Annotated in this window: 387 protein-coding genes and 3 pseudogenes (2 of these 390 only partly in view); 174 read left to right on the top strand and 216 right to left on the bottom strand. The window is 71.3% G+C overall.

Going from position 1 to position 461373, the window contains the following annotated elements:
* On the bottom strand, nucleotides 1-350 hold the 5' end (the start) of the coding sequence (mptB, locus tag ACZ7CF_RS23240; RefSeq protein ID WP_470370555.1) for a polyprenol phosphomannose-dependent alpha 1,6 mannosyltransferase MptB. Its footprint begins 1069 nt before the window's first position; 350 of the gene's 1419 nt are visible here — the first part of the coding sequence; it begins with the start codon at nucleotides 348-350; its stop codon lies beyond the left edge, outside the window.
* A gap of 409 nt (nucleotides 351-759) precedes the next feature.
* Between mptB and ACZ7CF_RS23235 the strand changes: the two genes are divergently transcribed.
* From ACZ7CF_RS23235 to ACZ7CF_RS23195, 9 genes are all read left to right on the top strand, one after another.
* Nucleotides 760-1572, top strand: a complete 813-nt coding sequence (locus ACZ7CF_RS23235; protein WP_470370554.1) for a glycoside hydrolase family 20 zincin-like fold domain-containing protein — start codon at nucleotides 760-762, stop codon at nucleotides 1570-1572.
* 65 nt (nucleotides 1573-1637) lie between these two features.
* Nucleotides 1638-2039, top strand: coding sequence for a hypothetical protein (locus ACZ7CF_RS23230; RefSeq protein ID WP_360388884.1), 402 nt, complete (start codon nucleotides 1638-1640; stop codon nucleotides 2037-2039).
* A 76-nt stretch (nucleotides 2040-2115) separates the two neighbouring features.
* Nucleotides 2116-3951: a HEAT repeat domain-containing protein gene (locus tag ACZ7CF_RS23225; RefSeq protein WP_470370553.1), complete on the top strand. Its 1836-nt coding sequence runs from the start codon at nucleotides 2116-2118 to the stop codon at nucleotides 3949-3951.
* Nucleotides 3952-3968: 17 nt separating this feature from the next.
* Entirely contained in the window at nucleotides 3969-4502 is a 534-nt protein-coding gene (locus ACZ7CF_RS23220) for an SMI1/KNR4 family protein (protein ID WP_360388891.1), read from the top strand.
* Nucleotides 4503-4651: 149 nt separating this feature from the next.
* Complete coding sequence (locus tag ACZ7CF_RS23215; protein ID WP_360388893.1) at nucleotides 4652-5143, top strand: hypothetical protein; 492 nt, start codon at nucleotides 4652-4654, stop codon at nucleotides 5141-5143.
* Nucleotides 5143-6525 (top strand): hypothetical protein, encoded by a 1383-nt coding sequence (locus ACZ7CF_RS23210; protein WP_360388895.1) that lies wholly within the window; start codon nucleotides 5143-5145, stop codon nucleotides 6523-6525. Before ACZ7CF_RS23215 ends, ACZ7CF_RS23210 begins: the two co-directional genes overlap by 1 nt.
* Entirely contained in the window at nucleotides 6522-7892 is a 1371-nt protein-coding gene (locus ACZ7CF_RS23205) for a VWA domain-containing protein (RefSeq protein ID WP_360388897.1), read from the top strand. The genes ACZ7CF_RS23210 and ACZ7CF_RS23205 overlap by 4 nt, the downstream gene beginning before the upstream one ends.
* Before the next feature lie 16 nt (nucleotides 7893-7908).
* A complete protein-coding gene (locus ACZ7CF_RS23200) occupies nucleotides 7909-9030 on the top strand; it encodes an ATP-binding protein (protein ID WP_458431955.1) in 1122 nt (373 codons plus the stop codon).
* Nucleotides 9027-12224 (top strand): DUF5682 family protein, encoded by a 3198-nt coding sequence (locus ACZ7CF_RS23195; RefSeq protein WP_470370552.1) that lies wholly within the window; start codon nucleotides 9027-9029, stop codon nucleotides 12222-12224. The genes ACZ7CF_RS23200 and ACZ7CF_RS23195 overlap by 4 nt, the downstream gene beginning before the upstream one ends.
* Before the next feature lie 59 nt (nucleotides 12225-12283).
* Here ACZ7CF_RS23195 and ACZ7CF_RS23190 read toward each other — a convergent pair whose 3' ends face one another.
* The 9 genes from ACZ7CF_RS23190 to ACZ7CF_RS23150 form a co-directional block, all read right to left on the bottom strand.
* A complete protein-coding gene (locus tag ACZ7CF_RS23190) occupies nucleotides 12284-14056 on the bottom strand; it encodes a CocE/NonD family hydrolase (RefSeq protein ID WP_470370551.1) in 1773 nt (590 codons plus the stop codon).
* Nucleotides 14057-14312: 256 nt separating this feature from the next.
* Nucleotides 14313-15878 carry a sigma-70 family RNA polymerase sigma factor gene (locus tag ACZ7CF_RS23185; RefSeq protein WP_470370550.1) on the bottom strand — a complete coding sequence of 522 codons (1566 nt, stop codon included), beginning with the start codon at nucleotides 15876-15878 and terminating at the stop codon, nucleotides 14313-14315.
* 108 nt (nucleotides 15879-15986) lie between these two features.
* The gene (locus tag ACZ7CF_RS23180) at nucleotides 15987-20081 is read right to left on the bottom strand and encodes a CHAT domain-containing protein (RefSeq protein ID WP_470370549.1); all 4095 of its coding nucleotides are present in this window, start codon (nucleotides 20079-20081) and stop codon (nucleotides 15987-15989) included.
* Complete coding sequence (locus tag ACZ7CF_RS23175) at nucleotides 20081-22744, bottom strand: protein kinase domain-containing protein (RefSeq protein WP_470370548.1); 2664 nt, start codon at nucleotides 22742-22744, stop codon at nucleotides 20081-20083. Before ACZ7CF_RS23175 ends, ACZ7CF_RS23180 begins: the two co-directional genes overlap by 1 nt.
* The gene (locus ACZ7CF_RS23170) at nucleotides 22737-23474 is read right to left on the bottom strand and encodes a PP2C family protein-serine/threonine phosphatase (protein WP_470370547.1); all 738 of its coding nucleotides are present in this window, start codon (nucleotides 23472-23474) and stop codon (nucleotides 22737-22739) included. Before ACZ7CF_RS23170 ends, ACZ7CF_RS23175 begins: the two co-directional genes overlap by 8 nt.
* A complete protein-coding gene (locus ACZ7CF_RS23165; protein WP_470370546.1) occupies nucleotides 23471-23980 on the bottom strand; it encodes an FHA domain-containing protein in 510 nt (169 codons plus the stop codon). The genes ACZ7CF_RS23170 and ACZ7CF_RS23165 overlap by 4 nt, the downstream gene beginning before the upstream one ends.
* A complete protein-coding gene (locus ACZ7CF_RS23160) occupies nucleotides 23968-24630 on the bottom strand; it encodes a 4Fe-4S single cluster domain-containing protein (protein WP_360388921.1) in 663 nt (220 codons plus the stop codon). The genes ACZ7CF_RS23165 and ACZ7CF_RS23160 overlap by 13 nt, the downstream gene beginning before the upstream one ends.
* Nucleotides 24624-26507, bottom strand: a complete 1884-nt coding sequence (locus ACZ7CF_RS23155) for an AAA family ATPase (RefSeq protein WP_470370545.1) — start codon at nucleotides 26505-26507, stop codon at nucleotides 24624-24626. Before ACZ7CF_RS23155 ends, ACZ7CF_RS23160 begins: the two co-directional genes overlap by 7 nt.
* Nucleotides 26497-27687 (bottom strand): hypothetical protein, encoded by a 1191-nt coding sequence (locus ACZ7CF_RS23150; protein WP_360388927.1) that lies wholly within the window; start codon nucleotides 27685-27687, stop codon nucleotides 26497-26499. The genes ACZ7CF_RS23155 and ACZ7CF_RS23150 overlap by 11 nt, the downstream gene beginning before the upstream one ends.
* A gap of 156 nt (nucleotides 27688-27843) precedes the next feature.
* On the opposite strand from ACZ7CF_RS23150, the gene ACZ7CF_RS23145 reads away from it, so the two are divergent.
* Nucleotides 27844-28476 carry a hypothetical protein gene (locus ACZ7CF_RS23145; protein ID WP_360388930.1) on the top strand — a complete coding sequence of 211 codons (633 nt, stop codon included), beginning with the start codon at nucleotides 27844-27846 and terminating at the stop codon, nucleotides 28474-28476.
* Nucleotides 28477-28479: 3 nt separating this feature from the next.
* Nucleotides 28480-29583: an RES family NAD+ phosphorylase gene (locus ACZ7CF_RS23140; RefSeq protein ID WP_470370544.1), complete on the top strand. Its 1104-nt coding sequence runs from the start codon at nucleotides 28480-28482 to the stop codon at nucleotides 29581-29583.
* Between the two features lie 37 nt (nucleotides 29584-29620).
* Here ACZ7CF_RS23140 and ACZ7CF_RS23135 read toward each other — a convergent pair whose 3' ends face one another.
* Both ACZ7CF_RS23135 and ACZ7CF_RS23130 read right to left on the bottom strand, forming a co-directional pair.
* Nucleotides 29621-30292 (bottom strand): response regulator, encoded by a 672-nt coding sequence (locus ACZ7CF_RS23135; protein ID WP_458431945.1) that lies wholly within the window; start codon nucleotides 30290-30292, stop codon nucleotides 29621-29623.
* Nucleotides 30289-31860 (bottom strand): sensor histidine kinase, encoded by a 1572-nt coding sequence (locus ACZ7CF_RS23130; RefSeq protein WP_360388938.1) that lies wholly within the window; start codon nucleotides 31858-31860, stop codon nucleotides 30289-30291. Before ACZ7CF_RS23130 ends, ACZ7CF_RS23135 begins: the two co-directional genes overlap by 4 nt.
* A gap of 143 nt (nucleotides 31861-32003) precedes the next feature.
* Here ACZ7CF_RS23130 and ACZ7CF_RS23125 point away from each other — a divergent pair, with 143 nt between their 5' ends.
* Genes ACZ7CF_RS23125 through ACZ7CF_RS23115 form a run of 3 tightly spaced genes read left to right on the top strand, consistent with a single transcriptional unit; the run spans nucleotide 32004 to nucleotide 34964 of the window.
* Nucleotides 32004-32978: a Bug family tripartite tricarboxylate transporter substrate binding protein gene (locus ACZ7CF_RS23125; RefSeq protein ID WP_470370543.1), complete on the top strand. Its 975-nt coding sequence runs from the start codon at nucleotides 32004-32006 to the stop codon at nucleotides 32976-32978.
* Nucleotides 32975-33469, top strand: coding sequence for a tripartite tricarboxylate transporter TctB family protein (locus ACZ7CF_RS23120; RefSeq protein ID WP_360388943.1), 495 nt, complete (start codon nucleotides 32975-32977; stop codon nucleotides 33467-33469). Before ACZ7CF_RS23125 ends, ACZ7CF_RS23120 begins: the two co-directional genes overlap by 4 nt.
* Nucleotides 33462-34964 carry a tripartite tricarboxylate transporter permease gene (locus tag ACZ7CF_RS23115; protein ID WP_470370542.1) on the top strand — a complete coding sequence of 501 codons (1503 nt, stop codon included), beginning with the start codon at nucleotides 33462-33464 and terminating at the stop codon, nucleotides 34962-34964. Before ACZ7CF_RS23120 ends, ACZ7CF_RS23115 begins: the two co-directional genes overlap by 8 nt.
* Nucleotides 34965-34976: 12 nt before the next feature.
* Here the strand turns inward: ACZ7CF_RS23115 and ACZ7CF_RS23110 are convergent, their stop codons facing one another.
* From ACZ7CF_RS23110 to ACZ7CF_RS23100, 3 genes are read right to left on the bottom strand one after another with little or no spacing between them, the layout of a single operon-like run.
* Entirely contained in the window at nucleotides 34977-35741 is a 765-nt protein-coding gene (locus tag ACZ7CF_RS23110; RefSeq protein WP_360388948.1) for an HTD2 family dehydratase, read from the bottom strand.
* Nucleotides 35738-36883, bottom strand: a complete 1146-nt coding sequence (locus tag ACZ7CF_RS23105; RefSeq protein WP_360388950.1) for an acyl-CoA dehydrogenase family protein — start codon at nucleotides 36881-36883, stop codon at nucleotides 35738-35740. Before ACZ7CF_RS23105 ends, ACZ7CF_RS23110 begins: the two co-directional genes overlap by 4 nt.
* Before the next feature lie 10 nt (nucleotides 36884-36893).
* A complete protein-coding gene (locus ACZ7CF_RS23100) occupies nucleotides 36894-38123 on the bottom strand; it encodes an aspartate aminotransferase family protein (protein WP_360388953.1) in 1230 nt (409 codons plus the stop codon).
* 78 nt (nucleotides 38124-38201) lie between these two features.
* Between ACZ7CF_RS23100 and ACZ7CF_RS23095 the strand changes: the two genes are divergently transcribed.
* From ACZ7CF_RS23095 to ACZ7CF_RS23060, 8 genes are all read left to right on the top strand, one after another.
* Nucleotides 38202-39059, top strand: a complete 858-nt coding sequence (locus ACZ7CF_RS23095; RefSeq protein ID WP_360388956.1) for a LysR family transcriptional regulator — start codon at nucleotides 38202-38204, stop codon at nucleotides 39057-39059.
* Nucleotides 39060-39082: 23 nt separating this feature from the next.
* On the top strand, nucleotides 39083-40000 hold the full coding sequence (locus tag ACZ7CF_RS23090; RefSeq protein ID WP_470370541.1) for a DUF6891 domain-containing protein: 918 nt from the start codon (nucleotides 39083-39085) through the stop codon (nucleotides 39998-40000).
* A 23-nt stretch (nucleotides 40001-40023) separates the two neighbouring features.
* A complete protein-coding gene (locus ACZ7CF_RS23085; protein ID WP_470370540.1) occupies nucleotides 40024-40227 on the top strand; it encodes a LacI family DNA-binding transcriptional regulator in 204 nt (67 codons plus the stop codon).
* Entirely contained in the window at nucleotides 40193-40579 is a 387-nt protein-coding gene (locus ACZ7CF_RS23080) for a substrate-binding domain-containing protein (RefSeq protein WP_470370539.1), read from the top strand. The genes ACZ7CF_RS23085 and ACZ7CF_RS23080 overlap by 35 nt, the downstream gene beginning before the upstream one ends.
* A gap of 150 nt (nucleotides 40580-40729) precedes the next feature.
* Nucleotides 40730-43564, top strand: a complete 2835-nt coding sequence (locus ACZ7CF_RS23075; RefSeq protein WP_470370538.1) for a glycoside hydrolase family 2 TIM barrel-domain containing protein — start codon at nucleotides 40730-40732, stop codon at nucleotides 43562-43564.
* Nucleotides 43565-43670: 106 nt separating this feature from the next.
* Nucleotides 43671-44924: an SLC13 family permease gene (locus ACZ7CF_RS23070; protein WP_470370615.1), complete on the top strand. Its 1254-nt coding sequence runs from the start codon at nucleotides 43671-43673 to the stop codon at nucleotides 44922-44924.
* Entirely contained in the window at nucleotides 44925-45356 is a 432-nt protein-coding gene (locus ACZ7CF_RS23065) for a universal stress protein (RefSeq protein WP_470370537.1), read from the top strand.
* A gap of 750 nt (nucleotides 45357-46106) precedes the next feature.
* Entirely contained in the window at nucleotides 46107-47810 is a 1704-nt protein-coding gene (locus ACZ7CF_RS23060; RefSeq protein ID WP_470370536.1) for a cation:proton antiporter, read from the top strand.
* A gap of 178 nt (nucleotides 47811-47988) precedes the next feature.
* Here the strand turns inward: ACZ7CF_RS23060 and ACZ7CF_RS23055 are convergent, their stop codons facing one another.
* The 5 genes from ACZ7CF_RS23055 to ACZ7CF_RS23035 form a co-directional block, all read right to left on the bottom strand.
* Nucleotides 47989-48735: a glucose 1-dehydrogenase gene (locus ACZ7CF_RS23055; protein ID WP_360388980.1), complete on the bottom strand. Its 747-nt coding sequence runs from the start codon at nucleotides 48733-48735 to the stop codon at nucleotides 47989-47991.
* A complete protein-coding gene (locus tag ACZ7CF_RS23050) occupies nucleotides 48735-50240 on the bottom strand; it encodes an aldehyde dehydrogenase family protein (protein ID WP_458431933.1) in 1506 nt (501 codons plus the stop codon). The genes ACZ7CF_RS23055 and ACZ7CF_RS23050 overlap by 1 nt, the downstream gene beginning before the upstream one ends.
* 8 nt (nucleotides 50241-50248) lie before the next feature.
* Entirely contained in the window at nucleotides 50249-51094 is an 846-nt protein-coding gene (locus tag ACZ7CF_RS23045; RefSeq protein WP_470370535.1) for an SDR family NAD(P)-dependent oxidoreductase, read from the bottom strand.
* 9 nt (nucleotides 51095-51103) lie between these two features.
* Entirely contained in the window at nucleotides 51104-52189 is a 1086-nt protein-coding gene (locus ACZ7CF_RS23040; RefSeq protein WP_360388988.1) for a Zn-dependent alcohol dehydrogenase, read from the bottom strand.
* A 78-nt stretch (nucleotides 52190-52267) separates the two neighbouring features.
* A complete protein-coding gene (locus tag ACZ7CF_RS23035; protein ID WP_458431930.1) occupies nucleotides 52268-52459 on the bottom strand; it encodes a ferredoxin in 192 nt (63 codons plus the stop codon).
* A gap of 45 nt (nucleotides 52460-52504) precedes the next feature.
* Between ACZ7CF_RS23035 and ACZ7CF_RS23030 the strand changes: the two genes are divergently transcribed.
* Nucleotides 52505-53665, top strand: coding sequence for an acyl-CoA dehydrogenase family protein (locus tag ACZ7CF_RS23030; protein ID WP_470370534.1), 1161 nt, complete (start codon nucleotides 52505-52507; stop codon nucleotides 53663-53665).
* An 8-nt stretch (nucleotides 53666-53673) separates the two neighbouring features.
* Nucleotides 53674-54573 carry an acyl-CoA dehydrogenase family protein gene (locus ACZ7CF_RS23025; protein WP_458431929.1) on the top strand — a complete coding sequence of 300 codons (900 nt, stop codon included), beginning with the start codon at nucleotides 53674-53676 and terminating at the stop codon, nucleotides 54571-54573.
* A gap of 19 nt (nucleotides 54574-54592) precedes the next feature.
* On the opposite strand, the gene ACZ7CF_RS23020 is transcribed toward ACZ7CF_RS23025, so the two are convergent.
* Both ACZ7CF_RS23020 and ACZ7CF_RS23015 read right to left on the bottom strand, forming a co-directional pair.
* Nucleotides 54593-55684, bottom strand: coding sequence for an NAD(P)H-dependent flavin oxidoreductase (locus tag ACZ7CF_RS23020; protein ID WP_470370533.1), 1092 nt, complete (start codon nucleotides 55682-55684; stop codon nucleotides 54593-54595).
* On the bottom strand, nucleotides 55665-57251 hold the full coding sequence (locus tag ACZ7CF_RS23015; protein WP_470370532.1) for an acyl-CoA synthetase: 1587 nt from the start codon (nucleotides 57249-57251) through the stop codon (nucleotides 55665-55667). Before ACZ7CF_RS23015 ends, ACZ7CF_RS23020 begins: the two co-directional genes overlap by 20 nt.
* A 75-nt stretch (nucleotides 57252-57326) precedes the next feature.
* Between ACZ7CF_RS23015 and ACZ7CF_RS23010 the strand changes: the two genes are divergently transcribed.
* On the top strand, nucleotides 57327-58115 hold the full coding sequence (locus tag ACZ7CF_RS23010) for a crotonase/enoyl-CoA hydratase family protein (RefSeq protein WP_470370531.1): 789 nt from the start codon (nucleotides 57327-57329) through the stop codon (nucleotides 58113-58115).
* 83 nt (nucleotides 58116-58198) lie between these two features.
* Here the strand turns inward: ACZ7CF_RS23010 and kstD are convergent, their stop codons facing one another.
* The 4 genes from kstD to ACZ7CF_RS22990 are packed head-to-tail and all read right to left on the bottom strand — an operon-like array spanning nucleotide 58199 to nucleotide 62912.
* The gene (gene kstD, locus ACZ7CF_RS23005; protein WP_470370530.1) at nucleotides 58199-59905 is read right to left on the bottom strand and encodes a 3-oxosteroid 1-dehydrogenase; all 1707 of its coding nucleotides are present in this window, start codon (nucleotides 59903-59905) and stop codon (nucleotides 58199-58201) included.
* Nucleotides 59902-60357, bottom strand: a complete 456-nt coding sequence (locus ACZ7CF_RS23000) for a pyridoxamine 5'-phosphate oxidase family protein (protein ID WP_470370529.1) — start codon at nucleotides 60355-60357, stop codon at nucleotides 59902-59904. The genes kstD and ACZ7CF_RS23000 overlap by 4 nt, the downstream gene beginning before the upstream one ends.
* On the bottom strand, nucleotides 60350-61858 hold the full coding sequence (locus ACZ7CF_RS22995; RefSeq protein ID WP_360389012.1) for an acyl-CoA synthetase: 1509 nt from the start codon (nucleotides 61856-61858) through the stop codon (nucleotides 60350-60352). The genes ACZ7CF_RS23000 and ACZ7CF_RS22995 overlap by 8 nt, the downstream gene beginning before the upstream one ends.
* A gap of 25 nt (nucleotides 61859-61883) precedes the next feature.
* Complete coding sequence (locus tag ACZ7CF_RS22990) at nucleotides 61884-62912, bottom strand: LLM class F420-dependent oxidoreductase (protein ID WP_470370528.1); 1029 nt, start codon at nucleotides 62910-62912, stop codon at nucleotides 61884-61886.
* A gap of 45 nt (nucleotides 62913-62957) precedes the next feature.
* Here ACZ7CF_RS22990 and ACZ7CF_RS22985 point away from each other — a divergent pair, with 45 nt between their 5' ends.
* From ACZ7CF_RS22985 to ACZ7CF_RS22965, 5 genes are read left to right on the top strand one after another with little or no spacing between them, the layout of a single operon-like run.
* Nucleotides 62958-63902 (top strand): Zn-ribbon domain-containing OB-fold protein, encoded by a 945-nt coding sequence (locus ACZ7CF_RS22985; RefSeq protein ID WP_470370527.1) that lies wholly within the window; start codon nucleotides 62958-62960, stop codon nucleotides 63900-63902.
* A 9-nt stretch (nucleotides 63903-63911) separates the two neighbouring features.
* Nucleotides 63912-64964, top strand: coding sequence for a thiolase domain-containing protein (locus tag ACZ7CF_RS22980; protein ID WP_458431920.1), 1053 nt, complete (start codon nucleotides 63912-63914; stop codon nucleotides 64962-64964).
* A complete protein-coding gene (locus ACZ7CF_RS22975) occupies nucleotides 64965-66110 on the top strand; it encodes a thiolase domain-containing protein (RefSeq protein WP_360389024.1) in 1146 nt (381 codons plus the stop codon).
* Nucleotides 66107-66967 carry a TIGR03619 family F420-dependent LLM class oxidoreductase gene (locus ACZ7CF_RS22970; RefSeq protein ID WP_470370526.1) on the top strand — a complete coding sequence of 287 codons (861 nt, stop codon included), beginning with the start codon at nucleotides 66107-66109 and terminating at the stop codon, nucleotides 66965-66967. Before ACZ7CF_RS22975 ends, ACZ7CF_RS22970 begins: the two co-directional genes overlap by 4 nt.
* On the top strand, nucleotides 66964-67410 hold the full coding sequence (locus tag ACZ7CF_RS22965) for a nuclear transport factor 2 family protein (RefSeq protein ID WP_458431918.1): 447 nt from the start codon (nucleotides 66964-66966) through the stop codon (nucleotides 67408-67410). Before ACZ7CF_RS22970 ends, ACZ7CF_RS22965 begins: the two co-directional genes overlap by 4 nt.
* Here the strand turns inward: ACZ7CF_RS22965 and ACZ7CF_RS22960 are convergent.
* From ACZ7CF_RS22960 to ACZ7CF_RS22950, 3 genes are read right to left on the bottom strand one after another with little or no spacing between them, the layout of a single operon-like run.
* Nucleotides 67388-68260, bottom strand: coding sequence for a fructosamine kinase family protein (locus tag ACZ7CF_RS22960; RefSeq protein ID WP_458431917.1), 873 nt, complete (start codon nucleotides 68258-68260; stop codon nucleotides 67388-67390). The genes ACZ7CF_RS22965 and ACZ7CF_RS22960 overlap by 23 nt on opposite strands.
* A complete protein-coding gene (locus tag ACZ7CF_RS22955; RefSeq protein ID WP_470370525.1) occupies nucleotides 68257-69078 on the bottom strand; it encodes an SCO6745 family protein in 822 nt (273 codons plus the stop codon). The genes ACZ7CF_RS22960 and ACZ7CF_RS22955 overlap by 4 nt, the downstream gene beginning before the upstream one ends.
* A gap of 10 nt (nucleotides 69079-69088) precedes the next feature.
* Nucleotides 69089-70216 carry a steroid 3-ketoacyl-CoA thiolase gene (locus ACZ7CF_RS22950; RefSeq protein ID WP_470370524.1) on the bottom strand — a complete coding sequence of 376 codons (1128 nt, stop codon included), beginning with the start codon at nucleotides 70214-70216 and terminating at the stop codon, nucleotides 69089-69091.
* 128 nt (nucleotides 70217-70344) lie between these two features.
* On the opposite strand from ACZ7CF_RS22950, the gene ACZ7CF_RS22945 reads away from it, so the two are divergent.
* Entirely contained in the window at nucleotides 70345-71571 is a 1227-nt protein-coding gene (locus ACZ7CF_RS22945; RefSeq protein ID WP_470370523.1) for a cytochrome P450, read from the top strand.
* A 15-nt stretch (nucleotides 71572-71586) separates the two neighbouring features.
* Here the strand turns inward: ACZ7CF_RS22945 and ACZ7CF_RS22940 are convergent, their stop codons facing one another.
* The 5 genes from ACZ7CF_RS22940 to ACZ7CF_RS22920 are packed head-to-tail and all read right to left on the bottom strand — an operon-like array spanning nucleotide 71587 to nucleotide 74420.
* Nucleotides 71587-72072: an Imm1 family immunity protein gene (locus tag ACZ7CF_RS22940; RefSeq protein ID WP_470370522.1), complete on the bottom strand. Its 486-nt coding sequence runs from the start codon at nucleotides 72070-72072 to the stop codon at nucleotides 71587-71589.
* Nucleotides 72069-72272, bottom strand: a complete 204-nt coding sequence (locus tag ACZ7CF_RS22935; RefSeq protein ID WP_470370521.1) for a DddA-like double-stranded DNA deaminase toxin — start codon at nucleotides 72270-72272, stop codon at nucleotides 72069-72071. Before ACZ7CF_RS22935 ends, ACZ7CF_RS22940 begins: the two co-directional genes overlap by 4 nt.
* A complete protein-coding gene (locus ACZ7CF_RS22930) occupies nucleotides 72251-72754 on the bottom strand; it encodes a hypothetical protein (protein WP_470370520.1) in 504 nt (167 codons plus the stop codon). Before ACZ7CF_RS22930 ends, ACZ7CF_RS22935 begins: the two co-directional genes overlap by 22 nt.
* 44 nt (nucleotides 72755-72798) lie before the next feature.
* Complete coding sequence (locus ACZ7CF_RS22925; protein ID WP_470370519.1) at nucleotides 72799-73662, bottom strand: SDR family oxidoreductase; 864 nt, start codon at nucleotides 73660-73662, stop codon at nucleotides 72799-72801.
* The gene (locus ACZ7CF_RS22920; RefSeq protein ID WP_470370518.1) at nucleotides 73659-74420 is read right to left on the bottom strand and encodes an SDR family oxidoreductase; all 762 of its coding nucleotides are present in this window, start codon (nucleotides 74418-74420) and stop codon (nucleotides 73659-73661) included. The genes ACZ7CF_RS22925 and ACZ7CF_RS22920 overlap by 4 nt, the downstream gene beginning before the upstream one ends.
* Nucleotides 74421-74490: 70 nt before the next feature.
* On the opposite strand from ACZ7CF_RS22920, the gene ACZ7CF_RS22915 reads away from it, so the two are divergent.
* The 4 genes from ACZ7CF_RS22915 to ACZ7CF_RS22900 are packed head-to-tail and all read left to right on the top strand — an operon-like array spanning nucleotide 74491 to nucleotide 77786.
* Nucleotides 74491-75258, top strand: a complete 768-nt coding sequence (locus ACZ7CF_RS22915; protein WP_360389050.1) for an enoyl-CoA hydratase family protein — start codon at nucleotides 74491-74493, stop codon at nucleotides 75256-75258.
* The gene (locus tag ACZ7CF_RS22910) at nucleotides 75233-76030 is read left to right on the top strand and encodes a CoA transferase subunit A (protein ID WP_470370517.1); all 798 of its coding nucleotides are present in this window, start codon (nucleotides 75233-75235) and stop codon (nucleotides 76028-76030) included. The genes ACZ7CF_RS22915 and ACZ7CF_RS22910 overlap by 26 nt, the downstream gene beginning before the upstream one ends.
* Complete coding sequence (locus ACZ7CF_RS22905; RefSeq protein WP_470370516.1) at nucleotides 76027-76737, top strand: CoA-transferase subunit beta; 711 nt, start codon at nucleotides 76027-76029, stop codon at nucleotides 76735-76737. The genes ACZ7CF_RS22910 and ACZ7CF_RS22905 overlap by 4 nt, the downstream gene beginning before the upstream one ends.
* The gene (locus tag ACZ7CF_RS22900; RefSeq protein ID WP_470370515.1) at nucleotides 76734-77786 is read left to right on the top strand and encodes an NAD(P)H-dependent flavin oxidoreductase; all 1053 of its coding nucleotides are present in this window, start codon (nucleotides 76734-76736) and stop codon (nucleotides 77784-77786) included. The genes ACZ7CF_RS22905 and ACZ7CF_RS22900 overlap by 4 nt, the downstream gene beginning before the upstream one ends.
* Here ACZ7CF_RS22900 and ACZ7CF_RS22895 read toward each other — a convergent pair.
* Genes ACZ7CF_RS22895 through ACZ7CF_RS22880 form a run of 4 tightly spaced genes read right to left on the bottom strand, consistent with a single transcriptional unit; the run spans nucleotide 77767 to nucleotide 81346 of the window.
* Complete coding sequence (locus ACZ7CF_RS22895) at nucleotides 77767-78900, bottom strand: acetyl-CoA C-acetyltransferase (protein WP_470370514.1); 1134 nt, start codon at nucleotides 78898-78900, stop codon at nucleotides 77767-77769. The two genes, ACZ7CF_RS22900 and ACZ7CF_RS22895, sit on opposite strands and share 20 nt — an antisense overlap.
* A 12-nt stretch (nucleotides 78901-78912) precedes the next feature.
* On the bottom strand, nucleotides 78913-79506 hold the full coding sequence (locus tag ACZ7CF_RS22890) for a TetR/AcrR family transcriptional regulator (protein WP_470370513.1): 594 nt from the start codon (nucleotides 79504-79506) through the stop codon (nucleotides 78913-78915).
* A 14-nt stretch (nucleotides 79507-79520) separates the two neighbouring features.
* Nucleotides 79521-80264 (bottom strand): SDR family oxidoreductase, encoded by a 744-nt coding sequence (locus ACZ7CF_RS22885; protein ID WP_360389067.1) that lies wholly within the window; start codon nucleotides 80262-80264, stop codon nucleotides 79521-79523.
* Nucleotides 80261-81346, bottom strand: coding sequence for an acyl-CoA dehydrogenase family protein (locus ACZ7CF_RS22880; RefSeq protein WP_360389070.1), 1086 nt, complete (start codon nucleotides 81344-81346; stop codon nucleotides 80261-80263). Before ACZ7CF_RS22880 ends, ACZ7CF_RS22885 begins: the two co-directional genes overlap by 4 nt.
* A 42-nt stretch (nucleotides 81347-81388) precedes the next feature.
* On the opposite strand from ACZ7CF_RS22880, the gene ACZ7CF_RS22875 reads away from it, so the two are divergent.
* Genes ACZ7CF_RS22875 through ACZ7CF_RS22855 form a run of 5 tightly spaced genes read left to right on the top strand, consistent with a single transcriptional unit; the run spans nucleotide 81389 to nucleotide 86640 of the window.
* The gene (locus ACZ7CF_RS22875) at nucleotides 81389-82858 is read left to right on the top strand and encodes a FadD3 family acyl-CoA ligase (RefSeq protein ID WP_470370512.1); all 1470 of its coding nucleotides are present in this window, start codon (nucleotides 81389-81391) and stop codon (nucleotides 82856-82858) included.
* On the top strand, nucleotides 82855-83685 hold the full coding sequence (locus ACZ7CF_RS22870) for an enoyl-CoA hydratase (protein WP_458431902.1): 831 nt from the start codon (nucleotides 82855-82857) through the stop codon (nucleotides 83683-83685). The genes ACZ7CF_RS22875 and ACZ7CF_RS22870 overlap by 4 nt, the downstream gene beginning before the upstream one ends.
* Nucleotides 83685-84776: an acyl-CoA dehydrogenase family protein gene (locus ACZ7CF_RS22865; RefSeq protein ID WP_470370511.1), complete on the top strand. Its 1092-nt coding sequence runs from the start codon at nucleotides 83685-83687 to the stop codon at nucleotides 84774-84776. The genes ACZ7CF_RS22870 and ACZ7CF_RS22865 overlap by 1 nt, the downstream gene beginning before the upstream one ends.
* Nucleotides 84773-85573, top strand: coding sequence for an acyl-CoA dehydrogenase family protein (locus ACZ7CF_RS22860; protein WP_470370510.1), 801 nt, complete (start codon nucleotides 84773-84775; stop codon nucleotides 85571-85573). The genes ACZ7CF_RS22865 and ACZ7CF_RS22860 overlap by 4 nt, the downstream gene beginning before the upstream one ends.
* Complete coding sequence (locus tag ACZ7CF_RS22855; protein WP_470370509.1) at nucleotides 85570-86640, top strand: acyl-CoA dehydrogenase family protein; 1071 nt, start codon at nucleotides 85570-85572, stop codon at nucleotides 86638-86640. Before ACZ7CF_RS22860 ends, ACZ7CF_RS22855 begins: the two co-directional genes overlap by 4 nt.
* On the opposite strand, the gene ACZ7CF_RS22850 is transcribed toward ACZ7CF_RS22855, so the two are convergent.
* Nucleotides 86522-86914: a helix-turn-helix domain-containing protein gene (locus ACZ7CF_RS22850; RefSeq protein ID WP_360389086.1), complete on the bottom strand. Its 393-nt coding sequence runs from the start codon at nucleotides 86912-86914 to the stop codon at nucleotides 86522-86524. The genes ACZ7CF_RS22855 and ACZ7CF_RS22850 overlap by 119 nt on opposite strands.
* Nucleotides 86915-86956: 42 nt before the next feature.
* Between ACZ7CF_RS22850 and ACZ7CF_RS22845 the strand changes: the two genes are divergently transcribed.
* On the top strand, nucleotides 86957-87763 hold the full coding sequence (locus tag ACZ7CF_RS22845; protein WP_470370508.1) for a class I SAM-dependent methyltransferase: 807 nt from the start codon (nucleotides 86957-86959) through the stop codon (nucleotides 87761-87763).
* Here the strand turns inward: ACZ7CF_RS22845 and hsaB are convergent.
* The 8 genes and pseudogenes from hsaB to ACZ7CF_RS22805 all read right to left on the bottom strand — a co-directional run bounded on the left by hsaB (nucleotide 87749) and on the right by ACZ7CF_RS22805 (nucleotide 95288).
* Nucleotides 87749-88318, bottom strand: coding sequence for a 3-hydroxy-9,10-secoandrosta-1,3,5(10)-triene-9,17-dione monooxygenase reductase subunit (gene hsaB, locus ACZ7CF_RS22840; protein WP_458431897.1), 570 nt, complete (start codon nucleotides 88316-88318; stop codon nucleotides 87749-87751). The two genes, ACZ7CF_RS22845 and hsaB, sit on opposite strands and share 15 nt — an antisense overlap.
* Nucleotides 88282-89184, bottom strand: a complete 903-nt coding sequence (hsaC, locus tag ACZ7CF_RS22835) for an iron-dependent extradiol dioxygenase HsaC (protein WP_470370507.1) — start codon at nucleotides 89182-89184, stop codon at nucleotides 88282-88284. Before hsaC ends, hsaB begins: the two co-directional genes overlap by 37 nt.
* Nucleotides 89184-90017 (bottom strand): annotated as a pseudogene (hsaD, locus tag ACZ7CF_RS22830) (4,5:9,10-diseco-3-hydroxy-5,9,17-trioxoandrosta-1(10),2-diene-4-oate hydrolase); the annotation flags it as partial. The pseudogene hsaD and the gene hsaC, both read right to left, overlap by 1 nt.
* Nucleotide 90018: 1 nt before the next feature.
* Nucleotides 90019-91185: a 3-hydroxy-9,10-secoandrosta-1,3,5(10)-triene-9,17-dione monooxygenase oxygenase subunit gene (gene hsaA, locus ACZ7CF_RS22825; RefSeq protein WP_470370506.1), complete on the bottom strand. Its 1167-nt coding sequence runs from the start codon at nucleotides 91183-91185 to the stop codon at nucleotides 90019-90021.
* Nucleotides 91182-92192 carry a 4-hydroxy-2-oxovalerate aldolase gene (dmpG, locus tag ACZ7CF_RS22820; protein WP_458431895.1) on the bottom strand — a complete coding sequence of 337 codons (1011 nt, stop codon included), beginning with the start codon at nucleotides 92190-92192 and terminating at the stop codon, nucleotides 91182-91184. The genes hsaA and dmpG overlap by 4 nt, the downstream gene beginning before the upstream one ends.
* Complete coding sequence (locus tag ACZ7CF_RS22815) at nucleotides 92158-93036, bottom strand: acetaldehyde dehydrogenase (acetylating) (RefSeq protein ID WP_470370505.1); 879 nt, start codon at nucleotides 93034-93036, stop codon at nucleotides 92158-92160. The genes dmpG and ACZ7CF_RS22815 overlap by 35 nt, the downstream gene beginning before the upstream one ends.
* A 9-nt stretch (nucleotides 93037-93045) precedes the next feature.
* Nucleotides 93046-93807 carry a 2-keto-4-pentenoate hydratase gene (locus ACZ7CF_RS22810; protein WP_458434386.1) on the bottom strand — a complete coding sequence of 254 codons (762 nt, stop codon included), beginning with the start codon at nucleotides 93805-93807 and terminating at the stop codon, nucleotides 93046-93048.
* Between the two features lie 2 nt (nucleotides 93808-93809).
* On the bottom strand, nucleotides 93810-95288 hold the full coding sequence (locus ACZ7CF_RS22805; RefSeq protein ID WP_470370504.1) for an FAD-binding protein: 1479 nt from the start codon (nucleotides 95286-95288) through the stop codon (nucleotides 93810-93812).
* Between the two features lie 113 nt (nucleotides 95289-95401).
* Between ACZ7CF_RS22805 and ACZ7CF_RS22800 the strand changes: the two genes are divergently transcribed.
* From ACZ7CF_RS22800 to ACZ7CF_RS22780, 5 genes are read left to right on the top strand one after another with little or no spacing between them, the layout of a single operon-like run.
* A complete protein-coding gene (locus ACZ7CF_RS22800; protein WP_470370503.1) occupies nucleotides 95402-96979 on the top strand; it encodes an FAD-dependent oxidoreductase in 1578 nt (525 codons plus the stop codon).
* A complete protein-coding gene (locus ACZ7CF_RS22795; protein WP_470370502.1) occupies nucleotides 96979-98109 on the top strand; it encodes a Rieske 2Fe-2S domain-containing protein in 1131 nt (376 codons plus the stop codon). Before ACZ7CF_RS22800 ends, ACZ7CF_RS22795 begins: the two co-directional genes overlap by 1 nt.
* Complete coding sequence (locus ACZ7CF_RS22790; protein ID WP_470370501.1) at nucleotides 98106-98342, top strand: hypothetical protein; 237 nt, start codon at nucleotides 98106-98108, stop codon at nucleotides 98340-98342. The genes ACZ7CF_RS22795 and ACZ7CF_RS22790 overlap by 4 nt, the downstream gene beginning before the upstream one ends.
* The gene (locus tag ACZ7CF_RS22785) at nucleotides 98335-99297 is read left to right on the top strand and encodes a 2Fe-2S iron-sulfur cluster-binding protein (RefSeq protein WP_470370500.1); all 963 of its coding nucleotides are present in this window, start codon (nucleotides 98335-98337) and stop codon (nucleotides 99295-99297) included. Before ACZ7CF_RS22790 ends, ACZ7CF_RS22785 begins: the two co-directional genes overlap by 8 nt.
* A 10-nt stretch (nucleotides 99298-99307) precedes the next feature.
* The gene (locus ACZ7CF_RS22780; protein WP_470370499.1) at nucleotides 99308-100135 is read left to right on the top strand and encodes a MaoC/PaaZ C-terminal domain-containing protein; all 828 of its coding nucleotides are present in this window, start codon (nucleotides 99308-99310) and stop codon (nucleotides 100133-100135) included.
* Nucleotides 100136-100154: 19 nt separating this feature from the next.
* Here the strand turns inward: ACZ7CF_RS22780 and ACZ7CF_RS22775 are convergent, their stop codons facing one another.
* The 6 genes from ACZ7CF_RS22775 to ACZ7CF_RS22750 are packed head-to-tail and all read right to left on the bottom strand — an operon-like array spanning nucleotide 100155 to nucleotide 106543.
* Nucleotides 100155-101294: a lipid-transfer protein gene (locus ACZ7CF_RS22775; RefSeq protein WP_470370498.1), complete on the bottom strand. Its 1140-nt coding sequence runs from the start codon at nucleotides 101292-101294 to the stop codon at nucleotides 100155-100157.
* Nucleotides 101291-101674: a MaoC family dehydratase gene (locus ACZ7CF_RS22770; protein ID WP_470370497.1), complete on the bottom strand. Its 384-nt coding sequence runs from the start codon at nucleotides 101672-101674 to the stop codon at nucleotides 101291-101293. The genes ACZ7CF_RS22775 and ACZ7CF_RS22770 overlap by 4 nt, the downstream gene beginning before the upstream one ends.
* Nucleotides 101661-102548, bottom strand: a complete 888-nt coding sequence (locus ACZ7CF_RS22765) for a bifunctional MaoC family dehydratase N-terminal/OB-fold nucleic acid binding domain-containing protein (protein ID WP_470370496.1) — start codon at nucleotides 102546-102548, stop codon at nucleotides 101661-101663. The genes ACZ7CF_RS22770 and ACZ7CF_RS22765 overlap by 14 nt, the downstream gene beginning before the upstream one ends.
* Nucleotides 102545-103687 carry an acyl-CoA dehydrogenase family protein gene (locus ACZ7CF_RS22760; RefSeq protein ID WP_360389129.1) on the bottom strand — a complete coding sequence of 381 codons (1143 nt, stop codon included), beginning with the start codon at nucleotides 103685-103687 and terminating at the stop codon, nucleotides 102545-102547. Before ACZ7CF_RS22760 ends, ACZ7CF_RS22765 begins: the two co-directional genes overlap by 4 nt.
* Nucleotides 103677-104648, bottom strand: a complete 972-nt coding sequence (locus ACZ7CF_RS22755; protein WP_360389132.1) for an acyl-CoA dehydrogenase family protein — start codon at nucleotides 104646-104648, stop codon at nucleotides 103677-103679. Before ACZ7CF_RS22755 ends, ACZ7CF_RS22760 begins: the two co-directional genes overlap by 11 nt.
* Nucleotides 104648-106543, bottom strand: a complete 1896-nt coding sequence (locus ACZ7CF_RS22750; RefSeq protein ID WP_360389135.1) for an acyl-CoA dehydrogenase family protein — start codon at nucleotides 106541-106543, stop codon at nucleotides 104648-104650. Before ACZ7CF_RS22750 ends, ACZ7CF_RS22755 begins: the two co-directional genes overlap by 1 nt.
* A 160-nt stretch (nucleotides 106544-106703) precedes the next feature.
* Between ACZ7CF_RS22750 and kstR the strand changes: the two genes are divergently transcribed.
* Nucleotides 106704-107279 carry a cholesterol catabolism transcriptional regulator KstR gene (gene kstR, locus ACZ7CF_RS22745; RefSeq protein ID WP_360389854.1) on the top strand — a complete coding sequence of 192 codons (576 nt, stop codon included), beginning with the start codon at nucleotides 106704-106706 and terminating at the stop codon, nucleotides 107277-107279.
* A gap of 66 nt (nucleotides 107280-107345) precedes the next feature.
* A complete protein-coding gene (locus ACZ7CF_RS22740; RefSeq protein ID WP_470370495.1) occupies nucleotides 107346-107786 on the top strand; it encodes a hypothetical protein in 441 nt (146 codons plus the stop codon).
* On the opposite strand, the gene ACZ7CF_RS22735 is transcribed toward ACZ7CF_RS22740, so the two are convergent.
* Entirely contained in the window at nucleotides 107776-108774 is a 999-nt protein-coding gene (locus ACZ7CF_RS22735) for a LacI family DNA-binding transcriptional regulator (RefSeq protein ID WP_470370494.1), read from the bottom strand. The two genes, ACZ7CF_RS22740 and ACZ7CF_RS22735, sit on opposite strands and share 11 nt — an antisense overlap.
* A 110-nt stretch (nucleotides 108775-108884) precedes the next feature.
* On the opposite strand from ACZ7CF_RS22735, the gene ACZ7CF_RS22730 reads away from it, so the two are divergent.
* From ACZ7CF_RS22730 to ACZ7CF_RS22710, 5 genes are all read left to right on the top strand, one after another.
* Complete coding sequence (locus ACZ7CF_RS22730; RefSeq protein WP_470370493.1) at nucleotides 108885-110756, top strand: discoidin domain-containing protein; 1872 nt, start codon at nucleotides 108885-108887, stop codon at nucleotides 110754-110756.
* A 36-nt stretch (nucleotides 110757-110792) separates the two neighbouring features.
* Nucleotides 110793-112610 (top strand): lectin, encoded by a 1818-nt coding sequence (locus ACZ7CF_RS22725; RefSeq protein WP_470370492.1) that lies wholly within the window; start codon nucleotides 110793-110795, stop codon nucleotides 112608-112610.
* A 103-nt stretch (nucleotides 112611-112713) separates the two neighbouring features.
* Nucleotides 112714-113106 (top strand): MmpS family transport accessory protein, encoded by a 393-nt coding sequence (locus tag ACZ7CF_RS22720; RefSeq protein ID WP_360389149.1) that lies wholly within the window; start codon nucleotides 112714-112716, stop codon nucleotides 113104-113106.
* 4 nt (nucleotides 113107-113110) lie between these two features.
* A complete protein-coding gene (locus ACZ7CF_RS22715; protein WP_360389151.1) occupies nucleotides 113111-113980 on the top strand; it encodes a phosphotransferase family protein in 870 nt (289 codons plus the stop codon).
* 61 nt (nucleotides 113981-114041) lie between these two features.
* Nucleotides 114042-117068, top strand: a complete 3027-nt coding sequence (locus ACZ7CF_RS22710; protein WP_360389154.1) for an AfsR/SARP family transcriptional regulator — start codon at nucleotides 114042-114044, stop codon at nucleotides 117066-117068.
* Between the two features lie 20 nt (nucleotides 117069-117088).
* On the opposite strand, the gene ACZ7CF_RS22705 is transcribed toward ACZ7CF_RS22710, so the two are convergent.
* From ACZ7CF_RS22705 to ACZ7CF_RS22680, 6 genes are all read right to left on the bottom strand, one after another.
* The gene (locus ACZ7CF_RS22705) at nucleotides 117089-117862 is read right to left on the bottom strand and encodes an ABC transporter permease (RefSeq protein WP_360389157.1); all 774 of its coding nucleotides are present in this window, start codon (nucleotides 117860-117862) and stop codon (nucleotides 117089-117091) included.
* Complete coding sequence (locus ACZ7CF_RS22700) at nucleotides 117859-118833, bottom strand: ATP-binding cassette domain-containing protein (RefSeq protein ID WP_360389160.1); 975 nt, start codon at nucleotides 118831-118833, stop codon at nucleotides 117859-117861. Before ACZ7CF_RS22700 ends, ACZ7CF_RS22705 begins: the two co-directional genes overlap by 4 nt.
* Before the next feature lie 78 nt (nucleotides 118834-118911).
* Nucleotides 118912-120186: a lanthionine synthetase LanC family protein gene (locus ACZ7CF_RS22695; RefSeq protein WP_470370491.1), complete on the bottom strand. Its 1275-nt coding sequence runs from the start codon at nucleotides 120184-120186 to the stop codon at nucleotides 118912-118914.
* A gap of 27 nt (nucleotides 120187-120213) precedes the next feature.
* A complete protein-coding gene (locus tag ACZ7CF_RS22690) occupies nucleotides 120214-120975 on the bottom strand; it encodes a putative protein N(5)-glutamine methyltransferase (RefSeq protein ID WP_470370490.1) in 762 nt (253 codons plus the stop codon).
* Between the two features lie 102 nt (nucleotides 120976-121077).
* Nucleotides 121078-122076 carry a type I glyceraldehyde-3-phosphate dehydrogenase gene (gene gap, locus ACZ7CF_RS22685; protein WP_360389169.1) on the bottom strand — a complete coding sequence of 333 codons (999 nt, stop codon included), beginning with the start codon at nucleotides 122074-122076 and terminating at the stop codon, nucleotides 121078-121080.
* Between the two features lie 38 nt (nucleotides 122077-122114).
* Nucleotides 122115-123542 carry an MFS transporter gene (locus ACZ7CF_RS22680; RefSeq protein WP_360389172.1) on the bottom strand — a complete coding sequence of 476 codons (1428 nt, stop codon included), beginning with the start codon at nucleotides 123540-123542 and terminating at the stop codon, nucleotides 122115-122117.
* Nucleotides 123543-123606: 64 nt separating this feature from the next.
* Here ACZ7CF_RS22680 and ACZ7CF_RS22675 point away from each other — a divergent pair, with 64 nt between their 5' ends.
* Both ACZ7CF_RS22675 and ACZ7CF_RS22670 read left to right on the top strand, forming a co-directional pair.
* On the top strand, nucleotides 123607-124422 hold the full coding sequence (locus ACZ7CF_RS22675; RefSeq protein ID WP_470370489.1) for an ArsR/SmtB family transcription factor: 816 nt from the start codon (nucleotides 123607-123609) through the stop codon (nucleotides 124420-124422).
* 101 nt (nucleotides 124423-124523) lie between these two features.
* Nucleotides 124524-125228, top strand: coding sequence for a response regulator transcription factor (locus ACZ7CF_RS22670; protein WP_470370488.1), 705 nt, complete (start codon nucleotides 124524-124526; stop codon nucleotides 125226-125228).
* 25 nt (nucleotides 125229-125253) lie between these two features.
* Here the strand turns inward: ACZ7CF_RS22670 and leuA are convergent, their stop codons facing one another.
* The 3 genes from leuA to ACZ7CF_RS22655 form a co-directional block, all read right to left on the bottom strand.
* On the bottom strand, nucleotides 125254-126915 hold the full coding sequence (gene leuA, locus ACZ7CF_RS22665) for a 2-isopropylmalate synthase (protein ID WP_360389181.1): 1662 nt from the start codon (nucleotides 126913-126915) through the stop codon (nucleotides 125254-125256).
* A complete protein-coding gene (locus tag ACZ7CF_RS22660; protein ID WP_470370487.1) occupies nucleotides 126912-128090 on the bottom strand; it encodes a pyridoxal phosphate-dependent aminotransferase in 1179 nt (392 codons plus the stop codon). Before ACZ7CF_RS22660 ends, leuA begins: the two co-directional genes overlap by 4 nt.
* A gap of 208 nt (nucleotides 128091-128298) precedes the next feature.
* A complete protein-coding gene (locus tag ACZ7CF_RS22655; protein ID WP_360389186.1) occupies nucleotides 128299-129303 on the bottom strand; it encodes a TauD/TfdA family dioxygenase in 1005 nt (334 codons plus the stop codon).
* Nucleotides 129304-129559: 256 nt separating this feature from the next.
* Here ACZ7CF_RS22655 and leuC point away from each other — a divergent pair, with 256 nt between their 5' ends.
* Genes leuC through ACZ7CF_RS22640 form a run of 3 tightly spaced genes read left to right on the top strand, consistent with a single transcriptional unit; the run spans nucleotide 129560 to nucleotide 132468 of the window.
* Nucleotides 129560-130954: a 3-isopropylmalate dehydratase large subunit gene (gene leuC, locus ACZ7CF_RS22650; protein ID WP_470370486.1), complete on the top strand. Its 1395-nt coding sequence runs from the start codon at nucleotides 129560-129562 to the stop codon at nucleotides 130952-130954.
* A 30-nt stretch (nucleotides 130955-130984) separates the two neighbouring features.
* Nucleotides 130985-131581, top strand: coding sequence for a 3-isopropylmalate dehydratase small subunit (leuD, locus tag ACZ7CF_RS22645; protein ID WP_360389191.1), 597 nt, complete (start codon nucleotides 130985-130987; stop codon nucleotides 131579-131581).
* Complete coding sequence (locus ACZ7CF_RS22640) at nucleotides 131578-132468, top strand: LysR family transcriptional regulator (protein WP_360389193.1); 891 nt, start codon at nucleotides 131578-131580, stop codon at nucleotides 132466-132468. The genes leuD and ACZ7CF_RS22640 overlap by 4 nt, the downstream gene beginning before the upstream one ends.
* Before the next feature lie 32 nt (nucleotides 132469-132500).
* Here the strand turns inward: ACZ7CF_RS22640 and ACZ7CF_RS22635 are convergent, their stop codons facing one another.
* Both ACZ7CF_RS22635 and ACZ7CF_RS22630 read right to left on the bottom strand, forming a co-directional pair.
* A complete protein-coding gene (locus ACZ7CF_RS22635; RefSeq protein WP_470370485.1) occupies nucleotides 132501-132878 on the bottom strand; it encodes a cupin domain-containing protein in 378 nt (125 codons plus the stop codon).
* Between the two features lie 14 nt (nucleotides 132879-132892).
* A complete protein-coding gene (locus ACZ7CF_RS22630; RefSeq protein WP_470370484.1) occupies nucleotides 132893-134770 on the bottom strand; it encodes an FAD/NAD(P)-binding protein in 1878 nt (625 codons plus the stop codon).
* Nucleotides 134771-134928: 158 nt separating this feature from the next.
* Here ACZ7CF_RS22630 and ACZ7CF_RS22625 point away from each other — a divergent pair, with 158 nt between their 5' ends.
* The 3 genes from ACZ7CF_RS22625 (at nucleotide 134929) to ACZ7CF_RS22615 (ending at nucleotide 137590) form a co-directional block, all read left to right on the top strand.
* On the top strand, nucleotides 134929-135516 hold the full coding sequence (locus ACZ7CF_RS22625; RefSeq protein WP_360389200.1) for a cysteine hydrolase family protein: 588 nt from the start codon (nucleotides 134929-134931) through the stop codon (nucleotides 135514-135516).
* A 336-nt stretch (nucleotides 135517-135852) separates the two neighbouring features.
* Nucleotides 135853-136686 carry a peptidoglycan-binding protein gene (locus tag ACZ7CF_RS22620; RefSeq protein ID WP_360389203.1) on the top strand — a complete coding sequence of 278 codons (834 nt, stop codon included), beginning with the start codon at nucleotides 135853-135855 and terminating at the stop codon, nucleotides 136684-136686.
* Nucleotides 136687-136747: 61 nt separating this feature from the next.
* Nucleotides 136748-137590 (top strand): peptidoglycan DD-metalloendopeptidase family protein, encoded by an 843-nt coding sequence (locus ACZ7CF_RS22615; protein WP_360389206.1) that lies wholly within the window; start codon nucleotides 136748-136750, stop codon nucleotides 137588-137590.
* A gap of 66 nt (nucleotides 137591-137656) precedes the next feature.
* On the opposite strand, the gene ACZ7CF_RS22610 is transcribed toward ACZ7CF_RS22615, so the two are convergent.
* Together ACZ7CF_RS22610 and mmuM are read right to left on the bottom strand one after the other, a co-directional pair.
* Nucleotides 137657-138769 (bottom strand): hypothetical protein, encoded by a 1113-nt coding sequence (locus tag ACZ7CF_RS22610; protein WP_360389209.1) that lies wholly within the window; start codon nucleotides 138767-138769, stop codon nucleotides 137657-137659.
* A gap of 198 nt (nucleotides 138770-138967) precedes the next feature.
* Nucleotides 138968-139849, bottom strand: coding sequence for a homocysteine S-methyltransferase (gene mmuM, locus ACZ7CF_RS22605; protein ID WP_470370483.1), 882 nt, complete (start codon nucleotides 139847-139849; stop codon nucleotides 138968-138970).
* Between the two features lie 69 nt (nucleotides 139850-139918).
* Here mmuM and ACZ7CF_RS22600 point away from each other — a divergent pair, with 69 nt between their 5' ends.
* On the top strand, nucleotides 139919-140923 hold the full coding sequence (locus ACZ7CF_RS22600; protein WP_360389214.1) for a TerC family protein: 1005 nt from the start codon (nucleotides 139919-139921) through the stop codon (nucleotides 140921-140923).
* Between the two features lie 202 nt (nucleotides 140924-141125).
* Here ACZ7CF_RS22600 and ACZ7CF_RS22595 read toward each other — a convergent pair whose 3' ends face one another.
* Nucleotides 141126-141581, bottom strand: a complete 456-nt coding sequence (locus tag ACZ7CF_RS22595) for a VOC family protein (protein ID WP_360389217.1) — start codon at nucleotides 141579-141581, stop codon at nucleotides 141126-141128.
* Nucleotides 141582-141689: 108 nt separating this feature from the next.
* On the opposite strand from ACZ7CF_RS22595, the gene ACZ7CF_RS22590 reads away from it, so the two are divergent.
* A complete protein-coding gene (locus ACZ7CF_RS22590) occupies nucleotides 141690-142676 on the top strand; it encodes a helix-turn-helix transcriptional regulator (protein ID WP_470370482.1) in 987 nt (328 codons plus the stop codon).
* On the opposite strand, the gene ACZ7CF_RS22585 is transcribed toward ACZ7CF_RS22590, so the two are convergent.
* Complete coding sequence (locus tag ACZ7CF_RS22585; RefSeq protein ID WP_470370481.1) at nucleotides 142657-144738, bottom strand: cellulase family glycosylhydrolase; 2082 nt, start codon at nucleotides 144736-144738, stop codon at nucleotides 142657-142659. The genes ACZ7CF_RS22590 and ACZ7CF_RS22585 overlap by 20 nt on opposite strands.
* A 554-nt stretch (nucleotides 144739-145292) precedes the next feature.
* Between ACZ7CF_RS22585 and ACZ7CF_RS22580 the strand changes: the two genes are divergently transcribed.
* The 9 genes from ACZ7CF_RS22580 (at nucleotide 145293) to ACZ7CF_RS22540 (ending at nucleotide 159062) form a co-directional block, all read left to right on the top strand.
* Nucleotides 145293-147938: a glycoside hydrolase family 9 protein gene (locus tag ACZ7CF_RS22580; RefSeq protein ID WP_470370480.1), complete on the top strand. Its 2646-nt coding sequence runs from the start codon at nucleotides 145293-145295 to the stop codon at nucleotides 147936-147938.
* Nucleotides 147939-148109: 171 nt separating this feature from the next.
* Complete coding sequence (locus ACZ7CF_RS22575; protein WP_458431861.1) at nucleotides 148110-149132, top strand: LacI family DNA-binding transcriptional regulator; 1023 nt, start codon at nucleotides 148110-148112, stop codon at nucleotides 149130-149132.
* A 485-nt stretch (nucleotides 149133-149617) separates the two neighbouring features.
* Nucleotides 149618-150898: an ABC transporter substrate-binding protein gene (locus ACZ7CF_RS22570; RefSeq protein WP_360389232.1), complete on the top strand. Its 1281-nt coding sequence runs from the start codon at nucleotides 149618-149620 to the stop codon at nucleotides 150896-150898.
* Nucleotides 150899-150918: 20 nt separating this feature from the next.
* Nucleotides 150919-151857: a carbohydrate ABC transporter permease gene (locus tag ACZ7CF_RS22565; RefSeq protein WP_360389235.1), complete on the top strand. Its 939-nt coding sequence runs from the start codon at nucleotides 150919-150921 to the stop codon at nucleotides 151855-151857.
* The gene (locus tag ACZ7CF_RS22560) at nucleotides 151854-152669 is read left to right on the top strand and encodes a carbohydrate ABC transporter permease (RefSeq protein ID WP_360389238.1); all 816 of its coding nucleotides are present in this window, start codon (nucleotides 151854-151856) and stop codon (nucleotides 152667-152669) included. The genes ACZ7CF_RS22565 and ACZ7CF_RS22560 overlap by 4 nt, the downstream gene beginning before the upstream one ends.
* Before the next feature lie 2 nt (nucleotides 152670-152671).
* Nucleotides 152672-154051: a GH1 family beta-glucosidase gene (locus ACZ7CF_RS22555; protein ID WP_360389241.1), complete on the top strand. Its 1380-nt coding sequence runs from the start codon at nucleotides 152672-152674 to the stop codon at nucleotides 154049-154051.
* Entirely contained in the window at nucleotides 154048-155064 is a 1017-nt protein-coding gene (locus tag ACZ7CF_RS22550) for a LacI family DNA-binding transcriptional regulator (RefSeq protein ID WP_360389244.1), read from the top strand. The genes ACZ7CF_RS22555 and ACZ7CF_RS22550 overlap by 4 nt, the downstream gene beginning before the upstream one ends.
* Before the next feature lie 348 nt (nucleotides 155065-155412).
* Nucleotides 155413-157446 carry a cellulose binding domain-containing protein gene (locus ACZ7CF_RS22545; protein WP_360389247.1) on the top strand — a complete coding sequence of 678 codons (2034 nt, stop codon included), beginning with the start codon at nucleotides 155413-155415 and terminating at the stop codon, nucleotides 157444-157446.
* A gap of 29 nt (nucleotides 157447-157475) precedes the next feature.
* A complete protein-coding gene (locus ACZ7CF_RS22540; RefSeq protein WP_458431859.1) occupies nucleotides 157476-159062 on the top strand; it encodes a cellulase family glycosylhydrolase in 1587 nt (528 codons plus the stop codon).
* 52 nt (nucleotides 159063-159114) lie between these two features.
* On the opposite strand, the gene ACZ7CF_RS22535 is transcribed toward ACZ7CF_RS22540, so the two are convergent.
* Entirely contained in the window at nucleotides 159115-159672 is a 558-nt protein-coding gene (locus ACZ7CF_RS22535; protein ID WP_360389253.1) for an NADPH-dependent FMN reductase, read from the bottom strand.
* A gap of 85 nt (nucleotides 159673-159757) precedes the next feature.
* On the opposite strand from ACZ7CF_RS22535, the gene ACZ7CF_RS22530 reads away from it, so the two are divergent.
* Nucleotides 159758-160363 carry a TetR family transcriptional regulator gene (locus ACZ7CF_RS22530; RefSeq protein ID WP_360389256.1) on the top strand — a complete coding sequence of 202 codons (606 nt, stop codon included), beginning with the start codon at nucleotides 159758-159760 and terminating at the stop codon, nucleotides 160361-160363.
* On the opposite strand, the gene larE is transcribed toward ACZ7CF_RS22530, so the two are convergent.
* The 7 genes from larE to ACZ7CF_RS22495 form a co-directional block, all read right to left on the bottom strand.
* Complete coding sequence (gene larE, locus ACZ7CF_RS22525) at nucleotides 160350-161159, bottom strand: ATP-dependent sacrificial sulfur transferase LarE (RefSeq protein ID WP_458431858.1); 810 nt, start codon at nucleotides 161157-161159, stop codon at nucleotides 160350-160352. The two genes, ACZ7CF_RS22530 and larE, sit on opposite strands and share 14 nt — an antisense overlap.
* 111 nt (nucleotides 161160-161270) lie before the next feature.
* Nucleotides 161271-162416, bottom strand: coding sequence for a nickel pincer cofactor biosynthesis protein LarC (gene larC, locus ACZ7CF_RS22520; protein WP_360389261.1), 1146 nt, complete (start codon nucleotides 162414-162416; stop codon nucleotides 161271-161273).
* Complete coding sequence (gene larB, locus ACZ7CF_RS22515; protein ID WP_360389264.1) at nucleotides 162413-163159, bottom strand: nickel pincer cofactor biosynthesis protein LarB; 747 nt, start codon at nucleotides 163157-163159, stop codon at nucleotides 162413-162415. Before larB ends, larC begins: the two co-directional genes overlap by 4 nt.
* Nucleotides 163156-164286 carry a glycerate kinase gene (locus ACZ7CF_RS22510; RefSeq protein ID WP_360389266.1) on the bottom strand — a complete coding sequence of 377 codons (1131 nt, stop codon included), beginning with the start codon at nucleotides 164284-164286 and terminating at the stop codon, nucleotides 163156-163158. The genes larB and ACZ7CF_RS22510 overlap by 4 nt, the downstream gene beginning before the upstream one ends.
* Entirely contained in the window at nucleotides 164283-165566 is a 1284-nt protein-coding gene (gene larA / locus ACZ7CF_RS22505; RefSeq protein ID WP_360389269.1) for a nickel-dependent lactate racemase, read from the bottom strand. Before larA ends, ACZ7CF_RS22510 begins: the two co-directional genes overlap by 4 nt.
* Entirely contained in the window at nucleotides 165566-166474 is a 909-nt protein-coding gene (locus ACZ7CF_RS22500) for an amidohydrolase family protein (RefSeq protein ID WP_360389272.1), read from the bottom strand. The genes larA and ACZ7CF_RS22500 overlap by 1 nt, the downstream gene beginning before the upstream one ends.
* An 88-nt stretch (nucleotides 166475-166562) precedes the next feature.
* Entirely contained in the window at nucleotides 166563-167342 is a 780-nt protein-coding gene (locus ACZ7CF_RS22495; protein WP_470370479.1) for a FadR/GntR family transcriptional regulator, read from the bottom strand.
* A gap of 153 nt (nucleotides 167343-167495) precedes the next feature.
* Between ACZ7CF_RS22495 and ACZ7CF_RS22490 the strand changes: the two genes are divergently transcribed.
* The 7 genes from ACZ7CF_RS22490 (at nucleotide 167496) to ACZ7CF_RS22460 (ending at nucleotide 173628) form a co-directional block, all read left to right on the top strand.
* Nucleotides 167496-168767 carry an ABC transporter substrate-binding protein gene (locus tag ACZ7CF_RS22490; RefSeq protein ID WP_470370478.1) on the top strand — a complete coding sequence of 424 codons (1272 nt, stop codon included), beginning with the start codon at nucleotides 167496-167498 and terminating at the stop codon, nucleotides 168765-168767.
* Nucleotides 168768-168771: 4 nt separating this feature from the next.
* Entirely contained in the window at nucleotides 168772-169722 is a 951-nt protein-coding gene (locus ACZ7CF_RS22485) for a carbohydrate ABC transporter permease (RefSeq protein ID WP_360389282.1), read from the top strand.
* Nucleotides 169722-170549, top strand: a complete 828-nt coding sequence (locus tag ACZ7CF_RS22480; protein WP_360389285.1) for a carbohydrate ABC transporter permease — start codon at nucleotides 169722-169724, stop codon at nucleotides 170547-170549. Before ACZ7CF_RS22485 ends, ACZ7CF_RS22480 begins: the two co-directional genes overlap by 1 nt.
* 1 nt (nucleotide 170550) lies before the next feature.
* Nucleotides 170551-171732: a mandelate racemase/muconate lactonizing enzyme family protein gene (locus ACZ7CF_RS22475; RefSeq protein ID WP_458431852.1), complete on the top strand. Its 1182-nt coding sequence runs from the start codon at nucleotides 170551-170553 to the stop codon at nucleotides 171730-171732.
* Nucleotides 171733-171771: 39 nt separating this feature from the next.
* Complete coding sequence (locus ACZ7CF_RS22470; RefSeq protein ID WP_360389291.1) at nucleotides 171772-172131, top strand: L-rhamnose mutarotase; 360 nt, start codon at nucleotides 171772-171774, stop codon at nucleotides 172129-172131.
* 74 nt (nucleotides 172132-172205) lie between these two features.
* Nucleotides 172206-173156, top strand: a complete 951-nt coding sequence (locus tag ACZ7CF_RS22465) for a hypothetical protein (RefSeq protein ID WP_470370477.1) — start codon at nucleotides 172206-172208, stop codon at nucleotides 173154-173156.
* A gap of 61 nt (nucleotides 173157-173217) precedes the next feature.
* Nucleotides 173218-173628 carry a Calx-beta domain-containing protein gene (locus ACZ7CF_RS22460; protein ID WP_360389296.1) on the top strand — a complete coding sequence of 137 codons (411 nt, stop codon included), beginning with the start codon at nucleotides 173218-173220 and terminating at the stop codon, nucleotides 173626-173628.
* Here the strand turns inward: ACZ7CF_RS22460 and ACZ7CF_RS22455 are convergent.
* Nucleotides 173606-176407 carry an AfsR/SARP family transcriptional regulator gene (locus ACZ7CF_RS22455; RefSeq protein ID WP_360389299.1) on the bottom strand — a complete coding sequence of 934 codons (2802 nt, stop codon included), beginning with the start codon at nucleotides 176405-176407 and terminating at the stop codon, nucleotides 173606-173608. The two genes, ACZ7CF_RS22460 and ACZ7CF_RS22455, sit on opposite strands and share 23 nt — an antisense overlap.
* A gap of 190 nt (nucleotides 176408-176597) precedes the next feature.
* Between ACZ7CF_RS22455 and ACZ7CF_RS22450 the strand changes: the two genes are divergently transcribed.
* Entirely contained in the window at nucleotides 176598-177359 is a 762-nt protein-coding gene (locus tag ACZ7CF_RS22450) for a hypothetical protein (RefSeq protein WP_470370476.1), read from the top strand.
* On the opposite strand, the gene ACZ7CF_RS22445 is transcribed toward ACZ7CF_RS22450, so the two are convergent.
* From ACZ7CF_RS22445 to ACZ7CF_RS22430, 4 genes are read right to left on the bottom strand one after another with little or no spacing between them, the layout of a single operon-like run.
* Complete coding sequence (locus tag ACZ7CF_RS22445) at nucleotides 177305-179026, bottom strand: amylo-alpha-1,6-glucosidase (protein ID WP_470370475.1); 1722 nt, start codon at nucleotides 179024-179026, stop codon at nucleotides 177305-177307. The genes ACZ7CF_RS22450 and ACZ7CF_RS22445 overlap by 55 nt on opposite strands.
* Nucleotides 179027-179050: 24 nt before the next feature.
* Nucleotides 179051-179863 (bottom strand): carbohydrate ABC transporter permease, encoded by an 813-nt coding sequence (locus ACZ7CF_RS22440; protein ID WP_470370474.1) that lies wholly within the window; start codon nucleotides 179861-179863, stop codon nucleotides 179051-179053.
* Complete coding sequence (locus ACZ7CF_RS22435; RefSeq protein ID WP_470370473.1) at nucleotides 179860-180729, bottom strand: carbohydrate ABC transporter permease; 870 nt, start codon at nucleotides 180727-180729, stop codon at nucleotides 179860-179862. Before ACZ7CF_RS22435 ends, ACZ7CF_RS22440 begins: the two co-directional genes overlap by 4 nt.
* A 2-nt stretch (nucleotides 180730-180731) precedes the next feature.
* The gene (locus ACZ7CF_RS22430; RefSeq protein WP_458431845.1) at nucleotides 180732-181946 is read right to left on the bottom strand and encodes a sugar ABC transporter substrate-binding protein; all 1215 of its coding nucleotides are present in this window, start codon (nucleotides 181944-181946) and stop codon (nucleotides 180732-180734) included.
* A gap of 158 nt (nucleotides 181947-182104) precedes the next feature.
* Here ACZ7CF_RS22430 and ACZ7CF_RS22425 point away from each other — a divergent pair, with 158 nt between their 5' ends.
* The 8 genes from ACZ7CF_RS22425 (at nucleotide 182105) to ACZ7CF_RS22390 (ending at nucleotide 194774) form a co-directional block, all read left to right on the top strand.
* A complete protein-coding gene (locus ACZ7CF_RS22425; RefSeq protein ID WP_470370472.1) occupies nucleotides 182105-183118 on the top strand; it encodes a LacI family DNA-binding transcriptional regulator in 1014 nt (337 codons plus the stop codon).
* A 243-nt stretch (nucleotides 183119-183361) separates the two neighbouring features.
* Complete coding sequence (locus tag ACZ7CF_RS22420; RefSeq protein WP_470370471.1) at nucleotides 183362-185113, top strand: RICIN domain-containing protein; 1752 nt, start codon at nucleotides 183362-183364, stop codon at nucleotides 185111-185113.
* A 46-nt stretch (nucleotides 185114-185159) separates the two neighbouring features.
* Nucleotides 185160-186665 (top strand): arabinofuranosidase catalytic domain-containing protein, encoded by a 1506-nt coding sequence (locus tag ACZ7CF_RS22415; protein WP_470370470.1) that lies wholly within the window; start codon nucleotides 185160-185162, stop codon nucleotides 186663-186665.
* Nucleotides 186666-186821: 156 nt separating this feature from the next.
* Nucleotides 186822-189401 (top strand): glycoside hydrolase family 9 protein, encoded by a 2580-nt coding sequence (locus ACZ7CF_RS22410; protein ID WP_470370469.1) that lies wholly within the window; start codon nucleotides 186822-186824, stop codon nucleotides 189399-189401.
* A gap of 247 nt (nucleotides 189402-189648) precedes the next feature.
* Nucleotides 189649-190734 carry a multiple monosaccharide ABC transporter substrate-binding protein gene (gene chvE, locus ACZ7CF_RS22405; protein ID WP_360389333.1) on the top strand — a complete coding sequence of 362 codons (1086 nt, stop codon included), beginning with the start codon at nucleotides 189649-189651 and terminating at the stop codon, nucleotides 190732-190734.
* Nucleotides 190735-190761: 27 nt separating this feature from the next.
* The gene (gene mmsA / locus ACZ7CF_RS22400; protein WP_360389857.1) at nucleotides 190762-192267 is read left to right on the top strand and encodes a multiple monosaccharide ABC transporter ATP-binding protein; all 1506 of its coding nucleotides are present in this window, start codon (nucleotides 190762-190764) and stop codon (nucleotides 192265-192267) included.
* Entirely contained in the window at nucleotides 192264-193484 is a 1221-nt protein-coding gene (gene mmsB, locus ACZ7CF_RS22395; RefSeq protein WP_360389336.1) for a multiple monosaccharide ABC transporter permease, read from the top strand. Before mmsA ends, mmsB begins: the two co-directional genes overlap by 4 nt.
* 192 nt (nucleotides 193485-193676) lie before the next feature.
* Complete coding sequence (locus ACZ7CF_RS22390) at nucleotides 193677-194774, top strand: aldose epimerase family protein (protein ID WP_360389338.1); 1098 nt, start codon at nucleotides 193677-193679, stop codon at nucleotides 194772-194774.
* Between the two features lie 69 nt (nucleotides 194775-194843).
* Here ACZ7CF_RS22390 and ACZ7CF_RS22385 read toward each other — a convergent pair whose 3' ends face one another.
* A complete protein-coding gene (locus ACZ7CF_RS22385; protein WP_470370468.1) occupies nucleotides 194844-195602 on the bottom strand; it encodes a helix-turn-helix domain-containing protein in 759 nt (252 codons plus the stop codon).
* A 74-nt stretch (nucleotides 195603-195676) separates the two neighbouring features.
* On the opposite strand from ACZ7CF_RS22385, the gene ACZ7CF_RS22380 reads away from it, so the two are divergent.
* Nucleotides 195677-196489, top strand: a complete 813-nt coding sequence (locus ACZ7CF_RS22380) for a phytanoyl-CoA dioxygenase family protein (protein ID WP_470370467.1) — start codon at nucleotides 195677-195679, stop codon at nucleotides 196487-196489.
* On the top strand, nucleotides 196486-196752 hold the full coding sequence (locus ACZ7CF_RS22375; RefSeq protein ID WP_470370466.1) for a hypothetical protein: 267 nt from the start codon (nucleotides 196486-196488) through the stop codon (nucleotides 196750-196752). The genes ACZ7CF_RS22380 and ACZ7CF_RS22375 overlap by 4 nt, the downstream gene beginning before the upstream one ends.
* 189 nt (nucleotides 196753-196941) lie before the next feature.
* Here the strand turns inward: ACZ7CF_RS22375 and ACZ7CF_RS22370 are convergent, their stop codons facing one another.
* The 6 genes from ACZ7CF_RS22370 to ACZ7CF_RS22345 all read right to left on the bottom strand — a co-directional run bounded on the left by ACZ7CF_RS22370 (nucleotide 196942) and on the right by ACZ7CF_RS22345 (nucleotide 205367).
* The gene (locus ACZ7CF_RS22370; RefSeq protein ID WP_470370465.1) at nucleotides 196942-198900 is read right to left on the bottom strand and encodes a family 43 glycosylhydrolase; all 1959 of its coding nucleotides are present in this window, start codon (nucleotides 198898-198900) and stop codon (nucleotides 196942-196944) included.
* Nucleotides 198897-200543, bottom strand: a complete 1647-nt coding sequence (locus ACZ7CF_RS22365; RefSeq protein ID WP_458431836.1) for a glycoside hydrolase family 27 protein — start codon at nucleotides 200541-200543, stop codon at nucleotides 198897-198899. The genes ACZ7CF_RS22370 and ACZ7CF_RS22365 overlap by 4 nt, the downstream gene beginning before the upstream one ends.
* Nucleotides 200544-200641: 98 nt before the next feature.
* Nucleotides 200642-202102 (bottom strand): glycoside hydrolase family 62 protein, encoded by a 1461-nt coding sequence (locus tag ACZ7CF_RS22360; protein ID WP_470370464.1) that lies wholly within the window; start codon nucleotides 202100-202102, stop codon nucleotides 200642-200644.
* A 37-nt stretch (nucleotides 202103-202139) separates the two neighbouring features.
* Nucleotides 202140-203162: a cellulose binding domain-containing protein gene (locus ACZ7CF_RS22355; protein ID WP_470370463.1), complete on the bottom strand. Its 1023-nt coding sequence runs from the start codon at nucleotides 203160-203162 to the stop codon at nucleotides 202140-202142.
* Nucleotides 203163-203392: 230 nt separating this feature from the next.
* Nucleotides 203393-204436 carry a LacI family DNA-binding transcriptional regulator gene (locus tag ACZ7CF_RS22350; RefSeq protein WP_360389352.1) on the bottom strand — a complete coding sequence of 348 codons (1044 nt, stop codon included), beginning with the start codon at nucleotides 204434-204436 and terminating at the stop codon, nucleotides 203393-203395.
* 157 nt (nucleotides 204437-204593) lie between these two features.
* Complete coding sequence (locus ACZ7CF_RS22345) at nucleotides 204594-205367, bottom strand: FadR/GntR family transcriptional regulator (protein WP_360389354.1); 774 nt, start codon at nucleotides 205365-205367, stop codon at nucleotides 204594-204596.
* Between the two features lie 272 nt (nucleotides 205368-205639).
* On the opposite strand from ACZ7CF_RS22345, the gene ACZ7CF_RS22340 reads away from it, so the two are divergent.
* A complete protein-coding gene (locus ACZ7CF_RS22340; RefSeq protein WP_360389357.1) occupies nucleotides 205640-208009 on the top strand; it encodes an RICIN domain-containing protein in 2370 nt (789 codons plus the stop codon).
* Nucleotides 208010-208187: 178 nt separating this feature from the next.
* Here the strand turns inward: ACZ7CF_RS22340 and ACZ7CF_RS22335 are convergent, their stop codons facing one another.
* On the bottom strand, nucleotides 208188-209585 hold the full coding sequence (locus ACZ7CF_RS22335) for a glycoside hydrolase family 6 protein (protein ID WP_470370462.1): 1398 nt from the start codon (nucleotides 209583-209585) through the stop codon (nucleotides 208188-208190).
* Nucleotides 209586-210046: 461 nt separating this feature from the next.
* On the opposite strand from ACZ7CF_RS22335, the gene ACZ7CF_RS22330 reads away from it, so the two are divergent.
* The 6 genes from ACZ7CF_RS22330 to ACZ7CF_RS22305 all read left to right on the top strand — a co-directional run bounded on the left by ACZ7CF_RS22330 (nucleotide 210047) and on the right by ACZ7CF_RS22305 (nucleotide 219955).
* Nucleotides 210047-211402 (top strand): glycoside hydrolase family 10 protein, encoded by a 1356-nt coding sequence (locus ACZ7CF_RS22330; RefSeq protein WP_360389362.1) that lies wholly within the window; start codon nucleotides 210047-210049, stop codon nucleotides 211400-211402.
* Nucleotides 211403-211490: 88 nt separating this feature from the next.
* Nucleotides 211491-212960, top strand: coding sequence for a glycoside hydrolase family 43 protein (locus tag ACZ7CF_RS22325; RefSeq protein ID WP_470370461.1), 1470 nt, complete (start codon nucleotides 211491-211493; stop codon nucleotides 212958-212960).
* A complete protein-coding gene (locus ACZ7CF_RS22320) occupies nucleotides 212957-214306 on the top strand; it encodes an extracellular catalytic domain type 1 short-chain-length polyhydroxyalkanoate depolymerase (RefSeq protein ID WP_470370460.1) in 1350 nt (449 codons plus the stop codon). The genes ACZ7CF_RS22325 and ACZ7CF_RS22320 overlap by 4 nt, the downstream gene beginning before the upstream one ends.
* Before the next feature lie 133 nt (nucleotides 214307-214439).
* Entirely contained in the window at nucleotides 214440-217283 is a 2844-nt protein-coding gene (locus ACZ7CF_RS22315) for a glycosyl hydrolase family 95 catalytic domain-containing protein (protein ID WP_458431830.1), read from the top strand.
* A gap of 45 nt (nucleotides 217284-217328) precedes the next feature.
* Nucleotides 217329-218636, top strand: coding sequence for a CE1 family esterase (locus ACZ7CF_RS22310; protein ID WP_458431829.1), 1308 nt, complete (start codon nucleotides 217329-217331; stop codon nucleotides 218634-218636).
* Nucleotides 218633-219955 carry a ricin-type beta-trefoil lectin domain protein gene (locus ACZ7CF_RS22305; protein ID WP_470370459.1) on the top strand — a complete coding sequence of 441 codons (1323 nt, stop codon included), beginning with the start codon at nucleotides 218633-218635 and terminating at the stop codon, nucleotides 219953-219955. Before ACZ7CF_RS22310 ends, ACZ7CF_RS22305 begins: the two co-directional genes overlap by 4 nt.
* Before the next feature lie 182 nt (nucleotides 219956-220137).
* Here the strand turns inward: ACZ7CF_RS22305 and ACZ7CF_RS22300 are convergent, their stop codons facing one another.
* The 6 genes from ACZ7CF_RS22300 to ACZ7CF_RS22275 all read right to left on the bottom strand — a co-directional run bounded on the left by ACZ7CF_RS22300 (nucleotide 220138) and on the right by ACZ7CF_RS22275 (nucleotide 230316).
* Nucleotides 220138-221178, bottom strand: coding sequence for a LacI family DNA-binding transcriptional regulator (locus tag ACZ7CF_RS22300; protein ID WP_458431828.1), 1041 nt, complete (start codon nucleotides 221176-221178; stop codon nucleotides 220138-220140).
* Nucleotides 221179-221343: 165 nt separating this feature from the next.
* Nucleotides 221344-223782, bottom strand: coding sequence for a glycoside hydrolase family 127 protein (locus ACZ7CF_RS22295; protein WP_470370458.1), 2439 nt, complete (start codon nucleotides 223780-223782; stop codon nucleotides 221344-221346).
* 245 nt (nucleotides 223783-224027) lie between these two features.
* Entirely contained in the window at nucleotides 224028-225767 is a 1740-nt protein-coding gene (locus ACZ7CF_RS22290) for a glycoside hydrolase family 6 protein (protein WP_360389384.1), read from the bottom strand.
* 22 nt (nucleotides 225768-225789) lie between these two features.
* Nucleotides 225790-226257, bottom strand: a complete 468-nt coding sequence (locus ACZ7CF_RS22285) for a hypothetical protein (protein ID WP_360389387.1) — start codon at nucleotides 226255-226257, stop codon at nucleotides 225790-225792.
* On the bottom strand, nucleotides 226242-227507 hold the full coding sequence (locus ACZ7CF_RS22280; protein ID WP_458431826.1) for a lytic polysaccharide monooxygenase: 1266 nt from the start codon (nucleotides 227505-227507) through the stop codon (nucleotides 226242-226244). Before ACZ7CF_RS22280 ends, ACZ7CF_RS22285 begins: the two co-directional genes overlap by 16 nt.
* Nucleotides 227508-227532: 25 nt before the next feature.
* Nucleotides 227533-230316, bottom strand: a complete 2784-nt coding sequence (locus ACZ7CF_RS22275; protein WP_360389393.1) for a glycoside hydrolase family 48 protein — start codon at nucleotides 230314-230316, stop codon at nucleotides 227533-227535.
* A 742-nt stretch (nucleotides 230317-231058) separates the two neighbouring features.
* On the opposite strand from ACZ7CF_RS22275, the gene ACZ7CF_RS22270 reads away from it, so the two are divergent.
* The 5 genes from ACZ7CF_RS22270 (at nucleotide 231059) to ACZ7CF_RS22250 (ending at nucleotide 236527) form a co-directional block, all read left to right on the top strand.
* Entirely contained in the window at nucleotides 231059-232345 is a 1287-nt protein-coding gene (locus tag ACZ7CF_RS22270; protein ID WP_470370457.1) for a cytochrome P450, read from the top strand.
* Nucleotides 232346-232414: 69 nt separating this feature from the next.
* Nucleotides 232415-234058, top strand: a complete 1644-nt coding sequence (locus ACZ7CF_RS22265; RefSeq protein WP_470370456.1) for an AMP-binding protein — start codon at nucleotides 232415-232417, stop codon at nucleotides 234056-234058.
* Nucleotides 234059-234105: 47 nt separating this feature from the next.
* Complete coding sequence (locus ACZ7CF_RS22260; protein WP_360389405.1) at nucleotides 234106-234381, top strand: hypothetical protein; 276 nt, start codon at nucleotides 234106-234108, stop codon at nucleotides 234379-234381.
* Nucleotides 234378-235574, top strand: a complete 1197-nt coding sequence (locus tag ACZ7CF_RS22255) for a cytochrome P450 family protein (RefSeq protein ID WP_360389408.1) — start codon at nucleotides 234378-234380, stop codon at nucleotides 235572-235574. The genes ACZ7CF_RS22260 and ACZ7CF_RS22255 overlap by 4 nt, the downstream gene beginning before the upstream one ends.
* On the top strand, nucleotides 235571-236527 hold the full coding sequence (locus ACZ7CF_RS22250) for a ketoacyl-ACP synthase III family protein (RefSeq protein ID WP_360389411.1): 957 nt from the start codon (nucleotides 235571-235573) through the stop codon (nucleotides 236525-236527). Before ACZ7CF_RS22255 ends, ACZ7CF_RS22250 begins: the two co-directional genes overlap by 4 nt.
* Nucleotides 236528-236621: 94 nt before the next feature.
* Here the strand turns inward: ACZ7CF_RS22250 and ACZ7CF_RS22245 are convergent, their stop codons facing one another.
* Together ACZ7CF_RS22245 and ACZ7CF_RS22240 are read right to left on the bottom strand one after the other, a co-directional pair.
* The gene (locus ACZ7CF_RS22245) at nucleotides 236622-237896 is read right to left on the bottom strand and encodes a PrnB family protein (protein ID WP_470370455.1); all 1275 of its coding nucleotides are present in this window, start codon (nucleotides 237894-237896) and stop codon (nucleotides 236622-236624) included.
* The gene (locus ACZ7CF_RS22240) at nucleotides 237889-238599 is read right to left on the bottom strand and encodes a cytochrome b5-like heme/steroid binding domain-containing protein (protein ID WP_470370454.1); all 711 of its coding nucleotides are present in this window, start codon (nucleotides 238597-238599) and stop codon (nucleotides 237889-237891) included. Before ACZ7CF_RS22240 ends, ACZ7CF_RS22245 begins: the two co-directional genes overlap by 8 nt.
* A gap of 371 nt (nucleotides 238600-238970) precedes the next feature.
* Between ACZ7CF_RS22240 and ACZ7CF_RS22235 the strand changes: the two genes are divergently transcribed.
* Nucleotides 238971-239735: a pectate lyase gene (locus ACZ7CF_RS22235; RefSeq protein ID WP_360389420.1), complete on the top strand. Its 765-nt coding sequence runs from the start codon at nucleotides 238971-238973 to the stop codon at nucleotides 239733-239735.
* Between the two features lie 39 nt (nucleotides 239736-239774).
* Here ACZ7CF_RS22235 and ACZ7CF_RS22230 read toward each other — a convergent pair whose 3' ends face one another.
* From ACZ7CF_RS22230 to ACZ7CF_RS22205, 6 genes are all read right to left on the bottom strand, one after another.
* Nucleotides 239775-240920, bottom strand: a complete 1146-nt coding sequence (locus ACZ7CF_RS22230) for an enolase C-terminal domain-like protein (RefSeq protein ID WP_360389423.1) — start codon at nucleotides 240918-240920, stop codon at nucleotides 239775-239777.
* Nucleotides 240917-242185, bottom strand: coding sequence for an ABC transporter substrate-binding protein (locus tag ACZ7CF_RS22225; protein ID WP_470370453.1), 1269 nt, complete (start codon nucleotides 242183-242185; stop codon nucleotides 240917-240919). The genes ACZ7CF_RS22230 and ACZ7CF_RS22225 overlap by 4 nt, the downstream gene beginning before the upstream one ends.
* 9 nt (nucleotides 242186-242194) lie before the next feature.
* Nucleotides 242195-243076 (bottom strand): carbohydrate ABC transporter permease, encoded by an 882-nt coding sequence (locus ACZ7CF_RS22220; RefSeq protein ID WP_360389429.1) that lies wholly within the window; start codon nucleotides 243074-243076, stop codon nucleotides 242195-242197.
* Nucleotides 243073-243948 (bottom strand): carbohydrate ABC transporter permease, encoded by an 876-nt coding sequence (locus ACZ7CF_RS22215; RefSeq protein WP_470370452.1) that lies wholly within the window; start codon nucleotides 243946-243948, stop codon nucleotides 243073-243075. Before ACZ7CF_RS22215 ends, ACZ7CF_RS22220 begins: the two co-directional genes overlap by 4 nt.
* Nucleotides 243945-246128, bottom strand: coding sequence for a pectinesterase family protein (locus ACZ7CF_RS22210; RefSeq protein ID WP_470370451.1), 2184 nt, complete (start codon nucleotides 246126-246128; stop codon nucleotides 243945-243947). The genes ACZ7CF_RS22215 and ACZ7CF_RS22210 overlap by 4 nt, the downstream gene beginning before the upstream one ends.
* Nucleotides 246129-246484: 356 nt before the next feature.
* Nucleotides 246485-247681 (bottom strand): MFS transporter, encoded by a 1197-nt coding sequence (locus ACZ7CF_RS22205; RefSeq protein WP_470370450.1) that lies wholly within the window; start codon nucleotides 247679-247681, stop codon nucleotides 246485-246487.
* A 71-nt stretch (nucleotides 247682-247752) separates the two neighbouring features.
* Between ACZ7CF_RS22205 and ACZ7CF_RS22200 the strand changes: the two genes are divergently transcribed.
* Nucleotides 247753-248736 carry a LacI family DNA-binding transcriptional regulator gene (locus tag ACZ7CF_RS22200; RefSeq protein ID WP_470370449.1) on the top strand — a complete coding sequence of 328 codons (984 nt, stop codon included), beginning with the start codon at nucleotides 247753-247755 and terminating at the stop codon, nucleotides 248734-248736.
* Between the two features lie 4 nt (nucleotides 248737-248740).
* Here ACZ7CF_RS22200 and ACZ7CF_RS22195 read toward each other — a convergent pair whose 3' ends face one another.
* Both ACZ7CF_RS22195 and ACZ7CF_RS22190 read right to left on the bottom strand, forming a co-directional pair.
* A complete protein-coding gene (locus tag ACZ7CF_RS22195) occupies nucleotides 248741-249382 on the bottom strand; it encodes a cellulose-binding domain-containing protein (protein ID WP_470370448.1) in 642 nt (213 codons plus the stop codon).
* A gap of 564 nt (nucleotides 249383-249946) precedes the next feature.
* The gene (locus ACZ7CF_RS22190; protein WP_470370447.1) at nucleotides 249947-250759 is read right to left on the bottom strand and encodes a hypothetical protein; all 813 of its coding nucleotides are present in this window, start codon (nucleotides 250757-250759) and stop codon (nucleotides 249947-249949) included.
* A 157-nt stretch (nucleotides 250760-250916) separates the two neighbouring features.
* On the opposite strand from ACZ7CF_RS22190, the gene ACZ7CF_RS22185 reads away from it, so the two are divergent.
* Complete coding sequence (locus tag ACZ7CF_RS22185) at nucleotides 250917-251744, top strand: alpha/beta fold hydrolase (RefSeq protein WP_470370446.1); 828 nt, start codon at nucleotides 250917-250919, stop codon at nucleotides 251742-251744.
* On the opposite strand, the gene araA is transcribed toward ACZ7CF_RS22185, so the two are convergent.
* The 6 genes from araA to ACZ7CF_RS22155 all read right to left on the bottom strand — a co-directional run bounded on the left by araA (nucleotide 251714) and on the right by ACZ7CF_RS22155 (nucleotide 260818).
* A complete protein-coding gene (gene araA, locus ACZ7CF_RS22180) occupies nucleotides 251714-253216 on the bottom strand; it encodes an L-arabinose isomerase (protein ID WP_360389452.1) in 1503 nt (500 codons plus the stop codon). The genes ACZ7CF_RS22185 and araA overlap by 31 nt on opposite strands.
* Nucleotides 253217-253233: 17 nt before the next feature.
* On the bottom strand, nucleotides 253234-253887 hold the full coding sequence (locus ACZ7CF_RS22175) for an L-ribulose-5-phosphate 4-epimerase (RefSeq protein WP_360389454.1): 654 nt from the start codon (nucleotides 253885-253887) through the stop codon (nucleotides 253234-253236).
* A complete protein-coding gene (gene araB, locus ACZ7CF_RS22170) occupies nucleotides 253887-255560 on the bottom strand; it encodes a ribulokinase (protein ID WP_470370614.1) in 1674 nt (557 codons plus the stop codon). The genes ACZ7CF_RS22175 and araB overlap by 1 nt, the downstream gene beginning before the upstream one ends.
* 238 nt (nucleotides 255561-255798) lie before the next feature.
* Nucleotides 255799-256782, bottom strand: a complete 984-nt coding sequence (locus ACZ7CF_RS22165; protein WP_458434383.1) for a LacI family DNA-binding transcriptional regulator — start codon at nucleotides 256780-256782, stop codon at nucleotides 255799-255801.
* 113 nt (nucleotides 256783-256895) lie between these two features.
* A complete protein-coding gene (locus tag ACZ7CF_RS22160; protein WP_360389460.1) occupies nucleotides 256896-258338 on the bottom strand; it encodes a family 43 glycosylhydrolase in 1443 nt (480 codons plus the stop codon).
* Entirely contained in the window at nucleotides 258335-260818 is a 2484-nt protein-coding gene (locus ACZ7CF_RS22155; protein WP_360389463.1) for an alpha-L-arabinofuranosidase C-terminal domain-containing protein, read from the bottom strand. Before ACZ7CF_RS22155 ends, ACZ7CF_RS22160 begins: the two co-directional genes overlap by 4 nt.
* A gap of 163 nt (nucleotides 260819-260981) precedes the next feature.
* Here ACZ7CF_RS22155 and ACZ7CF_RS22150 point away from each other — a divergent pair, with 163 nt between their 5' ends.
* The 6 genes from ACZ7CF_RS22150 (at nucleotide 260982) to ACZ7CF_RS22125 (ending at nucleotide 266311) form a co-directional block, all read left to right on the top strand.
* Nucleotides 260982-261956 (top strand): ABC transporter substrate-binding protein, encoded by a 975-nt coding sequence (locus tag ACZ7CF_RS22150; RefSeq protein WP_360389466.1) that lies wholly within the window; start codon nucleotides 260982-260984, stop codon nucleotides 261954-261956.
* A 139-nt stretch (nucleotides 261957-262095) separates the two neighbouring features.
* Nucleotides 262096-263628 (top strand): sugar ABC transporter ATP-binding protein, encoded by a 1533-nt coding sequence (locus ACZ7CF_RS22145; RefSeq protein WP_470370445.1) that lies wholly within the window; start codon nucleotides 262096-262098, stop codon nucleotides 263626-263628.
* Nucleotides 263625-264605 (top strand): ABC transporter permease, encoded by a 981-nt coding sequence (locus ACZ7CF_RS22140; protein ID WP_458431811.1) that lies wholly within the window; start codon nucleotides 263625-263627, stop codon nucleotides 264603-264605. Before ACZ7CF_RS22145 ends, ACZ7CF_RS22140 begins: the two co-directional genes overlap by 4 nt.
* On the top strand, nucleotides 264602-265573 hold the full coding sequence (gene yjfF / locus ACZ7CF_RS22135; RefSeq protein WP_360389474.1) for a galactofuranose ABC transporter, permease protein YjfF: 972 nt from the start codon (nucleotides 264602-264604) through the stop codon (nucleotides 265571-265573). The genes ACZ7CF_RS22140 and yjfF overlap by 4 nt, the downstream gene beginning before the upstream one ends.
* Nucleotides 265570-265998: a hypothetical protein gene (locus tag ACZ7CF_RS22130; RefSeq protein ID WP_470370444.1), complete on the top strand. Its 429-nt coding sequence runs from the start codon at nucleotides 265570-265572 to the stop codon at nucleotides 265996-265998. Before yjfF ends, ACZ7CF_RS22130 begins: the two co-directional genes overlap by 4 nt.
* Nucleotides 265999-266059: 61 nt before the next feature.
* Nucleotides 266060-266311, top strand: a complete 252-nt coding sequence (locus ACZ7CF_RS22125; RefSeq protein ID WP_470370443.1) for a nitroreductase/quinone reductase family protein — start codon at nucleotides 266060-266062, stop codon at nucleotides 266309-266311.
* 1140 nt (nucleotides 266312-267451) lie between these two features.
* Here the strand turns inward: ACZ7CF_RS22125 and ACZ7CF_RS22120 are convergent.
* Nucleotides 267452-268651 carry a serine hydrolase domain-containing protein gene (locus ACZ7CF_RS22120; protein ID WP_470370442.1) on the bottom strand — a complete coding sequence of 400 codons (1200 nt, stop codon included), beginning with the start codon at nucleotides 268649-268651 and terminating at the stop codon, nucleotides 267452-267454.
* 124 nt (nucleotides 268652-268775) lie between these two features.
* Between ACZ7CF_RS22120 and ACZ7CF_RS22115 the strand changes: the two genes are divergently transcribed.
* Nucleotides 268776-269891 carry a sensor histidine kinase gene (locus tag ACZ7CF_RS22115; protein WP_470370441.1) on the top strand — a complete coding sequence of 372 codons (1116 nt, stop codon included), beginning with the start codon at nucleotides 268776-268778 and terminating at the stop codon, nucleotides 269889-269891.
* A 39-nt stretch (nucleotides 269892-269930) separates the two neighbouring features.
* Nucleotides 269931-270605: a response regulator gene (locus tag ACZ7CF_RS22110; RefSeq protein WP_458431805.1), complete on the top strand. Its 675-nt coding sequence runs from the start codon at nucleotides 269931-269933 to the stop codon at nucleotides 270603-270605.
* 84 nt (nucleotides 270606-270689) lie between these two features.
* Here ACZ7CF_RS22110 and ACZ7CF_RS22105 read toward each other — a convergent pair whose 3' ends face one another.
* Nucleotides 270690-270917: a hypothetical protein gene (locus ACZ7CF_RS22105; RefSeq protein ID WP_470370440.1), complete on the bottom strand. Its 228-nt coding sequence runs from the start codon at nucleotides 270915-270917 to the stop codon at nucleotides 270690-270692.
* Between the two features lie 29 nt (nucleotides 270918-270946).
* Here ACZ7CF_RS22105 and ACZ7CF_RS22100 point away from each other — a divergent pair, with 29 nt between their 5' ends.
* Nucleotides 270947-271138, top strand: coding sequence for a hypothetical protein (locus ACZ7CF_RS22100; RefSeq protein ID WP_470370439.1), 192 nt, complete (start codon nucleotides 270947-270949; stop codon nucleotides 271136-271138).
* Here the strand turns inward: ACZ7CF_RS22100 and ACZ7CF_RS22095 are convergent.
* The 6 genes from ACZ7CF_RS22095 to ACZ7CF_RS22070 all read right to left on the bottom strand — a co-directional run bounded on the left by ACZ7CF_RS22095 (nucleotide 271128) and on the right by ACZ7CF_RS22070 (nucleotide 276817).
* Entirely contained in the window at nucleotides 271128-271583 is a 456-nt protein-coding gene (locus tag ACZ7CF_RS22095; RefSeq protein WP_470370438.1) for a hypothetical protein, read from the bottom strand. The genes ACZ7CF_RS22100 and ACZ7CF_RS22095 overlap by 11 nt on opposite strands.
* Before the next feature lie 12 nt (nucleotides 271584-271595).
* Nucleotides 271596-271718 (bottom strand): hypothetical protein, encoded by a 123-nt coding sequence (locus tag ACZ7CF_RS22090; protein WP_470370437.1) that lies wholly within the window; start codon nucleotides 271716-271718, stop codon nucleotides 271596-271598.
* A 159-nt stretch (nucleotides 271719-271877) separates the two neighbouring features.
* Complete coding sequence (locus ACZ7CF_RS22085) at nucleotides 271878-272033, bottom strand: hypothetical protein (RefSeq protein ID WP_458431801.1); 156 nt, start codon at nucleotides 272031-272033, stop codon at nucleotides 271878-271880.
* Nucleotides 272034-272306: 273 nt separating this feature from the next.
* Nucleotides 272307-272525: a hypothetical protein gene (locus ACZ7CF_RS22080; protein ID WP_458431800.1), complete on the bottom strand. Its 219-nt coding sequence runs from the start codon at nucleotides 272523-272525 to the stop codon at nucleotides 272307-272309.
* Nucleotides 272526-272555: 30 nt separating this feature from the next.
* Nucleotides 272556-272930 (bottom strand): hypothetical protein, encoded by a 375-nt coding sequence (locus tag ACZ7CF_RS22075; RefSeq protein ID WP_458431799.1) that lies wholly within the window; start codon nucleotides 272928-272930, stop codon nucleotides 272556-272558.
* Nucleotides 272931-272941: 11 nt separating this feature from the next.
* The gene (locus ACZ7CF_RS22070) at nucleotides 272942-276817 is read right to left on the bottom strand and encodes a GDSL-type esterase/lipase family protein (protein ID WP_470370436.1); all 3876 of its coding nucleotides are present in this window, start codon (nucleotides 276815-276817) and stop codon (nucleotides 272942-272944) included.
* A gap of 431 nt (nucleotides 276818-277248) precedes the next feature.
* On the opposite strand from ACZ7CF_RS22070, the gene ACZ7CF_RS22065 reads away from it, so the two are divergent.
* A complete protein-coding gene (locus ACZ7CF_RS22065; protein ID WP_470370435.1) occupies nucleotides 277249-279870 on the top strand; it encodes an AfsR/SARP family transcriptional regulator in 2622 nt (873 codons plus the stop codon).
* A gap of 172 nt (nucleotides 279871-280042) precedes the next feature.
* A complete protein-coding gene (locus tag ACZ7CF_RS22060; protein ID WP_470370434.1) occupies nucleotides 280043-280237 on the top strand; it encodes a hypothetical protein in 195 nt (64 codons plus the stop codon).
* A gap of 253 nt (nucleotides 280238-280490) precedes the next feature.
* Here the strand turns inward: ACZ7CF_RS22060 and ACZ7CF_RS22055 are convergent, their stop codons facing one another.
* Complete coding sequence (locus ACZ7CF_RS22055) at nucleotides 280491-281912, bottom strand: amidase (RefSeq protein WP_470370433.1); 1422 nt, start codon at nucleotides 281910-281912, stop codon at nucleotides 280491-280493.
* A gap of 52 nt (nucleotides 281913-281964) precedes the next feature.
* Here ACZ7CF_RS22055 and ACZ7CF_RS22050 point away from each other — a divergent pair, with 52 nt between their 5' ends.
* Nucleotides 281965-282507 carry a TetR/AcrR family transcriptional regulator gene (locus ACZ7CF_RS22050; protein WP_470370432.1) on the top strand — a complete coding sequence of 181 codons (543 nt, stop codon included), beginning with the start codon at nucleotides 281965-281967 and terminating at the stop codon, nucleotides 282505-282507.
* Between the two features lie 317 nt (nucleotides 282508-282824).
* Here ACZ7CF_RS22050 and ACZ7CF_RS22045 read toward each other — a convergent pair.
* Nucleotides 282825-283702 (bottom strand): annotated as a pseudogene (locus tag ACZ7CF_RS22045) (IS5 family transposase).
* A 95-nt stretch (nucleotides 283703-283797) separates the two neighbouring features.
* Between ACZ7CF_RS22045 and ACZ7CF_RS22040 the strand changes: the two are divergent.
* The 5 genes and pseudogenes from ACZ7CF_RS22040 to cmdF form a co-directional block, all read left to right on the top strand.
* Nucleotides 283798-284790 (top strand): annotated as a pseudogene (locus tag ACZ7CF_RS22040) (IS701 family transposase); the annotation flags it as partial.
* A gap of 411 nt (nucleotides 284791-285201) precedes the next feature.
* Entirely contained in the window at nucleotides 285202-285741 is a 540-nt protein-coding gene (locus tag ACZ7CF_RS22035; RefSeq protein ID WP_470370431.1) for a hypothetical protein, read from the top strand.
* A gap of 92 nt (nucleotides 285742-285833) precedes the next feature.
* Complete coding sequence (locus ACZ7CF_RS22030; RefSeq protein ID WP_470370430.1) at nucleotides 285834-286355, top strand: hypothetical protein; 522 nt, start codon at nucleotides 285834-285836, stop codon at nucleotides 286353-286355.
* Nucleotides 286356-286607: 252 nt separating this feature from the next.
* The gene (locus ACZ7CF_RS22025) at nucleotides 286608-287855 is read left to right on the top strand and encodes an APC family permease (RefSeq protein WP_470370429.1); all 1248 of its coding nucleotides are present in this window, start codon (nucleotides 286608-286610) and stop codon (nucleotides 287853-287855) included.
* The gene (gene cmdF / locus ACZ7CF_RS22020) at nucleotides 287852-289429 is read left to right on the top strand and encodes a tyrosine 2,3-aminomutase (protein WP_458431791.1); all 1578 of its coding nucleotides are present in this window, start codon (nucleotides 287852-287854) and stop codon (nucleotides 289427-289429) included. Before ACZ7CF_RS22025 ends, cmdF begins: the two co-directional genes overlap by 4 nt.
* Nucleotides 289430-289850: 421 nt before the next feature.
* Here the strand turns inward: cmdF and ACZ7CF_RS22015 are convergent, their stop codons facing one another.
* On the bottom strand, nucleotides 289851-290720 hold the full coding sequence (locus ACZ7CF_RS22015) for a dioxygenase family protein (RefSeq protein WP_470370428.1): 870 nt from the start codon (nucleotides 290718-290720) through the stop codon (nucleotides 289851-289853).
* Nucleotides 290721-291227: 507 nt separating this feature from the next.
* Between ACZ7CF_RS22015 and ACZ7CF_RS22010 the strand changes: the two genes are divergently transcribed.
* The 4 genes from ACZ7CF_RS22010 to ACZ7CF_RS21995 all read left to right on the top strand — a co-directional run bounded on the left by ACZ7CF_RS22010 (nucleotide 291228) and on the right by ACZ7CF_RS21995 (nucleotide 294125).
* Nucleotides 291228-291674 (top strand): NucA/NucB deoxyribonuclease domain-containing protein, encoded by a 447-nt coding sequence (locus ACZ7CF_RS22010; RefSeq protein ID WP_470370427.1) that lies wholly within the window; start codon nucleotides 291228-291230, stop codon nucleotides 291672-291674.
* 9 nt (nucleotides 291675-291683) lie between these two features.
* Nucleotides 291684-292313: a hypothetical protein gene (locus ACZ7CF_RS22005; RefSeq protein ID WP_470370426.1), complete on the top strand. Its 630-nt coding sequence runs from the start codon at nucleotides 291684-291686 to the stop codon at nucleotides 292311-292313.
* A 149-nt stretch (nucleotides 292314-292462) separates the two neighbouring features.
* Nucleotides 292463-292957, top strand: a complete 495-nt coding sequence (locus ACZ7CF_RS22000; protein WP_470370425.1) for a hypothetical protein — start codon at nucleotides 292463-292465, stop codon at nucleotides 292955-292957.
* An 841-nt stretch (nucleotides 292958-293798) separates the two neighbouring features.
* Complete coding sequence (locus tag ACZ7CF_RS21995; RefSeq protein ID WP_470370424.1) at nucleotides 293799-294125, top strand: hypothetical protein; 327 nt, start codon at nucleotides 293799-293801, stop codon at nucleotides 294123-294125.
* A gap of 47 nt (nucleotides 294126-294172) precedes the next feature.
* On the opposite strand, the gene ACZ7CF_RS21990 is transcribed toward ACZ7CF_RS21995, so the two are convergent.
* The 9 genes from ACZ7CF_RS21990 to ACZ7CF_RS21950 all read right to left on the bottom strand — a co-directional run bounded on the left by ACZ7CF_RS21990 (nucleotide 294173) and on the right by ACZ7CF_RS21950 (nucleotide 301581).
* Nucleotides 294173-294748: an NADPH-dependent FMN reductase gene (locus ACZ7CF_RS21990; protein ID WP_458431786.1), complete on the bottom strand. Its 576-nt coding sequence runs from the start codon at nucleotides 294746-294748 to the stop codon at nucleotides 294173-294175.
* 16 nt (nucleotides 294749-294764) lie between these two features.
* A complete protein-coding gene (locus tag ACZ7CF_RS21985) occupies nucleotides 294765-295289 on the bottom strand; it encodes an NUDIX domain-containing protein (RefSeq protein ID WP_458431785.1) in 525 nt (174 codons plus the stop codon).
* Nucleotides 295290-295379: 90 nt separating this feature from the next.
* Nucleotides 295380-296693 (bottom strand): NtaA/DmoA family FMN-dependent monooxygenase, encoded by a 1314-nt coding sequence (locus ACZ7CF_RS21980; RefSeq protein WP_458431784.1) that lies wholly within the window; start codon nucleotides 296691-296693, stop codon nucleotides 295380-295382.
* A 2-nt stretch (nucleotides 296694-296695) separates the two neighbouring features.
* Nucleotides 296696-297478 (bottom strand): creatininase family protein, encoded by a 783-nt coding sequence (locus ACZ7CF_RS21975; RefSeq protein WP_458431783.1) that lies wholly within the window; start codon nucleotides 297476-297478, stop codon nucleotides 296696-296698.
* Nucleotides 297475-298341: a beta/alpha barrel domain-containing protein gene (locus tag ACZ7CF_RS21970; protein WP_458431782.1), complete on the bottom strand. Its 867-nt coding sequence runs from the start codon at nucleotides 298339-298341 to the stop codon at nucleotides 297475-297477. Before ACZ7CF_RS21970 ends, ACZ7CF_RS21975 begins: the two co-directional genes overlap by 4 nt.
* Entirely contained in the window at nucleotides 298338-298907 is a 570-nt protein-coding gene (locus tag ACZ7CF_RS21965; RefSeq protein WP_458431781.1) for a nucleoside 2-deoxyribosyltransferase, read from the bottom strand. Before ACZ7CF_RS21965 ends, ACZ7CF_RS21970 begins: the two co-directional genes overlap by 4 nt.
* Nucleotides 298908-299133: 226 nt before the next feature.
* Nucleotides 299134-300678: an MFS transporter gene (locus tag ACZ7CF_RS21960; protein WP_470370423.1), complete on the bottom strand. Its 1545-nt coding sequence runs from the start codon at nucleotides 300676-300678 to the stop codon at nucleotides 299134-299136.
* A gap of 114 nt (nucleotides 300679-300792) precedes the next feature.
* Nucleotides 300793-301170 (bottom strand): winged helix-turn-helix transcriptional regulator, encoded by a 378-nt coding sequence (locus ACZ7CF_RS21955; protein ID WP_470370422.1) that lies wholly within the window; start codon nucleotides 301168-301170, stop codon nucleotides 300793-300795.
* Between the two features lie 111 nt (nucleotides 301171-301281).
* Nucleotides 301282-301581 (bottom strand): hypothetical protein, encoded by a 300-nt coding sequence (locus tag ACZ7CF_RS21950; protein WP_458431778.1) that lies wholly within the window; start codon nucleotides 301579-301581, stop codon nucleotides 301282-301284.
* A gap of 291 nt (nucleotides 301582-301872) precedes the next feature.
* On the opposite strand from ACZ7CF_RS21950, the gene ACZ7CF_RS21945 reads away from it, so the two are divergent.
* Both ACZ7CF_RS21945 and ACZ7CF_RS21940 read left to right on the top strand, forming a co-directional pair.
* A complete protein-coding gene (locus ACZ7CF_RS21945) occupies nucleotides 301873-302733 on the top strand; it encodes an SDR family oxidoreductase (protein WP_470370421.1) in 861 nt (286 codons plus the stop codon).
* Between the two features lie 28 nt (nucleotides 302734-302761).
* Complete coding sequence (locus tag ACZ7CF_RS21940) at nucleotides 302762-303268, top strand: LLM class flavin-dependent oxidoreductase (RefSeq protein ID WP_470370420.1); 507 nt, start codon at nucleotides 302762-302764, stop codon at nucleotides 303266-303268.
* A gap of 393 nt (nucleotides 303269-303661) precedes the next feature.
* Here the strand turns inward: ACZ7CF_RS21940 and ACZ7CF_RS21935 are convergent, their stop codons facing one another.
* A complete protein-coding gene (locus ACZ7CF_RS21935) occupies nucleotides 303662-304036 on the bottom strand; it encodes a DUF6927 domain-containing protein (protein ID WP_470370419.1) in 375 nt (124 codons plus the stop codon).
* Between the two features lie 69 nt (nucleotides 304037-304105).
* On the opposite strand from ACZ7CF_RS21935, the gene ACZ7CF_RS21930 reads away from it, so the two are divergent.
* On the top strand, nucleotides 304106-304531 hold the full coding sequence (locus ACZ7CF_RS21930) for a nitroreductase family deazaflavin-dependent oxidoreductase (RefSeq protein WP_458434381.1): 426 nt from the start codon (nucleotides 304106-304108) through the stop codon (nucleotides 304529-304531).
* Nucleotides 304532-304571: 40 nt separating this feature from the next.
* On the opposite strand, the gene ACZ7CF_RS21925 is transcribed toward ACZ7CF_RS21930, so the two are convergent.
* From ACZ7CF_RS21925 to ACZ7CF_RS21870, 12 genes are all read right to left on the bottom strand, one after another.
* Nucleotides 304572-305993 carry a cellulose binding domain-containing protein gene (locus tag ACZ7CF_RS21925; protein WP_470370418.1) on the bottom strand — a complete coding sequence of 474 codons (1422 nt, stop codon included), beginning with the start codon at nucleotides 305991-305993 and terminating at the stop codon, nucleotides 304572-304574.
* Between the two features lie 162 nt (nucleotides 305994-306155).
* On the bottom strand, nucleotides 306156-307463 hold the full coding sequence (locus ACZ7CF_RS21920) for a jacalin-like lectin (RefSeq protein ID WP_360389485.1): 1308 nt from the start codon (nucleotides 307461-307463) through the stop codon (nucleotides 306156-306158).
* A gap of 161 nt (nucleotides 307464-307624) precedes the next feature.
* Nucleotides 307625-308287 carry an NADPH-dependent F420 reductase gene (locus ACZ7CF_RS21915; protein ID WP_360389488.1) on the bottom strand — a complete coding sequence of 221 codons (663 nt, stop codon included), beginning with the start codon at nucleotides 308285-308287 and terminating at the stop codon, nucleotides 307625-307627.
* Between the two features lie 297 nt (nucleotides 308288-308584).
* Entirely contained in the window at nucleotides 308585-310597 is a 2013-nt protein-coding gene (locus ACZ7CF_RS21910; RefSeq protein ID WP_470370417.1) for a cellulase family glycosylhydrolase, read from the bottom strand.
* 24 nt (nucleotides 310598-310621) lie between these two features.
* Complete coding sequence (locus ACZ7CF_RS21905; RefSeq protein WP_470370416.1) at nucleotides 310622-312103, bottom strand: glycoside hydrolase family 43 protein; 1482 nt, start codon at nucleotides 312101-312103, stop codon at nucleotides 310622-310624.
* Between the two features lie 3 nt (nucleotides 312104-312106).
* Nucleotides 312107-314146 carry an alpha-galactosidase gene (locus ACZ7CF_RS21900; protein WP_470370415.1) on the bottom strand — a complete coding sequence of 680 codons (2040 nt, stop codon included), beginning with the start codon at nucleotides 314144-314146 and terminating at the stop codon, nucleotides 312107-312109.
* On the bottom strand, nucleotides 314143-316131 hold the full coding sequence (locus tag ACZ7CF_RS21895) for a beta-galactosidase (protein WP_470370414.1): 1989 nt from the start codon (nucleotides 316129-316131) through the stop codon (nucleotides 314143-314145). The genes ACZ7CF_RS21900 and ACZ7CF_RS21895 overlap by 4 nt, the downstream gene beginning before the upstream one ends.
* Complete coding sequence (locus ACZ7CF_RS21890) at nucleotides 316128-318167, bottom strand: glycoside hydrolase family 31 protein (protein WP_470370413.1); 2040 nt, start codon at nucleotides 318165-318167, stop codon at nucleotides 316128-316130. The genes ACZ7CF_RS21895 and ACZ7CF_RS21890 overlap by 4 nt, the downstream gene beginning before the upstream one ends.
* A 62-nt stretch (nucleotides 318168-318229) precedes the next feature.
* Nucleotides 318230-319258 carry a LacI family DNA-binding transcriptional regulator gene (locus ACZ7CF_RS21885; RefSeq protein WP_360389504.1) on the bottom strand — a complete coding sequence of 343 codons (1029 nt, stop codon included), beginning with the start codon at nucleotides 319256-319258 and terminating at the stop codon, nucleotides 318230-318232.
* A 6-nt stretch (nucleotides 319259-319264) separates the two neighbouring features.
* The gene (locus tag ACZ7CF_RS21880; RefSeq protein WP_360389506.1) at nucleotides 319265-320242 is read right to left on the bottom strand and encodes a carbohydrate ABC transporter permease; all 978 of its coding nucleotides are present in this window, start codon (nucleotides 320240-320242) and stop codon (nucleotides 319265-319267) included.
* Nucleotides 320239-321186: an ABC transporter permease gene (locus tag ACZ7CF_RS21875; RefSeq protein WP_458431765.1), complete on the bottom strand. Its 948-nt coding sequence runs from the start codon at nucleotides 321184-321186 to the stop codon at nucleotides 320239-320241. Before ACZ7CF_RS21875 ends, ACZ7CF_RS21880 begins: the two co-directional genes overlap by 4 nt.
* A complete protein-coding gene (locus ACZ7CF_RS21870; protein ID WP_458431764.1) occupies nucleotides 321183-322862 on the bottom strand; it encodes a type 2 periplasmic-binding domain-containing protein in 1680 nt (559 codons plus the stop codon). The genes ACZ7CF_RS21875 and ACZ7CF_RS21870 overlap by 4 nt, the downstream gene beginning before the upstream one ends.
* 161 nt (nucleotides 322863-323023) lie before the next feature.
* Here ACZ7CF_RS21870 and ACZ7CF_RS21865 point away from each other — a divergent pair, with 161 nt between their 5' ends.
* On the top strand, nucleotides 323024-325858 hold the full coding sequence (locus tag ACZ7CF_RS21865; RefSeq protein WP_470370412.1) for a glycoside hydrolase family 3 C-terminal domain-containing protein: 2835 nt from the start codon (nucleotides 323024-323026) through the stop codon (nucleotides 325856-325858).
* Nucleotides 325859-325982: 124 nt separating this feature from the next.
* Complete coding sequence (locus ACZ7CF_RS21860) at nucleotides 325983-326969, top strand: acetylxylan esterase (protein WP_360389516.1); 987 nt, start codon at nucleotides 325983-325985, stop codon at nucleotides 326967-326969.
* 67 nt (nucleotides 326970-327036) lie between these two features.
* Here ACZ7CF_RS21860 and ACZ7CF_RS21855 read toward each other — a convergent pair whose 3' ends face one another.
* Both ACZ7CF_RS21855 and ACZ7CF_RS21850 read right to left on the bottom strand, forming a co-directional pair.
* Entirely contained in the window at nucleotides 327037-327729 is a 693-nt protein-coding gene (locus ACZ7CF_RS21855; protein ID WP_360389519.1) for a GH12 family glycosyl hydrolase domain-containing protein, read from the bottom strand.
* A 138-nt stretch (nucleotides 327730-327867) separates the two neighbouring features.
* Nucleotides 327868-328866, bottom strand: a complete 999-nt coding sequence (locus ACZ7CF_RS21850; RefSeq protein WP_470370411.1) for a LacI family DNA-binding transcriptional regulator — start codon at nucleotides 328864-328866, stop codon at nucleotides 327868-327870.
* Nucleotides 328867-329099: 233 nt separating this feature from the next.
* On the opposite strand from ACZ7CF_RS21850, the gene ACZ7CF_RS21845 reads away from it, so the two are divergent.
* Both ACZ7CF_RS21845 and ACZ7CF_RS21840 read left to right on the top strand, forming a co-directional pair.
* Nucleotides 329100-330101 carry a LacI family DNA-binding transcriptional regulator gene (locus tag ACZ7CF_RS21845; RefSeq protein ID WP_360389525.1) on the top strand — a complete coding sequence of 334 codons (1002 nt, stop codon included), beginning with the start codon at nucleotides 329100-329102 and terminating at the stop codon, nucleotides 330099-330101.
* A gap of 238 nt (nucleotides 330102-330339) precedes the next feature.
* Nucleotides 330340-331185, top strand: coding sequence for a cellulose binding domain-containing protein (locus ACZ7CF_RS21840; protein ID WP_470370410.1), 846 nt, complete (start codon nucleotides 330340-330342; stop codon nucleotides 331183-331185).
* Here the strand turns inward: ACZ7CF_RS21840 and ACZ7CF_RS21835 are convergent, their stop codons facing one another.
* Complete coding sequence (locus ACZ7CF_RS21835; RefSeq protein WP_470370409.1) at nucleotides 331186-333414, bottom strand: glycosyl hydrolase family 95 catalytic domain-containing protein; 2229 nt, start codon at nucleotides 333412-333414, stop codon at nucleotides 331186-331188. It lies immediately after the preceding gene.
* A 72-nt stretch (nucleotides 333415-333486) separates the two neighbouring features.
* A complete protein-coding gene (locus ACZ7CF_RS21830; protein ID WP_470370408.1) occupies nucleotides 333487-334890 on the bottom strand; it encodes an RICIN domain-containing protein in 1404 nt (467 codons plus the stop codon).
* Nucleotides 334891-335233: 343 nt separating this feature from the next.
* Between ACZ7CF_RS21830 and ACZ7CF_RS21825 the strand changes: the two genes are divergently transcribed.
* Together ACZ7CF_RS21825 and ACZ7CF_RS21820 are read left to right on the top strand one after the other, a co-directional pair.
* Nucleotides 335234-335608: a hypothetical protein gene (locus ACZ7CF_RS21825; protein ID WP_360389536.1), complete on the top strand. Its 375-nt coding sequence runs from the start codon at nucleotides 335234-335236 to the stop codon at nucleotides 335606-335608.
* 5 nt (nucleotides 335609-335613) lie between these two features.
* Entirely contained in the window at nucleotides 335614-336090 is a 477-nt protein-coding gene (locus tag ACZ7CF_RS21820; protein ID WP_470370613.1) for a roadblock/LC7 domain-containing protein, read from the top strand.
* A 95-nt stretch (nucleotides 336091-336185) separates the two neighbouring features.
* On the opposite strand, the gene ACZ7CF_RS21815 is transcribed toward ACZ7CF_RS21820, so the two are convergent.
* From ACZ7CF_RS21815 to ACZ7CF_RS21770, 10 genes are all read right to left on the bottom strand, one after another.
* Entirely contained in the window at nucleotides 336186-336503 is a 318-nt protein-coding gene (locus ACZ7CF_RS21815) for a helix-turn-helix domain-containing protein (protein WP_470370407.1), read from the bottom strand.
* Nucleotides 336500-337888: an alkaline phosphatase family protein gene (locus ACZ7CF_RS21810; protein WP_470370406.1), complete on the bottom strand. Its 1389-nt coding sequence runs from the start codon at nucleotides 337886-337888 to the stop codon at nucleotides 336500-336502. The genes ACZ7CF_RS21815 and ACZ7CF_RS21810 overlap by 4 nt, the downstream gene beginning before the upstream one ends.
* Nucleotides 337885-338967 carry a metabolite traffic protein EboE gene (gene eboE, locus ACZ7CF_RS21805; protein WP_470370405.1) on the bottom strand — a complete coding sequence of 361 codons (1083 nt, stop codon included), beginning with the start codon at nucleotides 338965-338967 and terminating at the stop codon, nucleotides 337885-337887. Before eboE ends, ACZ7CF_RS21810 begins: the two co-directional genes overlap by 4 nt.
* Nucleotides 338964-339818, bottom strand: a complete 855-nt coding sequence (locus tag ACZ7CF_RS21800; protein ID WP_458431755.1) for a TatD family hydrolase — start codon at nucleotides 339816-339818, stop codon at nucleotides 338964-338966. Before ACZ7CF_RS21800 ends, eboE begins: the two co-directional genes overlap by 4 nt.
* Nucleotides 339818-341146 (bottom strand): EboA domain-containing protein, encoded by a 1329-nt coding sequence (locus tag ACZ7CF_RS21795; RefSeq protein ID WP_470370404.1) that lies wholly within the window; start codon nucleotides 341144-341146, stop codon nucleotides 339818-339820. Before ACZ7CF_RS21795 ends, ACZ7CF_RS21800 begins: the two co-directional genes overlap by 1 nt.
* Complete coding sequence (locus ACZ7CF_RS21790) at nucleotides 341143-341922, bottom strand: SCO3242 family prenyltransferase (RefSeq protein WP_470370403.1); 780 nt, start codon at nucleotides 341920-341922, stop codon at nucleotides 341143-341145. The genes ACZ7CF_RS21795 and ACZ7CF_RS21790 overlap by 4 nt, the downstream gene beginning before the upstream one ends.
* Nucleotides 341923-341929: 7 nt before the next feature.
* Nucleotides 341930-343123 carry a substrate-binding domain-containing protein gene (locus ACZ7CF_RS21785; RefSeq protein ID WP_360389554.1) on the bottom strand — a complete coding sequence of 398 codons (1194 nt, stop codon included), beginning with the start codon at nucleotides 343121-343123 and terminating at the stop codon, nucleotides 341930-341932.
* 70 nt (nucleotides 343124-343193) lie between these two features.
* Nucleotides 343194-344180, bottom strand: a complete 987-nt coding sequence (locus ACZ7CF_RS21780) for an ABC transporter permease (RefSeq protein WP_458431751.1) — start codon at nucleotides 344178-344180, stop codon at nucleotides 343194-343196.
* On the bottom strand, nucleotides 344177-345169 hold the full coding sequence (locus ACZ7CF_RS21775) for an ABC transporter permease (protein ID WP_470370612.1): 993 nt from the start codon (nucleotides 345167-345169) through the stop codon (nucleotides 344177-344179). The genes ACZ7CF_RS21780 and ACZ7CF_RS21775 overlap by 4 nt, the downstream gene beginning before the upstream one ends.
* A gap of 5 nt (nucleotides 345170-345174) precedes the next feature.
* Nucleotides 345175-346659 carry a sugar ABC transporter ATP-binding protein gene (locus tag ACZ7CF_RS21770; RefSeq protein ID WP_470370402.1) on the bottom strand — a complete coding sequence of 495 codons (1485 nt, stop codon included), beginning with the start codon at nucleotides 346657-346659 and terminating at the stop codon, nucleotides 345175-345177.
* A 156-nt stretch (nucleotides 346660-346815) separates the two neighbouring features.
* On the opposite strand from ACZ7CF_RS21770, the gene ACZ7CF_RS21765 reads away from it, so the two are divergent.
* Nucleotides 346816-347991 carry an ROK family transcriptional regulator gene (locus tag ACZ7CF_RS21765; RefSeq protein WP_360389565.1) on the top strand — a complete coding sequence of 392 codons (1176 nt, stop codon included), beginning with the start codon at nucleotides 346816-346818 and terminating at the stop codon, nucleotides 347989-347991.
* Nucleotides 347992-348009: 18 nt separating this feature from the next.
* Here ACZ7CF_RS21765 and ACZ7CF_RS21760 read toward each other — a convergent pair whose 3' ends face one another.
* The 16 genes from ACZ7CF_RS21760 to ACZ7CF_RS21685 form a co-directional block, all read right to left on the bottom strand.
* The gene (locus tag ACZ7CF_RS21760) at nucleotides 348010-348984 is read right to left on the bottom strand and encodes a polyprenyl synthetase family protein (RefSeq protein WP_470370401.1); all 975 of its coding nucleotides are present in this window, start codon (nucleotides 348982-348984) and stop codon (nucleotides 348010-348012) included.
* Nucleotides 348981-349625 (bottom strand): hypothetical protein, encoded by a 645-nt coding sequence (locus ACZ7CF_RS21755; protein ID WP_470370400.1) that lies wholly within the window; start codon nucleotides 349623-349625, stop codon nucleotides 348981-348983. The genes ACZ7CF_RS21760 and ACZ7CF_RS21755 overlap by 4 nt, the downstream gene beginning before the upstream one ends.
* 56 nt (nucleotides 349626-349681) lie before the next feature.
* Nucleotides 349682-353119, bottom strand: coding sequence for a ThuA domain-containing protein (locus ACZ7CF_RS21750; protein WP_470370399.1), 3438 nt, complete (start codon nucleotides 353117-353119; stop codon nucleotides 349682-349684).
* A gap of 88 nt (nucleotides 353120-353207) precedes the next feature.
* Nucleotides 353208-354056, bottom strand: coding sequence for a sugar phosphate isomerase/epimerase family protein (locus ACZ7CF_RS21745; protein WP_470370398.1), 849 nt, complete (start codon nucleotides 354054-354056; stop codon nucleotides 353208-353210).
* Nucleotides 354057-354130: 74 nt separating this feature from the next.
* Nucleotides 354131-355360, bottom strand: coding sequence for an ROK family transcriptional regulator (locus ACZ7CF_RS21740; protein WP_360389579.1), 1230 nt, complete (start codon nucleotides 355358-355360; stop codon nucleotides 354131-354133).
* A gap of 42 nt (nucleotides 355361-355402) precedes the next feature.
* Nucleotides 355403-356134, bottom strand: a complete 732-nt coding sequence (locus tag ACZ7CF_RS21735; protein ID WP_470370397.1) for a glycoside hydrolase N-terminal domain-containing protein — start codon at nucleotides 356132-356134, stop codon at nucleotides 355403-355405.
* Between the two features lie 126 nt (nucleotides 356135-356260).
* The gene (locus ACZ7CF_RS21730) at nucleotides 356261-357577 is read right to left on the bottom strand and encodes an RICIN domain-containing protein (protein ID WP_360389585.1); all 1317 of its coding nucleotides are present in this window, start codon (nucleotides 357575-357577) and stop codon (nucleotides 356261-356263) included.
* Nucleotides 357578-357582: 5 nt separating this feature from the next.
* Nucleotides 357583-359277, bottom strand: coding sequence for a ThuA domain-containing protein (locus ACZ7CF_RS21725; RefSeq protein ID WP_470370396.1), 1695 nt, complete (start codon nucleotides 359275-359277; stop codon nucleotides 357583-357585).
* 37 nt (nucleotides 359278-359314) lie between these two features.
* Complete coding sequence (locus ACZ7CF_RS21720; protein ID WP_470370395.1) at nucleotides 359315-362155, bottom strand: PQQ-dependent sugar dehydrogenase; 2841 nt, start codon at nucleotides 362153-362155, stop codon at nucleotides 359315-359317.
* A gap of 332 nt (nucleotides 362156-362487) precedes the next feature.
* Nucleotides 362488-363651 (bottom strand): inositol-3-phosphate synthase, encoded by a 1164-nt coding sequence (locus tag ACZ7CF_RS21715; RefSeq protein ID WP_470370394.1) that lies wholly within the window; start codon nucleotides 363649-363651, stop codon nucleotides 362488-362490.
* A gap of 37 nt (nucleotides 363652-363688) precedes the next feature.
* Entirely contained in the window at nucleotides 363689-364696 is a 1008-nt protein-coding gene (locus ACZ7CF_RS21710; RefSeq protein WP_360389594.1) for a sugar phosphate isomerase/epimerase family protein, read from the bottom strand.
* A gap of 13 nt (nucleotides 364697-364709) precedes the next feature.
* Complete coding sequence (locus ACZ7CF_RS21705; RefSeq protein ID WP_360389868.1) at nucleotides 364710-365849, bottom strand: Gfo/Idh/MocA family protein; 1140 nt, start codon at nucleotides 365847-365849, stop codon at nucleotides 364710-364712.
* 34 nt (nucleotides 365850-365883) lie between these two features.
* On the bottom strand, nucleotides 365884-366927 hold the full coding sequence (locus ACZ7CF_RS21700; RefSeq protein ID WP_470370393.1) for a substrate-binding domain-containing protein: 1044 nt from the start codon (nucleotides 366925-366927) through the stop codon (nucleotides 365884-365886).
* A gap of 44 nt (nucleotides 366928-366971) precedes the next feature.
* Nucleotides 366972-368000 (bottom strand): ABC transporter permease, encoded by a 1029-nt coding sequence (locus ACZ7CF_RS21695; RefSeq protein ID WP_360389599.1) that lies wholly within the window; start codon nucleotides 367998-368000, stop codon nucleotides 366972-366974.
* A complete protein-coding gene (locus ACZ7CF_RS21690; protein WP_360389602.1) occupies nucleotides 367997-369511 on the bottom strand; it encodes a sugar ABC transporter ATP-binding protein in 1515 nt (504 codons plus the stop codon). The genes ACZ7CF_RS21695 and ACZ7CF_RS21690 overlap by 4 nt, the downstream gene beginning before the upstream one ends.
* 274 nt (nucleotides 369512-369785) lie before the next feature.
* On the bottom strand, nucleotides 369786-370346 hold the full coding sequence (locus ACZ7CF_RS21685; protein WP_360389605.1) for a DJ-1/PfpI family protein: 561 nt from the start codon (nucleotides 370344-370346) through the stop codon (nucleotides 369786-369788).
* 327 nt (nucleotides 370347-370673) lie between these two features.
* Between ACZ7CF_RS21685 and ACZ7CF_RS21680 the strand changes: the two genes are divergently transcribed.
* Entirely contained in the window at nucleotides 370674-371942 is a 1269-nt protein-coding gene (locus ACZ7CF_RS21680; RefSeq protein WP_470370392.1) for an SGNH/GDSL hydrolase family protein, read from the top strand.
* A gap of 38 nt (nucleotides 371943-371980) precedes the next feature.
* Here ACZ7CF_RS21680 and ACZ7CF_RS21675 read toward each other — a convergent pair whose 3' ends face one another.
* The 7 genes from ACZ7CF_RS21675 to ACZ7CF_RS21645 form a co-directional block, all read right to left on the bottom strand.
* Complete coding sequence (locus ACZ7CF_RS21675) at nucleotides 371981-373522, bottom strand: glycoside hydrolase family 43 protein (protein WP_360389610.1); 1542 nt, start codon at nucleotides 373520-373522, stop codon at nucleotides 371981-371983.
* Nucleotides 373523-373535: 13 nt separating this feature from the next.
* Entirely contained in the window at nucleotides 373536-374546 is a 1011-nt protein-coding gene (locus ACZ7CF_RS21670; protein WP_470370391.1) for an endo-1,4-beta-xylanase, read from the bottom strand.
* Nucleotides 374547-374644: 98 nt separating this feature from the next.
* Entirely contained in the window at nucleotides 374645-375664 is a 1020-nt protein-coding gene (locus ACZ7CF_RS21665) for an endo-1,4-beta-xylanase (RefSeq protein ID WP_360389615.1), read from the bottom strand.
* 19 nt (nucleotides 375665-375683) lie between these two features.
* Nucleotides 375684-378746: a glycosyl hydrolase 115 family protein gene (locus tag ACZ7CF_RS21660; protein ID WP_470370390.1), complete on the bottom strand. Its 3063-nt coding sequence runs from the start codon at nucleotides 378744-378746 to the stop codon at nucleotides 375684-375686.
* A 20-nt stretch (nucleotides 378747-378766) separates the two neighbouring features.
* Nucleotides 378767-379582, bottom strand: coding sequence for a carbohydrate ABC transporter permease (locus tag ACZ7CF_RS21655; RefSeq protein WP_458431735.1), 816 nt, complete (start codon nucleotides 379580-379582; stop codon nucleotides 378767-378769).
* 1 nt (nucleotide 379583) lies between these two features.
* The gene (locus ACZ7CF_RS21650; protein ID WP_360389622.1) at nucleotides 379584-380561 is read right to left on the bottom strand and encodes a carbohydrate ABC transporter permease; all 978 of its coding nucleotides are present in this window, start codon (nucleotides 380559-380561) and stop codon (nucleotides 379584-379586) included.
* Nucleotides 380561-381847 carry an ABC transporter substrate-binding protein gene (locus ACZ7CF_RS21645; RefSeq protein ID WP_360389625.1) on the bottom strand — a complete coding sequence of 429 codons (1287 nt, stop codon included), beginning with the start codon at nucleotides 381845-381847 and terminating at the stop codon, nucleotides 380561-380563. The genes ACZ7CF_RS21650 and ACZ7CF_RS21645 overlap by 1 nt, the downstream gene beginning before the upstream one ends.
* Before the next feature lie 141 nt (nucleotides 381848-381988).
* On the opposite strand from ACZ7CF_RS21645, the gene ACZ7CF_RS21640 reads away from it, so the two are divergent.
* Entirely contained in the window at nucleotides 381989-383002 is a 1014-nt protein-coding gene (locus ACZ7CF_RS21640) for a LacI family DNA-binding transcriptional regulator (protein ID WP_360389627.1), read from the top strand.
* Nucleotides 383003-383016: 14 nt separating this feature from the next.
* Nucleotides 383017-385326 (top strand): beta-xylosidase/alpha-l-arabinosidase, encoded by a 2310-nt coding sequence (locus ACZ7CF_RS21635; RefSeq protein WP_470370389.1) that lies wholly within the window; start codon nucleotides 383017-383019, stop codon nucleotides 385324-385326.
* A gap of 189 nt (nucleotides 385327-385515) precedes the next feature.
* Here the strand turns inward: ACZ7CF_RS21635 and ACZ7CF_RS21630 are convergent, their stop codons facing one another.
* Genes ACZ7CF_RS21630 through ACZ7CF_RS21610 form a run of 5 tightly spaced genes read right to left on the bottom strand, consistent with a single transcriptional unit; the run spans nucleotide 385516 to nucleotide 390159 of the window.
* On the bottom strand, nucleotides 385516-386562 hold the full coding sequence (locus tag ACZ7CF_RS21630) for a pyridoxal-phosphate dependent enzyme (protein ID WP_458431732.1): 1047 nt from the start codon (nucleotides 386560-386562) through the stop codon (nucleotides 385516-385518).
* Entirely contained in the window at nucleotides 386559-387359 is an 801-nt protein-coding gene (locus ACZ7CF_RS21625) for a Rossmann-like domain-containing protein (protein WP_360389633.1), read from the bottom strand. Before ACZ7CF_RS21625 ends, ACZ7CF_RS21630 begins: the two co-directional genes overlap by 4 nt.
* A 10-nt stretch (nucleotides 387360-387369) precedes the next feature.
* Nucleotides 387370-388137: an ABC transporter ATP-binding protein gene (locus ACZ7CF_RS21620; protein ID WP_470370388.1), complete on the bottom strand. Its 768-nt coding sequence runs from the start codon at nucleotides 388135-388137 to the stop codon at nucleotides 387370-387372.
* Nucleotides 388134-389183, bottom strand: a complete 1050-nt coding sequence (locus ACZ7CF_RS21615; RefSeq protein WP_360389638.1) for a FecCD family ABC transporter permease — start codon at nucleotides 389181-389183, stop codon at nucleotides 388134-388136. The genes ACZ7CF_RS21620 and ACZ7CF_RS21615 overlap by 4 nt, the downstream gene beginning before the upstream one ends.
* A complete protein-coding gene (locus ACZ7CF_RS21610; RefSeq protein WP_470370387.1) occupies nucleotides 389176-390159 on the bottom strand; it encodes an ABC transporter substrate-binding protein in 984 nt (327 codons plus the stop codon). The genes ACZ7CF_RS21615 and ACZ7CF_RS21610 overlap by 8 nt, the downstream gene beginning before the upstream one ends.
* An 88-nt stretch (nucleotides 390160-390247) precedes the next feature.
* On the opposite strand from ACZ7CF_RS21610, the gene ACZ7CF_RS21605 reads away from it, so the two are divergent.
* From ACZ7CF_RS21605 to ACZ7CF_RS21590, 4 genes are all read left to right on the top strand, one after another.
* Nucleotides 390248-391459, top strand: coding sequence for an MFS transporter (locus ACZ7CF_RS21605; RefSeq protein WP_470370386.1), 1212 nt, complete (start codon nucleotides 390248-390250; stop codon nucleotides 391457-391459).
* On the top strand, nucleotides 391456-392181 hold the full coding sequence (locus ACZ7CF_RS21600; RefSeq protein WP_470370385.1) for a TauD/TfdA family dioxygenase: 726 nt from the start codon (nucleotides 391456-391458) through the stop codon (nucleotides 392179-392181). Before ACZ7CF_RS21605 ends, ACZ7CF_RS21600 begins: the two co-directional genes overlap by 4 nt.
* A 136-nt stretch (nucleotides 392182-392317) precedes the next feature.
* Entirely contained in the window at nucleotides 392318-393730 is a 1413-nt protein-coding gene (gene rox, locus ACZ7CF_RS21595) for a rifampin monooxygenase (protein ID WP_470370384.1), read from the top strand.
* 199 nt (nucleotides 393731-393929) lie between these two features.
* A complete protein-coding gene (locus ACZ7CF_RS21590; RefSeq protein ID WP_470370383.1) occupies nucleotides 393930-394841 on the top strand; it encodes an ArsR/SmtB family transcription factor in 912 nt (303 codons plus the stop codon).
* Between the two features lie 32 nt (nucleotides 394842-394873).
* Here ACZ7CF_RS21590 and ACZ7CF_RS21585 read toward each other — a convergent pair whose 3' ends face one another.
* Genes ACZ7CF_RS21585 through ACZ7CF_RS21570 form a run of 4 tightly spaced genes read right to left on the bottom strand, consistent with a single transcriptional unit; the run spans nucleotide 394874 to nucleotide 397855 of the window.
* The gene (locus ACZ7CF_RS21585) at nucleotides 394874-395920 is read right to left on the bottom strand and encodes an ABC transporter ATP-binding protein (protein ID WP_360389653.1); all 1047 of its coding nucleotides are present in this window, start codon (nucleotides 395918-395920) and stop codon (nucleotides 394874-394876) included.
* Nucleotides 395917-396705: a molybdate ABC transporter permease subunit gene (modB, locus tag ACZ7CF_RS21580; protein WP_360389656.1), complete on the bottom strand. Its 789-nt coding sequence runs from the start codon at nucleotides 396703-396705 to the stop codon at nucleotides 395917-395919. Before modB ends, ACZ7CF_RS21585 begins: the two co-directional genes overlap by 4 nt.
* A complete protein-coding gene (gene modA / locus ACZ7CF_RS21575; protein WP_470370382.1) occupies nucleotides 396702-397439 on the bottom strand; it encodes a molybdate ABC transporter substrate-binding protein in 738 nt (245 codons plus the stop codon). The genes modB and modA overlap by 4 nt, the downstream gene beginning before the upstream one ends.
* A 17-nt stretch (nucleotides 397440-397456) precedes the next feature.
* Nucleotides 397457-397855 (bottom strand): TOBE domain-containing protein, encoded by a 399-nt coding sequence (locus tag ACZ7CF_RS21570; protein WP_470370381.1) that lies wholly within the window; start codon nucleotides 397853-397855, stop codon nucleotides 397457-397459.
* A 465-nt stretch (nucleotides 397856-398320) separates the two neighbouring features.
* Here ACZ7CF_RS21570 and ACZ7CF_RS21565 point away from each other — a divergent pair, with 465 nt between their 5' ends.
* Both ACZ7CF_RS21565 and ACZ7CF_RS21560 read left to right on the top strand, forming a co-directional pair.
* Complete coding sequence (locus ACZ7CF_RS21565; protein WP_470370380.1) at nucleotides 398321-399337, top strand: gamma-glutamylcyclotransferase; 1017 nt, start codon at nucleotides 398321-398323, stop codon at nucleotides 399335-399337.
* Nucleotides 399338-399348: 11 nt separating this feature from the next.
* Nucleotides 399349-399981 (top strand): VOC family protein, encoded by a 633-nt coding sequence (locus ACZ7CF_RS21560; protein ID WP_470370379.1) that lies wholly within the window; start codon nucleotides 399349-399351, stop codon nucleotides 399979-399981.
* Here ACZ7CF_RS21560 and ACZ7CF_RS21555 read toward each other — a convergent pair.
* The 5 genes from ACZ7CF_RS21555 to ACZ7CF_RS21535 are packed head-to-tail and all read right to left on the bottom strand — an operon-like array spanning nucleotide 399942 to nucleotide 405757.
* Entirely contained in the window at nucleotides 399942-401318 is a 1377-nt protein-coding gene (locus ACZ7CF_RS21555; RefSeq protein WP_470370378.1) for a cellulose binding domain-containing protein, read from the bottom strand. The genes ACZ7CF_RS21560 and ACZ7CF_RS21555 overlap by 40 nt on opposite strands.
* Complete coding sequence (locus ACZ7CF_RS21550; protein ID WP_360389667.1) at nucleotides 401315-402754, bottom strand: beta-N-acetylhexosaminidase; 1440 nt, start codon at nucleotides 402752-402754, stop codon at nucleotides 401315-401317. The genes ACZ7CF_RS21555 and ACZ7CF_RS21550 overlap by 4 nt, the downstream gene beginning before the upstream one ends.
* Nucleotides 402751-403572, bottom strand: a complete 822-nt coding sequence (locus tag ACZ7CF_RS21545; protein WP_360389670.1) for a carbohydrate ABC transporter permease — start codon at nucleotides 403570-403572, stop codon at nucleotides 402751-402753. Before ACZ7CF_RS21545 ends, ACZ7CF_RS21550 begins: the two co-directional genes overlap by 4 nt.
* On the bottom strand, nucleotides 403569-404513 hold the full coding sequence (locus ACZ7CF_RS21540; RefSeq protein WP_470370377.1) for a carbohydrate ABC transporter permease: 945 nt from the start codon (nucleotides 404511-404513) through the stop codon (nucleotides 403569-403571). The genes ACZ7CF_RS21545 and ACZ7CF_RS21540 overlap by 4 nt, the downstream gene beginning before the upstream one ends.
* Before the next feature lie 2 nt (nucleotides 404514-404515).
* Nucleotides 404516-405757 carry an extracellular solute-binding protein gene (locus ACZ7CF_RS21535; protein WP_470370376.1) on the bottom strand — a complete coding sequence of 414 codons (1242 nt, stop codon included), beginning with the start codon at nucleotides 405755-405757 and terminating at the stop codon, nucleotides 404516-404518.
* A gap of 180 nt (nucleotides 405758-405937) precedes the next feature.
* Here ACZ7CF_RS21535 and ACZ7CF_RS21530 point away from each other — a divergent pair, with 180 nt between their 5' ends.
* Nucleotides 405938-406642, top strand: a complete 705-nt coding sequence (locus tag ACZ7CF_RS21530; protein WP_360389679.1) for a GntR family transcriptional regulator — start codon at nucleotides 405938-405940, stop codon at nucleotides 406640-406642.
* A 28-nt stretch (nucleotides 406643-406670) separates the two neighbouring features.
* Here ACZ7CF_RS21530 and ACZ7CF_RS21525 read toward each other — a convergent pair whose 3' ends face one another.
* Complete coding sequence (locus ACZ7CF_RS21525) at nucleotides 406671-407411, bottom strand: class I SAM-dependent DNA methyltransferase (protein WP_470370375.1); 741 nt, start codon at nucleotides 407409-407411, stop codon at nucleotides 406671-406673.
* 75 nt (nucleotides 407412-407486) lie between these two features.
* Nucleotides 407487-408266 (bottom strand): bestrophin-like domain, encoded by a 780-nt coding sequence (locus ACZ7CF_RS21520; protein ID WP_470370374.1) that lies wholly within the window; start codon nucleotides 408264-408266, stop codon nucleotides 407487-407489.
* A gap of 297 nt (nucleotides 408267-408563) precedes the next feature.
* Between ACZ7CF_RS21520 and ACZ7CF_RS21515 the strand changes: the two genes are divergently transcribed.
* Nucleotides 408564-410693 (top strand): hypothetical protein, encoded by a 2130-nt coding sequence (locus tag ACZ7CF_RS21515; RefSeq protein WP_470370373.1) that lies wholly within the window; start codon nucleotides 408564-408566, stop codon nucleotides 410691-410693.
* Between the two features lie 31 nt (nucleotides 410694-410724).
* Here ACZ7CF_RS21515 and ACZ7CF_RS21510 read toward each other — a convergent pair whose 3' ends face one another.
* Both ACZ7CF_RS21510 and ACZ7CF_RS21505 read right to left on the bottom strand, forming a co-directional pair.
* A complete protein-coding gene (locus tag ACZ7CF_RS21510; RefSeq protein WP_470370372.1) occupies nucleotides 410725-411492 on the bottom strand; it encodes an amino acid ABC transporter ATP-binding protein in 768 nt (255 codons plus the stop codon).
* Nucleotides 411489-412955, bottom strand: a complete 1467-nt coding sequence (locus ACZ7CF_RS21505) for an ABC transporter substrate-binding protein/permease (protein ID WP_458431717.1) — start codon at nucleotides 412953-412955, stop codon at nucleotides 411489-411491. The genes ACZ7CF_RS21510 and ACZ7CF_RS21505 overlap by 4 nt, the downstream gene beginning before the upstream one ends.
* Before the next feature lie 82 nt (nucleotides 412956-413037).
* Here ACZ7CF_RS21505 and ACZ7CF_RS21500 point away from each other — a divergent pair, with 82 nt between their 5' ends.
* Nucleotides 413038-414531, top strand: a complete 1494-nt coding sequence (locus ACZ7CF_RS21500; protein ID WP_470370371.1) for a PIN-like domain-containing protein — start codon at nucleotides 413038-413040, stop codon at nucleotides 414529-414531.
* On the opposite strand, the gene ACZ7CF_RS21495 is transcribed toward ACZ7CF_RS21500, so the two are convergent.
* Nucleotides 414503-415054 (bottom strand): CGNR zinc finger domain-containing protein, encoded by a 552-nt coding sequence (locus tag ACZ7CF_RS21495; protein ID WP_470370370.1) that lies wholly within the window; start codon nucleotides 415052-415054, stop codon nucleotides 414503-414505. The genes ACZ7CF_RS21500 and ACZ7CF_RS21495 overlap by 29 nt on opposite strands.
* Nucleotides 415055-415095: 41 nt before the next feature.
* Here ACZ7CF_RS21495 and ACZ7CF_RS21490 point away from each other — a divergent pair, with 41 nt between their 5' ends.
* From ACZ7CF_RS21490 to ACZ7CF_RS21465, 6 genes are all read left to right on the top strand, one after another.
* A complete protein-coding gene (locus ACZ7CF_RS21490) occupies nucleotides 415096-415758 on the top strand; it encodes an AzlC family ABC transporter permease (RefSeq protein ID WP_360389702.1) in 663 nt (220 codons plus the stop codon).
* Complete coding sequence (locus ACZ7CF_RS21485) at nucleotides 415755-416063, top strand: AzlD domain-containing protein (protein ID WP_360389705.1); 309 nt, start codon at nucleotides 415755-415757, stop codon at nucleotides 416061-416063. Before ACZ7CF_RS21490 ends, ACZ7CF_RS21485 begins: the two co-directional genes overlap by 4 nt.
* A gap of 150 nt (nucleotides 416064-416213) precedes the next feature.
* On the top strand, nucleotides 416214-417956 hold the full coding sequence (locus ACZ7CF_RS21480; RefSeq protein WP_470370369.1) for a non-ribosomal peptide synthetase: 1743 nt from the start codon (nucleotides 416214-416216) through the stop codon (nucleotides 417954-417956).
* Entirely contained in the window at nucleotides 417953-419167 is a 1215-nt protein-coding gene (locus tag ACZ7CF_RS21475; RefSeq protein ID WP_470370368.1) for a cytochrome P450, read from the top strand. The genes ACZ7CF_RS21480 and ACZ7CF_RS21475 overlap by 4 nt, the downstream gene beginning before the upstream one ends.
* Nucleotides 419164-419889, top strand: a complete 726-nt coding sequence (locus ACZ7CF_RS21470; protein ID WP_360389713.1) for a thioesterase II family protein — start codon at nucleotides 419164-419166, stop codon at nucleotides 419887-419889. Before ACZ7CF_RS21475 ends, ACZ7CF_RS21470 begins: the two co-directional genes overlap by 4 nt.
* A gap of 14 nt (nucleotides 419890-419903) precedes the next feature.
* Entirely contained in the window at nucleotides 419904-420071 is a 168-nt protein-coding gene (locus ACZ7CF_RS21465; RefSeq protein WP_063798670.1) for an MbtH family protein, read from the top strand.
* A gap of 6 nt (nucleotides 420072-420077) precedes the next feature.
* Here the strand turns inward: ACZ7CF_RS21465 and ACZ7CF_RS21460 are convergent, their stop codons facing one another.
* Nucleotides 420078-421103, bottom strand: coding sequence for a PucR family transcriptional regulator (locus ACZ7CF_RS21460; protein WP_470370367.1), 1026 nt, complete (start codon nucleotides 421101-421103; stop codon nucleotides 420078-420080).
* A gap of 340 nt (nucleotides 421104-421443) precedes the next feature.
* Here ACZ7CF_RS21460 and ACZ7CF_RS21455 point away from each other — a divergent pair, with 340 nt between their 5' ends.
* A complete protein-coding gene (locus ACZ7CF_RS21455; protein ID WP_470370366.1) occupies nucleotides 421444-421926 on the top strand; it encodes a GtrA family protein in 483 nt (160 codons plus the stop codon).
* Nucleotides 421927-422291: 365 nt separating this feature from the next.
* Here the strand turns inward: ACZ7CF_RS21455 and ACZ7CF_RS21450 are convergent, their stop codons facing one another.
* The 3 genes from ACZ7CF_RS21450 to ACZ7CF_RS21440 form a co-directional block, all read right to left on the bottom strand.
* Nucleotides 422292-422726: a hypothetical protein gene (locus tag ACZ7CF_RS21450; protein WP_470370365.1), complete on the bottom strand. Its 435-nt coding sequence runs from the start codon at nucleotides 422724-422726 to the stop codon at nucleotides 422292-422294.
* A gap of 44 nt (nucleotides 422727-422770) precedes the next feature.
* Nucleotides 422771-425461: an ATP-binding protein gene (locus ACZ7CF_RS21445; RefSeq protein WP_470370364.1), complete on the bottom strand. Its 2691-nt coding sequence runs from the start codon at nucleotides 425459-425461 to the stop codon at nucleotides 422771-422773.
* A gap of 117 nt (nucleotides 425462-425578) precedes the next feature.
* On the bottom strand, nucleotides 425579-425824 hold the full coding sequence (locus ACZ7CF_RS21440) for a DUF2630 family protein (protein ID WP_360389728.1): 246 nt from the start codon (nucleotides 425822-425824) through the stop codon (nucleotides 425579-425581).
* Between the two features lie 58 nt (nucleotides 425825-425882).
* Here ACZ7CF_RS21440 and ACZ7CF_RS21435 point away from each other — a divergent pair, with 58 nt between their 5' ends.
* A complete protein-coding gene (locus ACZ7CF_RS21435; RefSeq protein WP_360389731.1) occupies nucleotides 425883-426287 on the top strand; it encodes a PRC-barrel domain containing protein in 405 nt (134 codons plus the stop codon).
* Nucleotides 426288-426349: 62 nt separating this feature from the next.
* Here ACZ7CF_RS21435 and ACZ7CF_RS21430 read toward each other — a convergent pair whose 3' ends face one another.
* Nucleotides 426350-426718 (bottom strand): STAS domain-containing protein, encoded by a 369-nt coding sequence (locus ACZ7CF_RS21430; protein ID WP_360389734.1) that lies wholly within the window; start codon nucleotides 426716-426718, stop codon nucleotides 426350-426352.
* A 151-nt stretch (nucleotides 426719-426869) separates the two neighbouring features.
* On the opposite strand from ACZ7CF_RS21430, the gene ACZ7CF_RS21425 reads away from it, so the two are divergent.
* From ACZ7CF_RS21425 to ACZ7CF_RS21410, 4 genes are read left to right on the top strand one after another with little or no spacing between them, the layout of a single operon-like run.
* A complete protein-coding gene (locus ACZ7CF_RS21425) occupies nucleotides 426870-427703 on the top strand; it encodes an MEDS domain-containing protein (RefSeq protein ID WP_470370363.1) in 834 nt (277 codons plus the stop codon).
* Nucleotides 427700-428602 carry a sensor histidine kinase gene (locus tag ACZ7CF_RS21420; protein ID WP_360389740.1) on the top strand — a complete coding sequence of 301 codons (903 nt, stop codon included), beginning with the start codon at nucleotides 427700-427702 and terminating at the stop codon, nucleotides 428600-428602. Before ACZ7CF_RS21425 ends, ACZ7CF_RS21420 begins: the two co-directional genes overlap by 4 nt.
* Nucleotides 428603-428642: 40 nt before the next feature.
* Nucleotides 428643-429404, top strand: coding sequence for an IclR family transcriptional regulator (locus ACZ7CF_RS21415; RefSeq protein ID WP_360389743.1), 762 nt, complete (start codon nucleotides 428643-428645; stop codon nucleotides 429402-429404).
* Nucleotides 429405-429433: 29 nt separating this feature from the next.
* Nucleotides 429434-430876 (top strand): aldehyde dehydrogenase family protein, encoded by a 1443-nt coding sequence (locus ACZ7CF_RS21410; RefSeq protein ID WP_470370362.1) that lies wholly within the window; start codon nucleotides 429434-429436, stop codon nucleotides 430874-430876.
* 195 nt (nucleotides 430877-431071) lie between these two features.
* Here ACZ7CF_RS21410 and ACZ7CF_RS21405 read toward each other — a convergent pair whose 3' ends face one another.
* The 6 genes from ACZ7CF_RS21405 to ACZ7CF_RS21380 form a co-directional block, all read right to left on the bottom strand.
* Complete coding sequence (locus ACZ7CF_RS21405) at nucleotides 431072-431713, bottom strand: response regulator (RefSeq protein WP_470370361.1); 642 nt, start codon at nucleotides 431711-431713, stop codon at nucleotides 431072-431074.
* Nucleotides 431710-432582: a sensor histidine kinase gene (locus ACZ7CF_RS21400; RefSeq protein ID WP_470370360.1), complete on the bottom strand. Its 873-nt coding sequence runs from the start codon at nucleotides 432580-432582 to the stop codon at nucleotides 431710-431712. Before ACZ7CF_RS21400 ends, ACZ7CF_RS21405 begins: the two co-directional genes overlap by 4 nt.
* The gene (locus tag ACZ7CF_RS21395) at nucleotides 432570-433856 is read right to left on the bottom strand and encodes a serine hydrolase domain-containing protein (RefSeq protein WP_470370359.1); all 1287 of its coding nucleotides are present in this window, start codon (nucleotides 433854-433856) and stop codon (nucleotides 432570-432572) included. Before ACZ7CF_RS21395 ends, ACZ7CF_RS21400 begins: the two co-directional genes overlap by 13 nt.
* A gap of 102 nt (nucleotides 433857-433958) precedes the next feature.
* Nucleotides 433959-435452, bottom strand: coding sequence for an MDR family MFS transporter (locus ACZ7CF_RS21390; protein ID WP_470370358.1), 1494 nt, complete (start codon nucleotides 435450-435452; stop codon nucleotides 433959-433961).
* A gap of 56 nt (nucleotides 435453-435508) precedes the next feature.
* A complete protein-coding gene (locus ACZ7CF_RS21385; RefSeq protein ID WP_360389760.1) occupies nucleotides 435509-436132 on the bottom strand; it encodes an acyl-CoA-like ligand-binding transcription factor in 624 nt (207 codons plus the stop codon).
* 75 nt (nucleotides 436133-436207) lie between these two features.
* On the bottom strand, nucleotides 436208-436960 hold the full coding sequence (locus tag ACZ7CF_RS21380) for a DUF427 domain-containing protein (RefSeq protein ID WP_470370357.1): 753 nt from the start codon (nucleotides 436958-436960) through the stop codon (nucleotides 436208-436210).
* 334 nt (nucleotides 436961-437294) lie between these two features.
* On the opposite strand from ACZ7CF_RS21380, the gene ACZ7CF_RS21375 reads away from it, so the two are divergent.
* Nucleotides 437295-438803, top strand: a complete 1509-nt coding sequence (locus tag ACZ7CF_RS21375; RefSeq protein ID WP_470370356.1) for an alpha/beta hydrolase — start codon at nucleotides 437295-437297, stop codon at nucleotides 438801-438803.
* Between the two features lie 36 nt (nucleotides 438804-438839).
* Nucleotides 438840-440321 (top strand): alpha/beta hydrolase, encoded by a 1482-nt coding sequence (locus ACZ7CF_RS21370; protein WP_470370355.1) that lies wholly within the window; start codon nucleotides 438840-438842, stop codon nucleotides 440319-440321.
* A gap of 120 nt (nucleotides 440322-440441) precedes the next feature.
* Here the strand turns inward: ACZ7CF_RS21370 and ACZ7CF_RS21365 are convergent, their stop codons facing one another.
* Nucleotides 440442-441380 carry a sigma-70 family RNA polymerase sigma factor gene (locus tag ACZ7CF_RS21365; RefSeq protein ID WP_360389772.1) on the bottom strand — a complete coding sequence of 313 codons (939 nt, stop codon included), beginning with the start codon at nucleotides 441378-441380 and terminating at the stop codon, nucleotides 440442-440444.
* Nucleotides 441381-441444: 64 nt separating this feature from the next.
* On the bottom strand, nucleotides 441445-442728 hold the full coding sequence (locus ACZ7CF_RS21360) for a hemolysin family protein (protein ID WP_360389775.1): 1284 nt from the start codon (nucleotides 442726-442728) through the stop codon (nucleotides 441445-441447).
* 91 nt (nucleotides 442729-442819) lie between these two features.
* On the opposite strand from ACZ7CF_RS21360, the gene ACZ7CF_RS21355 reads away from it, so the two are divergent.
* The 4 genes from ACZ7CF_RS21355 (at nucleotide 442820) to ACZ7CF_RS21340 (ending at nucleotide 445756) form a co-directional block, all read left to right on the top strand.
* The gene (locus ACZ7CF_RS21355; protein ID WP_360389778.1) at nucleotides 442820-443209 is read left to right on the top strand and encodes an ATP-binding protein; all 390 of its coding nucleotides are present in this window, start codon (nucleotides 442820-442822) and stop codon (nucleotides 443207-443209) included.
* A 93-nt stretch (nucleotides 443210-443302) separates the two neighbouring features.
* On the top strand, nucleotides 443303-444043 hold the full coding sequence (locus ACZ7CF_RS21350; RefSeq protein ID WP_470370354.1) for a hypothetical protein: 741 nt from the start codon (nucleotides 443303-443305) through the stop codon (nucleotides 444041-444043).
* A gap of 10 nt (nucleotides 444044-444053) precedes the next feature.
* Nucleotides 444054-445154, top strand: coding sequence for a sensor histidine kinase (locus ACZ7CF_RS21345; RefSeq protein ID WP_470370353.1), 1101 nt, complete (start codon nucleotides 444054-444056; stop codon nucleotides 445152-445154).
* Nucleotides 445151-445756: a response regulator transcription factor gene (locus tag ACZ7CF_RS21340; protein ID WP_360389786.1), complete on the top strand. Its 606-nt coding sequence runs from the start codon at nucleotides 445151-445153 to the stop codon at nucleotides 445754-445756. The genes ACZ7CF_RS21345 and ACZ7CF_RS21340 overlap by 4 nt, the downstream gene beginning before the upstream one ends.
* On the opposite strand, the gene ACZ7CF_RS21335 is transcribed toward ACZ7CF_RS21340, so the two are convergent.
* The gene (locus ACZ7CF_RS21335; RefSeq protein WP_470370352.1) at nucleotides 445753-446394 is read right to left on the bottom strand and encodes a GntR family transcriptional regulator; all 642 of its coding nucleotides are present in this window, start codon (nucleotides 446392-446394) and stop codon (nucleotides 445753-445755) included. The two genes, ACZ7CF_RS21340 and ACZ7CF_RS21335, sit on opposite strands and share 4 nt — an antisense overlap.
* 82 nt (nucleotides 446395-446476) lie before the next feature.
* On the opposite strand from ACZ7CF_RS21335, the gene ACZ7CF_RS21330 reads away from it, so the two are divergent.
* Complete coding sequence (locus ACZ7CF_RS21330; RefSeq protein ID WP_470370351.1) at nucleotides 446477-446890, top strand: VOC family protein; 414 nt, start codon at nucleotides 446477-446479, stop codon at nucleotides 446888-446890.
* Between the two features lie 100 nt (nucleotides 446891-446990).
* The gene (locus tag ACZ7CF_RS21325) at nucleotides 446991-448238 is read left to right on the top strand and encodes a cytochrome P450 (RefSeq protein WP_360389795.1); all 1248 of its coding nucleotides are present in this window, start codon (nucleotides 446991-446993) and stop codon (nucleotides 448236-448238) included.
* Here the strand turns inward: ACZ7CF_RS21325 and ACZ7CF_RS21320 are convergent.
* Entirely contained in the window at nucleotides 448222-448818 is a 597-nt protein-coding gene (locus tag ACZ7CF_RS21320) for a TetR/AcrR family transcriptional regulator (RefSeq protein ID WP_360389798.1), read from the bottom strand. The two genes, ACZ7CF_RS21325 and ACZ7CF_RS21320, sit on opposite strands and share 17 nt — an antisense overlap.
* Before the next feature lie 196 nt (nucleotides 448819-449014).
* On the opposite strand from ACZ7CF_RS21320, the gene ACZ7CF_RS21315 reads away from it, so the two are divergent.
* The 5 genes from ACZ7CF_RS21315 to ACZ7CF_RS21295 form a co-directional block, all read left to right on the top strand.
* A complete protein-coding gene (locus ACZ7CF_RS21315; RefSeq protein WP_470370350.1) occupies nucleotides 449015-452113 on the top strand; it encodes a S8 family peptidase in 3099 nt (1032 codons plus the stop codon).
* Nucleotides 452114-452256: 143 nt separating this feature from the next.
* Nucleotides 452257-453684, top strand: a complete 1428-nt coding sequence (locus tag ACZ7CF_RS21310; RefSeq protein ID WP_360389803.1) for an alpha/beta hydrolase family protein — start codon at nucleotides 452257-452259, stop codon at nucleotides 453682-453684.
* Between the two features lie 284 nt (nucleotides 453685-453968).
* Nucleotides 453969-457673, top strand: a complete 3705-nt coding sequence (locus ACZ7CF_RS21305) for a discoidin domain-containing protein (protein WP_470370349.1) — start codon at nucleotides 453969-453971, stop codon at nucleotides 457671-457673.
* Nucleotides 457674-457698: 25 nt separating this feature from the next.
* Complete coding sequence (locus ACZ7CF_RS21300; RefSeq protein WP_470370348.1) at nucleotides 457699-461031, top strand: CARDB domain-containing protein; 3333 nt, start codon at nucleotides 457699-457701, stop codon at nucleotides 461029-461031.
* A gap of 55 nt (nucleotides 461032-461086) precedes the next feature.
* Nucleotides 461087-461373: the start of a universal stress protein gene (locus ACZ7CF_RS21295; RefSeq protein WP_470370347.1), read on the top strand. It continues 565 nt past the right edge of the window; the window shows 287 of its 852 coding nt (coding positions 1-287); the start codon lies at nucleotides 461087-461089; its stop codon lies off the right edge, out of view.

Here is a 461373-nt window from a genome sequence, read left to right as displayed (position 1 = left end):
CTGACGACGTTCGGGTCGAACCCGCGGGCGGCCACCTCCCCCTGCGCGAGGTAGCTGTACACATCAAGGCTGAACAGCGGCGGTGCCGGCACCAACGGGGCACACCACCACGCGAGCGTGCGGCGCAGCCACGTGGCCGGGCGCTTCGTGCGGCCGAGCAGCACCCACGCCAGCACGACCAGCCCCGCGCCCGCGATGGCGGCGGCCAGCCCGGCGGCGCCCGCTCCCGCCGTGACCGCCCACGCCCCGCCGGTCAGGAGCACCGCACCGCCGGTGCCGGTCCAGCGCAGCACCTCCGCCTCGGGAGCGGGTGCCAGTGAGCGGGGAAGGGCCGCCGTTGCCGTCTGCACGGAACAGACAGTGCTTTCCGGACAGATCGTCCCGCGTCACCCCGCGGTCGCTGCCGGGCGTACGACCTGAGGATGACGTTGATCATCCGGTGGTCGCGCAACCTCCTGCCGGGCCGCCGCCACCAGTGCCGACACCGGTTCACCCGGCGGCGCCTCGACGTCGACCCCGGAGATCAGTCAGCCCCCGCCGCTCAGGGGGCCGCCGAGCGGGTGATCTCGATCACCGACACCACCGTGGGCATCGCCGCGAGGGCCTGCCGTGCGCACACTGGAAGAGGTGCACCGCGGTTCCGTCGACGTGACCGCCGCACCTGGTCGAGGCACCACCGTGCGGCTGCCGGGTCACGTGGAACTCACCTGAGCCGTGCCGCGTTGAGCGGGTGCAGGCAGTCCGCCGGAGAGGAACGCGGTGATCGTCCCCATGCCCTCGAACGCACCCCGTCGCACGGGTGCGTTCGCACTGACCGAGGACGTCACGATCAGGGTGACCGGTCAGGCCCGCACGGCGGCCGCGATGCTGCGCGAGCACATCTTCCGCCACACCGGCCACACGCTGGCCGAGTCGCCCGACGGCAGGCTCATGGTGACGCTCGACCCGGCACTGCGCGGACTCGGCCCCGAGGGCTACGCGCTGCTGGTCAGCCCGAGCGCCGTGATGCTGCGGGCGCGGGCCCAGGCCGGTCTGCGGCACGGCGTGCAGTCGTTCCGCCAGCTGATGACCCCGGACGGCACCGTGCGCGCCGCCGACGTGCAGGACTCCCCCGCGTTCGCGTGGCGCGGCGTGACCAGCCCGCTGCTGCCGGCCGCCGAGATGCGCGCGACCATCGACCGGATGGCCGCCTACAAGCTCAACGTCCTGCACCTGCGCCCGGACGGCAACCAGCACGAGCTGCGCGAGCTCGTGGAGTACGCGCTGGCCAACGGCGTGACGATCGTGCCCGAGATCGGCAGGTCGCTCGCCGAGGTGCTCGACGTGTTCCCCAGCCGCTGGGTGCACATCGGCCGGGCCAAGCTGACCAGCGGTCTCGCTGGTCTGCTGCAGAGCCACGACCGGGTGCCGGTGCGCTGGCACGAGGGTGACGCGCCCGCCGACGTCCTCGGCCCGCACGGCCAGCTCAGCGAGGGCGACGCAGGGCTGCGCGCCGTCGCGGTGGCCGGCTGGGTGGGCGGCCACGGGGTGCTGCAGCGGTCCGCCGCACTGGCCTCACCCGCACTGGGCTGACCGAACCAGGTTTAACCGGCCTTCTCCGGGGTACAGACGCGTCCCCGGGAAAGGAAGTTCCGACCATGCCCTCGTCCAGGCCCCTGCGCCGGATGGCCGCGCTGCCACTGGTCCTGCTCGTGGTGGCGGCCTGCCTCGACCTGCTGCACGTCCTGAGCGGCAGCACCACCGCGGCCGCGCTCGCGTGGCACCTGATCACCGCCGGTCTGCTGCTCGGCATCGCCGTCGCCGCCGCCCAGTGGCTCGACCGGATCTTCGCCGAGCCGGCCGAGCACACGTCCGCGCGCGACGTCGGGATCGCCTTCGTGCTCCTGCTCTTCGGCACCAGCTGGGCGTTGCGGCTCGGCGAGGTCGGCTGGCAGCCGAGCTGGGGCGCGACCCTCGCGGCGTGGGCGGGCGCGCTCGGGGTGCTCGCCGTGACCTACCGCGGCCCGCTCCGGCGGAACGCGGCTGTCAGCACGTCCTGAACACCTGCGCGGCGTACTGGCGATGACGTAGGGTTCGGGCACCTCGTCGGTTCTGATCCGAAAAGAAGTCGCCTGGATGTCCCAGGACCTCGTTCCCGCCGTCGCGTGGGACCGGCTGCACCACCACTACGGCACCGCGGAGGACGTTCCCGCCCTGCTGCGCGCCGCCGCCACCGACGCCCGCGCGTTCGGCGAGCTGGACAACAGGATCTCCCACCAGGGCGGCTGCGTCCTGTCCGCCGCGCCCCCGGTGCTGCCGGCACTTCTGCGCTGTGCCGCCGATCCGGCGGTCGGGCACCGTGCCGCCGTGGTCGACCTCGTCGGCCGGTTGGCGGAGGCCGGGCGGACGGCGGAACCCCGGTACGTCACACCGACCTGGCCGGCGGCGTGGGCGGCGGCCGTCCCGCGGTTGCTCGACCTGGTCACCGACCCCGACCCGGTGGTCCGCCGGCGGGTCGCGTTCCCCCTCGCCCAGGCGCACGAGCACGCCTGCCTGGTGCTGCCCGCGCTGGTGAACGGCTGGCACCGCGACACCGACGAGGCCGCTCGGGTCGGGTTCGTGTGCGCGACAGCGGAGTTGTTGCGCGACATGGCCACCGAGTGGCCGGCGCCGGTCGTCGACTGGCTCTCGGACCTCCGCTCGCACCCCGACGCGGTGCACCGCTTCGCCGGTGCGATGGCCCACCGCAGGTCCGGTCTCGGCGGACGCGACCCACGGCACGTCGATGAGGCCATCGCCTACCTGCCGACGGCCGATCCCTTGCTGTGGCACCACGTTTGGGCCGCGCGCCGACCGATCGCCCGGCTGGTGCGGTGGACCGCCGACGTGCTCGACGACGACCGGGACGGCCGGACCCGTCTGGCCGCGGCACTGCTGCGCCTCGGCCACGAGCAGGCTTTGACCGCGGCCTGGGACGTGCTGAGCCGCTGGCGCTCCCCGGCCGCCACCCTGCTGCCGCTCGTCGCGGAACGGCTGTCCGATCCGGACCCGGCTCGACGCGAGCAGGCAGCCGAGGTGCTCGGCGCCACCGGCCGCGCCGCCGAACCGTGGCATCCAGACCTCGTCGCCGCGGCCCGGGACGAGGTGCCCGCGGTGCGCAAGGCGGCCGTGCTGGCGCTGGCCGGAGCGCCGGAATCCGTTGCCCTGGTGGCAGATCTGCTCGACCACGGCCCGGTGGACCACGACCTCCGCCGGTTGTTGCGCCCGCTGCGGCCCTTCGCCGCGACGCTGCTGCCGCTGCTGCGCCGCCGCCTTGCCGAGGCAGACGACTTCGCGGAACGGCGCGACTACCTCCTCGTGCTCGCACACTGGGGCCCCGACGCCGTGGAGGCGGCACCGGAGGTCACCGCCCAAATCGGCACGGACGTCGAGGAGTGGGCTCTCGACGCGCTGGTCTCGTTCGGGCTGAGCGACATCTGCGAACGGCCCGAACCAGACGCGCCGGTCAGGTCGGCCGTGCGGTACTGGCGCGCGACCGGCGACACCGAGCTCCTCCTCGACCGCCTCCGCGCCGACGACCCCACACTCGTCCGGCACCTCGACGTCCTGGCGGAGCTCGGCCCCGCGGCAGCCGATCTGGCCGCCGTGCTGCGCACCACCCGCACCTCCGGATGGGACGACGCACGCCGGCTGCGCACCCTGTGGCGCATCACCGGCGACCCGGCCGACGCCACCGGCGCGGCCATGGCGGTGTGGCGGGCGCTCACCACCGGCGGACCGTTCGGCCGGTACTTGATCGAGTGCATCGGCCGGCTGGCCGAACTCGGTCCGCTCGCGGAGCCCGCGGTGCCGGTGCTGCGCGAGCTGCTGGAGCAGGACACCCGGCCGGGACGGCCCGACCGGCGGTGCGGCATCCGCGACGACGACCTGCTGTGCGACGCGATCAGGGCCGTGCTGGCCGGTGCGGCCTGAAGAAGTACCGTGCGCGCGTGGAGATCACCGACAGAACGTTCCCGCCCGCCCTCGTCGCCCTGTCGGGAATCGAGTTCCCCTGGAGCCACGACGAGGAGCCGGCGCCGACGAACATCGACTACGAGCCCTACGACGAGTTCGACCCCGCCGACGAGACCACCGACTGGATCCGCGCCTGGACGGGCAACGACGAGCTCGACGGCGCCGCATTCCGGGTGTTCGCGCAGGACGGCACCGGCGGCCTGGTCACCAGCTGGCTCGTGCGACCCGGCCGACCGCTGACCGAGCAACCGGTGGCGTTCTTCGGTTCCGAGGGCGAGGTCGGCGTGGTCGCCACGGACCTGGGCTCGTTCCTGTGGCTGCTGGCCGGCGGCGTCGGACCGCAGGAGGCGGTCGAGTTCGGCACGGACACCGGCGTGCCGCACCCGGAGCTGCGCGCGGTGGCCGAACAGCACTCCGGCACCGCACCGCGCACGCCCGCCGAGGTGCTGGCGGCGGCGCGGGCGGAGTTCCCGGACTTCGCCGAAACCGTCCAGTCCTGGTGCCGCTGAGCCCCTCCCCGACCGCCCACCCAGCGTGGTGATGTGCTCACCACCTGCAAGGTTGTGGTGATCGTCAGAAATTGTCAGTGGTCGTCGCTAACGTCTCCCCTGTCGGGCCGGACCGGTCGGATCGGGCCCCGGGGTGAGGAGATGACGCGTTGTCAGGTTGGGAAAGTTCGAGCACGGCGCGGGTGCTGTGGCCCGCGCGGCCGCGCAAGCTGGCCAAGGTCCCGTTCGTCGAACTGGCGGACGGGCGGCTGCAGGGCGTGGTCTCCAGCGGCTCGGACGTCGAGCGGGTGTACGTGTCGTCGGTCGCGGCCGGCTCGTACGACTTCTCCTGCAGCACCAACAACAATCGGCCGTGTGGTGGGGCGCGGGGCGGGTTCTGCAACCACGTCCTCGGGCTGATCGGCGAGGCCGTGCTGCAGTACGGAGCCGAGCGGGTCGCGCGGTACCTGCGCGTCGAGGGCGAGGACGGCCACCAGATCGCCGCGAACATGCGGGCGGCCGGACCGTCCCAGGGGGACAGTGCCGCGGCGGCCCAGGTGTTCAGCCGGTTCCTGCGTCATCTGGCCTATTTGGAGCTGTCGCCGACGACGGCGCCGTTGCCGGAGATGCAGTGGTTCCCGCCGACCAGGGCGGTGGTGTGATGCGTGCCGACCTGTTGGCGGACGAGGTCGAGGGCCTCGACGAGGCGCTGGCGGCCGTGGCCGGTGCCGACCAGGCGCTGGCGGCGGGGTTGCTGCGCCCGCAGGCCGCCCAGGTGGCCGGGGTGACCGCGCTGGCCGAGGCCGTGGCGGGATCGCCGCTGGCGGAGCGGGTGGCGGAGGCGGCCGAGAAGGTCGCGGCCGGTGCGGCGGGCGAGGACCACTTCGTGTCCCTTGCCGCGGCACGGGTCGCGCTGCTCGGCTCGGTGCACGACGCGGTGGTGCACCGGCTCGACCAGGCGACCGGGCGGGCTCGTGCGGAGGAGTTGGTTCCCGCGGGCACCGCCGAGGTGCCGGTGAACCTGTTGCTGGCGGCGCGGTCCTGGCTGTCCGACCTCGCGCGGGCCGGGTGGCAGGGCATCGACCACGACCTCGTCGCCGGTGCCGCGCCGGTGGTGTCGGCGTTGCTGCCGGTGCCGGAGCTGCGCAGGCTGGCCGCGCTGCTGGACGGGTTCGCGGCGGAGCTGGCGGCGTCCTGCCCCGGCTCGGCGCTGGAGCGGGTTCCCGCGCGGCGCTGGGGAGACCTGTGGTCGCGGGCGATGCTGCTGACGTTGCCCGGCGCGCTGCGGACGGGGACGACGACGGTGAGCGGCCGCCTGCTGCCGCTCGGGGTGGACCTGCAGGAGCACGCCACGGCCGCGCAGGCGCAGGTGCACGCGGTGCTGGAGCCCGCGGACGGCGGAGTGCCGGTGCTGGTGCGGGCCAGCGTGTCCGCGCCGAAGCCGGACACCGTGGTGGGCGCGGGGATCTGGCAGCTGCTGCGGCCGCACCTGAGCCTGCTGACCGCGGTGAGCGAGGGCAGGGCGGTGGAGCTGACCGACATGCCGATGACCGGTGAGGGCGACCTGCTGTGGGTCGAGTCGTGCGCACGGCCGGCCGAGGCCGCAGACCCGTTCACGACCGCGCGGGTGGTCCTGCCGACCGCGGCCGCGCTGCCGACGGCGGCGCTGGACCGGCACCCGGCCCGCATCGCCGCGCCGGTGTTCCTGGAGGGGTACGGCGTGGAGCCCGACCCGTTGGCGTTCGTCGTGTCCGGGCAGCAGGTCGCGGTGGACGCCGACCGCATCCCGGCGGCCGGGCCGCTGACGCCGGAGGCGGTGGCCGCCTCCGCTGAGTGCATCGGCCTGGTGCGCTGGGACGACGGGGCGTTCCGCGTGCAGCCGCTGGCCGTGCTCACGGTGGCGCGCAAGAAGTCCGTGGCGCTGCACGCGGGTGCGTGGGCCGGTGGCGCGGGCACCGACAAGGCCGGGGTCAAGGCGGAGAAGGCCGCCACGGACGCCGTGGCCGTGTTGCGCGAGCGCGCTGGAAGGCTGCTGCGCAAATGACCGACGAGACCACGTCGGCGAACGACGAGAACCGCAGGCAGGTCCTGTACTGGCGGTTGCTGTCGCGCCTGTTCGACCACGAGGAGCAGTCCTCGCTGGAGGCCGCGAGCCTCGCCGTGCTGCAGGACGTCGGCCTGCCGCCCGCACTGCTGGACCCGCACACCGGTGTCGACAACGTGGTGCAGCGCCACCCCGGCCTGGAGGCGGAGTTCGACGGGCTGATGGCCCGCTCCCCCGACGAGGAAAGGGACTCCGCGGCCGAGGTGCGCCGCGCGGCCCTGGTGTCGAAGGTGCTGCTGAACGTCTTCGGCACCGGCTCCGGCACGGTCACGGCCGGGCAGCTGGCCCGCTGGCAGTCCGACGCCGGCTGGCTGGAACGCGCTCTGGGCTGCCGGCCTGGTGAGCTGCGCGGTGGCCGCAGCGGCCACGGCACCAGCGGCGGCGCGCCGACACCGGACCTGAGCACGCTGCTGCCCGGCATCGGGCCCGAGCTGGGTGCGCTCGAAGCGGACCTGGTGAAGCGCATGCACCTGCGCGAGGTGCTCGCCGACCCGGCGCTGGCCGCCCAGCTGACGCCGAGCATGTCGCTGATCGAGCAGCTGCTGCGGGACAAGAACAACCTGTCCGGGGTCGCGCTGGCCAACGCCAAGTCGCTGATCCGCCGGTACGTCGACGAGGTCGCCGAGGTGCTGCGCACCGAGGTCGAGAAGGCCTCGGTCGGCAGGATCGACCGGTCGGTGCCGCCCAAGCGGGTGTTCCGCAACCTCGACCTCGACCGCACCATCTGGAAGAACCTGACGAACTGGAGCCCGGAGGAGGAACGGCTCTACGTCGACCGCCTCTACTACCGGCAGACGGCGCGCAAGACCACGCCGCAGCGGTTGATCGCGGTGGTCGACCAGTCCGGTTCGATGGTCGACTCCATGGTCAACTGCGCGATCCTGGCGTCGATCTTCGCCGGGCTGCCCAAGGTGGACGTGCACCTCATCGCGTACGACACCCAGGCGCTGGACCTCACGCCGTGGGTGGGTGACCCGTTCGAGACGCTGCTGCGCACGAACCTGGGCGGCGGCAACGACGGCATGGTCGCCATGGCGCTGGCGCAGGCGAAGATCGCCGAGCCGGCGAACACCGTGGTGGTCTGGATCTCCGACTTCTACGAGACCCGCATCGAGCAGCTCTTCGACAACATGGCGGCCATCCACCGCTCCGGCGCGAAGTTCATCCCGGTCGGCTCCGTCACGAGCTCCGGGCGCGGCAGCGTGAACCCGTGGTTCCGCGAACGCTTCAAGGACCTCGGCACCCCGGTGATCTCGGGCCACGTCCGCAAGCTCGTCCACGAACTCAAGACCTTCCTGACCTTCTGAAAGGCACCACATCACCATGTCCGACCTGTTGCGCGCTCCCGCCGAGATCAAGTACGCCGAGGAGCTCGACTGGCTCGAGTCGATCGACGCGAACCCCAAGCCGTTCGCGTGGCGGTTGTCGCCCAAGATGATCCGGCTGTTCGTGCTCGGTGCCGAGCGGTCCGACGGCCTCGACCGCGAGGTGGCCCAGAAGTGGTTCGGCGACCGCAGCATCGTGGAGCGGGCCATCGTCACGCTCGCCTCCGACCGCGGTCTGCTGCTGATCGGCGACCCCGGCACCGGCAAGAGCTGGCTGGCCGAGCTGCTGGCCGCCGCGATCTCGCGCAACTCCACCCAGGTCGTGCAGGGCACGGCGGGCACGACCGAGGACCACATCAAGTACTCGTGGAACGTGTCGATGGTGATCGCGAAGGGGCAGTCGCGGCAGTCGATGATCCCGTCGCCGATCATGACGGCGATGGAGACCGGCACGATCGGCCGGTTCGAGGAGCTCACCCGCTCGACCAGCGACGTGCAGGACGCCCTCATCTCGATCCTGTCGGAGAAGTACATCTCGGTGCCGGAGCTCGACAGCGCCGGCGGCGAGAACATCGTGTTCGCCAAGCCCGGCTTCTCGATCATCGCCACCGCGAACAGCCGCGACCGGGGCGTCAACGACCTGTCGTCGGCGTTGAAGCGCCGGTTCAACTTCGTGCGCATCCCGGTGGTGACGAACAAGAAGAGCGAGACCGAGATCGTCCGCTTCCGCACCGAGGAGCTGCTGCGCCGCCACCAGATCGAGCTGGACGTGCCGCCCACGCTGCTCGACGTGCTGCTGCGCAGCTTCGCCGACCTGCGCGCCGCCTCCGCCTCGGCCGCCAGCGAGGACGAGAAGCTCGAGTCCGCCCTGTCCACCGCCGAGCAGATCGGTGTGCTGGAGGACGCGATCCTGCACAGCAACTTCTTCGGCGAGCGCGCGCTCACCGCGCACACGCTGGGGGCGTCGCTGGTCGGCTCGCTCTCCCGGCGGGCACCGGAGGACCTGGCGATCATGAACAAGTACCTGCACGGTGTCGTCGAGCCGCGCAGCAAGGACGAGGGCGGGCACTGGCCCGAGTTCCTGACCGGCGGCCGCGACACGATCGCCACGCTCTCGTGAGCGGCGCCCCCACGCCCGCGCCGGACACTCCGCCCGCGGGCCTTGCAACGGACAGCGCGCCCACTGGTTCCGCCACGGCCAGCGCTCTCCCCCGCCCCGCACCGGCGAGCGGCAGCCCGGACCACGCGCCCGTCAGCGCTACCGCGGAGCGCACGCTCACCAGCCCCACCGCGGATAACGCGCGGGCCACCGCCGGAGCGGCCCGCACGTCCGCCAGCCCCGCCGGGGACAACGCGCCAGCGACCGTCAGGGCGGCCCGCACGTCCTCCAGCCCCACCCCGGCCAACGCCCCGGCCACCGCCGGAGCGGCCCACACGTCCGCCAGCCCCACCGCACACAACGCGCCAGCGACCGTCAGGGCGGAGCGCACGCTCACCAGCCCAACTGCAGACAACGCCCCGACCACCGCCAGAGCGGCCCACACGTCCACCAGCCCCTCCACGACCAGCGCGCCCGCAAAGGGCACCACCGCCGGGGTCTTCGAGGCGCTGCGCACGCAGCTGCACGAGGCGGCGACGGAGTTCGCCGACGGGCCCGGCGCGCTGGAGGGCATCCTGCGCGGCATGGTCGACGACGTCGACCGCGCCGTGCGGGAGCCGCTGGAGATCTTCCCGGTGTGCCACCACTCCCCCGCCTCGGCCGTGGCGATGGCGCGGCGGCTGCGGGAGAAGCAGCCGAAGGTCGTGTACCTGGAGCTGTGCGAGGACATGGCGCCGTTGCTGACGGAGCTGCGCAACTGCCGCCTGCCCGTCGCGGTGCAGGCGTTCGCGAGCGAGGTCGAGGGCTTCCCGGCGGAGTGGGCACCGCTGTCGGTGGTCGCGCCGATCACCGAGGCGTCCGCGGAGTACCAGGCGATCTCGTACGCGCTCGACACCCCCGGCGTCGAGCTGGTGCTGGTCGACCGGTCGTCCGACCACGTGTTCCAGTGGCAGGCACCGGAAGCGGGGCCGGCTGACGAGGAGGCGCTGCACGGCGACGCCGTGGGCGTGGAGATCGGCGACCTGCGCCCGCGGTTCGCCGAGCTGGAGGAGCACCTGCTGCACCACGGCAAGGTGCGGCACTGGTCGGAGTGGTGGCACCAGTACGTCGAGCAGCCGCTGGGCGGCAGCGACCACGACACCTACCGCCAGGTGATGTTCCTGATCGGCAGCCTCTTCCGGCGACTCGCACCCGGCGACCCGCACCGGGTCACCGTGGACGAGGACCGCGAGCGCTACATGTGGACCCGGATGCGCGAGCACCTGGCCGCCAGCGGCGCGGACCCGGCGGACTGCCTGTACGTCTGCGGTGCCTTCCACGCGGCGAGCCACGTCGCGGAGTTCGGCGTCGAGGGCTCCGGCGACTTCGAGATCAGCCCGCGCAGCGCGAGCAGGTGGCAGTACGGCCTGATCCCGTCCAGCCACGCCGCGATCGAGGCGCAGTTCGGCCTCGCGTCGGGCTCGGTGTCGATCGCGGCCACCGAGTGGGCGAAGAACCTCAAGCGCACCAAGGTGAAGCCGTTCGCGCTGGAGGGTCAGGCCGGCGCGAAGAAGCCGAGGAAACCGCTGCCGGAGCCGGTGGCCGAGCTGGCGGCGGCCGACCAGCTCTCCGGCTTCCTGCAGCGCCCGCCGGTCCTCGACCGGCTGGACGAGGCCGAGCTGCTGGGCTGGTCGGTGGAGGTGGTCCGCGCGGCCCGCCGCAACGGCTACCTGTCCTCCACCGCCGACGCGATCGCCGTGTTCGAGACGTCGATCCTGCTGGCCGGGATGCGCGACCGGGCCCGGCCCACGCCGTACGACTTCCAGGACGCGGCGGTCACGTGCATCGAGAAGGACGTCGTGCCCGGCCGCCGCGACGTGCGCCGCATCGTCGAGATCATGATGGGCGGCGACCGGATCGGCCAGGTCGGCTACGACGCGCTGCCGCCGCTGGCCCGCGACGTGCACGACCGGCTCGCGCCGCTCGACCTCAAGCTGGGTCAGCGCGGCGTGCAGCGGGCCCTGCTCGACATCGCCGGCCGGCCGGAGCTCGAAGCGTGCTCCGATCTGCTGTGGATGCTGCGTTACCTGATGCCGCACGGCGCCGCCCGCCCGATCATGGGCGAGCGCAGCCTCGGTGAACGCCCGATCCAGGAGTCCTGGGACCTCGCCCTCGGCACCCACCAGCGCTCGCTGATCGAGCTCGGCTACGAGGGCGTGAGCGTCGAACAGGTGGTGGAGCAACGCCTGCGCCGCGCCGCCCACGACCCGCAGGCCACGACGGCCCGCGTCCTCGAAGCCGTCGAGGACGCCATCCGCTACCTGCACAGCCCGCGCCTGGCCGCCGAGCTGGGCACCCGCGCCCTGGAGGTCCTGGCCGGCGAGCGCACGGTCGACAGCGCCCCCGAGGTCCTGCGCCGCGCCCGCCGCCTGCTCGCCTACTACCGCACCAACGACCCGGCCCTGCCGCCGTGGATCGAGTCGTTCGTCCGCACCGGCTACGCCCACTACTGCACGCTGCTGCCGACCGCGTTCACCGAGGAGGACGCCACCGTCGACCAGGTCGCCGCCACCCTGGGCTTCCTGTTCAGCATGGAGTCGCTGGCGCTGTCGCTGGGCTGCGACCGCACCCAGCTGGAGCTGGCCGTCGCCCAGTCCCACCCGGAGGAACCCGCCAAGGTCGCACTGCTGTGGGCCGCCCAGGTCCAGCTGGGCCGCCTGACCCGCGCCGACCTCCGCACCCGGTGCCACGACCTGCTCACCAACCCGCTGACCCTGCCGAGCTACCCCCGCTACCTCAGCGGCTTCGTCCACGCCCTGGAACCGGCCCCGTCGCTGGTGGACTTCGTGGTGGAAACCATCTCCACCGCCTTCGCCCACCTCCCCGACCACCTGCTCCTGCCGTGGCTGCCCAGCCTCATCACCACCCTGCGCACCAAGGGCGCGCAGCACGTCCCGACCCTGATCCGCGAGGCCGCCCGCCTCTTCCCGGCCCGCCTCCCGGCCCTCGACGCCTGGACCCCGCCCTGGCTCGCCGAGCCGCCCTCCACCGCACCCCGGCGCACGTCCGCACCCCAGGGCGTGGCGCTGCTGGCCGCCCACCCGGCGACCTGCGACGCGGTGGCGGACCTGCTGGGCTGCACGGGCTCCTGGCAGGCGGCCGCCCCGTCCGGCGTGGCCCTGCTGGCCAAGCACCCGGACACGGCGTTGGCACTGGAGGCGCTGTTGGTGCCCTGAAACGAGCGTTGCCCGTCCCCACCGCTCAGGGCGGCCGGGACGGGCAACGGTTCAGCCGGTCAGGTGCTGATCGTGCCGCCCACCACGGGCAGCACGACCTTGCTGACACCGAGCGACACGGCGATCGAGATGCCGCTCGACCCGGTGTCCGTGCCGATGTAGCCGCTGTGGTTGGTCACGAGCACGATCCCGATCCGGTGCCCGGCCGGGATGACCGCGTCGCGGGCGTGCAGCTTCCACGTCACGTCGACGGCGGTGCCGGTCGGCAACGGGGTCGCGGTCTCCAGCGAGTTGCGGTTCTTCGTGTCGATGGCGCCCTTGGTGAGCATGGTCGCGGACACCATCTGGGTCGACACGGCCGGCGGCTGGGCGCAGCCGGTGCGGTTGCGCAGGTCGTCGCGGGAGCACTTCTCGGTCGACAGCTGCAGCGGGGTGCGTTCGGTGAGGACGGCCTGGGTGGCCGGGCCGTAGTCGACGAGCAGTGCCGTGAGCGGGGTGGAGGTGCGGTTGGCCGCGATGCGGGCGGTCACCTGGACCTCGCCGGAGAGCCGGGCCTCGCGGGTCAGGGGTGCGGTGACGTAGGCGAGGCGGCGGGTGTCGGCGACCTCGGGGTTGGCCATCATGGCGGACTCGCTGAGGTTGGTGTTGTCCGCGAGGCGCTGGGTCTGGCCGGTGCCGGTCGGCGACGCGGTCAGCGAGCCGGTGAAGCCGCCGGCCGCGGGGCCGAGGTGGAGGGTGGTGGTCGCCGTGCCGGGCTGAGGCCAGGACGCGTGCTGCTCCCAGGAGCCGTCGGGGCGCTGGATGTCGGCCATCGGCTCGCTCATGATGCCGTTGTCGATCCCCTTGAGCCAGTGGTCCATCCACAGGCCCATGACCCGCTGCCACTCGGCCTGGCGGAACGAGATCGGGTCGAGGTGGCCGCCGCGGTGCAGCCACAGCTTGCGGGGCACGCCCTGTGCGGCGAGCGCGTCCCACCAGCGGCCGAACTGGGAGGGCTTGACGTTCCAGTCTGCCTGGCCGTGCACGACGAACACGGACGCGCTCACGTTGCCGGCCGAGGGCCGGTAGTCGCGGGTGCGCCAGAACGAGGTGTAGTCGTAGGACTCGTCGCCGTCGTTGCGGGCCATGGCGTCGAGCACCGCGCGGCACTTCGACTTCTGCGCGGAGCTGATCACGTAGTTGGCGAGCACGGTCGGGTAGTCGCTGGTGTAACCGCGGTAGCCGATGCCCTGGTCACGCGCGTACTCGTACCAGCTGGAGATCGCGGCGATGGGCACGACCGTCTTGACTCCGGGGATGTTCGCGGCCGCGGCGGCGTTGGGCAGCGTGCCGTTGTAGGAGACGCCGAGCATGCCGACGTTGCCGGTGCTCCACGACGCGACGGCGGCACGGCCGTCGGCGTACCGCGCGGTGGCGCGGCCGTTCAGCCAGTCGACGACGGCGCGCACGCTGGCGGTGTCCTCCGGCCCGCCGGTGGTCGGGCAGCCGGTCGAGCGCGAGGTGCCTTGCATCTCCACCTCGACCACGGCGTAACCGCGCGGCACGAAGTACTCGTCGTACCACCGCCCGAAACCGCGCGGCACGCCGGCCGCGGCGGTCGCGCCGAGCCCGTAGTAGGGGCTGGCCTCCATGACCACCGGGACCTTGCCCGCCTGGCCGGGGCGCTTGACGTCGGCGGCGATGCGGTCGCGCACACCGTCGCCATCACTGTCCACTAACGACTCGACGTAGACGGTCTCGGTGATGTCGGCCGCGACAGGGGCGGCGGCAACGCTCACGGGTACGCCGGCCGACAGCAGTGCTGCCAGCACGGCGGGGACAAGGGTTCGCATGGGTTCCTCCGGTGCGAGCCCGGCCGAGCAGGGGTGACCGGGCACACCGGAATCTCACCGATGCGGGAACGTGCGGCGGTACCGTCGAAGGATCTTGACGGTTGCCGGAACTCGGCCCACCGGCCCAGCCCAGAACCGCGGGTCTTCGGGCGCCGACGGCTTCGCCACCGCCTCCACGGGGCTACCGGCGTGCACCCCGGTCGTGCCTGGCGGCGAGGCGGTGGCCCGGCGAACGTGAGCCCGGCGGCCCGGGACCTCAGCCGGCGAAGTCCTGGGTCATCCACACCGTCCCCTTGGCGTCGCGGGTGACCACGATGCCGACGCGGGTGAACGAGCGGCTCAGGATGTTCTTGCGGTGGCCGTCGTTCGGCGGCTTCTCGTCGATCATGCCCTGGTTGAGCTTGATGGCCATGGCCGCGATCGGGTCGGCGGCGTTCGCGACCGGGCCGCCCATGCCGACGTTCTCGCCGACCGAGCTCCACCGCGCGCCCGCCGCGGTGATGCGGTCGCCCAGGTCGGCCTCGCCGGAGCAGCGGTGTGAGAGCCCGCAGCCCGCGATCATCGCCTGGTTGTGCCGTTCGCCTGCCGTGACCAGCGCGGGGTCCATGGTCAACGGCGGCAGGCCCTCCTCCGCCCGTGCGGCGTTGAGGTGGGCGAGCACGCGTTCGGCCGGGGTTGCGGGAGGCGGGGGTGGTGGAGGTGGGGCGGCGGACGTCGTGGTCGGGGCGGCGGAGCTGGTCGGCATGGCGGAGCCGCTGGGAGCCGCAGAGGTGCTGGGAGCCGCTGAAGTGCCGAGAGGGACCTCGGACGTCGTCACCGCAGGCGTCAGCGCGGCCGGGGCCTGTGCCGCCGGTGGCGCGGGTGGGTTGCCGGGTGTGAAGACCCAGGCGCCCGTGACGCCGGCCGCGGCGCAGACCACCACGGCGGCCGCGACGGTGAGGGCGGGTTTGGCCGAGAGGAAACCACCGATCCGTTGCAGCACGGTCATCTCCAGCAGGTGCGCCGCGGGCTCGACGGCCGGTCGGCTGAGGTTGTCCAGCAGCAGCGGCAGATAGCCCGCCGGAACCACCAGCAGGGCCGCGCCCGTCAGGATCCGCTCGACCGGCATGGCGTCGGCAACTCCGCGCCGGCACCGGCCGCACTCGTCGACGTGCCGCAGCAACCTCTTGCGCCACAACGGGTTCGGCTGCCCGTTCCACTCCTCGGCCGCCCGCGCGAGGCCCGCGCAGCGCGGGTCGTGCTGCACCGCCCGCACCAGCAGCCGGATCGTCTCCAGCCGGCCCTTCAACCGGCTCACCCGCACCGTCACGGCGTGCGCGTTGAGGTCCAGCGCGTCGGCGACCTCGGCGCGGCTGAGCTGCCCCGACCGCTCCAGCGCCCACACCGCCAGCAGCTCGCGGTCGGCCGGGTCCAGCCACCGCGCCGCCTCGTCGACCTCCCGCCGCTGCTCCAGCAGGTGCAGCCGGGACAACGCCACCTCGACGAACTCCGCCTCCGGGTCCGCCCGGTCGTACTCCTCCAGCGGCGCGGGTGCCGTCTCCCGGCGCCGGTAGTGCTCGCGGAGCTGGTTGACCGTCACCGCCACCAGCCACGACCGCAGCCGCTCCGGCTCACGCAGGCCGCCGATGCCGCGGATGACCCGCACCATCGTCTCCTGCACCACGTCGTCGACGTCGGCGTCCGAGGACAGCGCGCGACCAGCGATGTTGTAGACCAGCGGCAGGTAGGCCTCGACCACCGCGTCCAGCGCCGCGCGGTCTCCCTCCCGCGCAGCCACCACCAGTTCCGGGGACACCTGCCCCAGCCACTCCCGCACCGTCACGACCAACACCCTCACTTCGCCGACGTCACCCGTTCGGAAACGGAGACCGGCGCATCTCACCCCAAGTCACACAAAGCACGAAACAAAGTGACCCATGTCATAACTGGTTCACCAGCCGTGGTGAGCGAACGCGGCCCACTTGACCGGGTCGGCGAGCGCGCGGTCACGGGCCCGCCCGCGCAGCAGGGTGTCGACCCCCTCCGGTGCCTCCCGGTCCTCGTCCAACGCCCAGAGCTGGGCCGACCTGAGCGCGTCCCGCGGGCGGGCACCCGATCGGAGGAAGTCGTAGAACACGCACATGAGCAGCGCGGACTCGATGTCGTCGACCTTCCACCTCGTACCGACCACGCCGGCCGCGCCGATCGCCACGTACGCGGCTGCCAGGGTCAGCGCCTCGTCGTGCAGGCCCGCGGTCAGGTCGCTCTCGCACGCCGCCAGCACCACCAGTCCGCCCGCGCGGTCGTCGTCACGGCCGGCCGCGTGCCGCAGCACGCGTTCGACCGACAGCTCGGCGCGGGCGAGCACGAGCGCGGACCGGGCGGGAGTCGTCCCTGCGCGGGCGTGGCAGCCCAGGTGCAGCAACGACACGCCGCCGTCCCAGGCCTTGAGCACCTCGTCGGGTGTGCCCGGACCGCTCACCGGCACGCCCGGTCCCGGCTGGCCGTAGAACCGGCCTCCGGGGTGCAGCCGGTGCAGGAACTGGGCCTCGTACTGGCCCGCGACCAGCGTGCCGTCCGGGTTGCTCACGACCACCGGGTCCGCGTCGAACGGCAGGCGCCGCCGTGCCGCCAGGTCGCACAGCTGCCGCGCCGAGGTGGCGTAGGTGAAGCCGGCCTCCCGGACCGCGGTCCGGCCTGATCCCGCTGCCGCGTGCCACGGGACGACGCCGAGCACGCCCGTCGGCACGAGCACGATCCAGGGCTGGTGCCGGCCGATCTCCCGCAGCAGCGGCTCGACGACCGCACGCCAGGCCCACGCGCACAACGACGGCAGTGCCGCCCGCCGCGCCTGGTCGTCCATCGCGAGATAACGTCCCACCTCGCCGTCCTCGTCGGCGCGCAGCAGCGGCAGCAGCACCTCCCGCACGATGCCCTCCGACGTCGTCACCAGGGCACGACCGTCGTGCTTGTCCAGTCCCGGCACGAGGTGCACGAGCACGTCGGCCTCCAGCGCCCGCAACGCCTTCGCGACATCGGCCACCGGTGGCGGCCGGAGCAGCTCCAGCTCGCCGCCCAGCGCCGCCACCGCCCGCCTGCGCAGGTCGCTGGGCTGCAGCTCCATCGACGCGATCGGCACCGGCGGCTGCGGCTTGGCGAGGTCCGCGGCGAGGTCGTCGTGCCCGAGCGCGCGCAGCCGGGGGCCGATGCCGGAGAACGCCGTCGTGCTGTGCAGCACCAGACCGCGACCCCACTCGACCGCTTCGACGGCCCGCTCCCAGTCGCCGGAGTCCGCACAGCGCAACGCGACCCGTCGGGCACGGGCGGCGGCGTCCGCGGCGCGTTCCACGGCGTGCCCGCTGTCGCTCTGCAGCAGGACGTCGCTCGCCCGCCGCCGCAGGGAGTCGAACCCGATCGCGATGGCGTCGTCCCCGTAGCCCAGCAGGGCGAGCTTCCAGCAGCTGTCCGCGAAACCGTCGAGCACCCCGGTGACGTCCCTGCCACCGATCGGGGCGAGCTCCACGTGCGCGTAACGGCGCAGCGCCTCGTCGAGGTCCGCGCTGGTCCTCGTCGTCAGGTGGCGGCCGTGCCAGAACATCGCCAGGCCGAACACGGCGGCGGCGCGGTGGACGTCGAGGACGTCCGCGTCGTCCCTGAGCGCCTCGAGCTCGGCGATGGCGGCGTCGAACAGGGCCCAGTCGCGGCGCAGCAGTGCCACCCCCATGCGCCCGTGCGCGGAGGTCAGGGCGAGCGGGGCGAACATGGCCGAGCTGCGGTCGATCCCCTCCACCGCGTCGACGAGCAACTGCAGGGCCTCGTCCAGCACGGCCTGGTCGATCTTCCCCGCGCCGAGGTTGAGCAGTCGCTGGGCGAGCACGGCTCTCTCCCCCGCCAGCGCCACCGCGTCCACGTGCTCGTCAGCTCGGGCGAGCCGGTCGAGCTGCGCCCGGATGGCGGCGAGGTCGTCGGTCCCGTCGGTTCCGCCGGTCAGGACGTTCATCCGGTCTCGCATGTCGTCGATCTCGGACACGCCGGCGCCCCTCGCGACGCGTGCGGCGCGCAGCGCCTCCAGGTGGCTCAGCCCGGCCTGCCGGTCGCGCAGGTCCCCGGTCTGCTGGAACCGGGTCAGCAGCACGGCGGCGAACGCCTGCCAGGCCAGGTCGTGCTCCTCGGTGCCCGGTTCGACCAGGTTCATGGCCTGCCGGCAGTGCCCGGCGGCGGACTCGTACAGGTCCACCCGCTCCTGCGTGCTCTGCAGGATCTCGGCCTGGGACAGCATCACCAGGAACCTGGCCCTGATGTCCGGGTCCTGGTCCTCGTCCGCCACGGCCGCGGTCAGGGCGGCGACGGCGTGACGGCTCGGTGTCGCCTCACAGCCGACCAGGTGGGCGTGCGACAGCGTCGTGCCGTACAGCCCGAGCGCGGTCGACCGCAGCGGGTGCGGCTCCCCCGCGACCGCGAAGAACTCGTCCAGGAGCCCGACCACGGCCTCCACCCGCCGCTGGTCGTTGGAGTCCAGGGCCAGGTTGCACGCCGCCACCGCCTGCTGGAACAGCAGCACCACCGCCACGTCGTCCGTGCGGTCCAGCTCCCGGCGCACGGCGTCCAGCGCGGTCAACGCCGTCAACTGCTCGCTCGACCCCTGTGCCAGCAGCCTCCGCAGCAACGCGATCGCGCACCGCTGGTCCACACCGCCCGTCCCGTGCTCGACGAGCCACGTCAGCAGCGTCGTCGCCGCGTCCTGGCCGAACCCGTCGGACATCCCGATGTCGGCGATGTCGCCCAGCACCGCACCGGGATTCACACGGACCACCTCGACCACCGCGAGGAGCCCGATGACCAGGTGCTTCGTCCAGCCGGAGACGGTGGGTTCGCCGGCAGCGGCCCTGAGCACGCGCTCGGCCTCCACCAGGTCGTCCCGCCCGCGCAGAGCCCTGGTCGCGAGGGCGAGCGCCCGGTACGGCAGCAGCAGCACGGGGTCCGGCGCGTCCTCACCGGCGGCGGCCAGCTGCTCGACGGCGCGGAGCATGCCGTCGACGTCGTCGTGCAGGTAGTAGGCCTCCAGCAGCTCGGAGGCCAGCTGTGCGTTCCCCGGTGCGGCGGCGACGGCCCCGGTCAGGTAGCCGATCAGCGCCGGCAGCTCGTCGCGCGCCTTCCTGGCCCGGTCGAGCAGGAGGTCCCCGCGCAGCGCCGCGACCTCCGCCGGGTCCTGCTCCAGCCGCGGGTCGCCTTCGATCCTGGTCAGCCAGCGCAGGGCGCCGTTGCGTTCCCGCAGGTCACCGGAGGCAGCGAACCGGGAGATCATCATCTCCGCGAGCTCGAACGCCGCGTTCGGGTCGTTGGGCGCCACCTGCTCGTAGAGCGGGATCGCCTCTTCCTCCTCGGCGGCGGCGTCCAGCACGTAGGGCGTGCCGCCCATGACCGACCGGAACGACCGCAGGCGGGCCAGTTCCAGCATCGTCTCGACGCGCAGGCCGTCGTCCATGCCGGGCAGGTCGAGGCTGTTGTCGAGGTAGCGCTGGGCCTCGTCGAGCAGTTCCGGCGGCGGTTCCTCGGCATCGGCGCGGGCCCGGCGGAACTGCTCCCGCAGGGACATCCCCATGACCGCCTCGGCCAGGGCGCGGTCCTCCTCGTCGAGCTCCATGGCGACCAGCAGGCGGAGCTCGTGGACGGAGGCTTCGAGCAGCTCCCGGTCACCGACGTCGGTCGAGGCGTACCGCAGCTGGATGAGGTCGACCAGCTCGATGCGGAAGCCGGGTGTGGCGTCGAGCCGGTCGACGACGATCCGCATCGCCTCGATCGCCTCGTCCAGCCGCGACGGGTCGGCGAGCGCCCTGCCCTGGCAGCGGAACCACGCTGCGCTCAGGTACTGCGCCCACACCCAGTCGAACGACGACCGGTCCGCGACCGCGAGCACCCAGTCGAGGTAGTAGCGGATGTCCTCGACCACGGCCACGTCGACCGGCGCCGCGTCGTCCAGGCCGGCCTCGAACTGGGCCAGCAGGACCTCGGCCGCCTCCAGGCGGTCGCGGAACTCACCCTCCATCAGGCGTCAACGAGACGGCGCATCGTGCGCAGGCACACCACGGCGAGCGGCACGTGCACGAGCAGGGCGGCCCAGAACGCGGCGGCGCCCCAGAGACCGGCTGCCCAGAGCAGCGGGTCCTGCAGGAACGGCAGCCACAGCGCCTTCGTCTGCGGCACGACCTGGGCGAAGCCGCCCGCCACGAGGACCGCGAGCATCCCGATCGTGACGACGCCGAAGGTGTTCGCCCGCCACATCGCCGCGATGGCCGCGACGACGCCGAGGAGCAGGAGGTAGCCGCTCAGCAGCGCGGCCGCCCGCAGGCCGAACTCCGGTGCCGTGACGAACAGGTCCTCGGAGTGGACCGTCAGCCGCAGCACCGTCGCGGCCCAGTACACGAGTCCCAGTGCGGCCCAGGCCAGGCCGAACACGGCGACGCGGCGCAGCGGGGTGGGCGGCAGTGCGCGCCGGGTGCTCCTCTGCGCGGTCTGCGGCAGCCAGGACCGCGCCCACAGGCACAGGCCGAGGCTGGCCAGTGCCGTGACGACGAGTCCGACGACCAGGCCGTCGGCCCACTTGCCCGCCAGCGAGAACACCAGGTCGGCGACGAGGTCCGGTGACGTCACCGCGGTGAAGAGCGGCAGGTCGGACGCGAAGAACGCCAGCACGACGGCGAGCAGCACGCCGCCGGCCACGGCGCCCTTGGTGCGCACCAGGAGCACCAGCTCGGTCGCGAGCAGGGCGAACGGGGGCAGCAGGCCCAGCTGCGCTGCGGCCGCCAGGGTGACCGCCGCACGCGCGCCGTCCGGTCCGCCCTCGAACGCCACCGCACCGTTCTGCAGCACCACCACGACCCACGCGACTCCGGTCATGGCGAGGGTCAACAGCACGATCGTGCCGGCGGTCGTGCCCACGGCCCGCAACGACACCGGTGCGCGCTTCGGCCGGCGTTCGCGGACCACCCGTTCCTGCAACACCCCCTGCGCCAGCAGGAGAACGCGGCCTTCGCGGGTGTCGACGTTCGCGAGCTGCTTGGCCAGCGGACGCCACCACGGCACGTCGGCGAGCCGCAGCCGGACCGGGGGTTGCAGGGCGCGCGCCGCCTGCCGCCGGTTGAGCACCAGCAGCAACGCCATGCCGTGCAGCCGTTGCCGTTCGCCCGCGGTCAACCCGCCGGAGCCGGTCGAGTGCACGAGCTGTTCGGCGTTCTGCACCAGCACCGGCAGCTCGGCCGCCGCTTGGTCGAGCACCCCGCACCGCGGCCCGCAGCCGCCGTGGCCGCAGCGGTAGCCGGCGGCGGTGCCGAGCAGGTCGCCCTGCACGACCTCGCCCGCGAACTCGAAGCCGTCCGGCTGGGCGAGCGCGGCGACGAGCCCGTCGGTGTCGACCGGGCGGCCGCGGTACCGGGGTGTCACGTCGGGCGCGAAGGCCTGGCCGAACGCGAGGACGGCGCTGTGCAGTCGTGCCGAGCTGCCGTGCAGGCCGGTCAGCCGCATCGTGTCGAACCGGTTGTGCAGCTTCTCCTTGCGGATCCACGTGCTCAGCGCGTCCGCGCCGGTGCCGGTCAGCCAGCGTTCGGCGGCGTGCGGGTCGTCGAGCATCGCCACGGCCAGCTCGGCGGGGTCGGTGAACGACCGGCCGTTGACGAACGTGATCGGCGAGTGCTCCGGCTGCGCCGCCTGCGCGGGAGCGTGCGCCGCCACGGGCGGGCTGCCGCCGCCGAGCCAGCTCTCGACCTGCGGCCACCCCCACCGGTCGCGCGGGTCCTTCGTGAGCAGGCCGCTGACCAGCAGCCGCCAGCGCTCGTCGGTGATCTCGGTCAGGTCCAGCTCGTCGAGCGTGCGCATCCGCCGGATCGCCTGGTCGGACAGCATCTCGCCGGTGCGCCGCTGGAACCGGCCGTGGCCGGTGACGAGCAGGTAGGCGATCTCACCGAGGCTCCACCACGGCCACGGCCAGCCCTTCTCCTCCCAGTGCTGCTCCGGCGGGGTGTAGGCGACGGCGGCCATGATCGTGCCGCCGATCTGCTTGCTCGCGGTGAGCCCGGTGACACCGCCGAAGTCCGCGATGACGAACTCGCCGTTGGCCCGGTACATCAGGTTGTCCGGCTTGAAGTCGATGGGGTTGCGGCCGACCACCTGCTGCCAGAAGTTCAACCCGCCTGCCAGCTCCCGCAGCACCTCCTCCGCCTTGCGCACGGAGGCCGGCCTGCGGGCGACGACCTGGTCGAGCGTGGCCTCCAGCAGCTCCATCGCCACCCAGCCGACCCGGCCGTGCGGGCCGATGAACGAGTCGTAGCCGAACAACCGCGGCACGTGCCGGTGGAAGCGCTCGTCGTCGAGGTGCCGCAACAGGTCCACGTCGATCGGGTGCCCCGCCCAGTGCACCTTGACCGCGACCTCGTCGCCCTCGGCCGTGCGGCGGCAGCACCACACGACGCCCTCGGTGCCGGTGCCCAGCACCCGCAGCGGCTCGAAGCGGTTCCGCAGCTGGTCGGGGAACACCGGCCCGCCGTCGTCCGCCGCCGGTGGTGGCGCCTCGCCCTGCTGCACGGTGGGGTTCGACCCCTGCTGCCTGGTCGGCACGGACTCGCGGCGGGCGCCCTGCTGCACCGTCGGCGCCGACTTGCGCGTGGCGCCCTGCTGCACCGTCGGGGTGTTCGGCCGTCGCACGGGTTCAGTCATCGTTCTCTCCCTCGCGCCACACGTCCACGACGCACAACGACACGTTGTCGGGCGCACCGGCCGCTATCGCCGCGGCGAGCAGGGCCTCGGCGGCGTCGTGCGCCGAGTCCAGCACCACGGCGTCCTTCAGCACGTCCTCGTCCACATAGGAGTGCAGGCCGTCGGTGCACAGCAGGAACCGTTGCCGCGCAGCCGGTTCGACCACCCGCACGTGCGGATCGACACGGCGGCCCTGCACCCCGCCGAGCACCTGGGTCAGCGCGCCCGCGGCGTCCTCGTCGACGTCGTCGACGGTCAGCGGCATGACCAGCCCTGGTTCGGCGTAGTAGGCGCGGCTGTCGCCCACGTGGCACAGGTAGCTCCGGTCGGGGCGCACGAGCAGCGCGGTCGCGGTCGTCGCGGTCCCCTCCAGCTCCGGGTTCCGCCGTCCGAGCTCCAGCAGCTCCTCGTGGGCGTCCACGAACGCATGGGCGAGCGACTCGCCGTCCGTCGGCTCGGGCAGCGCAGTCGTCAGCCGGGTGACGACGTGCCGGCTCGCGACCTCACCCGCCCGGTGCCCGCCGAGCCCGTCGGCCACCACGACCAGTGCGGCCGCGGGGTCCTTGCACGCCAGCACGACCGGTGCGGGCATCTCCACCGGCGCCAGCCAGCCGAGGACGCCCACCCTGTCCTCGTTGTGCTCGCGGACCAGCCCCCTGCACGTCACCGCCGCGACGTGGACCCGCGTCACAGCGGCAACCCGAACTCGTCGAACCCGGCCGCCTCCACCCGCAGCTCGACGTCCTGGCCCAGCCGCAGCACCTGGCCCGCCCGCAGGCGTTGCGGCGTCACCACCATCCGGCCGTCCACGTAGGTGTGGTTCGTCGAGTCGTCGTCCCGGACGTACAGGTGGCCGTTCAGCGGGTACAGCGTGGCGTGCTGCCGCGAGACCTGGGTCAGCTCGGCCATGCCCGGCAGGTCCGACAGCGGGCCGCACTCCCGGCCCAGCCGCATGCCCAGCGCGGGGATGGGCACGACCCGGTCGAGGAAGCGCAGGTGCAGCTGTTCCTGCGGGAGGGGCATCTCCACCGTCACCGACGGGCGCCCCGCCTCCGGCCGGTCGGCGGGCGCGTCCGCGAACGCCGTGGCGCGCACCGCTTCCAGCTCGGCCGCGGGGTGGACGGCGCAGAAACCGGGCGACGTGGTCCGCGGGCAGCCGTCCGGGTCGTCGGGGCACTGGTAGGTCACGGTCGCCATGCGGCCTCCTCGAAGACGATCCCCTGGTCGCGCAGGTTCCGCTCGACCTTGGGCAACGTGCCGGCCGGCGGTACCCCGACGACCCACAGCACCCCGTCGTCCACCCGCACCTGCACCGGTGCCCGCACGGGTGCGAGGTCGACGAAGTGCCGGTAGCGCTGCTCGCCGAGCGGGGTGAGCGGGACCAGCCGCTGGTTGGCCGAGCCACGCCAGATCAACCTGGTCGGCTCGCCAGCCGAGTACCGCCCGGTGACCACCGCGTCGACCCGGTGCAGGACGTCGGCCTGCTGCCCGTTCAGCTCGTCGAGCTCGTAGCCGGTGTAGAGCAGGACGTCGCGGTCCGCGACGGAGGCGGCGTCGAGGAACTCCGCCAGCACCGCGGCCTGCTGCAGGGGCTCCCCGCCGCTGATCGTCAGCCCTTCCGCACCCGCGCGCACCGCCCCGTGCCACGTGCGCAGCAGGTCGTCGACGGTGACCTCGGTGCCGCCGGCGGCGTCCCAGGTGTCCCGCGACATGCAGCCCCGGCAGGCCAGCGTGCAGCCCTGCAACCAGATCCCGAGCCGCCGGCCCGGTCCCAGCGCGGTGATCGGGTAGAGGACCCTGCTGGTCCTCAGCACCCCGTCCGTCCTCGGCCCGCGGTCGCTCAGCACCGGGTCACCTCGGCCCGCCAGCCGTCCGGTTCGGCGACGACCTGGTCGACCCGCCACGTCTCGCCCTGGCGCGGCGGGTCGCGCAGCAGCATCTCGGACAACGGGTTGATCAGCGCCGACTCCACGGCGTTGTTCACGCCGCGACCGCCGTGGTCGAGGTTCTCGACGGCCCGGTCGTACAACGTCCGGCGTGCGGCCTGCGCGACCTCCAGCCGGACCCGGTGCACCACGTCCATCCGGCGGGCCACCGACCGCAGCGCCTTGTCCAGCAGCTCCGGCACGACCTCCGGCTGGATGAAGTCCATGGCGATGAACGCGTCACCGAGCCGGTTGCGCAGCTCCGGCCGGCCGATCCGGTGGTCGAAGAAGTGCTCGAACGACTGCTGCAGCACCTTGCGCACCTCGGCGACGTCGGTGCGGTAGCTGAGCCGCGGTGCGGTGCCGGCGGGGGCGTCCGGGTCGACGACGCCGAGGTTCGAGGTGAAGATCAGCACGCACTCGGTGAAGTAGACGGTCGAGCCGCGGCCGTCGGTGAGCCGGCCGTCCTCCAGCACCTGCAGGAAGAAGTCGAACACCAGCCGGTGTGCCTTGTCGATCTCGTCGAACAGCAGCACGCTCATCGGGTTGGACCGCACCGCGTTGGTCAGCTCACCGCCGGCGTCGAAGCCGATGTAGCCCGGTGGCGCGCCGATGAGCCGTTCCCGCGCGTGCTCCTGGGCGAACTCGCTCATGTCGAACCGGATCGGCTCCGCGTCCCGCCCGAAGATCATCCGGGCGATGCCCTTGGCCAGCTCGGTCTTGCCCACGCCCGTCGGCCCTGCCAGGAACAGCACGCCCCGCGGGCGGTTCGGGGAGCTCGACGACTGCGCGCCGGTCAGCCCCGCGGCCGACCGCATGAAGATCTCGACCGCCTTGCGGACGGCGTGGTCCTGCCCGAACACCCCGATCGACGCCGGACCCGCCGACGCGATCGTGTCCCGCAGGGACGCGACCGCCCACGGGTTGTCGCGCACGCCGACGCGGTACAGCCGGGCCGCCTCGTCGAGGCGGTTCACCGGGATGGCGCGGTCGACCGCCACGCTGCCGACGGCGAGCACCTCGCCGTTGCTCATCCCGTGCGTGACCGAGACGAGGTTCTGCGCCGCGGCCTCGCGGGCGTTGTCGTCGACGGCGGTGTCGGGGCGTTTGCTGGTGACCACCCGCACGGCGTGGCGGGCGGCGGCGAGCCGCTGGTCGGCGGACGCGGGCGGCACGGTGATCACCTTGACCGTGCGCGGGGACATCGCGAACTCGACCGGCAGCTGCTCCTGCTTCTCCACCACCCAGAACACCGTGTTGAACGGCATCACCGGCGCCGTTCCGGGCACCGGGCGGGCCTCGTGGCCGAGCACCTCCGCCGTCGCCATCAGCAGCTTGCCCTCACCGGTGAGCTCCGAGCGCGGCGAGCCCAGCCGTGCCGCGAACGGGATCAGCAGGCCGATGGGGGCGCCGCGCGACATCACGATCTCCCGCAGCGCCCGGCGGGCCCTGCGCAGCACCAGGTCGTCGGGCGCGCTGCCGTCGTCGCGCTCCGGCCTCGACAACGCGTCGTCGGCGACGAACTCCCGCAACGCCTGCGGTATCGCCGAGCCGTCCTCGCTCAACGGCCACACCTCGAGGCGGTCGCGGGCGATGTCGAGCACCGCCAGCGCCCCGAACCCGCGGGCCCGGCACGCGCGTTCGACCACCTGCGGCAGTCCCAGCGGCACCAGCACGTCGCTCCCCGCGCCCGCGGGCAGGAAGTAGCGGTCGCGGACGTTGCCCACGAACAGCAGCTGCGGGTGGGTGACGAGGGAAAGGTCGAGCTCGCGGACCCACGCAGGCTCCTCAGCGCTCACGCTGCCTCACCCCCGGCACCTCGGTCGCCCGGCGGCGGACGGCGGGTCTGGTCTTGCGCCGCGACGGCGGCAACGGGGCCGGTGCCGCCGGCACCGGACGGCCCGGCTCAAGCCGCAGGAACGGTGCCGGGTCGAGCTCGACGCCGCGCTCGCGCAGCGCGGAGTCGAGCTGGGGCAACGTCTCGTCGCAGTAGTGCGACTGCACGGCCTTCGCGTGCTCGCCCTCCGCGTCCTGGTCTGCGGCGCGGACCACGGCGGTGAGCAGGGCGGTCCCGTCGCCCGGCAGGCGCACCAGCAGCCCGTACCCCCGCTGTGCGCCGTCGAAGGCGACCACGGCCTGCGTCTCCTCGACCAGCAGCGACTCGAACTCCTCCCCCACGACGCAGTCGAGCTCGCTCAGCGCCTCCGCCGCCGCGGCGGCGACCCGCCTGCGGTGCCGGGCGAGGTCGGCGCGTTCGACGGCGCGGTGCACGGCGTCCTCGGCCTCGTCCGGATCGGCCGCACCGGCCACGAGCGCCAGCAGCGCCGGCTGCTCCTCCTCCAGCACGTCGGCGAGCAGCTGGCGCAGCCTGGCGCGCTGTTCCTCCTGCGCCACCAGCCGCTTGCGGCGCTCGATCGACTCGCGGACGAGCACGGCGACCTCCAGCGAGTACGTCCTGGCCCGCTGCAGCGACGTCACCGCCTTCATCTCCTCGTACACGGCCTGCGCCGCCGCGAGGCCGTCCGCGTCGCAGCGGTGGCCGTTGCCCGCCAGCAGCGTCTCGGCGTCGGCCAGCGCGGCGGCCACCGCGTCGCCCTCCCGCCGGGCCGGCGTGTGCTGGGCCGGTACCCGGCGGGCAGCCAGCTCCTGGGCGGCCGACGCGGTGGTCGCGGCGGTCCCGCCGGTGGCCTTGCCGATGGTCGCGCGCCACCGCTGCGACCACCCCGCGTCGACCGCCTCGGTCGCGTCGGCCACCGCGGCGGAGGCCCGCGCCCGCAGCTCTTCGAGCTCGGTGAGGTCGGTGACGCCGTCCGCCCGGTGCTCGCCGGCGACGGCCGGGACCTTCACCCCGACCGCACGGGCGTGTGCGCGCATTTCCGCCAGCCGCGCCAGCGTGCCCGCGATGTCGGCGCGCAATTGGCGCCGGCGTTGGGCCTCCAAGTCAGCGGGCGAGAGGTAGTACCCGACGGAGGAGCTCATCAGACCTCACGGCTGTCTACTGTCATCGGACCGTGCAGGAAAAATACGTGCGCGACCGGCAATTCAGAGCGATGAACAGGAATTGACCTCTTTTTGTCCACTTCCGCAGCGACTTTTACGGCAAGAATTGTCGGCCTACGGATTCGGAGTGGTCGCGTGGCGGTGCAGCACCTCATCTACGCGCTCGTCGAGGACTGGGCTCGGGTCAACGACCTGCTCGGGCACGACGGGCGCACGCGGTTGCGCTCACTGGTCGACAAGATGCGCGGCGCGGTCACCCCGGTGGAACGGGCGGCGGCCGCGCACGAGGTGACGAAGCTGCTCGGCGACCTGCTGCCGCACGACGACCGGATCTTCGCCGACGCCGGCGTCCGGTACGCGAGCAGCGCCGAGCTGGCCGACCTCGACCTCGCGCTGGTCCACCTCTCCGACGACGTCAGGCTCGGCGGACGGCCGCGCAGCGCCAGGGAGCGAATTCTGACCAACGAGTGGGAGTCGGCGGCCGACCTGCGCGAACGCGGTCACAACCCGGACGTGGCGGGGGTGATCAAGCTGCACCGCGACGACGGCAGCGCCTCCGTGCCGACGTTCCAGTTCGACGCCGCGGGTGAACCGCTCGACGTGGTGCTGCGGATCAACCTGCTGCTGCAGGCCCAGCAGGACCCCTGGGGTGCCGCCGACTGGTGGTTCAGCGCGAACGCCTGGCTGCGCGACCGGCCGGTCCGGTTGCTCGGCCGCACCCCCGACGACCGGCTCGTGGCCGCCGCCGCGGCCGTGGTGGAGGGCTGAACCGTGATCCACCACGCGCCTCCCGCGACCCTCACCGGCACGCCGTCACGCGCGACCGTTCCCGCCGGCACGGTGCTGCACCGGGTGCACGCCGCTGCCCACGACCCGCTGCTGTTCGACCGGCCGCAGACCAGCCTGTTCGCCGGTGGCGGCCGGTTCGACGCGACCGCTGCCTGCGGCTACCGCACGCTGTGCCTGTCGGCCGCGCCGGAGACGACCGTCGCGGAGCGGTTCCTGCGCGAGTTCGCGCTGACGCCGGGCACCGAACGGGTGCTGCCGCGGGCCGCGCTGGCCGGTCAGGTGCTGACCGAGGTGCGCACCGCCCGAGACCTGGCCCTGGTCCGGCTGTACAGCGCCCACGACCTCGCCGAGGTGCACCAGGACAGCCGGCTCGTCACCGGTCCTCCGGAGCACTTCCCGTTCACCAGGGAGTGGGCGACGTGGCTGCACGACCAGGTCCCGTGGGCGGACGGCATCCTCTGGCAGTCCATCGCGGACATGCCCCGCGACACCCTGGTGCTCTTCGACGACCGCTGCGCCGCGCCCGTGCCGACCGGTGTCCGGCACGTCCTCGACGACGACGCCGAGCTCCCCTGGCTGCGCGACCTGCTGAGCCCCTACCGGGTGCAGGTGGAGGAGCCGGCGCCCTGGCCGCGGTTCTTCATCAACTACCGCACCGGCGACGGCCAGGAGGCGCCGGAGCTGCTGCACCGGGAGCTCAGCCGCCGGCTCGGTGAGAAGGCGGTCTTCCGGGACGTGCGCTCGATCCGGCCCGGCACACCGGACTTCGCCACCGCCCTGGAGGACAACGTGCGCCACTGCGAGACGGTCCTCGCGGTGATCGGGCGCCGCTGGGAGAACGAGGCCGACGAGAACGGCGTGCCGTTGCTGGAGAACCCCGCCGACTGGGTGCGCAGAGAGCTCGTCCTGGCGCACGAGAGCGGTGTACCGGTGGTTCCGGTGCTGCTCGGCGCCCGGTTGAAGCTCACAGCCGCGACACTTCCGCCCGAGCTGGAGCACCTCGCCGCGGCGCAGTACGTGCAACTCCCGCGCGGTTTCGGCGAACCCGACGTGAAGCTGCTGGTCGACCGGTTGCTGCACGATTAGCGGAATCATCCGGCTTCGCCGCGGCACCGCAATTTCCTCAGGTCAGGCGGTAACCGTGCGAAGGCCGGTTCGCCATTCCGTACCGCGGCTGCACCTCGGCCTTGCCGATGCTCACCAGGTGTTCCAGGTACCGCCGCGCGCTCACCCGCGACAACCCGGCCCGTTCGCCGACCTCCTGCGCCGACAGGTCGCTCTCGCAGTCGCGCAACGCGGCGATGACCAGCTTCAGGGTCAGTGCGGACAGGCCCTTCGGCACACCGGCCGAGCGCGGGCGGTGTTGCAGCAGCTGGTCGACCTCGTCCTGGTCGAGCCACTGGCCGAGGCGCTGCACCTCGGTGCGGCGCACCGCGTACTGCTGCATGCGGTCGAGGAACGCCGTGCGGGTGAACGGCTTCACGAGGTAGTGGTCGACGCCGCGGGACATCGCCTGGCGCACGGTCTCCAGCTCGCGGGCGGCCGTCACCGCGATGACGTCCACCGGCGGGCCGGAACGGGCGCGCAGGCGGGCCAGCACCTCCAGGCCGGAGATGTCGGGGAGGTGGATGTCGAGCAGCACCAGGTCCGGGCGCAGCACCTCGACCGCGCGCAGGGCCTCGCCGCCGCCGTGGGCCTCGCCGACCACCTCGAACTCGGGCAGGGCCGTGAGGAACTCGCGGTGGATGGCGGCGACGGCGAAGTCGTCGTCGACCACGAGCGTGCGGACGGTCATCTGTTCCCCGTTTCCGGTAGCCACACGTCGAACGACGCGCCGCCGAGCGAAGAGTCCGTGACGTCGACCCTGCCGTTGCGGCGGGTGACCACGCGGGAGACCAGTGCGAGGCCGATGCCCCTGCCGTGCGCGCCGGCCACCGCCTTGGAGCTGACACCGAGGTCGAAGACGCGGTTGCGGTCGGGTTCGGCGATGCCGGGGCCGTCGTCGTCGACCACGACCCGCACACCGGCGTCGGACGACCGGACCAGCACCCGGACGGTGCCGCCGGTGTCCACGGCGTCGACGGCGTTGTCGAGGAGGTTGCCGAGCACGGTCAGCGCGTCGTCGCCGGCCCGGACGTCGACCGACGAGGTGGCGTCCAGGCGCAGGGCCACGCCGCGTTCGTGGGCCGTGGAGGACTTCGCGAGCAGCAACGCCGCCAGCGCGGGGTCTGCGCCCGCGCCGGTGACGATGTCGGAGGTGAGCGAGCCGGCGCCGCCGACGCGTTCGATGTAGGCGACGGCGTCGTCGCGGCGGTCGAGCTCCACGAGTCCGCCGATGACGTGCAGGTGGTTGGAGAACTCGTGGGCCTGCGCGCGGAGCACCTCGGTGACGGTGCGCTGGCCGTCGAGCTGGCGCAGGGCGTCGTGCAGCTCGGTGCGGTCGCGCAGGGTGAGGACCACGCCGACGGCACGGCCCGCGGTCTTCGCGGTCATCCGGTTGGCGACCAGGACCCGTTCGCCCGCGAGCACGAGGCGGTCGGAGACGTCGTCGCCGCGGGCGAGGTCGAGGACGCCGGAGTCGAGCACCTCGTCGGCGGGGCGGCCGGTGGGGTCGGCGCCCAGGCCGAGCAGGCGCATGGCCTCGTCGTTGACCAGCGCGAGGCGGCCGTGTTCGTCGACGGCCACGACGCCCTCGCGTATGCCGTGCAGCATCGCGTCGCGGGTCTCCAGCAGCTGGGCGATCTCGGCGGGTTCGAGCCGGAACGTGCGGCGGCGCACCAGCTGGGTGACCAGGGCGGCGCCCAGCACGCCGACCAGGGCGGCCAGTGCGAGCCAGCCGATCAGCTCGGGCAGGTCCTCCGCGAGGTCGGCGGACAGCTGGCTCTCCAGGATGCCGACCGAGGCCATGCCGATGATCCTGCCGTCCTCGGAGCGGATCGGGACCTTCGCCCGCAGCGAGGTGCCCAGGGTGCCGGTCTCGGTGCCGACGAAGACGTTGCCCGACAGGGCCGTGGACGGGTCGGTGGAGACGCGTTCGCCGATGCGGCGCGGGTCGGGGTGCGCGTAGCGGACGCCCCTGTCGTTCGTGACCACCACGTACGTCACGCCGGAGGCGGTGCGGATCAGCTCGGCCAGCGGCTGGATGGTCGCCGCCGGATCGGGGCTGCCGAACGCGCCGACCACGGTCGGCAGCCGGGCGACGCTCTCGGCGACGGCCAGCATCCGGTCCTGGTAGGAGTCGCGGATGCGGTCGCTCTGCAGCTTGGCCGCGAGCAGGCCGGCGGCGCACGTGGTCACCAGGACGATGACCACCTGCAGTACCAGCAGGGAGACGCCCAGTGAGACGCGGCGACGGCTGCGCATGGCTGACGTTTCTAACGCAGAAGCTGTGGTCGGCGCCACAAACTAAACGACCAATACGAGTCTTACGACCGTTTGCTTACGTGTGAACGCACCCCTCCTTAGCGTTCCCGCCCAACGTCGCCGAGGGAACGGGTGTGTGGACGATGAGCAGGAAATGGGTCGCGGTGGTGGCCGCAGCGGGATTGTTGGTCACCGGGTGCGGCCAGAAGGGGCAGAGCGGCTCCGACGCGCTCGCCAAGCTGGAGATCATGGCGCCCGCCGACCCCGGCGGTGGCTGGGACCAGACGGCGCGCGCGATGCAGACGGCCATGAACGGCGCGAACCTGGTGAGATCGATCCAGGTCAGCAACGTCGGCGGCGCGGGCGGCACGGTCGGGCTGAAGAAGCTCGCGAATGAGCGCTCCGAGCAGTACCTGATGGTCACCGGTCTGGTGATGGTCGGCGCGGTGGAGACCAACAACGTCGACACCCGCTTGGAGGACACCACCCCGATCGCGCGGCTCACCGCGGAGGACGAGGTCGTCGTCGTGCCGGCCGACTCGCCGCACAAGACGATCGACGACCTGCTCAACGCCGTGAACGAGAAGGGCAAGGGCGTCTCGATCACCGGCGGTTCGGCGGGCGGCACCGACCACCTGCTCGCGGCCATGCTGCTGGCCGCCAAGGAGATCGAGCCGCTCAAGCTCAACTACATCCCGTACTCCGGCGGTGGTGAGTCGCTGGCCGCGCTGCTGGGCAAGAAGGTCGACGCGGGCATCTCCGGCATCGGCGAGTACCGCGAGCAGATCAAGGCGGGCAAGCTGCGCGCGCTCGGCACGTCCGGTCCGAAGGAGCACACGGACCTCGGCGGCAGCGTGCCCACGCTCAAGGGCGTCGGCAAGGGCGTCGAGCTGATCAACTGGCGCGGTGTGGTGGCGCCCGGCTCGATCTCGCCCGCGGCCAAGGAGCGGCTGATCACGCTGGTCACCGACATGCGCAACAGCCCGCAGTGGCAGGAGGAGCTCAAGAAGAAGGGCTGGACGGACACGTTCCTCACCGGTCACGAGTTCTCGACGTTCCTCACCAAGGAGATCGGCCGGATCAAGCCCGCGCTCGAGGAGATGGGCCTCGCGAAGTGAGTGCGGAGAAGGCCGAGGAGTACGGCTTCGGCGGGCTGGTCGTGGCGATCGGGGCGTTCGTCCTGGTCGACGCGACCACGATCGCCTCGCGCGGCACCGACACCTCCGTCGGGCCGCGTGCCTTCCCCTACGCCGTGGGTGCGTTGCTGGTCGTCACCGGCATCGCGGCGATCATCGCCACCGCACGCGGCAAGCTCGGCCAGGCCGAGGACGGTGAGGACGTCGACACCGGCGTCCGCACCGACTGGGCGACGGTGGCCAAGCTGGTGGTCGTGCTGGTGGCGCACCTGGCGCTGATCGACATCGCCGGGTGGCCGGTGGCCGCGACCGTGCTGTTCTTCGGCGCCGCCTGGGCGCTGGGTGCCGTGTGGTGGCGCGCGCTGATCGTCGCCGTGGTGCTGGCACTGGTGGTGCAGGTCGTGTTCGCGTCCGGGCTGGGCCTGTCGCTGCCCGCCGGGATCTTCGAGGGGGTGCCCCTCCTCGATGGGTGACATCACCGCGCTGATCGACGGTTTCGCGACCGCCGCGCAGCCCCTCTACCTGCTCTACGCGCTGCTGGGCGTCACGCTCGGCACCGCGGTCGGCGTGCTGCCGGGCATCGGGCCCGCGATGACGGTGGCGTTGCTGCTGCCGCTGACCTACACGCTCGAACCGACGGCCGCGCTGATCATCTTCGCGGGCATCTACTACGGCGGCATGTACGGCGGGTCGACCACGTCGATCCTGCTGAACACGCCCGGCGAGTCCGCGTCGATCGTGACCGCGCTGGAGGGCAACAAGATGGCCCGCGCGGGCAGGGGCGCGGCGGCACTCGCGACGGCGGCGATCGGGTCGTTCGTGGCGGGCACCATCGCCACCGTCCTGCTGACCGCGCTGGCCCCCACGATCGCGGACGTCGCGGTCACCCTCGGCCCTGCCGACTACTTCGCGCTGATGGTCGTGGCGTTCACGACGGTCGCCGCGCTGCTCGGGTCCTCCCCCGTGCGCGGTCTCGCGTCGCTGGCGCTCGGGTTGTTCATCGGCCTGATCGGCACGGACACGCTGTCCGGGCAGTCCCGGTTCACGCTGGGCATCCCGACGCTGGCCGACGGCGTCGACGTGGTCGTGGTGGCGGTCGGCGTGTTCGCGGTGGGCGAGGCGTTCTACGTCGCCTCCCGGCTGCGGCACGGCCCGATCGAGGTCATCCCGGTCGGCGGCAAGTGGTTCACCCGCGAGTTCTGGTCGCGGTCGTGGAAGCCGTGGCTGCGCGGCACGGTGATCGGCTTCCCGATCGGCACCGTGCCCGCCGGTGGCGCGGACGTGTCGACGTTCCTGTCGTACGCGGCGGAGAAGAAGCTCTCCACGCGGCCGGAGGAGTTCGGCAAGGGCGCGATCGAGGGCGTGGCGGGTCCGGAGGCGGCGAACAACGCGGCCGCGGCGGGCGTGCTGGTGCCGTTGCTGACGCTGGGCCTGCCGACGACGGCGACGGCCGCGGTGATCGTGGCGGCGTTCCAGAGCTACGGCATCCAGCCGGGACCGCTGCTGTTCACGAACAACAGCGAGATGGTGTGGGCGCTGATCGCGTCGCTGTACATCGGCAACGTGATGCTGCTCGTGCTGAACCTGCCGCTGGTCAGGATCTGGGTGAAGGTGCTGCAGATCCCCCGCCCGTACCTGTACGCGGGCATCCTGCTGTTCGCCGCGCTGGGCACCTACGCGGTGAACTTCGTGGTGGACGACCTGGTCGTGCTGCTGGTGATCGGTGTGATCGGCTTCTTCATGCGCCGCCACGGCTACCCGGTGGCACCGCTGGTGGTCGGCATGATCCTCGGTCCGCTGGCGGAGGAGCAGCTGCGCCGGACCCTCCAGATCAGCGAGGGCGACCTGACCGCGCTGGTGGCGAGCCCGTTCGCGGCCGTCTGCTACGCGGTGCTGGCCGTCCTGCTCGCGGTGGCGGTGGTGTTGCGGCTGCGGCGCCGCAGGACCGCGGAGCTCACCGCCGTCTGAGGACCGGCGGGTTCACCGGGGCGCTCCGGTGAACCCGCCGGTCGCGGTGCGCCGGCCGTACCGGTCGCGCACCGACGTCGGCGTCACCACCATCCCCTGGTGGTCGAACAACGGGGCCACGAGCCGGTACTCGAAGTCACCGGCCAGCCCCGCCCTCCTCCCCGCCTCGGCCATCGCGAGCGCCTGCAACGGCCCGTGCGTCAGCAGGCCCGGATACCCCTCCACGTCCCGCGCGTAGTCGCGGTCGTAGTGGATGCGGTGGGCGTTGTAGGTCAGCGCGGAGAACCGGAACAGCAGCGTCGGGGTCACGTCGACGGCCCACTCGTGCTCCGCGGCGGGCACCTCCGGTGTCTCCGGGAAGTCCGGGGTCGTTCCGGGTTCGCGGTAGACGAGGTCCTGCTCCTCCTCGACCACGACCTCCCCGCGTTGCCAGATCTGGTGCCGCACCACGACGAACGTCAACGGCCCCGACCGGCCCTGCTTGTCCTCGGTGGACAGCACGGTCGTCTCCCGCGTGGCCGTCTCGCCGCAGCGCAGCGGCCCCGAGCGGCGCACGCGGCCGCCCGCCCACATCCGGCGCCGTCCGGGTGGCGGGACCGGGACGGTGTTGCGGAACGGGTGCCCGTCCGGCCCGAGGTCGGCCTGCGCCGGGCGGTCGAGCAGGTAGAGCCAGTGCCACAGCAGCGGCAGGCCCTCCTCGGCGAGGTCGGGCACCGGCACGTCGAGCAGCGCGCCCAGTGCGTGCGCGGGGTCGGGGAGCAGCAGGTCGGTGGTCACTTCGCCCTCTTCACCAGCTGGCGGGCGATGACGGTCCGCTGGATCTCGTTGGTGCCCTCACCGACGATCATCAGCGGTGCGTCGCGGAAGTAGCGCTCGACGTCGAACTCCGTGGAGTAGCCGTAGCCGCCGTGGATGCGCACGGCGGTCAACGCCACCTCCATCGCGGTCTCCGAGGCGAACAGCTTCGCCATGCCGGCCTCCAGGTCCGCGCGTTCCCCCGAGTCGTACCGGCGGGCGGCGTGCAGGGTGAGCTGGCGGGCGGCTTCGAGCTTCGTGGCCATGTCCGCGAGGTAGTTGCCGATGGACTGGTGCTGCCAGATGGGTTTGCCGAAGCTCTCGCGCTCCTGGGCGTACCTGAGCGAGTCGTCCAGCGCCGCCTGCGCGACGCCGAGGGCCCGGCACGCGACCTGGATGCGCCCGATCTCAAGGCCGCGCATCATCTGCGCGAACCCCTGGCCCTCCACGCCGCCGAGGACCGCGGTCGCGGGCACGCGGAAGTCGTCGAAGGACAGCTCGCAGCTCTCCACGCCCTTGTAGCCGAGCTTGGGCAGGTCGCGCGACACCGTGAGCCCCGGCCCCTTCTCGACCAGCAGCACGGACACGCCCTTGTGCGGCGGCGACGCCGACGGGTCCGTCTTGCACAGCAACGCGATCAGCCCCGACCTGCGCGCGTTGGTGATCCACGTCTTGGAACCGTTGACCACGTAGTCCGCGCCGTCCCTGCGCGCCGTGGTGCGGATGGCCTGGAGGTCGGAGCCGCCGCCGGGTTCGGTCAGCGCCATCGTCGCCCGCAGCTCACCGGTGGCCATCCGCGGCAGGTAGGCGTCCTGCTGCTCGCGGGTGCCGAACGCCACCAGCAGCTTGGCGACGACCGTGTGCCCGCCCATCGCACCGGCCAGCGACATCCACCCGCGGGCCAGCTCCGAGGTCACCATCGCGTAGCACTCGGCCGACACCGCCACCGACCCCCACGGCTCCGGCACCGCCAGCCCGAAGACGCCCATCTCCTTCATCTGGTCGATGAGCGCCTCGGGGTAGGTGTCGGTGTGGTCGAGCTCCCGTGCCACCGGCCGCACCTCGCGGTCGACGAACTCGCCGGCCAGTGCGACGATCGCGGTCTCGTCCTCGGTGAGCGCCATGCCCTCCAACCTAGGCCGTCGTCGATCCGATCGCCTCGTCGAGGATGCTCAAGCCGAGGTCCAGCTCCTCCTCCGTCGTGGTCAACGCCGGTGCGATCCGGAACACCCCGCCCATCCCGGGCGTCTGCACGATGTTCATGTGCAGCCCCAGCTCCAGGCACCTCCGCGTGATCGGCGCGTGCAGCGACTCGTCCCCGATCTCCACCCCGACCAGCAACCCGCGTCCGCGCACGTCGGTCACCAGGTCGTGCCGCGCGGCGATGTCGTCCAGCCCGGTGCGCAGGTGCGCCCCGAGCTTCACCACCCGCTCGTCCAGCTGTTCCTCGACCAGCACGTCCAGCACCGTGTTGCCGACGGCGGCGACCAGCGGGTCGGAGACGTGGGTGGTGAAGAACAGGTAGCCGCGGGCGTGCGCCTCCTCCTCGATCTCGGCGGAGGTGATCACGGCGGCCAGCGGCAGGCCGGCGCCCAGGGTCTTGGACAGCGTCAGGATGTCGGGCACCACGCCGTCGCGTTCGAACGCGTACCAGGTGCCGGTGCGGCACAGGCCGGTCTGCGCCTCGTCGAAGATCAGCAGCATGCCGCGCTCGCGGCACTTGGCCTGCAAGGCCGCGAAGTAGCCCAGTGGCGGTTCGATGATGCCGCCGGAGCTCAGGACCGGCTCGACGATGCACGCGGCCAGCGAGCCCACCGACTGGGCGTCGATCAGGTCGAACGCCAGGTCGAGCTGCGCCTGCCAGTCGGCGGTCGGCACCGGGATCGCGAAGTTGCCGCCCACCGGCCCGTAGCCCTTGCGGCCCGCGCTGTAGGTGGCGGCCGCGGCACCGGCGGTCATGCCGTGCCAGGACCGGGCGAAGGCCACGACCTCGTGCTTGCCGGTGACCAGCTTGGCCATGCGCAGCGCGGCCTCGTTCGACTCGGCACCGGTGGTGAGCAGCTGCACCTTCCGCAACGGGTCCGGCAGCGTCCCGGCGAGCCGGCGGGCCAGGTCGACGACCGGGCGGCTGAGCATGCCGCTGAAGAGGTGGTCGAGGTTCGCGATCTGGCGCTGCACGGTCGCGACGATCCGCGGGTGCGAGTGGCCGAGGATCGCGCTCATCTGACCGGAGGTGAAGTCCAGGATGCGGCGGCCGTCCTCGGTGAACAGGAAGCTGCCCGCGGCGCTGTCGATGATCTCTCGCGTGAAGGTGCCGCCGTAGCGCACGAGGTGGCGGTCCACGTCCTCCCAGAAGGTCTCCATGGACCGGGACGCTACGAGCGCGCGAGCATCAGGTCCATCTCACAATCCCACGCTCGCTGTTCGGAAATACTGCACAGCATGACGTTGAACCCGTGGCGGCTGAAGCTGCTGAGCCAGCTGGACGCGCTGGGCACCGTGCGCGCGGTGGCGCAGGCCGCGAACATGAGTGCGTCGAGCGTGTCGCAGCAGCTGGCGGTGCTGGAGGCGGAGACGCGCACGCAGCTGCTGGAACGCACCGGGCGGCGGGTGCGGCTCACGTCGGCCGGGTTGATCCTGGCGCGGCGGGCGCGGGCGGTCCTCGACCACATGGACGCCGTCGAGGCCGAGCTGCGCGGGCTCAACGCCGAACCGTCCGGGCGGGTGCGGCTCGGGGCGTTCCAGAGCTCGATCCACACGCTGGCCGTGCCCGCGATCGGGCAGCTGGACCACCCGCACCTGGACGTGCAGCTGGTCGAGCTGGAACCGCACGCGAGCATGCCCGCGCTGCTGGCCGGCGAGGTCGACGTGATCATCACGACCACCGACTTCGTGGAGCTGCCGGTGCCGCCGGACGTCGACGTCGTGCCGCTCGGCGAGGACCCGGTGGTGCTGCTGACCCCGCCCGGTCACCCGGCGACGGACCTGAAGGCGTGCAAGGACGAGCGGTGGGTGTTCGACGTGCCCGGCTCGTACATGGCGAACCTGGCCACGCGGCTGTGCCGGCAGGCCGGGTTCGAGCCGCGGGTGGTGGCCCGCTTCAGCAACTACGTGCTGACGTTGCAGCACGTCGAGGCCGGGCTGGCGGTCGCGCTGCTGCCCGCGCTGGCCGTTCACCCGCGCTTCGACGTGGTGGCGCGCGAGCTGCCGGTGACCCGCCGGATCACGGCGGCCGTGCGGCGGGGTTCGCGCGCCCCGATCACGACCGTGCTCGACGCGCTGGCCTCCGCGGCGGGCTGAGGGGCGTGTGCCAGAGTCTGCGCATGCTGGAGATCACGGTGCAGGTGGAGAACGGTGAACGGCACGTCCGCGTGTCCGAGCAGGAGCTGGCCGGGCTGGTCCACCGGATCGGCGGCGCCGGTGACCGGTTCCTCGTCGTGCAGCGGGTGCCCGACCTGCCCGGGGTGTTCGCCCAGGTCTGGCACCAGAACGGCGGCGACTACTCCGTGGAGCACCGCGACGGCGCCGCGGACCGGCACTTCACGGCGACCGCCGGCGAGCCGGACGCCGTGGCCGCGACCCTCGTCGGCTGGGCCCGCCGGGAGAGCGGCTGGGACCGCGGCCTGGCCTGGTCGCCGCTGGACCTGCCGCCCGCGGCGCAGGTGCCGTCGCTCGACCTCACCGAGGAGGAGCGCACGTCGCTGGAGCAGCGCGTCCGCGAGGTGCTGGCCGGCGGCTACGCCTCCCGCGCGGACCTGGCCGAGCTCGCTGAGGACCACCTGGCCACGAAGGACCGCAGGCCCGTCTCACCCGAGCAGGCGCGGGCACTGGCCGACCGGCTGTGGCAGGAACGGGTCGAGGAACAGGCGACCTGGGAGGGCGAGACCGACCCGGAACGGCTCACCCGCGCGTTCGCCGCGCTCGACGAGGCGGGCATCACCGCCCGCGAGAACTTCACCTGCTGCCGCACCTGCGGCAACGCCGAGATCGGCGACGAGGCCGCTCCGGGCGCCCGCGGGTTCGTCTACTTCCACGCCCAGTCCACGGACGCCGCCGCGACCGGCCACGGGCTGGCGCTGTACTACGGCGGCTTCGACGGCACGGCCGAGACCACCGCCGCGGTCGGCGCCGAGATCGTCGCCGCGGTCGAGGCGGCCGGTCTGCGCACCGAGTGGAACGGCGACCCCGGCCGGGCCATCTCCGTCACCGCGCTGGACTGGCGCCGCCGCCTGGTCGGCTAGGACGGGCGGCACACTCGGTCGTCATGAAGCGCGCAACGATCAACGACGTCGCGAGCGCCGCGGGCGTGTCGCGGCAGACCGTGTCGCGCGCGCTCAACGACAAGGGCGAGATCGACAGCGCCACCAAACGGCGCGTCCTCGACGCGACGCCGCTGTCGACCACCTCGTCGCGGCCGGCACCGGCACATCGGCATGCTCGACCACGCCAACCGCGCCGACCCCGGTGACCGGCACGCGTGGTTCTGCGCGGCGATGGCCGCGCACGGGCTCGACTCGCGTGCCGTCACGGGCGCACACCAGTCCGTCGACGGCGGCGCCGAGGCCCTCACCGCGCTGCTGGACCGGTACCCCGGTGTCACCGCGGTGTTCGCGTTCAACGACACCATCGCGGTCGGCGCGCTGCGGTCCGCCCGCAGGCGCGGTCTGAAGGTGCCGGAGGACCTGGCCGTGGTCGGGTTCGACGGGTTGCAGCTCGGCACCGTCGTCGAGCAGGCCGCCCTGCTGCTGGCCGGCGGGCAACCGCTGTCGGGTGCCGAGCTGGTCGTGACGGCGGCGCTCATCCTTCGCACCAATCCGTGAACGCTCACGGGAGCGCTCACGGATATTCGTCACGACGTGGAACACCCGTCCTCCAGTGGCGGTCGTGCCGCTGGTGGTCATGTTCCTCGATCAGCGCACGTGATCTCATCCGCAACATCGCCGCAGGCGCTGTCGAGGGCTAAGGAACACATGTCTCAGCCGACCTACCTCGAAGACCCCCGTCCCGGCCACGGCGCGCTGCCCTCGCGCGCGCACTTCTCCTCCGACGCGGCCGCGCTGCCGCTCGACGGGGCGTGGCGGTTCCGCCTGTCCCCCACCGCCGTGCTGTCCGACGACGTGGCCGCGGAGGACTTCGACGACAGCTCCTGGGACACGATCACCGTTCCCGGCCACTGGCAGCTGCAGGGGCACGGGTCGCCCGCGTACACGAACGTCCGGTACCCGTTCCCCGTCGACCCGCCGCGCGTGCCGTCGGAGAACCCGACCGGCGACCACCGGCTCGTGTTCGACCTGCCGGTGTTCTGGCCGGACGAGCCGGCGGTGCTGCGGTTCGACGGCGTCGACTCGTGCGGGCGGGTGTGGCTCAACGGCGTCGAGCTGGGCGTGACGCGCGGCAGCCGGCTGCCGGCGGAGTTCGACGTGAGCGCGGTGCTCCGCCCGCACCGCAACGTCCTCGTCGTGCGGGTGCACCAGTGGTCCTCCGGCAGCTACCTGGAGGACCAGGACATGTGGTGGCTGTCCGGGATCTTCCGCGGCGTCGCGCTGCTGTCCCGTCCGCGCGGCGGCGTCGCGGACTACCGGCTCAACGCCTCCTACGACCACCTCACGGGACTGGGCACGCTGTCGGTGGAGGGTGACGGGCTGCTGGTCACCGTGCCGGAGCTGGACGTGCACGACCTGCCCGCCGGTGAGAGCGCGGCGGTCGCGGTGGAACCGTGGAGCGCCGAGCAGCCGCGGTTGTACGACGGTGTCGTGCACACCGCCGCGGAACGGGTGCCGGTGCGGATCGGGTTCCGCACGGTCGCGATCGTCGACGGGGTGCTGACGGTCAACGGGTCGCGGATCGAGTTCCGCGGCGTGAACCGGCACGAGCACCACCCGGCGCTGGGCCGTGCGGTGCCGCGTGCGTTCTCGGTGGCGGATGTCGAGCTGATGAAGCGCCACAACGTCAACGCCGTCCGCACGAGCCACTACCCGCCCGACCCGTTCTTCCTGTCGCTGTGCGACGAGTACGGGCTGTGGGTGGTCGACGAGTGCGACCTGGAGACGCACGGGTTCACCGAGCTCGGCTGGTCCGGGAACCCGAGCGCCGACCCGGTGTGGCTCGAGTCCTGCCTGGACCGGATGCGGCGGATGGTCGAGCGGGACAAGAACCACCCGTCGATCGTGCTGTGGTCGCTCGGCAACGAGTCGCACACGGGCCAGAACCTGGCGGCGATGGCGGCCTGGACCCGTGACCGCGACCCGTCCCGGCCGGTGCACTACGAGGGCGACCTCGACTGCGAGTACGTGGACGTCCACAGCCGCATGTACGCCTCGCACGCCGAGGTCGAGCAGATCGGGCGGCGCGAGGACGCGAACGAACGCCGCCGGGCGCTGCCGTTCGTGCTGTGCGAGTTCGCGCACGCCATGGGCAACGGGCCGGGCGGGATGCTGGAGTACCGGGAGCTGTTCGAGCGGTACCCGCACGTGCAGGGCGGGTTCGTCTGGGAGTGGATCGACCACGGGATCGCCGGTGACGGGCGGTTCTCCTACGGCGGCGACTTCGGCGAACCGCTGCACGACGGGAACTTCGTCATCGACGGGCTCGTGTTCCCCGACCGGGTGCCCTCGCCGGGGCTGGTGGAGTTCGCTGCGGTGTTCGCGCCGGTGCGGATCTCGGCCGGTGCCGGCGGCGGTGTGCGGGTGGTGAACCGCTACGACCTCGTGTCGCTGGAGCACCTGCGGTTCGAGTGGGTGTACGAGGACGACGGGGTCGCGGTGGCGTCCGGGGTGCTGGCGGTGCCGGCGACCGGGCCGGGGCAGGACGCCGAGGTGCTGCTGCCGGAGCTGCCGGACGTCGGCGGCGAGGGGTGGCTGACCGTGCGGGCCGTGCTGGCGGCGGGCACGCGGTGGGCGGTGGCCGGGCACGTGGTGGCGGTGGGGCAGGTCGCGGTCACCGGTGCGCGCGGTCGAGAGGTGGCCGGTGGCGCCGTGCCTGCCGCGGTCGTGCGGAGCGGTGGGGTCCTGCGGCTCGGTCCCGGCGTGTTCTCCCCGGTCACCGGCCTGCTGACCCGGCTCGGCCCGCTGCAGCTGGACGGCCCCCGCCTCGACCTGTGGCGGGCGCCGACCGACAACGACCGCGGCGGCGACCAGGCCTCCGACGAGCGGGCGTGGCGCGCGGCCGGGTTGCACCGGGTGCAGCACCGGGTGGCCGCCGTGGAGGTGGTGGAGCACTCGATCACCGTGCGGACGCGGGTGGCGCCGCCCGCGTGGGGGTTCGGGATGCGCGCCGACTACCGGTGGACCGCCGAGGGCGACCGGCTGCGGCTGCGGGTGGACGTGGAACCGGACGGCGAGTGGCCGTGCACGCTGCCCCGGCTCGGGCTGCGGCTGGCGCTGCCGGGGGCGCTGGACGCCGTGTCGTGGTTCGGCCGCGGGCCCGGCGAGGCCTACGCCGACAGCCGGCAGGCGGTGCGGGTCGGGCGGTTCGCGTCCACCGTGGACGGTCTGCAGACGCCGTACGTGTTCCCGCAGGAGAACGGCAACCGCGCCGACGCCCGGTGGCTGGAGCTGAGCGACGGCGTGCGCCGGGTGCGGGTGGAGGGCGAGCCGGTGTTCGACTTCGCCGCGCGCCGGTGGACGTCCGAGGACCTCGACGCGGCCACGCACACCACCGACCTGCGGGCACGGGACCGGGTGCACCTGAACCTCGACGTGGCGCAGCACGGCCTGGGAACGGCGTCGTGCGGGCCCGGCGTCCTCCCCCGGCACCGGCTGCACGCGGAGAAGACGAGCTTCACGCTGACGTTCACGGCCTCCTGACCCGGTCCTCGCGCCCGTGGTCAAGGCCACGGGCGCTCGTCCGGCGGCGTCCCGTTCGCGCGTGGTTCGATTGCGGCGAACGGGTGCGAGACGGGAGTGCCGGGTGTTGAGCGGGTGGCTGGCGGAGGGCGTGTCGGTCGTCCTGCTCGTGCTGGTGCTGGTGTGCGCGGTGGTGCGCCCCCGTGGACTGCCCGAGGCGGTGGTGGCGGTGCCCGCGGCGGCGGTCGCGGTGCTGACCGGGGCGATCGGGCTGCCGCACGCGTGGGACGAGGTGGTGCGGCTGGCGCCGGTCGTGTGGTTCCTGGCGGCGGTGCTGGTGCTGGCGCAGCTGTGCGCGGACGAGGGTCTGTTCCGGGCCTGCGGTGCCTGGCTGGGGCGGTGGGCGGCGGGACGGCCGCAGCGGTTGCTGGCCGGGGTGTTCGGGCTCGCGTCGGTGATCACGGCGGTGCTGAGTCTCGATGCGACGGTCGTGCTGCTGACCCCGGTGGTGTTCGCGACGGCGGCACGGGCCGGGGTGCGGCCCAAGGCGCCGGTCTACGCGTGCACGCACCTGTCGAACACGGCCTCGACGTTGCTGCCGGTGTCGAACCTGACGAACCTGCTGGCGTTCACGGCGAGCGGGCTGTCGTTCACGCGGTTCGCCGGGCTGATGGCGGGCCCGTGGGTGGTGGCGGTGCTGGCCGAGTACCTGGTGTTCCGGCGGTTCTTCGCGCACGAGCTCGCCACCAGCGCCGAACCGCGGCACGAGGAGGCGCCCGAGATGCCGGTGTTCGCGCTGGCGACGGTCGTGGCCACGCTCGCCGGTTTCGTGGTGACCTCGGCGGTCGGCGTGGACCCGGCCTGGGCGGCGACGGCGGGCGCCGCGGTGCTGGCGGTCCGGGCGCTGGCACGGCGGCGGACGACGGTCCGCAAGGTCGTGGCCTCGGTGTCGCTGCCGTTCCTGGCGTTCGTGCTGGCGCTCGGGATCATCGTGAAGGCGGTCGTGGACAACGGTTTCGGCGCCGCGCTGGCCCGCGTCATCCCCGACGGGAACGGCCTGGTGGCCCTGCTCGCGATCGCGGCGCTGGCGGCGGTGCTGGCAAACCTGATCAACAACCTGCCCGCGGTCCTGGTGCTGCTGCCGCTGGTGGCCGCCACCGGCCCCGGCGGTGTGCTGGCGGTGCTGCTCGGGGTGAACATCGGCCCGAACCTGACATACGCGGGCTCGCTGGCGACGCTGCTGTGGCGGCGGATCGTCCACCAGCACGACCACGACGTGGACCTCGGCGAGTTCACCAGGCTCGGCCTGCTGACCGTACCGGCGAGCCTGGTCGCCGCGGTGGTGGCACTGTGGGGTTCCCTGCTGCTGATCGGAGGCTGAGTGGCCGTCCTGGTCTGGGTCGTCGAGGGCACCTGGCCCGCGTGCGTCGACGCGGCGAAGGCCTACCCGAACGCCGACATCACCCTCCTGCACGTCAGCGGTCACGACGTGCCGCACGCGGCCCACGGCGCGTTCGCCGGCCTCCTCGGCCGCCGCGGCCTCGACCCCGGCACGACCCTGGAGTCGCTCGCATCGACCTCAGGCTCGGACCTGCTCGCCGCGGCTGCTTCGCGACTTGGTCGGCCGTGCACCCGGCTGGAGCGGTCGGGCCGGGTCGAGCGGGAGGTCGTCGCGGCGGCGGAGGGGGCGGAGCTGCTGGTCGTGGCGCGGGACGGGGACCACGGGCATCCGGGGCCGAAGAGCCTCGGGCCGGCGAGCCGGTACGTCGTGGACCACGCACCCTGCCCGGTGCTGCTGGTGTGGGCGGGGTGAGAGCGGGCACGGCGGCTGGGGTGAGCGGGGCGTGGCGACGGGTGCCGGGCGGGGGTGGACGCCACGGTTGCGAACGGGTCAGCGGCCCGACGCGGTGAGGCGAGCGGCGCGGCGGCGGACGCCGGGCCTGAGTGGACGTTGCGGCTGCGGACCGGGCAGCGGTCCGTCGGGCGCGTTGAGGTGCGGGCGGTCGTGTCGGCGGACAGCGGGCGGGGGTGGACGCCGCGGTTGCGAACGGGCCAGCGACCCGTCAGGACGCGGTGGGGTGCGAGTGGACGTGCCGACGGGCGCTGGGCCGGAGTGGACGCCGCGGTTGCGAACGGGCCATCGGCCCGGCCTGACTCGGTGAGGCGAGCGCGGCGGCTGGGGTGAGCGGGTCGTGGCGGCGGACGCCGGATGGGGGGAGGCTGCGGTTGCGGACCGGCCAGCAGCCCGTCAGGGCGCGATGGGGCACGAGCGGATGTGCCGGCAGACGCCGGGCTGGGAGGGACGCTGCGGTCGTGAACCGGCCGACGCCCACCAGGGCTCGGTGGGACGCGGGCGCGCGTGCCGGCGGACGCCAGGCCAGAGTGGACGCTTGGGCTGCGAACCGGCCGGCGGCCCGTCAGAGCGCGGGGCGCGAGCGGGCGTGGCGGCCGCGAATCGGCCGACGCCCCGCCGGGCGCAGTGGAGCGGGCGTGCCAGTTGCCGAGTTGCGCCGCGGCGTGGCTCGCATGGCCGGACGCGGCGTGGGCGGCCAGACTGACGATCATGCAGGAGCTGGCGTTGCTCGCCGTCGTCGCGGTGCTGATCATCGTCGTGGTGTCGTACGTCGCGCCGCGGGTCGGGGTGGCGGCGCCGGTGCTGCTCGTCGTGGTCGGGATGGTGTGCAGCCAGGTGCCCGGTGCGCCGCACGTGGTCGTGGAGCCCGAGTGGATCCTCGTGGTGGTGCTGCCGCCGATCCTCTACTCGGCGGCGGTGAACGTGCCGGTGATGGACTTCCGGCGCAACTTCCGCACGATCGGCGCGTTGTCGGTGTTGCTGGTCGTCGGGTCGGCGTTCGGCACCGGGTTGCTGATCTGGTGGTTGTTGCCCGAGATCGGGTTTCCGGCCGCGGTCGCGCTCGGTGCGGTGATCAGCCCGCCGGACGCGGTGGCGGCCACGTCGATCGGCAAGCGGCTGGGGTTGCCGCCGCGGCTCGTCACCATCCTGGAGGGTGAGGGGCTGGTCAACGACGCGACGGCGCTCGTGCTGTTGCGCACGGCCGTGGCGGCGATCGCGGGCACGGTCAGCTTCTGGGGAGCGCTCGGCGACTTCGGGCGAGCGGTCCTCATCGGCGTGGTCGTGGGTGCTGTGGTCGGGGTGGTGTCGGTCTGGGCCCGGTCGCGGATCCAGGGGCAGCCGGTGCTGACGACCGCGATCTCGTTCGTCGTACCGTTCCTCGCCTTCATCCCGGCAGAGGAGCTGCACGCGTCCGGCGTGATCGCCGTCGTGACGGCGGGGCTGATCACCGGTCATCAGAGCGCGAAGCGGTTCACCGCGCACGACCGGATCTCCGAGCGCACCAACTGGCGCACCATTCAGTTGTTGCTGGAGAACGGTGTCTTCCTCCTGATGGGGTTCGAGATCACGGCGGTCGTCAGCGACGTGCGGGCATCGGGTGAGAGCGTGTGGGCCGCGTTCACCCTCGGCCTGCTGGCGACGGCGCTGCTGATCGTCCTGCGGGTGGTGTTCGTGGTGCCGCTGATCGCGTTGCTGCGCCGCCAGCAGCGCCGTGCCGACCGGCTCACCGGGCGGATCGAGGCGGTGCTCGACCGGATCTCCGAGCACGGCCCGCAACCCGGCAGGCGCTACGAGCGCGCCACCAGGGCGTTGCAGCGCAAGCACGCGGACGCCACGTTCTTCGCCAGCGAAGGGCTCGGCTGGCGTGGCGGTGCGGTGCTCGCGTGGTCGGGCATGCGCGGCGTCGTCACGCTCGCCGCCGCCCAGTCGCTGCCCACCGACGTGCCCCACCGCGCGGAGCTCGTGCTGATCGCGTTCACCGTCGCGATCGTCACGCTGCTCCTGCAGGGCGGCACCCTGCCCGCGCTCATCCGGCTGCTCGGCATCCGCGGCAACGACGAGGAGCACGAGCGCCGCGAGTACGCCCGCCTCGCCGCCGAGTTGATGACCGCGACCCAGGCCGTGCTGGAGAACACCGCGCTCGAACGCCAGAACGGCACGCCGTTCGACGAGGCGGTGCTGGAGCAGGCTCGGGCACGAGGTCTCGCCCTGGCGGAGATCCTCGACAAGATGCTGACCGCGGACCGCGATCCGGACAGCCCCCTGCACCAGCAGGGGGAACTTCAACGCCTCCTCCTGGACGCCCAGCAGAACGCCCTGCTCGATGCCCGCGCAGGAGGGACGTACAGCTCGCACACCCTCGAACGCGCGCAGAACTTCATCGACGGCCAAGCCGCTCGCTTCACCGCCTGACGCCGCCCGGCAGCGGCGCGGACCGGATCAGCACCGGGGCCCGGCCGCGACGAGCACGACCGGGGCATCCACCCCCGACGACGAGGACACGACCAGCGCTCGGGGACTGACGCACCCCTCGTTCCGACCGTGCACCGACAACGGTAGCGACGAGGTCTGACAATTTCGGAAGCCCAGGTCAGCGGCCCAGGGCGTGCGTCGCCGTCGCTCCACCGTCCACCGCGAACTCCCCGCCGGTGCAGTACGCGCTCTCGTCGCTGGCCAGGAACAGCACGACGTTCGCCACGTCCTCCGGCTGCCCGATCCGCCGCAGCGCCAGCCGCCTGCCGATCGGCGACACGTCGATCTCCCGGCCCAGCGCCGTGCTGACCATGGGCGTGTCGATCGCGCCGGGGTGCACCGAGTTCACCCGGATCCCGTGCTCCCCCAGCTCCAGCGCCGCCACCTTCGTCATGCCGCGGATCGCGAACTTCGACGCCGTGTACGCGGTCAGCATCGGCATTCCGGCGAGCCCCTCGACCGACGACACGTTCACGATCGACCCGCCGCCTGCCCGCTTCATCGACGGCACGACGGCGCGCATCCCGAGGAACGTCCCGACCTGGTTGATCGAGACGACCCGCTGGTAGTCGGCCAGGGTGGTGTCCGCGAGCGGCGAGAAGTGCAGCACGCCCGCGTTGTTCACCAGCACGGAGATCTCCCCCAGCTCGCCCGCCGCCGACACCGCCGCCGCCCAGTCGTCCTCCGACGACACGTCCAGGTGGAAGTAGGGCGCGCCGAGCGACGCGGCCAGCTCCTTGCCCGGTTCGTCGAGCACGTCGGTCAGCAGCACCGACGCGCCCTCGGCGACGAACCGGCTGGCCGCTGCCGCACCCTGGCCGCGGGCCGCGCCGGTGATCAGGGCGACCTTGCCGGACAGCCGCATCACATCAGCTCGTCGGTCAGCGGCATCATCACGGTCTTGAGCTCGGTGTAGGCCTCGTAGGCGCTCTGCCCGCCCTCACGGCCGAGCCCGGACTGCTTGTACCCGCCGAACGGCACGTGCGGCTCCAGCTGGAACCCGTTGACGCCGATCATCCCGGCGCGCAACGACTTCGCGACCCGGAACGCCCGCTTCACGTCGTTGGTGTAGATGCCGGCACCGAGCCCGTAGTCGGTGTCGTTGGCCAGCCGGACCGCCTCGTCCTCGTCGTCGAACGGCACCACGGTCAGCACCGGCCCGAAGATCTCGTCGCGCGCCACCGCCATGTCGTTGGAGACGTCCGCGAAGATCGTCGGCGCCACGAAGTTGCCGGACGCGAACTCGCCGTCCAGCCGGGTGCCGCCGGTGACCAGCCGGGCGCCTTCCTCCTGGCCGCGGTCGATGTAGCCGAGCACGCGCTCCAGCTGCCGCTCGTTGATCAACGGGCTCGCCAGCACCGCCGGGTCGAACGGGTCGCCGAACGTCACGGCCCCGGCCATCATCGTGGCCATCGTGACGAACTCCTCCTGCACCTCGCGCGCGACCAGCGCACGGGTGTGGGCCACGCACGCCTGCCCCGACAACCCCATGGTGACCATGCCCATGCACGTCATCGCGGCGAGGCCCACGTTCGGCGCGTCGGCGAACACCAGTGCCGGGCTCTTGCCGCCCAGCTCCAGCGACACCCGCTTCATCGTCCCCGCCGACGCCTCGACGATCTTGCGGCCGACCGCCCGCGACCCGGTGAAGCTGATCTTGTCCACCAGCGGGTGCGCGATCAGCGCCTGCCCGGTCGGCTCGCCCGGTCCGGTGACCAGGTTGACCACTCCGTCGGGCAGCCCGGCCTCGGTCAGCAGCTCCACCATCCGGATCACGCAGAACGACGCGAACTCCGACGGCTTCACCACGACCGTGCAGCCGGCGGCCAGCGCGGGCGCGAGCTTCTGCGCGAAGAGCACGAACGGCGCGTTCCACGGCAGGATCGCCGCGACCACGCCGACCGGCTCGCGGAACGTCATCGCCAGGTGGTCACCGCCCTGGTACGGCGGCAGGGTCTGGCCGCCGGCCTTGTCGATCCAGCCCGCGTGGTGCTCGAAGATGTCCGCCGCGATCCCCACCGAGGTCGCGTAGATCTGCCCGAACGACAGCGGCACCCCGTTGTCCAGCGCCTGCAGTCCACGCAGCTCGTCGGCGTTCTCCCGCAACAGGTTCGCGTACCGCAGCAGCACCCGGACGCGTTCCTGCACCCGAGCGCGCGACCACACGCCGTCGTCGAACGCCTTGCGCGCGGCCAGCACCGCGTCGTCGACGTCCCCCGGCGTGGCGACGGCGAACCGGCCGATCTCCTCGCCGGTCGCGGGGTGGCGGTGCGTCCAGGTCTCCTCCGCGTCGCGGAACTGACCTCCCACGAAGAGCCGGCCGTCCTTCAACCCCAGCGTCTCGCGGTGCGGTTGCACGGTGAGCGTCACAGCTCCTCCTACAGGGCGAGCGTTTCGGTACAGGAGAAAGTCCTCTGCGGATCGCGCGCGGCGAAGTACCCCGCGACGTCCTCCAGCGCGTCGAAGCGCTGTTCCACGGCCGGGGGCGCCATCAGGGCGACCATCCCGCCGTGCACCACGAACACCTGCCCGCTGATCTCCGCGGCCACGGGCGAGGCCAGGTACGCCACGAACCGCGCGACGTGCACGGGGTCCAGCGGGTCGGCGCCGCTGGGCGCGTCACCGAAGACGTGCGCGGTCATGCCGGTGCGCGCACGGGGGCAGATCGCGTTGGCGCGCACGCCGTACCGGCCGGTGCCGCGGGCGGTCGCGACGGTCAGCGCGGTGATCCCCGCCTTGGCCGCCGCGTAGTTCGCCTGGCCCTCCGACCCGAGCAGGAACGCCTCGGAGGAGGTGTTGACGATCCGCGCGTACACCGGTCCGCCCGAAGCCTTCGACTGCTGCCGCCACAGTGCGACCGCGTTGCGCGACAACAGGAAGTGGCCGCGCAGGTGCACGCGGACCACGAGGTCCCAGTCCTCGTCGGACATGTTGACGAGCATCCGGTCGCGCAGCACGCCCGCGTTGTTCACCACGACGTGCAGCCCGCCGAGCTCCACCGCCGCGGCCACCAGGGCGTCGGCGGTGTCGCGCTCCCCCACGTCGCCCTCGACCACCGCGCACTTCGCGCCGCGCTCCTCGACCTCGGCCACGACCGCGTCGGCCACTCCCGGCAGGTCGTTCAGCACCACCGACGCGCCGGCCCCGGCCAACGCAAGCGCTTCTGCCCTGCCCAGCCCGGCACCGGCGCCCGTGACGACGGCGACCTTCCCCGCAAGGTCCACAAGAGACTCCTAGTCGAACAGCACTACCTGCCGGATCAGCGATCCGCCGCCGCGCAACGCCTGCAGGCCCTCGTTGAGGTCCTCGAACCGGATCCGCTTGCTGATCATGCCCTCCAGGTCGAGCCGCCCCTGCCGCCACAGCGCCAGCATGCGCGGCACGTCCCGCCGGAAGTTGGCCGTCCCGTAGAACGACCCGTGCAGCGTCTTGTCGTGCAGGAACAGCTCCTGCGCGCTGAACGACACCATCGCGTCGGCCTTGCCCGCGCCCACGACCACCGTGTGGCCGCCACGCCGGGTCAGGTCCCACGCCTGGCGGATCGTCGCCGGCAGCCCCACCACGTCGAAGACGTAGTCGAAGCCCATGCCCGTGTTCAGCTGGTTGTTCAGCTCGGCGATGCCGTCCGGTGTCGTCGCGTGCGTCGCACCGAAGTGTTGTGCCACCTCGTGCTTCTCCGTCACCGGGTCGACGGCGACGATCTTGGCGGCTGCGGCGAGCCGCGCGCCCTGGATCACCGCGATGCCGACGCCACCGCAGCCGATCACCGCGACGCTCGCGCCCGGTTCGACCCTCGCGGTGTTGAGCACCGCGCCGACGCCGGTCAGGATGCCGCACGACAGCAGCGCGGCGACGTCGAACGGGATGTCGTCGTCGATCTTCAGCGCCGCGTCCGCCGGCACCACCATCTCCTCGGCGAACGCACCGAGCCCCGCGTACCCGAACGCCGGGTTCCCACCCACCACGAACCGCGGTGACGTGAACGCGGAGAGCGTGTGGACGAGGCACAGATGTGGTTGGGAGCTCACGCATTGCGCGCACTTCCCGCACGGCGGCACGAACGTGATCACGACGTGGTCGCCCACCGCGAGCGACGTCACGGCGCTGCCGATCTCGACGACCTCCCCCGCGCCCTCGTGCCCGACCACCCCCGGCACGAGGGCCGGCAGCGTTCCGTCCATGGCGGACAGGTCGCTGTGGCACACCCCGCACGCCTTGATCCTGATGCGGACTTCCTGCGGCCCCGGCGCGGTGGTGGTCACGTCGTCGCGGAGCTCGAGCTTGTCGTCGCCGACCTGGTTGAGCACGGCAGCCTTCACCGGTATCACTCCTCGCTGAGCTCACGGCCGAGGTACCCGTCGCACACTAGAATCTGTTCCTGTTCGTGACAAGGTCCATCAGCGTGAGAGCCGGAGCGCACTCTTGGGGCACGACGCCACCGCCCGCTCGGCCACCGGCTCCTCCGCCGACGTCACGACACCGGGCCGGATCTGCAGAACTTCGTCATCGTCGAGATCGAATACCTCGGGCAGGATTGTCGTGCACACGCCGTGCGCCTCGCACAGCGACGGGTCGACGTCGACCTTCATCGCGGCCTCCTGACAGAAAATAGAACTTGTTCTAGAGTAGCGGGCATGCGCATCGGTTTCACGCCCGAGCAGGAGAGCCTGCGCGACGAGCTGCGGGCGTACTTCGCGGCGCTCATGACACCGGAGCGCAGGGCCGCGCTGAGCTCCGGCGGTGACTACGGCGACGCCGAGGTGTACAAGGACACCGTCCGCCAGATGGGGAAGGACGGCTGGCTCACCATCGGCTGGCCGCGGGAGTACGGCGGCCGCGACCGCCCCATGATCGAGCAGCTGGTCTTCCTCGACGAGGCCTCCGCGGCGGGCGCGCCGGTGCCGTTCCTGACGCTGAACTCCATCGGACCGACGATCATGGCGTACGGCACCGAGGAGCAGAAGGCGTTCTACCTGCCGAGGATCGCCGGCGGTGAGATCCACTTCGCGATCGGCTACAGCGAGCCGGAGGCGGGCACCGACCTGGCGGCACTGCGCACGCGGGCCGTCCGCGACGGCGACGACTACGTGGTCACCGGCCAGAAGATGTGGACCAGCCTCGTCCAGTACGCCGACTACGTGTGGCTCGCGTGCCGCACCGACCAGGGGTCCGAACGGCACCGGGGCCTGAGCATCATCATCGTGCCGACGGCGTCCGAGGGCTTCTCCTGGACACCGGTGCCCACGATGTCCGGCCCCACCACCAGCGCGACCTTCTACGACGACGTGCGCGTGCCCGCCGCGAACCTCATCGGCACCGAGCACCAGGGCTGGAAGCTCATCACCAACCAGCTCAACCACGAACGCGTCGCGCTCTGCTCGGCCGCTCCGTTGCAGACCGCGCTGCGCGAGGTCCGCCAGTGGGCGCGGGAAACCGGTGCCGACCGGCAGGAGTGGGTCCGGCTGCACCTCGCGCGCGTGCACGCCAAGACCGAGTACCTCAAGCTCATCAACTGGAAGCTCGCGTCCGGCGGCGATGAGGCGCCCTCACCCGCGGAGGCCTCCGCCACCAAGGTGTTCGGCACCGAGTTCGCGACCGAGGGCTACCGGTTGCTGATGGAGGTGCTGGGGGCCGGCGGCATCGTCCGTGCGGGCTCCCCCGGCGCCCTGCTGCACGGCCGGGTCGAGCGCATGCACCGCTCCGCGCTGATCCTGACGTTCGGCGGCGGCACCAACGAGATCCAGCGCGACATCATCGCGCGGGCCGGCCTCGGGCTGCCCGCCGTACCTCGGTAGGAGGAGACGTGGACTTCACGCTGACCGAGGCGCAACGGGAGCTGGCCGCGCTGACCCGCGAGATCGTCGAGTCCTCCGGCGCACCGTGGGCCGACCTCGTGAAGGCGGGCGTGGTGCCGGAGGACCCGGCCGAGCTCGGCGTGCTGGAGCACTGCGCGGTGCTGGTCGAGCTGGGGCGCGCGGTCGCCGCCGTCCCGTACCTGCCGACGACGCTGGCGCAGACCGCCCTGGCCCTGTCCGGCCGGCGCGTCGACCCCGCGACCGTGCTGTCGGTGGCGCTCGCCGAGGACCCCGCGGGCGCGAAGACCGCGGTGCCGTTCGCGACGTCGGCCGAGGCGTTCCTGGTGGCGTCGGGCGACGAGGTGTTCCTCGTGCAGGCCGCGGACCTCGACATCGCACCGCAGGTGCTCCTCGACGGGTCGGAGGCGGGCACGTTCGCGTTCACCGGCGGCGGCGAGCCGGTCGAGGGCGTCACCCCCGGCTGGCTCACCACCCGCTACGCGCTCGGGTTGTGCGCCTACCAGCTCGGCGTCACCGAACGCGCGCTGGAGCTCACCGCCGAGCACGCCCGCACGCGGGTGCAGTTCGGGCGGCCGATCGGGGCCTTCCAGGCGGTGGCCCAACGCCTGGCCGACGCCTACGTCGACGTCTCCGCGATCCGGCTGACGTTGTGGCAGGCTGCCTGGCGGCTGGCGGAGGGCTTGCCCGCCGAGGCCGAGGTGGCGACCGCCAAGTTCTGGGCCGCGGACGCCGGTCACCGGGTGGCGCACACCGCCGTGCACGTCCACGGCGGGACGGGCATCGACATGGGCCACGGGGTGCACCGGTACTTCACGGCGGCCAAGCGCGCCGAGTTCGAGCTGGGCGGGGCGACCGCCCAGCTCCTCAGGCTCAGCGCGGCCATGTGACCGGCAGGCCCCGACCCGCTCACCGCGCGAGCTCGCCCAGCCGCTTCACCGTGTCCTCGAACTCGGCGAGCAGGTCGGCGATCACCTCGGCGACCGGCCGCACCTCGTTCATCCGCCCCACGACCTGCCCGACCGGCATCGACACCACCGACGGGTCCGAGGACCGCGCGATCCGCTGGTGCGCCTCGCTGACCAGGATGTTCTGCAACGGCATGGGCAACGGGTCGGGTGCGTGGGCCGACGCCCACGCCTCGGTCCAGCGCGTCCTGAGCAGCCGCGCGGGTTTGCCGGTGTAGATCCGGGTCCGCACGGTGTCACCGGACCCGGCCGCCAGCAACGCCTCCTGCGTGGAGGAGTTGCCCAGCGCGTACTCGGCGGTCGTGAGCCAGCAGGAGCCCATCCACACGCCGGAAGCGCCCAGTGCCAGCGCGGCGGCGGCTTGCCGGCCGGAGCCGATGCCTCCCGCGGCCAGCACCGGGACGTCCACGCCGTCCACGACCTCCGGCACGAGCACCATCGTGGCGACCTCGCCGGTGTGCCCGCCGGCCTCGTAGCCTTGCGCCACCACGACGTCCACGCCGTTCTCGACGTGCCTGCGGGCGTGTTCGGCCTTGCCCGCGAGGGCGGCGACCGGGACACCGGCGGCGTGCACGCGTTCGATCACGTCCACCGGCGGGGAGCCCAGCGCGTTGGCGACGAGCCGGACGGGGTGCTCCAGCGCCACGTCCACGTGCGACCGGGCCACCGAGTGCAGCCAGCCGAGCACGCCCTCGCCGCCGGCGCCCTCGGGGAGCGGTGGCACGCCGAGGGAGAGCAGGGTGCGGTCCACGAAGTCCCGGTGGCCCTGCGGGATGAGCTTGTCCAGGTCGACCTGCGTGCCCTCGGTCGGCACCTTGGCGGGCATCACGATGTCGACGCCGTACGGTTTGCCGTCGGTGTTCTGGTCCATCCACGTCAGCGCGCGGTCGAGGTCCTCGGCGTCGTTGAACCGCACGCAGCCCAGCACGCCGAGACCACCGGCGCGGCTGATCGCGGCGGCCACGTGCTCGGACGGTGTGAAGCCGAAGACCGGGTGTTCGATGCCGAACGTGTCACACAGGTTGGTGCGCATGCTCCTCCACGTGGCGCCGGGCCCACTGGTAGTCGGGTTTGCCGCTGGGGGTGCGGCCGATCTCGTCGACCAGCCAGAGCGAGCGCGGCACCTTGTAGCCGGCCAGCGTCTCGCGGACGTGAGCGTCCAGTTCGGACAGTGTCGGGGTGGCGCCGTCACGCGGCTGGACCAGCGCGCCGACCCGTTGGCCGAGCAGGTCGTCGGGGATGCCGATCACGAGCGCGTCGAACACGCCGGGGTGCGACTTCAGCACCCCTTCGACCTCTTCGGGGAACACCTTCTCGCCGCCGGTGTTCACGCACGTGTTGCCGCGGCCCAGCAACGTGATGTCGCCGTCGGCCTCGAACCGGGCGAAGTCACCGGGAACCGTGTAGCGCTTGCCGTCGACCTCGATGAACATCTTCGCGGTCTTCTCGGGGTCCTTGTAGTAGCCCAGCGGGATGTGGCCGCCGCGGGCGAGCTTGCCGACGGCACCGGGTTCCGGTTCGAGCCTGGTGCCGTTCTCGTCGACGACGATGGTGTCCTCGTTCAGCTTCACCTTCGTGCCGTCGGTCTTCACCATCTCCTTGGGGACCGCGCCGATGCCGGTGGACCCGGTCTCGCTCGACCCGATCGACTCCAGCAGCGTCGTGTGCGGCAGCAGCTCGTGGTACTGCTTCTTCACGGTGTAGGAGAAGAGCGCGGCGCTGCTGTTGATGATGAACAACGACGACCCGTCGTACTCGCCGCGCTGGAACTCCTCGATCAGCGGCCGGCCCATGGCGTCGCCGGTGATCACGGCGACCTGCACCTTCTCCCTGCCGATCACCCGCCAGACCTCGGCCGGGTCGAACTTCGGCACAAGCACGACGGTGCTGCCGCCGAACAACGCGCCGAGCACGGCCCACTGCGCGGCACCGTGGATCAGCGGCGGCAGGCACAGCCGCACCAGCCCGTAGTCCTTGCCGGAGTTGGCCTGCTGCCACTCGTCGGTGACGCGCTCGCCGGTCACGAAGTCGATGCCGCCGCCGAGCGTGCGCCACACGTCCTCGTGCCGCCACATCACGCCCTTGGGCATGCCGGTCGTGCCGCCGGTGTAGAGGATGTAGAGGTCGTCGGCGCTGCGCGGGCCGAAGTCCCGGTCGCCGGACTGGGCGGCCAGCGCGGCCTCGTACTCGGTGCCGCCGAAGTCCTCAGAGGACTCGTCGTCGATCACGACCCTGAGCTCCGGCGCGTCGACCTCGGCCACGAGCGGTGAGTAGCGGCGCTCGTGCACCAGCGCGACCAGGTCCGCCTCACCGAACAGGTACTGCAACTCGTTCTTGGTGTAGCGGTAGTTCACGTTGATCGCGACGGCCCGCAGCTTGTAGACCGCGAGCATCGCCTCGACCAGCTCGATGGAGTTGCGCGCGTACAGGCCGACGTGCTGACCCGCTGTCACGCCGTTGCTTGCCAGGTGGTGCGCCAGCTTGTTGGCGCGCGCCTCGAGCTCGGCGTAGGTGACCCGCTTGGCACCGCAGATGAGCGCGGTGCGTTCGGGCACGGTGTCGGCGGCGTGTTCAACGAGGTCTGCGACGTTGAGGGCCATGTCCTGCAAAGTAGAACGTGTTACTGTTCTGAACAATCCCCCGTGCGGTCAGACTCGATCCAGGAGGCACCCCGGATGACGACCACTGCAGAGCCGCATTGCCTGGTGGAGCGCAACGGGCACGTCCTCGTGGTCACGATGAACCGGCCGGAGGCGCGCAACGCGTTGTCCGGCCCGATGATGGCCATCATGCGCGAGGCGTGGGACCGCGTGGACACCGATCCCGACGTGCGCGTGTGCGTCCTGACCGGCGCGGGCGGGGCGTTCTGCGCGGGCGCGGACCTCAAGGCGATGACGCAGAACCACCCCGGCGAGACCACGGGGTACGACTTCTCGGTGATCGAACCGCTGCTGAAGGGTCGCCGGTTGACGAAACCGCTCATCGCTGCTGTGGAAGGTCCGGCCATCGCGGGGGGAACGGAGATCCTCCAGGCGACGGACATCCGAGTGGCCGGAGAGAGCGCCCGCTTCGGCGTCTCCGAACCGCGCTGGGGCCTGTTCCCGCTGGGCGGTTCGGCGGTCCGGCTGCCCCGGCAGATCCCGTACACGGTCGCGGCCGACCTGCTGCTGACCGGGCGGCACATCACGGCGCCGGAGGCCAAGGAGATCGGCCTGATCGGTCACGTCGTGCCGGACGGCCAGGCGTTGACCAAGGCGATGGAGCTGGCCGACCTGATCTCGGCGAACGGTCCGGTGGCGATCAGGGCGATCCTGCGGACCATCCGCGAGACCGAGGGCATGCACGAAAACGACGCGTTCACAGTGGACGCCCGGCTGGGCATGGAGGTTTTCCGCAGCGAGGACGCCAAGGAGGGACCGCGGGCGTTCGCGGCGAAGCGGAAGCCGGACTTCCAAGGCCGCTGACGCTCACCTCCTCGCAAGCCCCCTTGCTGCTCTGGCATCTGCAAGTAGTACTTGCAGATGCCAGAACAGCAAGGAAGGTCGGGTTAGATGTCGTTCGCGGCGATGTAGGCGAACGTCATGGCCGGGCCGATCGTCGAACCCGCGCCGGCGTAGCTGCGGCCCATCACCGCGGAGCTCACGTTGCCCGCCGCGTACAGGCCAGGGATCACCGAGCCGTCCGGCCGCAGCACCCGAGCGCGCGCGTCGGTGACCATGCCGCCCTTGGTGCCGAGGTCGCCAGGAACGATCTTGAACGCGTAGAACGGCGGCGCCCACAACGGTGCCAGGCACGAGTTCGGGATGACCGCCGGGTCGGTGTAGTAGTGGTCGTAGGCGCTGTCGCCGCGGTGGAAGTCGGTGTCACGGCCGGAGAACGCCTGGTTGTTGAACCGGCTCACGGTCGCCTTCAACGCGGCCGCGGGCACCCCGATCGCCGATGCCAGGCCGTCCAGCGACCAGTTCCTCACCACCGCGCCGTTCTGGTACCAGCCGTCCGGCAACGGCAGCGCGGGCGCGACGTCGGCGAACAGGTAGCGGTTGCGGTAGTTCTGGTCGACCACCAGCCACGCCGGGATGCACGGCGCGGAGGGGTTCTTGTCGTACATGACATGCACGACGTCGCTGTAGGGCGCGGCCTCGTTGACGAACCGCTGCCCGAGCTGGTTGATCATCAACCCGCCCGGCAGCGTGCGCTCGGCGAGGCAGAAGTACGGCGAGCCGGGTACCGGGATCGCGGGGCCCCACCAGGCGTCGTCCATGAGGTCGAACGCGGCACCGAGGCGTTGGCCGGCGCGGTGGCCGTCGCCGGTGTTCTCCTTGGCGCCCACGGTCCACTGGGTGCCGATCGGCTGTTGCTGGTACTGCGCGCGCATGGCCGCGTTGTGCTCGAAACCGCCCGAACCCATGATCACGCCACGACGGGCGCGCACGAGTCCACGTGAGGTCACGACGCCACGCACGGCACCACCGACCACGTGCAGGTCGACCAACGGCGTGTTCAGCCACACCGGCACACCGGCCTGCATCAGCCCCAGCCGCAACGCACCGGCCAGCGACTGGCCCATGGTCAACGGCTTCTGCCCGGCCAGCGCGGCAGCGGTACCGCGGGCCAGCGCGGCGGCGGCCACCGCGGCGCCCTTCGCGTTCACCAGGGCCAGCGCCAGCCACTTGTAGTCGGCGCTGAAGATGACCATGCCCGGTGGCACGGCGAGGTACGGCGGGTTGAGGTTCGCGAGCTCGGCGCCGAGGAGGGTGCCGTCGAACACGTCCGGCTCGATGGAACGACCGCGCGCGATGCCGCCGGGGTACTCCGGGTAGTAGTCGCTGTAGCCGTCCATGTACCGGAACCGCAGCGGGCTGTTGCGCAGCACGAACGAGATCATCCGCGGACCGGCGCTCAGGTAGGCCTGCTGTCGTGCCGGCGGGATGTCGCCCACCACGGCCGACAGGTACTGCGCGGCCTTCGCCGGGGTGTCCTGGACGCCCGCAGCGAGGATCACCTCGTTGTTCGGGATCCAGATGCCCGCGCCGGAGCGTGCGGCGGAACCACCGAACGTCGGCGCCTTCTCCACCACCACGACGCTCAGCCCGCGTTTGGCGGCGGTCAGCGCGGCGGTCATGCCGGCGGCGCCCGACCCGACCACCACCACGTCGTACTCACCGAGGTCCGCCTCGGCGGTACCGGTGTGCACGAGGCCGGAGGCGAGCGCGAGGCCGGCTCCGGCGAGCACCTGACGGCGGTTCAGGGTCATGGGGTCACTCCCGACATCAGCTTCCGGTGGTCCCAGCTGGCCGTCCTGGTCGGACGGAAGATCACGGCCACGCGCCGCGCCATGGCCTTGCGCAGGGCGTCCCGCTCGGCGTCGGACGAGCCGACCTCGCCGAAGTTGCGCGCCACCACCGCGTCGACCACGCGGCCGAGGTCGGGTGTGAACTCGGTGACGCCCTCCATGTGCACGCCGCGCAGCTGGTCGTAGGTCTCCCCCGCCTCGGCGAGCACGCTGCACCGCGGGTCGCGGCGCAGGTTCACGACCTTCTGCGACTTGCGGTCGGTGCAGAACACGATCTCGCCGTCCAGCCACGCGAACCACATCGGCGCCAGGTGCGGGAGGCCGTCGCGCCCGATGGTCGCCACGACCAACGTCTTCTGCCCGGCGAGGAACGCGTCGACCTCGGCCGGGGTCATCCTGATGCGGTCACGCATCGCGCAGTTTCCGCTTGTACAGCTTGCCGTTCGGGTCGCGCGGCAGCTCGGCCAGGTACTCGATCGTGCGCGGCAGCTTGAACTTCGCGAGCCGGGTGCGGGCGAACTCCAGCAGCTCGTCGGTCAGCTCCTGGCCGGGTTCGACGCCGTCGACCGGCTGCACGACCGCCTTGACCTGCTCGCCCCAGTCCGGGTGCGGGATGCCGAAGACGGCCACGTCGGCGACCTTCGGGTGGCACACCAGCTCGCCCTCGACCTCGGCCGGGTAGATGTTGACCCCGCCGGAGATGATCATGTCGTTCTTCCGGTCGCACAGGAACAGGTAGCCGTCCTCGTCCAGGTACCCGACGTCCTGCAACGTGAACAGCTTGCCGACGCGGGCAGCGCGGGTCTTCTCGGCGTCCTTGTGGTACTCGAACGTCGCGTCGCCCATCCGCAGGTAGACCAAGCCGCGCTCACCGGCGCGCAGCTCGTTCCCGTCCTCGTCCAGAACCTTGATCTCCGACGTGGGCCACGGCAGCCCGACCGATCCGGGCTTGCGCAGCCACTCCTGCGCGCTGATCACCGTGCCGCCGCCCTCGGTCGCCGCGTAGTACTCGATCACGACCGGTCCCCACCAGTCGAGCATCCTGCGCTTGACCTCGACCGGGCACGGCGCGGCGCCGTGGATCATCGCGCGCAACGACGACAGGTCGTACCTGCCCTTCACCTCGTCGGGCAGCGCGAGCAGGCGGTGGAACTGGGTCGGCACCATGTGGCTGTGGGTGACCTTGTGCCGTTCGATCAGCCGCAGCATGTCCTCGGGGTCCCAGTGGTCCATCAGCACGGTGGTGTGCCCGAGCTGGATGGAGATGACCACGAAGTTGAGCACCGCCGTGTGGTAGAGCGGCGACCCGCACAGGTGCACGTGCCCGTCGAACGGCCGCAGGCCGAAGATGCCGAAGAACCACGGCGCCGAGCCGGGTACGACGTCCGGGTCGGCGCCGGTCAACGGCCTGCGCACGCCCTTGGGCCGCCCGGTGGTGCCGGAGGTGTAGAGCATCGGCGACCCGGTCGTGCGAACGTCGGGCCGGCCCTCTTCGCCCTCGCCGAGACTCCCCAACGGCCGGAAGCCGTCGATCTCGCCCACCGCGAACTTCGCTTCGGACGGCAGACCCGCCGCCGCTTCGACCGCTGCGGCGGCGAAGCGTTCATGACCTACGAACGCCTTGGCACCGCTGTCCTGCACGAGGTAGGCCACCTCGGCGCCGGTCAGGTGCCAGTTCGCCATCACGACGTAGAGACCGGTCTGGTAGGCGGCGAAGTACACCGCCACGAGCTCGGCGCTGTTGGGCAGCATCAGCACGATGCTGTCGCCGGGTGTCAGCCCCAGGGCCTGGAACCCCCGGCCGTACCGGTTCGCCTCCGCCGCCAGCTCCCGGTAGGTGGTCCCACGGCCGCCGGGGTCGACCAACGCGGTCAGGTCCGGCTGCTCCGACGCGGTGTTCCAGAGTCCTGCCACCTCCTCAAAGTAGAACGTGTTTCATCTACTGACAAGCCTCGGAGACGGCCTTGATCGAGTCGGTGTCGCGGCAGCCGACGAGCAACTGGGTGACCCCGGCGGCCTCCCACCGAGCGACCTCCGCGCGCACCTCCTCGGCGCTGCCGACGATGCTGATCTCCCGCACCAGCTCGTCTGGGACCACCTGCGCCGCCTCGTCCTTGCGTCCCGCCCGGTAGAGCTTGCCGATGTCCGCGACGGCCTCGCCGTATCCCATGCGGGTGAACACCTCGGCGTGGAAGTTCATCCCGGGCGCACCCATCCCGCCGATGTACAGGGAGACGAACGGCTTCAGGAACCCGCGCACGCCAACGGGATCGTCGGTCACGACCACCTGGCAGGTGGCGGCGACCTCGAAGTCCGCCCGCGTGCGCCCCGCTTTCGCCAGTCCCTCCTCCAGCCATTCGTCGTACATGCCGGCCAGGCGCGGCGCGTAGTAGATCGCGAGCCACCCGTCGGCGATCTCCGCTGCCAGCGCCACGTTCTTCGGCCCCTCGGCACCCAGCCAGATCGGCAGGTCGGCGCGCAGCGGGTGGGTGATCGGCTTGAGCGGCTTGCCCAGCCCCAGCGCACCCGGCCCCCGGTACGGCAACGGGTAGTGCGGACCGGCGTTGGTCACCGGCGCCTCGCGGGCCAGCACCTGCCGCAGCACCGACAGGTACTCCCTGGTCCTGGCCAGGGGTTTCGCGAACGGCTGCCCGTACCAGCCCTCCACCACCTGAGGGCCGGAGACGCCCAGCCCGAGGACGAACCGCCCGCCGGACAGGTGGTCCAGCGTCAACGCGTGCATCGCGCACGCGGCCGGTGTGCGCGCGGACATCTGCACGACCGACGTGCCGAGCCGGACCCGTCGGGTGGCGGATCCCCACCACGCCAACGGGGTGAAGGCGTCGGAGCCCCAGGCCTCCGCGGCGAACACCGCGTCGAACCCGCACTCCTCCGCCGCCGCCACGAGTTCGGGGGCGTTCGCGGGCGGCGCAGCGCCCCAGTAGCCGAGCTGCAGACCGAGCTTCATGCCGCCATCTTGCCACCATTTCGAGAACCTGTTTCACTTTGATCTGTGCCTAGGCCCCTGAGTGCTCCGCTGGACGTGGGCTTCGACTACACGCGCTCGACCGGACCCACGCTCGGCCGCTTCCTCTCCGACCTCCGCCGCAGGAAGGTCACCGGCATCCGCGGCGCGGACGGCCGTGTGCACGTGCCGCCGCTGGAGTACGACCCGGTGACCGCCGAGCGGCTGACGGAGTTCGTGGACGTGGCCTCGACCGGTGTCGTGCGCGGGTGGTCGTGGATTCCCGAGCCGCTGGAAGGCCAGCCGCTGGACCGCCCGTTCGCGTGGGCGCTGGTCCAGCTCGACGGCGCCGACACGTCGATGCTGCACGCCGTTGACGCGGGATCACCCGACCGGATCTCCACCGGCGCCCGCGTCCGGGTGCGCTGGCGCGACGACCGGGTCGGCGCGATCACCGACATCGAGTGCTTCGAGCTGTCCGGCGAACCGGGCGACGAGCCGGTCGAGGCCGACGACGTCACCATGGTCACGACCCCGGTGCACCTGCACTACACGCACACCGCGTCGCCGACCGAGGACCCGTTCCTGCGCGGGCTCATGGAGGGGCGGCTGGTCGCGCAACGCTGCCCCGCGTGCGAGAAGGTGTACTTCCCGCCGCGCCCGGCCTGCCCGACCGACGGTGTGCCCACGACCGATCCGGTCGAGCTGTCCGACCGCGGCACGATCACGACGTTCTGCGTGGTCAACGTGCCTTTCCTGGGCCAGCGCATCCCGCCGCCGTACGTCTCGGCGTACGTGCTGCTCGACGGCGCGGACATCCCGTTCCTGCACCTGCTCCTGGGCGTCGCGCCCGAGGACGTGCGGATGGGCATGCGCGTCGAGGCGGTGTGGAAGCCGCGCGAGGAGTGGGGCCCGACGATGCAGAACATCGACCACTTCACGCCCTCCGGTGAGCCGGACGCGCCGTTCGACTCCTACTCCCAGCACCTGTGAGGGGCCCGCATGCGTGACGTCGCTGTGGTCGGTTTCGCGCAGACGCCCTGCGTGCGCGAGACCGACGGCACCACCAACGGTGTCGAGATGCTGGTGCCGATCTTCCACGAGGTGCTCGGCGGGCTCGGCCTCACGAAGTCCGACATCGGGTTCTGGTGCTCGGGCTCGTCGGACTACCTGGCGGGGCGGGCGTTCTCGTTCGTGTCCGCCGTGGACGCCATCGGCGCGTTCCCGCCGATCATGGAGTCGCACGTCGAGATGGACGCGGCGTGGGCGTTGTACGAGGCGTGGGTGAAGCTGCGGTGCGGTGAGGTGGACACGGCCCTGGTGTACGGGTTCGGCAAGTCGTCGGCCGGACAGCTGCGGCGGGTCATGGCGATGCAGCTCGACCCGTACGTCGTGACGCCGCTGTGGCCGGACTCCCTGGGTCTGGCGGGCATCCAGGCGCGGATGGGCATCGAGAACGGCCTGTGGAGCGAACGCGCGATGGCCGAGGTGGCCGCGCGGTCGCGTGCGGCGGCGATGTCGAACCCGCTGGCGCAGCTGTCCGGACCGGTGTCACCGGAGGACCTGCTCGACGAGCCGTACGTGGCGGACCCGTTGCGGCGGCACGACTGCGCGCCGATCACCGACGGTGCCTCGACGATCGTGCTGGCCGCCGGTGACCGGGCACGCGAACTGTGCGAGCGACCGGCGTGGATCACCGGGTTCGAGCACCGGGTCGACTCGCCGTCGTTCGGCACGCGCGACCTCACGGCGTCCCCGTCTGCGGTGGCCGCGGGCAAGGCGGCCGGTGCGGACGGGGTCGAGGTCGCCGAGCTGCACGCGCCGTTCACGCACCAGGAGCTGCTGCTGAGCCAGGCGCTCGGGCTCGGCGACAGCACGGTCAACCCGTCCGGCGGGGTGCTCGCCGGCAACCCGATGTTCGCGGCGGGCCTGTCGCGGATCGGCGAGGCGGCCCGCCGGGTGCACGACGGCACGGCCGCGAAGGTGCTCGGGCACGCCACCAGCGGGCCGCTGCTGCAGCAGAACCTGGTCTGCGTGATGGAAGGGCGGGACTAGATGCGACCGGCAGCTGTGGTCGGCACCGGCCAGACGCACCACGCCGCGAAACGGCTCGACGTGTCGATGGCGGGCCTGTGCCGCGAGGCGGTCGACCGCGCGATGGCCGACGCCGGCGTGGACTGGCCGGACATCGACGCCGTGGTGCTCGGCAAGGCACCGGACCTGTTCGAGGGCGTGATGATGCCCGAGCTGTTCCTCGCGGACGCGCTGGGAGCGGTCGGGAAACCGCTGCTGCGCGTGCACACCGCGGGCTCGGTCGGCGGCAGCACGGCGAACGTGGCCGCGTCGCTGGTCCAGGCCGGGGTGCACGAGCGCGTGCTGGCCGTGGCGTTCGAGAAGCAGTCGGAGTCGAACGCGATGTGGGCGCTGTCGGTGCCGACGCCGTTCACGATGCCGGTGCACGCGGGCGCTGGCGGGTACTTCGCGCCGCACGTGCGCTCCTACATCCGCCGTTCCGGCGCACCCGAGCACGTCGGCGCGATGGTCGCCGCCAAGGACCGCCGCAACGGTGCCATGAACCCGTACGCGCACCTGAAGCAGCCCGGCATCACGGTCGAGTCGGTGCGGGCGTCGCAGATGCTGTGGGACCCGATCCGCTACGACGAGACGTGCCCGTCCTCGGACGGCGCCTGCGCGGTCGTGATCTCCGCCGAGCCGACGTCGTCGCGCGCGGCCTGGGTCCACGCCACCGCGATGCGCACCGAGCCCACGACGTTCGCCGGGCGCGACCAGGTCAACCCGCGGGCCGGTCAGGACGCGGCGCGGGCGTTGTGGCGGCAGGCAGGCATCACCGACCCGCTGTCCGAAGTGGACGCGGCCGAGATCTACGTGCCGTTCTCCTGGTTCGAGCCGATGTGGCTGGAGAACCTGGGCTTCACCGAGGCCGGGCAGGGCTGGAAGCTCACCGAGGCCGGCGAGACCGAGATCGGCGGGCGGCTGCCGGTGAACCCGAGCGGCGGCGTGCTGTCGTCGAACCCGATCGGCGCGTCCGGGCTGCTGCGGTTCGCCGAGGCCGCGATGCAAGTCATGGGCACGGCCGGCGACCACCAGGTCGACGGGGCGCGGCGTGCGCTGGGGCACGCGTACGGCGGTGGGTCGCAGTTCTTCGCCATGTGGGTCGTCGGATCGGAGAAGCCAGCATGAAGTTCACCGTCGGCATCGCGATGAGCCCGCTCGACCAGCTGACCGAGCTGGCCCGGTGCGCCGAGGAGTGCGGGTACGCCTCGATCGCGTTGCCGGACTCGCTGTTCTTCTCGGAGGAGGTGTCCGCGGACTACCCGTACACCCCGGACGGCTCGCGGATGTGGAACGCCGAGACGCCGTGGGTGGACCCGTTCGTGGCCGCGGCGGCGATGGGCGCGGTGACCTCGCGCATCCGCTTCTACACGCAGGTGCTGAAGCTCGGCTCGCGCAACCCGTTGCTGCTGGCCCGCCAGATCGGTTCGGTCGCGCACCTGACCGGCAACCGGTTCGGGCTCGGTCTCGGGCTCGGCTGGTCGCCGGAGGAGTTCGAGTGGTGCGGTGTGCCCTTCAAGAACCGGGGACCGCGGGTCGACGAGATGATCGACGTGCTCAAGCTGGTGCTGGGCGGTGGGATGGTCGAGTACCACGGCGACTACTTCGACTTCGGCCGGTTGCAGATGTCGCCGGCACCGACCGCGCCCGTGCCGTTCTACGTCGGCGGCCACTCCCCCGCGGCGTTGAAGCGCGCCGCACGCGTCGGCGACGGCTGGACCTCGGCGATGATCAGGTTCGAGGAGCTGAGGTCGGTGATCGCGCAGCTCGGGGACCTCGGGGCGTTCGAGCGGCCGTTCGAGGTCCAGGCGGTGTGCGTCGACCGGTTCGGGCTCGACGGGTACCGGCAGCTGGAGGAGATCGGCGTGACCGACGTGATCGTGCTGCCGTGGCTGTTCCACGGCGTCGGGTTCGACGGGTCGGTGGAGGCGAAGAAGGACGGGTTGCGGCGGTTCGCCGACGAGGTGCTGGAGGAGTTCTCATGACCGCGGTGAGCTGGAACGCCTCGAAGGCGGAGACCCCGGCGCGGGTGGCGTCGTGGAGGTCGATGGACGCCGTGACGCGCGGGGCGAAGGACGAGTGGCTCGCGCTGTTCGCCGAGGACGCGGTGGTCGAGGACCCGGTCGGCCCGTCGATGTTCGACGCGGAGGGCAAGGGCCACCACGGCAAGGAGGCCATCTCCGCGTTCTGGGACCTCGCCATCGCCAACGTCGAACGGTTCGAGTTCACGGTGCACGACTCGTTCGCGGCGGGATCGGAGTGCGCGAACGTCGGCGTGATCTCCGCGTTCCTGCCCGGTGGCGCGCGCGTCGACACCGAGGGTGTGTTCGTCTACAACGCCGGCGAGGACGGGTTGATCAGGTCGGTGCGCGCGTTCTGGGAGACCGAGCGCGCGATGGCCACGTTCACCCAGCCCGGAACGGCTTGAGCAGGGCGCGGACCTGGTCCGCGGCGCCCCAGCCGTGGTCGAACATGGCAATGAGGGCGAGGCTCTGGCGCAGCTGGACCACCGGCATCCGGCTGCGCCAGTCGTCGTCCAGGCCGGTCAGCTCCGCGTAGACGGCGAAGAACCGCTTCGCCTCCGGCGGGTGCGGGGAGCACCACAGGTGGGCCAGGTCGACCTCGGCCCAGGTGTACGACACCGCCGGGTCGATCACCGCGGGCCGGCCGTCCGCGGTGGCCAGGACGTTCTGGGCCCACAGGTCGCCGTGGGTCAGGCAGGCCGGGTTCGCCGGCAGCAGCTCGGGCAGCCGGTCGCAGAGCCGTTCCAGGGCGCGCCGGTCGCGTTCGTCGAGCGCCGCCCTGACCCGCCGCTCCGGCAGCCAGCGCAGCAGGCGGTGCCGCGCGAAGAACTCGTGCCCGTCGGCGGTCCAGGTGTTGACCTGCCGGTAGCGGCCGAGCCAGTTGTCGTGCTCCCAGCCGAACCGGTCGTGCACCGTCGAGGTGTGCAGCCGGGCGAGCGCGTGGGCGAGCTGCTCCCAGAACGCTTCCTCGGTCGGCCGTTCGCGCAGCACCGACAGCGCCAGCAGGTCGCGGGTCACGAGGACGACCTCGGGCGTGGTGAGCCCGCCGCGTTCCCGCAGCGCCCGCAGCCCGTCCGCCTCGGCCGCGAACAGGTCGTCCGCGGGCACGTCGGCGAACGACTTCACGAACAGCGGCGGGTCCGGGTCCCTGACGGCGATGCCCGCGACCGCCGCGAGGCCGCCCTCGACCGGTTCCACGGCCGTGACGTCGGTCAGTCCGGCGGTGTGGAGGCGGTCGAGCAGCAGGGCGGTCACCGCGACCCGGCAGCCGCGAGCACCGCGCTGATCGGTTCCAGCTCGGTGACCAGCTCGTCGAGCTCGTCCGGGGTGAGGGCCTCGTAGGGCGCCTCGGCGAGCTCGTCGGTGAGGGCCTCGATGCTCTGCTGCAGCGCGCGACCGGCGTCGGTGAACCGGCCGTCCTCGACGAGGCCCCGGTCGCGCAGGCCCGCCATGACCGCCGCCAGCCGTTCCTGCGGCAGGTGGTGGATGCGGCCGAACGACTCGGGCGGGTGGACGCCCATCGCGATGGCACTGATGACGTGCGCCTCCGTGCCGCCGACGCGGTGGGTGACGAGGGCCGCGACGTGCCCGTCGCCGCGGTGCTCGCGCAGCACGGTCGCGGAGTGCCACAGCCGGGTGAGCGGGTCGGCCGGGATCGGCAGCGCGCGCAGCCCGGCGTACATGACCCGGCCGTCGGTGGGCGCGCTCGTGGCGGCCTTCGTGGTGAGGTCGGCGGCCCGGTGCACGCCCTCCGCGCCGGCCAGGTCGCCCAGGATTCGGCGCAGGGAGGCCACGCTGCCGCGTTCCCGTGCGGCGAGGGACTCCTCAGCCGGGATCTTCTCCCACGCGCTCGGGATGTGCCGCGCGGCCTCGCCGGGACCGAAGTTGCAGAACGCCGCGTGCACGACCTCCGCCGGCACGCGCCCCAGCGGTGCGGCACGGCTGGCGAAGTAGCCGCTCCAGTAGTTGCGGTGGCCGAGAGCGGCGTACTCCTCGCCAACCTCGTCCTCCATGTACGTGACGAGGCAGATCGGTTCGAGGAGCTCGTGCATGCGACGGGCGGTTCGGGCCATGCGCTCCAATCTAGAGCCGTTCGATGATCGTCCCGGTCGCCAGCGCACCACCCGCGCACATCGTGACCAACGCCGTCGTGCCGTCCCTGCGCTCCAGCTCGTGCAACGCCGTGGTGATCAGCCGGGTGCCGGTGCTGCCGACGGGGTGCCCGAGCGCGATGGCGCCGCCGTTGACGTTGACCCGGTCGAGGGTGGGCCGGTGCACCGCCGCCCACGACAGCACGACGGACGCGAACGCCTCGTTGACCTCGAACAGGTCGATGTCGCCGATCTTCATGCCGCTGCGGTCGAGCAGCCGGTTCGTGGCGTCCACCGGCCCGTCCAGGTGGTAGTACGGGTTCGACCCGACCAGGCACTGCGTGACGATGCGGGCCCGCGGCCGCAGCCCGTGGGCCCGCGCCCAGGCCTCGTCGACGACCATCACCGCGCTGGCGCCGTCGGAGATCTGCGAGGACGTGCCCGCCGTGTGCACGCCGCCGGGGACCACCGGTTTCAACGCCGCCAGCTTCTCGAGGCTGGTCTCGCGCAGGCCCTGGTCGGTGTCGACGAGCTCCTGCCCGACCTTGACCGGCACCACCTCGGCGGCGAACCGCCCCTCTGCCCACGCCCGGCGGGCCTTGGTCTGCGAGGCGACGCCGAACCGGTCGACCTCCTCGCGCCCGATGCCGCGGCGGGCGGCCACCCGTTCGGCCGCCACGAACTGGTCGGGCAGGTCGATGCTCCACGACTCGGGCCGCGGCATCCCGGAGTCGCCGATGTTGGCCCGCAGCGGCACCCGGCTCATCGCCTCGACCCCGCAGGCGATGCCCACGTCGATCGCGCCGGTGGCGATCAGGCCGGCGACCAGGTGGGTGGACTGCTGCGCCGACCCGCACTGGCAGTCGACGGTGGTGCAGCCCGTCGTCCGCGGCAGTCCGGCGTGCAGCCAGGCCGTGCGCGTGATGTTGTTGGACTGTTCACCCGCCTGGGTGACCGTGCCGCCGATGACCTGTTCTACAGCGGACGGGTCGACTCCGGTCCGGTCGAGCAGACCCCGCTGTGCCGCACCGAGGAGCTCGGCGGCGTGCAGACCGGACAACCAGCCGTCACGCTTGCCGATGGGCGTGCGCACCGCTCCCACGATCACCGGACTCCCCACGCGGGCCTCCCCTCGCCAAAGAACTAGAACACGTTCCTTTTGCTGACCAGCTTGGCCGCATGGGGGCTTCACCACAAGCTACAACCGTGTTTGAATCGGTTAGAACGCGTTACAGCTAGGAGGTGCTCGTGAGCAAGCCGCGCATCCCGGAGGGCTTCGACTTCACCGACCCCGACATGTACGCGACCCGCCTGCCGTTCGAGGAGTTCGCCGAGCTCAGGCAGACCGCGCCGATCTGGTGGAACGCCCACCCGCACGGCCAGGGCGGGTTCGCCGACGACGGGTTCTGGGTCGTGTCGAAGCACGCCGACGTCAAGGAGGTGTCGCGCAACAGCGAGCTCTTCTCGAGCTGGGAGAACACCGCGATCATCCGGTTCGCCGACGACCTGCCGCGCGACCGCATCGAGATGCAGCGGCTCCTGCTGCTGAACATGGACCCGCCGGTGCACACCAAGCAGCGCGGCATCATCTCCCGCGGCTTCACGCCCAGGGCGATCAACGGTCTGCGCGCGGCCCTGAGCGCGAGGGCCGAGCAGATCGTGACCGAGGCGAAGGAGAAGGGCTCCGGCAACTTCGTCACCGACGTCGCGTGCGAACTGCCCCTGCAGGCGATCGCGGAGCTGATCGGCGTCCCGCAGGAGGACCGCCGCAAGATCTTCGACTGGTCGAACCAGATGATCTCCTACGACGACCCGGAGATCGACGACGACCCGCTGACCGCCGCGACCGAGCTGCTCGGCTACTCCTGGACCATGGCCGAGGACCGCCGTTCGTGCCCGCGCGAGGACATCGTCACGAAGCTCGTCCAGGCCGATGTGGACGGTGCGGGCCTCAAGTCGGAGGAGTTCGGCTTCTTCGTGCTGCTGCTGGCCGTCGCCGGCAACGAGACCACCCGCAACGCCATCACGCACGGCATGAAGGCGTTCTTCGACCACCCCGACCAGTGGGAGCTCTTCAAGGCCGAACGCCCGGCCACCGCCGCCGACGAGATCGTCCGCTACGCCACGCCGGTGGTCGTGTTCCAGCGCACCGCGACCCAGGACACCTCGCTCAGCGGCGTGGAGATCAAGAAGGGCCAGCGGGTCGGCCTGTTCTACTCGTCCGCGAACTTCGACGAGGAGGTCTTCGACCACCCGGAGCGGTTCGACATCACCCGCGACCCCAACCCGCACCTGGGGTTCGGCGGCAACGGCGCCCACTTCTGCATCGGGGCCAACCTGGCGCGGCTGGAGATCGACCTGATCTTCAACGCCATCGCGGACCACATGCCGGACATCCGGGAGGCCGGGGCACCGCGGCGACTGCGGTCGGGGTGGTTGAACGGGATCAAGGAGTTCCAGGTCGAGTACAGCTGAGGCCAGAGCCGCCGGTCAGGAGACCTGGGTCTCCTGCCACTCCACGCACGTCGGGCGCTCGCCGGTCTGGCGGAACTCCTCCAGGGCGGCGAGCAGGTGCGGGACGGGCAGGGCCGCGTCGGTCGGGAACGGCGTCTTGGTGTCGGTGTCGACGTAGAGCGTCGGGGCGCCGGGAACGGGCGCTTCGGCGCGGGTCGCGTACACACCGGTGGAGGTGTCGCCATCGACGGGTGGCACCCAGGACTCGGGCCCCAGGAACAGCAGGGCGCCCACCTGTTCCAGCGGTGCGACGGCCAGCTTGATCAGGGTGTCCGGCTCGTCGTGCGGGCCGACCACGGGGCGTTCACGGGCGACGATCTGCGCCGGGTGCGGCTGCGGGTGGTTCAGGACGTGGGTCAGCACGTCCTCCAGCTCAGCGCTGGAGGTGATCGTGACCGGGGTGTTCCCCGGACCGCTGCGGTCGTCCTCGCGGTAGTACCAGACGTCAAGCGTGTAGCTCACCGAGTGCCCCTCCCGTGGAACGTGTACGACCTTACCGGATCATGGACGACCAGCGTTTGACCTGGCAGCAGCACGTGCGGCAGCAGTTCGAAGCAGGACAGGCGGCCTTCGCACAGCCGGTTGTTGACGACCACTTCCGCAGCTTGCACACCAGACGCGCGCATGCGCCAGCCCACCTTCATCTCGACGTGCTGCGCCACAGCGAGGAACGTCCGGGGCCGGACTCGGCCGATCGCCACCAGGTGCCGTGCGATCTCCCGGTCCTCACCGTTGGTTCGCCTCCGCTCTGGACCAGATCGCTGTGGCCGTCCTCGTCGCGGTAGACACCGCTCGTGACATGGGCAGGCAGCTGGGTGCGCTGCCGACCGGCCCACGTGGCCGGCTGGGCTGACTCCGCCGTAGCGGGAGCGCGGCCGGAAAAGCTCCGATGGAGCCGGTCGACCGCCTGACAGGCAGCCGCGAGGACCTGGGCCAACTGCCCGGTGGCCGTGACGACCTCGGTCCAGCACCGCACGACCTGGTCGGCCTCTCCTTCGAGGTGTCGTGCTCCGCGCGTGGCTGCCGCGACCAGGTCCACGGCCTCCTGCGCCGCCTTGCCGGCCTCGCGCACAGCGGCGATCACCTTCCGCGCCACGTCAGCCACCTGTGCCAGCTCGGCGGCGACCTCCTCGAACGACGCCACGCACCATGGTGGCACCGATCAACGGCCCCCGCTGGTCGTCGACCTCACCGAGCGCCGTACACCGGCACCGGCCGGTGGCCGGCCACCAGGTCGCGCACCACCGGCCCGAGCTCCTCCGGCGCCCACCGCTCCCCCTTGTCGGCCTCCCGCCCCCGCTGCCACCCGTCGACCAGGCAGATCCGCCCGCCGTCGACCTCGAACATCTTCCCGGTGACGTCACCGGACTCCGCGCTGCCCAGCCACACCACCAGCGGTGACACGTTCTCCGGGGCCATCGCGTCGAAGCCGTGGTCCGGCGCCGCCATCGTGTCGAACACGTGCTCGGTCATGCGGGTGCGGGCGGCGGGGGCGATCGAGTTCACCGTGACCCCGTAGCGGGCCAGTTCCGCCGCCGCCACCAGGGTCAGCGCCGCGATGCCCGCCTTGGCGGCCGAGTAGTTCGCTTGGCCGACGCTGCCGAACAGGCCCGCGCCCGAAGACGTGTTGATCACCCGGCCGGACACCGTGCCGCCGTCCTTCGCCACGGCGCGCCAGTGCGCCGCCGCGTGGTGCAGGGGTGCGAAGTGGCCCTTGAGGTGCACGCGGACGACCTCGTCCCACTCGTCCTCGGCGCAGCTCACGATCATGCGGTCGCGCACGACGCCCGCGTTGTTCACGAGCACGTCCACGCCGCCGAACGCGTCCACAGCCGCCTCGACCACCCGGCGAGCGCCCGCCCAGGTGCCCACGTCGTCGGTGTTCACCACCGCCCGCGGACCGATCTGAGCCGCCACCTCGCCGGCCACCTCAGCCGACAGGTCGTTCACCACGACCCGCGCACCGGCTTCGGCGAACGCCAAGGCGTGCGCGCGGCCGATGCCGCGGCCCGCACCCGTGACGACCACGACCCGGTCCTCGCACAACGTCATGACGAACCCCCGTCGGTCTGGGCGGCGGCCAGGAAGGCGGGCACCTCTCCCCCGCCGTGCACCGGCAGGGTCGCGCCCGTGACGTAAGAAGCAAGCGGTGAAGCGAGGAACACGGCACACGCGCCGACCTCGTCCGGTGACGCGAGACGGCCCAACGGCACGGTGCGCGCGACCGCCGCGATACCGGCTTCATCGCCATAGTGCAGGTGGGACTGTTCGGTGCGTACGAGACCCACGGCCAGAGCGTTCACACGGACCCGTGGCGCCCATTCGACGGCAAGCGAGGCGGTCAGGTTCTCCAGACCGGCCTTGGCGGCACCGTAAGCCGCGGTGCCGGGAGAGGGACGGCGGCCGCTGATGCTGCTGACCATCACGATCGAGCCGCCACCCTCCTGGTCGCGCATCACGGCGTACGCGGCCTGCGAGACCAGCAGCGGCGCCAGGAGGTTCAGCTCGACGACCTTTTCGTGGAACCGCGGCGAGGCCTGGTCCGCGAGGGCGAACGGCGCACCGCCCGCGTTGTTCACCACCGCGTCCAGCCGGCCGTGCCGCGCGACGATCGAGGACACCAGCGCGGCGACCTGGTCTGCGTCCCGGACGTCGCACGGGACAAAAGACGCGCCCGGTACCTCGGCGGGACGGCGAGCGCAGGTCACCACCACGGCACCGGCCGCCAGGAACGCGCGGGTGATGCCGGCGCCGACACCCCGCACGCCGCCCGTCACCAGGACCACTGATCCGTCGAGGTCGAGTTCCACTCCGCACCTACCCCGGTCGCTCCGGCGCTGCTAAGTTACCAAGCAATCGCTTGGTTTGGAAGGCGGCGCGATGGGGATCTCCAGCAGCCACACCGAAAGCGGCGTCGTCGAAGTGACCATCGACTTCCCCCCGGTCAACGCACTGCCGGCGCGCGGGTGGTTCGAGCTGGCCGAGACGATCACGTCCGCGGGCGAGGACGAGGACGCGCGGGTGGTGGTCCTGCGGGCCGAGAACCGCGGGTTCTGCGCCGGGGTCGACCTCAAGGAGATGCAGCGGACGCCGGGGTACGACGCGCTGGTCGCGGCGAACCGGGGCTGCGCCAAGGCGTTCGGGGCGGTGTACGAGTGCGCGGTGCCGGTCATCGCGGCGGTGCACGGGTTCTGCCTCGGCGGCGGGGTCGGGCTGGTGGGCAACGCGGACGTCGTCATCGCCTCCGACGACGCCTACTTCGGCCTGCCCGAGGTCGACCGGGGTGCGCTCGGTGCGGCAACGCACCTGGCCCGGCTCGTGCCGCAGCACCTCATGCGCGCGCTCTACTACACGGCATCCACCGTCACCGCCGCCCAGCTGCACCACCACGGCAGCGTGTACCGGGTGGTACCCGGAGACGCACTCGGCGGCGCCGCTCGCGAGCTGGCGCGGGAGATCGCGCGGAAGGACACCGCGGTGATCCGCAGGGCCAAGGAGGCGATCAACGGCATCGACCCGCAACGGGTGCACACGAGCTACCGCTTCGAGCAGGGCTTCACCTTCGAGCTGAACCTCACCGGCGCGTCCGACCGCGCCCGGCAGGCCTTCGTGGACGGGAACCATGCGCGACAAGCGAATGACGGCTGACGAGGTCGTCGGCGAGATCGAGGACGGGATGACCGTCGGCATCGGCGGCTGGGGCTCGCGGCGCAAACCGATGGCCCTGGTCAAGGCGCTCCTCACAACACCGGCCAAGGACCTGACGATCGTGTCGTACGGCGGCCCGGACGTCGGTCTGCTGTGCGCGGCCGGCAAGGTCCGCAAGCTGGTCTACGGGTTCGTCTCGCTCGACACCATCGCCTACGACCCGTGGTTCAAACGGGCGCGCGAGACCGGTGCGATCGCGGTGCTGGAGCTGGACGAGGGCATGTTCCAGGTCGGGCTCAGGGCGGCAGCGCACCGGTTGCCGTTCCTGCCGATCCGCGCCGGGCTGGGGTCGGACGTGCTCAGGTACGCGCCCGAGATCCGCACGGTCCGCTCCCCCTACGACGACGGCGAGGAGCTCGTCGCCATGCCCGCCATCAAGCTGGACGTGGCGCTCGTGCACCTCAACCGCGCGGACCGGCACGGCAACGCCCAGTACCTCGGGCCGGACCCGTACTTCGACGACCTGTTCTGCCTGGCCGCCGACCGCCGGTACGTCTCGTGCGAGCGGATCGTCGAGCGGTTCGACGGAGCACCGCAGACCCTGCTGCTCAACCGGATGATGGTCGACGGCGTCGTCGAGGCACCGGGCGGCGCGGGGTTCACGAGCTGCGTGCCCGACTACCCCCGTGACGAGGCCGCGCAACGCGAGTACGCCGCCGCAGCGGCCAACCCCGAGCAGTGGCCGGGCTTCTACCGGAGGTTCCTGGGATGAGCGACGTCACGCGTGCCGAGGTCTGCGTCGTGGCCTGCGCCGACCTGTTCGCCGGTGCCGGGGAGGTGCTCGCCAGCCCGATGGGCCTCATCCCCTCGCTCGGTGCCCGCCTCGCGCGGCTCACCACCGAACCGGACCTGCTGCTGAGCGACGGGGAGGCGTTCCTGCTCACACCGAAGTCCACTGTGGAGGGATGGCTGCCGTACCGGAAGGTGTTCGACGTCGTCGCGCACGGCCGCCGGCACGTCGTGATGGGCGCGAACCAGGTCGACCGGTTCGGCAACCAGAACATCTCCGCGATCGGCGACCACGCCAGGCCCACGCGGCAGCTGCTCGGGTTCCGCGGCGCACCCGGCAACACGATCAACCACCGCACCAGCTACTGGGTGCCCAAGCACAGCACCCGGGTGTTCGTCGACAAGGTCGACGTGGTCTCCGGCGTGGGCTACGACCGCGCGGTCGGCCCGTTCCACGACGTCCACCGGGTGGTCACGAACCTCGCCGTGCTCGACTTCGCCACCCCGGACCACTCGATGCGGCTGGTCTCCGTGCACCCCGGCGCCTCCGTGGACGAGGTGCAGCAGCAGACGTCGTTCCCGCTCACCGCCGGCGACGTCACCGAGACCCGCCTGCCCACCGGCGAGGAGCTGGAGCTGATCCGCACCCGGCTCGACCCGGACGCCGAGCGGGAGAGGGAGGTCCGGTGAAGACCGCGCTGACCGAGCTCGTCGGTGTGCGACACCCGGTCGTGCAGACCGGGATGGGCTGGGTCGCCGGACCGCGGCTGGTGTCCGCCACGGCCGAAGCGGGCGGCCTCGGCATCCTCGCCTCGGCGACCATGACGTGCACCGAGCTCGAAGCCGCCATCAAGGAGACCCGCGCCCGCACCGCGCAACCGTTCGGCGTCAACCTCCGCGCCGACGCGCACGACGCGGGCGAACGCGTCGACCTGCTGATCCGCGAACGGGTGAGGGTCGCCTCCTTCGCGCTCGCCCCGAAACCCGACATGATCGCCAAGCTCGCCGACGCCGGCACGGTCGTCATCCCGTCGGTCGGCGCGGCCCGGCACGCCGAGAAGGTCGCGCGGTGGGGTGCGCACGCCGTGGTCGTGCAGGGCGGGGAGGGCGGCGGGCACACCGGCGGCGTCGCCACGACGTTGCTGCTGCCCAGCGTCCTGGACGCCGTCGACATCCCGGTGGTCGCCGCCGGTGGCTTCTTCGACGGCCGGGGCCTCGCCGCCGCCCTCGCGTACGGCGCGGCGGGCATCGCCATGGGCACCCGGTTCCTGCTCACGCGGGAAAGCACCGTGCCGGACGCCGTCAAGCAGGCCTACCTGCACCGGGACCTGGGCGGCACGGTCGTCACCACCCGCGTCGACGGCCTGCCCCACCGCGTCCTGCGCACCGACCTCGTCGACCACCTCGAACGGTCCGGCCGCGTCAGCAGCCTGGTCAGAGCGCTGACCAACGCGGCCAGGCTCCGCTCCCACACCGGCCTGTCCTGGCGCGCGATGCTCCGCGACGGCCTCGCGCTGAAGCACAGCAGGGACCTCACCTGGTCCCAGGTCGTCATGGCCGCGAACACGCCGATGCTGCTGCGCGCCGGTCTCGTCGAGGGCCGGACCGGCGCGGGCGTGCTCGCGGCCGGTCAGGTCGTCGGGCTGCTCGACGACCTGCCGACCTGCGACGAGCTGATCTCCGGCATCGTCACCGACGCCGAGGAGATCATCGGCAACCTCACCCGAGTCGTTCGATGATCGTCACGTTCGCCTGACCGCCGCCCTCGCACATCGTCTGCAACCCGAACCGGCCGCCGGTGCGCTCCAGCTCGTGCAGCAACGTCGTGAACAGCTTCGTGCCGGTCGCGCCGATCGGGTGGCCCAGCGCGAGCGCTCCCCCGTTGACGTTGACCTTCGCCAGGTCGACGCCCAGCTCCTTGGCCCATGCCAGCGGCACCGACGCGAACGCCTCGTTGACCTCGAACAGGTCGATGTCCGCAATGGACATTCCGGTCCGTTCCAGCGCGTACCTCGTCGCCCTGATCGGCGCGGTCAACATGTAGACCGGGTCGGACCCGCGCGCCGACAGGTGGTGCACGCGGGCCCGCGGGGTCAACCGGCGTTCGCGCACGGCCCGTTCCGACGCCACCAGCACCGCCGAGGCACCGTCGGAGATCTGGCTCGACAACGCCGCCGTCGTCCGCCCGTCGGGCCGCAGCGGTTTGAGCGCCGCCATCTTCTCCACGCTCGTGTCCGGTCGCGGGCACTCGTCGTGCACCACCCCGTCGACCGGTGCGATCTCCCGGTCGAACCGGCCCTCCTTGATCGCCGTCAACGCCCGCAGGTGGCTCCGCAGCGCGAACTCCTCCATCTCCCGGCGCGACAGGTCCCACCGCACCGCGATCAGGTCGGCCGAGCGGAACTGGTTGACCTCCTCGTCGCCGTAGCGGTGCTGCCAGCCCTGGCAGCCGGCGTGCGGGTTGACCGTCATGGCCGACCCGATCGGCACCTGCGACATGTTCTGCACGCCGCCCGCGACCACGAAGTCGGCCGTCCCGCTCATCACCGCCTGCGCCGCGAAGTGCACGGCCTGCTGGCTGGAACCGCACTGCCGGTCGACCGTCACCCCCGGCACCTGCTCGGGGAACCCGGCCGCGAGCCATGCCGTGCGCGCGATGTCCCCCGCCTGCGGCCCGACCGTGTCGACGCAGCCGAACACCACGTCGTCCACGTCGGTCGGGTCGACGTCGACCCGGTTGAGCAGCGCGGTGATCACGTGCGCGCCGAGATCGGCCGGGTGCACGTGGCTCAGCACGCCGCCGCGCCGTCCCGCCGGGGTCCGCACAGCTTCGATGATGTACGCCTCGGCCACGAGGGCCCTCCTCTACGTCTTCGCCCTCCGGCGCCCTGTTGCAATTCCGTCGAGCAAGATCGCCAGGTACTCCTCGGCGACGGTCTCCGCGGACAGCTCGCCGTCGGGCCGGTACCAGCGCACGGCCACCCACACCGTGTCGCGGATGAAGCGGTAGGCCAGGTCCACGTCGAGGTCGGCGCGGAACACCCCGGCCCGGATGCCGTCCTCCAGCAGCACGGTCCACAGCTTGCGGAACTCGACGCTGCGGTCGTCCACGTACGAGAACCGCTCCAGGCCGGCCAGGTGCTTCGACTCGTTCTGGTAGATCGCGACCTCGGCGTGCCGGGTGTCGATCGCCTCGAACGACGCCACGACCAGCGCCCTCAGCGTCTGCTTCGGCCCGAGTCCCGCGTCGACGACCTCGCGGTAGCGGGTGAACAGCTCGTCGAGGAACGACCGCAGGATCTCGTCCACCATCGACTCCTTCGAGTCGAAGTGGTGGTAGAGACTGCCGGACAGGATGCCCGCCGCGTCCGCGATGTCGCGCACCGTCGTCTGCCCGTACCCGCGTTCGGCGAACATCCTCGCCGCCAACGCGAGCAGCTCCTGGCGCCGCCCACTCATCGTTCGTTCCTCTCTCACGGGTGCTGACTGCTCACCGAGACGACCTCGCCCGTCAGGTAGGCCGAGTAGTCGCTCGCGAGGAACACGATCACATTCGCGACCTCCCACGGCTCGGCGGCGCGCCCGAACGCCTCCCTGGACGCGAGCTCCGTCAGCAACTCCTCACTGGTGACCTTGCTCAGGAACGGGTGCGCGGCCAAGCTCGGAGCGACCGCGTTCACCCGGATGCCGTGCTCGGCCACGTCCATCGCGGCGCACCGCGTCAACGCCATCACACCCGCTTTCGCTGCGGCGTAATGGGCTTGACCCCTCTGCGCCCGCCAGCCGATCACACTCGCGTTGTTGACGACGACACCGCTTCGTTGGGCGACCATTCGGCGCAACGCCGCCCTCGTGCAGCGGAAGGTGCCGTTCAGCGTCACGTCCAGCACGCGCGACCACTCGTCGTCGGTCATGTCCACGACCGACCTCTCGCCGCCAAGGCCGGCGTTGTTGACCATGACGTCGATCCGGCCGAACCGCTCGACGGTCTGGTCGACCAGCGCCCGCACCTGGTCCTCGTTCGTGACGTCGCACGGGACCGCGTGGTGGGCGCCGAGCGACTCGTGGGTTTCCCTGAGCCGGCGCTCGTGCCAGTCGCTGATCACGACGGTCGCGCCCTCTTCCAGGCACCGGCGCGCGGTGGCCGAGCCGATGCCCGTGCCCGCCGCCGCGGTGACCACGACGACCTTGCCCACGAGCAGGTCGTGGCCCTTCACCGGGGCAGTCCCAGCACGCGGTGGGCGATGATCTCGCGCTGGACCTCGTCGGAGCCGCCGTAGATCGTCTCCGCGCGGCTGAACAGGAACAGCGCCTGGTGCGGGTTGCCGTCGAGCATCGAGGCCGGGCCGAGGACGTCCATGGCGAGCTCTCCGAGCCTCCTGTGCCAGCCGGACCAGAACAGCTTCAGCACCGACGCCTCGGGGCCGGGCTCGTCGCCGAGGGTCCGCAGCGTGTGCGAGCGCATGACGTGCAGGTCGACCCACGCCCTGGTGAGCCGGTCCTGCAGCACCGGCTCACCGGGTGCCTGCGCGATCAGCTCGTCCAGCTCGCGCCGGAACGCGACCTGGTGGCCGAGCATGGCGACACCGCGTTCGAACCCGAGGGTCGCCATCGCGATCTTCCAGCCCTCACCGGGTTCACCGACGACGTTCTCCCCGGCGGTCACGGCGCCGTTGAAGAACACCTCGTTGAACTCCGAGGTGCCGGTGAGCTGGCGGATCGGGCGGACCTCTACGCCGGGCTGGTCCATCGGCACGAGCAGGTACGACAGGCCGTGGTGGCGCCGCGAGCCCGGTTCGGTCCGCGCGAGCACGAAGCACCAGTCGGCGACGTGCGCGAGCGAGGTCCAGACCTTCTGGCCGGTGACCACCCACCGGCCGTTCACGAGCTCGGCCCGCGTGCTGACCGACGCGAGGTCGGAGCCGGCGCCGGGTTCGGAGTAGCCCTGGCACCACAGCTCCTCCACCGCGCGGATCTTCGGCAGGAACCGCCGCTGCTGCTCCGGTGTGCCGAACGCGCACAGCGTCGGACCCAGCAGGCCCTCGCCGACGACGTTCACCCGCGCCGGCGCGTTCGCCCGCGCGTACTCCTCGTGGAACACGACCTGTTCGTCGATCGTGCGCTCGCCGGGCCAGCTGAGCGCCGTCCACCCGTGGGCCGCCAGGTGCCGGTCCCACCGCAACCGCTGCTCGAACGCCTCGTGCTCACGACCCGGCCCGCCCAGGCCGCGCAGGTCGGCGAACTCGCCGACGAGGTTGGCGGACAACCATTCCCGCACCTCGCGCCGGAAGTGCTCCATGCGCCATACTCTAACCTACCAAGCACTTGCTTTGGAGGCGCGATGGCGATCGATCCAAGCAGGCACACGGTTTCAGCGGTGCTCGACCGGGCGGCGGCACTGCACGGTGAAGCGGAAGCGTTGGTGGACGGGGAAGTCCGGCTCACCTTCACCGAGCTTCGTTCGGCGGTTGACGTCGCAGCGCGCTCGCTCGCGGGGATGGGTGTGCGGCCGGGCGACCGGGTGGCGTTGTGCGCGCCGAACAGCCACCGCTGGGTCGTGGCGGCGCTGGGGGCGTTGTGCGCGGGCGCGGCGCTGGTGCCGATCAACACCCGGTTCACCGTTGCCGAGACGCTGGACGTGCTGGTGCGCGGCAAGGTGCGCGCGTTCGTCGTCGAGGGGTCGTTCCTGGGGCGGGACCGGCTGGCCGAGTTGACGGGGTCGCCGCTGCCGGAGGTGGTGGTGCGGCTGCCGTTCGAGTGGCCGGGCGCTGCGGTGGAGCTGCCTGCGATCGAGCCCGACCAGGTCTGCGACATCATGTTCACCTCGGGCACGACCGGGCGCAGCAAGGGCGCGATGAGCGCGCACCGGCAGTCGCTCGGGGTCGCGCGGGCGTGGGCGGACTGCGGGTCGCTGTCGGCGGGTGACCGGTACCTGGTCGTCAACCCCTTCTTCCACACCTTCGGGTACAAGGCCGGAATCCTCGCCTGCCTGCTGACCGGCGCGACGATCGTGCCGCAACCGGTGTTCGACGTCGTCGAGACGATGCGGCTGGTCGAACGGGAGCGGATCACCGTGCTGCCGGGGGCTCCGACGATCTTCCAGTCGGTGCTCGACCACCCCGAGCGGTCGTCGTTCGACCTGTCGTCGCTGCGGCTCGCCGTGACCGGGGCCGCGGTGGTACCCGTGGTGCTGGTCGAACGGATGCGGGAGCTGTTCGAGACCGTGCTGACGGCCTACGGGCTGACCGAGGCCGTGGTGGCGACGATGTGCCGGCCGGACGACTCGCCGCAGACCGTGGCGACCACGTGCGGGGCGCCGGTGGCCGGGTTCGAACTGCGGCTGGGCGAGCGGGACGAGGTGCTGCTGCGCGGGCCGAACGTGATGCTCGGGTACCTGGACGACGAGGAGGCGACGGCGCTGGCGGTCGACGCCGGCGGCTGGCTGCACACCGGCGACGTGGGGCGCGTCGACTCGCGCGGGTACCTGTCGATCACGGACCGGCTGAAGGACATGTACATCTGCGGCGGGTTCAACGTCTACCCGGCCGAGGTCGAGCAGGCGCTGGCCCGGTTGCCGGGGGTGGCCGAGTCGGCGGTCGTGGGCATGCCCGACGGGCGGCTCGGCGAGGTCGGGAAGGCGTTCGTGGTGACCGCACCCGGCCGGTCGCTCACCGAGCCGGCGGTGGTCGAGCACTGCCGGTCGCTGCTCGCGAACTACAAGGTGCCGCGTGCGGTCGAGTTCGTGCCCGCACTCCCCCGCAACGCCGGCGGCAAGGTCCTGAAGAGCCTACTGCGCAAGGAGAACGCGTGACTGTCTCGTACGAGCGGCGGGGCGCGGTCGCCGTCGTGACCATGAACCGGCCGGAGTACCGCAACGCGCAGAACTCGGCGATGACCTACGCGTTGGACGAGGCCTTCACGCGCGCGGTGGACGACGCCGAGGTCAAGGTCATCGTGCTGGCCGGTGCCGGTGACCACTTCTCCGCGGGCCACGACATCGGCTCGCCCGGCCGGGACGTGGACCGGTCGTTCGAGCGACGCGCGGTGATGTGGTGGGACCACGTCGGCCGTCCCGGCGGTGACCTCAGGTACGCGCGGGAGATGGAGGTCTACCTGGGCATGTGCCGGCGGTGGCGGGAGATCCCGAAGCCGATGATCGCGATGGTGCAGGGGGCGTGCGTCGCGGGCGGGCTGATGCTGGCGTGGGTGTGCGACCTGGTCGTGGCCGCCGAGGACGCGTTCTTCGCCGACCCGGTGGTGCGGATGGGAATTCCCGGCGTCGAGTACTTCGCGCACCCGTGGGTGCTGGGGCCGCGGGCGGCGAAGGAGGTGCTGTTCACGGGTGACCGCTTCTCCGCCGCACGCGCCTACGAGTGGGGCATGGTGTCACGGGTCGTGCCGCGCGCGGAGCTGGAAGAAGCGGCTTTCGCGTTGGCCGGGCGGATCTCGGCGATGCCGCAGTTCGGCCTGGCGCTCGCGAAACGGGCGGTGAACCAGTCGGAGGACCTGATGGGGATGCGCGCCGGCATGGACTCGGTGTTCGGGCTGCACCACTTCGCGCACGCGCACAACGCCGAGGTCGGCGCGGACGCCCTGGCGGGGATGGACGCGCGGTCGATGAAGGAGGCGTCGGGCTGATGGACCTCGACCTGGACGACGCGACGACCGAGTTCCGCGACGAGGTGCGGTCGTGGTTGCGCTCGCACGTCCGGCCGTTGTCCTCCATGGACACCGCGGCCGGGTTCGAGGAGCACCGGGCGTGGGAACGGGAGCTGGCCGCCGAGCGGTTGTCGGTGGTGTCGTGGCCGGCGGAGTTCGGCGGCCGGGACGCGTCGCTGGTGCAGTGGCTGGTGTTCGAGGAGGAGTACCACGCCGCGGGCGCGCCGGGCCGGGTGTCGCAGAACGGGATCTTCCTGCTGGCGCCGACGCTGTTCGCGTTCGGCACCGACGAGCAGCGCGAGCGGCTGCTGCCCGCGATGGCCCGCGCGGACGAGGTGTGGGCGCAGGCGTGGTCGGAACCGGAGTCCGGCAGCGACCTGGCGTCGTTGCGCAGCACGGCGGTGCGTTGTGACGGCGGCTGGTCGGTGCGCGGGCAGAAGACGTGGAGCTCGCGGGCGGCGTTCGCGGACCGGGCGTTCGGCCTGTTCCGCACCGGTCCCGAGGGCCGTCATCGCGGGCTGACGTACCTGATGTTCTCGTTGCGCGCGCCCGGGGTCACCGTGCGGCCGATCCGGCAGCTCGGCGGTGAGCCGGGGTTCGCGGAGGTCTTCCTGGACGACGTGTTCGTGCCCGACGAGGACGTGATCGGCGAGCCCGGCGACGGGTGGCGGGTCGCGATGAACACGGCGAGCAGCGAACGCGGGCTGACGTTGCGCAGTCCGGGGCGGTTCGTCGCGGCGGCGGCGCGGTTGGTCCAGCTGTACCGGGAACGGCCGGACCCGGCGGTGCGCGACCGGGTGGTGGACGCGTGGATCGGGGCGCAGGCGTACCGGCTGCACACGTTCGGCGCGGTGGAGGCCCCGCCGTCGGGGCCGCAGGTGAGCGTGACGAAGGTGTTCTGGTCGGAGCTGGACGTCGCGATCCACGAGACGGCGCTGGACCTGCTCGGCGAGGTGGCGCCGGACTGGCGGGACGGGTGGGTGTTCTCGTTGTCGGGCCCGATCTACGCGGGCACCAACGAGGTCCAGCGCAACGTGGTCGCCGAGCGGATCTTGGGGCTGCCGCGATGAGGTTCGCGCTCTCGGCCGAGCAGGCCGACTTCGGGGCGGTGCTGCACGGGTTCCTGGCGCAGGGCCGGCGGGACCTCGCGGCTGTGGGGGTCGGGGACGTCTCGGACCCGGTGGACCTGGTGGTGGTGTTCGAGGAGCTGGGCCACCACGCGGTGGACGGGCCGGTGGTGGAGACGTACGCGGTGGGGCCGGTGCTCGGGGTCGGTGGTTCGGTGGCGTTCCCGCCGCACGTGCCGCACGCCGTCGAGGCGGAGCGGTACCACCTGGTCGAGGGCACCACCCTGCGCGAGGCCACGCCCGTGACCACCCATGCGTCCGTCGACCCGGCGCGGACGCTCGTCGAGGTGACGGGCGGCCCGGTGGTCGCCACCGACGTCCCCGCCGCCCGTGCGTTCGACCTCGGCGTCCTGGCGTGTTCGGCCCAGCTGCTGGGCCTGGGCCGTGCGATGCTCGAGCTCACGACCGCGCACGCCAAGACCCGCGTCCAGTTCGGCAGGCCGATCGGGTCGTTCCAGGCGGTCAAGCACCACCTCGCGGACGTCCTCATCGGACTGGAGCTGGCCCGGCCGCTGGTGTTCGGCGCGGCGGTCACGATGGCCCCGCGGGACGTGTCGGCCGCCAAGGTCGCCACCTCCGAGGCGGCCTGGCGGGCGGCACGGACCGCGTTGCAGGTGCACGGCGCGATCGGCTACACCGCCGAGTACGAGCTGAGCCGGTTCCTGATGCGGACCCGGGCCCTGCGCACCGCGTGGGGAAGCCTGTCGTTCCACCGGAACCGCGTGCTGGAGGCGTTGTGACACCGGAGCAGGTCGCGTTGCGGGACTCCGTGCGCGCGTTGCTGGCCAAGCACTCCGACGTGCGGGCGGCGATCGAGGAACCGGCCGGGTACGACACGGCGTTGTGGGCGAAGCTGTGCGGGGAGGTCGGCGTCGCGGGGCTCGCCGTGCCCGAGGAGTACGGCGGGGCCGGGGCGGGGCTCGCCGAGACGCACGTGGTGCTGGCGGAGCTCGGGCGCACGCTGACCCCGGCGCCGCTGCTGTCCTCGACGCTGGCGAGCCAGGCACTGCTGGCCACCGGCAACGCCAAGGCGTGCGCCCGGTTGCTGCCGCGCATCGCCGGCGGGGCGGTCGCGGCGCTCGTGTGGCCGTGGGAAGCGGAGATCCGCGACCTGACCGGGACGGCGAACCACGTCGTGGACGGTGACCTCGCCGAGGTGCTGCTGGTCGTCAACGGCACTTCGCTCTACGAGGTCGACCCGCACCAGCCGGGCGTGACCCGGCGGCACACCCCGGCGATGGACCCGACCCGGCGGCTCGCGGCCGTCCACCTCGCCGATGCCGAAGGCGCGCGGCTCGGGCCGTGGGACCCGCGTGTGCAGGACGTCGCGTACGCGGCGTTGGCCGCGGAGCAGGTCGGTGCGGCGCAACGGGCGCTGGAGCTCACCGTCGAGCACACCAGGACCCGCGTCCAGTTCGGCAAGCCGATCGGCTCGTTCCAGGCGCTCAAGCACCGGATGGCCGACCTGCACGTCCTCGTCGAGACCGCCCGGTCGGCGGCGGAGGCGGCGTCCGACGAGGTCTCGGCCGCGGTCGCGAAGGTCTACTGCTCGGAGGCGTTCCAGAAGGTCGCCGCCGAGATGATCCAGCTGCACGGCGGTATCGCGATCACCTGGGAGCACGACGCGCACCTGTACTTCAAGCGGGCGCACGGCAGCGCTCAGCTGTTCGGCAGCCCGCAGCAGCACCTCACGCGCCTGGGCCGGCTTCGCGCAGCATCCGCTGGAACGCGGGGCACTCCGCGTGGCTGGGAGCGGGGCAGGCGGCGGCGTGGCGGAGCCGGTCTCGCATCACCGTCATCCGGGTGATCATCGCGTCCAGCTCGTCGGCCTTGCCCGACAGCATCGCCCGGTCGAGGTTCGACACGTCGCGGGCGAGCATCCGGGCGATCTCGTCGAGCGAGAACCCGACGTTGCGGCACACGGCGATCAGCGCGAGCTGCCCGAGCACCGACGCCGGGAACACGCGGGTCAGGCCGCGACGGCCGGTCGAGGCGATCAGGCCGCGCTCCTCGTAGTAGCGCAGGGTGGAGGCGGGCACGCCGGAGCGGCGCACCACCTCGCCGATGGCGATCTCGTCCACGACACTTGACCTCAAGTCGGCTTGAAGTAGGACGGTAGGAGCATGGCAGAGGTCAACGCCGAGCAGGCGGCGCTGTGGAACACGTCGGGGCAGGGCTGGGCGCGGGTGCAGGACACCGTGGGCCAGATCCTGCGGCCGTTCGAGGAACTGCTGGTCGAGAAGGCGGCGGAGCGGCCGCGCAGGAGGGTGCTCGACGTCGGGTGCGGCACCGGCGGGGTGACGCGGGCGGTCGCCGCGGCCACCGGTGCGGAGTGCGTCGGGGTCGACATCGCCGAGTCGATGGTCGCGGCGGCGCGGGAGCACGGGCAGGCGGAGTTCCTGCTGGCCGACGCGCAGACGCACGTGTTCGAGCAGCGGTTCGACCTGGTCGTGTCGCGGTTCGGCGTGATGTTCTTCGCCGACCCCGGCGCGGCGTTCACGAACCTGCGCACGGCCGTCGAACCGGGTGGTGAGCTGTGCTTCATCACGTGGCGGGCGCAGGAGGAGAACCCGTTCATGCTCACCGGCGACCGCGTGGCGAGGGAGATCCTGCCCGGCATGCCCGCGCGTGACCTGGACGGGCCGGGGCCGTTCTCGCTCGCCGATCCGGCGCGGGTCCGCGAGGTCCTCGACGGCTGGGCGGACGTCGAGGTCACGCCGATCGACCGCACCACCCGGCTGCCCGAGGAGGTGCTGCTGCCGTACCTGACGAACATGGGCCCGGTCAGCCGCGCCCTGCGGGAGGCACCCGAGCGGGACCGCGACCGGATTCTCGACCGGGTGCGCGGCGCGTTCGACGAGTTCGTGCACGACGGCGAGGTCAGCTTCCCGACGGCGACCTGGCGGGTCACGGCGTCAGCTCCACTCTGACTGGCGCTGCCAGGTCAGGAGGGTGTCGAGCACCTCGCCGGACCGGCCGCGCGGGTCGAGGTCGGCCTGCGCGGCGTACCGGCCGCGGTAGAACAGCAACGGTCGTGCGTCGCGTTGCGGTCCGAGCTCGACGACCTCGCCGATCACGACGTAGTGGTCACCGGCCTCGTGCACGGTCGTGACCCGGCAGTCGACCCACGTGAGCGCCCCGCCGAGCACCGGAGCACCGGTGCCCGACGGGGACCACGCGACGCCGGCGAACTTGTCCGCCCCTGCCCGGCCGAACACCGCCGACAGCTCCCGCTGGTCCTCGGCGAGCACGTTCACGCAGAACGCCCCGGCCGGGGACATCGCCGCCCAGCTGCCCGACGTGCGCTGCGGGCAGAACAGCACGAGCGGCGGGTCCAGCGACAACGCCGCGAACGACTGGCAGGCGAACCCCACCGGGCCGGTCGCGGACATGCCCGTCACCACGGTCACGCCGGTGCAGAAGTGCCCCAGGACCGACCGGAAGCGCGCTACCCCCGGTGCCCCACGCTGAAGTCGTGACCCCACAGGCTCACCGCCGTGCTCTCTCGCGCGATCCAGTCCTCATCGGACACCTGCCGTCCCTCGCAGCCGAACTCGACGTCGAACCCGCCGGGTGTCTTCAGGTAGAACGACAGCATCAGGTCGTTGACGTGCCGGCCGAGCGTCGCCGACATCGGCACCTTGCGCCGCAACGCCCGGTCCAGCGTCAGCCCGACGTCGTCGGTGCTCTCCACCTCGATCATCAGGTGCACGATCCCGGACGGGGTGGGCATCGGCAGGAACGCGAGGCTGTGGTGGCGCGGGTTGCAGCCGAAGAACCGCAGCCACGCCGGTGGCCCGTCGGCGGGCCTGCCGACGAACTGCGGGGGCAGCCGCATCGAGTCGCGCAGCCGGAACCCGAGCACGTCGCGGTAGAAGTGCAGCGCGGCCTCGTCGTCCGAGGTGGACAGCACGACGTGGCCGAGGCCCTGGTCCTCGGTGACGAACCGGTGCCCGTACGGGGACACCACCCGCCGGTGCTCCAGGGCGGCGCCGTGGAACACCTCCAGCGTGTTGCCGGACGGGTCCTCGAACTTGACCATCCCGGTGACCCGGCGTTCGGCGAGCTCCTCGGCCGTGCCCTCGACGACCGCGACGCCCGCGGACGCCAGGCGTTTCGCGACCTCGTCCAACTCGGCCTCGGTCGCGACCTCCCAGCCGGAGGCGAGCAACCGGTCGGCCGCACCGGGCACGATCACCAGCCGGGCCGGGAAGTCGTCCATCCGGAAGTACAGCGCGCCCTCGGTCGAGCCCTTGCCCTCCACGAGCCCGAGCACCTTCAACCCGAACTCGCGCCACCGGCCGATGTCGGTGGCCTCGATCCGCAGGTAGCCCAGCGATCGGATGCCCATCACGTCTCCAAGAGGAAGTCTGCCGCGAGCCGGTTGAACTCGTCGAACTTCTCCAGCTGCGCCCAGTGCCCGCACCCGCCGAACACGTGCAGCTGTGCGCGTGGGATCAGCTTCAACGCGACAAGGGCGCCGTCGAGCGGGTTGACCCGGTCCTCGCGGCCCCACACGAGCAGCACCCGTTGGCGCAGCCTGTGGGCCTCGCGCCAGAGCATGCCCTGCTCGAAGTCCGGTCCGGAGAACGACTTCCCCATCGCGACCATGGCTTTCAGCGACTCCGGCCGGGACGCGGCGGCGAACCGTTCGTCGATCAGCTCGTCGGTGATCAGCGACTGGTCGAACACCATGATCCGCAGGAACTCCTCGATCCGCTCCCGCGTCGGGTCCTTGGCGAACGCGCTGAGCTTGCGCACGCCCTCGGTCGGGTCGGGTGCGAAGACGTTGAGCGACAGGCCACCCGGTCCCATCAGGACCAGCCGTCCGGCGCGTTTCGGGTGGTCCAGTGCGAACCGCACGGCCGTGCCGCCGCCGAGTGAGTTGCCGAGGAGGTGTGCCTTCTCCACCCCGAGGTCGTCGAGCAGCCCGCGCAGCGCCTCGGCGGCGTGGGCGAAGTACTGGCCGTGCTCGGTCGGCTTCTCCGACTCACCGAACCCCGGCTGGTCCACCGCCAGCACCCGGAACGACTTGGCGAGCACCGGGATGGTGCGGCCGAAGTTGCTCAGCGCCGACGCACCCGGCCCGCCGCCGTGCAGCAGCACCAGCGTCTCGGCGTGGTCGGCGCCGGCCTCGTGGTAGTGCAACCGAACCATGTCTCTCCTCTGCAGCTTCCCGTTGCGGTCAGAACAGGCCGTCGCGGACTGGGATGCCGAGCTCGTTCTTGCCGAACATCACCAGCGAGCGCTCCGGGTCGTTGGCCGCGTGCACCCGTGCGGCGTGGGCGTCACGCCAGAACCGGGGCAACGGCAGGTTCGCGTTGATCGCCTTGCCGCCCGCGCTCTCGAAGAGCCGGTCGATCGCGGAGAGGGCCCGCGCGCTGCCCAGCACCTGGTCCCTGCGCGCCCGCAGGCGCAGCTCGACCGGAATCCTCGTGCCGGCGACGGCGTGCTCCCACTCGTCGTCGACGTCCTTCTCGAGCTGCCACCACGCGGTGTCGATGTCGTTGGCCGCCGTGGCGATCCGGACCTGCGCGAACGGGTCGTCGACGGCCTTCTCGCCCAGGTAGGCGGCACGGACGCGCTCGCGCGTGGCGTTGACGTGCAGCTCGTACGCGCCGGCCGCCATGCCGATCATCGGCGCGGTGATCGCGTACGGGTGGATCGTCCCGTACGGCATGCGGAACAACGGTCCGGGGTTCACCTCCTGGCCGGGGCACTGGCACCGCGCGGTGTGCGCCATGCTCAGCGTGCGGTGCTCGGGCACGAACACGTCGGACACCACGATGTCGTTGCTGCCCGTGCCGCGCAGGCCGACCGTGTCCCACACGTCGTTGATCGTGTAGTCGGCGATCGGCAGCAGGAACGTGCGGAAGTCGACGGGCTTTCCCTCGTCGTTCATCACCAGTCCGCCGAGCAGCACCCACGTGGCGTGGTCGCAGCCCGAGGAGAAGCTCCACCTGCCGCTGAACCGGAACCCGCCCTCCACGGCGGTCGCCCTGCCGGTCGGTGCGTAGGAGGAGGAGATGCGGGTGTCCTGGTCCTCGCCGAACACCTCGTCCTGCGCCTTCACGTCGAACAGCCCGACGTGCCACGGGTGCACGCCCAGCACGGACGAGACCCAGCCCGTGGACCCGCAGGCGCTCGCGATCATCTTGACCGCGGTGTAGAACGCGACCGGGTGCGTCTCGAACCCGCCGCAGCGCACGGGTTGCAGCATCCGGAAGAACCCGGTCTCCTGCAACGCCTTCACCGACTCCGGCGGCACCCTGCGCAGCTGTTCGGTCTCCGCCGCGCGCTCGCGCAGCGCGGGCAGCAGCTCCCGCACCTTGCCGAGGATCTCCTCGCTCATCGAACCTCCTCCCTGCTCAGCTCCAGTGCGATGTCGATCAGCTGGTCCTCCTGGCCACCCACGAGCTCGCGCCGACCGGCGCGCACGAGCAGCTCCGCGCCGGACACGCCGTAGCGCTCCGCCTGGGTGTAGGCGTGCTTGAGGAAGCTGGAGTAGACGCCCGCGTACCCCATCATCAGCGCCATCCGGTCGAGCAGGCACTCCTCGGGCATCACCGGCCGCACGACGTCCTCGGCCGCGTCGACGATCTTGAAGAAGTCGACGCCGGTGGTGAACCCGAGCTTGTCGCAGACGCCGACGAACGCCTCCAGCGGCGTGTTGCCCGCTCCCGCGCCGAACCCGCGCACGCTGCCGTCGATCTGCTTCGCGCCCGCCCGTGCCGCGGCGACCGAGTTCGCCACGCTCAGCCCGAGGTTCTCGTGCCCGTGGAACCCGACCTGCGCGTCGTCCCCCAGCTCCGCCACCAGCGCGGCCACCCGGTCGGACACCTGTTCCAGCACCAGCGCGCCGGCCGAGTCGACCACGTAGACGCACTGGCACCCGGCGTCGGCCATGATCCTCGCTTGACGTGCCAACGCCTCCGGTGGCCGCGAGTGCGCCATCATCAGGAACCCGACGGTCTCCAGCCCGCGTTCGCGGGCGAGCTGGAAGTGCTGCACCGACACGTCGGCCTCGGTGCAGTGGGTGGCGATCCGCACGATCGACGCGCCGTTGTCCTGCGACACCAGGATGTCGTCCTTGACGCCGACGCCCGGCAGCATCAGCACGGCGATCCTGGCCTGCCGGGCCGTGGCCACCGCGGTCTTGATCAGCTCCTGCTCCGGTGTGCGGCTGAAGCCGTAGGTGAACGACGACCCGCCCAGCCCGTCGCCGTGGGTGACCTCGATGACCGGCACCCCGGCGTCGTCGAGCGCGCCGACGATCGAGCGCACGTCGTCGACGGTGAACCGGTGGCGCTTGTGGTGCGAGCCGTCACGCAGAGACGTGTCGGTCAGCCGCAACTGCATCGGCGATCTCCTCCCCCACCTTGGTCGCGGCGGCCGTCATGATGTCGAGGTTCCCGGCGTAGGGCGGCAGGAAGTCGCCCGCTCCCGCGACCTCGACGAAGATCGCGACGCGGCCGGGGTCGTACTGCGGCTCGCGCAGCAGCCGGAACCCCGGGACGTACGCGCGGAGGTCGGTCTCCATCCGGGTGATCGAGTCGGTGATCGGGTCCGGGTCGGCGTCCTCGGGGATCGCGCAGAAGACGGTGTCGCGCATGATCATCGGCGGGTCGGCCGGGTTGAGCACGATGATCGCCTTGCCGCGGCCGGCGCCGCCGATCGTCTCGATGCCGCGGCTGGTGGTGCGGGTGAACTCGTCGATGTTCGCGCGTGTGCCCGGTCCGGCCGACACCGACGCGACGCTGGCGACGATCTCCGCGTACTCGACCGGCACGACCCGCGACACGGCGTGCACCACCGGGATCGTGGCCTGGCCGCCGCAGGTGATCAGGTTGACGTTCGGTGCGCCGAGGTGTTCGCGCAGGTTGACCGGCGGCACCACGTACGGGCCGACCGCGGCGGGGGTCAGGTCGACGGCCCGGATGCCGGCCTCGGCGTAGCGCGGGGCGTTGGCCCGGTGCACCGCGGCCGAGGTCGCCTCGAACACGACGTCGGGCAGCTCGTCCTGGCGCAGCAACCAGTCCACGCCCTCGGCCGTGGCCTCCAGACCCGCCTCGCGCGCTCGCCGCAGGCCCTCGCTGGACGGGTCGACGCCCACCATCCAGCGGGGTTCCAGCGTCGGTGAGCGCAGGAGCTTGTAGAGCAGGTCGGTGCCGATGTTGCCGGACCCGACGATGGCCGCCTTCACCCGTTCACCTCACTCGAACTTCAGGTCGACAGAACCGAGTCCGGCGAACTCGGCGCGGAACTCGTCTCCCGGTTTCGCGTCGAACGCCCGCGTGCACGAGCCGGGCAGCACGATGTCGCCGGCCAGCAGCCGCACACCGAACGTGGCCACTTTCTGCGCGAGCCACGCCACCGCGATCGCCGGATCACCCAGCACCGCGTCACCACGGCCTTGGGCAACCGGCTCCCCGTTGCGCGCCAGGGTCGCCTCGACGCCGCGGATGTCCACATCGGACGGCCGCACGCGTTCGCCGCCCAGGACGAACGCCGCGGAGGAGGCGTTGTCGGCGATGGTGTCGGGGAGCGTGATCCGCCAGTCGGCGATGCGGCTGTCGATCAGCTCGATCGCGGGTGCCACGAACTCGGTGGCGGCGAGCACGTCCGCGACCGTGCAGCCCTCGCCGGGCAGGTCGTGGCCGAGCAGGAACGCGATCTCCACCTCGACCCGCGGGTACAGGTACGCCGAGGCGTCCGCGGTGCCGTGCAGCTGCATGTCGTCGAGCAGGTGCCCGTAGTCGGGTTCGTCCACGCCCATCATCTGCTGCATCGCCGGCGACGACAGGCCGACCTTGTGGCCGATGACGTCGCGGTTGCGGTGCCGCACGTTGAGCAGCTGGATCTCGTAGGCGTCGACCACGTCGATGTCCGGGTACAGCTCCACCAGCGGTGTGATCGGCACGCGCTCGCGTTCGGCGGTGCGCAGCAGCTGTGCGGCCGCCGCCCTCTTCTCCATCGTCAGCACCGGTCCTCCTTCGCCACGTGGTGGCCGGCGCGCCGGCCGGAGAAGACGCAGTCGGCGAGCGCGAGGCCGCTGACGTACGACTCCGAGCACACCCCGACCGCGGATCGGCCCGCCGCGTACAGGCCGCGCACCCCCTGCACCGCACCGGTCTGCTCGTCGACGACCAAGCCGCCGAGGGTGAGCATCGGGCAGGGGTAACCGAAGCCGCGCCGGAAGGAGTCGAACCGCACCGAGACGTCGATCAGCGAGTACGGTGGCCGCCCGAACGGTTCGACCTGCGGTGCCCTGATGCCCGCCTTCTCGGCGGCGGCCTCGATCGTCGGCGCGGTGACGAGGCCGCGGGAGAGCAGGTAGAGGGCCTGGAAGCGCTGGAAGCGCGCGGTCTGCGTGCCGACCTGGGCCTTGGCGACGCTCAGCGTGTCGTCGTCGACGAGCAGCCACGCCTTGCCGTCGCGCCGGATGATCTCGTCGCCGATCGCCGCGCCGTAGCGGGTGGCGTCGCCGAACGGCTGACCGTCGATGTCGACGAGGATGCCGCGTTGCAACGCGCTGGGCGGCGTGACGAACCGCCACACCGAGATCTTGTCCAGCCGGTCGGTCGTGCCACCGGCGGCGGTGCCGAGCCGGATGCCGCTGCCGTCGTCACCGGGGGTGCCCAGGGCGAGACCGCCGCGGTGGGCCGGTGCGTGGTCGCGCAGCATCGCCCGGTTCGCGATGAACCCGCCGGCGGCGATGACGACGCCGCGCCGGGCGTGCACCGTCAGCTCACGGCCGAACCGGCGTTCCACGGCCGCCGCGACCCGGTGCAGTGCGCGCCCGAGCGGTGGGAGGTAGAGCCACGGCTTGGCCGCGGCCCTCGACAACGCCCGGTGCAGCGCTCGGGGCGGGCCGGTCAGCGTCCGGCACCGCACGCCGGTCACCCGGTCGGCCACGACGAGCTCCACGGCCCGCGTCTGGGTCATGACCCGCACCCCCGCTCGCCGGGTGGCCTCGGCGAGCCGGGCGAAGAAGACGCTCCCGGACGTGCCCTTCGCCCTGGTCCGGTGCCCGCGCGGCACCGGGTCGGGCCAGGCGGTCTCGCTGCCGGAGAAGTAGAGGTGGTAGTCGTCGGTCGGGTAGGAGGTCTTGAACGGGCACAGCCGCGCGCCGAACGGCACGCCCTGGTCCTCCAGCCAGGCCAGCATCTTCGCGCTGTCCCGGCAGAACCGGCGCAGTGTCTCGTCCGACACCGCGTCGCGGACCTCGTGCCTGAGGTAGGCGTGCATCGACTCGGGCGTGTCGGCGACCCCGGCCTCGACCTGCTGGCGCGTGCCACCACCGGCGTAGACGACCCCGCCGGACAACGCCGTCGCGCCACCGCCGGCGAACCGGTCCAGCACCACCACGGACGCACCGGAGGCCGCGGCTTCGAGCGCGGCGCACGCACCGGCGGCGCCGAAGCCGGCGACGACCACGTCAGCGGTGACCTCCACGCAACCCTCCCGGAACACGTTCTTGGTGATCCGAACCGCCTGGAACTCCTACACCATAGCGCCAAACCGCCCCAGAACTATAACCTGTTCTAGTCTCTACTCCGGAGGTGCGGATGTACGACGTGATCGTCGTCGGCAGCGGCGCGGCGGGCATGACCACCGCCCTGTGCACGGCCCACCGGGGACTGCGCACCCTGGTCGTCGAGAAGGCGGCGCGCTTCGGCGGCTCGACCGCCCGGTCCGGCGGCGGCATCTGGGTGCCGAACAACCCCGTCCTCGCCGAGGCCGGTGTGCGGGACACGCCCGAGGACGCCTCCGCCTACCTCGCGCACATCGCCGGTGACGTGCCGGCCGAGCTGCGGGAGGCGTTCCTCGACGCCGGTCCCGCGATGCTCGGGTTCGTGTGCGCGCACACGCCGTTGCGGTTCCGCTGGGTGCGCGGCTATCCCGACTACTACCCGGAGGCACCCGGCGGCCGTCCGCGCGGGCGGTCGGTCGAGCCGGTGCCGATGAGGGCGGACGTCCTCGGCGCCGAGCTGGAGCACCTCGAACCGCCGTACGTGCCGACCCCGGCCGGAATCGTGATCACCCAGGTCGACTACCGGTGGCTCACCCTGGCCGCCCGCCACCCGCGCGGGGTGCTCACCGCGGCCAAACTGGTCGCGCAGCGGTTCACACCGGGCCGGAGGCTCGCGATGGGCCAGGCGCTGGCCGCCGGGCTGCGTGCGGGCCTGACGGCGTTGGACGTCGAGGTCAGGCTCAACACCGCGCTGACCGACCTGCACTTCGAGAACGGCCGGGTCGCCGGCATCCGCGTGGGCGACGAGCTGATTCAGGCTCCGCACGTCGTGCTCACCTCCGGTGGGTTCGAGCACAACGAGCAGCTGCGCAAGCAGCACCAGGACATCGGTACCGAGTGGACGGTCGGCGCGCGGGCCAACACCGGTGACGGCATCGAGGCCGGGCTGCGCGCGGGCGCGGCCGTGGGTCTGATGGACGACGCCTGGTGGGGGCCGGCGGTCCCGTTGCCGCGCGGGCCGTTCTTCCTGCTCGCCGAACGCGCGCTGCCGGGGTGTGTGCTGGTCGACGGGTCCGGCCGGCGCTTCGTCAACGAGGCGGCGCCCTACATCGACGTGGTCAAGGCGATGACCGGGACGACCTGGCTGGTGTTCGACCAGACCTACCGCAACCGCTACCCGTTCGCGGGCTTCCCGCCCCGCCGGCCGTTGCCCCGGCGGTGGGACGAGGTCGTGCTCAATGCCCCCAGCCTCGACGAGCTGGGTGCGAAAGCGGGACTCCCCGGCCTCGCCGACACGGTCACGCGGTTCAACACCTTCAACGGCACCGACCCCGACTTCGGCTGCGGTGACAGCGCCTACGACCGCTACTACGGCGACCCGCGCGTCCACCCGAACCCGTGCCTCGCGCCGCTGCTCACGCCGCCGTTCCACGCGGCCAGGATCGTCCCCGGCGACCTGGGCACCAAGGGCGGGCTGCGCACCGACGCGCACGCGCGGGTGCTGCGCGAGGACGGTTCGGTGATCGACGGCCTGTACGCGGCGGGCAACGCGAGCGCGTCGGTCATGGGTCACACCTACGCGGGCGCGGGCGCCACCCTCGGACCGGCGATGACCTTCGGGTACCTGGCCGGACTCGACATCTCCAGCCAAGACCACCGTGGAGGCATGTGATGACGCAGGACTCCGTGCGTTCGATCGACACCGGCGCGCCTCCCGCGCGGTTCGCGCGCGGCTGGCACTGCCTGGGCCTGGCCGACACCTTCCGCGACGGGCAGCCGCACGCCGTCGAGGCGTTCGGCACGAAGCTCGTGGTGTTCCAGGGCGAGGACGGCACGCTCAACGTGCTCGACGGGTACTGCCGGCACATGGGCGGTGACCTCACCCGGGGCACGGTGAAGGGCAGCACCATCGCGTGCCCGTTCCACGACTGGCGCTGGGCGGGCAACGGCCGGTGCGTCGAGATCCCCTACGCCAAGCGGGTTCCGCTGCGGGCCCGCACCCGGTCGTGGACCACGCTGGAGGAGAACAGGCAGCTGTTCGTGTGGAACGACCCGCAGGGCAACCCGCCGCCCGAGCACGTGACGATCCCGCGGATCGAGCAGGCGTTCAGCGGTGAGTGGAGCAACTGGACGTGGGACTCGGTCGTGATCGAGAACGCGAACTGCCGCGAGATCATCGACAACGTCGTCGACATGGCCCACTTCTTCTACATCCACTTCGCGTTCCCGACGTACTTCAAGAACGTGATGGAGGGCCACATCGCCTCGCAGTACCTGACCACGCGCGGGCGGCCGGACGTGGCGATGGCGTCGAACTACACCGGTGAGGTCGAGGTGCGCTCGGAGGCCTCGTACTACGGACCGTCGTACATGATCGACTACCTGTGGAACGACTACAGGGGCATCGAGATCGAGACGGTGCTGATCAACTGCCACTACCCGATCACGCCGAACTCGTTCCGGCTGCAGTGGGGCGCGATCGTGAAGAAGCTGCCGGGTGTGTCGGACGAGCACGCGGACAAGATCGCCCGCAAGTTCGCGCGCGGCATCGGCGCGGGGTTCCTGCAGGACGTGGAGATCTGGCAGAACAAGACGCGGGTCGACAACCCGCTGCTGTGCGAGGAGGACGGGCCGGTCTACCAGTTGCGGCGCTGGTACGAGCAGTTCTACGTGGACGTCGAGGACGTCACCGACGACATGGTGCGGCGGTTCGAGTTCGAGGTCGACACGAGCAGGGCGGTCGAGGTGTGGGAGAGGGAGGTCGCCGAGAACCTCGCCCGCCGGCAGCCGACGAGCTCATGAGCGAGCGCGACGAGTTCCTGTCCGGCGGCATGGTGCCGGTGACGTGCGACTGCGGGAACCGGGTGCTGGTGAAGAAGAACAGCCCCCGGCACACCAGCGTGCAGTGGCTCGCCGACACCAGCGCGTGCCCGGAGCTGGGACCGCGGGCGCCGTTGGTGCGTACGTGCCTGCGGTTGCGCGACGGCATCGAGAAGGCCGTGCGCGACGGGACGGTGGAGGTCGCCGATGGCTGAGGTGCACCGGTTGCGCGTCGAGTCGGTCATCGAGGAGACGCACGACGCGCGGTCGTTCGTGCTGTCGGGGGCGTCTTTCGAGCCCAGGCCGGGTCAGTTCCTGACCGTGCGGGCGGGTGAGGTGGCGCGGTGCTACTCGCTGTCGAGCGCACCCGGTGAACCGTTGAAGATCACGGTCAAGCGCACGCCGGACGGGTGCGGGTCGGTGTGGATGTGCTCCGAGCTGCGCACCGGGATGGAGCTGGACGTGCTGGCACCGGCCGGGGTGTTCACGCCGCGGTCGCTGGACTCCTCGGTGCTGGCGTTCGCGGCGGGCAGCGGGATCACGCCGGTGATGTCGATCATCCGGGCGGTGCTGTCCGGCGGGACCGGGTCGGTGTTCCTGTTCTACGCCAACCGGGACGCGGAGTCGGTGATCTTCGCCCGCGAGCTGGACCGGTTGTCGCGGGAGTTCCCGGAGCGGTTGGCGGTGGTGCACTGGCTGGAGTCGGTGCAGGGGCTGCCGCACGGGCTGCGGGCGTTCGTGCGTCCGTGCGACGAGGCGTTCGTGTGCGGGCCGGCACCGTTCATGGAGGCGGCCCGCACGGCGTTGCACGACGTTCCGGTGGTGCACGTCGAGAAGTTCGTGTCGCTGTCGGGTGATCCGTTCGCCGAGTCCGTGCCGGTGGTGGACGACCGGCCGGACGCGCAGGTCGAGGTGTCGCTGGACGGGGAGACCCACCGCTTCGCCTGGCCGGCCCGGATGAAGCTGCTGGACCTGTTGCTGGAGAAGGGGTTGGACGCGCCGTTCTCGTGCCGGGAGGGTGCGTGCGGCGCGTGCGCGTGCCGGTTGGTCTCCGGCGAGGTCAAGATGCTCGGCAACGACGTGCTCGACTCCGGCGACATCGCCGACGGGATCGTCCTGGCGTGCCAGTCGGTTCCGGTCACCGACGCGGTGACGATCACCTACGAGTGAAGGGCGTGCGATGCCGATCGATCCGGCTGTTGCGGTGGGGGCGGAACTGCCCGAGCTGAAGTTCTCCTGGACGTCGTCGGACGTGCTGCTCTACCACCTGGCGCTGGGTGCGACCGAGCTGCGGTACGTCTACGAGGAGGGGCTGGCGGTCCTGCCGACGTTCGGGGTGGTGGCGCCGCGGTTCCACGAGACCGCGCCGCCGGTGGTGTCGTTCCCCGGTGTGGACGTCGACCTGGCGCGCGTCTTGCACGGCACGCAGGAGATCACCGCGCACGGGCCGATCCCCGCCGAGGGCCAGGCGGTGCTGCGGACGCGGATCACCGACGTGTGGGACAAGGGCACGGCGGCGGTGATCGTGCAGGAGTCGACCGCCGTGGCACCGGACGGAACGGTGCTCTACACGACCCGGTCGAGCATCTTCGCCCGCGGCGAGGGCGGTTTCGGTGGTGAGCGCGGGCCGTCGAACCGGGTCGAGCTGCCCGGCCGCGAACCCGACGCGGTGATCGAGACGCCGACGTTGCCGCAGCAGGCCCACCTGTACCGGTTGTGCGGGGACCGCAACCCGTTGCACGCCGATCCCGGGTTCGCCCGTGCGGCCGGGTTCGACCGGCCGATCCTGCACGGCCTGTGCACCTACGGCGTGGTGTGCAAGGCGGTGGTCGACGCGTTCTTGGACGGGCCGGAGCAGGTGGTGTCGTTCGGGGCGAGGTTCGCGGGCGTGGTGTTCCCCGGTGAGACGTTGCGGACGTCGGTGTGGCGGGACGGCTCCCGCCTGGTGCTGACCACCTCTTCCGCGGACCGTCCCGTGCTCGCCGACGCGGTGCTGCTGAGCCGTTGACCCGGCTTCTGCAAGGGGGTCAGGGGCTCAGGAGCAGGCCGCTGGTGGGAACGCCGGTGCCGGCGGTGACCAGGACGTGGGCCGCTCTCGCGACCTGGTTCACGGCGGTGCCGCGGACCTGCCGGACGGCCTCGGCGATGCCGTTCATGCCGTGCAGGTAGGCCTCGCCGAGCTGGCCGCCGTGCGGGTTGAGCGGTAGCGAGCCGTCGAGCTCCAACGCGCCGGAGGCCACGAGGTCCTTCGCCTCGCCCTTGCCGCAGAACCCGAGCTCCTCCAGCTGGACGAGCACGAACGGGGTGAAGTGGTCGTAGAGCACGGCCACGTCCACATCGGACGGCCCGATGCCGGACCGCTGCCACAGCTGCCGCGCCACCACGCCCAGCTCCGGCAGGCCGGTCAGGTCGTCGCGGTAGTAGCTGGTCATCGTGAACTGGTCGGTGCCGCTGCCCTGGGCGGCGGCCTTGACCAGCACGGGCGTGTTCCTCAAGTCGCGAGCGCGCGCGGCGGAGGTGACGACGAGCGCCACTCCCCCGTCGCTTTCCTGGCAGCAGTCGAGCAGCCGCAGCGGTTCGGCGATCCAGCGCGAGGACTGGTGGTCGTCGAGGGTGATCGGGCGGTTGTGGAACCACGCGTGGGGGTTGGTGGCGGCGTGTTTGCGGTCCACGACGGCGACCCGGCCGAAGTCCTCGCTCGTGGCACCGTAGGAGTGCATGTACCGGCGGGCGAACATGGCGACCATCGCGGCCGGGGTGCCCAGGCCCATCGGGTAGGACCAGCTGTTGTCGACGTTCGCCGCCGCCGCGGCCTGGACCTGGCCGAACCGGTGGCCGGAGCGTTCGTTGAACGCCCGGTAGCACACGACGACCTGCGCCATCCCGGTCTCGATCGCCATGGCGGCCTGCTGGACGGTCGCGCAGGCCGCGCCGCCGCCGTAGTGGACGCGGCTGAAGAACGTCAGCTCCGGGATGCCGAGCTCGCGGGCGACGGCGATCTCGGCGTTGGTGTCCATGGTGAAGCTGACCAGGCCGTCCACATCGGACGGTTCGAGTCCGGCGTCGGCGAGTGCGGCCCTGGTGGCCTCGGCGGCGAGCTGCAGTTCGGTGCGGCCGGAGTCCTTGGAGAACTCGGTCGCGCCGATGCCGGCGATCGCGGCGTTCACGCGGGCACCTCGATCCTGACCGTGCCGGTGACGTGGTCGCCGTGGCCGGTGCGGCCGACGACCTCGACCACCACGTCGTTGTCGTGGCGTTCGACCACCTGGCCGAAGAACTTGAGCGTGTCGTAGGCGTAGCAGGGTGCGCCGAGCCGGATGTCGATCTGCCGGACCAGCGCCCCGGTGCCCGCCCAGTCGGTGACGTAGCGCTGCACCAGTCCGGTGGTGGTGAGGATGTTGATGAAGATGTCCTTCGAGCCGCGCCGGACGGCGAGGTCGCGGTCGTGGTGCACGTCCTGGAAGTCGCGGGTCGCGAGCGCGGTGCTGATCACGAACGTGGGCGTGGCCTCGACGTGCCACTCGGGCAGGGGGTCACCGGTCCGCACGAGGCCTCCAGCCGAACATCGTCAGGTCGTCGTCGACCTCGGTGAACACGACCTCGACGGGCAGCCCGACGCGCGGCTCGCCGTCGAGCTCGCCCAGCATCCGCACGCCCTCGTCCAGCTCGACCAGCGCGATCACGAACGGCGTCCGCTTGCCGGGCACCTGCGGGTGGTGGTGCACGACGTAGCTGTAGACCACGCCGCGACCGTCCGAGACCAGGTACCTCGGTGTGGTGGCACCGCATTCCGGGCACATCGGGCCCGGTGGGTGCCGCAGCAGCCCGCAGCGGCCGCAGCGCTGAATGCGCAGCTCACCCTGCTTGGTGCCGTTCCAGAAGTACTCGGTGTCGCGGTTGACCGAGGGCCGGATCGCCTGCGCCTTCGGGATCTGCGCCGGGGCAGCGGGTTTCTCGGCTGGGCGGAACTTCAGGACGCGGAACCGCATCTCGGCGACCGGCTCGTCACCGACGTACCAGGTGCTGCGGGTGGTGACGAACCAGCCCTCGCCGAGTGCGGTCCTCTTCGGGCCGGTCACGTCCTCCAGCAGGGTGGTGACCGCGAGCTGTTCGCCGACCCTGAGGTAGCGGTGGTAGGTCTGGTCGCTGTCGGTGGCGACGACCGAGGTGAACCCGGCCTCGTCGAGGACCCGCATCATCGCGCCGAGCGGGTCGTCCAGCGCGCGCTGGCCGTGCAGCCCGGCCATCGTCCACACCTGCACCATCGCCGGTGGCGCGACCTCGGTGTAGCCGGGGTGGGTGTCGCCGATGGCCTCCAGCCAGGTGCGGATCATCGGCAGGTTCACCGGGTCGCGGGCCAGGCGCGGTGCGGACTCGCCCCGGCCGGCGATCTCGGCCGCTGCCTTCTCGACGTCGGTCATCGCACCACCCTCGGCAGTCCGAGCCCGAGGGACGCGATCAGCTCTTTCTGCACCTCGTTGACGCCACCGCCGAAGGTGAGCACGAGGTTGCGCCGGGCCTGGACGTCCAGCCAGCGCACGAGCTGCGCGGTGCCCGGTTCGGTGGGATCGCCGTGGCGGCTCACGACCTCCTCCAGCAGGCGGCCGACGCGCTGGGTGCGGTCGGCGGCGAAGACCTTGGTGGCGGAGGCGTCGGCGACCTCCACCTCCCGGGCGGCGACCTGCCAGTTGAGCAGCTCGTTGACCCGGTGCACGGCCTTGACCTCGGCCAGCGCCCTGCGCACGTCCGGCAGGCCGAGCAGGTCGTGCTCGCGCGCCCACTCGTGCACGCGGTCGAACTGGGCGCCGATCCGGCCGGACGGGCCGAGCATGACGCGTTCGTGGTTGAGCTGGGTGGTGATCAGCCGCCAGCCCTTGTTCTCCTCGCCCACGCGCAGGCCGACGGGCACCGTGACGTCGCTGTAGTAGGTGGCGTTGACGTGGTGCGCGCCGTCGCAGGTGATGATCGGAGTCCACGAGTAGCCGGGGTCGGTCGTGTCGGCGATCAGGATGGTGATGCCCCGGTGGCGGTCCTCGGGTGCTCCGGTGCGGACCGCGAGCCACACGTGGTCGGCGTCGTGGCCGCCGGTGGTGAATACCTTCTGGCCGTTGACGACGTAGTGGTCGCCCTGCCGGACGGCCCTGGTCGTGAGCGCCGCGAGGTCCGTGCCGGCCTCGGGTTCGGTGTAGCCGATGGCGAAGTGCAGCTCGCCCTTGAGGATGCGCGGGAGGAAGAGGTCCTTCTGCTCCTGGGTTCCGTAGCGCTGCAGGGTCGGGCCGACGGTCTGCAGCGTCACGTACGGCAGCGGCACGTCGGCGCGTGCGGCCTCGTTGACGAAGATCTGCTGCTCGACCTGGCCGAAGCCGCGGCCGCCGTACTCGGTGGGCCAGCCGACGCCGAGCCACCCGTCGGCGCCGAGGCGGCGCACCAGGTCGCGGTAGGCGGTGCCGTGCCGTTCGGTGAGCACGGCTTCGCGTTGCTGCTCGGTCATGACGCCGGAGAAGTACTCGCGCAGCTCCTCGCGCAGCCTGCGCTGGTCGCTCGTGAGGTCAATGAACATCGATCTGCCCCAACCGGTGCTCCGCTCCGCCGACGAACCTCGTCAGCTCCTTGGCCAGGCCGTAGTACCTGTGCATCGGGTAGGTGATGTCGAGTCCCAGGCCGCCGTGCAGGTGGTGGCACGTGTGCACGGCCGGGAGCGCTTCCGCGGCGAGCCAGTGGGCGGCGATGGCGAGGTCGGCGTCGTCGAGGCTCCAGCAGGCGGCGAGGGTGGCGAGGTGCAGGGTGCGGGCGGCGATGTGGACGTCGGCGACCTGGCCCGCGACGGCCTGGAAGGTCGACAGCGGTGCGCCGAACTGGTGGCGGGTGCCGACGTGCGTGACGGTGAGGTCGAGGGCTCCGGCCAGCACACCGTCGCCGACCGCGCAGGCGCCGGCCAGCGCGTACTTCGTGAGGTCACCGTCGAGCGGGTCACCGTGGGCGTTGTCGAACCGGACGGTGCTGTCCGTTGTGGACACCCCGGGTTGGGCGGGGTCGACGACCAGGGTGCCCGGCCGGTCGCCCAGCAGGGCGCTGACGAGGATTCTGCCGGCCTCGGCGGCGCGCGGGACGTGGACCTTGAGGCCGGTCAGCCCGGTGCCGTCGGGGTTGGCCCTGGTGGACGGCGTGGCCGGCAGCGGGGTGGAGGGTTCGCTGAGTGCGGCGGTGAAGACGGCGTGCTGTTCGGTGACCAGGGGGAGCAGTTCGTCCTGCTGGTGCGGGGTGCCGTGCCGGGCGATCGGCAGGACGCCCAGGGCGAGGGTGGCGAACGCCGGCACGTCCGCGGCGCTGCGGCCGACCTCGGTGAGCAGCAGTGCCGTCTCCAGCACGCCGAGGCCGTGGCCACCGAGCCGTTGCGGAACGGCGAGGGCCAGCAACCCGGCCTCCCCCAGGGCTTTCCAGGGCGTCGTGCTCTCCCGGCCCAGCACGTCGGCGGCGAGGCGCACGATCTCCTGCTGGGTGTCGTCGAGGGTGAAGTCCATCAACTCTCCCTGGGTAGGCCGAGGATCCGTTCGCCCGCGAGGTTCATCAGGACCTGGGTGGTGCCGCCCGCGATGCTCAGGCAGCGGGTCAGCAGGAACTCGTGGACGGCGTCGCCGTGCACCAGCCCGCCGTCCAGCTCCACGGCGAACTCGGCGACGTCTTGCCGGTGCCGCACGCCGACGAGCTTGCGCACGCTGGACTCCGCGCCCGGTTCCTGTCCGTCAAGGCGGCGCAGTCCGGCGCGCAGGTCGAGCAGCGACACGGCGAGCCCCCGGGCGACCAGTTCGCCGAGCCGTTCCGACGGTGCGGGGCCGGTGGCCAGAACCTGTTCCAGTGCCTCGCCGAGTGACGAGCCGCGGCCCAGGGCGACGCGTTCGTCGGCCAGGGTGGTGCGGGCCAGGCGCCAGCCGTCGTTCACCGCGCCGACCACGCAGTCGTCGGGCACGAGGACGTCGTCGAGGAAGACCTCGTTGAACCGGGCCTCGCCGGTGATCTCCCGCAGTGGCCGCACGTCGATGCCCGCGGACCGCATGTCGACGAGGAAGTAGGTGATGCCCTTGTGCTTGGGGACGTCGCTGTCGGTGCGGGCCAGGCAGATCGCCCAGTCGGCCTGGTGGGCGAGCGACGTCCAGACCTTCTGGCCGGTCAGCCGCCACCCGCCCTCGACCCTGCGCGCCCTGGTGCGCAACGACGCCAGGTCCGAACCGGCCTCGGGTTCGCTGAACAGCTGGCACCAGGTCAGCTCGCCGCGCAGGGTCGGCCACACGAACCGCTCCTGCTGCTGCGGGGTGCCGTGGCGCAGGATCGCCGGCGCGGCCCAGGCCCCGATGACCAGGTCCGGTCTGCGCACCCCGGCCGTGGCGAGCGCGTCGTCGATCACGAGCTGCCGCGCGGGGCCGGCGTCCTGGCCGTAGGGCCGTGGCCAGTGCGGGACGAGGTATCCGCTGTCCGCCAGCCGTGCCCGCTGCTCGTCCGGTTCGAGGGCGGCGACCTCCGCGGCGAACCGGCGCACCTCCGGGTCGCCCTCGACCTCGACGGTGTGGTGCCGCCGCGCACCGCGCAGCGCGAGCTCGGCCGTCGTCCTGCGCCACCGCTCCCGGCCGCCCGCGAGCTGTTGCAGCGCCAGGGCACGCCGCAGGTAGCGGTGGGCGTCGTGCTCCCAGGTGAACCCGATGCCGCCGAGCACCTGGATGCAGTCCTTGGCGTTGCGCACCGCCGCGTCGAACGCCACGGCCGCCGCGACCGCCGCCGCGAACGGGTGTTCGGCGTGGCCGGCCGCCCGTGCCGCGTCCCACGCGACGCTCGCGGCCTGTTCCGCCCGGCACAGCATCTCCACGCACAGGTGCTTCACGGCCTGGAAGGACCCGATGGCCCGGCCGAACTGCTCGCGGCGGCGCGCGTGCTCGACCGCGGTCCGCAGGCACCACTGGGCGATGCCGCTCGCTTCGGCGGCCATGAGCGTGACGGCGAGGTCCGTCGGGTCGGCGATCGTCTCGCCCGGTGTGTGGACGGTGACCGCCCCGAGTGACCGGGTCAGGTCGACGGCGTCCAGCGCGGTGACGGTCGTGTGCCCGGCGGGGACGAACATCCAGTCCTGGTCCTTGACGAGCAGGTGGGTGGCCTCGGTGGCGCCCAGGACGTGCCCGGTGCCGAACCCGAACCCGGCGATCCCGTCGAAGTCCGGGACGAGGGCGCAGGCCAGTGCCGTGGGCAGCAGCGGGCCCGGTACGAGGTGCTCGGCGGCCTGCTCGAGCATCACCGCGAGGTCGAGGGTCGTGCCGCCGTCGCGCAGCACGTCGAAGAACCCGACGCGGACCAGGTCCTCCCACGTCCCGCGGGCCGCGCTGACGCTGTTCCTGAGTGCCCGGTGCTCGTCGGTCGTGGCGATCGGCATGCGGCCTCCTCCAATACATGAGGAACTTTATAGAACGTGTTCTAATTCCGGCAAGAGATCATGGCCGGGAAACCCACTCCGGTACGATGTGGAGGCTGCTGCAACACGTTCCAGGAGGACCATCTCCGTGTCACCTTCGAAGTCGCGCGCGGACGCCCTGATGGCGGGCGAGGAGCTGAGCTCGGCCGCCCAGCGCGAACGGCGCAAGAGGATCGTCGACGCGACCATCGCGCTGGCGTCCAAGGGCGGGTTCGACGCCGTCCAGATGCGGGCGGTGGCCGACCGGGCGGACGTCGCACTCGGCACCCTCTACCGCTACTTCCCCTCGAAGATCCACCTCCTCGTCTCCAGCCTCGCCGTCGAGCTCGAACGCGCGCAGGAGAAGATGGACCGCGCCGCCGTCCCCGGCGACACCGCCTACGACCGCGTGCTGTTCGTGCTCGGCCGCATCACCCGCGGCCTGCAGCGCAACCCGCACCTGACCGAGGCCATGACCCGCGCCTTCACCTTCGCCGACGCCTCGGCCGGTGCCGAGATCGACCGCGTCGCGCTGCTGATGGAGACGATGTTCACGCGCGCGATGACCGACGAGGAACCGACGGAGGAGCAGAAGGCCATCGCGCGGGTGATCAGCGACGTGTGGCTGTCGAACCTCGTCGCGTGGGTGACCCGGCGGGCCACGGCCACCGACGTGGCGAACCGGCTGGAGCTGACCGTGCGGCTGCTGCTGGCCTGACCCGTGCGGCCGGCCAAGAGCTCACAACCCCCGAACAGGGACCGGATGCGCACCTAAGATCAGCCGGTGACCACTAACCCCGCCGAAGTCGTCCTCACCAGCCGCGGTTCGGCCACCGCCCAGCGCGTGATCGCCGGCGCCTCGCTCGTCGGCATCGCGGCGATCGGCGTCGTGGTCGCCCTGTCCGACCTGCCGTGGTGGGGCATCGCGCTGACCGAGCTGGGCGTGGTGCTCATCGCCCTGATCATGATGGCGATCTGGTCGTCGGCGGCGGAGGACGCCAAGCAGACCACGGCGTTGCGCGCCACGGGCACGACGGTGCTCGCCGACGTCCTGGGCAGCGAGGCGCACGACGACGGGGAGAGCACCTCACACCTGCTGACGCTGTGGGTCCCGGTGCCCGGCGGCGGGTTCGAGGTCGGCCACTGGTGCCACCGCTACGACGGCGAGCAGCAGCTGCCAGTGCTCGTCGACCCGGTCACGCGCGTGTGGGGCGTCATGCACTAGCGGTCGACCCGCGCACCACCAACGAGGTCGCGAGCTCGATGTGCAACGCCTCGGGCCGGTGACCGTCGAGCATCCGCATGAGCTGCGTGACGGCGATGCTGCCCATCTCCTGCAACGGCTGCCGCACGGTCGTCAGCGGCGGATCGGTCGCCTCGCTCAGGTCGATGTCGTCGAAGCCCGCCACCGACAGGTCCTCGGGCACCCGCAGCCCGAGTGACCGCGCGGCCTGCATCGTGCCGACCGCGACCTTGTCGTTGAAGCACACGACGGCACTCGGCCGCGGGTCCGCCGCCAGCAGGTCCAGCGCCGCACGACGGCCCTCGGCGGTCGTGGGTTCGATGCACCGCACCCGGTCCGCGCTCAGCAGCACCCCCGCCTGGGCCAGCGCGGAGCGGTGCCCGGCCAGCCGCGCGTCACCGGCCAGCCACTCCGACGGGCCCGCGATCACCGCGATGTCGCGGTGCCCCAGCGCGATCAGGTGGTCCGCGACCGCGCGGGCACCGGCGGAGTGCGCGGCCGACACCGAGGCGATGTCCGGCGGCGGTGGCGTGCGCGGGTCGACGACGACGAACGGGAAACCGGCCTGCGCCAACGCCACCAGCTCGTCACCCTCCTCCGGCGGCAGGATGAGGATCGCGCCGTTGACGTCCTGCTGACCGGGCAGGCCGCGCACCGCCTCGCTGTGCTGCGCCGACTCCCCCGCGTCGAGCAGCAGGCGCACACCGTGCAGCTTCAGCGTCTCCGCGACCGACGAGACGATCAGGCCGAAGTAGTCCGTGAGGACGTACGGGCACCGCACGTACACCATCCGCTGCTCCGGCGGCTGGTCGCGCCGTTCGAGGGCCTGCAACACCAGGTCACGGGTGCGCGGGGCGACGTTGACGTGGTCGTTGAGCACCCGCGAGACGGTCGCGACCGAGACACCGGTCTCGGCGGCGATGACCCGGAGACTGGCCCGTTGTTTCATCGAACCGGAAGCACGTTCCACCTGGTCACTGTACCGGAACTGGGGCAGGCCATTGACCGTCGCCACGCCGGGGTGTTTCATCCTGGAAAGACTTTGTTTCACAGTGATGAACCTCTGTTACAAGGACGGCGATGAGAACTACCGCGATCGTGGCCCTGGTCCTCGGCCTCACCGCCGCACCCTCGGCGGAAGCATCCGGCACGCCGGAAGCACGCGTGTGGGTCACCACCCCGGACCGCGCCGAACTCCTGCACGAACGCCCCCGCGTCGCATTCGGCACCACGCCGTCGGACCACCCGACGATCGTGGTCGACCCCGGCCGCGACCACCAGGCGGTCGACGGCTTCGGCGCGTCCATCACCGACTCCAGCGCCGAAGTCCTCCACGGCCTCACCCCCGCCCTGCGCGCGGACACCATGCGCAAGCTCTTCGACCCCCACACCGGCATCGGCATCAGCTTCCTGCGCCAGCCCATCGGCTCCTCCGACTTCACCGCCGCCCCCGAGCACCACACCTACGACGACGTACCGCCCGGGCAGACCGACTTCCCCCTCCGGCACTTCACCATCCGCCACGACGAAGCGAAGATCCTCCCCTTGCTGCGCGAGGCGAAACGCCTCAACCCACAGCTCAAGGTCATGGCCACGCCCTGGAGCCCGCCCGCGTGGATGAAGACCGGCGACTCGCTCATCGGCGGCCGCCTCAAGGACGACCCGCGCATCCACGACGCCTACGCCCGCTACCTGGTCAAGTTCGTCCAGGCCTACACCCGCGCCGGCGTGCCGATCGACTTCCTCTCCGTGCAGAACGAACCGCAGAACCGCACACCGGACGCCTACCCCGGCACCGACATGCCCGTCGCCGACCAGCTCAAGGTCATCGAAGCCCTCGGACCACAACTGCGGGCCGCCAGCCCCCGCACGAAGATCCTCGCCTTCGACCACAACTGGGCCACCCACCCCAACGACGGCACCGCCGAAGCCGACTACCCCCACCAGGTCCTGCGCGCCAAAGCCGCCAGGTGGGTCGCCGGCACCGCCTACCACTGCTACTACGGCGACCCCAGCGCCCAGACCGCACTGCACAACGCCTTCCCGCACAAGGGCATCTGGTTCACCGAGTGCTCCGGCTCCAAGAACGCCACCGACCCACCCGCCAAGGTCTTCAGCGACACGCTGCGCTGGCACGCCCGCAACGTCGTCCTCGGCACCACCCGCAACTGGGCCCGCAGCGCCGTCACCTGGAACATCGCCCTCGACAGCACCGGCGGCCCCCACAACGGCGGCTGCACCACCTGCACCGCCCTGGTCACCGCACACCCCGACGGCACCGTGACCACCGACGCCGAGTACTACACGATCGGCCACCTCGCGAAGTTCGTCCGCCCCGGCGCCCGCCGCATCGCCAGCACCTCCTTCGGCACCACCGGCTGGAACGGCCAGATCATGGACACCGCCTTCCGCAACCCCGACGGCTCCACCGCACTGGTCGTGCACAACCAGAACGACGACCCCCGCACCTTCGCCGTCAACACCGGCGACCGCACCTTCGAGTACACCCTGCCCGGCGGCGCACTGGCCACGTTCACCTGGCCCGCACACCACCGACTCCGCGGCAACCACGACCCCGTCCCGCTCACCGGCGCCACCGCCACCTCCTCCACCGGCGAGAACGCCGCACTCGCCGTCGACGACGACGCCTCCACCCGCTGGACCACCGAAACCACCCAGGCACCCGGCCAGTACCTGCAGATCGACCTCGGCTGCAACCGCGACTTCCGCCGCGTCGCCGTCGACAGCGGCGCCAACCTCGGCGACCACGTCCGCACCTGGCAACTGGACGTGAGCCGCGACGGCACCACCTGGCACACCGTCGCAAAAGGACAGAGCACCGGCCAGCTGACGAACATCGACGTCCGCGGGAACGCCCGATTCCTGCGGATCACCTCCACCGGCACCGCGAACAACTGGTGGAGCATCGCCGACATCCGGCTCTACCGATAACACCCACCAGCGCCCGAACCCCTGCAAGGAGCGCTCATGTCCCGAGAAAAACACCGCTGGCACAGCGCCGCACTGATCTCCGCCGTCCTGGCCGTCACGGCAGGCACCCACCTCGCCACCCCGGCAACAGCAGCCACCACCGCCAACGTCTGGCTGACCACCGCCGACCGCTCCAACCTCCTGCGCCAGCAAGCAGGAGTCGCATTCGGCAACGGCGGCAGCGGACCGGTCATCACCGTCAACCCCAACTCCACCCACCAGTCCATGATCGGGTTCGGAGCCTCCTTCACCGACTCGGCCGCGTGGAACATCTGGAACTCACCACGCCGCGACGAGATCATGACCAACCTGTTCCACCCGAACACCGGCATCGGCCTGAGCTTCCTGCGCCAGCCGATCGGCGCCTCCGACTTCTCCCGCAGCTTCTACACCTACGACGACGGCGCACCCGACCCGACGCTGTCCCGGTTCTCCACCGCACGCGACAACGCCTACGTCCTCCCGCTCCTGCGCCAGGCCAAAGCACTCAACCCGCAGATCAGCACCATGGCCACACCGTGGAGCGCCCCCGCGTGGATGAAGAACAACAACAGCCTCATCCAGGGCTCCCTCAACGACAGCCAGATCAGCACCTACGCCGACTACCTCGTCAAGTTCACCCAGGCCTACCGGGCAGCAGGCGTACCGATCGACTACCTCAGCGTCCAGAACGAACCCAACTTCGAACCCCCCGGCTACCCCGGCATGCGCATGTCCGCCCAGCAACAGGTCACCGTCATCAACACCCTCGCCCCCAAACTGCGCGCAGCCGGCCAACAGACCCGCCTGCTCGGCTACGACCACAACTGGGACGACACCACCTACCCCCAAACCGTCAACAACGGCGCCGGCACCAACGTCATCGGCTCCGCCTGGCACTGCTACGGCGGCAACCCCGGCGGCCAGTCCGTCGTCAAGAACAACCAACCCGGCAAGGACATCTTCTTCACCGAGTGCTCCGGCACCCGCTCCGCCACCGACGCCGCCACCTTCCGCGACACCCTGCGCTGGCAAGGCACCAACCTCGCCATCGGCGCCACCCGCAACCACGCCCGCACCGTCGCCCTCTGGAACATGGCACTCGACCAGAACAACGGCCCCGTCATCGGCAGCTGCACCAACTGCACCGGCGTCGTGACCACCAACGGCTCCACCACCGCCTACAACGCCGAGTACTACGTCCTCGGCCACCTCGCCAAGTTCGTCAAACCCGGCGCCGTCCGCATCGACTCCACCGGCTACGGCGACGGCGGCATCCAGAACGTCGCCTTCCGCAACCCCGACGGCTCCATCGCCCTGGTCGCCCTCAACACCGGCGCCGACCAGAACTTCCAGGTCTCCTACGGCGGCCAGACCTTCGGCTACCGCCTCCCCGCCGGCGCCATGGCCACCTTCACCTGGCCCGGCACCCTCGACCCCGGCCAACCCGGCACCCGCACCGGCACCATCACCGGCCTGGGCGGCAAGTGCCTCGACGTCACCGACGGCTCCACCGCCAACGGCAACCAGCCCCAGCTGTGGACCTGCTCCCCCGGCCCCAACCAGACCTGGACCCTCGCCACCGACGGCACCGTCCGCGGCCTCGGCAAGTGCCTCGACGTCACCGGCAACTCCACCGCCGACGGCGCCCCCGTCCAGCTGTGGGACTGCTTCGGCGGACCCAACCAGCGGTGGACCGCCTCCGGCGGCACCCTCGTGAACGCCGGCAGCAACAAGTGCCTCGACGTCACCGGCAACAACACGGCCAACGGCGCGAAGCTGCAGATCTGGACCTGCACGGGAGGGGCCAACCAGCGCTGGACCGTTCCGGCCTAGGACGCTCCGACGGCCGTCATCCCCCGCCTGACACCGCGGGATGACGGCCGTTCAGCCCACCGAACGATGCCGCCGAACGCCGCACCCCATACCGTGGGAAGCCGTGAAGACGCTCGCAGTGGTCGCGGCCCTCGTCCTCGTCGGCGCGGGGTTCGTGGTCGCGATCCGCTACTTCGGCTGGTCGGAGATCACCGGCAAGGCCTGGTCCGTCACCTACGAGGTGACCGGGCCGGGGTCCGCGCCCGTCGCCCTCCGCTACACCGAGAACCCCGACACCCGCAAACGGGACGCACCGCGGACCGTCGACGCCACCGGGGTGGTTCCGTGGACGACGGACGTTGTGATCAACTCGGGGCAGAAGGCGGAGGTGACCGCCACGCCGTCCGGGAACGAGGCGTTGACGTGCCGCATCCTGCTCGACGGCGAACGGGTGTGGGCGAGCGCCACTGCTGCTCCCGGACAGGCGGTGACCTGCACGAAGGTGACCGATAGATGAGGCATTGGTTTTGGTCAACACTGAAGTAATAGAGCAGATCACGCAAGCCACCGTCCACCGCGTCGAGGCGCTCGGCGGCGGCACCTACAACCGGGTCTTCCTCGTCACGGCGGCCGAGGGCGAGCTCGTGGTCAAGATCAGTCCGGGTGAGCAGCCGGGGTTGACCTACGAGCGGGACCTGGTGCGCACCGAGGCGCTGTTCTGCGCGCTCGGGGCGCGGGTCGCGCCGGTGCCGCAGGTCGTGCGCACCGACTTCTCGCGCTCCCACGTCGACGGCGACGTGCTGGTGACGACGAAGCTCGAAGGGACTCCCCTGTTCGGACGGTCCGGTGTGGACCGCGATGCCGTCCAGGAACAGCTCGGTGCGGCCGCGCGGGCGTTGCACACGGTCGAGGGACCGGGGTTCGGCTACCCGCAGCTCGGGCTGCACGAGACGTGGTCGCAGGCGTTCACCGCCATGGTCGAGGCCGTGCAGGCCGACGCGGAGCGCTACGGCGTCGCGTTGCCCCGCATCCCGGTCGACCGGCGGCTGTTCGACGAGGTGCGGACACCGGTGCTGGTGCACTTCGACCTCTGGGACGGCAACGTGCTCGTCGACCGCGGGCTGACCGGGATCGTGGACGGCGAACGCGCGTTCTGGGGTGACCCGGTGGCCGACCTCGTGTCGCCGGCGCTGTTCGGGACCGTCGGCGAGAGCTTCCTGAAGGGGTACGGGCGGGCGCTGACCGACAGCGAGCACGTGCGCCTCGCGGCCTACCGGGCGTACCTCTACGCGATCATGCTCACCGAACGGGTCCCGCGCGGCAGCACCGACGACGGGTTCGAGCGCGTGATCGCCGAAGCGCTCGACGCGGCCGTCCGCGAGCTCGGGTAGCACCGGCAAGATCGGCCCGCCCCGGCGCGCGGAGCGGATCTGGGAAGCTTGACGTGTGCGCGTGGCGTTGCTGGGACCGCTCAGGGTCGAGGAGGACGACGGCACACCGGTCGACATCGGTGGTGCCAGGGTCAGGATGCTCCTCGCCCGGCTGGCGCTCGACCCCGGCCGGCCGGTCTCGCCGGCCACGCTCATCGACGACCTCTGGGGTGAGCAGCCGCCCGCGGACGCCACGAACGCGCTGCAGTCGCTGGTCTCGCGGCTGCGGAAGGTCTGCCCGGACGTGGCGCTGGAGCCCGGTGGGTACCGGCTCGCGGTCGCGGCGGAGGACGTGGACGTCGTCCGGTTCGAACGGCTGCGCGCGGCCGGGCGGCTCGACGAGGCGCTCGGGCTGTGGCGGGGCGAGGCGCTGGCGGACGTGCGGGAGGCGCCGTTCGCGCGGATCGCGGCGGCCGAGCTGGACGAGGCGCGGCTGAGCGCCGAGGAGGACCGGTTCGACCGCGGTGAGCTGGACGTCGCGAAGCTCGCCGCGCTGCACGAGCGGTACCCGTTGCGCGAGCGGCTCGCCGGGCTGCTGATCAGGGCGCTGTGCGCCGACCAGCGGCAGTCCGAGGCGTTGCAGGTCTACGAGGACGTGCGCCGCACGCTCGCCGACGAGCTCGGTGTCGACCCGTCGCGGGAGCTGCGGGACGTGCACCTCGCCGCGTTGCGGGGCGAGCTCGCGCCCAAGCCGGTCGCCGACCGGTTGCCGGTGCGGCTCACCAGCTTCGTGGGACGGGACGAGGAGCTGCGCCGCGTCGGCGACCAGCTCGACCGGGCGCGGCTCGTCACGCTGGTCGGGCCCGGCGGTGCGGGCAAGACGCGGCTCGCGACCGAGGCGGCGGTGCGGCACCGGCTGCACGCCAGGGGCCGGGTCTGGTTCCTGCCGCTGGCCGGCGTGCGGGCGGCCGACGACCTGGTCGGCGCGGTGCTCAGCGCGTTCGACCCGAACTTCACCACCGGCGACCCGTTGCGCAGGGGCAGCGACGGCATGGACCGCATCGCCGAGGCGCTCGCGGCGGGTGAGTCGCTGCTGGTGCTCGACAACTGCGAGCACCTGGTCGAGGCGGCCGCCGAGTTCACCGGCCGGCTGCTGCGGCTCGTGCCGTCCGTGCGGGTGCTCGCCACCAGCCGCGAACCGCTGGCCATCGAGGGCGAGTCGCTGTGCCCGGTGGGACCGCTCGCCGTGCCGGACGGCCGCGCCGACCTCTCCGGGTACGGCTCGGTGCGGCTCTTCCTGGACCGGGCGACCGCGGTGAAGCCCGGCTTCCGGCTCGACGAGTCCACCGCGGACGCCGTCGCGCAGATCTGCCGCCGCCTCGACGGCATGCCGCTCGCGCTGGAGCTGGCCGCCGCACGGCTGCGGTCGATGACCGTGCACCAGATCACCCAGCGGCTCGACGACCGGTTCCGGCTGCTCACCTCCGGCAGCCGCACCGCGCTCCCCCGCCAGCGGACGCTGCGCGCGGTCGTCGAGTGGAGCTGGGACCTGCTGACCGAGCAGGAACGGGAGCTGGCGCGGCGGCTGTCGGTGTTCCCCGCAGGCGCCGACCTCGCCGCGATCGAGCAGATCTGCCGGCACGACCTGTACGTGCTCACGTCGCTGGTCGAGAAGTCCATCGTGGACGTGCTCGACCACGACGAGCCGCGCTACCGGATGCTGGAGACGATCCGGGTGTACGCGGCCGAGCAGCTCGCCGCGTCCGGCGAGACCGCCGAGGTGGTCGCCCGGTTCCGCGACCACTACCGGAGGCTGACCGAGGACTGGGAGCCGCTCACCCGCACCGCCCGGCAGCTGGAGGTCATCGCCGGCTACGAGGCCGAGCACGACAACATCGTGGCCGCGTTGCGCGGGGCGGTCGAGGACCAGGACGCCGACGCGGCCGCGGGCCTGCTCACCGCGGTCTTCTGGTACTGGATGGTGAAGGGCGACAGCAAGCGGGCGGACACGGCGGTGGACGACGTGCTCGCGTTCGGCGACCGGCTGCCCGCCGACGTCCGGGCGGCGCTGACCGCGATGCGGCTGATGATGCGGGTGATGCCGGGAGTGCCGGACGCGGCGGAGACGGCGGCGGTCATCGAGGACTGCGTGCGCGCCGAGTCCATCGAGAGGTTCCCCGCGCTGGCGATCGCCCTGCCGATGCTCGCGTTCGTCAGCAAGAACAAGGACCTCGCGCACCGGGAGGTCCAGCGGGCGGCGGGCAGCTCCGACCCGTGGGCACGGGCGGGCGCGGAGTGGGCGCGCAGCTTCCTGCTGGTCGACGACGGCGACCTGCACGGCGCGGCGGCCGCCCGCGAGCGGGCCTACGAGCTGTTCAGCGCCACCGGCGACCGGTGGGGCACGGCGATGTCGCTCGGGATGAAGGCCGCGTTCGTCTCCCAGACCGGCGACAACCTCGGCGCGATCGCGTTGTACGAACGGGGTCTCGCACTGGCGCAGGAGCTGCGGTCCACGGAGGACGCCGTGCAGCAGCACTGGCGGCTCGCCGTCGAGTACGCGCGCCTGGGCGACCTCGGCGCGGCCCAGCGGCAGCTCGCCGAGGCCGAGCGGTTCGTGCAGGAGACTGGCAACGAGCAGATGTCCGCGATGATCCTCTACGCCAAGGCGGAGATCCGGTTGCGGTGCGGTGCCGTCACCGAGGCCCGCGAGCTGGCCGAGAGCTTCCGCGTGCGCGGCACCGCGGCGGCGCTCGGCGCGTTCGGCGAGGAGTGGTCGGCGATGCTGGAGGCCCGCATCGCGCTGGCCGAGCACCGCTTCGCCGACGCCGAGCAGGGCGTCGCGGTGGCGGTGGAGACGACGTCGGCGCGCAGCGACATGCCCGACCTCGCCGCGGTCACCGAGATCCTCGCCCAGGTGCGGCACGGCCAGGGCGCAGGCGACGTGGCGCTGCGGCTGCTCGCGCTCGTGAAGCTCCTCCGCGGCGGCCTCGACCTCGGCGACCCCGGCGTGCGGGGCCTGATCGCCGAGCTCGGGGAACCGGACGCGGCGCAGGTGCCGAAGGACGACGCGCTGCGGGAGATCCGCAAGGAGGCGGGCCTGCCCGGCTGAGCGGCCCGCCCCTCCTCCGCTCAGACCCGCCTGCGGTAGGCCCACATCGCCGCGGGGAAGAACACCGCCACCACGCCGACCATCCAGATCAGCGACCCGGTCAGCGGCCCCGCGATCGGCCCGCCGTTGAGCAGCCCGCGCAGCGCGTCGGCCATCAGCGTCACCGGGCTGATGTCGGCCCACGCCTTGAGCCAGCCCGGCATCGTGGCGGTGCCGACGAACACGTTGCTGCCGAACGTCAACGGCATGATCAGCACGAACATCATGCCCTGCACGGCCTGCGGCGTCTTGAGCAGCATGCCGACGAACACCGACGCCCAGCAGAAGCACAGGGCGAACAGGATGCCCAGCGCCACCGCGACCAGCAGCTCCACCGGGCCGGTCTGCACCCGGTAGCCCATGATCGTGGCGACCACCAGCAGCACCACGACGCACACGACGTACCGCACGACGTCGGCCAGCACCGCGCCGATCAGCGGCGCGGACCGCGCGATCGGCATGGCGCGGAACCGGTCGAACACGCCCTTGGACGCGTCGGTGTTGAGCTGCACGCCCGCGGTCATGCTGCCCTGCAACAGGTTCATCACCATGATGCCCGGCACGAGCACCTGCAGGTACGCGTCGGTGCTGCCGGCCAACGCCCCGCCGAACAGGTAGGTGAACATCAGCAGGAAGATGATGGGCGCGAGCGTCACGTCCATCAGCTGCTCCGGGTTCTTGCGGATCTTGAGAATCCCCCGCCACGCCAGGGAGAACCCGTGGCGCACGCCCTTGTCGAACGCGATCGTGCTCACACCAGGCTCCCTTCCGGCGCGGCGGTGCCGGCGGCGTCGGTCTTCTTGCCGGTCAGCGCCAGGAACACCTCGTCGAGCGACGGCAGCCGCAGCGCCAGCTCGTCCGCGGTGATGCCGGCCTCGTCGAGCTTGCGGACCAGCGTCGACAGCAGCACCGGGTCGTCGACCGGCGCGGTGAGCAGCCCGGTGTCGTCGTCGCGCGACGGCCGCGTGCCGGTCAGGTCGCCGAGGATTCGCTGCACCACGTCGAGGTCGTGCACCGACGTCGGCCGCACCTGCAGCGTCTGGCTGCCGACTCGGCGCTTCAGCTCGTCCGGACGTCCCTCCGCGACCACCCGGCCGTGGTCGAACACCGTGATCGTGTCCGCCAGCTGGTCGGCCTCCTCCAGGTACTGCGTCGTCAGCAGCACCGTCGTGCCGTTCGCGACGAGCCGCCGCACGACCGCCCACACCTCGTTGCGCGCGTGCGGGTCCAGGCCGGTGGTCGGCTCGTCGAGGTACAGCACCGCCGGGTCGCCGACCAGGCTCGCCGCCAGGTCGAGCCGCCGGCGCATGCCACCCGAGTACGTCTTGGCGGCCCGTCCCGCCGCGCCGGTGAGCTCGAACTGCTCCAGCAGCTCGGCCGCCCGCGCCCGTGCCCCCGCTCGGGAGTAGTCCATCAGCCTCGCCAGCAGGACCAGGTTCTCCGTGCCGGAGAGGTCCTCGTCCACCGACGCGTACTGCCCGGTCAGCCCGATCAGCCTGCGCACCGCCACCGGGTCCTTCAGCACGTCGTGCCCGCCGACCGTGGCGTGTCCCGCGTCCGGGCGCAGCAACGTGGCCAGCACCCGCACCGCCGTGGTCTTGCCCGCGCCGTTCGGCCCGAGCACGCCCACGACCTTCCCCTCCGGCACCTCCAGGTCCACCCCGTCGAGGGCTTTGGTCTCCCCGTAGTGCTTGACCAGGCCCTCTGCCCTGATCGCCAGTGACATCTCGCGTTCCTCCCTGTGTCGGGAGCAACTGTGCGCCCGCGCGCTGTCAGCGCGCTGGTAACGAGCTGTCAGCGACTGTCAGGGCTGGTCAGGGCCGGTGAGGGCCCACCAGTTGGTCATGCCGGGCACGGCGGTGCCGCCCCGGCCCGCCTGGAACAGGAACCCGGCGATCCCGGCCGCGCCCTGCATCCAGCCGACGCCGGGCGGCAGCAGCGGCTCCTGCGCGCGGTGCTCGGTGAACCGCCAGCAGACGCCGCCCCCGTCCGGCACCGCGCGGTCGACCAGCACGTCGGCGAGGTGCAGCGCGAAGTCCCGCTCCCCCGCGTCGAGCAGCAGCGCCCCCACGCCCGCCGTGCCGCAGCACCGCCCGTCGTTGTCCCAGAAGCCGGACCGCAGCCGTTCGGGCAACCCGCAGGTGCGCACGGTGCGCGTGCACCGCCGCCGCAGCTCCGCGGTCGTCCGACCGGCCACCTCGGACACCCCGGCGTGCTCCAGGGCGTTCCACAGCAACGCCGTCCCGGCCGGTCCGTGGCACCAGCCGTAGCTGTACTCCTCGAAGTCGTCGCCGAGCCGCGGGATCCGCAGCGGCACCCGGAACCCGCCGCCGGTGAGGTCGGCGAGCGCCACGAGGTGCCGGGCACCGTCGAGGGCGGCAGCGACCCACTCCGGCCGGCCGAGCTCGGCCCCGGCCAGTGCCAGCGCCGTCGCCACGCCCGCCAGCCCGTGGGAGAAGTTCGGCATCTGCCGTTCGACCGGGGAGAACCGCGGCGGCACCATGCGCCAGTTCAGCCCGGACGGCACCTCCTCGCGTTCGGCCAGCAGGATTCCGGCCGCGACCTCGGCCAGCTCGTCCGCCTCCGCGCCGTGCCGCCGCGCCCACACCGCGCCGAGCAGCACCCCGGCGGTGCCGAGCACGACGTCGCTGACCCGTGCGCCGTCGAGGTAGCGCGGCGGCCCGATGGCGGTCTGCGGCCAGCCGTCCGGCGTGACGAGCGCCAGCAGCCGCGCCACGGCGGCGTCCGGGGCCGGCTCGCCCAGTGCGGTCAGCGTGCCGATCGTGCTGACCAGGCCGTGGAACAGGCTGCAGTCCGCGCTCGTCGCGATGCCCGCGGTGACCTGGGCGCGAATCGCGTCGGCCAGCCGCTGCTCCTCCGCCGTCCACGCCCGCACGGCCCTGACCTCCGCCAGGGTCAGCGCCAGTCCGCCGACGCCGTCGTACATGCCGTCGCGGTGGTCCGGGTCGGCCTCGGCGCCCAGCGACGGCGGGACGGCCGCGGTGCCCTCGTCGTACCGGACCTGGTCCAGCACCCACCGCCAAGCGGCCTCGGCGGTGCCGAGGTAGGTCTCGCTCATCACACGATGATCACACCTCCGCCGCTCTCACACGGGCTTTGTCCCGATCACCACCGTGCAGTAGTAGTCGTCCGACGTCGTCACGCGCGCCACCAGCCCGTGCTCGGTCATCGCCGCGGCGGTGAGCGGTGCCTGGTGCTCGCTGGTCTCGATCAGCAGGTGACCACCGGGCGCCAGCCACCCCGGTGCGGCGGCGGCGACCCGCCGGTGCACGTCCACGCCGTCGGAACCGCCGTCCAGGGCGACCAGCGGCTCGTGGTCGCGGGCCTCGGGAGGCATCAGCGCGATCTCGTCGGTCGGCACGTACGGCGCGTTCACCACGAGGACGTCCACCGTGCCGCGCAAAGTCTCCGGCACCGGGTCGAACAGATCACCCTCGTAGACCCGGCCCCGCCCGGCGAGGTTGCGGCGGGCGCAGGCGACGGCCGCGGGCTCGATGTCGGCCGCGTGCAGCTGCGCGCCCTCGACCTCGGCGGCGACCGCCAGCCCCAGCGCCCCGGCGCCGCAGCACAGGTCGAGCACCACCGCTCCTGGCCCGGCCAGCGCCACGGCGTTCTCGACCAGGAACACCGACCGCTGCCGCGGTACGAACACCCCGGCGTCGACCAGCACCCGGTGGCCCCGGAACTCGGCCCAGCCGACGATCACCTCCAGTGGCTCTCCCGCCACCCGGCGGCGCACCAGCCCGTCCAGCTCGGCGGGCGTGGCGGCGGCGTCGAGCAGCAGGCGCGCCTCGTCCTCCGCGAACACGCACCCCGCCGCACGCAGCGTCGCGACCACATCGATCATGGCCGCATTTCTACCAAAGGGCCGCGCGGGACAACCCGCTCACACCTGTTCCACGCGGCCGCCCCTTGGCGCGGTCAGCCGCTCCACGACGTCCGTCCCACCTCATCGACGAGCGAGCAGCTCCAGCGTGTCGACCACGCGGTGGGAGAAGCCCCATTCGTTGTCGTACCAGGCGACCACCTTGACGTGACGGCCGTCGACGCGGGTCAGTTTCGAGTCGAAGATCGAGGAGGCCGGGTTGCCGGTGATGTCGGACGACACGAGGTCGTCCTCGGAGTATTCGAGGACTCCGGCGAGGTCGCCCTCGGCCGCGGCTCGGTAGGCGGCGAGCACGTCGTCCCGGGTGACGTCGCGGGTCACCGTGGTGTTCAGCTCCACGATCGAGCCCACCGGGACGGGAACGCGGATCGCGTCGCCGGACAGCTTGCCGTCCAGGTTCGGCAGGACCAGTCCGATCGCCTTGGCCGCGCCCGTGGTGGTCGGTGCGATGTTGACGGCCGCGGCGCGGGCACGGCGGGCGTCGCGGTGCGGGCCGTCCTGGAGGTTCTGCTCCTGGGTGTAGGCGTGCACGGTGGTCATGAAGCCGTGTTCGATGCCGGCGAGGTCGTCCAGGACGGCGGCGAGCGGTGCCAGGGCGTTGGTGGTGCACGAGGCGTTCGACACGATCACGTGCGACTCCGGGTCGTACAGGTCGCTGTTCACGCCGTAGGCGAGGGTGATGTCCGCGCCTTCCGAGGGCGCGCTGACCAGGACCTTGCGGGCACCGGCGTCGACGTGGGCGGTGGCGGCCTTCGCCGCGGTGAAGCGGCCGGTCGACTCCAGCGCGATGTCGACGGCCAGCTCCTTCCACGGCAGCTGTGCCGGGTCCCGTTCGGCGAGGACCTGGATCCGGCGGTCGCCGACGACGAGGGTGTCACCGTCGACCTCCACCGGCCGTCCGAGACGGCCGGAGGTGGTGTCGAACTTCAGCAGCCGCGCCAGGGCGGCGGGTTCAGTCAGGTCGTTGACGGCCACCACCTCGAGGACGCTGTCGCGTTCCAGCAAGGCGCGCAGCACGTTGCGCCCGATCCGGCCGAACCCGTTGATGGCGATGCGAGTCAAGCGACTGTCCCTTCGAGTTCACTGGTGCGGAGAAGAAATCAGGGGCGCGCGGTCGCCGGCGCCGTGGAGGTGCGGACGGACCGGCGCCGACCGGCGAGCAGTGCGAGCACCGCGCCGGTGAAGAACGCCACCGAGGCGATCAACGCCGAGGTGTGCAGGCCGTCGTACATGCTCGCCGAGGCGACGGTCAGCGTGCCGAACAGGGCGACACCGACGGCGTTGCCGATCTGGCGGGACACGTTGAAGACCGCCGAGGCGACACCGGCCTTCTCGCTCGGCGCGGACTCGATGATCGCGGCGGTGGCGGCGGGCACCGTGGACGGTGTGGCCAGACCGGTCGCCACCAAGGCGAACAGCAGCGCGACGTACGGGGTGTCGGGCCCGGCGACGAGCCAGCCGAGGAACCCCGCGGAGCCGAGCAGCATCGCGGCGGCCATGGGTTTGTAGGGCCCGTAGCGGGCGGTGAGCCTCCCCGAGACAGGACCGGCGACCAGCGCCATGCAGACCGTGGGCAGCAGCATGAGGCCGGTGGTCATGGCGTCGTAGCCCCGCTGCTGCTGGAAGTACAGCGTGGAGACGAACAACATGCCGTAGTAGCCGAGGTTCAGCAGCACCCCGATCGCTGCCGTAGCGGCGAAACCGCCGTCGGCGAACAACGACGGCGGCAGCAGCGGCGAGGCGTCGTTGCGGTCGAGACGCCATTCGGTGAGCACGAACGCCACGACGGCCGCGGCGCCGATGACGAAGGAGACCACGACGACGGTGGACGTCCAGCCGGACGTGCTCGCCTCGTTGAGGGCTCCGGCGATGCCCGTGAGGCCGATGACGGCGAGCACCTGGCCGAGGACGTCCATCCGCCGGGCGGTGCCGGAGGTCGCGGGGGACGGCACGTGCCGCAGGGTCAGCACGACCGCCAGCGCGGCCACCGGGACGTTGAGCCAGAACACCGCGCGCCAGCTCAGGCCCGACACGAGCAGGCCGCCCAGCACCGGTCCCGCGGCGAACGCCACCCCGGCGACACCGGCCCAGAAGCCGAGCGCGCGGGCCCGGACGGCGCGGTCGGGGTAGGCGGCGGCGAGCAGGGCGAGCGAGGTCGGCACGAGCAGCGCGGCACCCGCTCCCTGCAGGAGCCTTCCCGCGATCAGCGCGCCCGGTGACGCCGCGAGGGCGCAGACCACCGACGCCGCGGTGAACCCGGCGAGACCCACGAGGAAGATCCTCCGGTGGCCCAGCCGGTCCCCGAGGCCGCCACCGAGGAGCAGCAACGCGGCGAAGACGACGCTGTAGCCGTCGACCGCCCACTGCAACGCCGACGGGCCCGCCTGCAACGACCGCTGGAGGTCCGGCACCGCGACGGTGACCACGGTGACGTCCAGCATCACGAGGAAGTAGCCGAGGCTCAGCGCGATGAGTGGGGGCAGTGCCAGCGCGGGCGGCTCCGTGCGCTGCGGGACGCGGATGCTCATGCGGCCAGTCTGTGACGAAAACACTTCGTCGCCCGTCTAAGTATCGATGTCGTACCGTCGAGGTGTGCACTCCGAAGACACGAAGTCCGACCCTGACATCGCGCGAGCGGCGGCGCTCATCGCGGACGGTTCTCGTGCGCGGATCCTCAAGGCGCTGTGCGACGGCAGGGCGATCACCGCGACCGTGCTGGCCGACGAAGCGGGTGTCAGCGGCCCCACGGCGAGCGCCCACCTGGCGAAGCTCGTCGACGCGGGTGTGGTCACCTCCCACCGCGACGGCCGCAACCGCCGCTACCGGCTGGCCCGCGCCGAGGTCGCCGAGGCGTTGGAGGCACTCGCGGTGATCGCACCGCCGCTGCGGGTCAGGTCGCTCAAGCAGAGCGTCCGCGCGGACGCTCTGCGCAGGTCGCGCACCTGCTACGACCACCTCGCCGGCCAGCTCGGCGTCCACCTCATGGGCGTCCTGCTGGAGACGAAGGTCCTCGTCGGCGTGGACGGCGCGGACGGCACGCACCACCCGGCCACCGCGGCACACGACCGCGCGGCCTCCTACGGCCGCGACCACCGGTACGAGCTCACCGACGAGGGCGCGGACACGCTGCAGACACTGGGGATCGACGTGCGGGAACACGCTCGGCGGCGACCACTGGTCCGCTACTGCGTGGACTGGAGCGAGGAACGCCACCACCTGTCGGGGGCCCTCGGAGCGGCCATCGCACACAGGCTGTTCACCCTCGAATGGGTTCGGCACGGCGTGAGCCCGCGGGTCGTGCACCTCACCAAGGCGGGCGCCAGCGGTCTTTCCCGGACTTTCGGACGACCTTTCGAGATGGTGCCCGCAGAATTGCCCGACCAGCCCGAGCGCACTCTTGTGCGGTAGCTCACACTTCGGTTCCGGAGAGCACTCGAAGTGCTACCCGTGGTAACTTCAGAATCGATTCGGGCAGTGGTGGGGAAAACCTTCGCGGGGGGAATCGAGAAGTGTCTGAATTGTACACGAGAACCGACGTCTTATCCGATTCATCCACGTGCTCCGTGCTGCTGGCCGATCACGATCCCATCTCCCGGCACGTGCTCGCTGCCAGGCTCAGGACCTGCTGCAACCGGATGAAGCTGATCGGAAGCGTGGACAGCCTGGTTCCGGTGTCGCACTGGCCGCGATTGACCGAAAAGACCGTCGTCGTCATGTCGGTGTATTCGCGTGAGGACGTCGAGCGGACGGTCCTCGAACTCTCCTCACGTGGAATTCGGATTCTTCTCCTGGTCTCGAGGGTCGACCGGCAATCGGTCGAATGGGCGTTGTCGATCGGCGCCACCGGATGCGTCGTGAAAGACACGGAAATGGGGGGCCTCACCGACGCCGTGCACGCGGTGGCGGGTGGCTATCTGCTGTTCTCACCGGAGCTGGCCGCACACCGCGGGCCGATGGGTGTCGCGCCGCCCGTCCTGCTCCAGCAGCCCAACGCCGGCCTCACCGACCGGGAACACGAGGTCCTCAGCCTCCTGGCCGACGGGATGAGCACCGTCGAGGCGGCGCGGTCGCTGGGCGTCTCCCCGGCGACGATCAAGAGCCACGTCTCCCACGCGCTGCCCAAGCTGGGAGCGCGCAACCGGCTCGAAGCCGTTCTCCTGATCCGCAACAGCACGAGGCCGTACCACCCGGCGCGGAACTCGCGGACCGCGTGACCCGCCCGCTCCGCACCGGGTGCGGTCATCGGCGACCGTACCGGGCGACGGCGCTGGCCAGCGCCGAGAGCGCGGCGTGGTCAGCGTGTTCCGCGACGCCGGCACCCCAGTGCACCGAGTCGCCCAGCGACACCTCCAGGTAGACGGCCGTGCGTGCTCCCATCGCGTGCTCGACCCTGTCCAGCACGCGGCAGGGCCGGCCGCGTGCCGCGAGTGCGGCGAGCGCTTCGGCCTGACCGGTCACGTCCGGCACACCGAGGACGACGGCGGGATCGAGCCCCAGCCCGTACTCCCGGTCGAACAGCTCGCGGATCAGCTCGGGCGTGACCTCTCCGCCCACCGCGTCGGTCCTGGCCTGGACCACGGCCGAGAAGTCGATCTGCATCCGCCTGGGCAGGTCGAACCCGTGGTGCTCCTTCATCAGGAAGGCCACACCGCCCTTGCCCGACTGGCTGTTGACCCGGACCACCTCCTGGTAGGTGCGTCCGACGTCGTGCGGGTCGATCGGCAGGTAGGGCATCTCCCACGGGCCGTGCTCGGCCGGTACGCCCGTGAGCGCGGCGTTCGCGCGTTGCGCCTCGAAGCCCTTCTTGATCGCGTCCTGGTGCGACCCGGAGAACGACGTGAACACCAGGTCGCCCGCGTACGGGTGGCGTTCGGGCACCGTCATCTGGTTGCAGTAGGTGTAGACCCGCCTCACCTCGTCGATGTCCGAGAAGTCGATCATCGGGTCGACGCCCTGCGCGAACAGGTTCAGCCCCAGCGTCACCAGGTCGACGTTGCCCGTGCGCTCGCCCTGGCCGAACAGACAGCCCTCGACGCGGTCCGCGCCGGCCATGATCGCGAGCTCGGCGGCGGCGACCGCGGTGCCCCTGTCGTTGTGCGGGTGCGCGGACAGGCACACCGACTCGCGGCGTGACAGGTTGCGCGACATCCACTCGATCCGGTCCGCGTAGACGTTCGGCGTCGACCGCTCCACGGTGGCGGGCAGGTTGAGGATGATCTCCCGGTCGCGTTCCGGCTGCCAGACGTCCATCACCGCCTCGCAGACCTCGAGCGCGAAGTCGAGCTCGGTGTCGGTGAAGATCTCCGGCGAGTACTCGAACCCGAGCGCGATCCCGTCGTCGAGGATCTGGTCCGCGTGCTTGAGGACGGTCCTGGTACCGGAGACGGCGATGTCCTTGACCTGTTCGCGGTCCGCGCGGAACACGACCCGCCGGAACAGCGGGGCCGTGGCGTTGTACAGGTGCACCGTGGCCTTCGGCGCGCCCCGCAGCGACTGCAGGGTGCGTTCGATGAGGTCGTCCCTGGCCTGGGTCAGCACCGAGATCGTCACGTCGGCGGGGACCAGCCGGTCGGTGATGATCGACCGGACGAAGTCGAACTCGGCCTGCGACGCCGCCGGGAAGCCGACCTCGATCTCCTTGTAGCCCATGCTGACCAGCAGGTCGAACAACGCACGTTTGCGTCCGGGCGCCATCGGGTCGATCAGGGCCTGGTTGCCGTCCCTCAGGTCGGTGGACAGCCACCGGGGCGCGGCCGTGATGGTCCGGTTCGGCCAGGCCCTGCCGGGCAGGTCAACCCGCTGGGCGGGGACGTAGCGGCGGAAGGGCATTCCGGACGGGCGCTGCGGCGTGCGGTGTGCCGCGATCGGGGTCTCCCCGGACGCGGTGGCGGGGCGGGTCATCGGTCTGCCCCGAGCGCGGTGCCGATCCGGCCGACGGCGTCGGCCAGCACCTCGCGGGACGTGGCGAACGACAGCCGGACGTGGCCTTCGCCGCCCTCTCCGAACGCCGACCCCGGCGTCACCGCGACGCCCGCCTCGCGCAGGAGCCACTCGGTGAACCGCGCCGAGTCGCCGCGGCCGGTCCCGCGGATGTCGGGGAACACGTACAGCGCACCGTCCGGCACCGCGCACGTCACCCCGGGCAGACCGTTGAGGCCGGCCACGAGCAGGTCGCGCCGTGCGGCGTACTCGGTGGTCATCGCCGTGATCGGTTCCTGGGGCCCGGTCAGCGCCACGACCGCGCCGCGCTGGGCGAACGAGCTCGCGCAGCCGACGGTGTGCTGCTGCACCTTGAGCAGCTCGGCGATGATCTCGGTCGGACCGGCCACGTACCCCAGCCGCCAGCCGGTCATCGCGTACCCCTTGGAGAACCCGTTGACGGTGAGCGTCCGCTCGGCGCCACCGGGCAGCGCGGCCGGGCTCAGGTGCGGGCGGTCGGCGTAGGTGATCTTCTCGTAGATCTCGTCGGAGATGATGACGAGGTCGTGCTCCTGCGCGAACCGGACGAGGGTGGTCAGCTCGTCGGCGTCGAGCAGCCGGCCGGTCGGGTTGTTGGGGGTGTTGACCAGCACCGCCCTCGTCCTCCTGGACAGCGCCTGTTCCAGTGCGCCGGCGGTGAGCCGGAACCCGTCCCGCGCGCTCAACGGCGCCGGCACGGGACGGGCCCCTGCGAGGTGCGCCATCGCCGCGTAGCTGACCCAGCTCGGTGTCGGGACGATCAGCTCGTCACCGGGTCCCGCGACGGTCAGCACCGCACTGGACAGCGCGTGCTTGGCCGACGGTGTGACGACGACGTCCCGCATCGGGTCCACCAGCAGGTCGTTGTCCTTGGCGAGCTTCTCGGCGATGGCCTCCAGCAGCTCCGGTGTCCCCCGGCTGGGCGTGTAGTGCGTGAACCCCTCGCGCAGCGCGGACACGGCCGCGTCCGAGATGTGCTCCGGGGTGTCGAAGTCCGGCTCCCCTCCGCCGAGGTCGAGCACGTCGGCGCCCTGTGCGCGGAGCTCGCGCACGAGGTCGAGCACCGCGTAGGTCGCTGATTTCTGGATGTGGTCGAACCGCGTCGCCACCCTGGGCATGACTCTTCCTTCCACCGTGTCCGCGTTGCAGGGGTGACCAGACCTAGGGCCTGTGTCGGGGTCCCGTTCGATGAGAGTCGCGCCTGAGGTGGTTCCTGGCGGTGCGGGCGGACAGCCCGCATACCGGTGTTGTATGCGGGCTGTCCGCCCGTGCCCCCAGGAACCACCTCAGGCCCGGCTATCGCGAACATGGACCTCGACACAGGCCCTAGTCCGCGACCCGTCCTCGCACGCCGTCCAGCCACTTGTCGCCGTGGCGGTCCGCCGCGGCGTCGTCGCGGAACGCGTAGGTCTTGAGCAGCCACCGCTTGCGGGCCTGCGCCGGGTCGTTGATCTCGATCTTCTCGCGGCTGTGCAGACCGTCCTGGTTGGACAGGACGAAGAGGTCGCGCTCCAGGATGCGGTGCCGGACCTTGCTCGCCTTCGCCAGCGCGTTCTTCATGGCGATCAGCGCGTCCTTGGCCTCCACCGGGCTGCCCGGCGCGGTCGTGGTCGCGGTGTCGAGGTAGCGGAAGCTGTGGTCGTTCTCGAGGATCGGGTGCGCTCCGGAGTCGGTCAGGCTCGCGTTCTTGTCCTTGGAGAACACGTCGAACGGCGTGATGTAGAACGGTTCGCGGAGGAGTCGCTGCTCCTGCTCGCCGAGGTGGACGAGCATCTCCCGGCCGTCGATGAAACCGGTGTAGATCAGCTCGCCCTCCGGGCAGCGCATGCCGAGCAACGCGATGTAGTCGGCGCGGACCTCGTGCGCCGTGCGGTCGTTGTGGAAGTAGAGCTCGCTGTCGCTGTAGCCGGTGAGCTTTCCGCTGTACTTGTCGAACGCGACCACGTCGGTGAAGAAGTCGCCGCGGTTTCGGGCGTAGGCCAGCAGCGGGTTGCCCATGAGCTTGCCGAACAGCTCCAGCAGCGTCTCCCCGATGAACGTCTTCTTCTCGGCGTGCTTGACCGACACCGGGTCCTCGTTGCCGAGGTCCGGCAGTTCCGCGTCGATCGGGACGTTGCGCAGGACGTGCGCGTCGACGGTCCCGCTCTCCCGGTCCGCGCGGATCCGGGCGCAGACCTCGAGGAAGAACGCCGGCACGTCGCCCCTGTCCACCAGGTCGGCCACGGCCTGCGAGAACGCCTCGTAGTCGTCGTAGGGGTTCTTGTCGACGTCTCCGAGAGCGCGGTAGAGCTCCTCGTACTGCTCGTCGGTGAAGATGTGGATCGGCTTCATGGTTCCTTCCCTGCTCTGGCGGAGATCCTGAGAACAAGCTTCGCCACCGGGGACGGGCGAGTCATCGGCCGCCGGAGGAATCGGGATCCTCCGCGTCTTGCCTTAGGTGCAGGAGGTGGAGTCCGGTGGAAACGAGGTACACCGCCTAGTCCGCCGGTGGAGCCGGATTCCCCTTCGGTGCATTGTCTTGCTGCTCGCGAAGGTCGTGTGGTTGCCTCGACGTGAATCGACACACCGGATGCGCGGGGGAAATCGCATGGGTACGACGATGGCGCAGAAGATCTGGGCCGGACACGTGGTGCGCAGTGACTCGTCGGGCGAGGACCTGCTCTACATCGACCTCCACCTGCTGCACGAGGTGAACACACCGCAGGCGTTCGACGGGCTGAGGGCTGCGGGCCGCACGGTGCGCCGCCCCGACCTGACCGTGGGCACGGAGGACCACAACACGCCGACGACGTCCCTGACGCGCGGAATTCTCGACCCCGCCGCGCGCAGGCAGGCCGAACTCATGCGGGCCAACTGCGCCGAGTTCGGGATCCCGTTGCACCGCCTGGGAAGCGAACAGCAGGGCATCGTGCACGTGATCGGGCCGGAGCTGGGACTCTCCCGGCCGGGCATGACGATCGTGTGCTGCGACTCGCACACCACCACGCAGGGCGCGTTCGGCGCGCTGGCGTTCGGCATCGGGACGAGCCAGGTGGAACACGTGCTGGCCACGCAGACGCTGCCGATGTCACGGCCTCGGGACATGGCCGTCACCATCACCGGACAGCTGCCCTTCGGGTGCACGGCGAAGGACCTGGTGCTCGCGCTGATCGCCAGGATCGGCACGGCCGGGGCACAGGGCCACCTCGTGGAGTTCCGCGGCGAGGCCGTGCGGGCGCTGTCGATGGAGGGACGGATGACGTTGTGCAACATGGCGGTGGAGGCCGGTGCGCGCGCCGGAATGGTCGCGCCGGACCAGACGACGTTCGACTACCTGCGGCTCCGTCCCGGCATGCCGGCCGACTTCGACGCCGAGGTCGCCCACTGGCGCACGCTGTGCACCGACGCCGACGCGGTGTTCGACAAGGAGGTCGTGCTGGACGCGAGCTCGCTGCGCCCGCACGTCTCCTGGGGCACGAACCCCGGCCAGAGCGTGCCGATCGACGCGCACGTGCCGCATCCGCACGAGTTCGCCGGCGCGCAGGAGCAGGCAGCGGCCGAGCGGGCGCTGGAGTACATGGATCTCAAGCCGGGCACGGCGTTGCGGGACGTGGCGGTGGACGCGGTGTTCATCGGCTCGTGCACGAACAGCCGGATCGAGGACCTGCGCGCGGCCGCGGAGGTGCTGCGGGGACGGCGCGTCGCCGACTCCGTGGAGATGATCATCGTGCCCGGCTCGGCCGCGGTCCGCCGCCAGGCCTGCGAGGAGGGGCTGGACGAGGTGTTCGCCGCGGCCGGCGCGGACTTCCGTGCGGCAGCAGGGTGTTCGATGTGCGCGGCGCTGAACGAGGACCGCCTGCGACCGGGTCAGCGGGCGGCGTCCACCAACAACCGCAACTACGAGGGCAGGCAGGGCAAGGGGTCGCGCACTCACATCGTGTCGCCGCCCGTTGCCGCCGCCACGGCCGTGCGCGGCCGGATCACCGCCCCCGCCGACCTCTGACCGCCTTCCCACGCCTCCAGGAGCGCACCCGTGCAGCAGTTCACCGTCCACACCGGAACCGCGGTTCCGTTGCGGCGCAGCGACGTGGACACCGACCAGATCATCCCCGTCCGCTTCCTCACGCTCTCCGAGCGCACCGGTCACGCCGACTCGTTGTTCGCCGACTGGCGGGAGGATCCCGGGTTCGTGCTCAACCGGCCCGTCCACCGGGGATCGACGATCCTGGTCGCGGGCAACGACTTCGGCACGGGATCGTCACGTGAGTACGCCGTGTGGGCGTTGCTCGACTACGGCTTCCGTGCGGTGATCGCCCCGCGGTTCGGTGACATCTTCCGCGGCAACGCGCTGCTCAACGGCCTGCTCCCGGTCGTGCTGCCGGCCGCGGTGGTCGAGCGGCTGTGGCAGGCCGTGGAAACCGATCCCGCGGTGCCCGTCACCGTCGACCTGGAACGGCTCGAGGTGCGGTGCGGACCGCTGGCCGAGTCGTTCAGCGTCGACGCGCGTGCCAGGGAGCGGCTGCTCACCGGCACCGACTTGATCGGCGCCACGCTGACGCACGCCGGCGACATCGAGACCTACGAAGCGAACCGCCGCCCCACGCTGCCCGTCACCGGGGGCACGCGGTGAGGTTCACCCAGTGCGCTGCCTTCGTCGCGGTCGCCGACGAAGGCAGCTTCACCAAGGCCGCCAAGGCGTTGGGCGTCTCGCAGTCCGCCGTCAGCCACGCGATCGCGGGACTGGAGTCGGACCTCCGGTGCGAGCTGGTGCTGCGCGGTCGCGCGGGCGTGCGGCTGACCGATGCCGGACGCGACGTGGTCGTCCACGCCAGGGCCATCGTGACGCACGCCGAACAGATCCGGCTGACCGCCTCGGCGGTCGTCACGGGACTGCGCGGGACCGTGCGGTTCGCCACCAGCCAGACCTTCGCCGGCAGACTGCTGCCCGTGCTCCTGGAGGAGTTCCGCACCCGGTTCCCCTCAGGGGAGATCGTGCTGCGCGAGGGCACCGACCAGCAGATCGCGGCGTGGTTGCGGTCCGGTGCCGTGGACGTCGGCGTGGTGACGTTGCCGAAACCGGACCTGGTCACGACCCCGTTGTGGCGGGACGAGCTGTGCGCGGTGCTGCCCGCGGGGCACCGCCTCTGCGGGCAGACCGCGGTGCGGGCCGGCCAGCTGGCGGGCGAGCCCCTGGTGCTACCGGTCGGCGGGGTGGAACCCCTGCTGCGAGCGGTCCTGCTGGCGGAGGGCGCAGAACCCGCTGTGGCGTACCGCATCCGCGACCTGCACGCACTGCTCGCCATGGTCTCCGCCGGCGTCGGACCGACGGTGCTGCCGATGTCGTTGCTGCCCGGCGGGATGTCCGGGGTGGCGGTCGTCCCGCTGACGCCGGCGCTGACGAGGACGGTCGCGCTCGGCGTCCGGGAGACCGCGAGGAGCACTCCGGCGGTCTCGGCGTTCGTGCGGCTCGTCCGCGAGCTCGCCCGGCGAGCCGTGGACGAGCCGCTGAGCGCGTGAACCGGTCCGCACCGACCGGTTCACGCGTCCGGTCAGCCCAGCGGCCGGGTTGCAGCGGTGCGCACCCCGAGCACCGTGCAGCCGGCGACGCTGGTCACCTGGTGCACGCTGCCGGGCTCCTCGACGATCAGGTCACCGACTCCGTAGCGGTCGCCGTTGTCGTTGACGAGTTCGCCCTGCAGCACGAACATCAGCTCGTAGCCGAGGTGTTCGTGCAGGTCCCCGTGAGCGCCCGGCTCCATCCTCGTGAGAAAGGCCGTGGCGTTCTGGGGATCGCCGGTGGTGAACAGCGGGTGGATCTCCACCCCGGCGCGACCTGGTTGTTCCCAGCGGGTCCACTGCACGGCGTCGAGACCGGCGGACAGGACGTCCCGCAGGACGCGGACCGATCGGAGCTGGGTGTCGGTCATGGTGTTCCTCCTCGTCAGCCGGCCGGAACCGGTGATGTCATGGCGTGGACGGCGGTCAGCGCGTGCCGGGCGATCGCGTCCGCGTCCCTGGTGAACTCGTTCCACGGTCCGGGCCTGCCGCTGCCGACGAACGTGAACCAGCGGGTGTGCTCGGCCGGCACGCCCAGCACGTAGAGATCGGTGTCGGGCCTGCCGTGGCGGTCCAGCGGGTGGAACGGGCTGCGCGTGACCGCGACGCCACCGGTGTGGAACGCGTTGTCGCCCTTGCCGTTGGTGAAGCCGTTCCAGATTCCGCGGCGCACGAGTGCCCGCGTCAGCGGCGAGCTGTCCAGGTACACGTTGGGATTGGCGATGCGGGCGTCGATCAGCGTCCGCACCTCGACCCTCGATCCGGCGACGGCGGGCGAGGACAGCACGAACGCGTTCCGCCCGCGGTCCACCGAGAACTCCGCGTCGGGCCCGACCAACCTCAGGATTCCGGCCTTGCGCAGCGCTTCCGCCTGCCTGATCCGCACCAGCGGCGGGCCGGCCGCCAGCAGCGAGCTGCGCGGCGAGAACCAGGTGAGGAAGTCGCGGTGCGTGTCCGGCGTGAGCCCGCCGAAGTCAGTGATCTCGCGCACCACCCAGCGCGTGTCGCGCAGCACGTCCAGCGCGGCCTTCAGCGGCGAGGCGTAGTTGCCGCGCACGGCGTGCTCGATGTCGGCGCGGACGTGGTCGTCCAGCGCACGTTCGAACTCGGCCCGCGACGCGAAGGTCCGGCCCGCGAACGGACGGGCCAGGCCCTCGAAGTCGAACGGCGTCAGGTGCCCGAGACCCTGAGCGAGGGCGATCGGCCTGATGTCCGGCGGTCGCGCGCCGGTCGCCGCCACGACGGCCGCCGTGAACTCCGCGGCCGCCTCGGCTCCGAGGGTTTCGCGCACCTCGGTCAGGTAGTAGACGTACTCGATCTCGCCGAGGATCCACGGCAGCACGTGCGCACCGAAGTCGATCTCGCCGAACACCCGGCCGCGACAGACGTTCTCGGTGGTGAAGAGCGTCGGCCGGAACTTGAGCGTCGCGGGCTTCTGGTTGATGCCGCGCGCGGACAGGGCGATCCCGCTGCGCGAACCGCCGGCCAGCAGCGGTTCCCGGCCGCTGGCCAGGTACCGCAGACCGTCGCCTTCCTCGACGAACCGCCCACCCCTGCCGACCGTCAGGGCGAGCATGAGGTCGTAGAAGGTGAGCCCGAGCCCGAGCAGCCCCACCGCGGAGCCGTCGGGGATGGTGTCGAGCGGCATCGTGACCGCGGAGTCGGCGGCGAAGTAGCGCAGGTCCGGTCGTGTGGCGGCGAACTCCTCGAACTCGCGGAACATCCCCACCTGGTGGAGCCTCGGGTGCCCGGTCGTCAGCACGACCTTGTCGACCAGCAGGTGATCGCCGGTGGACAGGTCGAGGCGGTACCCGAGCGACGTGGGCTCCAGGTCCTCGACCGCCGCCGTCACCCGGTGCAAGCGCACCGTGGGCGGCAGCGAAGCCTCGATCACGTCCGTGACCCACCGCATGTACTTGCCGTGCAAGGCCCTCGGCGCATAGCCCGTACGTCCCTCGAACCCCGGGGCATGCGCACTCCACCACTCGGCGAGCGACGGCCCCGCACCCGGCCGCGCACGCCCCTCGTCCGGAGGCCCGGAGAACATGGTCACCTCACCGCAGGGGGTGTTCATGAGGAACCACTCGGGCTGTCCCGACTGCCAGATGCGGCCGCAGCCGACCTCGACCGCGTCCACCAGGTACACCGTGACCGGCACCGCCGGCGCCTGCTCGTTCATCCTGGCGACGAGCCGTTCCAGCACCGCGAGCCCGCGGGGCCCGCTGCCGACCACGGCGATCCGAAGCGGTCCGAACGCCTCCATGGACACACCTTCCCCGAGTCCTGCAACCGCCGAGAAAGCTATGACCGGCAGGCGGGCACCGGGAAGAAGAACTCGTTCATGCAGCCATCTGGTTCGCTCATGCAAGATGCGCCGACAGATTTCCCGCCGGTGTCCGGCACGCGAATAGGTTGGGCGGCATGACCAGTTCACCGGCACTTCTCGTGCTCGATCTGCTGAACGACATCGTGCACCCCGACGGCCAGTACGCCTCCCACGGCTACGAGCAGCAGGTCGCCAGCCGGGGCGTGCTCGAACGGGCCGCCACCGCGATAGCCCGCGCACGAGCGGAGAACATCCCGGTCATCTACGTGGTGGTGGGATTCTCCCCCGACTTCTCGGAATGGCCGTCGAACTCCCCGGTCTTCGCCGAAGCGAAGGACGCGGGAAAGCTGGTCATCGGTACCTGGGCGACCGAAGTGCACGACGCCGTGAAACCCGCCGAAGGCGACGCCGTGGTCGTCAAAAGGCGCATCAGCCCTTTCTTCGGCACGGAGCTGGACCTGGTGCTGCGCACGCGAGGCGTGAACACGTTGCTGCTCACCGGCGTCTCCACCGATCTGGTCGTGCTGGCCACAGCACGAGATGCCCACGACCGCGACTACGCCGTGCAGGTGCTGGCGGACGCCACCGCCTCCGCCACCTCCGACCTGCACGAGGCGGCGCTGCGACTGATCGCCCGAACCGGCACCGTGACCACGGTGGACGAGGCACTGCCGCCCAGGTGAACGGGTCGCAGACGGCGTGGGTGCCCCCGGTTCGCACACCCCGTGACCGACTTCGGGAGTGACCCACGCCGGTAGCCTTGCCGACCGCACCCTGCCCGGGCTCGGCGGCCGGATGTTCATCTGGCCGGAAGGCTCCGGTGAGGGCGGGGTCTGGCACCACCGATCCGGCGGCCGCTGTCGGTTCGCCGTGCACAAGTCCGCAGACGTCCCCGGTCCCCGCACGAGCGGTCTGCCAACCCCGCGCGACCGGCATCGTTCCAGGTGAACGGCTTGATCGAACCGGGGGCCGGTCGAAAATATATCGGTTTTATATGTGCCTGGCCGAGGATGTCCGGCATGTCGGATCGTCTTGGACGTCGTGGGTTCCTGGCCGTTCTGGGCGGGATCGCCGCAGGGGGTGTGCTGGTCCCCGGGGTGGCGGCCGCCGCGGGAACCGCGGACATGGAGCTCGTGGTCCTGGCCGCGCAGTGCGACCCCGTCAAGCCCGACACCGGGCTCACGCCGGGTGCCGGGGCGAGCGTGCGGCTCGTCGAGCAGGCGCTCGTCGCCGAGGGGCTGCTCGCCGCGCAGTACGTCGACGGGCACTTCGGCACGGTCACCCGCACCGCCTACGGGCGGTGGCAGGAGTCGCTCGGGTACGCGGGCGCCGCCGCCAACGGGTTTCCCGGCCGGGCATCGCTCACCGCGCTCGCCAACGGGCGGTTCACCCTCACCCGCACCCTCACGCCGGGCGCGCGCACCACGTTCCAGGGCTTCCCGTTCAACGCGCGCACGGTCGCGATGCTGCGGGAGGCGCAGCGGCTCTGCGGAGTTCCGCTCGTCGTGGAACAGGGCTCCTACTCCCCCGGCGAGGACCCCACCTCCGCCGGCACGCACGACGGAGGTGGCGCCGTCGACCTGGACGCCGAGGCGTTGACCTCGGCGCAGCGCACCGCGCTCGTGACGGCGTTGCGGCGGGTGGGGTTCGCGGCGTGGCTGCGGCGACCGAGCCAGGGCAACTGGCCGCTGCACGTCCACGGCATCGCGGTGAACGACACCGACCTGTCGACACCCGCGCAGAAACAGGTCGGCCAGTACTACCTCGGGCGCGACGGGCTGGCCGGCAACGGCCAGGACGACGGGCCCCAGGTGACGAAGGTGACGTGGGAGCAGTACCTCCGCGCCGCCTGACCGCTCGAGAATCCCCGCACCAGTGAGGAAGCACATGCCCAGACCACGGACATGGACACGAATGGCCCTCGCCGCGGCTGCCGCGGTGCTCGCCGCCGCGAGCCTCACCGCGTTGACGGTGACCCCGGCGGCCGCGGCGGCCAGGGACGGCGTCTGCGACAGCGGCGAGTTCTGCTACTTCTACAACAGCGACCACGCGGGCTCGGTCTCCGACTTCGCGGGGTCGATCTCCGACTACGGCTCCACCCAGCCCTCCTGCTACGACTTCAAGAGCGCGGGCGCCGGGCAGGGGCTGTGCGTCAAGAACAACGCCGCGTCGGTGTGGAACCGCACCGGCGGCACGGTCCGGGTGTACTTCAACTCCGGCTACGCCGGCGCCACCCAGGACTTCGCGTCCGGCGCGAAGACCAACCTGAACTCGACGCTGAAGAACAACAACGCCTCGCACCAGTTCAACCCCGGCACGACCGGCCGCTTCTGGCTGCCGTTCCCCTGCGGGGAGACCTGGGCGGCGAGCACCCGCTCCGGCCACAGCCCGGCCAACGCCGTCGACTTCAACCACTACCCCGAGGACAACGGCTACAAGGTCTACTCGTCCGCGCCGGGCACGGTGTCGAAGGTCGCGAACCTGGGCAGCACCTCCTACGGGCGCTACATCGTGATCGACCACGCGGGCGGCTGGCAGACCCTGTACGCGCACCTCAGCTCGCAGGACGTGTCCGTCGGCCAGTCGGTGTCCGAGAAGACGATGATCGGCCGGGTCGGCAACACCGGTGGTTCCACCGGCCCGCACCTGCACTACGAGCAGAAGCTCAACGGCTCCGTGCAGCGGGTGACGTTCCGGGACGGCAACCCGACCTACTGGGGCACGCGCGACCTCGCGCGCAGCACGAACTGCCCGTGACGAACGGATGACCGAGTGCCCCGGCCGCTGCGGCCGGGGCACTCGTCCGAGACCCCCGGGCACCGGTCAAGCGACCCAGTCGGCTTGGACGAAGACGGCGAGCATGTCGCTGTTGCGCACGCCGTTGGTCGAGAAGGAGCCCTCGACGCCCACCCAGCCGCGGAACGTGCCGCTGTCGTCGAGGATCTGCAACAACGGCTTCACGTGCGAATTACCGGTGTAGCACGGCTCGTCGCGTTCCATCGCCAGGCAAGTGCACCAGTGCCACAGCGCGTCGCGGCGGTCGCCTGAGTTCACCCGGCCGAGGTAGTACTGCAGGGAGCTGACGTTCGCCGGGGTGCCGCCGCCGTAATGCGGGCAGCCACCGGCCGCCTGGCACACCTTCGTCGACGAAGGCTGGAAATAGGTCAGGCACCAGGTCACCGTCGTGCAGGCGGTGAAGGAGCCGACCGCGAACGAACTGGTCACATCGCTCGCCGTACCAGCCGTCCAGCCCTTTCCGACATAACGGAGACCACCCTGGTGCGATTGCACGCTCGACATCGCACGACGGTCGGTCAGCGCCGCGTTGCTGCCGTAGCCATAACCGCTGTTGACCCGCGTGGAACTCACGAAGTTCAACCGCGCCAGCGCCTGCTGGGTGTCCACTGACCACTTGTCCGTCCAGGTCGGCGACCAGGTGATCGTGACGGTCTGCTTGCCATCTTGGGTGCCCAGCACGTAGGTGCCCTGCCGGACGTCGTCAGGAGCGCCGGTGAACCCACCCGCCGTCATGATCTCGCACGGGCGGACCTTGTCGGTCGCCTTCGGATCGGTGGACGAGCACGACGAGTCCGGTGTGACCCCGATACCGGTCCGCTGAGTGGGCTTCGTCTGCTCCCACACGTACATGCTCGCTGACACCTTCCCGGTGGCCGCGTCGAACGCGTAGGTGCCCAGCCGGAACCAGTTGGCGGTCGAGCCGGTGGTGAGGCTTCCGGTTGACACCACGAAGTTGGCCCGCCCACCGGGAAGCTCACCGGCCGCGGCGGCGGGGACCGCGGCGGGGGTCGCGGCGGCCAGCAGCGCGATCACGAGGAGGGAGAAAACCCGCTGGACGAACCGCGGCGAAGATTTCGCGGTCCCGCCCGTGATGCGCCACGTCCTGCGGAGCAGGCCTTTTCGTTGGTCCTTCTGCATGACGGCTGAACCATCCCATCTCTGGTGTTCGTGTCACCGCGGGCAACAGAATGAGACAACAGGAGAACGCATTGCCATTCCGTTTCCCGCAACCAGATACCGAAGGTCACTTCACTGATTTGCTCGCACAACGCTCATCAGCTTTCCGAGCAGGTCTACATTTTCCCTACACGACCGCCCATGCCCGTTGATGCGGTTTCAGCGGAGAGCGCGGGCGATCTCGGCGATGCCCGCCGGGCCGACGCGGCAGCAGCCGCCGATGAGGCGTGCGCCCCGTTCGGCCCACTCCGTCACCGCGAACGACTCCACGCCGCCGGACCACGCGCGTGCGGCGGAGTTCCACTGCTCGCCGGTGTTCGGGTAGACCACGACCGGCAGCCCGGTCACCGCGCGGGCGGTGGCGACGGCTCCGGCGACCTCCTCGGGCGCTGAGCAGTTGAGGCCCACGGCCACGACCTCGTCGATGCCCTTGACCAGGCCGAACGCTTCCTCCAGCGACTGGCCCGCGCACGTCTTCCCGTCGCGCACGCTGTAGGACAGCCACGCCGGCACGCCGCTGCCCGCGACCACCCGCAGGACCGCCTCCGCCTCCTGCGCGTCCGGGATCGTCTCGACCGCGAGCAGGTCGGGTCCGGCGTCGGCGAGCACCTCGATGCGGCGGCGGTGGAACCGTTCCAGCTCGTCGGTGGTCCTGCCGTAGCGGCCGCGGTACTCCGAGCCGTCGGCCAGCACCGCGCCGTACGGGCCCACCGACGCGGCGACCCAGCGGGGGCCGTCCACTTCGGACGCGGCGGATCGGGCGATCGACACGCTGGCCTTCATCAAGCCGACGGTCTGCTCATCGGTCAGACTGCGGCGGGCGAACCCCTCGAACGAGGCCTGGTAGCTGGAGGTGATCACGACGTCCGCGCCCGCGCGGAGGTAGCCGGCGTGCGCCGCCCTGACCGCGTCGGGGTCGGAGAGCAGCAGACGGGCCGTCCAGAGCTCGTCGGACAGGTCGTGACCGGCCTGCTCCAGCGCGGTCGACAGCCCGCCGTCGAGCACGACGACCCTGTTCGTGAGCACGTTCACCAAGTCCACCAGCCGAGGATACGCACGATCCGGTAACGTCCAATTCAGACAAATCGACCACCAGAGGAGAGGGCACCTGTGCTTGAGATCAGCGGACTGACGTGGGCGGTCACGATCGGGGTGATCGTCGTCCTGCTGGCGGTCGACCTCGTGCTCGCCGCCGCCCGCCCGCACAAGGTCGGGTTCCGCGAGGCCAGCCTGTGGTCGGTGTTCTACATCCTGGTCGCGGTCGGCTTCGGCGTCTGGTTCATGCTCACGCACGGCGGTGGCCCCGGCACGGAGTACTTCGCCGGCTACATCGTCGAGAAGAGCCTGTCGGTCGACAACCTCTTCGTGTTCGTGATCATCATGACCACGTTCCTGGTGCCCGAGGAGCACCAGCACAAGGTGCTGACGTTCGGCATCGTGCTGGCGTTGATCATGCGCGGCATCTTCATCGCGGTCGGCGCCACGCTGCTCTCGCTGTTCTCGTTCATGTTCCTGCTGTTCGGCCTGTTGTTGATCTACACGGCGATCCAGCTGTTCCGGCACCGCAACGAGGACCCCGACGTCGAGAACAACGTCGTCGTCACCACGGCCCGCAAGCTGCTGCCGGTCACCGACGACTACGTGGGCGGCAAGATCTTCACCCGCGTCGACGGCCGCAGGATGGCCACTCCCCTGTTCGTCGTGCTGGTCGCGATCGGTGGCGTGGACCTGCTGTTCGCGCTCGACTCGATCCCCGCGGTGTTCGGCGTGACCGAGGAGCCCTACATCGTCTTCACCGCCAACGCGTTCGCACTGCTCGGCCTGCGCGCGTTGTTCTTCCTCGTCAAGGGCCTGCTCGACCGCTTGGTGTACCTGTCGGCCGGTCTCGCGATCATCCTCGCGTTCATCGGCGTGAAGCTGATCCTGCACTGGGCGCACGTCGACATCGACCCGCGCGTGCCCGAGGTGCCCACTCCGCTCAGCCTGGGCGTGATCATCTCGATCCTGGTGGTCGTCACCGTGGCCAGCCTGGTCAAGACGCGCAACGACCCGTCGGTCAAGGCGCACCCCGGTTCGCTGCGCGGCAGCGGCAAGGAGCAGTCCGAGGAGAAGTGACCCCGTCCCCCGCGCCTAGCCGCACGGTTCTCGCCGGAGACCGCTCACCGGCGTCTGCAAGTACCACCAACTCAACGTCAACAAGCACTTTTCCACCACCAACTCGCCGTCCCGCACACGTGGTTCGACGGACGGCGAACAGGTTGGGTGTGGTCAGCGGCGGTTTGATCATGGGTTGGTGGTACTTGCAGATGCGGGGCGGTCAGTAGGTGGCTGCGACGTCCACGATCCAGGTGACGCCGAACCGGTCGGTCAGCATCCCGAACGCCGGCGCCCACTGCGCGGGCCCGAACTCCTCCACCACGGTGGCGCCGTCGGCCAGCGCGTCCCAGTGGCCGCGAACCTCCTCGACGGTCTCGCCGCGCACCGACAGGAAGAACGGCTCGGTGGTGATCGTGGTGCCGTTCTCACGGCGGGTCGTGCCCGCGCCGGACACCGGCTCGTCCGCACCGGGCACGTCGTAGGCCATGACGCGGAAGCCGTTGTCCGCGACCACCTGGCCGAACACCACCCTGTCCGCGCCGGGCAGGTCGGCGGGCATGCCGAAGTCGCCGTAGGTGGCGATGGTGGCCTTGCCGCCGAACACGGAGGCGTAGAACTCCAGGGCCTCCCGCGCCTGGCCGCGGAAGTTCAGGTGGGTGACTGCGTTGAGCGACATCGACGTCCCCTGTGCGAGTGGTTCCGTGCCGGAGGTCTCCGGCGTTGAGGACGACAATGCCGGTAGTAGCGGACAGGGAACGTCCGCTACTTGTGCGAGAGTGGATTCATGCCGACTTCCCCCTCGACGACGACGTCCGCGCGCCTGCTGTCGTTGCTGTCGCTGCTGCAGGTCCGCCGCGACTGGCCGGGCGGGTTGCTCGCCGGCCGGTTGGGCGTCAGCGAACGGACCGTGCGGCGTGACGTCGACCGGTTGAGGGAGCTGGGGTACCTCGTGCACGCGGTCAAGGGACCCGACGGCGGGTACCGGCTGGAGGCGGGCAGCGAGGTGCCGCCGTTGCTGTTCGACGAGGAGCAGGCGGTCGCGCTGGCCGTGGCGCTGCGGATCGCGGTCGGGACGGGTGCGGGCATCGAGGAGGCCGCGGCACGGGCGCTGGTCACGGTGCGGCAGGTGCTGCCGTCCCGGTTGCGGCGGCGGGTCGACGTGCTGGAGGTCGGGACGGCCGGAGCCGGACCGCAGGTGGACACCGGGGTGCTGCTCGCCGTGAGCAGTGCGATCAGGGCGCGGGAGGAGCTGCGGTTCGACTACCGCGCACCGGGCCGTCCGGACGCCGGCGGGCCGCCGCGGCGGGTGCAGCCGCACCACCTGGTGAGCCGGGCGGGGCGGTGGTACGTCGTCGGGTGGAGCGCGGAGCGGGAGGACTGGCGGACCTACCGGGCCGACCGGATGGTGCTGCGGGTGCCGAACGGGCCGCGGTTCACACCGCGGGAGGTGCCCGGCGGTGACGTCGGCGCGTTCCTGTCTGCGCGGTTCAAGGGGTCGGACGCGCCCGCCTGGCCGTGTCGCGGCGAGGTCGTGCTGGACCTGCCGGTCGCCGAGGTCGCGCCGTTCGCCGGGGACGACACCGCGGAGGAGCTCGGCGACGGGCGGACCCGGCTGGTCACCGGGTCCTGGTCGTGGGCCGCCCTCGCCGCGCGGCTGCTGCGGTTCGACATCGAGGTCGAGGTGGTCGGCCCGCCCGAGCTGCGCGACGCGTTCGCCGCGTTGTCGCGTCGCGCGGCCCGGGCGGCCGGGGTCACGCGGCAGTGCCGATGACCGCGCTGCCGGACTTCGTCACGTAGTAGGTCACCTTCGCGCCGCTCCAGTAGTGGAACGTCAGCGTGACGCGGCGGTTGTCGGTGACCTCGGCGAAGAACTCGGGCGTGAACGTGGTGGTGCCCGCGGTGTAGTCCGGCGCGAACGTCCGGTCGAACTCCTTGAAGGAGGTCCAGTTGTGCGGGCCCGCGTTCGAGCCGTCGTCGTACTTGGCCTCCATGGTGGCGAGCAGGTCGCCGCGGAACGCGGTCGGGACGGCGAACGCGGCGGTCGTGCCGGTCGCGTTCCGCAGCACCGGCGGGTCGTAGGTGACCAGGTTGATCCGCCACGGCACGCCCTGGGAGAAGTGCGCGGTGATCGTCGCGTTGGTGCCGTAGGCGCGGGAGCCGCTCAGCCGGGTCAGCGCGGACGCGGTCAGGGTGAGCTGGTCGCCGGAGACGGTGTAGTCGGTGCCGCGCACCAGCTCGGTGGTGCCCTGGCGCAGGCCGCTGAACGTGGTCCCGTTGAGGTTCAGCGTGATCGTCTTGGCGCTGATCGCACTCGACTTCGCGCTGAACACCTGGTCCGTCGACGCCGTGCCGGACCGCGTGGTCCAGCTCGACTTGATCTGCGCGACCAGCTCGGGGTCGCTCCACTGGAACGACGTGCGGCCGAGGTGCTGGCCGTTGTCCCAGAGCATGGTGGTGATCTTCTTGGCACGGGCGTAGTGGCCGAAGTACTCGAAGAACTTGAGCTTCTCGCCCTGTTCGATCGTGCCGATGTGGCGGTCGAAGCCGAGCAGGCCGTACTCGCCGAGGATCACCGGGATGCCGCGTGCGATGAACGTGCTGTGGACGCGGTCGAACGAGTCCGTCAGGTCTTTCTGGGCGGTGGCGTCGAAGTGCGTGCCGCCGGCGACGTTCACGCTGAACGGCCAGTAGCCGTAGTAGTGCACGGTCGCGGCGATGTTGGGGTCGTTGAAGGTCGTCAGCGACGCGGTCAGCTCGTCGAGCCGGGCCTGCTCGGACGAGGTGTGCAGGGTGGGCAGGACGAGCAGGCGGGCGGTGTTGCCGCCGCCGGAGCGCCGGACGATGTCGCGGAACGAGGCGTTCAGCTCGTGCAGCAGCTGGGCGTTCTGCGCGTCACCGGAGCTGCCGGTGAACTGCGGCTCGTTCACGCTCTCGAACACCAGCCGCGCCGGGGAGTCCCTGAACGCGGTCGCGAGCTGCGTCCAGATCGCGTTGTACTTCGCCAGCACCCCGGTGCGGTCCGCGGGCATGGTGTTGATCCACTGCCACGAGTCGTGGTGGATGTTGATCAGCACGTGGAAGCCGTCGGCCAGCGCCCAGCCGACGACCTCCTTGACGCGGGCCAGGTACGCGGCCTCGATGGTGTACCCCGGCGCGGCGCCCAGGTGCTGGCCCCACGTCACCGGGATGCGGATGCTCTTGAAGCCCTGCGCCTTCACGTTGTCCAGCAACGCCTCCGTGACCCGCGGGTTGCCCCACGACGTCTCGTCGGCGCCGGTCGAGTCGAGCGTGTTGCCGAGGTTCCAGCCCGGCTGCATCGCGGCCACCTGGGCCATCGCGTCGCCGGGCACGGGGTTCCCGGTGGTCGTCGTCGTGGTCGTGGTCGTCGTGGTGACGGGGGCACCGGTGCAGGTGACGCCGTTGAGCGCGAACGACGCGGGCGGGGTGTTCGCCCCGGACGAGCTGGCGTTGAACCCGAAGGACACCTTGGCGTTCGGCTCGATCACCGCGTTGTAGCCCGCGTTCACGGCCGTGACCTGGCTGCCCGTCGAGGTGACGGTCGCGTTCCAGGCCTGGCGCACCTGCTGCCCGGACGGCCACGTCCAGGTCAGCCGCCAGCCGTCGACCCGGTCGCCGACGTTCGTGATCGCCACGTTCGCGGTGAAGCCGCCGGACCACTGGCTGGGGACGGTGTAGTCGACCTCGCAGCCGGGTGCCGCCGCCGCGGGGGTGACCGCCGCCAGCCCCGCCGTGCCGGCCACCGCCACGAGTGCCGCCGCCAGCGCCGCACCTCCACGGCGGATCGCCTGCAGCCGATCGCGGAATCCGCTCATGGCACACCTCCCGGGCTCGGCGGCGCGGTCCAGGAGCACCCCCTCCGAACCGCACGCTCGGAGGGAGTGCTCGAAAGGGGCCGTCGCAGCCCGCCACGACGCCGCACCGTGGCGATCCGCGCCCTGTTCGACCCCTGGATCATGGACTGGGAGCGCTCCCAGTCGGTGGCCGGACTGTAACCACGCCAACCGCCGGTCGGGAAGACCTGTCGAACTGTGGTCGATACGAAAGCGAACCTCACATTGCACTTCGCGTGATCGGCGAAATGCCGTTCGTTCACGCGATGCGAGCAGCGGCAGAGCTGCGGCGACGAGCTCCGGTCACGCTTGGTCGCCGGTTTTCGTTGCCACTGAGCCATTTCAGGGACAGCCTCGGCAATCATGATCGAAATGAGCACGCGGGCGTTAAGCGAAAGTTGCGGCAAACGGCCGAATGTGTGAAGAAATCAGCACCGGAAGTCTGTCGGAGCGGTTTCGTGACCGTTACAGTCCCGGACCTGGGAGCGCTCCCAGAATCTCTCCCCCTGCCAACGGAGGCTCACATGCACGGTCGCATGTCGAGAGCTGCGACAGCCGCGCTCGTCGCCCTGCTCGTGGCGCTGACCGGTCCGCTGGTGCCGGGCGCGACGGCCGCCCCCGCGTTCAACTACGCCGAGGCGCTGCAGAAGTCGGTCTGGTTCTACGACGCCCAGCGGTCGGGCAAGCTGCCGCAGGACAACCGGGTGAGCTGGCGCGCGGACTCGGCGCTGCGCGACGGCTCCGACGTGGGCCTCGACCTGTCCGGTGGCTTCTACGACGCGGGCGACCACGTGAAGTTCGGGCTGCCGTTCGCGTTCAGCATGTCGATGCTCGCCTGGGGCGCCGTGGAGAACCGCGCCGCCTACGCGAGCTCCGGCCAGCTGCAGCACCTGATGTCGAACCTCCGCTGGGGCACCGACTGGATCATCAAGGCGCACCCGTCGCCCAACGTCGTCTACGGCCAGGTCGGCGCGGGCAACCCCGACCACGCGTGGTGGGGCTCGGCCGAGGTCATGACGATGGCACGGCCCTCCTACAAGGTCGACGCCTCCTGCCCCGGCTCCGACCTGGCCGGCGAGTACGCGGCGGCCACGGCGTCGGCGTCGATGGTCTTCAAGGACACCGACCCGGCCTACGCGGCGACCCTGCTGACGCACGCCAAGCAGCTGTACTCGTTCGCCGACACCTACCGCGGCAAGTACAGCTCCTGCATCACGGACGCGGCGAGCTTCTACAACTCGTGGAGCGGCTACCAGGACGAGCTGGTGTGGGGTGCGATCTGGCTGCACCGCGCGACCGGTGACGCGAGCTACCTGGCCAAGGCGAAGACCGAGTACCTGAAGCTCAGCACGGAGCAGCAGAGCACCGAGCGCTCCTACAAGTGGACGATCGCGTGGGACGACAAGTCCTACGGCGCGTACGTGCTGATGGCGAAGCTGACCGGCGAGCAGGTCTACGTCACCGACGCCAACCGGTGGCTGGACTTCTGGACCACCGGCTACAACGGCAACCGAGTGCGCTACTCCCCCGGCGGCCAGGCGGTGCTCGACAGCTGGGGTTCGCTGCGCTACGCCGCCAACACGGCGTTCGCCGCCCTGGTCTACTCGGACTGGCTGTCCACTCGCGACAGCACGCGCGCCAAGACCTACCACGACTTCGGCGTGCGGCAGGTGAACTACGCCTTGGGCGACAACCCGCGCAACGCGAGCTACGTCGTCGGCTTCGGCACCAATCCGCCGCGCAACCCGCACCACCGCACCGCGCACGGGTCGTGGGCCGACACCATCCAGGAGCCGGCCGTCAGCCGGCACGTGCTCTACGGCGCGCTGGTCGGCGGGCCCAGCACGAACAACGACGCCTACACCGACAGCCGCAGCGACTACGTGATGAACGAGGTCGCGCTCGACTACAACGCGGGCTTCACCGGGGCGCTGGCCCGGCTGTACCAGGAGTACGGCGGCACCCCGCTGGCGAACTTCCCGGTGACCGAGACGCCCGACGGTCCCGAGCTGACCGTGCAGGCGTCGGTGAACCAGGCCGCGACCCAGTTCACCGAGGTCAAGGCGTTCATCCTGAACAAGACCGCGTGGCCGGCCAGGACGTTCAACGGCTCGCTGCGCTACTACTTCACGCTCGACGGCGCCACGACGCCGAGCCAGATCAGCGTCACCACGAACTACAACCAGTGCGGTGCCGCGAGCCCGCCCGCGCAGTACCGGGGCGCGGTGTACTACGTGGAGATCGCGTGCACCGGTGTGGCACCGGCCGGGCAGTCCGCGTTCCGCAAGGAGGTCCAGTTCCGGATCACCAGCGCCGGCACGTGGGACCCGGCGAACGACTGGTCCCACGTCGGCCTCGGCAGCGGCAACACGGTCGCGCAGACCGACCGGCTCGTGCTGCGCCAGGACGGCCGGATCGTGTGGGGCCAGGAGCCCGGCGGCGGCGGTGTCGAGGACAGCGAGGCGCCGTCCGTCCCGGGTGGACTGACCGCGTCCGGTGCCGGCAGCTCCAGCGTGACGCTGGGCTGGACCGCCTCGACCGACAACGTCGGCGTCACCGGCTACGAGGTGCTCGACGGCACCACGGTCGTGGGGTCGAGCAGCACGACGAGCCTGCTGCTCACCGGCCTCACGCCGGACACGGCGTACTCGTTCGCGGTGCGGGCCAGGGACGCGGCGGGCAACGTCTCCGCGGCGAGCACGCCGGTGAGCACCAGGACGTTGCCCGGTGTTCGCAGCACGCTGACCGTGCAGCACAAGGGTTCGAGCGCCGCCCGTTCCAACCAGATCACCGCCGCGCTGCAGCTGACGAACCGCGGCACGACCGCCGTGGGCCTGGGCACGACGACCGCGCGGTACTGGTTCACGGGCGACTCGGCGGCGGCCGGCTACCAGGTGTGGTGCGACTGGGCGCAGATCGGGTGCGCCAACGTCACGCTGCGCGTGGTGAAGCTGGCGACGGCCCGGCCGGGTGCGGACGCCTACGTCGAGGTGTCGTTCGCGTCCGGGAGCCTCGCCGCCGGTGCGGGCACCGGTGAGATCCAGGTGCGGGTGGCGAAGTCCGACTGGTCCGGTTTCGACCAGAGCGACGACCACAGCTACCGGGTCAGCAGCGCGCTGTCGGACTTCGACCGGGTCACCGGCTACTCGGGCGGCGCGCTGTCGTGGGGTGCCGAACCCTGACCGAGCTTCGGTGCGGGGCGTTCTGCGCGCCCAGGCGTTCCGCGCCGATCCCAACCCCGGCCTCCGGCCGGCTCCCGCCGCGTCCCCGGCACAACGTCGTGCCGGGGACGCGCTCCCACGGGTGTTTCGCCCGTTTTCGAACTGGCACGTGCCCACTCCTACGATGAGCGCATGACGGAGATCGACCGGCAGCGCCGACCGGGCCCGCGCATCGAGGAGGTCGCGCGACTGGCAGGGGTGTCCAAGTCGACGGTCTCCCGCGTGATCAACGACGAGCCGTACGTGTCGGCGAAGTCCCGCGACGCCGTGCACGACGCGATCACCCGCCTGCGCTACAGCCCGAACCAGGCTGCGCGGACCCTCGCGGGCAACCGGGCCAACGCCATCGCGCTGATCGTCTCCGAACAGGGCAGCCGCGTGCTCGGCGACCCGTTCTTCGCGGGCGTCCTGCGGGGTGTGCACGCCGAGCTCGCCGGCCGCCACGTCCAGCTGTTGCTGATGCTGAGCCGCCCGCAGGACCACGACGACCTCGTCACCTACCTCGCGGGCGGCCACGTCGACGGCGCGCTGCTGGTGAGCCTGCACGGCGACGACCCGCTCCCCCACCGCCTGCACGAGCTGGGCCTGCCCGTGGTCGTCGGTGGCCGCCCCCTCGGCTCGGCGGGCGTCCCGTTCGTCGACTCGGACAACTTCACCGGCGGCCTGGAGGCCGCCCGCCACCTGGTGTCGCTCGGGCGCGGCCGCATCGCGACGGTCACCGGCCCCCGCGACATGGCGGCCGGCCAGGACCGCCTGAGCGGGTGGCGCCGCGGCCTGGGCGAGGCGCGGCTGCCCGCGGACCTGGTGGCGGAGGCGGACTTCACGCCGGAGAGCGGCGCGACCGCCATGGCCGACCTGCTCGACCGCGCACCGGACCTCGACGCGGTGTTCGTGGCGGCGGACATCATCGCGGTGGGCGCGTTGCGGGTGCTGCACGCGCGTGGCCGCCGGGTGCCGCAGGACGTGGCCGTGGTGGGGTTCGACGACTCGCTGCTGGCGTCCACGGCCACCCCGCCGCTCACGACGGTGCGGCAGGACGTGGAGCAGCTGGGACGGACGCTGACGTGGCGGTTGCTCGGGGAGCTGGCCGGGGAGGCGGGGTTGCCGCCGTCGCTGTTGCTGCCGACGTCGCTGGTGCGGCGGGCGAGCGCGTAGGCCGACGGGCCGCAGGGGCGGCTGAGGAGTCACGGCCGGCGCGAGCGCCTGACGCGAACAGCGGCGCGGCCTGAGCCGTGAGCGCCTGACGCGAGCGGCGGCGCGGCCTGAGCCGTGAGCGCGCACCGGACGTTCGCGGACCGGACGGCACGCCGCGCATTCGAGCGACCCCGTTCCACCCCGGCCCACGCCGCCTGCACCACCCGCCGCAACCCCTGCTGGGCCAACCGGTCGCGGGCCGGTTGAAGCGGTCCGTACCTGTACCCGCACGGAGCGTTAACCCAAACGACATCTTTCCGGGAACGCTCCCAGTTTTCCCGATTGTGACCTGCGCCCCGAACCCCGAGGTCATCCCCCTCCACAGGGCCGGAACTGCCTGATCCGGGCCGGAGTGTGTCTTGACACACTCTCGACACCAGTACGACACTCCTCGGCACCTGGGAGCGCTCCCAGAATCCGCCCGCCGAGACCAGAGGAGTTCTCCCGTGCGACACCGTTGGGTCAGCGTGCTGATCTGTGCCGCCGTGTCCGCCGCCGCCACAACCGCCTGCGGTTCCGGCGGCGCCACTCAGTCCGCAGACGGCAAGACCGAGCTGACGATCGCCACGTTCAACGAGTTCGGGTACGAGGAGCTGTTCAAGGAGTACGAAGCAGCCCACCCGGACGTCAAGATCACGCAGCGCAAGACCGGTCAGGGTCAGCCGCACCACCAGAACCTGTTCACCAAGCTGGGTGCCGGGTCTGGCCTCGCGGACATCGAGGGCGTCGAAGAGGGCTACCTGAGCCAGTTCATGTCGAAGGCCGGGCAGTTCAACGATCTCAAGGAGATCGGCCCGAAGATCGAGGACGACCGCTGGCTGAAGTGGAAGACCGAGGCGATCACCACCAAGGACGGCAAGCTCATGGGCTACGGGACCGACATCGGTCCGCTGGCCATGTGCTACCGCAAGGACCTGTTCGAGCAGGCCGGTCTGCCGTCCGACCCCGAGGGCGTCAAGGCGCTCTTCGCCACGTGGGACAGCTACTTCGCCGCCGGTGACACCTTCATCGCGAAGGTCCCGGGCGTCGCGTGGTTCGACAGCGCGGCCCAGGTCTACAACGCCATGCACAACCAGCTCGAGACCGGCTACTACGACAAGTCCGACAAGCTCGTCGTGGACACCAACGCCGACATCAAGAAGGACTGGACGACGGTGACCGCTGCCGTCGCGAAGGGGCAGTCGGCGCGGCTCGGGGCGTTCAGCCCCGAGTGGAACACCGGCTTCAAGCTCGGCAAGTTCGCCACCAAGACCTGCCCGTCGTGGATGCTCGGCGTCGTCGAGACCCAGGCCGGTCCGGAGAACAAGGGCAAGTGGGCGGTCACCGACGCGTTCCCGAACGGTGGCGGCAACTGGGGCGGTTCGTACCTGACCGTGCCGAAGCAGAGCAAGAACGCCAAGAAGGCCGCCGAGCTCGCCGCGTGGCTGACCGCGCCGGAGCAGCAGATCAAGGCGTTCAAGGCCAAGGGCACCTTCCCCAGCCAGGTCAAGGCGCTCGACGCGCCGGAGCTGCTGGAGCAGACCAACGCCTACTTCGGTGACGTGAAGGCCGGCGCGCTGTTCGCGACCCAGGCCAAGAAGATCAAGGCCGCGCAGTACAAGGGCCCGGCCGACGGTCAGATCCAGGAGACCGTGTTCAGCCCGGCGCTGCAGTCGGTCGAGCAGGGCAAGAACGCCGAGGAGGCCTGGAAGGCCGCCGTCGAAGGCGCTCAGAAGGCGGCCAAGTAGTGACCGCCACTCTCTCCAAGGTGGACCGCGGGCCAGCGCAGGAGGCTGGCCCGCGGCCTCCGCGGCGGTACCGGCTGTCCAACCTGGACGCCAAGGTCTCGCCCTACCTGTTCGTAGCACCGTTCTTCGTGCTCTTCGGCGCCATCGGGCTGTTCCCGCTGCTCTACACCGCCTACGTCTCCCTGTTCGACTGGGAGGTGGGCGCCGACGAGCCGCTGTTCATCGGCCTGGAGAACTACCGGACGCTGTTCGAGGACGACCAGTTCTGGAACGCGCTGTTCAACACGTTCAGCATCTTCCTGCTCTCGAGCGTCCCGCAGATCGTCGTCGCGGTGGTGATCGCCGCGCTGCTCAACGCCAACCTGCGCGCCCGCACCGGCTGGCGGATGGGCGTGCTGCTGCCCTACGTGGCGAGCCTCGTGGCGCTGACGATCATCTTCGGCAACCTGTTCGGCCCGCAGTACGGCCTGGTGAACGACGTGCTCGGCCTGCTGGGCATCAGCCCGATCGACTGGCAGGCCAGCACCTTCGGCAGCCACGTCGCGATCGCCTCGATGGTCAACTGGCGGTGGACCGGCTACAACGCGCTGATCATCCTCGCCGCGATGCAGGCGATCCCGCGCGACGTGTACGAGGCGGCACTGGTGGACGGCGCGAGCGCGTTGCGGCGGTTCTTCAGCATCACGCTCCCGATGCTGAAGCCCACGCTGATCTTCGTGATCGTCACCTCGACGATCGGTGGCCTGCAGATCTTCACCGAGCCGAAGCTGTTCGAGCCCTCCGGCGGCAGCGGCGGCGGTTCGGAGCACCAGTACCAGACCGTCGTGCTCTACCTCTACCAGTCGGCCTTCCAGGGGCTCGACCTCGGCTACGCCTCCGCCATCGCGTGGGTGCTGTTCCTGGTCGTGATCGGTGTCGCGGTCCTCAACTTCTTCCTCACCAGGAGGGCCGTCAAATGACGAAGCGACCGTCCTTCGCGATCTACGGCATCCTCGCCGCGTTCGTGCTCGGCTCCGCGTTCCCGTTCTACTGGTCGTTCCTCGTCGCGAGCCGCGACAACTCGGTGCTGACCGGTGACTTCACGCTGGTGCCCGGCGGGAACTTCTGGTCCAACGCCGTGCGGGTGTTCGACACGGTCCCGTTCTGGAAGGCGCTGGCCAACAGCTTCATCGTGTCCGGGACCGTGACGCTGTCGGTGGTGCTGCTGTCGACGCTCGCCGGTTTCGCGTTCGCCAAGCTGCGGTTCCGCGGCCGGGGCGTGCTGTTCCTGTTCGTGGTGGCAACGTTGGCAGTGCCGACCCAGCTCGGCATCATCCCGCTCTACATGGCGATGGCCGAGTTCGGCTGGGCCGGTGAGCTGGAGGCCGTGATCGTGCCGAACCTGGTCACCGCGTTCGGCGTGTTCTGGATGCGGCAGTTCCTCCTCGACGCCATCCCCGACGAGCTCGTCGAGGCGGCGCGGATGGACGGCTGCAGCCTGTGGCGCACGTTCTGGCACGTCGCACTGCCCGCGGCCCGGCCGGCCGCCGCGATGCTGGGCGTGTTCACGTTCATGCAGTCGTGGAACGACTTCCTCTGGCCGCTCGTCGTGCTCAACGCCGACAACCCGACGCTCCAGGTCGCTCTGGAGAAGCTGCAGAGCGGCTACTACGTCGACTACTCGCTCGTCCTCGCCGGGACCACGCTCGCGACGGTTCCGGTGCTCATCGTCTTCCTCGTGCTCGGGCGGCAGATCGTCGCCGGTGTGATGCAGGGCGCCGTCAAGGGGTGAAAATGGAGAACATTGTTTTCCCGCAGGGTTTTCTGTGGGGCGCTGCGACCGCGGCGTTCCAGGTGGAGGGTGCCACGGCCGTCGACGGCCGCACCGACTCCATCTGGGACACCTTCTGCCGGGTACCCGGCAAGGTCGTCGGCGGCGACTGCGGTGAACCCGCTGCCGATCACTACCGGCGGTTCGAGCAGGACGTGGCCATGATGGCCGAGCTCGGCCTGAAGGCCTACCGGTTCTCGATCGCCTGGCCGCGGGTGCGGCCGGACGGCGGCGACGTGAACCAGAAGGGCCTCGACTTCTACCAGCGGCTCGTGGACACGCTGCTCGCGCACGACATCACCCCGTGGCCGACGCTGTACCACTGGGACCTGCCGCAGACGCTGGAGGACGCGGGCGGCTGGACCAACCGCGACACCGCGTACCGGTTCGCCGACTACGCCGCCGCCACCGTGGAGGCGCTCGGTGACCGGGTCGGCACCTGGACGACGCTGAACGAGCCCTGGTGCTCGGCCTTCCTCGGGTACGCCTCGGGTGTCCACGCCCCCGGCATCACCGACCCGAAGGCCGCGGTCGCCGCGGTGCACCACCTGCTGCTCGGCCACGGGCTCGCGGCCGAGGCGATCCGCACCGCGGTGCCGGACGCCAAGGTGGGCATCACGCTCAACATGTACCCGATCATCCCCGTCGACCCGAGCGACCCGGCCGACCTCGACGTCGCGCGCCGGCTCGACGGGCTGCAGCAGCGGATCTTCCTGGACCCGTTGCTGCGCGGCGAGTACCCCGCCGACATCGTCGCGGACCTCGAACCGTTCGGGTTCAGCGACCACGTGCGCGACGGCGACCTCGCCGTGATCTCGGCACCGATGGCCATGCTCGGCGTGAACTACTACTCCGAGCACTACGTCAGCGCGTCGCCGAACGGCAGTGACAGCGCGCCGTCGCCGTGGGTCGGCGTGCAGCACGCGTCGTTCCCCCGCCGGGACGCCCCGCGCACCGACATGGACTGGGAGGTGCACCCGGACGGTCTCACCGCCGTCCTGCTGCGGCTGCACCACGACTACCCGCGCCTGCCGCTCTACATCACCGAGAACGGTGCGGCGTTCCGCGACGACTTCTCCGGCAACGGCGCCATCGACGACGTCGACCGCACCGGGTTCATCGCGTCGCACCTGCGCGCGGCGCACGCGGCCATCGAGGCGGGGGTCGACCTGCGCGGCTACTTCTGCTGGTCGCTGCTGGACAACTTCGAGTGGGCAGAGGGGTACGCGAAGCGGTTCGGCATCGTCCACGTCGACTACGCGACGCAGATCCGCACGCCGAAGATGAGTGCGAGGTGGTTCTCCCGAGTGGCCCGCGACAACGCGCTGGTCGCCGTCTCATGACCGAACGGACCCGTCGCCCCGGCCCGCGCATCGAGGAAGTGGCGCGCGTGGCCGGGGTGTCGAAGTCCACCGTCTCGCGGGTCATCAACGGCGAGAAGTACGTGAGCGAGCGATCGCGCCAGTCCGTGCACCGCGCGATCGCCCTGCTCGGTTACAGCCCCAACCACGCCGCGCGCACGCTGGCGGGCTCGAAGGCCAACGCGATCGCGCTGGTGATCTCCGAGCAGGGCAGCCGGGTCCTCGCGGACCCGTTCTTCGCCGGCGTGCTGCGCGGGGTGCACGCCGAGCTCGCGGGACGGCACGTCCAGCTGCTGCTGATGATGAACCAGCCGCTGGACGGCCAGGACCAGGTGGCCTACCTCACCGGTGGGCACGTGGACGGGGCGCTCGTCGTGAGCCTGCACGGCGAGGACCCGTTGCCGCGGACGTTGCACGAGGCGGGGCTGCCCATCGTGGTGGGCGGCCGCCCCCTCGCGGGCGGCACCGTCCCGTTCGTCGACTCGGACAACTTCAACGGCTCGCTGGAGGCCGTGCGGTTCCTCGTCTCGCTGGGCCGCGAGAAGATCGCCACGATCGCCGGCCCGCGCGACATGGCGGTCGGCATGGACCGGCTCAGCGGGTGGCGGTGCGGGCTCGCCGAACACGGCATGGCCGTCTCGCTGGTGGTGCACAGCGACTTCACGCCGGAGGCCGGTGCACTGGCGATGGAGGAGCTGCTGCGCAGGGCACCCGACCTCGACGCGGTGTTCGTGGCGGCGGACATCATGGCGCTGGGTGCCCTGCGCGTCCTCCAGGCCCGCGGCTACCGCATCCCCACCGACGTGGCGGTGGTCGGGTTCGACGACTCGGTGCTCGCCTCGACCGCGGTGCCGCCGCTCACCACCGTGCGCCAGGACCTGGAGCAGTTCGGCCGCACCATGACCTGGCGGCTGCTCGCCGAACTGGCGGGCGAGGAGAAGCTCCCCCTCTCGATGTTGCTGCCCACCTCGCTCGTGCGCAGGTCGAGCGCCTGATCCGCCTGGGTGGCGAACGGCTCGGGGGACGACTCCGCAGAGCTGCTCCGGGCACCGGTGGGCGACCACCTCGGCCACCACGTCACCGACGAGGGCCGGCGGTGAATCATGGCCTGGTAGCAGGAGAACTGGCCGGGCCGGGACGCGTCGGAACCGGAGCAGTGACGTGCGGTGAGCGGGATTCGCGACCTGGGACCGCTCGGGCCGCCTTCGAGTCGAATCGACCGTCGAATGTGGACTGAGCGGCGGTAGCCCTCCGGCGAAGACTCCGAACGCCGTCTTGTCCCCGGCCGTTCGGACAACGAACCTGGGAGCGCTCCCAGATCCGTCGCCGAGGACGTGATGCGCATGGCAAGACGCCGGCTCCTCCTGGTCTCCGCGCTCGTCGCGGCCTGCCTGCCCGCGGTGGCCACCGCGGCGCCACCGCCGACTGGCCCACCCGCGGACGCGACGGTCGTCGTGAACGCCAAGGCCGGTCTCGCCACCGTTCCCGAGACCGCGCTCGGCGTGAACCACGCCATCTGGGACAGCCAGCTCGGCACTCCCGAGGTGTCCGGCCTGCTCGGCGACGCGGGCGTGCGGATGATGCGCTATCCCGGCGGTTCCTACGGCGACATCTACCACTGGGAGAGCCACACGGCGCCCGGCGGGTACGTCGCGCCGAACACCGACTTCGACACGTTCATGGCCGGTGTCCGCCGCGCGGGGGCGCAGCCGATCGTCATCGCCAACTACGGCACCGGTTCTCCGCAGGAGGCCGCGGACTGGGTGCGCTACGCCAACGTCACCAAGGGCTACGGCGTGAAGTACTGGGAGATCGGCAACGAGCTCTACGGCAACGGGCACTACGGCTCCGCGTGGGAGGCCGACGACCACCCCGACAAGAGCCCGGCCGGGTACGCGCGGGAGACGGTCGCGTTCGCGCAGGCCATGAAGGCGGTCGACCCCACGGTCAAGGTCGGTGCCGTGCTGACCACGCCCGCGAACTGGCCGGACGGCATAGTCGGCACCGGGGACGCGGCGAGCTGGAACCAGACGGTGCTCTCGATCGCGGGACCGCACGTGGACTTCGTGGTCGTGCACTGGTACCCGAGCGGGTCGACGGCCGCGCAGACCCTCGCGAGCACCGACCAGATCGCCGACATGACCTACCTGCTGCGCCAGCAGATCACCAGGTACGCGGGACCGGACCCGGACCGGCTCGGCATCGCCATGACCGAGCTCAACACCACCTACGGCCGCAACACCCAGCCGGGCGCGCTGTTCGCCGCGGAGGCCTACACCTCGTTGCTGGAGAACGGTGTCTTCACCGTCGACTGGTGGAACACCCACAACGGGGCGGAGACGGCGTCCACTGTGGCCGGTCAACCCGACTTCCACGACTTCGGCCTGCTCTCCAGCGGCACCTGCCTGCCCGGTGGCGCCTGCGAACCACCGCTCAACACGCCGTTCGCGCCCTACCACGCGCTCAAGGTGCTCGGGTTGTTCGCACGGCCCGGCGACCAGCTCGTCCGCGCCGGCTCCGGTGACCCGTCGGTCCGGGCGCACGCGGTCCGCAGGCCCAACGGCGACCTCGCCGTGTTGCTGCTCAACGCCGACCCGGACAACGCGCGCACGGTCGCGATCGACTACGCCGGGTACACGCCGTCCGCGAGCACGCCCACCGTGCACACGTTCACCAACGGCGCCAACGGTGTCGTGACCACCGCCGACGGCACCGCGACCAGCCGGACGCTGCCGCCGTTCTCGCTCACGACCCTCGTCCTGAAGCCGGCGGCGGCGAGCGCGCTGCCGCCGGCACCGGGACAGCCGGTGGCGAGCGCGGTCACCGACCGGACCGCCACGATCAGCTGGCCCGCGGTGCCCGGTGGCGTGAAGTACGAGGTCCACCGCCAGCTCGGCACGACCAGCGAGCAGTGGGGCGAGACGACCGGGACCGAGCTGACCGTGCGGAACCTCGACCCCGGCAGCCGCTACGCGGTGAACGTGCTGGCGCGCGACGGGGCCGGGCGGTTGTCGTGGTCCTCTCCCCCGCTCACGATCACCACCGGCAGCCCGGCCACGAGCACCTGCTCGGTGCGGATGGGCAACGTGACGGACTGGAGCAGCGGGTTCGTCGGTTCCGTCGACATCACCAACGACGGCACGGCACCGGTGGCCGACTGGACGCTGACGTTCCGCTGGCCCACGGCGTTGCAGCAGGTGTCGTCGAGCTGGAACGCGACGTGGAACCAGACCGGGACCGCGGTCACGGTCACCGGCACCTCCCGGATCGAACCGGGAGCGACCGTCTCGACGGGCTTCGTGGGCGCCTACACCGGCCCGAACGTCCTGCCGACGGCCTTCACCCTCAACGGAACGCTCTGCCGCACCGCGGCATGAGCCACGCGCGGTTGCTCGGAGGAGAACGGATGAAGCGGCACAACAGGATCGCCGGCGCGGTGCTCGCCGCCGCGGTGGCCGTGAGCGGGGTGGTCGCCGCCGGCGCCGCCGGACAGGTCACGGCCGCGGCGGCGGGCGGCACGGGCACGGGTTACCTGCACACCAGCGGCAGCAAGATCCTCGACAGCACGGGTGCGACGGTCCGGCTGACCGGCATCAACTGGTTCGGGATGGAGACCGACAACAAGACCTTCCACGGCCTGTGGGCCAGCCGGACGTGGCGCCAGCAGCTCGACCAGATGGCGCAGCTGGGCTACAACACGCTGCGGATCCCGTTCTCCAACGACGCGCTGAAGGCCGACGCCAAGGCGACCGGCATCAACGACTACACCAACCCCGACCTCATCGGCCTGTCCCCGCTGCAGATCCTCGACAAGGTCATCGACCACGTGGGGCAGAAGGGGATGCGCGTCATCCTCGACCGGCACCGGCCGACGAGCGCGGGGCAGACCGCCCTCTGGTACACGGCGGGCGTCCCGGAGAGCACCTGGATCAACGACTGGAAGATGCTCGCCCAGCGCTACGCGGGCAACACCACGGTCATCGGCGCGGACCTGCACAACGAGCCGCACGCCGAGGGCACGAACCCGGCGGCGACCGGCGCGTGCTGGGGCTGTGGTGACACCGCCCGCGACTGGCGGCTGGCCGCGGAACGCGCGGGCAACGCGATCCTCGCCGTGCAGCCGAACTGGCTGATCTTCGTCGAGGGCGTGAGCTGCCCGAGCGGCGGGCTGTCGAACGTGTGGGACGGCGACCCGACCAACGACGAGGACTGCGGCTGGTGGGGCGGGAACCTGTCGAGGGCGGGCCAGTTCCCGGTGCGGCTGTCCGTTCCCGGCCGGCTCGTCTACTCCCCGCACGAGTACGCCACCTCGGTCTACGACCAGCCGTGGTTCAGCGCTCCGGACTACCCGGCGAACATGCCGGCGATCTGGGACAGGTACTGGGGTTACCTGTACAAGCAGGACATCGCGCCGATCATGATGGGCGAGTTCGGCACCACGCTCGCCAACCCGGTCGACAAGGTGTGGCTGGAGCACCTCATGGCCCACACCGGGACCGGCGTCACCGGCATGTCGTTCACGTACTGGTCGTGGAACCCGAACAGCGGTGACACGGGCGGCATCGTCGGCGACGACTGGACCACGGTCAACCAGGCGAAGCAGAGCATCCTGCAGCCGTACCTGGTCCCACCGGCCGGCGGGCCGGTCACGACCACCACGACGACCACCACCGGTGGCGGCACGGGCGGCTGCCGGAGCGCGTGGAAGCTCGACAACTCGTGGCAGGGCGGGTTCCAGGGCGCGTTGACCGTGACCAACACGGCTTCGAGCGCCGCGAACCCGTGGACGGTCACGTTCTCGTTGCCCGCGGGGGCCACGATCGTGAGCGGCTGGAACGGCACCTTCAGCCAGAGCGGCACCACGGTCACCGTGACGGCGCCGGCGCACAGCCCGTCGCTGGCGGCGGGAGCGGCCGTGTCGCTCGGTTTCACCGCCAACGGCACGGCGAGCGCGCCCGCGGCGGTCGCGCTCAACCGGTCCGCCTGCGCGTGACACGACTCGGCCGCGGTACCTCGTGAGGGGTACCGCGGCCGAGGTGGGTTCGTCAGACGGTGACGCCGGTGCGGGCGGCCAGACCCTCGATGACCGCGCCGAGCTTCTCGGTGACCTCGGGGTCGTCGACCGGGTGCAGCTCGGCGAAGCGGACCACGGAGCCCGGGATGGACAGCGTCAGGTCCTCGGCGACCTCGGCGCCGGCGATCCGGACGGCCTTGCGGGCCTCGTCCTGCGCCCACACGCCGCCGTACTGGCCGAACGCGGTGCCGACGACGGCGACCGGCTTGCCGGCCAGCGCGCCCGCGCCGTAGGGCCGGGACAGCCAGTCGATGGCGTTCTTCAGCACCGCGGGGATGGTGCCGTTGTACTCGGGCGAGACCAGCAGCAGGGCGTCGGCGTCCTGCGCGGCCTGGCGCAGCTTCGCGGCCTGCGCGGGCACGGTGCCCTCGACGTCGATGTCCTCGTTGTAGAACGGCACCGCGTCCAGCCCGTTGAACAGCTCGACCTCGACGTGCTCCGGCGCGATCTGCACGGCGGCCTCGGCGAGCCTGCGGTTGTGCGATCCGGCGCGGAGGCTGCCGACGAGGGTGAGGATGCGAACGGCCATCAAGAGCTCCTGGGGGTGCAGGTCGTACAGGGTCACCCGATTAAACGGGACGCGTCCCGGTTATCTTCCGGGTTAGGCTGCGGAGGTGATCGACAGCACACCCCTGCCCCTCGTCGGGGCGGGAAAACCCCTGCGTGCGGACGCGGTGCGCAACCAGGCGCGGCTGCTGGAGGCGGCGGCGCGGCTGGCGGCCGAACGCGGCGCGGCGGCGCTCACGATGGAGGCGGTCGCGGCGGCGGCCGGCGTCGGCAAGGGCACGGTGTCACGGCGCTTCGGCGACCGCGGTGGCCTGCTGCTGGCCCTGCTCGACCACGCGGAGCGGCAGTTCCAGGAGGAGTTCCTGACCGGCCGGCCACCACTGGGCTCCGGCGCGCCCGCAGCCGACCGGTTGCACGCGTTCGGCCCGGCCCTGCTCCGCCACGAACGCACCCACCTCGACCTCTACCTGGCCGCGGAACCCACCGCTGGCCGCCGGTACGCGGTTCCGGCCAAGCGGCTGCGGCACGCCCACGTCGTGGCGCTGGTGCGCACGTTGCTCCCGGAGGCCGACGCCGAACTGCTCGCCCACACGCTGCTGGCCTCCGTGGACCTGGTGCTGGTCGACCACCTGGTCCGCGTGCACGGCACGGCGGTGGAGCGGGTGGAGGCGGGCTGGCACGACCTGGTCGACCGGCTGCTCACTCGAGGTTGAGCACTCCCGACCGGAACTCCGCGACCTCGGCACCGTCGAACCCCGCGTCCTTCACCACCTCGGCCACCCCCACCCTGACCTGCGGCAGCTCGACCAGCGTCGGATCGAGCTCGACCCGCCCGACCCCACCGAGGTCGCGCACCCGCAGGTCCCGCGACGGCGTACCGGCACCGGCGAGCCAGGCGCGCACCGCCACCTCGGCCCGTTCCACCCTGGCCAGCCGCGCGGGCGTGATCGCGAGCCCGTACCGCACCCGGCTCGCCAGGCACGGCTGCGCCGGCTTGTCCCACGTGCCCAGCCCCCAGTGCAGGCTGACCGCGCGCACGTCGGCCTTGGTCATCCGCAGCTCCCGCAACGGGGTGTGCACGCCGATCTCGTCCCCCGCGCGGATGCCGGGCCGGAACCGGTCGCGCGCGTCGTCGGCGTTGGTGCCGGTCGCGACGGCGGTGAAGCCGTGCTCGCGGGCGACCTCGGTGATCGCGGTGAGGACCGTGGACTTGCAGAAGTAGCAGCGGTCGCGCCCGTTGGCGGCGTAGCCGGGGTGGTCGAGCTCGGTGGTGCCGGGGGTGAGGTGGCGGACGCCGAGGCTTTGGGCGAACGCGGCCGCTGCCGTTCGTTCGGCCGCGGCGAGGCTGGCGGAGTCGCCGGTGACCGCGAGCACCGCGTCCGGGCCACTCGCGCGCACGGCCGCGGCCAGGACCAGGGCGGAGTCCACACCGCCGGAGAAGGCGACGGCGACCGGGCCGAGGTCGGCGAGGTGCGTGACCAGGCGGGTGGCGGTGGTGGCGGGGTGCATCAGCACTCCTTCGGCTGGTGCGCGGGTGGGGTGGTGGCGACGCAGGTGGCGGCCATCAGCACTCCTTCGGCTGGTGCGCGGGTGGGGTGGTGGCGACGCAGGTGGCGGCCATCAGCGCTCCCTCGGCTGTTCCGCGGCCAGGGCGAGCACCGTGCGCAGCGGCAGTCCCGTCTGCCTGGCCACGGCGGCGGCGTCGTCGTACTCGGGTTTGCCGTGGTGCGGGCCGTGCTTGCGGCGCACCGGCATGCCGTGCACGTGGACCACGTCGGTGGTGCGGGCGGCGGCGGTGCGGCGGACCGCGGTGCGGCGGACGCCGAGGGTGCCGGTTTCGGCGAGCATCAGCCGTTCGAGCTCGTCGGCGGTGGCCGGGGTGGCTAGGGCGTGCAGCACGTGGGCGGGGCGGCCCTTCTTCATCACCGCGGGGGTGGTCCAGCTGTCGAGGGCGCCGCGGTCGATCAGGAGGCCGACGACGTGGCCGAGGACCTCGCCGGTGACGTCGTCGAGGTTCGTCTCCAGCACGACGAGGTCGGCGGAGCTCCCCACCGGCTCGCCGAGCCGCACGACGGCGACGTTCGGCCGGTCCGGCAACACCCGGGTTCCCGCCCCGTACCCCGTGGCCACCAACCGCATCGCGGGCGCGACCCCGTAGTCCGCCGCCATCGCCCGCAGCAGTGCCGCCGCGGTCGGCGTCACGGTCTCGCCGGTCAACGCCGTACCGGTCACCACCGCCCCCTCCAGCAACGCCGCGGTCGCCGGTGCCGGGCACGGCAGGACGCCGTGGGCCGTCCGGACCGAACCGGCACCGAGCGGCAACGGTTCACAGTGGACGGTGCTGACCCCCAGGGCGTGCAGGGCGGCGGCCACACCCACGACGTCCACGAGGGTGTCGTGGCCGCCCAGCTCGTGCAGGTGCACCTCGGCGGGGTCCTCGCCGTGCAGCCGCCCCTCGACCTCGGCGATGGCCTGCACCGCGGCGACCGCCAGTGCCGCGACCGGCGCCGGCGACACCCGGCGGGCCATGGCGATCAGCTCGCCGGCCTTGCGGCTCGCCGCACCGTCCGTCACCGACACCACGGCGCGGCGCACGGCCAGGCCGTGCGTGGACGCGGCGGGAACGGTCAGGTCCCACCCGGTCAGGCCCGTCTCGGCCACGGCGGCGCGGATGGCGTCGAGTGGTGCGCCCGCGTCGACGAGGGCGGCGAGCAGCATGTCGCCGGCCAGGCCGGTGAACGGCGTGATCACGCAGATGCGGTTCACGGCGTGCTCCTGCGCAGGACCGCGGACAGGCGGAAGGCGGCCATCGCGGCGCCGAAGCCGGAGTCGATGTTCACCACGGTGATGCCGGCCGCGCAGGAGGCGTGCATCGCCAGCAGCGCGGTGATGCCCTCCAGACCGGCGCCGTAGCCGGTGGAGGTGGGCACCGCGACCACCGGGCAGGCGACCAGGCCACCGATCGCGCTCGCCAGCGCGCCCTCCATGCCCGCAACGACGATCACGGTGTCGGCGGCGCGCAGCCGGTGCTGTTCGGCCAGCAGGCGGTGCAGGCCGGCCACGCCGACGTCGGTCACCGAGGTGACGTCCAAGCCGACGGCAGCGGCGATCGCGGCGGCCTCGCGGGCCACGGGCAGGTCGGCGGTGCCGGCGGCGGCGACCACGACGGTGAACGCGGTGGGCCGGGCCGGGCGCCACGTGAGCAGGCGGGCATCGCTGTCGTAGGTGCCGTCCGGAACGGCGTCCAGCACGACGCCGGCGGTGTCGGGGGTCACGCGGGTGACGAGCACGGGGCCGTCGTTGTGCCGCAGCAGGGTCCGGACGATCGCCACGACCTGGGCCGCGGTCTTGCCGGTGCCGTAGACGACCTCCGGCACCCCCTGGCGGGCCTCGCGGCCGACGTCGACCCTGGCGAAGCCGAGGTCCACGGCCTCGCTGTCGGTGGCGGAAAAGTGCTCGTTGATCTTGAGTTGGGGGTACTTGCAGACGCCGTCGGAGGGACTGGTCATGCGGCTCCTCCCCTGGCCACGACGGACGGCAGCTCGCGGCCGACCTGCGCCAGCAGCTCCGGTGCCCGCGCCATCGCCGTCGCGACGTCGCCCGCGCGGTCGAGCAACGACCACGCCGCGCTCACCCCGGCCGCGCGCAGCTGGTCCGCGGAGAGCCGGACGTCACCGGCGACCACGACGACCGGCACGCCGTGGCGCCTGGCCGCCTCCGCCACGCCGACGGGTGCCTTGCCGCGCAGGCTCTGCTCGTCGAACCGGCCCTCGCCGACCACGACGAGCGCCGCCGTGCGCAGCGCGTCCTCCAGGCCGATCTCGCCCAGCACGAAGTCCGCGCCGGAGCTGCGCCGCGCACCGAGGGCGGCCAGCGCGGCGAACCCCGTGCCACCCGCCGCGCCCGCGCCCGGCGCACCGCTCAGGTCGCGGCCGACCTCGCGTTCCACGACGGCCGCGAACCGCTCCAGGCCCCGCTCCAGCACCTCGACGTCACGCGGTGAGGCGCCCTTCTGCGGGCCGAACACCGCGGCGGCACCGGACGGGCCGGTCAGCGGGTTGTCCACATCGGACACCAGCGTCACGCGCGCCAGCCGCAGCCGGAAGTCCAGGCCGGACAGGTCCACGTGCGCGACCCCGGTCAACGCCGCACCGCCGGGACCGACCGGCACGCCGCGCGCGTCCGTGATGCGGGCACCGAGGGCGCGCAGCAGGCCCGCTCCCCCGTCGGTGGTGGCGCTGCCGCCGACCGCCAGCACGATGTCCAGGCAGCCGTGGTCGAGTGCCGCGCGGATGAGCTCGCCGGTGCCGTGGGTGTCGGCCACCAGCGGCGCCGCCACCCCGTCCGGCAGCACGCCCAGGCCGCTCGCGAGCGCCAGCTCGACCACCGCACGCGTGCCGCGCACCGCGAACGCCGCCCGCACCGGCCGTCCGGTGGGACCGGTGACGTCGGCGTGCACCTCGCGGTACCCGGCCCGCGCCAGTGCGGCGAGCGTGCCCTCGCCGCCGTCCGCCACCGGCATCGCCACCGCCGTGCCGCCCGCGCCGACGACGCCGGAGACGACGGCGGCGCAGGCCTGCTCGGCGGTCAGGCTGCCGCGGAACTTGTCGAGGCAGACCAGCACCGTGCCGCTCATCGCCCCTCTCCCGTCACGTACGGGATGGTCTGCGGACCCTCCGGCAGCACGCACAGGCGGGCACCGGGACCGGCGGACGCCAGCGCCTCCGCGACCGTCGCGGAAATGTCCGCGGTCTGCTCCAGGTGCGCGGTGGCCAGCTCCGCGTCGGTCAGGTGTGAGGTGTGCACGACGACCCGGCAGTCGGCCTGGATGCGGGCCTGGATCTGCACCTGCCACTGGTCGGGCACGGTGACCTCGCGCGCGGAGATCTCCGCGAACAGCTCTGCCGGCGAACCGGCCGAGGCCAGCACCTCGCGGTACGAGCCGTGGTCGGGGAACCCGTCGCGGCACTCGGCTGCGCACACGATCGTGCCGCCCGGCCGCACCACCTGGTAGGCCGCCGACATGCCCTTCACCGCCTGGTAGAGGTTCTGGTCGAGCGGGAAGCCGGAGTTCGTCGTCACCACCACGTCGAACGGCCGCGGCACCGGCCGCATCGCGACCTCGCGGGCGGTGCGCACGGCCGCCGCGTGCATCTCCGGCAGATCCCCGCCGAACGCGGCGACGACCTCCTTGTCCTGGTTCAGCACCACGTCGAACCCGAACGTCACCCCGGTCGCGGCCGCGATGGCGCGCACGTCGTCGTGCACCGGGTTGCCCTCGATGACGCCCCACGTCGCCCGCGGGTGGCCGATCCGGCGCGCGTCGTGCAGCACCAGCACCGTCTCCAGCGCGGCGAGACCGGGTGCGACGAGCTTGGGCCCGCCGGAGAACCCGGCGAAGAAGTGCGGTTCGACGAACCCGGTGGTGATCCGCACGTCCGCGGCCACCCACTCGCTGTTGAGCCACACCGGGACGTCCGCGGCGAGCTTCCCCAGCCACGTCAGGCCGGTCCGGTCGCGGGCGTCGTGGTTGACGATCCGCACCGAGTCGACCACCTCGTCGCCGAACATCGCCCGCAGCTCCGCGTCCGTGTTGCCGCGGTGGGTGCCGGTCGCGACCAGCACCACGACGTCGTCGAGGTCGACCAGCCCGTCGAGCTCCGCCAGCACCGCCGGGATCATCAGGTGCCGTGGCTGCGGGCGGGTGCCGTCGCAGGCGGAGATCGCCACGGTCTGGCCGCGCCGCACCCGCTCGCGCAACGGCGGCCCCGCGACCGGCGAGCGCAACGCCCGCCGCAGCACCTGCTCCGCCGGCTCCGGCACCGGGTGGTGCCGCGGGGTCACGACGGTGGTCACCGCCGGGTCGACGCGCAGGTCCAGTCCGGTCTCCCCGTAGGCCAGCCGCACGACGTCCATCACCGCTCCCCCAGCCGGTAGACGCGGGTGGCCGTGCCGGCGAGGACGTCGGCGCGCTCGGCGGCGGACAGCCCGCACAGCAGCGCGTCGGCGGCGGACAGCACCTCCCCGTACTCGGCGGCGAGCAGGCACACCGGCCAGTCGGAGCCGACCATCAGCCGGTCCGGCCCGAACACCTCCAGCACCAGGTCGACGCACGGCCGCAGGTCCTCGACCGTCCAGTCAGGACCGGCCTCCGTCACGAGCCCGGACACCTTGGCGGTCACGTTCGGCTCGGCCGCCAGCGCCGACAGGTGGGTCGCCCACGGCTGGTACGCCCGGCGCGCGATGTCCGGTTTGGACAGGTGGTCCACCACGAACACCATGTCCGGCACCGATCTCACGGCCACCAGCGCCGCGGGCAGCTGGTGCGGGCGGGTCAGCAGGTCGTAGGCCAGCCCGGCGTCGCGCACCGCCCGCAGCCCGGTCAGCACCTCCGGCCGCAGGAGCCAGTCCGGATCGGGTTCGGACTGCACGAGGTGCCGCACGCCCACCAGCCGGTCGCCACCCGGTCCCGACCGCAGCCGGTCGAGCTGCTCGGCGACGTCGGGCGCGGTGAGGTCGACCCAGCCGACGACACCGGCGACGAGCCCGGACTCCGCTGCCAGTGCGAGGAACTCGGCCGTCTCGCCGGTGTCGGCGAGCACCTGGACCAGCACGGTGGCGTCCACCCCGGCCGGTCCGGTCACCTCCGCGAGGTCCGCGAGCCCGAAGTCGCGGCGGATCCGCGCGACCTCCGGCGCGTCGAGCCAGCCCTGCGGGCGTGCGGAGAGGTCCCACAGGTGGTGGTGGGCGTCGATCCGGCGTGGTGCGGGCGTGCCCGCCCTTCCGGCCGGCAGCTCCGCCGTGCTCCCGTCGAAGTCACCCATGGCCCAGTCGCTCCGTTCGTCGAATGCCTGTGGGAGGAGCGGCGCACGGCGGTGGCGGAACCGGTGTGCGCCAGGAGGTGCGAGAAGATCAGCGGTCCAGGCGGCCCGGCTCGCCCACGTCCGTGCGGCGCACGAGCCAGGCCTCGGTGATGTGGGTGAACATGGCCTCGGCGGCGCCTTCCGGGTCGTGCGCCGCGATGCGCTCGCAGATGCGGCGGTGTCCCCGGTTCGAGGCCGCGCACAGCTCGCTGTCGGTCCTGCCCGTGTAGCGGGCGGTGTTGAACACCTGGCTCTCCAACGACCGCACGACGCCTCTGGCAATGCGGTTGCCGGACGCGCGCATGATCGTGTCGTGGAAGACGTGGTCCTGTTCGCGGTAGGCGGTGGGGTCGTCCACCAGCCGGTCCATCAGGTCCACCAGGTCGCGCAGTGCGGTCACGGTGGCGTCGTCCGCGACCCGCGCGGCGACCAGGGCCATGTCGGACTCCAGCAGCCTGCGGGTGACCACCAGGTCGTCGAGGACCCCCAGCGTCTCGTCCTCGGCGACGACGGCGCCCAGCACGAGCTCGTCGAGCATGTTCCACATCGACGGCGGCGTGACCAGCGTGCCCGCTCCCTGGCGCACCTGGACGAGACCCTTCTCCTGCAACACCTTCACGGCCTCGCGGACCACCGTGCGGCTCACCGAGAACGTCTCGCACAGCACCGGCTCCGGCGGCAGCGACGTGCCCGGCGGGTGGTCGCCGCGCACGATCCGCTCCACGAGCTCGGTCGTGATCGCCCTGGCCAGGTTCGCCGGTCCGCGCACCCAGCCCGGGGCGGGGTGCGCGCCCACGGCCGCGCCCGGCCGCTGGCCTGATGCCGTCATCCGTTCCTCCGGTCGCGTTCCGCCGATGCGCTGGAGCGCGCTGCGGAGCGTACCCCGAATGACCCGTTGACGTAATACGTCATACGACTTACGTTCAGGCAGACCTCGTCGGGCCGGTCTCCCCCGGCCAACCGTCTCGGGAAGTGAGCAGCGATGAAGCAGCGCACACTGTGGTCGGCCGCCCTGGTGGTGGGTCTCGCGTTGACAGCGGGCTGCGGGAGCGCCTCCGGGCCGGGCACGTCCTCCGGCGGTGCGAGCGACAAGCTCGTGGTGTGGGACTGGAAGTCCGGTGACGCCAAGGCGCGCGGCTACGTCGAGAAGGCCAAGGCCGACTTCGCGAAGAAGCACCCCGGCGTGCAGGTCGAGTTCGTGGCGCAGCCGTTCGACCAGTACTACACGCTGCTCGGCGCGGCCATCCAGGCGGGCAAGGGACCGGACGTGGTCCTGTTCAACGGCGGCGGCCAGATCCGCGACCGGTCCGACGCGCTCGCCCCGCTCGACTCCTTCGTCTCCGAGGACCGCGGTCGCTTAGCGGGCTGGGACGCGTTCACCGACGAGGGCAAGGTCTACGCCGCACCGGTGACCCTGCAGGGCCACCCGATCTACTACAACAGGGACCTCTACCAGAAGGCCGGGCTCAACCCCGACTCCCCCGCGAAGACCTGGGACGACTTCGTGCGCGACTGCGGCGTCATCACCCAGAAGACCGGCGCGAAGTGCTTCGCGCTGGGCAACAAGGAGGGCATCGGAATCCAGTTCTTCCTGTCCGCCATGGGATCGGCCGTCCTGACGCCGCAGGAGTACGACGCCTGGATCGCCGGCAAGCGCGACTGGTCCTCACCGGACGTCAAGAAGGTCTTCGAGCTGTGGAAGCAGACCGGCGACAGCGGGCTGAACACCGACGGCGCCAACTCGACCGCCATGTTCAACGACGCGTTCGCCGCCTTCAACGCCGCCAAGGCCGCCAACGTCATCGGCCTGATGTCGGACGTGGGGCACTGGAAGGACTTCGCCGAGTTCCTCACCCCGGAGAAGGTCGGCGTCCGGCCCGCACCCCTGGTCAACCCGGCCGCGAAGCCGAGCCTGGCCTACGACGGCGGCATCGGCTACGCCGTCGCGAAGTGGACGAAGGACCAGGGGGTCGCCGCCGACCTCGTCCGGTCGCTGACCTCCACCGAGGCGCTGAAGGCGTTCTACCTCGACGGCGGCGCGATCGCGGCCGACACGACGATCGACACCGCAGCCGGCGGCCCCGCGGTCAAGACCATCGTCGGCGAGGTGAAGTCGGGCAAGCCCGCCCTGCACGTGGCGTTGTCGTCCAAGACGGTCGACCTCATGGGCCGGCTCTCGCAGCAGCTGCTCAGCGGCTCGGCCACGGTGGACGAGGTGCTGCAGCAGCTCGCGGCCTCCGACAAGACGGGCTGACGGCGTGACGGCACCCTCCCTCTCGCCCGCGGGCCCGGCCACCACCGGGCCCGTCCGGCCCGCTGCCCCGCCCACCCGGCGACGCCGCGGTGGCCCGCGGTCCGAGCGCCTGGCTCCCCTGGTGCTGCTGGCCCCGGCCGTCCTGGTGATCGTCGGGCTGCGGCTGTGGCCGCTGGTGCTGGGGATCAACTTCTCCTTCACCGGCGACGGCGACCGCAACGGCCAGGCCGTCGGGTTCGCCAACTACCTGGCATTGCTCGACGACCCGCTGTTCCGCACGGCGCTGCGCAACGTGGGCCTGCTCGTGCTGCTGCTGCCGGTGGCCGTGGCGGTCCCCGGGCTGCTCGCGACGTTCATCTTCCTGAAGGTGCCCGGCCACCGCGTCTACCGCGGCGTGTACTTCTTCCCCGCCGTGCTGTCCCCGGTGATCGTCGGCGCGATCTTCACGCTGCTGCTGGCGTTCGACGGCCCGGTCAACGCGCTGCTCGGCCTCGCGGGCCTCGGGCCGGTGGACTGGCTGGGCGACCCCGGCGTGGCGATCTTCGCGGTCGTCGGTGTGCACGTGTGGGCGACGTTCGGCATGGGGCTGGTGGTGTTCCTGGCCGGGTTCGCGACCCTCGACCGCTCGCTGCTCGACGCCGCCGAGGTGGACGGCGCGTCGCTGGTGCAGCGGATCCGGCACGTGGTCGTGCCCGGCCTGTCCCGCACGATCCAGTTCGTCTTCGTCACGACGATGATCGGGCTGCTGACGTCGATGTTCGGCCTGGTGTACGTGATGACGAGCGGTGGCCCGGAGGGGTCGACCTACCTGCCCGAGTACTACGTGTGGATCCAGCAGGGGCAGCTGAACCAGCCCGCGCTCGCCTCCGCGGCCTCCACGGCGCTGTTCCTGATCATGCTCGTGGTGGGGCTGGCCCAGGTCGCGGTCCTGCGGCGCACCGGGAGGGACGACTGATGACCGGTTCCCGGCTGAGCAGGTGGGTGGTCGCGGTCCCGATGGCGCTGCTCGCGCTGGCCACGGTCTACCCGCTGGTGTTCACGGCCAACGTGGCGGTGAAGACGCGGCGCGAGTACGTGCTCGACCGGTTCTCCCCCGCCGGCTCCTTCAGCCTCGACAACGTCGTCAAGGCGTGGACCAGCGTCGGGATGTCGCGCTACTTCCTCAACTCGGTGGTCGTCGTGACCTGTTCGGTCGCGCTGCTGCTGTTGCTCGGGTCGATGGCGGGCTTCGCGTTGGCCCGGCTGCGGTTCCGCGGTTCCTCCGCGCTGTTCCTGGGCGTGCTGGCGGCGTTGTTCATCCCGTTCCAGGTGATCATGGTGCCGCTGGCGCGGATCATGGCCGACACCGGGCTCGTCGACACCTACCCGGGGCTGGTGCTGGCCTACGTGGCGCAGTTCCTGCCGTTCACGATCTTCCTGCTGACGAGCTACTACTCGACCGTGCCGGCGGAGATCGTGGACGCCGCGCGGATCGACGGGAACTCCGTCTACGGCGTCTACTGGCGGATCATGCTGCCGATCGGCGCGCCCGCGCTGCTGTCGGTCGGGGTGCTCAACGCGCTCTTCTGCTGGAACGACGTGCTCATCGCGCTGCTGGTGATGCCGTCGGCCGAGCACCGCACGCTGATGGTGGGCGTGACGTCGTTGCGCGGGCAGTACTCCGACGACATCCCCACGTTCGCCTCCGGCGTGCTCATCGCCGCGGTCCCCGTCCTGCTCGTCTACCTCTTCCTGCAACGACAGATCGCCGACGGGGTCACCGCCGGGTCGACGAAGGGCTGACATGCGCATCACTGGTCTGCGGACCCTCACCACGGTCCAGGACTGGGGCCGCCCGGTCGGGGACGCCAACGGCGTCCACCCCGACGGCCTGGTCCGGGTCCCCGTCGTCGTCGTGGAGACCGACACCGGCCTGACCGGGGTCGGGCTCGGCCCGCACGTGGAGGCCGACACCGTCTTCGCCGCCATCGAGGGCGAGGACCCGCGTTCGGTCACCGCCCTCTACGACCGGATGCTGCGCCGGGTGTTCAAGGCGGGCCACGCCGGCGCGGTCTTCGGCACGATCGGCGCGGTCGACACCGCGTTGTGGGACATCAAGGCGCAGGCGGCGGGCGAACCGCTGTGGCGGCTGCTCGGGGGCCGTGACCGCCGTGTGCCCGCCTACGCCTCCGGGCTGTGCGTCGCGCTGCCCGATGACGAGCTGGTCGCGGTGTACCAGGAGTACGCGGCGCACGGGCTGCGCGCGGCGAAGCTCAAGGGCGGCCTCGACGTGGACCGCGACCGGCACCGCCTCGCCCTGGTCCGCGACGTCCTCACCGAGGCGGGCGGCGGCGCCCGGCCCAGCCTGATGCTGGACGTCAACGAGACCTGGACGCGCAAGCAGGCGGTCCGCTACGTCAGCGAGCTGGAACGCACCTTCGACCTGACCTGGGTCGAGGAACCGGTGCGGCGCTGGGACGTCGAGGGCCACGCGGCGGTCGGGCGCGGCATCCGCGCGTCGGTCGCCACCGGCGAGAACCTCACCGGACTCGAACAGCACCGCCCGCTGATCGCCGCCGGTGCCGTCGACGTCGTGCAGACCGCCGCCGTCTGGGGGATCACGCACTTCCTGCGGGTCGCCGCGCTGGCCCACGCCCACGACCTGCCGGTGAGCCCGATCGGCACGAGCCCGGTGGGGCTGCTGCACGCCGCCGCGTCCGTGCCCAACCACCTGGTGAGCGAACTGCAGGACCTCCGCCCGCCGGTGGGCGTGGAGATCGACCTGACCGTGGCGGACGGGGCGTACGTCCTGGGCGAGACCCCCGGCCTCGGGCTGCGCGTCGACGAGGAGAGGATCGCCGCGGCCGGTGACCTGCTGCCCGCTGCCCTGTCCGGTGGCCCGCACATCCGGCCCGAACGCGCCGGGCACCGCCTGCACGCGGTGGAGGTCGGGCAGGACGTGGAAAGTCCCGTGCTCAACGCGTAGAACGAAGACCCCGCCGCCCGCGAAGGAGAGCTCCCCCGCATGGAACCACAGCGCTTCGGCATGCTGATCCGGCTGCGCCCGGAGAAGCGCGAGGAGTACCTGGAGCTGCACTCGGCCGTCTGGCCCGCGGTCGAGCAGACGCTGCTCGACGCGAACATGCGCAACTTCACGATCTTCCTGCACGGCGACCTGCTGTTCGGCTACTACGAGTACGTCGGCGACGACCACGACGCCGACCAGGCCCGCATCGCGGCGGACCCGGAGACGCAACGGTGGTGGACGTTCACCGACCCGTGCCAGGAGTCGCTGGCGGAGCCGGACTCCGGGCACTGGTGGGTGCCGATGCGGGAGGTGTGGCACCTCTCCGGCCCCGGCGGACAGGCAGCGCCGGCCGGCTGACAACAGCACGACAACCGCTCCACAACAGCTCGCCGGTACTCCTTCGGTAGCAGAGCACAACCGAGGAGGACATGGTGAGAACCAAGCTGGCCGCGATGGTGGTCGCACTTCTCTCGATCGTGGGGCTCGCCGTCGTGCCGACGGCGAACGCCACACCGGCCTACCGCGACGTCTACATCCGCGACAACGGCAGCGACATCGGCAACGAACCCAGCAGCGGCAGCATCTACCACAGCCCCGACATCCGGGTCTGCTACACGCCGACGCCGTGCGCGACCTCGCAGCAGCCGATCGTGGGCGCGACCAACTACGTGTTCGTCAACCTGCGCCGCAAGCCGAACGGACTCGGCAACGTGGACGGCGCCCTGCACCTGTACCGCAGCAACCTCGGCGGCGGCACGGCGTGGCCGGGCGGCTGGACCTACATCGGCGGCGTGGGCGCGAGCGTGCCGGTCAGCGGCTCGACCGTGATGATCACCTGGCCCGGCTGGAACGTGCCCGGTCCCGCGCACTTCTGCCTGCTCGCCCGCTGGGTGTCCAGCGCCGACCCGATGACGTTCGCCGAGGGGTCCAACACGCAGCTCAACGCCCAGCGCAACAACAACATCGCGTGGCGCAACGTCGACTCGGTGCGGGTCCTCCCCGGCCGGCCGATCACCCGGCCGTACACGATCGGCAACCCGGAGGCGTTCGACACCAGGCAGGCGCTGGTGCTGGAGCAGCCGGAGCGGCAGTTCACCGGCACGGTGACGGTCGACCTCGGCCCTGACCTCGCCGCCAGGTGGAAGGCGACCGGTCAGCGGGGCACCGGTGTGCGGCAGGTCGGTGAGACGCAGTTCCAGGTCGTCGAGCCGAAGCTCGCCCGCTTCGAAGGGCTCACGCTCAAGGCGGAGGAGCGGATTCAGATCGGCGTGACCTTCGCGACCGACGTGGAGGCCGCACCGGCGGTGCTGGAGGTGCACCAGATCGACGCGCAGGGCCTCGACCTCGGTGGTGCGCAGTACCGGATCAACGACAAGGAGTGAGTATCAGCCCCGGCGGGTCCGACTCCGTTGAACGGAGACGGACCCGCCGAAGGGGTGGTCAATGAAGACGATCATGGTGTTGTTGCTCCTGTTGCTGGGAGTCGTGCCCGCACACGGAGCACCGGACTGCAACCCGCCCGACTGCCCGGTGGTGGTGGACGCGCAGGACGGGCCGGTGCACGAGAAGACGGGTCCGTACGCGGCGACGCTGGCACTGCGCTACGGCGCCACGCAGGAGAACGTCGAGGTGTCGTACCGGTTCGTGGACGGCACCGCGAAGCAGGGCGAGGACTACCGGTCCGCGCAGGGCGGAACGGTCACGATCAAGGCCGGCCAGAGCTACGCCCAGGTGCCCTACACGGTGTTGCGGGTCGGTGCCCAGCAGAAGCAGTTCACCCTGCAGATCACCGCGGTGAGACCGGGTCAGGTCGGCAAGGCGGTCGCGGTGTTCACGATCGGCGGCACGAGGTGAACAGCCTGAGCGCCTGAGCCCAGTGGCGCAGGGCCTCGGTCCACCGCCCGCACCGGCCCTCCAGGTCGGCGCACGAGCGGTGGACCGAGGCCTCCTCGAAGGCGTCCGGCGCCTGGGCGCGGGCGGTCAGCGCGGCCACGAGGTGGTCGCGGGCGGCGGCGAGGTCGCCCAGGGCGAGCGCGGTCTCGCCGAGCTGGTGCAGCGCGTAGGCCTCGCGGTGGCGGTCGCCCAGTGCCCGGCAGATCGACAACGCACCGGTCAGGTGCTCCCTCGCCACCGCCGGATCGCCGAGTGCGAGCTGCGTGACGCCGAGGTGGGTGAGCGCGTCGGCCTCGAAGCGGTGGTCGGTGACCTCGCGGCTGATCCGCAGCGCGTCCCCGAAGTAGCGCAGCGCCGGTGCCCGGTCGGCGAGCTGGTGGAAGGCGTTGCCCAGCGACATCAGGGTCGCCGCCTCCAGCCGGGAGTTCCCCTCCGCGCGGAAGGTCTCCAGCGCCGCGAACAACGGCCCGACCGCGCGGTCCGCCCGGCCCATCCGCACGCAGGTGTAGCCGAGGTTGCGCCGCGCCAGCGCCACGCCCACCGCGTCACCCGCCGCGCCGTGCACCCGCATGGCGGCCTCGTAAGACTCCAGCGCCCGGTCGAACTCGCGCAGCTCGGAGTGCGCGTTGCCGATGTTGTTGTGCAGCCGGGCCTCCCCGCGCAGGTCGCCGGCCTCCTGGACGAGCGCGAGCGCCTGCCGCTGCACCACCATGGCCTCCGCGATGCGCGAGGTCATCTGCAACGCGATCCCCAGGCCGCGCAACATCTCCGCCTCCGCCCGCCGGTCACCGAGCGCGCGGGCGGCCGCGACGGCGTGCTCGCACTGCTCCACGCGCGCCGCCCAGTTGCCGCGCGCCTCGAAGTAGCTCGTCAGCAGGTACGCCAGCTGCCAGGTCTCCCGCCGCAGACCGGCGTTCGCGGCCAGCCGGATGACGTGCAGCAGGTTGTCGCGCTCGGCGTCGAGGTGGGCCAGCACCTCGACGCGGTCGGCCGCGAACGGCAGGTCGTCGCACGGCGGGCGGGTCACGAGGTCGTGGCGCGGGTTGAGCACCGCGTTGGCCGCGTGCGCGATCGTCAGGTACCGGTCGAGCAGGCGTTCCAGCCCGTCGCCGAGGTCACCGCTCTGCCGGGCGAACAGCCGGACCAGGTCGTGCAGCGCGTACCGGCCGGCGCCGACCTCGCTGACGAGGTGCGACGCGACCAGCTCGTCGAGCCCCGGTCCCAGCGCGTCGGCGAGGTCGGCGGGGAAGCTGGCCCCCGGGTGCTCGCCGAGCACGCGGAACAGGCGGGCCGCCTGCGGGCTGAGCGTGCGGTGCGCGCTCGCGAACACCGTGCGGACGGTGCGGTCGTCGCCCTCGACCGCCAGCACGTCGAGCGGGTCGTTGCGGGTCAGCTCCCGCACCAGGTCGGCGATCCGCCTGCCGGGTCGCACCGCGAGCCGCGCCGCCGCGATCCGCAGCGCGAGCGGCAACCGTCCGCAGTGGACGGCGAGGGCCGAGGTCGCGTCGGACTCCGCGTGCACCCGCTGCGCGCCGAGGATGTCGGCGAGCAGGTCGTGCGCCTCCGGTTCGCTCAGCAGGCCGAGGCGCACCGTGTGCACGGCGTGGTGCGTGCCGAGCGCGGAGAGCGTGTCGCGGCTCGTGACCAGCAGCAGGTTGCCCTGGTCGCCGGGCACGAGCGGCAGCACGTCCCGCGCGCGGCGGACGTCGTCGAGCACGATCAGCAGCCGTTTGCCGTGGGTGAGCGTCCGGTACAGCGCGGCCGGGTCGGCGGGTGTCCGGTCAGCGGGGACACCGAGCGCGTGCAGCACCTCGGCCAGCGCCTGGGCGGGCGTGAGCCGTTGCAGGTCCAGGAACACCTGCCCGTCGGGGAACCGGTCGGCGACCCGGTGCGCCCACTCGACCGCGAAGGTGGTCTTGCCGACGCCGGCGACACCGGAGACCACGACGATCGGCGGCAGACCGGCCAGTGCGGCGAGCTCGGCGGCCCGGCCGGTGAAGTGCCCGGCACGGGCGGGCAGCTGGGCCGGTCTCGCGGTGCGCGTGACGGGTTTCGCGCTGTGCAGGGAGGGGTCGCGCCGCAGAACGGCGGTGTGCAGGGCGCTCAGCTCGGGACCGGGGTCGGCGCCGAGCTCGTCGGCGAGCCGGGATCTGAGGCGCTGGAACGCTTCGAGCGCGTCCGCGTGCCTCCCGTCCAGGTGCAGCGCCCGCATCAGCAGGCCGACGAGCCGTTCCCTGGTCGGGTGGCTCACCACCAGCCGTTCCAGCTCGCTGATCGCGTCCTGGCGGTCGAGCCGCTGCGCCCAGTGCGCCTCCAGGGCGGTGAGCCGCTGCTCGCGCAACCGGCCGATCTCCGCGCGGCCCCACCCGAACAGCTCGGTGCCGCCCAGCGGTTCGCCCCGCCACAGCGCCAGGTCCCTGGTCCGCTCGAACCGGTCGGCGTCCACGGAGGCGTCCAGCCGGTAGCCGCCGGGACCGGTGACGAGCGCGCCGGGCATCCCGCAGTCCGCGAGCGCCTGCCGCACCCGTGCGACGTGGCTGTGCAACGACCGCACGGCCGTGCGCGGCGGATCGTCCCCCCACAGCACGTCCACCAGGCGGTCGACGGAAACCGGTGTGCCGGCGCGGAGGGCGAGCACCGCCACGACGCTGCGCTGGCGGACGCCGTTCAGCTCGGCCCGGCCGAGCGGGCCGCACACCTCCACCGGCCCGAGGATCCGGACCTCGCCACGTCCGCCCACGTGCCGCACGGTAGCGGGCCGGACACCCCCGGCGGCAGCGCTGAACCGGGCAAACCGCCCGCATTCACGAATCTGCCGGTCACGTCCGCGTATGGCTCGCCCGGCCGCCCCCGTCGAATTCGACTCGAAGATCGCGGGCCGGAAGTCCTTTGCTGGCACCGTTTGCGGCCGATCTCGTAGATTGCCGGGCATGCCTTTGCGGAAAGCGATGTCCGTGGTCCTGGCCCTCCCCCTCCTGCTGGCGGGCCTGCCGTCCGCGACCGCGCACACCCGCTCGTGCGCCCGCGCGGACCTGCTGTTCTGCGAGGACTTCCAGTCCGTGCCGCTGGGCGGCGCGACCAGCCTGCGGTGGGGCGTCGACACCCGGCACGGCACGCTGACCGTGGAGAAGGCGGCCCGCGGCCAGCGGGTGCTGCACGTGCACACCGAGGCCAACGGCCGCGCGTTCCTGCGGGTCGACGACTTCTCCGCACCGGGCAACAGCTTCTACGGCCGGATGCGGCTGAAGGTGGACGCCTTCCCGAAGAAGCCCGACTGGGCGCACTACACCCTCGTCGAGGCCACCGGCCAGGGCAGCGCGGAGGTCGTGCGACCGCTGGGCGGCCAGTACGTGCCCACGTCCGGCCGCGCGCTGTGGGGCGTCGGTGCCGACGGCGGCCCTACCGGTGACTGGACGAACTGGCGGGAGTCCGCGCCCTCGCGCGAGGACGTGTGGCAGTGCGTCGAGTGGCGGATGGACGCCCCCGACAACCGCGTCGAGCTGTGGTTCGACGGCAAGCCGCAACCCGACCTGACCGTCTCGACCCGCTCGCACGGCGGCAACCCGGTGGACTTCGTGTTCCCGGCGTTCGACACGGTGAAGATCGGGTGGCAGCTCTACCAGCCCAACGACGGCGCCTACGACCTGTGGGTCGACGACATCGCACTGGGGTCGCGCCGCGTGGGCTGCTGACCGACGGCACGGCGCTCCGCGAGCAGCAGGTAGGCGGCCGCGGTCCAGGTGTAGGCGCGGTCGCGCAGCCCCTCCCCCGTCAACGCGTCGAAGTTCTCGGCGAACCCCGACTTCTCGCACGTGGCCAGGAACCGGGCGCTCACCAGGTCGGCCAGCTCCGCCGCGCCGCCGCGGCGCAGGCCGTCCTCGACGAGCACGGTGGCGGGCGCCCACACCGGTCCGCGCCAGTAGCCGTCGGGTTCGTACCAGGGCGAGTCCGGCCGTTCGGTGGCCGGCCCGACGGACGTGAGGTGCGTGGCCACCCCGGCGCAGAGGTGCTCGAACACCTCGCGCGGCAGGTGTTCGCCCAGCACGACGGGCATCAGGTCGAGCAGGCTCGCGCTGCGCCGTTTCGTGCCGCTCGCGACGCCCTGGCTCACGAAGTGGTCGCCGTGCCACAGCTCGTCGAGCAGGGACGTCAGCAGCTCGTCGGCCTGCTCGGACCAACGGGCGGAGTTCTCGCCGGTCTCGGCGGCGAGGACGGCGAGCTCCCGGCACTGCAGCACCAGGAACGCGGCCAGGTCGGGTGAGCGGACCAGGCGTTCCTCGCGGAACACCGTCGAGTTGTCCCAGCCGCTGTCGTTGCCGTGCTCGTAGTGCGGCAGGCGGCTGCCGGGTGCGCGGCGGTGGTCGAGCCAGAACGAGGTCCACGCGGACAGCTGGCGGTAGGCGGTTCCCACGTCCGGCAGCCCGCCGGGGAGGCGGTGGCGCAGCAGGGAGAGCGCCCAGCCGTGGATCGGCGGCTTGACGAAGTTGCGCAGCACCTCGGAGTGCGTGACGGAGTCGGGCAGCGCGCCCTCGGCGTCCTGGTGGTCGAACACCACCTGGAACTGCTGCCACGCGAGCTCCGGCGCGCCACCGGCCAGCGCCAGCGCGGTGAAGCAGTGGTCCCAGCTCCACACCTTGTCCATCCAGTGCTTCGACATCAGCACGGCCGGGCGACGCACGAACCCGGCCGGGCGCACGGTGGCCGACCAGAGCACGTAGGCGGCCAGCTCGGCGGCCGGGACGTGGTCGTCGCGCCACGGTGCCACGGCGTCGGCGAACCGGGTGAACTCCTCGTGCACGGCCGTCACGTCCTCGGCGAAGGTCGTGGCGGGTGAGAACGGCGCGCGGGCCGTGCCGATCTCCTCGACCAGCAGCTCCCACGGTTCCTCCGCGCTCAGCACCACCGCCCGCCGCGCCGCGCCGAGCGCCTGGTCGCCCGCCTGGTCCCACCGTCCGGACAGGACGGTCAGGCGCAGCCGGTGGCCGGTCTCGTAGGAGGTGAAGACCAGTCCACCGGCCGGGTCGGCGAAGAGGTACGTGCCGGTGAACGGGGTCAGCGCCGGTTCGGCGGCGCTGAGCTCCAGTCCGGTGCCGGTGCCCGAGATCCGCAGGACGTCCGGTGCCGAGAACACCGCGGTGACCCGGCCCTGCCCGGTGCTCCAGGTGAGGGTCGCGGGATCGGCGGTCACCTCGGCCGGCGCCGGCACGGGAACCAGGCGCAGCAACGGGTGCATGCCGTTGCGGTGCGAGACGAGGTGCACGTCGTCGGCGTAGGTGGCCAGTCCCACCACCGGGGAGAGGCCGAACCAGGCGCCGGACCGGCTGAAGGGGATCTCGCGCACGGAGAACTCGGTTGCCACGGCGTTCCTCTCGGTCCTTCGAACTCAGTCCTTCACGGCGCCGGAGGTGACCCCGGCGGCCACGTAGCGCTGGGCCAGCACGAGCAGCACGGCGGCCGGCACCGACGCGACCACGGCGGTGGCCATGATCGCGTTCCACTCCTGGTTGTTGTTGCCGATGTAGCGGTAGATGCCGAGCGTCAACGGCTGCCAGGCGCCACCGGAGTCGAGGGTCGCGGCGAACACGAAGTCCGACCACGCCCACAGGAACGCGAACAGCGCCGCGGTCACCAGGCCGTTGCGGCTCGCGGGCAGCACCACCGAGACGAACGTGCGCCACGGTCCCGCGCCGTCGATGCGGGCGGCCTGCAGCAGCTCGTCCGGCACCACCGCGATGAACGACGTCAGGACCAGCACCGCGAACGGCACCGCCACCGTCGAGTCGGCGAAGACGAGGCCCCACACCGTGTTCGTGATGCCCAGCCGCACGTAGAGCCCGTAGAAGCCGAGCGCCATGATGATCCCGGGGATCATCTGCGCGACCAGCAGCACGAACCCGAGCACGCGCCGCCCGGCCGGCCACAGCTTCGCCAGCGCGTACGCGGCCGGCGCGGCCAGCAGCAGGGTGAGCACGACGGTGCCCAGCGCGACCAGCAGGCTGGTGCCGAAGTACGGCAGCTGTTCGTGCAGCACCCGCCGGTAGCCCTCCAGCGTGGGTGAGGCCGGGAACAGGCTCGGGGGCGACTTCCGCATCTCCCCCGCCGGGGTCAGGGAAACCGCGACCATCCAGTAGACCGGGAACAGCATCACCGCGGTCAGCCCCAGACCGGCCCACGTGCGCCACGACCGGGCCCTCATCCGCGCTCCTGCACCCGCGCGTAGCAGAGCCCGGCCACCAGCGAGACGAGGATCAGCACGGTCCCCACGGCGGCGCTGGGACCGAACCGCGGCAGCGCGCCACCGAAGCCGAGCTCGTAGGACCAGGTCGCGAGCGTCGTCGACGAGCCGCTCGGCCCGCCCCTGGTCATGACCCAGATCAGGTCGAACACCTTGAGCGTGTAGACCAGCCCGAGCAGCAGCGTGATCGCGGAGACCGGCCGCAGCATGGGGAACGTGACGTGCCGGAACGTCTGCCAGCCGCTCGCACCGTCCAAAGCGGACGCTTCGTGCACCTCGGGCGGGATCGTGCGCAGGCCGCTGTAGAGCACCACGAGGTTGAACGGCACGCCGATCCAGATGTTGGCGATGGTCACCGACACCAGCGACCACGACGGGGAGGTCAGCCAGTTGACCGGGTCGAGGCCGACCGCCGCCAGTGCCGCGTTGACCAGCCCCGACTCGCTGTTGAGCAGCCACGCCCAGGTCGACGCCGACACGATCAGCGGCAGCAGCCACGGCACGAGGAACAACGCGCGCAACGTCGTCGACAGCGGGAAGTCGCGGGCGAAGAACACCGCCAGCGCCAGGCCGATCGTGTACTGGAAACCCAGCGACACGACCGTGAACAGCACCGTGTTCAGCACCGCCGTGCGGAACGCCGGGTCGGCGAACACCGCCACGTAGTTGTCGAGCCCGACGAACGGCGCGCCACCGCGGACGAACGTCCGCACGGTGTAGCCGCGCAGGCTCAGCTCCACCGTGGTGTACAGGGGGTACGCGTAGGAGATCAGCAGGTACGCGCTGAGCGGGGCCGCGAACGCCCAGGCTGCGAGCCGTGCGCGCACGGCTACTTCGCGGCGGCCGCGGTGGCCTGGGCGTCCTTCAACGCGGCCTCCGGTGTCTTGGCGCCGGTGAGCGCGGCCTGCACCGCACCCCACAGCGGTTGCGAGATGCGCGGGTAGCGGGTGCCGAGGTTGTCGCCGGTGCGCCCCTTGGCGGCGTTCACCGCGGCCACCCACACCGCCAGCTCGGGCAGGGCGGCCACCTGCTGCTCCTGCACCGACCGCACGGCGGAGACGTAGGTCAGGGCGGTGTCGGCGGCGAGCACGCGTTCCGGGCTCGTGAGGCAGGCGGCGATCTGCCCGGCCTTGGTCTCGGTGGCCTTGTCGTCCTGCACGGGCACGGTCACGAACTCGCCTCCCGTCGGCGCGGGCGCGGTGCCGCCGGTGCGACCCGGGATCGCGATGACGCCGTACTCGAAGCCGGTCTTCTTCGCGTTCTGCAGCTGCCAGGTGCCGTTCTCGGCGAAGGCGTACTCGCCGGTGGCGAACTCCTGCCAGCTGGTGGTCTGGGTGTTGCCGATGACCGAGTTGGGCGCGAAACCCTGGTCCAGCCACGACTTCCACAGCGTCAGCGCGCTGACGGCCTGGGTGGAGCCGAGGTCGGTGAGCGCGGCGCCCGAACCCCAGAACCACGGCAGGAACTGGAAGGTGCCCTCCTCGGTGCCGATCGCGGAGAACGTGATGCCCTTCTTGCCCGCCGCCTTCACCTTGGCCAGCGCGGTGGTGAGGGCCGCCCAGTCCGTGATCGCCGCGGGGTCGACACCGGCGGCGGCGAGCACGGACCTGTTGTAGTAGAGCGCCAAAGTGTTGGCACCGATGGGAACGCCGTAGGTCTGCCCGTCGAGCGCACCGGCCGACACGAGGTTGGGCGCCGCCGCGGACGCGTCGAGGCCGACCTCGGAGTTGGGCCGCAGCACGCCGCCCTCGGCGAGCGTCGACACCACGGGGTTGTCGACGACCAGGACGTGCGGCGCCGTGCGCTGCTGTGCGGCGAGCAGCACCTTGCCGGTCAGGTCGGTGGTGTCGAAGGACTGCCGCCGCACCTCGACGCCGGCCTCGGAACCGCACCGGTCGACGGTGCGCGCCCACTCGGAGCCGGCGGTGAACTGCGGGTAGGGGTCCCAGACGGAGAACACGTCCGGCGCGCCCGCGCTCGGCGCCGAGGTGCACGCGGTCACGGCCAGGCCGGCCGCGAGGAGGGTCAGGGCTGCGCGTCGCATGAGGTGGTCCTCCCTGCCGGCCCCGTCGCCGGCAATCATCGAACCGGTTCGATTTTCGAGCAGCCGCGCCAACGTAGCCGTCTCGGCTGACCGCGTGCAAGAGGCGGTGGCCTACAGTGTCGACTGTCGAATCGGTTCCTTCGACGAGGGGAAGCGGCATGAACATCGGCGAGATCGCCCGGCGGGCCGGGGTCTCCCGCAGCACCGTGTCGTACGCGCTGAGCGGCAAGCGGCCGGTGTCCGCGGCGACCGTCCGGCGGATCAACGACGTCATCGCCGAACTCGGCTTCCGGCCCAACGCCAGCGCCCGCGCCCTCGCCGAGGGCCGCACCAGGACGCTCGGCCTGGTGATCCCGCCCGCGAGCACCCGGCTGACCGACGTGCAGCTGAGCTTCGTCGCGAGCGTCGTCGAGGCGGCCGCCGCGCACGACCACGACGTGCTGCTCTCCCCCAGCGGCGGCGACCACGACCGCTCGTTCGACCGCGTGGTGACCGGCCGCAGGGTCGACGGGGTGATCTTGATGGAGATCCTGCTGCACGACCCGCGCGTCGAGCGCCTGACCAGCACCGGCCTGCCGTTCGTGACGATCGGCCACGTCGCGGACCCGGCCGCCTCCTGGTGGGTCGACGTCGACTACGGCGGCCTGATCAGCCGCTGCGTGCGGCACCTCGCCGACCTCGGGCACCGCGACATCGTGCTGGTCAACCGCTCCGCCGAGCTGGTCGCGTCCGGCTACGGCCCGGCGGTGCGCGCGACGGCCGCGTTCCTGCGGACCGCCGCGGAGTGTGGCCTGACCGCCCACGACGTGTGCTGCTCCGACGACCCGGCCGCCGGCGTGGCGTGCTTCGAGCAGATCCGGGCGGACTGGCCGGAGGTGACGGCGGCCGTGACGATCAACGAGGCCGCACTGCCCGGCGTGCAGCGCGCGTTGCACGCGGCCCGCCTCGACGTGCCCCGCGACTTCTCGCTCACCGGCGTGATCGCCGACCGGCTCGCCGAGGACTTCCACCCGCCGCTGACCGCCGCCGACGTGCCCGCGGGGCAGATGGCACGGCTCGCGGTCGACCTGCTGCTGGAGCAGATCGCCGACCCGGCGGCCACGCCGCGGCACGCGCTGCTGGCGCCGTCGATCACGCTGCGGTCGAGCACCGGGGCGCGCCGGAGCGGCTGAGCCTCGACCTGCGGTCGGCGCGCGGAACGGGCGGTCCGGTCAGGGCGCCTCTGCGGGACGAACGGCGCGGCTCACCGCGCTGCGGCCGAACCGGTTCGACCCACGAGCCTCTTGCCCGGAACTCCGCTGTGCGCGTACTTTCACTCCTCGATCGAACCGGTTCGAGTCTCCGTCGCCCCTGACCCGTTACGGAGCCCACCCATGGTTCACCGACGAACCCGCACAGCCCTCTTGGCGGTACTCGTGTCAGCCTTCGCGTTCACCACCCCTGCCCAGGCTGCGAACGAGGCCATCAGCGTCGACTTCGCCACGACCACCGGCACCCCCGCCCAGCGCGCCTCCGGCTGGATCTACGGCATGACGGAGAACGCCGCGGGGCCCGCCGACCACTTCTTCCGCGACGTCAAGTTCCGGTACATGCGCGCAGGTGGTGCGCAGCTCGACAGCCCTGGCGGCTGGGTTTCGGGCAAGTACGAGCGCCGCTGGAACGCCACCAGGGCGCAGTTGTTGCGGACACGCGCACTGGGCGGTGAGTTCGTGCTGCTGCCCCACGACCTGTGGGGCGCGGACGGCTACCCGATCTCACGCTTCCCCGGCGACAACGGCAACTGGACCGACTACGACAACTTCCTCACCCGCGTGATCGACGACGTCCGGGCGACCGGCGTGCCGGTGCAGTGGGACCTGTGGAACGAAGCCAACATCACGACGTTCTGGAACCGGTCGCAGGCGCAGTACTTCGAGCTGTGGCGCCGCACGTACCAGCGCGTCCGGGCGGCGTTCCCCGCGCACCTGATCGTCGGGCCGAGCCACGCGGGCGTGCCGTCCACCGGCGGCTGGTGGGTGCAGTACCTGGACTTCGTGCGCGCCAACAACGTCGTGCCCGACGTCTTCAGCTGGCACGCGCTGCCCGGCGACCCGGTCGCCAACGTCGCCACGGCGAACGCGACGCTCGACGCGCGGGGCATCCCGCACCCGCGGCCGTACCAGATCAACGAGTACGGCGCGTCGAACGAGCAGAACCCCGGCGACGGGGCGTGGTACATCGCGCGGCTGGAACGCGCCGGTGCCGACGGGCTGCGCGCCAACTGGGCCAGTGCGGGCAACCTGCACAACGACCTCGGCAACCTGCTGGTGCGCAACGCGGCCGGGCAGCACCAGCCCAAGGGCGAGTGGTGGGTCTACCGGTTCTACGCCGGGCAGACCGGCCAGAGCACCGCCACCACGCCGAGCCAGTCCTACGACTCGTTCGCCACCAAGGCCAACGGTGTCGCGAAGGTCCTCATCGGCGGCGGCAGCACGACCGGCAACGTCGCGGTCACGTTGCAGCGCCTGGACACCACGACCGGGATCGTGCAGAACAACCAGGTCCGCGTTCTCGTGCAGCGCATCCCGCACAACAACGGCGGTGCGGTGCAAGGTCCGGTCACCGTGCAGAACTCCGTGGTGTCGTTGTCCGGCAACGCCGTCACGGTCACCGTGCCGCACAACGACGTCAACGAGACGTCCACGATCACGCTGCTGCCGCCCGGCTCGGCCGGGTTCCAGACCGTGGCCGCGGCGCAGCACTCCCAGCAGTGCCTGGACAACACGAACCTGAGCACCGCCGACGGCAACCAGCAGCAGCAGTTCCCCTGCGAGGGCGGTGACCAGCAGCTGTGGAACTTCACGCCGGTCGCGGGCGTGGCCGACACCTTCACCGTCGCCAACCAGCAGTCGGGCAAGTGCCTGGACGTCTCCTCGGCCGCGGACGGTGCCCCGGTCGTGCAGCAGACCTGCGCGCCGGGGTCGACCGCCCAGCAGTTCACGGTGCGCAGGGTCACCTACAGCGGCAACGACCCGCACGACCACCAGCTCGTGGCGCGTGCCAGCGGCAAGTGCGTGGACGTGAACGGCGTCTCGACCGCGGCGGGCGCCCGGACCATCCAGTGGACGTGCAAGGCCGTGAACCAGAACAGCCAGCTCAACCAGACCTGGCGGCTCTGGGGCCGGTGACGGTCCCCGCCGGTCTCCGATCCCCCACAACGCAGTGGAGCGGCTCATGACAACGACCCGAACCAGCCCGAGGCGCGTTCTGCACGCGGCACTGGGCCTGTCCCTCGCGCTGGCCGTCCTCCCGGTCGGCTCAGCGGCGTCAACTCCCGCGGCGGCACCGGCACCGGTGGCGGCAGCGGCCACCGGGACGTGCGACATCTACGCGTCCGGTGGCACGCCCTGCATCGCCGCGCACAGCACGGTGCGAGCGCTTTACGGCTCCTACGGCGGAAACCTCTACCAGGTCCGGCGTTCGTCGGACAGCACGACGCGCGACATCGCCGTGCTGACCGCGGGCGGCAACGCGAACGCGGCCACGCAGGACGCGTTCTGCGCGGGCACCACGTGCGTGGTCACGGTGGTCTACGACCAGTCCGGCCGCGGCAACGACCTGTGGTACCAGGGGTCCGGCGTCGTGCCCGGCTCGCCGCAGAGCAGGCCGGCCGTCGCGACGTCCGAGGCGCTGACCGTCGGCGGCGACAAGGCCTACTCGCTCTACATCAACCCCGGCAACAGCTACTGGCGCGATGGCCACCTGACCGGCGTCCCCACCGGCAGCGCGCCGGAGGGCATGTACATGGTCACCAGCGGCACGCACGTCAACGGCGGCTGCTGCTTCGACTACGGCAACAGCGAGACCACCCGCAAGGCCGACGCGGCCGGGGCGATGGACGCCATCAACTTCAGCACGCAGTGCTGGTTCGGCGGCTGCCAGGGCACCGGTCCGTGGGTGCAGGCCGACCTCGAGTGGGGCCTCTTCCCCGGCGGCAGCCAGTCGTGGAACCCGAACCAGCGGGCGTTCCCCACCAGGTTCGTCACCGCCATGCTCAAGAACAACGGCACCACGCGGTTCGCGCTCAAGGGCGGCAACGCGCAGAACGGCACCATGACGACGTTGTGGGACGGCTCGCTGCCACCGGGCTACAGCCCGATGAAGAAGCAGGGCGCCATCATCCTCGGCAGCGGTGGTGACTGCTGCAAGCCCGACGGCGGCGCGAACCTCAGCGCCGGCACGTTCTACGAGGGCGCCATGGTGGCCGGATACCCCTCCGACACGACCGAGAACGCCGTGCAGGCCAACATCATCGCGGCCGGGTACGGCACCGGCGGTGGCGGCGGTTCCACCGGACCGGTGCGCGCGCTGGCCGCCGGCCGGTGCCTCGACGTCAACGGTGCGAGCACCGCCGTCGGTGCGGCGGTGCAGATCTGGGACTGCCACGCGGGGGCGAACCAGACGTGGACGCGCACCGCGTCCGGCCAGCTCACCGTCTACAGCGGATCGACGCTCCGCTGCGCGGCACCGCAGAACAACCAGTCGGCGGCGGGCACGGCGGTGGTGACCGCGACCTGTGACGGCAGTGCGAACCAGCGCTGGACGGTCAACGCCAACGGCACGATCACCGGTGGTTCCGGACTCTGCCTGGACGTCAACGGCGCCGCGACCGCCAACGGCACCAGGGTCGTCCTGTGGACCTGCCACGGCGGCGCCAACCAGCAGTGGACGTTCGGCTGACGCAGCCCGGTTGCTGCAGGTGGAGCAGGAGCGGCCGTCCGGGTGACGCCGCCAGGTCAGGGCTGAACGGGGCTTGCCGATGACGACGGGACCACCCTACGGTCTCCTGGGAGCGCTCCCAGAAGCCCCGTCGACGAGGACGGAGAACCTCACGAGATGAGATCGCAACCCCCACGCCTGTTCGTTGCCGCCCTGCTCACGGCGCTCACCGCGACCGCGCTGCCGGCAGCGGGCACCGCCGAGGCTGCGGAGTACGAGCGCGTGCTCAACGGGAAGTTCGACAGCGGTTCCGCCGACCCGTGGTGGAGCAGCGCCGGTGTGACGAACCGGGTGACCGGCGGCGAGCTGTGCGCCGCGGTCACCGGTGGCACCACGAACCCCTGGGACGCGCTGGTCGGCCAGAACGGTGTGCCGTTCGAGGCCGACCAGCCGTACACCCTGTCGTTCGACGCGCACGCCACCACCGCGCAGACGGTGGCCGCGGCGGCCGGTGAGGCCGTGAGCCCGTACCGGGGCATCGCCCGGCAGGAGTTCGCGGTGACGCCGACGAAGCAGCGGTTCAGCTTCACGTTCACGTCCAGCCTGGACTTCCCGGACGCGGGCAACGGCCAGGTCGCCTTCCAACTGGGCGGCCAAGCGGCCGACAACACCGTCTGCGTCGACAACGTGTCGCTCGTCGGCGGCGTGAAGCCGCCCGGTGGCGTCAACCCCAACCCGACCAGGAAGGTGCAGGTCGACCAGGTCGGCTACGTGCCGGGCCTGCCGAAGCGGGCGACGCTCGTGTCCACCGCGACCACGCCGCAGACGTGGACGCTGAAGAACTCCGCGGGTGCGGCCGTGGCCACCGGCCAGACCGTGCCCAAGGGTGCGGACGTGACGTCCGGCGACTCGGTGCACCAGATCGACTTCTCGTCGTACGACACGGCGGGCACCGGGTACACGCTGGTGGTCGGGTCGGACGCCAGCTTCCCGTTCGACATCTCGGCCGACGCGGTGAAGCGGCTGCGCTACGACTCGCTGGCGTTCTTCTACCACCAGCGCAGCGGCACGCCGATCGACGCGCAGTACGTGGGCGAGCAGTACGCGCGCCCGGCCGGTCACGTGAACGTCGCGCCGAACCAGGGCGACAACAACGTGCCGTGCCGCGCGGACCTCGCCTGCGGCTACACGCTCGACGTGCGCGGCGGCTGGTACGACGCGGGCGACCACGGCAAGTACGTGGTCAACGGCGGCATCTCGGTCTGGCAGCTGCTCAACTCCTACGAGCGCGCGTCCCGCATCGGTGACGCCTCGGCGTTCCGCGACGGCACGCTCGCCATCCCGGAGAAGTCCAACGGCGTGCCCGACCTGCTCGACGAGGCCCGCTGGGAGGTCGACTTCCTGCTGAAGATGCAGGCACCGGACGGCATGGCGCACCACAAGGTCCACGACGCCAACTGGACGGCCCTGCCGACCCGCCCCGAGCTCGACGACCAGCCGCGCAGGCTGTCGGCGACCAGCACGGCGGCGACGCTGAACCTGGCGGCCGTGGCGGCGCAGGCGTCCCGCCTCTGGAAGTCGATCGACGCCACGTACTCGGCGAAGCTGCTCACCGCGGCCCGCAAGGCGTACACGGCGGCGAAGGCCAACCCGAACAAGATCGCGGACCCGAACGACGGCACCGGCGGCGGCGCCTACAGCGACAGCACCCTGACCGACGAGTTCTACTGGGCCGCTGCCGAGCTGTACGCGACGACCGGCGAGGCCGCCTACCGCACCGACGTGACCGGCTCCACGCACTACAAGGGCGCCAGCCTGACCAGGGCCGGCTTCTTCTGGGGCGGCACGGCGCCCCTGGGCGACATCACCCTCGCCCTGGTGCCCACCGGCCTGCCCGCCGCGGACGTCGCGGCGATCAAGTCGGCGTTCGCCACCGTGGCCGACCAGCACCTGGCCGCCATGGCCCAGATGGGCTACGCGACGCCGTACGACAACAGCGTCGACGGCTACGTCTGGGGCTCGAACTCCGCAGTGCTGAACAACGCCCAGGTGATCGCGCTGGCCCACGACTTCACCGGAGCGGACAAGTACCGCGACGGCGTCTTCGAGGCCCTGCACTACCTCCTCGGCCGCAACCCGCTGAGCACCTCGTACGTGGCGGGCTACGGCGACCAGGCCGTGCAGAACGTGCACCACCGCTTCTGGGCCAAGCAGAACGACCCGACCCTGCCGATCGCACCGCCGGGCTCCCTGTCCGGCGGCCCGAACAGCGGCTTGCAGGACCCGATCGTCCAGCGCCTGCTCACCGGGTGCCCGCAGCAGAAGTGCTGGGTCGACGACATCGGCGCCTACTCGGTCAACGAGGTCGCGGTGAACTGGAACTCGGCGCTGGCCTGGGTGTCCGGCTGGGCGGCCGAGAAGTCCGGCAAGCCGCCGGTCCCCGTCTCGGACTGCGAGGTCACCTACACCGCGAACAAGTGGCAGGGCGGCCTGTCCGCGCAGGTGGCGCTGAAGAACACCGGCACCACCGCGTGGACGGAGTGGAAGCTCGGGTTCGCGTTCCCCGGCGACCAGAAGGTCACCGCCGGCTGGTCGGCGAACTGGACCCAGACCGGCAAGGACGTGGCCGCGACGAACATGTCGTGGAACAACCGGGTCGAACCGGGCAAGTCGGTCTACATCGGGTTCAACGCCTCCGGCGGTGGAGCCGACCCGGCGGCCTTCACGATCAACGGCAAGGGCTGCAAGACCGGCTGACCCCCGAGGGGGCCGGCCCGGTCGACCGGCAGGACGAAGCGCGCCCGCTACCGCAACCGCGGTGGTGGGCGCGCTTTCGTGCCGGAGGGACGGCGTGGACCACCAATCGAGATACCCGGACAACCGTCCTGTGAGCGCTAACAGCCACTACCTGCGGTTATCAACCTGTCACTTGACTGGCCCATTGTTAGCGATAACACTCGCCGCCTACAGCACTGTTGCCTGTCGGTGACATCGAGGAGAACCAATGAGGCTTGTCCGGATCGCGGTCACCACCGCACTCGCCGTCTCCCTCGCGGCCTGCGGTTCAACGGAGAAGACAGTCGATCAGCAGACCGGCTCGGGGGAAGGCGCACTCGTCGGCATCACGATGCCCACCCGGTCGTCGGAGCGGTGGGTCCGCGACGGCGACAGCCTCAAGAAGTCGCTGGAGGCCAAGGGGTACAAGGTCGACCTGCAGTACGCCGAGGACAGCATCCCCACGCAGGCCAACCAGATCGAGAACCAGATCACCCAGAAGGCCAAGCTGCTGATCATCGCGTCGATCGACGGCAAGTCGCTCAGCTCGCAGCTGCAGCAGGCCGCCGACGCGAAGATCCCGGTCATCTCCTACGACCGGCTCCTGCTCAACACCCCGAACGTCGACTACTACGCGACGTTCGACAACTACAAGGTCGGCGTGCAGCAGGCGAACTCGCTGCTGGCCGGGCTGAAGACCAGGGGCGAGGGGCCGTTCAACATCGAGCTGTTCGCCGGGTCGTCCGACGACAACAACGCGACGTTCTTCTTCAACGGCGCGATGTCCGTCCTCCAGCCGCTGATCGACCAGGGCAAGCTCGTCGTGAAGTCGGGCCAGAAGGACTTCAACACCGTCGCGATCCTGCGCTGGGACGCGGCCACCGCGCAGCGGCGCATGGAGGACCTGCTCACCTCGACCTACGGCAGCGCCAAGGTCGACGGCGTGCTGTCGCCCTTCGACGGCATCTCGATCGGCATCATCTCCGCGCTCGGCAGCAACGGCTACGGCACCGGCGGCCAGGCGCTGCCGATCGTGACCGGGCAGGACGCCCAGGTCGCCTCGGTGAAGTCGATCATCAAGGGCGAGCAGTACTCCACGATCTTCAAGGACCTGCGCCAGCTCACCGACGTGGCCGCGAAGATGGCCGACTCGCTGCTCAAGGGCGGCAAGCCGGAGGTCAACAACACCACGGACTACAACAACGGCGTCAAGGTCGTGCCGGCGTTCCTGCTCCAGCCGGTCCCGGTGGACAAGGCGAACTACCAGAAGGAACTGGTCGAGTCCGGCTACTACACCGCCGACCAGCTCAAGTAGGTCCCGGTGAACGACGACGTCCTGGTGATGCGCGGCATCACCAAGAGGTTCGCGGGTGTCACCGCGCTGCACGAGGTCTCGCTGACCGTGCGGCGCGGTGAGATCCACGCGATCTGCGGGGAGAACGGCGCGGGCAAGTCCACGCTGATGAAGGTGCTGTCCGGGGTGCACCCGCACGGCACGTACGACGGGGAGATCCTCTTCGAGGGCGAGCCGTGCGCGTTCGACGGGGTGCGCGACAGCGAGCGCCGCGGCATCGTGATCATCCACCAGGAGCTGGCGCTGTGCGGTCAGCTCTCCGTTGCCGAGAACCTGTTCCTGGGCAACGAGAGGGCGCGGCGCGGGCTCATCGACTGGAACCGCACCAACCACGAGGCCCAGGTGCTGCTCGACCGGGTGGGGCTGCGGGAGAACCCGACCACCAGGGTCGACGACCTCGGTGTCGGCAAGCAGCAGCTCGTCGAGATCGCCAAGGCGCTGTCGAAGGAGGTCAAGCTCCTGATCCTGGACGAGCCGACCGCCGCGCTCAACGACGACGACTCGCAGCACCTGCTCGACCTGCTCGACGGCCTGCGGGACGAGGGCATCACCTCGGTGATCATCTCCCACAAGCTGGGCGAGGTCACCAGGGTCGCCGACACGGTCACCGTGCTGCGCGACGGGAAGACGATCGAGACGTTGCCGGCGAAGGGCCTCAGCGAGGACCGGATCATCGCGGGCATGGTCGGGCGCGACCTGGAGCACCGGTTCCCGCCGCGCACGCCGGACATCGGCGAGGAGGTGCTGCGCATCGAGGACTGGACGGTGCACAGCCCCGCCCAGCCGGACCGGGTGGTCGTCGACAGGGCCACCCTGTCGTTGCGGCGCGGGGAGATCGTCGGTCTCGCCGGCCTGATGGGCGCCGGTCGCACGGAGCTCGCCATGAGCGTGTTCGGCCGTTCCTACGGCGTGGGCATCTCCGGGCGCGTGGTCAAGGAAGGCCGGGAGATCGACACGCGCACCGTGCGCGCCGCGATCGACCACGGGCTCGCGTACGTGAGCGAGGACCGCAAGCGCTACGGGCTCAACCTGATCGACAACGTGCAGCGCAACGTCTCCGCCGCCGCGCTGGGCAAGCTCGCGCGCCGCGGCTGGGTGAACGAGAACGAGGAGAACTCGGTCGCCGAGCGGTTCCGGCGGTCGATGGGCATCCGGACCGCGTCGGTGTCGACGCCGACCGGCACGCTGTCGGGCGGCAACCAGCAGAAGGTCGTGCTGGCGAAGTGGATGTTCACCGACCCGGACGTGCTGATCCTGGACGAACCGACGCGCGGCATCGACGTCGGCGCCAAGTACGAGATCTACTCGATCATCAACGACCTGGCAGCGCAGGGCCGCGCGGTGCTGGTGATCTCCTCGGAGCTGCCGGAGCTGCTCGGCCTGTGCGACCGCGTGTACGCGCTGTCGGAGGGCCGCATCACCGGCGAGGTGAGCCGCGAAGAGGCCACGCAGGAACGCCTGATGCAATACATGACGCGAGGACAAGGTTCATGACCACGAAGACCGCGCCCGCTCCGGCCACCGCGCCCGCAGCACAGCCCCGGCGGTTCTCGATCAACCTGCGGCAGTCGGGCATCTACGTCGCGTTCGCGTTGATCGTCGTGCTGTTCACCGTGCTGACCGGCGGCGACCTGCTGCAGCCGCAGAACATCTCGAACATCATCGTGCAGAACTCCTACGTGCTGATCCTCGCGATCGGCATGATCCTGGTGATCATCGGTGGGCACATCGACCTCTCGGTCGGCTCCACGGTGGCGCTGACCGGAGCGATCTGCGCGGTGCTGACCGTCCAGTGGGGACTGCCGTGGCCGGTCGCGGTGCTGGTGACGCTGCTCGCCGGCGCGCTCATCGGTGCGGCGCAGGGCTACTGGATCGCCTACTTCGGCATCCCCGCGTTCATCGTGACGCTGGCGGGCATGCTCGTGTTCCGCGCGCTCACCATGTCCACGCTGGGCAACCAGGGCATCGGCCCGTTCCCCGACGAGATCCGGGCGCTGTCCAACGGGTTCACCGGCGGCTACCTCGGCAACATCGGCCTCGGCCCGCTGGGCGGCGCCGACCTCGTGAGCCTGCTCGCCGGGCTCGCCTGCGTGGCCGGGTTCGCGTTGTCGCAGTGGCGCAAGCGGTCCGCCCGCCTCGGGTACGGCCAGACCGTCGACCCGATGCCGGTGTTCGTGCTGAAGATCGTGGGCGTGGGCGTCGTCGTGATGGCCGTCGTCGTGCAGCTCGCCCGGTTCCGCAACCTGCCGTGGGTGCTGGTGCTGCTCGCGGCGCTCACGCTCGGCTACTCGCTGATGGCCGGCAACTCGGTGTTCGGACGGCACATCTACTCGATCGGCGGCAACCTGCAGGCCGCCACGCTGTCCGGTGTGAAGGTCAAAGCCGTCACGTTCTGGGTGTTCGTCAACATGGGCGCGCTGGCCGCGCTCGCCGGTGTGATCTTCGCGGGCCGGCTCAACCAGGCGGGCCCGACCGCGGGCGCGTCCTTCGAGCTCGACGCCATCGCGGCGGCGTTCATCGGCGGCGCGGCGGTGCAGGGCGGTGTCGGCAAGGTGGTCGGCGCCATCACCGGCGGCCTGATCATGGGCGTGATCAACAACGGCATGTCGCTGATCGGCTCGCCCAGCGAGCGCGTGATGCTCGTGAAGGGCCTGGTCCTGCTCCTGGCGGTCGCCTACGACGTGTGGACCAAGCGCCGCGGCCGCGCCTGACCCTCCTCGGGGCCAAGGGCACCGGGCGCTCCCCGGCGGGGACGGCGTGCGCCGGGAGGCGACGACCGACAAGATGACCTTCGACGGGGTCGGCACGACCAAGCCGGTCGTGCCGACCCCGGAGAGCGTCGCACCACAGCGGATCCGGCAGCAGCACTGCCGGGCCCTGTTCAACTGATCCAGAGGAGTTCGATGTCGCAGCGGGAGCCCGGGCTCGGCCGTGAGCTGTTCGGCCGGCTCGGTGACGCCGACGTGCACCGGTACGTCCTGGCCTGGCCGGGTGGCCTGACCGTGCGGGTGCTCGACCTCGGTGGCGTGGTCCAGTCGGTGGAGGCACCGGACCGGCGGGGTGTCCCCGGCAACGTCGTGCTCGGGTTCTCCTCGCTCGACGAGTACGCCGCGAACAACCGGCCGGGCGCGTCCAGGGTGTTCCTGGGCGCGCTGGTCGGCCGGTACGCGAACCGGATCGCGGGCGGGAGGTTCACGCTCGACGGCACGACCTACCACCTGCCCGTCAACAACGGCCCGAACACGCTGCACGGCGGTCCGGCGGGCTTCGACACCAGGGTGTGGTCCGCGACCGAGCTGCACGAACCGGACAGCGTGGGACTGCGGCTCGAGCTGGTGAGCCCGGCGGGCGACCAGGGCTTCCCGGCGACGGTGTCCGCCGAGGTCACGTACCGGCTGAGCCGCGACAACCGGCTCTCCATCACCTACGGGGCCACCGCGAACGCGCCCACCGTGCTGAACCTGACCAACCACACCTACTGGAACCTGGCCGGTGAGGGCAACGGCGACGTGTACGGGCACGCGCTGCGGCTCAACGCGAGCCGGTTCTGCCCGGTCGACGACACGCTGATCCCGCAGGGCGACCCGGTGCCGGTCGAGGGGACGCCGTTCGACTTCCGCGAGGCGACGCCGATCGGTGCCCGCGTCGACGGCCCCGACCCGCAGCTCGTCCTCGGCGGGGGCTACGACCACAACTGGGTGCTCGACGACTGGGCGCCGGGCAACCCGCCGGCCCTGGCCGCGCAGGCCGACGACCCGGTGTCCGGGCGGCGGCTGACCATGTGGACCACCGAGCCGGGCGTGCAGTTCTACTCGGGCAACTTCCTCACCGCGGAGCTGGTCGGCACCGGCGGCCGGCCCTACCACCGCGGCGCCGGGTTCGCGCTGGAGGCCCAGCACTTCCCCGACTCGCCGAACCGGCCGGACTTCCCCAGCACCGTGCTGCGGCCGGGCGAGGTGTACCACCAGGAGACGGTCTACCGGCTGTCCACGGTGGACTGAGCGAGCGGACCGCGCAGGCGTCGTCGCACGCGCGGTCCCCGGACGACTTCCCCGCGGAGCTCGACCGGATCAGCCGCCGCCCGTGCTGACGCGGCGCAGCCTCGTCGGTGCCGCACCGAGCTCACGGCGGCACACCTTGTTGAACGCCTGGAGGTCCGGGATGCCGACCGCCGCGGCGACGGCGGTGACCGACAGGGTCGACTCGGTGAGCAGGTGCCGGGCCCGTTCCGCACGCCGCCGGCGCACGTAGGCAACGACGGTCTGGCCGGTGCGGGCGCGGAACAAGCGCGTGAGGTGGTTGTGCGACACCCCGGCCACCCGCGCGATCCCGGCCACGGACAACGTCCCCGCGAGGTGGGCCTCCACGTGCGCCACGGCCACCGCGAACGGGTCGGGGCGCTCCGGCGGGGCGGCGTCGGTCAGCTGCCACAGCACGGTCCACAGGTGCGCGGTGGCCCGTGCCGGGGCCGCCGCCAGCGCACCGCGCAGCAGGCGGGTGATCGGTGTCCTGTTCGGACCGGGGTCCTGCATCACCGGCGCGGTGCGGCGTTCGGGGCTGTCCGGCAGGCGCAGGTGGGCGTAGAGGTGCTCGGACCGGCCGCGGTAGTGGAAGCGCACCTCGGTGTCCGGCGGGACGAGGCTCGCGTGGCCGGGTGCGATGCGGTGCCGCGTGCCACCGACCTCGAGCACGCCCTCGTAGCCGTACAGGTGCAGCTGCCACAGGTCCGGCAGCCGGAAGACGTCGGTTGGCGCCATGACGCCGTGCACGCCCACCCCGGCGTCGGCCATCACCGGCGCCTCACCCAGGGGCAGCACGACCTGACGCACGAGGTGAAAACCTACCAGCAGTGGGTGATTTCAACCCACGCCTCATGCTCCGGGGGCGGCCTAGGTTCCGTTGCATGCCAACACCTCCACTGCTCACCTCGGTGCAGCTGGCCCGGTTCGCCGCCCAGGGCTACCTGCGGCTGGACGCGGTCGTGCCGCCGGAGCTGAACCGGCTCGCGCTGGACCGGCTCCCGTCCGGTGTGCCCCCGGTCCCCCACGGCACCCCGCTCGCCGACGCCTACACCGGATCGTGGCCGCGGCAGCTCGTGGACCTGCCCGTCGTCGCGGGTGCGCTGCGCTCGCTCGTCGGGCCGTCGCCGACCGTCGACCACCACGCGGTGCACGTCCGCGAGCCGCACGAGGGGCACGCCCAGGCGCTGCACGGTGACGCGATCATCGACGTCCGCCCGGACGCGTTCGACGTGCAGCTCATGTACTACCCGCAGGAGGTGACGCCGGACATGGGCGGCACGCTCGTCGTGCCCGGCAGCCACCTGCGCCGCACCAACGAGAGCGACACCGGCCGCTACCAGAACCTGCGCGGCCAGACCCGCCTGACCTGCCCCGCCGGCACCGTGCTACTGCTGCACCACGGCATCTGGCACGGCGGCCGCCGCAACGACAGCGCCGTGCGCCGGTACATGTTCAAGATCCGGTTCAACCCGACCGTGCCGCAGGTCCGGCTGTGGGACACCGCCGACCTGGACGACCCCGCTGTCGGCGAGGAGCTGGGGCGGTACTTCCCCTGGTACGAGATGGCCACCGCCCGCCTGGAGGTCTACCAGCGGGTGCGGTTGTGGCGTGCGCTGACCGGCGACCCGGAGTTCGACGTCGAGCACTGGGTCACCCGCGTCACGAACCGCCCGGCGCAGCGGGGGCGGGCATGAGCGCGCGGCAGCAGGTGCTGGTGCTGTACCTGGCGTCGTCCGCGCTCGACTCGCACGTCGTCGGGTGGTCGCGCTACGACGGCACCGGTGCGACGCAGCCGACGACCGGCGACTCGGACGAGCCGCCGTACCCGGACGGGGTGGCCGCGTTGCGCGACGGCTGGCGGTTGTTCCAGGCCGCGCAGCTGCTGCCGCCCCATCCAGGCGGCGAGTACGACGTCTCTTTCCTCAAACACGAGTTCTTCTTCGAAAAACTCCCCTGACTCCCCTGCCTTTCCCGCATCTGCAAGTACCACCAACTCATGATCGAACCGCCTCTGACCACACCCAACTCGGTCGCCACCCACGAGGCTCCGCGCCACGCCGTGAACCCGGCACGACCGTGTTGGTAGTAGAAAAGTACTGGTTGATGTTGAGTTGGTAGTACTTGCAGACGCCGGGGAAGCAGAGGGTCAGGGGGTCGTGAGTTCGAAGCGGGACACGGCCACTGAGCCGCCCAGTGCCTGGGTCGCGTGGTTGAAGATGCCGAACCGGTAGCCCATGAAGAACTGCCACTCGTTCTTCAACGTGAACCCGCTGCCCAGCGAGGTGAAGTTCACCCCGTCGGTGCTGTAGGAGAACCGGGCCTGCCTGCCGCTGCCGGGTCTGATGTCGGCGTTGGCGCGCAACCAGATCCGGGTCCCGGACAACGCCGCGCTTGCGACCTCCGTGCCGGTGCCGGTGGTGTTCCAGTTGCTGTCCATGGTCAGGCCGTTGACCATCACCACCCGGTTGCGGCCGCCGTCGCGCTTGACGCCGATCCACGCCGAGGAGTCGCGCAGCATCGCCAGGCCGCTGCGGTCGCCGTCGCGCATCGCGCTCACGTCCAACGCCACGGTGGCCGTGGAGGTCGGGCCCTGCACGCGGTGGGTGAGGGTGTTGCGGGCGCTGTACAGGTCGTTGGTGACGGTCGCGGTGGACAGCCGCAGGCCGTTGTCGACGCTGTACTTCGTGGTGTCGGGGTTGTGGTTCCACTCCCACTGCGGGCCGAGCTTCGTGCCCTGGAACGTGTCCACGCCGATCATCGGTTTCACCTGGCGCGGTGGTGCCGGCAGGTTCGGCATCGGGTAGTTCACGCCCCAGCCGCCGTTGACGGTGGTGATGCGCGGCCAGCCGTCGGAGGTCCAGGTGATCGGGGCGAGCACCGGCACCCGGCCGCCGGGGTAGGCGTCCACGAAGGCCATGTAGTACCAGTCACCGTTCTGCGTCTGCACCATGCCGCCCTGGTGCGGCACGCCGCCGCCCTGGATCGGGGTCGGCATGTTCAGCAGCACCTGCTGGACGGTGTAGGGGCCCCACGGGTTGGAGGCCTTGAGCACGTACTGGCCGTTCGCGGGCCTGGTCAGCCAGATGTAGTAGTTGCCGCCGCGCTTGTAGAAGCGGGCGCCCTCCAGCGTGCCGATGTTCGACGGCGTCTGGAACACCTGCTGCGAGCGGACCTCGGACTTCCCGTCCGCCGAGAGCTGCGCGACGCTGATCGTGGTGTTGCCGTAGGCGACGTACATCGTGTCGTTGTCGTCCACGAGCATGCCCGCGTCGTAGTAGCACTTCGGAATGGTGGCGTGCTTGGTCCACTGCCCGTCGACCGCGGTGGCCGTGTAGATGTGGGTCTGGGCGAAGTCGATGCACCCGCCCCAGTAGAACGTCTTGTTGCTCTTGCGGTGCTGCAGGAACGACGCCCAGATGCCCCGCACGTAGCCGCGGCCGCCGTTCATGTCGTACTTGTTGCCGAAGTCCAGCCTGGGCACGGAGTGGCCGGCGAACTCCCAGTTCACCAGGTCGTAGGAGCGCAGCACGGGCGCGCCCGGCGAGTAGTGCATCGTGGAGGCCGAGTAGTAGTACGCGTCGTCCACGCGGATGATGTCGATGTCCGCGAAGTCCTGCCACAGCACCGGGTTGGTGAACGACGACGGCCGGGGCGTGGTCGTCGTGGTCGTCGTGGTGGTCGTCGTGGTGGTCGTGGTCGTGCCGGTGTCGTTGCACGTCGTGCCGTTGAGGCGGAACGACACCGGGTCCTGGTTGGCCGAGCTCGTCGTCGCGTTGAAGCCGAAGTCCACCTTGCCGCCGGTGGGGACGGAGCCGTTGTACGACGCGTTGCGGGCACTCACCTGGTCGCCGCTCTGCGTGATCACGGCGTTCCAGTGCTGCCCGACCTGCTGACCGGAGGCGTAGGTCCATTCGAGGGTCCAGCCGTTGATCGCGTCACCGGTGTTGGTGATCGCCACGGACGCGCCGAAGCCGCCCTGCCACTCGGAGGTCTTGGTGTAGGTCACCGAACAGCCGGGTGCGGCCTGGGCCGCGGTGCTCGCGGCGAGCCCGCCCGCCACCAGGGTGACCGCGGCGAGTGCGGCCGCGTACGGTGCGCGCCTCATGACCGGCTCCACTTCTGGTTCGACTGGCCGTTGCAGGTCCACAGCACGAGCCGGGAGCCGTTCGCGGTCGCCGCCCGTTCGACGTCCAGGCACAGACCGGCCTGGGTGTTGCGCAGCGACCCGTCGGCCTCCGCGGTCCAGCGCTGGTTGGCCTGGCCGTTGCACTGCCAGATGATGACCCGCGTGCCGTTGGCGGTGCCCTGGTTGTAGGCGTCGAGGCACTTGTCGCCGAACACCCGCACCTCACCGCCCGCCCAGCTGGTCCACTGCTGGCTGGCGGCGGTGGCGCAGTCCTGGATCGTGGCGTTCGCGCCCGCCGCGGTCGAGCTGTTCTCCACGTCGAGGCACCGGTTCGAGCCCGCACCGCGCAGTCGTGCGGTGGTCGACTGCACCGGGCTGCCGCCGCTCACCCGGAACGCGGCCACGCCGTGCGCCGGGACGGACGCGGAGATCGCGCCGGAGGTCGACGACGTGCCACCGGTCCACAGGTCGGTCAGCGTGAAGCTGCTGCCGGACAAGCCGATCTGGGCGGCCGTGGTGGACACCGTCGCGGTGCCGCCGCCCCGGTTGAACAGGCCCACGGCGACCGAGCCGTCCGACAGCGGCTTGGCGAACACCTCGGTGTTGCCGTCGTCGCGCACCCGTCGGCCACCGGCGCCCAGCGCGTCCTGGTTGACCGCGATCAGCCTGGTGTTGCGCAGCACCGCGCTCACGTCCGCGGACATGGTGCGGATGTCGTTGCCCGCCATCAGCGGAGCGGCCATCAACGCCCACAGCGCGAAGTGCGCGCGGGACTCGGTCAGCGTGAGACCCGGCCGGCCGACGACCAGCATGTCGGGGTCGTTCCAGTGGCCGGGACCGGCCTGCGCTGCCAGCGGGGCGGTGACGTCGAGGACGTTGCCCACTCCCATGGGGTAGCTGTTGACGTTGCCGTTCTGCCAGATGTCCAGCAGGTCCTCGGTCGTGCGCCAGAGGTCGGCGATCTCGCCCCAGTTGTACTTGTCACCGGTGGGGGCGTGGAAGCTGTTGGAGTTGATGCTGTAGACGATCGGGCGGCCGGTGGCGCGCAGCGCGTCGCGCATGATCGTGAAGCGGGCGATCTGCTCGTCGCGGGTGCCGCTGCCCGAGCACCAGTCGTACTTCAGGTAGTCCACGCCCCAGGACGCGAACGAGCGGGCGTCCTGGGCCTCGTGGCCCTTGCTGCCGGTCGAACCGGGGTGCGTGCCGACGCCCTGCGCGCACGTCTTCTCGTTCGGCGCCTGGTAGATGCCGAACTTCAGGCCGCGCGAGTGGATGTAGTCGCCCAGCGCCTTCATCCCGCTGGGGAACTTCGACGGGTGCGCCCGCAGGTTGCCCGCGGAGTCGCGTTGCGGGTCGAACCAGCAGTCGTCCACGACCACGTACTGGTAGCCGGCGTCGCGCATGCCGGAGGACACCATCGCGTCCGCGGCCTGGCGGACCTGGCCCTCGGTGATGCCGCAGCCGAAGCTGTTCCAGCTGTTCCAGCCCAGCGGCGGGGTGAGCGCCGGGCTGCCGGGCGCGGCGACGACGGGGGACGCGGTGACCTGGCTCGCCGTGACGGCGGCGACCGCGGTCAGCAGGGCGGCGGCGAGGTGCGCCAGTCTTCTCGACCGGGTGGGCATCGTTGCCTTCTCTCGGACAGGGAGGGTGTGGGGCGGTTCTGCGGCAGTGGGAGGACGCCGCCGGGGCGGGTGTCCGGCGGCGTCCGGCTGGGGGGCGGTCAGCAGGTCGAGTTGGTCTGCGTCAGCAGGCCGAGCTTCCAGGGCAGCTGGTTGTAGTCACCACCCGCGTTGGGGTCCATGCCCTGGTAGAGGAACTTCAGCTGGCACGGGCTGATCTCCATCGTCTGGTCCACACCGGAGCGGATCATCTCGCCGTGGCTGATGTCACGCGTCCACTGCCCACCGGGGAACGTCACGTTGTTCGCGCGGGCGAACGGGTTCGACTCCTCCGCGGCCAGCGGGGTCCACGGGCCGGTGATCGCCGGTGCGGTCCAGGTGCGGAACCAGCGCCGGCCGTCCGAGCCGATCGCCTCGTGCACCAGCAGGTACTGGTTCTTGCCCGCGATCTTGTAGACGTTGGACGCCTCGAACAACCGGTTGCGGTTGGAGTCCTGCATCGCGATCACGGTGTTGGTGAACCCGTTGGGGTACTGGGCGAGCGTCGTCTCCGAGCGGTACAGGTGGCCGTTGTCGTCGGAGGAGAACAGGTAGCACTTGGCGGTGTCGCAGACGACCCAGAAGTCGACCCAGTAGCCGTTGCCGATGTTGTCGCGGATGATCTGCGGCATGCCGCCCGCGTAGAAGTTCTTCGGCGCCGACCACGAGGACGGGTTCGAGATGTCCGTGGTCGTGGAGTACGACGCGTTCGAGCCCGTCTGGTACACGAGGTACCACAGGCGCTGGGGCGCGAAGTAGAACACGTGCGGCGCGGCCTTGTACCCGGTGCCCACAGCCGTGCGGTCCAGGTAGTAGTGCGGTGCCGAGGACGCCTGCGAGAAGTCCGCGAAGCTCGTGTACATGATGTTGTAGCCGGTCGTGTAGACCGACGCGAACACGTGGTACTTGCCGTTGTGGTAGACGATGCTCGGGTCCTTGACCGAGTACACCCTCGGGTGCGCGGAGTCCGGCTTCGGCGAGATCAGCGCACCGCCGGAGGACCAGCGGAAGCTCGACGGCAGGTTCCCGACCGGCGGGTTGTCCGACGTGGTGGTCGTCGTCGTCGTGGTGGTCGTGGGGCCGACGTCACCGGTGCACAGCGTGCCGTTGAGGGTGAACGCGGTGGGGTTCGGGGAGTTCGTGCCGGACGCGGTCCCGTTGAACCCGAACTCGACCTTGCCGCCGGTGCCGATCTGCGCGTTGTAGGCGACGTTGCGCGCGGTGACGTCGGCGCCGGACTGGGTCACCTGGGCGTTCCAGGCCTGCGACACCTTCTGCCCCGCGTCGTAGCTCCAGGTCAGCGTCCAGCCGTCGACCGCGTCACCGAGGTTGGTGACGCTGACGTTCGCGGTGAACCCGCCGTCCCACTGCGACGGTGCGGAGTAGGTGACCGAGCAGCCGGGGGCGGCCGAGGCGGGCGGCAGCGCGACCGCGGTCAGCGCGGTCACCGCCAGCAGCGGCACCGCGGTGAGCGCGGTGAGCCGGGCTCTGCGGGAGGAGAACAGTCGTCGTACGAGGAACATGATCACCCTTCGACGTCGGAGGGAGGGACCGGCCGGGTCACGCGCAGGTGGCGGTGCCGACCGAGGGCGCACCGGACCCGGAGGCGAGGAAGCCGAACGTGGTGGTGGCGCCGGGGGCGAGCGCGCCGTTGTAGGGGGCGTTGGTGACGTTCACCACGCCGCTGGCGGTACCGCCCCAGAGCTGGGAGATGGTGTGGCCGCCGGGGAGCGTGAACCGGACGGTCCACCCGGTCAGCGCGGTGGCGGTGGGGTTGGCGACGGTCACCTCGGCCTGGAAGCCGCCGTTCCAGGTGCCGGTGACCTGGGCGGTGGCCGTGCACGATCCGCCGGGCTGCGGTTGCTGCGGGTCGCCGACGCTGCCCGGCACCGAGCGCAGCGCGGTGAACCAGGTGGCCGCCATCTTGGCGTAGCCGGCGGCGTTCGGGTGGATGCCGTCGGGCAGGTCCGAGATCGGGACCGACGGGTACATGTCCACGACGTGCACCCGCTTGCCCGCCGCCGCCTTCGCGCGCAGCAACGGCACGATCGCCGCGTTGTAGCCGCGCACGGTGGCGTCGGCGAACCGGATCGGGATGATCGTCGAGACGAACACCTCCGCGTTCGGCGCCTGCGCGATGATCTTGTCGACCAGCGCGGACAGCCGCCGCGGCGCACCGCCCGGATCGCTGCCGTACATGTCGTTGGTGCCGATGTGCAGCAGAACCGTGCGCGGTGTGTAGGTGCGCAGCCAGTTCACGACGTTCGCGTCGACCTGCGCGATGGTCCAGCCGGGGTGGCCCTCGTGGTTGCGGTCGGGCATCGAGGACGGGCCGTCGGCCAGTGACCCGACGAAGTCGACGGACCGCCCGTCGGCCCGCAGCTTCGCCCCCAGGTCGAGCCGGTAGCCGCCGATCGAACCGCCCTGGGTGATGGAGTCACCGAGCGGCATGACCCGCACCGGGTCCGCCGCGACGTCCACAGTGGACTGACCGGGCGACGTGGACTCCTCGACTGCCGCAGGCGGTGCCGCCAGCAGGACGGCGAGCGCGGCTGCGCACAGGGCGGTGAGCGGGCTCGGCATGGGTGGGCCTTCCCGGGAGACCGGGGTGGCAGGCCCGTGGTCTCCCTGCGTCGTCGCTGACGAGCGGTCCGCGGCAGGGGTCCGACTCCGGCCAATGTAACCAGGCCGTCACAGCCGGTCAAAGCTAAAGTTGTGAGCGTTAACCTTTAGCTTCACCCACGAGAAGCCGTCGAATTTCATTCGATCGAGCCAAGCACTGTTAACGCACACATCGACCGTCGAGTCCTCCGTCAACGACGCGGAGCGGCCACCGATCCCCCCTCGCGCACCGGCATCGGCACCCGGTGGACCATCGGCGCGCGGGCGTCGCGACCCCGCCGTTCCACCACGTCCACCAGCACCGCGACCGCCTTCGCGCCGAGCTCGTGGTGCGGCAGCGCGACCGTGGTCAGCCGGGGCCGCATCCACGAGGCGACCGGGTGGTCGTCGAAGCCGATCACCGAGACGTCGCCGGGCACCGAGAGCCCGGCCTCGGCGAGCGCCTGGTAGGCGCCGAACGCCAGCCGGTCGTTGAAGCACACCAGCGCCTTCGGGCAGTGCCTGCGCAGCAGGGCGCGGGTGGCCTCGTAGCCGTACTCCGGTGTCCACTTCGGACAGCGGTGGGCGCCGGCCACCTCGACCCCGGCCGCGGTGAACACGTCGCGCAACCCGAGGAGCCGTTCCACCGCCGCGATGCTGTTCGGCGGCACGTCGTAGGCACCGGGTCCGGCGCCGATCAGGTGCACGCCCCGGTCGTGCCCGGCCTCGACCAGCACCAGCGCGGCCGAGCGACCGGCCTGCAGCTCGTCGGGCACCACCGACGGCGCCCGCGTCCTGGTCCACGCCGTGGCGTTGAGCAGCACGGCGGGGCCGTCGTGCACGCTGTCGGGCACCACGATGGCCCTGGTGTGCATGGCGGCGAAGATGACGCCGTCCGCACGCCGGTCTCGCATCGCCTCGACCAGCGACCGCTCCACCACCGGGTCACCGCCGGACTCGCCGACGAAGAGCATGAAACCGTTCTGATAAGCCGCGTCCGCGGCACCGCGCACCATGTCGCCCGCGAGGCCGGAGGAGGCCACCGCGTCGGACACGAAGCCGATCGTCTGCGACCGGCCGGTGCGCTGGCCCGCCGCGAGGGTGCTGCCGCGCCGGTAGCCCAGCTCCTGCGCCGTGGAGCGCACCCTGCGCTCGGCGGCCTCGGAGATGCGCAGCTCCCGTGCTCTGCCGGTCAGGACGAGCGAGGCGGTGGTGACCGACACCCCGCTCGCCGCCGCCACGTCGGCCAGTGTCACGCGCGTTCGTCCCACTCCGGATCCGCCTCCCGTCGCAGTACGGGCCCCGACCGCGTTGGCCCGGTCGGGAGGTTGCACGAAATGCTCGTGGTCACACGTCTTCACACCGGGCGTTCGCCGACCGGTCCTGGCGGAGGGACCGGCGGCGGGCACCCGCCTAGCGCTTCAGCCGGCCGGGATCGCCGGCGGCACCGCGGCGCACCAGCCACGCCTCGGTGATGTGGGTGAACATCGCCGCCGCGGCGCCGGGTGCGTCGTGGGCGGCGATGCGCTCGTAGATGCGGCGGTGGCCGCGGTTGGAGGCCTTGCACATGTCCCGGCCGCTCTTGCCCTGGTAGCCGGACGAGTTGATGACCTGCCCCTCCAGCGAACGCACGACACCGCGGGCGATGCGGTTGCCGGAGGCCTGCATGATCGTGTCGTGGAACTGCCGGTCGTGCTGCTCGTAGGTCGCGGTGTCGTCGACCAGCTCGTCCATCCGGTCGACCAGCTCCCGCAACCGGTCCAGCACGTCCTGCCCGGCCGTGAGCGCGGCGACCTGGGCCATGTCGGACTCCAGCAGCCGCCGGGTCACGACGACGTCGTCGAGGATCGCGAGCGTCTCGTCCTCGGCGATGGTGGCGGCGAGGACCAGCTCGTCGAGCATGTTCCACTGCGCCTGCTGGGTGACCGTGGTGCCCGCGCCCTGGCGGACCCGGACCAGCCCCTTCTCCTGGAGGATCTTGACCGCCTCGCGGATCACCGTCCTGCTCACCGAGAACGTCTCGCACAGCACCGGTTCCGGGGGCAGCGTCGTCCCCGGCGGGTAGCTGCCGCGCACGACCCGCTGCACCAGCTCGGCGGTCACCGCCGCGGCCAGGTTCGCCGGTCGCCGCGTCCAGCCGGGAGGCGCGGTGGTGACCGGCTCCGGCTGCGAACGTGTCGCTGACATCTGGCCTCCGTTGCGCTCCACGACGTCGTTGACGGCGATCCGACAGTATACGTAACACCATTGACGTCACACGTCATACGAGTTACGTTCCGATCTGTTTCCGGACGCGGGTGTTGACACCACGTCCGTGGCCCCTGGTGCGCCAGCCGGGGCCGCGGCCACCCGCCGGGTCGTTCCACGTCTCAGCCACGTCTCCGTCCACACCGGACATCACTCCGCCCGTCGCCGCAACGGGAGGGTGACCAGGCCACGCCCCTGCACGAGGAGGTCCCTTGTCCACGTCCCCCACAGCGCGCCGGCGGAGCGCGGTCGCGCTCACGGCGGCAGTGGTCGCCGCGCTCGTCACCGCTCCCCCTGCCACCGCGGCGACCACCACGCTCCACGCCTCCCCCACGGGCACCGGCACCAGCTGCACCGCGACCGAGCCGTGCGCGCTGCCGGCGGCCCAGGCGGCGGTGCGGTCCCGCACCGGCTCGATGACCGGCGACATCGTCGTGGAGCTCGCCGACGGCACGTACCGGCTCTCCCAGCCGTTGCGCTTCACCGCGGCCGACTCCGGCACGAACGGCTACCGGGTGCTGTGGCAGGCCGCGGCGTCCGCGCGACCGGTGATCAGCGGGTCGAGGGCCGTGACCGGCTGGACCGTCGCCGACTCCGGAAAGAACATCTGGCGGGCCGACGTCGGCACGGGCCTCGACGCCCGCCAGCTCTACGTCAACGGCGCGATCGCCACCCGCGCGCGCACGCAGCTCAACCGCGCGGACTTCACGTTCACCGACACGGGCATGCGCTTCTCCAACAGCGCGCTGAACTACCTCAACACCCTCGCGAACCAGAGCCGGGTCGAAGTGGAGAGCGTCAACTCGTTCACCGACCGGTACTCGCCGGTGCAGAGCATCAGCGGCAACTTCCTGACGATGCAGCAGCCCGCGTGGAACAACAACACCTTCGGCTACGACACGCTCAGCAAGCCGCACCGGGCCGGCCCGCTGTACCTGGCCAACGCCTACGAGCTCCTCGACTCGCCGGGCGAGTGGTACCTCAACACCGGCACCGGCACGCTCTACTACATCCCGCTGTCCGGCCAGAGCATGAGCAGCACCAGCGTCGAACTGCCGGCCCTGCAGTCGCTGGTCAACGTCGGTGGCACCTACGACGCGCCCGCGCGGAACATCACGTTCGCCGGCATCACGTTCACCGGCACGTCGTGGCTCGGCCCGAGCAGCAACCAGGGCTTCGCCGACCAGCAGACCGGCGCGTTCATGACGGGCAACCAGAACTGGCCCGCCGACCGGATCAACTCCTGCCAGCAGGGTTGCGCGCAGTTCGAGGCGGCGCGGCCGAACTGGGCGCAGATGCCCGCGGCGGTGCAGGTGTCGGCGGCCAGCGGCATCACGTTCACCGACTCGAGGTTCTTCAACCTCGGCCAGACCGCGATCGGCATCGGCAACGACGCCAACGCCCACGCGAGCGGCGTCGGCCTGGGCGCGTCCGGCATCACCGTGACCCGTTCGGAGATCGCCAGGACCTCGGCGGGCGGCGTGGTCGTCGGCGGCGTGCGAGCCGATGCCCACCACCCCGGTGACCAGCGGATGGTCAACCGGGACATCACGGTGAGCCACAACCGCATCCACGACATCGCCGTCGAGTACCGCGGCAACGTGTCGGTGCTCAACACCTACGTCAACGGCGCGACCGTGGCGAACAACGAGATCTACAACCTGCCGTACTCGGGCCTGTCCCTGGGCTACGGCTGGGGCGCCAACGACGCGGGCGGCAGCAACCACTACGCCAACCGCGGCCTGTACAACTACCAGCCGCGCTACTCGACGCCCACCACCGCGGCGAACAACCGGCTGCTCAACAACTACGTGCACGACGTGATGCAGCAGATGACCGACGGCGGGTGCATCTACACGCTCGGGTGGAACCCGAACGCGGAGATCAGCGGCAACCACTGCCTGCGCACCAACGGCTGGTTCGGCCTGTACTTCGACGAGGGCTCGAAGTACTACCGCGCCACCGGCAACGTCTTCTCCAACACCGGCACGTGGGCCACCGCCAACTACTGGGGCGGCGAGAACATGGGCAACTGGACCGTGAGCAACAACTGGTCCACCAACAACAGCACGAACATCACCAACGGCGACCGCGGCAACACCGTCTCCGGCAACGTGGTCGTCTCGAACGGCAACTGGCCGGCCGGTGCTCAGGCGGTGATCGCGAACGCCGGTCCGACCGGCACCGGTGGCGGCGGCCGGCAGAACGTGACGGTCGTCGGCACCCAGTCGGGCCGCTGCCTGGACGTCGCCGCGGTCAGCAACAACACCAGGGCCCGGCTCTGGGACTGCACCGGCAGCACGAACCAGCGCTGGAACCACACCACGGGCCGGCAGCTCACGCTCGGCGGCAAGTGCCTCGACGCCTCCGGCCAGGGCACGGTGAACGGCACCGCGGTGATCCTGTGGGACTGCACCGGCGGCCTGAACCAGCAGTGGAACGTCAACGCCGACGGCAGCATCGCCGGTGCGCAGTCCGGGCTGTGCCTGGACGCCAGCGCCAACGGCACGGCGAACGGGACGCTGGTGCAGCTCTGGACGTGTCACGGCGGCACGAACCAGAAGTGGACGCTGCGCGACTGAGGGGCCGCGCGGTGGGTGCGGGGGCCGGCGCCGTCCGGTCCCCGCATCAAGCCGGGAGAGGAAGATCGTGCGTGACGCCCAGTCCTGCCCAGCTGGCGTGCTCGCGCGGGAGACGGCAGTCCCCGCCACGGCCGGGGTGTGGGCCGTGACGGGGAACCGGTTCCCTGCCGGAGGAACGTCAGGAGGAGCAGGCAGCTCCGTTCAGCGCCGGCGCCTGGAACGGCGGCGTGGACCCGGTGTGGTTCGCGTTGTACCCGATGACGGCCTGGCCGCCGGACGGGATGGAGCCGTTCCACGACGCGTTGGTCACGGTGACCACGTCGCCGCCGTCGCTCCACTGGCCGCTCCAGCCCTGCGTCACGGTGACGCCGGGTGCGGAGAAGGTGAAGGTCCAGCCGTTGACCGCGGCACCGCGGTTCTCGACCACGACCTCGGCGCTGTAGCCGCCCTGCCACGAGCTGAGCAGGCGGTGGGTGGCACGGCAGCCGCCGCCGGGGTTGCCGCCGGTGGTCGTCGTCGTGGTCGTGGTCGTCGTGGTGGTCGTGGTGATCGGGCCCGCCGCCATCGCCAGGTCGTAGGCGCGCTGCGGCACGAACTGGCCGGCCGGGGCGATGCAGCCGTCGGACTCGCCGGGCAGCTTGATCCACAGGAACGCGTCGATCTTGCCGTCGCCGGTGGCGGCCGTGCTGGGGGTGCCGATGGCGCGCCCGGCGGGGTCGCACCACTCGCTGCCCGCGGGGCCGTTGCCGTTGCGGCTGGTGTCGATGACGGCCTTCAACCTGCTGTCGCCCACCGCGTTCAGCACGTTCTTGGCGAAGTTCACCTCGTCGGAGGTGGAGCGGTAGTTGGACACGTTGGTCGAGATGCCGTCGGCGCTGTTGGAGATGTCCGCGGCGCGCAGGCGGTTCGCGGCCTCCGACGGGTTCAGCCACGCGCTGTGGCCGATGTCGAAGTACACCTTGGCCTGGGAGGAACCGGACTTCAGCTTCTTGCCCGCGTAGGCCATGGAGGCCTTGGTCTGGTTCTGCTGGTCGGCGCTCTGGCAGCTCGTCATGATCGGCAGGACGTCGGGTTCCAGCACGATCGCGGCCGGGCGTCCGCCCAGGCCTGCCGCCACCTCGTCCACCCACGCCCGGTACGCCTGGTGCGAGGGCGCCCCGCCGCCACTGGCGCCGCCGCAGTCGCGGTTGGGGATGTTGTAGACCACCAGGATCGGGATCTTGCCGGCCGCGGCGGCCGCGCCCACGAAGGAGCTGACCTCCGACCGGACCGTCGAGGTGTTCGTGGTGGTGTACCAGCGCGCCTGGGGCACGGAGGCGATCCGGTCGCGGATCACCGCCGCCTTCGAGTCACCGGGGTTCGCCGCCACCCAGCGGGCGCTGGAGCTCGACGGGTCGACGTAGTACGCCGACTCCGCGGCGCTGACGGACGCGCCGCCGCTCACCGCCAGTGCGACGGTGACGGCCACGAGTGCGCTCGCGGCCGCGCAGGCGCCCGCCGCGCGCCTCCGCGTGCCGGACGAGCGGGACTGGTCACGGGCCGGCGTGCCGGCGCGCGCGGGATCTGTTGCTCTCATTCAGGGGTCCTCGCAGCGTCGTTGCTGTTGCGATATGGGGCCGAACAATTGTGAGAGCGCTCTCACAAACCACCGAAGGGTGATTTCCGCTCGGCAGGTGCGTCCGAACTCGAACCACCGTAGGCACGCCGACGAGGGCCGGTCAAACGCTAAAAATGTGAGCGTTAACTTTAGCGCTTTGCGTTCGACAGCCCTTCAACAATTCGTGTTCGACAGATTCGATGAGCAGACTGGGAGCGCTCCCTGCATTTTGTAGCCCGTTCAGCTCAATCTCGCCGGGAAACTGCGGCCGTCTTCTTGTGAGCGTGAACATGCAACTGCCACACTCCTTGACAGCAAAGGCAACACCACCGACGCACGCAGCACCGAGCCCGGCACTGGCGCACCGGAGCTCCGCCCGTGCGAACTGTCTGCCCTGCCCATCACGCCCGGCATTCGGGCAAGTTTCGAAAGTGTGGACGATGAAACTGACATCGAGGTCAGTGTCACTTGTGCCAATCGTTTCGACAGTCGCCGCGGCGGCACTCGGCGCGACACTGATCGTCACCGCCACCGCGAACGCGGCCACCACTCTCGGTGCCGCCGCCGCTCAGAGCGGGCGTTATTTCGGCACCGCCGTCGCGGCGCAGAAGCTCGGCGACTCGACCTACGTGAACATCCTGAACACCGAGTTCAACATGGTCACCGCCGAGAACGAGATGAAGTGGGACGCGACCGAGCCCAACCGCGGTCAGTTCAACTACTCCGGCGGCGACCGCATCCTCAACCACGCCATCAGCAACGGCAAACGGGTCCGCGGCCACGCGCTGCTGTGGCACCAGCAGCAGCCGCGCTGGGCCCAGAACCTCAGCGGTTCGGACCTGCGCCAGGCGGCCATCAACCACGTCACCCAGGTCGCCACCCACTACAAGGGCAAGATCTACGCCTGGGACGTCGTGAACGAGGCGTTCGCCGACGGCGGCAGCGGTGGCCGGCGCGACTCCAACCTGCAGCGCACCGGCAACGACTGGATCGAGGCGGCGTTCCGCGCGGCCCGTGCGGCCGACCCGGCCGCGAAGCTCTGCTACAACGACTACAACACCGACGGCATCAACGCGAAGTCCACGGGCATCTACAACATGGTCCGCGACTTCAAGGCCCGCGGTGTGCCGATCGACTGCGTCGGCCTCCAGTCGCACCTGACGAACAACGCGCCGTCGGACTACCAGGCCAACATCAAGCGCTTCGCGGACCTGGGTGTCGACGTCCAGATCACCGAGCTGGACATCGCGGGCTCCAACCAGGCCAACGCCTACGGTGCCGTGACCAGGGCCTGCATGGCCGTCGCGCGCTGCACCGGCATCACGGTGTGGGGCATCCGCGACACCGACTCGTGGCGCGGTGGCGAGAACCCGTTGCTGTTCACCGGCTCGGGTGCGAAGAAGCCCGCGTACAACTCGGTGCTGGACGCGCTGAACTCGGGTGGCCCCGGCGTGACGACCACGACCACCACCACGACGACGACCACCAGCAACGGCCCCGATCCCGTCGGTGACTGCACCGCCTCGGTGGAGCTCAACCAGTGGGACGGCGGGTTCGTCGCCAACGTGAAGGTCACCGCGGGCTCCTCGGCCCTCAACGGCTGGCGTGTCACGACGACGCTCAACGGTGCCACGATCACCGGTTCGTGGAGCGCCAACCGCAGCGGCACCAGCGGAACCGTCAACTGGACCAACGTCGACTACAACGGCAGCATCGCGGCCGGCCAGTCGACCACGTTCGGTTTCCAGGGCACCGGCAGCGCTTCGGGTCTGAACCCGGCCTGCGCCGCGAGCTGACACCGCACCACGCAGCAGCCGAGGACGGTTCCGCGGACCGGAAGCGCAGTCCGGTCCGCGGGACCTCCCCTGCCCTCGGGAGACGAGAATGGTCACGACACGCAGGTTCTGGACGCACCTCGCCCTGGTGGCGGGCATGCTCCTGGCGGTGTCCGCCCCCGCGAGGGCGGACAACCCGATCGTGCAGCACATCTACACGGCCGACCCGGCCCCGCTCGTCCACAACGGACGGGTCTACCTCTACACCGGACACGACGAGGACGGCTCGACCTGGTTCACCATGAAGGAGTGGCGGGTCTTCTCGTCGGCCGACATGGTCAACTGGACCGACCACGGCTCGCCCATGAACCTCGGCACGTTCAGCTGGGCCAAGCAGGACGCGTGGGCCGGCCAGGCCGTGGAGCGCAACGGCAAGTTCTACTGGTACGTCCCCGTGGTCAACCGCGCCACCAACCGGATGGCGATCGGCGTCGGCGTCTCCGACAGCCCCACCGGCCCGTTCCGCGACGCGCTCGGCCGCCCGCTGGTCGAGAACGGCGAGATCGACCCGTCGGTCATGATCGACAGCAGCGGCCAGGCCTACCTGTACTGGGGCAACCCCAACCTCTGGTACGTCCGGCTGAACGCCGACATGACCTCCTACTCCGGCGGCGTCAGCCAGATCCCGCTCACCACCGCCGGGTTCGGCACCCGCACCGGTGACCCCAAGCGGCCGACCCTCTACGAGGAAGCGCCCTGGGTGTACCAGCGCAACGGCCAGTACTACAACGTCTTCGCGGCGAAGTGCTGCTCGGAGTTCATCGGGTACTCGACCGCGCCGGGCCCCACCGGTCCGTGGACGTACCGCGGCACCCTGATGCCCACGCAGGGCAGCGCGTTCACCAACCACCCCGGCATCGTGGACTTCAAGGGCGGCTCGTACTTCTTCTACCACAACGGCGCGCTGCCGGGCGGCGGCGGTTTCACCCGGTCCGTGGCCGTGGAGAAGTTCAGCTACAACGCCGACGGCACCATCCCGCAGCTCTCCATGAGCACCACCGGGCCACCGGCCGCGGACACGCTGAACCCGTACGTGCGCCAGGAGGGCGAGACGGTCGCGTGGGGCAGCGGTGTCGAGACCGAGGTCACCACGGAGGGCGGGCTGAACCTCAGCCACACCAACAACGGCGACTACGTGAAGCTGAAGAACGTGGCGTTCGGCAACGGCGCCGCCACCTTCACCGCACGGGTGGCCTCCACCGTGGCGGGCAGCTCGATCGAGGTCCGCTCCGGCAGCGCCACGGGCGCCCTGGCCGGCCGGTGCTCGGTGCCCAACACGGGCGGCTGGCAGGCGTGGACCACCGTCACCTGCCCGGTGAGCGGCCTGACCGGCACCCGCGACCTGTACCTGAGGTTCAGCGGCGGCAGCGGCTACCTGCTCAACCTCAACTGGTGGCAGTTCGGTCCCGCCGGCACGAGCTCCGCCGTCCGAGAACCGATCACGGAGGACACCATGTGCTCGACGATCCAGACCGTCGCCGCCACCAGGGCGAGTGACCTGACGTGCGGTGCGTCATGACCGCTCGCGCGCACTCGAGGAGGTACGGGCTCATCGCGCTCGTGCCCGTGCTGCTGCTGCTGCTGATGCTGGCCGCTCTCGCGGTCTCCCTGGTGCCCCAGCCCGCGCAGGCCGCCTCACTGGTCCGCGTCACGAACTTCGGCGCCAACCCGACCGGCCTGAACATGTACGTGTACGTCCCGGACCGGGTCGCCCCCAAACCCGCGCTGCTCGTGATGGTGCACTTCTGCACCGGTTCGGCCAGCGCCGTGCACAACGGCAACGGGCGCGACTTCGTCACCGCGGCGGACCGGCTCGGGTACGTCATCGTCTACCCGGAGGCCACCCGGGAGGGCCGCTGCTTCGACGTGGCGACCGCCGGTGCGTTGCGCCGCAACGGGGGCAGCGACTCCACCGGCATCATGTCGATGGTCGCGCACGCGCGGCAGGCCTACAACGTCGACCCGGCGCGCATCGTCGTCGCCGGCTTCTCCTCCGGCGCGATGATGACCAACGTGCTGGCCGCCGAGTACCCGGACGTGTTCAGCGCGGGGTCGGCGTTCTCCGGCGTGCCGGCCGGCTGCTTCGCCACGACCAACGGGTCGCTGTGGAACAGCCAGTGCTCCGGCGGCACCCTGCTGAAGACCCCGCAGCAGTGGGGTGACCAGGCCAGGGCGATGTACCCCGGCTACACCGGGCGCTACCCGCGGATGCAGCTGTGGCACGGCACGAACGACACCACGCTGGCGTACCCGAACTTCGGCGAGGAGCTCGACCAGTGGACCAACCTCCACGGGCTGAGCCGCACCCCGGCGTTCACCGACCAGCCGCGGCAGAACTGGACCCGCACCCGGTACGGCGCGACCGGCACCGCCGCGACCGTCGAGGGCGTGAGCATCCAGGGCGTCGGGCACGACCTGCCGCAGTCGGGGATGCTCGCGTACGCGATCTCGTTCCTCGGTCTGGACGCGCCACCGACGACGACCACGACCACTACAACCACGACGACGACCACCACCACCACGACCACGACCACGCCCGTTCCCACGGACGGATGCGCGGTCACGGTCTCGGTCAACGCCTGGAACAACGGCCTGACCGAGACGATCACCATCACCAACACGTCGGCCACCGCCATCAACGGCTGGCAGCTCGGCTTCACGCTGCCCGGCGGGCAGACCATCACCGGCGGCTGGAGCGCGAGCTACGCGCCGGCCAGCGGCGCCGTGACGGCGAGCAACGTCGGCTACAACGGCCAGATCCCGCCGAACGGCTCGATCTCGATCGGCCTGCAGGCCACGCACACCGGTGACAGCGCGGCCGCGTCCGGCTTCACCCTCAACGGCGCGCGGTGCTCCACGGCCTGAGCCCACCGCTGTCCCCAGGCGCCGGCGGGCACCACCGCGTGCCCGCCGGCGGCCCGCACCCCCACCACCCCGCTCCTCGTGGCGAGCCACCAAGGGGAGTTCCGCGATCGCGCACACCCTTTGGAGGACTGGCATGTCCGACCTGAACCGGCGGCAGCTCATGGTGCTCGGCGCGGGAGCTGTGCTGACGCAGGCGGGGTGGACGGCGACCGCGGCCGCCGACCCACCTCGGGCGCGGGCGGCCGGTGACCTCTCGCTCTGGTACGACCGGGCAGCCGGGTCCGACTGGCTGCGCGCGCTGCCGGTGGGCAACGGCAGGCTCGGCGCGATGGTGTTCGGCAACACCGACACCGAACGCCTGCAGCTCAACGAGGACACCGTCTGGGCCGGCGGGCCGCACGACTACAGCAACCCGCGCGGTGCGGGCGCGCTCGCGCAGATCCGCCAGCTCGTCTTCTCGAACCAGTGGTCGCAGGCGCAGACCCTGATCGACCAGACCATGCTGGGCAGCCCGGCCGGTCAGCTCGCCTACCAGCCGGTCGGCGACCTCCGGCTGACCTTCCCGTCGGCCACCGCCACGAACTACCAGCGGTCGCTCGACCTCACCACGGCGACCACCGAGGTCACCTACACGGCGAACAACGTGCGCCACCGGCGTGAGGTGTTCGCGAGCGCGCCGGACCAGGTGATCGTCATCAGGCTGACCGCGGAGACGGCGAACTCGGTCACGTTCACCGCGGCCTTCACCTCGCCGCAGCGTGTCACGGCCTCCAGCCCGGACGCGACGACGATCGCGCTCGACGGCATCTCCGGCACCCAGCGCAACATCGCGGGCACGGTGCGGTTCCTCGCACTGGCCAGGGTCGTGGCCGAGGGCGGTTCGGTCAGCAGCTCCGGCGGCACGCTGCGGGTCACCGGCGCCAACGCGGTCACGGTCCTGGTCTCCATCGGCACCAGCTACGTCGACCACCGAACCGTCAACGGCGACTACCAGGGCCGTGCCAGGACCCACCTGAACGCGGCCCAGGGCACCGCCTACGCCACACTGCGGTCCCGGCACGTCTCCGACTACCAGGCGCTGTTCAACCGCGTCACGCTCGACCTGGGCCGCACGTCCGCCGCCGACCAGCCGACCGACGTCCGCATCTCCCGGCACGGCAGCACCAGCGACCCGCAGTTCTCCACCCTGCTGTTCCAGTACGGCCGGTACCTGCTGATCTCCTCGTCACGCCCCGGCACGCAGCCGGCGAACCTCCAGGGCATCTGGAACGACCAGCTCGCCCCGGCGTGGGACTCGAAGTACACGATCAACGCGAACCTGCCGATGAACTACTGGCCGGCCGACACCACGAACCTCGCCGAGTGCTTCGAACCGGTGTTCCGGATGATCAACGACCTGACCACCACCGGCGCCCGCACCGCCCAGGTGCAGTACGGCGCCCGCGGCTGGGTCACCCACCACAACACCGACGCGTGGCGCGGCTCCTCGGTCGTCGACTTCGCCGCGGCCGGCATGTGGCAGACCGGCGGCGCGTGGCTGTCGACGCTGATCTGGGAGCACTACCGGTTCACCGGCGACGTGGCGTTCCTGCGCACGTACTACCCGGCGCTCAAGGGGTGCGCGCAGTTCTTCCTCGACACCCTCGTCACCGAGCCGAGCCTGGGCCACCTCGTCACGAACCCGTCGAACTCGCCGGAGCTCAACCACCACTCCGGCGTCAGCGTCTGCGCGGGTCCGACGATGGACATGCAGATCCTGCGCGACCTGTTCGACGGCTGCGCCGCCGCGTCCGAGGTGCTGGGTGTCGACACCGACTTCCGCACCCAGGTGCGGGCGGCCCGGCAACGGCTCGCGCCCACCAGGGTCGGTTCGCGCGGCAACGTCATGGAGTGGCAGTACGACTGGGTCGAGACCGAGCCGAACCACCGGCACGTCTCGCACCTGTACGGGCTGCACCCGAGCAACCAGATCACCAAGCGCGGCACGCCGCAGCTGCACGCCGCGGCCCGCAGGACGCTGGAGCTGCGCGGGGACGCCGGCACCGGGTGGTCGCTCGCGTGGAAGATCAACTTCTGGGCCCGGCTGGAGGAGGGGTCGCGGGCACACGACCTGCTGCGCTCGCTGGTGACCACGGACCGCTTGGCGCCCAACATGTTCGACCTGCACCCGCCGTTCCAGATCGACGGCAACTTCGGCGCCACGTCCGGTGTCGCGGAGATGCTGCTGCACAGCCACAACGGCGAGCTGCACGTGCTGCCCGCCCTGCCACCGGCCTGGCCCGCGGGCAGCGTCACCGGCCTGCGCGGGCGCGGCGGGTACACCGTCGGCGCGACCTGGGCCGCCGACGGCACCGTGACGCTGACCGTCACCCCCGACCGCGACGGCACCGTCCGCGTGCGCAACCGGATCTTCGGCGGCACCTTCGAGCTGCGCGACACCACGACCGGCGCGGTGGTCCAGCCGGCCCAGCCCGAGAGCGGCGTCGCCGAGTTCCCCGGACAGGCCGGGCACGTCTACCGCGCGACCGGCCAGGGCTCGGCTCCGGCGGTGGTGCGGCCGGGCGTCAACTACCGCCTCGTCGCCCGGCACAGCGGGAAGTACCTCGACATCAGCGGTGTCTCGACGGCGGCGGGTGCGCTGCTGCAGCAGTGGTCGCCGACGAGCGGGCTCAACCAGCAGTTCGACTTCCTCGACTCCGGCGGCGGGTACTACCGGCTGCGCGCCCGGCACAGCGGCCTGGTCATGCAGGTCGCGGGCTCGGGCACCGGCGCCGACATCACCCAGCAGCCCGACACCGGTGCGGCCACCCAGCAGTGGCGGGTCGTCGACCAGGGCGGCGGCGTGATCAGCCTGGTCAACCGGCAGAGCGGTCTCGCCATGGACGTCTGGAACGCGGCGACCACCGACGGCACCCGCGTGTCCCAGTGGAACCAGAGCGCGGCCGACAACCAGCGGTTCCAACTCCAGCAAGTCTGACAACCGAAGGGACGACGATGTTCCACCAACACGAGGAGCGCTGCCGTGGCAGGGCCTAGGACGGTGCTGGCGATGGCCGTCGCGAGTGCCGTGGTGCTGCTGGGCGCGGCGGGCATCGCGCTCGGCGGCACGACCACGACCACCGGCGGCGTGGGCGCGGCGGCGGCGACGGCGGGGTGCGGCAAGGCCCCCTCGCTGTCGAGCGGACGGCAGACCATCAGCAGCGGCGGCCAGAACCGCCAGTACATCCTGCGGCTGCCCGCCAACTACGACCCCAACCGGCAGTACCGGTTGTTCGTCGGGTTCCACTGGCTCAACGGCACCGCGAACGACGTCGACACCGGCGGGTCCGACGGCTACAACTGGTCCTACTACGGGCTGCGCAAGCTCGCCGACGCCGAGAACAACGGCACGATCTTCGTCGCGCCGCAGGGCAACAACAACGGCTGGGCCAACCCCGGTGGCCAGGACCTGACGTTCGTCGACGACATGCTGCGGCAGCTCGAGAACGCGCTGTGCGTCGACACGACCCAGCGCTACGCGGGCGGGTTCAGCTACGGCGGCGCGATGTCGTATGCCGTCGCGTGCGCCCGTGCCACCGTGTTCCGCGCTGTCGTCGTCTACGCGGGCGCTCAGCTCAGCGGCTGCAACGGCGGCACGCAGCCCATCGCGTACCTGGGCTTCCACGGTGTCAGCGACAACGTCCTGAACATCTCGCAGGGCCGCGCGCTGCGCGACAAGTTCGTGCGCAACAACGGCTGCACGGCGCAGAACCCGCGCGAGCCCGCCGCGGGCAGCCGCACCCACATCATCACCGCCTACAGCGGCTGCCGCGCCGGGTACCCGGTGGTGTGGGCGGCGTTCGACGGCGGGCACACCCCCGGCCCGATCGACTCCGGCGGTGACGGCTGGCGCACCTGGACCTCCGGCGAGGCGTGGAAGTTCATCACCCAGTTCGCGGGTCCGCCGGTCACCACGACGACGACCACCACGACCACCAGCGACGGACCCACGTCCACGACTCCGCTGCCCCAGGGCGAGTGCAGGGTCGGCGCGGAGGTCAACGCCTGGAACAACGGGCTGACCTCGACCATCACCATCACGAACACCGGCACGGCCGCGATCAGCGGCTGGTTGCTGGGCTTCACGCTGGGCAGCGGGCAGACCATCACCGGCGGGTGGAACGCCACCTACGACTCGCCGACCGGACGGGTGGGCGCGACCAACGTCTCCTACAACGGCGACCTCGCACCGGGCACGTCGACCAGCATCGGCTTCCAGGCCACGCACACCGGCAACACCGCGGCACCGGCGCAGTTCACCCTCAACGGCAAGACGTGCACCTCCGCATGACCGCCACGACAGAGAGCGCGAACACCCTGATGCGTACCAGGCACCTCCTCCGCCGGACGGGGTGGCTGCTCGCGGCCGCCGCGCTGGCGTTCTCCGGCAGCAGCGTCGCCCAGGCGCAGGCACCGGCCGAGCCCGCCCCGCTCGCGGCCACCCCCGGCTGCGGCAAGGCACCGACGCTGCGCAGCGGCAACCAGACGATCCAGAGCAGCGGCAAGACCCGGTCGTTCATCCTGAGCATCCCGGACAACTACGACAACACCCGCCAGTACAAGCTCGTCTTCGGGCTGCACTGGCTGGGCGGCACCGCGCAGCAGGTGGCGGGCGGCGGCAGCGACGGCGACGTCTACGCCTACTACGGCCTGCGCAGGCTGGCGAACAACTCGACGATCTTCGTCGCACCGCAGGGCCTCAACAACGGCTGGGGCAACAGCGGCGGCGAGGACGTCCGGTTCGTCGACGACATGATGAGCCGCATCGAGAACGACCTCTGCGTCGACACCACGCAGCGGTTCTCGCTCGGCTTCAGCTACGGCGGCGCGATGAGCATCTCCCTCGCGTGCTCGCGCCCGACCGTGTTCCGCGCCATCGCCGCCATCGCCTCCCCCGGCGAGATCAGCGGCTGCGCCGGTGGCACCGCACCGGTGGCGTACATGGGCATCCACGGCGTCAGCGACAACATCGGCTCCGGCCGCGGCCAGCGGGACCGGTGGGTGCGCAACAACGGCTGCACGCCGCAGAACGCGCCGGAACCGGCCGCGGGCAGCCGCACGCACATCATCACGCAGTACGCGAACTGCCGCGCCGGCTACCCGGTGGTGTGGGCGCCGTTCGACGGCGGCCACCAGCAGGGACCGGTCGACGGGTGCGCGGGCTGCGAGAGCGGTGCCCGCAGCTGGGTGAAGGAGGAGGTCTGGAAGTTCTTCACCGGCGAGACGCCGCCGGCGCCGACCACGTTCCGGCTGCGCGGTGAGGCGGCCGGCCGCTGCCTCGACGTCAACGGCGCGAGCACGGCCAACGGCGCGCAGATGATCACCTGGGACTGCCACACCAACGCGAACCAGCAGTTCACCCAGAACGGCCAGGCGCTGCAGGTGACCGGCAAGTGCCTGGACGCCCCCAACAACGCCGCTTCCGGCGCACGGGTGCAGATCTGGGACTGCCACGGCGGTGCGAACCAGGCCTGGCAGCTCACCGGCAGCGGCACGGTGACCAGCGTCCAGACCGGGCTCTGCCTCACCTCCGCCGGCACGGGCAACGGCGCGGCCGTGACGGTCGCGACCTGCCAGGGCGGTGCCAACCAGCGCTGGGTCAAGGCCTGACGTCCCGCCAAAACCGGAAAAAGAGGAGTGCGCGACTCTCTCCGCCGAGCGCCGCGCACTCCTCCAGGACGGTGTCCGAGTGGTGGAGGTCCACCCGTGCGGGCCGCATTCCGCACGCGCGGCACCACCACCCGACCGCCCGGTCCGCGTTCCCGGCCGCGAGGCCGGGTCCGGTCGCCGGATCAGCCCGACGACCCCGTTCTGCGGTGCTGGTGCGGCACCGCCGGGTCCGGGGTGCTCGCCCGCCGCGAGAGCCGCGGTGGCAGCAGCATCAACGGCGGTGGCTGCTTGCCGTCGAGCTTGGCCGCGAGCAGGTCGACCGCGTGCCGGCCGAGCTCCTCCGCCGGCAGCCGCACCGAGGTGAGCGGCGGCGACAGCTGCTCGGCGAGCTCGTCGGGGCAGATCGCGACCACGGCGACGTCACCGGGCACCTGCCGCCCGGCCGCCCGCAGGCACGACGTGATCCAGCCCAGCGCCGCCTCGTTGTGCACCACCAGCGCCGTCATCGACGGGTGCGCGCGGACCAGCGCCTTGGTGGCCCTGAGCACCGAGTCGTGGTCGTCCTCGACCGCGAGCGCGGTCGCCGCCACTCCCCTGCGCATCGCCGCGGCGCTGAAGCCGTTCATCGTGCGGTGCGCGGACCCGGTGCTGCGCCGGTAGACCGCGCTCGGTGCGCCGAGGAAGCCGATGGACCGGTGCCCGAGGTCGGCCAGGTGGTCGACGCACTTGGCCCCGGCCGCCTCGAAGTCGAGGTCGACGCAGGTGAGCCCGCGCGCGGTGGCCGGGTGTCCGATGAGGACGGACGGCTTGGACAGCTGCCGCAGCAACGGCACCCGGTCGTCGTCCATCTCCACGTCCATCACGAGGAAGCCGTCGACCTGGGCGCTGTTGGCCGCTCTGCGCAGCCCGGAGGCGCCGTCGTCCGCCGTCATCAGCAGCAGGTCCATGTCGTACCGGCGCGCGGTGGTCACCGCGGCGGTGACGAACCGCATCATGCCCGGCAGGTGCATCCCCGCGCGCAGCGGCAGCACCAGCCCGATCACGTTGGTCCGGCTCGAGGACAGGCCCCTGTCGGTCACGTGCGGCTGGTACCCCAGCGCCCTGATGCTCTCCCTGACCCGCGACTTCGTGTCGGCGGAGATCGACCGCTTGCCCGTCAGCACGTAGGAGACGGTGCTCGGCGCGACTCCTGCGTGCCGAGCGACGTCCGCGATGGTGACCACACCGCCTCCTTCCCGCGTTCACCCGCTGTAGCGTTCCGACACCATAGAGATCCGGTTCAGTCCGTTACAAGAGTGATGTTCGCGTTAACATTGGCCATTTCTAGTGGTCCAGACGAATTCCGTACCGTATGGAAAGTTTCCGATTGGGCACGCTCACAAACCCGGTCAAGGATCGGCGTAGAGGGCGGCGACCTCGCCGGGTGCCAGTGCGCGGCCGTAGACCCGCAGGTCCTCGACGGCCGCGTCGAGGTGGGCGTCGCCCGCGTGCTGCGACCGCCCGAGCCAGTTCTGGGTGGTGCTGCCGAGCACCGCCGGGCTCACCGGGAACTCCGCGTCGCGTGCGACCTCCGCGCCGTTCACGTACAGCACGGCGAGTCCACCGGCCTGCGTGACGACGAGGTGCGTCCACTCGTCCACCGCGACCGTTCCCCCGTCGAGGTGCCGTTCGGCACCCGCGCCACCGGTCGTGATCGCGTACCGCACCCCGCCCCGGGGTCCGTGCGGCGTGAGGAACAGGTAGGAGTTCACGCCGCTGCCGAAGTCGGCGAGCCGCGCTCCCGCGACCGCCGACCGCGGCCGCACCCACACGGCCAGGCTGAACTCCTGCGCTCCGGCGAGCAGGCCCGGTGGCAGCACCACGTGCGCGCCCGCACCGTCGAGCGACAGCGCGGCCCCGGTGCGCCCGGTGCTCCAGCCCGCGCCACCCGCCAGCGTCGCCCGCTCGCCACCGGTGGCGTCCGCGGCGGTCGAGCCGCGGCCCTCGCCGAACCGGAAGTGCGCGATGAACGGCGGTGGCGCCGGGGTGTCGCCCACCCGCCAGTAGACGGTGTAGCGCTGACCGTGCAGCCGGAAGAACGGCAGCAGCGTGACCGGGCCCGTGCTGGCCATCGCGGTGTAGCGCAACGGGTTCGCGGTGGGCCGCAGGGTCGCGGTGCGCAGCGTGGGCAGGTGGGCGAGGTCGTTCGTGCCGTACGCGCCCGCGAGCACGATCGGCCCCACCTCGACCGTCCGCACCCGCTTGTCGTCCGGTGCCCGCCGCAGGCGCAGGTGCATCGGCAGGGTCACCTCGACCACGTCCCCGCTGCGCCAGTCGCGGTCCACCCGCGCGTAGGTGCCGGGCGTGACGGGCTCCGCGTCGACGCCGTTGACGTGCAGCAGCGCGCCCCGCGCCCAGGACGGGATGCGCACGCGCAGCTCGAACCGGCCGGTACCGGTGACGGTGAGCCGGGTCGCTCCCTCGTCCGGGAAGGACGTCTCCTGCCGCACCACCACGCCCCTGGCCGCCCAGGTGAGCACGGACGGGATGAACAGGGTGACGTACAGCGTGCGGCCTGCGTGGAAGTAGATGCTGCCGCCGTGCCCGGTGTCGGTCTCCAGGCCGGTGCCGTGGCAGCAGGTGAAGTCGTCGTAGTCGCTGCTGTAGGTGCGGATGCCGCCCGCGCGCAACGGCGTGAAGGTGCTGTGGTGGCCGTGCCGGGAGGTGGGGTCCTGCGCGCCGAGCAGGTGGTTGTGGAGCGCCTTCTCGTAGAAGTCGAAGTACCCCGGCTGACCGGGGTCGGTGCGGAAGAGCTGCCGGGTCAGCTTGAGCATCGTGTGGGTGGTGCAGCTCTCGCAGGTGTGGTCGGACAGCTCGGTGGCGATCCGGTGCGGTGGCTTGAAGTGCCCGTCGTTGGACGTGCCGCCGATGGCGTAGGTGTGCGCGCCGGTCACGATACGCCAGAAGTTGACGGCGATGTCGCGGTAGCGGGTGGTGCCGGTGGCGTGGTAGGCCCTGATCGCCCCGAGCACCTTGGGGACCTGGGTGCCGGCGTGCAGGCCGTTGAGCTCGTCGGTGCCCAGTGCGAGCGGGTCGAACACCGCGGAGTGCTCGAAGAACCGCGCGGCGGCCAGGTGCGCCGGGTCGCCGGTGACCTGGTAGAGGTTCACCAGGACCTCGTTCATGCCGCCGAACTCGGTGCGCAGCACCTCCTGGCGGTGCGCCTCGGTCAGCCGGCCGGCCCGCCACCTCACCCAGGCCGCCATCCCGGTCAGCACCCGCAGCGCCCGTGCGCTGCCCATCAGCACGTGCACGTCGAGCAGTCCCGCCATGATCTTGTGCAGGGTGTAGTAGGGCGCCTGGACCGGCTCCCCCGCCTCGACCCTGCCGAAGAAGCCCTCCGGGAACGCCGCGAGGTACCCGGTGCTGTAACCGGCGGTCCTGGCCCGGTCCTGGCACAGCGCCAGCTGCTCGACCAGGTGGTCGGCCCCGGCGGTGAACGCGGGGTCGCTGGTGCTCGCGAACGCCTGCGCGAGAGCGGACAGCACGTGGCCGGTCGAGTGGCCGCGCAGCCCGCTGTCCTGCGCCTCCCAGCCGCGGCACGGGATGACGCCCGAGGGCAGCCCGACGTTGCGGCGGAACGTGTGCAGCAACCGGTCGGGGTCGAGGAACCTCAGGTAGGCGTGGGTGCGGGAGGTGTTGTCCAGGAACGGTCCCGGCAGCAGCGCCACCGCGCCGAGGGGGAACGCCTCCGCGGCCACGCCGAAGTCCTGGCGGGCCTGGCCGGTGCGCGGGTGCGTGACCGGCGTGCCGGCGGACAGCACGCCGTGGCGCGGGAGTTCTGGCATCGCGCATGACCTTTCGCAGGGGCCGGGCCATCCGCAGCGTGGTGCCGACCCGGGCCGGACACGAGGTCGGCCCGGGATCGGCTGCTGCCTTCGAACCACGTCGAACGCACGGGGTGCCGCCGCGCGCCGCCGCCGCGGGTGCGGGTGCGGCGGCGGCGGGGCTCCTGCGCGAGCGGAAGTCGCGCAGGAGCCGTTTCACAGCGGTACCGCGGTGGTGCCGGTGGTGCTGTGGTGCGGTGCTCCGGTCACAGCGCCGGGTAGGCGTTGCGCATGAGCTCCTGGAACTGCGCGGAGAACCACTTGCCCGACAGCGGGGCGTCCGGCAGCGCACCCGACAGGTTGTTGCCGTTGCGGATGTTGCCGGTGTAGGTCGGGTCGCACATCTTGTCCGCGCCCTTGCCCTCGTTGTTCGGGATCTCCTTGCTCGCACCGTCGGACTCACCCGGCGGCTTCACCCACACGTAGGCGTCGATGCCCGGCTCCGGCGCCGCCTTCGGGCGCTCACCGAGGCCGGCACCGGACTGGTTGCACCAGTTGCCGAGGTGGATGCGGCGGTCCAGCTTGCCGCCGTTGACGTAGGCGTCCACGGTCGTCTGCGGGCCGGGGCCCGTCGGACGGGCGCTGCCGCCCCAGCCGTTGCGGCTGGTGTCGATCAGCATGCCGACGTTCGCGTCGAAGCCCGCCTGCACGGCCCGGTTGCGGAACGCCTGCGCGTAGGACAGCTCGTCGACGTAGCGGTTCCAGTCCACCCACTTCGACTGGCGGACCGAGGTGCCGTTCACCGAGTCCTCGATCTTGAAGTACGGCTCCTTCAACGCACCGTAGTTCGCGGTGTTGGCGATGAAGCCCTGCACGTTCGCCTTCGTGCTGCCGGACGCGTTCGCCGCCTGGAACAGCAGCTCGGCCGTCGCGCCGAAGTTGTCGTCCCAGCCGATCCAGCCGTGGTGGCCGATGTCCAGGTAGTTGTAGACGTTCGGCACGGCACCCAGCTTCGCGAGCGCGTAGCCGACACCGGTGATGTAGTTTCCGTTGGCCTTCATCACGTCGCAGTTCGCCACCGCGGTGGGCCGCGGCGTCACGTTCGTGATCAGGTTCGGCAGCGAGTCGATCTCGACCGTGGTGACGATCCGCAGGTCCTTGTACGCGGGCCGGGCGAGGATCGCCGCGATCGGGTCGATGTACTCGGTCTTGTAGCGACCGATCTCGTCGGGCTTGAGCTCACCGTTCGACGCGAGCGCCGAGCAGTCGCGACCGGGCAGGTTGTAGATCACCAGCTGGATGACGAGTGGTGAGCCCGCCGCCTGGCGCACCGCCTCGTCCAGGTGTCCGACCAGTCCGCGCGAGTCCACGGTGCCGGTGATCGCCGCGATGCGGTCGAGCCACACGGCGGTGGGCTGGTTCGCGATCCGGCTGCCGCCCGGCTCCGCCGAGGCCTTGGCCGCCCAGTCCGGGTTGACGTACTGCTTCGCACCGACGTACGGGTTGTCGACCTTGCCGTTGCCCGGGTCGGGACCGGGGCCGTTCGACGTCGTCGTGGTCGTCGTCGTGGTGGTGGGCCCGACCTCACCGGTGCACTGCGTGCCGTTCAGCGTGAACGTCGCCGGGCTGGCGTCGTTGGCGCCCGCACCGCTGCCGTTGAAGCCGAGCTCGGTGGACGCGCCGGTGCCGAGGTTGCCGTTCCACGACAGGCTCGTCGCGGTCACGTCGGCACCCGACTGCGCCCAGGTCGCGTTCCACCCCTGTGCCACGCGCTGGTTGCCGGGGAGGGTGAACTTGAGCGTCCAGCCGCCCGACACGGCGTCACCGAGGTTGGTGATCTTCACCGAGGCGCCGAACCCACCGCCGCCCCAGCTGTTCGCCTTGTAGTCCACCCGGCAACCGGGTGCGGCGCCCGCGGGTGCGCTGAGCGCCACCCCGAACGTCGCCACGGCGGTGGCGACCACGACACCCGCCGCGGCCCACCGCCTTTGTCCGTTGAGCGTCATTGCTCCGGATCTCCTGTCTCTCTCAGTGGTGTTTGATCGGGACGAGCGAACACGCGGTGGGCGTGCACTCGAGTCTGTTGAGTCCCAGGTACTCCATGCCCTCCGAGCCGGTCAGCGCGAAGCCGTCGCCGAAGGCGAGGTCCGGGTCGCCCCGGACCTCGCCGTTCGCGAGCGCCGCTCGCCAGGCCTCTTCCAGCCCTGGCCGCAGGACCAGCAGCCCGAGCCGTTCGTACGGCTCCTTGCTGCAGGTCCCCCACTCCGCGATGAACGGCGCGTAGACCTTGGCGCGCACCGGACCCGCGAACTCCGCGAAGTCCGCCTCGCGCCGGACGGTCGTGCACTCGTCGGTCAGCCGGTTGAGCCAGGCGGCGATGCCGTCGACCCCCTTGCTGAGGTCAGGGGTGGGTTCGGCGCGCCCGACGAGGAGGGCGAACGCGACCGAACCCACCACCAGGAGGGCGAGCAGTGCCCTCGTCAGCGGACGGCGCACGCCGACCCGTTGAGGGTGAACGCCGTCGGGTCGACCGGCGTGGACGTCGTCGTCGCGTTGAAGCCGAACGACGCCGTTCCACCGGGTGCGATGTCCGCGTTGTAGTTCGCGCCCTTCGCCGTCGCCTTCCCGTTCGCGACCGTGACGGTGGCCGACCACGCCTGCTGCAGCTGCTGGCCGGACGGCACGTCCCACACCAGCTGCCAGGCGCTGATCGCGCTGGTGCCGCTGTTGGTCACCGTCACGTTCGCGGTGAAGCCGCCGTTCCAGGAGCTCGGCCGCGCGTACGCGACCGTGCAGGAGCCGGTGGGTCCGCCGCCACCCGTGGACGTCCTGACCGTGACGCTCGGCGACGCCGGCGAGGCGTTGCCCGCCGAGTCGGTCGCGACCACCGTGAACGAGTACTGCGTGTCCGCGCTCAGCCCGGTCACCGTCGCCGAGGTCGTCGACGTGGTGGCGACCACCTGGTCACCGCGGTAGACCCGGTAGCCGGTCACGCCGACGTCGTCCGTCGCCGCGCTCCAGTCCAGCTTCACCGAGCTGCTGGTGACACCCGACGCGACCGGCGTGCCGGGCGTCGACGGGGCGGTGGTGTCCGGCGTGCCGGTGCCACCGCCGAACTGGACGTCCGAGCAGCTGTAGAACGCCTCCGGGCTGTCCGAGCGCTGCCACAGCGAGTAGATGATGTGCCGGCCGGTCTTGTTGGGGAGCCGGGCCTGCCACGCGTACTCGCCGTTCGCGAGCGGCGGGTTCGTCACCTTGTCGAACGGCACGGACTCGAGGTCCGACCACTTGAGCGGCTTCGTCACGTCGAAGCCGTCCTTGGTGACGTACTGCTCCCAGGTGCCGGGGTGCGGTGCCCACGCGTTGTACCGGAACGTGACCGAGGCGTTCGCCTGCACCTGCGTCACCGGCCAGTCGGCGCGGGCGAGGTTGTAGGCGGCGAACTTCGTGGTGGGACCGCACAGGCTGCCGTCGGGCACGATCTCCCGGTGGCGGCCGCCCGCGTTGCTGATCAGGTTGCCGAACCAGTCCCACAGCGGCTGCTTGCCGCCCTGGGCCACCGCGGCCTGGCAGGCCGGGTTGGTGGGCTGCAGGTCACCGCCACCGCCGCCGGTACGGCCGTCCTCGTAGCAGAGGTAGGTGCGGCTGCCGGGCCAGACCATCGAGCCGTGCGCGACCGCGGTGCCGCCGGTCTGCACGAGCAGGGCACCGGTCGTGGCAGCAACGAGCGCAAGCGCCGTTGCCATGCGTTTTCTCATCTCGCTACTCCTCTCACCCGTAGAGCTCTGCGTGCAGCGAGAACGCCGTGGCGATCTCGGTCTGCGCCCAGAAGCGGTGGTAGGTGAACGTGGGTGCCGGGCCACCGTCCAGGTAGGCCTGGACCTTCGGCCACTGCGGGTCGTTGCGGAACATCGACCGCATCGACAGGAACGACGAACCCTGCTTGATGTCGTCGCCGTTCGGCATCTTCCCGGTCCAGCCCGGCGGCACGTACGGGCCCTCGAGCGTGCTGGTGTTGTAGACGTCGTCGAACCGGTTGTAGTCGGACCGGGTCTCCGGCGTCGCGATGCCGAGGCTGTCCTGGTGCGAGAGCAGCCCGGTCAGCAGTGCCTCACCCGTGGTCTTGGCCGCGGCGTCGCCCGACCTCGACGCGTAGTTCAGCAGCACCTTCGCGTACGACGCGGCCACGCCGACGTCCTGGTTGTGGTTCAGCACCCGCACCCGCAGGTTCGCGTTCGCACCGGGGTTGGTGGCGTTCCACGTGTCGGGCGCTCCCGACCACTCCAGGTCCGCGGGGATCTGGAAGTTCGTGCCGGTGGTCGTGTTCGCGATGGCCCACGGCACCCACTTGTCGAGGATCTTCTTGGCGCGCGCGTCACCGGTCAGCCGGTACAGCGCGGCCGTGCGCTCGATGCCCCACACCTGGAAGCCGAACCACCGGTTGCTCGGCGGGTCGCGCCACACCGGGTGGGCGTCGTAGTACATGCCGTAGAAGGTCGGCGTGCCCGCCGGGGGCGAGGCGTACTGGCCCTCCCAGCTGTTCGTCACACCGCCGGCAAGACCGCCGTCGGCCGACTGGAGCCACTGCAGCATCTCGAGCTGCCGGTCGAGCGAGGTCGCCCAGTCCTGCTGCCCGGTCGCGGACAGCGGCTTGAGCGCGGGCACGTTCGACAGCGCGTACGCGGCCAGCGGGTTCTGGTAGCCCTGGTGCGAGGCACCGTCACCGATGCGCCACGCCCAGCCGGCGGACGTGTCGGTCGCGCCACCCCACGCGTAGTACCAGGACATCAGGTAGTGCGCGCTGTTCTTGCCGGTCGCTCCGGGGCACGTCGTCGGGCTGGTGCAGTTGCCGATGCGCTTGAAGTACTTGTCGAACATGGCGTACCGCAGGTAGTCGCCCATCTTGGCCGACTTGCCGATCTCGCTCGCGATGTCACCGGCCTTGCCCTGCGCCGTGGCCCACTGCTGGGCGAGCAGCGCCACCTGCACCACGCGGGCGTCCGCGTCCGGTGCGTTGGTGTACTTCCACTGCTTGGCGTAGGAGGAGTCCTTGGTGAACAGGTCGAGGAACCCGTTGGGGCCACCGTGCTTGAACGTGTCGCACGAGGGCTGCGGGATCGTCTCCCACACCGACTCCGACGAGCCGCGCTGGTAGGTGTTGATGTACGCGGGCGCCGTCGTGCCGTCACCGCAGCGGCCGAAGCCGTAGGTGTTGTCGACGTCGATCAGCCAGTGCATGCCGTAGACGTCCGAGCTGCCGTACGCGGACTTCAGCTCGTTCGCGATCGGGTCGGTGCCCACCGGCGCGGTGCTGCTGAGCACCGACGGGTACTGGTCCATCCGCGGGTGCTCGGGCGCGTAGGTCGCCGGCTTCGACGGGTCGTACTTGTCGTTGGTCGGCTGGTCGGCCTTCGCGGGGATGATGTACTTCTCCATCGACGCGAACGCGGACTTGAACGGCGCCCAGTCACCGGTGACGCGGCCGTAGCTCGCCTCCAGCCACAGGTAGTAGCTGTAGGCCTCCGACGTCGTCTGGTGGCCGTGGTCGGGTGCCTCGACCATCAGCGTCTCGACCGAGTGGTACGGCACGAGCAGGTCGCCGAACTTGCGGAAGTAGCCGCTCGCCGGGTCCTTGATCTTGTTGTACTGGTCGAGGAACGCCTTGTTGAAGTCCGACGTGCTCGGGTCGAGCTCCTTGACCGTCACCGTCGCCGGGGTGTGCCCGCTCGCCGACGCGGTGAACGTCGCGGTCGCGAGGTCACCGCCGTTGGCCGCCGACGTCACCGTCACCTTCTGCTTCGCGGTGCCGGACAACGTGAACGTCGTCGGCGTGGCGGTCAGGTCCGCGCTGCCGCTGCGGGCGAGCGTGACCGTGACCGGTGAGGTGGGTGCCGTGGCGAGGGAGACGTCGAACGTGGCCGTCTGCCCCTGCTTCACCGAGACCGCGCTCGGTGAGGCCACCACCGCGGGTCCGGCCAGCACCTTGACGGCCACCGGCGTGGACGTCGTGGTGGCGCCGCGGTTGTCGGTCGCCCGCGCGGCGATGCTGTGGTCACCGGCCGCGACCCCGGACCAGGTGCCGGTGAACGGCGCGCTGGTGTCGGTCGCGATCAGCTGGTCGCCCGCGTAGAAGTCGACCTTGGCGACCGTGCCGTCGGAGTCCGCCGCGGTGGCCGCGAGCGGGATCGACGCGGGCACGGTGTAGCTGCTGCCGTTGGCCGGGGACGTCAGCGCCACGGACGGCGCCTGGTTCGGGCCGGTGCAGGACACCCCGTTCACCGCGAAGTCCGTCGGTGGCTGGTTGGTCGAGCCCTTGCTGCCGTTGAACCCGACCGAGGCGCTGCCGCCGGACGGGATCGTGCGGGCCCAGTCCGGGTTGGTCACGGTGACGACCGCGCCGCTCTGGGCGAAGGTCCCGTTCCAGCCCTGCTGGACGCGTTGCCCGTCGGGGAACGTCCAGGTGAGCTTCCAGCCGTTCAGCGCCTCACCGTCGTTGCGGATCGCCACGCTGGCGCCGAAGCCGTTGTTCCATTCATTGGTTACCGAATACGTCACGGTGCAAGCAACCGCGAGCGGTGCCGCCACGGCGGGTACCCCGCCCATGACCACCACCGCCGCAACTGTCAACGCCGTTGTTCGCCGAGTCATGCCGCCGCCCTCTCGACAACTGGGAGCGCTCCCAGAGTTCACGGCACTGTAACGCGGGCCACATCGACCAACTGGCCGCCGGTGCAGCGGCTGTTGAACCGGAAAGCCGTTGTCGTTGCGCCACTTGACACAGCACCGGTTCGTCCACCGGTTACTCTTACTGCTCTCTTCGAGTGGAATTCTGGGAGCGGTCCCAGATGAGAGCGGGGATGCCTGCTTCGCGGCAGGGACCCCTCTGGGCCCGTCAGCCACGCCCGGTTCTCGCACCGGCCGTGACCACGCTCTTGCCGCTGCTCGCGCCGTCGAGCGGGTACGAGCAGGGCAGCGTCTTCACCGAACCGCCCCGGTCGCCCGTTCCCGAAGTGGTCGTCGCGCGCGACCAGCGGGCTGCCCTCGCCGCGGTGGAACGGGTCCTGGATGTTCTCGAAGCAGTTGCCTGCGACGAGCACACCGGCCTCCGTGGTGGACGCGACGCCGTAGCCGGTCACACCGCCGCAACAGTTGTCGTGGACGTGCACCGGACCGGCTGCCGTGCAGCCGATGTTCCACCCTGCGGCACACGCCGTTGTCGCCTGAGGAGGAGCCGACCTACGGTTCGCCCGGAGTAGAGACTGTGCGAGCCCGACGCTCCTGCCGCGAGAGGCACACCATGTCCACCCCCAGTTGTCCTGCCCACTCCTCCAGCACCTCGGTCACGCCGGCGGAAACCTCGTTCCGGCCCCTCGACTCGGAGGACTACCGGCGCGCGGCAGCCCCTGCCGTCTTCGCCGAGCTGGCCGCGCGAGGTCCCATCCACCACGTCGTGCTCCCCGGTGAGGCTCCTGCCTGGCTCGTGACACGGCGGGCAGAGGCCGAGGCAGCGCTGCGCGACCCGAGGCTGACGAAGGACCCGCTGGAGGTCGCGCGCTACGGACAGGCCGTCGGCCGCCGACGCGTGCCGGAGGACTTCACCGCGGTGAGCGGACGGCAGTTGATGAACCTCGACGGAGCAGACCACGCGCGGATCCGGCGGGTGATCACCAGGTACCTCGTCGACAGCGCCGTCGCCCGCAAGCAGACCGTGCTGACCGAGACGGTCCGGCACCACGTCGACGCCCTCGCCGCCGAGGAGACCGCTGACCTCGTCGCGGACTTCGCCGTACCTCTCGTCAACGACGTCATCGGCCGGATCATCGGTGTCCCACCGGAACTGAACGAGATCATCATGACCGGAGGGGCGTTGTTGTTCGGCCCGGACGACCCGACCGCACCGGCGATGATCGACGCGTACCGGCAGGTCACCGCTGCCGCAGGCCGCGCTGTTGCGGAGGGTTCCACCGCGGAGGGCGCGGACGACCTCCTGGGAGGGCTCGCGTGCGCGGTGCGCGACGGGCTCGTGAGCAGGCGGGAGGCGGCGTCCAACCTGGCCATGGTGATGATCGCGGCGACCGGCGGTCCGGTGAAGATGCTGGCTCATTCCGCGGTCGCGCTGCACGACGACCCGCTCCTGCGCGACGCGATGCTCAGCGGCGACCCGATGGCGGTCGTCGAGGACCTGCTCTACCAGCAGCCTCCCATTCCGTTCACGAGCTGGCGGTTCGCCACGGAGACGATGGAGATCGCCGGGCAACAGGTGCGCGCGGGCGACGCCGTGATGGTCCTCATCGCCACGGCGAACAGCGAGCCCGCTCCACCGGCCTGCCCTTCCGGCGCTCCCGCGGCTCCAGGTGAACGTGCTCCGGCGGAGCGGCGGCCCGAGAGGAACCTCGCGTTCGGCGGCGGCCGGCACCGCTGCCCCGGCCAGTCGCTCGCACGACGGTTGGCCGCGACGGCACTGCCCGCCCTCTTCCGCGCGTTCCCCTCCGTCCAGTTGCAGGTCCCCGGCACCGAGCTGATCTGGCGAGGTGGTTTCGGGCCCCGGGGGCCAGGACGCGTCCCCGTCCGGTTGCGCAGCTGAACAGAACGCCGGGCGATGTCACCACCCGGACCACCACCCTTCGAACATCGCGCAGATCAGGAACCCCGCATGCCCAATGACGGCCGTGCCGCCGCGACCACCCTCGCCGAACTGATCGACCACCTCGACGACGAACACGGTGGCGTGCTCGTCCGGTTTCCCGTCACCGGTGAACAGCAGTGCCATGCGGACGTGCCCGCGCTGGCATGGGGCGTGGCCGATGAGCTCCTGCGGGCCGGTGTCGAGGAGGGCTCCGTCGTCGGAGTCCTGTCCGGCACCGAGCCGGGTTTTCTGCCTGCCGTGTTCGGTGTCTGGGCCGCCGGCGGAGCGATCACCGTGCTGCCGGTGCCACCGATGCCGACGCCTCCCGAGTCCGTCGCCGCCGCGCTCGGTCCCGTGGCGGGCCTGCTGACCCACGTCGTCGTCACGGACAGCCAGATCGGTGTGGCCGAACAACTCGCCGCGCGCCATCCGGAGTTGCGCGTGGTGCGGGTCAGCGACTGCGCGCCGAAGCCGAGGATCGCGTCTCCGGCGCGACCGGAGTCCGCCGCCGTCGTCCAGTTCACGTCGGGCAGCACCTCCCGGCCGAAGGGCGTCGTGCTGTCCCATTCGGCCGTGCTCGCCTGCTTCGCGTCGACGGCGTCCGCGAGCGGCGTCGCCGCGGGGGACATCTTCGTGTCGTGGGTACCTGTGTTCCACGACTTCGGTCTCATCACGATCCTCTTCGGACTGTGGTCGGGCTACGAGCTGCACCTGTTCTCGCCGTGGCACTTCATCCGCAGGCCGCGCAAGGTCATCGAACACATGAGTGCCGCTGGTGCCACTGCGTTCGGTGGTCCCAACTTCGCCTACGACCGCATCGCCACGGCCTACGACGACGGTCTGCTCGACGGGCTCGACCTGAGCAGGTGGCGACTGGCGCTCAACGGTGGCGAACCCGTGAAACCCGGCACGGTCGAGCGCTTCTCGGCCGCGCTGGGCCCCGCCGGGCTCGCCCCCGGCGTGTTGTTCCCCGTGTACGGCATGGCGGAGGCGACGTTGTCGGTGGCCTGCCCGGAGCCGGGTGCACCCGCTCGGGCGTTGTGGCTCGACCGCGCGTCGCTCGGAGATCGACGGGTCGCCGTTCGCGTGCCGGACGGTTCCTCGGACGGGATCGGACTCGTGTCGGTCGGCCGGCCCGTGCCCGGCATGGAGCTGAAGCTGCTCGCCGACGACGGAACGGAGGTCGCGGACGGCTCCGTGGGCGAGATCGTGCTGCGCGGGCCCTCGGTGATGACCGGGTACTGGGACGACCCCGTCGCGACCGCGACGGCGTTCCGCGACGGCTGGTTGCAGACCGGTGACCTGGGCGTGCGGATCGCCGGTGAGCTCTACGTGACCGGCAGGCGCAAGGACATGATCATCGTTGCGGGCCGCAACTTCTACGCCGAGGACGTCGAAGACGTCGCGCGCACACTGCTGCCACCGGAACTCGGTCGCTGTGTCGCGTTCGCCGACACCGACGAAGAACGCGTCGTCGTGGTGCTCGAGACGTCCGATCCGGCAGCCGGCGCCGAACTGGGCGACAAGGTTCGAGGACTTGTGTCAGCACGTCTGGACCTCGGCTCGGTCGACGTGTACGCGGTGCCGCGCAACACGTTGCCGCGCACGACCAGTGGCAAGTGGCAACGCAGGCTCACCTCGCGGTTGTTCCGCCAGCTGACCGGATCCTGACGGTCCGCTCAAGGCGGAACCAGTCTTTCCTGCGAAGGAGTTCAACCATGGCCGACACGGCTCGCACTGAAACCGACTACCTGGAGCTCGTCCGCAGCGCGTTGACGCACGCGCTGGAAGTCGAACGCGAGGACACCGACCTCGGTGAGGACGTCGAGCTCGTCGGGATGCCGAACATGAGCTCTCTCGCGATGCTGCGCGGTCTGATCCACGTCGAAGGTGTGCTGGGCTTCGAGCTGGCGGACGACCGACTGGTCACCGTGCGCACCATCGGCGAACTGGCAGCCGCGATCGCGGAGCAGGACGAGGAGTCCGCCCGATGACAGCGCGAGCTGTGCGTTGTCCGCTGCACACGAGCGACTACACCACCTCTCCTCATCCCGCGGTCTTCGACGAGCTCGCCGACAGCGGCCCCGTGCACCGCATCTCGCTCCCCGGCGAGGTGCCGGCGTGGTTGATCACCGAACGCGACCTCGCCGAACGGACCCTGCGCGACCCGCGGCTGGTGAAGGACCCGATGCGGGTGGCGCGGTACGGCCAGCCCGTCGGCTCCCGCCGCGTGCCGGACGACTTCGCCTCCGTGGGTGGTCGCACGATCATGAACCTCGACGGCGACGACCACGTGCGCATCCGGCGCGTCATCGGCAGGCGGCTGTCCGGTGCCGCGCTGACCACCGCACGGCCGATGGTCGAGACGCTGGTGCACCACCGGCTCGACACCATCGCCGGAGCCGGCACGGCGGAACTGGTCGAGGACTTCGCGGTCCCCCTGGTCACGGACGTGATCGGACAGCTCTTCGGGGTGCGCGAGGACTTCACCCGAGCCATCGTCACCCACGGCAGCAAGCTGTTCGGGCCGCAACACCCGGCAGATCCGGACATGCTGGCGGCTTATCCCCTGCTCGTCCAGGCGTTGAACGGGGCACTGGCCGAGGGCATGTCGAAAGAAGGCCGCGACGACCTGCTGGGAGATCTGCTCGCCGCCCAGCGGGATGGCAGGCTGCGCAAGCGGGAGACCATGTCGAACCTCGCGCTGCTGATGATCGCCGCCGCCGACCCGGTGATCGCGCTCATCTCCCGCGGCGTCGCACTGGTCCAGGCCGACAGCCACGCGCGTGCCGAACTGCTGCACGGCGACGCTGACGCCGTGGTCGAGTCACTGCTCCGCGAACAACCGCCCATCCCCTTCACCGGCTGGCGGTTCGCCACCGAGCCGATGGACCTCGACGGCCACTCCGTCGCACCAGGCGATGCGGTCCTGGTGCTGATCCCAGCCGCGAACCGCGCGGTGGACGCCGGGAACCGGCAGGGGCACCTCTCCTTCGGCGGCGGAGTGCACCGCTGTCCCGGCGGTCACCTCGCGCGCATCGAGGCGGTCGCGGCTCTGCGCGGGTTGTTCAGCCGGTTCCCCGATCTGCGGCTCGAGCTGCCGTTCGAGGAGTGGGTGTGGGTCGGTGGTATCGGTCCGCGGGTCCCTGAGCGCGTACCCGTCCTGCTGAACGGCGCAGCGCGGTGAGGGTCGCGGGAGCGATCACGATCGCGGGAACCGCCCTGTGGCTTCCCGACGAGGTCTACTCGGCGTCCGAAGCGCAGACGGCGGGCTCGGTGACGGCGGCGGATTCCGAAGGCGAGCTCATCGGCCGGCTCCCGGTGGCGGACATCGCACCACCCCGGATGGCCCGGCTCGCCGCACAACGCGCACTGGAGCACGCGGGGGTGACGGCAGCGGAAGTAGGGCTGCTGGTGCACGCCTGGGTGTTCGACCAGGGCCCGCAGACGTGGACTCCCCCGCATCGTGTCGCACGGGAGCTGGGCGCGCGGCGCTGCGCCGCGATCGGCATACGACAGATGTCCAACGGTGGTGCGGCCGCGATGCAGACCGCCATCGCCCATCTCCTCGCGGAGCCTCGCGCAGCCTCCGCACTCGTGACCACAGCGGACAACTTCAGCAGCCTGCCCTACGACAGGTGGCTTTCGGTGCCACCGCTCGGCGACGGTGCCACCGCCGTCGTGCTGACCAGAGGCCCCGGCCCGCAGGTGGTCGAATCCATCACGACAGCGGGCGATGCCGGGATGGAACTGCACTTCCCCACCTCCGATCCCTTCGAACCGGGTGCCGCCCGCACGGCCGGCTCACCCAGCAGGCAGGCGCTGCACGCGTTCGCCGCCCACGTGCGCGACGCCGCCGAGCAGGCGCTGGAGGACGCCGGGCTGGACTGGAACGACATCAGCTCCGTGCTGCTCCCCCGGCTCGGCAAGACGTTGGTGAGCCACCTGGCCCGCACCGGACTGCCCGCTGGTGTGGCCGATCGAGTCGTCCGGACGGGATACGCGACCGGGCACCTCGGTTCAGGCGACATGCTGGCCAACCTGGCCGAGCACCCGGGTCCGCAGAAGGACGAGCACCACCTGCACGTCAGCACCGGGGCAGGACTCACCACCACCTGCTTGATCACCCGTGGTCGCTGAGCATGGACGGACGGCACACGCCAGGTGTGGTGGGCAGGCCGGTGTGTCACCGGTTCCTCTTCTGAGCGCGGTCAGCGAGACGTTGCCGGCGGGGTCAGATCGCGAGTCCTGTGCGCTCGTCCCGCGCGTGTTGCAGTTTGCCGGCCATCTCGGTCCACGTCGCGTCCGCGATGAAGGTCTGATCGTGCGCGGTCGACTGGTTTCGCCCCACGATCGTTCCCACACCGAGGTAGTTGACCACTTTTCCCTTGTGCACTCCCAGGAAGCCGGAGTCGCCCGCGAAGGCGGAGACGGCGTCGTTGAACGCTTCCACGGCCGTGGTGTGCCGTGCCGGCGCTACCTCCGCCAGGCCTGCCACGTACCCGCGCAGGCCGAGGTCGCGGACCAGGTCGAAGAACGACCGGTGTTTCCGCGGCAGTTGGCTGCCGCGCAGCTCCTGGGCGAACACACCGAGCGCCGAGTCGTACTGCGTGCGGCCGATCAACGCGTCGAACAGGTGCACCAGGGGTGTGGCGGAGCCGCTCGGTCCGGTGGGGTAGCCGGGCGGCGGAACCGTCCAGGTGACGAGGGTCTTGGCCCAGTCGACCGGGTCGCAGAAGGTCGTGCTGTCACTGCGCGGACTGACCCGGCGGAAGGACTTCGTCGCCCGCCGGGCGCACTCGGCCGCGACCAGCAGGACCCGGCAGACCTCGTCGTGCGCGTCCGGGCCGCGCTCGCGCATCACCTGCTCCAAGCGGCACAGTTCCCCCACCATCGGCGTCGCCGCGGCGTTGATCTCGAAGAAGGCCGAGGTGAACACCTGCTCGGCGCGATTGTCGTACACCGGGATCGAGGGACGCAGGTTCTCGATGACCGCGTCCTCGATCCGGTACTCACCCGAGGGGCCCACCAGGCCGGGATCGCTGAAGGTGATGTTGTTGAACACCCAGTCTTCCAGGGTGAGCCCTGCACCGTCCCGACCGAGCCGGCGGCACACCTGCTGCCACGGCTGTGTGATCGCCGGGGGCAGCTGATCCGGGATGTCGCGGTTGCGGGACACGTACATGCGCTCGACGCCGAACCGCCAGTAGGAGTGAGCCACCAGGCCCAGCACGGTCGCCGCCCGCTTGACCTGCTCGTCAGGAAGGTCGTCCGGACCTGCGGCCAGCAGCGGGAGGTCCGCGATGATCGCTTGGGCGTTCTGGGCGAAGGCGAGCTCCGGCAGCCGCGCGGCCACCTGTTCCCAAGCCGCATGCGGACCGGTCAACGGCGAACTGGCCACCGTCCGGGGCATGAACCCGTGGTCGACGGTGATGTCGCCGTCCAGGTTCCGGGCCGAACCCGCGGAACAGGTGGCGATGTGCTGGGCGAGCGAATCCGGTTCAGGCATCATCGAGTTCCGCCTCATCATTGTTGTGGACCCAATCCTCGATCACCGACATGACTTCCCCGACGCGGTCCGCTGATTCGGCACAAGACGTGCGGAGCGCACGCACAGCCATGGAAGTGCGAACAACCAAATCGTCCAACAGGACGACGCAGTGTTGCTGAATCCATTGCGCCAACGACGCGGTGGCGGTTGTGTCGGCCTTCGCCAACGATTCCTCCACACGGGCTTGGGCGTCGGCTGAGAGCTCATCCAGTCGCCGCAGCATCGCGGGCTCCGCAGTCCGCCCGAGCAGCGCGGAGAATCCTTCGGCGAAGGTGCGGAGGTGGTCGTCCAGGAGGTGGCGGTAGGACTGACCGAGGTAGATCAGGTCGTGAACAGGGTTCCTCCCCGCGCTGTGCTGGACGGCGAAGGAGTTGCGCACCAGCCTGATGTGGTCGAGCAGCTCACCGAGGGGCGCCCACGCGGTGGGCAACGGAACATCGTCGACCTCGGCGACGGCGAGCTGCCGCACCTTGTGCCGAACGCCGGGACGTGCGTGCGCCGACACGTGGTGAAAATCCACGGACGCGTCTCGTCCCAGATTCGCGAGCAACACCGCTTCGCCACCTGGATGCCAGCGCAGAAATTCGCTCACGTCGAGAACTTGAGTGTCCACCACGATCAGTGGACACGATGTTCCCGACCTTTCGAGGACGTCTTCCATAGACATGACACTTCGATCCACGCTGATGCTCCAAGCACGGGGAATTTGAACTCGACACCTGTCCGCAGCACGATAAGCTCCATCTAACGAAGCATCCGTCATCTGCACAAGATCGGGTTCCACAGCGTGGAACGCCGCACAGTCGAGCCATTCGCCCCGATGATCTTCGATACGACAATCGATCGTCGCACTTCGGCAACGTTGACAACTGTCCTATGATCCTCACGGGCTGCGCGGGACTCCCGCGTCGTACCCGGTCCGGTCAACCTCTTCGACGTTGTTCGAATCGAACGTTCGAATGCGGTTGACAGAAAACAGCACCGCTCTACGATATAAAATACCGCCGCGCATCCACTTCAAGCGGAGCGCACATGAAGAAACTGGCAACAATGGTGTTGGCCGCGGCACTGGCCGCGTTCCTCGCACCTCAGGCACAGGCAGCGGGCAGCACTTTCCCCACCCCGGTGGGCCAGAAGGCCGTGGGTGCCACGATCAAGGTCTCGTCCAGCGGCTACGACGGTGGCATGCAGCGGTTCTACGGCACCGGGAACCTCGGTTCCGGTGGCCAGGGCGAGGGTCAGGACCCGATCTTCCAGCTGGCCGACGGCGCGACCCTGCGCAACGTCGTGCTCGGCGCGCCGGCGGCGGACGGGGTCCACTGCCTGGGTACCTGCACGCTCTCCAACGTGTGGTGGGAGGACGTCGGCGAGGACGCTGCCACGTTCAAGGGCACGTCGTCGGGGCAGACCATGACCATCACCGGCGGCGGCGCGCGCAAGGCGTCGGACAAGGTGTTCCAGCACAACGGACCGGGCACGATGATCATCCGCAACTTCCAGGTGGACGACTTCGGCAAGCTCTACCGGTCCTGCGGCAACTGCAAGACGCAGCACAAGCGGAACGTGGTGCTGGAGAACATCACCGCGTTCTCGCCCGGCAAGGCCCTCGTCGGCATCAACACCAACTACGGTGACACGGCCCGGTTCTCCCGGATCACGATCGTCGGCGACAGCAGCCGCAAGATCGCGATCTGCGACAAGTACCAGGGCGTGACGAGCGGTGAGCCGAAGAAGATCGGTACGGGCGCGGACGGGAAGAACTGCTTCTTCTCCGCATCCGACCTGACCTACCGCTAACGGATCGGGGCCCCGGCGAAATGCCGGGGCACCGATTTCTCACCACACTTCAAGGGTGTGAACTCCGATGTACTCCGAATTCCAGTCGTCACCGATTCCCGGTAACGCGGACAACGCGACCGTGCCGTCCTCGTCGAGTGGGTCGGGAATGGAGTTGCGGTGCGGTGGCACCCGGTCGAAGTCCACGTGCGGGTGCAGCAGGCCGCGTTCGTACCACCGGCCCGCGTCGGTGGCACCGAGCACGGTCAGGCTCGCGCTGCCGTTGCCGTGCACCTCGCAGTCCATGTTGAACGCCTCTGCCAGGTGCACGGTCTTGAGCACCGGCGTGATGCCACCGGACCCGGCCGGGCCCGCGCGCAGCACGTCGCACGCGCCGGCCGTGATCCACTCGGCGCGGGTGAGGTGCTTGCCCCAGGCGACCTCCGGGCCGATCACCGGGATCGCCAGCTGCTCTGAGAGCCAGCGGTAGGAGCTGATCGAGGCCTCCTCCATCGGTTCCTCGAACCAGTAGAAGTCCAGCTCCTCCAACGCCCTGCCGAGCTTGAGCGCCTCGGTGCGCGAGTACCAGTGGCTCGCGTCGAGCATCAGCTCGACGTCCGGTCCCACGGCCTCCCGCACCGCCCGGCACGCCTCGACGTCCCGCGCGACGCTCGGCGCACCCGGTACCGGCGGCATCCACGTGTGCAGCTTGATCGCCCGGTACCCGGTCGCCACGAGCTGCTTCGCGAAGTCGGCGTAGTCGCCCGGCGTCGCGAGGCCGCCGGTGTCACCGCACATCGTGCTGGCGTAGGCGGGCACCCGGTCGCGGGCGCCACCGGCCAGCCGCCACGCCGGCAGCTCCGCCCGCCGTGCCACCAGGTCCCACAGCGCCTGGTCGACGAACCCGAGCGCCCGGTCGGTGAACCCGCCGTGCGCGCCGCGTTGCCGCCGGGCCAGCAACCGCCACAGCTTCTCGCGGTCCCACGGGTCCTGCCCGAGCAGCACCGGCCGCACGTGCTTGTCCAGCACGGCCGGGCGCAGCTGGTCCGGCTGCACCTGGCAGTACCCGGTCACGCCGTCGGTGTCGGTGATCTCCAGCAGCGCCTCGGTCACCTCGTGCTCGGGCGCCGGGTGCCGGTGCCCCTCCGCGTCGACGGACGTGCACGCGGTCGTCGTGAACGTCCGCACCGCGACCCGGTCGATCATTTGCGCTTCTCCCAGTCCTGCTGGGCGGTCGTCAGCTTGGCGGCGAGCTGGTCGAGGAACTCCTGCGCGGGCATCTGGCCGAGCAGCACCTTCTGGTACAGCGGCTCGGTGTCGGTCTTGGTGATCGAGGAGTACTCCGGCAGGTGCACCGGTGCCGGCACGAGGACGGTCGCCGGGTCCTCCAGCACGCCGAGCGCCATCTTCACGGCCGGGTTCTTCTGAATCCACTCGGCGCCGCGCACGTCGGTGTTCGCCGGGATCTGCCCGACCTTCTCGTTCCAGTAACCGTTGCTCTCCGCGGACACCAGGAACTCGACGAACCGCCACGCGGCGTCGGTGTTCTTGCCGCCCTTGAACACCGCGAACCCGTCGGTCGGGTTCGGCACCACCGTCCGCTTGCCCGACGGCCCCTTCGGCAGCGGCATCGCGGCGACCCGCTCCGGCCCGAGCGTCTTCATGACGTCCGCGGTCGACCCGAGGTTGTGGTGCATCATCGCGACCGTGCCACCGGTGAACTGGGCGACCATCTGCGTGTAGTTGTTGTTGACGTCGGCCTCGGGCGTCGCCTTCTTGTAGAGGTCGGCGACCTTGCGCACGAGCTCGGCGTTGCGCGGGTCGGCCACCGTGCTCTTCCCGCCGTCGTAGAACTTCTCGACACCGGAGTAGGAGTAGGCCTCGGACAGCAGCTGGAAGACGGACCCGGCACCGCCGCGGATGGTGAACCCGTACTGGTTGGCCGCCGGGTCGGTGAGCTTGATGGCGGCCTGCACGAGCTCGTCCCAGGTGACCGGCTCGGTGATCCCCTTCTCCTCGAACCGGTCCGACCGGTACCAGACGACGTCCATGTTGCCCGACGCGGGAACGGCGTAGAGCTTGCCGTCCGACGACGTCTGCCGCACGGTCTCCAGCAGCCCCGGGATCAGCTTGCCCTTGAGCGAGCTGCCCTCCAGCCGCTCGTCGACCGGCTCCAGTGCGTCCTGCCCCGCGAGGTGCGCGAGGTAGGACGTGGTGACACCGCCGACGTCCGGTGTGGAGCCGCCGGCGATGGCCGTGTCGTACTTCTGCTGCACCGACGAGCTGGGGATGCCGACGTACTCGACCTCGACGTCCGGGTTCGCGGCCTCGAAGCGCTTGATCAGCTCCTGGTAGATGGGCGTGCGGCCGGGACCGCCGTTGTTGTCCCAGAAGGTGATCGTCGTCTTGTCGTCCTGGGCTCCGGCACACGCGCCGAGCAGGAGTGCCAGCGCGACCAGCAGTGCTCTCATCTCTCTCCTCTATCCCTTCACTGCGCCGGCACTCAGCCCCTGCACCAGGAACCGCTGCACCACGGCGAAGACCAGAACGACCGGCACCGCGGCGACGACGCCACCCGCCGCGAGCGCACCGAAGTCGGTGTTGAACTCGCCGAGCGCGTAGCTCAACCCGACCGGCAGCGTGAACTTGTCCTGCTTGCTCGCGAACATCAGCGCGAACAGGAAGTTGTTCCAGGCACCGATGAACGCGAACGACCCGACGGCCACGAGTGCGGGGCGCAGCTGCGGCAGGGTCACCGCGAAGAACGCACGCAGCCGGGTGCAGCCGTCGACCATCGCGGCCTCTTCGAGCTCCACCGGCACGTTGCGCACGAAACCGCTCATCAGGATCAGGGCGAGCGGCAGCTGGAACGCCGTGTCGGCGATGACCAGACCGGTGAGGCTGTTGAGCAGGCCGGCGCCCTTGAAGATCACGAACAGCGGGATCAGCAGCATCGCGCCGGGGATGAACTGCGTGCACAGCAGTGCCAGGAGGAACACCCGCTGGCCGCGGAACCTGAACCGCGCCAGCGCGTAGCCGCCCATGAGCGCGAACACCGTGACGACGACCAGGGTGCCGACGGCGATGATCAGGCTGTTCTGGAAGAACAACCCGAACCCGATGCCGTTCCACACCGTGTCGAAGTGCTCGAACGTGATCGGCCACGGCACCAGTGCGGTCTCCCCCGCGGGCCGGAACGCGAAGACGAGCATCCAGTAGAACGGGATCAGCGTGAACAGCAGGTAGAGCACCAGCGGGAGGTGCAGCCGGAAGTAGCGGCTCGGGTCGCGCTGCCTGCGGCGCCTGGGCGGTGGTGGCGGCGGGTCGAGGGCCACCTCCGGGCGGACGAGGGTCTGGGTCATGCCCGGCTCCCGAACTTGGACAGCCTCAGGTAGAGGATGGAGAAGAACAGCAGGATCACGAAGCCAGCCATCGTGAGCGCGGAGCCGTAGCCGAAGTCGTGCGAGTCGACGGCCTTGCGCGCCACGTACAGCGGCAGCGTGGTGGTCTGGTTCGCCGGGCCACCACCGGTGAGCGTGTAGATCAGGTCGACGTTGTTGAACTCCCACACCGCGCGCAGCAGCGTCGAGAGCACGATCGCGTCGCGCAGGTGCGGCAGGGTGACGCTCACGAACCGCCGCCACCGCCCGGCACCGTCGACCGAGGCGGCCTCGTAGAGGTCGTTCGGGATGGTCTGCAGGTCGGCGAGCAGCAGGATCGCGAAGAACGGCACCCCGCGCCACAGCTCGGTGACGACGGTCGCGGGGAACACGGTCGCCGGGTCGCCGAGCACGGACGTGCCGGGATCGCCGATGCCCCACTGGGCGAGCTGCTGGAAGATGCCCGTCGAGGGGTTGTAGAGCAGGATCCAGATGCCGGTGGTGAGCACACCGGACACCGCCCACGGCGAGAACACCAGCGAGCGGGCCAGCGCACGGCCGACGAACGTCTCGTTCACGATCAGCGCGAGGACCAGCCCCAGCACCAGCTGCAGGCCGACCTCGACGAACACCCACTTCGCGCTGAAGGCGAGGCTCTGCCAGAACAGCTGGTCCTCGAACAGCATGCGGCGGAAGTTCTCGAAGCCGATGAAGCCGTTCTTCCACGGCTGGGTGACGGTGTGCTGGCGCAGGCTGAACCACCCGACGCTCGCGATCGGGTAGACCAGGAACACGAGCATCAGCACGAGCGTCGGGGCGATCAGGGCGTAGGGCGCCCAGGTGCGGGACCTCACGCGGGGTTCCACCCGCCCAGGTAGGCGCTCTTCGTGTACTGCCGCGCCTGGTCGTCGGTGAGCTGCGGCCGGTCGGCACCGGTGCCCGCGCCGGGGCCGGTGTTGCGGTACTCGGCGAACCGCGCGCCGCGCCACGGGAAGCCGGACATGTCCGTCCACGGCGTGCGCTTGATCGCGGCGGGCAGCTCGGTGTTGCGGATGACGACCTGGGCGATCGCGTCCGGGTCGCCGCTGGGGTGCCACGGGCGGCCGAGGTAGTAGGTGCCGGCCGGGGCGTCGCTGCGGATCTTCGAGTCGACCACGAGGAAGCCGTACGGGTTGTCGCGGCGGGTGCTGGCGGCGGTGACGTAGCCGTTCGGGTCCCCGCCGCGGTTCAGCGCGGTGATGGTGGCGCGTTCGAAGACCGCGGTGGCGCGGCCGAACAGGAAGTCGACGTCGCCGGTGATCGCGCAGTCCCGGTAGTACTGCCGCGCCTTCGTGCCCACGGCGGCGGTGTCGGCGTAGAGCGTGTCCTGGTGGCCCAGGAAGTGGACGCGGTCGAACAGCATCCGGTCGCCGGTGGCCTTGACCGCCACGGCCTGGGTGGCCGTGATCTCCGGGTGCTTCGCGCGGTCGAAGGAGTTGCTGAAGGTGAGGTCGCGCGCGGTGAAGTCGTCGGCGGCGATGGTGGCGGTGGCGCTGCCGGTCGTGCCGTAGGTGGTGCCGTCGGGTTTCTTGGTGCCGCTGGCGTTGTCGAAGTCGACCACCACGTCCTGGGCACGTCCGGTGGCGCCGCGCAGGGTCAGGCCGCGCTTGGTGGCGGGAACCTTGACGACCTCGCGGTAGACGCCCTGGGGCAGGGTGACCACACCGCCCGCCGGTGCCGCGTCGATCGCGGCCTGCACGGTCGCGAAGCCCTGGCCGACGACGAGGTGGTGCCCCGCCGGCTGGGCGCCGGCCCTGAGGTGCCGGACCCGGTGCGCGGGTTCGAGGCCGCGGTTCAGCGCCGGGGTCCAGCCGGCGTCGGTGCCGAGCTGCTTGTCCGGGAACGCGGCGTTGTGCGCGGCCACCAGGCTGACGGGCCGGCCGTCGACCAGGTTGCCGGTGTCGGTGAGCGCGGTGCCGCCCCAGTTGTGAACGACCTCCTCCGGCGCGATGCCGCGGATGAAGTTGTTCTGCGCGTACAGCTGTGACCGCACGCCCACGCCCCAGCTGTAGACCTGCTCGCCCTCGTAGAGGTTGTTGTAGACGTGCACCTGCCCGAACCGGACGCGGGGCGCGCGTTCCTGGACGTTGCGGAACACGTTGTGGTGCACCGAGACGCGCAGCTTGCCGGGATCGGTGGTGGAGGTGTTCGACGAGCCGATCAGCATCGTCTTGCCGTGGTCGGCGAACACGTTGCGGGACACCGTGACCAGGTCGCTGCCGGTGGTGATGTCGAGCTGCCCGTCGTGCACCTGGTAGGGCCGTCCGAAGTGGAGCGGAGCGGCGCTGTCGAGGTTCGGCTCGTCGGTGAACGTGTTGTGGTCCACCCACACGTGCTCGGACCGCTGCAGCGACACCGAGTCGTAGAGCGAGTTCCAGTTGCCGGGGGACGCGCCGGGGCTGGTGTCGGTCGGGTCCCACTGCGGGAAGCAGTCGTGGGTGTCGCGGAAGGTCAGGTTGCGCACGACCACGTTGCGCACCCCGTGGATCCGCAGGCTGCCACCGGTGATCCCGGCGCCGCGCCCGACGCCGATGATCGTGGTGTCGGAGCCGACGTCGAGCGCGATGGCCGCCTCCTGCCGCTTGGCCGACGCGACCCGCGCGTCCTCCAGCGGTCCCTCCGGCTCGCGCTCCCAGCCCCACACCGCCGGGTCGTAGGCGGCGAGGTACCCGGCCCGCGTGTAGCCGCCGGTCTCGTAGTCGGTGCAGCGCAACGGTTTCCCGTCCGCACCGGTGTTCGCGTCGATCACGCCCCTGACCTTGACGATCCGCGGCGCGGGTGCCGCGAGCGCCGCGACGAGCTCCGCCCGCGTGCGCACCTCGTGCACGTGACCGACGGGTGCCGCGGCACCACCGGTCGTGCCGGGCCCGCTGGACGCCCAGCCGTCACCGGCGGGCAACACCTGCCGGGCCGGGTCGTGGCCGGCCTGCGCGGGCACGCCCACCACCCCGGTACCCAGGCACGCCACAACCACCGCACCAACGAAAAGCCGCATCGGGGAATGCCCTCTCGATCGACTGATTCACATTCTTGAACGACGTACACAAGCGTGAAGCGAGTATTGCGCTCGTTTCCGGCGCACGTCAACGAAGTGAATTCATTCGACGAAGAGGTGGGGCGTTCGACGTTCCTTCGAATCGAATGTCGTCGAACCGCATTTGCCCCGGAGGAATGTGCCGCACAGCAAGGAGCCCGTCCCACCGGTGCCAGGCAGCGGCGGGACGGGCTCTGCGCGGTTGCTCGTCCAAGCAGGTTGCCAGCTGTTGTGCCTTCAGCGCCCCGCATTCCCGACCTTGCTCCACTGGCGTCTGCAAGGAGGGGAAGGGGGCGGGCGAGACTTCTGGCCAGGGTTTAGCGGCTGACCTCCTCCGGGACTGACTGCGGCAGCGGTCGCAGCGCGGGCACGAAAGCCAGCGCGGGCAGCAGCAACAGCGGCACGACCAGCAACCCGCGCAGCACCCCGACGTGGTCGCCGAGGAACCCGACGAGCGGCGGACCCGCGAGGAACGCCGTGTAGCCGATCACCGCGACCACGCTGACCCTGGCCGCCGCGTGCGCCGGGTCGTCGGCCGCGGCGCTCATGCCGACCGGGAACCCGAGCGCGGTGCCCAGCCCCCACACCGCGACACCGGCGATGGCCAACCCGGGTGAGCCGGCGAACACCGCCAGGGTCACGCCGGCCGCGGCGAGCAGCATCGTCACGACGAGCACCGGCACGCGGCCCCACCGGTCGAGCGCGACGGTGCCGGCGATCCGGCCCGCGGTCATGGTCGTCACGAACACGCCGAACACCAGCGCGCCGGTGCCGGGGTCGAAGTCGTAGCCGTCGACGAACGCCACCGCGACCCAGTCGTTGGCCGTGCCCTCGGTGAACGCGAGCACCAGCACCAGTGCGCCGACCAGCAGCGTGCGGGGTTCGCGCCACGCGGCCAGGACGCCGCTGCCGGTGCCGTGCTCTGGCTCGCCCGCGAAGCGGTAGGTCCGCGCTGCCAGCAGGGTGCCGGCCGCGACGACCGCCGCCACCACGAGCAGGTGCGCGGTCACCGGCAGCAGCAGCCACGCCACCAGGGACGCGAGACCGGCCGCGGCCACGGTGCCAAGGCTCCACATCGCGTGGAACCGGGGCATCACCGTCTTGCCCAGCGCGCGTTCCACCTCGGCGGCCTCGACGTTCATCGCGACGTCGCAGGTGCCCGAGCCGTAGCCGAGCACGAAGATCCCGATCGCCGTCAGCGCGACCGACGGGACCGCCCCGATTCCCGCACCCGCCACCGCGAGGCCGGTGCTCACCACGGCCGCCGACAGCACCACGGTCCGCCGCGGGCCGAGCCGGTGGGTCACCTCCCCCGCCGTGAGCATCGCGAGGAACGCGCCCGCCGACATCGACAACAGCAGCAGTCCGAGCGCACCCGCGGTCAGCCCGAGCGCCTCGCGGGCGACGGGCACGCGGGCGAACCAGGTCGCCACGGCCACGCCGTTGAGCCCGAACGTCACCGCGACCCCCGCTGCGGCCGCGCGGACCTGCCCGCGTGTCACCGTGAGCGTCATCCGGTTCTCCTTTCTCGATCCACAAAGCCACACCCCACACGTGGAAGCGCTTCCACCGCAATACTGCGGAGATGACGGGACAACACACCCCGACACTGGACGACGTGGCCCGCGCCGCCGGCGTGTCCAGGGCCACCGCCTCCCGCGTGGTCACCGGGCAGGGCGCCGCCTCCCGGCAGGCGCGCGACCGGGTGGCCGCCGCCGTGGCGATGCTGGGCTACGTGCCCGACGCCGCCGCCCGCGCACTGGCCAGCCGCAGCGGGACCCGGCTCGCCATCGCGGTCATCGGCCACACCGCCGCCGTGCTCGACGACCCGTACGTCGGCCGGGTCCTCACCACCGCCGCGCACACCGCCGCCGAACGCGAGGTCGGCGTGTCCCTGCACTGGCTGCCCCTGCACGATCCGGCGTCGCTCGCGCGGCTCGCCGAGACCCGCGGGCTGGGCGGGCTGCTCGTGGTGAACCCGACGCAGTCCGCGCTCGACGCGGTGCCGCGGTCCCTGCGCGGCCGGGTCGCCGCGATCGGGGTCGGCACGCGGCACGTGCCGTCGTTCGACGTCGACAACCGCACCGGCACCGAGGGCGTCGTGCGGCACCTGGCGAACACCGGCCGGCAGCGGATCGCGATGGTCACCGGTCCGTCGTGGCTGCCGTGCGGGGACCGGGCCGTGGCGGCCTACCGGCGGGTGGTGGACGCCTGCGGCGGCGAACCCAGGGTCGTCCCCGGCGACTTCACCGCCGCCCGCGGTGCCGAGGCGGCCGTCGAGATCATGGCGCGCTGGCCGGACACCGACGCGGTGTTCGCGCTCAGCGACCTCACCGCGCTGGGTGTCCTCGACGGACTGCACGCGCTCGGCGTCCGGGTGCCGGGCGACGTGGCGGTCGCCGGGTTCGACGACATCGCCTTCGCGTGCCTGAGCCGCCCGGCGCTCACCACCTCGACGCACCCGGTGGAGCAGATCGCGGCGGCAGCGGCACAGGCCGTGCTCGACCGCCACGACACGGGCACCGCCACTTTCTACCCCTCCACCCTGGTGGTGCGCGAGAGCGCCTGACGACCTACTCCGCGGTGCAGCTCTCGCCGTTCAGCGTGAAAGCGCCGGGAACGGGGGTACCGCCGCGGGTGGAGCCGATGAAGCCGATGACGACCGTGCCGCCGGCCGGGAGCTGCGCGTTGTAGCTCGCGTTGGCGGCGTGCACGGTGGAACCGGACTGGCGCGCGGTCGCGTTCCACATGCCCGTCACCGACTCCCCGCCGCCGAAGGTCCACCGCAGCGTCCAGCCGTTGACCGGCCGGGTGCCGGTGTTGCGCACGGTCACGCCGGCCTGGAACCCGCCGGGCCACTGGCCGGTGACCCGGTAGGCGACGGCACAGACCCTGGCAGGTGGTCGCGGCGGGACCGTCGTCGTCGGTGCCGGGGCCGGACGCGGCGGCACGACCGCGGTGGGTGCCGGTGCCGTGGCGCCCACCGCGGGCGGAGGGGGCGGTACCGGTCCGGGGCTGGGGACGAGGTCGAGCCCGTTGCACGGCTCGCCCCACAGGCCGAGGTCTGCGGCTGCGGCCTGGGACTCGGCGGCCAGCAGCGGGCCGCCGTCCACGTCCTGGGCCCGCAGCACACCCTGCCGCACCGCGAGCTGCGCGTAGTCGGCGCCGTCCGCCAGCACGATCTTGACGCCGCCGCTGAGGAAGTCGACCCGCACCGCGCCCGGCCAGCAGCGTCGTCCGCGCGAACGCGAGCGCCGCCTCCGCCCAGCAGTCCGCCGGTGGCGCCAGCTGGGCCACGCGCACCGTCGTGCCGTCGGCCAGCTCGACCGTCCTGGGGTCGAGCACGTCCCGCACGTGGTGCAGCACGCCCCGGGAGATCGTCTCCTCGTTGACGAGCGAGGGCGGTGGTGCTGTGGGCAGTTCCGCCGTGCACGCTCCGGTGAGCAGTGCCAAGACCACGAGCAAACTCCTGCGCGTCACCACAACCCCTGTTGTCGTTCAACCATCGACAACCCCAGGGGTTCGCCCCGCCGGTTCAATCGACCGTTCGGAGTGGACTACCTGCGCGGAACGGGTGCGGTAGCAGCACCGGCCACAGTGGACAGACTGACCGCGGACGCGGCCAGCAGAGCGAGCGTTCTGGTCATCGGTTCTGCGTTGAACGCGCGATGTTCACGCTAACAACCACCGAGGCCGCTCACGGGACGTCAAGGTCCTGTCGAACGGGACCGCACCCGTTCGACAGGACCCCCGGAGACGCACACCCCCGAGGAGAGGTGTCACCTGAGCGAACAGGTGGCGAAGCGCTCCAGGCCCTCCGGCTTCACGGCCACGCGGCCGATCGCCGTCTCGATCCGGTTGAGAGCCGCGACCCGCTTGTCCGCCAACGGACCCAGGATCGCGTTCTGCACGAAGTTAGGACCGCCCTGGCCCACCGAGGTGCGCAACCGCTCGTTCGCCTCGGCGATCTGCCTGTCGAGGTTCGCGAGCTCGCGGTCCACTTCGGCCCGTGCCGCGGCAGGTACGTCGGGCACGGCCGGTGCCGGGCACGCGATCGCACCGGCGACCGCGTTGTTCCCGCCGCCGTTGTTGTTGCCGCCGTTGTTGTTGCCGCCGTTGTTGTTGCCGTTGCCCGCGTTCGCCCGCGTGGTCGTGACGGGCGCCGGGCCGACCGCGGGTGCCTGGCCGAGTCCGCAGCTCGCGAACCGCTCCAGGCCCTCCGGTTTGTCGGCGACGCGGCCGATCGCCGTCTCGATCCGGTTGAGCGCGGCGACGCGCTTGCTCGCCAAGGGGCCGAGGATCGCGTTCTGCACGAAGTTCGGGCCGCCCTGGCCCGCGGAGGTGCGGAGTCGTTCGTTCGCCTCGGCGATCTGCTTGTCCAGGTTGACCAGCTCGCGCTGCACCTCGGCCTGCGCCTGTGCGGGGACCGCCGGGACGACCGGCTGCGGGCAGGCGATCGACTGGCTGCCGTCACCGGACCCGGTGGCCGCGAAGGCGACGGCGGCCGTGACCGCCGTCAGCGTGCCCGCCACCGCGATGCCCGCGATCAGCCGGCGCTTGCCCCGTTCCGGTCGTGCATGTGCTCTCGACATATTCGAACCTCACGACTGTGGTGGACTGCTCTTCTGCCGGCACAGCGGAATACGGATCACCGTCGTGAAGGGTTCAACCACTTGTGAGCGTTCACAGTGCAATGGCATGCTCACTGCTCGTTGCGCAGACCGCACCTGCGACGATCGGGGAACCGCCATGCCGCCGGCAGACAACGTCGTGCACGAACAGCTCCCGCTGCGCGTTCGCGGGGTGGACCTGGCGGTGGCGTCCGTGCGCCGCGAAGGGGTTGACGCGCCGATCGTCTTCCTGCACGGCTTCGGCACGAGCAAGGAGGACTACCTCGACATCACCCAGCGGCACGACTTCGCCGGGCGCGCGTTCCTCGCCTACGACGCACCGGGCAGCGGCGCCACCGAGTGCGCCGACCTCACCGCCGTCGACATCCCGTTCCTGGTGGACGCCGCGCACGCGGTGCTCGACCACGTGGGCATCGACCGGTTCCACCTGGTGGGGCACTCCACCGGTGGGCTCACCGGGTTGCTGCTCGCGCACCGGCTACCGCGGCGGGTGCTGAGCTTCGTGAACATCAAGGGCGTGCTCGCACCGGAGGACTGCCTGCTGAGCCGACAGGCGCTGATGGCACCGGACCCGGCCGAGCACTTCTTCCGGTTCGCCGAACGCACCCGCAACGCGCCGCACTACGGCAGCGGCCTGTACGCCGCGGGTCTGCCGCACAAGATCCGCCGCGGTGCCGTGGCCGGGGTGTTCCGCTCGATGGTCGAGCTCGCCGACCACGGCGACCTGATCGCGAAGTTCCTGGCCCTGCCCTGCCCGCGGATGTACCTGTACGGCGAGCAGTGCGCAGGCCTGTCCTACCTGCAGAGGCTGGACGCGAACGGGGTGGAGCTCGCCGAGGTCCCGCACAGCGGGCACCTGCCGATGTACTCCAACCCCGTCGCGATGTGGCGTCAGCTGGCGGAGTTCCTCGCCCGTCAGCTCATTCCCATGGCCAGGCGGTGGTAGGCCTGGTTCCAGCGCAGCCGGTCGACGAACGAGGCGGGCGTGGTGTCCGCGTCGATCAGCACCAGCTCGGTGGCCGCCATCTGGGCGAAGTCCCGCAGCACCTCCGCTCCGACCGCCTGGGTCATCACGGTGTGGTGCGGCCCGCCGGCGGTGAGCCAGCACTCCGCCGACGTCGACAGCGACGGCGCCGGCTGCCACACCGCGCGCGCCACCGGCAGCTTCGGCAGCGGCTCGTCCGGCTCCACGACGGTGACCTCGTTGGCCACCAGGCGGAAGCGGTCGCCGAGGTCGGCCAGGCCGACCACGACAGCGGGCCCGGTCGCCGCGTCGAACACCAGCCGCACCGGGTCCTCCCGGTCGCCGATGCCCAGCGGGTGGATCTCGCACGACGGCTGCGCGGTGGCGATCGTCGGGCAGACCTCCAGCATGTGCGCGCCGAGGATCTTCGGCGTACCCGGCCCGAAGTGGTAGGTGTAGTCCTCCATGAACGACGTGCCGCGCCCGGTGCCGGTGCCCATCGCCTTCACGGCGGCGAGCAGGGCCGAGGTCTTCCAGTCGCCCTCGCCGCCGAAGCCGTAGCCGTCGGCCATCAGCCGCTGCACCGCGAGCCCCGGCAGCTGCCGCAGCCCGCCCAGGTCCTGGAAGTTCGTGGTGAACGCGCCGAACCCGCCGTCGTCGAGGAAGGACCGCAGGCCGATCTCGATGCGGGCGGCGTAGCGCAGCGAGTCGTGCCGCTCTCCCCCGCGCGCCAGCTCCGGTGCCAGCCGGTACGCCTCGGCGTAGTCGGTGACGAGCAGGTCGACGTCGGCGTCGGCCACCGCGTCGACCACGGCGACGAGGTCGTTGACGCCGTAGGTGTTGACCGAGACGCCGAACCGCAGCTCCGCCTCGACCTTGTCGCCCTCGGTCACGGCGACGTCGCGCATGTTGTCGCCGAACCGCGCCAGCCGCAGGTTGCGCATGTGCGCGCTACCGGCCGCCGCCCGTGCCCAGCCGTCGATCCGCTGTGCGACAACGGGATCGCTCGCGTGCCCGGCCACGGTCTTGCGGGCCACCCCGATCCTGGTCTGCACGTAGGCGAACTCGCGGTCGCCGTGCGCTGCCTGGTTGAGGTTCATGAAGTCCATGTCGATGGTGGACCACGGCAACGCCTCGTTGAGCTGCGTGTGCAGGTGCAGCAACGGCTTGCGCAGCAGGTCCAGGCCGGTGATCCACATCTTCGCCGGCGAGAAGGTGTGCATCCAGGCGATGATCCCGACGCACGACGGGTCGTTGTTCGCCTCCTGCATGACCGCGCGGATCGCACCGGAGTCGGTGAGCACCGGCTTCCACACGATCTCCGCGCTGATCTTGCCGGAGTCGCTCAGCATCCGCTGGATCTGCTGCGACTGCGCGGCCACCTGGTCGAGCGTCTCGGGGCCGTAGAGGTGCTGGCTGCCGGTGAGGAACCAGATCTGGGGCTTGTCCGGCATGTGCTCTCCTTCTGGGCTCACTGGCCGTAGACGTTCTGGTAGCGCTCGTAGAGCCGGTCGACGTGCTCCTGCTCGATCACGTCGGGCTTGCCGAGCTGGAGTGCGAAGTGGACGGTGCGGGCGACGTCCTCCAGCAGCACGGCGGCCTTCACCGCGGCGCGTGCCGTCTCGCCGATCGTGAACGGGCCGTGGTTGCGCATCAGCACGGCCTTCGACCGGCTGGCGCTCAGGGTCTCCACGATGCCCTGGCCGATGGAGTCGTCGCCGATCAGCGCGAACGGCCCGACCGGGATGTCGCCGCCGAACTCGTCGGCGATCATCGTGAGCACGCACGGGATGGGCTCCCCGCGCGCCGCCCACGCCGTCGCGTAAGGGGAATGCGTGTGCACGACACCGCCGACGTGCGGCATGTGCCGGTACACGTAGGCGTGCGCGGCGGTGTCGGAGGACGGTGCGAGCTCGCCCTGGACGAGGGTGCCGTGCAGGTCGGTCACGACCATCGCGTGCGGGCCCAGGTCGTCGTAGGACACCCCGGACGGCTTGATGACCATCAGGTCCTGGTCGGGCACGCGGGCCGAGATGTTTCCGGCCGTCCAGCTCACCAGCCCGTAGCGGGTCAGCTCGCGGTGCAGCTCGGCGACCGTGCGGCGCAGCTCTGCCGTGGCGGACATCAGCTCTTCCCCTCCAGTGCGTCGCGGCGGTACTGGCGCAGCCGGTGCATGACATCGTTGGCACCGCGGCCGAAGTAGTCGTGCAGCTCCAGGTAGTCGAGGAAGAGCCGTTCGTACGCCTCGACGTTCTCCGGTACGGGCGTGAAGACGTTGCGCCGCACGGAACCCATCGCGGCGGCGGCCTTGCGGATGTCCGGGTGGGCGCCCGCGGCGACGGCGGCGTGCATCGCGGAGCCGAGCGCGGGGCCCTGTGCCGAGCCGATCACCGACAGCGGCAGGTTCACGACGTCGGCGTAGATCTGCATCAGCAGCTCGTTCTTGACCAGTCCGCCCGCGATCACGAGCTCGGTCACCGGCACACCGGAGTCGGTGAAGGCGTCGATGATGACCCGCGTGCCGAACGCGGTCGCCTCCAGCAGCGCGCGGTAGACGTCCTCGGCCCTGGTGGCGAGGGTCTGGCCGATGATCACGCCGGACAGCTCGTGGTCGACGAGCACGGACCGGTTGCCGCTGTGCCAGTCGAGCGCGACGAGCCCGTGCTCCCCCACCGCCTGGCCGGCGGCCAGCTCGGTCAGCAGCTCGTGCACGGTGATGCCGCGTTCGGCGGCCTGCTCGTGGTAGGCCGGCGGGACGCTGCTGCGCAGGAACCACGCGAAGATGTCGCCGACACCGCTCTGGCCGGCCTCGTAGCCCCACAGCCCCGGAATGATGCCGCCGTCGACCACACCGCACATGCCCGGCACGTCGCGCAGCACGGCGCCGCTCATGACGTGGCAGGTGGAGGTGCCCATGATCGCGACCATCTGGCCGGGCTCGACGGCCTGGGCGGCCGGTGCGGTGACGTGCGCGTCGACGTTGCCGACCGCGACGGCGATGCCCTCGGGCAGCCCGGTCCACTCCGCGGCCCTGGCGCTGAGCCCGCCCGCGCGGTCACCGAGCGCCGAGAGCGGGTGGTCGAGCTTGTCGGCGACGAACCCGGCGAAGTCGGGGTTGAGCTCGGCGAGGAAGTCCTCACCGGGGTAGGCGCCGTCCTGGAGGATGCCCTTGTACCCGGCGGTGCAGGCGTTGCGCGTGTAGGTGCCGCAGAGCTGCCAGGTGATCCAGTCGGCGGCCTCGACCCAGTGCTCCATCGCCGCGTAGACCTCGGGTGCCTCCTCCAGCACCTGCAGGCCCTTGGCGAACTCCCACTCCGAGGAGATCAGGCCGCCGTAGCGCGGCAGCCACGCCTCGCCGCGGGTGCGGGCCAGCTCGTTGATCCGGTCGGCCTGGCCCTGGGCGGCGTGGTGGCGCCACAGCTTCACGTAGGCGTGCGGGTTCCCGGCGAACTCCGGCAGGTCGCACAGCGGTGTGCCGTCCGCGGTGACCGGCACCATCGTGCAGGCCGTGAAGTCGGTGCCGATCCCGACCACCTGGGACGGCGAGATCCCGGCCGCCTCGACCGCCTGTGGGACGGCGGTGCGCAGCACGTCGAGGTAGTCGGCCGGGACCTGCAGGGCCCACTCCGGCGGCAGCGGACGGCCGGTCGCGGGCAGGACCTGGTCCACGACCCCGTGGCGGTACTCGTGGACGGCGGTGCCGAGCTCGGCGCCGTCATGGACGCGCACGACCACGGCGCGGCCGGACAGCGTGCCGAAGTCGACACCCACCACGCACGCGTCGCGGTCGATCGTCATGTCAGTCACGGCCTGAGTGTTATCGCTAACAATCACGCCGTCAAGATGCGCCGCGAACATCGTGATTTCCCAGCAAGAACACCGATGTCCACCGCCGTGAGCGCACGACAAAACGCCCACCGGTGTGCCACCGGCGGGCGGTCCTCACATCTCGTCACACGCGCTGTCCACCGCACGCGGGGAGCTTTCGTACTCTCCTGGTGAACGAAAGGTCCCCGCGTGCGGGAAGCAGCGGGGGTCAGGCGGGTGGGGACACGCTGTCCCTGGTCACCAAGTAAGGGGCCACCGTGCGGCGCGGGCGGGCGGTCTCGCCGTCGCTCACCTGCTCCAGCAGCAGACCGAGGGTTTCCCGTGCCACCGCGGCGAAGTCCGGGCGGACGGTCGTGAGCGGCGGGATGAAGTAGGCCGCTTCCGGCACGTCGTCGAACCCGACCACGCTCACGTCGTGCGGCACCCGCCGGCCCCGTTCGCTCAGCGCCCGCAGCAGGCCGAGGGCCAAGTGGTCGTTGGAGCAGAACACCGCCGTCACCTCGGGCATCCGCGCGAGCATCTGACCCGCGCGGTACCCCGACGCCGCGCTCCAGTCGGCCGTCACCACCGGCGGCACCTCGGCGTCCACCGACTCCAGCGCACGCCGCCAGCCCTGCACGCGACCGGCCGCGTCGAACCAGTCGGCGGGACCGGACACGTGCCACACCGTGCTGTGGCCCGCCTGCAGCAGGTGGGTGGTGGCCTCGAACGCACCGGCCGCCTGGTCGACCGTGACCAGCGGCGTCGCGCGGTCGGGGTCGCCGTCCACCGTCACCAGCGGCACGCCGGCGGGCACGTCCGCCAGCGCGTCGGCGGCACCGGAGTTCGGCGCGATCACCACGATGCCGGCCACGCGCTGGTCGCGGTGGCGTTCGACGGCCGCGGAGATGGACTCGCGGTCGAGCACCTTGACCCGGCCGACGCTCACCGCGAACCCGGCCTGGCCCGCCGCCTCCTCGAAGGCGGACAGCAGCGAGGCCGGGCCGTACAGCGTCGAGTTCTGCGCCACCACGCCGATGAGCTGCGTCTTGCCGGTGACCAGCGCGCGGGCCGCGCGGTTGGGCCGGTAGTCGAGCTCCTTGATCGCGGCCTGCACCCGCAGCCGGGTCTGCTCGCGGACGTTGGGGTGGTTGTTGAGAACGCGCGAGACCGTCTGGTGGGACACCCCGGCGAGTCGTGCGACGTCGGTCATCGCGGGGTCGCGCGAAATCTTCTGGTCCACGAACGGTCTCCGATCCTTGGTCTAGACCGATGATGTTAGCGATAACACCGGTCAGTCCTGGTACAGCTCACCCATTGTGACCGCTATTCGAGCCGAAACGTCGCACGTCGGCGCGCGTCGCGGTCGTTTCCGGGTTTGCCGGTCACCAGTCTCCCCCGGTCGTGGATGAGATAAGAATCTGCTCCAACATTCAACGAAATCGCCGTGCTGTCAGCGAGTCCGGCAACCCGGACGAAGCTCGCCGCACGGCCGTAGGCGTCCGTGTCCTCGTACGGGTCGATCCGCACCACGTCACCGTCGACGCGCACGTACCGGTCCGGGAAGTTCACCGACTGCAGCGCGACCGTCCCGGAGCCCGAGAAGCCCGGCACGAACCGGAACTGCGAGTCGGCCAGCTCGCGGACGTTGCCGTCGACCCGCAGCCGGTACTCGTAGTGCCGCACGGTCAGCGCAGGGGAGTCCAACGGCGACAGCCGCGTGATCGGCCCGCCCTCCCCCACCGGGACGCCGAACGACGGGGTGCCGTCGGCGTTCCAGTGCAGCCGCTGCACACGGGTGTGCCGGTTCGGGTCGAACAGCGGGTCGCCGCTGATGTCGCGGTAGTCGCGGGAGTGGTAGATGAGCACGTCCACGTCGCCGACCGTGGTGAACGAGTTGTGCCCCGGCCCGTACTGCGAGGTCGGCACGTGCGTGGCGAACACCGGGTTCGGCGACTTCGTCCACGACCGCGCGTCGAGCAGGTTCGCGTTCTCGTCGGCGGTCAGCAGGCCCATGCAGTACCGGGCGTCGGTGGCGCTCGCGGAGAACGTCACGAACACGCGGCCGTTGCGGATGAGCACCGCCGGCCCCTCGTTCACCCGGAACCCCTGCACCTCCCACGACGCCGTCGGCGTGGCGATCCGCACCGGCGCCGTCCGCAACGCGAGCGGGGAGGCCATCTCGGCGATGTAGAGGTTGGTGCCGGAGCCGACGGCGGGCTCGTTCTGCGCCCACAGGAAGTAGCGCTTGCCGCGGTGCGCGAACGTCGTCGCGTCGAGCGTGAACGTGTCCAGGTGTGTCGTGATCTGGCCGCGCAGCACCCAGCCGTCCAGCCGCGGGTCGGCGTTCGGGGACTCCAGCACATAGGTGCGGATGCGGAACGGGTCGTCCTTGTCACCGGCAGCGAAGTAGACGTACCACCTGCCGTCGATGCGGTGCAGCTCCGGCGCCCAGATGTAGCCGCCCATCTTCCCGGTGGCCGGACGGCGCCAGATGGTGCGCTCGCGGGCGGCGGTCAGGCCGTCCAGGGTGGACGCTCCGCGCACGACGATCCGGTCGTACTCGGGCACGGACCCGGTGAGGTAGTACATGCCGTCGGTGGGCGGTGTGACGAACGGGTCGGCGCGCTGTTCGACGAGCGGGTTGCGGGTGGGCAGCCCGGCCGCGGGTTCGGCGGCGACGGCGGTGGCCGCGGGTGCGGCGGAGGCGAGCGCCCCGGTCGCGGCGAGCACGCCGCCCGTGCGCAGCAGGGATCGGCGGTCGATCACGAGCGGCTCCTGATCCTGAGGAAGGTGACGGAGTTCGGCGGGAACGTGTGCGTGAAGCTGCTCGCCACCCGCACCTGCTCGGAGCGGGGCTTGATCGGCTGGGCGAACTCGGTGTTCACGTCGTCGGGACGGCCCTGCAGCACGGTCGCGCGCGCCGTGGACGACACCGGGACACCGAGGTCGACGCGGGTGCGGGCGGCGTTGTCCTGGGCGTTGACGACCTTGACGACCAGCTCGCCGGTGGCGCGGTCGCGGGTGACGACCTGGCGGAACGGTTCGGCGACCTGGTCGGTGAACTCGCCCCACTTCCGCCCGTCGAGGAACAGCGCGACCTTCCGGCCGCGGACCTCGACCCGCACGTCGTAGGTGCGGCCGGTCTCGATGCGGGTGCCGTCGGTCAGCAGGGTGCTCTTGCCGCCGCCGGCGGCCTTCTCCACAGCGGACTGGGTGTTGTTCCAGCCGCCGAGGTTCCACCAGTAGTAGTTGCCGGTGTCCTTGACGCCGAACGCGACGAGGAAGCCCTCACGGCCGGACTGCTTGGTGGCCTTGAGGTTCAGCGTGTAGTCGTGCCAGCTCCTGTCGCCGGCGGTGACGAGCGTGTCCTCAGCAGCCGCGTCGGACTGGACGTAGGCGCCGTTGACGACGTTCCACGCGCCGCGGCCGGTCTTCGTCCACTGCGCGTCGGTGCCGGAGAAGTCGTCGCCGAACAACGCCTCACCGGACGCGCCGGTGACCCGCACGTCGTCGTAGCTCGCGGCGGTGGCCCAGGTGGACAGGCCGATGGCGCCGGTGATCGGGGTCTGGGTGGCCGGGGTGGCGGTCGCGGTGCTGGGCACGACGTGGTCGCCCACGTTGGTCATGAACAGCTTCTGCACCTCGTAGCTCGCCGAGCCCCACGACGCGTGGTTGTTGAACCAGATCATGTCCGGCTTCCACTGCACGTAGTCCTCGTTGGCCAGCAGCGGCGCGTACGACGCGAGCTTCACGACGTCGGCGTTGCGTTCCAGGCCGGTCATGAACGCGGCCTCGCTCAGCGCGTTGAAGAACTTGTTGTCCTGGGAGGCGTACTCGCCGAGGAACACCTTGGGACCGTTGCGGTCGTAGGAGTCGTAGCGGGCGTTGTTCTCCAGGAACCAGCTCGGGCTGTTGTAGTAGTGCTCGTCGACCATCTTCACGCCGGCCTGCCGGTTGAGCTGCCAGAGGCGGTCGAACACGCCACCGGTGTCGTCGGGGCCGGAGTTGCTGACGACCGTGATGTCCGGGTACCTCGCGTTGATCGCGGTGCGGAACTCGGTGAAGCGGGCGAAGAACTCGTCGGGCAGGTTCTCCTCGTTGCCGACGCCGAGGTGCGTGAGCCCGAACGGCTTCGGGTGGCCCATCTCGGCGCGCTTGCGGCCCCAGGTGGAGTCGGCGGGGCCGTTGGCGAACTCGATCAGGTCCAGCGTGTCCTGGACGTGCCGGCGCAGCAGCGCGGGGTCGTCCGTGGCGCGGTTCTGGCCGCAGCCGGTGACCAGGGCGGGCACGACGGGCAGCGGCATGGCGCCGATGTCCTCGGCGAACTGGAAGTACTCGTAGTAGCCCAGGCCGTAGGACTGGTTGTAGCCCCAGAAGTTCCAGTTCGTGGCGCGCTGCTCGACCGGGCCGATGGTGTCCTTCCACTGGTACGAACGGCGGCGCTCGTAGCCCGGCGCGTCGTAGCCCTGGTGGCTGCCGGTGTTGACCAGGCAGCCGCCGGGGAAGCGCACGAAGCCGGGCTTCAGCGCGGCGACCTTCTCGGCCAGGTCGCGACGCAGGCCGTGGCCCTTGAAGGTGTCCTGCGGCAGCAGCGAGACCATGTCGAGTCGCAGCGTCCCGGTGCCCTCGCCGGTGACGAGCAGCCGGCCGGTCGTCGTGGACCTGCGGGCGCGGACGGTGCCGGTGTACTTCGCCCAGCCGTCACCGCGGACCTCGACCCGCACCGGGTCGCCGAGCGGGGCACCGGCTGGATCGGTCACGGTGGCGGTCAGCGCGGTCCTGGCCTGGTCGGTGCGGGCCCAGACGGAGAAGTCGTAGCGCTGGCCCTCCCGCACGGCGATGCCGGAGTTGTAACCGGAGTTGATCACACCGGCGGGCAGGCCGAGCTTCAGGTAGCGGCGGTTGCGCTCGTTGAGGCGCCCGGCGTCGTCGGCCACGTCCAGGGTGCCGCTGTGCGGTGCCCACGCGGTGAGCCCGGTGTAGCCCGCGTTGTCGGCGGGGTCGTACTCGAACGAGCGGTTCTGCACGAGCTCGGCGTACAGGCCGCCGTCGGCGGCGCGGTTGATGTCCTCGAAGAACACGCCGTACATCGAGTCGTCGATGGACGGGCCCTTCGCCGTGGCGTCGACCTTGAGCGCGTAGTCGGTCTCCGCGGCGGCGCCCGAACCCGGCACGCCGACCAGCAGACCGGCGGCGAGAGCGGCGGACAACAACACGTGCTTGCGGGGCACGGACTTGCGGGGCACGGATTTGCCTCCCCTGCTCGGAAGTGAGCGTTAACATAGGGCTGCGAACTCGTTACGGGCAAGGACTTGACGCGACAGATGTGAACGTTCACTGTTGTCCACCTGACAACCGCGGACACGCGGTCGAGCTCCGCGACACCGTCGTCACCCCGGAGGAATCCCAGTGCTGAAGAAGATCACGACAGCCGCCAGCGTGGTCGCGCTGTTCGCGTTGACAGCGTGCGGCGGCTCGAGCGGCGGCGGCGATGCCGCCTCCGGCCAGTCCGGCGACAAGATCACCATGGGCTTCGCCCAGGTGGGCGCCGAGAGCGGCTGGCGCACCGCCAACACGAAGTCGATCCAGGACGAGGCCAAGACCGCCGGCATCGACCTGAAGTTCTCCGACGCGCAGCAGAAGCAGGAGAACCAGATCAAGGCGATCCGGTCCTACATCCAGCAGAAGGTGTCGGTGATCGCGTTCAGCCCGGTCGTCGAGACCGGCTGGGACACCGTGCTGCTGGAGGCCAAGCGCGCCAACATCCCGGTCATCCTCACCGACCGCTCGATCGACTCCGACGACACCTCGCTCTACAAGACGTTCCTCGGGTCGGACTTCGTCGAGGAGGGCCGCAAGGCCGGTGACTGGCTGGTGGCCAACGCCTCCGGGCCCACCAACGTGGTCGAGCTGCAGGGCACCACCGGTGCCGCGCCCGCGATCGACCGCAAGAAGGGCTTCGAGGAGAAGATCGCCGGCAAGTCCGACATCAAGGTCGTCGCCTCGCAGACCGGTGACTTCACCCGCTCCGGCGGCAAGCAGGTCATGGAGGCCTTCCTCAAGTCCCAGCCCAAGATCGACGTGGTCTACGCCCACAACGACGACATGGGCCTGGGCGCGATCGAGGCCATCAAGGCCGCCGGCAAGGTGCCCGGCAAGGACATCAAGATCATCACCGTGGACGCGGTGAAGGACGGCATGACCGCGCTGGCCAACGGCGAGATCAACTTCATCGTCGAGTGCAACCCGTTGCTGGGCAAGCAGTTGATGGACCTGGCGAAGAAGGTCGTCAAGGGCGAGGAGGTGCCGGCCAGGGTCGTGACCGAGGAGGGCACGTTCACCCAGGAGCAGGCCAAGACCGCGCTGCCGCAGCGCCAGTACTGACCCCGGTCCCCGCCGCAGGACAGCACACGCGGTGGGTGGTCGCGCGGTCGTGACCACCCACCGCCCCACCAGACCGCGGGACCCGTCGCTCCGCCCAAGTGGCGACGGGTCCCGCACCTCAGCGACGAAGGCCTGAGCCATGACCGAGTCACCGCCGCCAGTCGTCGAGATGCGGGGCATCACCCTCGCGTTCCCCGGCGTGAAGGCGTTGCAGGACGTCGACTTCCGGTTGTTCCCCGGCGAGGTGCACGCCCTCATGGGCGAGAACGGCGCCGGGAAGTCCACCCTGATCAAGACCCTGACCGGCGTGCACCGCCCCGACAGCGGCCAGGTCGTGCTGGCCGGCGCCGACGTGGCGTTCTCCTCCCCCGGCGAGGCGCAGCACGCCGGCATCAGCACGGTCTACCAGGAGGTCAACCTCTGCGCGAACCTCACGGTCGCGGAGAACATCCTGCTGGGCCGCGAACCCCGCAAGCGCGGCGGCATCGACTTCCCGGCCATGCGCAAGCGCTCCGCCGAGGTCCTCTCCCGCATCGGCGTGCACATCGACCCGGCCTCCAGCCTCGGCGAGCACCCGATCGCGGTGCAGCAGCTCGTGGCCATCGCGCGCGCGATCGCGGTCGACTGCCGGGTGCTCGTGCTCGACGAGCCGACGTCCAGCCTGGACGCCGGTGAGGTCGCCGAGCTGTTCCGCATCATGCGGGTGCTGCGCGACGAGGGCGTCGCGATCCTGTTCGTGTCGCACTTCCTCGACCAGGTCTACGAGATCTCCGACCGGATGACGGTGCTGCGCAACGGGACCCTCGTCGGTGAGCACCTCACCGCCGAGGTCGACCGGCGGGCGCTGATCGCCCAGATGATCGGCCGCGACCTCGGCGCGCTGGAGGCCATCGAGGACGCCGCCGAGCAGCGCCACCCGGAGGGACCGGTGCTGGTGCACGCGGAGGGCCTCGGCCGCCGCGGCGCCATCGAACCGTTCGACCTGGAGATCCGCGCGGGCGAGGTGGTCGGCCTGGCCGGTCTGCTCGGCTCCGGCCGCACCGAGCTCGCCCGGCTGCTGTTCGGCGCGGACAAGGCCGACTCCGGCCGGGTGCTCGTCGACGGCAAGCCCGTGCGGCTGCGCGGACCGCGGTCGGCCATCGCCGCCGGCATCGCGTTCAGCTCCGAGGACCGCAAGGGCGAGGGCGTGGTCGCGGACCTGTCCATCCGGGACAACCTGGTGCTCGCCATGCAGGCCGCACGCGGGTGGACCCGGCCGCTGTCGCGCAGGACCAAGGACCAGCTCGTCGAGAAGTACCTGACGGCGCTGGACATCCGCCCGGCCAACCCGGACGCGCTGGTGCGCACCCTGTCCGGCGGCAACCAGCAGAAGGTCCTGCTCGCGCGCTGGCTCGTCACCGAGCCGCGGCTGCTGATCCTGGACGAGCCGACCAGGGGCATCGACATCGGCGCGAAGGCCCAGATCCAGCAGCTCGTCACGACCCTGGCCGCGGAGGGCACCGCGGTGCTGTTCATCTCCGCCGAGCTGGAGGAGGTCGTGCGCATCGCCGACCGGATCGTGGTGCTGCGCGACCGGCGCAAGATCGCCGAGCTGGACGGGTCGGTCACCGGCGTGGACGAGGTGGTCGAGCTCATCGCGGGCGGAGCCGCACCGGAGAAGGTGGTGTCGTGAAGAACCGTTTGCTGTGGCCGTTGCTCGCGCTGGCCGCGCTGCTGCTGCTCAACCTCGTCGTCACGCCGTCGTTCTTCTCGTTGCGCGTCCAGGACGGCCACCTCTACGGCGGCCTGGTCGACGTGCTCAAGAACGGCGCGCCGACCCTGCTGATCGCACTGGGCATGACCCTGGTGATCGCCACCCGCGGCATCGACCTCTCCGTTGGCGCGGTGGCAGCGATCGCGGGCGCGGTCACGTGCGTCCACATCGGAACCTCCGACTCGGCGGGCACCGCGTTCGCCGGCATGGCGATCGCGCTCGTGCTGTGCGCGGTGCTCGGGCTGTGGAACGGGTTCCTCGTGGCGGGGCTGGGCATCCAGCCGATCATCGCGACCCTCGTGCTGATGACGGCGGGCCGCGGTGTGGCCATGCTCGTCACCGAGGGGCAGATCGTCACGGTCAACAACGACGCCTACCGCCAGGTCGGCGCCGGGTTCGTCGTGCTGCCGATCTCGATCCTGATCAGCCTGCTGGTGCTGGGGCTGGTGGCGTTCGCGACCCGGCGCACCGCGCTGGGCATGCTGATCGAGTCGGTCGGCGTGAACCCGGAGGCCTCGCGGCTGGCCGGCGTGCGGTCGCGCACGATCATCTGGACCGTCTACGTGTTCGCCGCCGTGTGCGCGGGCATCGCCGGTCTGATGATCAGCTCGAACGTGAGCGCGGCCGACGCCAACAACGCCGGTCTGTGGATCGAGATGGACGCGATCCTCGCCGTCGTCATCGGCGGCACGTCGCTCGCGGGCGGGCGCTACTCGCTCACCGGCACGCTGCTCGGTGCCCTGATCATCCAGACCCTCACCACCACCGTCTACACGATCGGCGTCGCCCCGGAGGTCACGCTGCTCTTCAAGGCGGTCGTCGTCATCGCCGTGTGCCTGGTGCAGGCCCCGAAGGCCCGTGCGGCGCTCAGCTTCCGGAAGGTGGCCGTCTCATGACCACGCTCGTCGGCGGGGTGCGCGGGGTGCCGTCGCGGTTCCTGCCCGTCCTCGCGACCGTCGTGCTGTTCGTCCTCTCCTTCGGGATCGGCTCGGTGCGCTACGACGGCTTCGCGTCCGGCCAGGTGATCGCGAACCTGTTCATCGACAACGCGTTCCTGATCGTGCTCGCGGCGGGGATGACGTTCGTGATCCTCAGCGGCGGCATCGACCTGTCGGTCGGGTCGGTGGTGGCGCTGTCCACGATGGTCACCGCGGCGGGGCTGCGCGCGGGCTGGCCGGTGCCGCTGGTCGTGCTGGCGGTGCTGGTGATCGGCTCGACGCTGGGCCTGCTGATGGGGCTGGTGATCCACAAGTTCGACATCCAGCCGTTCATCGTGACGCTGGCCGGCATGTTCCTGGCCCGCGGCCTGTGCTTCCTGATCAGCGTCGAGTCGGTGTCCATCAAGGACCGCACGCTGCGCGACATCGCGACCGCCGCCATCCCGCTGCCCGGTGGCGTGACGATCACCTACAACGTCGTGATCGCGCTGCTGGTCGTGCTCGCCGCCATGTACGTGCTGCACCGCACCCGGTTCGGCCGCACGGTGTACGCGGTGGGCGGCAACGAGTCGTCCGCGCTGCTGATGGGCCTGCCGACCGCGCGGGTGAAGGTCGGCGTGTACGTGATCAGCGGGTTCTGCTCGGCGCTGGCCGGGCTGCTGTTCAGCCTGTACATGCTGTCGGGCTACGGCCTGCACGCCGTCGGCATGGAGCTGGAGGCGATCGCGGCCGTGGTCATCGGCGGGACGTTGCTCGCCGGTGGTGTCGGCTACGTGCTGGGCGGGCTGGCCGGGGTGCTGGTGCTCGGCACGATCCAGACGCTGATCTCGTTCCAGGGCACGCTCAGCTCGTGGTGGACGAAGATCGTGATCGGTGTGCTGCTGCTGGTGTTCATCGCGGTGCAGCGGACCATGGTGCGGCGGTGAGGCGTACCGCCCCGTACGCGTTGGCGGTGCTCGTGGTGCTGGTCGCGGTCGTGGTCGTGGTCCGCGACCCCGCCCGGCATCGCGGGCACCCCGGCCGCCGCGGCCGCGCGTGCTCGTACGACAGGAGCCCCGACCCGCTGACCGTCGCGATGAGCTGGGCCGACTACGGGAATTCAGCGGCCTGTGGTACGTACGTGCTGGTCAAGGCCGCGAACGGGAAGAGCGTCACGGTCCGGGTCACCGACCTGTGCCCCGGCCGGTGGCGGCAGCTGCCGAGGGCCGGGTACGACTGCTTCCTCGCCGAGAACGGCTGCGGCGGGCCGGTCGCGGTCACCGACCCCTACGGCGAACGGTTCGTGCTGCCCGCGCTACCGGTCCGGCCTGACGTGGTCCAGCCGACGGAAGAGCAGTTCAGCGCCCACTGACCCGATCGTGGGGAACATTCGCGGCCCGTACGATGTTGATCATTGCAGGGCAGACGACACCGTGGCGCTCAGCCCAGACGACTGGGTGCAGAACCAGACCAAGCAGATCCCGGAGACCGGGACCACCGAGGGCGTCCTGATCTTCGACCGGCCCATCGTCCTCCTGACCGTGCGTGGTGCCAAGAGCGGCCAGCTGCGCTGCATGCCCGTCATGCGCGTGGAGCACGACGGCAGCTACGCGGTGGTGGCGTCGAAGGGCGGCGCGCCCGAGCACCCCGCGTGGTTCCGCCAGCACACGCGCGCCGACTGCTGAGTGCGCAGGCCACCGGCGAGGCCGACCCGCTGTGCCATGGCTGCGGCCATCAGCCTGTACCAGCCCGGCAGTGGACAACGACTGAAGTCGAACCGGTACTCACGCCCACCCTCGCCGCGGAAGAACCCCGCGCAACCGTCCTCGGTGCCGTCCTGCACACCCGGCGGTGCCGAGCAGGGGCCGACGGGCCACGGCCGGGGTGCCGCGTCTGCTGCTGCCGCGCCCGCTCACCGCGCACCGACTGCGAGCGCGGAGTCTTCGGCGGGGTTCTCCCGCAGCTCGGTCAGCGGGATCAGATGCGGGTCCTCCCAGGTGTCGGGCACCAAAGCCATCCGGGTGTGCATCTCCAACTCACCCAGCGCGATGGCACAGCCGGATATTGCAACTGTCCGAATAACAATGTGTCCATCGGTGGCTCACTTCAGCTTCGGTCAGGCCCGGCGGTAGCGCTCCCAGGACGGGGTCGGACGGCAAGGCGTCGGATTGGCGATCAGGGCAACGACGCCGGTCCGCGAGCGGCGAGATGACCAGTCGTATCAGTGCGGCGACGTCGACCAGGCGCTGGAACCTCTTGACGCGTCAGTGAAACCAGTTCTGGTGGCGGCCCGGTTATTCCATGCCAAAATGGAACAATGGGATCTACGCCGTTCGGGCGTTTGGGTTCAGCTTTGCCGCGTGCGGCAAGACCATCGTGCCACACCAGCGTTCGCTGATCGGAATCCAACCACGTTGTTATCGACCCGCACTCGCCCAGCCGGGTTCGGGTAGGCCCACTTCTTCGCGACCAACCGTCGATGCCACCGCAGCGCGGTGCCCGGACATCAACCGGTGCTCTCGCAGCCACACCGGTAACTGGCGGACCAACGCGGCCAGCACGGCACGATCAGCCCAATCCAACCGAGGACGGCGCTGACTGCGAGGTCCCCGTCCTCACTGCGTGCCGCGATCAAGCCGACCCAGAAGTCCGCCGGTTCGCAGATGCCACCAGCCAACCGCAGGCCCAGAACAACGACGGCGATGTCGTTGTCAGGGCTGCCAGAAGTCGAACGCGTCATCGGTCCGCACAAATCTTGGACAGGCCCGTCCACATGGCACGGGAGCAAGCTTCAGTGATCAGTTCAGCTGAGCCGGCACGCCGTGCTAGCGGCGCTCGCAGAGCGCGTTCTTGACCAGGTCGAAGGACGGGTCCTCGAGCGGCGTCGGCGGGGTGGACGACTCCACCGGGATCACCGAGTCGGTGTTCATCGAGACGATGACGCTGCGCTTGCCGTCGGGCGTGATCCCGTTGCGGGTCTGGAAGCCCTGGATGTCACCTGCGTGCGACCAGAATCCGCCGCACGCGGTGGGAATCCAGGCGATGCCCAGTCCGTACCGGGCTTCCGGCCACACCGACTGCAGGCTCGGCGCCGGCACCGTCTTCTGCATCTCGGCCAGCTCCGCGGGAGCGAGGAGTTCGCCCGAGATCAGGGCTCGCAGGAATACGAGCGCGTCGTTGGTGGTGCTGACCAGCTCTCCCGCCGCTTCGGCATAGGACGGGTTGAGCTCGGTGACGTCGACGGGCTTTCCGAAGCGCAACGGATCCGCTGTGACGTTTTCCGGGAAGCGCTCGTACGCGGTCGCGTGGGGGTGCGGCAGCGCAGTCGAGTGACCGGGGGCCGACGTGTTCCGCAATCCCAGGCGCTGGACGATCCGCTCGTCGACGGCGGTGCGCCAGTCCTGGCCGGTCACCTTGCCGATGATCATTCCGGCCAGCACGTAGTTGGTGTTGGAGTAGCTCCAGCCGGCGCCGGGCGCGAAGGTCGGTGTCTGACGCATCGCGAGGGCCACGAGGTCCGCCGGGGAGTGCTTGTCGAACCGGTGCTGCCGGAAGTCGTCATCGGTGAACACGGGCACGCTGGCGATGTACTCGGGAATGCCGCTGGTGTGCTGGAGCAGCTGACGAACGGTGATCCTGCTGCCGTCGTTCCCACTGCCGGTCACGACTCCGGGCAGCCACTTCTCGACGGTGTCGTCGAGTGACAGGCGGCGTTCGCCGACGAGCTGGAGCAGCGTGGTCGCCACGAAGGTCTTGCTGAAGCTCGCGATGCGGAAGTGGGAGTCCCACGGCACCGGTGTCTTCGCGTCGGTGTCGCCTGCTCCGCTGCGGACCTTCACCGCACCGCCGGGCGTGCGCAGTTCGGTCAGAACGCCGGGGGCACCTTTCGCCACCAGTGCGTCGGCGTCTTTCTGCAAAGAGGCCTGAACCGCGTCGTCCGTGTCGTGCTCGGCACCGGCCGGTGAACATCCGGCCACAAACGATATTGCAAGCAGCGCCACCAAGGCGCTCGTTTTCGTACTCATGACATCACCGTAAGAACGCATTCACGCGATGTCGTCATCCTTTTTGGTCGTCCGTCCTACCCCTCTGGTGGTAGAGCGGATCTCTTGTGTTTCCGAACAAGAATCCCGTGGTAGCGTCCCGCCGGTGCGCAAGCTTCTCCGACCGGCGTGGGCAGACCTTCTTCTCGCCCTGGTTGCCACGGTCCTCACCCTGGCCAATCAAGTGGAACATTTCGGCGCCGATCTCACACCTGCGGATTTGTCGCTCGCCGCGCTCACAGTGGCGCCGATGGTGATCCGTCACATCGCGCCGGTGACGTCGTTGTGCATGATTCTCGGTTCGACGGTCGCCTACACGTTCTTCGGTCATGGCGTCCTGGGCAACATGGGGCTGGGTGTGCTCGTCGGCGTGTTCACCGTCGCCAACGTGCGCAGCTCACGGACCGCCGCGGTCATGGCAGTGACCTCGGCACTATGCCTGCTGGTGCCCGAATACGTCGGGGAGGCGACGCTGAAATGGTCGGAAGCCGTGCAGACCGTCCTGGTCTTGTTCGTTGCCTGGATACTCGGCGAGAGTTCCAAGAAATGGGCCAGGCGTGCCGAGGAAGCAGCTGAGCGAGCAGGTCGCGCGGCCGCCGACGAGCGAGTGCGGATCGCACGGGAGTTGCACGACATCGTCGCGCACCACATGTCTGTGATCTCCTTGCAGACCGGGGTGGCCGAGTACACCATCGCGTCCGATCCCGCCACCGCGCGTACCGCGATCTCAACCGTCTCCGAGTCCTGCCGGCAGGGCTTGACCGAGATGCGCAGGTTGCTCGACGTGCTGCGGGTGGAGAACGAAACAGAATTTCCCGACGTGCAACTGGCGAGTCCTGGCCTCGACACTCTCCCCGGTTTGGTGAACCGCACGCGCGACGCCGGTCTCGCCGTCGAACTCGTGGTCCGGGGAACACCGCGCGCCTTGCCTTCCGGGCAGGACCTCTGTGCCTACCGCGTCGCGCAGGAATCCTTGACCAACGTCCTCAAGCACGCGGGTCCTGCAGCTGTGGAGGTGGTGCTCGACTACCGTGCGCACGAACTGTTGTTGACCATCACCGATGACGGCGCGCCGAGACCTTCCGGCGCCAAGGCGAAATCGCACGGCATCCGGGGGATGCGTGAGCGCGCCGAACTCTACGGTGGCATCCTGGACGCCGGACACCGCTCTCCCCGAGGGTTCCAGGTCGTGTTGCGCCTGCCGATTCCTGACGAGGCCTGATTTCGACCGCCGACCGAATGCACGTGCTGGAGAGATGTCATGGCAATCCGCGTCCTGGTGGTCGACGACCAGTACCTCGTTCGCCACGCTCTCATGGCGTTGCTCAACGCCGCACCCGGCATCGAACCCGTCGGCGAGGCGTCAGACGGTGAGCGCGCCGTGGCGTTGGTCGCCGATCTGACGCCCGACGTGGTGCTCATGGACATCAAGATGCCGGTCATGGACGGACTCAGCGCCACCCGGCGCATCCTCGCGATGCGCCCGGAGACCCAGGTCGTCGTGTTGACCACCTTCGACATCCCCGAGTACGTCTACACGGCGCTGACCGACGGAGCCGCCGGGTTCATCATGAAGGACACACCTCCCGATCGGATCATCGCGGCGGTGCGCACGGTCGCGGTAGGAGAGATGCTGATCTCGCCGGCCATCACCCTGCGGCTGATCCAGACCTACGCACAACGTCACCGCGTCGAACTCCAGGCGAACACCCGGCTGCTGGAACTGACGCCACGAGAGACCGAGATCCTGCGGCTGCTCGGGACCGGATCGACCAACGAGGAGATCGCGGACCAGCTCGCCATCAGCGAAGCGACGGTGAAGACGCACGTGAAGCACACGATGCGGAAGTTGAACCTGACCACCCGCGCTCAGGCTGTGGTCGTGGCCTACGAGAGCGGCCTGGTCGTTCCTGGCTCTGCGGCTCCCAGCGGCTGAGGTGTGAGAACGCTTCCGCACCGCACGCGTGCGACGCTTCGGTCCACGAGGCGGAGCTCCACAGCGGACAGTGGTCCCGTGGGGTCACTTCTGGAGGTTCTCGCGGCGCTCCTGCTGGCGATGACCGAATGCGGCGTTGCGCACCGCCTCGTCGCTCTCCAGGCGAGCACCGAGCGCCCCTGCCACCGTCGCGGCGAGCCACGCCAGGCCCAGGTAGTCGCGCACGGCCGGAGAGTGAGCGATCTGCTGCGCCAGCACGGACGGTTCGAGCACCAACACCACCGCGCCGAGCACCACCAGGAACAACGCCACGTACAACCTGGAGATCCCCCAGCACCAGCATGACCACCGTCGTGAGGTTGTACAGCCGCGCCCGCGCCTTCTCCTTCGTGTCGGACGGCCGCTCCCACAGGTCGTGCGTGACAACCAGCCACGTCACCATGGCGGTGATCGACAGCAGCATCGCCGCCACCAGCCTCACCACGCTCGACTGCGCGCCGAGCATCCACACGGTTGGGCCGATCAACGTGTAGGCCCCGTGCCGAAGGCGGCCACGAGCATGCTGGACATGCCCATCGCGAGCCGCCACGGCCGGTTCGCCCTGACCACGCCCGCGGACATCCGCAACCGGCCGCGTAGACCAGGTGCCACAACCGCACACCGATGTCGTCGGTCGGCGAGTCCACCCGCCGCGCACGCCGCTTCATCAGACCTCATGATCCCTGAGCTCGGCAACGACGGCACTGACGACATCACCGGTCTTGCGGCGCAGGCCCAGCTGCCCAGTGCTGGGAGCGACGCCACAGCGAGGCCGTCGTCGGCACTGGCATCCGCGACCACCGGATCGGTGCCGTCCCTGCGCGGCAGGTCCGTCAGGCACACCCACAGGTCGCAACGCTCGTCCACGACCTGGTCCCGCACCGCCTGCGCGACGTGCCGCACCGAGCCGTGCTCGTCGGCGGCGAACTGGTCGCACACAGGCACCACCCGTCACTCGACGCCACCGTCCACGTCGCAGCTCAACCGCCGCGGCAGATGCCCGGCCAGGGCTTCCACGATGTCAGTCGCCAGTCCGGGATCGGCGAGCAGACCGAGCACAACGGTTGCCTGCATGTGCCGTCAAGTACCCCTCGCCACCCAGTCTCGGCTCGGCCCAGCGATAGATGCCCAGCCTGCTGGGTGAGTTCGTCGACCTTCCTGGCTCAACGTCGCGGCGGTACGGCACGTGCAACCGGTCTTCGCCTCGGCCACCAGCGGCGCAGACCATCCGAGTCACCCGTCGTGTTCCACAACCGGTCGCCAGAGGCCTGCCATCACTATGCCGAGCACCTCGTCCCGTTCGGCGGGCGTGACACTCGACGACTCCTTCGTGGGCATCGCCACCGGTTCGGCCTGCGTGGGCACCAGCACCAGCGGAGGACAGCGCACACAGCGCTGTCCTCCCCCAGTTCTTCTCGCTGCTCGTCATCCCCCTTCGTTCGCGCCGCGTCATGACCAGCTCTGCGACTCGGACGCGGTACACCGGAGGGCCGTCAGCCCCCCGGAGTTGTCGATGCAGCGACCGACTGCTGGTTCTTGAACTCATGGGTTCCGCCGGCCAAATTCGCCAGTACCAGCTCTGGTACTTCGACTGGTTGCACGGGTAGCCACGCAGTCCATACTCGATGCTGTCGTCGATGCAACGGCCGGTGGCGTGGCTCTTCAGCTGCCAGGTGTTGTCGGACCACTCTTGGGATCCCATTTCTGGCAGACGCCACCGTTGAAGGGAAACGCGCGCAGGCCGTCCTGGAAGTTGTCGTCCACGTACAAGCCGGTCTTCTGGTTGCGGAAGAACTGCGACGTCTGCGCCTGCGCCGGGACAGCCGTCAGGCCGGTGATGATCAATGCCGCTGCGGTGACGAACCACAGGCTTGTTCTCATGTTCTGCCTCTCCCCCAGTCGACCGGTCGGTCAGAAGCAGAGCTGGCCGCCCCAGATGTTGTCGCCGGCGGGTGGCACGTGGATGCCCGCGGTGATGCAGGAGTGCATGAACTCGGTGTGGAACTCCTGCGAGTAGTACGAACCCACGTACCAGGTGGCCGTGCTACCGGCTCGCTGCCAGCCGTAGCGGTCCCACAGCACGAGCTCGCCGGTGTACGGCGCACCCGCGGTCTTGTGGTAGCTCACCCTGGCGATCGAGTAGAACGCGACCACCTCGACGCACAGGTCACCGTTGCCGATGTTGCGACACGCCCTGCTCGCCTCGGCGCTCGCGGGGACGGTGAGCAGGCCGACGGACATCGCGGTCGCCGCGATCACGGCGCCGATCTTCTTGGTTGAAAACACTTTTCCTCCAGTCAGATACCGAACTCGCGCAGTGTGCGGGTGACGATCTGCGCGTAGAGCGCCGCGCCTTCGATCGTGGGGTGGAGCCCCTGCGCGGACACGATTCCCTTGCCCGGCCAGTACTCGAACTCCGGGTTGTCACCGGGTGTGAGGTCGGTGACGACGCCGTGGATGTTCTCCGGCGCGCCGCACAGCCCCTTGCCCATGAAGTCCTGCTGGGGATTGCTGAATCTCACGTTGACACCTCGGCTCGCCGAGTTGCGCACCGCGGCCTCCAACTGCTCGTTCAGCTTTCGGCCCATGTCGTTGAGCCAGAGCGACTCCTCGTTGCCGATACCGACGATGCATACGTCGGTCTTGGAGAACAGCAACGGATAGCCGGTAAGCACGATCTTCGCGTGGGGCGCCTTCAGCTTGATCTGCTCCAGCACGGTCTCGACCGACCGGCGCATGGGGTCCGCCATCACCTTGGGCTGGAAGGCGCCCAGCGGCTCCGGATCACCGCTCATCGTGGTGTGCTGGCAGTCCTGCGCGCCCGAGCCGTACATGCAGTGCTTGAGCACGTCCGCGAACCGCGCGTCGTTGCCGCCGACGGACAGCGTCACCAGCGTGGTGTCCTCGTCCACCCAGCCGGAGTCCAGCTGCGCGACCTCGTGGTAGGACGTCTCACCCCGCTTGTTCCAGGCATCGGTGGGACCCTCGGCGGACAACAGGTTCTTGGTGCGCGCGCCGGAGCACGCGACCATGCGGTGGTCCACCGCCGGATCCAGGTTGTCGGCCCGCACGCCGACCGGTGTTGCGGAGTCGGCGAGCGTCATCGTGCGCGACCACGACTTCGTGGAACGGTGGCAGGCCGCTCGCCACTCGCCGCCCTTGCCGTCGAGGTCGGTCTCCCGGTAGTAGTCCACGCCGTGTGGTGCCGAGGCACCCTCGCCGGAGGCGTAGGAGTCACCGAGTGAGGCGATGATCTGCTTGGGCTTGCCGGGCAACGGCACCACCGCGATCGCGTCCCAGGCCACGTCCTCCACGCCGGCCCCGTCCGAGGTCTGGTTGCTCAGCCGCACCTTCGGCGTGCCCGCGAACGGGAACGAACCCAGCGACACCCATTTGTGCGCGAGCAACCGCGTCGGCACCGTGCGGAACCGCGTTCCGCCGTTGCCGAGGTCGATCTCGTACCGCGCCTGCCGGGTGTGCGCCGCGTGGTCCGGGATGTGCACGAGCACCCGTGCCCAGCCGTTGATGGCCCGGTCGAGCGTCCACGTGCCGGTGACGTTCAGCCGGGTGGCCAGCGCCGTTTTGGTCTTGTTGGTGTGCGAGAACCAGAAGTGCGCGCCGAACCCGCCACCGAGCTGGTGCAGGTCGATCCGCGCGGAGTCAGAGCCGAAGCCGAGGTCGAACGATCCCGCGTTCGCCGGACGCGCGCATGGTCCGCGCACCGCGGGTACGTCGCCACCGACGTCGTCGATGACCAGCGCCCCGGCGGGCAGTCCGGCGGTTGCGCAGTTCGGCGGGAAGCTGGCTCCGTTGTCCGGCTCCGCGGCGTACTGCGGGTAGTCGTAGCGGATGAACTCGTTACCGCAGTCGCGCGCGCAGTTCTCCCTCCAGGTCACCGAATCGTGCCACCAGCATTTCAGGTCGTAGTACGGGCCGTTCTTGTGCGCGCACGGCCCGGCGGGCTCACCGACGACGTTGCCGTTGCCGGTACCGGGATCGCCTGGGTAGTCCGGCACGTGTGAGTTGTTGCCGAACCAGCATTCGTTGGCGGTGACGGTGCAGAACGTGTTCGTCTTCGGCCGCGCCGCGGTACGGGCCTCGTCGGAGTTCCACCACGCGGGCCGGAAGAACGGCACCTCGACACCGGGCGCTTCGAATCCGGACGGCGGGAACGACGCGAACCCGAGCACCTTCTCCGGGTACGGCCAGCGCTGCGGCGTGGCGAAGTCGGTCGGGTACTTGCCGAAGTTCTCCCGCCACGGGTTGTACTTCGGGTTCGCCGGGTTGTTCTGCCAGCCGAGCCCGTGGGCGCCTGCCGAGCCCGGTTCACCGGGCTGGTGGTAGCCGGAGTTGTACGCCCACGTCGCGAGGAACCAGTTCTCGATCCGGGCCGGGTCGTTGTTGTTGACCTTGATGCCCGCGTCCTGCAGCTCGTTCCACTTCTTCTGCAGCACCTGCAGGCCGGCGGCCAGGTTTGCCGCGTAGTCGGTCGCGATCGCCTTCTGCTGGTGCCACGGCAACGACGTCTCGCCGGGCTTCTCGTGGCCCGCGAGGCGCATGCCGTCAGTCATCTGGGAGACGCCGTAGCCGCAGTCCGCCTTGTTCCACCGGATGTCCCAGTCGTCCGAGGTGTCCGGCTGGCCGTTGGGCAGCTTGTTGTAGATGTCGGTGCCGTAGTAGTTGCCGACCAACGGATTCCCGGTTTCACCGGGGTAGGCGAGCCTCGTCGCCTGCCACAGGTTGGACTCCTGGCCGAGGACGCCGAGCAGGACCTGCGCGGGCACCTGGCCGTTGGTGGTGTTCTTCAACGGGATCGACGGGAACATGCCCTGCGGCGTGTAGGCGCCGAGGCCGTTGCTTCGCCAGTTCGCCGGTCGCTGCACCGTCAGGTGTCCCTTGACCGCCATGTTCGCCGCCCACTCCACCTGCTTGGGTTTCGGCTGGTACACCTGGGTGTTCGGGTCGTTACGCGGCACCGCGCAGTACCGGCCGGCGTCGTCGGGACTGTCTTGGGCCGACATCTCACCGGTGGTGGCGGAGGCGGCACCTTCCGGGCTCGCCGGGATGACGTCGAACGTCAGCGCCTTGCCGGTCTTGATGCTCTTGCCCTCGATCCGCACGGGCTGCGCCTCGGCCGGGTCAACCGCCCGCAGCCGGGGATCCGCCTTGCCGGCCGGTGCCACCGCGGTCACCGCGGCCTCGCCCGTGGTGGACGGCTGGGCGTGCAACGGCACGTCCGGTTTCACCACTGACGGCGGCAGCGTCTTCGTCTCCACCGCCGTGCCGGTGATGACGACCTTGCGATCCGCGCTGGCCGCGACACCGAGCTCGCCGGGTTTGCCCCTGGCGAGCATCGCGACGGCGGGTTTGGTCCCCGGCTTGCCGACCGCCGCGGCCCGGCGCACCCGCACCTCGTTCGCGGTCCGGTCCATGAACACCAGGCCGCCCGCGCGGTCGGTCATGAGCCCGAACGGCACGCCGGCGCTGTCCGCGAGCACTGTTCGCACGCCGTCGCGCGCAACCCGGACGACGGCGTCGCGGTCGGCGCCGACGATCCCCTCGCTCGTCGGCACCGCCGAGGTGAGCTGGCCGGGCACCTCGATGCGCTTGGTCAGAGCGCCGGTCGCGGCGTCGAGGGTGATCAACCCTGTTTTGCCCAGGTCGTCATCGCCTCCCTGGGTCAGCACGGCGGACTCGCCGTGTCCGCAGCCGGGGTTGAAGTAGGCGAGCGAGGTCCGCACAGCGAGGTGCCGCGTCTGGCCCGTGGTGAGGTCGACGACCGAGGTGAAGCCACCTCGGTCGAAGAGGTCTCCCTTGTTGGTGAATGACCGCGGCGCGTACACCACGACGAGGTTGCGCCCGGAGACGGTCACGCACGCGTTGCCGATCCACTGGTCGGCTTCGACGCCTGGCCTGGTCAGCGTGGCGGCGGTGCGCCACGTGTACCCGGTGCTGGCCTCGGCAACGAGGACGTGAAACCCTGTCGCGTCGCCGGTGGTCGTCCATAGGCGGTCACGCGACCCCTGCCACCCCTGGCCGAGCAGTTCGTCAGGTGAGCTCTGTGCCGGCGCGGCCGGGCTTCGGACTCCCGCGGCCGCCAGCGGTGGAAGCAGTGTCGCGAGCAGCAAGGCGAGCACGACCTGAACGGCCGCCCGCAGCATCGGTCTTTTCATCGTTTCCCCCGGTAGTCCCTGATCGGCCAGTCCGAGATCTTGGACGGGGTGCCCAGCAGCCGACTGGTACCGCACCGCTGGACCACCCGTACTGATCGATTGCCGAGACGCCGTCGCCGGTTTACTTCCGAGGCACCTCGCGGTCCCGCGTCGGCGACGGCGGGTCGTTCGCGAAAGGCCACCAGCCAACGGCGCGCGCCAACGACACATCTTCTTTCGGTGTGCATCTCATCCCCAGGCCCACTGGGTGTCCCCCTCAGACGCCCATAGCTGCCAGGGAAGACAGTGCCCATCAGACCTTGCACGGACCTGGCACGAGTCTGTAGACACGTCGGCAGGGGAGGCACAACATCGTGAGAGCACGATTTCAGCTGCTCGGGGAAGTAGGCGTGACAGTGGCCGGTCAGCCGGTCCTGCTCAGGCACGCACGGGTGCGCACCGTGCTCGCCGTACTGCTGCTCGACGTGAACCGGGTGGTGTCGGCCGACACGCTCGCCGAGCGGATATGGGGCGAGGAGCTGCCGCGCAGGCCCAAGGACGCGATGTACAGCTACCTCTCTCGACTACGGGCGGCGCTCGCCGGCGCGGAGAACGCCCGCATCGCTCGGCGCTCGGGCGGGTACGTGCTGGAGGCCGACCAGGACAGCGTCGATCTGCACCGCTTTCGCGACCTCGTCGCGCGGTCCACCACGCTCACGGACGACAACAAGCGTGGCGAGGTACTGGGTGAGGCCCTCGGGTTGTGGACAAATGACGCGCTGGTGGGCGTGGAATCACCGTGGGCGGACGAGGTGCGCGAGACGCTGGCAGACGAGCGCCTGGCCGCGCGGCTGGACGAACACGACGTCCGGTTTCGGCTCGACCGGCACGCCGAGCTAGTGGCCCCGTTGACCGTGCTCGCCGCCGAACGCCCGTTCGACGAACGCGTCGCGCACCAGCTGATCGACGCACTGGCGCGCAGCGGGCAGCAGGCTCAGGCGCTCACGCGCTACGAGACGGTGCGGCGGCATCTGGCCGACGAGCTCGGCATCGACCCCAGCAGTCAGCTGCGGAAGCTGCACCAGCGGTTGCTCTCCCCCGGCGAGCTGCCCACGCGGGCCATCCCGCGGCAGCTTCCATTGGCGCCAAGGCACTTCGTCGGCCGGGCGCGCGAACTGGACGCGTTGACCGATGCGGGCGAGCACACCGTCTTGATCTCCGCGATCCGCGGCGCGGGCGGCATCGGCAAGACGTGGCTCGCGCTGCACTGGGCACACCGACACGCGGAGTCCTATCCGGACGGTCAGCTTTACGTCAACCTGCGCGGCTTCGACCCCACGACCGAGCCGGTCGATCCGGCGATGGTACTGCGCCGTTTCCTCACGTCACTGGGCATGCCGCCGGACAGCTTGCCCGGCGACGTGGACGCGCTCGCCGGCCTCTACCGCACCGCGGTCGCAGGCAGGAAGATGCTGGTGGTGCTGGACAATGCGGCGAACACCGAGCAGGTCGTGCCGCTGGTGCCGGGCGCTGAGACGTGCCGCACGCTGATCACCAGCCGACACCCGCTGACCGGCTTGATCGCGGCACACAGCGCGGTGTCGATGCCACTGGACGTGCTGCCAGACGACGAGGCCCGCGACCTGTTGACCGCACGGCTGGGCGCTCACGAACCCGAATCGATAACGGACATCGTGCGGCACTGCGGCGGCCTCCCGCTGGCGCTCGGCATCGTCGCCGCCCGCGCTGCAGTCCGCACGAACCTCAGCCTCGCGTCGATCGCCACCGAGTTGCGCGAAACTCGCCTCGACGCGCTCGACGCCGGTGACCTGAGCCTGCGGACCACGCTGTCCTGGTCCTACCGGGCACTCAGCGGACCCGCCGCCACCCTGTTCGGCCTGTTGGGGACAGCGCCCTCGATGGACCTGGGTGTCGCCGCAATCGACGCGCTGCTGGCGGAGAAGGCCGCTCTGGCACTCGCCGAGCTCGAGGCGGCGCACCTCGTCACCCGCACCGGCCCGGACCGCTACCGCATGCACGACCTCGTCCACCTTTACGCGAGCGAGCAACCCATGCCCGGCCGGGACGCCGCGCTGCAGCGGCTAATCAACTTCTACCTGCACAGCGCGATCGCCGCCGACCGGTGGCTCTACCCGCACCGCTCGCCGCTCGCCACGGGACCCGCACCTGCCGGATGCGCATCGCACGACGGCATCACGGCGGCCATGTCCTGGTACGAAGACGAGTACGCATGTCTTCTTGCCATACAGCGCCTTCCGGGGCCGTCGAGCTGGCAGCTGGCCCGTCTGCTCAGTGTGTATCAGTGGCGTACGGGCAAGCACCACGACACCGTCGACGTGTGGCGGGTCGCACTCGCCGAGATCCACAGTCTCGACGACGACACCGCAAAGGTGCTCGCGCACCGGTCGTTCGGCGACGCCTGCGCCAGCGTCACCGACCTCGTCACCGCGGCGGAACATCTGGAGCAGGCAGTGGAGCTGGCAGCCTGGCAAGGCGACCTCACGGAAGAAGCTCACGCGCACAACTCGTTGGCGTGGCTGCAGGATCGGCACGGCCACCACGAACAGGCGCTACTGCACGCCACCTGCGCGCTGGCGCACTACCGCAGACTCGACAAGCCTGAGTGGGAAGCCGACATGCTCAACTGCATCGGCTGGACCCACGCACACCTGGGCAACCACGAGCTCGCACAAGCGCACTGCGAGGCCGCACTTGAGCTGTGCCGACGCCACGATCACCTCGACGGCGCCCTGCACACGTTGAAGAGCCTCGGCTTTCTCGCCCACCACACGGGCGCGTACGCGGATGCGGTGCGGTACTGCACGGAGGCGCTGGCACTGTGCCGCCGACTCAGCCACAACTACATCGAGGCGAGCGTGCTGACCCAGCTCGGCGAGTCCGAGCGGGCCCGGGGTCGTGTCCGTGAGGCGGAACAGGCCTGGCTCCGGGCAGTCGATCTCTACCGGACGCAGCGTCGCACGACCGCCGTGCGCAAGGTGGAGAACCTGCTCGCCGCAGCCTCCACAGAAATCAGCAGAGTGTCCTTAGCTTGAGTGTGCTCACGGGCACGCCGAAGGGTGAGTCTTCGCGGTGGTGTACTAGCTGCCGGGTGACGTCAGCGGAGACGCCGAACCACTGGGTCTGCTGCACGGATTGGTGACATCTTGACCTGCCCCACCGGAAGGGTTCCAGTCGTTGTGGCTAACTGGCCGCGATGATGTCGCCGTGGGCACTCACCAGGAGACCAACGTGCGGTTGCCGCCATGCGCGTTCGACGGCTTGACGTGCATTGCCGCGCGCCGCAAGGTCTTCCGGAACGAGGCGGTGCGACAGGTGCTCTCCGTGCACTTGGCCGAGCAGGAGGCGCGCGAGCTCGAGGACCGGATCACGCACTTCTCGACTGTGGACCAGCGTGAATGACCACCCGACCACTACCCCGGACTCGCGAAAGCGCCACACCATCACGGCGTGACGCTTTCCGAGGTAGCAGGGCGCGGACGTCGTAGTCGGCGCACGGCGGCGGCTTGGTCACGTCGTCGTCGGTGATGTTCTCGATGACGGACAGTGCGTGGTCACGGCTCGGTCGAACGGGAACGTTGAGCTGCATGGTCACCATGCCATTTCCGGGCACTTCTCGGCGTTCTTGAAGGGATGCGTCAACCCGCCGCTTCGCTCACGGGCGTGGGTCGAGCGGGGTGAACACACCGAGGCGGCTCTCGACCGCCTCGGCCGCGGCCAGGCACAGGTCCTCCCGGAACGCGCGCCCGATGAGCTGCACGCCGGACGGCAGCCCGTCGCTGACGCCGGTCGGCACGGCGACGGCGGGAACACCGACGAAGCTGGTCACCGCGCACAGGCGCAGGGCGCGGGCGACCCGTTCGCGTCCCGCTTCGTCGCGCGACTCCAGGCCCGGCTCGACGGGCGGCTCGGTGAACACGGGTCCGAGCAGCAGCGGGTGCTCGTCGAGGAACTCCGCCCAGGAGCGGCGGATGCCGAGCCATGTTCCCATCAGCTTCGCAAGCTCCGCGGCGTCCACCGGCGGGGTCTTGTCCATGGCCATCTGGATGTAGCGGTCCCCGCCCTCGCCGAGCAGCGTTCGCACCACCGGCCAGGTCGGCGCGAACTCGGTCACGGTCATCCGGCCGTACGCCTCCAGCGCGTGGGCCAGCCGCGGCACGTCCGCCACCTCCCGCACGTCGTACCCGGCGTCGCGCAGGGCGTCGGCCGCCGCGGCGATGGCGCGAACGACGTCCGGATGGACGCCCTGTCCTCCGGGATCGGTGACGACGGCGACCTTGACCGGTCCGCGCAGCGGCTCGCCGTACAGGGGAACCGGCACGGCACGGGGGTCGCGCGGGTCGGTCCCGGCCAGTGCCTCGCAGGCCAGCCGCAGGTCGGCGACCGTGCGCGCCAGCGGACCGTCGGTGACGAACAGCTGCGAGGCCGGTCCCGGGTCGTCCGCGCCGAGGATGCGGTGGTCGGAGGGGAACCGTCCGGTGGTCGGCTTCAGCGCTGCCACCCCGCAGAACGCGGCCGGGATGCGGACCGAACCGCCGGAGTCGTTGCCGAGACCGAGCGCCGCCATGCCGGTGGCGACGGCGACCCCGTCTCCGCCGCTGGTGCCACCGGGGGTGCGGCCGGGGTCCCACGGGTTGACGGTGTCGCCGAACAGCTCGCTGCGGGTGTGCATGCCGGCCAGTACCAGGGTTGGCATGTTGCTGTGGCCGATCGGGATCGCGCCGGCCGCGCGAAGCCGGGCGACAGGGGGCGCGTCGGCCGCCGCCACCAGGTCGCGGAACCGCGGCAACCCGAGCGTGGTCGGCACCCCTTCCACGGCGGTGGACTCCTTGACCGTGAACGGCACTCCGGCGAGCGGCCCGAGCGTCTCCCCCGCCGCTCGCTGCCGGTCCGTGAGCTCCGCGGCCTCGCGCGCACGCTCGGCCATCAGCTGCGTAACGGCGTTGACCCGTGGGTTGACCTCGGCGATGCGGTCGAGGTGGCTCTCGACGAGCTCGGCGGCGGAGATTTCGCCGCTCCGGACCGATTCCGCCTGGGCCGCGGCCGTCTTCGCCCACAAGGCGTCCTGCCTGATCATCACGTTCTCCATCCGATAAGATCGATACAACCGTATCGGAAAAGAGGAGAGCATGCCCAAGCAGGTGGACTACGACAGCCGGCGCCGCCAGATCGCCGAAGCCGTCTGCCTCCTCGCCGACGAACACGGGCCCGAGGGGGTGAGCATGCGTGACGTCGCCGCTCGCGCCGAGGTCTCACTCGGTGCCGTTCAGCGCTGTTTCCGCACCAAGGAGGAGATGCTGCTGTTCGCCGTCGAGCACGTCGGCGAGCGCGTGCGAGCACGTCTGACCGCGGACTCCTCCCTGGGGCAGGCGATCGACGAGATCGCGCTGCTGCGCGACGAACACCGGGCCCAGGCGCGAATCTGGTTGGCGTTCGTCGCCCAGGCCTCCATCAAGGAGCCACTCGCCCGTCCCCTCAGGAACAGCTACGCGGCACTGCACGACCTGCTCGTCCGCCTGGCCACCGGCAGCGGCCTGGCCGATCCGCCGGCCGCGGCTCGCGCGCTGCTGGCCATCGCGGACGGCCTCACCACCCACGTGGTCATCGGCCACCTCACCGCACAGGACGCGGCGGAGGTCCTGAACACGCATGTGGCCGCACTGTGGAAATAGGACCTGTGATGTGCCGCGGCCGCACCGGGAAAGCGGGGATCGTGGACGCGCGAACTGCTCGCCCGCGTGCGGTTCCACCGCTGCATGCCGAAGCCATCCGGCCGCTCGCCGTCGACACCGACCTGTGGACGACGCGACCTGGATTGCAGACTCGGCCCCGGTCAAATGCGGCCGCTCCTGCGAGACCACCAGACCTTCCGAACCGGCCAGCTGGGCCGGCCACTGCTCGTCGCATCCACGGTTCTCCTGGGGCCTGCGTCTGCGCCTGGCCTGCACCCCGGCCGGCCCGCCGATCATCTGGCCTGTCCTGCGGACCTTCACCTGAGGTGGAGGACGATGCAGGCGAGGATGATCTCGGCGCGGTGGTAGGCGGCTCGTTTCGCGAACCTGGTGGCCAGGCCGCAGAACTGCTTGAGCCGGTTGAAGCAGCGCTCGACCACGTTGCGCATCTTGTAGAGATCGGGGTCGAAGGCCGGTGGCCTGCCACCGGCCGAGCCCTTGGCCTTGTGGTAAGCGATCTGGTCGACGCGTTCCGGGATAGTGGCCTTGATCCGCCGTTGCCGTAACGCGGTTCGGGTGCTCGGGTGCGCGTAGGCCTTGTCGGCGATCACTCGCCCGACCCGCACCCGCTGCCCGTCGACATCGATGTCGCAGATGTCGTCGAGCAGTGGCAGCAGCTGCGGGTTGTCTCCGGTCTGACCGGGCGTGAGGATCACCGCCAGCGGCAACCCGGCCGAGTCGACTGCCAGGTGGAGCTTGGTGGTCAGTCCGCCTCGGGAGTGTCCGAGGCATTCGCCGTCGACGGCGAGGTCGTCGATCCAGTCCGCGCAGCCCCCTTTTTCCGGGCACCCGCCGCGTGCCGGTGCGCCCGGACACTCGTGGAGTCGATGCTGACCACGAACGCGACATGGTCTTCGAGTGTCCCGAGTGAGTCGTCTTTGACGATCACGTGCTCGAGAATCCGGTCCCACGTGCCGTCCGCGGTCCACTTCCGAAGCCGTTCGTGCGCGGTCTTCCACGGCCCATGGCGTTCGGGCAAGTCACGCCAGGGAGCGCCGGTGCGTTCCTTCCACAGGATCGCGTTGATCACCTGCCGGTGGCTGCGCCACCGGCCACCGCGCTGCCCGCTCTGCGCGGGCAGCAACGGCGCAATCCGCGCCCAGGCCTTGTCCGTCAGCTCACCACGTCCGACCACACACCATCATCTGCACACGATCATGAGAAAGATCCGCAGGACACGCCCTAGTACTGCAACGGCACTTGTGTGTTCCGCAATGGATCATGTTATGCGTGGTGGTCGATGTCGCTGTGGCGGAGCTGGGCCGGTTGCATGATCGGATCGGTGGCCGGTTCGTCAGGTCGGAGCCGCGCGATCGGGTGCGGGAGTATGTGCTGGGTCTGACCGCGGGGTTGAAGCGCAGGAACGGCTGGACGTTGGACGAGCGGGCCGGTGAAGTCTCGCTGGATGGGATGCAGCGGTCGTTGCGGCGGATGGACTGGGACGTCGATGGTGTCCGTGACGATCTGCGGGACTACGTCGCGCAGAATCTGGGCGCCCCGGACGGAGTGCTGATCGTTGACGACACCGGATTCCTGAAGAAGGGCGATCGCTCGGCGGGGGTGCAGCGGCAGTACTCGGGCACCGCCGGCCGGACGGAGAACTGCCAGGTGGGCGTGTTCCTGGCCTACGCCTCGGCGCGGGGGCACGCGTTGATCGATCGAGAGCTCTACCTGCCGGAATCCTGGACCGCCGATCCGGACCGGTGCCGGGCGGCCGGCGTCCCCGGCGAGGTGGAGTTCGCCACCAAGCCGCGGCAGGCGATGGCGATAAGCGAGCGCACGCTCGATGCCGAGGTGCCTTTCGGCTGGGTGACCGCCGACGAGGCCTACGGGCAGGTCAAGTACCTGCGGTTCTGGCTTGAACAGCGCGACGTGGCGCACGTGCTGGCCACCAAAGTCAACGACGTGTTGTCCACCACCGACTTCCGCCAGGCCCGCGCCGACGAACTGATCGCGCAGCTGCCGGTGCAGGCCTGGCGCAGGTTGTCGGTGAGCACCGGGGCACACGGGCCGCGCGAGTACGACTGGGCTCGGGTGCCCATCCGCGTGTTGTGGGAACCGGGCCGCGGGCAGTGGTTACTGGCCCGCCGCAGCATCACCGATCCCGGCGAGATCGCCTACTACGTCTGCTACGGCCCGCGCCGCTGCACGCTGCTGGACCTGGCCTGGATCGCCGGAACCCGCTGGCGCATCGAGGAATGCTTGAAGCAGGCCAAGAGCAAGGTGTTTTGAAAATCTGACACGGCCGAACTGCGCGATGCGCAAAGGGACGGGCAGGCCTTCCTTCGGAGTGGGAACCGCCGCGCTCAACGCGAAGGAGCGGTGTTCGACCCGTACTCGCCTGGTGTGCCCAGCCATCATCGTCTCCAGCTCCAGGTGGAACCGGCAGTAACAGCTGTGAGTACCGACCGCGATATGGAACTTCACGGCGCCACCCGCGTCGAGCTCGTGATTGTCGCCCGCGAAGAGGACTGCCCTCCGTATCACCGGTCAGGCTGCAGATCGGCATCTGGGTGATCTTCGGGGCGCTGTCCGGGTGACGTGAGCAGCTCTGCCCCTGCGGCAGGCCTGTGTGCGGAATCTTGCCCGTCGGAGACTCCGAACAACCGGAGGATCCATGAGGGGAGTGCTCACATGAGCAAGGGAAGATGGTTCGCGGCTGTGGCGCTTGCAGTGAGCGCGGTGGGGGTGGTGGGCTCGCACGCCTCGGCCAGCCCGGCCGACCAGGCGGCGCCCGCCGCGTCGACGATCCAGGTCGAGCGGTTCACCAGTTCGACACCGGTCATGGTGTCGGACCTGGCCCGCCTTGGGCACGTGGGCACCACTGCGACCCTGTACTGCGCGGTCCGGGACAACACCTTCGGGTGTCAGCAGGGCACACCGGGCGACGGGCTGGTGGTGGCTCGCCTGTACTACGGCACGGGCGCCAGTGGCTCGCAGGTCGTGGTCTTCAACCCGGCCTACCAGGTCGGCTGCACCAGCGGTACCACCAACAACGAGGGCGGGGCCAACCTCGGCGCCTCGGCCAACCAGATCAGCTCGGTGCAGACCTACAACTCCTGCGACGTCAAGCTCTTCGACGGCAACGACCTCACCGGCGACTCCAGCGCCTGGCTCGACAACGGCGATGTCGGAGCGTTGAACAACCGCGCCAACTCGTTCAGGATCTCCTGATCGAGCACCTGGGTGGGGCACTCCCCACCCAGGCGGCGTGAGTTGCGCCAAGCCAAACCCTGCCGAATCCACGCATCGGCTACGTCGTCGCCGTGGCCTGCAACCTGACCATTCCCGCGGTCGGCGGAACGTCCCGCGCCGATGTCTTGGCGGCGCAAGCACCAGATGACGTCTGGAAACGCCGCAATTGCGACGACGGAGCCAGGGGGCCACGATTGTTCGACTGGGCGGTGGCCTCGCTGCCCATCTACGAGCATTCCATCCCGCCGCGGTGGCGCCGCTGGCTACTGGCCCGCCGCTCACTCACGCGCAACACCAAGGGCGAGCACGAACTGGCCTACTACTTATGTTGCGCGCCAGACGAAACCACAGATGACGATCTCATCGGTGTGGCCGGCGCCCGCTGGGCGGGCGAGGACTGCTTCCAGGCTGCCAAGACCGAGGCCGGGCTCGACCACCACCAGGTTCGCCGCTACGACGCCTGGTACCGGCACATCACCCTCGCAATGCTCGCCCGCACCTACCTCGCTGTCACAGCCACGATCGTCCCAAAGCCCCGGCAGCGGCCTCATCCCGCTCACCCGGAGAGGTCAAGCGTCTCCTGGCACACCTGATCACCACCGTCTACGACAGCACCCGCGAGTGGGCCTGGTCCCACTGGCGTAGACGTCACGAGCGCCGCGCGAAAGCCTTCCACCGCCAGCGCAGACAGGCCAAGGACCACGAAGTGCGGCTGGAGTACTGGCGTGGTTCGAACCGCGGACCGGAACAAGTTCCGGTTGGAACCTCGACGAACCAACGCTGATGTGGTTACGGTACGGAGTTGAACAATCACGCACTGCTATCTCATTGGGGTGGAATCCTTCATGGAGGAAACCGGCCTGCGCCGGCACTTGACCGTGCCCGCCGGGACCGCACTCGCCGTCGGCGCGGTGCTCGGACCGAGCGTGCTGGTGCTGCCGGCGTTGACCGCACGGACCGCAGGACCGGCCGCGCTCGTCGCGTGGGGGGTCATGTCGTTGTTCGGGCTGGTGTTAGCAGTGGCGCTGGGCCGGGCCGGGGCACGCATCCCGGACGCCGGAGGCATCATCGCCTACGTCTCGCACGCCTTCGGGCCTCGGTCCGCCCGTGTTTGCGGCTGGTGGTTCCTCGCCTCGGTGCCGCTGTCCGTGCCGGTGATCGCGCTGGTCGGCGCGCATTACGTGACGTCGTACTTCGGCCTGCCCGACGCTGCCGCCTCGGTGTTGGCCCTGGTGCTGTTGTTCGTGTCGCTGTGGCTCAACTCGCGAGGGCTGAAGGCGTCCGCGGCGGTGCAAACCGGGGCTGTGGCCGCCGTGGGTGCGGTGATCGCGGCGATCTCCGTCGCCGGACTGCCCGATGTGCGGTCCGGGTTTCTGACGCCGTTTGTGCCGAACGGGTGGATGGCGGTCGGAGCGGCCGCACTGCTGATCTTCTGGTCCTACATCGGGTTCGAGATGGTCGTGCACCTCGCGGAGGACTTCCGCCGCCCCGGACGCGATCTGCCGCTCAGCATGGGGATCGCGTCGGTCGTGCTCTCGGTGCTGTACTGCGCGGCGGCGTTCGTGACCATCGGTACCGGCGCGTACCTGCAGGGCAACGGGCTGGCGCCGATGAGCGTGGCCGCCGCGTCCGCGTTCGGCCGGGCGGCAGGGGTGGCGACAGCGGTGTTCGCGCTGGCGTGCGCGTTCGTGGCCGTGCACACGAACATCGCAGGCCTCTCCCGCCTTCTGTACGCCCAGGCGCGCGTGGGCGAGCTGCCGAAAGCGTTGGCGCGGCTGCACTCCCGGCACCGCACGCCGTGGGTCGCGTTGGCGTGCCTGGGAGTTTTCTTCGCGGTGGTGCTGCTCGCGGACGCACTGCTGCGACCTGATCTCGGGGAGTTGCTGGGGTGGCCGAGCGCCACGTTCCTCGTGCTGTACCTGGCGGGCACCGCGGCCGCTGTGAAGGTGCTGCCACCCGACGACATCGGCCGTGTCTGCGCCGTGGTCGCGTTTCTGGGGTGCCTGCTGGTGCTGCCGTTCGGCGGGTGGGCGTTGCTGTACCCGCTCGCCGTGGTGCTGCTCGCAACCACACTGAGAAGGGGAATCAGTTGAGTCTGGTCGAGTTCGACGGTGAGCACCTCGACATCGCGGGTGTCCGTGGCGTCGCGGAGCTGGGGCAGGAGTGCGCGGTCGCACCGGCCGCGCTCGCGAAGGCGGCCAAGAGCCGCGCGATGTTCGAGGACATCGCCAGGCAGAACATCCCGATCTACGGCGTGACCACCGGCTACGGCGAAATGATCTACATGCGCGTCGACGTGGCGAAGGAGGTGGAACTGCAGACGAACCTGGTGCGCAGCCACAGCGCGGGCGTCGGCCCGCTGTTCGCCGTCGACGAGGCACGCGCGATCGTGGCGGCGCGGCTGAACGCACTGGCAAAGGGGTATTCGGCGGTGCGGCCGGAAGTGCTGCAGCGCTTGGCGTTGTACCTCAACTCGGACATCACGCCCGCCATTCCGGAGATCGGTTCGCTCGGCGCGAGCGGTGACCTCGCGCCGCTCGCCCACGTGGCGAGCACGGTCATCGGTGAGGGTTACGTGCTGCGCGACGGCAAGCCCGTGCCGACCGGGGAGGTGTTGCGGGCCAAGGGCATCGAGCCGCTGGAGCTGCGCTTCAAGGAGGGTCTGGCACTGATCAACGGCACGTCCGCGATGACCGGCCTCGGCTCGCTGGTCGTGGCGCGGGCACTGGAACAGGTGCGGCAGGCGGAGATCGTGACCGCGCTGATGATCGAGGCGTTGCGCGGCTCCACCAGCCCGTTCCTGGCCGAGGGTCACGACATCGCCCGCCCGCACCCCGGCCAGATCGCCTCGGCCGCGAACCTGCGGGCGTTGCTCGCGGGCAGCTTGTTGACCGTCGAGCACGCCGACCTGCGGCGCGAGCTGGAGGAGGGGCACGACGGCAAGGACGTGCAGCGCACGGAGATCTATCTGCAGAAGGCGTACACCATGCGCGCCGTCCCGCAGGTGGCCGGCGCGGTGCGGGACACGTTGCACGACGCCGTGCGCAAGCTGGAGATCGAGCTCAACTCGTCGAACGACAACCCGTTGTTCTTCGAGGGCAGGGAGATCTTCCACGGCGCCAACTTCCACGGCCAGCCGATCGCGTTTGCCATGGACTACGTGACGATCGCGTTGACGCAGCTGGGTGTGCTGTCCGAACGGCAGACGAACCGGCTGCTGAACAGGCACCTCAACTACGGCCTGCCGGAGTTCCTCGTCGCCGGCGATCCTGGTCTGAACAGCGGGTTCGCCGGGGCGCAGTACCCGGCCACGGCGCTGGTCGCGGAGAACAGGACGATCGGCCCCGCGTCCACGCAAAGTGTGCCGTCCAACGGGGACAACCAGGACATCGTCAGCATGGGCCTGATCTCGGCACGCAACGCCCGCCGCGTGCTGTCCAACAACACCCGGATTCTCGCCGTGCAGTACCTGGCGGCCGCGCAGGCCGTGGACGTGGCAGGGCGGCGGTCCGGGCTGAGCCCGCAGTCTGCGGCCACGTACTCGAAGGTCCGGTCGTTGGTGCCCACTTTGGCCGAGGACCGGTTCATGGCGGACGACATCGAGGTCGTCGCCGCCGCTGTCGCAGCGGGTGAGTTCGTGTCCGCTGTCGGGGTGGAACTCAACTGATCGGATTCACACGCCGGGGACGATCAGCACGTGATGGTGGTGGACCACGTGCTGGTCGTCGACGTCGAGGCGACCTGTTGAGCAGGAACGCCGCCGCCGGGCGAGTCGACGCAGATCATCGAGATCGGGATGTGCCCGGTCGAGGTGTCGTCCGGTGAACGTGGTTCGCGGCGCAGCCGGTGCTGACGACCTCACCGCGCATCGGCAAACCGCGCAACTCACTGCCTTCGACCTGCAAGGCGATCCCGGGCGGCGGCAGCAGCCCATTCATGAGGGCCACCCCGGAATCACCAGTGCCCGGTCAAGGGCAGTCGGGACTCTGCCGGTACCACTTCCCTTTCCCCGCCGACGACCTGACCGTCCTACTCGGACTGGAAGGGTGGAGTACAACGAGGTCGAGAAGGCCCGGCGAACGTCCCGATCAGTCGGGGAGGCCGACCTGGGTGTTGGACAGGTCGAGACCGATCGCGAAGTCCGCGCTGTAGCCGGTCCCGGTGCTGGTGGGGTTCAGCACCATCTGGGCACCACCCCTCAGGTAAATGGAGTCCCTGTTGTTGGTGGTGTCCGCAGGGCCTTTACGCGCGTACGGCTGGGTCTGGAGGTAGGCCGCGCCGAACGCGGTCGTGAAGTACAGCTGTGACGTGAACTCGTACGGACGGCCGTTGGTGCCAGTCGTCCGGATCTTGATGTGGATGTGGAGCGTCCTGCCGGTGTACCAGCCGGGCAGGATGGTGATGAATTGTGCCTTCCCATCCGTGTTGGTTTTCTGATAGCCGCGCAGGAAACGGCGACCAGAACTCCCCTGCGACGGGATGTCCGAGTAAAGCCCAAGCGCGTCGCACTGCCAGATGTCCACTGTGGCGTCAGGCAGGGGGGTGCACTGTCCCGGGCGGACCGACTGGACGGTGAAGTTGAGCGTCAGCGCCGTTCCTGGCGACGGCCGACCGGTGGCCGGGTCGGTTCGGATGTCGGACCGGTTGAGCATCCTGTCGACGAAATAGGGACCTTCCATCTGCTCCGGCTTGACCACGCAGTTCAGCGCCGGTGCGCAGACCTCGGGGCCGCCGGTTGTCTGGGTGGCGCCGGCCACGGGAGATCCCGCGACCGTGAGCGTCGCGCCTGCGGCGCCGAGCAGGATCAGCGCCTGCCGTCGGCCGAGTACACGGCCTACCGGCTCATCGTCGTCGTGCATGGAGTTTTTCCTTCCGGGCATACCGTTCGCTGTGCGTGGTGGGAACGGAATGCATGTGGTGAGTGGTTGCAGGAAACCGCGCACGATGGAACTGTCCAAGACCGCCAGAATCGCTGTCGAGAGGATTCACCCGTCTGCCGCCATCACGAAATACCGTTCGTGGGACTGATAGCCCGATCATCGGAATCCGCAGTCATTGCACATGGGGCAATTCACGTGGTCCGGGCCGTTCCCGGTTATATCTTCGTCACGCTGTTACCGCCGGACGGCGGCACGGCGACTGTCGCGGCGCCTCGACGTGGTCACGGACACCCAAGGGGTTGCGCACGCAGATCGGCGTCTCCGGATCGGCATTCGGACCCCGACCGCGCACCCACGCCACCGACCCTGGAGGACGGTGACAGTGCCCTTCCGGTGGGGGTGGATGAGCACGACCCCGCGCACCTCACAATGGGGTAGCAGTCACCGTCAAGCCGGACGGCTGGGGCGACCTCAACGGCTTGATTCCCCGAAGCGATCGCGTCATGCCCTATCGACTGCAGCGTCACGAGCAGCGACTCGCCCTACCGCCTGCTCAGCGACAACCCTCAAGGGGCCGTGCGCGCGATGTCGGACATCGTGCCGGGAACCGCAGGCACGATCATGGCGCACCAGAGCCGATGGACCATCATCTTCACGCAGATGGGCACACTCGGTTACCCCCACCTTGACCTACACAACGGAGAACTCGCCACGCACATCGCTGACACTCAACGCGCCGGCCTTCCGGGTTCCCCCGCAAGCGGGAGCCCACTGACACGGCAAACCGACCGAATCCTGATGGACAAGAACCGCAGCACGTCCTGTCCTTCAAGCCTCCCCCGGCCGGACGGGAAGCAGTGCGACGAGTATCCCTTCGCCTCGACCAACCAGGGCGCGTTCCTCGGCGGCGGCCTCTACAGCGCCAGGATGATCAAAGAAGAAGACAATGAAAAGGGTGGCAGGGAGCTGTCCGCGTTCTATCGTGACCAGCGGATCATCAACTTCGATCCCTTCTACGTCCAGATCGTCTGATCAGGAGGCATGAATGTGACACGGCAGCCGATCCGCCTGTCCGGCGAGGTACGAGTGTCCTACCACCAGTTCTTCATGCTGGACGAAGGCGTCTACCCCGAGGACGGTGGTCGGCTGTCGTGGCACAGCAACGGACTGGCAACCACAGCGTCAGGACTGCTCGGCATCAACGCCGGCATCCACACCGGGCCCGTCGAACTCGTAGTAGAGCGCCACACGGACCCGCCGGAGCCGGATCTGGACGCCTGGGAAGACGTCGTCGAGGTCTCCCTCGACGCACCCGCAGGCGCACTTCGCGTCAGCGCGCTGATGGACGACATCCCCGGACAACTCCGCACACCCGCGACCGAGACCGCCGGTCGCTACAGGGCTCGCGTTCACGCCACCGGACGCGACTCCGCCGTCGATGAATCCAGCCTCGACATTCTCGAGCACTACCTCATCCAACTGTGGCCAGACACCGGCGACCGCGCCGCGGAACTCCTCAAAGGGGCAAGCCGATACGGAACACAACGCCGCAAGGCATGTGGAATGGTTCTGCCCGGCCGATCGATGTCGGCGACAATCAACGAGGCGGCACCAAACTGGCAGGATTCTACGGCCAGAACCGCATCCTGGACAACGATGCGTTCTACGTGAACGTCACGTCCGGCTAAAGTGATCGGCACAACCTGGGCTTGCCCGCACACGCGGCAAGAGCTGCGGGCAAGCCCAGGCCACCTGATCGAACAACAGCGACAAGAGGGTGTGCCGTGCCGGGGCTACTGGGTCACCACGAGCTGATCACCGTGCCCGCCCACCGGTTGCTCACCGTGCGCGACCAGGACAACGACGCCGGCACAGGTCTCGACGAGGCCATCACACACGCCCAGGCGACCATCGTGGCGTCGACCGGCTATGAGCTGGTGATCAACTGTGCGCAGGACCTGCTGCCGGTGTCCGCACGCCTCGAGACGTGGTCCGCACCACCTGAGGGAGCCGACGAAGGCGGCTGGTCGAAACCCCAGCTGTTCGAACTCGGGTGCCCGAGTGGCCTGCTCGTCCTCAGCTCCCCCACCGGCGACGCACTCGACGCGCAATTGCCGGCGGGACCAGGTATCTACGCGCTCGAGGTCACCTATCAGGCACGCGAACAAGCCCTCGCAGCACGGCAGGAGATCCTCGAACACGAGGACATCGCTGCCCACAGGGAAGCCCTCGTCACCGCACAGCCAGGCGGCTTCGAGCGGTACCGGATCCGAATGTGGCTCTCCGCGGCCTTGCCCGACGACGAGGAGGAGTAGAGCACGGCGCAACACCAGCTTCGCTGCTTCGGCACCGAACCGGGAATCGATGAGCCTTACCTGCGCTGACGCCGCACGAAACGGCTCATCACCGCTCCCACCATCAGTGCTGTGCCGGCAACGACCGTGATCGCTGCCTGCCCCAGAGGATCTCGGCGGCGTTGTACGGTGTCGGCGACAGAACATTAGCGGCGGGGACGCGATCGCGGACGGCAGCAGAGACCGACAAGGCCACACTGGCCACAGCCGCAGCCACCATGAGATCGGGCCACCGACGCCGCAGCGCCCACAACGCCATCACGGCCACCCCTGCGAACCCGACGATCACCGACTTGATCGGATCACCTGGGTACGCAGCGGGCCACTGCCCCCATCCGCCGGCAAGAAACCGGGTGGGACCCAGCCACGTGCTCGGCGATTCCCATCGGACGAAGCCCGTCGTAGAAGCTGAGCATGTCGATCCACCCAGCTACCCACGCGATCGCTCCCGCGCTGAGAGGAACCAGCGGATCGAAGCCGGCAGCATGCCGTCAGTCGGAACAACCCGGGACCGCGTAACAAGTACCGGAGCGGCAGCTGCCACCAGTACGACAGACACGCACCACAACGCGGCAGCTCGCCAAGAAGGATACGACGTCAGCGAAACGTCGAAACCAGTGTTCGCTGACGGTGTGAAAACAGCCATCCCGAGGCCCCACAACGCCACAACCGACAGGCCGAAGACCAAACCAGGGAAGGCCCGTTTCAGATCCGCTGACACAACGGCACAGTACAACGCCCTGCTGGTCCATCGACCCATCCGCCGACAGGTATCCGACGACTTGCTCGCTCAGTCCTCGCGGTGCCGGTCGGCCCCGCCTGGCTGGTCGTGCCGATCTTCTTCGCCGTCGCGTCGCTCGGGTTCGTCCTCGGTCCGGCCACGGCGCTCGCGCTCGACGCCGTGCCGCAGGCCGCGGGCACCGGGTCGGCGGTGCTGGGCGCGTCGCAGTTCGAGCTCGCCGCTGTCGTGTCACCGCTGGTGAGCCCGAGGGAGGGGCACTCGGCGGTGCCGATGGCGGTCACGATCGCCGTGCTCGCCACCATCGCGGCGGGCTTCTGCGCCTTGCTGGGACGTGCGGCCCGCCGCGCCGACGTGCCCGAGGCGGAGCTCCAGCCCGCGCGGACCTGAGCCGCGCCGGGGAGCGGGCGGGCATCCGTGCCCGCCCGCTCCCGTTGTCATGTCGGCATGGGAACACCGGCCTTCCTCGCCGTGCGCAGTGCACGCGCCCACCACGTCAGCTCGGCGAGCATCGTGTCCGCCGCGGCGTCAGCGATCTCCTCCTCCTTGGGCAGGCCGTCGGCTGTGAAGCACTTCTTGGCGCCGTGGAAGGACACCGTCTCCCGGACCGTCGTCGCGTACAGCTCGGCGAACACCAGCCGCAGGGACTCGACGGCGCGCAGGCCACCGGAAAGACCGCCGTAGCAGACGAACGAGACGGCCTTGCGGTACCACTCCTGGTTGACGCTGTCGATCGCGTGCTTCAGCAGGCCGGGCGCGCTGTGGTTGTACTCGGGGGTCACCACCACGAACGCGTCGGACGCCGCCACGGCGTCGACCCACACCGGGTTGCGCCCCGGCTGCTCCCAGTGCTCGGGGGTGAGCACGTCCTGGAGGTCGAGGTGGGTGACGTGCAGGTCGGGCCGCCGCAGGGCGCGGGAGTGCACCCACGAGCTCACGACCGGGGCGAACCTCCCCTGCCGCAGGCTCCCGTTGACGATGGTGACGCGGATGGGGCTGTCGTCGTCTTCCATGGGCAACATCGCTCCCTCAGCTCAGCACGCTGATGGTCAACTGGTCGCTGTCGAGGTCGTCCTCCAGCACCCGCGCGGGAGTGCGGACGACACCCGCGTCGGAGAGGATGCGCCGGTCGGTGGAGTGCAGCCGGACGTGGTCGGGACCCGCCTGGACCACACCCCCTCCGTTGTCACCGACGAAGCCCGCCGGCAGGCGGTAGCTCCCCTCGGCCAGGTGGGCCGACAGCAGGACGTGGTAGCGCGGAGTGCCCGGCCAGTCGGCGATGATCTCGTAGGTGCCGATGCCGGTGACGCACGAGACCGGGACCTCGATGCCGGTCTCCTCCGCGCACTCGCGCACCGCCGCGGCTTTGGCCGCCTCGCCCAGCTCGATGACGCCGCCGGGGAGCATCCAGCGGCCGGCGAACGGTCCGCCCTTCTGGCGGACGAGGGTCGGCCTGCCGTCCTCACCGAGGACGACGAGCACCGCCACCGGGATGATCCCGGTGTAGCGCGCGGACGTCCGCCAGTCCGCCGGGCTGGTCAGATGAGTGGTCACTGTTCTCTCGCTCTCGGAAGTCCCGTGATCGACCTCCTGCCGGCCGGGCACGGTGTCGGACGGACGGAGGAGCGGCGGGACGAACGGGCATCAGAACTCGCGCAGGCGCTGCTTGAGCGTCTGGCCGGGCGTGTACGCGCTGCGCGCCAGGCCGCGGCGTTGCAGGGCGGGGACCAGGCCGTCGGTCAGGTCGGCGATGAAGCGGCGGTTGAGGCGCAGCAACGGGGTGGTGAGCATGAACCCGTCGCCGCCGACCTCCTCCATGACCTCGCCCATCCGCGCCGCCACCGAGTCCGGCGTGCCGATCAGCTCCACAGAGGACACGAGGCCGCCCGCGTTCTCCGTGACCAGCTGCCGCAGCGTCTTCCCGCTGCCCCACTGCTGGAACTGGTCGAGGGTGCCCTTCTCCCCGTTGGTCTCCAGCTTGTGCGGCAACGGCTCGTCCAGCGCGAACTGCGCGAAGTCGATCTGGGTCAGAGCGGAGACCTGCACCAGCACGTCGGCGATGAAGTCGTCGTTGTCGACCATGCGCTGGTGCTTCTCGCGCGCGTCCTGCTCGGTCTCGCCGACGGTCGGCGTGACGCAGAACAGGACCTTGATCTCGTCGGGGTCCCTGCCCGCGGCCTCCGCGTGCTTGCGGATGTCGTCGCGGAAGGCCTTCATCTCCGCCGGGCCGTTGGCGATGGCGATGACCGAGTCGGCGTTTCGGGCGGCGAAGGCCCGTCCCCTCGGCGACGCGCCCGCCTGCACGAACGCGGGCCGGTGCTGCGGCGACGGCACGGTGTTGAGGGGGCCGCGGCTGGAGAAGTACTTGCCGCGGAAGTGGATTGGGCGCACCTTGTCCGGGTCCGCGTAGACGCCCTTCTCCCGGTCGCGCACGACCGCGTCGTGGTCCCAGGACGCCAGCAGCTGCTTGACCAGGTCGACGTACTCGTCGGCCATCTCGTAGCGCTGCTCGCGGCTGGGCAGCGCGTCCAGGCCGAAGTTCTGCGCGGCCAGGTCCTCCGCGCTGGTGACGATGTTCCAGCCGAACCGGCCGCCGAGCAGGCTGTCCATCGTGGACGCCAGGCGCGCGGTCATGAACGGCGGGTAGGCCAGTGTGGACAGTGTCGCGACGATGCCCAGCTCCGTGGTCGACTTTCCCATCACGGCGGCCAGCGGCACCGGGTCGTGCTTGGGCGCGATCGCGGCCTGGCGCAACGCCGCCGCGGCGCTGCCGCCGTAGGTCTCCGGGACCATCAGCTTGTCCTCGATGATCACGTAGTCCAGGCAGGCGCGCTCAAGCGCCTTGGCGATCTCCATGTAGAACTCGCCGTCCCAGGTGTCACCGCCGGAGCCGAACTGGCCGCGCCAGTCGTCGGTGGTGAAGTTGAGGATGAAGGCGAGGTGGAACGGGGAGGCCATGCTCACTCCTTGTCGAACGGTGGTTGCCGGCGGACGAGCCCGAAGCCCTCTGCCACCGACTTCGCGGCACGCGCGCTCACGTGCTCGAAGAGGAGGGCACCGGACTCCGCGCTGGCACCGGAGGTGCGGCTGAGCACACCGCGGGTGCTCGCCCTGGAGACCTCCAGCGGGTGGACGTAGATCCCCGCGGGCGGCGGGGTGTCGTGGTCGGGCCGCACCTCGCGCACCAGGTCGGGCCGCAGGTGCAGCATCAGGCTGGTCTCGGTGTGCCCGGCGTGCTCGGCGTGCCAGCCGGGGAAGCCCTCGACGTGCTCGCGCGCCCACGCGTCGTCGACCAGGCTCCACCAGCTGAAGACCTGCACCTCGCGGTCGGACAGCGCACCACCGGGACGCGTGGCGTCGTCGACGGCGTCGAGCAGCAGCGCCTCGTTCTCGAAGTGCCCGTTGAGCACCACCAGCCGCGCCAGCGGCAGCTCCGCGATCGAGCGCAGCACCTCGCGAACGTAGGAGATCAGCTCGGCGCCGGAGGCGTAGAGCGTGCCGGGGAAGGCCAGTCCGCCACCGCTCTGCGGCAGCGAGCGCGCCGCGATGTCCAGCGTGGGCAGCAGCAGGCCGTCGACCCGTTCGGCCAGCTCGGCAGCGAACGCCTCGGCCAGCACGGAGTCGACCGACAGGGGCAGGTGGGGACCGTGCTGCTCGGTGGAGCCGATGGGCCAGATGACCGTCGCGCCCGCCAGCGCCTCGTGCACCTCGGCGCTGCTGAGGTCCGCGAAGTAGCGGCTCACACCACCACTCCGTCCGGCTCGTGCTCGACGACGCCCGCGACGATGGCGGCGAGCGTGGAGTACATGTCGGTGTGCAGCGCTGTGTAGACCTGGGTGACCGTCGCCCCGACCGCCAGGTACTCGCGCACGTCGTCGGCCGTGGCGATGCCGCCGATGCCCAGGATCTCCGCGCCGACACCAGCCCTGCGCAGGGAGTGGATCGCGGCCAGCACGAGCGGCTTGATGCCGGGACCCGAGTAGCCGAACACACCGCCCAGCTCCAGCTCGCCCGCGACGGACACGGCCGCGGCCGGGATGGTGTCGCTGATGCTCAGCGCGTCCGCACCGGCGTCGAGCGCGGCCTTGGACCGGTCGCGCAAGCTTTCGCCGATGGCCAGCTTCACCGCGAACGGCAACGACGTCGCCGCGCGCACGGCGCTGGTGTAGGCCGCCACCCGCTCCGGTGTGTCCTCCAGCCCGTCCTCCTCGTTCAGGCAGGAGATGCCCAGCTCCAGCGCGCGGCACCCGGTCTGCTCGACCTGTGCGGCCAGCTCCGCTAGCTCGGCCGGGCTGTCGGCGTGCAGGGAGGCGATCACGGGCAGGTCGTCCTCGGTGAAGCCGCGCAGGTGTCCCAGCCACTCCCCGACGGAGCGCTTGGAGTAGGTGGTGCTGTTGATCATTCCGGTGGGCAGCCTGAGGATGCGCTCGTCGAGGTCGCGCGGCGGGCTGGGGTGGATGGTCTTGGTGACCACCGCGCCCGCGCCGGTGGCGATGAGCCGCCGGATGTTGCGGGCCTGGTCCGTCAGCAGACCCGAGCCCACGACGACCGGGTTCGCCAGGTCCATGCCGAGCACGCGCGCGGTGGAGCCGCTGCGGGGGCTCACCGGCCCGCCACCGGGGTCTTCACCGCGACGGCGGAGGACCGCACGGCCTCGCGCTGGCGCGTCGTGGCCCGCAGCACGGCCTCGACCAGCAGGAACGGCGCGCGGGTGAACCGGTCGAGGTCGAGCACCTGCACGTTGCCGATGCGGTGCAGCCCCTTGAGCAGGTGGCTGGCCGACTCGACGATGGGCTGCCGGGTGACCAGCACGATCGGCCGCCCGAGGGCGGTGGCCCAGCCTAGCTCGATGTGGGTGCCGTCGGTGCGCATCAGCTCCTCGTCGGAGGTGGGCAGCACGGGGATGAAGACGTCGCACTTGGACATCCAGCGCAGATCCCGCGCCGACACCTGCTCGGGGCTGAACGCGGCGGTCCGCGCCCCGAACTCCTCGACGGTGTGCGCGGAGAAGATCGTGCCGCCCTGTCCGCGCAGCGTCTCGATCGCCAGGGAGATCGCGCTGCGCAGGTGCCCGGTGAACCCGTCGGGGCGGATGGCGTGCTGGATGGGACCGCCGACAAATAGGTCTAGACCAGTGAGCGCGGAATGTGGTGGGTGCTGCTCGGTCAGCATTTGTTCGCCCTTCGAGGTTGCGATGTCGAGAAGAATGGGAATGATCTGTCGACAAAGTTCGCGGCGACGGCTTTCAGCAATCAGTATCCGGCGCGAATAATCCGCGCCGGCACCTCCGATCGGGTGACTGTTCAGAGCCTAAACAAAATGCCTCGAAAAAGAATCGTGCGCGCGCCGAAAAACCGCGCGACAACGCGCGGGTGTTGTCCGGGCGACCGGTCGGACCTCAGTCGGGCGGGTCCTCCCCGGCGGACGGCGGCCGCAGCAGCACCGCCACGGCGGCGGCGATCACGAGCAGCACCGCCGCGGCACCGCCGACGGCCACGCGCACGCCGGTGTCGAACGCGGACTCGGCGGCGGTCGTCAGCGCACCGGCATCGGCCTGCGACAAGGTCGCCGCGACCTCCTGGGCCCCATTGACGGAACTGCGCGCGACGTCGCCCTCGCCCTCGGAGAGGAACGGCGGTGTGGTCAGGCTGAACCGGTAGACGACCGCCAGCACGCTGCCGAGCAGCGCCACGCCCATTCCCGCGGACAGCTCGAAGGACGTCTCCTGGATGGCGGCGGCCTCACCCGCGCGCTCGGGTGCGACGACGGCGGTGATGGAGTCGGCGCCGGAGGTCATGATGATGCCCGCGCCGAAGCCGGAGACCACCAGCACGCCGACCAGCGCGGGGTACCAGGTGGTCAGCGGGCTGGCCGCGAAGAAGGCGAGCGCGGCGGCGAACGCCGTGAGCGCGCCCGTCATCGACCAGCGGCTGCCGAACCGGTCGGCGATCCGCGGTGCGAGCGTGGCCCCGAGCGCGTTGGCCACGGCCAGCGGCACGATCGCCGCCCCGGCCTGCAACGGCGTGAACTCGCGCGCCTGCTGGAACCACTGCATGAGCAGGAAGAGCATCGCCACGTAGGAACCGAACGCACCGAACACGGCGATGATCGCGACGCTGAAGCGGCGGTTGCGGAACAGTTCGAGGTCCAGCAGCGGCTGGTGCAGCCGGCGTTGCCGCAGCACGAACCACACCAGCACCGCGATGCCGGCGACGCCGCCGGCGAGGGTGAACGGCGTCAGCCCGCCGGGGGCGGTGGCCTCCTTGAGCCCGTAGGCGAAGCCCGCGAGCCCGACCACCGACAGGACGACGCTCAGCGGGTCCCACGGCCTGGGCTCGGGGTTGGAGGACTCGGGGATGACCAGGGCGCCGACGACGAGCACGACGACCACGACGGGGACGTTGACCAGGAAGACCGAGCCCCACGGGAAGTGCTCGACGAGCGCGCCGCCGATCAGCGGCCCCAGGGTGGTGCCCACGCTGTGCGCGGCGGTCCACAGGCCGATCGCGAAGGCGCGCTCGCGGTCGTCGGGGAAGACGTTGCGGATGATGGCCACGGTGGCGGCCATGATCAGTGCGGTGCCGAGCCCGAGCACGGCGCGCGCGGCGATCAGCAGGCCGGTCGACGGCGCGAACGCCGCGGCCAGCGAGGCCAGGCCGAACAGGGCGAAGCCGGTCAGCGCCACCCGGCGCCGCCCGATCTTGTCGGCCAGGGTGCCGCACACGATCAGGAAGGCGGCGACGGTCAGCGAGTAGACGTCGACGATCCACAGCAGTCCCGGCCCGCTGGGGTCGAGGTCGCGGGCGAGCGCGGGCACGGCGACGTGCAGGACCGTGAGGTCCAGGCCGGCCAGCAGCAGGCTCGTGCACAGCACGGCCAGGACCAGCCACCGCCGGTGGTGCTCGCTTTTGGCTTGGGAACGTGTGGAGGGCTTGAGACTCACTGACCCTTTGTCTACTTATCGTAACGCAGAGTCAAGCAGTGAACACGCTGTGTCATAGTGACAAGCTGTATACCTTTGCGGGCAGCGGCGATCCACGTTGCAATATGATCTCCGTCATATTTCTGCGGACTCCGTCACCGCCGCCGGTCGCGCGCTGTCCCGGTACTGCGCACCCCAGCTGTCGAGCTTGTCGACAAGCTCCCGCAGCGACTCGCCCAGTTCGCTGACGGAGTACTCCGTCCTCGGCGGCACCTCCGCGTACACGGCCCGCGTGACCAGTCCGTCGGTTTCCAGCTCCTTCAGCTGCCGGCTCAGCATCCGCGGTGTCACCGACGGCAGCATCTTCCGCAGCTCGCCGAATCGGAGCGTTCCGTCCAGCAGGTACTTCAGGATCAGCATTTTCCATTTTCCGCCGATCACCACGAGCGCCACTTCGACGTTGCACAGCTCGGGCATCTCGTCGATGTTCTCCCGAATTCTCACCTGTCTCACGGAGTGGAATTCTACGGCACCGCCGAGAATCGGGCAAATGAGACGAGCTTGATTTCGCGGCGGTTTACCTGGTGACAATCGACCCGAAACATTCGTGGTGACCCCGCCGGGTCAGTCCGCGTCGAGGTGCCGGCGGCGCGCGGCGGCACGGCCCGCGTAGCGGACCCCGCGGTTGGCGGCCTTCACCCAGCCCTGCCACTCCTTGTGCGCGGAGCGCTCCTGGGTCCGTGCGCAGCAACGCCACGGGGAGGCGATCCCGGTGACCACCGCCCAGCGGCACCGGGTACCCGTGTGCTCCCGCGGGGGGAGCGGGGGGAGGTCGCACGACCCGTGCCGGTGGTCGTGCAGGGGCAGGCCACCGTGCTCGCGGTGCCGCACCCACGCCGGTTTGGTCTTGTCCGTGCGGGACATCTCGTTCCTCCGGAACCAGCCACCCGTGCTCCCGGACCCTCCGGGCGGGCGGCTAAGGCATCCGCCGCACCACGACCACCTTCTTCTTCTGCGCTGTGGCGGAACGACCCGTGCCGCCCGCTCCTCGCACGGTACCGAACCGGCGAACTCGCCGAGGTCGGCCGCGCGGGCGATCTCGTGAACGGCGTGACGCCCCTGGCCTGCCGGCAGCCGCCGGAAGCGGAGACCTGACCGTCTCGTGGCTGAAGACCGGCGTCAGCGTTGCCGCGGTGCCGTGCGGCGCAGCAGCCGGTGGACGCGGCGCACCGACGCCAGCCGTTCCTCGCCGTCGAGCGCGAGCGCCCGCACCACCGGGTCGTCCGGGCCGCGTCGCCTGCGGATCTCCGCGAGCCGGAGCGCGCGAACCTGCCCGACACGGTCGAGGTCGTGCAGGGCGACCTCGCCGACCGCGAGGCCGTCGCCGCCGTGCTGAAGGGCGTCGACTCGGCGTTCTACGTCTCGCCGCACGAGGCCAACGAGATCGAGATCGCCACGATCTTCGGCGAGGAGGCCCAGCGCGCGGGCGCCCGTCTCGCGTTCGGCGGCTTCCACGTCGAGGACCCGGAGGCGCGCGCGGGAGCGGCCCAGGCGATGCCGGACTACACGGGGAAGCTGCGGCTCGCGGCGTTCCTGGCGGGCACCGACCCGCGGCCGGCCATGTTCAGCCTCACCAACTTCGACCAGAACGACGAGGTCTTCCGCGCCGACATCGAGGCGGGTGTCCACCCGACGCAGCTGCACGCCAGGGGCGTCAACCGGATCGACCTGCGCGACGCCGCCGAGGTGATCACCCGCGCGCTCGTCGACCCCGGCTTCGCGGCCGGCAGCTACCAGTTGCTGGGACCGGAGTCGTTGAACGGCGAGCAGAGTGCCCAGATCTGGGCCGAGGCGCTCGGCCGCGAAGTCGTCTACACCGGGAACGACCCCGAGTGGCGCAAGGCGTTCGGGCGCAGGCTCTCCGGCCAGAAGCTCATCGGCTGGATCCACAGCTTCGAGCTGCTCAGCGCGGGACCGATCCTGACCGACCCGGCCCAGGTCGCGACCATGACCGAGCTGCTCGGCCACGCGCCGCGCTCCCTGCGCGACTACGTGCGCGACTCGGTGAACCGCTGATGCCCGCACCGACGGCGGCAGGAGCGTCGTGAAGATCGGCTCCACGCTGCCGCAGGCGGGCACGGCCGCCCGGCAGGTGCAGCGGGCGGGCCGCTACGCGAGCGAGGGCGAACGGCTCGGAGCGGACAGCCTGTGGGTGATCGACCGGCTGCTCGCGCCGGTCGCCCCCACGGCGGGCCACAACGGCGCCGACACGTTCCCGGACGAGTTCCGCGCGGTGCTCGACCCGTTCGTGCTGCTGAGCATCGCCGCGATGGCCACCGAACGGGTGCTCATCGGCAGCAACGTCCTCAACGCGCCGTGGTACCCGCCGGTGGTGCTCGGCCGCGCGCTCACGTGCCTGGACGTGCTCAGCGACGGGCGCCTCGTGCCGGACCTCGGCATCGGCTGGTCACCGGACGAGTTCACCGCGGTGAACGTCGCGATGTCCGAACGCGGCAGCCGCCTGGACGAGACCCTGGACGTGCTGGACCAGCTCTGGACCCCCGGCCCTGCCGAGTACCGGGGCAGGCGTCGACGCCTCGGTACGGGTTGAACCCTGAGCGGGATCGGGACGATCGATTCGCGGGGGGCTGGAACGGTGGCCCTCCTCCGCCGCCGCAGCCCTACGCCTACGGATCTCGGCGCGTTCGCCGACGTCGAGGATGCGGATCGACCTCGCGTGGTTGACCTTGCCGTCCACCCGTGGTGAGAGCGTGCGGCGCACGTCGTAGACCGCCCAGGGCACCGCGGCCAGCAGCGTCTCGAACTGGTCGAGCACCTCGGCGGTGCAGTTGATCTGCAGCAGTCGTAGTTGTGTCGCACAGCGCTGGTGCGCGGGTCAAGGCGATGCCCGCTTCAGCGCCTCCGCTGAGCTCCGCGGGTCATCGCCTCCCGCGCCGTCGTGAGAGACCGGTCATCAGCCCGAGGATGTCCGTTTCTCGACCGGTCAGCTCGAAGCCTGAGCTGGCTCGATCTCCCACCGGAGCTCGTGTGCCCAGCCGGCACCAAGGCGGCAGGGGAACTGAGTGCCATCGTCAGTGATGGCCATCCATCCGAAGCTCCGACCGGTCGAGCTGAGGCACTGAAACCGTGACGCTTCCAGCCCGTTGTGTAAACGCAGCGGGCCGTTCAGCTTGATCGTCGTACCGACCACGACGTCCTTCAGACGCTGGCGCACTTCCGATCGTCTGGTGAGCCGGTTGCGGCACTTCGCACGCCACTCCAACGCGTACTCGTTGGTCGTGGGGCTGAGTGCGTCGAGGACCTTGGCCGGGGCGCTAGCTACTGCCCTCCCGGTCCGGCAGGACGCCGCGCAGTCCACGAACGTACAGTTCTCCGCTCGCTGGCCTGCGAGGGAACAGAAGTTGCCGCAGAATCGTTGATCGTGGACATGGCAGACGTGAAGCTCAGCCCCACTGAGTGGGTGCGGGACCAGACGGCGAAGATCCTGGAGACGGGTACCACCGAGGGCATCAAGGTCGCCGGCAGGCCGATCGTGCTGCTGACGGTGCGCGGCGCCAAGAGCGGCCAGCTGCGCTACACCCCGGTTATGCGCGTGGAGCACGACGGCAGCTACGCGGTCGTGGCCTCGAAGGGCGGCGCGCCCGAGCACCCGGCGTGGTTTCACAGCATCAAGGCGTACCCCGAGATCAAGCTGCAGGACGGGACCGTGACGAAGGACTTCGTCGCACGCGAGGTCGACGGCGACGAACGCGCCCAGTGGTGGGAGCGGGCCGTCGCGGCCTACCCGCCCTACGCCGAGTACCAGACCAAGACCGACCGGCAGATCCCGGTGTTCGTGCTCGAAGCGAAGTGACGTGCGGGCGGTCCCGGTGTCGCGGGACCGCCCACCCCTGTCACCAGGTGATGCCCAGCCCGGCGAGGAAGTCGCCGAGCTTCGTGGCGATCAACCGGTGGTCGCGGGCGGAGAAGTGCCAGTCGCAGCCCAGCCGGTCGATGGCGGGGTCGGCGAAGTTCCAGTGGCGGACCCGGCTGTCGCCCTGGGCCGTGCGCTCCTGCACGACCTGGCGTGCGGCGTCGGCGAACACCCCGGACGCCTCCGGGACGCCCACGACGATCTCCGTGCCGGCGCCGTAGCGGGTCCGCAGCTTCGCGAGGAACCCGAGGTAGGCGCTCTTGTAGGCGGTGACCAGGCTCTCCTGCGTCGGCCACTGCTCACCGGGGTTGAGCGCGGTGGAGAAGTCGTTGGTGCCCAGGCCCACCACGACGACCTTCGGCTGCCAGCTCGCGGGCTTGACCCACACGTCGCCCTCGACGTGCAGCAGCGCCCGGTCGTAGTAGGTGCGGTAGCTGGTGCCCGGCTGGCCGCCCGCGTAGTTGCGCACCATGCCGCGCCCGGAGAACGCGTTGATCTGGTAGTCCGCGTTCAGCGCGCGAGCCGTGAGCGCACCGAAGCTGATGTCGGAGTTCGTGTTGCGGTCGACGCCGCCGTTGGTGGAGCAGTCCCGCGTGGTCGAGAGGTTGCCGTAGCCGGCGGTCAGCGAGTCGCCGATGAACTCGATCTGCCTGCTGCGCGCCGCCGGCCGGTCGAGCACCACGCCACCGTTGGCCGCGACGAACCCGCCGAACTGCCCCGCGGCGTACGTGCTCTCCGTGCGCTTGACGAGCCGCACGCGGTGCTCGGCGTTGCTGAGCCCGCCGACCTGGTGCGTGACCCTGCCGGGCTTGACCAGCGTGGCCACCGTCGTGCCGTCGACCTGCACGTCGTAGTCGTTGACGGCGTCGTTGAGCACCACACCCACGCCGGTGCCGCGGAACCGGCCCTCGAAGTAGACACCGGGCCAGGTGTACTGGCCGGTGGCGGTGACCCGGCCGGCGGTGTGCGCCTGCGTCAGCGGGTCCGGCGCGGGCGTGTCCCCCGTGCAGGCGGTGCCGTTGAGCGCGAACCCGCTGGGGGCGGGCGTGGTGGCGCCGGTGGCGACGAAGCCGACCCCGGCGGTGGCACCGGTGCCGATGCGGGCGTTGTAGCCGGTGTTGGTGACGGTCACCTGGGCACCGGACTGCCGCACGGTCCCGTTCCACAGCTGCGTGACGGTCTGCCCACCGCCGAACGACCACGTCAGCTGCCAGCCGTCGACGGCGTCACCGAGGTTCGTGACCTCCGCCGAGGCGATGAACCCGCCCTGCCACTCGTTGGTCACCTGGTAGACCACCCGGCACCCGGCGGCGGCACCGGCCGCCGGCGCACCGGCGGAGAGGACGGCCGCTGTCATCGCGGCGGTGAGGACGGCGGCTGCCGTCGGCTTCAACCGGTGCACTTGCTCTCCTCGTTCGGCCGTCCACTGCGGACTGTGCGGGAACGCTCCCGGAACCTCGACCGTAGCGTCGAACGAGATCGAAAACGAGCCTGGCGGTGTTCGACGACGATCGGTCGAACCGGGTCGAAGCCGGACCTGCCGGCCGGTCGGACGACGCGTCGATCACCCGACGCGCGTGCAGACCACGCCCAGCGCGTCGACCTCGCTGCCCGCGCGGCCGTGGAAGCCCGCGATCTGGAACCCGGCCGGTGCGGTGTAGGTGACGGCGTTCGGTGTCTCGGTGCCGCCGGACAGCGTGCGGCCGGTGTTCGTGGTGAAGCGGGCGAAGAAGATCCGGGTGCGCCCGTCGTGTTGTCCGGAGTGGAGGGTCACCGACGTGAGGTGCTCCCCCGGTGCGAGGGTCAGCTGCTGAGCCGTGCCGCCGTTGCCGCCGTGGGTGAACGTCGTGCCGTCGGCGAGTGCCAGGCCCACCTGGTCGACCCGTGAGCCCGTGCGCAGGGTCAGCTGGGTCACCCGTTGCGCCGGCGGGACGGTGGCCACGTCGGTGAACGGAGTGCCGTGCGGGCCGCCCCACTGGTCGCTGAGCGACAGGGCCGGGTCGAGGGTCCACCGGAAGTCCGCCGCGATCGGGTAGTGGTCGGACAGCATCTTGTCGTCCGCGGTGCGGAAGGCGGCGTTCTCGTTGGCGTAGCGGGTGAGGCTGAGGGTGATGTACCGGTTGCCGCGGAACAGGACCTTGTCGACGACCTCGCACGCGTCGGTGACGTTCGCGTCGTCGCAGACCAGCGCCGGGCTGCCGGCCTCCGGCGGCACGCCACCCCGTTCCTCCTGCACCCACGCGTCGGTGAGGCCGTTGGCGGTGACCAGCTCGCGGATGTTGTCGCCGGCGCGGGTGTAGCGGGTGTTGGTGTCCCCGGCGACCACGACGGCGTTGCCTGCGGAGTTCGCGGCGATGAACCGGGAGAGCTCGCTGATGTTGGCGCGGCGGGCGGCCAGGTCCGCGTCGGTCGAACCCGCGTTGGAGTGCACGTTGTAGAAGTCGACCAGCACGCCCTCGGCCAGCCTGGTGCGGGAGAACGTGAAGCCCTTGGGCGTCAGGCAGTCCGTGCCGTTGCAGCGGTCCCACTTGTCGCGAACGAGGTCGGAGTACGGGTAGTTCGCGAGGGTGTTGAGGCCGTCGCCGAACGGGACGCCGCCGCTGGTGGGCGTGCGGAACGGGTGGGTGTTGTTGGCGTACAACGACGCGTGGTAGTTGAAGTCCTCCTGGACGTGCACGACGTCGTACGGCCGGATGCGCTGGCCGATGATCGGCGTGTTCACCCTCGGGTTGCCGCTGGACAGGCCTTCCGGCAGCCCGGCGACGTTGTAGCTGAGCACCGAGAACGTCCCACCGGTCGGCGCCGCCACGGCTGTGGCCGGGAGCAGCGCCGCCGCGACCAAGCCGGCGACGACGACAGTTCTGGTCAACACCTGCACGGCACCACTCCCGCCTCGCGATCGAGCACGACGCCGCGAGGCTAGAGCAACGCGAAGAAACTTCACATACCGTGGAGGTGACAACACCGCAACGAAGAACGGGAAACCGTCGAACGCGTCGAACGGCATTCGACGGTTTCCGTCCTAAGTGGACCTCAGAGGACGAAGTCCGGCGTCCGCTCCCGGCTCGCGCCGGCCAGGGCCTTGGTGACCCCGTCGACGCCCTCGCGCAGGCCGTAGACGGGGGTTCCGGGCTGCTGGCGCCAGGACTCGTCGATGCCGCCCGCGTCGACCGTGTCGAACCCGAGCTCGTCGATCAGCGCGCGCACCTTCGCCTTCGCCGCCTCGTCGTCGCCGGCCACCGGCAGCGCCATCCGGTCGGGGGCACCGGCCGGGCGGGCCCGGTCGAGGATGTCGGCGGCGTAGGTGCCGTTGAAGGCCTTGACGACGGGGTGGCCGAGGTGGCGCTCGGTCCAGCGGCTCTCCGTGACCCCCTCGTCGAGGATCTCGGCGATCCGCCCGTCCCGCTGCTGCGGGTAGTAGTTGCCGGTGTCGATCACCGCGAAGCCCTCCGCCGCGTCGGCGAACAGGCCGGACGGCAGGTCGGGGATCGCCTTCAGCGGGATCGTGACGACGACGACCTCCGCGCCGCGGGCCGCCTCCTCGACCGCGACGGGCGTCGCTCCGGTCTCTTCGGCCAGTGCGGTGAGCGTCTGCGGGCCGCGGGAGTTGGCGACCGAGACGTCGTGCCCGAGCGCGGTCAGCCGCCTGGTGAGGTTGCCGCCGATGTTGCCGGCGCCGATGATGCCGATCTTCATGACAGGCCCTTCCAAGATCGATGGACCTGCACGTCAACACCCTGCCCCTCTCTCCTATTCCGCTCCCCGCCGAACCTCCCCGCCGAACTTCCCCACTCACACCACCGCCTCGTTCACCCCACTCCCGCTTCGTTCACCCCCACCCCCGGCCCGTTCACCTCTACCCCCGGCTCGTTCACCCACACGCCCCTCACGCGCCTCATTTCACCGCACGCGGGGAGCCTTCGTACTCCAGGACCGCACGAAAGGCCCCCGCGTGCGAACAGGGCAAGGGAGGGTGGGTGCGGAGGGTAAGGGTTAGGCGGGGGAGCCGGAGGCGGTGTCACCTGTCCTGGTGACGTGGTAGGTGACCTTGGCGCCGCTCCAGTAGTGGAACGTCAGCGTCACCCGCGCGCCGTCCCGCACGGCCGCGAAGAACTCCGCGGTCAGGCGGGTACGGGACTCCGAGTAGCCGGGGGTGAAAGCGCGGTCGTACTCCTTGAACGACGTCCAGTCGTGCGGGCCGGCGAAGGTGCCGTCGTCGTACTTCGCCTCCATGGTGGCGAGCTGGTCGCCGCGGAACGCGGTCGGGACGTCGAACGCCGCGGTCGAGCCGGTCGCGGCCGACAGCACCGGCGTGTCGTGCGTGATCACGTAGAACCGCCACGGCACGCCCTGCGAGAACCGGGCGGTCAGCACCGCGTTCGTGCCGTACCCGCGCGACCCGCCCAGCCTGGTCAGCGCGGCGGCCGTGAGGGTGAGCTGGTCGCCGGAGACCGTGTAGTCCCGGCCGCGGACCAGGGCGGTGTTCCCGTTGTGCAGGCCGGTGAACGCGGTGCCGTTCAGGTTGAGGGCGATCGTCCTCGCGGTGACGGGACTGGACTTCGCGAGGAACACCTGGTCGGTGAACGCCGTGCCGGAGCGCGTGGTCCAGCTCGACCTGATCTGCGCGTACAGCTCGGGATCGCTCCACTGGAACGACGTGCGGCCCAGGTGCTGGCCGTTGTCCCAGAGCATCGTGGTGATGTTCTTGGCCTTGGCGTAGTGGCCGAGCTGTTCGAAGAACTTGAGCTTCTCGCCCTGCTCGATGGTGCCGGTGTGCCGGTCGAAGCCCAGCAGGCCGTACTCGCCCAGCACCACCGGGATGCCGCGCGCGACCAGCGTGTCGTGCACGCGGTCGAACGAGTCGGTGAGGTCCTTCTGGGCGGTGGCGTCGAACCGGGTGCCACCGGCGACGTTCACGCTGAACGGCCAGTAGCCGTAGTAGTGCACGGTCGCGATCAGGTTGGGGTCGGCCAGGCCGCGGATCTGCTCCGCCAGCGGGTCGAGGTACTGCTGTTCGGACGAGGTGTGCAGGGACGGCAGGACGAGCAGGCGGGTGGCGTTGTTGCCACCGGAGCGGCGGACGACGCCGTGGAACGCCGCGTTCAGCTCGGCGTTGAGCGCGATCTCCTGCGGCTTGCCGGTGCTGCCGGTGAACTGCGGCTCGTTCCAGCTCTCGAACGCGAGCTTCGGCCCGTACGCGGCGAAGGCGCCCACCAGCTGCGTCCAGATCCGGGTGAACCGGTCGAGCACCTGGTCGTGCTCGGCGGGCATCCTCGACATCCACTGCCACGAGTCGTGATGGACGTTGAGCATCACGTACAGGTCGCGGGCCAAGGCCCAGCGCACGACCTCCTCGACACGGGCCAGGTACGCCGCCTCGACCGTGCCGTCCGGCCCGAGGTGCGCGCTCCACGTGACGGGGACGCGGATGCTCTTGAAGGCCTGCGCCTTCACGTTGTCCAGCAACGCCTCCGTGACCCGCGGGTTGCCCCACGACGTCTCGTCGGCGCCGGTCGAGTCGAGCGTGTTGCCGAGGTTCCAGCCCGGCTGCATCGCCGCGGTGTGCTGCGCGGCGCTGAGCTGCCTGCCGCCGTGCACGCACGTGACGCCGTTGAGCGAGAACGCCAGCGGCGCGGTGTTGGCGTGGTCCCAGCTGCCGGAGAAGCCGAACCGCGCGGTCGCCTGCGGTGCCAGCTCCGCGTTGTGCCCGGCGTTCGTGGCGGTGACCACCTCGTCGGGTGACTCGGTGACCGTCGCGTTCCAGGCGTGGCCCACCTGCTGGCCGGTCGGCCACTCCCAGCTCAGCCGCCACCCGTCGAGGGCGGGACCGAGGTTGGTGACGGCGACGTCGGCCGTGAAACCGCCGGGCCACTGGCCGGAGACCTCGTAGGTGACCCGGCAGCCCGGTGGTGCGGCGGCGGTCGCCGTTCCCGCGGTGAGTCCCGCGGACACCACGACGGCCACCACCGCACCGGCCAGCCTTCTCACACCGGTCGAGTTGAACATCAAGCGCCCCGCAATCGTCGTTGATCAGTCGAGCGGCTCGTAGTCGATCCAGTCGAGGTGGACGGTGCCGGTGGCGGCGTAGGCGCCGATGACCCGTCCGGTGAAACCGCCGGCCACCTCGGTCGAGAGGTACCGGCCGTCGAGCTCGGCGAGCGTGGTCGGGGTGCCGTCGGCCGCCTCGACGGCGAAGGAGACGGTGTCCGGGCCGGACCGCGCGTCGCGCAGCTCGCGCGCCTCGTCCACCCGCACCACGAGCACCACCGGCCCGGCCGGCACCGGCTGCACGGCCACGACCGTCCGGAGTGGACCGATGCGGACGTGCACGCGCACCTCGCCGGAGCCGGCCTCGACCTCGTAGTGGTGCTCCTCGTCGAGCCGCACCGCCAGCCCGCCGCTGCCCCGCTCCACGTCGACCAGTGCGCGGACCCGGCACGACCGGTGCTGCTGGCGGCGGCCGACGAAGACGACGGACGGGTCGTCCAGACCGGCGCCGCGGGCGTGCAGGGTCAGCCAGCCGGGGCGTTCCTCGGTCGTGCAGTGCTCCTCGGAGCGGTCGCGCACGGAGATCCACGACGGCCGCAGCGCGCTGTCGTCGAAGTCGTCCCGGTCCGGCTCCACCGGTCCCGGTCGCAGCGGCCACGGCGGCGTGGCGGTCAGCGGGCCGGCCACCGGCCAGTCGTCGACCCAGCGCACCGGCGCCAGGAACGTCTCCCGGCCCAGCACGTGCCAGCCGGGGGTGCCACCGCCGGGCCGCACGCCCAGCAGCACCATCCACCACGACCCGTCCGGGCCCTGCACCAGGTCGGCGTGACCGGTGTTCTGGACCGGCTCGCCGGTGCCGCGGTGGGTCAGGACCGGGTTGGCGGGGCAGGGTTCGAACGGGCCGTCCGGGGCGGGACCGCGGGCGATCGAGACCGCGTGACCGCGTTCCGTGCCGCCCTCGGCGATGAGCAGGTACCAGAAGCGGCCGATCCGGTACAGGTGCGGTGCCTCCGGTGCCTTGGCCCGGTCGGTGCCGGACCAGAGCGGCTCCGGGCCGCCGAGGACGGTGCCGGTGGCGAGGTCGACGCGGTACTGGTGGACGCCCGCCATCGTGCACCAGCAGGTGCCGTCGTCGTCCCACACCAGGTCCGGGTCGATGCCGTGCACGTCCGGCAGCGGGATCGGGTCCGACCACGGCCCCGCGGGGTCGGTGGCGGTGAACACCACCGTCCCGCCGCCGTGGCTCACGCTCGTGACGATCAGGTGGAACTTGCCGTCGTGGTGGCGCAGCGTCGGCGCGTAGATCCCGGCCGACGACGGCGTGTCCGCGGTCAGCAGCAGCTGGCTCGGCCGGTCCAGCGCGTTGCCGAGCTGCGTCCAGTGCACCAGGTCCCGGCTGTGGAACACCGGGACTCCCGGGAAGTACTCGAAGCTGGAGCACACCAGGTAGTAGTCCTCGCCGACCCGGCAGACGCTCGGGTCGGGGTACATGCCCGCGAGAACGGGGGTGGCGGCGCCGGTCACCGGTCACGCTCCCCGTGGGGTGAGGCGGTGGAGGACCGCGGAGGGGGCGGCGGGCAGCGTCAGGGAGAGCTCACCGGGCGACCACCGCACCTCCGCGGCGCTGTCAGCGGGGTAGAGCCTCTCCACGTCCACATCGGACAGTTCGGGGAACGGCAGCGTCACGGTGTCCGCGCCGCCGCGCCGCCAGACGGCCAGGTAGGTGGCGGACGGTGTGCTCAGCGCGAGCGCGAGCCACGGGTCCTCCCAGCCGGGCAGGCCGAGCGGCCAGGACGGCACCGCCCGCGGCAGGTCGGCGCGGATCGCCTTGTACACGGCCAGTGCTTCGTGGACGAGCGCTCGTGCCGGCGGGGCGAGGTCGGCGAGCTTGCCCGAGAGGTGGATGCGGCCGAGCAGTGCGCTCGTCAGGCCGAAGGCGACCTCGTCGAGCGAGTCCTCCGGTTGCGGGTAGGCCCAGACGGCGCTCTGCTCCGGGGTGATCGCGGTCGGCGCGGAGGCCGCGATCGGTGCGTAGCGGTCGTGGTTCTGCTGGTCGCTCGTGGACTGCAGCTGAAGCCGCGACAGCAGCGCGTGGTCGATCCGCATGCCGCCGGAGGCGCAGTTCTCCAGCACCAGGTGCGGGTGGCGGTCGAGGACGCCGTCGAGCCAGTCGAGGTGCGCCCGGTTGTGGCCGAGCAGGCCGTCCGCGGGACTCTCCTCCTCCTCCGCGCTCGTGCCGGAGCCGGGGTCGACGTTGTGGTCCAGCTTGAGGTAGCCGACGCCCCACTCGCCGACCAGCCGGTCCACCACCTCGTCGAGGTGGGCGCGGGCGGCCGGGTGGCGCAGGTCGAGGTGGTGGCGCCCGCAGTCGCCGACCCGCGTGCCCGAGCGGCGGAAGAACGCCTCGTCCGGCAACGACCGCGCGAGCGGGCTGCGCACCCCGATGACCTCCGGTTCCAGCCACAGCCCCGGCACCATGCCGCGGTCGCGGATCCGGTCGAGCACCTCGCCCAGCCCGCCGGGGAACCGGGTGCGGGACGGCTGCCACGCACCGACGCCGTCCCACCAGCTCTCGCCGATCTCGGCGTACCAGCCCGCGTCGATGACGAAGTACTCCGCACCGGCGTCGGCGGCGGCGTCGACCAGCGGCAGCAGCTTCGCCGTGGTCGGGTCGCCCATCAGGCAGTTCATGTAGTCGTTGAAGATGATCGGCAGGTCGTCGTGGTCGGTGTGCGGCCGCCGGGTGACGCGGCGGTAGCGGGTCAGCGCGGCGAACGCGTCGTCCGGCCCACCGCCGGCGCTGAACGCGAGCGCGACGGGCACGGTGCGGAACTCCTCCCCCGGTGCCAGCACCCGGTTCCAGCCGTGGTCGAGGTCGGCGGGCCCGGACAGCGCGACGTAGCCGCTGCCGTCCTGCTCACCGAGCTCCCACCGCCACCCTCCGCCGTTGTGCTCGACCTGCCACACCCACGAGCGGCCCGTCGCCCGGTCGGTGACGCCGCCCATCGGCAGGTGGCCGCAGCTGGACCAGACACCCCGCCCGGCGACGACCTCCGCTCCCTTGTGGCGGTAGTCGGGATGCCTGCCGTTGCGGTCGGGCACCGTCAGGCGGGCGGGCTGCCGGCGCCACCGGCACTCCGCGAGCCAGTCGTTCTCCGCCCGCAGCACGTCGGCGGTGGCCAGCGGGCCGAGACCGCCCAGCACGAGGGAGGTGACGGACTCCAGCCGCAGCGGGGCGGTCCCGTCGTTGCGCACGAGGACTTCCCCGCGCACCACGGGAATGCCCTCGGGGGAACGGAGGGACACCTCCGCGGTCACGCCGCTCACCTCGTCGTGCAGCTCGACGACGACGCCCTGCCAGTCCTCTTCGGACAGTGCGCGGTGGCCGCGGTACCGCAGCCGTGCCCCGATGGCGGTGTCGACCAGGCGGCTGCTCGACCAGGTCCGGCCGTGGTCCGCCGTCGTGATCTCCACCAGCGGTGACGTGCTGCCGACGTGGTGCACCCCGTCCTCGGTGACGTGCAGCTCGTGCTCGATTGCGGTGTGGCCCCAGCGGATCGTGGTCACGGCCGTCCTCCCCTCAGCACGGCGCACGCTCCGGGCGCCAGCGCGGTCAGCGGTCCACCGGTCAGCAGGTCGTGCGCGGTCTCCGGCAGCGGCACGCGTTCGGTGGTGTGGTTGAGCACCACGTGCCACCGCTCGTGCTCGCCCTGGCGGGTCACGGCCTCCACGCCGGGCGGCAGGCCGGGCAGCACGGGGCCGACGCCGGTGGCGTCCAGCAGCCGGGCGATCAGTGCTTGATAAGCGGTGTCGTCGAGGCGGGTGGACAGGTACCAGCCCTCTCCCCCGCCGTAGCCGTAGCGGGTGAGCGCCGGGGAACCCGCGAGCGCGCCGTGGGCGTACTCGACGACCGCCTCGGCGCCCCGCGTGCGCAGCGACTCGCTCCACACCGTGCCGTGCGAGCCGTCGGAGAGGGTGATGCGCTCGTCCTGCCGCAGCGGCCGGTACTCCTCGACCCGGATGCCGAGGGCCGCGCGCAGCGGTGCGGCCGGGTAGCCGCCGAGCCGGGCGTGCGCCCGGTCGTCGACGACGCCGCTGAAGTGCTGCACCAGCAGCGTGCCGCCGCGGGCGACGTAGCGCCGCAGGTTCTCCGCTCCCGCGTCGGACAGCAGGTACAGCGCCGGGGCCAGCACGAGCCGGTAGCGACCCAGGTCAGCGGTCGGGTGCGCGAAGTCGGCGACCACCCCGGCGTCCCAGACCGCGCGGTGGGCGGCCCGCAGCGCCGGGTGGTAGCCGAGGTCGGACGAGGGCAGGCCGTCGGCGTTCAGGGCCCACCAGGCGTCGGAGTCGTGCAGCACCGCCACCTGCGCGGTGACGGTCGAGCCCGCGAGCGGGGCCAGTCGCGCGACGGCCCTGCCCGTCTCGGCCACCTCGGTGAACACGCGGCTGTCCGGCCCGGCGTGCGGGACCATCGCCGAGTGCCACTGCTCGGCACCGGCCTTCGACTGGCGCCACTGGAAGAACAGCGCACCCTCGGAACCGCGCGCGATGTGCCCGAGCGAGTGCCGCAGGACCTCACCGGGCTCCTTGGCGAGCACCCGGCCGCGGTCGTAGACGGTGCTGGTGCCCTGTTCCATCAGCAGCCACGGCCCGCCGCCGGCGAACGACCGGGCGCGGTCCGCGGCGAACGCCACGTCGGCGGCCGCGTCGAGACCCGGCCGGTCCGGGTAGTGGTCGACCGCCACCACGTCGACCTCGCGGCCCAGCGCCCACAGGTCGACGTTCTGGTAGGCGGGCATCATCAGGTTCGTCGTCACCGGCCGGTCGCTGTGCGCGCGGATAGCGTCCCGCTGCTCGGTGTAGGCCGCGACCACCTCGTCGGAGAAGAACCGGCTGAAGTCGAGCGTGTGGCCGGGGTTGCGGTGCCACTGGGTGGCGCGCGGCGGCAGGACCTGCTCCCAGCTGCCGTAGCGCTGGCTCCAGAACGCCGTCCCCCACGCCTCGTTCACCGCCTCCAGCGAGCCGTGGCGGGCCCGCAGCCACACCCGGAACGCGGCGGCGGTGTGCTCGCACCAGCACAACGTCATGTACTCGTTGTGCACGTGCCACAGCGCCAGCGCCGGGTGGTCGCCGTAGCGCTCGGCGAGCGCGGCGGCGATCCGGCGGGCCGCGGACCGGTAGGCGGGCGCGGTGAGGCAGTAGGTGTCCCGGCTGCCGTGCACGAGCCGGGTGCCGTCCTGGGTGACCGGCAGTGCGTCCGGGTGCGCGAGCGTGAACCACGGCGGCGGCGAGGCGGTCGGCGTGGCCAGGTCGACCGCCACACCGCCTGCGTGCAGGCGGTCCAGGTGCGCGTCCAGCCAGCCGAAGTCGTAGCGGCCCTCCTCCGGCTCCAGCAGCGCCCAGGAGAACACGCCGACCGTGGCCAGGTTGACCCCGGCCTGCCGCATCAGCTCGTCGTCCTCCTTCCACACCTGCTCGTCCCACTGCTCGGGGTTGTAGTCGCCGCCGAACGCGAGCCCGCCGAGCCGGTAGGTCAGCCGGCGTGCCGTCATGCGCCCTCCTCGCGCACCGGCAGCACCGCGCCGTCGCGCAGGAACAGCGGGATGCGCTCGATCGGCGCCACGACGGTGACCGTGCGGCCGCCCTCGTGCTCCTCGCCGGTCCACGCGTCGGTCCACCGCGCGCCCGCGGGCAGGTGCACGTCGCGTTCCCGCACACCCGCCTCGGTGACCGGGGCCACCAGCAGGTCGGGGCCGAGCAGGAACGCGTCCTCCACCCGCCACGCCGCCGGGTCGTCCGGGAACTCCAGGAACACCGGCCGCATCGGCGGGACACCGGTCCGCGCCGCCGTGCGCATCTGCTCCAGCACGTAGGGCCGCAGGCGTTCCCGCAGCCGCAGGTGCGCGGCGAGGACCTCGTAGGCCTCTTCGCCGTAGGACCAGACCTCGTTGGCCAGACCGGTCATCGCGGGTTCCAGCACCTGTTCGGAGCCGCGGAAGCCGTGCAGCCGGAACAACGGGCAGAAGGTGCCGTACTGGAACCACCTGACGAGCACCTCGCGGTAGGCGGGGTCGTCCGGGTCGCCGCCGTGGAACCCGCCGATGTCCGTGGTCCACCACGGGATGCCGGACAGCATCACGTTCAGCCCGGCTTTGATCTGGGCGCGCAGCGTGGCGAAGTCCGTGCCGATGTCACCGGACCACAGCGCGGCGCCGTAGCGTTGCGCGCCCGCCCACGACGACCGGTTGAGCGAGATGACCTCGGTCTCCCCGGCCGCTGTGAGTCCGTCGTGGACGGTGCGGGCGTTCTCGCGCGGGTAGAGGTTGCCGACCTCCAGGCCGGGACCGGCGTGGTAGCGCAGGTTGTACTGGTGGCCGGGCTTGAGCTCGGGTTCGCCGGCGTCCAGCCAGAACACCTTGATCCCGAGGTCGTGGTAGCCCTGCCGGATGCGGTCCCACACGTACTCGCGCGCCCGCGGGTTGGTGGCGTCGTAGAACGCGACCTGCGCGGAGTAGGCCCCGAGCCCCTTGTCCGGCCAGTCGGCGTGCGCCATCGGCCCGAACTCCGTGCCGATGAACAACCCCTGATCCAGCATCGGGTGGTAGGTCTCGCTCGCCGGGCTCACCGACGGCCACACCGACACCATGAGCTGGACGCCCATCTCACCGAGCTCGCGCACCATCCCGGCCGGGTCGGGCCACTCTGCGGGGTCGAACCGCCACTCGCCGAGGTGCGTCCAGTGGAAGAAGTCGCAGACGATCACCGACAGCGGCAGCCCGCGCCGCTTGTACTCGCGTGCCACGGCCATCAGCTCGTCCTGGTCGCGGTAGCGCAGCTTGCACTGCCAGAACCCGGCCGCCCACTCGGGCAACTCGGGCGCGTGCCCGGTGGCGTCGGCGTAGGCGCGCAACACGTCGGCGGGCTGCCCCGCGGTGACCCAGTAGTCGATCTGGCGGGCGCTGTCGGCCACCCAGCGGGTGCCGGTCTCGGCCAGCTCCACGCGGCCGATCGCGGGCGAGTTCCACAGCAGGCCGTAGCCGCGGTCGGAGACCAGCAGCGGGATGGTGACCTCGGCGTTGCGCTGCACCAGGTCGATGACGGCGCCCTTCTGGTCCAGCAGCCCGTGGGTGTGCTGCCCGAGCCCGTAGAGGCGTTCGCCGGGGTAGGCGCGGAACCGCTGTTCGAGCCGGTGGTAGCCGTTGCCCGTCGCGGTCGCGAGCCGCGGTCCCGGCCACCAGAAGTGGGCGGGCTGTTCGGCGAGCAGCTCGCTGCCGTCCTCGGTGCGCAGGAACGTGAGCGAGCCGGCCGACGCACCCAGCTCGGGGGTGAGCTGGCCCTCGGTGTGCGCGTCCATCCTGACCGTGATCCGGCCGTTGACGAGGGTGGCCCGGTGCTCGGTGATCTCGACCTCGGCCGCGCCGCCCTCCGGTGGCGCGTCCAGCAGCGCACCCGGCAGGCCGTCCAGCAGCGGGCCGCCCGGGGTGGCCCTGACCCGGACGGCGTCCGGGCCCCAGGCCTCGACGCGCACGGTCTCGCCCTTGGCCCGCCATTCCAGTGCGGTGCCGAGGTCTCGGAAGTGGTGGGGCATGCGGGAGCTCCCTCGCGTTCGTGAGTGAGGCGGAGAAGGTCGGGCGTGCGGTCGTCGGCGCGTCAGGCCGGGCGCGGTGCGGGTCCCGTGCTCTCGCGGACCGTCAGGGCAGGCGTCAGCAGCACCATGTCGTCGACCGGCCGGCCGCCGTCGTTCACCGCGGTCAGCCGGCGCATCACCTGCTCGACGGCGACCCGGCCGAGCTCCTGCGCCGACCCGGTCACCGCGGTGAGCCGCGGCGCGAACTGCTCGGCGAGCTGGTCCTGGCACAGCGCGATCACCGAGGCGTCCTCGGGCACGGTGCGGCCGCTGGTGCGCAGCAACGTGAGCAGCGGGCCGATCGCGCCTTCGTTCTGCACGACGAACCCGGTGGTCGCCGGGCGGTCGGCGAGGATGCGGGCCAGCGTCCCGGCCGTGGACTCGTAGGTGCCCTCGCAGGAGCGGTGCAGGAACCGCAGCCCGCGCTGCTCGGCCCGGTCGCGGAACCCGGCGAGCGTGCGTTCGGCGTAGGCGGCGTGGCGGTGGTAGACACCGGAGCCGTAGCCGATGAACGCGACCTCGCGGTGACCGAGGTCCGCGAGGTGGTCGGCGCACTGCGCGCCCGCGGCCACGAAGTCGTGGTCCACGCAGGACAGCCCGCGGGTGTCGGACGGCAGGCCCATCAGCGTGGCCTGGGTGCCCTGGCCGCGCAGCACGGGGATGCGCTCGTCGTCCATCTCGACGTCCATCACGATCACGCCGTCGGCCAGTCCGCTGGCACCGATGCGGCGCACCCCGTCCGGGCCCTCGTCGTTGGTGATCAGCAGGACGTCGTAGCCGTGCTGGCGGGCCGCCACGGTCACGGCGATCGCGATCTCCATCATCACCGGCACGTACACGTCGGTGCGCAGCGGCACCATCAGCGCGATGATGTGCGACCGCCGCGCGGCCAGCGCCCGCGCACCGGCGTGCGGGTGGTAGCCGAGCTGCTGCACGGCGCTGCGCACCCGGTTGCGGGTCTCCTCGGAGATGGCGCGCTTGCCGCTCAGCACGTAGCTCACCGTGCTGGACGACACGCCCGCGTGCCTGGCCACGTCGGCAATGGTCACCATGAGTTCTCAGCCCTTGATAGCACCGGTCAGGACACCCGTGCGGAAGTGCTTCTGCACGAACGGGTAGACGACGAGCAACGGCACGAGCGTCAGCACGACCACGGCCATCTGCAGCGACAGCGGCGCGGTCTGCGACAGCGCGTCACCGAAGCCGTTGTTGACCGAGCCGGGCATCCCGTTACCGCGGCTGACGTAGGTGTAGAGCACGTACTGCAACGGCCACTTCTCGCTGTCCGTCGGCATGTACAGCATCACGTTGAAGAACGAGTTCCAGTAGCCGACGCCGTAGAACAACGCCATCACCGCGGTCACCGCCCGCGAGGTCGGCAGCACGATGGACCACAGGATCCGCCACTCCCCCGCGCCGTCGATGCGCGCGGCCTCGATCAGGTCGGCCGAGGTGCTGGAGTAGAACGCCCGCAGGATCAGGATGTTGAACACCGACACCGCGCTCGGCAGGACCAGCGACCACAGCTGCCCGTACCCGCCGAGGCCGGTGACGACGAGGAACGTCGGGATCAGGCCGCCGTTGACGAACATCGTGACGATCAGCAGCGACAGCAGGAACCGGTGCCCGAACGACCGCGACCGGGACAGCCCGTAGGCGCACAGCACCGACACCACCATCGACACCGCCGTGCCGACCAGCGTGATGCCGAGGCTGACCACCAGTGCGTTGCGCACCGTCACGTCGCTGAGCATCACCCGGTAGGTCTCCAGGGTCAGGCCGTCCGGCCAGATCACCAGGCCACCGGCCCGGTTCACCGCGCCCTGGGTGGACAGGCTGGTGAGCACGACGATCCACAGCGGGACCAGCATGACCAGCAGCACCCCGCCCAGCGTGATGCCCTTGGCCGTCTCGCCCGCGACGGTCGGCGGCTCCTCCCAGACCGGGCGCTCGTTCCTGCGCCGCTTGCGGACCGGTTGCGGTGCGAGGGGTTCCGCGGCCGTGTCGCCGCCGGTGCGTTCGATCGCGAGTGTCATCTCCGGTACAACCCGTCTTCGCCGAAGGCGTGCGCCAGCTTGTTCGCACCCCAGATGAGCAGCAGCGAGATCACGCTCTTGAACAACCCCGCCGCCGCGCCGTAGCTGTAGTCGTTGGTGGCGATGCCGAAGTAGAACGAGAAGGTGTCCAGCACGTCGGCCGTGTCGTGGCCGACCGCGTACCGCTGGATCAGGAACTGCTCGAACCCGACGGTCAGCGCGTTGCCCAGGCGCAGCACCAGCATCAGCACGATCACGCCGCGCAGGCCGGGCAGCGTGATGTGCCACAGCCGCCGCCACCGCCCGGCACCGTCGGCGGCGGCCGCCTCGTAGAGGTCGGTGTTGATCGCGGCGAGGGCGGCCAGGAACACGATGATGCCCCAGCCCGCCTCCTTCCAGACCACCTGCGCGGTGACCAGCAACGCGAAGGTGTCCGGGTTCGTCATCACGTCCCAGGTCGCCAGGTCGTTGCCGCGCAGGAACTGGTTGAGCACGCCGGCGCCGCCGAGCATCTGCTGGAAGATCGTGATCGCCAGCACCCACGAGAAGAAGTGCGGCAGGTAGACCACGGACTGGATGAAGTTGCGGACCCGTTCGCTCAGCACGGAGTTCAGCAGCAGCGCCAGCGCGATCGGCACCGGGAAGAACAGGACCAGCTGCACGAAGCTGAGGTAGAGCGTGTTGCGCACCGCGCCCCAGAACAACGGGTCGGCGAAGAGCCGTTCGAACTGGTAGAAGCCCACCCACGGGCTGCCGGAGACACCGGAGAGCGGGTCGTACTCCTGGAACGCGGTGACGACGCCGAACAGCGGCACGTAGTTGAACACCAGCAACAGCAGGACCGCGGGCAGCGTCATCAGGACCAGCGAACGGTCCCGCAGCAACCTGGCCCGCCAGCCCAGCCGTGCCGGCCGGCCGCGCCGGCGCGCCCCGAGCGTGGTCACTGCCCCGTGCCGTGCTTCTGCAGGACGTTCTCGTCCATCCACGCGATCAGCCGGTCACCGCCACCGCTGGTCTTCCAGGTCGCGACGGCGTCCCTGACGTCCTGCACCTTCTTCTTGCCGCGGTAGCAGTCCTTGACGGTGTCCTCGACGGCCTGCGCGGCCTCCGCGGTGGCCTGCGCCTGCGGCATGCTGACGTTCATGCTCCAGAACACCGGCTTGGCGAGCGTCTGCACGTTCGCGTTCTGCCAGGCGGTGTGGTCCCTGGTGACGCTGTCGCCGGTGGGGTTGCTGACCACGGCCGGCGACGAGGCCAGGAACGGGTAGGTCAGCGCCTGGACCTCCTTCTTGCCCGCCTCCGTGGGCGTCGGCACGCCGTCGACCGTCGTGAAGTGGGTCCCCTCGACGCCGAAGTTGACCATCGTGTACTCGGCGGAGCCGAACGGTGCGGCCAGGTAGTTCGCGACGGCCAGCAGCTCCTCGACCTGCTCCGGCTTCAGTGAGGCGTTGAGGTAGCTGAGGATGCTGGTGGACGGGCCCATGTCGACGCGCGGCTTGCTCGTGCCGTCGGCGGCGATGACGTTGAACGCGCCGCGCCGGTAGTTCGGGTTCGCGGCCCGGCCGGACTGGTGGTCGGCGAGGTTCCACGCGCCCATGCCGTCGCCGGTGATCAGCGCCTTGCCCGCGTAGAACCGGGTGGTGCCCGCGGAGTCGCCGGCCAGCGAGTCCGGGTGCACGTAACCCGCGGTCGCGAGGCGGTGGTGCCAGTCGAGGGCGGCGAAGAACTCCTCGGTCTCGTACTTGTGGACGAGCTTGCCGCCGTCCACCTTCCACTTCAGCGGTGCGCCGAAGGTGGTGAAGAGGTAGGTCCAGACGTCGCCGAACGCCCAGACACCGCCTTTCGCGTCGGTCAGCTCCTTGCCGAGGTTCATCAGGTCGTCGGCGGACTTGACCTGGTCCGCGGTGATGCCCTTGGCCTCCAGCACATCACGCCGGTAGTACGTGGTGCCCGCGATCTCGAACCCCGAGGACACGCACGGAATGCCGTAGAGCTTGTCGCCCCACGCGCCGGCCCGCCAGGCCGCGGTGGGGATGGCGGCCAGGTTCGGGTACTTCTTCACCTTGTCGCCGGCCAGGTACGGGGTGAGGTCGGCGAGCTGGCTGCCGGCCAGGCCGCCGGTGTTGAAGTTCGCGTTCCACCACGCGGGCAGCTGGATCCAGTCCGGCAGCTTCTTCGCCGCGGTCATCGTGGAGACGATGGTGTTGTAGGTGTTGCCGTCGGCGGGCTTCATCTGCAGCTCGACGCCCAGTGCCTTGTTCATGGCCTGGTAGAAGGAGTTGTCCGCGGGCGGGATGGTGCCCCACAGCGGTGTCACCGCCGCGTACCGGCCACCCGCGCCGGGCACACCGGGCACGGTCGCGACCCGGTCGGCCGGGTAGCCGAGGAACCCGGGCTTCGTGAGCACGTCGGGACCGCCCGCCACGGACGGGATGTCCGGCTTGATCGCCGTGTTCGGCACGTGGGCGGGCAACGCGGCCTGGAGCCCGGCGCCGGAGTTCACCCCCGCGCGCTGCGCCGCGCTGCCCCCGCAGGCCGACAGCAGCGGCCCCACCGCGACGAGACCGGCCGCGGAGACGGCGGCGCTCAGGAAGTTCCTGCGGTTCAACTCGATGCCCATGACGGATCCGATCCTTCGTCGTCGAAGTGTCGAAGCGCTTAAACAGATGCCCGGCACAGTAGTGACGCAGATCGCACGAGACAAGACCGTTGACAGCAGAAACCTAAGCGTGCCACCGTCGAAACGCTTCACTGCACGCGCCAACCCGGAGGGGTCACCACGTGGTTTCCGAGGCTGTGTCCGCCGTCGATCGGCTGCCTTTCCGCGACCCGTCGCTCCCGACGCGCAAGCGCATCGACGACCTGCTCGGGCGCCTCATGCCCGACGAGCGGCTCGCGATGCTGCACCAGTACTCGCCGGCCGTACCCCGGCTCGGCCTGGCCGCGTTCCGCACCGGGACGGAGGCGTTGCACGGCGTCGCCTGGCTGGGGCAGGCCACGGTGTTCCCGCAGGCCGTGGGGCTGGGTGCGACGTGGGACGAGGAGCTGGTGCACCGCGTCGCCGAGGCCACCGCGGTGGAGCTGCGTGCGTTCCACTACCACCGCCCGACCGCGGTCGGCACCGGCACGAACAGCCTCCAGGCGTGGGCGCCGGTGCTGAACCTGCTGCGCGACCCGCGCTGGGGCCGCAACGAGGAGGGCTACTCCGAGGACCCGCTGCACACCGCGCGGCTCGGGACGGCGTTCTGCCGCGGTCTCGCGGGCGACCACCACCGGTTCCTGCGCACGGCCCCCGTGCTCAAGCACTTCCTGGCCTACAACAACGAGGACGACCGCTGCACCACCTCGTCCGGCCTGCGCCCGCGGGTGCTGCAGGAGTACGACCTGGCGGCGTTCCGGCCGGTGGTCGCCTCCGGTGCCGCCACCGGCGCGATGGCCGGCTACAACCTGGTCAACGGCCGCCCGTGCCACGTCAGCCCGCTGCTGGGCACCGAGCTGCGCCGCTGGGCGGAGCCGACCGGCCGTGAGCTGTTCGTGGTGAGCGACGCCGAGGCACCGTCCAACCTGGTCGACCCCGAGCACTACTTCGACGACCACGCCGAGTCCCACGCCGCCGCGCTGAAGGCGGGCATCGACAGCTTCACCGACCACGGGCAGGACAGCGCGGTCCCGGTCGGCCGGTTGCGCGAGGCGCTGCGGCGCGGGCTGATCGACCAGTCCGATGTGGACCGGGCGGTGCGCAGGCAGCTGGAGCTCCGCTTCCGCCTGGGCGAGTTCGACCCGGAGCTCGACCCGTACTCCGCGATCGGGCCCGAGGTGGTCGACTGCCCCGAGCACCGCGCGCTGGCGCTGCGGTCGGCGACGGAGTCGGTGGTGTTGTTGCGCAACACCGGGTTGCTGCCCATCGACGCGGCCGCCTCACCGCGGGTCGCCGTCATCGGGCCGTTCGCCGACACGCTGTGCGAGGACTGGTACAGCGGCACGTTCCCGTACCAGGTCACGGTGGCGGACGGGTTCTCGGCGGTGCTGGGGACCTACGGCGGCGAGGTGGTCGTCGCGAACGGCGCCGACCGGGTCGCGCTGCGCTCGCGCACCACCGGCGACCTGCTCGGCAAGACCGCGTTCGACATCCTCGACTGGGGCGACGGCGTGCTGACCCTGCGGTCCGCGGAGACCCGGCGCTACCTGAGCCTCCGGCGCGAGGACGGGACGCTGGCCGCGGACCAGGAGCAGATCAAGAGCTGGGACGTCAGCGAGACGTTCCGCCTCGTGCCCGCCGATGGTCCGGTGCTGCTGCAGAGCGTGCTCACGGGCCGATACGCCGTCGTCGACCCGGTCGACGGCCACGTCGCCGTCACCGCGGAGTCTGCGGAGACCGCCGAGCGCTGGGAACGCGAGGTGCTGCGCGACGGCACCGCGGACGCGGTCGCGGCGGCGTTGTCGGCGGACGTCGCCGTGGTGGTGCTGGGCAACCAGCCGCTGATCGGTGGCCGCGAAACCCAGGACCGCGCGGGCATCGCGCTGCCGGAGTCGCAGGAAGCGCTGCTTCGCCGCGTCGCCGGGGTCCGCAGGGACACCGCGCTGGTCGTGATGAGCAGCTACCCCTACGCCCTCGACTGGGCCGACGAGCACCTGCCCGCCGTGGTGTGGACGTCCCACGGCGGGCAGGAGACAGGCCGCGCGGTCGCCGCCGTGCTGCTGGGCGAGGCCGAGCCCGCCGGGCGCTTGCCGCAGACCTGGTACCGCGGCGAAGACGAGCTGCCGCACCCGCTCGACTACGACGTCGTCAAGGCGGGCTGGACCTACCAGTACCACCGGGCAGCGCCGCTGTACCCGTTCGGCCACGGCCTGTCCTACACCCGGTTCGAGCACCGCGACCTGTTCCTGTCCGCGGACACGCTGACCGCGGACAGCGCGGTCGACGTCTCGGTCACCCTTGCCAACACCGGCGACCGCACCGGCAGCGAGGTCGTGCAGCTCTACGTCCGCGCGCTCGACGCGCGCTACGAGGCACCGCGGCTGCGGCTCGCCGACTTCCGCAAGGTCGTGCTGGCGCCGGGGGAAAGCCGCGTGCTGGCGTTCCGGCTGTCCACCGACCGGCTGGCCCACTGGGACGTCACGACCGGTGCGTTCACCACCGACCCCGGCCGCTACGAGCTGCTCGTCGCCCGGTCGGCCGAGGACGTCGTGCTCACCGCCCCGCTCGCGGTGGCCGGCCCGGCTCCCGCACCGCGTGCCGGTGTCGACCGGCGGGTGCTCGCCGTGGACTTCGACGACTACGACAGCGCCACCCTCGTGGACGCCACCCGTGTGGACGGTGACGCGGTCACGCCCGCGGCCGGTGCGGCGACGCTGTGGTTCCGCTCCACCGACCTCTCCGGCGCTGTCCGCGTCGAGGCGGAGGTCGCGGCGGAGAACGACGAACCGGACGCCCGCGTCGCGTTCTGGACCGGCGAGGACCTGCTCGCGGAGCTCCCCGTGCCCTCCACCGGTGACCGCTACCGGTGGACGACGGTGTCGGCGGCGTTGTCCGCACCCGTGACCGGAGTCCAGGATCTGCGGGTGACGCTGCGCGGTTCGTTCCGGCTGACCGCGTTCCGCTTCGGATCCGCCTGAGACCGGTGGCCCGCCGAACCGGCGAAGGCGGGCCACCACCTTTCTCCAGGCCGTGCGGCCTGGCCGGGACCGGTGGCCCGTCGCTCGGCGGGGACGGGCCACCACCTTCCTGTGAGGAGCTGCGATGCCGCTGACGGACCTCTCGCTCGACGAGCTCACCGCGTACCACCCGGACCTGCCGGCGCCACCGGACTTCGACGCGTTCTGGGAGCGCACGCTGACCGAGGCGCGTTCGCACGACGGCGCGGTGACCGCGGAGCGCGTGACCGACCGGTACCGGCTGCGCACCGTCGAGGCCTACGACGTCCGCTTCCCCGGCTGGAACGGCGACCCGGTCGCGGCCTGGCTGCTGCTGCCGCGCGGCGCCGACGGCCCGCTGCCCGTCGTCGTCACCTACCTCGGCTACAGCTGCGGGCGCGGCGTGCCCACCGACCACCTGCTGTTCTCCGCCGCCGGCTGCGCCCAGCTCGTCGTGGACAGCCGCGGCCAGGGCCACGACACCCCTGACCGCCACGCGAGCGGCGGAACTCAGTGGGTCAAGGGTTTCCTGACCCGCGGCATCGACTCCCCCGACGACCACTACTACCGGCGGCTGATGACCGACTGCGCCCGCGCCGTGGACGCGCTGCCGCACCTGCCGGGGGTGGACCCCGGCCGGGTGGTCGTCGCGGGCGGCAGCCAGGGCGGTGGGCTGACGATCGCGGTGGCCGGGCTGCTGGGCGACCGGGTGGCGGCGGCGCTGCCGGACGTGCCGTTCCTGTGCCACTTCCGGCGCGCGGTGGACATCACCGCCGACGGCCCGTACCCGGAGGTGGCCGAGTACCTGCGCCTGCACAGCCGGCACCGCGTCGACCCGGCGTTCGCGACGCTGTCCTACTTCGACGGTGCCCACTTCGCCCGGCGCGCCACCGCGCCCGCGTTGTTCAGCGTCGCGCTGATGGACCCGGTCTGCCCACCGTCCACCGTGTACGCGGCGTTCAACCGCTACGCCGGTGCGGACAAGACGATGACGGTGTGGCAGTTCGCCGACCACGGCGGCGGGTACGGCTCCAACGCCGCGGTCCAGCTGGAGTGGCTGCACGAGCGCGGGCTGGTGCCCGACGCCGGGTGAGCCCGTTCTCCGCACGAACTCCGCGTGGCCCACCGGGAACACCGGTGGGCCACGCGTTTCCGGGCGGTCAGCCCACGGACACCGAGTAGCTGTTGGTGGCGAAGTTGAGGCCACCGCTGGACGAGGTGATCTCGTAGCCGAACTGCACGGCACCCACCGTCACGTCACCGAACCAGCCGCGGCCGCGGATCCAGTCCATGACCGCCTTGACGTCCACGGTCCCGGCACCGGTGTTGGACGTGCGGACGAACGAGAACACCTCGTTGTGGCCGTTGGAACCGCGGTAGACGTTCCAGCTGTGACCGCCCACGGTGGCCGAGGCCTGCCACGAGCCGATCGGGCCGACGTTGCCGACCTTGTTCATCCACAGCATGATCTCGTAGGCGTTGTTGTTCGCCCAGATGTCGTACGCGGTGGTGTACGAGCCGGCGTTCGGGTAGCTGACGTTGAAGCTGCTGCGCAGGCTGCCCAGCGAGCTGAGCCTGCGGTTCACCATCTTCTCCGAGTGCGGGTACGACTTCACGCCACCGGTGTTGGGCTGGTTCGACCACACGCCCCAGTTGCTGTAGGAGTTGGCCCAGACGGTCTGCGGGCCGTACCCGTTGCCCCACACGTTGTTGCGGACCGTGTACCCGCCGTTCGACCAGGTGCCCCACCGGTCGGTCGAGCTCCAGGTCGCGGCGAGTGCGGTGCCGGCGCCCAGCGACACCGTCAGAGCGGCGACGACCGCGAGAACCAGATAACGCGCTTTCCCGTACATGTCCGATTCCTTCCGTGCTGCGTTGAACGGAATCCGCACCGCCGGCGTCGAAGCGGTTCACCACGAAGCTAACATCGAACAGCTCGAATACAACCGCGCGAAATCGTTCGACGCATTTGCGGCGAAACCATCTGCGAATCAGCTCGGGCGCTGCGGGCCGGTGCGCACGGACAGGTTCGGCGGCAGCAGCGTCAGCGGCGGCGCCTGCTGGCCGTTCAGCTTGGTGACCAGCAGCTCGACGGCCCGCCGCCCCAGCGCCTCGGCCGGCAGCTGGACCGAGGTGAGCCGCAGCCGTTCGGCGAGCTCGTCGGGGCAGATCGCCACCACGGCCACGTCGTCGGGCACCCGCCTGCCCTCGGCGCGCAGGCACTCCAGCACCCAGCCGAGCACGGCCTCGTTGTGCACGACCAGCGCCGTCATCCGCGGCAGCTCCCGCAGCAGCGTGCCCACGACGGCGTGCACCGAGTCGTACCGCGGTTCGGCGGGCAACGCGGTCGACGCGACACCGCGCCGCATCGCCGCGGAGCTGAACCCCGCCAGCGTTCGCTGGGCGAAGCCGTTGTTGCGCGCGTAGACCACGCTCGGCGCGCCGAGGAACCCGATGCTGCGATGACCAAGCTCGGCGAGGTGGTCGACGCACCGCGCGCCCGCCGCCTCGAAGTCCAGGTCGACGCAGGTCAAGCCCTTGACCGCGGCCGGGTGCCCGAGCAGGACGGCCGGGCGGCCCAGCTCGCGCAGCACCGGGAGGCGCTCGTCGTCCAGGCCGACGTCCATCACCACGCACCCGTCGACCCTGGCGCCGTTCGCCAGCCGCCGCAGTCCCGCGGCGCCCTGGTCGGCGGTCACCAGCAGCACGTCCATGTCGTGCTGGCGGGCGGCGGTGACGACGGAGGTGACGAAGCGCATGACCACCGGCAGCTGCACGCCCTCGCGCAGCGGCAGGACCAGGCCGATCACGTTCGAGCGGCTGCTCGCCAACGCCCGTGCGCCCGCGTGCGGGTGGTAGCCCAGCAGCTGGATGCTCTCCCGCACCCGGACCCTCGTGTCGGCCGAGACCGGGCGGTTGCCGGTGAGCACGTAGGAAACGGTGCTGGGCGCGACTCCCGCGTGCCTCGCCACGTCAACAATGGTGACCACGTCGACACCTCCGCAAATCGAAGCGCTTCGAACGTGGTTCAGTACCGTGACACAGTCGAAACGCGGGCGTCAAGAGAACGACTTCCGTTCGACGATTTCGACGAATGCCCACCGCTGTTCGACCGCCGGGTGGTGCCGCGAGGGCCGCGCCGGAGCCGCCGGACGTCTGCGCGACGCCGTTCCGCGCGCACTACGATGATCGCCACCACTCGTGGCGAACCCGAAGGGCGGGCATGATCACCATCAAAGAGGTCGCCCGCCACGCCGGCGTCTCGATGAGCACGGTGTCGTACGTGCTCAGCGGGAAGCGGAGCATCTCGGAGGAGACCAAGCGCCGCGTCGAGCAGAGCATCGTGGCGCTGGGCTACCACCCGAACGCCGGTGCGCGCGCACTCGCGTCGAACCGCTCGCAGGTGCTCGGCCTGGTCGTCCCGCTGCGGTCGGACCAGAACATGCCGGTGATCATGCAGTTCGTGTCGTCGATCGTGGCGTCCGCCCGCGGCCACGACTACGACGTGCTGCTGCTGACCAAGGAGGCGGGTCCCGGCGAGGCCCACCGGGTCACGGCGCGGTCCATGGCGGACGCGATCATCATGATGGACGTCGAGAGCGCGGACCCGCGGGTGCCCGAGCTGCGCGCGGTCGACGCCCCGGTGGTGCTGATCGGCATGCCCGACGACCACAGCGGCCTGAGCTGCGTCGACCTCGACTTCACCAGCGCGGGCAGGCAGATGGCGGCGCACCTGGCCGACCGCGGCCACCGGTCGATCGCGTTGATCGGCTCGCACCCGTCGGTCTACGAGCGCGGCACCAGCTACGCCGCCCGGCTGCTGGCCGGGTTCCAGAGCGAGACCACCAGGCGTGCCCTGCCCGCGTCGGTGCACTCCTGCGCTCCCGGCTACGACTCGGTCGCGGCCTGCCTGGACGAGGTGCTGCACCCCGACCGCGGCACCACCGGCCTGGTCGTGCACAACGAGGCGGTCCTCGGCCAGCTGCTGCTCGAGCTGCGGCGCCGCTCGCTGGACGTGCCCGGCGACCTGTCGGTGATCACGCTGTGCCCTGACGACCTCGCGCAGGACCTGCCCGTGCCGCTCACGTCGATCTCCGTGCCCGCGCAGGAGCTGGGCGCCATCGCGGTCGAGATGGTGATGACCCGCCTCGCGCACGACCACGCGCCGGAGGTGCGGCTGCTGCAACCCCGGCTCACCGACCGCGGCAGCACCGCCGTTCTCTGACAACGATTTCCCGTCCGCGTTCGACGCGATTCGACTCGAATGCGTCGAACGACAACGCGCATTCCAATTACGTGAAAGTTCTTCCGCGCCTTGGACGTGCGACGTAGCCTGCCGTGACGAGATCAGCCGTTCGGCCGAACCGGTTGTGGTACGAGCGCCGACGGCTCCTTGCCGCAGAGGGACGATGAGAAAACTACTGGGCGCCGTCAGGACAAGACCCGTCGCATCGCTGTTGGTCGTGGCCGTCCTGGTCGCCGGCGCGGCGAGCGCCTGCGGCGACGACGAGCCGCCGGCACCACCGGCCCAGCCGGTGCAGGCCGAGGTCCCCACCATCGAGCCGCCGCGCAAGGAGGCGCTGACCACGACCGTGCAACGGGTCCTGGACGTGCGGACCGTGCAGCTCTCCGACGGCGAGCAGGTCGAGGTCGAGGGCCTGGCCGAGCCCGACGCGTGCTGGTCGGACGCCGCCACGGCGTTCGCGCGGACGGTGCTGCTGGAGAAGCCGGTCGAGTCGACGTCGACCGGGTCGCTGCGGCTGGCCGACGGCACGGACTACGCGGTGCTGGCCGTCGAGCTCGGCATGGTGCGCAGCGAGGCGGGCGACGACCGCGTGCTGCGCGAGGCCGAGGCGTCCGCGTCGGCGAAGGGCCTCGGCCGGTGGGGGCCGCCGTGCGTCCGGCCGAGCACCCCGGTCCCGCCGCCGGCCCCAGACCCGGTCGTCCCGACGCCGGCCACGACCACGCCGGCCGCGCCGCAGCCGGTGACCGGCTGCTCGGTCGAGTACCGCGTCACGAACTCGTGGCCCGGCGGGTTCCGCACCGACGTCACCATCCGCAACACCGGCACGACCGACGTCACCGGCTGGACGTTGCGGTGGAAGTTCGCCAACGGCCAGACGGTGACGGAGATGTGGAACGCGACGCACCGGCAGACGGGCGCCGACGTGTCCGCGACCGCCGTGTCCTACAACCAGGCGATCCCGCGCGGCGGGACGGTGCCGGCCGGGTTCACCGCCAGCGGTGGCAGCACCAACACCGCGCCGCGTGCGTTCAGCCTCAACGGGTTCGCCTGCACGGTGGTGTGATCAGGTCACGTCCAGGTGGAAGAGGCGGTCGCGGTACCGCACCGCGACCGTCCGCGCCCCACCACCGCGCACGACCACGCCGGTCAGCTCCCCGTCGTCCCAGGCGATGTCGACGGTGAGCCCGCCGCGGGCCCGCAGCCCGCGCACCGAGCCGCGCCGCCAGGCCGGTGGCAGTGCGGGCAGCACGCGCAGCTCGCCGGTGTGGCTCTGCAGCAGCATCTCGGCGATCGCGGCCGTGATGCCGAGGTTGCCGTCGATCTGGAACGGCGGGTGGGCGCAGAACAGGTTGCGGTAGACACCACCGCCGTGCGCGCCCTCCGCGGTGACGTCGGTGAGGAAGAGCGCCAGCAGCTCCCCGGCGCGGTCACCGTCGCCGAGCCGGGCCCACAGCGCCGTCTTCCAGGCGAGCGACCACCCCGTGCCCGCGTCACCGCGTTCCAGCAACGCCTCTCGTGCCGCCGCCGCGAGCTCCGGTGTGCGGTGCGGGTCGATCCGGTTGCCGGGGTACAGGCCGACGAGGTGCGACACGTGCCGGTGACCCGGTTCGGCGTCCGGCAGCTCGGTGGCCCACTCCAGCAGCTGCCCGCGGCTGCCGATCGGCGGGGAAGGCAGCCGTGGCAGGAGCTCCCTCGACCGTCGCACGATCTCGTCCTCGACTCCGAGCACCTCGGCGGCCTCGACGAGACGGGCGAGGAGCTCACCGGTGAGCGTGAGGTCCATTGTGGACCCGACACCCACCGCGACCGGACGGCCGGCGCTGTCGAGGTAGTGGTTCTCCGGCGACGTCGACGGCGCGGTGGTGAGCCCGCCGTCGTGCTCGACGAGCCAGCCGGCGCAGAACTCGGCGGCCCCGCGCACCACCGGCCACGCCCGCTCGCGCAACCAACCCTTGTCCCCGCCGAACTCGTAGTGCTCACACAGGTGCAGCGCGAGCCACGCCCCGGCCAACGGCCAGTTCGCCCACGCCGGGTCCCCCGCGCCCGCACCGACCGGCGTGGCGGGGCACCACGGATCGCTGTTGTGGTGCGCCGTCCAGCCGGGCAGGCCGTACAGCTCACGTGCGACCTGTTCGCCCCGGGCGGCAAGCCTTTCGACGAACTCCAGCAACGGCTCGTGGCACTCGGGCAGACCGGTGACCTCGGCGGGCCAGTAGTTCATCTGCAGGTTGATGTTGAGCGTGTAGTTGCCGCGCCACGGCGGGTCGACGTGCGGGTTCCAGACGCCCTGGAGGTTGGCGGGCAGCGTGCCCGGCCGTGAGCTCGTGATCAGCAGGTACCGGCCGAACCGGAACAGCAGCGCGGCCAGCGCGGGGTCGGGCGCCGCGATCCGTTCGTCGGTGGGCAGGTCCGGCGCAGGCCCGAGGTCGAGATCGGCCCGGTCGAACAGCTCCCGGTGCGCGGCAACGGCTTCCTCGCGCAACCGGGACCAGCCGAGCGCACGGGCCCGCCGCACGCGGTCGGTGGCGAGCCGGGCGCACACGGCGGGGTCGCGTTCGGGGTCGGCGGCGGGGCCGCGGTGGCCGGCTTCGGTGGCCACGTAGACGGTGACGATGTGCGGGCCGTCGTGGTCGGTCCGGTCAGCGCGGTCGGTCCGGTCAGCGTGGTCGGTCCGGTCGACGAGGACTGCGGCGGCGTAGGCCATGCCCACCGCACCGGCGAGCCCCACCACGTCCCCGTCCGCGAACTCCTCCGCGGCCAGCGCGCTGTCGAGCCGCACCCCGACCTCGACCGGCCGGTCCACCCGCACCCGCCACGCCAGCACGTGCAACCCGGGGTGGCACACCGCCTCCCGCACCACCCCGGCGCCACCGGCCCGGCAGCGCACCGAGTAGACCCCGGTCGCGAGGTCCAGCCGCCGCTCGTACCCCTCCGCCGCCGCGTCCTCCACGGCAGCGTCCCCGACCCGCAGCTCCAACCGCAGGTTCGCGAGCGGCAGGTACCGGGCCGTGTCCGGGCCCTGCACCGCCTTGAGCAGTTCCTCCGCCCCGGCGGCATCCCCCGCCAGCGCGAGCCGCCGGGCCCGTTCCACCACCGCCGGATCACCCGCCACCGCGGCGACCGGCCCACCGGTCCACAACCGGTCGTCGTTCAGCTGGAACAGCTCCGTGCGCACACCGCCGAACGCCATAGCGCCCAGCCGGCCCGTGCCCAGCGGCAGGGCTTCCTCCCACACCGCTGCCGGCGTGCGAAACCACAGCGCCGAATCCGAAATCGAAGCGCTTCGATACACGTGGGAAAGGTGACCACGCCACCTTCCCCACCGTCAAGGAATCGGCCCGAGGCGAATTCCGCGGCGACCGGCTCAGCCCGCCGGGAGGATCCGCCACTGCTGGTTCGTGCTGTTGCTGTCGCTCCACTGGCCGAGGTTCGCCGCCGTCGCCGTGCGTCCCATGCCGTCGAGGTAGAGCCCCGTGGCGCGGTTGCGGATGCGGACGTCGTTGCCCCTGGCCTTGCCGGTCACCACGGCCCACTGCTGGCTCGTGGCGGTGCTGCTCGCGCGCTGGCCGGTGTCGGAACCGTTGCCGGTGCGGCCGGCGCCGTCGAGGTACAGGCCGGTCACGGTGTTGCGGAAGCGCACGAACGAACCGGTGTTCTCGACCACCCAGCGCTGGCTGGCGCTGGTGCCGCCGGTGCCCTGACCGGCCGCGGCGTCGGTGCTGCGGCCGAGGCCGTCGACGTACCAGCCGGTCGCGACGTTGCGGATCTCGACGGTGGTGGAGCCGTTGTCGCCGAGGCCCCAGGAGTGCCGCAGCTGCTGGAGGCCGGACGGGTTCGTCAGCGTCAGCGCGGTGTTCTGGCCGGTGCCGCTGCGGGTGGTCATGCTGTACCAGTCGCCGTCGCGCAGACCGGGCCAGTAGACGCTGCCCATGCCGAGGCTGCGCAGCTTCGCGGCGACACCGCGGACGTAGTCGGCCATGTAGGAACCGCTGGGGACGCTGTAGTCAACCGCGTCGAAGTACACGCCGTTCTTGGTGCCGGGGCCCATCGCGGCGCCCCACTCGGTGGCGATGGTGCGGCTCGCGTAGGCGCCGATGTAGCTGCCGATGTGGTCGGCCCACTCGGTCTCGCTCTCGAAGCCGGCGAAGAACGAGTAGTCGTGCACGGCGAGCAGGGTGCCGTTGAGCCGGCTGTCGCCGCCGACCGCGGGGACGTTCTGGGCGAGGCCGGCGCCGTCGAGGACGACCCGGCCGCGCGGGACGGACGAGTACCTGTTCAGCCAGTCGTTGTACATGTTGTTGAGGTCGCCCGTGCTGTACCCGTGCGGTTCGTTGATGACCTCGAAGTAGGCGTTGGGGTGCGAGCCGTACTTGGCGACCACCCGGTCCCACATCTGCTGGAACGCCGCCTGGTTCTGCGGCCGGCCACCGGTGTGCGCCCAGTACGCGAGGATCACGTTGCCCTTGGTGAGCGCCGTGTCGATCGCACCGGTGTAGGTGCCCCAGTAGGTCGACACCGTCGGCTCGTTCACCGGCAACCGCACGGTGTTCGCGCCGGTGACGGCGTAGAGCCCGCCGACGACGCGGTCGGCGACGGTGGCGGCCGAGGAGTAGGTGTCCGAGGCGCTGAGCCCCGAGGGGTAGAGCACGCCGTTGACGAAGTTGTCGCGCTGGTCGGCCCAGTTGACGCCCCGGAACCCGGCGGTGGACGCCTGCGCGGCGGTCGTGCCCGCGGTCAGCAGCCCGGCCACGAGGAGGACGGAGGTCAACAGGCGTAATGTGGTAAGCGCTTTCCAAGGTCTCATCGGCCCATGAGAGCAGCGGTTTCGGACGAGCGTCAAGACGGCGGCAGGGGGATGACAGAACACCGCCACACCCCGTTCGGCAGCTAAAGTCCACACAGGACGTTTAGCACCGCTCCCGCAGAACGTTTGGGTTCAGACGACGATCTGGGCCGTCCTGGGCGCGGTCCTCATAGGAGCACGGACCGTCCACACGTTGCTCCAAACGGCCATGGCCCGGCGACCCGGTGCGACGTAAGGTGATCCACCACGCGGCCCACGGGAGATGTCGCCGCGTGTGACCGTTCGCGCACGAGGGGAAATCGCCGGGATGAACATCGATACCGCGCTGAAAGAAGCCATGACCATCACCGGCGCGGTGGGGGCCGCGCTCGTCGACTACGACAGCGGGATGTCGCTGGGGTCGATCGGCGGTGGCGACTGGCTCGACCTGGAGGTGGCGGCGGCCGGGAACACCGAGGTCGTGCGGTCCAAGCAGCGGGTCATCTCGGCGCTCAAGCTGAACGACGAGATCGAGGACATCCTGATCACCCTGCAGCGCCAGTACCACCTGATCCGGCTGCTCTCCCCGGGCAAGCGGGGCTCGTCGATGCTCTTCCTGTACCTCGTGCTGGACCGGGAGCGGGCCAACCTGGCCCTCGCCAGGCACAGCCTGAGGGCCATCGAAGCCGACCTCACGGTGTGAACGAGATGTTCATCCACCCGTCGTCGTCCCCGGAAGCCCTGCCGACGCGCCGGCGCGGAGCGACGACACCGAGCCACGGCCCGGTCACCACTCCCCTGCCGGGCACCGACGCGAAGGTCATGACCGAGGCGCTGGCGGAGGTCCACGGGTCGATCGACTCCGTCGCGATCAACGGTGTGCTGGTCGCCACCAGGGACGGCCTGGTGCTGTGCGCCGTCACCCGCGGCGTCCAGGACGACGGCGTGGCGGCGATGGCCGCGGCGGCGGCGGGTCTCGCGAACCAGTTCACCGCGCAGGCCGGTGTCGGCAGCCCGCGGGCGGTGTTCTTCGAGGGCGACTCCGGTCAGGCCGGGGTGTTCGGCGTCGACGCCGACACGTTGCTGGTCGTGCTCGGCACGCGTGACACGACGATGGGCATGTTCAACGTGGTGGCGAAGCAGGCCCTGGCGTTGCTGCAGGAGGCGGTGGCCAACCGCCGCTGACCCCCTCGCTCCGCACCTCTCCGGCATCTGCGTGGCGAGCAGGAGGGAGGCCCGCCTGCCGCTGCCGCGTCCCACAGCGGCCGGCGGGCCCGTTCTCACTCGCCCACGGCCTGCCGAGGCGGGGACACCACGAGCCACTCCAGCTCCGCGGCGAGCACGCCGAGCTGGAACCGGGACTGCACGCCGAGCAACGACTGCAGCCGCGCGATCCGCCGGTGCAGGGTGCGCAGGCTGACGTCGAGCTCGCGGGCGATCGCCCGGTCGGTGGCGCCGGTGCCCATGAGCCGCAGCAGGCGGCGGGTGGCGGCCGTGGGTTCCTTGCCGACGGCCACGGTGTGGTCCTGGCGCACCGCGGGGACCGCCGCCAGGTGGCTTTCCCGCCGGGTGGGGCGTGACGTGAGCGGTCTGGTCATCGGCTGAACTCCTCTGCGGGCATGCCCTGCAGCGCTAGCAACAGGTTCCGTACTTCGGTCGCGGCGACGCGCCCGGTGCGCTCGACCGACGGCGGCACCGCCGGGTCCGAGCAGAGCAGCACCGGGCCGTCGGCCGCGCGGTCGGGCGATCTGCCGTGCGTGCCGCGCACGCACGACGGGTCCAGCGGCACGACGTTCATCGCGTACCGCAGGCCGAGCTTCTTGCGGGCCAGGTTGAGCCCCGCCCTGGCCTTCGCGAGCGGGTCGGCCGGGTCGAAGAAGAGTTCCGCCGGGTCGTAGCCGGGCTTGCGGTGGATGTCCACGCCACGGGCGAAGTCCGGCGCACGGTTGTCGTCGGTCCAGTAGTAGTAGGTGAACCACGCGTCCGGCTCGGCGACCGCGACCAGCTCACCGGACCGTTCGTGGTCCAGTCCGACGGCCGCCTGCCCCTCGCGGTCGTACAGCACGTCGACGCCGGGCAGTTCGGCGAGCACCGCCCTGGTGCGCGGCACGTCGGCCGGGTCGGCGACGTACACGTGCGCGACCTGGTGGTCGGCCACCGCGAACGCCCGGGACGTCCACGGGTCCAGGTACTCCATCCCGGCCTGCGTGTGGACCTCCAGCAGACCGGCGGCGCGCAGTGCGCGGTTGACGTCCACCGGCCGGCGCGCGTCCGTGATGCCGTACTCCGACAACGCGACCACGGTGGCGTCCGCGACATCGGCCAGCAACGGCGCCAGCGCGCGGTCCACGTCCGCCGCCGCCTTCACCGCCTGCGGGGACGACGGGCCGAACCGCTGGAGGTCGTAGTCCAGGTGCGGCACGTAGACCAGCAGCAGGTCGGGCCGCTGCTCGGTGAACACCTTCCTGGCAGCGCCGATGATCCACTCGCTGGACGCCAGCGCCGCCGTGGGACCCCAGTACTGGAACAGCGGGAACTCCCCCAGTGCACCCACCAGCTCGTCGTGCAGGCCGGGTGGGCGGACGTAGCAGTCCGGCGACTTGCGGCCGTCCGCGTGGTAGATCGGCCGGGGCGTGACGGTGATGTCGGTGGACGCGCCCATCGCGTACCACCAGCAGATGTTGGCGGCGGTGTAACCGGGGTGGGCGCGGCGGGCGGTCTCCCACAGCTTCTCGCCGCCGACGAGCCGGTTGTGCTGGCGCCACAGGTGGACCTCGCCGAGGTCGCGGAAGTACCAGCCGTTGCCGACGATCCCGTGCCGTGCCGGGGTGAGGCCGGTGAGCAGCGTGGCCTGCGCGCTGCACGTCACGGCCGGCAGCACCGTGCCCAGCTCCGCCTGCCAGCCCAGCCGCGCCAGGTTCGGCATGTGGGCCAGCAGCGCCGGGGTCATGCCGACGACGTTCAGCACCACCAGTGGTTTCACGCCGCCACCCCCGCCGCCAGGTGCTGGTGCGCCCACCGCAGCTCCGCCGCGATGCCGTCGGCCAGGTCGCCCGCCCCCGGCAGCACCGTCCAGGTGTAGGTCTCGACCTCGACGTGGGTACCGGGGTCCACCGCGGCGACCGCGGCCACGAGCACGTCGGTGGTGGACGTGAGCGGTGCGGGTGGCACGGCGTGCAGCGGCACGTGGAAGTGCACCCGCCACGGGTGCTCGGCGGGCAGGGTGTGAAACGCCTCCGGCAGGTCGTCCGCGGCCAGCACGCCGCCCGGCGCGTTCTCCCGGACCTGGTGCAGGTACCGGGGTTCGCCGTAGGCCGCGACCGCCAGCCTGCCCTCCTCGGTGCCGGGTTCCGCGACTTCGAGCGCCGCCGACGCCTGCACCTTGACGATCGACAGCCCCGCCCGCCGGATCGACTCGACCGCCGCCACCGGGTCGGCGAACGACACCGCGAGGTGGCAGGTGTCCAGGCACAGCCCGACGAGCTCGGGGTCGGCCCGGCCGGCGAGCCAGCCGACCGCGTCGGCGACGGTGTCGAGCACGCAGCCCGGTTCCGGTTCGACGGCGAGCTTGACCGGCCGGCCGGGCAGTTCGCGCAGGAACCGGGTGAGCTCGGCGAGCGCGGCCGTCGCGGCGCCGTCGTCCATCAACGTCCACGGCTCCCGCCACGCCAGCGGCAGGGTGGAGATGCTGCCGTACGAGGCGGAGTCGGGCAGCAGGTCGGCCAGTACGGTCGCGCAGTCCTTCGTGTACTCGAGCCGTCGCGGATCGGTCCACGTAGGGAAGTACACCTTGTGCTTGACGACCTCCTCGTGGAAGTCGCCGTACGGGAACGCGTTCAGCGTCGACACCGTCAGGCCGCGCGCCGCCAGCTCCGCCCCGAACGCCCGCCGCGCGGACACGTCCTCGGCGAGGCCGTGGGCGACCGGTGCGGGCAGCCACAGCCCCAGCGGGAGCGTGTCCGCGCCCAGCGCCTCCCGCACGCGCACGGCGTGCCGGTCGAGCTGGGCGAGGACGCCGGGCAGGTCGGGTGCCGGGTGGACGTTGGTGCAGTAGGCGATCACCGCTCACCCCGCAGCACCGAGCTGCCGGTGGCCGCGTCGACCGCACCCGCCGTCACCGGGTCGAGCGCGAGCCGACCGCTCTGGCCGTAGAACTCGACCGGGTTGTGCCACAACACCTTCTCGACGTCGTCGGCGGAGAACCCGGCGTCCAGCATGGCCTGCCCGGTCTTGTACGTCTTCAACGGGTCGGAGCGGCCCCAGTCGGCGGCGGAGTTGACCAGCATCCGGTCCGTGCCGTGCTCGGTGAGCAGCGCGACCGTCCGCTTCTCGTCCATCTTGGTGTCCGGGTAGACGGAGAACCCCATCCAGCAGCCCGCGTCCGCGACCATCCGCACGGTGGTCTCGTTGAGGTGGTCGACCAGCACCCGTTCCGGTGCCAGCCCGGACTCGCGGACGACGTCGAGCGTGCGCCGGGTACCGGCCTGCTTGTCGCGGTGCGGGGTGTGCACGAGGACCGGGAGGTCGTGCCGCTGCGCCAGTTCCAGCTGGCGGGCGAACGCGTCGTCCTCCTCGGGCGTCATCGAGTCGTAGCCGACCTCGCCGACCGCGACCACGCCGTCCTTGGCGAGGTAGCGCGGCAGCACGTCGAGCACCTCGGCGCAGCGCGGGTCGTTGGCCTCCTTGGGGTTCAGCGCGAGCGCGCAGTGGTGGGCGATGCCGAACTGGGCGGCGCGGAAGCGTTCCCACCCGAGCAGGGCGTCGAAGTAGTCGACGAACGACCCGACGCTCGTGCGCGGCTGCCCGAGCCAGAACGCGGGCTCGACGAGCGCCTCCACCCCGGCGTCGCGCATGGCCTCGTAGTCGTCGGTCGTGCGGGACGTCATGTGGATGTGCGGGTCGAAGATGCGCATCACGAAGCCTTTCCGAGCAGGGCGAGGGCGTCGGCGGGCACGGGACGGCCGGCGGCACGGCGTTCCTCCGCGAACGCGGCCACCATGCGCAGCAGCTCCGGGTCCGAGTGCCGGTCCAGGCCGTCGACCGCGGTCAGCGGGATGCCCATGAACAGGCACTTGAGCACGCCGTGGCGCCACGCGTGCCGGCTCAGGTGCCGGGTGGCGAACGGGCCGAGCGCCGCCGCCACGAGGCCGGTCTCGTTGCTGCGCAACGCGTCCTCGACCAGCGCGACACCGGCGGCGGGAGCCCGGTCGCCCAGCTCGGCGAGGCCGCGCAGGACGCCGCGCCGTTCCGCGGAGGTGCCGTACCGGTAGAGCCGGGTGAGGCCGTCGACCGGGTCGCCGGTCGCGTCGGCGAACGCGGTGAGCAGCCGGACCCTGGCGGCGTCCTCACCCGTTCCGACCGCTCTGCCCACGGCCGGGAACAGGGTGTCGATCGCGTTCGGGTCGGTCCGCACCGCCCGTTCGGCGTCGGCCAGCCACCGGGCCGCGCGCAACGCCCGCAGCGCCCGTGCCGCCACGTCCGGTGCCGCGTGGCTGTGCCGGGGCAGCTCGACCGCGGCGACACCGGTGTACCCGATGTCGGTCAGCGCGGCGAGGGTGGCGGGCAGGTCCAGGTGCCCGTCACCGAACTCCAGGTGCTCGTGCACGCCCGGCAGCATGTCGTCGAGCTGCACGTTGACCAGCAGCTCACCGGCCTGCCGGATGCACGCGGCCGCGTCCTGCGGCTCGACGGCGACGCAGTGCCCGACGTCGAGGGTGATCCGCAGCTGTTCGGGGTCGCCGAGCTCGGTGCGCAGCCGCAGCGCCTGCTCCAGCCACTGCACGACCATGCCCGGTTCAGGTTCGAGTCCGATGGGGACGGACGGGCCGTTCTCCAGCACGGCGGCCACCCCCGAGCGCAGGTGGTCCCAGTCGTCCGGCGAGCCGATGCCCGACCAGAACGACACGCAGTCCGCGCCGAGGTCGGCCGCGATCCGCTTGGCGCGCACCAGGAAGTCGACCCGGCGGTCCTGGTCGGAGCTGACCAGGGTCGGGTGGTGCTTGCGACGCGGGTCGAGCAGGTACCGCGCGCCGGTCTCCACCACGGCCCGCAGGCCCAGCTCGTGCAGGCGGGCGGCGAGCCGGTCGGTCTGCCGGGCGACGTCGTCGGCGAACGGGTCGAGGTGGTGGTGGTCGAGGGTCAGCGCCACGGCGGTGTAGCCGAGGTCGGCGATCACGGCGAGCGCGTCGCCGAGGCGGTGGTTGCTGAAACCGTTGGTGCCGTAGCCCAGGTGGAACGTCATGTCGGGCTCACCTTCCTGCTCAGCGCCTGCGCCAGCGGCAGCACGACCGGCAGTGCGGCACCGTGCTCGGCGAGCGCGGACTGCAGCAGCACCATGCCGTGGATGCCTTCCTTCGTGGCGGTGCGGACGTTCCGCGCGCTCGGGTCCTGGACCACGTTCCACTGCGCGCGCCCGACCGTGACCGCGTAGCCCAGCGCCCCCGCGATCCCGGAGATGCGCCGGGACGACACGGCCGCGGCGACGGCGGTGAGGACCGTGCCCGCCAGCACCGCCTTCGCCGTGGCGGGCGACGTGCCGTGCACCTCGCCACGCGACAACGCCGTGACGCCCAGGGTGTGCGCGGCCATCAGGCCCGCGGGCAGCACGGCCCGGCCGCCCAGCAGGACGTCCAGCGCACGGCACGCGGCCATCGCGAACGGCCCGACGGGCGTGGCCTTCAACGCGGTGTCGTAGGCCCACACGGCGGCGGCGAGCGGCAGTGCGTTGCGCCCGGCGGCCGCGGCGAGCCCGACGCCGAGCGCGGTCAGGCCCGCCGCCGTGGCCAGTGCCGCGTCCGGTGCGACCCGGCCGGACGGGATCGGGCGCTCCGGCCGTTCGGCCGCGTCCAGGTCCCGGTCGGCCCAGTCGTTGAGCGCCATGCCCGCCCAGTACAGCGACACCGATGCCAGCGGCAGCAGCAGTCCCCTGCCCCGCAACGGTTTCCGCGCGCCGACCAGGGTGTCCCCCAGCACGGTGAGCGCCGCCGGTGCGCGCACCAGCTCCACGTACGCCTTCATCACCGGGTCACTTCCACGGCGCGGGGTAGCCGGGCATCTGCTCGCAGCCGCACATCGCGTAGTGCAGCGGCGGCATGTCCTGCTTGATGAAGTCCTTCAGCGTGTCCTGGGTGACCTTGGGCTGCGGCAGCACCCACTCGCGCGGCACCTGCTTGCCGCCGAGCACGCGCAACGCGGCGATCACCGGCGTGCGCCACTGGTAGGTCGGGTAGGTGGGGGCGACCGCGGTCATCTTCTCGTCGGCCCAGATGCGCAGGAAGTCCTGCTGGTCCTCGCCCACGAACGGCGGGATGGCCACCCCGGCGTCCTGGAACGCCTCGACCGCGGCCACTGCGGTGGCACCGGCGTCCATCCAGACGCCGTCGATCTTGCCCTCGCGCTGGATGTACTCGTTGACGATGCTCTTGGTCTTGGCGGCGTCGCCGTCGGTGAACTCGACACCCACGACCTTCACCTGACTGCCCGCGAACACCTCGTCGGCCGCGGCCCAGCGCTGCTCCAGCACGTCGACACCGGGCAGGATGCGCAGGGCGAGGACCTTGCCTCCGGGCGCCACCTTCTCCTTGAGGAACTCGGCGCCGTCGGCACCGAAGGCGAACCCGCCGATCGGGTGGATGAACGTGACCGGGCAGCTCGTCTTCACGCCGCGGTCGAACACGATCACCGGGACGCCGGTCGCGCACGCGGCCTCGACCGCCGGGGTGAGCGTGGCGGTGGTGTTGGGCGAGACGACCAGCGCGCTGCACCCCTGGGAGGCGAGCGACTGGATGTCGCTGATCTGCTTGTCGTCCTTGGCCTCGGCGTCCAGGACGGTGAACTTGGTGATCTCCGGGTGCAGCTTCACCTCCTGCTGCATGGTCTTGAACCCGACCTGCCGCCACGGGTTGTCCACCGAGGCGTTGGAGAAGCAGAGGTGGTAGCCGCCACCGGGCTTGGCGTACTTGGCCGTGTCGGTCAGCTCCGGATCGAGCGCCTGCTCCCAGGGCCCCGCCGTGCCGTCCTGGCCGTCGAGCCCGGTCGCCTTCGCGGTGCGGAACCGCAGCTGGCGCGCGAGCTCCGCCTGGTCGTAGAACTCCGACTTCGCGGTGGCCTTCGCCGGTCCGGAGGTGCCGTCGGCGCCCGAGGTGGCGGGCAGGTCGCTGGAGCACCCGGCCACCACCAGCGCGCCGGCCAGGGCCACGACGGACCAATTCCTGTGCATGTGCTTGCTCCTCGGCTTCTTCGGCGGGGGCTCAGGCGGTGTGGTCAGGAGAGGTGGTGCGGCGGTGCGGTCACGTGCTGTCCACAGTGGTCTTGCGGTGCGGCAGCAGGCGGCGCAGCGCGGTGCCGCGGGCGGCGTAGGCCACGGCGGCGATGATGATCACGCCCTGCACGGCGGACTCCAGCGCACCGGAGACGCCGAGCAGGTTCAGCAGGGAGAAGAGCGCTTCGAGCGTCACGGCACCGGCGGCGGCGGCGACCACCGAACCCCGGCCGCCGCCGAGCAGGACCCCGCCGAGCACCACCGCGGTGATGGCGCGGAACTCCAGGCCCTGGCCGACCTGGGCGGAGACCCCGGCGAACCCGGCGAGCAGGATCGCGGCGACCGTGGCGAGCAGCGCCGACAGCACGAACGCGAGCAGCCGCAACCGGTCCACCCGGCCACCGGCGAGGTGGACCGCCTTCTCGTTGTCGCCCACCGCGACCAGCAGGCGTCCGGTCGGGCCGCGCATGAACCACACCGCCGCGCCGACCACGACCAGCAGGACGACCACCGACCACGGCACCTGCCCGAGCAGCGGCACGTCCGCACCGCCCCGGCCGGCCACGCGGAACGACGGCGACAGCGCACCGCGCGGTGCGCCACCGGTCCACAGGAACACCGCGCCGTCGAGGACCAGCAGCATCCCCAGCGTCACGATGAACGACGGCACCAGCAGCTTCGTCGTGACCAGCCCGTTGACCAGGCCGACCAGCAGCCCGAAGCCGAGCAGCAGCGCGACGACCCACGCGGTGTCGGCGTCGTCGCCGTCCACCAGCCGGGCCGCGATCACCACCTCGGCGGTCACCAGCGAGCCGACCGAGAGGTCGAACCCGCCGGACACGACCACGAAGTACTGCCCCACCGCGAGCACCACGAGCGGCGCCGCCCGCTTGAGCAGCGCGAGGTAGCCGCTGGGTTCGGAGTAGGCGGGACCGGCGAACGCCAGTGCCACCAGCAGGACCACGAGCACGACCAGCACGGGTGCCGTGCCGTCGGCGAGCCGCAGCCGGGTCACGACGACCTCCCCGTGTGCCGGCGGCGCGCGTACAGCGCCACAGCCACGACGAGCACGACACCGCGGACGACGTCCTTGAAGAACGAGTTCACGCCGAGGTCGTCGAAGATCGTGTCCAGGGTGGCCAGGATCAGCACCCCGCCGATGGTCCCGGCCACTCCGCCGCGACCACCCGCCAGCGCCGTACCGCCCAGCACGACCGCCGCGATGGACTCCAGGTCGTACCCGGCGTCGGTGCCGACGTACGGTGCGCCGGACCCCAGCCGCGAGGCCAGGAACACCCCGGCGAGCCCCGCCATGACGGCGCACACGACGTGCGCGGTGACGATCGTCCGCCCGGTGCGCACGCCGGACAGCCGCGCCACGTCGACGTCACCGCCGACGGCGTACATGTGGTAGCCGGTTCGGGTGCGGCGCAGGTACCACCACGCCGCCGCGGCGAGCGCCAGCATCAGCAGCGCGGACACCGGCACCGGGCCGATGCGGTCGTAGCCGAGGTGCTGGAACGCGCGCGGCACGCTGCCGGCCGGTCCGGTGTAGCTGTGCTCCAGGTAGCCGCGCAGGACGAGCGCGACGCCCAGCGTGGCGATGAACGCGTTGGCCTTCAGCACGGTGATCACCAGGCCGTTGACCAGCCCGACGACCGCGGCGACGGCCAGCGCTGCCAGCACGCCCGGCACGACCATGGCGGTGCTGCCCGCCATGGTCTCGGCGGCGATCAGCGAGCACAGCCCGGCGAGGTAGGCCACGGACAGGTCGAGCGAGCCGGTGACGATCACCAGCGTCTGCCCGATCGCGACGAGGCCGAGCACCGTGCTGCGGGTCAGGATGTTGAGGACGCCGCCGTGGTCGAGGAGCACGCCGCCGTCGAGCGCCACCAGCACGCTGCCGACGACGAGCAACGCCGCCAGTGCCAGGTAGACGACCACGACCGGGGTGAACGCGACCGCGCGGTGCCGCGCGGGCAGCCGGCCGGCCGCCACGCCCACGGCGCTCACGCGGGTTCTCCGACCAGGTGTCCGGTGGCCAGGCCCATCACGGTCTCCTCGTCGGCACCGGCGGGCAGCTCGCCCGCGAGGGTGCCCTCGCGCAGCACGAGGACCCGGTCGCTCAGCCCGATCAGCTCCGGCAGCTCGGAGGAGACCAGCAGGATCGCGAGGCCGTCGGCCGCCAGGTCGCGCAGCAGCCGGTACAGCGCCTGCTTGGCGCCGACGTCGACACCGCGGGTCGGTTCGTCCACGAGCAGCACGCGCGGCCGCACGGCGAGCCACCTGGCCAGCACCACCTTCTGCTGGTTGCCGCCGGAGAGGTAGCGCACCTCCTGGTGCGGGCCGCGTGCGACGACGGCGACCGAGGCCAGCAGCTCCCGCAGGTCGGTCTCGCGGCGGGCGCGCGCACCGCGCGAGGTCGCCCGGCGGACGAGCAGGGTGTTGTCGCGCACCGACTGCCGCAACGCGAGCCCTTCGCCCTTGCGGTCCTCGGTGACGTACCCGATGCCCTTGCGCACCGCCGTGCGCGGACCGGTGACGCGGGCCGGGGTCCCGTCGAGCTCCAGCGTCCCGGTGGTGAACGGCTCGACGCCCCAGATCGCCCGCAGGAGCGCGGACCGGCCGGAGCCCTGCAGCCCTGCGACGCCGACGACCTCGCCCGACCGCACCTCGAACGTCAGGTCCCGCACCCGGTCGTTCCCCGCGCCGCGCAGCGCCAGCCGCACCTCGCCGGGCGCGGTGGCGCGCTCGGGGTAGAGCGTGTCGAGTGGACGGCCGACCATGTGCCGCACGACCTGGTCGGTGGTCAGCTCGGCGGTGGGCGCGGAGGTGACGAACGCGCCGTCCTTGAGCACCGTGATGCGGGTGCTGAGGTCGAACACCTCGCGCATCCGGTGCGACACGTAGAGGATCGCGATCCCGCGGTCGCGCAGCCTGCGCACCAGCCGGTACAGCAGCTCGACCTCGCCGTCGGCGAGCGCGGCGGTCGGCTCGTCCATCGCGAGGACGGTCGCGTCGGCCGACAGCGCCTTGACGATCTCCACGACCTGCTTGCGCGCCACGGAGAGCCGCGCCACCTCGGTGCCGGGGTCGATCCCGTCCTCGCCGAGCGAGTCGAGCAGCCGCCGGGTCTCCGCCTCCATCGCCCGCCGGTCGACCTGGCCGCGGCGCACGGGTTCGCGGCCCAGGAAGACGTTCTCGGCCACCGTGCGGTGCTCCAGCAGCGTGAGCTCCTGGTGGATGATCGCGATGCCCGCCGCCTGCGCGTCCCGCGGCGCGGCGAACGAGACCTCCTCGCCGCGCACGACGACCCGGCCCGTGTCCGGCCGGTGCACGCCCGCCAGCACCTTGAGCAGGGTGGACTTGCCCGCGCCGTTCTCGCCCACCAGCGCGTGGACCTCGCCGCCCCGCAGTGCGAGGTCGACGCCGCGCAGCACCGGCACGCCCAGGAAGGCCTTGCCGATCCCCTCCAACCGGACGACGTCCGTCACGCCGCCACCCCCGGTGTTACGCGGGTCACAGTCATGAGGCGAACGTAGAGTGGACTATTGGCGACTGTCAATCAAAAGTTGGCGCTTCTCTGCCAAAGGACACATGTCTTCGGGATGAATATCGCCATTACTCGGTCTATTTGGTTCACTGATCCGGTGCCGGACGTACCTTGGGCCCCCGCAGCATCGCCTGGACAGCTGCTGCGGCTGCTGCTCGACGGAGTGCCACGCACCCGCGCCGAGCTGGCCACCCAGACGGGCCTGACCCGCGCCGCGGTCCGGACCCGGCTCGACGCCCTGCAGGGAGCGGGATTCCTCACCGACCGCGTGATCACGGTGGCGACCGGCGGCCGTCCGGCCGGGCGGTTCGCGTTCAACGCGGGCGCGCGCACGGTGCTGGCCGCCGACGTCGGTGCCAGCCACGCCACGATCGCCGTCACCGACCTCGTGGGCGGGCTGCTGGCCTCCCGGCGCCTCGCCCTGGACGTCGCGACCGGCCCGGAGCGCGTCCTGGCGGCGCTGGCCGGGACGTGGCGGGAGATGGTGCGCGACGCGGGGCTGTCCGCGGTGTCGCTGGCCGGTGTCGGCATCGGCCTGCCCGGCCCGGTCGAGCACTCGTCCGGCCGCCCGAACCACCCGCCGATCATGCCGGCCTGGAACGGCTTCGACGTGCCCGGCCACCTGCGCGCCGAGTTCGGCGTGCCGGTGCTGGTGGACAACGAGGTCAACCTGATGGCGCTGGGCGAGCACGCGCACTCGTTCCCCGGCACCGACCACATGATCGTCGTTAAGGTCGCGACCGGCATCGGCTCCGGCTTCATCAGCAACGGCGTCCTGCACCGCGGCGCGGCCGGCGCGGCGGGGGACCTCGGCCACATCCGGGTGCCCGACGGCGACGGCGCCGACTGCGGCTGCGGCAACTCCGGCTGCCTGGAGGCCGTCGCGAGCGGCTCCGCGGTCGCGGCCCGGCTGCGCTCCAGGGGCGTCGAGGCGCACACGAGCGCCGACGTGGTCGCACTGGTCCGCGCGGGCAACGTCGAGGCGGGCCAGGCGATCCGGCAGGCCGGCCGCACCATCGGCGAGGTGCTCGCCGCGTGCGTCAGCATGGTCAACCCCTCGCTCATCGTGGTCGGCGGAGACCTCGCCGCGGCCGGTGAGATGCTGCTGGCCGGGGTGCGGGAGGCGGTCTACCGGCGCTCGCTGCCGCTGGCCACGGAGAACCTGCGGATCGTGCCGTCACGGGCCGGCGAGGTGGCCGGTGTGCTCGGTGCGGCGGCCATGGTCATCCACCACGTCCTGTCCCCCGCCGTCGTGGACCAGCAGCTGGGCTGACGCTTGCGGCGGGTGGCCTCACCGGTCCCTGGCCACGACGAGCCCCGCCAACGCGCGCAGCTCCGCCGCGCCGGCGGAGGTCGGGCAGGCCTGCCGCAGGCAGTCGAACGCGAGCCGCACCCGCCGGTCCGCCTCGGCCTCGGTCCAGGCCCGGCCACCCGCCTCGGCGACGAGGTGCGCGATCTCCTCGGGATCGGCCGGCTGCCCGGCGTAGCACCGCGCCAGCCGGCGGGCGGCGGGCGACTCCTCGGCGAGCGCCGCCACCACGGGCAGGGACCGGCGGCGTGCGCGGAGGTCGGCGTGGGCCGGTTTGCCGGTCTTGGCGGGGTCGCCCCAGATGCCGAGCAGGTCGTCGACGGCCTGGAACGCGACACCCAGGTGCACGCCGAACCCGCGGTAGTGCTCGGCCGTGGTCTCGTCGGCACCGGCCGCCACCGCACCGAGCCGGCAGGCAGCGCCGAGCAACGCACCCGTCTTGCGTTCCGCCGTGACGAGGCACTCCGCCGGCGACACCGGCTCCGCCGCCACGTCCGCCGACTGCCCCTCGCACAGCTCGACCAGCACGTCGGCCAGCACCGGGGCCAGCGCGGGCGGCACCTGGCGCACCGCGAGCCCGATCAACGCGTCACCGGCGAGGATCGCGGCCGTGGTCCCGAACGCCATCCACGCCGACGGCCGGTGCCGCCGGGTCTCGTCGCCGTCCATCACGTCGTCGTGCAGCAGCGAGAAGTCGTGCAGCAGCTCGACCGCCGTGGCCACCGCGACCACCCCGGACGAGACCTCACCGCCGGCCGCACGAGCGCTCGCCAGTGCCAGCGCCGGACGCAGCGCCTTCCCCGTGGCCCGCGCGGGTCGGCCGTCCGCGTCCCACCACCCGATGTGGTAGCCGGCGACCCGTCGCAACGCGGGTCCCAGCCCGTCGACCGCCGCCCGCCGCACCGGCTCGACCGCCGCCCGTGCCTCGTCCAGCAGCCGCACCGGGTCAGCCGTCACCGCCCCTCCGGCGCACCGTCGACCGTGAGCCCGCCGGTGTCCCCGTCGCCGGACAGCTGCACGTGCACGTGCCCGCGCCCGGCCTCGATGTTGATGACGTCGAGCTGCACCGCCGCCACCGACCACGTGCGGACCGCCAGCATCCGCTGCTCCTGCGCCAGCGCCAGCAGCGCGGGCCGGTCCGCCTCGGCCCCGCCGAACGCCAGCTCGTAGGTCTTCACCGCCGCGGCCAGCTGCTGCACCGCCGTGCGCATGCCGGTGCGCGCGATGTTGATCCCGTTGCCCGCCGACGGCGACTGCTCGTACGTCCCGGCCACCTCCGCCACGACGTCCCGCCAGCCGCTCACCGCCTCCGCGGTGGGGGCCTCGGCCATCGCCGCGAGCACCGGGGCCAGCCGGTCGCGGGTCTGCCGGGCCTGGTCGGACAGCGGGCCGAGCTGGGCGGCGTCGCGGTCGGCCTCCTCGCGTTCGAGCTCCGCGATCCGCTGCTCGGTCGCGTCCGGGCCGGTCCACGACCCCACCAGGAACGCCACCGCCAGGCCGAGCAGGAACGCGGTCACGAGCCCCGCCCAGAACGGCCGTGCGGCGGGAACGGGCCGCGCGGCCGGTTTGACCGCACGGCTCCGCACGGTTTTGACCATCGAGTCCTCCTCCGGGAACAAGGGCGGCCGGCGGCGAGCCGCCGGCCGCCCTCCCGCTAGCGGAAGGTCCACCTCTGGTTGGTCCCGCCGTGACAGGTCCAGATGATCAGCTGGGTCCCGTCCGCCGAGCCGGCCCCGTTGGCGTCCAGGCACTTCGAGCCGTTGCGGATCGTGCCGTCGGACTGCGCGGTCCAGTTCTGGCCCGACCCGCCGTTGCACGACCACAGCCGCACAGCGGTGCCGTCGGTCTGGCTGTTGCCGGTGACCTCCAGGCACTTGTCCAGCGCGCGCAACGTGGTGCCGTTCTGCGTCCACTTCTGGTTGGCGCCGCCGTTGCACGTCCACAGCTGCACCTTGGCACCGTCGGCCGAGCTGGCGCCGTTCACGTCGACGCACTTGCCGGAGGCGCCGACGATCTCCTTCGCGCCACCGCCACCGCCGCCCGTTCCGACACCCGGCCCGACGTAGGTGATCGAGTCGAGGTCGAAGCTGGTCGACGAGGACGTGCGGAACACCGCGAACAGCTCAACGGAACCGGACGGCGCGGTCACGTTCACCGCGGGCAGGTTCACGTAGTTGTCCCAGCCGCCGGTGCTGGCCACCGCCGCCGACGCGACCAGGGCGCCCGTCGGGGAACCCGAGCGCAGCTCGATGGTCCCGCCACCGCCGGAGGGCGCGGACACCCGGAACGACACCTGGTTGATGCCGGTGAAGTTGACCGGGTTGAAGGAGATCCAGTCGCCGTTGCCGATGTCACCGATCCGCGCACCGGACTCGGCACCGGACTGCGACACCACCCGCACGCCGGACGAGCCGGTGAAGAACTCGGCCTGCTTCTGCTTGGGCTGCAACACGACCTGGGCGCCGCCGGTCAGCGCCGGCACCCCGCTCGCGCCGCCGTCGGTGTACTCGGCGGACCCGATGACGTGCACGTTGAGGCCCTGGTGCCCGGAGTCGATGCCCGTCTGCAGCGTTCCCGTGCAGCCGGTCGCCGGTGAGCCGATCGGGTGCTTGTGCGTGTCGTGGCCCATGTTCGACTGCACGGTCACCCTGGAGCAGTCGATCGTGCCGTCCTCCGCGTCGGTCACCGACACGGTGTACGGGACGGTGTCACCGAAGTTGACCATGCCGCCGTCGGCTGGGCCGGTGAAGCGCACGACCGGTTCGGTGTTGCCCGCCGTCACGGTCACGTTCGCGGTGCCCGTCTTGCCCTTCGCGTTGGTCACGGTGAGCTGGGCGGTGAACCGGCCGCGGCCGGTGTAGGTGTGCGTCGGGTTCGCCTCGGTGGAGGTGCTGCCGTCGCCGAACACCCAGCGGTAGGTCAGCGCGGAACCACCGGGGTCGGCCGATCCGGCGCTGGAGAAGCGCACCGTCAGCGGCGAGCCGCCCGACAGCGGGGTGCCGGAGGCCTGGGCGACCGGGCTCTGTTCACCGGAGGCGGTGTAGTCGATGCGCCACAGACCCGCGCCCGGCAGCGGTTTGTTGTCGTCCCAGCCGGTGCCCCAGGTCAGCAGGTACATCGACCCGTCCGGCCCGAACTTCGCGTCCATCGGCGAGGCGAAGGACATGTTCGACAGGAAGTTGTTGATTTTCAACAGGTTTCCGGACGAGTCGAGCCGGAACTCCCACATCCGGTTGCGCGACCACTCGCCGAAGAACGGCGTCTGGTCGAAGTAGGCCGGGAACTTCGTGGTGGACGGGTTGTTCGCGTTGTACTGGTAGGCGGGGAACGCCATCGGCGCCTCGCCGCCGGTACCCATCTCCGGCCACACGTTGCCGTTGGCCCCGTTGCCGTACCACATGTCCGCGGCACGGGCGGCGGGCAGCGTGGTGAGACCGGTGTTGTTGGGCGAGTTGTTCACCGGTGCGGCGCAGTTGAACTTCGCGCCGGAGGTGTTGTTGGCGAAGTTCCAGTCGTTGTAGGCGATGTTGTTCGCCACGCAGTACGGCCAGCCGTAGTTGCCGGGCGACTTGATGACGTTCCACTCCACCAGGCCTGCCGGTCCGCGGTTGGGGTTGTCCGAGCCCGCGTCCGGGCCGTAGTCGGCCGCGTAGACCACGCCCGTGGTGGGGTGCACGCTGAAGCGGAACGCGTTGCGGAAGCCCATCGCGTAGATCTCGGGCCGGGTCTTGGCCGTGCCGGGCGCGAACATGTTGCCCGCCGGGACGGTGTAGGTGCCGTCGGCCTCCGGGTGGATGCGCAGGATCTTGCCGCGCAGGTCGTTGGTGTTGGCTGCGGTGCCCTGCGCGTCGTAGAGCGAACGGCCGGAGCGCTCGTCGATCGGCGCGTAGCCGGCCGAGTCGCCGTTGGGGTTCGTGTCGTCGCCGACGCTGATGTAGAGGTTGCCGTTCGGCCCGAACGCGAGCTGGCCGCCGGTGTGGCCCGGTTCCTCCCGCCGCGACGCGGGCAGGGTGAGCAGGACCTTCTCGGTCGAGGTGTCGAGCCGGTCGCCGTTCATCGTGAACCGGGAGATCCGCGCGATCTCCTGCGACCCGGTCGGCGAGTAGTTCAGGTACACCCACCGGTTCGTGGCGAACGCCGGGTCGAGCGCGAGGCCGACGAGACCGTCCTCCGAGGTCTGCCCGCCGCCGTAGACGCTGAGCGTGCCCGCGACGACCGTGGTCCTGGTGTCCGGCTTGTAGATCTTGAGGTTGCCGTTGTACTCGGTGAAGAACACCCGGCCGTCCGGTGCGACGTCGAGGGTGCTCGGCGCGATCGTGGAGCTGTCGAGCTGCACCTTCTGGAAGCTGCTCCACACCGTGGCCCCGCAGTCGGCCGAGACGACGCCGCCCGCGGACTCCACGCCGCCGGTGATGTGCTGGCGGAACAGGGGTTCGGAGTAGCTCGACGCCTGGTGGCCCATGCCGGTGGCCCACAGCCGGCCGCCCTCGTAGTTGCGGCACCAGGAGATCGGGTGGTCGACGCCCATCTTCGACGAGCCCGCGTCGTAGGTCGACTCGTCGGCGGTGACCAGCACGTGCACGTCACCGCGCGCGGAGCGGTTGAAGTTGTACCACTCCTCGGTGCGCGTCCAGCGGTCCGGCAGACCCGCGCCGGACGGGTGCTTGCGGTCGGCGACCTTCGCGGTGCCGGACACGACCGCCGAGTGCTGCGTCATCGTCATGCCGAGCATCTGGTCCCACCACGGGAACTGCGCCTCGATGTTCATGTCGGTGGCGTTGTGGATCGCGACCACACCACCGCCCCTGCGCATGTAGTTCTGCATCGCGGTGCGCTGTGCCGCGGTGTCCCACACCATGCCCGAGGTCTGCAGCATGACGACGACGTTGAACGTGGCGAGCGTGGTGTCGTTGAAGACCGACGCGTCCTCGCTCTTGGTGAGCTCCCAGCCGCGTTCGGCGGCCAGCTGCTCGAACATCGTGATGCCCGCGGGGATGGAGTCGTGCCGGTAGGCGCCCGAGGCGGTCTTGGAGAACAGCAGGACGTGCAGGCCGTGCGCCTGGGCGGGGGTGACCGGAACGACGAGCCCCATCACCACCAGGACACCGGCCAGCACTGACAGTAATCGCGTGAGTCTGCGTTGCATTGCCACTCCTCCGTGGTGGTGAGGCGGTCGGCGGTCAGGTCAGAGCGGCGGCGGCGGAACGCAGGAAGGCGAGCCCCTCGGCGGCGAGGGCGTCGGGCGAGTCGGCGAGCGGCCGCCAGATCGAGGCGGCGGTCGCGATGGCGGCGTTGTCCGGGGTGAACGACTCGATGCACAGCGGTCCCCGGTAGCCGGCCCCGGAGAGGGCGCCCAGCAGGGCCGGCCAGTCCTGGTGGTCGCGGCCCGGTGTGCCGCGGTCGTTGGCGCACACCTGGACGTGCGCGATCCGCGACCCGGCGGCGTGGACCGCCTTCACCGGTGCCGCTTCCTCGATGTTGAGGTGGTAGGTGTCGAGCGCCAGTCCGCAGCCCTCGTCCGGGAGCCCGGCCAGCGCCTCCAGCGCCTGGTCCACGGTGTTGAGCAGGCTGGTCTCGTAGCGGTTCAGCGGTTCCACGGCGACGCGGACGCCACGTGCGGCGGCGTGCTCGACGACCGGGGCCAGGTTCGCGCGCAGCTCCGCGTACACCCGCGGCCGGTCGTCGATCCGCCAGGTGCGGCCGACGGAGCTGTAGGCGGGACCGGCGATGACCGGGCTGCCCACGACCGCCGCGACGTCGACCACGTGCCGCAGGTAGTCCTGCGTCTCCCGCACGGTGTCCGCGGCGACCAGCTCGCGGCCCGGTGGCATGACCAGGCAGACGGTGGCGCGCAGGCCGAGCGCGGCGAGCAGGTCGGCCGCGCGGTGCGGGTCCCAGTCACCCGGCTGCTCGACCGGCAGCTCGATGACGTCGAAGCCCTGCTCGCGGACCTGCGGTGCGAGGGCGGCCAACCCGTCGTCGGTGAGCGGCGACGTCCAAACCCATGTGCTGACGCCAATGTCCCACATGAGCCTGAACGTAGGCCCGGACATATGACCGGGTCAATGCAGAAGAGCGTCGCTTCTGGCGTAACTTATGACGACTATCCGCCAAAAGTGCCGTGGACCTCCGCGGTGGCCACCCCGGCGACCCCCGCCGCGACGGCACCCAGCCGCGCGTCCAGCACCTCCGGCGACAGCACGTGCCGCACGACCATCGCCGCCGCGCCCAGCGCACCCGCGGTCACCCCGGCACCCGACGCGACGATCCGCAGGTTCTCCGTGGCCAGCGGCAGCGAACGCCGGTAGATCGACTCGCGCACCCCGGCCAGCAGCATCTCCCCCGCCTCGGCGAGCAGCCCGCCGATCACCACGAGCGCGGGGTTGAACATGCTCACGCACCCGGCGAGCACCTCGCCGATGTCGCGGCCGGCCTGCCGCACGACCCGGCCGGCCTCGAGGTTGCCCGACCGCACCAGGTGCACCACGTCGGCGGTGGAGTGCGCGGGCAGGCCCAGTCCCCGCAGCTTCGCCGCCAGCGCGGGCCCACCGGCGACCGCCTCCAGGCACTCGGTGTTGCCGCACCGGCACAGCACCTCGCCGCCCTGCGGCACCCGGATGTGCCCGAGGTCCCCCGCCGCGCCCGCCGCACCCCGGTGCAGCACGCCGTTGCTGATCAGCCCGGCACCGATGCCGGTCGCCGCCTTCACCACGATCATGTGCTGCACGTCCGGGTGGGACGCCGCGTGCTCGCCCAGCGCCATCAGGTTGACCTCGTTGTCGACGAGCACCGGGGCACCGAACTCCGCCTCGATCGCCGCGGGCACGTCGTAGCCGTCCCAGCCGGGCATGATCGGCGGGTTGTTCGGGCGCCCGGTGGAGTGCTCGACCGGTCCGGGCAGCCCGATGCCGACACCGGCGATCTCGGCGGGGTCCACCGTCCGCAGGAGCTCCCGCCAGGTCGCCACGAGCAGCGGCAGGATCACCGCGGGCCCGTCGGCGACGTCGAGGCCCACCTGCTCGACGGCCAGCAGCCGGCACGCCAGGTCCGCCACGGCCACGGTGGCGTGCGTGGCCCCCACCTCCGCCGCCAGCACGAGGTGCGCACCGGGGTTGAACCCGAACCGGCTCGCCGGGCGCCCGCCGGTGGACTCACCCGTGCCGTTGCCGGTCACCAGTCCCGCGGCCACGAGCAGGTCCAGCCGCGCCCGCACCGTGGAACGGGCCAGGCCGGTCGCCGCCACGATCTCCGCTCGGGTGCGCGGCCTGCCGTCCATCAGCATGCGCAGCACAGCGGCCGGCGAACCCGCCTCGATGCCCTGGGTGCTCTCCATCAGCCAATTGTCACATCGCCACCGAAAGTACGGGTGCAGCTGTCACGGCCGCGTGTCACCGCCGCCCGAACCGGTGGCGTCGCGGTGGCGCGCGAACAACGCCGTGTAGTCCGCGTCCAGTCCGGCCAGCGCCGTGCGCAGCGCCTGGGTCACCCACGCCGTCGGCGACGCGTACCGGTCGAGCTTGGTGAGCAGCAGCAGCCGGGTCGCGCCGATGACGACCAGCGTGGTGCCGCTGGCGGAGATCGTGCCGTCGAACGCGACCACGCGCGTGACGCCCTCGCAGCCGGGGACGCCGTCGCAGACCGGGGCCGAGCCGCGCAGGTTGAGGTAGCCGGAGCCGCCGCTGACCGTGGCCCTGGTGGTGAAGCTCAGGCCACCGGGAAGGCCGTCGAGCGCGGTGTCGACGCTCAGCGTGGTGTCGACCGTGCGGCCGGGCGCGGGCAGCAGCTCGTGCACGATCACCCGGTCCACCCTGGACGCGAACGCCCGGCGGGCCCAGATGCCGTACCTGTCGATCCACGTCGAGATGACCTCGCCGGTGCGGTAGTCGGTGATCCGGCCGTAGCCGTCGACGGCGGTCATGCCGGGGCTGGAGATGCGGAACTCGTAGGCCGGGTCGCAGCCGGGGTGGTCGAAGACGACCTTCTCCATCGCGGGCATCCCGTACAGCAGGGCGCCGCACTCGTCGTTGTCGGTGCGGAAGCCGTCGGTCCTGGACACGGCCGGGCTCGTGTCGTGCCGGCCGCGCTCGCGGTCCACGGAGGTGCGCATCACACGACTCCTTCGTCAGTGATGGGTGGTCATGGCTGTGCGCGGCGTGTGGAACGGTGCCAGTCGTACCACGGAAGGCACGACTGGCACCGCGTTGTTCGACAGTTCGACTGTCAACCGGAACTGTCACTGGAACTGCGCGAAGAACCTCCAGATCTCGGCCTTCGTCCACGTCCGTGCACCGTCGTCACAGCCGCAGCCCTCCACCGGCGCGGGCGCGTGGCCCCCGTCGTAGGCGGCCCACTGCACCGGGTACCCGGCCCGGCACGAGTAGGTGGTCGTGACGTGCGTCCGGCTGCCCACCGCCGGTTCCCGCGGGCTTTGCGCGGCACAGCCGTTGTTGCGCACGAACCGGTCGCGCAACGACCGGCCCTGGCCGATGCCCAGCACGTTGTCGCTGACGCCGTGCAGACCGAAGTACGCGACGGGCTGCGTGCCGCCGCTGCACCCGCTGATCTCGCCACCGGAGATCACGGCGACCGCGCGGATCGCGGTCGGCCGCGCGCAGGCCAGCGCGTAGCTCATGCCACCGCCCCAGCTGAATCCGAGGGCGAACCGCTGCGCCGGGTTGACGCACAGGTCGCCCTCGACGCGTTTGACGAGGTCGTCGATGAACGTGACGTCCTCACCGCCGGAGTTCGCCCACCCGTTGCCCTGGCCCTGCGGTGCGACGAGGACGGCGGTGTTGTTCGACTGCTCCTGCTGGCCGTAGTAGGCCCAGGCGGCACCGCTGCTGCCACCGGACGCGACGTCGTTGGCCGTGCCGCCGCGCCAGTGCAGACCGATGATCAGCTTGTAGCGGTTGGTGTTGTTGTAGTTGTCGGGGATGCGGAGGATGAAGCTGCGGGTCTTGCCGCCGCTCTGGATCGTGTGCGTGCCGTTGCGCAGGGTCGGTGCCTTGCCGCAGCCGCCACCGGTTCCCGGGTCGCCGCCACCGGACAGCTTGACGAGCTGCCACTGCTGGCTCGCGGCACCGGTGTCGGTGTTCTGCACGACGTCGGCGTTGTCGGCGGTCGACCCGCCGCGCACGTCCACCGCCTTGGCGCTGTGCCTGGCGATCAGCCGCACGTGGCCGCCGTCCGAGTCCGCGGCCCGGAACTGCTGGTTGGACCCGTTGTTGTCGGACCACTGCACGACCGCGGCACCGTCGGCCGCCGACGCGCCGGACACGTCGAGGACCTTGCCCGAGCTGCGGGACCTGATCCGGTAGTAGCCGCCGCCGGAGTCGACGAACTGCCACTGCTGGTTCGCCGCGTCCGTGCGGCTCCACTGGATGATCCGCGTGCCGTCGGCGGCCGAGGCGCCGGACACGTCCAGCGCCTTGCCGCTGTTGCGGTCGACGAGGACGTACCAGGCGGTGGTGTCGATGGTCGCAGCCGACGCCGGTGGACCGGCCGCGACCACCGTCCCCGCCACGACGAGTGCCGCCACCGCGGCGCTCACCCGCCTCACGGCAGGGTCCAGCGCTGGTTGGTCCCGCCGTGGCAGGTCCAGACGATCAGCGACGTGCCGTCGGCCGAGCCGCCGCCGTTGGCGTCCAGGCAGCGGCCGGACTGCTGGTGCACCAGCGACCCGTTCGCGCCCGGCGCCCAGTTCTGCGTGCCGCTGCCGTTGCACGTCTGCAGCTGCACCTGCGCGCCGTTGCCGCCGGCGGTGGTCATGCACTTGTTGAACGCGCGCAACGTGTTCCCGTTGACCGTCCACTGCTGGGCGGCGTTGGAGTTGCAGGTGTAGAGCTGGATGCGGGTGCCGTCGGCGCTGCTGCCGCCCGCCACGTCCACGCACTTGCCGGAACCACCGGTGATCCGGCCGGTGCGCGGCGTCGTCCCGCCGAGCTCCTTGATCCGGACGTTGCGGAACGACACGTCGTCGCCCGTACCGTGGTTCTGCAGGCCGATGTGGCCCGACGTGAGCGAGCGGGCCGGGTCGGCGTTGGTGAAGTCGTTGATCTTCACGCCGTTCAGGAACACCTGCAGCCGTTCGCCCTCGACGAGCAGCTCGTAGGTGTTCCACTCGCCCGGCGGGTTCAGCGCCGCGTCCCTGGCCGCGATGTCCGCGCCCTTGACCCCGTAGATCGCGCCCGTGGTCTTGTCCGCGGTGTCGGTGGCGTCGATCTGGACTTCGTAACCGCTGGTCAGCGCCGAGTCCGGGGTGCTGCCGGCCGGGAACCCGAGCACGACACCGGAGTTGTCGTCACCGGGCACCTGCCAGTCCAGCTTCAGCGAGTAGGACCGCAGCTCCTTCGCGCTGTACCAGAGCATGCCCATGCCGTCGTACGACGTGAGCGTGCCGTTGGTGTTGGTGAAACCGCCGGGGCCCGCCTGCGTCCACCCGCTCGTCGAGCCGTTGTAGAGGGTGGTGTACCCGGTCTCGGGCCGGCAGTCGGCCTTCGTCCGGTTCGCCGCGTAGCGGATGCCGCCGAGGACCATCGAGCGGAACGCCGGGTCGGCGTAGCTCTCCCTGGTGTGACCGGTGCCGGTGTAGAACGACCGGCCGCCGCTCAGGGTCTTGCACCAGGTGATCGGGTGGTCGCCGCCCATCGACCCGCCGGAGTAGGTCGACTCGTCCAAAGTGGACAGCACGCGGGCCGTGGAGCGCGGGTTGCTGCGGTAGTTGTACCACTCGTCGGTGCGCGACCAGGCCGGGCTCAGGTGCGCGGTGGCCGCGTGCGCCCGGTTCTCCGTGCGGACCGTGGCCTGCTGGATCGCCGGGTGCGAGGAGAAGTACGCGCCCACCAGCTCGCCGTAGAACGGCCAGTCGTACTCGGTGTCGGCCGCGGAGTGGACGCCGACGTAGCCGCCCCCGCCGCGGACGTAGGACTCGAACGCGGTCTGCTGGGTCGCGTTGAGCACGTCCCCGGTGGTGTTGAGGAAGACCACGGCCTCGTACTGCGCGAGGTTCGAGGTCGTGAACACCGCGGAGTCCTCGGTGGCGGTCACGGTGAAGTTGTTGCCGGCGCCCAGGTCGCGGACCAGCTGGATGCCGGTGGGGATGGCGTCGTGCCGGAAGCCCGCGGTCTTGGAGAACACCAGCACGTCGTACGGTGCGTCGGCAGCCGCCGCCGGTGGCGCGGTGACGACCGCCCCGGCGACCAGTGCCGCGGCGGTCGCGCTGAGCGCCCGCCGGAGTGCCTGGTACCTCATCTCATCCTCCTTGATGGTGAAGCAGGCGGCGGAGTCGTCACGGCAGGGTCCAGCGCTGGTTCGTGCCGCCGTGGCAGTTCCAGATGATCAGCGCGGTGCCGTCGGCCGTGCTCGCCCCGTTGGCGTCCAGGCACTTGCCCGACTTCGTGTTCACCACGGAACCGTTGGCGCCGGCGGACCAGTTCTGGCTCGTGGCACCGTTGCAGGTCGTCAGCTGCACGGTCGTGCCGTCGGCGGTCGCGCCGCCGGCGGTGTCCATGCACTTCGACAACGCCCGCAGCGTCGTGCCCTGGACGGTCCACCGCTGGTTCGTGCCGTTGTTGCAGGTGTAGAGCTGGATGCGGGTGCCGTCGGCGGTGCTGCCGCCGGTCACGTCGGCGCACTTGCTCGCGGGGCCGGTGATCGGCCCGGTGCGGCCACCGCCGCCGGTGGAGGTGTCGAACGTGAAGGCGTCCAGGTCGAACAGGTAGCCCGTGCCGCTGCCGGTGAAGGTCAGGTACAGCCTGCCGGTGGTCGCGGGCACCGAGCTGAGAGCGGTCGAGACCTCGGTGAAGGTCTCCCAGCCGCCCGTCACCGGCGCCGTCAGCGTGGCGATGGCCGTGCCGGTCGGGGAACCGGCGCGCACCGTGATCGTGCCACCCGCGCCGGCCGAGGACACCCGTGCGGTGAACCGGTTGGCGCCGGTGAGGTTGTAGTTGTCGAACGCGATCCAGTCGCCGTTGTGGACGTCGCCGACGGTCCGGCCGCCCTCGGCCGGGGTCTTGTCGTACAGGGCGACACCCGACTGCGCCGCGTAGTGCTCGGCCTGGCGGTGGCGCGGCTGCAGCACGTGCTGGGTGTGCGTGGTCGCCGCCGGGACGCCGTTCGCGCCGTTGTCGGTGTACTCGGCGTCGAAGACCGCGTAGATGTTCGCCGCCGTGTCGTGCTCACCGTCGACCGGGATCGTCAGGGTGCCCGAACAGCCGGTGTTCGACGTGATCGGGTGGCCGTGGCTGTCGTGGCCGAGGATGTAGGACAGCTTGACCCGCGTGCAGTCGATCGTGCCGTCCTCGGCGTCGGTGACCGTGATCGTGTACGGGATGGTGTCGCCGTAGCTGAACAGGCTGCCGTTCAGCGGTGCGTTCAGAGTGACGACCGGTGCGGTGTTGCCCACTGTGACCACCACGCTGGTGTTGGCCGTCGCCCCGGCGGGGTCCGTCACCGTCAGCGTGACCGTGTACTGGCCGTTGGCGGTGAAGGTGTAGCTCGGGTTGGCCGCCGTGGAGGTGGCGCCGTTGCCGAAGTTCCACGAGTAGGTCAGCGCGCCGTTCTCCGGGTCGGAGGAGCCCGCGGACGAGAAGTTCACGGTCAGCGGAGCGGCACCGGACGAGCGGTCCGCGCTCGCCTTCGCGACCGGCGCCCGGTTGCCCGACGGCACGTACTCGATGCGGTAGAGCGCGGAGCTCGCGTCACCGCTGCCCCAGCCCGTGCCGTAGTCGAGCACGTAGAGCGCGCCGTCCGGGCCGAACGCGGCGTCCATGACCTGCGTGCCGCGCCACGGGAAGTCGCCGACCGTGCCGGGCGTGCCGTCGGAGTTGACGTCGATCGTCTTGATCCAGCGGCGGCCGAACTCGGTGGCGAACACGTGCCCGTCCAGGGAGGCCGGGAACTTGACCGTCGACGGGTTCGTCGAGTCGTAGCGGTACACCGGCGCCGCCATCGGCGACTCCGAGCCGCAGCCGAACGCGGCGAACGAGCAGTTGTCGTACTTGATCCACGCCGCGCGCGCGGGCGGCAGGTTCGTCAGTCCGGTGTTGTTCGGCGAGTTGTTCACCGGGGCCGCGCAGTTGAACCGGCTGCCCGACGGACCCGACGGGAACGTGTAGTCCACATAGGTCTCGTTGGTGGTGTTGCCGCCGGTGCAGTACGGCCAGCCGTAGTTGCCCGCCGAGGTGATCCGGTTGAACTCGACCTGACCGGCGGGACCGCGGGTGGACGTCGTCGACCCGGCGTCCGGGCCGTAGTCGCCGAGGTAGATCGTGCCGGTGGCCTTGTCCACGTTGAAGCGGAACGGGTTGCGCAGGCCCATCGCGTAGATCTCCGGGCGGGTGCGGGCCGTTCCCGGCGCGAACAGGTTGCCGGCCGGGATCGAGTACGACCCGTCGGCGTTCACCTTGATCCGCAGGACCTTGCCGCGCAGGTCGTTGGTGTTGCCGGCGCTGCGCTGCGCGTCGTAGACGGGGTTGCGGCCGGAGCGCTCGTCGATCGGGGTGTAGCCGCCCGAGTCGAACGGGTTGGTGTCGTCACCGGTGGACAGGTACAGGTTGCCGGCCGCGTCGAAGTCCATGTCACCGCCGACGTGGCAGCACATGCCCCGGCTGGTCGGCACGTCGAGCACGGTCACCTGGCTCGACATGTTGACCGTGAAGTCGGTGTTGAGGGTGAAGCGGGACAGCCGGTTCACGCCGTTCCACGCCGAGAAGTTCGTGCCGGTGGCCGGAGCGTCACCGGACGGTGTCGACAGCGGTGGCGCGTAGAAGAGGAAGATCTGCCGGTTGGTGGCGAAGTTCGGGTCCGCCGCGACGCCCTGCAACCCCTCCTCGTCGTGGGTGTAGACGGGGATGTTCGCGATCACGCTCGTGGTGCCGGTCGCCGTGGTGCGGCGCAGCGTGCCGTTGCGGGAGGTGTGCAGGACGGAGCGGTCCGGCAGCACGGCCATCGACATCGGCTCGCCCATCTCGGCGACGCCCTTGGCGAGTTCCACCTGCTGGAAGTCCGCCGGGTTGACGACGTGCGCGGCGGCCGGTGGGGCGGTGGCGACCGAGGCGGCCGTGACGGCCACCGCTCCGGCCACGGTCAGCAGTGCGGCGGAGAACGCCGCGGAGAATCGTTTTCTCATGACAGGTGACAACCTTCGATCTCGTTCGCGCGCGGGCAGCGCGCGGTCCGCTGTGGACGGTCAGGGCGTCGGCGCGTCGAGTCGGTCGGTGTGCGGGCGCGTTCGCCAGGGGAAGCCCTCTTCTGGGAGCGCTCCCAGAAGAGGGCGGCCGGAACGGCCCTGTTCACCGCCGGGGGAACGCGGGCCGGGAGGGGTTACGCGCGGGCCGAGGAGGTGCCGGAGAGCGGGACGACTCCTCGGGGGCGGACGCGCCGCCATGACGTTCTGTTCACGCTTGGCTCCTTCGCAGGGAAAGGGTCGCGCAGCGGAAGCGAACCGGAACGGTCGGTGGGTCAGTCGGTCTGGCGCGAGCGCGGGTCATCCAGTCCCCGCGCCCACTCGTGCAGTTCGTGGGCCTGTTCGGCGAGCCGGTGCTCGTCGCTGCCCAGCGGGTCCTTGAAGAAGAACGCGAGCGCGCCCTGCGCACCGCTGCGGCCGGCCGCGTGGGCGGCGGCGAGCAGGCGGGCGAGGTCGAGCACGAGCGGGGCGGCCAGGGACGAGTCCAGGCCGCTCCAGGTGAGCTGCAACGACATCCGCGCGCCCAGGAACCCCTCGAAGGACACGTGGTCCCACGCGGTCTTGCGTTCACCGAGGTCGGGCACGTGGTCGATGTGCAACGGCGCGGTGACCTCCGCGCCGAGCAGGGCGGCCAGTCCCCTGGCCTTGGACGCGAGCTTGCTGTCGGCGTGCGCCGGGTCCTCCAGCGTCGCACCGTCACCGCCGCCGAGCAGGTTGGTGCCGGTCCAGGACAGGACCTTCAGCGCCCGCGAGGTGAACATCGGCGCGATCGCCGCGCGCAGCAACGTCTCCCCCGTCTTGCCGTCACGGCCGGCGTAGGGCAGCGACCGCGCCCGCGCCAGCTCGTCCAGCGCGGGCAGCGCCACACCGGTGGACGGGGTGAAGTCCACGAAGGCGCACCCGGCCTGGAACGCCGCGTAGGCGACGAGGGAGCTCGGCGGCAGCACGGCGTTCCCCGGCACGGCGAGCGCTTCCTCCAGCTCCGCCAGCGACTCGTGCGGGACGTGCACGGGCGGTTCGGTCGACGCCACGTTCACCACGACGACGCGGGCGAGCCCGTGCCGTTCGCGGAAGCCGGTGATGTCGGCCGCCAGCCGCCGGGCGGCCTCGGCCTGGCTGCCGGCGAACGCGGCGGGGTCGTGGCCGGGCCGGATCTCCGCGTCCACGGCGTCCAGCCCGTCCGCCACCCACCCCGCCAGGTCGTGCGGCAGCACCCCGTCGCGCACGAGGCCCTCCACCCGCTTGACCAGCGGGGTGTCCACGACGTCGTGCCCGCCGACCACGAACGCCTCCCACGGCGGCAGGTCGGCGTCCAGCAGTTCCGAGGCGCAGCCCGTGGGCGGCACGAGCCCCTCGCGCAGGGCGAGCAGCCCGCTGACCGCTGTCGTCGCCACCGACCCCCTGGCACCGTTCAGCCACAGGCCGATTCGTTCGGTCACGACCGTCTCCTCTCGTCAGCGGGCCCTCGCCCGCGCGTCACCCGCCCGAGCTGAACGCGGCGTCGAAGGAAGCCGACGGCGGGTCGAAGGCGTTGCGGCGGATGAACTCCAGCGCCTCGGGCGCGCCGACGAGGCGATCCATGCCGGCGTCCTCCCACTCGACGCTGATCGGACCGGAGTACCCGATGGTGTTGAGCATCCGGAACGACTGCTCCCACGGCACGTCGCCGCGTCCGGTCGAGACGAAGTCCCAGCCGCGCCGCGGGTCCGCCCACGCCAGGTGCGAGCCCATCCGGCCGTTGCGGCCGTTGCCGACCTGGCGCCGGGCGTCCTTGCAGTCGACGTGGTAGATCCGGTCGCGGAAGTCCCACAGGAACCCGACCGGGTCGAGGTCCTGCCACACGAAGTGCGACGGGTCCCAGTTGAGGCCGAACGCGGGCCGGTGCCCGATCGCCTCCAGCGCCCGCACGGTCGTCCAGTAGTCGTAGGCGATCTCGGACGGGTGGACCTCGTGCGCGAACCGGACGCCGACCTCGTCGAACACGTCGAGGATTGGGTTCCAGCGGTCGGCGAAGTCCTGGTACCCGGCGTCGATCATCGACTGCGGTGCCGGCGGGAACATCGCGACGGTCTTCCAGATCGACGAGCCGGTGAAGCCCACGACGGTGTCGACGCCGAGCTTCGCCGCGGCCCGCGCGGTCATCTTCATCTCCTCGGCCGCGCGCTGCCGCACGCCCTCGGGGTCGCCGTCGCCCCAGTTGCGGGCGGACAGGATGCCCTGGTGCCGCTCGTCGATCGGGTCGTCGCAGACGGCCTGGCCGGTGAGGTGGTTGGAGATCGTCCACACCTTCAGGTCGTGCTTGGCGAGGACCTCCAGCCGGTCGGCGACGTAGTCGTCGTCCTCCGCGGCTCGCCACGGGTCGAGGTGGTCGCCCCAGCAGGCGATCTCCAGGCCGTCGTAGCCCCAGCCGGAGGCCAGCCGGCAGACCTCCTCGAACGGCAGGTCGGCCCACTGGCCGGTGAACAACGTGATCGGGCGTGCCATCTGTTCTGCCTCCTCAGACCTGTTGCCACGTGCGGGACTCAGCACTCGTCTCGACCGCCGCGAGCACCCGCTGCACCTGGAGGCCGTCGGCGAACGACGGCGCCGGGTCGGTGCCCGCGGCCACGGCTCGCACGAAGTCCACGGCCTGGTGGGTGAACGCGTGCTCGTAGCCGAGGCCGTGCCCGGCAGGCCACCACGCGGACACGTACGGGTGCTCCGGCTCGGTGACCACGATCCGGCGGAACCCGGCGACGGACGCGTCCTCGGTGCCGTCGAAGAACTGCAGGACGTTCATGTCCTCGAAGTCGAACGCCAGGCTGCCCGCCGAGCCGTTGACCTCGATGCGCAGCGCGTTCTTGCGGCCGTTGGCGAAGCGGGTCGCCTCGAACGAGGCGAGCGCGCCGCCGGTGAAGCGGGCCAGGAACAGCGCGGCGTCGTCCACGGTGACCGGGCCGGTCTCGCTGCCCGCGGCGGTGCCCGACAGCCCGGAGTGGGCGGCCGCGACGGGCCGCTCCGGCACGAACGTCTCCATGGTCCCGGTCACCTCGGCGACGGTGTCGCCGAGGATGAACTGGGTGGCGTCCACGATGTGCGCGCCGATGTCGCCGAGCGCGCCGGAACCGGCCTTCTCCTTGTCCAGCCGCCACGACAGCGGTGCGGCCGGGTCGACGATCCAGTCCTGCAGGTACTGGGCGCGCACGTGGTGGACGCGGCCGAGCCTGCCCTGCGCGACGAGGTCGCGGGCCAGGGCGAGCGCGGGCACCCGCCGGTAGCTGAAGCCCACCATCGCCCGCACCCCGCGTTCGGCGGCGCGTGCGGCCGCTTCCGCCATGGCGACCGCCTCGGCGACGCTGTTGGCCAGCGGCTTCTCGCACAGCACGTGCTTGCCCGCCTCCAGGGCGGCGACCGCGATCTCGGCGTGCGTGTCACCCGGTGTGCAGATGTCCACCACGTGCACGTCGTCGCGGTCCAGCACGGACTTCCAGTCGGTCGCGGCGTCGGCCCAGCCGAGCCGGTCGGCGGCGGCGCGCGTGCGGCCGGGGTCCCGGCCGCACAGCACCGCCATCACCGGCCGCACCGGCAGGTCGAAGAAGCGGGGGGCGACCCGCCACGCCTGGGAGTGAGCGGCTCCCATGAACGCGTGGCCGACCATTGCGATGCCCAGCGTCGTCACAGTGCGTTCCCTCTCAGGACTCGAAGGCGGTCGGCAGGTAGCGGTCGACGTTGTCCTTCGTCACGACCGGCGCGTACAGCTGGACCTCGCGGGGGACCTCCACCTCGACCAGGTCGCCGAGGCTCTTGCCCTGCACCGCGAGCCGGGCCAGCCGGATGCCGTCCGCACCCTGGGTCGACGGGTAGACGACCGTCGCCTTGTGCGGCCCGTTGTCGGCCTTGATCTCGCGCATCACGTTCGCCGAGCCCGCGCCGCCGACCATGAAGAACTCGCCGCGGCCGGAGTTCTTGACCGCGGCCGCGACGCCGACGCCCTGGTCGTCGTCGTGGTTCCAGATGGCGTCGATCTTGCGCGCGGCCTGCAGCAGGTTCGCCGCCGCTCGCTCACCGCTCTCGACGGTGAACTCGGCGGCCACCCGGTTGGTCACCTTCAGGCCGCAGCCCGCGAGCGCCTCGGCGAAGCCCTTGCTGCGGTCCTGGGTCAGCGGCAGCGAGTCGATGCCGGCGATCTCCGCGACCACGGCGTCGCCCTTGCCCTTGAGCTTCTCGCAGACGTAGGTGCCCGCGGACACGCCCATGCCGTAGTTGTCGCCCAGCACCGTGGACCGCGCCGCGAACGGGCTGTCGAACCGGCGGTCGACGTTGATCACGGTGATGCCGGCCTTCATGGCCTTGAGCGCGACCGGGGTGAGCGCGGCGCCGTCGAACGGCAGCAGGACGATCGCGTCGACCTTGTCGTTGATGAACGTCTCGACCTGGCTGATCTGGAGGTTGGGGTCGTTGGTGCCCTCGACGACGCGCAGCTCGACGTCGGAGTACTTGCCGGCCTCCTTCTTCGCGGCGTCGGTGATCGCGGCCATCCAGCCGTGGTCGGCGGCCGGTGCCGAGAAGCCGATGACGACCTTCTTGCCCGGCTCGTCGTTGGCGACCCGCACCCCGCCCTGGTTGCCGCCACCTCCGGTGTCCTGCGGCGTGTTGCCGGTGCACGCGGTCAGCGCGGCTCCGAGCGCGAGTGTCGCCGCCGCTGCGGCGATGCGGGTGGTTCTCTTGTGCGGCATGACTTTCTTGTCTCCTCGGGTGGCAGCGGTCTGGAGGGGCGGCGTCAAGCGCCGCTGCGTCGGGCGAGCCGCTGCTGCAGGAGGACGGCGACCACGATGATCGCGCCCTTCGCGACGGCCTGGGCGGAGATGGAGAGGTTGTTGAGGGTGAAGACGTTCGACAGCGTCGTGAAGATCAGGACGCCGAAGACGGTGCCCGCGATCGTGCCGCGGCCGCCGGAGAGCAGCGTGCCGCCGATGACGACCGCGGCGATGGCGTCGAGCTCGTACAGGCCGCCGTGGGTGGCGCTGCCGGTGGTGGTGCGGGCGATGAGCATGACCGCGGCCAGCCCGCAGCACAGGCCCAGCAGCGAGTACAGCATCACGGTGTGCCGCCGCACGTCGATGCCGGCGAGCCGGGCCGCCTCCGGGTTGCCGCCGACGGCGAACGTCCTGCGCCCGAACGTCGTGCGGTTGAGCAGCACCCACCCGCCGACCGCGACCAGCGCGAAGATCACCACCAGCACCGGGACGCCCAGCACCGACGCGTCGAAGAACGCGGCGAAGCCCGGCACGTTCACGATCTGCGTCTTGCGGTTGGAGATGATCTCGGCCAGGCCGCGTGCGGCGGCCAGGCTCGCCAGGGTCGCGATGAACGCCACGACCCGGCCGTACGCGATCAGCACCCCGTTGACCAGCCCGCAGGCCCCGCCCACCAGCAGGGCCGTGAACACCATGACGATCCAGTGGGTGTCGCCGGCCAGGCCCTGCGTGGCCAGCGTGGTCGCCCACACCGAGGACAGCGCGACGATCGCGCCCACGGACAGGTCGATGCCGCCGCCGGTGATCACGAACGTCATGCCGATGCTCACCACGCCGATCACGGCCGCGAGCCGCAGGATCGTGAGCACGTTGTCGATGTCGGCGAACCGGTCCCCGGCGGTGACCACACCGCCCGCGCACAGCAGGACCAGTGCGACCACGAGTCCGGTGTTGCGCCCGGCGGCGGAGCCCAGCAGGCCCGCGATGCCGGTCTCCTTGGCTGCGGGCGCTCTGCCCTGTGTTCGCGCGGGCACGGCGGTGTCCTCGCTCATGCGGCGTGTCCTTCCATGACCAGGTCGAGGACCCGGGACTCGTCGATCTCGCCGGCCGGCCCGTCGTGGACCACCCGGCCCTCGCGCACGACCAGCACCCGGTCGGCCAGCCCGAGGACCTCCTCCACGTCGCTCGACACGACGACGACGGCCACCCCCCTGGCCGCCAGGTCGCGGATCAGCTCGTAGATCTCGTTGCGCGCGCCCACGTCGACCCCGCGCGTGGGTTCGTCGAGCAGCAGCACCCGGCACTCCCGCAGCAGCCACCGCGCGAGCACCACCTTCTGCTGGTTGCCGCCGGACAGGCCGCGCACCACGCGGTCGACCCCGGCTGGGCGCACGTCCAGCGCCTCGGTCAGCGCGGTCGAGCGGGCGCGTTCGGCGCGGTCGTCGAGGAACCCGAACCGGGCGAAGGCCGACATCGACGACACGGTGATGTTGCGGTAGACGGCCTGGTCCAGCAGCAGCCCCTGGCTCTTGCGCTCCTCCGGGCACAGCCCCATGCCCGCGCGCACCGCCGCCCCGACACCACCGCGCCGCAACGGCCTGCCGTCCACCTCGACCGTGCCACCGGCCCGTTTGCGGGCGCCGTAGACGGTCTCCAGGATCTCCGAGCGGCCCGACCCGACCAGACCGGCGAGCCCGACCACCTCACCGGCGCGGACGGTCAGGTCCACGTCGCGGAAGCGGTCGCCGTCGGTCAGCCCGCGCACCACCAGCACCTCCGGCGCGGCCGGGTCGAGCGGCGGCCGGTCGGGGTAGACGTTGTCGAGGTCGCGCCCGGTCATCAACGCGATCAGGTCCGCGGTCCGCACCTCGCGCGCGGACAGGCCCGTCGCGACGGTGCGGCCGTCCTTGAGCACGGTCACCCGGTCGCCGATCTCCCTGATCTCGGCCAGCCGGTGCGAGATGTAGATGACGGCCACGCCCTGGGCGGTCAGCTCGCGGATGACGTCGAACAGCACCCGCACCTCGTCCGGGTCCAGCACGGCCGACGGCTCGTCCATGATGAGCAGCTGTCCGTCCAGCGACAGCGCCCGCGCCATGCTGACGACCTGCTGGTGGGCCACGGACAACCGGCCGACATCCCGGTCCGGCGCGATGTCGGGGTGGCCCAGCCGGTCGAGCAGCGCACGGGTCCTGCGGTGCGCCTCCGCGCGCCGGCTGAAGCCCGCAGTGGACAGTTCGTGCCCGAGGAAGACGTTGTCGGCCACCGAGAGGCCCGCGACGAGGTCCAGCTCCTGGTAGATGGCGGCCACCCCGCTGCGCATCGCGGCGGTGGGGTGGCCGAACGACACGACCTCGCCGCGCCAGCGGATCTCGCCCTCGTCGGGGCGGTGCGCACCGGACAGCACCTTGATCAGCGTCGACTTGCCGGCCCCGTTCTGCCCGAGCAGGCAGTGCACCTCCCCCGCGCGGACGTCGAAGTCCACCCCGCCCAGGGCCGTCACGCCGGGGAACCGCTTGACCAGGCCCCTGACCGACAGCAGTGCCGCCGCCGGGACCGTCATCCGGTCACTCCCGTCCACAGCCGACCAGGCGCGCGACCGCGCACGGGTGAGCCCACCATCGAAGTCCTCCGAGCCCCGGCAACCGCTGTGCCAGCAGGGAAATCCGGCCTTGTGAACCGTCAACCTAGGTTCGGCCGAGCCCGGGGACAAGGTGGTGGAGGTGGCACATATCGGCCAATTTTTCCCTTGACCAGGGGCCGTTCGGGAGCGATGGCGACGCGGGCCGGGAGTCGTCCCGGCCCGCGTCGGACGTGCGGTCTTCCACTGTGGAGGATCAGCTGCCGTTCGTCTTCGCCAGCACCCGCAGGAACGCGCGCGACCACTCCGGCAGGTCCGGCCAGCCGCGGCAGGAGACCATCACGCCGTCCACCACGTCCGGTCCGTCGGCGAACGTCCCGCCGGCCTGCTCCACGTCGGCGCGCAGCGGCGGGTAGGCCGCCGTGGTCCGGCCGCGCAGCAGCCCGAGCGCCGCCGGGACCTGCGGTCCGTGGCAGATCGTCCCGACCGGGCGGTCGTGGGTGAAGAAGTGCTCGACGATGCGCGCCACGTCCGGGTCGACGCGGATGTACTCCGGTGCCCGGCCGCCCGGGATCACCAGCGCGTCGAACTCCTCCGGCCGCACGTCGGCGAACGCCAGGTCCACCGGCAGCCGCCGGCCGGGTTTCTCCGTGTAGGCGTCGCAGCCCGGCTCGAAGTCGTGCACCACCAGCTGCACCGGGCGGGTGGTCGGTGCGGCGACCACCACCTCGTGGTCGTCCTCCCGCAGGCGGAACAGCGGGTACATCGAGTCGAGCTCCTCCGCGGCGTCACCCACCAGCATCAGCACTCGTGCCATGCGCACTCCTCGTCGTCAGCGACTGCGGACACGGCGGTTCCACGGCGAGGGCGCCGGTGGCACCCGGAGAGTTGTGTCCACAAAGGACTACATCGGTCTTCGGCAGAACAGCTCCCACGGTAGGACCGCCGACACCCGCGGTCAACCGGCCGAGGTGGCAGGTGCAGGCCATTCCCGCGGCGTGCGCAGGGCAGCGCGAGGCACACCTCCGGCCCCCGCCCGGCGCACAGGTGTTCTGCCGATTTCCCTTGTGTCACTTCATTGACGGCGTTGCCGCGGCCCTCCTAGGTTCGATCACGGACGCCTTCCTCCCGAAGGGTTGGGACAATGCGCAGACGCTCCTTCCTCGGCGCCGCGGCCGCCACGGTCGTCGCCGGATCCACCACCACCGCGGTGGCCGCCACGCCACCGCGGGGCCGGGAACGCTGGGTCGGCACGTGGGCGTCGATGCCCCAGCTGACCGAGCCGCACAACATGCCGCCGGCGCCGTTCACCCAGGACGGGCTCGTGCTGGCCGACTCGACCCTGCGGCAGACCGTCCGGGTCACGATCGGCGGGCGGCGGCTGCGGTTGCGGTTCTCGAACGCGTTCGGTGGCGCGACGCTGCCGATCACCGCGGTCACCGTCGCACTCCCCGCGGGCGGCCGGGCCGGTGTGAGCGCCGTCGAACCCGGCAGCACGCGCCGGGTGACGTTCAACGGCTCGCCGTCGGCGGACCTCACGCCCGGCATGCTCGTGGTGTCCGACCCGCTGGACTTCCCGCTGGCCGCGGGCTCGATCCTCACCGTCACCACGTACCTCGCCACCGGACAGGCGTCGAACGACATCACCTCGCACCCCGGTTCGCGCACCACGTCCCACCTCCTGGCGGGCAACCACGTCGAGGCGGCCGACCTGCCCGGCGCGACCCCCACCGACCACTGGTACTTCCTCAGCGGTGTCGAGGTGGTCGCGGGTGCGGGCACGTCGGCCCTCGTCGTGATCGGCGACTCGCTGACCGACGGCCGCGGTTCGACCACCAACGGCAACGACCGCTGGCCCGACCGGCTCGCCGACCGGTTGCGCGCGGACCGACGCACCGCCGGGGTGGCGGTGCTGAACCAGGCCGCGGGCGGCAACCGGGTGCTGGACAACGGCCTGGGCCCGAGCGTGCTGGCGCGGCTCGACCGCGACCTGCTGGCGCAGAGCCGGGTCGAGTGGCTGCTGCTGTTCGAGGGGATCAACGACATCGGCACGGCCGCCGCGGACCAGGCGTCGCAGCAACGCGTCGCCGAGCGCCTCATCGCCGGCTACCAGCAGGTCCTCGACCGGGCCCATGCGCACGACCTGGCCGTGTACGGCGCGACGCTGCTGCCGTTCGGCGGCAGCTTCTACGACGACGCGGGCGGGTTCCGCGAGACGGCGCGGCAGGCGGTGAACCGGTGGATCCGCACCAGCCGCCGTTTCGACGCCGTGGTCGACCTCGACGCCGCCGTGCGCGACCCGGCCGCACCGCGGCAGCTGCTGACCGCGTTCGACGTGGGAGACCACCTGCACCTGAACCCGGCCGGGTACCGGGCTCTGGCGGAGGCGGTCCCCCTGCGCCTGTTCCACTGATCAGCTCCTCCGGACAGCCGGTGCCGCGAGGGCACCGGCTACTCCAGGCCGCGGTAGGTGAAGCTGTCGAAGTCGGCCCACGACTCGCTCGGCACGCCCTCGGAGGACGCGTACAGTCCGATGTGGACCCCGGTGAACCCGCCGGCGACCGGGGTGCTCAGCACCCGCCCGTCGAACGGGTCGCCGAGCAGCTGCCAGCCCTCGGTGCCCGCGGCGACCAGCGCCTGCACGTCCTGGCCGACCGCCTCCAGGCACAGCCGCACCGCGCCCTCGCCGACCGCCGTCCGCGCGAGCTCCTCGTCCTTGCCGCCGAAGCGGCGCACGAGGACGACCTCCCGGTCGGCGCCGAGCAGCAGCCGCACGTGGTGCTCGTCGTTCTGCAGCAGCACCAGCCCCGCCACCTCTGACGGTCCCGCCGGGGCGAAGTCGAGCACGCAGGACGCGTGGAAGCTGGCGTGCTGCTGGCGCCGCAGCACGATGCTCGGCGTGACCGCCTCGGTGACCGACTCCGGCCGGACCCGCAGCCGCAGGTGCCCCGGCCGGTCAGCCAGCGACCAGAACGGCTCCTCCGGCGTGCGCAGGAACATCCACACCGGGTCGAGCCCCGGCCCGTCGAAGTCGTCGGTCCTGTCCGGTTCCGGCCACGGGTGCGGCGGCAGGTCGGGCACGTCGTAGGACGCCTCGACCCTGCCGGTGCCGGGGCTGAACACCGGGCCACCCGCCTCCCACCTCACCGGCACGAGGAACGTCTCGCGGCCGAGGTTGTAGTAGTAGCCGCCGTACGGCCTGGTCGCGAGCAGCACGGCGTACCACTGGCCGTTCTGCGTGCACACCAGGTCCGCGTGCCCGGCCGCCGCGATCGGGTGGTCGCGGCCGAGGTGGCGGTGGGTCAGCACCGGGTTGAGCAGCGACCCGCGGTACGGGCCGGTGACGTGGTCCGCCGTCGCCACGACGACCGAGTGCTCGAAGTCCGTGCCGCCCTCCGCGGTCAGCAGCACGTACCGGCCGTCCACCTTGTACACGTGCGGTGCTTCCGGCCAGACCGCGTCCCTCATCGCGCCGCGCCACACCACGTGCTCGTCCCCGACCAGGTCGAGGGTGGCCGGGTCGAACTCGCGCAGCCAGACCTCGGTCTCACCGGGCGGGCGCACCAGCCGGGTCGCGGTCCACCACGCCCGGCCGTCGTCGTCGAAGAACAGCGACGGGTCGAAGCCGTCGGCCTCCGGCAGCCACTTCGGTTCCGACCACGGACCGGCCGGGTCGGTCGCGGTCACGACGAAGTTGCCGGACTCGCTCTTGCCGTGCACCAGCGTGCAGACCACGTAGAACACGCCGTCGTGGTGCCGGATCGTCGGCGCGTACAGGCCACCGGAGGCCGGCACGCCCTGCAGCGGCAGCTGCGACGGCCGGTCGAGCACGTGGCCGAGCAGCCGCCAGTGCACGAGGTCCAGGCTGTGGTAGACCGGCAGGCCGGGGAAGTACTCGAAGGTCGAGGTCACCAGGTAGTGGTCCGGTCCCACCCGGCACACCGACGGGTCGGGGTGCGAGCCGGGCAGGACCGGGTTCGAGAACTGTGCCAAGTGGGGGCTCCCGCTAGGGGTTGATGCGCTGGTAGGCGGGCTTGGGCCGCAGGTCGTCGTCGAACAGGCACGCGTCGTCCTCGCCGGGGAACACGCCGGGCACCCACGAGTGCCGGTCGGTGAAGCCCCACGTCGTGAACTCCACGCACCGCTTGACGGCGTGGCAGGCGTCCCAGGCCTGCTCGAAGAAGTCGGCCTGGGCCTCCAGCTTCGCCGCGTCGGTCGGCTGCGGGATGCGCACGTCGGCCTCGGTGATGGCGACGTCGACGCCGAGCTTCGCGAACCGCTCGATGTTCTGCTTCATCGTGGTCGGGAAGCCGTACTGCAGCGCGAGGTGCGTCTGGATGCCGACGCCCTCGATCGGCACGCCCTGCCTCTTCAGCTTGCGCACCAGCTCGTGCACCGCGTCGCTCTTGGGGTTGAGGCCCTCGATGTTGTAGTCGTTGATGTACAGCTTGGCCTTCGGGTCCGCGGCGTGCGCGTGCCGGAACGCCTCGGCGATGTAGCCGTCGCCGAGCTTCTCCTGGAACACCGTCGGCCGGCGGGTGCCGTCCTCGTTGAACGCCTCGTTCACGACGTCCCACGCGCGGATCTTGCCCTTGAACCGCCCTGCGGTGGTCTTGATGTGCTCCTTGACCACCTTGCGCAGCTCGGGTGCCTCCAGCCCGGCGACCCAGTCGGGCAGCTGGCTGTGCCACACCAGGGTGTGCCCGCGCACGGACTTGCCGGTCCGCTTGGCATAGCTCACGATCGCGTCGGCGCCGGACCAGTCGTACTGGCCGCGGGTCGCCTCGACGACGCCCCACTTCATCTCGTTCTCCGGGGTGACGCTGTCGAACTCGCGGGTCAGCACCGCGCGGTAGTCAGCCTCATCGGCCAGCGGACCGGCGGCCACGGCACTGCCGACCCACCTGTTCGTGCTGTTCTTCAGCGGTCCCGCCGCCGACGCGGGCACCGCCTGGCTCGCCACCAGCACAGCCGCCGCCGCGGTGATCACGAGGACCCGGGGTAAGCGCAACATCATCGTCGCTCTCTCCTTGACGTGGTTCTGGGTGCGGTCCGCCGGTCCTGCCCGGCACCGCTCGGGTGCCGGGCAGGACGTGGCCGACGGGGGGTCGGTCGTTACGGGTTGATCCGGGTGTAGGCGGGTTTCGGCCTCAGGTTCGAGTCGAAGAGGCAGGCAGCACCCTCACCGGGGAACGTCCCCGGCACCCACGAGTGGCGGTCCGTGTACCCCCACGTCGTGAACTCCACGCACCGCGAGACGGCGTGGCAGGCGTCCCAGATCTGCTTGTAGTAGTTGGCCTGCTGGTTCAGCTTGTTCGAGTCGACCGGCAGCTGGACGCGGACGTCGGCCTCGGTGATCGCGATGTCGACGCCGAGCGCGGCCAGCCGTTCGATGTTCTGCCGGAAGCTCGACGGGAAGCCGTACCGGGTGGCGAGGTGCGTTTGGATGCCGACGCCGTCGATCGGCACGCCCTGCTGCTTCAGCGTGCGGACCAGGTTGTAGACGGCGTCGCTCTTGGCGTTGATCCCCTCGGTGTTGTAGTCGTTGATGTAGAGCTTGGCCGACGGGTCGGCGGCACGCGCCCAGCGGAACGCGTCGGCGACGAACCCGTCACCCATGCGCGTCTGGAAGATCGACTGCCTGCGCGAGCCGTTCTCCTCGAAGATCTCGTTGACGACGTCCCACGCGCGGATCTTGCCGCGGTACCGGCCCATCTCGGTGTTGATGTGCTGCTGGGTCACGCTGCGCAGCTCGGAGCCACCGAGGTTGTTGAGCCAGCCGGGGTACTGGCTGTGCCACACCAGGGTGTGCCCGCGCACGGTCTTGCCGTTCTGCTGCGCGTAGTTGACGATCGCGTCCGCACCGGACCAGTTGAACTGGCCGCGGTTGGGCTCGACCACCGCCCACTTCATCTCGTTCTCGGGCGTCACGCTGTCGAACTCGCGGGTCAGCACCGAGCGGTAGTCGGCCTGACTGCCCAGCGGCCCCGCCGCCACAGCGCTGCCGACCCACCTGTTCGTGATGTCCTTCAACGGCCCCGCGGCCGATGCCGGGACCACCTGGCCCGCCGCGATCGCGGCCGCCGCCGCCGTGATCGCGAGTAACCGCGTGGTCCTGGTTGAGTGCAACTTCATCGTCGCTCCCTTGGATTGACTACATGCGCTTGCTCTCCGGCGGTCCGAGGTAGCTCGCGCGCAGGCCGCCGGTGTCCACGACCAGCTTCTGCACCACGAGCGTGGGGTCGACCATCCAGAACCGGAGCACGTGCGGGCCGGGCCTGGTGATCGTGTGCCTGGTGGCGGTGCGGTTGACGTTGTCGGAGGTCATGCGCTCCCACGGCCGGTTCATCAGCGAGTGGTCCGCGCCGTGCACCTTGATCGCGTCGACGACCTGGGGCACCTCGTCGTCGAACGACACCGCGTAGCGCAGGCCCGGTGTGGGCAGCACCCCGGCGCGGGGCGAGAGGTGCGCCCACACCGTGACCTCACCGGGGGCGAGGAGCGTGAGCCGGTACTCCAGCCGCGGTCCGCGACCGGGTTCCTGGCTCAGTGCGGTGACCGGGAACGGCTTCATGCCCGCACCCGTGCGGCCGAGACCGGGGATGCGCCGCCACCGCACGCCACCGGCGGCGACGTTCGCGCTGTGGTGCTCGGCCTCGATCGACACGCACCCGCCGGCCTCCACGAACCCCTCGCGCCACGAGTGCGGCAGCGCCGGGTTGCCGATCGGGGCCCGCACGGTCACCGTGCGCCCCGCACCGGACACCACGACCGGCACGCTGGTCGTGCCCTTCGGTGCCCGTGACCAGTCCACGGAGAGGGTGGCGCGCAGCTGCTTGTCCACCCGGCCCGACGCCGGCCGCACGACCAGCCACGGCGCACCGGAGGTGATGGTGCAGTCGAACGGCTCGGTGCCGCGGTTGAAGACGTCGACGAACGGCGCGGGCGCGCTCTGGAACGGGCTGAGCTCCGGCAGCACCGGCGGCTCCTGCGAGGACGGCCACCACTGCTCGGACCCGTCGATCGCGACACCCATCTCGGCCGGACCGGCCGGGGTGATCCGGCGGACCGGCGGGAAGACCTCGTCGGGCAGCGCCACGTTGTCCTTCTCCGGCTGCTGCCACGGCGCGTTCGGCCCGTAGCGTTCGACGTCGCCGTACCCGATGTGCGGCTGCGTCTGGAAACCACGCCACTTGCCGCCCGCGACGACGTTGTTGAACCGGTCCGCGAGCGCCAGGTCGTCGGCGAACCGCGCCTCGGTGGTCGCGGCGAGGTCGTTGGCCAGCGCCCGGCCCTGTGCGGCGTAGAAGAGGTTCGTGAACTCCGCGTGCCGCAGCTCGTAGAGGTTCGCGGTGGCCTTCACCTGGTACAGCACCAGTTCGAAGTAGGCGTCGCGGTAGGCGGCGGGCAGTCGCGCGCCGACCTGCTCGGCCTTCTGGCCCAGCCGCTTCCACTCCTCGGTGACGCGGTCGAGCTCGCGGTAGTTCACCAGGCTGAACGGGGTCGCCCTGTCGTCGTTGACGATCGTGGTGCCCTCGACGGTGATGCGGCGGTTGAGCAGCTCGGGCTTGCGCCGCGCCTGCAGCCGGCCGTACTCGTTCAGCACCTCGGCGATGGCCGCGGCCTCGCGCCTGCCGAAGTTCTGCTCGGCGTACTCGCGCTCCCAGGTGGACAGCCGTTCCAGCGGCAGCGCCTGCGGGTTCCAGGCGTAGTCGAGGAAGAACTGCGTGGGCAGCTCGTTGCCCTTGAAGTCGCCGACGTTCGCGACCCACAGCCGGGAGATGCCGTACTCGGCCGCCTGGTGCAGCTGCTCCCACAGGTTCGCGATCGCGCAGGTGTCGACCCACTTGTAGTTGCGCCCCACGCCGACGTAGTCGAAGTGGTAGTAGAGGCCGTACCCGCCGGCGCGCTCCGGCAGCGAGCGGTCCGGCAGCTTGCACAGGTTGCCCCAGTTGTCGTCGGGGAAGACGACGGTGACGTGGTCGGGCGGGCGCAGGCCCTTGTCCCAGTACCGCAGGACCTCCTTGTAGAGGGTCCACACCTGTGGGATCTGCGCCGGGTCGCGCCCGGTGACCTGGGCGAGGACCTCCTGCTCGGCCGCGATGATCGACTGCATGAGCTCGATGCTGTCGCCGTCGGGCAGCTGGGTGTCGCCGTTGCCGCGCATGCCGACGGTGACGACGCCCTCGATGTCCTCGTCCACCATGCGGCGGATGCCGTCAGTCCAGTACGCCTTGATCGCGTCGGCGTTGCGGCGGAAGCTCCACTCCCCCGTGCCGCCGTACGGGTCGTGACCCGGCTTGGTGATGACGCCGTTCGCGTCGCGCACCGCGGGCACGGCGTGGCGGTTCCACTCCTCGATGCCGCGCATCATCGGCGCCTCGTGCGAGGTGCCCATGACGATGCCGTAGCGCGTGGCGGTGGCGTGGTTGAGCGGGTCGTCCTCGGCGAACGCCCGTCCCCACACCGCGGGCCAGACGTAGTTGCCCTTCAGCCGCAGGAGGGTCTCGAAGACCTTCTCCCAGAACAGGTGGTTGAAGCCGCCGGGGTGACCGGGTGCGTGACCGGGGCCGAAGTAGCGCGGCGCCCAGGTGCCCAGCGCCGGGTTCTCGTCGTTGATGAAGATGCCGCGGTACTTCACGAACGGCGGGCCGGGGCTGTGCCGCTCGGAGCGCACGTGCAGCTCGTCGCGGTGCTCGACGGGCACGTCGTCCCACCAGTACCAGGGCGAGACGCCGATGGCGCGGGAGAGGTCGTAGGTGCCGTAGACGGTGCCGCGCTGGTCGCTGCCGGTGATCACCAGCACGCGCCGCCCGCCGGTGCGGACCTCCTGCGTCAGCGAGGTCTCCCACCTGCCGGCGATGCCGGTGACGTCGAGCGCGCCCGCCGCCACGAGCCGGTCGACGAGCGGGCTGCCGACCGTGCCGATGAGCACGACGTCGCCCTTGTCGGGCAGGGAGTGCACGAGCGCCGGCTTGACGCCGGTGACCCGTTCCACGTCGGCCTGCAGGTCACCGGCGACCCGGACGACGCCGGGGTGGTCGGCGGTGCTGACGACCAGCACCGCCGACCTCCCCCTGGACACGAGCGGGAACCGGCCGGACCCGCCCTGCGCCGAGACGAGCTCGGCGGCAGCAGCGGTTCCGGTCGCGCTCGCGGTCGCCGTGAGCGCGGCAAACAGTTGCAGGAAGTGACGCCGGGCGAAGGACGAGTTCATCGTCGAGCTCCTCCGAGGTGTCAGCCCTTCACCGAACCGGTCAGGCCACCGACCATCCGTCGTTCGGCGAGCACGAAGAACGTGAGCGCCGGGATCATGGACAACGCGGTGAAGGCGAGCACCTTCGCGGTGTCCTGGGTGTGCTCCGACTGGAACATGGCAACGCCCAGCGGCAGGGTGAAGTTGCTGGAGTCGTTGAACACGAGCAACGGCAGCAGGAAGAAGTTCCAGCTGCTGACGAACGCGAGCACGGACACGGTCGACAGCGCGGGCCCCGACAGCGGCAGCAGGATCCGCCAGAAGAACCCGAGCTTGGCCGCGCCGTCGAGCAGCGCGGCGTCCTCCAGCTCGGCCGGGATGGCGTGCATGAACGGCCGCAGGATCACGATCGTGATCGGCAGCGAGAACGCCGCCTCCGGGATCGCGACACCGAGCGGGTTCTCCAGCAGACCGAGCTGGCGCAGCCACAGGTACAGCGGCAGGGTCGCCACTCCCAGCGGGAACAGCAGGCCGAGCGTGAACAGCGTGTAGAACGCCTCCCTGCCGCGGAAGGCATAGCGGGACAACGCGAACGCCGCCATCGCCCCCAGCACGACCGCCAGGGTCGTCGCGATCACGGCGATCAGCGCGCTGTTGCCCAGCAACCGCCAGAACACCGGTGAGGTCGCGACCTCGGCGTAGTTCTCCCACACCCACGGGCCGGGGAGGCCCGCCGGTGCGGAGTTGATCTGCGCCGTGGTGCGGAACCCGCCCAGCAGCACGAAGAGCAGCGGCACCACCGTGATGCCCACGACGGCGAACGCGGCGAGGTAGCCCGCGGTGTTGCGACGTGACAACTCAGCCCACCGCCCTGGTCAAGGCGCCCTCGGTGTCCCTGCGCAGCGCGAACCGCTGGTAGAACAACGCGAACGTGAAGCAGATGATGAAGAGGATCACCGCGACGGCGCTGCCGAAGCCGAACTCGTAGCGCTTGAAGCCGTGGTCGATCAGGTAGGTCGCCATGGTCGAGGACGCGTTGGCGGGACCGCCGAGCGTCATGATCCACACGAGGTCGAACAGCTGCAGCGAGCCGATCACCGACAGGAAGATCCACACGCGGATCGTGGGTCCCAGCAACGGGAGCACGACGTGCCGGGTGGTCTGCCACGCGGTCGCCCCGTCGAGGGCGGCGGCCTCCCGCAGCTCGGGCGGCACTCCCTGGAGCCCGGCCAGCAGCAGGATCACGCCGAACCCGATGTACTTCCACGTGATCACGACGAACAGCGTGTAGAGCACGATCGACGGGTCGGCCAGCCACTGCTGGACCAGCGAGCCGAGGCCTGCCGACCGCAGGACCTCGTCGACGAACCCGCCCGGTTGCAGCATCAGCAGCCAGATGACGGCGGTGACGGCCTCCGACAGCACGTACGGCGCGAAGACCACCATGCGCAGGAACGTCCGCCCGCGCAGCTTCCGGTTGAGCAGCAGCGCGAGGCCGATGCTGAGCGGGAGCTGCACGACGATCGACAACGACGCGATGATCAGGTTGTGCCCGATGGCGCCCTGGAAGACGTCACCGGAGAAGGCGTCGACGTAGTTCTTCAGGCCGACGAAGTCGGTCAGCGGGCCGAACCCGTTCCAGGAGTACAGGCTGTAGACCGCGGCCACCCCGATCGGCACCAGCACGAACCCGGCGAACAGCACCAGGGCCGGTGTGAGCAGGAGGGCGAGCTCGAGACGTGTGCGGGTGCGGGACCGCCGCCGCCGGGTGCCCCCAGCCGCTGGCGCGGGCGAGCTGGGGGCGGTCAACGGCCGCGAACTGGTCGCGGTGCTCATCACTTGTTCCCGGCGGCTGCCTTGGAGACCGACTGGACGATCGTGTCGGGACCGCCCTGGCCGGCGAAGAAGTTGGCGATCGAGTCGTTCAGCGCCTGGCCGACGTTGGTCGGGAAGGCGATGTCGAAGTAGAACTGCAGGTGCGGTGCCTTCGTGACGTACTCGGAGATCTGCTTGTGCGTCTCGGTCTTCAGCGACGCCACGGCAGCCGGGTGCACGGGCAGGCCGGAACCGGTCGCCGCGAGCTTCTTCTGCACCTCTTCGCCCACCAGGTAGCCCAGGAAGTCCGTGCAGGCCTTGGCCGCACGCGAGGTGCACGAGAAGCCGTCACCGCCGCCGAGCACGGCGTCCGGCGCACCCTCGCCGCCGGGCACCGACGGGAACGGGAACCAGCCGATCTTCGAGTCCAGCTCCTTGTCCTCCGACAGGGCCTGCATCACGTCCGGGTTCCAGTCGCCCTGCAGCTCCATGGCGGCCTTGCCGTTGGCGAGCATGCCGGCCGAGCTGCCGGCGCCCTGCTGGGCCGGGGTGCCGACGAAGCCGTCCTGGAACGGCTTGGTGTCGATGAACGCCTTGAGGTTCTCGCCCGCCTTGGTGAAGCACGGGTCGGCGAACTCGGTCTTCTCCACGGCCTTCTTCAGCGCGTCGACCGAGCACTGCCGGATCGCGAAGTAGTTGTAGTAGAAGGCGTCCGGCCAGCGGTCCTTGCCGCCGACCGCGATCGGCACCAGGCCCGCGGTCTTCAGCTTCGCGACCGCGGCGTTCAGCTCGTCCAGAGTGGACGGTGGCGCGGTGACGCCCGCGGTGGCGAAGAGGTCCTTGCGGTACCAGAAGCCCACGGCGTGCATCTGGTACGGCACACCGTACTGCTTGCCCTTGACCTGCCAGCCCTGCGCCGCCTGGCCCAGCGGGCCGATCCAACCGGAGGCGCCCTGCGTGATGTCCGCGATCTTGCCGGAGCTGAGCTGTGAGGCGAGCCCGCCACCGCCCCACTGCTGGAAGATGTCCGGCGGGGTGTTGCCCTGCAGGGCCAGGGGCACCTTGGTCTGGAACTGCTCGTTCTGGATCGGCTCGATCGTGAACGAGACGTCCTGGTGGGTCTTGTGGAAGTCGTCCGCGATCTGCTGCCAGATCGACTTCATCGGTTCAGTGGTCCGGTTGTGCCACCAGGTGAGCGTGACCGGACCGTCAGCGGAGGCGTCGCCACCGCTGGAGCCGCTGCACGCGGCAAGCACGAGCGTCGCGGCTGCGGCGAGAGCGACGGACAACTTGTGCACAGAACGCATTGGGGTCCACTCCTGACGACTTCGGCCGAGTAGGACGGGGCGGGATCGAACACATGCCCTGCGGTGGCTAGAGAGAATTCCGCTTCGAAGTCGCTGTGTCAATCGTTGTCGATAACGTTTTACACGGCTAGTCTCAGCCCCGTGCCCCCTCGCTCTCGTGTCACCATCCGTGACGTCGCCGCTCAGGCCGGCGTCTCGGTGGCCACCGTGTCCAAGGTCCTCAACCAGCGCTACGGCGTCTCCGCCGACACGTTCGCGCGGGTGACGGCGGTGATCAAGGAACTCGGCTACGAGGCGAGCCTGGTCGCGCAGAGCCTGCGCAACCACCGCACGAACGTCATCGGCATCCTGGTCGCCGACATCGAGCCGTTCAGCACCGAACTGCTCAAGGGAGCGGCGGATGCCATCCGCGGCACCGGTTTCGAGCTCGTCGTCTACTCGGCGGGCGGCCGGACCGGTGACCCGCAGGGCTGGGAACGCCGGTACCTGAGCCGGTTGAGCGGCACCCTGGTCGACGGCGCCGTGCTCGTCACGCCCGCCGTGGACCTGGAGGAGGTGCCGGGCACCCCGGTCGTGGCGGTCGACCCGCACACCGGGCGGGCGGCGCTGCCGACCGTCGACTCCGACAACCTGACCGGTGGCCGGATCGCCACCGAGCACCTGCTGGCGCTGGGCCACCGCAGGATCGCGCTGCTCACCGGCCGAGCGGACCTGAAGTCCGCCCAGCAGCGCGAAACCGGGTACCGCAGGGCGCTCGCGGGTGCGGGCGTCGAGGTGGACGAGGACCTGGTCCGGCCGGGTGACTACGACCGCGACGTGGCGGCCGCGTCCGCGCGGGAGCTGCTCAGCCTGCCCGACCGGCCGACCGCCATCTTCGCCGCGAACGACGTCACCGGCATCGCGGCCATCGAAACCGCTGTGGCAATGGGGTTGCGCGTGCCGGAGGACCTGTCGGTGGTCGGCTTCGACAACATCCCCGAGTCGGCGCTGTGCGCCCCCGCGCTGACGACCGTGGAGCAGCCCATCCGCGAGATGGGGCGCCGCGCGGTCTCGTTGCTCGTCCGGCTCATCAACGGAGAGACGCCGGACGGCACTCACATCACGCTCGGAACCGAGCTGATCGCCCGGCACTCGACCCGAGCGCTGTCCTCCTGACCCCTGGAGATCATGTGACGACCGAAGCCACCACCTCGGCAGAACTCTGGCGCGACCCGCACGCCGCCGCGGCGGACCGCGTCCGCGACCTGATGGCCAGGATGACCCTGCCAGAGAAGATCGCGCAGCTGCAGGGCATCTGGGTCGGCATCGACTCGGCGGGCGAGATGGCGCCGCACCAGCACGACCTGATCGTGGAGCCGCCGGACTTCGACGAGCTGACCCGCCACGGCATCGGCCAGCTCACCCGCGTGTTCGGCACCCGGCCGATCGCGCCGGAGGTGGGCGCGCACAGCCTCGCCCGCAGCCAGCGGCAGATCATCGCGAGCACCCGGTTCGGGATTCCCGCGATGGTGCACGAGGAGTGCCTCACCGGCCTGGCCGCGTGGCAGGCGACCGCCTTCCCGTCACCGCTGTGCTGGGGCGCCTCGTTCGAGCCGGACCTGGTGCGCCGCATGACGTCCCTGATCGGCGACTCGATGCGCCGCCTCGGTGTGCACCAGGGTCTCGCGCCGGTGCTGGACGTGGCGCGCGACCTGCGGTGGGGCCGGGTCGAGGAGACCATCGCCGAGGACCCGCACCTGGTCGGCACCATCGGCGCCGCCTACGTGGCGGGCCTGGAGTCCGCGGGGATCGTGGCCACGCTCAAGCACTTCGCCGGTTACTCGGCCTCCAGGGGCGGCCGCAACCTCGCGCCGGTGTCGATCGGCCCGCGCGAGCTGGCCGACGTGCTCCTGCCGCCGTTCGAGATGGCCCTGCACGCGGGTGCCCGGTCGGTGATGAACTCCTACACCGACAACGACGGCGTGCCGGTCGCGGCCGACCCCGCGATGCTCACCGACCTGCTGCGCGACGGCTACGGCTTCACCGGCACCGTGGTGGCCGACTACTTCGCCGTGCCGTTCCTCTACCGCCTGCACGCCGTGGCGACCGACAGGGAGGACGCCGCGGCACAGGCGCTCGCCGCCGGCATCGACGTCGAACTGCCCACTGTGGACTGCTACGGCGACCCGCTGCTGACCGCCGTGCAGGAGGGCCGGGTCGACGAGGCGCTGGTGGACCGGGCGCTGACCCGCGTGCTGGCGCAGAAGTGCGAGCTCGGCCTGCTCGACCCGGACTTCTCCCCCGAGCCCGACAACGGTGCCGCGGGCATCGACCTCGACGACGCCGACTCCCGTGCCGTCGCCCGTCAGCTCGCCGAGCGCTCGATCGTGCTGCTGCGCAACGAGGGCGTGCTCCCGCTGACCTCCCGCCGCCGCGTCGCCGTGGTGGGCCCGCGGGCGAACGACCCCGGTGCGATGCTGGGCTGCTACTCGTTCCCGCTGCACGTCGGCAAGCACCACCCCGAGGTGCCGATGGGCATCGACGTGCCGACCGTCCTGGACGCGCTCGGCGACGACCACGACGTGGTGCACGCCGCCGGCTGCACCGTGCTCGGCGGCACCGACGCCGACCTGCGCGCGGCCGTCGAGGCGGCGGCCGGCGCGGAGGTCTGCGTCGCGGTCCTCGGCGACGAGGCGGGCCTGTTCGGCGGCGGGTCCTCCGGCGAGGGCTGCGACGCGAGCGACCTGCGCCTGCCCGGCCGGCAGGAGGAGCTCCTCGAAGCCCTCATCGCCACCGGCACCCCGGTCGTCCTGGTGCTGCTCTCGGGCCGCCCGTACGAGCTGTCCCGCCAGATCGACCGCCTCGCCGCCGCCGTGTGCGGCTTCTACCCCGGCGAGGAGGGCGCGGCGGCACTGGCCGCGGTCCTCAGCGGCCGGGTGAACCCGTCCGGGCGCCTCCCGGTCAGCTTCCCCGGCGCCGGTGCCACCCAGCCGTCGACCTACCTGACCGCACCCCTGGGCGCGCGCAGCGACGTGAGCACGGTCGACCCGACCCCGCTGTTCCCGTTCGGCCACGGCCTCACCTACGCCCCGGTCACCTGGGTGTCCGTGACGGCCGACGCGGCGGAGTGGCCGACCGACGGCACGTGCCGCGTGGTCACCACCCTGCGCAACGACACCGAGCTGCCCACCACCGAGGTCGTGCAGCTGTACCTGCACGACCCGGTCGCCGAGGTCGCCCGTCCCGTGCAGGCACTCGTCGGTGCGGTGAAGGTCGACCTCGAACCGGGCGAGACCCGCACCGTCACCGCGGTGGTGCACGCCGACCAGACCTCCTACACCGGCCGTGCCGGTCGGCGCCAGGTCGACCCCGGTGCCGTCGAGCTGCGGGTGGGCCGGTCGAGCGGTGACATCGACACGGCGATCGGCCTGACGATGACCGGTCCGCGCCGCGAGGTCGGTTTCGACCGGGTGTTCACACCGACGTTCGACCTGAACTGACCACCTCCCCAGCATCTGCAAGTACCACCAACTCAACATCAACACGCACCTTCCTACTACCAACAGCTCCCCCGTTCCCCGGGGACAGGGGAGCCTGCTTCGGCGAGCGGCGAACGTGTTGGTGGTGGTCAGCGGCGATTCGATCATGTGTTGGTGGTACTTGCAGACGCCTTGGCAGCAAGGAGCCCCTCAGGATGCGACGGGGATGGGCTGCCGGGCCGAGGCCGCGGGTGGTGCCTCGGCGCGGTTCCAGTGCATCCGCGACCACGGCAGGTCCATGTCGGCCAGTGCCGTGATGTCGTGCGGCTCCAGCTCCGTCAACGGCAACGCCTCGGAGTGGCGCGAGTAGGCCGCGTCCACGTAGCGGTGACCGGTGTCCGGTGCCAGCAGCACGACGTGCCGGTCCGGGTCGAGCTGCTGTTCCCACCGCGCCGCGAGGTAGGCCGCGCCGGCGGAGAGCCCGGCGAAGATCGCGTGTTCGCGCAGCAACGCCACCGCGCCCGCCAGCGCCGCGTCGAAACCGACCCAGTGCACGGTGTCGTACAGGGTGTGGTCGACGTTGGCGAACGGGATCGAGCTGCCGATACCGGCGATGATGATCTCCGGGTCGTGCACGTGCTCGCTGCCGAACGTGACGCTGTCGAACGGTTGCACGCCGACCAGTTCCACGCTCGGATCGGACTCCCGCAGGAACTTCGCCAGCGCACCGGTCGACGCGCCCGTGCCCACGCCGCCGACGACGGTCAGCGGCACCGGGCCGAGCTCCGCGCGGACGGCGTCGGCGATGGGCCGGTAGCCGAGGTAGTGCACGTCGTCGTGGTACTGGCGCATCCAGTGGTGGCGCGGGTTGTCGCGCAGGATCTCGTGCACCCGCGCGACCCGGCGGCTCTGGTCGAGCTTCAGGCTCGCGGTGGCGGGCATGGGTTCGACCGTCGCGCCCAGGATCTCCAGCTGTGCCCGCAACGTCTTGTCCACGGTGGTGGAGGCGACGATGTGGCAGTGCAGGCCGTGCCGGTGGCAGGCCAGCGCCAGTGCGTGGGCGTAGATGCCGCTGGAGCTGTCCACGAGCGTGTCGCCCGCGCAGACCGTGCCGCACTCCAGCAGGTGGCGCACGGCGGCCAGCGCGGAGGCGACCTTCATGGTCTCGAACCGCAGGCAGGTGGTGCGGTCGTCGAGGCGCACCAGGGCGGGTCGGCTGAGGGTGTCGGCGATGTGGTGGTCCACGACGGGGCTCACGTCCGGGTCCGGTAGCGGTGCAGGACTGTCTCGTCGGCGCTGAACTGGGAGAACGGGAACGGTTCCGCGGACAGCGCGGTCACCCCGTTGCCCAGGAACTGCCGGGCGACGGCACTGGCGGTCTGCGCGTAGACGACCAGCGGTATGTCTCGCGACCGGCAGGTGCGCAGGATCTCGTCGAACGTGCCGTTGCCGATCGTCATGCCGGTGGCCACGACCGCGTCGGCGACACCGAGGACGTCCCTCATGTCCGGTGTCACCGGGTCGCCCCACTGGGTGGTGCGCAACGACAGGTCGCACGGCAGGCACTCGGCCCCGCGGTCCCTGATCGCCGCCACCAACGGGTTCACCACACCGATCAACGCGACCTTGGCACCCGGCTCGACGTCCAGCAGCCCCGCGACCGCCGCGTCACGGGCACGAGCCCGTTCCTCCGGCGTGCCAACGGGGAGCACGACCCGTTCGGCGCCCGAGGTCCGGTGTGGACGGACCGAGGCGAGGTACGCGTCCAGCGCCGCGACCCGCACCGGCGCCGGCGCCTCGGTCAGCAGCGCGGAGACCGGCGCGCCGCTGTAGTCCGCGCACACCGCCGGGTCGGTCTCGCCCTCGGCGAACGCGCAGGCGCCGAACGCCGACCCGATCCGCACGAGCACGTACTGGTTGCGGTAGGTGGTGTCACCGCCGGCCAGCCGGGTGCCGTGGTGCACCCAGAACACACTGGTCGCCACCACGGCTCCCGGATCAGGCCCGTGCCTGTTCGCGAGCACCTCGGCGACCAAACCATCCACTGTGGTCACAACTCCCCCTTCAACGAGCCGGTTCGCGGTAGCCGACGGCCAGGTGGCCCAGGCCGTCGCGACCGATCTCGGCGTCCACTTCGAACACTTCACGCAACAACGGCGCCGTCAGCACCTCGGTGGCGCCGCCCTGCGCCACCAGGGCACCGCGGTGCAGCAGGACCAGCCGGTCGCAGTAGCGGGCGGCCTGCGCGAGGTCGTGCAGCGCCACCACGACGGTCTGCGGTGTGCCGCTGACGAGCTCCATCAGCTCCAGCTGGTGCCGCACGTCCAGGTGGTTGGTCGGCTCGTCCAGCAGCAACGCCCGCGTCTCCTGGGCGAGCGCGCGCGCCAGGTGCGTGCGCTGGCGTTCGCCACCGGAGAGCTGCTTCCACGGCCGGTCCGCGAGGTCGGCCAGGTCGAGCCGGTCCAGCGCGGCCGCGACCACCTCCCGGTCGTGCGCGTCCGGTCCGCGCCAGCGCGACCGGTGCGCGGTGCGGCCGAGCATCACGACCTCGGCGACGCGCAGGTCGCTGTCGGTGTCGGCGGTCTGCTCGACGAAGGCCAGCCGCAGCGCGCGGTCGCGGGGACCCAGCGACGCCACGTCCGCACCGTCCCAGCGCACGGCTCCGGCGACCGGTGTGCGCAGGCCGGCCAGGCACCGCAGCAGCGACGACTTGCCGGACCCGTTGGGGCCGATCAGCCCCACCGTCTCACCGGGCTCGACGACCAGCTCGACGTCCCGCACGATCGCCTTGCCCGGCACGCCCCAGTCCAGGTGCTCCGCGGAGATCCTCACAGCTCTCCCCTCCTGCGCAGCACCAGCAGGAACAGCGGCACGCCCAGCAGCGCGGTGAACACGCCGACCGGCACCTCCAGCGGCGCGAACACCACGCGCGTCACCGCGTCGGTCCACACCAGGAACACCGCGCCGACCACCGCCGACAACGGCAGCAGCCGCCGGTGCAGCGGCCCGACCAGGAACCGCACGCCGTGCGGCACGATCAGCCCGACGAACCCGACCGCCCCGACGGCCGCCACGGCGACGGCGGTCAGCACCGACGTCGTCACCAGCAGCACGATCCGGGTGGTCCGCACGTCCACACCGAGCGAGGCGGCGGTGTCGGTGCCGAACGCGAACCCGTCCAGCGCCGCCGAGCACAACCACACGACCAGCAACCCCAGTGCGAGCACGACCGCGCACACGGCGACCGACGACCAGCGCGCCGACGCCAGCGACCCGAGCAGCCAGTGGGTCACCGCGCGGATGCTGTCGGCGTCACCGGAGGACAGCAGGATCAACGACGTCAGCGCCGCGAACAACTGCCCGACCACGACACCGGTGAGCACGACCCGCACCGAGTCCAACCCGGTGCGCCGCAACAGCAGCATCAGCACGGAGAACGCGACGAGCGCACCGATCAGCGCACCTCCCGTGACCCCGAGCCGCGACCCGCCGAACCCGAGCACCACCACGACGACGGCGCCGGTCGAGGCACCCGAGGACACCCCGAGCAGGTAGGGGTCGGCGAGCGAGTTGCGGGTGACGCTCTGCAGCGCGGCACCGCACACGGCGAGCGCGGCGCCCACCAGCGCGGCGAGCAGCACCCGCGGCACCCTCAGGTCCCAGATCAGCGAGTCCTGCAACCGGGACAGCGGCACGACCGGCACCCCGAGGCGCCCACCGACGGCCCTGCCGATCTCCGCCCAGCCCGTGCCTGCGCCGATGCGGACGGCGAGCACGAGCGAGAGGACCAGGAAAGCGAGGCACAGCACCGTGGTCAGCGTGCGCCTGACCGGTTCCGGTGGTGCGGGTGGTTCAGCGAGCACAGCGGTGTCAGCCACCCGCGACCTCGTCGAGGCCCTTGCTGAACGCGCGCAGCGCGTCGACCGTGCGCACCGACGGGTCCATCTCGATGCCGGGCAGCTCGATGACCCTGCCGCCCTTCAGCGCGTCCAGCTGCGCGACCGCCGGGTGCTCGCGCATCATGGCGAGCTTCTCGCTCGCCTTGTCACCGGGGTTGCCGCGTTCGGACAGGTCACCGACCACGATCACGTCGGGGTTGCGCCGCGCGATCTCCTCCCACGACACCTCCGGCCACTCCTGCGCGACGTCGTCGAACACGTTGACCGCGCCCGCGATCTTGCTCATCTGGCTCGGCATGCCGTCGCGGCCGGCCACGTACGGCACGTCCTTGAACACCGAGTAGATCCACACGACCTTGGGCGCCCTGGGTCGTTTCGCGCCCGCGGCCTGCACTTCGGCCACCGCGGCGCGTTGTTCGGCGGCAAGCGCGTTCGCCTTGTCGGCCACCCCGAGGAACTTGCCGAAGTTCTCGTAGTCGCGGAACAGCCGTTCGAACGGCGGCGTGGTGCCGTCCGGGCAGTTCACCGCGCTGACGTAGCTCGGCACGCCCAGCTCCGCGAGCTCGTCGCGGGTGCCGGCGCGGTCGGTGGTGAAGTGCTCCTCGAACGACGACACCACGACGTCCGGGTTCGCCGCGCGCAACGGTTCGGAGGTCAGCACCTTCGGTGAGAGCACCGGGATCTTCGCGTAGGCCTCGGCGAACCTGGGCGACACCTTGGTCTTGAGGTTGGCCGTGCCCGCCATGCGGTCGGCGACCCCCAGTGCCAGCAGGGTTTCCGTGGAGTTCTGGTCCAGCGTGACGACCCGCTGCGGCGTGCCGGTGAAGGTCAGCTGCTTGCCGCAGCTGTCGACCACGACCGACGACGCCGGCGCAGCCCCTCCTCCCGGTGCGGCGCAGCCGGCGACGAACGCCGCGGCGGTGAGCGCCAGGCCGAGCCGGGCGGCGTGTGACATCGGATCCTCCAGTGCGAGACGACAGCGGTGTCCGTTACTGTAACGACAACCATTTTCAACACAAGCCCCAATCCGGAAGGTCGGCCGCGTGGTTCACGACACACTGCCCCCACCCGCCCCCGTGCTCAGGAACGTGGCGTTCCTGCGGCTCTGGACGGCGACCACCGCGTCCGGCATCGCCACCTGGGCGCTGCCGTTCGTGCTCGGCCTGGCCGTGCTCGACCGCACCCTCACCGCGGTGGAGCTGGGCGTGCTGCTGGCCGCACGCACCGCCGGGTTCCTCGCCGCGGTGCCGATCAGCGGCGTGCTGGCCGACCGCTACGCCCGTCGCCGCGTGGTGCTCTGGTCGGGGCTCACGGCGGCCGTCGCGGCACCGGTGCTCGCGTTCTTCGTCGGGAGCTCCCTGCCGCTCATGGCGGTTGCCGCGGTGGCGATGGGCGCGGGCCAGGGCGCGTGCCGCCCGGCGTTCCAGGCGCTGACCGCCGAGGTGGTGCACGAGGACCAGCGCCAGCGGGCCAACGCCGCGATGACACTCTCGGTCCGCGTCACGACGCTCGTCGCACCCGGCCTCACCGCGTTGCTCGCGCTCGTCGCGACCACGGAGGCGCTGCTGCTCGGCATCGGCGCGCTGTGGCTGGTGGCGGCGCTGGTTCCGCCGCGCGGCAACGACTTCGCGGGCACGGCGGGCAGGCCGCGGTTCTTCGCCGAGTTCGCCGAGGGCGTGCGGGAGGCCCGCCGGCACCCCTGGTTCCTGGCCGGCCTGGGCGCGCTGACGGCCGTGATCGCCACCGGCTACTCCGCGACCGGCGTGGTGCTGCCGCTGGTCAGCCGCGACCGCTACGGCACGGAGGCCGTGCTCGCCGGCGCCCTCACCGCCTACACGCTCGGCGCGCTCGCCGGCGCCCTGCTGATCGCGCGCTGGCGGCCGAAGCACGCGGGCTGGACGGCGTTCGCGGGCCTGGCGCTGTACGGGTTCGCGCCGCTGAGCCTGCTGCTGCCGGTGCACCCGGCGGTCGTGCTCGCCGCCTACGCGGTGGCCGGTGTCGGCATCGAGCTGTTCAACGTGCCGTGGTTCACCGCCACCCAGCGCGAGGTCGAACCGTCCAAGCTCGCCCGCGTGTCCTCTTTGGACTTCCTGATGTCGTACGGCCTCGCGCCCGTCGGCCTGGCGCTGATCGCCCCCGCCATCGCGCACTTCGGTGCCACCGCGGTGCTCGCCGGGTGCGCCGTGGTCTGCTTCGCCGCTCCCGCGGTGGCCGCGCTGGTCCCGTCGGCGCGCGACTTCCGGGCCAGGTCGTGATCCCGGCCCGGCTGCCGGCCACCTCGCCCCAGGCCCGTGCCGCGCTGACCGGCACCGGCGCGGTGGTCCTCACCGGGCTGCCGGTCGAGCCCGGCTCGCTCGCGGTGGCGGCGGCGGTGTTGTTCGGCAGCGGGGTGCGCGAGCTGTACCCGCACCGCACGCGCAGGTCCGTGGACGGCGGCCCGCTGCCGTTGCACGCCGACAGCTTCGACGTCGTCGTGGACGTCGGCGGCAGGCAGGTGCGGCGGCGGCACCCCGACGAGGACTTCGTGCTCCTGCAACTGGTCGAGCAGGCGCCGTCGGGCGGTGAGTCGTTCGTCGTCGACGCGCACGCGTTCACCGACTCGCTGCCGGCGGACCTGCGGGCGTTCCTCACCGACGTCGACGTCGACCTGTACGGGCAGTGGGCCGGCGTCCGCGGCCTGCCCGCCACACCGCGGGTCGCGCGGCACGTCGAGCACACGCGCACCGGGCGGCGCATCACCCGCCGCACCGACGGTGCCGCTCCCCTTCACCGCGACCCCCGGAGCGACCACGTCACGGCGATGCTGCGGCGCCTCGACGAGGAGGTGGCCCGCGTGCAGCCGGCACTGCCGAGGTTCCGGCTCGACGAGGGCGACGTGCTGGTGCTCGACAACTACCGCTGCTGGCACGGCCGCGACGCGCACACCGGCACACGCTCGGTGCACATCCAGACGATCCGCACGGACGACGCAGCCTGAGCGGGTCCACACACGACAAAGGGAGGAAGCGCGCTTCCTCCCACTTCAACATATAGCGCACAGGGGGCCTTGCCACAAGACCCCGTGCCTGCCCCACACTTCACCGCGCATTGCTTGGTGAACGGGGGAGCAACACATGTATGACGTGATCATCGTCGGCGGCGGGCCCACCGGCTTCATGCTGGCCGGGGAGCTGCGCCTGCACGGTGTGCGCGTGGTCGTGCTGGAACGGGAGCAGCAGCCGACGCCGGTGGTGCGGGCGCTCGGCCTGCACGTGCGCAGCATCGAGCTGATGGACCAGCGGGGGCTGCTGGAGAAGTTCCTGGAGCTGGGGACGAAGCACGAGGCGGGCGGGTTCTTCGCCGGCATCCTCAAGCCGTGGCCCGCGGACATGGACACCGCGCACGGCTACATCCTCGGCATCCCGCAGCCGCTGACCGACCGGCTGCTCACCGAGCACGCCGTCGGGCTGGGCGCCGAGGTCCGGCGCGGCAGCGAGGTCGTGGGCCTGACGCAGGACGACGAGGGCGTGACGGCCGCGATGGCCGACGGGAGCACGGTGCGCGGCCGCTACCTGGTGGGCTGCGACGGCGGCCGCAGCACGGTCCGCAAGCTGCTCGGCATCGGCTTCCCCGGCGAACCCGCCCGGCTGGAGACGCTGCTGGGCGAGATGCAGGTGACGATGCCGCTCGACGAGCTCACGGCGCGGGTGGCGGAGATCCGCAGGACCAACCCGTGGTTCGGCGTGGGCCCGATGGGCGACACGTTCCGCGTTGTCGTCTCGGCCGATGACGTCCGGCAGGACCGCACGCCGCCGACCCTGGACGACTTCCGGCGCCGCCTGGTCGCCGTCGCGGGCACGGACTTCGGCGTGCACTCGCCGCGCTGGACGTCCCGGTTCAGCGACGCGACCCGGCAGGCCGAGCGCTACCGGTCCGGCCGGGCGTTCCTGGCGGGCGACGCGGCCCACGTGCACCCGCCGGCCGGTGGCCAGGGCCTCAACCTCGGTGTGCAGGACGCGGTGAACCTCGGCTGGAAGCTCGCCGCGGCGGTCCGCGGCTGGGCGCCCGCCGACCTGCTCGACAGCTACCACGCCGAACGGCACCCGGTGGGCGCCGCCGTGCTGGACAACACCCGCGCGCAGGTGCAGCTGATGACACCGGAACCGGGTCCGCAGGCGGTGCGCAGGCTGCTCGGCGAGCTGATGGACCTGGAGGGCGTCACCCGCCACCTGATCGAGAAGATCACCGCGGTCGGCATCCGCTACGACTTCGGCAGCGACCACCCGCTGGTCGGGCGGCGGCTGAAGGACGTGCGGCTCAAGGACGGCCGCCTGTTCGAGCTGCAACGCACCGCCCGCGGCCTGCTGCTCGACCAGACCGGCAGGCTCTCGGCGCGGGGCTGGGCTGACCGGGTCGACCACGTGGTCGACGTGAGCGAGGAGCTGGACGTGCCCGCCGTGCTGCTGCGGCCGGACGGGCACGTCGCGTGGGCCGGTGACGACCAGGACGACCTGGAGGTGGCGCTGCCCCGCTGGTTCGGCGCCTGAGCGCCTGAGCGCCTGAGCGCCGGTGCGGCGCCGGGAGACCACCACCCCGCAGACGGGTGCGGCACAAGGGATTGACTCCCCCGGTACGGTTGCTGGCGGTGACCTGTTCAGGGGGAGGTTGCTTTTGCTGCGTATCCATTTCTCGGCAGGAGATCTGGAGCGGACGCAGGTCGCGGATCACGTCGATCCGTTGTGGGAGATGGTGTTCAGCTGGTTGCGGCTGACCGAGCGGGACAGCGGCCTGCTGTTCGAGCCGTGGTTGCGCGCGGTCCGGCGCGGCCCCGCGCGGGAGGCGGTCCGCGCCGGCGTGGGCGTGCTGTCCGTGCTGGCACCGCTGGGCCCCTACTTCCCGGACTTCCTCACACCGCCCGAGGGTGCGCACGGGCTGTCCAGCGCGCTCGCCGCGATCAGGTCGACTCCGCGCGCCCGCCTGCGCGCGGAGTTCTCGCTGCTGGCCGCGATCCGCCCGACTCCGGAGTGGACGCGTCCGCTCGTGGAGGGCGACGGCGCGGCACTGGAGGACCTCACCGGCACCCTCGCCCGCTACCACTGCGCCGTGATCGAGCCGTACACCGACCTGGTCGAGGACGCGGTGGAGACCGACCGCGTGCACCGCGCGGGCTTCGACGGTGTCGAGGGCCTGCTGCGCGGCATGTGGCCGTTGATGAACTGGCGCCCACCCGTGCTGGAGGTGCAGTACTCCTACGACCGCGACCTGCACCTCGGCGGCCGCGGCCTGCGGCTGGTGCCGTCGTACTTCTGCCGCCGCACACCGGTCGCGCTGGCCGACCCCGGTCTGCCGCCCACGCTCGTCTACCCGGTGCACCACGACTGGACGTGGCGCCGCCAGCTCTCCTCCGGCAGCCGGCCGGAGGGCGCGCTGGCCGCGCTGCTGGGCACCACCCGCTCGTCGGTGCTGGCGGCGGTGGGCACGGGGGCGACGACGACGGAGCTGGCGGCGCGGCTGGGGGCGTCGCCGTCCACGGTCAGCCGGCACACGACCGTGCTGCGGGAGGCAGGTCTGCTCACGACGGTCCGGCGGGGACTGTCCGTGCTGCACCGGCGGACGGCGCTCGGGTCGGCGCTGCTGTGCCGGCACGACCACCACTGAGCAGCGTCGGGAGGTCATGCCGGCGGTGGGGGTCAGACCGGGTACGTGTGCGTCTCGGTCGCCTTCACCGCCGCCCACACCTCGTCCCCCGGCCGCAGCCGCAGCTCGGCGAGGGTCGCCGTCGTGATGTCGGCGAGCACCGACGGCGCCCCGTCCAGCCGCACCCGCGTGGTGTGGGCGTGCTGTTCGACGGCGGCCACGGTCACCGGCCACGTGTTGCGCGGGCTGCCGGTGGGCCGGTCGAGGTGCAGGCCCACGGCGGTGGGCGGGAACGCCACGTGCACCGCGCCGTGCGCGGGCGTGGCGACGACCAGGGTGCCGCCCTCGTCCAGCGCCACCGCGGTGCCGTCGGCGGTGCCGCGGTAGAGGTTGAGGCCGACGAGGTTCGCCACGTAGTCGGTGCGCGGGCGGCGGGCGACCTCCGCGGGCGGTCCCTCCTGGACGGCGCGGCCGTCCTCCAGGATCACCAGGCGGTCGGCCAGCACCATGGCGTCGAGCGGGTCGTGCGTGACGAGCAGGGTGTGACCGGTGAAGCCGGTGAGCACCCGGCCGAGCTCGGCACGCACCTGGAGGCGGGTGCTCGCGTCGAGGGCGGCCAGCGGTTCGTCGAGCAGGAGCAGGCTCGGGCCGGTGGCGAGGGCACGGGCCAGCGCCACCCGCTGGGCCTGGCCGCCGGACAACGCGCGCGGCTTCGCCCCGGCGTGGCCCGCGAGGCCGACGCGGTCGAGCCAGGTCGCGGCCACCGCACGGGCCTCGGCCCTGCGGGTGCCCCGTGCGCGCAGGCCGAACGCGACGTTCTCCAGCGCCGACATGTGCGCGAAGAGCAGGTAGTCCTGGAACACCACGCCGATCGGGCGTTCCTCGGCCGGCAGGTACCGGCCGGGACCGTCCCAGACCGACTCCCCCACCGCGATCCGCCCGCCGGTCAGCTGCTGCAGCCCGGCCAGCGCGCGCAACGCGGTCGTCTTGCCCGCGCCGTTCGGGCCGAGCAGCGCCACCACCTCGCCGGGGGCGATGGTGAGGTCGAGGTCCAGGTCGAAGTGCGCGCGGGTGACCCGCAGAGACGCGGTCAGGGTCATGACGGCCCGCTGATCCACCGGTCGCGCAGACCGGCCAGCACGCCCACGGACACCACCAGCAGCACCACGCTCAGCACGACAGCGGCGTCCGGGTCCGTCTCCAGGGCGAGGTAGACGGCCAGCGGCATGGTCGTGGTCTCGCCGGGGAAGTTGCCCGCGAACGTGATCGTGGCACCGAACTCGCCCAGCGCCCGCGCCCAGCACAGCACCGCGCCCGCGACCACACCGGGCAGCACCGACGGCAGGGTGACCCGCCGGAACGTGAGCCACCGCGACGCCCCGAGCGTGGCGGCGGCCTCCTCGAACCGCGGGTCGGCGGCCCGCAGCGCCCCCTCGACGGAGATCACGAGGAACGGCATCGCCACGAACGCCTCCGCGAGCACCACCCCGGCCGTCGTGAACGGCAGCGAGATCCCGAACCACGCGTCCAGGTGCTGCCCGACCAGCCCGCGCCGCCCCAGCACCAGCAGCAACGCCACACCGCCCACCACCGGCGGCAGCACCAGCGGCACGGTGACGAGCGCACGCAGGAACCCCCGCCCCGGCAGCCCCGAGCGCGCGAGCAGCCAGGCCAGCGGGATGCCGAGCACCAGGCACAGCGCGGTGGCCAGCGACGCGCAGACCAGGCTGAGCCGCAACGCCTCCCCGACCTCGGCGCTGAGCAGCCCCGGCAGCTCGGTCCACGGCGCCTTCACCAGCAACCCGGCCAGCGGCACCAGCAGGAACGCCAGCCCGAGCAGCGCGGGCAGCAGGAGGACGACCGGCAGCCGGTGACGCCTGGTCACAGCCCGTCGAACCCGGCGGCGCTCAGCGCGGACCGGCCCTTCTCCGACAGCACGAGCTCGACGAAGGCACGGGCAGCGGCGGCGTTGGGGGCCTTGGCGAGCGGCGCGATCGGGTAGTCGTTGACGGCCTGGTCGGCTTCGCTGAAAGCGATGCCCTCGACCCTGTCCCCCGCGGCCTGGACGTCGGTCTTGTAGACCAGGGCCGCGTCGACCTCACCGAGCGAGACCTTGGTGAGCACCGCCTTGACGTCCTGCTCCAGCGTGTCCGGCTGCGGGGTCACCCCGGCGAGGCCGAAGACCTTCTTGGCGGCGGCACCGCACGGCACCTGCTCCGCGCACAGGGCGATCTTGCGGTCCCGGTCGGCGAAGTCGGCCAGCCCGGTGACCTTCCCCGGGTTGCCCTTGGGCACCACGATCCGCAGCCTGTTCCTCGCGAACGTGCGCGGCGCCTCGGTGATCGCCCCGGTGTCGGCGACCTGCTGGAGGTTCGCGGGCGCGGCACTGGCGAACACGTCGGCGGGCGCGCCGTTGGTGAGCTGCTGGGCGAGCGCCGAGCTGCCGCCGAAGTTGAACCTGACCCTCGTGCCGGGGTGGGCGGCCTCGAAGTCCCTGCCCAGCGCCGTGAACGTCTCGGTGAGCGACGCGGCGGCGAACACCGTGACGTCCCCGCCGATCCCCCCGGCCGCCGGCTCGGCGGACCCGCACCCCGCGAGCCCCAGTGCGATGAGTGCCACGAGCGGACGACGCACGGTCAGGCCTCCGGGATCTCGACGACGACGTGGGTGGACTTGATCGACGCGACCGCCACGCTCCCGGCCTCGAGGCCGAGCTCGTCCGCGGCCTCCCTGCTCATGAGCGACACGACCCGGAACGGCCCAGCCTGCATCTCGACCTGCGCCATCACACCGTCCTTGAGCACGCGCGTCACGATCCCCCGCATCCGGTTGCGCGCCGACGCCGCCACCGTCGCCCCCGCCTCGGCGCCCTCGGCCACCCGCTGCGCGAACGCCGCGAGCTCCTTGCCGTCGATCGCCTTGCGCCCGTTCTCGGCCACGGTGGCCGCGAGCCGCCCCTGGTCGACCCACCGGCGCACGGTGTCGTCGCTGACGCCCAGGAGGGCGGCGGCCTCGGTGATCCGCAGATTCGGCATGATGCGCATCCTATGTCCCGCGCCTGCGGACACAAGAGCCACCCGATTGCGGCTTCTGCGGAACACACCGCCGGGTGCTCGCCCGTCCGGCGCACCACCGCACGTCCTGCCCCCGCCAGCCACCGCACCCGCGTGCCGGTGCACCCGCGTCCCGCAATCCCGCGCGCCCCAGCGCGCCCGCACCCCGCGCACCCCGCGTCCCGCTCAGCCCAGCGCGCCCGCACCCCCGCACACCCCCGGCGCACCCGCGTCCCGCTCAGCCCAGCCCGCCCCGCACCCCCGCACACCCCCAGCGCGTCCCGCACCCCCGCACACCCCCAGCGCGCCCGCACCCCGCGCACCCCGCGTCCCGCTCAGCCCAGCCCGCCCCGCACCCCCGCACACCCCCAGCGCGCCCGCGTCCCGCTCCCAGGCGCACCCCTGGCACCCCGCGTCCCGCTCACCCCCCGCCCGTACCCTGATCCCATGATCACTTCCACGGCGCGGGCCAGGGTCGTGGCCCGGATCGCCGACCACCTCGCGAGCCGGGACCCCGGACACCCGCTGCGCGTGGCCGTCGACGGCGTCACCGCGGCCGGCAAGACCACCCTGGCCCGCGAGCTCACCGCCGCCGTCGCCGAGCGGGGCCGTCCCGCCGCCCACCTGTCCATGGACGGCTTCCACCACCCGCGCGCCCACCGCCACCGGCGGGGCCGCGACTCCGCGGACGGCTACTACGCCGACGCCTACGACTTCGCCGCGGTCGCCCGCGAGGTCCTCGGCCCGCTCGGTCCCGGTGGTGACCGCCGCTACCGCGAGCGCATCCTCGACCTGCGCGCCGACACCCCGGTCGACGAACCGCCGCTGACCGCCGCCGACGACCTCGTCCTCGTCGTGGACGGCAGCTTCCTGCAACGCGACCTGACCTGGGACGAGGTCGTCTTCGTCGACACGGCGTTCGAGGTCGCCAAGACCCGCGGCACCCGGCGGGACGCCGAACTGCTGGGCGGCGCGGTGGAGGCGGCGCACACGTTCGAGCACCGCTACCACGCCGCGAGCCGCCGGTACCTCGCCGAGGCGAACCCCGTCGGCAGGGCCACCGTCGTGGTCGGCAACGACGACGTCGCGCACCCCGTGCTGCGCCGCATCGGCGGCCCGGCCGGCGCCACCGCCCGGCTGTTCTCCTACGGCACCCTGCAGCTGGAGGCGGTGCAACGCGAACGCTTCGGCCGCGTGCTCGCGGGCGAGCCGGACCTGCTGCCCGGCCACCGGCAGGACTGGGTCACGATCACCGACCCGGACGTGGTCGCGGTCAGCGGCACCGACCGGCACCCGATCGTCCGCCGCACCGGCGACCCCGCCGACACCACCAAGGGCACCGTCCTGACCGTCACCGCCGAGGAGCTGGCCGCGGCGGACGTGTACGAGGTCGACGACTACCGGCGCGTGCTCGTGGCGCTCGGTTCCGGGCCCGCGTGGGCATACCTCGCCAAGACGGACTGAAGGAGGCGCTCGTGCGGATCGACCACCTGGTGTACGCGGTCCCGGACCTGGAGGCCGGGGTCGACGAGTTCGAGCGGCTCTTCGGCGTCCGCGCCGCCGGCGGCGGGCAGCACGTCGGCATGGGCACCCACAACCGGTTGCTCGCCCTCGGCCCGCACACCTACCTGGAGCTCATCGCCCCCGACCCGGCGCAACCCGAGCCGGCCCTGCCCCGGCCGTTCGGCGTGGACGGCATGACCGGGCCCGGTCTCGTCGGCTGGGCCCTCGCCACCGACGACATCGACGCGGCACGGGACCACGCGGCGGCGAACGGCCACGACCCCGGACCCGTCATCGACGGCCAGCGGCGCACTCCGGAGGGCGGCCTGGTCACCTGGCGCCTCACCACGAACGCGCTGCGGGGCGGTGTGATCCCGTTCCTGATCAGCTGGGGCACCACCCCGTCCCCCGCGACCACCGCACCGCAAGGCCTGGAGCTGCGGCACTTCCACGTCGAACACCCCGACGACATCACACCGCAGCTGCGCGCGCTGCAAGCCGACGTGGAGACGGCGAAGGGCCCGGAGCCCGCGCTGACAGCGCGGATCTCCGGGCCCAGGGGCACTCACACGTTGTCGACGTGGTCCACGCCGGAGCCGCGGTAGCCGTTCACCGCGGACGTCACCTGCGCGGGCGAGAGAACGCGGTCCTTCGCGAAGTACACCCAGTCGACCTCCTGCTGGTAGGCCCGCTCCGCACCGCTGCCGACCAGGCCGCCGGAGATGAACCACAGGTTGAAGTTGATCGACATCGGCGTCTCCGGGTAGTACCTGTCACCGTGGTCGGCGACCTGCGTGCCGTCGATGAAGTACTTCACCCGGCCGCCGCCGACCTGGATCACGAGGTCGTGCCAGCCCGCCCAGCTCTGCCGCTGCTCGGTGTGGACGTTGTCGGCCACCCACGGCTCGTTCTGGTAGGTCTCCCAGGTCGTCTCGTACATGATGTTGGCCGGTTCGCCCCAGCCTCCGTTCGGCAGGTACTCGAAGTCGAGCTCGCCGTAGTTCGGGTCCATCGGCGCGTTCAGCGGCGTGATGGTGAAGAACGTCTGCACCACGTGGTCGCCGTCCGGGCCGAACACGGGGGCGTCGGAGAACTTCACGCGCGCGGCGTAGGTGCCCTCGAAGAACTTGCGCTGGTGGAACACCTCGGTCTGCGCGGCGGCCGAGCCGTTGTTCCACGAGTCCAGGCGCATGACCTTCTGGCCGCCCACGGTCGGGAACGTCACCCGCGACGGGTCCCAGGTGGCACCGGGCACGCCGGGGCCGCCACCGCCGGAACGCACGGTCCAGCCGCGCTGGGCGATGCGGCTGTCGCCGGAGCTCGAGTAGTTGAAGTCGTCGAAGAGCGCGGGACCGCTGCCGGGGTTGGACGGCGTGGTGGTCGTCGTGCTCGTCGTCGGGCCGGTGCCGCCGGACGGGGTGCCCCACAGCAGGGTGCCGCCGCGGTGCACGGTCACCCGGTTCCACGCCGAGTAGGTCGAGTCGGCGCGGTAGGAGTAGTCGTCGCTCTGGACGATCCGGCTCCAGTTGCTGCGGTAGAACCGCAGCTGCAGGTCACCGGTGTCGGTGCCGGGGCTCAGCGTGCCGGCGCCCGCGGTGAAGCCGACCTCCAGGTAGCGGTCGGCGGGGCCGCCGGACAGGGTGCCGAACTGGCCGGTGACGTTGCCGCAGCCACGTACGGCCCACGAGCAGGCGAACCGGTAGCCGACGTCCGGGGTGTCGGACTGGAAGTAGTAGCGGACCTTCACCTCGGACAGCGGAACGGTGGTGGTGCCGGTGTTGACGACCTTCAGCCACGGTTCGACCTGGTCGACGGACGCGGCGGCGGCGCTGGTGCGGTGGTGCGCGGTGAGGGCGTCGGCGGCGAACGCCGACGGCGCGGTCGCGAGGCCCGCGACCGTCAGCGCGGCTGCGGTGAGTGCGGTCAGGGTGCGTTTCTTCACGAGTCTCTCCTGGGTACGGCAGGGGTGGACCGGGAGACGAGCTCCTCTCTGGTCTGGAGTGGACGGAGGCCCAGCTCGGCGAGCCGGGCGTTGTGCGGCCGCATGCGGGTCACGAAGCCCTCCCACGACGGTGTGGCGGCCCAGAGCGTGTCGGCGAGGGCGGCCAGGCGGGGGAAGGCCTGGTGTTCCAGGTGGTGGCGGGTGCGGACGTGCTCGGTCCAGAGCTGGCACTGGGCGCCGAGCACGCCCTCGGGCAGCGGCACGTGGTAGACGTCCTGCGCGGTCACCACGAAACCGGGCTGGCCCGGTGGTTCGCCTGGCGAGTCGGACTGCGGGTAGTCCAGGTAGGTCGAGGTGTGCGGCGCCATCACGACGTCCTGGCCGCGCCGCAGCGCCGCCACGGCCTGGTCGGCGTCGCGCCACGGCATCACGACCGACCGCGGGTCGCCGGTCGGTTCCCACGCGACCGGTGTGCGGCCGTTGTCCAGCAGGAACTCCACGGCCTGGCGCAGGAACCAGCCCCGTTCCTCCTCCGGCAGCGGGCACTCGTCACCGCCGATGTGGACGTGCTGACCGGGGAAGATGTCAACGACCTCGGCGAGCACGTCCCGGCAGAACCGCACCGCGTCCCGGTTGAACGCCGAGTCGCTGATGCCCCAGCCGGTCCAGACCGGCAGGTTCCGCCCGTCACCCAGCTCGGGGTAGGCGGCGATGGCGGCACGGGCGTGACCGGGCATCTCGACCTCCGGCACGATCCGCACCCCGCGGTCGGCCGCGTGCGCCACCAGCCCCTCCAGCTCGGCGCGCGTGTAGCTGCCGCCGTGCGGGACGCCGTCGCCGTTCGTCTCCGGCCGCCACCCGCCGACCTCGGTCAGCCGCGGGTAGCCGGGCACCGGCAGCCGCCAGCCCTGGTCGTCGGTCAGGTGCAGGTGCAGGACGTTCAGCTTGTGCACGGCCATCAGGTCGACGAACCGGCGCAGCACGTGCACCGGCTGGAAGTGCCGTGCGACGTCGAGCATCAGCCCGCGCCACGGCAGCCGCGGCACGTCCCGCACGTCCACACCCGGCAGCACCCAGTCCACATCGGACACCCGCGTGGACCGGTAGACCTGCGGTGGCAGCAGCTGCCGGATCGTCTGGACGCCGTGCCCCAGGCCGGCGGTCGTGCCGGCGCGCAGCAGGACGCCGTGCTCGTTGACGGTCAGCGCGTAGCCCTCTGCACCGAGCCCGACGAGCCGTTCGTCCAGCGCCACGACGATCCGCCCGTCGGCGGTCGAGGGCAGCGGCAGCCCGGTGGCCGGTCGCAGCACCGCGCGCAGCAGCCGCGCGGCGCCCTCCGCACCGGGGGCGGGCCTGATCCCGGTCTCCGCGGTGAGCGTGAACCCCTTGCCCCTGGCGACCACGCGCATGGGCTGTGGCACGAGCACTGGTGTCATCCCTTCACCGCTCCCCCGACGATGCCGGTCGTGACCCGGCCCTGCAGCACGACGAAGATCAGCAGCACCGGCAGCATGAACAGCGTCGAGGCGGCCATCGTGGCGCCCCAGTCGGTGCCGAAGGTGTTCTGGAACGACGACAGCCACACCGGCAGCGTGCGGTCGTCCTGGTCCTTGATGATCAGCACGTTGGCGAACGCGAACTCGTTCCACGCCGTGATGAACCCGAACAGCGAGGTCGCCAGCAACCCCGGTGCGAGCAGCGGGAACACCACCCGCCGGAACGCCTGCCCGCGCGAGCAGCCGTCGACCAGCGCCGCCTCCTCCAGGTCCGGCGGGATGGCCGCGAGGAACCCGCGCAGCGTGACGATCGTGAACGGCAGCGTGATCATGAAGTAGACCAGCGTGAGCATCCAGAGCGTGTCGAGCATGCCGGTGTCGCGGGCGATCACGTAGATCGGGATCAGCAACGCCTCCCACGGCGTCATCTGCGCGATGAACACCATCAGCACGAACGCCCGCCGCCCCCGCCACCGCAGCCGCGCCACGGCGTAGGCCGCGAGCAGGGCCACCAGCAGCGCCAGCAGCACCGCGCCGCCCGCCACGAGCAGGCTGTTGCGCCAGAACGAGGAGAAGCCCTGCGCCGAGACCGCGGTGCCGAAGTGCTCGAACGTGACCGACACCGGCAGGAACGTCGGTGTCGCGCTCTGGATGTCCCGCGTCGGCTTGATCGCGGTCAGCACCATCCAGTACACCGGGAACACCGCCACGGCGAACACGACGAGCGCCGCGACCGTCCTGAGCACCCGCCCGGTCATGCTTCCCGCTCCTGCCGGTAGAGCACGCGGAAGTACGCGAGCAGCGCGATCACCAGCAGCAGCACCATGAGCATCGACACCGCGGCGCCGAGGTCGTAGCGCTGCAACGACTGCGCGACCTGGAAGGCGTACACCGGCAGCGTCGTCGTCGACTGGCCGGGCCCGCCCTGGCTGACCACCCAGATCTGCACGAACGCCTTGGCCACCCAGATCACCTCCAGGCACGTGACCAGGCCGAACATCGCCCTCAGCAGCGGGAAGGTGATCGTGGTGAACACCCGCCACGCGCCGGCGCCGTCGATCCGCGCCGACTCGTACAGTTCAGTCGGCACTGTGACCATCGCGGCGTACAACGACAAGGCGGCGAACGGCACGGACTGCCAGACGACCAGGCCGACGAGGATGCCGAACGTGGCCTCGCCGTCGGCGAACCACGTGTAGTCGCGGTACTGCTCGAACCCGAGCGCGACGAGCAGCCAGTTGACCACGCCCAGCCGGGACTGGAAGAGCCACTGGAACACCGTGGTGGCCGCGATGACCGGCGTGGCCCAGGTGAGCACCAGCCCGCCCATCACCAGCAGCCGCAACCACCTCCCCAGCCGCATCAGCAGCAACGCGACCAGCGTGGACAGCACCATGATCAGCACGACGTTGACCGCGGTGAACCACAGCGTCCTGCGCACCACGGCCCAGAACTCCGGGTCGGCCAGCACCTCGGCGTAGTTGGCGAACCCGATGAACTGTGCGTCGCCGCGCACCAGCTCGGGCAGCCCGAACCGCTGGAACGAGATGACCACGTTGCGCACCAACGGGTACACCAGCAGGTACGCGGTGGTGAGCACGGTCGGCGCGATCAGCAGGTACGGCAGCACCACGCGCTTGCGGCGCTTCGAGGAGGGTGGAGCGGCCGCTGTCACCGGCCGCTCCACCACGAGCGTCACCACTACTTGCCCGAGTTGAGGGCTTGGGTGATCACCGCGTCGGCCCGCGCCGCGGCGGTGGCCGGGTCGGTGCCGGTCAGCACGGCGGTCTGGAACTCCTTGATCGGGTTGCGCGCCTCGACGGCGGCCCAGTTCGGCGAGTTCGGGGTGGCGTGCCCGTTGGCCGCGCCCTTGGCCATGGCGGTCGTGCCGGGGTCGTCACCGATCTTCGTGGCGAGCGACCTGCGGTTCGGCACGTAGTTCATCGTCTTGGCGAGCTCGACCTGCCACTGCTCGCCCGCGAGCGCCTTGACGACCTCGTAGGCACCGCTCTGCCGGCTCGACGCGAGCGGGATGATCAGGTCGGAACCGCCGGTGAACACCGCGCCCGGCCGGTCGGCGGTCTTGCCGGGGACCGGGAAGAAGCCGAGCTGGCCGGCGAGCGCCGGGTTGGCCTTGGCGACGAGCTTCGCCGAGCCGGGCGCCGCGATGTACTGGGCGACCTTGCCGGTGGCGACGACGTCGGTCTGCTGCGGCTTGGCTTCGTCGGAGTCCCTGGGACCGTCGCCGAGTGCTTGGAGCTGCTTGTAGAAGTCCATGCCCGCCAACGCCTGCGGGGTGTTGAGCGCGCCCTTCCAGCTGCCGCCCGACTCCTGCGCGAGGTCGCCGCCCTCGTCCCAGACGAAGCCGGCGAGGGTGTACCAGTTCTGGCCGGGCAGGTAGATGCCCTGCTGGTCGCCCTGGTCGAGCTTGCGCGTGGTCTCCAGCCACTCCGCGCGGGTCGTGGGCGGCGTGACGTTCGCGGCGGCGAAGAGGTCCTTGCGGTAGATCACCACCCGGTTGGCCGCGTAGAACGGGACGCCGAACTGCTTGCCGTCCACCGCGCCGGGTTCGGCGAGACCCGGGACCCAGTCGTCACCGCCCAGCTCGGCCTTCTTGTCGCTCAGGTCGGTGACGCCCTTGCTGGCCACGTACTGCGCGACCTGGGTGTTGCCGACCTCGATCACGTCGGGCGGGTCGGTGCTGGCCAGCGCGCTGGTCACCTTCTGCGTGATGCCGTTCCACTCCTGGATCTGGACCTTGACGTCGAACCCGGTGTGCTCGCGTTCGAACTCGGTCTCGAACCGCTGCACGAACTCGTCGGTCGCGGTGTCCCTCATCAGCCAGACGGTGATCTCCTCCCTGCCCCCACCTCCCCCGCCGGAGGTTCCGCAGGCGGACAGCGCGAGAGCCAGCACGAGCAGGGCGGCAGAGCGACGCGGCACGGCTCACCTCTCCGGAGTGATGTGACCAATTGGTCAGGTCCGATGGGTGAGGTAGAAAGTGGCATAGACCACTTCGCACGTCAATAGCCTGGTTAGACGCGTGAGAGCGCTCTCGATCTTCGACGGACCAGGTACTTACCAGTGGTATGCAATACTGGCCGCCCAGCCAGCGGAGGTGCCATGGGAGAGCCGATCCTCAAGCGCGAGCGGGTCCGCGACCACCTGCTGGAGCTCATCGAGACGCACCCGACCGGCGCCCCGATCCCGGCCGAACGCGTGCTGTGCCAGCAGCTCTCGGTGTCGCGGCCGACGGTCCGCAGCGCCGTCGAGGAGCTCGTCAACCTCGGCCTGCTGGTCCGCCAGCACGGCCGCGGCACGTTCGTGGCCCGCGCCAAGATCACCCAGGAGCTGGTGTCCGACTCGCACGCCATGACCGCGCCCGCCGCCTCCGGCACGTGGTCGAGCCGCGTGCTGGAGCACGCCAAGATCCCCGCCGGCGCCCGCGTCGGCCGCCGGCTGCACGTCTCCCCGGCCGCCGAGATCCACTACATCGCCCGGCTGCGGCTGGTCGACGGCGAGCCCATGGCGATCGAGCACCTGCACGTGCCGGTCGCGGTCGCACCGGGCCTGACGTTGCACGACATGGAGTCCGGTGACTTCTACGAACGGCTGCGCGAGCACGACGTGCACGTGACCGAGGCCGTGCAGTCGATCGAGCCGACCGTCACGAACGACACCGAGGCCGCGCTGCTGGCCGTGCCGGTGCTGGCGCCCGCGCTGCTGTTCGAACGCCTGACGACGGACGCCCAGAGCCGGAACGTCGAGTACGTGCACTCGATCTACCGGGGCGACCGGTACCGGATCGTGTCGCGCCTGACGTTCTGAGCACCCCCGGGAGGGTGCTGTCGCGGTCTCAGACCGGCTTGCGCCACACGGAGATGTGCTTCGCGGAGTCCTGGGTGAACGGGGTCCCGTCCCAGTCCGCGACCCGGCGTTCCAGCTCGAGGCCGGCGATCCGGGCCATCAGGTCGAGCTCCGCCGGCCAGGCGTACCGGTGCCGGGAGCTGCCGCGGCGGTAGCGGCCGTCGTCGCCGTCGCGGGTGAGGTGGTGCGAGACGAGGACCTGCTCGACCAGGTCGAAGGTGTCGAAGCCGAGGTGCTGCTCGGAGACGTCGAACGGCACCGCGACCTGACCGGGCGGCAGGAAGCGCAGCGGCGGCACCCCCAGCTCGATGACGAACCGGCCGCCGGGCCCCAGGTGCCGTGCGGCGTTGCGGAAGCACTCGACCTGCTCGTCCTGGGTGAGCAGGTTCGTGATGGTGTTGTAGACCAGGTAGACCAGGCTGAACTCACCGGGGACGACGGTGGTGGCCATGTCCCCGATGACCACCGGGAGCACGTCCTCGTCGACCTTGCGCCGCAGCACCGCCGCCATGTGCTCGGACAGTTCGATGCCCACCACCGGCACGCCGCGTTCCCGCAGCGGAACGCCCACCCGCCCGGTGCCGATGGCGAACTCCAGTGCCCGGCCGTCTCCCGCGAGGCCGGCGAGGAAGTCGAGCGTCGGCCCGAGGACGGCGGCCGAGAACATCTCGGTCTCCTCGGCGTCGTAGCGGTCGGCGGTCTCCCGGGTCCACAGCTCACTGCTCGTCACAAACGACCACTTTGCCGAGCACCGAGAACGCTGTCGACGCATTTACGCCGTGGCGCGCACCGCCTGCCGGGGTGCTCAGGGGTTCTTGTCGGCCGGGATCTTGTCCAGCTCTTCGGAGACGCTCACGAACGCGTCCGGTCCGACCTGCAGCCACCCCTTGTACGGGTGCGACATGCCGACGCACACCGCGCACACCGCGGCGAGGACGCCCGCGGTGATCGCGATCTGCACGACGTGCCGTGCCCGCGCCGTGAAACCCATGAGCAGCGGGAACACGATCATGGCGACGGCACCGACCAGGGTGGCGGCGAGCATGATCTGTCCGGTCGTGCTCAGGCCCTGGGCGGCGTCGACCCGTTCGCGGCGCTGGTCGCGGATGTCGCGGACGCGTTCGACCATCCTGTCCCTGGCGCTCTTCACCTGCTCCGGCGTCGCGGGGAGGCTGACGACCTCCAGGTGCAGCGCGTCGAGCACGCGGTCGGTGCGCTCGTCGGTGCCTCCCTCGGCCAGCCGCGGCCACTCGTTGTCCACAACGGACTTGGCGTAGTCGCGCAGCAGCGTGCGGACGCGGTCGCGCTGCGGCTGCGGGAGAACCGCGGTCTGCCAGTAGGAGTCGGCGATGGCGGCGGCCTCCGCGGACGAGTTGTCCTCGACCGACGAGGCGTCCTCCCACACGATCACCGTGTAGAAGGCGAGCGCGACGATGAAGAGCCCGCTCAGCACCGCGCCGAGGAAGCCGCGCGAGTCGGCGTCGCGGTCGTCGGCCTGCTCGTGGTCCCTCGACCGTCCGACCAGGACGGTCACGACCACGGTGACCACCACCGCCACGCCGGTGATGGCGAGGATCATCAGCATGCGGCCGGGTCCTTCGCTGTCGGGAGTGCGGTGTCCATCATGGGCACAGTCCGGTGGCGGCCCGCCAGGACGGGGCCCGCGAATCACGCTTTGCGGTGGTGGTTGCGACCCGGTCGAGTGGTGGGAGCCGGTTTGGGTGCCTTCCGGGGTCAACCGTCCGGGTGACGGCACGCGGTTGTCCACCCGAACCAGGGAACCGAGGCCGTTCAGTCCTCTACGGACGGTGAGGTTCGCGGTGCTCGCGTTCCCGGCGGATGTGCCATCCTGGCCCGCGCCCGTCCGGTGAGGAGTGGTCGCGTGCGCGTTGTCGTCGTCCTGTCCGCAATCGGGGTGTTCCTCGCCCTGTTCGCGCCGGCGCCGCCCTCCAGAGCGGCGGAGACCTGGCACACGCAGTTCGACGCGGCGGTCTACGGCGACATGGCGGTCGTCGGCAACGCGGTGGTGACGTGCCCGACGCCCGAGCAGGCGGGGCCGCACCCCAGGTACCCGCCGCAGGCCTGCGTGGACGCGCAGCGCCGGGTCGGCCAGGGCCGCGGCGCCCTCAACAACAACCACCGGATGGTGTGGGCCGACGTCGACGCCGACCCGGCCACGTTCAACTCCTCGCGTGCCCGCGTGACGATCCCGGACGGCGCCGAGGTCGCCTACGCCAAGCTCGGCTGGGCGGGCAACGCCCGCTGCCTGAACGGCGAGGCGCCGCCCGGTGACCCGCGCACCCAGCCGGTCACCCTGGTGGTGAACGGGACCTCGGGCGTGGTCGACCAATTCACCGCGGTGGTCGACGACCCCGGCTCGATCGGGCACACCGACAACCGGTTCTACAGCGCGGAGGCCGACGTGACGGCCCGCTTCGCCGCCGTCCACGGCAGCGCCGAGATCACCGCCGGCAACATCTGGACACCGCAGGGCCCCGACTGCTTCGGCGGCTGGTCGGTGACGGTCGTGTGGCGCTTCGCCACCGCTGTCCCCGCGGCTCCGGCGCAGCGCCGGGTCGTGGTGCACGGCGGTCACGTCCGCCTCACCACCGCCGTGAACACCATCCGCACCCAGGTCTCCCCCACCCGCGCGGCCGGTGGCGTGACCCGGTTCGGCGTCGTCGGCTACGAGGGCGACTGGGGCACCGGCGGCGACCGCCTGCTGATCAACGGCTCCGCGCTGGGCGACCGCGACAACTTCTTCGTCTCGGCGGCGGACGGCGCGGTGGCACCGGCCGCGCTGAACAACATGAGCGTCGACGCGCGCACCCTGTCCGTGTCGAGCGAGCAGCTCCCACCGGGTGCGCGCACCGCCGAGCTGACCCTCGCCCGCGACGAGGACGCGTTCCTGGTGCAGAGCCTGGCGTGGTCGTTCCCGCTGCCGGCCCTGACCGTGACCGTCACCCCCGGCGCGCTGGCCGCGTACCCCGGCGGCGAGGTCAGCCGGACCGCCGTGGTGACCAACGCCGGTGACGCGCCCGCCGCGGCGGTCGTGGTGTGCGGTCAGGACGCGGGAGAGCTGGCACCGCACGCCTCGGCGTCGCGGACCTGCGTGTCGGAGGCCGGGCAGGACGACTTCACCGCGGTCACCGACGTGTCCGGCCGGTCGCTCGCCGGCGACCCGCTGACCGCCCGCGCCACGACCCCGGTCGACGTGCTGCACCCGGCGCTGAAGGCGTCGGCCACGGCATCACCCTCCACGGTGCTGCCCGGTGGGCAGCTGACGCTCACGACTCTCGTCACCAACACCGGTGACGCGGTGCTGTCCAGCGTCTCGGCGCGGGCCTCCGCGGACTGCGGCACGGTCCCGCGGCTCGACCCCGGCACTTCGTCCACCGTGGAGTGCACGGTCGTCGCGGGCGAGGAGAGCGGCAGCGCGGTGGTGACCGTGACGGCCGCGGACCAGCTGGGCGGCACGGTCCGCACCGAGGCGTCGGCGCAGTACACCGTGGTCTACCCGAGGCTGACCATTACCGCCGTCTGGTCCACCGACAGCGCACGCGAGGGCGAACTGGTGACGATCACCGTGACCGTCGGCAACCCGTCGGCGATGCCCATCACCGACGTGCGCGTCACCGGCGAACCGGTGTCCTGTCGCCGGAACATCCCCGTCCTCGCCCCCGGCGAACGCCTCACCTACACCTGCGTCGCCGCCGCACCGCTGAACACCCGGCTGCTCGTGTCCAGCGCCGCCACCGGGACGGCGATCAGCGCCTCGGCGGACGTGCGGGTCGCCTCCCTGTCCGAGCCCGTGCCAGCGCCGGTGGTCCAGCCACCCGCGCCCCAGCCGCCGGTGGCCCAGCCGGCGCCCGCCGAGCCGGTCCCGGCCGCGCCGGAGCCGGTCGCGGACGTGCAGCCGATGCCGAAACCGGTGGTCGGCGGGGTGGCGGCGATCATCAGCGCGGTGGTGATGGCGATGGTGGCGAGCGTGCTGTCCGGGATCAGGCGCTGAGGTCCGCCGGCGCCGCCGTGCCGGTTGGACGTCAGCCCGGGTCGAGGACCCGTTTGAGGAACCGCCGCGTCCGCTCCTCCCGCGGGTCGCCGATGACCTGCGCGCTGGGCCCGTGCTCCACGATCAGCCCGCCGTCGAGGAACAGCACCTGGTCCGCGACGTGCTCGGCGAACCGGATCTCGTGCGTGACGACCACCAGCGTCCAGCCCTGCGCGGCCAGGTCCTTGATGACCGCGAGCACCTCCCCCACCAGCTCGGGGTCCAGTGCCGAGGTCGGTTCGTCGAACAGCACGACCCGCGGCTTGAGCGCCAGTGCCCGCGCGATGCCGACGCGTTGCTGCTGACCACCGGAGAGCTGGGACGGGTAGGCGTCCGCGCGGTCGGCGAGGCCGACCTGGTCCAGGAGCCGGCGAGCGTCGGCCACGGCCTCCTCGCGCGGGCGGCGCTGGGCGACGACAGGGCCCTCGATGATGTTCTCGAGGACCGTGCGGTGCGGGAACAAGTTGTGCGACTGGAACACCATGCCGCTCTGCGCGCGCAGCCGCTCCTTCTGCACACGGCCGGCCTTGCCCGCGGGCAGGGCGGCGAAGTCGACCTCCACGTCGTCGATGCCGACGACGCCGCGTTCCGGGGTCTCCAGCGCGTTGAGCGAACGCAGGACCGTCGTCTTGCCGGAGCCGGACGGTCCGATGAGGACGGTCGCGGTGCCCTGCTCCGCGGTGAGGTCGACACCGCGCAGCACCTGGTTGTCACCGAAGGACTTCTCCAGGCCGTGCACTCGGATGCGGGGCTCGGTCATGCGATCACGTACCTGCTCAGTCGGGTTTCGAGACGTTTCTGGGCACCGGACAGGGCCACGCACACCACCCAGTAGTAGAGGCCGGCGAACGAGTACAGCACCAGGAACTCGTTGCTCTCCGCCGCGGCCAGCTGCGACTCGCGGAACAGCTCCGTCAACAGCACCACGGACCCCAGCGACGTGTCCTTCAGCAACGACAGCAACGTGTTCGACAGCGGCGGCACCGCGGTCCGCGCCGCCTGCGGCAGGACGATGCGCCGCAACGTCTGCGGGTAGTCCAGCCCGATCGTCTGCGCCGCCTCGAACTGCCCCTTGGGCACCGCCAGGATCGCCGACCTGATCACCTCGGCCGCGTAGCCGGCGACGTTCAGGCTGAACGCGATCACCGCCGCGGTGAACGGCGGGAACTTCAGCCCCACCTGCGGCAGCCCGTAGAACACGATGAACAGCTGCAGCAGCAACGGCGTCCCGCGGATGACCGAGATGAACGCCCGCGCCAGCCCGCTCAGCACCCGGTAGCCGGAGATCCGGGCGAGCGCGACGAGCAGGGCGAGCGCGAGGCCGATCGCGAAGCTCAGCGCCGTCAACGGCACCGTGACCTTCACCAGCCCCACGAACATCGGCCACGCCGTGCTCCGGACGACCTCCCAGGTGCTGCGCGGCCCGCGGTTCTGGCTGAGGTCGGCCTCGCCGCCGTCGGGCACGGACACGTTGGCCCTGAAGTACTTCTGCGAGATCGTGCCGAGCGTGCCGTCGGCCTTCAACGCCTGGACCGCCTGGTTCGCCTGCGCCCTGAGCTGCTCGTCGGCCTTGCGGAAGGCGAGCACCTGCTCGCTGCCCGCGTCCCCGGCGTCGCCGGCGATCTCGATGTCACTGGACCCGGTCGACGCCAGGTAGTCGAGCACCGCGATGTTGTCGTTGACGATCGCGTCGACCCGCCCCTGCACGAGCAGCGCGGCGGCCTGCGCGAACCCCTCGACGGCCTCGACGTTCGCCCCGGCGTCCTTGGCGACCTTCGCCCAGTTGCTGGTGCTCGACTGCGCGGTCGTCCTGCCCTTGACGTCCGCGAGCGACTTGATCCGGTCGTCGCCCTTGCGGCGCACGACCACCCCGCGCGAGTACGTGTAGGTGTCGGACAACCCGTACCTGGCGTCCCGCTCGGCGTTGCGCGACACCTGGTTGGCGATGACGTCGATGCGGCCGGCGTCGAGCGCGGGGAAGATCGCGTCCCACTGCGTCTCCACGAACTCGACCCGCCACCCGGCCTTCGCCGCGACCGCCTCGACGACCTCGATGTCGTAGCCGGTGAGCTCCTGCGAGCCCGGGTCGTGGAAGGAGAACGGCGGATACGTCCCCTCGGTACCGACGCGGACCACGGTCTGCTCCTGGCTCGCGCTCGCCGGCGCGGCCCCGGTCGCCACCAGCAGGAGGAACAGCACCGCGCCCTTGAGCACGTGTCGCATGCACGGAGCGTAGAGGCCAATCGGGTGAGCCCGCTCGTTGATCCACTATGCGGGAAGCTCCGTCTCGGTACGCTTCCCGGCCGTGACGGGTGGGATCTTCAACGGTTTCGAGGACTACCGGACGCCGACGTCCGACGACTACCGCCGGACGCTGACCGCCGGCCTTGTCGTGTTCGACGCCAACGTCCTGCTCAACCTCTACCGGTTCAACAGCACGACGCGCAGCGACCTGATCAAGGTGATGCAGTCGCTGGGCGACAGCCTCTGGGTACCGCACCAGGTGCAGCGGGAGTTCTGGCGCAACCGCGAGTCGGTGATCGACCAGCTCGGCCAGGTGCCGCGGGAGTCGCTGACGAAGCTGGAGAAGGCGCACAAGGACGCCGAGGAGGCCGTGCGGCTGTGGAGCAACCGGGTCTCGCTGCCCGAGGGCGACCGGGCCGGCCTGCTGAAGGAACTGGCCGGCGCGTTCGCGACCGTGCACTCGACGATCAGCCGGCAGAGCGCCGCCGACGCGCATTCGCACGACACCAACAGCGACGTGGTCGTCGAGGCGCTGGGCTCGATCCTCGCCGGCCGGATCGGTCCCGCGCTGCCACCGGAGGAGCACGCCGCGGCGGTGGTCGAGGCCAACCGCCGCATCGCCGCCCAGGAACCGCCGGGCTACCTCGACAAGGACAAGGCGGACGAGGACGAGCGGGCGGGCGACTACCTCGTCTGGAAGCAGGTGCTGATCGAGGCGGAGGGGCGGTCCTGCGACGTGCTGCTCGTGACGAGCGACGTCAAGGAGGACTGGTGGCGGCGCGCCAAGGGCCAGCTGCGCGGTCCGCGGCTGGAGCTCATGGCCGAGCTGCGCGCGGTGGCGGACCGCAGGCTGTTCATGATCACGCCGTCCGAGCTGATCCGCAGAGCGGCGGCGCTGACCGACGTGCAGGTGAACCCGCGGTCGGCCGACGACATCGAACGGGTCGAGAACGCCCCGGCCAGCTCTCTGCCGCCCCACGCGGAACGGGAGGTCGTGGCACGCGTCTACCGCGAGGTCACGCCGGGGAGCGACCTCGACCCGGCAGCGGGCGCGGATCTCACGCTGATCGACAGGTTGCTGGAAGAGCCGGAGGTCGGCGGAGTGCTCAGCCTCTACCTGACCACGCAGGCGGAAGCGAGGTCGTGGTTGAGGAAGGTGCTCGGTGGGTACCGACGAGACGCGCTATACGGGCTCGGTCAGTACGCGGACCTCGTTCCACTGCGCTACCAGACCGCCGACGAAATCCTCTTCGCCGCTTGCGGACCGGGCTGGCGGTTCAGGTCTCGCACCAATGGAGCCGGATACGGCTACGGCATCGCGATCAGCGGCACGCGCAGACGGGCGTTCAGCTGGGGCACCGAGTCCAGGTACGAGAGCATGATCGCGCAGGTCACCAGATACCACGATCAGACGCTCGACCGGCCCTTCATCGCGATCGTCCAGTCCGCCGCCCCTGCCGACGAGGAGCGCTACCGGTCGACGGCCGACAGTGTGGGCTGCGACCTGCTGTTCGTGCAGCTGGAGCTCAGGCCGAACCCCGACTACGCGGGCTGACGCCCTTCCGCGCCCGGTGCGCCTTCACGTGCACCCGGTTCCCGCACACCGCCGGACTGCAGAACACCCGCGACTGGTTCCGCGACAGGTCCACGAACACCGCGTGGCAGTCCGGCCCCGCACACCGGTGCAACCGCGACACCCCACCCTGCTCGACCACGGCCAGCAACGCGAACGCCGCCTGCCCGGCAACCCAGGCCGGCAACGCCACGGCCCCCGTCAGGTGCAGGTGCCACGACAGCCCGTCGTGCTCCACCAGCTCCGGCACCAGCCCCGACGACGCCACCAGCTCGTTCGCCGCGGCCACCGAGTGCGCCTCGAACACCGCCCGCAGCGGCGACCGCAGCGACCGGACAGCCACAACGTCCGCAGGAGAAGCGTCAGCGCCGGTCCAGCCGCGAGCACGCGCGAGAGAAGTCAAAACAGCAGGTGAGAGGTCGTCCACGCCGACGCTGTGGCGGTAGGAGTTCACGACGTCCTCGGCCAGCGTCACCACCGGATCCGCGTAATCACCGAAGCGCATCTTGACCCCTTTCCCCAGCCATCCTAGCGTAAGTAGTCATTATGGCTGATGCTAATTACACGAGCGCGCGGACGATCAGACTGCAGGCCATCGCGCCGGTGGCCACGGCCGCGTTCCTGTTCGGGATCTCCTTCGGCGCCGTGGCGACGACGGCCGGGTTCGGCATCGAGTCCGCGCTGGTCATGTCGGCCACGACGTTCGGCGGTGCGGCGCAGGTCGGGAGTGCGGCGGTGCTCGCGGCGGGGGGTGGGGCGCTCAGCGCCATCCTCGCGGGTGTCCTGCTCAACCTGCGGTACCTGCCGATGGGCGTCACGGCGTCCACGGCCTACCGGGGCCCCTGGTACTCGCGGGCCGCGCAGGCGCAGCTCCTCGGCGACGAGACGTGGGCGCTGAGCCGGACGCCCGACGGCGGGCACGACGCGCGGTTGCTGCTGCAGGCCGGTGCGACGGTCTTCGTCGTGTGGCTCGCGGGCACGGCGATCGGGGTCGTCGCGTTCAAGGACGTCAGCGTCGAGGCCTGGGGGCTCGACATGGTCAGTCCCGCGATCTTCTTCGCACTGCTGTGGAACCAGCTCGACTCACCGCGCACGCGCGTCGCCGCGCTCACGGCGGTCGCGGTGGCCCTGGTGCTCGTTCCGTTCACCCCGGCCGGCGTGCCGATCGCAGTCGCCAGCCTCGTCTGCCTGATGGGACTCGTCAAATGAGCGCGGTGTGGTGGGTCGTCGTCGTCCTGGGTGTGATCACCGTCGTGATCAAGGCGGCCGGGCCGGTCGCACTGGGCAACTGGACGCCATCGGACAAGGCGAAGCGGGTGCTGGCACTCGTGTCACCGGTCGTGCTGTCGGCGCTGATCGCCGTGCAGGTGTTCACGAGCGGGCAGCACTTCCAGCTCGACGAACGGGCCGCGGGACTGGGTGCCGCGCTGGTCGCCCTGCTGCTCAAGGCACCGCTGCTGGTCGTCGTGCTGGTCGCGGTCGCGGCGACGGCGGTGACGAGGGCGCTCGTCTGACCGTGCGGGAAACCGGGTGAACGCACAGAAACCCGGGTCGATCGTTGTGCGAACGTCCATGGCCCGCCACCGCGGGCCCCAATAGCGTCGAGAGGGTAGGACCAGCACCACCAGCTGTCCTGTTTGGACGAACAGGCTTGGAAGGATGCGATGGACTCCACCCTCACTCTCCCCGAGCTCTTCGCGGCCAGCCGCGCCCGCCACGGCGACCGGCCCGCGGTGAGCGACGACGACACCACCCTCACCTACGCCGAACTGGACGCGCGCTCGGACCTGCTGGCGGACGTGTTGGCCGGCAAAGGGGTCCAGGTCGGCGACAACGTCGGCATCCTGCTCGACAGGGGCGCGCTGGTCGTGGTCGCCATGCTGGCGGTCGCGAAGGCGGGCGGCGCGTACCTGTCGATCGACTCCAACTACCCGGCGCAGCGGCGGGACGTCATGCTGCGCGACGGCGGCGTGAAGCTCGTCATCACCCAGTCCGGCACCCGGCTCCCCGACGGCGTCGAGGCCGTCGAGTGGAGCATCGACCGGACCGGCGACGCGGAACCGGCCGGCACCCGGCTCATCCCCGAGGACGCGGCGTGCGTGCTGTACACGTCCGGGTCGACGGGCGAGCCGAAGGGGATCGTGTTCGAGCACCGCAACATCGCGGCGCTCGCGGTCAACCCCAGCCTGCCCAAGCTCACCCAGGACGACAAGGTCGGGCAGATCTCCAGCGTGTCCTTCGACGGCATCACGCTGGAGGTGTGGTCCGCGCTCGCGGTCGGCGCCGAGGTCGTCGTGCTGCCGCGGATGGGCTCGCTGCTGCCCACGGACCTGCAGCGGGAGCTCAAGCGCCGCAAGGTGTCCATGATGCTGGTGCCGGCGACCGTGCTGAACGAGGTCTGCCGGGTCGACCGCAACACGTTCGCCTCGCTCAAGCACCTGTGCAGCGGCGGCGACGTGATCCTGCCCGCGACCTGCCGGGCGATCCTGGGCGGCAAGTTCAAGGGCGACTTCTACAACCTCTACGGGCCCAGCGAGATCACGACGGCGGCGACGGCGTTCCGGATCACCGAGGTCCCCGACGACACCGGTTCCATCCCGATCGGCACCGCGATCGACGGCTACGAGACCTACGTGGTCGACGAGAACAGGCAGCCGGTCCAGCGCGGTGAGGCGGGCGAGCTGCTCGTCGGCGGCGTCGGCGTGGCCAGGGGCTACTTCGGGCCGCCGCGGCTGACCGCGGAGCGGTTCGTGCCCAACCCGTTCGGCGCCGCCGGCACCCGCGTCTACACGACCGGCGACCGGGTCAGGGAGAACGAGCAGGGGCAGCTGGAGTTCCTGGGCCGCCTCGACGGGCAGCACAAGATCCGCGGCCACCGGGTCGAGCCGGCCGAGGTGGAGCAGGGGATCTTCGCGCACCCGCAGGTGCGGCAGGCCGCCGTGCTGGTCGAGGAGTTCGACGGCGACCGCAGGCTGGCCGCGTTCGTGGTCCCGGCCAGCGACGACCTGTCCACGGTGGAGCTCAAGGAGTTCGTCACCGCCAAACTCCCGCCGCACATGGTCCCGGCGTCGTTCACGGTGATCCAGCAGATGCCGCTGACGTCGAACGGCAAGCGCGACCGGGACGCACTGGCCGAGCTGCGCGGCAAGGCCGTGCAACGCCTCGCGCGCCGCGTCGAGCCGGAGACCGACACCGAGCGGTGGCTGGTCGCGTTGTGGGAACGCCTGCTCAACATCGAGGACGTGGGTGCGGAGGACGACTTCTTCGACCTGGGCGGCCACTCGCTGCTCGCGTTCCGCGCACGCAGCGCCATCTCGCGCGAGTACGGCATCAAGGTCGACGCCGGCGTCCTGTTCGAGCACAGCACCCTGCGCGGCCTGGCCCGCGTGATCGAGGAGGCCAAGTGACGACGACCCAGATCGACCTCGGCGGCACCGAGCTGTTCGCCGACGGTGACCCGATCGAGGCGTACAAGTGGTTGCGGCACAACGCACCCGTCTACTGGAACCCGACGGCCGACGGCGGTTTCTGGGCGCTGACGAAGTACGACGACGTGGCAGAGGCCTACCTGAACACCGAGGTCTACAGCTCGTCCAAGGGCACCATGCTCGGCGGCTCGTACCGCAGCCAGACCGACACGGCCAGCGGGCAGATGCTGATCGCCACCGACCCGCCGCGCCACCAGCACCTGCGCCGGTCCGTGCACAACGCGGGCTTCAACCCGTTGAAGATGGACAAGGCCCGCGAGGGCGTCACGGCGACGGTCAACGCAGCGCTGGACAAGATGATCGCGGACGGCGGTGGCGACTGGGCCACCGAGATCTCGCTGGCGCTGCCCACCGGCGTGCTGCTGGGCACGATGGAGCTGCCGCTGGACAAGGCGTCCATGCTGCAGCGCCTGACCCGCACCATGATCGGGTTTCGCGACAGCGAGTACCGCGGTGACGCGACCGCCGCGCAGACGCTGATCCGCGCGCAGGTCGACATCTTCGAGTTCTTCTACGACCTGATCGAGGAACGCAGGGAGAACCCGGGCGACGACCTCATCAGCCTGCTCACGCAGGCGGAGGTCAACGGCGAGCCGATGAGCGAGTCGGAGATCCTCTACAACTGCATGAACGTCGCGGTCGGCGGCAACGAGACCACCGCGCACACCTCGTCGTACAGCGTCATGACGTTCCTGGAGCACCCCGACGCCTACGAGCAGCTGCTCGCGCACCCGGAGCTGCTGCCGACGGCGATGGAGGAGCTGTTCCGCTGGACCGCGACGAACACGTACGTGCAGCGGCACATCACACGGGACATCGTGATCCGCGGCCAGGAGGTCAAGGAGGGCGACGCGGTCACGCTGTGGAACTCCTCGGCCAACCGCGACGAGGACGTCTTCCCCGACGGCGACGTCTTCGACATCACCCGCAACCCCAACAAGCACCTCACGTTCGGTCTCGGCCGGCACCACTGCATCGGCGCCGTGGTGGCCAGGCTGGAGATGGAGCTGCTGCTGGGCGAGATGGTCAAGCGGGGCCTGCGGTTCCGGCTCGCAGGCGAGGTCGAGAAGCTGCACTCCAACTTCGCCCTCGGCATCCGGCACCTCCCGCTCGAGGTCTGGGCGTCGTGACCTGGTTCCCGGAACCAGGAGACGGCGCGGTCCGGCTGATCTGCTTCCCGTACGCGGGCGGGTCGGCGTCGGTGTTCCGCGGCTGGGAACGGTCGGTGCCGCCGGGGGTCGAGGTGCTGGCGGCCCGGCTCCCCGGCCGGGCGGAACGGTGGCGTGAGGAGCCCTTCACGTCACTCGACCTGCTCGTGGACGCGCTGACCGAACCGGTGAAGGCGGTCGCGGACCGGCCGTTCGCGTTCTTCGGGCACAGCATGGGCGCGGTGCTCGCGTTCGAGCTGGCGCGGCGGATGCGGCGCGAGCTCGGGACGGAGCCGGTGCACGTGTTCGCGGCGAGCTGCAACCCGCCGCTGCCGGACGTGCCGATGCCGGTGCTGGGCACGCTGGACGAGCCTGCGCTGCGGGCGACGCTCGCCGACCTCGGGCTCGCGGAGGAGGTCATGGCCGACGAGGACCTGATGGAGATGCTGCTTCCGTTGGTGCGCGCCGACCTGCGCATCGCGGACGGCTACCTGGACCGCGACGGCGAGCCGCTCACGTGCCCGCTGACGGCGTTCCACGGCCGGCGGGACCCGATGGTCAGCGCCGAGGACATGGCGCAGTGGGCCGTCGGCACGACGGGTCCGTTCCTGCTGCGGCAGGTCCAGGGCGCGCACCTGTTCTCCGACGACGGGTGGCGCGACGTGCTGACGGCGGTGTCGGACGAGCTGGGTGTCTTGGTCTGAGAAGGGATTGCGCAATGGACACGACCGTTGTGGTGAACGCCGAGGAGCAGTACTCGGTGTGGCCTGCCACCGCCCAGCCGCCCGCCGGGTGGCGCGTGGTCGGTGAGCCGGGCACGCGGGCCGAGTGCCTCGCGCGCATCGACGAGCTGTGGACCGACATGCGGCCGCTGAGCCGCCGGTGACGCCCGTCAGGTGACAGCGCGCATCGCGAGCCAGAGGTTGACACGGGCCTCGACCGAGCTGAGGGAGAGGCCCGTGACGCGCTCGATCTGCTCCAGCCGGTAGCGCACGGTGTTGCGGTGCACGAACAACTCCTTGGCGGCCAGCTGCGGTGAGCCGCCGGTGGTGAGGAACACCTCCAGGGTCCGCATCAGCTGCCCGCCGTGGTCAGCGTCGAACGCGAGCAGCGGCTGGAGCACCTTGCGGGCCACCTCGCGCACGGGGAGGTCGGGGTTCGACATGAGCAGGCGCGGCATGTCGATCACCCGGCCCTCGTGCACGCCCGGTCCCCTGCTGACGGCCTCCTGCGCCTCCAGGAACGCCCAGCGCAGCCCGTGCACACCGCGGTAGGGCCCGCCGACACCGACCGACGTGGCGCTCTTGGCCAGCAGCCGGGTGAGCTCGTGCGGTGACCGGTTCCCTTCCAGCACAACGGCTTCGTACGGTCCGACGCGGGCGACCACGACGTCGGTGAGGTCGTCGAGCTCGACCGGTGCGTCGGTCACCAGCAGCACGCTGTGCGTCGCGGCCGGGTCGACGCCCGCCGCGGTGAGCCTGCGCGCCGCCTCGCTGGAGGAGATGGCGGACCGCACCAGGTCCTCGATCACCTGCCCGGTCAGCTCGCGCCGGCCGGCCCGCAGCGCCTGCACGCGGGCGAGCTCGAGCCGGACCAGTCCGGCGACGTGGCCCGCGAGGTCGTCGGCGAACGACGTGCGGCCGGTGGCGAACAACGCGTGCGGCACGTCGGCGTTGATGGGCAGCAGTTGTGCGCCGTCCGCGTCGTCGGGTGGCCACCGGAACCCCGGTGGCGAGCTCGCGATCACCTGGTCGGGAAGCCTGATGAGGGCACAGGGTTCGCCGGTCGCCCCGGTGAAGAGGGCCAGCAGACCGTCGATGCCCCGCTCCGCCAGGCAGTCGAACATCGCGCGCTGCACGTCGCGCAGCCGTTGTCCTGTCGTCAGGACAGGCGCACCTCCTTCGAGCAGCTCAACCATGGTTCCCATCATGCACATCCGGGTCCACTGCGGATAGCGGGCGCGGCGCCGCGGACCACGGCCGCTGATCGGTGGGACCGCTGTCGATGCTGGTCAGGATCGTTGGAGCGCAAGGAAGAACGGGCGCGGGCGGACCGAGGTCCTTGACAGCGCGCGATGTTCGCCTGCGGTGTGCCGTCGAACTCGACCGCGGTTGGGCCGACACAGCCGCGTTCTCATCATCGACAATGGACCTGGGGTCGCTCTCACGCGATCGGTCACGTGAAGATCGCCCGAACACCGGCTGAACACACCGGCGTTTCGCCGGTCTCCGCGCTCCCGGTCGTGGCACCGTCGTGCCATGACCGGCGGGCACACCCTGAACGACCAGCGCACCGACCCGGGACAGCGGTTCCACGCCTGGACGGCCGCGGTGGTCCGCCACCTGCCGTTCGGCCTGTCCCGGCTCGTCCCGCCCAGCCTCCTCGGGTTCGCGCTCATCAACGGCTGCACGTTCGGCGTCGACCTGCTGCTGCTCACCCTGTTCCGCTCCGGCCTGGGCTGGCCGGTACCGGTGACGTTCACCGTCGCCTACGTCATCGCGTTCGGCCTGAGCTTCGTGCTCAACCGAGCGCTGAACTTCCGCTCGCACGCCCCGGTCGGCCCGCAGGCCGGTCTCTACGCGGTGGCGGTCCTCGTCAACTACCTGGCGTTCATCCTCGGCGCCGGCACCGCGCTGACCGCTCTCGGCGTCCAGTACCACCTCTCCCGAATCGTCGCCGGGATCTGCGAAGCAGCATTCATGTACAGCGCCATGCGGTGGCTCATCTTCCGCCCCCGCTAACCCTCTCCCCTTGCTGCTGCCATGGCATCTGCAAGTACCACCAACCCTTGATCAAACCGCCGCTCACTACCACCAACCTGTTCGCCGTCCCACGAACCAGACCTCGGGCGCACAGGTGGCCGGAGGCGCTGTTGGTAGTGGAAAAGTGCCTGTTGACCTTGAGTTGGTGGTACTCGCAGATGCCGGCAGAGGCTTGGGCGCGGTGCCACGGGCGGCGAACCGCACCGGTCGAGGCGCCGCACCCGTCGAGGCGCCGGTCGCCACCCCCAGCGGCGACCGGCACCAGGTCGTGCTCCTCGATCCTCGCCCGGCGCGCCCTCACCCCGGAAGGGCCGCGGACGACACCGGACGGATCCGGACAACCGTCACAGGTACCAGGGCGTGCAGCCGGCCTCGCCCTCGCCGACGCAGACCCGCAACCAGAACCGGTGCATCTGGTCGGCCGAGAGCCACTCGACGGTGGTGGAGGTGCCCATGCCCGACGCGCTCGCGATCGACTTCACCACCTCCTGCGTGCCACCCGGAACGATCTTGAAGTACCGGACCCACAGGTGGGCGGCCATGCCGTCGTCCGCGGTGTCCTCGATGTACGACGGCGCCTTGATGTGCGGTGTCTTGTCGATGAACGTGCCCTTCGCCACGGCGCTGGCGCCGGGCAGGACGTGGTACAGGTCGACCTGGAACGTGGTCGAACAACCGGTTCCCGGGTCGTGCACGGGATCGCAACCAGCCTGCGCGGGCGCTGTGGAGCACAGTCCGGCCACTACCGCGGCGGCCACGGACACACTCAGCTTCATCATGGTTCCCCCTTGTGCGTGTTGATCTACCAAGCGCCGTGCCGCGATCACAAGCCGTTCGGACGATCCCGGACACCGAGCAGTGATCGCACGCGTGCGGCTTCGTCGCTGCCGACGGACTCGAAGATGTCCAACGCGCGCTGCCACGCCGCCACGCCGTCGTCCGATGCGAGTCCCAGGTGCAGCAGTGCTCGCGCCAGGCCCAGCCGGTACCCGGCGCCCTCCAGCACCGCCACGGCGGCCTCGCCGGCCTCGACCGACCCCTCCGCCGCGCACACCGCGGTCAGCGCCAGCCCCTCCAGGATCCGCTGACCGGTCGCGGCGGCGTGGTCGCGGGCCTGCGCGGCGGCGGTCGCGGCGGCCGGGCGGTCACCGGCCGCGAGCTCCAGCCAGGCCAGCTCGACGAGTGCGTCCGCCATGCCGTGGCCGTACCCGGCGGCCGCCGCCTGCCGGGACGCGCGCAGCAGGTCGTCGCGGCGGCCGCGGACGGCGGCGACGGTGATCCGCGCGTCGATCTCCACCCGGCCCGACGCCAGCGAGAGCGCCTGTTCCGCGCACCGCAGGGCTTCCTCGGGACGGCCGGCGTCGCGGTGCACGCGGGCCAGGTCGTCCAGGGCCGCCGCCTCGCCGACGCGGTCCTGGTGGTCGTGGTTGAGCTGCCGGGCACGGCACAGGTGGACCACGGCCTGGCCGGTCTCGCCCAGGTACCGGTGCACGATGCCGAGCGCTCCCAGCGAGTTCGCCGCCGACCGGGTCTCTCCGATCGACTCGCGCAGCTCCACGGCCGCGCGCAGGTGAGCGGCCGCGTCGGCGAGCGCGCCCAGGCGCAGCTGGGCGAGGCCGAGGTTGCCCAGCGCGCGGGCCCGCCGGGCCGAGTCGCCGATCTCGGTGTAGAAGGCCAGCTCGCGGGTGTAGCAGTCGGCCGCCTCGGTGAGCGCGCCCAGCTCGGAGTGCACGCCGCCGAGGTTGCCGAGCGTGCTGAGCTCGCGGTACCGGTCGCCCGCCACCCGGCTCGCCGCGACGGCCCGCTCGAAGTGCTCCGCGGCCACGCGCAGCTCGCCCGCGCTCCACTGGGCGGTGCCGAGCGACAGCTGCATCGCCGCGGTCGCCCGCGCGTCGCCGAGCCGGTCGGCGGCGGCGAACCCGGCCCGTGCCACGGCCAGCCACTCCGCGGTGTGCCGGCGCAACCAGTAGCAGCCGCGCAGCGCGTCGGTGAGCAACCACGCCATCGGCGCCTGCCCGAGCTCGACGGCCTTCTCGACGGCGGTCACGAGCGTGGCGCGTTCGGCGTCGAACCAGCGCAGCGCGTCGGCCGCCGTCGCGAACGCCTGCCGCGGCTCCACGTCGGACAGCACCAGGAAGTCCGGCCGCACCGCACGGGCGGCCGCGACCGACGCGTCCAGCAGGTGCGCGTAGAACCGCTCGACCGCCGCCGCGGTGGCGGCCGCGGTCTCCTCGGCGGCGCACCGGTCACGGCCGTACAACCGCAGCAGGTCGTGCAGCCCGTACCGGTCCGCCGTCCTGGCCTCCACCAGGTGCGCGCCGACGAGCGCACGCAGCACGGGCGCCGTCTCCGCCTCCGACCGGTCGAGCAGCACCGCGCACGCCCGCGTGGACAGCTCGGGGCCGGGCACGAAACCCGCGCGGCGGAACAACGTCCTGGCGAGCGGGTCCAGCGCCGCGTACGAGTGCCCGAACGCCGTGCGCACCGCCGCGTCCGTGTCGCCCTCGATCTCGAACGCGCCGAGCCGGTCACCGGCCAGCAGCTCGGCGACGTGGTCCGCAATCGTCTGGTGTGGACGGTCGGCCAGGTTCGCCGCCGCGATCCGCAACGCGAGCGGCAGGTGCCCGCACAACCGGACCAGCTCCTCGACCGCGTCCTCCTCGCGCAGCACCCGTTCCGGGCCCAGCACGCCGATCACGACCGCCGGGGCCTCCTCGGGTGTGAGCACGCCCAGCTCCAGCCGGTGCGCGCCCTCCCGCGCCACGAGCCCGGCCATCCGGTCCCGGCTCGTCACGAGCGTCATGCACCCGGACCCGCCCGGCACCAGCGGACGCACGTGCGCGGCACTCGGCGCGTTGTCCACGACGAGCAGAGCGCGCTTGTCGGACGTGATGGACCGGTACATGCCGACCATCGCGTCCTGCTGCAACGGGATGTCCTCACCGGGCACGCCGAACGCGCGGATCGCGAGCGCCAGCGCCTGGTCCGGCGTCACCGGCGGCCCGGACGAGTACCCGCGCAGGTCCAGGTGCACCTGGCCGTCCGGGAAGCGGTTCGCCACCTGGTGCGCCCACTGCACGGCCAGCGCCGTCTTGCCCACGCCGGGGATGCCGCACACGACCGCGAGCCGGCTGCCGTCCTCCAGCAGCGCCGACAGCTCCTTCAACGCCTTGGCGCGCCCGATGAACCCCGGCACCACCGCGGGCAGCTGCCGCGGCACCACGGCCCGCGCCACCGGTTGCGGGGCCGGTCCGGTCTGCACCCGGCGCCACGCGGCCAGCCAGCCCTCGGTGTCCGTGACGCCGAACGCCCTGAGCAGGCCGCGGAAGACGTCGACGGCGGGCGCTGTCCTCCGTTTGGGGCTCAACGCGTCCGCGAGCGTGCTGCGCGCCAGCCCGGACAGCTTCTCGACCTGGCGCAGCGACGGGTTGCCCGCCCACACCTTCAACAGGCGCAACGCGGCGATCAGCTCGTCGAGCGTCTGCACCTGCTCTGGTCTGGGGCGGTCCGGCACGCTCCCGAGCCTAGTGATCTCCCCGCGCGCCGCGTGGGGCGCGCCGCACCCCGGGTCCCGCGTCGAGCAGGTCGCGATGGTGCGGCGGTCCTCGACCGCGCACCGTGAGCGCGGGGACTACTGCAGGTAGCCCTCGACCTCGCCCACCGACCGCGCCCGCACGTCGTCGGGGTCACCACCGGCCGACCGCGCGGTCCGGCGCCGGCGCAGCAGGTCCCAGCACTGGTCGAGCGACTCCTCCAGCGCGCGCAGCCGGGCGCGCTCCTCCTCGGAGGAGATCTCGCCGGCCGCCAGCGCCTCCCGCAGCCGGTGCTCTTCCTCGACCAGCTCGTCGATGCGGCCCAGCACGTTCTCATCGGTCATGTTCACCACCTAAGCACGAACGGGTACCCGTAGCCCGTCAACGAGATGGAGGGTCCACATGCAACCGATTCCGTTCGTCCCGTTCGTGTGGCGCGACCAGTCCTGGTTCGGGCAGGACGACGACGCGACCGACCTGGCCCACCGCCCGGACACCGGCCTGATCGGCTACGAGGTCGAGGCGACCGACGGCAGCATCGGCAAGGTCCACGACGACAACGCGGAGGTGCCCGGCGACTGCCTGCTCGTCGACACCGGGCCGTGGATCTTCGGGCACAAGGTCGTGCTGCCCGTCGGCACGGTGCGGCGCGTCGACCACGACGAGCGCAAGGTGTGGGTCGACCGCACCAGGCAGCAGATCAAGGACGCGCCGGAGTACGACGCGGACGCCGACCCCGAGGACCACCGCAGGCGCAGCGGCGAGTACTACTCCGAGTCCTACCGGCTGATGCCGCCCATGTTGTAGGGCTCATCGCCGCGGCATCGCGCACGCCGGGCCTGGCACCGCACCCTCCTCGGTGGACGTTGTCAGGCCAGCGGGACTTCCTGGCGGCGCAACGCCTCCGGCACGGAGGGCCGCACGTTCAGCACGTCCTCCAGCTCCAGCACCCGCAACGGCCGCAGCACCACGGCACTGGTCGCGACCACGGCGAACGAGCCGCCGTCGCGCACGCACCGCTCGTGCTGTTCCAGCAGCACCCTGATCCCGCACGCCCCGAGGAAGTGCAGCCCCGTCAGGTCGAGCACCACCGGCGCGGACGGCCGCACCACCTCGCCCAGCCGGTCGGAGAGGTCGTCGGCGGTGACCTGGTCGACCTCGCCCGCGACGTGCACGACGACCGCGGCTCCCACGCTCTCGCTCGTGATGCTGCAGGGGGCTTGGTCGTCGGTGTGCACGTGGCAACCTCCAGATGGGCAGCGCGGCCTGTCTGCTGGACCCGGTTCACGACGGTAGCGCAGGACCGGTCCGCGCGCGCCGTCACGCACGGACCGGCCGGCCGGAGGATCGCCAGGGTGGAGGATCGTGCTGCGCGTAGGATCAGGCGCCATGCGCACGTCCGGTGTTACCGACGTCGTCGTCGGGATGAGCACGAGCGACCACCTCTGCTGGTCGTTCGACGACTTCACCGACTTCCGCGCACGGGCGGCCGAGTTCCTCGTGGACGGCCTCGTCAGGGGCCAGCGCGCCTGCTACGTGGCCCGCGGCGACGCCCGCGAGCTGGCCGGGCACCTCGCGTCGTCCCCCGTGCTGGCCGCCGCGTTGCGCGACGGTTCCGCCGAGGTGATCCCGCTCGAGTCGCGGTACCGCTCCGGTGCCACGGTGTCACCGAACGACCAGGTCGCCGCCTATGCGGAGGCCACCAGCGCCGCACTGGCCGACGGCTTCACCGGCCTGCGGGTGGCCGCGGACGCCACCGCGCTGGTGAGCTCACCGGCCTCGCTCGACGCGTTCTGCCGCTACGAGCACCTCATCGACCGGTACATGACCGGCTCGCCGTTCTCCGCGATGTGCGCCTACCACCGCCCGGAGCTCGCCGACGGCACCGTCGAGCAGCTCGCGTCGATGCACCCGGTCAGCAACGCCCGCGGCGCCCCGTTCCGCCTGCACGCCACCGCCGACGGCCTGGCCCTCGTCGGCGAGATCGACCGCGCGAGCCGCGAGCTGCTGCCGCTGGCCCTGCTGCGCGCGGAACCGCCGGTGGACCGCAGCGAGCTCCGCGTCGACGCGACCGGCCTGCGCTTCATCGACCACCACGGCCTGCTGGCCCTGCACGACTGCGCGCGCTCCCACGCCGCGACGCTCGTGCTGCGCTCGGAGAAGTCCGCCCTCGCACGCCTGGTGTCCATCCTCGGGCTGGAAGACGTGGAGTGCGTCCGATGACGGCGGGGTTCTTCCACGAGTGCGCGCTCTACGACTCGGAAGACACCTTCCTGGCGCTCGCCGTGCCGTTCGTGGAGGACGGGCTGCGGGCGGGCCACCCGACCTTCGTCGCCTGCGCGGAGGACAACACGGCCCTGCTGCGCGGAGCACTGGGCCGCGACGACGCCGTGACCTACCTCCCCGCCGCCGACCAGTACGCCCGTCCCGCGGACGCGATAGCGAGCTACCGCGAGATCTGCGCGAAGCTCGTGTCCGCCGGTGCCACCGGCATCCACGTGGTCGGCGACGTCCCCCACCCCGGCGTCGGCGCCCCCTGGGACTGGTGGGCCCGCTACGAGGCCGCCGTCAACCGGGCCTACGCCGAGTTCCCGCTCCACGGCCTGTGCCCCTACGACACCAGGACCACCCCGGACTACGTGCTGGCCGACGTCGCCAGCACCCACCCCAACGTCGCCGGTCAGGGCACGCCGAACCCGCACTACGGCGCTCCGCTGAGCGCACCACGCCCCGACGTCCTCGAACAGGCGCCGCCGCTGGTCGAGCTCGTCGACCCGACCCCGTCCGCCGTGCGCGGTGCCGTCCTCGCGGCCATCGCCGGCGTCCGGCTCGACGAGGACAGCGCGCACGACGCGGTCTACGCGGCCAGCGAGATCATCACGAACGGACTGACCCACGGCGTCGGCCCGGTCCGGTTCCGGCTGTGGGCGGACGCGGCACGGGTGGTGGTCGCGACGACCGACCACGGTACGGGGCCGTCCGACCCGCTCGTGGGGCTGATGCCGACGGAGGCCACGCAGACGGCGGGCCTGGGGCTGTGGATCCTGCACCGGACGTGCAACTACGTGTCGATGGGACGCGGTGACGACGGGTTCACGGTGCGGGTGAGCGTGGGCGCCTGAGCCCGGAGCGCCCGTCGCGGGGAGGGGGCAGAATTCCGGCGTGAGCGCCACCGTCTCCGCCAAGCTGCTCTCGCTGCTCGGCACCTTCGACACCCGCCACCGCGCCCAGACCCTCAGCGGCATCGCGCGCCGCAGCGGCCTGCCGGTCAGCACCACCCACCGCCTGCTCGCCGAGCTGGAGGGCTGGGGCGCGGTCCGGCGGCTCGCGTCCGGGGAGTACGTCATCGGGCGCCGGATCTGGCGGCTCGGCCTGCTGGCGGCGGGCGAGGTGGACCTGAGCCGGGTCGCGGAGCCGTTCCTGCACGACATCCACGCGGCCACGCGGGCCGTGGTGCACCTGGCGGTGCGCGAGGGTGCGGAGGTGCTGTACCTGGACCGGGTGTCCGGGCACGCGTCGGTGCCGATCGTGAGCACGACGGGCAGCAGGTTGCCGTTGCACGCCACGGGCGTCGGGAAGGTGTTGCTCGCGCACGCGCCGGCGGAGGTGCAGGAGGAGGTGCTGGCGCATCGGCTGACGCGGTGCACGGCGTTCACGATCGTCGATCCGGCCCGGTTGCGCGCGCAGCTGCACCGCATCCGGCGGGACGGGTACGCGCAGACGTTCGAGGAGATGACGCTCGGCGCGTGCTCGGTGGGGGTGCCGGTCGAGGTGCGCGGCGGGGTCGTGGCCGCGCTCGGGATCGTGGTGCCGGACCTGCGCAGCGTGCGGGGGCGGCTGGTGGCGGCGTTGCAGGTCGCGGCCCGCGGCATCGCCCGGACGATGGAGTCCGGTTTCCACCCACCGGAAAGCGGGGTTGGATGATCAGCTCGCCTGCGGCTCTACTCTGCGCTGTGGCGAGCGAAAAGCGTGAACTCTTCATCGGCGGCGAGAACGTTCCGGCACTGGACGGCCGCACGACCGAGGACCTCAACCCCTACACCGGCGACGTCTTCGCCGTGGTGGCCGCGGCCGGCACGGCCGACGTGACCCGTGCCGTGGACGCGGCCCAGGCGGCGTTCGAGCAGTGGTCGGCGACCTCCCCGGCCACGCGGCGCGCGATCCTGCTGCGCGCGGCCGACCTGCTGGAGGCCAGGGCACCGGACGTCGTGCGGGTCATGGCCGCCGAGGTCGGCGGTGTCGCCGGGTGGGCCGGCTTCAACGTGGCGCTCGCGACGAACGTGCTGCGCGAGTCCGCGGCCGCCGTCACCCAGCCCGTCGGCGAGGTCCTCACGACCGAGACCGCGGGCCAGCTGTCGCTCGCGGTGCGCGAACCGCTCGGCGTCGTCGCCGCTTTCGCACCGTGGAACGCGCCGGTCATCCTCAGCACCCGCGCCGTCGCCGCCCCGCTCGCCGCCGGCAACACCGTGGTGCTCAAGCCCAGCGAGGACGCCCCGATCACCGCCGGTCTGCTCATCGCCGAGGTGCTGCACGAGGCGGGGCTGCCCGCCGGTGCGCTGAACGTCGTCACCAACGACCCCGCCGACGCCGCCGACGTGGCTGCCGCGCTGATCACCGACCCGCGGGTGCGCGCCGTGAACTTCACCGGCTCCACCGAGGTCGGCCGCACCGTCGGCACCCTGGCCGCCCAGCACCTCAAGCCGGCGGTGCTGGAGCTCGGCGGCAAGAACGCCCTGCTGGTGCTGGAGGACGCCGACCTCGACCACGCCGTGAACGCGGCCGTGTTCGGCTCGTTCCACAACTCCGGGCAGATCTGCATGTCGACCGACCGCGTCCTCGTGCACCGCTCGATCGCCGAGGAGTTCACCACCCGCTTCGTCGCCAAGCTCGCCGCGCTCCCCCACGGCGACCCGAGCGACCCCGGCACCGTCTTCGGCCCGGTGATCAACCGGCGTTCCGCGGACCGGGTGTCCGCGCTGGTCGAGGAGGCGGTCTCCGCGGGCGCCCGGCGGCGCACCGAGGGCACCGGACCGATCGTGCTCGACCGGGTCACCCCGGACATGCGGATCTTCCGCCAGGAGATCTTCGGCCCGGCCGTCGTCATCGTGCCGGTCGCCGACGACGACGAGGCCGTCGCCATCGCCAACGACACCGAGCACGGCCTCACCGCGGGCATCCTCACCGAGGACACCCGCCGCGGCCTCGCGCTGGCCCGCCGCATCCGCACCGGCATCGTGCACGTCGGCAACCAGACCGTGGCCGACGAGCCGCAGGCACCGTTCGGCGGGGTGAAGTCGAGCGGCTACGGCCGGTTCGGCGGCCGGTGGGGCGTGGAGGCGTTCTCCGCGACCCGCTGGGTCACCGTCGCCGGTTCCCACGGCCACTTCCCGTACTGACCTCCCCCTTGCTGCTGCCGGCATCTGCAAGTACTGCCAACCCATGATCGAATCGCCGCTGACCACCACCAACATGTTCGCCACTCGCCGAACCAGGCTGCGTGCGCAGGTCAGCCGCAGGCGCTGTTGGTAGTGGAAAAGTGCTTGTTGATGTTGAGTTGGTGGTACTTGCAGACGCCGGCAGAGGCAGGGTGGCTAGGTGTGAGGGGGCAGACCGGCCTCGTGGGCCACGATGGCCGCCTGCACCCGGTTCTGCGCCCCGAGCCGGGTCAGGATGGCGCTCACGTGCCCCTTCACCGTGCCCTCGACCAGGTCCAGCCGCCGGGCGATCTGCGCGTTCGACAGGCCCTCGCCGAGCAACGCGAGCACGTCGCGTTCGCGGGCGGTCAGCTCCTCGACCCGCGCGCGGGCGGCGCCGGTACGAGTGCCGCGGAACCGGGTGATCATCCGGGCGGCGACCTTCGGGGCGAGGTAGGCGCCGCCGGCGGCCAGCGCGTGGACGCCCGCGATCAGCTCGCGCGGGTCGCCCGACTTGAGCAGGAACCCGCGCGCGCCGCCGTCGAGGGCCTGTTCGAGGTAGCCGTCGTCGTTGAACGTCGTCAGCATCGCGACGCCGAACCCGTGGCGCACCAGCGCCTCCGCCGCCCGCAGGCCGTCGAGGCGGGGCATGCGGACGTCCAGCAGCACGACGTCGGGGCAGTGCCTCAACGCGAGGTCGACGGCCTCGTGACCGTCGGCGGCCTCGGCGACGACCTCGACGGCCGGGTCGGCGCTCAGGATGGCGCGCACACCGGCCCGCACCATGGCCTCGTCGTCGGCGAGCAGTACGCGGATCACTGGTCCCCCGGCTGTGGCAGCGTCGCGACCAGCTCGAACCTGCCGTCGCCACGAGTGGTCCGCAGCGTACCGCCGGCCAGCCGCACCCGTTCGCGCAACGCCACCAGGCCGAGCCGCGACCCGGCGGCCCGCCGTCCGCCCAGCGCGTTGCTCGCCTCCACGACGGTCGTGGCGTCGGCGGTCGTGACGGTCAGGTGCAACACCGAGTGCGGCGCGTGCTTCGCGGCGTTCGTCAACGCCTCCTGCACGACCCTGCGCACGGTCGGCTCCACTGTGGACGGAACAGGTCCATCCGCGGCGAACCGGACGTCCAGGCCCGCCCGCACGGCCCGGTCCACGAGGTCCCGCACGCCCTCGACCGCAACCGGCTCACCATCGCGCAGCAGGAACACCAGGTCCGCCAGCCGTTCCGTGGCACCGGCCGCCGTGCGCCGCAGCTGTGCGGCGGACTCGCAGTGCTCCGGCGGCAGCGTCATCTCCAGCGCCCCGGCCTGCAGCGCCAGCAGGCTCAGCCCGTGGCCGAGGCTGTCGTGCACCTCGTGCGCGATCCGGGTGCGTTCCCGCAGGTGCGCGGCCTCGACGGCAGCGGCGGCCAGTGCGGCCTGCTGGTGGACCACCCGGCCGAGGAACCACGGCAGCGCCACCGCGACCGCCACGATCCCGGCCGCCACGCCTCCCGCGAGCGCCCCCAGCGGGAACAGCACGGCCGGCCACAGCACCGCCGTGCGCCGCCCGAGCAGGAAGGACACCGCGAACAACGGCACGCACACCGCAGCCGTCCACGGCGGCACGGAGTCGTCGATCGCGAACGACACGGCCGCCGCCACCGCAACGCACGCCGCGAGCGCCGCCGCCTTCACCGCCGCCACCGCACGACCGCGACGCTGATGTTCATCACGCTGGACACGCCCAACCACACCACGAGCGGCAGCGAATAGTGCGCCAGTTGGAAGAACGTGATGTCGCGCCCGCCGCCGTACAGGAGCCCCAGCAACCACGGCGCCGCCACCAGCAGCCCCACCGGCACGAACCGCAGCACCTGCCACGGCCTGGGCCACCGCCGCGGCCGCCGCAGCGCCCGCACGCCGAGCGCCACCGACAGCAGGGTCAGCGCCGCCAGCACGAGGTCCGTGAGCAACCGGAACGACGACGGCTGCGCGGGCACCTTCCCGTCGAGCAGGTCCGCGATCCCGTCCTCCAGCTGCGAGGTGCCCTCGTTGCCCAGTCCCACACCGCTGTTGGCCATGACCGCGACGCCGTACCCGGACGACGTCAGCAACTGCCCGGCCGTCGCCGTGAACCAGATGCCGTTGTGCCGCAGGCCGCGCCCGTCGCGCACCCAGCCCAGCCCCTCCTGCGGCCGCAGCCGCCCCTGGGCCGCCAGCCACTTGCCCATGTCCGCGGCGGTGGTGACCACCCCGTCGGACCCGGCGACGAACCGGTGCGGCTCGGTCACCGCGACCGAGAACCCGTACGCGTACCCGTGTCCCGTGCGGTAGCCGGCCGGCAGGTCGCGCGGCGTCACGTCGATCGCGACCGTTTCGCGCATGTCCAACGGCTCGAAGACGTGCTTCCTGAGGTGGTCGTCGAAGTTCTCACCCGACACGACCTCCACCACCCGCGCGGCGAGGTGGTAGTTCGTGTTGGTGTACCGGTGTTCGGCACCGGGATCGGCGGCGAGCGTCGCCTGCTTCGCCCGCCGGACCGCCCCGTCGAGGGTGTCCGGCTGCGGCAGGCTCTTCTCCGGCAACGTCCGGTCGGTGATGCCCGAGGTGTGCTCCAGCAGGTGCCGCACGGTGATCCGCCCGCCCCGCGGGTCGGCGACCTCGAACTCGGGCAGGTAGGTGCGCACCGGCCGGTCCAGGTCGAGCTTGCCCGCGTCGGCGAGCTGGTGGACGGCCAAGGCGGTGAACGACTTGCTGACCGAGGCGATCGCCATCTTCGAGTGCTCGGTGAGCGGCGCGCCGGTCGAGTCGCGGCCGTAGCCCTTGGTCGCGATCACCCTGTCCCCCTTCGTGATCGCGACCGCGACTCCGGGGTAGGAGGCCTCTGCGAGGTACGCGGCCACGTGACCGTCCACTGCGGACAGATCGGGTGGGGAGACCAGTGCGGCGACCAGGCCGATCGCCCAGATGCTGTTCATGGTCGTGACCGTACGAAGCGCGGGCCCGCGGCACCCGACCCGGAAGACGGGGCGGACCCCCGACGAAAGTCAGGGGTCCGCGCCGGTGCCGAACTACGAGGATCAGTGCCCCGCGGCCATCTCCGCCGCCAGTCGCTCGTCCCCGCTCTGCTCCTTGAGCGGCTTCTCCTTGATGAACACCACCGCGAGGAACGCGAGCACCGCGAACGGCGCCCCCACCAGGAAGATCTCCGCCGTCGCCGTGGCGTAGATGTCGGCGATGACGGCCTTGACCTCCGGCGGCAGCTTCGTGATGTCCGGTACCGCGTTCTCGCCGCCGGCGGTCGCGATCGGGCCGAACTTCTCCTCGGTCAGCGACGAGACCTTGCTGGCCAGCACCGCGCCCAGCGCCGAGACGCCGATCGCGCCGCCCAGCGAGCGGAAGAACGTCAGCGTCGAGGTCGTGGCGCCGAGGTCGCGGGCGGGCACGTCGTTCTGCGCCGCCAGCACGAGGTTCTGCATCAGCATGCCGACGCCCACGCCGAGCACGAACATGTCGACGCCCACCATGAACACCGTGGTCTGCGCGGTGATCGTGGACAGCAGCAGCATGCCCGCGACCATGACGACGCCACCGGCGACCAGGAACGCCTTCCACCGGCCGTACTTCGTGATCAGCTGGCCCGCGACGGTGGACGACACCAGCAGGCCGAAGATCAGCGGCAGGCCGAGCAGACCGGCCTGGGTCGGGGTCTTGCCGAGCGAGAGCTGGAAGTACTGCGACAGGAAGACCGTGCCGCCGAACATCGCCACGCCGACGAGCGCGCTCGCGAGGGTGGCCAGCGAGACCGTGCGGTTGCGGAAGATCGACAGCGGGATGATCGGGTCGTGGGCGCGGGACTCGACCCACACCGCGGCGACGAGCAGCACCACGCCGAGCGACACGAGCAGCGCGGTCCAGCCGGAGGCCCACTCGAACTTCTGGCCGGCCAGCGAGGACCACACCAGCAGCGTCGACACACCGGACACGATGAGGAACGCGCCCAGGAAGTCGATCTTCGTGTTCTCGTTGCGCACGACCGGGAGGTGCAGGGTGCGCTGCAGCAGCCAGATCGCGGCCAGCGTGAACGGGACGCCGATGAAGAAGCACCAGCGCCAGCCCAGCCAGGAGGTGTCGACCAGCAGGCCGCCGATCAGCGGGCCGGCCACGGTGCCGACGCCGAACACGGCGCCGAACAGACCGGAGTAGCGGCCGAGCTCGCGCGGCGGGATCATCGCCGCCATCACGATCGTGGCGAGCGCGGTGACACCACCGGCGCCGAGGCCCTGCACGACGCGGCTGACGATCAGCATCTCGATGTTCTGCGAGAAGCCCGCGATCAGCGAGCCGACGACGAACAGGCTCAGCGAGGCCTGGATCAGCAGCTTGCGGCTGTAGAGGTCGGCGAGCTTGCCCCACAGCGGCACGGTCGCGGTCATCGCGAGCAGCTCGACGGTGACGATCCAGGCGAAGATCGACTGCGAGCCCTTGAGGTCGGCGACGATGCGCGGCAGGGCGTTCGAGACGATGGTGCTCGCCAGGATGGACACGAACATGCCCATCATCAGGCCGGACATGGCCTGCAGGACGTCGCGTCTGCTGTGGGCGGGTCTTGGCGCTTCGGTTCCGGTGCTCATGAGGGTCCCCCTTCGTGGTGGTGCGGTGCGTGAGCCAGTCCGGCACCGAGCAGGTCGAGCGCCTCGGAGATCAGGTCGCCCAGCGCGACCTCGTCGTCGAGCGCCCAGCGGGTGACCGCGCAGCGGAACGCGACGGTGCCCGCGGCCACCAGCAGCCGCGGGTACAGGTGGTCGGCGGGCAGCCCGCTGCGCTGCGCCACCGCCGCGCCGATCAGCTGCTCGGCCTCCGCGCTCGACGCGAACGCGCGGACCAGCAGGTCGGGGCGTTGCATCAGCACGTCCTTGCGCAGCAGCCACAGGTCACGCGCGTTGTTCAGCTCGTCGTCGATCTCCGCCAGCACGGCGGCGCGGAACGCCTCGAAGGGCGTGACCCCGTCCGCGGCGAGGACGCGCTCGGCCATGCGCGGGCCCGTCTCCGGGTCCGCGCCGATCAGCGCGTCGTCCTTGCTCGCGAAGTAGTTGAAGAAGGTGCGCACCGAGACGTCGGCCTCGGCGGCGATCTCCTCCACGGTGACGTGGTCGAAGCCCCTCTCGGCGGAGAGGCGCAGCGTCGCCCGCTCCAGCGCGGCACGCGTGCGGCGCTTCTTGCGGTCGCGCAGGCTCTCCCCCGACTGGTTCACGGGTCGACAGTACAGGATATTTTTGCAGTCACTGCAAGTTTGCAGTGTGTGAAGGATCTCGTCGGCGCGTGCCGGTCACGACCAGGGCGACTTCGGCCGTTCCTGCAGCTCCCCGTCCAGGTGCAGGTCGACCTTCTCGCTGTAGAAGCACACCAGCCCGGCGACCTTTTGGCTCTCCGGCAGCGGGGTGCGGTAGATCCACGCGAGGTCCTCGTGCAGGACCCCTCCGACCTCGACCGACCAGTACGTCGCCGTGCCCTTGTACGGGCACCGCGTCTGCGTGGCGGAGGGGCGGAGCAGGTCGAACCGGACATCACTCAACGGCAGGTAGTACCTCGGTGGCAAGCCGGTTTCGAAGAGGATGCGCGGCTGGGCCGAGGCGGCCAGCGTGACGCCGTTCAACGCCACCCGCACGTGCCGCGAGCTGTTCAGCACGTCCACGCGCGTGTACGGGTCGCGCGGGTGGACGTAGACCGGCTCGTCCTCCTCCAGCCACTCGTCCATCGCCGCGAACTCGAACCGCACGAGGCTCCTCAGCTCCTCGACCGGCGAGCCGGGGTAGGTGAGCGCGGCTCCTTCGGCCACTCCGCCCCTGGTGACCACGTCGTGCAGCACGCCTTCGCCCCGGCTCGGCGAGTGCCGCGTCTCCCCCGTCGGCCTCAGCTCGGCGCGCACGGACGCCAGCGGCAGGTAGTACGCCGGGTAGTGCGGGATCTCCCAGACCAGCCGCGGCGCGGTCGTGTCCGCGACCAGCTCGCCACCGGAGTACGTGCGGACCCGCTTCGCCGAGTGCTCCACGCGCACGCGGCCACGCTGCTCGTTGTCCATGTACCGGCACAACAAGACGCGATCGGCGGCTGTTCCGCGGCCCGCCCTCGACGCGGAGCGCAAATCGCTCGATCGGGTATCACCTACTGGGGTACAAGGAAGGTGAAATCCCGGTCGGCGTCGTTGGGGGGTCAACGACCATGCCTACGCTCCTCGCATGCCGGAGGAAACCGACAAGGCTGGTCCGACACCTCCCGCCGCACCGGCGGGACCGGTCGTCATGAGCACGCCGATCCACGATCAGATCGCCGCTCAGCTGGGAGTTCGTCAAAAGCATCGACGGCCCGACTGATCACGGCTATGAATGGCTCCTCAGCCCGCTGGAAGGGGAGCCATGCGCGCGTTCGTGCCCAGGTTGGTCGCGGCGGTCGCGGTCGCGGTGTCCACCCTCGCGCCCGCACCACCCGCGTGGGCCGCGGTGCCGCCGATCGCCTGGCAGGCGTGCGGCCCCGACCACCCCGGCTTCGAGTGCGCGCAGCTCGTGGTGCCGCTCGACCACGACCACCCGCGCGGCGCCACGACGACGCTCGCGCTGACCCGCCTGCCCGCCGCGGACCCGGCGCGGCGGATCGGGTCGCTGCTGTTCAACCCCGGCGGCCCCGGTGCCTCCGGCCTCGACTACACGTGGGCGTGGGGCGCCCGGATGTCGGCGGGGACGCAGGGCCGGTTCGACGTGGTCGGCTTCGACCCGCGCGGCATCGGCCGGTCGGACCCGTTGCGCTGCTTCGCCTCCGAGCAGGAGCGAGCCGAGTACCTGGCCGACCTGCCGCTGTTCCCCTACCGGCCGTCGATGCAACGGCCGTTCTTCGACCGGTACCGCGCCCTCGCCGCCAAGTGCGACCAGCCGATCGCACGGCACATGAGCACCGCCGACGTCGCACGCGACATGGACCTGCTGCGCCGCGCGCTGGGTGATCGCAAGCTCACGTACTTCGGCCACTCCTACGGCTCGTACCTCGGCACGACGTACGCGAACCTGTTCCCCGGCAACGTCCGCGCGCTCGCAATCGACGGCGTGCTGGACCCCGAGCGGTACTCGAGCGGCCGTCAGATCGAGTCGGACCGCGTCGCCGGCGAGGAAGTGCTCGACGAGTTCTTCCGGCTCTGCGACGAGGCCGCCTGCCCGCTCGCACCCGCCTCGCGGCAGCGTTACGACGCGCTGCTCGCCGCCGCGCGGGCCAACCCGATCCAGCTCGGCGACGAGCTGTGGACCTACGACCAGGTCGTGGGCCACGCACGACTCACCGGGTACGCATCGGAGCTGTGGACGGTCATCGCGACCACGCTCGCCCAACTCGCCGATGCCGCGGCTGAACCTGGTGTCACCGCACTCGTGACTTCGCCTTACGACAACATGTTCGACGCCAACCTCGGCAACATGTGCGCGGACATCGAGTTCCCGCGCAGCTTCGAGACCTACCGCGCCATCGGGCGTTATGCGGAGGCAGGTTCCGAGTTCGGCCCGTACTGGTGGTGGACGAACTCGGCGTGCGCCGACTGGCCGGCAAACGAAGACCGTTACACGGGCCCGTGGACCGCGCACACGTCCGCACCGGTACTGGTGGTGGGTGGCTACTTCGACGGAGGAACGGACTACCGCGGCGCACAGGCCGTGGCCCGGCAACTGCCCAACAGCCGGCTGCTGTCGTACGCGGGCTGGGGACACGTGTCGTGGCGGCGCAGCCAGTGCGCGGCCGACCACATCTACGCGTACCTGCTGGACGTGACGCTGCCCCCGCCTGGCACGGTGTGCCCTGCGAACCCCAACCCGTTCAGCGCTGCGCCGTCCCAGTCGGTCGAAGACGACTTTCGTCGCTACACGCACCCCGCCGCAGCGAGATAGGAAGAGCGCTCCTGGCTGACACGAGGGGACTCGCCCATGCGAACAATCGCGCTCGTCGCGCTCGCAGCGCTCATGGTCACGCTCACCCCGGTGGCGCACGCCGAGCAGGGCGCGCCCAGGATCGACTGGCAGGCCTGCGGACCGGAGCACCCCGGCTTCGAGTGCGGCACGGTCCGCGTGCCGCTCGACCACGACGACCCGCGCGGCGCCACGACCACCGTGGCGCTGACCCGCAAGCCCGCCACCGACAAGGCCCGCCGCATCGGGTCGCTGTTCCTCAACCCCGGTGGTCCCGGCGGGTCCGGCGTCGACCTGGCCCACTCGATCGGCGACCAGCTCTCGGCCGCACTGCGGGGCCGCTTCGACGTGGTCGGCTTCGACCCGCGCGGCGTCGGCCGCTCCGACCCGCTGCACTGCTTCCCGAGTGAGGAGGCCCTGGACGAGTTCTTCGAGGGCCTGCCCGGCTTCCCGTACCGGGCGGCGCAGGAGCGCCCGTTCTTCGACCGCTACCGCACCCTCGGCCCGAAGTGCCGCTCCGGCGAGCCCATCGCCCGCCACATGAGCACCGCCGACGTGGCCCGCGACCTGGACCTGCTCCGCAGCGCCGTCGGTGACCGCAAGCTCACCTACCTCGGCTTCTCCTACGGCTCGTTCCTCGGCACGACGTACGCGAACCTGTTCCCCCGCAACGTCCGCGCGCTCGCGATCGACGGCGTGCTCAACCCCGTGCTGTGGTCGGGCGGCCGCCAGATCGAGTCGGACCGCATCGCCGGCAAGGAGGTGTTCGACGAGTTCCTGCGCCTGTGCGACGAGGCGGCGTGCCCCCTCGCCCCGAACTCAGCCCAGCGCTGGAAGGCCTTGCTCGCCGCGGCGAAGGCCAAGCCGATCCAGCTGGGCGACCAGACCTACACCTACGACGCCATCATCGGCACGGCCATCGGCACCGGCTACGCCCCTGACGCCTGGCCCGCCATCGCCGCCCTGCTCGACAGGCTCTCCGACGCCTCCACCGGCACCGTGCTGACCGCCGCGGAACCGGACTACGACAACTTCTTCGACGCCTACAACGGCAACGCGTGCGCCGACATCGAGTACCCGCGCAACTTCGAGACCTACCGCGCCATCGGGCGTTATGCCGAGGCGGGTTCGGAGTTCGGCCCGTACTGGTGGTGGGGCAACGCCGCGTGCGCGAACTGGCCCACGAACCCCGACCGCTACACGGGCCCGTGGAACGCCCGCACCTCCGCACCGGTACTGGTGGTGGGCAACTACTTCGACGGTGCGACCGACTACCGCGGTGCGCAGGCCGTGGCCCGTCAGCTGCCCAACAGCCTGTTGCTCACCTACGCGGGATGGGGTCACACGGCTTATGGGGTCAGTGCGTGCATCACGGACCACATGAACGCGTACCTGCTCGACGTGAAGCTGCCTGCGGCGGGCACGGTGTGCGCGGCCAACCCGAATCCGCACCTGCCCGGTTCGGCGGCGTCCGTGCCGTTGTACAAGCACCGCCGCTGACCACTCGCCGCCTCATCGCTGCCCAGGCATCTGCAAGTACTTGCAGATGCCTGGGCAGCGGGGGCGGGCCGATGGGCCTGTGGGGCGTTCGTGCGCGGTTGTGAGACAGCACAGGCGGTTTTAGCCGGCGAGAGCGAAGAGCTCCTCCGGGCGGCCGGTGGACTTCAGGACGGCCAGCGACTGCTTCTCCAGCTGGCGGATCCGTTCACGGGTCAGGCCGAGCTCGTCGGCGACCTCCTGCAGCGTCCGCTCCCGGCCGTCCTCCAGGCCGAAGCGCAGCCGCATGATCCGCCCCTGGCGCTCGGGCAGGACCTCCAGCAGCGACCGCACGCCCTCGACGAACTCCTGCTGCTCCACCAGGTCCGGCGCCGACACGCCATCACCGTCCTGGATCAGGTCGCCCAGCACCGAGTCACCCTCGTCGCCGACCGGCGTTTCCAGCGACACGCACGTGCGGGCCGCGTCGCGCAGGTCATGCACGCGCTGCGCGGACACCTTGGCGTGCGCGGCGATCTCCTCCACGGTGGCCTCGCGACCGAACTCGGCGGAGAGCTTCTGCCCGATCCGGTTGAGCTTGTTGACCTCTTCCACGACGTGCACCGGCAGGCGCACGGTGCGGGTCTGGTCGGCCAGACCGCGTTCGATGGCCTGGCGGATCCACCACATGGCGTAGGTGGAGAACTTGTAACCCTTGGCGTAGTCGAACTTCTCGACCGCGCGGATCAGGCCCAGGTTGCCCTCCTGCACCACGTCCAGGAACGGCAGGCCGCGGAACGAGTGCTTCTTCGCGACCGACACGACCAGGCGCAGGTTCGCGCGGATCATGTGGTCCTTCGCGCGCTCGCCCTCGGCGACCAGCCGGCGCAGTGTGCGCCGGTCCCGCGTGGTGTCGCCGGAGTCGAGCAGCTGCTGTGCGTACAGGCCGACCTCGATCGCCTTCGCGAGCACGACCTCCTCCGCGGCGGTGAGCAGCGGCGTGCTGCCCACGTCGCGCAGGTACTGGCCGACCAGGTCCGCGTCCTGCTGTCCGGACGCGCGGTTCTTCAGTTCTGCAGGCATGACAGATCCCCCGTTTCCGATTGGCAGGTGGTGCGGGCGAGCTGGCCGCCTCTGGTGTAACGGTTCAGACCTCTTGGTCATTCCGCGTTTTCGGTTGTGACCTCAGCCTCACCCGTGTGATCGCGTGGTGTTCCACGCGTTGCACGGTGATCTCCCAGCCGGAGACGTGCACCACGTCTCCGGGTCCTTCCGGGATTCTCCCGAGGACCACCAGGACCAGACCCGCGATCGTCGCGTAGTCCCCCTCCGGTGCCTCCGGCAGCTCGACCCCGATGTCAACGAGGTCGTGCACCGGAAAAGTTCCCGGCAGGATCAGCGAACCGTCCGCTTCGGTGCGGACGTTCGCGACATCGCGGTCCGTCTCGTCGTAGATCTCACCGACGACCTCCTCGAGCAGGTCCTCCAGCGCGACGATGCCGTCGACCGCGCCGTGCTCGTCCACCACGAGCGCGAGCTGTTCGCGCTCGGCCTTCATGCGGCGCAACGCGTCGGTCACGCGCAACGAGTCCGGCAGCATCAGTGCGGGCCGGGCCACGTCCTTCAACGCCGCCGTGTCGTCCAGCACGTCGCGCAGGTGCACGACGCCGATCACGTCGTCCAAGTGGCCGTCCCGCACCACCGGCGCCCGTGAGTGCCCGGACTGGGCCAGGGTTTCCCTCGCCACGGGGATGGTCAAACTCGCGTCGAGCACAACCACCTGCCGACGGGGCACCAGCACCTCGCGCAGCCGCCGTTCGTGGATCTCCAGCGCACCGGTCATGATCTCCCGCTGCTCGGCGTTCAGGTGCTTCTGCACGGCCACCAGCTCGCGCAGCTCGTCGGGTGACATCTGCTCCTCGTCGGCGTTCGGGTCACCGCCGAACACGCGCACCACGAGGTCGGTCGCCTTGCTGAGCAGCCACACGACCGGGCGGGAGACGGTCGACAGCACGTCCAGCGGCCGGGCGATGATCTTCGACCAGCGCACCGCGTACTGCATCGCGAGCCGCTTGGGCGCGAGCTCGCCGAACACCAGCGTGACGAACGTCAGCAGAATCGTCACCAGCGCGATCGCCACGCCGTTCGCCGCGCTGCCGAGGAACTCCAGTGCGGGCACCAGCGGCTGCGCGAGCGACACCGCCGCGGTCGCGGAGGCGAGGAACCCGGACAGCGTGATGCCGATCTGGATGGTTGCGAAAAACCTGTTCGGATCCCGTGCCAGTCGCACGAGCGTGCGGTGCCCATCCCGTTCCAGCGCGCGCAGCTGCCCCTCACGCAGCGACACCAACGCCATCTCGCTGCCCGCGAACGCAGCGTTCAACAACACCAGCACTCCGACCAGCGCAAGGTCGAACCCGAAGCCGTCCATGCGTTTGGGTTAGCACCCGCGGTGGTATTTCGCGACCTGACGGCCGTCTTGAGCAGCCAGGGCAGCCAGAACGTGAACGGGGTGGATCGAGATGGACGCTCCCGAGGTGCTCCGCACCTCAGCGCGATATCCCCTGCCCGACTCCGACCCGGATCTGGCGGACCTGCGCTCGTGGGCTTCGACGTTGCTTGCCGACCTGTCCGAGGACGTGCTGCTGGACGTGCAACTGGTGTGCACCGAACTGGCCAGCAACGCTTATGAGCACGCGGCCGCTCCACGGGTGGTGCGCATGTCACGCACCAATGAGGTCATTCGCGTCGAGGTCGAGGACGGGACACCCGCCGAACTGCCGCAGCTGGGCGAGTCGCGCATCGCCGACTCCCGCGGGCGTGGCTTGGTGTTGGTCGCCCATCTCTCTCGTTGCTGGGGTACGCGTGAGGCCGCCGACGGCAAGACCGTCTGGGCGGAGATCAGCGTCTGAGCTCAGGCGCACGGTTCGGCTGTGCGTTTCGCACGGTGAAGACATGACATCGCGCGGATGGATGTTGCCGGGCGTCGGTTCGACGCTCAGTGCATGACAACGACGACAACTTCCGCGGTCCGGCCGCTGGTGCGCCACGGCGTCGAGATGCTCGTGGCGATGCTCCTGGGAATGTCCCTGCTGGGACCCCTGTGGACGCCGGACTCGATCGAGCTCACCGTCCTGTGGATGGCTGTGTCGATGTCCGTGCCGATGGCGCTGTGGATGCGCTATCGCGGTCATGGGCGCGTGGTGGAGATGTGCGCCGCGATGGCGGTGCCGTACCTCGTGCTGTTGGTGCCCTACTGGTCGGGTGCGGTGGATCGCGATGCCGTGCTCATAGGCGGTCACCTGCTGATGGTGCCCGCGATGATCTTCGTGCTGGTCCGCTACCGCCACGAGCATGGCGTCGCGTCCACCAACCCGGCCATCCGGTTCCTGGGCGACCGTTGGCCGACGATGGTCGCGCTGGCGCTGACGTTCGACTTCTGGCAGGCGGCGCTGGTGCCCCCGGTGTGGACGCTGCTGGTGTGCCAGGCCGTCTACCTGATGTGGGGCCGGCGGGCACCGCGCGTGCAGCTGGCCGTGTTCGGGGCCTACGCGGCGCTCGCGGCCGTGGTCACCACCTCGTCGGCCGACCTCGGCGTGGTGCTGATCGCCGCCGGGTGGGGCGCGCACGCCGTCTGGGACCTCGTGCACCACGTCCGCAACGCCGTCGTGCCGCGCTGGTGGTCGGAGTTCTGCGGGGTGTTCGACCTGGTCGTGGCGGTCACCATCATGATCGCGTGGCTCTAGGGTGGTGGCGGTGACCGAGCTTTCCCGGACCGAGCTGCCCCGGACCGATCCGGCACGGGCCGCGTTGCGCTGGACGCTGCACTCGCTGTGGGCGGGCTCGCTGGTCGTGCCGCTCGTCGCGGTGCTGCGCGAGCCGACGGCCACGCGCTGGCTCGGCGGGCTGGGCCTGGTGCTGCTCGCGGCGGCGTGCGTGGTGGCGGTGCGCTCCGGGACGTTCTGGGTCCTGGGTGCGGCCGCACTGGTGTCGATCCCGCTCGTGGCGCCGGTCGGACCGGCCGGTCTGCACCCGTGGGCGTGGGTCGGCGGGGTCGCGGCGGGGTTCGCGCCGCTGCTGCTCACCGGCGTGTGGCGGTGGGCGGCGGCAGTCGCCGGGGTGGCGCTGGCGGGGGTGGTGGGGTTCGCCGTCGGTGGCATGCCCGCGACCCACCTGCTGATCGCCGCCTCGGTCGCGGCCACGGTGATCGCGATGGCCGGGCTGCCGACGTGGTACGCCGGGCTGCTGGAGCAGGCGCGGGCGGGCCGGGAGGCGCGGGCGGCGCTGGCGGTGAGCGAGGAACGGCTGCGGTTCGCCCGCGACGTGCACGACCTGCTCGGGCACCGGCTGACCGTGATCGCGCTGAAGGCCGAGCTGGCCGGGCGGCTCGCCGGCACGGACCCGCAGCGGGCGGCGGCCGAGGCGTTCGAGGCGCAGCGGCTGGCGTCCTCGGCGCTGAGCGAGGTGCGCGCCGCCGTGGACGGCTACCGGGCGGTCGACCTGGCCGAGCAGCTGGCGGCGGTGCGCGGCGTGCTGCGGGAGGCCGGCATCCGGTGCACGGTCCCCGACAGTGGCGGCCTCACCGGTGACAGCGCCACCCAGCTCGCGCTGGCGGTGCGGGAGGCCTGCACCAACGTGCTGCGCCACAGCAGGGCGACGTGGTGCATCATCGACCTCGCCGAGCGGGACGGGGAGGTGCTGATGACGGTCACGAACGACGGCGTCGACCCGGACGCGCCCGAACGCGGGGGCAACGGCCTGCGCGGCCTGGGCGAACGGCTGGCCGCGCACGGCGGCCGGATCTCCGGCGAGCGCTCGGCCGGCACCTTCACGCTGCGGGTCGTGGTGCTCGCGTGATCAGGGTGCTGCTGGCCGACGACGAGGAGCTCATCCGCGACGCCCTCGCCGCGCTGCTCGACCTCGAACCGGACCTGTCGGTGGTGGCCAGCGCCGGTGACGGCCGGGCCGCCGTCGACGCGGCGCTGGCCCACCGCCCCGACGTCGCCGTGGTGGACCTCCAGATGCCCGCCCTGGACGGCTTGGAGGTCACCGCGGAGCTCGCCCGCGTGCTGCCGTCGTGCGCCGTCGTGGTCCTGACCGGCCGCGGCCGCCCGCCGCACCTGCAGCAGGCCCTGCGGGCGGGTGCGAAGGGCTTCCTGCCCAAGGGCTCCCCCGGCGGCACGCTCGCCGACGTCATCCGCCGCGTGCACTCCGGGTCCCGCTGGGTCGACCCGGCGCTCGCGGCCGACGCGCTCGCCGCTCCCCCGTGCCCGCTGACGCAGCGCGAGCTGGAGGTGGTGCGGCTCAGCGGGTTCGGCACCCCGGTGGCGCAGATCGCGGCCCGCACGTCGCTGTCACCGGGCACGGTCCGCAACCACCTGTCGGCCGCGGTGGCCAAGCTGGGCGTGGCCGGCCGGGGTGAGGCGTTCCAGCTGGCGCAGGAACACGGCTGGCTCTAGTTCGACGTCAGCACGTCGAACGCGTGCTTGCGGTGCACCGCGAAGAGCTGCAGAGCACCCTCGACGTCCCCGGCCCCCAAGGCTTCCACCAGCGCACGGTGTTCGTCACGCACGTGCTCCAGGTATCCCTCCGTGCTCACCGCAACGCGCGTGAGCAGGAACAGGTGCACCTGCGACCGGATGGCCTCCCAGGCGTGCACGAGCCGTGAGTGGTCGGCGGCGGCGTAGACGGCGTCGTGGAACTCGATGTCCAGCTGCACCATCTCGTGCGGGGTGCGGGCGCGTTCCATCTCCTGCGCGGCCTTCTCGACGGCGGTGAGGTCGGCGGCGGTGTCGACGACCCGGCGCACCGCGAGCACCTCCAGGGCGCCGCGCAGGCTGTCGAGCTCGGCCACGTCGCGGGCCGACAGCTCGGCGACCGTCGCGCCGCGGTGCCAGCCGGTGCGGACGAGCCCTTCGCGTTCCAGCTGCTGCAGCGCCTCGCGGACCGGGCCGCGGCTGACCTCCAGCGCCTCGGCCAGCTCCACTTCGCGCAGCGGGCTGCCGGGCGGGTAGCGGCCGTCGAAGATCGCCGTCCGGATCGCGTCCGCGACCTCGCTGCTCAGGCCGCGCCTGCGGGCGGGCTCCAACCGTGCCATGGCGCAATGTTAACAAGCGCACATTCCGCTGACCAGCGTCGTTGTCCTAATGTCAACATTCAGACAACAGAAAGGCACTAGCGTGAGCATCCCCCGCTTCCACCTCGCCATGCCCGTCGACGACCTCGCCGCCGCCCGCGCGTTCTACGGCAGCGTCCTCGGTCTCGACGAGGGCCGCAGCTCCGACACCTGGATCGACTGGAACCTGCACGGCCACCAGTTCGTCACGCACCTGGCCCCGCGGGTCGAGCGGGTGCACAACCCGGTCGACGGGCACGACGTGCCGGTGCCGCACTTCGGGTTGCTCCTCACGCCCGACGAGTTCCAGGTCCTCGCCGCGAGACTCACGGCGGCCGGCACGCGGTTCGTCATCGAGCCCTACCTGCGCTTCGCGGGGCTGCCCGGCGAGCAGTGGACGATGTTCCTGCTGGACCCGGCGGGCAACGCGCTGGAGTTCAAGGCGTTCGCCGACGACGCGCAGGTGTTCGCGACGTAAAGGGCGGCCAAAAATCTTGCACGATGCGCAAGTTTCGGTAGCGTGGAGGTGACACCGAGCGACGGCCCCGTCACGCGGGGCCGGGGACGGGAGCGCTTCCATGACCACGGCAGAGCGGCAACGCACCGCGCAGGAGCTGATCCGGCCCCAGCTGCCCGCTGAGCTGACCCGGCGCGGCCGGTGCCCGTTCGACCCGGCGAAGGGGCTGCTGGAGCTGAGCGGGCAGGGGCCGGTGCACCGGGTCGAGCACGGCGGCGAGGCGGTCTGGGTCGTCACCGGGCACGACGAGGCGCGGGCGGTGCTGGCCGACCCGCGGATGAGCGCCGACCGGTTCGGCAACCCGCGGGTGCGGGCGCGGATGTCGCCGGAGCTGTTCAACGAGATCTTCCCGCCCGAGCGCCGTGCCGGGTCGTTCATCTCGATGGACGCCCCCGAGCACACCCGCTACCGGCGGATGCTGACCGGGCAGTTCACCGTGCGGCGCATGCGACAGCTGGAGCCGCGCGTGCACGAGATCGTGACGCAGCAGCTGGACGCGATGGTCGCCGCGGGCCCGCCGTCGGACCTGGTGCACGACTTCGCGCTGCCGGTGCCGTCGCTGGTGATCTGCGAGCTGCTGGGCGTCGACTACGGCGACCGCGACGAGTTCCAGCGCACCACCTCGAAGCTGCTCAGCCTGACGACCACGATCGACGAGCAGATCAAGGTCGGCACCGAGCTGCGGCGCTTCATGCAGGGCCTGGTGCGCGCCAAGAGGGCCAAGCCCACCGACGACCTGCTGTCCGGCCTGGTCACCGAGACCGACCTGACCGAGGACGAGCTGGTCGGCATCGCGAACCTGCTGCTGATCGCGGGCCACGAGACGACGGCGAACATGCTGGCGCTGGGCACGTTCGCGCTGCTCGAACACCCGGAGCAGCTGGAGCTGCTGCGGGCCCGGCCCGAGCTCACCGAGAACGCGGTCGAGGAGCTGCTGCGCTACCTGTCGATCATCGCGTTCGGCGTGCCGCGGTTCGCGAAGGAGGAGAGCGAGGTCGGCGGTGTCACGATCCCCGCGGGTGAGACGGTCCTCGTGGCCGTGCCGGCGGTGAACCGCAGCCCCGAGCAGTACGAGGACCCGCACGAGCTGCGCGTCGACCGGCCGCGCGGGCACCACCTGGCGTTCGGGCACGGCATCCACCAGTGCCTGGGCCAGCAGCTCGCCCGCGTCGAGATGGTCGTCGGCTTCACCGAGCTGCTGCGCAGGCTTCCCGGCCTCAGGCTGGCCGTGCCCGCGACGGAGGTGCCGCTGCGCACCGACATGGCGATCTACGGCGTGCACGCGCTCCCGGTCAGCTGGGACGCGTGAGGCCGGTGCCGAGCTGGTCGATCCACCGGTCGATCAGCTCGGCACCCGACCACGTCCTGGTCGCCTCCGGCGAGTCGAGCCACCACTGCACGACCGAGCGCAGCGACGACGTGATCATCGAGGCCGCCACCACCGGGTAGGGGTCGACCTCCGGGTCCAGGCCGGTCCGCTCGGCGATCACCGCGGTCAGCTCCTGCTCGCGCGTCGAGTAGGCCGCGAGGACGTGCGGCAGGAGCGCGGGCGTGCGGCGCAGCTCCCGCAGCTGCCGCAACCGGTCGAGGTCGAGGTGCTCGGGGAACGTGGACTGCAGTGCCGCCCGCAGCGCGGCCAGCAGCGGTTCCTCCGCCGGGCGGGACGCGAACGCGTGTACGAACGCCTCGGCCGCCGTGGAGTCACCGGCGACCACGGCCTCCTCCTTGGACGAGAAGTAGTTGAAGAACGTCCGCAGCGACACCCCGGCCGCGTGCGCGATCTGCTCCACGGTCACGCCGTCGAGGCCGTGCTGCACGCACAGGCTCCGCGCGGCGTCCCCCAACGCCTCCCGTGTCGCCGCCTTCTTGCGCTCCCGCAGGCCAGTCATGCCGCACACCCTAGGTCCTCGCGCCTGTCGGCGCCGTAACCGGGCGACGCGCGCGGACCTGCTGAGACGGTTGACCGAACCATCGAGCGCAGGTGTCAAAATTGGTCTGGACCGGATCTGCTCCGATCCCTTGTCACCCGCGTGAACACCTCACTACGGTCCGTGAGATCGCTCTCACAGACCCACGGAGGACCGGGTGCGCGTACTCGGAGTCGTCGTACTGACCGGTGCCCTGCTCACCGCGGGCCAGGCCACCGCCGCACCCCCGCAGCCGTCGCGGACCACCGCCGGCGCCGCACCGGTCACGCTGATCACCGGCGACCGGGTGCTGCCCGGTCAGCGCGCGGTGCAGCCGGCGCCGGGCCGGGAGCGCGTGCTGTTCACCTCGTACACGGCGGGCGGGCGGGAGTTCGTGGTGCCGGACGACGCCATGCCGTTCATCGCCGACGGCCGCCTCGACGAGCGACTGTTCGACGTCACCGAGCTCGCGGGCCACGGCGGTGCGCTGCCGGTGATCGTCACCTACCCCGAGGGGGCGCCGCGGGCCCAGTCCGGGCTGGACCTGCCCAGCATCAACGGTGTCGCGTTCGACGCGGCCAGGACGCCGGTCACGGGACTGACCGCGGCGGGCACGTTCTCCCTGTCCGGTGTGGAGAAGGTCTGGCTGGACGCGAAGCGCCACGCCACCCTCGACCGGAGCGTCCGGCAGATCGGCGCCCCCGCCGCGCACGCCGCCGGGTACACCGGTGCGGGCACGACGGTCGCGGTGCTCGACACCGGCGTCGACCAGACCCACCCGGACCTCGCCGACCGCGAGATCGGCGAGCGGAACTTCACCGGCTCGCCGGACGCCGGTGACCACCACGGCCACGGCACGCACGTCGCGAGCATCATCGCGGGCACCGGCGCGCGGTCCGGCGGCAAGTACCGCGGTGTCGCGCCGGACGCCCGCATCCTCGACGTGAAGGTGCTGGGCGACAACGGGTCCGGGCAGGACAGCCAGATCATCGCCGGCATGGAGTGGGCCGTCGAGCAGGGCGCCCAGGTCGTGAACATGAGCCTCGGCGGCTTCGACACCCCCGAGGTCGAGCCGCTGGAGGAGGCCGTCAACCGGCTCACCGCCGAGAAGGGCACGCTGTTCGTGGTCGCGGCGGGCAACAGCGGTCCCGCGGGCGGCACGCTCGGCTCCCCCGGCACCGCCGACGCCGCGCTGACCGTCGGCGCGGTCGACGACCGGGACCGGGTCGCCGAGTTCTCGAGCCGCGGCCCGGCGCAGGCAGGCACGCTGAAGCCGGACCTGACCGCGCCGGGTGTGGGCATCGTCGCCGCCCTGCACTCCGACGGCCGCATCGGCGCCCCCGTCGAACCCGGCTACACCGCGCTCGACGGCACCTCGATGGCCACCCCGCACGTGGCGGGCGCGGCGGCGTTGCTGCGCCAGCGGCACCCCGGCCTGAGCGGTCCCCAGCTCAAGGCGCGGCTGACCGGCAGCGCCACGCCGGCCGCGAGCGCGACGCCGTTCGAGCAGGGCTCCGGCCGCGTCGACGTCGCGAAGGCCATCGCGCGGAACGTGACGAGCTCGCCCGGCAGCCTGAGCTTCGGCCGGCACCTCTGGCCGCACACCGGCGAACCCGTGGTGGCCAAGGAGATCACCTACACCAACGCGGGCACGGCACCGGTCACGCTCGACCTCAGCACCGACACGAACGGCGCGGTCTTCTCCGTCTCACCGGCACAGCTGACCGTTCCCGCCGGCGGCACCGCCACCGCCACCGTGACCGCGGACGTCTCCCGGCAGCCCGCCGGTGGCGTGGTCGGCGGCGCGGTCGTCGCGTCCGGCGTCCGCACGGCCGTCGTGGTGGACCTGGAGAAGGAGAGCTACGACCTCACGATCAACGCCGTCGACCGCACCGGCGCCAAACCGGGCTACCTCAGCGCGTTCCTCGTGAACGTCGGCACCGGCGCCCGCGCGTGGCCCGGCAGCGCCACCGGCGTCGTGCGCGTCGAGAAGGGCGACTACCTCCTCAGCGGCAGCGTCCTGGGCTCCGCGGAGTGGACGCACGACTCGTTCAGCTACCCGAACCTGAGCGTGACCGGCCCGATGACGATCGACCTGGACGCCCGCACGGCCAGGCCGGTCGACGTCACGCCGCCGGTCGACGCGCGGCTCAGCCTGCTGCAGACCGGTTTCGAGCGGGTGCACGGCGGAACCGCCTACACCGTCGGCAACTTCTCCGTCGGCGGCTCGATCGCGCACCTCGGCCTCGCGCACCTCGGCCCGGACTCGGAGGAGGTCACCGGTCAGGTCGCCACGTTCTGGACCGCAGGCACCGACTTCTACGGCCTGGCCTGGTACCGCGCCGGCGGCACGTTCACCGGGCTGTCGAAGACCGTGGCCGCGAAGGACCTCGCCGTGGTGAAGGTCGACCTGCCCCCGTTGCGGGACGGCCAGACCGCCACCATCGGCCACACGGTCGCCCCTCGCGGCCGCGCAGCGTGGACCTACGGCTCGCTCGACGCCTTGGTCCCCGGCCCGCGCACGGAGTACTACGGCGGTGAGGGGGCCGACTGGTCGCGCCGCCTGACCCTGTTCTCCCCGGCCGGCTACGCGGGCACCCTCGACGGCCCGCTGCGCCACTACCGCCCCGGCAGGCACTACGGGGAACCGTTCCACCGCGCCGTCTTCGGCCCCGCCCTGCCCGCGACCCGCGACGTGCCGCACTCGTTCCGCACCGGCGACCTGGTCCGGGTGACGATCCCGCTGTTCGGCGATTCCGCGGGCAACGCCGGGTACAGCCCGGTCACCTCGGCCCGCACGACGGTCCTCCGCGACGGCGTCCGCGAGTTCGAGACCGGCGAACCCGGCTGGGCGGTGTACGACACCGCGCCGGGCGAGGCCGGGTACGAGGTCGTCACCGAGGCCGTCCGCGACAGCGCGCTGAGCACGAAGGTCTCGGGCAGGTGGACGTTCCGCTCGGGCACGACCTCCGGCCGGACCGCCCTGCCGCTGTCGGTGGTCCGCTTCACCCCGGAGCTCGACGACAACGGCACCGCACCCGCCGGTCGCGCGTGGGGCGTGCCGATCACCACCCAGTCGCTGACCGGCGACGTGCGGGTGACGTCGGTCGAGGTCTCCTACGACGGCGGCACGACGTGGAAGTCCACCCCGGTGCACGGCAACCGCCTGCTGCTGGCGCACCCGCGGGACGCGAAGTCGGTGTCGCTGCGCGCCCGCGCGGTGGGAAGCGGGCAGACGGTGGAGCAGACGATCATCAACGCCTACCTGCTGCGGTGACGCGCTGAGCCGGTCCGCGTGCCCTGGCAGCTCACGAGGCGACAGGGCACGCGGGCCTCCCTTCCCGCACCGGACGACCTGGCCACGACCGGGGGCGCCGTGGTCAGCTGAGGAGCAGAGCCCGACGGCAAGGGGGTACCGCGGTGCGCGAACTGACCGACGAGATGGTCGCCGACTGGACCGCTGCACGCCCGGCGCCCGCCGCCGAACCGCCCCAGCTGGTCCCGCACCGCCACGTCGCCCGCGCCGGTGACGTCGCCGTGCACCCCGACGGCCGGCGGGCGGTGCTCAGCTGGTCGGCTCCGCGGATCGACCCCGGGCTGCTCAACCCCGCTCTGCACGTCGTCGCCCCGGACGGCACCGTGACCGACCTCGGGCCCGCACCGGCCGACGCGCGCACGCCGGTGTGGTGGGGCGACCGGATCTTCTACCTGGCCCTGACCCCGCCGGGCCTGCAGGGCGGGATGGCTGTGTTCGACCAGGACCACCGCAACCTCACCGCGGACCTGCCCGCGTGCCCGACCGACCTCGTGCAGACGGACGGCGCGCCGATCGTGGTGGTCGCGACCGGGCTGGACACCGAGTTCCACCGCCTCGACGACGCCTGGGCCGACGCGAGGCCGGGTGGAACGCCCATCGCACGCGTCAAGGGCTCCCACCGCCCCGGCCGCAGGGCACCGCTGGACATCCCGCTCGGCCCCCAGCACCGCCTGCGCTACCGGGCGCACGACGGTCTCGGCCTCGACGCCCTGCTCGTCCTCCCCACCGGCACGACCGGCGCGGCCGACGGCCCCTTCCCCCTCATCACCCTCGTGCACGGCGGCCCCTACGACCGCTGGGCCGACGACTTCCAGCTCGGCTGGGTGCCGTCCGCCCAGTGGTTCGCCCAGCAGGGCTTCGCCACCTTCCTGCCCAACCCGCGCGGCGGACTCGGCCGCGGCCACGCGTTCGCCGCGGCCGTCAGCCACCGCGTCGGCCTGGAGGAGTGGCAGGACGTCGAGACCGGCGTCGACCTGCTCGTCGAGCGGGGCATCGCCGACCCCGACCGGCTCGGCATCGCGGGTTGGAGCCACGGCGGGTACCTGGCGGCGTGGGCGACGACGCGGACCGACCGGTTCAAGGCGGCGTTCGTCGGTGCCGGCATCTCGCACTGGCCTCGGCAGGTCGCCACCGGCGAGTGGGGCCGGTTCGAGGCCGCGCTGAGCGACAGCCTCGACACCAGCCCGATCACCTACGCCGACCGCATCCGCACGCCGCTGCTGATCGTCCACGGCGCCGACGACACGAATGTGCCGCTGGAGCAGGCCGAGCTGCTGCACGCGGCCGTCCCGCACTCCGAGCTCGTCGTCTACCCCGGCGAGGGACACACCTTCGCGCAGCGCGCCAACAAGATCGATCTGCTGAACCGAGCCAGAGCGTTCTTCGCGAAGGTCAGGGACTTGCGCAAGCCTTACGCAACGCCCGCAACCGAACCGCAAACCACCGCAAGCGGACGCCTCGACGCCGAAGCAATTTCCCCGCACCGTTCGGACGCGAACCGAAGCCGTCCGACTTCACAGCATGGCTGGTGATCGACCGTCCTGACCGCAAAAGGCCACTCAACCCCACCTCGAAGCACCCGTCTTTCCTGTTCAGAGCACTCTGTCGCAAATTTGCGCAATCACGTCGAGATATTGCGGTAATCTGCTGGTCACTTCTACGGTGAGGCGCGCCACACCCCCTCGCGTCCCCACCGAGAAGGGCCAAGCACGCCATGTCACCGACGACACGCGCTCGCTCCCTGCTAGCCCCGTTAGCCGCAGCAACCCTCGCCGCCGCGACGCTGGTCGTCGCCCCTGCCGCACAGGCCGCGCCGGTGAGCCTGGACCTCGCGCAGCAGACCAGGATCGACGAGGTCACCCTCACCAAGGCCGGTGCCGGCACGGAGACGTTCGCCGTGCAGACGAGCCTGGACGGCAGAGGCTGGTCCACGCTCGTCGCGGAACAGCCGCACACCTTCCGGGACGGCAAGGTCACCTTCCGCGTCGACCCGACCCTCGCCAAGCACGTCCGCGCCACGAAGACCACGGCGAAGCTCCAGGTCCACGAGGCGCAGGCGAGCGCCAGGCTGGCCGCCACCCTCACCGCCAGCAGCACGAACCAGGGCTACGGGCCGGGCAACGCGGGCGACGGCGACCAGTCGACGTACTGGGAGAGCGCGAACAACGCGTTCCCGCAGTGGATCCAGGCCGACCTGGGCTCCGCGACCAAGGCCGACCGGGTCGTGCTGAAGCTGCCGGCCGCGAACTGGGGCACGCGCACCCAGACGATCGCCGTCCAGGGCAGCACGGACGGCAGCTCCTTCACGGACCTGGTGGCGGCGCGGGGCTACGAGTTCAACCCGGCCGCGGCCAACACCGCCACCATCGACTTCACCGCCGCGACCACGCGGTACGTCCGGCTCCGCATCACCGCGAACACCGGCTGGCCCGCGGGGCAGCTGAGCGAGTTCGAGGTGCACGGACCGGCGACCGGTGACACGCAGGCGCCGTCCGCGCCGGCGAACCTCGCGTTCACCCAGCCGCAGTCCGGTCAGGTCCGGCTCACCTGGTCGGCGAGCACCGACAACGTGGGCGTCACCGGGTACGACGTCTTCGCCAACGGCAGCCTGCGCACCACGGTCACCGGCACCACCTACACCGACACCCAGCCCGACGGCCTGCGGGTGACCTACCACGTCGTCGCGAAGGACGCGGCGGGGAACCAGTCAGCCGCCAGCGGCTCCGTCACGCGCGAGGGTGCGACGGGCCAGAACCTGGCGCAGGGCAAGCCGGTCACCGCGAACCACAACGTGCACACCTTCGTCGCCGCCAACGCCAACGACGGCAACGTGCAGACCTACTGGGAGTCCAACGGCTTCCCCGGCACGCTGACCGTCGGGCTCGGCTCGAACGCCGACGTCTCGTCGGTCGTGGTCAAGCTCAACCCCGACCAGGCCTGGGGCGCCCGCACGCAGAACGTCGAGGTCCTCGGCCGTGCGCAGGACGCCACCGCGTTCACCAGCCTGGTGGCCGGCCGCGACCACCGCTTCGACCCGGCGAGCGGCAACAGCGTCACGATCAGCGCGGCCGCCAGGGTCGCCGACGTGCAGCTGCGGTTCACGTCCAACACCGGCGCGCCCGGCGCCCAGGTGGCGGAGGTCCAGGTGTTCGGCACCCCTGCCCCGAACCCCGACCTCACCGTCACCGCGACGTCGTTCACGCCCACGGCCCCCGTCGAGACCGACCGGATCACGCTCAACGCCACCGTCCGCAACGCCGGCAGTGCCGCGTCGGGAGCCACCGACGTGACGTTCTTCCTCGGCACCACCGCGGTCGGCACGGCTCAGGTCGCCGCCCTCGCGGCCGGTGCGCAGGCGAACGTGAGCACCGCGGTCTCCGCTCGTCCGGAGGGTTCGTACGAGTACACCGCCAAGGTCGACGAGACCGGGAAGGTGGCGGAGCAGAACGAGACCAACAACGCCCGCGTCCACCCCGACCGGCTCGTCGTGACACCGGTCCCGAGCTCCGACCTGGTCGCCGTGCCGTCCTGGTCCCCGAGCAACCCGGGCAACGGCCAGACCACCACGTTCAGCGTCGCGCTGAAGAACCAGGGCAGCATCGCGAGCGCGACCGGAGCACACGGCATCACGGTCACGGTCCTGAACAGCAGCGGCCAGACCGTCCGCACGCTCACCGGCAGCCACACCGGCACGATCGGCGCCGGTGCGACGACCGCCCCGGTCACCCTCGGCACCTGGACCGCCGCCAACGGCCGCTACACCGTCCGCACGGTCATCGCGAACGACGGCAACGAGATCCCCGCCAAGCAGGGCAACAACACCAGCGAGCAGTCGCTGTTCATCGGCCGCGGCGCGAGCGTCCCGTGGCAGCACGTGGAAGCCGAGGACGCGACCGCCGGCGGTGGCGCGCAGGTCCTCAGCCCGAACCGCACGATCGGCGACCTCGCCGGTGAGGCGTCCGGCCGCCGTGCCGTCACGCTGACCGGCACCGGTCAGTCGGTCGAGTTCACGACGTCCGTTCCGACGAACACGCTCGTCACCCGGTTCTCCATCCCGGACAGCTCCGGTGGCGGCGGCATCACGAGCACCCTCAACGTCTACGTCAACGGCCAGTTCCACAAGGCGATCGACCTGACGTCGAAGTACATGTGGCAGTACGGCAACGAGGCCGAGCCGGGCAACTCGCCGGGAGCGGGCGGGCCGCGCCACGTCTACGACGAGGCCAACGTGGTGCTCGGTTCCACGTTCCCGGCGGGCACGAAGATCAAGCTGCAGAAGGACGCGGCCAACACCACGAACTACGCGATCGACTTCGTGAACTTCGAACAGGTGACGGCCGCCGCGAACCCCGACGCCGCACGCTACGCCGTGCCCGCCGGGTTCACCCACCAGGACGTGCAGAACGCCCTGGACCGCGTCCGGATGGACACGACCGGCACCCTCGTCGGCGTCTACCTGCCCGCGGGCACCTACCAGACGGCGCAGAAGTTCCAGGTCTACGGCAAGGCGGTCAGGGTGGTCGGCGCCGGCCCCTGGTTCACCCGCTTCCAGGCACCGCTGTCGCAGGAGAACACCGACATCGGCTTCTCCGCGCAGTCGTCCGCCAACGGCTCGACGTTCAGCGGGTTCGCCGTGTTCGGCAACTACACCGCCCGCATCAACGGACCGGGGAAGGTGTTCGACCTCGCGGGCGTCCAGAACATGACCATCGAGAACATCTGGGTCGAGCACATGATGTGCCTGTTCTGGGGCAACAACGTCGACAACAACGTCATCCGCGACAACCGCATCCGCGACATGTACGCGGACGGCCTGAACATGACGAACGGCTCGTCGGGCAACCGCGTCGCCAACATCGAGGCCCGCTCGACCGGTGACGACGCGTTCGCGTTGTTCGCCGCCACCGACAACGGCGGCAGCGGCCAGCAGAACAACGTCTTCGAGAACCTGTCGGTGCTCACGCCGTGGCGCGCGGCCGGTCTCGCGGTCTACGGCGGCAAGCTCAACACGTTCCGCAACATCTACGTCGCCGACACCCTGACCTACTCGGCGGTGACGATCAGCTCGCTCGACTTCGGCTACCCGATGGAGGACTTCGGGCCGGAGCCGACGACGTTCAGCGGCCTCACCCTGGTCCGCTCCGGCGGTCACTTCTGGGGTGCGCAGACGTTCGGCGCGATCTGGATGTTCTCCGCCTCCAAGAAGTACACCGGCATCCGGGTGAGCGACGTCGAGATCATCGACCCGACCTACAGCGGGATCATGTTCCAGACCAAGTACAACGGCGCCGCCGAGAACGTCTTCCAGGACACGGTGCTGTCCAACGTGAGCATCTCCGGAGCGCGCAAGTCCGGTGACGCGTTCGACGCCAAGTCCGGTTTCGGGCTGTGGGCCAACGAGATGCCGGAACCCAACCAGGGTCCCGCCGTCGGCGAGGTCACGTTCAACGGCCTGCGCTTCAGCAACAACTTCCAGGACATCAGGAACACGACGTCCACCTTCAAGATCACCATCAACTGATACCCCTGCCGCGAAGGACAAGTCCATGAAATCCACGCTCATGAGGCGTGCGGTGAGCGCTGCGGTCGTCAGCGCACTCGCACTGTTCGGATTGACACCCACGGCGGGAGCAGCGGTCGTCCGCCTGTCCGCGAACCTGACCGCGTCCAGCAGCAACGGCCCGTACGGGGCCGGGAACGCCGGTGACGGCAACCAGGGCAGCTACTGGGAGAGCGCCAACGGCGCATTCCCGCAGTGGCTGCAGGCCGACCTCGGTGCCGCGAAGAGCGTCAGCAAGGTCGTGCTGCGGCTGCCCTCGAACTGGGAGCAGCGCACGCAGACGCTGGCCGTGCAAGGGAGTTCCAACGGCTCGCAGTTCAGCGACCTCACCGGGTCGAGTGGCAGGGTGTTCTCGCCCGGCTCGAACAACACGGTGACGCTCGACTTCGGCGCGACCAGCGTCCGGTACGTGCGCGTCACGGTCACCGCGAACACCGGCTGGCAGGCCGCGCAGCTCAGCGAGTTCGAGGTGCACGGCGAGTCCGGCTCGGTCGACCCGCCGCCCACCGGCGCCAACCTCGCGGCGGGCAAGCCGGTCGAGGAGTCCGGGCACGTGCACGACTTCGTCGCCGCCAACGCGGTCGACGGCAGCACCGGCTCGTACTGGGAGTCCAACGGCCTGCCCGGTCACCTGACCGCGAAGCTGGGCTCGAACGCGGACATCACCTCCGTCGTCGTGAAGCTCAACCCCGACTCGGCGTGGGGTGCGCGGACGCAGAACTTCGAGGTGCTGGGCCGGGAGGCGAGCGCGACCGCGTTCGCGACGCTGAAGGCGCGGGCGGACCACCGGTTCGACCCGGCCACCGGCAACACGGTCACCATCGCGGTGAGCGGCAGGGCGTCGGACGTGCGGCTGCACTTCTACTCCAACACGGGCGCGCCCGGCGGCCAGGTCGCCGAGTTCCAGGTGTTCGGCTCCTCCGCACCGGCGCCCGACCTGACGGTCACGAACCTGACGTGGTCGCCGGCCAGCCCCAGTGAGGCCGACTCGATCAGTCTCTCCGCCACCGTGCGCAACGGCGGCACGGTCGCCTCCGGCGCGACGACCCTGAACGTCGCGCTCGGCGGCACGACCGCGGGCACCGCGCAGGTCGGCGCGCTCGCGGCGGGCGCCACGACCACCGTCACCGTCAGCGCCGGCCGGCGGGGCGCCGGGTCGTACGCGGTCTCGGCCACCGTCGACCCGGCCAACCAGGTCGCGGAGACCAACGAGGGCAACAACACCTTCACCTCCGGCTCGCCCCTGGTCGTCGGCCAGGCACCGGGTCCGGACCTGCAGGTCACCGGCGTCACGCCGAACCCGTCGTCCCCGGCGGCGGGCCAGCAGGTGACGTTCGCGGTGCAGGTCACCAACCGCGGCACGTCGGCGGCAGGCGCCTCGGTGACCCGCGTGGTCGTCGGCGGCAGCACCCTGAACGCCACCACCTCCGCCATCAACGCCGGTCAGACCGTCACGGTCACCGTCGGCACCTGGACCGCCACCAACGGCGGCGCCACGGCCACCGCGACCGCCGACGCCACCAACGTGGTGGCGGAGACCAACGAGAACAACAACACCGCCACCCGGTCCATCGTGGTCGGACGCGGCGCGTCGGTGCCGTTCACGAGCTACGAGGCCGAAGCGGGCCGCCACAACGGCACGCTGCTGGAGGCCGACGCGAAGCGCACGTTCGGGCACACCAACTTCGGTTCCGAGTCCTCTGGCCGCAAGTCGGTGCGCCTCGACGCGCAGGGTCAGTTCGTGGAGATCACCTCGACGGTCAGCACGAACTCGATCGTCGTGCGCAACTCCATCCCGGACGCGGCCGGTGGCGGCGGCCAGGAGGCGACGATCAGCCTGTACGCCAACGACCAGTTCGTGCGGAAGCTGACGTTCTCCTCGCGCCACAGCTGGCTCTACGGCACGACCGACGACCCCGAGGGCCTCACGAACCGCCCCGGTGGCGACGCCCGCCGGTTGTTCGACGAGTCCCAGGCGCTGCTCGCGAGCTCCTACCCCGCGGGCACGAAGTTCAAGCTGCAGCGCGACTCCGGTGACACCGCGCAGTTCTACGTGATCGACCTGATCGACCTGGAGCAGGTCGCACCGGCAGCGCAGAAGCCCGCCGAGTGCGTGTCGATCACGCAGTACGGTGCCACGGCCGACGACCAGACCGACGACACCGACGCCTTGCAGCGCGCCGTGACCGCCGACCAGAACGGGGAGATCCCCTGCGTCTGGATCCCGGCCGGCCGGTTCCGCCAGGAGAAGAAGATCCTCACCGTGTTCAACAGCGGCGGGGACAACCAGGTCGGCATCCGCAACGTCACGATCCGCGGCGCCGGCATGTGGCACTCGCAGCTGTTCTCGCTGATCCAGCCGCAGGACGCGGGCACGATCAACCACCCGCACGAGGGCAACTTCGGGTTCGACGTCGACGACAACACGCAGATCTCCGACATCGCGATCTTCGGCTCCGGCCGGATCCGCGGCGGTGACGGCGGTGCCGAGGGCGGTGTCGGGCTCAACGGCCGGTTCGGCAAGAACACCAGGGTCACCAACGTGTGGATCGAGCACGCCAACGTCGGCGTCTGGGTCGGCCGCGACTACACCAACCTGCCCGACCGCTGGAACCCCGGCGACGGCCTGCAGTTCAGCGGCATGCGCATCCGCGACACCTACGCCGACGGCATCAACTTCACCAACGGCACCCGCAACTCCACGGTCTTCAACTCGTCGTTCCGCACCACGGGCGACGACGCGCTGGCCGTGTGGGCGTCGAAGTACGTGAAGGACCAGAACACCGATGCCGGCAGCGGCAACGCGTTCCTGAACAACACGATCGCGCTTCCGTGGCGTGCCAACGGGATCGCGATCTACGGCGGGTCGAACAACCGCGCGGAGAACAACATCATCTCCGACACGGCGAACTACCCCGGCATCATGCTGGCGACCGACCACGACCCGCTGCCCTTCGGCGGGACGACGACGCTCGCCAACAACGCCCTGTACCGCACCGGCGGCGCGTTCTGGGGTGAGGCGCAGGAGTTCGGCGCCATCACGCTGTTCTCGCAGAACCTGCCGATCCCCGGCGTCGTCATCCGCGACACCGAGATCCTCGACTCGACCTACGACGGGATCCAGTTCAAGGGCGGCGGCTCCGGCATGCCGGACGTGCAGATCACCAACGTCCGCATCGACAGGTCGAACAACGGCTCCGGCATCCTCGCGATGGCCCAGGCCCGCGGTTCGGCGAAGCTGACGAACGTGACGATCACCAACTCGCGCGACGGTGACGTCACGATCGAGCCGGGCTCGCAGTTCGTCATCAACCGGTAGATCCTCTTTAGAACCACCTCCAAGCGGGTATTACCCCGTTTGGAGGTGGTTTTCCATGTCGACGGTCGTTGTCGGGTTCGACGGCTCTGACCAGGCGAGGCGCGCGGTGCTGTGGGGCGCGGAGGAGGCTTCCCGGTGCGGGGCGGCGTTGCGGGTGGTGCACGGTGTGCGGGCCCCGCTGCCGGAACCGGTGTTCACGCCGGTGTCCGCCCCGGTCCCCGAGTTCGTGACCGAGGAGACGATGGCCCGCGCAGCCGAGGACCACCTCGCCGAGCTGGCGCAGGAGGTCCGGCAGACCTGGCCCTCGCTGCAGCTCTCGACGGACGTGAAGATCGGCCGCCC

Source organism: Lentzea sp. NPDC036955, from assembly GCF_055608005.1.
This window is presented reverse-complemented; position numbering and strand designations above follow the sequence as displayed.

Excerpts from the sequence above, each read along its gene's own strand:
- ACZ7CF_RS23230 (WP_360388884.1), top strand. The coding sequence starts at position 1,638 with ATGCCCTCGTCCAGGCCCCTGCGCCGGATGGCCGCGCTGCCACTGGTC.
- ACZ7CF_RS23225 (WP_470370553.1), top strand. The coding sequence starts at position 2,116 with ATGTCCCAGGACCTCGTTCCCGCCGTCGCGTGGGACCGGCTGCACCAC.
- ACZ7CF_RS23210 (WP_360388895.1), top strand. The coding sequence starts at position 5,143 with ATGCGTGCCGACCTGTTGGCGGACGAGGTCGAGGGCCTCGACGAGGCG.
- ACZ7CF_RS23205 (WP_360388897.1), top strand. The coding sequence starts at position 6,522 with ATGACCGACGAGACCACGTCGGCGAACGACGAGAACCGCAGGCAGGTC.
- ACZ7CF_RS23200 (WP_458431955.1), top strand. The coding sequence starts at position 7,909 with ATGTCCGACCTGTTGCGCGCTCCCGCCGAGATCAAGTACGCCGAGGAG.
- ACZ7CF_RS23190 (WP_470370551.1), bottom strand. The coding sequence starts at position 14,056 with ATGCGAACCCTTGTCCCCGCCGTGCTGGCAGCACTGCTGTCGGCCGGC.
- ACZ7CF_RS23180 (WP_470370549.1), bottom strand. The coding sequence starts at position 20,081 with ATGGAGGGTGAGTTCCGCGACCGCCTGGAGGCGGCCGAGGTCCTGCTG.
- ACZ7CF_RS23175 (WP_470370548.1), bottom strand. The coding sequence starts at position 22,744 with ATGACTGAACCCGTGCGACGGCCGAACACCCCGACGGTGCAGCAGGGC.
- ACZ7CF_RS23165 (WP_470370546.1), bottom strand. The coding sequence starts at position 23,980 with ATGGCGACCGTGACCTACCAGTGCCCCGACGACCCGGACGGCTGCCCG.
- ACZ7CF_RS23150 (WP_360388927.1), bottom strand. The coding sequence starts at position 27,687 with ATGAGCTCCTCCGTCGGGTACTACCTCTCGCCCGCTGACTTGGAGGCC.
- ACZ7CF_RS23135 (WP_458431945.1), bottom strand. The coding sequence starts at position 30,292 with ATGACCGTCCGCACGCTCGTGGTCGACGACGACTTCGCCGTCGCCGCC.
- ACZ7CF_RS23130 (WP_360388938.1), bottom strand. The coding sequence starts at position 31,860 with ATGCGCAGCCGTCGCCGCGTCTCACTGGGCGTCTCCCTGCTGGTACTG.
- ACZ7CF_RS23125 (WP_470370543.1), top strand. The coding sequence starts at position 32,004 with ATGAGCAGGAAATGGGTCGCGGTGGTGGCCGCAGCGGGATTGTTGGTC.
- ACZ7CF_RS23115 (WP_470370542.1), top strand. The coding sequence starts at position 33,462 with ATGGGTGACATCACCGCGCTGATCGACGGTTTCGCGACCGCCGCGCAG.
- ACZ7CF_RS23105 (WP_360388950.1), bottom strand. The coding sequence starts at position 36,883 with ATGGCGCTCACCGAGGACGAGACCGCGATCGTCGCACTGGCCGGCGAG.
- ACZ7CF_RS23100 (WP_360388953.1), bottom strand. The coding sequence starts at position 38,123 with ATGGAGACCTTCTGGGAGGACGTGGACCGCCACCTCGTGCGCTACGGC.
- ACZ7CF_RS23095 (WP_360388956.1), top strand. The coding sequence starts at position 38,202 with ATGACGTTGAACCCGTGGCGGCTGAAGCTGCTGAGCCAGCTGGACGCG.
- ACZ7CF_RS23090 (WP_470370541.1), top strand. The coding sequence starts at position 39,083 with ATGCTGGAGATCACGGTGCAGGTGGAGAACGGTGAACGGCACGTCCGC.
- ACZ7CF_RS23085 (WP_470370540.1), top strand. The coding sequence starts at position 40,024 with ATGAAGCGCGCAACGATCAACGACGTCGCGAGCGCCGCGGGCGTGTCG.
- ACZ7CF_RS23080 (WP_470370539.1), top strand. The coding sequence starts at position 40,193 with ATGCTCGACCACGCCAACCGCGCCGACCCCGGTGACCGGCACGCGTGG.
- ACZ7CF_RS23075 (WP_470370538.1), top strand. The coding sequence starts at position 40,730 with ATGTCTCAGCCGACCTACCTCGAAGACCCCCGTCCCGGCCACGGCGCG.
- ACZ7CF_RS23060 (WP_470370536.1), top strand. The coding sequence starts at position 46,107 with ATGCAGGAGCTGGCGTTGCTCGCCGTCGTCGCGGTGCTGATCATCGTC.
- ACZ7CF_RS23055 (WP_360388980.1), bottom strand. The coding sequence starts at position 48,735 with ATGCGGCTGTCCGGCAAGGTCGCCCTGATCACCGGCGCGGCCCGCGGC.
- ACZ7CF_RS23035 (WP_458431930.1), bottom strand. The coding sequence starts at position 52,459 with ATGAAGGTCGACGTCGACCCGTCGCTGTGCGAGGCGCACGGCGTGTGC.
- ACZ7CF_RS23030 (WP_470370534.1), top strand. The coding sequence starts at position 52,505 with ATGCGCATCGGTTTCACGCCCGAGCAGGAGAGCCTGCGCGACGAGCTG.
- ACZ7CF_RS23020 (WP_470370533.1), bottom strand. The coding sequence starts at position 55,684 with ATGCGCACCAACCTGTGTGACACGTTCGGCATCGAACACCCGGTCTTC.
- ACZ7CF_RS23015 (WP_470370532.1), bottom strand. The coding sequence starts at position 57,251 with ATGGCCCTCAACGTCGCAGACCTCGTTGAACACGCCGCCGACACCGTG.
- ACZ7CF_RS23010 (WP_470370531.1), top strand. The coding sequence starts at position 57,327 with ATGACGACCACTGCAGAGCCGCATTGCCTGGTGGAGCGCAACGGGCAC.
- kstD (WP_470370530.1), bottom strand. The coding sequence starts at position 59,905 with ATGACCCTGAACCGCCGTCAGGTGCTCGCCGGAGCCGGCCTCGCGCTC.
- ACZ7CF_RS23000 (WP_470370529.1), bottom strand. The coding sequence starts at position 60,357 with ATGCGTGACCGCATCAGGATGACCCCGGCCGAGGTCGACGCGTTCCTC.
- ACZ7CF_RS22990 (WP_470370528.1), bottom strand. The coding sequence starts at position 62,912 with ATGAAGCTCGGTCTGCAGCTCGGCTACTGGGGCGCTGCGCCGCCCGCG.
- ACZ7CF_RS22980 (WP_458431920.1), top strand. The coding sequence starts at position 63,912 with ATGCGTGACGTCGCTGTGGTCGGTTTCGCGCAGACGCCCTGCGTGCGC.
- ACZ7CF_RS22975 (WP_360389024.1), top strand. The coding sequence starts at position 64,965 with ATGCGACCGGCAGCTGTGGTCGGCACCGGCCAGACGCACCACGCCGCG.
- ACZ7CF_RS22970 (WP_470370526.1), top strand. The coding sequence starts at position 66,107 with ATGAAGTTCACCGTCGGCATCGCGATGAGCCCGCTCGACCAGCTGACC.
- ACZ7CF_RS22965 (WP_458431918.1), top strand. The coding sequence starts at position 66,964 with ATGACCGCGGTGAGCTGGAACGCCTCGAAGGCGGAGACCCCGGCGCGG.
- ACZ7CF_RS22955 (WP_470370525.1), bottom strand. The coding sequence starts at position 69,078 with ATGGCCCGAACCGCCCGTCGCATGCACGAGCTCCTCGAACCGATCTGC.
- ACZ7CF_RS22925 (WP_470370519.1), bottom strand. The coding sequence starts at position 73,662 with ATGACGTTGTGCGAGGACCGGGTCGTGGTCGTCACGGGTGCGGGCCGC.
- ACZ7CF_RS22915 (WP_360389050.1), top strand. The coding sequence starts at position 74,491 with ATGGGGATCTCCAGCAGCCACACCGAAAGCGGCGTCGTCGAAGTGACC.
- ACZ7CF_RS22910 (WP_470370517.1), top strand. The coding sequence starts at position 75,233 with ATGCGCGACAAGCGAATGACGGCTGACGAGGTCGTCGGCGAGATCGAG.
- ACZ7CF_RS22905 (WP_470370516.1), top strand. The coding sequence starts at position 76,027 with ATGAGCGACGTCACGCGTGCCGAGGTCTGCGTCGTGGCCTGCGCCGAC.
- ACZ7CF_RS22890 (WP_470370513.1), bottom strand. The coding sequence starts at position 79,506 with ATGAGTGGGCGGCGCCAGGAGCTGCTCGCGTTGGCGGCGAGGATGTTC.
- ACZ7CF_RS22880 (WP_360389070.1), bottom strand. The coding sequence starts at position 81,346 with ATGGAGCACTTCCGGCGCGAGGTGCGGGAATGGTTGTCCGCCAACCTC.
- ACZ7CF_RS22875 (WP_470370512.1), top strand. The coding sequence starts at position 81,389 with ATGGCGATCGATCCAAGCAGGCACACGGTTTCAGCGGTGCTCGACCGG.
- ACZ7CF_RS22865 (WP_470370511.1), top strand. The coding sequence starts at position 83,685 with ATGGACCTCGACCTGGACGACGCGACGACCGAGTTCCGCGACGAGGTG.
- ACZ7CF_RS22860 (WP_470370510.1), top strand. The coding sequence starts at position 84,773 with ATGAGGTTCGCGCTCTCGGCCGAGCAGGCCGACTTCGGGGCGGTGCTG.
- ACZ7CF_RS22845 (WP_470370508.1), top strand. The coding sequence starts at position 86,957 with ATGGCAGAGGTCAACGCCGAGCAGGCGGCGCTGTGGAACACGTCGGGG.
- hsaC (WP_470370507.1), bottom strand. The coding sequence starts at position 89,184 with ATGGGCATCCGATCGCTGGGCTACCTGCGGATCGAGGCCACCGACATC.
- hsaA (WP_470370506.1), bottom strand. The coding sequence starts at position 91,185 with ATGAGCGAGGAGATCCTCGGCAAGGTGCGGGAGCTGCTGCCCGCGCTG.
- dmpG (WP_458431895.1), bottom strand. The coding sequence starts at position 92,192 with ATGCAGTTGCGGCTGACCGACACGTCTCTGCGTGACGGCTCGCACCAC.
- ACZ7CF_RS22810 (WP_458434386.1), bottom strand. The coding sequence starts at position 93,807 with ATGGAGAAGAGGGCGGCGGCCGCACAGCTGCTGCGCACCGCCGAACGC.
- ACZ7CF_RS22800 (WP_470370503.1), top strand. The coding sequence starts at position 95,402 with ATGTACGACGTGATCGTCGTCGGCAGCGGCGCGGCGGGCATGACCACC.
- ACZ7CF_RS22795 (WP_470370502.1), top strand. The coding sequence starts at position 96,979 with ATGACGCAGGACTCCGTGCGTTCGATCGACACCGGCGCGCCTCCCGCG.
- ACZ7CF_RS22790 (WP_470370501.1), top strand. The coding sequence starts at position 98,106 with ATGAGCGAGCGCGACGAGTTCCTGTCCGGCGGCATGGTGCCGGTGACG.
- ACZ7CF_RS22785 (WP_470370500.1), top strand. The coding sequence starts at position 98,335 with ATGGCTGAGGTGCACCGGTTGCGCGTCGAGTCGGTCATCGAGGAGACG.
- ACZ7CF_RS22780 (WP_470370499.1), top strand. The coding sequence starts at position 99,308 with ATGCCGATCGATCCGGCTGTTGCGGTGGGGGCGGAACTGCCCGAGCTG.
- ACZ7CF_RS22765 (WP_470370496.1), bottom strand. The coding sequence starts at position 102,548 with ATGACCGACGTCGAGAAGGCAGCGGCCGAGATCGCCGGCCGGGGCGAG.
- ACZ7CF_RS22760 (WP_360389129.1), bottom strand. The coding sequence starts at position 103,687 with ATGTTCATTGACCTCACGAGCGACCAGCGCAGGCTGCGCGAGGAGCTG.
- ACZ7CF_RS22755 (WP_360389132.1), bottom strand. The coding sequence starts at position 104,648 with ATGGACTTCACCCTCGACGACACCCAGCAGGAGATCGTGCGCCTCGCC.
- ACZ7CF_RS22750 (WP_360389135.1), bottom strand. The coding sequence starts at position 106,543 with ATGCCGATCGCCACGACCGACGAGCACCGGGCACTCAGGAACAGCGTC.
- kstR (WP_360389854.1), top strand. The coding sequence starts at position 106,704 with ATGGCGGGCGAGGAGCTGAGCTCGGCCGCCCAGCGCGAACGGCGCAAG.
- ACZ7CF_RS22730 (WP_470370493.1), top strand. The coding sequence starts at position 108,885 with ATGAGAACTACCGCGATCGTGGCCCTGGTCCTCGGCCTCACCGCCGCA.
- ACZ7CF_RS22725 (WP_470370492.1), top strand. The coding sequence starts at position 110,793 with ATGTCCCGAGAAAAACACCGCTGGCACAGCGCCGCACTGATCTCCGCC.
- ACZ7CF_RS22700 (WP_360389160.1), bottom strand. The coding sequence starts at position 118,833 with ATGTCACTGGCGATCAGGGCAGAGGGCCTGGTCAAGCACTACGGGGAG.
- ACZ7CF_RS22695 (WP_470370491.1), bottom strand. The coding sequence starts at position 120,186 with ATGAGCGAGACCTACCTCGGCACCGCCGAGGCCGCTTGGCGGTGGGTG.
- ACZ7CF_RS22690 (WP_470370490.1), bottom strand. The coding sequence starts at position 120,975 with ATGATCGATGTGGTCGCGACGCTGCGTGCGGCGGGGTGCGTGTTCGCG.
- ACZ7CF_RS22680 (WP_360389172.1), bottom strand. The coding sequence starts at position 123,542 with ATGAGCATCCGCGTCCCGCAGCGCACGGAGCCGCCCGCGCTGGCACTG.
- leuA (WP_360389181.1), bottom strand. The coding sequence starts at position 126,915 with ATGACCCGCCCCGCCACCGCGTCCGGGGAGACCCCGATCGCGGCACAC.
- ACZ7CF_RS22660 (WP_470370487.1), bottom strand. The coding sequence starts at position 128,090 with ATGCCCAGGGTGGCGACGCGGTTCGACCACATCCAGAAATCAGCGACC.
- ACZ7CF_RS22655 (WP_360389186.1), bottom strand. The coding sequence starts at position 129,303 with ATGAAGCCGATCCACATCTTCACCGACGAGCAGTACGAGGAGCTCTAC.
- leuC (WP_470370486.1), top strand. The coding sequence starts at position 129,560 with ATGGGTACGACGATGGCGCAGAAGATCTGGGCCGGACACGTGGTGCGC.
- ACZ7CF_RS22635 (WP_470370485.1), bottom strand. The coding sequence starts at position 132,878 with ATGACCGACACCCAGCTCCGATCGGTCCGCGTCCTGCGGGACGTCCTG.
- ACZ7CF_RS22630 (WP_470370484.1), bottom strand. The coding sequence starts at position 134,770 with ATGGAGGCGTTCGGACCGCTTCGGATCGCCGTGGTCGGCAGCGGGCCC.
- ACZ7CF_RS22625 (WP_360389200.1), top strand. The coding sequence starts at position 134,929 with ATGACCAGTTCACCGGCACTTCTCGTGCTCGATCTGCTGAACGACATC.
- ACZ7CF_RS22620 (WP_360389203.1), top strand. The coding sequence starts at position 135,853 with ATGTCGGATCGTCTTGGACGTCGTGGGTTCCTGGCCGTTCTGGGCGGG.
- ACZ7CF_RS22615 (WP_360389206.1), top strand. The coding sequence starts at position 136,748 with ATGGCCCTCGCCGCGGCTGCCGCGGTGCTCGCCGCCGCGAGCCTCACC.
- ACZ7CF_RS22610 (WP_360389209.1), bottom strand. The coding sequence starts at position 138,769 with ATGCAGAAGGACCAACGAAAAGGCCTGCTCCGCAGGACGTGGCGCATC.
- ACZ7CF_RS22595 (WP_360389217.1), bottom strand. The coding sequence starts at position 141,581 with ATGTCGCTCAACGCAGTCACCCACCTGAACTTCCGCGGCCAGGCGCGG.
- ACZ7CF_RS22590 (WP_470370482.1), top strand. The coding sequence starts at position 141,690 with ATGCCGACTTCCCCCTCGACGACGACGTCCGCGCGCCTGCTGTCGTTG.
- ACZ7CF_RS22585 (WP_470370481.1), bottom strand. The coding sequence starts at position 144,738 with ATGAGCGGATTCCGCGATCGGCTGCAGGCGATCCGCCGTGGAGGTGCG.
- ACZ7CF_RS22580 (WP_470370480.1), top strand. The coding sequence starts at position 145,293 with ATGTCGAGAGCTGCGACAGCCGCGCTCGTCGCCCTGCTCGTGGCGCTG.
- ACZ7CF_RS22575 (WP_458431861.1), top strand. The coding sequence starts at position 148,110 with ATGACGGAGATCGACCGGCAGCGCCGACCGGGCCCGCGCATCGAGGAG.
- ACZ7CF_RS22560 (WP_360389238.1), top strand. The coding sequence starts at position 151,854 with ATGACGAAGCGACCGTCCTTCGCGATCTACGGCATCCTCGCCGCGTTC.
- ACZ7CF_RS22555 (WP_360389241.1), top strand. The coding sequence starts at position 152,672 with ATGGAGAACATTGTTTTCCCGCAGGGTTTTCTGTGGGGCGCTGCGACC.
- ACZ7CF_RS22550 (WP_360389244.1), top strand. The coding sequence starts at position 154,048 with ATGACCGAACGGACCCGTCGCCCCGGCCCGCGCATCGAGGAAGTGGCG.
- ACZ7CF_RS22545 (WP_360389247.1), top strand. The coding sequence starts at position 155,413 with ATGGCAAGACGCCGGCTCCTCCTGGTCTCCGCGCTCGTCGCGGCCTGC.
- ACZ7CF_RS22540 (WP_458431859.1), top strand. The coding sequence starts at position 157,476 with ATGAAGCGGCACAACAGGATCGCCGGCGCGGTGCTCGCCGCCGCGGTG.
- ACZ7CF_RS22535 (WP_360389253.1), bottom strand. The coding sequence starts at position 159,672 with ATGGCCGTTCGCATCCTCACCCTCGTCGGCAGCCTCCGCGCCGGATCG.
- larE (WP_458431858.1), bottom strand. The coding sequence starts at position 161,159 with ATGCACCCCGCCACCACCGCCACCCGCCTGGTCACGCACCTCGCCGAC.
- larB (WP_360389264.1), bottom strand. The coding sequence starts at position 163,159 with ATGACCAGTCCCTCCGACGGCGTCTGCAAGTACCCCCAACTCAAGATC.
- ACZ7CF_RS22510 (WP_360389266.1), bottom strand. The coding sequence starts at position 164,286 with ATGAGCGGCACGGTGCTGGTCTGCCTCGACAAGTTCCGCGGCAGCCTG.
- larA (WP_360389269.1), bottom strand. The coding sequence starts at position 165,566 with ATGGACGTCGTGCGGCTGGCCTACGGGGAGACCGGACTGGACCTGCGC.
- ACZ7CF_RS22500 (WP_360389272.1), bottom strand. The coding sequence starts at position 166,474 with ATGGGTGACTTCGACGGGAGCACGGCGGAGCTGCCGGCCGGAAGGGCG.
- ACZ7CF_RS22495 (WP_470370479.1), bottom strand. The coding sequence starts at position 167,342 with ATGACGGCATCAGGCCAGCGGCCGGGCGCGGCCGTGGGCGCGCACCCC.
- ACZ7CF_RS22490 (WP_470370478.1), top strand. The coding sequence starts at position 167,496 with ATGAAGCAGCGCACACTGTGGTCGGCCGCCCTGGTGGTGGGTCTCGCG.
- ACZ7CF_RS22480 (WP_360389285.1), top strand. The coding sequence starts at position 169,722 with ATGACCGGTTCCCGGCTGAGCAGGTGGGTGGTCGCGGTCCCGATGGCG.
- ACZ7CF_RS22475 (WP_458431852.1), top strand. The coding sequence starts at position 170,551 with ATGCGCATCACTGGTCTGCGGACCCTCACCACGGTCCAGGACTGGGGC.
- ACZ7CF_RS22470 (WP_360389291.1), top strand. The coding sequence starts at position 171,772 with ATGGAACCACAGCGCTTCGGCATGCTGATCCGGCTGCGCCCGGAGAAG.
- ACZ7CF_RS22460 (WP_360389296.1), top strand. The coding sequence starts at position 173,218 with ATGAAGACGATCATGGTGTTGTTGCTCCTGTTGCTGGGAGTCGTGCCC.
- ACZ7CF_RS22450 (WP_470370476.1), top strand. The coding sequence starts at position 176,598 with ATGCCTTTGCGGAAAGCGATGTCCGTGGTCCTGGCCCTCCCCCTCCTG.
- ACZ7CF_RS22440 (WP_470370474.1), bottom strand. The coding sequence starts at position 179,863 with ATGAGGGCCCGGTCGTGGCGCACGTGGGCCGGTCTGGGGCTGACCGCG.
- ACZ7CF_RS22430 (WP_458431845.1), bottom strand. The coding sequence starts at position 181,946 with ATGCGACGCGCAGCCCTGACCCTCCTCGCGGCCGGCCTGGCCGTGACC.
- ACZ7CF_RS22425 (WP_470370472.1), top strand. The coding sequence starts at position 182,105 with ATGAACATCGGCGAGATCGCCCGGCGGGCCGGGGTCTCCCGCAGCACC.
- ACZ7CF_RS22415 (WP_470370470.1), top strand. The coding sequence starts at position 185,160 with ATGACAACGACCCGAACCAGCCCGAGGCGCGTTCTGCACGCGGCACTG.
- ACZ7CF_RS22410 (WP_470370469.1), top strand. The coding sequence starts at position 186,822 with ATGAGATCGCAACCCCCACGCCTGTTCGTTGCCGCCCTGCTCACGGCG.
- chvE (WP_360389333.1), top strand. The coding sequence starts at position 189,649 with ATGAGGCTTGTCCGGATCGCGGTCACCACCGCACTCGCCGTCTCCCTC.
- mmsA (WP_360389857.1), top strand. The coding sequence starts at position 190,762 with ATGCGCGGCATCACCAAGAGGTTCGCGGGTGTCACCGCGCTGCACGAG.
- mmsB (WP_360389336.1), top strand. The coding sequence starts at position 192,264 with ATGACCACGAAGACCGCGCCCGCTCCGGCCACCGCGCCCGCAGCACAG.
- ACZ7CF_RS22390 (WP_360389338.1), top strand. The coding sequence starts at position 193,677 with ATGTCGCAGCGGGAGCCCGGGCTCGGCCGTGAGCTGTTCGGCCGGCTC.
- ACZ7CF_RS22380 (WP_470370467.1), top strand. The coding sequence starts at position 195,677 with ATGCCAACACCTCCACTGCTCACCTCGGTGCAGCTGGCCCGGTTCGCC.
- ACZ7CF_RS22375 (WP_470370466.1), top strand. The coding sequence starts at position 196,486 with ATGAGCGCGCGGCAGCAGGTGCTGGTGCTGTACCTGGCGTCGTCCGCG.
- ACZ7CF_RS22370 (WP_470370465.1), bottom strand. The coding sequence starts at position 198,900 with ATGAGGCGCGCACCGTACGCGGCCGCACTCGCCGCGGTCACCCTGGTG.
- ACZ7CF_RS22365 (WP_458431836.1), bottom strand. The coding sequence starts at position 200,543 with ATGCCCACCCGGTCGAGAAGACTGGCGCACCTCGCCGCCGCCCTGCTG.
- ACZ7CF_RS22360 (WP_470370464.1), bottom strand. The coding sequence starts at position 202,102 with ATGTTCCTCGTACGACGACTGTTCTCCTCCCGCAGAGCCCGGCTCACC.
- ACZ7CF_RS22355 (WP_470370463.1), bottom strand. The coding sequence starts at position 203,162 with ATGCCGAGCCCGCTCACCGCCCTGTGCGCAGCCGCGCTCGCCGTCCTG.
- ACZ7CF_RS22345 (WP_360389354.1), bottom strand. The coding sequence starts at position 205,367 with ATGTCAGCGACACGTTCGCAGCCGGAGCCGGTCACCACCGCGCCTCCC.
- ACZ7CF_RS22335 (WP_470370462.1), bottom strand. The coding sequence starts at position 209,585 with ATGAGAGCAACAGATCCCGCGCGCGCCGGCACGCCGGCCCGTGACCAG.
- ACZ7CF_RS22330 (WP_360389362.1), top strand. The coding sequence starts at position 210,047 with ATGAAACTGACATCGAGGTCAGTGTCACTTGTGCCAATCGTTTCGACA.
- ACZ7CF_RS22325 (WP_470370461.1), top strand. The coding sequence starts at position 211,491 with ATGGTCACGACACGCAGGTTCTGGACGCACCTCGCCCTGGTGGCGGGC.
- ACZ7CF_RS22320 (WP_470370460.1), top strand. The coding sequence starts at position 212,957 with ATGACCGCTCGCGCGCACTCGAGGAGGTACGGGCTCATCGCGCTCGTG.
- ACZ7CF_RS22315 (WP_458431830.1), top strand. The coding sequence starts at position 214,440 with ATGTCCGACCTGAACCGGCGGCAGCTCATGGTGCTCGGCGCGGGAGCT.
- ACZ7CF_RS22305 (WP_470370459.1), top strand. The coding sequence starts at position 218,633 with ATGACCGCCACGACAGAGAGCGCGAACACCCTGATGCGTACCAGGCAC.
- ACZ7CF_RS22295 (WP_470370458.1), bottom strand. The coding sequence starts at position 223,782 with ATGCCAGAACTCCCGCGCCACGGCGTGCTGTCCGCCGGCACGCCGGTC.
- ACZ7CF_RS22290 (WP_360389384.1), bottom strand. The coding sequence starts at position 225,767 with ATGACGCTCAACGGACAAAGGCGGTGGGCCGCGGCGGGTGTCGTGGTC.
- ACZ7CF_RS22280 (WP_458431826.1), bottom strand. The coding sequence starts at position 227,507 with ATGGCAACGGCGCTTGCGCTCGTTGCTGCCACGACCGGTGCCCTGCTC.
- ACZ7CF_RS22270 (WP_470370457.1), top strand. The coding sequence starts at position 231,059 with ATGTCCACCCCCAGTTGTCCTGCCCACTCCTCCAGCACCTCGGTCACG.
- ACZ7CF_RS22265 (WP_470370456.1), top strand. The coding sequence starts at position 232,415 with ATGCCCAATGACGGCCGTGCCGCCGCGACCACCCTCGCCGAACTGATC.
- ACZ7CF_RS22260 (WP_360389405.1), top strand. The coding sequence starts at position 234,106 with ATGGCCGACACGGCTCGCACTGAAACCGACTACCTGGAGCTCGTCCGC.
- ACZ7CF_RS22255 (WP_360389408.1), top strand. The coding sequence starts at position 234,378 with ATGACAGCGCGAGCTGTGCGTTGTCCGCTGCACACGAGCGACTACACC.
- ACZ7CF_RS22245 (WP_470370455.1), bottom strand. The coding sequence starts at position 237,896 with ATGCCTGAACCGGATTCGCTCGCCCAGCACATCGCCACCTGTTCCGCG.
- ACZ7CF_RS22240 (WP_470370454.1), bottom strand. The coding sequence starts at position 238,599 with ATGGAAGACGTCCTCGAAAGGTCGGGAACATCGTGTCCACTGATCGTG.
- ACZ7CF_RS22235 (WP_360389420.1), top strand. The coding sequence starts at position 238,971 with ATGAAGAAACTGGCAACAATGGTGTTGGCCGCGGCACTGGCCGCGTTC.
- ACZ7CF_RS22230 (WP_360389423.1), bottom strand. The coding sequence starts at position 240,920 with ATGATCGACCGGGTCGCGGTGCGGACGTTCACGACGACCGCGTGCACG.
- ACZ7CF_RS22225 (WP_470370453.1), bottom strand. The coding sequence starts at position 242,185 with ATGAGAGCACTGCTGGTCGCGCTGGCACTCCTGCTCGGCGCGTGTGCC.
- ACZ7CF_RS22220 (WP_360389429.1), bottom strand. The coding sequence starts at position 243,076 with ATGACCCAGACCCTCGTCCGCCCGGAGGTGGCCCTCGACCCGCCGCCA.
- ACZ7CF_RS22210 (WP_470370451.1), bottom strand. The coding sequence starts at position 246,128 with ATGCGGCTTTTCGTTGGTGCGGTGGTTGTGGCGTGCCTGGGTACCGGG.
- ACZ7CF_RS22205 (WP_470370450.1), bottom strand. The coding sequence starts at position 247,681 with ATGACGCTCACGGTGACACGCGGGCAGGTCCGCGCGGCCGCAGCGGGG.
- ACZ7CF_RS22200 (WP_470370449.1), top strand. The coding sequence starts at position 247,753 with ATGACGGGACAACACACCCCGACACTGGACGACGTGGCCCGCGCCGCC.
- ACZ7CF_RS22190 (WP_470370447.1), bottom strand. The coding sequence starts at position 250,759 with ATGTCGAGAGCACATGCACGACCGGAACGGGGCAAGCGCCGGCTGATC.
- ACZ7CF_RS22185 (WP_470370446.1), top strand. The coding sequence starts at position 250,917 with ATGCCGCCGGCAGACAACGTCGTGCACGAACAGCTCCCGCTGCGCGTT.
- araA (WP_360389452.1), bottom strand. The coding sequence starts at position 253,216 with ATGCCGGACAAGCCCCAGATCTGGTTCCTCACCGGCAGCCAGCACCTC.
- ACZ7CF_RS22175 (WP_360389454.1), bottom strand. The coding sequence starts at position 253,887 with ATGTCCGCCACGGCAGAGCTGCGCCGCACGGTCGCCGAGCTGCACCGC.
- araB (WP_470370614.1), bottom strand. The coding sequence starts at position 255,560 with ATGACGATCGACCGCGACGCGTGCGTGGTGGGTGTCGACTTCGGCACG.
- ACZ7CF_RS22165 (WP_458434383.1), bottom strand. The coding sequence starts at position 256,782 with ATGACCGACGTCGCACGACTCGCCGGGGTGTCCCACCAGACGGTCTCG.
- ACZ7CF_RS22145 (WP_470370445.1), top strand. The coding sequence starts at position 262,096 with ATGACCGAGTCACCGCCGCCAGTCGTCGAGATGCGGGGCATCACCCTC.
- yjfF (WP_360389474.1), top strand. The coding sequence starts at position 264,602 with ATGACCACGCTCGTCGGCGGGGTGCGCGGGGTGCCGTCGCGGTTCCTG.
- ACZ7CF_RS22120 (WP_470370442.1), bottom strand. The coding sequence starts at position 268,651 with ATGAGTACGAAAACGAGCGCCTTGGTGGCGCTGCTTGCAATATCGTTT.
- ACZ7CF_RS22110 (WP_458431805.1), top strand. The coding sequence starts at position 269,931 with ATGGCAATCCGCGTCCTGGTGGTCGACGACCAGTACCTCGTTCGCCAC.
- ACZ7CF_RS22100 (WP_470370439.1), top strand. The coding sequence starts at position 270,947 with ATGACCACCGTCGTGAGGTTGTACAGCCGCGCCCGCGCCTTCTCCTTC.
- ACZ7CF_RS22090 (WP_470370437.1), bottom strand. The coding sequence starts at position 271,718 with ATGCAGGCAACCGTTGTGCTCGGTCTGCTCGCCGATCCCGGACTGGCG.
- ACZ7CF_RS22080 (WP_458431800.1), bottom strand. The coding sequence starts at position 272,525 with ATGAGAACAAGCCTGTGGTTCGTCACCGCAGCGGCATTGATCATCACC.
- ACZ7CF_RS22070 (WP_470370436.1), bottom strand. The coding sequence starts at position 276,817 with ATGAAAAGACCGATGCTGCGGGCGGCCGTTCAGGTCGTGCTCGCCTTG.
- ACZ7CF_RS22055 (WP_470370433.1), bottom strand. The coding sequence starts at position 281,912 with ATGATCAGGCAGGACGCCTTGTGGGCGAAGACGGCCGCGGCCCAGGCG.
- ACZ7CF_RS22050 (WP_470370432.1), top strand. The coding sequence starts at position 281,965 with ATGCCCAAGCAGGTGGACTACGACAGCCGGCGCCGCCAGATCGCCGAA.
- ACZ7CF_RS22035 (WP_470370431.1), top strand. The coding sequence starts at position 285,202 with ATGAGCAAGGGAAGATGGTTCGCGGCTGTGGCGCTTGCAGTGAGCGCG.
- ACZ7CF_RS22025 (WP_470370429.1), top strand. The coding sequence starts at position 286,608 with ATGGAGGAAACCGGCCTGCGCCGGCACTTGACCGTGCCCGCCGGGACC.
- ACZ7CF_RS22010 (WP_470370427.1), top strand. The coding sequence starts at position 291,228 with ATGTCGGACATCGTGCCGGGAACCGCAGGCACGATCATGGCGCACCAG.
- ACZ7CF_RS22005 (WP_470370426.1), top strand. The coding sequence starts at position 291,684 with ATGAATGTGACACGGCAGCCGATCCGCCTGTCCGGCGAGGTACGAGTG.
- ACZ7CF_RS21990 (WP_458431786.1), bottom strand. The coding sequence starts at position 294,748 with ATGGAAGACGACGACAGCCCCATCCGCGTCACCATCGTCAACGGGAGC.
- ACZ7CF_RS21980 (WP_458431784.1), bottom strand. The coding sequence starts at position 296,693 with ATGGCCTCCCCGTTCCACCTCGCCTTCATCCTCAACTTCACCACCGAC.
- ACZ7CF_RS21965 (WP_458431781.1), bottom strand. The coding sequence starts at position 298,907 with ATGCTGACCGAGCAGCACCCACCACATTCCGCGCTCACTGGTCTAGAC.
- ACZ7CF_RS21950 (WP_458431778.1), bottom strand. The coding sequence starts at position 301,581 with ATGTCCCGCACGGACAAGACCAAACCGGCGTGGGTGCGGCACCGCGAG.
- ACZ7CF_RS21930 (WP_458434381.1), top strand. The coding sequence starts at position 304,106 with ATGGCAGACGTGAAGCTCAGCCCCACTGAGTGGGTGCGGGACCAGACG.
- ACZ7CF_RS21915 (WP_360389488.1), bottom strand. The coding sequence starts at position 308,287 with ATGAAGATCGGCATCATCGGCGCCGGCAACATCGGCGGCAACCTCACC.
- ACZ7CF_RS21910 (WP_470370417.1), bottom strand. The coding sequence starts at position 310,597 with ATGTTCAACTCGACCGGTGTGAGAAGGCTGGCCGGTGCGGTGGTGGCC.
- ACZ7CF_RS21895 (WP_470370414.1), bottom strand. The coding sequence starts at position 316,131 with ATGACGGCACGCCGGCTGACCTACCGGCTCGGCGGGCTCGCGTTCGGC.
- ACZ7CF_RS21890 (WP_470370413.1), bottom strand. The coding sequence starts at position 318,167 with ATGCCCCACCACTTCCGAGACCTCGGCACCGCACTGGAATGGCGGGCC.
- ACZ7CF_RS21885 (WP_360389504.1), bottom strand. The coding sequence starts at position 319,258 with ATGGTGACCATTGCCGACGTGGCCAGGCACGCGGGCGTGTCGTCCAGC.
- ACZ7CF_RS21880 (WP_360389506.1), bottom strand. The coding sequence starts at position 320,242 with ATGACACTCGCGATCGAACGCACCGGCGGCGACACGGCCGCGGAACCC.
- ACZ7CF_RS21870 (WP_458431764.1), bottom strand. The coding sequence starts at position 322,862 with ATGGGCATCGAGTTGAACCGCAGGAACTTCCTGAGCGCCGCCGTCTCC.
- ACZ7CF_RS21860 (WP_360389516.1), top strand. The coding sequence starts at position 325,983 with ATGCCGCTGACGGACCTCTCGCTCGACGAGCTCACCGCGTACCACCCG.
- ACZ7CF_RS21855 (WP_360389519.1), bottom strand. The coding sequence starts at position 327,729 with ATGTACGGGAAAGCGCGTTATCTGGTTCTCGCGGTCGTCGCCGCTCTG.
- ACZ7CF_RS21845 (WP_360389525.1), top strand. The coding sequence starts at position 329,100 with ATGATCACCATCAAAGAGGTCGCCCGCCACGCCGGCGTCTCGATGAGC.
- ACZ7CF_RS21825 (WP_360389536.1), top strand. The coding sequence starts at position 335,234 with ATGAACATCGATACCGCGCTGAAAGAAGCCATGACCATCACCGGCGCG.
- ACZ7CF_RS21820 (WP_470370613.1), top strand. The coding sequence starts at position 335,614 with ATGTTCATCCACCCGTCGTCGTCCCCGGAAGCCCTGCCGACGCGCCGG.
- ACZ7CF_RS21815 (WP_470370407.1), bottom strand. The coding sequence starts at position 336,503 with ATGACCAGACCGCTCACGTCACGCCCCACCCGGCGGGAAAGCCACCTG.
- ACZ7CF_RS21800 (WP_458431755.1), bottom strand. The coding sequence starts at position 339,818 with ATGCGCATCTTCGACCCGCACATCCACATGACGTCCCGCACGACCGAC.
- ACZ7CF_RS21795 (WP_470370404.1), bottom strand. The coding sequence starts at position 341,146 with ATGACGTTCCACCTGGGCTACGGCACCAACGGTTTCAGCAACCACCGC.
- ACZ7CF_RS21790 (WP_470370403.1), bottom strand. The coding sequence starts at position 341,922 with ATGAAGGCGTACGTGGAGCTGGTGCGCGCACCGGCGGCGCTCACCGTG.
- ACZ7CF_RS21785 (WP_360389554.1), bottom strand. The coding sequence starts at position 343,123 with ATGCACAGGAATTGGTCCGTCGTGGCCCTGGCCGGCGCGCTGGTGGTG.
- ACZ7CF_RS21755 (WP_470370400.1), bottom strand. The coding sequence starts at position 349,625 with ATGGTCAAAACCGTGCGGAGCCGTGCGGTCAAACCGGCCGCGCGGCCC.
- ACZ7CF_RS21750 (WP_470370399.1), bottom strand. The coding sequence starts at position 353,119 with ATGGGGCTCGTCGTTCCGGTCACCCCCGCCCAGGCGCACGGCCTGCAC.
- ACZ7CF_RS21745 (WP_470370398.1), bottom strand. The coding sequence starts at position 354,056 with ATGTGGGACATTGGCGTCAGCACATGGGTTTGGACGTCGCCGCTCACC.
- ACZ7CF_RS21740 (WP_360389579.1), bottom strand. The coding sequence starts at position 355,360 with ATGGAGAGCACCCAGGGCATCGAGGCGGGTTCGCCGGCCGCTGTGCTG.
- ACZ7CF_RS21735 (WP_470370397.1), bottom strand. The coding sequence starts at position 356,134 with ATGCGCACCTCCGTGGACCGCGAGCGCGGCCGGCACGACACGAGCCCG.
- ACZ7CF_RS21725 (WP_470370396.1), bottom strand. The coding sequence starts at position 359,277 with ATGAGGTACCAGGCACTCCGGCGGGCGCTCAGCGCGACCGCCGCGGCA.
- ACZ7CF_RS21720 (WP_470370395.1), bottom strand. The coding sequence starts at position 362,155 with ATGAGAAAACGATTCTCCGCGGCGTTCTCCGCCGCACTGCTGACCGTG.
- ACZ7CF_RS21710 (WP_360389594.1), bottom strand. The coding sequence starts at position 364,696 with ATGGCACGCCCGATCACGTTGTTCACCGGCCAGTGGGCCGACCTGCCG.
- ACZ7CF_RS21705 (WP_360389868.1), bottom strand. The coding sequence starts at position 365,849 with ATGGTCGGCCACGCGTTCATGGGAGCCGCTCACTCCCAGGCGTGGCGG.
- ACZ7CF_RS21700 (WP_470370393.1), bottom strand. The coding sequence starts at position 366,927 with ATGCCGCACAAGAGAACCACCCGCATCGCCGCAGCGGCGGCGACACTC.
- ACZ7CF_RS21695 (WP_360389599.1), bottom strand. The coding sequence starts at position 368,000 with ATGAGCGAGGACACCGCCGTGCCCGCGCGAACACAGGGCAGAGCGCCC.
- ACZ7CF_RS21690 (WP_360389602.1), bottom strand. The coding sequence starts at position 369,511 with ATGACGGTCCCGGCGGCGGCACTGCTGTCGGTCAGGGGCCTGGTCAAG.
- ACZ7CF_RS21685 (WP_360389605.1), bottom strand. The coding sequence starts at position 370,346 with ATGGCACGAGTGCTGATGCTGGTGGGTGACGCCGCGGAGGAGCTCGAC.
- ACZ7CF_RS21680 (WP_470370392.1), top strand. The coding sequence starts at position 370,674 with ATGCGCAGACGCTCCTTCCTCGGCGCCGCGGCCGCCACGGTCGTCGCC.
- ACZ7CF_RS21670 (WP_470370391.1), bottom strand. The coding sequence starts at position 374,546 with ATGATGTTGCGCTTACCCCGGGTCCTCGTGATCACCGCGGCGGCGGCT.
- ACZ7CF_RS21665 (WP_360389615.1), bottom strand. The coding sequence starts at position 375,664 with ATGAAGTTGCACTCAACCAGGACCACGCGGTTACTCGCGATCACGGCG.
- ACZ7CF_RS21660 (WP_470370390.1), bottom strand. The coding sequence starts at position 378,746 with ATGAACTCGTCCTTCGCCCGGCGTCACTTCCTGCAACTGTTTGCCGCG.
- ACZ7CF_RS21650 (WP_360389622.1), bottom strand. The coding sequence starts at position 380,561 with ATGAGCACCGCGACCAGTTCGCGGCCGTTGACCGCCCCCAGCTCGCCC.
- ACZ7CF_RS21645 (WP_360389625.1), bottom strand. The coding sequence starts at position 381,847 with ATGCGTTCTGTGCACAAGTTGTCCGTCGCTCTCGCCGCAGCCGCGACG.
- ACZ7CF_RS21610 (WP_470370387.1), bottom strand. The coding sequence starts at position 390,159 with ATGTCACACGCCGCCCGGCTCGGCCTGGCGCTCACCGCCGCGGCGTTC.
- rox (WP_470370384.1), top strand. The coding sequence starts at position 392,318 with ATGTATGACGTGATCATCGTCGGCGGCGGGCCCACCGGCTTCATGCTG.
- ACZ7CF_RS21590 (WP_470370383.1), top strand. The coding sequence starts at position 393,930 with ATGGTGTTCAGCTGGTTGCGGCTGACCGAGCGGGACAGCGGCCTGCTG.
- ACZ7CF_RS21585 (WP_360389653.1), bottom strand. The coding sequence starts at position 395,920 with ATGACCCTGACCGCGTCTCTGCGGGTCACCCGCGCGCACTTCGACCTG.
- ACZ7CF_RS21570 (WP_470370381.1), bottom strand. The coding sequence starts at position 397,855 with ATGCCGAATCTGCGGATCACCGAGGCCGCCGCCCTCCTGGGCGTCAGC.
- ACZ7CF_RS21565 (WP_470370380.1), top strand. The coding sequence starts at position 398,321 with ATGATCACTTCCACGGCGCGGGCCAGGGTCGTGGCCCGGATCGCCGAC.
- ACZ7CF_RS21550 (WP_360389667.1), bottom strand. The coding sequence starts at position 402,754 with ATGACACCAGTGCTCGTGCCACAGCCCATGCGCGTGGTCGCCAGGGGC.
- ACZ7CF_RS21545 (WP_360389670.1), bottom strand. The coding sequence starts at position 403,572 with ATGACCGGGCGGGTGCTCAGGACGGTCGCGGCGCTCGTCGTGTTCGCC.
- ACZ7CF_RS21530 (WP_360389679.1), top strand. The coding sequence starts at position 405,938 with ATGGGAGAGCCGATCCTCAAGCGCGAGCGGGTCCGCGACCACCTGCTG.
- ACZ7CF_RS21520 (WP_470370374.1), bottom strand. The coding sequence starts at position 408,266 with ATGCTGATGATCCTCGCCATCACCGGCGTGGCGGTGGTGGTCACCGTG.
- ACZ7CF_RS21510 (WP_470370372.1), bottom strand. The coding sequence starts at position 411,492 with ATGACCGAGCCCCGCATCCGAGTGCACGGCCTGGAGAAGTCCTTCGGT.
- ACZ7CF_RS21505 (WP_458431717.1), bottom strand. The coding sequence starts at position 412,955 with ATGCGACACGTGCTCAAGGGCGCGGTGCTGTTCCTCCTGCTGGTGGCG.
- ACZ7CF_RS21495 (WP_470370370.1), bottom strand. The coding sequence starts at position 415,054 with ATGCGCTTCGGTGATTACGCGGATCCGGTGGTGACGCTGGCCGAGGAC.
- ACZ7CF_RS21490 (WP_360389702.1), top strand. The coding sequence starts at position 415,096 with ATGGCTGATGCTAATTACACGAGCGCGCGGACGATCAGACTGCAGGCC.
- ACZ7CF_RS21485 (WP_360389705.1), top strand. The coding sequence starts at position 415,755 with ATGAGCGCGGTGTGGTGGGTCGTCGTCGTCCTGGGTGTGATCACCGTC.
- ACZ7CF_RS21480 (WP_470370369.1), top strand. The coding sequence starts at position 416,214 with ATGGACTCCACCCTCACTCTCCCCGAGCTCTTCGCGGCCAGCCGCGCC.
- ACZ7CF_RS21465 (WP_063798670.1), top strand. The coding sequence starts at position 419,904 with ATGGACACGACCGTTGTGGTGAACGCCGAGGAGCAGTACTCGGTGTGG.
- ACZ7CF_RS21460 (WP_470370367.1), bottom strand. The coding sequence starts at position 421,103 with ATGGTTGAGCTGCTCGAAGGAGGTGCGCCTGTCCTGACGACAGGACAA.
- ACZ7CF_RS21455 (WP_470370366.1), top strand. The coding sequence starts at position 421,444 with ATGACCGGCGGGCACACCCTGAACGACCAGCGCACCGACCCGGGACAG.
- ACZ7CF_RS21450 (WP_470370365.1), bottom strand. The coding sequence starts at position 422,726 with ATGATGAAGCTGAGTGTGTCCGTGGCCGCCGCGGTAGTGGCCGGACTG.
- ACZ7CF_RS21440 (WP_360389728.1), bottom strand. The coding sequence starts at position 425,824 with ATGACCGATGAGAACGTGCTGGGCCGCATCGACGAGCTGGTCGAGGAA.
- ACZ7CF_RS21435 (WP_360389731.1), top strand. The coding sequence starts at position 425,883 with ATGCAACCGATTCCGTTCGTCCCGTTCGTGTGGCGCGACCAGTCCTGG.
- ACZ7CF_RS21425 (WP_470370363.1), top strand. The coding sequence starts at position 426,870 with ATGCGCACGTCCGGTGTTACCGACGTCGTCGTCGGGATGAGCACGAGC.
- ACZ7CF_RS21420 (WP_360389740.1), top strand. The coding sequence starts at position 427,700 with ATGACGGCGGGGTTCTTCCACGAGTGCGCGCTCTACGACTCGGAAGAC.
- ACZ7CF_RS21395 (WP_470370359.1), bottom strand. The coding sequence starts at position 433,856 with ATGAACAGCATCTGGGCGATCGGCCTGGTCGCCGCACTGGTCTCCCCA.
- ACZ7CF_RS21390 (WP_470370358.1), bottom strand. The coding sequence starts at position 435,452 with ATGTCCGGCCTGATGATGGGCATGTTCGTGTCCATCCTGGCGAGCACC.
- ACZ7CF_RS21380 (WP_470370357.1), bottom strand. The coding sequence starts at position 436,960 with ATGGACAACGAGCAGCGTGGCCGCGTGCGCGTGGAGCACTCGGCGAAG.
- ACZ7CF_RS21375 (WP_470370356.1), top strand. The coding sequence starts at position 437,295 with ATGCGCGCGTTCGTGCCCAGGTTGGTCGCGGCGGTCGCGGTCGCGGTG.
- ACZ7CF_RS21370 (WP_470370355.1), top strand. The coding sequence starts at position 438,840 with ATGCGAACAATCGCGCTCGTCGCGCTCGCAGCGCTCATGGTCACGCTC.
- ACZ7CF_RS21365 (WP_360389772.1), bottom strand. The coding sequence starts at position 441,380 with ATGCCTGCAGAACTGAAGAACCGCGCGTCCGGACAGCAGGACGCGGAC.
- ACZ7CF_RS21360 (WP_360389775.1), bottom strand. The coding sequence starts at position 442,728 with ATGGACGGCTTCGGGTTCGACCTTGCGCTGGTCGGAGTGCTGGTGTTG.
- ACZ7CF_RS21355 (WP_360389778.1), top strand. The coding sequence starts at position 442,820 with ATGGACGCTCCCGAGGTGCTCCGCACCTCAGCGCGATATCCCCTGCCC.
- ACZ7CF_RS21350 (WP_470370354.1), top strand. The coding sequence starts at position 443,303 with ATGACAACGACGACAACTTCCGCGGTCCGGCCGCTGGTGCGCCACGGC.
- ACZ7CF_RS21335 (WP_470370352.1), bottom strand. The coding sequence starts at position 446,394 with ATGGCACGGTTGGAGCCCGCCCGCAGGCGCGGCCTGAGCAGCGAGGTC.
- ACZ7CF_RS21325 (WP_360389795.1), top strand. The coding sequence starts at position 446,991 with ATGACCACGGCAGAGCGGCAACGCACCGCGCAGGAGCTGATCCGGCCC.
- ACZ7CF_RS21320 (WP_360389798.1), bottom strand. The coding sequence starts at position 448,818 with ATGACTGGCCTGCGGGAGCGCAAGAAGGCGGCGACACGGGAGGCGTTG.
- ACZ7CF_RS21300 (WP_470370348.1), top strand. The coding sequence starts at position 457,699 with ATGAAATCCACGCTCATGAGGCGTGCGGTGAGCGCTGCGGTCGTCAGC.